At 66.3% G+C, this 328,945-nt stretch carries 317 protein-coding genes, 4 tRNA genes and 3 pseudogenes; 126 read left to right on the plus strand and 198 right to left on the minus strand.

The window, feature by feature from the left end; genetic code table 11:
• Positions 1–1,105, minus strand: a 1,105-nt coding sequence (locus AC3IMC_RS07235) for an acyltransferase family protein (RefSeq protein WP_490918091.1), incomplete at its 3' end; no start/stop codon positions are given.
• A gap of 113 nt (positions 1,106–1,218) precedes the next feature.
• Here AC3IMC_RS07235 and AC3IMC_RS07240 point away from each other — a divergent pair.
• On the plus strand, positions 1,219–2,187 hold the full coding sequence (locus tag AC3IMC_RS07240) for a DUF389 domain-containing protein (RefSeq protein ID WP_490917718.1): 969 nt from the start codon (positions 1,219–1,221) through the stop codon (positions 2,185–2,187).
• Here AC3IMC_RS07240 and AC3IMC_RS07245 read toward each other — a convergent pair.
• From AC3IMC_RS07245 to AC3IMC_RS07260, 4 genes are all read right to left on the minus strand, one after another.
• Positions 2,156–3,283, minus strand: coding sequence for a flavin-containing monooxygenase (locus tag AC3IMC_RS07245; RefSeq protein WP_490917719.1), 1,128 nt, complete (start codon positions 3,281–3,283; stop codon positions 2,156–2,158). The two genes, AC3IMC_RS07240 and AC3IMC_RS07245, sit on opposite strands and share 32 nt — an antisense overlap.
• Positions 3,280–3,624, minus strand: a complete 345-nt coding sequence (locus tag AC3IMC_RS07250; protein WP_490917720.1) for a hypothetical protein — start codon at positions 3,622–3,624, stop codon at positions 3,280–3,282. The genes AC3IMC_RS07245 and AC3IMC_RS07250 overlap by 4 nt, the downstream gene beginning before the upstream one ends.
• Before the next feature lie 91 nt (positions 3,625–3,715).
• On the minus strand, positions 3,716–5,350 hold the full coding sequence (locus AC3IMC_RS07255) for a helix-turn-helix transcriptional regulator (protein WP_490917721.1): 1,635 nt from the start codon (positions 5,348–5,350) through the stop codon (positions 3,716–3,718).
• Between the two features lie 120 nt (positions 5,351–5,470).
• A complete protein-coding gene (locus AC3IMC_RS07260) occupies positions 5,471–6,994 on the minus strand; it encodes an ATP-dependent DNA ligase (RefSeq protein ID WP_490917722.1) in 1,524 nt (507 codons plus the stop codon).
• A 66-nt stretch (positions 6,995–7,060) separates the two neighbouring features.
• On the opposite strand from AC3IMC_RS07260, the gene AC3IMC_RS07265 reads away from it, so the two are divergent.
• Positions 7,061–7,663, plus strand: coding sequence for a dihydrofolate reductase family protein (locus AC3IMC_RS07265; protein WP_490917723.1), 603 nt, complete (start codon positions 7,061–7,063; stop codon positions 7,661–7,663).
• Between the two features lie 115 nt (positions 7,664–7,778).
• Here AC3IMC_RS07265 and groL read toward each other — a convergent pair whose 3' ends face one another.
• The 3 genes from groL to AC3IMC_RS07280 all read right to left on the minus strand — a co-directional run bounded on the left by groL (position 7,779) and on the right by AC3IMC_RS07280 (position 10,394).
• Entirely contained in the window at positions 7,779–9,389 is a 1,611-nt protein-coding gene (groL, locus tag AC3IMC_RS07270) for a chaperonin GroEL (RefSeq protein ID WP_490917724.1), read from the minus strand.
• Between the two features lie 79 nt (positions 9,390–9,468).
• The gene (groES, locus tag AC3IMC_RS07275) at positions 9,469–9,762 is read right to left on the minus strand and encodes a co-chaperone GroES (RefSeq protein ID WP_003805290.1); all 294 of its coding nucleotides are present in this window, start codon (positions 9,760–9,762) and stop codon (positions 9,469–9,471) included.
• A 251-nt stretch (positions 9,763–10,013) separates the two neighbouring features.
• A complete protein-coding gene (locus AC3IMC_RS07280; RefSeq protein WP_490917725.1) occupies positions 10,014–10,394 on the minus strand; it encodes a hypothetical protein in 381 nt (126 codons plus the stop codon).
• Between the two features lie 53 nt (positions 10,395–10,447).
• Between AC3IMC_RS07280 and AC3IMC_RS07285 the strand changes: the two genes are divergently transcribed.
• Positions 10,448–11,713 carry a THUMP-like domain-containing protein gene (locus AC3IMC_RS07285; protein ID WP_490917726.1) on the plus strand — a complete coding sequence of 422 codons (1,266 nt, stop codon included), beginning with the start codon at positions 10,448–10,450 and terminating at the stop codon, positions 11,711–11,713.
• A 3-nt stretch (positions 11,714–11,716) separates the two neighbouring features.
• On the opposite strand, the gene AC3IMC_RS07290 is transcribed toward AC3IMC_RS07285, so the two are convergent.
• Entirely contained in the window at positions 11,717–12,535 is an 819-nt protein-coding gene (locus AC3IMC_RS07290; RefSeq protein ID WP_490917727.1) for a shikimate 5-dehydrogenase, read from the minus strand.
• Positions 12,536–12,579: 44 nt separating this feature from the next.
• Entirely contained in the window at positions 12,580–14,028 is a 1,449-nt protein-coding gene (locus AC3IMC_RS07295; protein WP_490918092.1) for a glycoside hydrolase family 3 N-terminal domain-containing protein, read from the minus strand.
• Positions 14,029–14,401: 373 nt separating this feature from the next.
• On the opposite strand from AC3IMC_RS07295, the gene AC3IMC_RS07300 reads away from it, so the two are divergent.
• The gene (locus tag AC3IMC_RS07300; protein WP_490917728.1) at positions 14,402–15,553 is read left to right on the plus strand and encodes a glutamate--cysteine ligase; all 1,152 of its coding nucleotides are present in this window, start codon (positions 14,402–14,404) and stop codon (positions 15,551–15,553) included.
• Between the two features lie 22 nt (positions 15,554–15,575).
• Here the strand turns inward: AC3IMC_RS07300 and tsaD are convergent, their stop codons facing one another.
• Genes tsaD through AC3IMC_RS07330 form a run of 6 tightly spaced genes read right to left on the minus strand, consistent with a single transcriptional unit; the run spans position 15,576 to position 20,841 of the window.
• The gene (gene tsaD, locus AC3IMC_RS07305) at positions 15,576–16,667 is read right to left on the minus strand and encodes a tRNA (adenosine(37)-N6)-threonylcarbamoyltransferase complex transferase subunit TsaD (protein ID WP_490917729.1); all 1,092 of its coding nucleotides are present in this window, start codon (positions 16,665–16,667) and stop codon (positions 15,576–15,578) included.
• The gene (rimI, locus tag AC3IMC_RS07310) at positions 16,664–17,146 is read right to left on the minus strand and encodes a ribosomal protein S18-alanine N-acetyltransferase (RefSeq protein WP_490918093.1); all 483 of its coding nucleotides are present in this window, start codon (positions 17,144–17,146) and stop codon (positions 16,664–16,666) included. The genes tsaD and rimI overlap by 4 nt, the downstream gene beginning before the upstream one ends.
• A 44-nt stretch (positions 17,147–17,190) precedes the next feature.
• On the minus strand, positions 17,191–17,862 hold the full coding sequence (tsaB, locus tag AC3IMC_RS07315; RefSeq protein WP_490917730.1) for a tRNA (adenosine(37)-N6)-threonylcarbamoyltransferase complex dimerization subunit type 1 TsaB: 672 nt from the start codon (positions 17,860–17,862) through the stop codon (positions 17,191–17,193).
• Positions 17,856–18,458 carry a tRNA (adenosine(37)-N6)-threonylcarbamoyltransferase complex ATPase subunit type 1 TsaE gene (gene tsaE, locus AC3IMC_RS07320; protein ID WP_490917731.1) on the minus strand — a complete coding sequence of 201 codons (603 nt, stop codon included), beginning with the start codon at positions 18,456–18,458 and terminating at the stop codon, positions 17,856–17,858. Before tsaE ends, tsaB begins: the two co-directional genes overlap by 7 nt.
• A complete protein-coding gene (alr, locus tag AC3IMC_RS07325) occupies positions 18,455–19,693 on the minus strand; it encodes an alanine racemase (protein ID WP_490917732.1) in 1,239 nt (412 codons plus the stop codon). The genes tsaE and alr overlap by 4 nt, the downstream gene beginning before the upstream one ends.
• Before the next feature lie 56 nt (positions 19,694–19,749).
• Complete coding sequence (locus AC3IMC_RS07330; RefSeq protein WP_490917733.1) at positions 19,750–20,841, minus strand: carbohydrate kinase family protein; 1,092 nt, start codon at positions 20,839–20,841, stop codon at positions 19,750–19,752.
• Positions 20,842–20,932: 91 nt separating this feature from the next.
• Between AC3IMC_RS07330 and AC3IMC_RS07335 the strand changes: the two genes are divergently transcribed.
• From AC3IMC_RS07335 to AC3IMC_RS07350, 4 genes are all read left to right on the plus strand, one after another.
• Positions 20,933–22,369, plus strand: a complete 1,437-nt coding sequence (locus AC3IMC_RS07335; RefSeq protein ID WP_490917734.1) for a family 4 glycosyl hydrolase — start codon at positions 20,933–20,935, stop codon at positions 22,367–22,369.
• Positions 22,370–22,445: 76 nt separating this feature from the next.
• Positions 22,446–23,711, plus strand: coding sequence for a D-inositol-3-phosphate glycosyltransferase (gene mshA / locus AC3IMC_RS07340; protein ID WP_490917735.1), 1,266 nt, complete (start codon positions 22,446–22,448; stop codon positions 23,709–23,711).
• Between the two features lie 107 nt (positions 23,712–23,818).
• On the plus strand, positions 23,819–25,495 hold the full coding sequence (locus AC3IMC_RS07345) for a formate--tetrahydrofolate ligase (protein WP_490917736.1): 1,677 nt from the start codon (positions 23,819–23,821) through the stop codon (positions 25,493–25,495).
• Positions 25,496–26,070: 575 nt separating this feature from the next.
• Positions 26,071–26,691, plus strand: coding sequence for an endonuclease domain-containing protein (locus AC3IMC_RS07350; protein ID WP_490917737.1), 621 nt, complete (start codon positions 26,071–26,073; stop codon positions 26,689–26,691).
• Positions 26,692–26,889: 198 nt separating this feature from the next.
• On the opposite strand, the gene AC3IMC_RS07355 is transcribed toward AC3IMC_RS07350, so the two are convergent.
• From AC3IMC_RS07355 to glmS, 8 genes are all read right to left on the minus strand, one after another.
• Positions 26,890–27,975, minus strand: coding sequence for an inositol-3-phosphate synthase (locus AC3IMC_RS07355; protein ID WP_490917738.1), 1,086 nt, complete (start codon positions 27,973–27,975; stop codon positions 26,890–26,892).
• 190 nt (positions 27,976–28,165) lie between these two features.
• Positions 28,166–29,206: an L-glyceraldehyde 3-phosphate reductase gene (mgrA, locus tag AC3IMC_RS07360; RefSeq protein ID WP_490917739.1), complete on the minus strand. Its 1,041-nt coding sequence runs from the start codon at positions 29,204–29,206 to the stop codon at positions 28,166–28,168.
• 103 nt (positions 29,207–29,309) lie between these two features.
• The gene (treZ, locus tag AC3IMC_RS07365; protein WP_490917740.1) at positions 29,310–31,076 is read right to left on the minus strand and encodes a malto-oligosyltrehalose trehalohydrolase; all 1,767 of its coding nucleotides are present in this window, start codon (positions 31,074–31,076) and stop codon (positions 29,310–29,312) included.
• On the minus strand, positions 31,073–33,400 hold the full coding sequence (gene treY, locus AC3IMC_RS07370) for a malto-oligosyltrehalose synthase (RefSeq protein ID WP_490917741.1): 2,328 nt from the start codon (positions 33,398–33,400) through the stop codon (positions 31,073–31,075). The genes treZ and treY overlap by 4 nt, the downstream gene beginning before the upstream one ends.
• Complete coding sequence (glgX, locus tag AC3IMC_RS07375) at positions 33,397–35,670, minus strand: glycogen debranching protein GlgX (protein WP_490917742.1); 2,274 nt, start codon at positions 35,668–35,670, stop codon at positions 33,397–33,399. The genes treY and glgX overlap by 4 nt, the downstream gene beginning before the upstream one ends.
• A 68-nt stretch (positions 35,671–35,738) precedes the next feature.
• On the minus strand, positions 35,739–37,322 hold the full coding sequence (locus AC3IMC_RS07380) for an NAD(P)H-hydrate dehydratase (protein WP_490917743.1): 1,584 nt from the start codon (positions 37,320–37,322) through the stop codon (positions 35,739–35,741).
• A gap of 28 nt (positions 37,323–37,350) precedes the next feature.
• Positions 37,351–37,698: a holo-ACP synthase gene (locus AC3IMC_RS07385; protein ID WP_018760400.1), complete on the minus strand. Its 348-nt coding sequence runs from the start codon at positions 37,696–37,698 to the stop codon at positions 37,351–37,353.
• A 138-nt stretch (positions 37,699–37,836) separates the two neighbouring features.
• Positions 37,837–39,729, minus strand: coding sequence for a glutamine--fructose-6-phosphate transaminase (isomerizing) (gene glmS / locus AC3IMC_RS07390; protein WP_490917744.1), 1,893 nt, complete (start codon positions 39,727–39,729; stop codon positions 37,837–37,839).
• Between the two features lie 128 nt (positions 39,730–39,857).
• Here glmS and coaA point away from each other — a divergent pair, with 128 nt between their 5' ends.
• Genes coaA through mscL form a run of 3 tightly spaced genes read left to right on the plus strand, consistent with a single transcriptional unit; the run spans position 39,858 to position 42,147 of the window.
• Positions 39,858–40,853 (plus strand): type I pantothenate kinase, encoded by a 996-nt coding sequence (gene coaA, locus AC3IMC_RS07395; protein WP_454482728.1) that lies wholly within the window; start codon positions 39,858–39,860, stop codon positions 40,851–40,853.
• 5 nt (positions 40,854–40,858) lie between these two features.
• Positions 40,859–41,719, plus strand: a complete 861-nt coding sequence (locus AC3IMC_RS07400; RefSeq protein ID WP_490917745.1) for a M15 family metallopeptidase — start codon at positions 40,859–40,861, stop codon at positions 41,717–41,719.
• 23 nt (positions 41,720–41,742) lie between these two features.
• A complete protein-coding gene (gene mscL / locus AC3IMC_RS07405; RefSeq protein ID WP_490917746.1) occupies positions 41,743–42,147 on the plus strand; it encodes a large conductance mechanosensitive channel protein MscL in 405 nt (134 codons plus the stop codon).
• 71 nt (positions 42,148–42,218) lie between these two features.
• On the opposite strand, the gene glmM is transcribed toward mscL, so the two are convergent.
• On the minus strand, positions 42,219–43,580 hold the full coding sequence (glmM, locus tag AC3IMC_RS07410; protein WP_490917747.1) for a phosphoglucosamine mutase: 1,362 nt from the start codon (positions 43,578–43,580) through the stop codon (positions 42,219–42,221).
• A gap of 135 nt (positions 43,581–43,715) precedes the next feature.
• A complete protein-coding gene (locus tag AC3IMC_RS07415; RefSeq protein ID WP_490917748.1) occupies positions 43,716–44,873 on the minus strand; it encodes an acyltransferase family protein in 1,158 nt (385 codons plus the stop codon).
• Positions 44,874–45,167: 294 nt separating this feature from the next.
• On the opposite strand from AC3IMC_RS07415, the gene AC3IMC_RS07420 reads away from it, so the two are divergent.
• Genes AC3IMC_RS07420 through AC3IMC_RS07430 form a run of 3 tightly spaced genes read left to right on the plus strand, consistent with a single transcriptional unit; the run spans position 45,168 to position 50,165 of the window.
• The gene (locus tag AC3IMC_RS07420) at positions 45,168–46,406 is read left to right on the plus strand and encodes a bifunctional glycosyltransferase family 2/GtrA family protein (RefSeq protein ID WP_490917749.1); all 1,239 of its coding nucleotides are present in this window, start codon (positions 45,168–45,170) and stop codon (positions 46,404–46,406) included.
• Positions 46,403–48,292 (plus strand): ArnT family glycosyltransferase, encoded by a 1,890-nt coding sequence (locus tag AC3IMC_RS07425; RefSeq protein ID WP_490917750.1) that lies wholly within the window; start codon positions 46,403–46,405, stop codon positions 48,290–48,292. Before AC3IMC_RS07420 ends, AC3IMC_RS07425 begins: the two co-directional genes overlap by 4 nt.
• On the plus strand, positions 48,258–50,165 hold the full coding sequence (locus AC3IMC_RS07430) for a glycosyltransferase family 39 protein (protein WP_490917751.1): 1,908 nt from the start codon (positions 48,258–48,260) through the stop codon (positions 50,163–50,165). Before AC3IMC_RS07425 ends, AC3IMC_RS07430 begins: the two co-directional genes overlap by 35 nt.
• A 54-nt stretch (positions 50,166–50,219) precedes the next feature.
• Here AC3IMC_RS07430 and rpsI read toward each other — a convergent pair whose 3' ends face one another.
• Positions 50,220–50,726: a 30S ribosomal protein S9 gene (gene rpsI, locus AC3IMC_RS07435; protein ID WP_141942595.1), complete on the minus strand. Its 507-nt coding sequence runs from the start codon at positions 50,724–50,726 to the stop codon at positions 50,220–50,222.
• Between the two features lie 39 nt (positions 50,727–50,765).
• Positions 50,766–51,209 (minus strand): 50S ribosomal protein L13, encoded by a 444-nt coding sequence (gene rplM / locus AC3IMC_RS07440; RefSeq protein WP_009358699.1) that lies wholly within the window; start codon positions 51,207–51,209, stop codon positions 50,766–50,768.
• Between the two features lie 340 nt (positions 51,210–51,549).
• Between rplM and AC3IMC_RS07445 the strand changes: the two genes are divergently transcribed.
• From AC3IMC_RS07445 to AC3IMC_RS07540, 20 genes are all read left to right on the plus strand, one after another.
• The gene (locus tag AC3IMC_RS07445) at positions 51,550–52,170 is read left to right on the plus strand and encodes a prepilin peptidase (protein ID WP_490917752.1); all 621 of its coding nucleotides are present in this window, start codon (positions 51,550–51,552) and stop codon (positions 52,168–52,170) included.
• A 277-nt stretch (positions 52,171–52,447) separates the two neighbouring features.
• Positions 52,448–52,648: a Flp family type IVb pilin gene (locus tag AC3IMC_RS07450; protein ID WP_490917753.1), complete on the plus strand. Its 201-nt coding sequence runs from the start codon at positions 52,448–52,450 to the stop codon at positions 52,646–52,648.
• Positions 52,649–52,678: 30 nt separating this feature from the next.
• The gene (locus tag AC3IMC_RS07455; RefSeq protein ID WP_490917754.1) at positions 52,679–52,879 is read left to right on the plus strand and encodes a Flp family type IVb pilin; all 201 of its coding nucleotides are present in this window, start codon (positions 52,679–52,681) and stop codon (positions 52,877–52,879) included.
• A gap of 135 nt (positions 52,880–53,014) precedes the next feature.
• Positions 53,015–53,362, plus strand: coding sequence for a TadE family protein (locus AC3IMC_RS07460; protein WP_490917755.1), 348 nt, complete (start codon positions 53,015–53,017; stop codon positions 53,360–53,362).
• The gene (locus AC3IMC_RS07465; protein ID WP_490917756.1) at positions 53,350–54,351 is read left to right on the plus strand and encodes a pilus assembly protein TadG-related protein; all 1,002 of its coding nucleotides are present in this window, start codon (positions 53,350–53,352) and stop codon (positions 54,349–54,351) included. The genes AC3IMC_RS07460 and AC3IMC_RS07465 overlap by 13 nt, the downstream gene beginning before the upstream one ends.
• 23 nt (positions 54,352–54,374) lie before the next feature.
• Positions 54,375–55,142 (plus strand): Flp pilus assembly protein CpaB, encoded by a 768-nt coding sequence (gene cpaB, locus AC3IMC_RS07470; protein WP_490917757.1) that lies wholly within the window; start codon positions 54,375–54,377, stop codon positions 55,140–55,142.
• Positions 55,139–56,338 carry a CpaE/TadZ family protein gene (locus tag AC3IMC_RS07475; protein WP_490917758.1) on the plus strand — a complete coding sequence of 400 codons (1,200 nt, stop codon included), beginning with the start codon at positions 55,139–55,141 and terminating at the stop codon, positions 56,336–56,338. The genes cpaB (AC3IMC_RS07470) and AC3IMC_RS07475 overlap by 4 nt, the downstream gene beginning before the upstream one ends.
• On the plus strand, positions 56,335–57,798 hold the full coding sequence (locus AC3IMC_RS07480) for a TadA family conjugal transfer-associated ATPase (protein WP_490917760.1): 1,464 nt from the start codon (positions 56,335–56,337) through the stop codon (positions 57,796–57,798). Before AC3IMC_RS07475 ends, AC3IMC_RS07480 begins: the two co-directional genes overlap by 4 nt.
• Positions 57,798–58,751 (plus strand): type II secretion system F family protein, encoded by a 954-nt coding sequence (locus AC3IMC_RS07485; protein WP_490917762.1) that lies wholly within the window; start codon positions 57,798–57,800, stop codon positions 58,749–58,751. The genes AC3IMC_RS07480 and AC3IMC_RS07485 overlap by 1 nt, the downstream gene beginning before the upstream one ends.
• Before the next feature lie 10 nt (positions 58,752–58,761).
• Positions 58,762–59,634, plus strand: coding sequence for a type II secretion system F family protein (locus AC3IMC_RS07490; RefSeq protein ID WP_490917763.1), 873 nt, complete (start codon positions 58,762–58,764; stop codon positions 59,632–59,634).
• An 8-nt stretch (positions 59,635–59,642) separates the two neighbouring features.
• Positions 59,643–59,855: a Flp family type IVb pilin gene (locus AC3IMC_RS07495; RefSeq protein WP_490917764.1), complete on the plus strand. Its 213-nt coding sequence runs from the start codon at positions 59,643–59,645 to the stop codon at positions 59,853–59,855.
• A 273-nt stretch (positions 59,856–60,128) separates the two neighbouring features.
• The gene (locus tag AC3IMC_RS07500) at positions 60,129–60,335 is read left to right on the plus strand and encodes a Flp family type IVb pilin (RefSeq protein WP_490917765.1); all 207 of its coding nucleotides are present in this window, start codon (positions 60,129–60,131) and stop codon (positions 60,333–60,335) included.
• A gap of 88 nt (positions 60,336–60,423) precedes the next feature.
• The gene (locus tag AC3IMC_RS07505) at positions 60,424–60,798 is read left to right on the plus strand and encodes a TadE/TadG family type IV pilus assembly protein (protein ID WP_490917767.1); all 375 of its coding nucleotides are present in this window, start codon (positions 60,424–60,426) and stop codon (positions 60,796–60,798) included.
• Positions 60,786–61,832 (plus strand): pilus assembly protein TadG-related protein, encoded by a 1,047-nt coding sequence (locus tag AC3IMC_RS07510; protein WP_490917768.1) that lies wholly within the window; start codon positions 60,786–60,788, stop codon positions 61,830–61,832. The genes AC3IMC_RS07505 and AC3IMC_RS07510 overlap by 13 nt, the downstream gene beginning before the upstream one ends.
• Positions 61,833–61,861: 29 nt before the next feature.
• The gene (gene cpaB, locus AC3IMC_RS07515; RefSeq protein ID WP_490917770.1) at positions 61,862–62,617 is read left to right on the plus strand and encodes a Flp pilus assembly protein CpaB; all 756 of its coding nucleotides are present in this window, start codon (positions 61,862–61,864) and stop codon (positions 62,615–62,617) included.
• Positions 62,614–63,810: a CpaE/TadZ family protein gene (locus tag AC3IMC_RS07520; RefSeq protein WP_490917771.1), complete on the plus strand. Its 1,197-nt coding sequence runs from the start codon at positions 62,614–62,616 to the stop codon at positions 63,808–63,810. Before cpaB (AC3IMC_RS07515) ends, AC3IMC_RS07520 begins: the two co-directional genes overlap by 4 nt.
• On the plus strand, positions 63,810–65,300 hold the full coding sequence (locus AC3IMC_RS07525; RefSeq protein WP_490917772.1) for a TadA family conjugal transfer-associated ATPase: 1,491 nt from the start codon (positions 63,810–63,812) through the stop codon (positions 65,298–65,300). Before AC3IMC_RS07520 ends, AC3IMC_RS07525 begins: the two co-directional genes overlap by 1 nt.
• A 10-nt stretch (positions 65,301–65,310) precedes the next feature.
• Complete coding sequence (locus AC3IMC_RS07530; protein ID WP_490917773.1) at positions 65,311–66,243, plus strand: type II secretion system F family protein; 933 nt, start codon at positions 65,311–65,313, stop codon at positions 66,241–66,243.
• A 7-nt stretch (positions 66,244–66,250) separates the two neighbouring features.
• Positions 66,251–67,132 (plus strand): type II secretion system F family protein, encoded by an 882-nt coding sequence (locus AC3IMC_RS07535; protein WP_490917775.1) that lies wholly within the window; start codon positions 66,251–66,253, stop codon positions 67,130–67,132.
• A 94-nt stretch (positions 67,133–67,226) separates the two neighbouring features.
• Entirely contained in the window at positions 67,227–67,703 is a 477-nt protein-coding gene (locus tag AC3IMC_RS07540; RefSeq protein ID WP_490917776.1) for an Hpt domain-containing protein, read from the plus strand.
• Here AC3IMC_RS07540 and AC3IMC_RS07545 read toward each other — a convergent pair.
• Entirely contained in the window at positions 67,700–68,482 is a 783-nt protein-coding gene (locus AC3IMC_RS07545) for a response regulator transcription factor (protein ID WP_490917777.1), read from the minus strand. The two genes, AC3IMC_RS07540 and AC3IMC_RS07545, sit on opposite strands and share 4 nt — an antisense overlap.
• Before the next feature lie 251 nt (positions 68,483–68,733).
• On the opposite strand from AC3IMC_RS07545, the gene AC3IMC_RS07550 reads away from it, so the two are divergent.
• Complete coding sequence (locus AC3IMC_RS07550; protein WP_490917778.1) at positions 68,734–70,401, plus strand: ATP-binding protein; 1,668 nt, start codon at positions 68,734–68,736, stop codon at positions 70,399–70,401.
• Here AC3IMC_RS07550 and AC3IMC_RS07555 read toward each other — a convergent pair.
• The 8 genes from AC3IMC_RS07555 to AC3IMC_RS07590 form a co-directional block, all read right to left on the minus strand.
• Positions 70,398–71,291, minus strand: a complete 894-nt coding sequence (locus AC3IMC_RS07555; RefSeq protein ID WP_490917780.1) for a tRNA pseudouridine synthase A — start codon at positions 71,289–71,291, stop codon at positions 70,398–70,400. The genes AC3IMC_RS07550 and AC3IMC_RS07555 overlap by 4 nt on opposite strands.
• A gap of 32 nt (positions 71,292–71,323) precedes the next feature.
• Positions 71,324–71,887 carry a 50S ribosomal protein L17 gene (gene rplQ / locus AC3IMC_RS07560; RefSeq protein ID WP_454482541.1) on the minus strand — a complete coding sequence of 188 codons (564 nt, stop codon included), beginning with the start codon at positions 71,885–71,887 and terminating at the stop codon, positions 71,324–71,326.
• Positions 71,888–71,955: 68 nt separating this feature from the next.
• On the minus strand, positions 71,956–72,966 hold the full coding sequence (locus AC3IMC_RS07565; RefSeq protein WP_009358719.1) for a DNA-directed RNA polymerase subunit alpha: 1,011 nt from the start codon (positions 72,964–72,966) through the stop codon (positions 71,956–71,958).
• Positions 72,967–73,096: 130 nt separating this feature from the next.
• On the minus strand, positions 73,097–73,498 hold the full coding sequence (gene rpsK, locus AC3IMC_RS07570; RefSeq protein ID WP_009358720.1) for a 30S ribosomal protein S11: 402 nt from the start codon (positions 73,496–73,498) through the stop codon (positions 73,097–73,099).
• Positions 73,499–73,555: 57 nt separating this feature from the next.
• A complete protein-coding gene (gene rpsM / locus AC3IMC_RS07575; protein ID WP_003803743.1) occupies positions 73,556–73,930 on the minus strand; it encodes a 30S ribosomal protein S13 in 375 nt (124 codons plus the stop codon).
• A gap of 185 nt (positions 73,931–74,115) precedes the next feature.
• Positions 74,116–74,229, minus strand: a complete 114-nt coding sequence (gene rpmJ / locus AC3IMC_RS07580) for a 50S ribosomal protein L36 (protein ID WP_009358722.1) — start codon at positions 74,227–74,229, stop codon at positions 74,116–74,118.
• 70 nt (positions 74,230–74,299) lie between these two features.
• A complete protein-coding gene (gene infA / locus AC3IMC_RS07585) occupies positions 74,300–74,521 on the minus strand; it encodes a translation initiation factor IF-1 (RefSeq protein WP_009358723.1) in 222 nt (73 codons plus the stop codon).
• Positions 74,522–74,689: 168 nt separating this feature from the next.
• On the minus strand, positions 74,690–75,631 hold the full coding sequence (locus tag AC3IMC_RS07590; protein ID WP_490917783.1) for a P1 family peptidase: 942 nt from the start codon (positions 75,629–75,631) through the stop codon (positions 74,690–74,692).
• 214 nt (positions 75,632–75,845) lie between these two features.
• Here AC3IMC_RS07590 and AC3IMC_RS07595 point away from each other — a divergent pair, with 214 nt between their 5' ends.
• The 3 genes from AC3IMC_RS07595 to AC3IMC_RS07605 are packed head-to-tail and all read left to right on the plus strand — an operon-like array spanning position 75,846 to position 79,129.
• Positions 75,846–76,805 (plus strand): carbohydrate ABC transporter permease, encoded by a 960-nt coding sequence (locus AC3IMC_RS07595; protein ID WP_490917784.1) that lies wholly within the window; start codon positions 75,846–75,848, stop codon positions 76,803–76,805.
• A complete protein-coding gene (locus AC3IMC_RS07600) occupies positions 76,802–77,722 on the plus strand; it encodes a carbohydrate ABC transporter permease (protein ID WP_490917786.1) in 921 nt (306 codons plus the stop codon). Before AC3IMC_RS07595 ends, AC3IMC_RS07600 begins: the two co-directional genes overlap by 4 nt.
• A 57-nt stretch (positions 77,723–77,779) precedes the next feature.
• Positions 77,780–79,129: an ABC transporter substrate-binding protein gene (locus AC3IMC_RS07605; RefSeq protein WP_490917787.1), complete on the plus strand. Its 1,350-nt coding sequence runs from the start codon at positions 77,780–77,782 to the stop codon at positions 79,127–79,129.
• Between the two features lie 88 nt (positions 79,130–79,217).
• Here AC3IMC_RS07605 and map read toward each other — a convergent pair whose 3' ends face one another.
• From map to rpsJ, 23 genes are all read right to left on the minus strand, one after another.
• Complete coding sequence (gene map, locus AC3IMC_RS07610) at positions 79,218–80,045, minus strand: type I methionyl aminopeptidase (RefSeq protein WP_490917788.1); 828 nt, start codon at positions 80,043–80,045, stop codon at positions 79,218–79,220.
• 73 nt (positions 80,046–80,118) lie between these two features.
• The gene (locus AC3IMC_RS07615; protein ID WP_490918095.1) at positions 80,119–80,688 is read right to left on the minus strand and encodes an adenylate kinase; all 570 of its coding nucleotides are present in this window, start codon (positions 80,686–80,688) and stop codon (positions 80,119–80,121) included.
• 5 nt (positions 80,689–80,693) lie between these two features.
• Complete coding sequence (gene secY, locus AC3IMC_RS07620) at positions 80,694–82,004, minus strand: preprotein translocase subunit SecY (RefSeq protein WP_221386472.1); 1,311 nt, start codon at positions 82,002–82,004, stop codon at positions 80,694–80,696.
• 211 nt (positions 82,005–82,215) lie between these two features.
• Positions 82,216–82,701, minus strand: a complete 486-nt coding sequence (rplO, locus tag AC3IMC_RS07625) for a 50S ribosomal protein L15 (RefSeq protein WP_013601817.1) — start codon at positions 82,699–82,701, stop codon at positions 82,216–82,218.
• The gene (gene rpmD / locus AC3IMC_RS07630) at positions 82,702–82,908 is read right to left on the minus strand and encodes a 50S ribosomal protein L30 (protein WP_009358731.1); all 207 of its coding nucleotides are present in this window, start codon (positions 82,906–82,908) and stop codon (positions 82,702–82,704) included. It lies immediately after the preceding gene.
• Between the two features lie 2 nt (positions 82,909–82,910).
• The gene (gene rpsE, locus AC3IMC_RS07635) at positions 82,911–83,627 is read right to left on the minus strand and encodes a 30S ribosomal protein S5 (RefSeq protein ID WP_141942667.1); all 717 of its coding nucleotides are present in this window, start codon (positions 83,625–83,627) and stop codon (positions 82,911–82,913) included.
• Entirely contained in the window at positions 83,624–84,007 is a 384-nt protein-coding gene (rplR, locus tag AC3IMC_RS07640; protein ID WP_461856097.1) for a 50S ribosomal protein L18, read from the minus strand. Before rplR ends, rpsE begins: the two co-directional genes overlap by 4 nt.
• Positions 84,008–84,009: 2 nt before the next feature.
• Positions 84,010–84,546 (minus strand): 50S ribosomal protein L6, encoded by a 537-nt coding sequence (gene rplF / locus AC3IMC_RS07645; protein ID WP_410554812.1) that lies wholly within the window; start codon positions 84,544–84,546, stop codon positions 84,010–84,012.
• Between the two features lie 18 nt (positions 84,547–84,564).
• Positions 84,565–84,963 (minus strand): 30S ribosomal protein S8, encoded by a 399-nt coding sequence (gene rpsH, locus AC3IMC_RS07650; protein WP_018760448.1) that lies wholly within the window; start codon positions 84,961–84,963, stop codon positions 84,565–84,567.
• A gap of 80 nt (positions 84,964–85,043) precedes the next feature.
• Positions 85,044–85,625 carry a 50S ribosomal protein L5 gene (gene rplE, locus AC3IMC_RS07655; protein WP_490917790.1) on the minus strand — a complete coding sequence of 194 codons (582 nt, stop codon included), beginning with the start codon at positions 85,623–85,625 and terminating at the stop codon, positions 85,044–85,046.
• Positions 85,625–85,984, minus strand: coding sequence for a 50S ribosomal protein L24 (gene rplX / locus AC3IMC_RS07660; protein ID WP_454482561.1), 360 nt, complete (start codon positions 85,982–85,984; stop codon positions 85,625–85,627). Before rplX ends, rplE begins: the two co-directional genes overlap by 1 nt.
• A gap of 3 nt (positions 85,985–85,987) precedes the next feature.
• On the minus strand, positions 85,988–86,356 hold the full coding sequence (rplN, locus tag AC3IMC_RS07665) for a 50S ribosomal protein L14 (protein ID WP_003803789.1): 369 nt from the start codon (positions 86,354–86,356) through the stop codon (positions 85,988–85,990).
• Between the two features lie 721 nt (positions 86,357–87,077).
• A complete protein-coding gene (rpsQ, locus tag AC3IMC_RS07670; RefSeq protein WP_221386470.1) occupies positions 87,078–87,383 on the minus strand; it encodes a 30S ribosomal protein S17 in 306 nt (101 codons plus the stop codon).
• Positions 87,380–87,709, minus strand: coding sequence for a 50S ribosomal protein L29 (gene rpmC / locus AC3IMC_RS07675; protein WP_018769136.1), 330 nt, complete (start codon positions 87,707–87,709; stop codon positions 87,380–87,382). Before rpmC ends, rpsQ begins: the two co-directional genes overlap by 4 nt.
• A gap of 2 nt (positions 87,710–87,711) precedes the next feature.
• Positions 87,712–88,128, minus strand: coding sequence for a 50S ribosomal protein L16 (gene rplP / locus AC3IMC_RS07680; RefSeq protein ID WP_043454603.1), 417 nt, complete (start codon positions 88,126–88,128; stop codon positions 87,712–87,714).
• Entirely contained in the window at positions 88,129–88,959 is an 831-nt protein-coding gene (rpsC, locus tag AC3IMC_RS07685; RefSeq protein WP_221386469.1) for a 30S ribosomal protein S3, read from the minus strand. It abuts the gene before it with no gap.
• The gene (rplV, locus tag AC3IMC_RS07690) at positions 88,960–89,325 is read right to left on the minus strand and encodes a 50S ribosomal protein L22 (protein ID WP_009358304.1); all 366 of its coding nucleotides are present in this window, start codon (positions 89,323–89,325) and stop codon (positions 88,960–88,962) included. It abuts the gene before it with no gap.
• A gap of 38 nt (positions 89,326–89,363) precedes the next feature.
• On the minus strand, positions 89,364–89,645 hold the full coding sequence (gene rpsS, locus AC3IMC_RS07695) for a 30S ribosomal protein S19 (protein WP_003803803.1): 282 nt from the start codon (positions 89,643–89,645) through the stop codon (positions 89,364–89,366).
• A gap of 12 nt (positions 89,646–89,657) precedes the next feature.
• Entirely contained in the window at positions 89,658–90,497 is an 840-nt protein-coding gene (gene rplB / locus AC3IMC_RS07700; RefSeq protein WP_461856099.1) for a 50S ribosomal protein L2, read from the minus strand.
• Positions 90,498–90,526: 29 nt separating this feature from the next.
• On the minus strand, positions 90,527–90,832 hold the full coding sequence (rplW, locus tag AC3IMC_RS07705) for a 50S ribosomal protein L23 (RefSeq protein WP_009358306.1): 306 nt from the start codon (positions 90,830–90,832) through the stop codon (positions 90,527–90,529).
• Positions 90,829–91,449, minus strand: a complete 621-nt coding sequence (rplD, locus tag AC3IMC_RS07710) for a 50S ribosomal protein L4 (RefSeq protein ID WP_461856100.1) — start codon at positions 91,447–91,449, stop codon at positions 90,829–90,831. Before rplD ends, rplW begins: the two co-directional genes overlap by 4 nt.
• A gap of 4 nt (positions 91,450–91,453) precedes the next feature.
• Positions 91,454–92,104, minus strand: a complete 651-nt coding sequence (rplC, locus tag AC3IMC_RS07715; RefSeq protein ID WP_377214667.1) for a 50S ribosomal protein L3 — start codon at positions 92,102–92,104, stop codon at positions 91,454–91,456.
• A gap of 17 nt (positions 92,105–92,121) precedes the next feature.
• Complete coding sequence (gene rpsJ / locus AC3IMC_RS07720) at positions 92,122–92,430, minus strand: 30S ribosomal protein S10 (RefSeq protein ID WP_003803825.1); 309 nt, start codon at positions 92,428–92,430, stop codon at positions 92,122–92,124.
• A gap of 395 nt (positions 92,431–92,825) precedes the next feature.
• Here rpsJ and AC3IMC_RS07725 point away from each other — a divergent pair, with 395 nt between their 5' ends.
• Positions 92,826–94,283 (plus strand): GH1 family beta-glucosidase, encoded by a 1,458-nt coding sequence (locus AC3IMC_RS07725; RefSeq protein WP_490917791.1) that lies wholly within the window; start codon positions 92,826–92,828, stop codon positions 94,281–94,283.
• A 70-nt stretch (positions 94,284–94,353) separates the two neighbouring features.
• Here the strand turns inward: AC3IMC_RS07725 and AC3IMC_RS07730 are convergent, their stop codons facing one another.
• The 9 genes from AC3IMC_RS07730 to AC3IMC_RS07770 form a co-directional block, all read right to left on the minus strand.
• Positions 94,354–95,604 (minus strand): Nramp family divalent metal transporter, encoded by a 1,251-nt coding sequence (locus AC3IMC_RS07730; protein ID WP_490917792.1) that lies wholly within the window; start codon positions 95,602–95,604, stop codon positions 94,354–94,356.
• A gap of 109 nt (positions 95,605–95,713) precedes the next feature.
• The gene (locus AC3IMC_RS07735) at positions 95,714–95,839 is read right to left on the minus strand and encodes a hypothetical protein (RefSeq protein ID WP_490917793.1); all 126 of its coding nucleotides are present in this window, start codon (positions 95,837–95,839) and stop codon (positions 95,714–95,716) included.
• Between the two features lie 99 nt (positions 95,840–95,938).
• Positions 95,939–97,129: an elongation factor Tu gene (gene tuf, locus AC3IMC_RS07740; RefSeq protein WP_013601835.1), complete on the minus strand. Its 1,191-nt coding sequence runs from the start codon at positions 97,127–97,129 to the stop codon at positions 95,939–95,941.
• 255 nt (positions 97,130–97,384) lie between these two features.
• Positions 97,385–99,499 (minus strand): elongation factor G, encoded by a 2,115-nt coding sequence (gene fusA, locus AC3IMC_RS07745; protein ID WP_490917795.1) that lies wholly within the window; start codon positions 99,497–99,499, stop codon positions 97,385–97,387.
• A gap of 68 nt (positions 99,500–99,567) precedes the next feature.
• Positions 99,568–100,038 carry a 30S ribosomal protein S7 gene (rpsG, locus tag AC3IMC_RS07750; RefSeq protein WP_003803829.1) on the minus strand — a complete coding sequence of 157 codons (471 nt, stop codon included), beginning with the start codon at positions 100,036–100,038 and terminating at the stop codon, positions 99,568–99,570.
• Position 100,039: 1 nt separating this feature from the next.
• Positions 100,040–100,414 (minus strand): 30S ribosomal protein S12, encoded by a 375-nt coding sequence (gene rpsL, locus AC3IMC_RS07755; protein WP_009358312.1) that lies wholly within the window; start codon positions 100,412–100,414, stop codon positions 100,040–100,042.
• Positions 100,415–100,812: 398 nt separating this feature from the next.
• Complete coding sequence (locus tag AC3IMC_RS07760) at positions 100,813–104,712, minus strand: DNA-directed RNA polymerase subunit beta' (RefSeq protein ID WP_490917797.1); 3,900 nt, start codon at positions 104,710–104,712, stop codon at positions 100,813–100,815.
• 98 nt (positions 104,713–104,810) lie between these two features.
• Positions 104,811–108,320 carry a DNA-directed RNA polymerase subunit beta gene (gene rpoB, locus AC3IMC_RS07765; RefSeq protein WP_141942688.1) on the minus strand — a complete coding sequence of 1,170 codons (3,510 nt, stop codon included), beginning with the start codon at positions 108,318–108,320 and terminating at the stop codon, positions 104,811–104,813.
• A gap of 300 nt (positions 108,321–108,620) precedes the next feature.
• On the minus strand, positions 108,621–109,076 hold the full coding sequence (locus AC3IMC_RS07770; RefSeq protein ID WP_490917798.1) for a hypothetical protein: 456 nt from the start codon (positions 109,074–109,076) through the stop codon (positions 108,621–108,623).
• Between the two features lie 229 nt (positions 109,077–109,305).
• Here AC3IMC_RS07770 and AC3IMC_RS07775 point away from each other — a divergent pair, with 229 nt between their 5' ends.
• Both AC3IMC_RS07775 and AC3IMC_RS07780 read left to right on the plus strand, forming a co-directional pair.
• A complete protein-coding gene (locus tag AC3IMC_RS07775; protein ID WP_490917799.1) occupies positions 109,306–110,505 on the plus strand; it encodes an acetyl-CoA C-acetyltransferase in 1,200 nt (399 codons plus the stop codon).
• Complete coding sequence (locus AC3IMC_RS07780) at positions 110,505–111,002, plus strand: aminoacyl-tRNA deacylase (protein ID WP_490917800.1); 498 nt, start codon at positions 110,505–110,507, stop codon at positions 111,000–111,002. The genes AC3IMC_RS07775 and AC3IMC_RS07780 overlap by 1 nt, the downstream gene beginning before the upstream one ends.
• A 56-nt stretch (positions 111,003–111,058) precedes the next feature.
• Here the strand turns inward: AC3IMC_RS07780 and rplL are convergent, their stop codons facing one another.
• The 9 genes from rplL to AC3IMC_RS07825 form a co-directional block, all read right to left on the minus strand.
• Positions 111,059–111,436: a 50S ribosomal protein L7/L12 gene (rplL, locus tag AC3IMC_RS07785; RefSeq protein ID WP_009358316.1), complete on the minus strand. Its 378-nt coding sequence runs from the start codon at positions 111,434–111,436 to the stop codon at positions 111,059–111,061.
• A gap of 78 nt (positions 111,437–111,514) precedes the next feature.
• A complete protein-coding gene (rplJ, locus tag AC3IMC_RS07790) occupies positions 111,515–112,096 on the minus strand; it encodes a 50S ribosomal protein L10 (RefSeq protein ID WP_255172854.1) in 582 nt (193 codons plus the stop codon).
• 296 nt (positions 112,097–112,392) lie between these two features.
• Positions 112,393–113,511: a GNAT family N-acetyltransferase gene (locus tag AC3IMC_RS07795; protein ID WP_490917801.1), complete on the minus strand. Its 1,119-nt coding sequence runs from the start codon at positions 113,509–113,511 to the stop codon at positions 112,393–112,395.
• Between the two features lie 7 nt (positions 113,512–113,518).
• The gene (locus tag AC3IMC_RS07800; RefSeq protein WP_490917803.1) at positions 113,519–114,616 is read right to left on the minus strand and encodes a GNAT family N-acetyltransferase; all 1,098 of its coding nucleotides are present in this window, start codon (positions 114,614–114,616) and stop codon (positions 113,519–113,521) included.
• A gap of 139 nt (positions 114,617–114,755) precedes the next feature.
• Complete coding sequence (rplA, locus tag AC3IMC_RS07805) at positions 114,756–115,463, minus strand: 50S ribosomal protein L1 (protein WP_461856115.1); 708 nt, start codon at positions 115,461–115,463, stop codon at positions 114,756–114,758.
• 180 nt (positions 115,464–115,643) lie between these two features.
• A complete protein-coding gene (rplK, locus tag AC3IMC_RS07810) occupies positions 115,644–116,075 on the minus strand; it encodes a 50S ribosomal protein L11 (protein ID WP_018760472.1) in 432 nt (143 codons plus the stop codon).
• A 128-nt stretch (positions 116,076–116,203) separates the two neighbouring features.
• Complete coding sequence (nusG, locus tag AC3IMC_RS07815) at positions 116,204–116,998, minus strand: transcription termination/antitermination protein NusG (protein ID WP_490917806.1); 795 nt, start codon at positions 116,996–116,998, stop codon at positions 116,204–116,206.
• Positions 116,999–117,111: 113 nt separating this feature from the next.
• Entirely contained in the window at positions 117,112–117,396 is a 285-nt protein-coding gene (gene secE, locus AC3IMC_RS07820) for a preprotein translocase subunit SecE (RefSeq protein WP_221386453.1), read from the minus strand.
• A gap of 83 nt (positions 117,397–117,479) precedes the next feature.
• Positions 117,480–117,552 (minus strand) — tRNA-Trp (locus tag AC3IMC_RS07825).
• A gap of 274 nt (positions 117,553–117,826) precedes the next feature.
• Between AC3IMC_RS07825 and AC3IMC_RS07830 the strand changes: the two genes are divergently transcribed.
• The gene (locus AC3IMC_RS07830) at positions 117,827–119,044 is read left to right on the plus strand and encodes a pyridoxal phosphate-dependent aminotransferase (RefSeq protein WP_490917808.1); all 1,218 of its coding nucleotides are present in this window, start codon (positions 117,827–117,829) and stop codon (positions 119,042–119,044) included.
• A gap of 195 nt (positions 119,045–119,239) precedes the next feature.
• On the opposite strand, the gene AC3IMC_RS07835 is transcribed toward AC3IMC_RS07830, so the two are convergent.
• Complete coding sequence (locus tag AC3IMC_RS07835; RefSeq protein ID WP_454482599.1) at positions 119,240–119,923, minus strand: LuxR C-terminal-related transcriptional regulator; 684 nt, start codon at positions 119,921–119,923, stop codon at positions 119,240–119,242.
• On the minus strand, positions 119,920–121,260 hold the full coding sequence (locus AC3IMC_RS07840) for an ATP-binding protein (protein WP_490917810.1): 1,341 nt from the start codon (positions 121,258–121,260) through the stop codon (positions 119,920–119,922). Before AC3IMC_RS07840 ends, AC3IMC_RS07835 begins: the two co-directional genes overlap by 4 nt.
• Before the next feature lie 124 nt (positions 121,261–121,384).
• Here AC3IMC_RS07840 and AC3IMC_RS07845 point away from each other — a divergent pair, with 124 nt between their 5' ends.
• From AC3IMC_RS07845 to AC3IMC_RS07865, 5 genes are all read left to right on the plus strand, one after another.
• On the plus strand, positions 121,385–123,058 hold the full coding sequence (locus AC3IMC_RS07845) for a PspC domain-containing protein (RefSeq protein ID WP_490917812.1): 1,674 nt from the start codon (positions 121,385–121,387) through the stop codon (positions 123,056–123,058).
• A gap of 1 nt (position 123,059) precedes the next feature.
• A complete protein-coding gene (locus tag AC3IMC_RS07850; protein WP_490917814.1) occupies positions 123,060–123,317 on the plus strand; it encodes a hypothetical protein in 258 nt (85 codons plus the stop codon).
• A gap of 3 nt (positions 123,318–123,320) precedes the next feature.
• Positions 123,321–123,575, plus strand: a complete 255-nt coding sequence (locus AC3IMC_RS07855) for a PspC domain-containing protein (protein WP_490917816.1) — start codon at positions 123,321–123,323, stop codon at positions 123,573–123,575.
• A gap of 256 nt (positions 123,576–123,831) precedes the next feature.
• Positions 123,832–124,857 carry an ATP-dependent 6-phosphofructokinase gene (locus AC3IMC_RS07860; RefSeq protein WP_490917818.1) on the plus strand — a complete coding sequence of 342 codons (1,026 nt, stop codon included), beginning with the start codon at positions 123,832–123,834 and terminating at the stop codon, positions 124,855–124,857.
• Positions 124,858–124,884: 27 nt separating this feature from the next.
• The gene (locus AC3IMC_RS07865) at positions 124,885–125,601 is read left to right on the plus strand and encodes a GNAT family N-acetyltransferase (RefSeq protein ID WP_490917820.1); all 717 of its coding nucleotides are present in this window, start codon (positions 124,885–124,887) and stop codon (positions 125,599–125,601) included.
• Here AC3IMC_RS07865 and AC3IMC_RS07870 read toward each other — a convergent pair.
• The 6 genes from AC3IMC_RS07870 to AC3IMC_RS07895 form a co-directional block, all read right to left on the minus strand.
• Positions 125,563–127,086 (minus strand): DHA2 family efflux MFS transporter permease subunit, encoded by a 1,524-nt coding sequence (locus tag AC3IMC_RS07870; RefSeq protein ID WP_490917822.1) that lies wholly within the window; start codon positions 127,084–127,086, stop codon positions 125,563–125,565. The genes AC3IMC_RS07865 and AC3IMC_RS07870 overlap by 39 nt on opposite strands.
• A gap of 49 nt (positions 127,087–127,135) precedes the next feature.
• Positions 127,136–127,555: an ankyrin repeat domain-containing protein gene (locus tag AC3IMC_RS07875; RefSeq protein WP_490917824.1), complete on the minus strand. Its 420-nt coding sequence runs from the start codon at positions 127,553–127,555 to the stop codon at positions 127,136–127,138.
• A complete protein-coding gene (ygfZ, locus tag AC3IMC_RS07880; RefSeq protein ID WP_490917826.1) occupies positions 127,555–128,637 on the minus strand; it encodes a CAF17-like 4Fe-4S cluster assembly/insertion protein YgfZ in 1,083 nt (360 codons plus the stop codon). The genes AC3IMC_RS07875 and ygfZ overlap by 1 nt, the downstream gene beginning before the upstream one ends.
• 22 nt (positions 128,638–128,659) lie before the next feature.
• The gene (locus AC3IMC_RS07885; protein ID WP_490917828.1) at positions 128,660–129,382 is read right to left on the minus strand and encodes a flavodoxin family protein; all 723 of its coding nucleotides are present in this window, start codon (positions 129,380–129,382) and stop codon (positions 128,660–128,662) included.
• An 18-nt stretch (positions 129,383–129,400) separates the two neighbouring features.
• Positions 129,401–130,009 (minus strand): nitrobindin family protein, encoded by a 609-nt coding sequence (locus tag AC3IMC_RS07890; protein ID WP_221386440.1) that lies wholly within the window; start codon positions 130,007–130,009, stop codon positions 129,401–129,403.
• Positions 130,010–130,184: 175 nt separating this feature from the next.
• Entirely contained in the window at positions 130,185–130,952 is a 768-nt protein-coding gene (locus AC3IMC_RS07895; protein WP_490917830.1) for a permease, read from the minus strand.
• A 339-nt stretch (positions 130,953–131,291) separates the two neighbouring features.
• On the opposite strand from AC3IMC_RS07895, the gene AC3IMC_RS07900 reads away from it, so the two are divergent.
• The 14 genes from AC3IMC_RS07900 to asd all read left to right on the plus strand — a co-directional run bounded on the left by AC3IMC_RS07900 (position 131,292) and on the right by asd (position 142,928).
• Positions 131,292–131,990 carry a winged helix-turn-helix transcriptional regulator gene (locus tag AC3IMC_RS07900; protein WP_018769102.1) on the plus strand — a complete coding sequence of 233 codons (699 nt, stop codon included), beginning with the start codon at positions 131,292–131,294 and terminating at the stop codon, positions 131,988–131,990.
• 33 nt (positions 131,991–132,023) lie between these two features.
• Positions 132,024–132,995, plus strand: a complete 972-nt coding sequence (gene mshD / locus AC3IMC_RS07905; protein WP_490917832.1) for a mycothiol synthase — start codon at positions 132,024–132,026, stop codon at positions 132,993–132,995.
• Between the two features lie 128 nt (positions 132,996–133,123).
• The gene (locus tag AC3IMC_RS07910; protein WP_490917834.1) at positions 133,124–135,373 is read left to right on the plus strand and encodes an RNA degradosome polyphosphate kinase; all 2,250 of its coding nucleotides are present in this window, start codon (positions 133,124–133,126) and stop codon (positions 135,371–135,373) included.
• Between the two features lie 11 nt (positions 135,374–135,384).
• Complete coding sequence (locus tag AC3IMC_RS07915; protein WP_490917835.1) at positions 135,385–136,353, plus strand: NUDIX hydrolase; 969 nt, start codon at positions 135,385–135,387, stop codon at positions 136,351–136,353.
• Between the two features lie 42 nt (positions 136,354–136,395).
• Positions 136,396–137,199: a thymidylate synthase gene (locus AC3IMC_RS07920; protein ID WP_490917837.1), complete on the plus strand. Its 804-nt coding sequence runs from the start codon at positions 136,396–136,398 to the stop codon at positions 137,197–137,199.
• Complete coding sequence (locus tag AC3IMC_RS07925; protein WP_490917839.1) at positions 137,196–137,780, plus strand: dihydrofolate reductase; 585 nt, start codon at positions 137,196–137,198, stop codon at positions 137,778–137,780. Before AC3IMC_RS07920 ends, AC3IMC_RS07925 begins: the two co-directional genes overlap by 4 nt.
• 4 nt (positions 137,781–137,784) lie before the next feature.
• On the plus strand, positions 137,785–138,003 hold the full coding sequence (locus AC3IMC_RS07930) for an NF038396 family protein (RefSeq protein WP_490917840.1): 219 nt from the start codon (positions 137,785–137,787) through the stop codon (positions 138,001–138,003).
• A gap of 112 nt (positions 138,004–138,115) precedes the next feature.
• Complete coding sequence (locus tag AC3IMC_RS07935) at positions 138,116–139,147, plus strand: hypothetical protein (protein ID WP_490917842.1); 1,032 nt, start codon at positions 138,116–138,118, stop codon at positions 139,145–139,147.
• A gap of 22 nt (positions 139,148–139,169) precedes the next feature.
• Positions 139,170–139,811, plus strand: coding sequence for a hypothetical protein (locus tag AC3IMC_RS07940; protein WP_490917844.1), 642 nt, complete (start codon positions 139,170–139,172; stop codon positions 139,809–139,811).
• Complete coding sequence (locus AC3IMC_RS07945) at positions 139,808–140,218, plus strand: hypothetical protein (protein ID WP_490917845.1); 411 nt, start codon at positions 139,808–139,810, stop codon at positions 140,216–140,218. The genes AC3IMC_RS07940 and AC3IMC_RS07945 overlap by 4 nt, the downstream gene beginning before the upstream one ends.
• Before the next feature lie 280 nt (positions 140,219–140,498).
• The gene (locus AC3IMC_RS07950; protein ID WP_490917847.1) at positions 140,499–140,912 is read left to right on the plus strand and encodes a hypothetical protein; all 414 of its coding nucleotides are present in this window, start codon (positions 140,499–140,501) and stop codon (positions 140,910–140,912) included.
• A complete protein-coding gene (locus tag AC3IMC_RS07955) occupies positions 140,899–141,315 on the plus strand; it encodes a hypothetical protein (RefSeq protein ID WP_490917848.1) in 417 nt (138 codons plus the stop codon). Before AC3IMC_RS07950 ends, AC3IMC_RS07955 begins: the two co-directional genes overlap by 14 nt.
• On the plus strand, positions 141,302–141,703 hold the full coding sequence (locus tag AC3IMC_RS07960; RefSeq protein WP_490917850.1) for a hypothetical protein: 402 nt from the start codon (positions 141,302–141,304) through the stop codon (positions 141,701–141,703). Before AC3IMC_RS07955 ends, AC3IMC_RS07960 begins: the two co-directional genes overlap by 14 nt.
• 94 nt (positions 141,704–141,797) lie before the next feature.
• A complete protein-coding gene (gene asd / locus AC3IMC_RS07965) occupies positions 141,798–142,928 on the plus strand; it encodes an aspartate-semialdehyde dehydrogenase (protein ID WP_490917851.1) in 1,131 nt (376 codons plus the stop codon).
• Positions 142,929–142,987: 59 nt separating this feature from the next.
• On the opposite strand, the gene AC3IMC_RS07970 is transcribed toward asd, so the two are convergent.
• The 12 genes from AC3IMC_RS07970 to AC3IMC_RS08025 all read right to left on the minus strand — a co-directional run bounded on the left by AC3IMC_RS07970 (position 142,988) and on the right by AC3IMC_RS08025 (position 154,336).
• On the minus strand, positions 142,988–143,953 hold the full coding sequence (locus AC3IMC_RS07970) for a hypothetical protein (RefSeq protein ID WP_490917853.1): 966 nt from the start codon (positions 143,951–143,953) through the stop codon (positions 142,988–142,990).
• 149 nt (positions 143,954–144,102) lie between these two features.
• Positions 144,103–145,206, minus strand: coding sequence for a winged helix DNA-binding domain-containing protein (locus tag AC3IMC_RS07975; protein WP_490917854.1), 1,104 nt, complete (start codon positions 145,204–145,206; stop codon positions 144,103–144,105).
• A 35-nt stretch (positions 145,207–145,241) separates the two neighbouring features.
• On the minus strand, positions 145,242–146,309 hold the full coding sequence (locus tag AC3IMC_RS07980) for a UDP-N-acetylmuramate dehydrogenase (RefSeq protein WP_490917855.1): 1,068 nt from the start codon (positions 146,307–146,309) through the stop codon (positions 145,242–145,244).
• Positions 146,310–146,350: 41 nt separating this feature from the next.
• The gene (locus tag AC3IMC_RS07985) at positions 146,351–147,634 is read right to left on the minus strand and encodes an MFS transporter (protein ID WP_490917857.1); all 1,284 of its coding nucleotides are present in this window, start codon (positions 147,632–147,634) and stop codon (positions 146,351–146,353) included.
• 10 nt (positions 147,635–147,644) lie between these two features.
• Complete coding sequence (locus tag AC3IMC_RS07990) at positions 147,645–148,082, minus strand: MaoC family dehydratase (protein WP_490917859.1); 438 nt, start codon at positions 148,080–148,082, stop codon at positions 147,645–147,647.
• A 2-nt stretch (positions 148,083–148,084) separates the two neighbouring features.
• A complete protein-coding gene (locus AC3IMC_RS07995) occupies positions 148,085–148,546 on the minus strand; it encodes an FAS1-like dehydratase domain-containing protein (RefSeq protein WP_454482648.1) in 462 nt (153 codons plus the stop codon).
• Between the two features lie 65 nt (positions 148,547–148,611).
• The gene (locus AC3IMC_RS08000) at positions 148,612–148,836 is read right to left on the minus strand and encodes a DUF3188 domain-containing protein (protein WP_490917860.1); all 225 of its coding nucleotides are present in this window, start codon (positions 148,834–148,836) and stop codon (positions 148,612–148,614) included.
• A 20-nt stretch (positions 148,837–148,856) separates the two neighbouring features.
• A complete protein-coding gene (locus tag AC3IMC_RS08005) occupies positions 148,857–149,798 on the minus strand; it encodes a DUF2797 domain-containing protein (RefSeq protein WP_490917862.1) in 942 nt (313 codons plus the stop codon).
• A 29-nt stretch (positions 149,799–149,827) separates the two neighbouring features.
• Complete coding sequence (locus AC3IMC_RS08010) at positions 149,828–150,691, minus strand: HpcH/HpaI aldolase/citrate lyase family protein (RefSeq protein WP_454482653.1); 864 nt, start codon at positions 150,689–150,691, stop codon at positions 149,828–149,830.
• 167 nt (positions 150,692–150,858) lie between these two features.
• Positions 150,859–151,800 carry an aldo/keto reductase gene (locus AC3IMC_RS08015; RefSeq protein WP_490917864.1) on the minus strand — a complete coding sequence of 314 codons (942 nt, stop codon included), beginning with the start codon at positions 151,798–151,800 and terminating at the stop codon, positions 150,859–150,861.
• Between the two features lie 31 nt (positions 151,801–151,831).
• A complete protein-coding gene (locus AC3IMC_RS08020; RefSeq protein WP_490917866.1) occupies positions 151,832–153,544 on the minus strand; it encodes a glycoside hydrolase family 13 protein in 1,713 nt (570 codons plus the stop codon).
• Between the two features lie 135 nt (positions 153,545–153,679).
• Complete coding sequence (locus tag AC3IMC_RS08025; protein ID WP_490917868.1) at positions 153,680–154,336, minus strand: SDR family oxidoreductase; 657 nt, start codon at positions 154,334–154,336, stop codon at positions 153,680–153,682.
• 104 nt (positions 154,337–154,440) lie between these two features.
• Here AC3IMC_RS08025 and AC3IMC_RS08030 point away from each other — a divergent pair, with 104 nt between their 5' ends.
• Genes AC3IMC_RS08030 through AC3IMC_RS08050 form a run of 5 tightly spaced genes read left to right on the plus strand, consistent with a single transcriptional unit; the run spans position 154,441 to position 162,607 of the window.
• Entirely contained in the window at positions 154,441–158,151 is a 3,711-nt protein-coding gene (locus tag AC3IMC_RS08030) for a nitrate reductase subunit alpha (protein WP_490917870.1), read from the plus strand.
• Positions 158,151–159,845, plus strand: coding sequence for a nitrate reductase subunit beta (gene narH / locus AC3IMC_RS08035; protein WP_490917871.1), 1,695 nt, complete (start codon positions 158,151–158,153; stop codon positions 159,843–159,845). The genes AC3IMC_RS08030 and narH overlap by 1 nt, the downstream gene beginning before the upstream one ends.
• Complete coding sequence (gene narJ, locus AC3IMC_RS08040) at positions 159,842–160,462, plus strand: nitrate reductase molybdenum cofactor assembly chaperone (RefSeq protein ID WP_490917873.1); 621 nt, start codon at positions 159,842–159,844, stop codon at positions 160,460–160,462. Before narH ends, narJ begins: the two co-directional genes overlap by 4 nt.
• A 2-nt stretch (positions 160,463–160,464) precedes the next feature.
• The gene (gene narI / locus AC3IMC_RS08045) at positions 160,465–161,334 is read left to right on the plus strand and encodes a respiratory nitrate reductase subunit gamma (protein WP_490917875.1); all 870 of its coding nucleotides are present in this window, start codon (positions 160,465–160,467) and stop codon (positions 161,332–161,334) included.
• A gap of 52 nt (positions 161,335–161,386) precedes the next feature.
• Positions 161,387–162,607 carry an MFS transporter gene (locus AC3IMC_RS08050; protein ID WP_490917877.1) on the plus strand — a complete coding sequence of 407 codons (1,221 nt, stop codon included), beginning with the start codon at positions 161,387–161,389 and terminating at the stop codon, positions 162,605–162,607.
• Here AC3IMC_RS08050 and AC3IMC_RS08055 read toward each other — a convergent pair.
• From AC3IMC_RS08055 to AC3IMC_RS08080, 6 genes are all read right to left on the minus strand, one after another.
• A complete protein-coding gene (locus AC3IMC_RS08055) occupies positions 162,592–163,149 on the minus strand; it encodes a dihydrofolate reductase family protein (protein ID WP_490917879.1) in 558 nt (185 codons plus the stop codon). The genes AC3IMC_RS08050 and AC3IMC_RS08055 overlap by 16 nt on opposite strands.
• A 23-nt stretch (positions 163,150–163,172) precedes the next feature.
• Entirely contained in the window at positions 163,173–163,970 is a 798-nt protein-coding gene (yidC, locus tag AC3IMC_RS08060; protein ID WP_490917881.1) for a membrane protein insertase YidC, read from the minus strand.
• Positions 163,971–164,063: 93 nt separating this feature from the next.
• A tRNA-Met gene (locus tag AC3IMC_RS08065) sits at positions 164,064–164,137 on the minus strand.
• A gap of 61 nt (positions 164,138–164,198) precedes the next feature.
• Positions 164,199–164,270: transfer RNA gene (locus tag AC3IMC_RS08070), tRNA-Thr, on the minus strand.
• A gap of 300 nt (positions 164,271–164,570) precedes the next feature.
• Entirely contained in the window at positions 164,571–166,574 is a 2,004-nt protein-coding gene (locus AC3IMC_RS08075) for a DEAD/DEAH box helicase (protein ID WP_490917882.1), read from the minus strand.
• Between the two features lie 405 nt (positions 166,575–166,979).
• Complete coding sequence (locus AC3IMC_RS08080) at positions 166,980–167,636, minus strand: MOSC domain-containing protein (protein ID WP_490917884.1); 657 nt, start codon at positions 167,634–167,636, stop codon at positions 166,980–166,982.
• Positions 167,637–167,815: 179 nt separating this feature from the next.
• Between AC3IMC_RS08080 and AC3IMC_RS08085 the strand changes: the two genes are divergently transcribed.
• Genes AC3IMC_RS08085 through AC3IMC_RS08100 form a run of 4 tightly spaced genes read left to right on the plus strand, consistent with a single transcriptional unit; the run spans position 167,816 to position 172,331 of the window.
• Positions 167,816–168,409 (plus strand): Tat pathway signal protein, encoded by a 594-nt coding sequence (locus tag AC3IMC_RS08085; protein WP_490917886.1) that lies wholly within the window; start codon positions 167,816–167,818, stop codon positions 168,407–168,409.
• 3 nt (positions 168,410–168,412) lie between these two features.
• Positions 168,413–169,624 (plus strand): glutathionylspermidine synthase family protein, encoded by a 1,212-nt coding sequence (locus AC3IMC_RS08090; protein WP_490917888.1) that lies wholly within the window; start codon positions 168,413–168,415, stop codon positions 169,622–169,624.
• Positions 169,621–171,114, plus strand: a complete 1,494-nt coding sequence (locus AC3IMC_RS08095) for an APC family permease (RefSeq protein WP_490917889.1) — start codon at positions 169,621–169,623, stop codon at positions 171,112–171,114. The genes AC3IMC_RS08090 and AC3IMC_RS08095 overlap by 4 nt, the downstream gene beginning before the upstream one ends.
• Positions 171,111–172,331, plus strand: a complete 1,221-nt coding sequence (locus AC3IMC_RS08100; protein WP_490917891.1) for an acyl-CoA dehydrogenase family protein — start codon at positions 171,111–171,113, stop codon at positions 172,329–172,331. The genes AC3IMC_RS08095 and AC3IMC_RS08100 overlap by 4 nt, the downstream gene beginning before the upstream one ends.
• A gap of 21 nt (positions 172,332–172,352) precedes the next feature.
• Here the strand turns inward: AC3IMC_RS08100 and AC3IMC_RS08105 are convergent, their stop codons facing one another.
• The 5 genes from AC3IMC_RS08105 to AC3IMC_RS08125 form a co-directional block, all read right to left on the minus strand.
• A complete protein-coding gene (locus AC3IMC_RS08105; protein WP_490917893.1) occupies positions 172,353–173,123 on the minus strand; it encodes an SDR family oxidoreductase in 771 nt (256 codons plus the stop codon).
• A gap of 35 nt (positions 173,124–173,158) precedes the next feature.
• Positions 173,159–174,514, minus strand: coding sequence for an MFS transporter (locus AC3IMC_RS08110; protein ID WP_490917895.1), 1,356 nt, complete (start codon positions 174,512–174,514; stop codon positions 173,159–173,161).
• Positions 174,511–175,017, minus strand: a complete 507-nt coding sequence (locus AC3IMC_RS08115; protein ID WP_490917897.1) for a winged helix-turn-helix transcriptional regulator — start codon at positions 175,015–175,017, stop codon at positions 174,511–174,513. Before AC3IMC_RS08115 ends, AC3IMC_RS08110 begins: the two co-directional genes overlap by 4 nt.
• Positions 175,018–175,081: 64 nt before the next feature.
• Positions 175,082–176,245, minus strand: a complete 1,164-nt coding sequence (locus AC3IMC_RS08120) for a cystathionine gamma-synthase (protein ID WP_490917899.1) — start codon at positions 176,243–176,245, stop codon at positions 175,082–175,084.
• A gap of 25 nt (positions 176,246–176,270) precedes the next feature.
• Positions 176,271–177,656, minus strand: a complete 1,386-nt coding sequence (locus tag AC3IMC_RS08125) for a cystathionine beta-synthase (protein ID WP_490917901.1) — start codon at positions 177,654–177,656, stop codon at positions 176,271–176,273.
• Positions 177,657–177,715: 59 nt separating this feature from the next.
• Between AC3IMC_RS08125 and AC3IMC_RS08130 the strand changes: the two genes are divergently transcribed.
• Positions 177,716–178,903 carry an SLC13 family permease gene (locus tag AC3IMC_RS08130; protein ID WP_490917903.1) on the plus strand — a complete coding sequence of 396 codons (1,188 nt, stop codon included), beginning with the start codon at positions 177,716–177,718 and terminating at the stop codon, positions 178,901–178,903.
• 13 nt (positions 178,904–178,916) lie between these two features.
• Here AC3IMC_RS08130 and AC3IMC_RS08135 read toward each other — a convergent pair whose 3' ends face one another.
• Both AC3IMC_RS08135 and AC3IMC_RS08140 read right to left on the minus strand, forming a co-directional pair.
• Positions 178,917–179,294: a DUF1304 family protein gene (locus AC3IMC_RS08135; protein ID WP_490917904.1), complete on the minus strand. Its 378-nt coding sequence runs from the start codon at positions 179,292–179,294 to the stop codon at positions 178,917–178,919.
• Positions 179,295–179,327: 33 nt separating this feature from the next.
• Positions 179,328–179,723: a VOC family protein gene (locus tag AC3IMC_RS08140; RefSeq protein ID WP_490917906.1), complete on the minus strand. Its 396-nt coding sequence runs from the start codon at positions 179,721–179,723 to the stop codon at positions 179,328–179,330.
• Positions 179,724–179,855: 132 nt separating this feature from the next.
• Here AC3IMC_RS08140 and AC3IMC_RS08145 point away from each other — a divergent pair, with 132 nt between their 5' ends.
• Positions 179,856–180,842, plus strand: a complete 987-nt coding sequence (locus AC3IMC_RS08145; protein WP_490917907.1) for a DNA-3-methyladenine glycosylase family protein — start codon at positions 179,856–179,858, stop codon at positions 180,840–180,842.
• Between the two features lie 9 nt (positions 180,843–180,851).
• Here the strand turns inward: AC3IMC_RS08145 and AC3IMC_RS08150 are convergent, their stop codons facing one another.
• Both AC3IMC_RS08150 and AC3IMC_RS08155 read right to left on the minus strand, forming a co-directional pair.
• Positions 180,852–181,538: a response regulator gene (locus AC3IMC_RS08150; RefSeq protein WP_490917909.1), complete on the minus strand. Its 687-nt coding sequence runs from the start codon at positions 181,536–181,538 to the stop codon at positions 180,852–180,854.
• Positions 181,539–181,554: 16 nt separating this feature from the next.
• Positions 181,555–183,606 carry a histidine kinase gene (locus tag AC3IMC_RS08155; RefSeq protein ID WP_490917911.1) on the minus strand — a complete coding sequence of 684 codons (2,052 nt, stop codon included), beginning with the start codon at positions 183,604–183,606 and terminating at the stop codon, positions 181,555–181,557.
• Between the two features lie 174 nt (positions 183,607–183,780).
• Between AC3IMC_RS08155 and AC3IMC_RS08160 the strand changes: the two genes are divergently transcribed.
• The 3 genes from AC3IMC_RS08160 (at position 183,781) to AC3IMC_RS08170 (ending at position 186,363) form a co-directional block, all read left to right on the plus strand.
• A complete protein-coding gene (locus tag AC3IMC_RS08160; protein ID WP_490917913.1) occupies positions 183,781–184,266 on the plus strand; it encodes a hypothetical protein in 486 nt (161 codons plus the stop codon).
• The gene (locus tag AC3IMC_RS08165; protein WP_490917915.1) at positions 184,250–185,737 is read left to right on the plus strand and encodes a multicopper oxidase family protein; all 1,488 of its coding nucleotides are present in this window, start codon (positions 184,250–184,252) and stop codon (positions 185,735–185,737) included. Before AC3IMC_RS08160 ends, AC3IMC_RS08165 begins: the two co-directional genes overlap by 17 nt.
• Before the next feature lie 119 nt (positions 185,738–185,856).
• On the plus strand, positions 185,857–186,363 hold the full coding sequence (locus tag AC3IMC_RS08170; protein ID WP_490917916.1) for a hypothetical protein: 507 nt from the start codon (positions 185,857–185,859) through the stop codon (positions 186,361–186,363).
• On the opposite strand, the gene AC3IMC_RS08175 is transcribed toward AC3IMC_RS08170, so the two are convergent.
• Positions 186,360–188,036, minus strand: a complete 1,677-nt coding sequence (locus AC3IMC_RS08175) for an AMP-binding protein (protein WP_490917918.1) — start codon at positions 188,034–188,036, stop codon at positions 186,360–186,362. The genes AC3IMC_RS08170 and AC3IMC_RS08175 overlap by 4 nt on opposite strands.
• Positions 188,037–188,139: 103 nt before the next feature.
• Here AC3IMC_RS08175 and AC3IMC_RS08180 point away from each other — a divergent pair, with 103 nt between their 5' ends.
• Positions 188,140–188,418, plus strand: a complete 279-nt coding sequence (locus tag AC3IMC_RS08180) for a putative quinol monooxygenase (RefSeq protein WP_490917920.1) — start codon at positions 188,140–188,142, stop codon at positions 188,416–188,418.
• Between the two features lie 63 nt (positions 188,419–188,481).
• On the opposite strand, the gene AC3IMC_RS08185 is transcribed toward AC3IMC_RS08180, so the two are convergent.
• The gene (locus AC3IMC_RS08185) at positions 188,482–188,919 is read right to left on the minus strand and encodes a thioredoxin family protein (protein ID WP_490917921.1); all 438 of its coding nucleotides are present in this window, start codon (positions 188,917–188,919) and stop codon (positions 188,482–188,484) included.
• An 83-nt stretch (positions 188,920–189,002) separates the two neighbouring features.
• Entirely contained in the window at positions 189,003–189,557 is a 555-nt protein-coding gene (locus AC3IMC_RS08190; protein WP_490917923.1) for an acyl-CoA thioesterase, read from the minus strand.
• A gap of 399 nt (positions 189,558–189,956) precedes the next feature.
• Here AC3IMC_RS08190 and AC3IMC_RS08195 point away from each other — a divergent pair, with 399 nt between their 5' ends.
• The gene (locus tag AC3IMC_RS08195; protein WP_490917925.1) at positions 189,957–190,934 is read left to right on the plus strand and encodes a LysM peptidoglycan-binding domain-containing protein; all 978 of its coding nucleotides are present in this window, start codon (positions 189,957–189,959) and stop codon (positions 190,932–190,934) included.
• Between the two features lie 82 nt (positions 190,935–191,016).
• Here AC3IMC_RS08195 and AC3IMC_RS08200 read toward each other — a convergent pair whose 3' ends face one another.
• From AC3IMC_RS08200 to AC3IMC_RS08210, 3 genes are all read right to left on the minus strand, one after another.
• Positions 191,017–191,442: a CBS domain-containing protein gene (locus tag AC3IMC_RS08200; protein WP_490917927.1), complete on the minus strand. Its 426-nt coding sequence runs from the start codon at positions 191,440–191,442 to the stop codon at positions 191,017–191,019.
• Positions 191,443–191,726: 284 nt separating this feature from the next.
• Positions 191,727–191,808: transfer RNA gene (locus tag AC3IMC_RS08205), tRNA-Tyr, on the minus strand.
• 163 nt (positions 191,809–191,971) lie between these two features.
• Positions 191,972–192,205, minus strand: coding sequence for a hypothetical protein (locus AC3IMC_RS08210; RefSeq protein ID WP_490918097.1), 234 nt, complete (start codon positions 192,203–192,205; stop codon positions 191,972–191,974).
• Between the two features lie 185 nt (positions 192,206–192,390).
• Between AC3IMC_RS08210 and AC3IMC_RS08215 the strand changes: the two genes are divergently transcribed.
• The 4 genes from AC3IMC_RS08215 to efeB all read left to right on the plus strand — a co-directional run bounded on the left by AC3IMC_RS08215 (position 192,391) and on the right by efeB (position 196,550).
• Positions 192,391–192,882, plus strand: a complete 492-nt coding sequence (locus AC3IMC_RS08215) for a YajQ family cyclic di-GMP-binding protein (protein ID WP_138136122.1) — start codon at positions 192,391–192,393, stop codon at positions 192,880–192,882.
• Between the two features lie 213 nt (positions 192,883–193,095).
• On the plus strand, positions 193,096–193,956 hold the full coding sequence (efeU, locus tag AC3IMC_RS08220) for an iron uptake transporter permease EfeU (RefSeq protein WP_490917929.1): 861 nt from the start codon (positions 193,096–193,098) through the stop codon (positions 193,954–193,956).
• 30 nt (positions 193,957–193,986) lie between these two features.
• Positions 193,987–195,183, plus strand: coding sequence for an iron uptake system protein EfeO (gene efeO / locus AC3IMC_RS08225; RefSeq protein ID WP_490917931.1), 1,197 nt, complete (start codon positions 193,987–193,989; stop codon positions 195,181–195,183).
• On the plus strand, positions 195,180–196,550 hold the full coding sequence (gene efeB, locus AC3IMC_RS08230; RefSeq protein WP_490917933.1) for an iron uptake transporter deferrochelatase/peroxidase subunit: 1,371 nt from the start codon (positions 195,180–195,182) through the stop codon (positions 196,548–196,550). The genes efeO and efeB overlap by 4 nt, the downstream gene beginning before the upstream one ends.
• Before the next feature lie 220 nt (positions 196,551–196,770).
• Here the strand turns inward: efeB and htpX are convergent, their stop codons facing one another.
• Both htpX and AC3IMC_RS08240 read right to left on the minus strand, forming a co-directional pair.
• Complete coding sequence (gene htpX, locus AC3IMC_RS08235; protein WP_490917935.1) at positions 196,771–197,640, minus strand: zinc metalloprotease HtpX; 870 nt, start codon at positions 197,638–197,640, stop codon at positions 196,771–196,773.
• 28 nt (positions 197,641–197,668) lie between these two features.
• Complete coding sequence (locus AC3IMC_RS08240; protein WP_490917937.1) at positions 197,669–198,940, minus strand: MFS transporter; 1,272 nt, start codon at positions 198,938–198,940, stop codon at positions 197,669–197,671.
• 80 nt (positions 198,941–199,020) lie between these two features.
• Here AC3IMC_RS08240 and AC3IMC_RS08245 point away from each other — a divergent pair, with 80 nt between their 5' ends.
• The 3 genes from AC3IMC_RS08245 to AC3IMC_RS08255 all read left to right on the plus strand — a co-directional run bounded on the left by AC3IMC_RS08245 (position 199,021) and on the right by AC3IMC_RS08255 (position 201,766).
• Positions 199,021–199,518 carry a Fur family transcriptional regulator gene (locus AC3IMC_RS08245; protein WP_490917939.1) on the plus strand — a complete coding sequence of 166 codons (498 nt, stop codon included), beginning with the start codon at positions 199,021–199,023 and terminating at the stop codon, positions 199,516–199,518.
• Positions 199,515–200,996, plus strand: coding sequence for a catalase (locus AC3IMC_RS08250; RefSeq protein WP_490917941.1), 1,482 nt, complete (start codon positions 199,515–199,517; stop codon positions 200,994–200,996). Before AC3IMC_RS08245 ends, AC3IMC_RS08250 begins: the two co-directional genes overlap by 4 nt.
• 134 nt (positions 200,997–201,130) lie before the next feature.
• A complete protein-coding gene (locus AC3IMC_RS08255) occupies positions 201,131–201,766 on the plus strand; it encodes a DUF2461 domain-containing protein (RefSeq protein ID WP_490917943.1) in 636 nt (211 codons plus the stop codon).
• 28 nt (positions 201,767–201,794) lie between these two features.
• Here AC3IMC_RS08255 and AC3IMC_RS08260 read toward each other — a convergent pair whose 3' ends face one another.
• The 10 genes from AC3IMC_RS08260 to AC3IMC_RS08305 form a co-directional block, all read right to left on the minus strand.
• Positions 201,795–202,400, minus strand: a complete 606-nt coding sequence (locus AC3IMC_RS08260; protein WP_490917945.1) for a TetR/AcrR family transcriptional regulator — start codon at positions 202,398–202,400, stop codon at positions 201,795–201,797.
• Positions 202,401–202,522: 122 nt separating this feature from the next.
• Entirely contained in the window at positions 202,523–204,085 is a 1,563-nt protein-coding gene (locus AC3IMC_RS08265) for an amino acid permease (protein WP_490917947.1), read from the minus strand.
• A gap of 175 nt (positions 204,086–204,260) precedes the next feature.
• Positions 204,261–204,668 carry a DUF779 domain-containing protein gene (locus AC3IMC_RS08270; RefSeq protein WP_490917949.1) on the minus strand — a complete coding sequence of 136 codons (408 nt, stop codon included), beginning with the start codon at positions 204,666–204,668 and terminating at the stop codon, positions 204,261–204,263.
• Positions 204,668–205,690, minus strand: coding sequence for an alcohol dehydrogenase AdhP (adhP, locus tag AC3IMC_RS08275; protein ID WP_490917950.1), 1,023 nt, complete (start codon positions 205,688–205,690; stop codon positions 204,668–204,670). Before adhP ends, AC3IMC_RS08270 begins: the two co-directional genes overlap by 1 nt.
• 45 nt (positions 205,691–205,735) lie before the next feature.
• A complete protein-coding gene (gene exaC, locus AC3IMC_RS08280; RefSeq protein WP_490917952.1) occupies positions 205,736–207,259 on the minus strand; it encodes an acetaldehyde dehydrogenase ExaC in 1,524 nt (507 codons plus the stop codon).
• Between the two features lie 130 nt (positions 207,260–207,389).
• Complete coding sequence (locus AC3IMC_RS08285) at positions 207,390–208,730, minus strand: GAF domain-containing protein (protein ID WP_490917954.1); 1,341 nt, start codon at positions 208,728–208,730, stop codon at positions 207,390–207,392.
• A 132-nt stretch (positions 208,731–208,862) separates the two neighbouring features.
• The gene (locus AC3IMC_RS08290; protein WP_490917956.1) at positions 208,863–210,137 is read right to left on the minus strand and encodes a glycosyltransferase; all 1,275 of its coding nucleotides are present in this window, start codon (positions 210,135–210,137) and stop codon (positions 208,863–208,865) included.
• Complete coding sequence (locus AC3IMC_RS08295) at positions 210,137–210,748, minus strand: TetR/AcrR family transcriptional regulator (RefSeq protein ID WP_490917958.1); 612 nt, start codon at positions 210,746–210,748, stop codon at positions 210,137–210,139. Before AC3IMC_RS08295 ends, AC3IMC_RS08290 begins: the two co-directional genes overlap by 1 nt.
• Before the next feature lie 61 nt (positions 210,749–210,809).
• A complete protein-coding gene (locus tag AC3IMC_RS08300) occupies positions 210,810–212,240 on the minus strand; it encodes an FAD-dependent oxidoreductase (protein ID WP_490917960.1) in 1,431 nt (476 codons plus the stop codon).
• A gap of 89 nt (positions 212,241–212,329) precedes the next feature.
• Positions 212,330–213,325 (minus strand): DNA topoisomerase IB, encoded by a 996-nt coding sequence (locus tag AC3IMC_RS08305; RefSeq protein WP_490917962.1) that lies wholly within the window; start codon positions 213,323–213,325, stop codon positions 212,330–212,332.
• Positions 213,326–213,430: 105 nt separating this feature from the next.
• Between AC3IMC_RS08305 and rarD the strand changes: the two genes are divergently transcribed.
• Positions 213,431–214,450: an EamA family transporter RarD gene (rarD, locus tag AC3IMC_RS08310; protein ID WP_490917964.1), complete on the plus strand. Its 1,020-nt coding sequence runs from the start codon at positions 213,431–213,433 to the stop codon at positions 214,448–214,450.
• Positions 214,451–214,567: 117 nt separating this feature from the next.
• Here rarD and gabT read toward each other — a convergent pair whose 3' ends face one another.
• Together gabT and AC3IMC_RS08320 are read right to left on the minus strand one after the other, a co-directional pair.
• Positions 214,568–215,938 (minus strand): 4-aminobutyrate--2-oxoglutarate transaminase, encoded by a 1,371-nt coding sequence (gene gabT, locus AC3IMC_RS08315; protein WP_490917967.1) that lies wholly within the window; start codon positions 215,936–215,938, stop codon positions 214,568–214,570.
• A gap of 82 nt (positions 215,939–216,020) precedes the next feature.
• Entirely contained in the window at positions 216,021–217,451 is a 1,431-nt protein-coding gene (locus AC3IMC_RS08320) for an aminobutyraldehyde dehydrogenase (RefSeq protein WP_221386366.1), read from the minus strand.
• A gap of 170 nt (positions 217,452–217,621) precedes the next feature.
• On the opposite strand from AC3IMC_RS08320, the gene AC3IMC_RS08325 reads away from it, so the two are divergent.
• Positions 217,622–219,058 carry a PucR family transcriptional regulator gene (locus AC3IMC_RS08325; RefSeq protein ID WP_490917969.1) on the plus strand — a complete coding sequence of 479 codons (1,437 nt, stop codon included), beginning with the start codon at positions 217,622–217,624 and terminating at the stop codon, positions 219,056–219,058.
• A gap of 53 nt (positions 219,059–219,111) precedes the next feature.
• On the opposite strand, the gene AC3IMC_RS08330 is transcribed toward AC3IMC_RS08325, so the two are convergent.
• Complete coding sequence (locus AC3IMC_RS08330; protein WP_490917971.1) at positions 219,112–220,725, minus strand: CYTH and CHAD domain-containing protein; 1,614 nt, start codon at positions 220,723–220,725, stop codon at positions 219,112–219,114.
• A 140-nt stretch (positions 220,726–220,865) separates the two neighbouring features.
• Between AC3IMC_RS08330 and AC3IMC_RS08335 the strand changes: the two genes are divergently transcribed.
• The 3 genes from AC3IMC_RS08335 (at position 220,866) to AC3IMC_RS08345 (ending at position 224,198) form a co-directional block, all read left to right on the plus strand.
• Positions 220,866–222,137, plus strand: coding sequence for an MFS transporter (locus AC3IMC_RS08335; protein WP_490917972.1), 1,272 nt, complete (start codon positions 220,866–220,868; stop codon positions 222,135–222,137).
• Positions 222,138–222,818, plus strand: coding sequence for a FadR/GntR family transcriptional regulator (locus AC3IMC_RS08340; RefSeq protein WP_490917974.1), 681 nt, complete (start codon positions 222,138–222,140; stop codon positions 222,816–222,818).
• Between the two features lie 129 nt (positions 222,819–222,947).
• Positions 222,948–224,198: an AI-2E family transporter gene (locus AC3IMC_RS08345; RefSeq protein ID WP_490917976.1), complete on the plus strand. Its 1,251-nt coding sequence runs from the start codon at positions 222,948–222,950 to the stop codon at positions 224,196–224,198.
• 97 nt (positions 224,199–224,295) lie between these two features.
• Here the strand turns inward: AC3IMC_RS08345 and AC3IMC_RS08350 are convergent, their stop codons facing one another.
• Complete coding sequence (locus AC3IMC_RS08350; RefSeq protein ID WP_490917978.1) at positions 224,296–224,835, minus strand: hypothetical protein; 540 nt, start codon at positions 224,833–224,835, stop codon at positions 224,296–224,298.
• Positions 224,836–224,990: 155 nt separating this feature from the next.
• Here AC3IMC_RS08350 and AC3IMC_RS08355 point away from each other — a divergent pair, with 155 nt between their 5' ends.
• From AC3IMC_RS08355 to AC3IMC_RS08365, 3 genes are read left to right on the plus strand one after another with little or no spacing between them, the layout of a single operon-like run.
• Positions 224,991–225,281 carry a hypothetical protein gene (locus tag AC3IMC_RS08355; protein WP_486415539.1) on the plus strand — a complete coding sequence of 97 codons (291 nt, stop codon included), beginning with the start codon at positions 224,991–224,993 and terminating at the stop codon, positions 225,279–225,281.
• A gap of 3 nt (positions 225,282–225,284) precedes the next feature.
• Positions 225,285–226,115 carry a DUF1206 domain-containing protein gene (locus AC3IMC_RS08360; RefSeq protein WP_490917980.1) on the plus strand — a complete coding sequence of 277 codons (831 nt, stop codon included), beginning with the start codon at positions 225,285–225,287 and terminating at the stop codon, positions 226,113–226,115.
• Between the two features lie 29 nt (positions 226,116–226,144).
• A complete protein-coding gene (locus AC3IMC_RS08365; protein WP_490917982.1) occupies positions 226,145–227,338 on the plus strand; it encodes an SRPBCC family protein in 1,194 nt (397 codons plus the stop codon).
• Between the two features lie 81 nt (positions 227,339–227,419).
• Here AC3IMC_RS08365 and AC3IMC_RS08370 read toward each other — a convergent pair whose 3' ends face one another.
• The 6 genes from AC3IMC_RS08370 to AC3IMC_RS08395 all read right to left on the minus strand — a co-directional run bounded on the left by AC3IMC_RS08370 (position 227,420) and on the right by AC3IMC_RS08395 (position 234,650).
• A complete protein-coding gene (locus AC3IMC_RS08370; protein WP_490917983.1) occupies positions 227,420–228,886 on the minus strand; it encodes an FAD-dependent oxidoreductase in 1,467 nt (488 codons plus the stop codon).
• Between the two features lie 87 nt (positions 228,887–228,973).
• Positions 228,974–230,236 (minus strand): uroporphyrinogen-III C-methyltransferase, encoded by a 1,263-nt coding sequence (gene cobA / locus AC3IMC_RS08375; protein WP_490917985.1) that lies wholly within the window; start codon positions 230,234–230,236, stop codon positions 228,974–228,976.
• A 272-nt stretch (positions 230,237–230,508) separates the two neighbouring features.
• A complete protein-coding gene (locus AC3IMC_RS08380; protein ID WP_490917987.1) occupies positions 230,509–231,480 on the minus strand; it encodes an ABC transporter permease in 972 nt (323 codons plus the stop codon).
• Positions 231,470–232,195, minus strand: a complete 726-nt coding sequence (locus tag AC3IMC_RS08385) for an ABC transporter ATP-binding protein (protein WP_490917989.1) — start codon at positions 232,193–232,195, stop codon at positions 231,470–231,472. The genes AC3IMC_RS08380 and AC3IMC_RS08385 overlap by 11 nt, the downstream gene beginning before the upstream one ends.
• 27 nt (positions 232,196–232,222) lie before the next feature.
• Positions 232,223–233,353, minus strand: a complete 1,131-nt coding sequence (locus AC3IMC_RS08390; RefSeq protein ID WP_490918098.1) for an ABC transporter substrate-binding protein — start codon at positions 233,351–233,353, stop codon at positions 232,223–232,225.
• A 130-nt stretch (positions 233,354–233,483) separates the two neighbouring features.
• Positions 233,484–234,650, minus strand: a complete 1,167-nt coding sequence (locus AC3IMC_RS08395) for an RtcB family protein (protein ID WP_490917990.1) — start codon at positions 234,648–234,650, stop codon at positions 233,484–233,486.
• A gap of 77 nt (positions 234,651–234,727) precedes the next feature.
• Here AC3IMC_RS08395 and AC3IMC_RS08400 point away from each other — a divergent pair, with 77 nt between their 5' ends.
• The gene (locus AC3IMC_RS08400) at positions 234,728–235,162 is read left to right on the plus strand and encodes an SRPBCC family protein (RefSeq protein WP_490917992.1); all 435 of its coding nucleotides are present in this window, start codon (positions 234,728–234,730) and stop codon (positions 235,160–235,162) included.
• 15 nt (positions 235,163–235,177) lie between these two features.
• On the opposite strand, the gene AC3IMC_RS08405 is transcribed toward AC3IMC_RS08400, so the two are convergent.
• The 6 genes from AC3IMC_RS08405 to AC3IMC_RS08430 all read right to left on the minus strand — a co-directional run bounded on the left by AC3IMC_RS08405 (position 235,178) and on the right by AC3IMC_RS08430 (position 241,912).
• Positions 235,178–235,951, minus strand: a complete 774-nt coding sequence (locus AC3IMC_RS08405; protein WP_490917994.1) for a hypothetical protein — start codon at positions 235,949–235,951, stop codon at positions 235,178–235,180.
• A 216-nt stretch (positions 235,952–236,167) separates the two neighbouring features.
• Positions 236,168–237,574 carry a sulfate adenylyltransferase subunit 1 gene (locus tag AC3IMC_RS08410; RefSeq protein WP_490917996.1) on the minus strand — a complete coding sequence of 469 codons (1,407 nt, stop codon included), beginning with the start codon at positions 237,572–237,574 and terminating at the stop codon, positions 236,168–236,170.
• On the minus strand, positions 237,574–238,518 hold the full coding sequence (cysD, locus tag AC3IMC_RS08415; RefSeq protein ID WP_490917997.1) for a sulfate adenylyltransferase subunit CysD: 945 nt from the start codon (positions 238,516–238,518) through the stop codon (positions 237,574–237,576). The genes AC3IMC_RS08410 and cysD overlap by 1 nt, the downstream gene beginning before the upstream one ends.
• Complete coding sequence (locus AC3IMC_RS08420; RefSeq protein ID WP_490917999.1) at positions 238,515–239,243, minus strand: phosphoadenylyl-sulfate reductase; 729 nt, start codon at positions 239,241–239,243, stop codon at positions 238,515–238,517. The genes cysD and AC3IMC_RS08420 overlap by 4 nt, the downstream gene beginning before the upstream one ends.
• Positions 239,243–240,988, minus strand: coding sequence for a nitrite/sulfite reductase (locus AC3IMC_RS08425; RefSeq protein WP_490918001.1), 1,746 nt, complete (start codon positions 240,986–240,988; stop codon positions 239,243–239,245). The genes AC3IMC_RS08420 and AC3IMC_RS08425 overlap by 1 nt, the downstream gene beginning before the upstream one ends.
• A 54-nt stretch (positions 240,989–241,042) precedes the next feature.
• Positions 241,043–241,912 carry a sirohydrochlorin chelatase gene (locus AC3IMC_RS08430; protein WP_490918002.1) on the minus strand — a complete coding sequence of 290 codons (870 nt, stop codon included), beginning with the start codon at positions 241,910–241,912 and terminating at the stop codon, positions 241,043–241,045.
• A 61-nt stretch (positions 241,913–241,973) separates the two neighbouring features.
• Here AC3IMC_RS08430 and AC3IMC_RS08435 point away from each other — a divergent pair, with 61 nt between their 5' ends.
• Together AC3IMC_RS08435 and AC3IMC_RS08440 are read left to right on the plus strand one after the other, a co-directional pair.
• The gene (locus AC3IMC_RS08435; protein WP_490918004.1) at positions 241,974–242,627 is read left to right on the plus strand and encodes a trimeric intracellular cation channel family protein; all 654 of its coding nucleotides are present in this window, start codon (positions 241,974–241,976) and stop codon (positions 242,625–242,627) included.
• A 51-nt stretch (positions 242,628–242,678) separates the two neighbouring features.
• Entirely contained in the window at positions 242,679–243,107 is a 429-nt protein-coding gene (locus AC3IMC_RS08440) for an SMI1/KNR4 family protein (protein WP_221386346.1), read from the plus strand.
• Between the two features lie 124 nt (positions 243,108–243,231).
• Here the strand turns inward: AC3IMC_RS08440 and AC3IMC_RS08445 are convergent, their stop codons facing one another.
• The 5 genes and pseudogenes from AC3IMC_RS08445 to AC3IMC_RS08465 form a co-directional block, all read right to left on the minus strand.
• Complete coding sequence (locus AC3IMC_RS08445; RefSeq protein WP_490918100.1) at positions 243,232–243,759, minus strand: endonuclease domain-containing protein; 528 nt, start codon at positions 243,757–243,759, stop codon at positions 243,232–243,234.
• A 159-nt stretch (positions 243,760–243,918) separates the two neighbouring features.
• A pseudogene (locus AC3IMC_RS08450) lies at positions 243,919–244,053 on the minus strand (type IV toxin-antitoxin system AbiEi family antitoxin domain-containing protein); the annotation flags it as partial.
• Between the two features lie 414 nt (positions 244,054–244,467).
• The gene (locus tag AC3IMC_RS08455; RefSeq protein ID WP_490918006.1) at positions 244,468–245,568 is read right to left on the minus strand and encodes a polyprenyl synthetase family protein; all 1,101 of its coding nucleotides are present in this window, start codon (positions 245,566–245,568) and stop codon (positions 244,468–244,470) included.
• A complete protein-coding gene (locus tag AC3IMC_RS08460; RefSeq protein WP_490918008.1) occupies positions 245,565–246,896 on the minus strand; it encodes a geranylgeranyl reductase family protein in 1,332 nt (443 codons plus the stop codon). Before AC3IMC_RS08460 ends, AC3IMC_RS08455 begins: the two co-directional genes overlap by 4 nt.
• Before the next feature lie 5 nt (positions 246,897–246,901).
• Positions 246,902–247,675, minus strand: a complete 774-nt coding sequence (locus AC3IMC_RS08465) for a demethylmenaquinone methyltransferase (protein WP_490918102.1) — start codon at positions 247,673–247,675, stop codon at positions 246,902–246,904.
• Positions 247,676–247,791: 116 nt separating this feature from the next.
• Between AC3IMC_RS08465 and AC3IMC_RS08470 the strand changes: the two genes are divergently transcribed.
• From AC3IMC_RS08470 to AC3IMC_RS08485, 4 genes are all read left to right on the plus strand, one after another.
• Positions 247,792–249,192: an isochorismate synthase gene (locus AC3IMC_RS08470; protein WP_490918010.1), complete on the plus strand. Its 1,401-nt coding sequence runs from the start codon at positions 247,792–247,794 to the stop codon at positions 249,190–249,192.
• Between the two features lie 240 nt (positions 249,193–249,432).
• Positions 249,433–250,386, plus strand: coding sequence for an ABC transporter substrate-binding protein (locus tag AC3IMC_RS08475; RefSeq protein WP_490918012.1), 954 nt, complete (start codon positions 249,433–249,435; stop codon positions 250,384–250,386).
• 35 nt (positions 250,387–250,421) lie between these two features.
• A complete protein-coding gene (locus AC3IMC_RS08480) occupies positions 250,422–251,381 on the plus strand; it encodes an amino acid ABC transporter permease (protein ID WP_454481724.1) in 960 nt (319 codons plus the stop codon).
• Positions 251,378–252,154: an amino acid ABC transporter ATP-binding protein gene (locus tag AC3IMC_RS08485; RefSeq protein WP_454481726.1), complete on the plus strand. Its 777-nt coding sequence runs from the start codon at positions 251,378–251,380 to the stop codon at positions 252,152–252,154. Before AC3IMC_RS08480 ends, AC3IMC_RS08485 begins: the two co-directional genes overlap by 4 nt.
• Before the next feature lie 60 nt (positions 252,155–252,214).
• Here the strand turns inward: AC3IMC_RS08485 and menD are convergent, their stop codons facing one another.
• From menD to AC3IMC_RS08525, 8 genes are all read right to left on the minus strand, one after another.
• A complete protein-coding gene (menD, locus tag AC3IMC_RS08490) occupies positions 252,215–254,011 on the minus strand; it encodes a 2-succinyl-5-enolpyruvyl-6-hydroxy-3-cyclohexene-1-carboxylic-acid synthase (protein ID WP_490918013.1) in 1,797 nt (598 codons plus the stop codon).
• Positions 254,012–254,120: 109 nt separating this feature from the next.
• On the minus strand, positions 254,121–256,187 hold the full coding sequence (locus tag AC3IMC_RS08495; protein ID WP_490918014.1) for a PhoX family protein: 2,067 nt from the start codon (positions 256,185–256,187) through the stop codon (positions 254,121–254,123).
• Positions 256,188–256,395: 208 nt separating this feature from the next.
• Entirely contained in the window at positions 256,396–257,421 is a 1,026-nt protein-coding gene (locus AC3IMC_RS08500) for an o-succinylbenzoate synthase (protein ID WP_490918016.1), read from the minus strand.
• Positions 257,422–257,469: 48 nt separating this feature from the next.
• The gene (locus tag AC3IMC_RS08505; protein ID WP_490918017.1) at positions 257,470–258,822 is read right to left on the minus strand and encodes an Nramp family divalent metal transporter; all 1,353 of its coding nucleotides are present in this window, start codon (positions 258,820–258,822) and stop codon (positions 257,470–257,472) included.
• Between the two features lie 112 nt (positions 258,823–258,934).
• Positions 258,935–259,951, minus strand: a complete 1,017-nt coding sequence (locus AC3IMC_RS08510) for a magnesium and cobalt transport protein CorA (protein ID WP_490918018.1) — start codon at positions 259,949–259,951, stop codon at positions 258,935–258,937.
• Positions 259,948–260,427, minus strand: coding sequence for a GbsR/MarR family transcriptional regulator (locus AC3IMC_RS08515; RefSeq protein ID WP_490918019.1), 480 nt, complete (start codon positions 260,425–260,427; stop codon positions 259,948–259,950). Before AC3IMC_RS08515 ends, AC3IMC_RS08510 begins: the two co-directional genes overlap by 4 nt.
• Positions 260,424–262,046, minus strand: a complete 1,623-nt coding sequence (locus AC3IMC_RS08520; protein ID WP_490918103.1) for an ABC transporter permease — start codon at positions 262,044–262,046, stop codon at positions 260,424–260,426. Before AC3IMC_RS08520 ends, AC3IMC_RS08515 begins: the two co-directional genes overlap by 4 nt.
• Before the next feature lies 1 nt (position 262,047).
• Positions 262,048–263,076, minus strand: a complete 1,029-nt coding sequence (locus tag AC3IMC_RS08525) for an ABC transporter ATP-binding protein (RefSeq protein WP_490918020.1) — start codon at positions 263,074–263,076, stop codon at positions 262,048–262,050.
• A gap of 53 nt (positions 263,077–263,129) precedes the next feature.
• Between AC3IMC_RS08525 and AC3IMC_RS08530 the strand changes: the two genes are divergently transcribed.
• Positions 263,130–264,305, plus strand: a complete 1,176-nt coding sequence (locus AC3IMC_RS08530) for an MFS transporter (protein WP_490918021.1) — start codon at positions 263,130–263,132, stop codon at positions 264,303–264,305.
• A 58-nt stretch (positions 264,306–264,363) separates the two neighbouring features.
• Positions 264,364–265,266 (plus strand): phosphatase PAP2 family protein, encoded by a 903-nt coding sequence (locus tag AC3IMC_RS08535; protein WP_490918022.1) that lies wholly within the window; start codon positions 264,364–264,366, stop codon positions 265,264–265,266.
• A 304-nt stretch (positions 265,267–265,570) separates the two neighbouring features.
• Here AC3IMC_RS08535 and AC3IMC_RS08540 read toward each other — a convergent pair whose 3' ends face one another.
• The gene (locus AC3IMC_RS08540; protein ID WP_490918023.1) at positions 265,571–265,945 is read right to left on the minus strand and encodes a VOC family protein; all 375 of its coding nucleotides are present in this window, start codon (positions 265,943–265,945) and stop codon (positions 265,571–265,573) included.
• Positions 265,946–266,184: 239 nt separating this feature from the next.
• Between AC3IMC_RS08540 and AC3IMC_RS08545 the strand changes: the two genes are divergently transcribed.
• From AC3IMC_RS08545 to AC3IMC_RS08555, 3 genes are all read left to right on the plus strand, one after another.
• Positions 266,185–266,661, plus strand: a complete 477-nt coding sequence (locus AC3IMC_RS08545; RefSeq protein WP_490918024.1) for a hypothetical protein — start codon at positions 266,185–266,187, stop codon at positions 266,659–266,661.
• A 100-nt stretch (positions 266,662–266,761) separates the two neighbouring features.
• On the plus strand, positions 266,762–268,177 hold the full coding sequence (locus tag AC3IMC_RS08550; RefSeq protein WP_490918025.1) for a hypothetical protein: 1,416 nt from the start codon (positions 266,762–266,764) through the stop codon (positions 268,175–268,177).
• A gap of 92 nt (positions 268,178–268,269) precedes the next feature.
• On the plus strand, positions 268,270–268,623 hold the full coding sequence (locus AC3IMC_RS08555; RefSeq protein WP_490918026.1) for a cupin domain-containing protein: 354 nt from the start codon (positions 268,270–268,272) through the stop codon (positions 268,621–268,623).
• 47 nt (positions 268,624–268,670) lie between these two features.
• On the opposite strand, the gene AC3IMC_RS08560 is transcribed toward AC3IMC_RS08555, so the two are convergent.
• On the minus strand, positions 268,671–269,372 hold the full coding sequence (locus tag AC3IMC_RS08560) for an esterase/lipase family protein (RefSeq protein WP_490918027.1): 702 nt from the start codon (positions 269,370–269,372) through the stop codon (positions 268,671–268,673).
• 59 nt (positions 269,373–269,431) lie between these two features.
• The gene (locus AC3IMC_RS08565) at positions 269,432–270,649 is read right to left on the minus strand and encodes an MFS transporter (protein ID WP_490918028.1); all 1,218 of its coding nucleotides are present in this window, start codon (positions 270,647–270,649) and stop codon (positions 269,432–269,434) included.
• 202 nt (positions 270,650–270,851) lie between these two features.
• On the opposite strand from AC3IMC_RS08565, the gene AC3IMC_RS08570 reads away from it, so the two are divergent.
• Positions 270,852–271,586 (plus strand): GAF and ANTAR domain-containing protein, encoded by a 735-nt coding sequence (locus AC3IMC_RS08570; RefSeq protein WP_490918029.1) that lies wholly within the window; start codon positions 270,852–270,854, stop codon positions 271,584–271,586.
• A 15-nt stretch (positions 271,587–271,601) separates the two neighbouring features.
• Here the strand turns inward: AC3IMC_RS08570 and AC3IMC_RS08575 are convergent, their stop codons facing one another.
• Both AC3IMC_RS08575 and AC3IMC_RS08580 read right to left on the minus strand, forming a co-directional pair.
• Positions 271,602–272,030 carry a hypothetical protein gene (locus tag AC3IMC_RS08575; RefSeq protein WP_490918030.1) on the minus strand — a complete coding sequence of 143 codons (429 nt, stop codon included), beginning with the start codon at positions 272,028–272,030 and terminating at the stop codon, positions 271,602–271,604.
• 313 nt (positions 272,031–272,343) lie between these two features.
• Entirely contained in the window at positions 272,344–272,970 is a 627-nt protein-coding gene (locus tag AC3IMC_RS08580; RefSeq protein WP_490918031.1) for a PAS and ANTAR domain-containing protein, read from the minus strand.
• A gap of 214 nt (positions 272,971–273,184) precedes the next feature.
• Between AC3IMC_RS08580 and AC3IMC_RS08585 the strand changes: the two genes are divergently transcribed.
• Positions 273,185–273,526 carry a hypothetical protein gene (locus tag AC3IMC_RS08585; RefSeq protein ID WP_221386320.1) on the plus strand — a complete coding sequence of 114 codons (342 nt, stop codon included), beginning with the start codon at positions 273,185–273,187 and terminating at the stop codon, positions 273,524–273,526.
• Positions 273,527–273,544: 18 nt separating this feature from the next.
• Here AC3IMC_RS08585 and trxB read toward each other — a convergent pair whose 3' ends face one another.
• Positions 273,545–274,522, minus strand: coding sequence for a thioredoxin-disulfide reductase (gene trxB / locus AC3IMC_RS08590; protein ID WP_490918032.1), 978 nt, complete (start codon positions 274,520–274,522; stop codon positions 273,545–273,547).
• 172 nt (positions 274,523–274,694) lie between these two features.
• On the opposite strand from trxB, the gene AC3IMC_RS08595 reads away from it, so the two are divergent.
• From AC3IMC_RS08595 to AC3IMC_RS08605, 3 genes are all read left to right on the plus strand, one after another.
• Positions 274,695–275,018: a hypothetical protein gene (locus AC3IMC_RS08595; RefSeq protein ID WP_490918033.1), complete on the plus strand. Its 324-nt coding sequence runs from the start codon at positions 274,695–274,697 to the stop codon at positions 275,016–275,018.
• 130 nt (positions 275,019–275,148) lie between these two features.
• Positions 275,149–275,475, plus strand: a complete 327-nt coding sequence (locus tag AC3IMC_RS08600; protein WP_490918034.1) for an ArsR/SmtB family transcription factor — start codon at positions 275,149–275,151, stop codon at positions 275,473–275,475.
• Positions 275,472–276,101 carry a cation efflux transmembrane domain-containing protein gene (locus AC3IMC_RS08605; RefSeq protein ID WP_490918035.1) on the plus strand — a complete coding sequence of 210 codons (630 nt, stop codon included), beginning with the start codon at positions 275,472–275,474 and terminating at the stop codon, positions 276,099–276,101. Before AC3IMC_RS08600 ends, AC3IMC_RS08605 begins: the two co-directional genes overlap by 4 nt.
• 15 nt (positions 276,102–276,116) lie before the next feature.
• Here AC3IMC_RS08605 and aztD read toward each other — a convergent pair whose 3' ends face one another.
• The 4 genes from aztD to aztB form a co-directional block, all read right to left on the minus strand.
• Positions 276,117–277,328 (minus strand): zinc metallochaperone AztD, encoded by a 1,212-nt coding sequence (gene aztD, locus AC3IMC_RS08610; protein WP_490918036.1) that lies wholly within the window; start codon positions 277,326–277,328, stop codon positions 276,117–276,119.
• An 87-nt stretch (positions 277,329–277,415) separates the two neighbouring features.
• Positions 277,416–278,348, minus strand: a complete 933-nt coding sequence (aztC, locus tag AC3IMC_RS08615) for a zinc ABC transporter substrate-binding protein AztC (RefSeq protein ID WP_490918037.1) — start codon at positions 278,346–278,348, stop codon at positions 277,416–277,418.
• A complete protein-coding gene (locus AC3IMC_RS08620) occupies positions 278,345–279,592 on the minus strand; it encodes a hypothetical protein (RefSeq protein ID WP_490918038.1) in 1,248 nt (415 codons plus the stop codon). Before AC3IMC_RS08620 ends, aztC begins: the two co-directional genes overlap by 4 nt.
• Positions 279,573–280,508, minus strand: coding sequence for a zinc ABC transporter permease AztB (aztB, locus tag AC3IMC_RS08625; protein WP_490918039.1), 936 nt, complete (start codon positions 280,506–280,508; stop codon positions 279,573–279,575). The genes AC3IMC_RS08620 and aztB overlap by 20 nt, the downstream gene beginning before the upstream one ends.
• 25 nt (positions 280,509–280,533) lie before the next feature.
• On the opposite strand from aztB, the gene AC3IMC_RS08630 reads away from it, so the two are divergent.
• Together AC3IMC_RS08630 and AC3IMC_RS08635 are read left to right on the plus strand one after the other, a co-directional pair.
• Positions 280,534–281,277, plus strand: coding sequence for an ATP-binding cassette domain-containing protein (locus AC3IMC_RS08630; protein WP_490918040.1), 744 nt, complete (start codon positions 280,534–280,536; stop codon positions 281,275–281,277).
• Positions 281,278–281,437: 160 nt separating this feature from the next.
• Entirely contained in the window at positions 281,438–282,190 is a 753-nt protein-coding gene (locus tag AC3IMC_RS08635; protein ID WP_490918041.1) for a GAF and ANTAR domain-containing protein, read from the plus strand.
• A gap of 482 nt (positions 282,191–282,672) precedes the next feature.
• Here AC3IMC_RS08635 and AC3IMC_RS08640 read toward each other — a convergent pair whose 3' ends face one another.
• A complete protein-coding gene (locus AC3IMC_RS08640; RefSeq protein ID WP_490918042.1) occupies positions 282,673–283,893 on the minus strand; it encodes an MFS transporter in 1,221 nt (406 codons plus the stop codon).
• The gene (gene ftsW, locus AC3IMC_RS08645; RefSeq protein WP_490918043.1) at positions 283,877–285,160 is read right to left on the minus strand and encodes a putative lipid II flippase FtsW; all 1,284 of its coding nucleotides are present in this window, start codon (positions 285,158–285,160) and stop codon (positions 283,877–283,879) included. Before ftsW ends, AC3IMC_RS08640 begins: the two co-directional genes overlap by 17 nt.
• A gap of 202 nt (positions 285,161–285,362) precedes the next feature.
• Between ftsW and AC3IMC_RS08650 the strand changes: the two genes are divergently transcribed.
• A complete protein-coding gene (locus AC3IMC_RS08650) occupies positions 285,363–286,913 on the plus strand; it encodes an LCP family protein (RefSeq protein ID WP_490918044.1) in 1,551 nt (516 codons plus the stop codon).
• A gap of 12 nt (positions 286,914–286,925) precedes the next feature.
• Here AC3IMC_RS08650 and AC3IMC_RS08655 read toward each other — a convergent pair whose 3' ends face one another.
• From AC3IMC_RS08655 to AC3IMC_RS08670, 4 genes are read right to left on the minus strand one after another with little or no spacing between them, the layout of a single operon-like run.
• Positions 286,926–287,108 (minus strand): DUF4177 domain-containing protein, encoded by a 183-nt coding sequence (locus AC3IMC_RS08655; RefSeq protein ID WP_490918045.1) that lies wholly within the window; start codon positions 287,106–287,108, stop codon positions 286,926–286,928.
• Positions 287,109–287,122: 14 nt separating this feature from the next.
• Complete coding sequence (locus tag AC3IMC_RS08660) at positions 287,123–287,698, minus strand: hypothetical protein (RefSeq protein ID WP_490918046.1); 576 nt, start codon at positions 287,696–287,698, stop codon at positions 287,123–287,125.
• On the minus strand, positions 287,695–288,267 hold the full coding sequence (locus AC3IMC_RS08665; RefSeq protein ID WP_490918047.1) for an RNA polymerase sigma factor: 573 nt from the start codon (positions 288,265–288,267) through the stop codon (positions 287,695–287,697). The genes AC3IMC_RS08660 and AC3IMC_RS08665 overlap by 4 nt, the downstream gene beginning before the upstream one ends.
• A gap of 15 nt (positions 288,268–288,282) precedes the next feature.
• Positions 288,283–288,930 carry a hypothetical protein gene (locus AC3IMC_RS08670; RefSeq protein WP_490918048.1) on the minus strand — a complete coding sequence of 216 codons (648 nt, stop codon included), beginning with the start codon at positions 288,928–288,930 and terminating at the stop codon, positions 288,283–288,285.
• Between the two features lie 413 nt (positions 288,931–289,343).
• Here AC3IMC_RS08670 and AC3IMC_RS08675 point away from each other — a divergent pair, with 413 nt between their 5' ends.
• A complete protein-coding gene (locus AC3IMC_RS08675) occupies positions 289,344–289,613 on the plus strand; it encodes a DNA gyrase subunit A (RefSeq protein ID WP_490918049.1) in 270 nt (89 codons plus the stop codon).
• Between the two features lie 196 nt (positions 289,614–289,809).
• Here the strand turns inward: AC3IMC_RS08675 and AC3IMC_RS08680 are convergent.
• The 3 genes and pseudogenes from AC3IMC_RS08680 to AC3IMC_RS08690 all read right to left on the minus strand — a co-directional run bounded on the left by AC3IMC_RS08680 (position 289,810) and on the right by AC3IMC_RS08690 (position 293,976).
• Positions 289,810–291,273: pseudogene (locus AC3IMC_RS08680) on the minus strand (HNH endonuclease signature motif containing protein).
• 112 nt (positions 291,274–291,385) lie between these two features.
• Positions 291,386–292,519, minus strand: a complete 1,134-nt coding sequence (locus AC3IMC_RS08685; protein ID WP_490918050.1) for an acyltransferase family protein — start codon at positions 292,517–292,519, stop codon at positions 291,386–291,388.
• Between the two features lie 431 nt (positions 292,520–292,950).
• Positions 292,951–293,976, minus strand: coding sequence for a DUF6454 family protein (locus AC3IMC_RS08690; protein WP_490918052.1), 1,026 nt, complete (start codon positions 293,974–293,976; stop codon positions 292,951–292,953).
• A gap of 276 nt (positions 293,977–294,252) precedes the next feature.
• Between AC3IMC_RS08690 and AC3IMC_RS08695 the strand changes: the two genes are divergently transcribed.
• Positions 294,253–295,341, plus strand: coding sequence for a glycerophosphodiester phosphodiesterase (locus tag AC3IMC_RS08695; RefSeq protein ID WP_490918053.1), 1,089 nt, complete (start codon positions 294,253–294,255; stop codon positions 295,339–295,341).
• A gap of 61 nt (positions 295,342–295,402) precedes the next feature.
• Here AC3IMC_RS08695 and AC3IMC_RS08700 read toward each other — a convergent pair whose 3' ends face one another.
• Positions 295,403–296,869 (minus strand): FAD-dependent monooxygenase, encoded by a 1,467-nt coding sequence (locus AC3IMC_RS08700; protein ID WP_490918055.1) that lies wholly within the window; start codon positions 296,867–296,869, stop codon positions 295,403–295,405.
• A 311-nt stretch (positions 296,870–297,180) separates the two neighbouring features.
• Here AC3IMC_RS08700 and AC3IMC_RS08705 point away from each other — a divergent pair, with 311 nt between their 5' ends.
• Positions 297,181–297,675, plus strand: a complete 495-nt coding sequence (locus tag AC3IMC_RS08705; protein WP_490918056.1) for a hypothetical protein — start codon at positions 297,181–297,183, stop codon at positions 297,673–297,675.
• A 236-nt stretch (positions 297,676–297,911) separates the two neighbouring features.
• On the opposite strand, the gene AC3IMC_RS08710 is transcribed toward AC3IMC_RS08705, so the two are convergent.
• Complete coding sequence (locus AC3IMC_RS08710) at positions 297,912–298,097, minus strand: hypothetical protein (protein ID WP_490918058.1); 186 nt, start codon at positions 298,095–298,097, stop codon at positions 297,912–297,914.
• Positions 298,098–298,383: 286 nt separating this feature from the next.
• Between AC3IMC_RS08710 and AC3IMC_RS08715 the strand changes: the two genes are divergently transcribed.
• The 3 genes from AC3IMC_RS08715 to AC3IMC_RS08725 are packed head-to-tail and all read left to right on the plus strand — an operon-like array spanning position 298,384 to position 300,210.
• On the plus strand, positions 298,384–299,115 hold the full coding sequence (locus AC3IMC_RS08715) for a GAF domain-containing protein (RefSeq protein WP_490918059.1): 732 nt from the start codon (positions 298,384–298,386) through the stop codon (positions 299,113–299,115).
• A 3-nt stretch (positions 299,116–299,118) separates the two neighbouring features.
• Positions 299,119–299,415 (plus strand): hypothetical protein, encoded by a 297-nt coding sequence (locus tag AC3IMC_RS08720; RefSeq protein WP_490918060.1) that lies wholly within the window; start codon positions 299,119–299,121, stop codon positions 299,413–299,415.
• Between the two features lie 57 nt (positions 299,416–299,472).
• A complete protein-coding gene (locus tag AC3IMC_RS08725) occupies positions 299,473–300,210 on the plus strand; it encodes an ANTAR domain-containing protein (RefSeq protein ID WP_490918062.1) in 738 nt (245 codons plus the stop codon).
• A gap of 273 nt (positions 300,211–300,483) precedes the next feature.
• Here AC3IMC_RS08725 and AC3IMC_RS08730 read toward each other — a convergent pair whose 3' ends face one another.
• Positions 300,484–301,062 (minus strand): metalloregulator ArsR/SmtB family transcription factor, encoded by a 579-nt coding sequence (locus AC3IMC_RS08730; RefSeq protein WP_490918064.1) that lies wholly within the window; start codon positions 301,060–301,062, stop codon positions 300,484–300,486.
• Between the two features lie 586 nt (positions 301,063–301,648).
• On the minus strand, positions 301,649–302,506 hold the full coding sequence (locus tag AC3IMC_RS08735) for an SGNH/GDSL hydrolase family protein (RefSeq protein WP_490918065.1): 858 nt from the start codon (positions 302,504–302,506) through the stop codon (positions 301,649–301,651).
• A gap of 157 nt (positions 302,507–302,663) precedes the next feature.
• Here AC3IMC_RS08735 and AC3IMC_RS08740 point away from each other — a divergent pair, with 157 nt between their 5' ends.
• From AC3IMC_RS08740 to AC3IMC_RS08750, 3 genes are all read left to right on the plus strand, one after another.
• On the plus strand, positions 302,664–303,047 hold the full coding sequence (locus AC3IMC_RS08740) for a hypothetical protein (protein ID WP_490918066.1): 384 nt from the start codon (positions 302,664–302,666) through the stop codon (positions 303,045–303,047).
• Positions 303,040–305,127: a DUF8189 domain-containing protein gene (locus AC3IMC_RS08745; protein WP_490918068.1), complete on the plus strand. Its 2,088-nt coding sequence runs from the start codon at positions 303,040–303,042 to the stop codon at positions 305,125–305,127. Before AC3IMC_RS08740 ends, AC3IMC_RS08745 begins: the two co-directional genes overlap by 8 nt.
• A gap of 129 nt (positions 305,128–305,256) precedes the next feature.
• On the plus strand, positions 305,257–307,146 hold the full coding sequence (locus tag AC3IMC_RS08750; RefSeq protein ID WP_490918069.1) for a DNA/RNA non-specific endonuclease: 1,890 nt from the start codon (positions 305,257–305,259) through the stop codon (positions 307,144–307,146).
• A gap of 4 nt (positions 307,147–307,150) precedes the next feature.
• On the opposite strand, the gene AC3IMC_RS08755 is transcribed toward AC3IMC_RS08750, so the two are convergent.
• From AC3IMC_RS08755 to AC3IMC_RS08780, 6 genes are all read right to left on the minus strand, one after another.
• Positions 307,151–307,381, minus strand: a complete 231-nt coding sequence (locus tag AC3IMC_RS08755) for a hypothetical protein (protein ID WP_490918070.1) — start codon at positions 307,379–307,381, stop codon at positions 307,151–307,153.
• 76 nt (positions 307,382–307,457) lie between these two features.
• Positions 307,458–308,792, minus strand: a complete 1,335-nt coding sequence (locus AC3IMC_RS08760) for a S8 family serine peptidase (protein ID WP_490918071.1) — start codon at positions 308,790–308,792, stop codon at positions 307,458–307,460.
• Positions 308,793–308,835: 43 nt separating this feature from the next.
• Positions 308,836–310,416, minus strand: a complete 1,581-nt coding sequence (locus AC3IMC_RS08765) for an esterase/lipase family protein (RefSeq protein WP_490918072.1) — start codon at positions 310,414–310,416, stop codon at positions 308,836–308,838.
• Positions 310,417–310,472: 56 nt separating this feature from the next.
• Entirely contained in the window at positions 310,473–311,204 is a 732-nt protein-coding gene (locus AC3IMC_RS08770) for an AfsR/SARP family transcriptional regulator (protein ID WP_490918073.1), read from the minus strand.
• Between the two features lie 221 nt (positions 311,205–311,425).
• Positions 311,426–312,094 carry a hypothetical protein gene (locus AC3IMC_RS08775; protein ID WP_490918074.1) on the minus strand — a complete coding sequence of 223 codons (669 nt, stop codon included), beginning with the start codon at positions 312,092–312,094 and terminating at the stop codon, positions 311,426–311,428.
• A gap of 2 nt (positions 312,095–312,096) precedes the next feature.
• Positions 312,097–313,077, minus strand: coding sequence for a hypothetical protein (locus AC3IMC_RS08780; RefSeq protein WP_490918076.1), 981 nt, complete (start codon positions 313,075–313,077; stop codon positions 312,097–312,099).
• Positions 313,078–313,317: 240 nt separating this feature from the next.
• Here AC3IMC_RS08780 and AC3IMC_RS08785 point away from each other — a divergent pair, with 240 nt between their 5' ends.
• Complete coding sequence (locus tag AC3IMC_RS08785; RefSeq protein ID WP_490918077.1) at positions 313,318–313,608, plus strand: hypothetical protein; 291 nt, start codon at positions 313,318–313,320, stop codon at positions 313,606–313,608.
• Here AC3IMC_RS08785 and AC3IMC_RS08790 read toward each other — a convergent pair.
• The 4 genes from AC3IMC_RS08790 to pdhA all read right to left on the minus strand — a co-directional run bounded on the left by AC3IMC_RS08790 (position 313,605) and on the right by pdhA (position 318,965).
• Positions 313,605–314,828, minus strand: coding sequence for an acyltransferase family protein (locus tag AC3IMC_RS08790; protein ID WP_490918078.1), 1,224 nt, complete (start codon positions 314,826–314,828; stop codon positions 313,605–313,607). The two genes, AC3IMC_RS08785 and AC3IMC_RS08790, sit on opposite strands and share 4 nt — an antisense overlap.
• A gap of 239 nt (positions 314,829–315,067) precedes the next feature.
• Positions 315,068–316,612: a dihydrolipoamide acetyltransferase family protein gene (locus AC3IMC_RS08795; protein WP_490918080.1), complete on the minus strand. Its 1,545-nt coding sequence runs from the start codon at positions 316,610–316,612 to the stop codon at positions 315,068–315,070.
• Positions 316,613–316,614: 2 nt separating this feature from the next.
• Positions 316,615–317,742 (minus strand): alpha-ketoacid dehydrogenase subunit beta, encoded by a 1,128-nt coding sequence (locus tag AC3IMC_RS08800; RefSeq protein WP_490918081.1) that lies wholly within the window; start codon positions 317,740–317,742, stop codon positions 316,615–316,617.
• Positions 317,739–318,965 carry a pyruvate dehydrogenase (acetyl-transferring) E1 component subunit alpha gene (gene pdhA, locus AC3IMC_RS08805; protein WP_490918083.1) on the minus strand — a complete coding sequence of 409 codons (1,227 nt, stop codon included), beginning with the start codon at positions 318,963–318,965 and terminating at the stop codon, positions 317,739–317,741. Before pdhA ends, AC3IMC_RS08800 begins: the two co-directional genes overlap by 4 nt.
• A gap of 160 nt (positions 318,966–319,125) precedes the next feature.
• On the opposite strand from pdhA, the gene AC3IMC_RS08810 reads away from it, so the two are divergent.
• Entirely contained in the window at positions 319,126–319,590 is a 465-nt protein-coding gene (locus AC3IMC_RS08810) for an Lrp/AsnC family transcriptional regulator (RefSeq protein ID WP_490918104.1), read from the plus strand.
• Between the two features lie 25 nt (positions 319,591–319,615).
• On the opposite strand, the gene AC3IMC_RS08815 is transcribed toward AC3IMC_RS08810, so the two are convergent.
• The gene (locus tag AC3IMC_RS08815; RefSeq protein WP_490918085.1) at positions 319,616–320,548 is read right to left on the minus strand and encodes a lipid kinase; all 933 of its coding nucleotides are present in this window, start codon (positions 320,546–320,548) and stop codon (positions 319,616–319,618) included.
• A 136-nt stretch (positions 320,549–320,684) separates the two neighbouring features.
• On the opposite strand from AC3IMC_RS08815, the gene AC3IMC_RS08820 reads away from it, so the two are divergent.
• On the plus strand, positions 320,685–321,266 hold the full coding sequence (locus AC3IMC_RS08820) for an NADPH-dependent FMN reductase (protein WP_490918086.1): 582 nt from the start codon (positions 320,685–320,687) through the stop codon (positions 321,264–321,266).
• A gap of 128 nt (positions 321,267–321,394) precedes the next feature.
• Here AC3IMC_RS08820 and AC3IMC_RS08825 read toward each other — a convergent pair whose 3' ends face one another.
• Positions 321,395–322,564 (minus strand): MinD/ParA family ATP-binding protein, encoded by a 1,170-nt coding sequence (locus tag AC3IMC_RS08825; protein ID WP_490918087.1) that lies wholly within the window; start codon positions 322,562–322,564, stop codon positions 321,395–321,397.
• 240 nt (positions 322,565–322,804) lie between these two features.
• Entirely contained in the window at positions 322,805–323,512 is a 708-nt protein-coding gene (locus AC3IMC_RS08830; RefSeq protein ID WP_490918088.1) for a M23 family metallopeptidase, read from the minus strand.
• Between the two features lie 545 nt (positions 323,513–324,057).
• On the opposite strand from AC3IMC_RS08830, the pseudogene AC3IMC_RS08835 reads away from it, so the two are divergent.
• Positions 324,058–324,263 (plus strand): annotated as a pseudogene (locus AC3IMC_RS08835) (transcriptional regulator); the annotation flags it as partial.
• 340 nt (positions 324,264–324,603) lie between these two features.
• Here AC3IMC_RS08835 and AC3IMC_RS08840 read toward each other — a convergent pair.
• Together AC3IMC_RS08840 and AC3IMC_RS08845 are read right to left on the minus strand one after the other, a co-directional pair.
• Entirely contained in the window at positions 324,604–324,930 is a 327-nt protein-coding gene (locus tag AC3IMC_RS08840) for a hypothetical protein (RefSeq protein ID WP_490918089.1), read from the minus strand.
• A gap of 1,647 nt (positions 324,931–326,577) precedes the next feature.
• Entirely contained in the window at positions 326,578–327,405 is an 828-nt protein-coding gene (locus tag AC3IMC_RS08845; protein WP_490918106.1) for an MBL fold metallo-hydrolase, read from the minus strand.
• A 645-nt stretch (positions 327,406–328,050) separates the two neighbouring features.
• On the opposite strand from AC3IMC_RS08845, the gene AC3IMC_RS08850 reads away from it, so the two are divergent.
• A partial coding sequence (locus tag AC3IMC_RS08850) for a YveK family protein (RefSeq protein WP_490918090.1) occupies positions 328,051–328,945 on the plus strand: 895 nt, incomplete at its 3' end.

Raw genomic sequence — 328,945 nt, forward strand, 5'->3', positions numbered from 1 at the left:
GCGGCTTTTCCACAAAGCGGGTGGTGAGGACGGCCAGGACAATCGACGCTGCGACGATGCCGAGGCCCTGGGTGAGGTTCGGCGCCTCGACGCCGGTGGCTGCGAGCGCCAGCACCAGGACGGGCCAGTGCCAGAGGTACAGGGCGTAGGAGTTGTCGCCGAGGGCGACGGCGGGGCGGCTGCTGAGGATCCTGTCCACGCCGAACCGGCTCCCGGTCTGCCCGGCGACAATGATGGCGGCGGCGGCCAGCGTGGGCCACAAGGCAACGTAGCCCGGGAACGAGCGGTCCACCGTCAGGAGCAGCCCACAGGAGACCATGGCGACGAGCCCGGCCCAGCCCAGCACCACCCGCACTCCCTTGCCGGGCTTGAGGTAGGGCAGCGCCAGGGCCAGCAGCGACCCCAGGGCGAACTCCCAAAGCCGCGCCCGGGTGTCGAAGTAGGCATAGGCCTGGTTGGTGGCCGTCTGCTCCACGGAATACGCCAGTGAGGCAACGAACAGTGCGCCGAAGACGAGCGCCAGCAGGCCCCGGTAGGTCACCCCGTTAAGCCGGCGAAACCCGCGCAGAGCCGCCAGTACCCCCGCGGTACCCGCGAAGATCAACGGCCAGAGGATGAAGACCTGCCCCTGGATGGACAGGGACCAGAAGTGCTGCAGCGGGCTCGCCCCGGCGTGGTCCTGCGCGTAGTAGTCAACGGCAGCGTCTGCCAGGAGCCAGTTCTGGCGGTACAGGAGGGACGCCCACGCCTGGTCGAGGACCTCGGGCCAGCGCCCCTGGGGCAGGATCAGCCAGGTGCCGGCCAGGACACCGAGGATGACCACGACGGCGGCGGGCAGCAGGCGCTTGAACAGGTGCAGCCAGTGCGCCAGGAGCCCGAAGGGAGCCCCGGCCTCGGCTTTCCGCACGAAGGACAGTGTGAGCAGGAAGGCCGATACCAGCAGGAAGATGTCGACGCCGCCGGATACCCGGCCCAGCCACACATGGTAGGCAACCACCATCAGCACGGCCAGTGCGCGCAGGCCCTGGACCTCGGGGCGGAACGTGGCCTTCCGTGGGCGGCGGGTAGCGTTGCGGGCCTGGCCGGGTGTCTCCTGGGTTTCCACAATCGACACTTAAACCCCTCAAATCCCCGGCTGGCCAAAGCCTTAAGCCTACGCACCGGCTGCAGCCAAGGCGAATCAAACTATGCTGGGCCCAACCAGCGAAGGGAGCCGGAGTGATTGTCCAGGTGCGCATCTGCGTCCCCGCGGAACTGTCGGAGGTGACGCTGCGGACGTGCCGGGAGCAGGCGGGAACGGCCGAAGTGGCGCTGCTCCGCGGCGGCTCGGTGGTACCGGAGGGCGACCTGATCGAGGTCCACCTCCCCCGGGAGTCAGTGGAGGAGCTGCTCGAGAAACTCGAGGTCCTGAAGGTGCAGGAGGCGGGCTCGATCGTCGTTTCGATGCCCGAACTCGTCCTGTCCCGCCGGGCGGACGATGCGGAGCGGGCCGCCCCGGGCGACGGGGCGGACGCTTTGATCTGGGATGAGGTGTCCCGCCAAACGGGTGAGGACTCGCGGCTGACCTGGTCCTATCTGGCGTTCCTGGTGCTGGCCACGCAACTGGCGGCGATCGGCATCGTGAACGATTCCCCCATCGCGATCGTCGGCGCCATGGCTGTGGGTCCGGAATTCGGTCCGCTGGCTGCCCTCGCCGTGGCGCTCGCCCGCCGGCAATGGGCGCTGGGCCGGCGCGCCGCCCTGGCCCTGGCTGTGGGGTTCCCGGTCGCCATGCTGCTCGCGGCGCTGTCAGCATGGCTCTCGGTTCCCCTCGGGCTCTTTCCCCGCAATACCCTCGACACCGGATCCGCCGTCGAATTCATTTACCATCCCGGGCCGTATTCGCTGATCGTCGCGGTGCTGGCCGGAACCGCCGGAATGCTGTCGGTCATCGGCCGCCGTTCCGCGGCACTCATCGGCGTTTTCATCTCGGTCACCACTGTCCCGGCGGCGGGGTATGTCGCGGTGGCCCTGGTGCTGGGTGAGTTCCAGAAGGCGGCCGGTTCCGCGCTGCAACTGCTGCTGAATTTGGTGGGCATCGTTGCAGCCGCCGTGGCGGTCCTCCTTTTCTATCGGTTGGTCACCCGGCGGCTGCCTGAATCGACGGCCCGGACGCTTAGGCGGCAGCTGCGGCGGACCCGCGGCTGATCCCGCCCTGCGCCGTCTGTCCGGCGTGGGCTATTACCCCTGCGAGGTACCGTGCGTCCCGGCCCACCCCGGGCAGGGTGGCGGACGCCGCCGCGTACAGGAATTCCTGGCCCAGGAAGAACAGCCCGGGCGTATCAAGGGCGACGCCGCGGTGCTGGCGTGGCAGCGCGCCGCCGTCGAGCAGCCCGGGATCGATCCAGCTGAAGTCGTTCCGGAAGCCTGTGCACCAGATGACGTTGGCTGCCTCCAGCCTGGTGCCGTCCGCAAGGATGGGCTGCCCATCCTCCACGCCGGCCATCCGTGGCACGAGACGTACGCCCGCGGCGGCCAGATCCTTGGTCTTGGTCCTGATCAGGGGCGTGGCGTGTGTGGTGAAGGTGGGCGCAACCTTCCGGCCCACGGGGGTCCCGAGGGTGAGCACATGCAAGCCGAGGAAGCGCACCACGGGGAGGGCATAGCGGGCGGCGGCCCGGCCGTGCTTCACCGGAAGTTCACCGGACGGCTTCCCTGCAACCGTCGTGGGGTGCCTCCGGCCCACCTCGAGGGCGATCTCCGCCCCGGAATTTCCAAGCCCCACCACCACCACTGGACCGTCCTGCAGCTGCCCGGGATTCCGGTACTGGCTGGAATGGAGCTGGACCGTTGACGGTGCCAGCTCCGCTGCGAAGCCGGGAACCTTGGGCGCCTGGCTCACCCCGGTGGCCACGACGGCGTTGCGTGCTTCCCAGCGGTGGCCGTTGGCGGCAGCAACATAAAGGCCTCCTTCGCGCCACAGGCGTTCCACCCGCGTGCCATGGATGACGGGCAGGCCGTTCCGTTCGGCGTAGCCCTCAAGGTAGTCCGCCACCTCATCCTTGGTGGGGAAGGACAATGGATCCGCCGGGAACGGTTCGCCCGGCAGGCCGTCGTACTTGGCGGGGGTGAACACCCGCATGGAGTCCCACCGCTGGCGCCATGCGTCGCCGGAGCGCTGGTTGGCGTCGAGGATCAGGAAGTTGCGGTGCTGCTCCTTCAGGTGGTGGCCGAGGGTCAGGCCGGCCTGGCCACCACCAATGATGATCGTGTCCAGCATGCCGGTCACGTCGTTGCTGTTCATGGCTGTGCTCCTGTTGTACTGGTTGGGATGCCTGCTGCTGAACCTTCCCGCTGCCCTGCCCTGGAGTTCCCGGTACCGGCGCCCGTTTCCCTGTAGCGCAGCCACCATGCCAGCATCAGCGCGGAGGCGAGGACGTAGGCGAGGTGGAGGACCCAGATGGGCCCGGCCGGGAGGTTGAAGACGTAGACGCAGTGCACCGCGTTGGCCAGGTTGCTGAGGACCAGGTTCCCCAGGCTGTAGGAAGCGAGGTCCCGTGTGCGTGCTGCTTTCACCAGCATCGGCAGCATCCCCACGGCAAACAGCACCGTGGAGAGGGTGCCCGCAAGGAGGGGAATGTTCATGCTTTGAGGCTATGGGCGCAGCTGCACGGTCCGCGTCGGGCAAACCATGCATTTGCCGGGCGGAGCGAATGGGTAATTTTGCGCAGTCGGTTCAGGGGGCCAGGCCGTGCTCGAAGGCATACCGGGTGGCGGCAGCCCTCGAGGAAAGATCCAGCTTCAGGAAGATGTTGCTGATGTGCCGGGCCACTGTCTTCTCGCTGAGGAACAGCGCGGCAGCGATGGCACGGTTCCCCTGCCCCGAGGCGACGAGCTTCAGCACCTCCGCTTCCCGGGCGGTCAGCCGCCCGGGAGTACCGGCGTCGTCCTTCCGCATCAGCGAGGCCGTCCAGGCGGCGGCGGGCACAGCCCCCAACCCCAGGAATTCAGCATGGGCCGCTTCGAACTCCATTCCGGCCGACGTTTCGTCGCCGAGATCCCGGCAGGCCTGGCCGATCAGCACCCGGCACCGGGCAGCCTCATACGGAACCGCGAGCCCCAGCCACAGCTGCCAGGCCTGCCGAAGCGCTTGCGCGGCACCTCCCGAATCACCCTCTGCCAGCTTCACCGCGCCATCCGCCTGGCTCGCGACGGCCCGCACCATCGGCCTGGGGCAGTCGCGGGCAAAGGCGGCCAACTCTTCTGCGGCCTCCCGGGCCGCCTGGACGTCCGGCACGGCCAGTTCGATGTCCACGAGTGCCGGCAACAGATGCCGGCGGGTGGCAGTGTTCGCCAGACCGGCGGCCCGGCGGATCATGGTTTGGGCCTGCTTCGCGTCCCCGCGGGCAAGTATCAGCAGGGCAAGGCCCGGCTGCGGTTCGTACCCGCTGCCCGCCGCCTGGGTGAAAGAGACCTGTGCCGCGTCCAGATTGCCCGTGAGCCGCTGCACTTCCCCCTGCTGGTAGTAGCCTCCGTACAGCGCCTGCGGATCACCCCTGCCGGAGCGTTCCTGGGCCGTTCCCGCCGCGGCGAGTGCTTCTGCCCAGGCTCCATGCAGCCGGAAGATTTCTGCCCTGTGGGCCTGGCACTGACCGCTGAAGGGAACCATGTCAGGCCTGGCCGAGCACCACCGGTCCAGGGCAGCCGTCCACTCCATGGCCCGTTCCAAGTCAAATGCCACCTGGCAGTTCCCGATCACGGCGCAGTAGGCAATCCCGGACGGCACGGCAGACAATTCCCCCGTAGTGACAGCCACCATCACCTCATCGAACATCCGCAGCCCCTCCTCGGGACGGCCCAGTTCAAGGGTGGCCTGGCCCCTGCCCAGCAGGGCGAGCGCGGACAGATCCCTGTCCTGGAACCGCTGGCCAATTTCTGCGGCCCGGGAAAACAGCATCAGGGCGCCCTCTGGGTCGCCGCCGTAAAGCTTGCCCAGGCACGCCGGGATCAGCAGGAAGCCCTGGACGGCATCCGGCTCGGGAAGTTCATCGGCCAGCCGCTGCCCCCGTGCCAGCCATCCCCCGGCCCGTGCACTTTCGCCGGTGTTCATCAGGTGCAGGGCCATCCAAGCGGCACATCTGGCAGCCCCCACGATGTCGCCTACCACCAGGTACTCCTCGTGGGCCCGGGTGAGCGATTCAATCCCAGTGGCGGCGTTGCCGGTCAGGATCTCCGCCGTGGCCAGGCGCTCGAGGTCAGCGGCCGGAAGCCCGCCCTGCCGGTCGGCATCCCGGAGGCTTTCGAAGGCTTCGGTCCAACGCTGCTCGCGGAACGCCGACCGGCCCTGGTCCAGGCCCGTCTCAGCTGTCACCTGGCCTCCTCTGTGGATACCACCCCCGGCCGGCCCGCCGCCGTCATTGCTTGCGGACTTGCCTAAGCGCCACGCTACGCCCGCGGAACAGCAGTGACAACGCCCTGGCTCGCGGAGGAGCTAGGGGCGCAACAGCGCGCGGAGGGTCTGGATGGTGTCTGCCTCCGCCGCGGGCTTGTCGTCGCGGTAGCGCTTCACCCGCGCGAACCGGAGGGCAATGCCGCCCGGATAGCGCGGAGACTGCTGCACCCCGTCGATTGCCACCTCCACCACCGTGACGGGTTCCACCCAGACGGTCCCCGCCGTCCGCCGCACCTCAAGCTCCTGGAACCTTTCCGTCTGCCAGCGCAGCAGCTCATCAGTGAGGCCCTTGAAGGTCTTGCCCACCATGACGTAGGCGCCGGCCTCGCCGAACTCCCCCTCCGGGTCGAGGGCGCCAAGGTGCAGGTTGGACAACAGCCCGGTGCGCCGGCCGGAGCCCCATTCACAGGCGAGGACCACAAGGTCGTAGGTGAGGACGGGCTTCACCTTGAGCCAGTTGGACCCGCGCCGGCCCGCCGCATACGCCGATCCGATAGCCTTCACCATCACACCCTCGTGCCCGGCCGCGAGCGCATCACGCGACACTTTCTCGGCAACTGCCGCATCAGCGGTGATCTCCCCTGGAATCCGGTGCCCGGGCGCAATGCCTTCGAGCACCCCGATACGGGTGGACAGCGGCTCGTCGAGCAGGTCTCGGCCGTCGATGTGCAGCACGTCGAAGAACCAGGGATGCAGCACCGTGGCGCGCGCCGCGTCCGCCCCGAACCGGGACATGGTCTCCTGGAACGGGCGTGGCCCGCCGTCCTCGTCGAGGGCAAGCGTCTCGCCGTCGAGGATCACGTCGCGCACGGGCAGTCCGCGCACCACCTCCACCACCTCCGGCAACCGGTGGGTCACCTCGGCGAGGTTGCGGGTGTAAATGCTGACATTGTCCCCTGCCCGGTGCACCTGGATGCGTGCGCCGTCGAGCTTGTATTCCACGGAGGCCTCCCCCGTGGCCACGAGGGCTTCCTCCGCGCTGCCGGCAGTCGCGGCAAGCATGGGCTGCACGGGCCGTCCGACCACAAGGCCGACGGCGGCAAGCTCGTCTGCGCTGCCGGTCAGCGCCAGCAGGGCGGTCCCGCCGAGGTCGCCGGAAAGCATGGCGGCGCGGCGAACGGCGTCCACGGGCCGGTCTGCGGCGCGGGCAACGGCATCGGTCAACACCCCCTCCAGGGCGCCGGTCCGCAGTTCACCCAGCAGCACGCCGGCGATGAACGCCTGCTCGCGTGCCGTGGCCGCGGCCATCAATGTACGGAGGATGGCTGCGCGCTCCGCGGCAGATCCGGCACCCGCCGTGGCCAGCAACCGGTCCAGCGCATCATCCAGGTCCCCCACGGTGAGGCTTGGTTCGGCTGCCGGCTCCCCCTTGACCGCTGCAAGGCCCCGCCAGCCCACGCCCACCCGGCCCTGCCGCGGCTTGGCAGTGAGCAGGCCCACCGCCGTCGGGATCTCCGCTGCCTCGAGCCGGCGCAGCAGCCCGGCAAGGGCCTGGACCTTCGCCAGCCGGGAACGGGTCGCGGCGACAGCTTCCGCGGTTTTTACGAGCTCATCGAGCAGCATGCCACCAGTCTGCCACGCCCGCCAGCAGCACTGGACAGGGCCGCGGACCAGTTCCACAATGGGCGGATGGGCATCATCGTGGCCAACCTGTTCATCACCCTCGACGGCGTCTACCAGGCCCCCGGCGGCCGCGAGGAAGACACGGAAGACGGGTTTTCCTTCGGCGGCTGGCAGGCGCCTGTGTCCGACGACGAAGCCGCCGCCTCCATCGGCGCCGAGATCAGCCGGATCGATGCGCTGCTCCTTGGCCGGAAGACCTACGACATCTTTGCCTCCTACTGGCCGCACCAGTCCGGCGAGATCGGCGACGCCCTCAACCGGGTGCCCAAGTTCGTTGTCTCCAGCACCCTGACAGACCCGGACTGGGCCGGCACCACAGTCCTCCCTGACGCCGAGGCAGCGGGCAGGCTACGGGAGCAGTACCAGCAGGTGCACATGTTCGGCAGCGGCGCCCTGATCCGGTCCCTGCTGGCGGCCGATGTGCTGGACCGTCTCCACCTCTGGCTCTACCCGGTGGTCCTCGGCCAGGGCAAGCGCCTCTTCGATGCCGGAACCGTCCCTGCCAGCTTCCGCCTCACCGAGCCCGCGCGCAGCTTCCCCAAGGGATCGGTGTCGCTGGTATACGAGCGTGCCGGAGATGTGCAGACGCAGGAGATGGACGCTACGTAGCGTCCGGAAAACAAAAACCGGCCCAGCGGATGCTGGACCGGTTTTTCGACTGCAGGGCCCACGCCGTCAGGGTTCCCTGACCGAGCGAAGCGAGGTGAGGGAGACGGCGGGGATGTCAGTGGCTGTGGCCTGCGTGCTCGTCCTCATCGGCGGGCTTCTCCACGACCAGGGTCTCGGTGGTGAGAACCAGGGCGGCGATGGAGGCCGCGTTGCGGAGGGCTGCACGGGTGACCTTGACGGGGTCGATGACGCCCGCCGCGATCAGGTCCTCGTACTCGCCGGACTTGGCGTTGAAGCCGTTGTTGGTTTCGAGGTCCGCCACCTTGGAGGTGACCACGTAGCCGTCGAAGCCGGCGTTCTGGGCGATCCAGCGCAGCGGCTGCACGAGGGCGCGGCGGACGATGCCGACGGCAGCCGCGGCGTCACCTTCGAGCGCGTTGACGGCAGCGTCCTCGTCCAGTGCCTTGAGGGCGTGGATGAGGGCGGAACCGCCGCCGGCCACGATGCCTTCTTCGAGGGCAGCGCGGGTGGAGGACACGGCGTCCTCGATGCGGTGCTTCTTTTCCTTCAGCTCAACCTCGGTAGCAGCGCCGACCTTGATGACGCCGATGCCGCCGGCCAGCTTGGCCAGTCGCTCCTGGAGCTTTTCACGGTCCCAGTCGGAGTCGGTGCGGGTCAGCTCGGCGCGCAGCTGGGCAACGCGTGCGGACACGTCCTCGGCCGAACCGGCACCGTCCACGATGGTGGTGTTGTCCTTGGTGACGGTGATGCGGCGGGCGGTACCCAGCACCTCCAGGCCAACGGTGTCCAGGCTCAGGCCCAGTTCGGGGGACACAACCTGCGCACCGGTGAGGGTGGCGATGTCCTGCAGCATGGCCTTGCGGCGGTCGCCGAAGCCGGGGGCCTTGACGGCAACAACGTTGAGGGTGCCGCGGATGCGGTTGACGATCAGCGTGGACAGTGCCTCGCCCTCGACGTCCTCAGCAATGATGAACAGCGGCTTGGAAGCCTGCAGCGCCTTTTCCAGCAGCGGCAGGAATTCCTGGATGGAGGAGATCTTGCCCTGGTTGATCAGAATGAGGGCGTCCTCAAGGACTGCTTCCTGGCGCTCCGCGTCGGTAACGAAGTACGGGGAAAGGTAGCCCTTGTCGAACTGCATGCCCTCGGTGAGGACCAGCTCGGTCTGGGTGGTGGAGGACTCCTCGATGGTGATGACACCATCCTTGCCCACCTTGCCGAAGGCCTCGGCGAGCAGTTCGCCGATTTCGTCGCTCTGGGCGGAGATGGCGGCAACGTTGGCCACCTGGGTGCCCTCGACGGGGCGGGCGTTCTCCAGCAGGCGGGCGGCGACGGCCTCAACCGCAACCTCGATGCCGCGCTTGATCTGGCCGGGGGCAGCGCCGGCTGCCACGTTGCGCAGGCCCTCCTTGACCAGGGCCTGGGCCAGGACCGTGGCGGTGGTGGTGCCGTCACCGGCAACATCGTTGGTCTTGGTGGCTACTTCCTTGGCCAGCTGCGCGCCAAGGTTCTCGTAGGGGTCGTCCAGTTCCACTTCGCGGGCGATCGTGACGCCGTCGTTGGTGATGGTGGGAGCGCCCCACTTCTTGTCCAGGACGACGTTGCGGCCGCGGGGGCCGAGCGTCACCTTGACGGTGTTGGCGAGCTTATCGATGCCGGCCTCGAGGGACCGGCGGGCAGCGTCGTCAAACGCAAGCTGCTTTGCCATGGTTTTGTCCTTTCAAAGACAGAAACCCCGCACCGCCGGCCAGCATAAGCGTGGCCGGCAGCACGGGGATCCGAAAGAGTTACTTGACGACGATCGCCAGGACGTCGCGGGCGGACAGCACGAGGTACTCGGTGCCGCCGGTCTTGACTTCGGTTCCGCCGTACTTGGAGTAGATGACGACGTCGCCGACGGCTACGTCGACCGGAACGCGGTTGCCGTCTTCGAAGCGGCCGGGGCCTACTGCAACAACTTCGCCTTCCTGCGGCTTCTCCTGGGCGGAGTCCGGGATGACCAGGCCGGAAGCCGTGGTCTGCTCGGCTTCGAGCGGGCGGACAACAATACGATCCTCAAGAGGCTTAATAGAGACCGACACTCGGACCTCTCCTTTTCGTCAGCAAATTCGTGGACTGGAAAGCTTTCCGCCGTAGCTGGCAAACCGTCGTCGCGGTGCCGGCAGCAGCCTGGCTGGCAGCTCTTCATGTGTTAGCACCCTCCTAGGGAGAGTGCTAATGAAGACTCTATGTAAGGGTTAGCACTCGGTCAAGGCGAGTGCCAACGTTTCGTCGTGGGCGTACGGGTTCGGGAACGCACGACGACGGGCGGCGGGGCCCGGGACCGGCGCTCCTACCGGCCCAGGTCGTCGAAGCCGACGTCCTCGCCGCCGTCGGCCCCGGCGCCGCCCTGGCTGCGTCCGCGGACGAGCACCCAGCCGGCCGCCGCTGCGGCGAGCACCGCGGTGACGAGGAAGAAGATGCTCCCTGCGCGCGCGCCGTCGTACAGCCCGCGGATGTCCCGGGCTTCCTGCGTGTCATCGGAGATGTTGTTGCCGCCCACCGAATAGACGGTGGCGTTGAAGGTGTCCAGGAGGAGGATAATCACCAGCAGGGCGACGCAGACCACGGCCACCACCGATGCGGCGATCAGCACCGGGCGGGCGTACCTGGCGAACCCCTGGGTCCTGGGCTGCTGTTCGCCGGACGGCCCGGAGGCTGCGCTCTCTTCCATGCTGTCAACCCTATCGGCATCCCGGTGCGTGCTCCTCCACTAGGCTGGAACCCATGGCTCACGCTCCCCATGACCAGGTTGGACAGGACCAGACCGCACAGGACCAGATTGCACCGCTGCTGACCCCCGAAGGGTGGGATTTGCTGGCGTCCCTGGGCCCTTACCGGGACGGGGACTCCTTTGCTCTCAATGCGGCCCTGCGGAAGGCCGGGCATCCGGCCGGGCTGGTGTCGGCGGTCCTGACGCAGTCGCGGCTCCGGACCAAGGCGGAGGCGAAGTTCGGCGAGTTCGCCCGCCAGATGCTCTTCACCCAGGCCGGCCTGGAGCAGGCCACACGGCTGAATGTGGCGGCGCACCATGCCAAGCGGTTCGCCGCCGCGGGGATCAGCCACGTGGCGGACCTGGGCTGCGGCCTCGGCGCCGACTCGCTGGCACTGGCCTCCCTGGACGTGGCCGTCACCGCCGTCGAAATGGATGAAACCACCGCGGCCTGCGCCACGGTGAACCTCATTCCGTTCCCCAACGCCACGGTGGTCCACGCCGACGCCGCGGCGGTGCCGCTGGACGGCATCGACGGCGTCTGGCTGGACCCCGCGCGCCGCGTCACCTCCACCTCCGGCACCAAGCGGATCTGGGACCCCGAGGCTTTCTCCCCGCCGCTGTCCTTCGTAGAGGCGCTGGCTGCGCAGGGCAAGGCCGTGGGCGTCAAGATGGGCCCCGGCATGCCGCACGACTCCGTCCCCCAGGGCTGCGAGGCGCAGTGGGTGTCCGTGGCGGGCGACGTCACCGAGGTGACGCTGTGGTTCAACGCGGTGCGCAGGCCCGGCGTTCGGCGGGCCGCCCTGGTCCTGGGCCCCCAAGGGCCCGCGGAACTCACCAGCGGTGAGGACTTCGGCGCAGGCCCGCAGGCCCCGGTGGGCCCTGTGGAAGGCTACCTGTATGAGCCCGACGGCGCCGTCATCCGGGCCGGCCTGGTGGCCGACGTCGCGCTGGAACTCGGCGGGCACCTGGTGGATGAGCACATCGCCTACATCTGCGCGCCGGAGCTGCGGGACACGCCGTTCGCCAGGGCCTACAAAGTGCTGGACGTCATGCCGTACAACGTCAAGGCGCTCAAAGCCTGGGTCAAGCAGGAGGGCATCACCGTGCTGGACATCAAGAAACGCGGCACGGCGGTGACGCCGGAGGAACTGCGGAAGCAACTGCTGCCCGGCGGAAAGAACGGCGGGAAAAACGCCAAAAAGGGCGGCAAGACGGCCACCCTGGTCCTGACCCGCATCGGCGAGGACCGGGTAGCCGTCGTGGTGGAACCCGTGTAGCCCCTACTGGGCGCGCATGAACTCCTCGGCCGCCCGCACCTGCTCCGGCGTGGGCGTCACCCCCGTGTACAGGACGAACTGCTCCAGCGCCTGGATGGTGGCCACCTCGGCTCCTGTGATGACCGGCTTGCCCGCGGCACGGGCCGCCTTGACCAGCGGCGTCTCGGCGGGCAGCGCCACCACATCGAAGACCACCTTCGCAGCCTCGATCGCTTCGGCCGGAAAAGACAAATTCTCAGCCTCCGCTCCCCCTGCCATACCGACAGGCGTGACGTTGATGATCAAGTCCGCCGTCCCGCCGTCGAGCGCTGGACGCCACGTGAAGCCGTACTGGTCCGCGAGCGCCCGCCCGGTCGCCTCGTTCCGGGCGATGACGGTGACGTCGGCGAAGCCGCTGTCGCGCAGGGCCGCCACCGTCGCCTTGGCCATCCCGCCGGAACCCTGCACCAGCACGGAGTAGTTGGTGGGGACCGCGTTGCTGGCCAGGAGCTGCTCGATAGCCGTGTAGTCGGTGTTGTACGCCTTGAGGTGCCCGTCCGTGTTGACGATGGTGTTCACGGAATCGATGGCCTTGGCGGAAGGATCCATCTCGTCCACCAGGGCGATGACGTCCTCCTTGTACGGCATGGAGATGGCGCAGCCGCGGATGCCCAGGCCCCGCACGCCGGCGATGGCCTGTTCCAGGTTGGTGGGGGCAAACGCCTTGTAGATCCAGTTCAGGCCCAGCTGTTCGTACAGGTGGTTGTGGAACCGGGTCCCGTTGTTGCTGGGACGGGCGGAGAGCGAGATGCAGAGGGTCATGTCTTTATTCAGAATGGGCACCTGACCATTAAAGCGCTCCCGCCGGCACTGGCGGTCCCAAGGGGTCAGGCGCAGCCGGTTCCCGCTGCATAGGGCCCGACGGCGGCGGGCAGCTTCCCGGGCGCGGGCGCCTTTCCTGCCAGCACGGCGGCCAGCGCGTCGAAGGCGGCGTCGCTGCGGCCGTAGAGCGCCAGTTTGACGGGCGCGGTGGAATCCTGCAGCGGCCACGGCGCGTCGAGGGCTACGGCGATGTCCCCGCCCGCAGGTTTCCCGCCATAGCCGATAAGGCTCACCAGCGGGCCGGAACCGACGGTGAGCCCGGCACGGGCGGCGGCGGCCTCGAAGCGTTCCCGGTCCCCCGGTCCCCCGCCGGCCACGCGCACCGAGCCGGGGACCAGCGCCCCCTTGCAGGGACCGGCCAGGACCGTGACGGCCGACGCCGACACCCGGGTGGACAGGGCCGCTCCACTGCCGGCCGGGGCGCCTGCGCCCGGCGTCCCCGCCGCCGGCGTGGTCCGGGCGTGCCAGGTCATCAGCGTCGCCACCCGCCGGGCCGCCTCGTCCAGGCGCGCGGCGGGGAGGCTGCCGGCCGCGAGGGCCTGGAGGATGGCGGCGTGGGCCTGCTCCACATCGGCGGGCATCAACAGCAGGTCGGCGCCGGCGGCAAGGGCCTTCACCGCGGCCGTTCCCGCCGGATACTGCTTGTCCACTGCGCCCATGTTCAGGGCGTCCGTCACCGCCACGCCCTTGAAGCCCAGGCTGCGCAGTGCCGCATAGTTTGGCGCCGAGAGCGACGCCGGCACGCCGGGTTCCAGCGCGGGCACGGCGATGTGCCCGGTCATGGCGATGGGCAGTCCGGCCGCGGCCGCCGCATGGAAGGGTTTCCAGTCCCTTGCCTGGAGCGCGTCGACGCCGGCAGGCTGGACGGGCAGGCTGAGATGGGAATCCGCGGTGACCGAACCGTGCCCGGGAAAATGCTTCACGGTGGGCATCACTCCGGCGGCCAGCATTCCCTGGGAGAACGCCACCCCCTGGCGCGCCGCGGCGGCCGGATCGGCCGACATGGAGCGGGCGCCGATCGTGGGGTCCTGGGGTCCGGCGGTGACATCGGTGTCCGGTGCGAAGTCCAGGTTGAAGCCCAGGGGCACCAGCTCTCCGGCCAGGCCCTTGCCGGCTTCCCGGGTCAGTGCCTCATCGCCGGCCGCCCCGTAGCTCATCGGCGCCGGCCATTCGGTCAGCGGCGCACCGAGCCGCGCCACCATGCCGCCTTCCTGGTCCACGGCGATGATCCCGGGCCAGCGGCGGCCGTCGGCGGCAACTGCCTGGAGCAGCCGCTGGTTCAGGGCAGCCATGGCGGCCATGTCCACTTGCCCCTGCGTGTCGCGGGGCACGTTGTCGCCCATGATGATGGAGCCGGCCAGGTGCAGGCGCCGGATGAGCGCCGCCTGGGCCTCCACCTGGTTTCCCTTGAAGAACGGGAGCAGGACCTGCCCGGCTTTTTCCTCGGGCGTCATGGCTGCCACGGCCGCGGCGGCCGCGTCCTCGTCCCGCTGCTCGGGTCCCCACCCCAGGGGCCGGGAACCGGGATCAGGCGACGGGGAGGCGGAAGGTGGTGCCGGCGTCGTGCTTGCCGAAGGGGTGGGCGACGCGCCGGTGGAGGGCGCGGACGACGGCGGGGCCGCGCTTGGGGAGGCGGTGCAGGAGGCCAGCGCCAGGGCTGAGAGGGCCAGGATAACGGGGAGGGGTGGGGCCGGGCTGTGACGCAGGTACTGGAACGAAGCCATCAATACGATGCTACCCCTGCACTAGACTTGAACCACCCGTTCGCCAGCCGGCGCAGCCTGTGAGCGGCACCAGCCAGCGGCAAACCGGACAGTTAGGAAGCGTGTGAAGATCGACTTCGCGTCATCGAGGCAGTCAACCCTCGGTGTTGAATGGGAGCTCGCGCTGGTGGACGGGAAGACGGGCGAGCTCGCGTCCGTGGCCAACCAGGTGCTCCGCGGCGTCGCCTCCCGCCACCCCGAACTCAACGAAGACGACGAGCATCCGCACATCAAGCAGGAACTGCTGCTGAACACGGTGGAACTGGTCACCGGCATCTGCGAAACCGCGGCGGAGGCCAAGGAGGACCTGAGCCGTTCAGTGGCTGCGGTCCGGGAGATCACGGACCCCATGGGTGTTGAGCTGTTCTGCGCCGGCAGCCACCCGTTCAGCCCGCCCCAGCTGCAGCCGGTGACGGACAAGGAGCGGTACGCCAAGCTCATCGACCGGACCCAGTGGTGGGGCCGGCAGATGGTGATCTACGGCGTGCATGTGCACGTGGGCCTCGACAGCCGGGACAAGGCCCTCCCGGTGCTGGATGGCCTTGTCAACTACTTCCCGCACTTCCAGGCGCTCTCAGCGTCCAGCCCGTTCTGGGGCGGCGAGGACACCGGGTACGCGTCGCAGCGGGCTCTGATGTTCCAGCAGCTGCCCACCGCCGGGCTGCCCTTCCAGTTCAGGTCATGGGAGGAATACGAGTCCTACGTCCAGGACATGTTCACCACCGGCGTGATCGACACCATCTCGGAGATCCGGTGGGACATCCGGCCGGTGCCCGCGCTGGGGACCATCGAGATGCGCATCTGCGACGGCCTGGCCACCCTGGAGGAAGTGGGCGCCATCGCCGCCCTCACCCAGTGCCTGGTGGACGAGTTCTCCACCATCCTGGACAACGGCGGGACCATTCCCACCATGCCGCCCTGGCACGTCCAGGAGAACAAGTGGCGCGCGGCCCGGTACGGCATGGACGCGATCATCATCCTTGACGCGGCGGGCAAGGAGCAGCTGGTCACGGACCACCTGCTGGAGACGCTGAACCGGCTGGAGCCGGTGGCGGCGAAGCTGCGCTGCTCCGACGAGCTTGCGGATGTGGAGAAGATCATCCGACGCGGCGCCGGCTACCAGCGGCAGCGCCGGGTGGCCGCAGAGAACGGCGGGAACCTGCAGGCCGTGGTCCTGGACCTGGTCAAGCAGATGCGCAACGGCCCCACCGCCTGACTTGCTGCGTGTTTCGGGGCGATCAGGCCGGCAGCGACACCGACGTCACGGGCATCGACGAGTCCGGGGCGAAACCGATGCCGCTGGGTTCCACGCCGGCCATCACCAGCTGGGCGCCGAGGGCGGCCACCATGGCTCCGTTGTCCGTGCACAGGTCCAAGGGCGGAACGTGCAGCCGGATTCCGGCGGACGCGCAGCGCTGCCCGGTCAGTTCCCGCAGGCGTGAGTTGGCTGCCACGCCGCCGCCCAGCAGGACATCCTTGATGCCGCGCTCCCGGCAGGCCAGGACGGCCTTGGACGAGATAACGTCCACCACGGCTTCCTGGAACGCTGCGGCGATGTCGGCCACCTGGATCTCCTCCCCACGGGCCTCGAACTGCTCCACGCAGCGTGCCACAGCGGTCTTGAGCCCGCTGAAGGACCAGTCGTAGCGGTGCGGGCCCGGTTCCTCCGCGGTCCCCATGTATTTGGGCTGGGTCAGGCCCCGCGGGAAGCGGATGGCCTTCGGGTTGCCCGTGCGGGCCGTCTTGTCGATGGCGGGGCCGCCCGGATAGCCCAGCCCCAGGATGCGGGCCACCTTGTCGTAGGCCTCGCCCGCGGCGTCGTCGATGGTGGAGCCCAGCAGCACCACGTCGCTGGTGATGCTGTTGATCTGCAGGATCTCCGTGTGTCCGCCGGACACCAGCAGGGCGCCCAGGTTCTCCGGCAGTTCCTGCTTGCGGCCGTCCACGCGGCCGTCCAGGAGTCCGACGCCGACATGGGCCACCAGGTGGTTGATGGCGTAAAGCGGTTTTCCGGTGGCGACCGCCAAGGCCTTCGCGGCGCACACGCCCACCATCAGCGCGCCTGCCAGGCCGGGGCCGGACGTGACGGCGATGGCATCCACGTCCGCCAGTTCCACGCCCGCCTCGGCAAGCGCCTGCTCCAGGGTGGGGACGAACGCGTCAAGGTGCGCCCGGGAGGCGATCTCGGGAATAACCCCGCCGAAACGGACGTGCTCATCCATCGAGGAGGAGACGGTGTTCGTCAGGAGGGTGGTGCCGCGGACGATGCCCACGCCGGTTTCGTCGCAGGACGATTCGATGCCGAGCACCAGCGGCTGCGTGCGGTTCATTGTTTGCCTGCTTCCGTTGTTTCCCCGGTATCAATGGCCCCTGCATTCGGGGCGTCCGCGAGCCGGAGCCGCATGATCAGGGCGTCCACCCCGTCCCGGTAGTAGCGGCGGCGGACATGGATCTGTTCGAACCCGAACCGGACGTACAGCTTCTGCGCCCTGGGGTTGTCGGCGCGGACCTCGAGGAGGACCTCCGATGCCCACCGGCGCCGGGCCTCCCTGATCAGCTCGGTCAGCAGGGTACTGCCGATGCCGCGGCCCTCGTAGTCGGGCACGACGGCGATGGTCTGGACGTCGGCGATGGGCTCGATGCACATCAGCCCGGCGTAGCCCACAATGCCGCCATCGGCTTCGGCCACGAGGTAGCGGCGGGTTTCCGGCTGGGCGAGTTCGTCCAGGAACATCTGCAGCGGCCAGGCGTCGATCGGGAAGAGCCGCCGCTCAAGGGCTTCGACGGCGGGGACATCGTCCACTGTCATATCGCGGACGGTGACTTTTGCGGGGCGGGTTTCGGGTGCCGCGTTCACAGGGCGCGCTTCCGGGGTCCGGGCACCTGGGCGTCGGATTCACGCAGGTACAAGGGTGTGGAATCTAGCAGGGTGCCGCCGGATGCCAGCCGGGCCAGCGCGAACTGGCCAAGGTACAGGGCGTCGGGTTGCTCCTGGGCGAAGTCCGGATCGGCTTTGAGGGCACCGGCGTAGAGGCCTGCACCCGCGCCGAACGCAGGCAATCCCGGCAGGTCCGCGGCGAAGCCCACATGCGGCCCGTCTTCCAGCAGGGGCAGCTGGCCGTCGCTGAGGCTGTAGCGGGCCCAGTAGACCTCTTTGCGCCGGGCATCGGTGACCACGAGGAATTCGGGGACTGCCGAGGTGGATTCGGCTACCTCCAACGCCACCGCGTCCAGGCTCACCAGTCCGTGCAGCGGCTTGCCCCACACGAAGGCCAGGGTGCGCGCCGTGGCAATGCCCGAGCGCAGGCCGGTGAACGGTCCGGGCCCCACCCCCACCACCAGCGCATCGATGTCCTGGCCCGTAACGCCTGCCGCAGCGAGCATTTCGTGGATCCCGGGGGCGAGTACCTCGGCGTGGCTGCGGGTGTCCTCCGTGGAGAAACTGGCCACCACTGCCTCGGGGGCGTCATCGGAGACCAATGCTGCACTGGCCACCGCCGACGTGTCGATGGCGAGAATCAGCATGGAGCGTTCCCTTCGCTGCCGTCGAGGTCCGGGGCGGCCGTCCACCGGGGGCCGTACCCGCGCATCACAATGGTGCGCGGCTCGTCGGTGTCTTCGGCGTCGAAGTCCAGGTTTCCGGGCTGCCCTCCGGTACTCGTGGCGCCCAGGCCGATGGCGCGGAGGAAGTCGATCTCCAGCCTGCTCTCGCTGAGGTGCTCCACGCGGTCGTGGCCCCATTCCACCACCGTCACGGACGAGTCCATGGTGTTTTCGAGGTCGATGTCATCAATTTCTGCCGCCGAGCCCAGCCGGTAGGCATCCACGTGCACCAGGTCCGGGCCGCCGGGGCGCGGACCGTCCGGCAGGTTGGGGTGGATCCGGACCAGGACGAAGGTGGGCGAAATGATGCCGGCGCGGACGCCCAGGCCGTGCCCCAGTCCCTGCGTGAACGTCGTCTTACCCGCGCCGAGCTCGCCCGAGAGCACCAGCAGGTCCCCGGCCCGGAGTACCTCCGCCAGGCGTTCGCCGAACGCCTGTGTCTGGTCCGCCGTCGTCGCCGTCAGCGTCTTTTCCCAGTTGGCTGCAGCAGGCCGGGCGCCTGGTTGCGCTGAGCTCATGCCGCCCCCGCCCCGCCGTGAACCCGGGCAAGGCCGGCGCCCGTGGCGGCGTGATCGTCCTCGTTGATGAAGCGCCGCGGCACCCGGGGACTGATCCGCGTCACGATTTCGTAGTTGATGGTCCCGGCCGCGCGGGCCCAGTCATCGGCAGTGGGCCCGCCGTCGGCACCGTCGCCGAACAGCACCGCCTCGACGCCCAGCAGCCCCTCGCCGGCGTGCTCAGCCCCGAGGTCGATCACCATCTGGTCCATGGCGATCCGCCCCACCACCGGGTACGTCCTTCCCGCCACGCGGACGGGACCACCGGTGGCGACGCGTGGAACACCATCGGCATAACCTACCGGAATCAGGGCGAGCGTACTCGGACCGCTGGTGTGGTACCGCAGGCCGTAGGAGACGCCCTGCCCCTCGGGCACCTCCTTGCACTGCGAGACAAGGGTGCGCAGCGTCATGGCGGGGCGGAGGCCGAGCTCCGCGGACGTCTGCCCCTCGAACGGCGAGAGCCCGTAGATTCCCAGGCCCGCGCGGACGAGGTCGAAGTGCGTGTCCGGCCGGGAGAGCGTGGCCGGGGTGTTGGCAAGGTGGCGCACTTCCGGGTCCACGCCGGCATCTTCGGCGATGGCCACCGCTTCCCGGAAAGCAGCCACCTGCTGGTCCGTCTCGGGCCGCTCGGGTTCGTCCGCGACGGCAAGGTGGGAGAAGATCCCCACCACCCGCAGCAGGCCCTGGTCCTGGTAGTCCACGGCTTCACCCACCAGGCGGTCCCAGTCTTCCGGCGTGCATCCGTTGCGACCCAGCCCCGTGTCCACCTTCAGGTGCACCCGTGCCGGGCGCTCCTGCTCCCGGGCCGCAGCGACGATCCGTTCCAGCTCCCACCCGGAGCATCCGATGTCGACGCCGGCGGCCACGGCGGCGCCGAAGTTGCTGTCCGTGGTGTGCAGCCAGGCGAGCAGCGGTGCGTCGATGCCCGCGGCGCGCAGCGCCAAGGCTTCGGAGATGTGGGCGACCCCCAGCCAGGAGGCGCCCGCCTGGAGCGCTGCGCGCGCCACAGGAACGGCGCCGTGGCCGTAAGCGTCGGCCTTGACGACGGCCATGACTTTCGCGGGAGACGCGGCGGCGGCGAGCCGGCGGACGTTGTGGCGGATGGCGTCCAGGTCAATGACGGCGGACCGTTCGTGGCGGGGGTCCGGCCCTGGGGCAGCGCTGAAATCACCGGTTGTTGCGGGGTAGGTCACCTAACTGATTCTAGTCCGGGCACTTCCGGCCGAATAATCGCCGTGCCAGCCGGCCCTCACGCGTCCGAAAGGTGCGCGATGGTAGCGGCCGCCCGGCGCTGGGCTGCCTGGGGTACATCCTGGAGGATGTCAGCGAGGAACGCGAAGCGCCGCAGCCATTGGCTCATCTGCCGTTCGGGGCGGGCGTTGGCGCGCTTCCACCAGTCGGCGATGTCGCCCCAGCCCGGGGCAGCCAAGGATCCGCCCACCTCCTGCACGGCCAGCGACGCGCACAGGTTGGCGAACCGCAGACGGTTCCCCAACGGCCAGCCCGCCAGGGTCCCCACGATGAAGGCAGCATCGAAGCAGTCGCCCGCACCGGTGGGATCATGTGCCTTGACCGGCAGCGACGGAACCCACTCCTCCTCCCCGGTTTCAGAATCCACAGCCATGGCGCCCTGCGCACCAAGGGTCACCACGGCTACGGGGACCCGGTCCGCCAGGGCGTAGAGGGCGCTCCAGGGGTTGTCCTTGCCGGTCAATGCCATGGCCTCGCGCTGGTTGGGCAGGAAGGCATAGAAATACTGCAGGTTTTCGAGCCGCACCGGGGCCCACTCCCCGCTGGGGTCCCAGCCCACATCGCCGAACAGCTTGACCCCCGCCGCCTGGGCGGACCGGGCCCACGGTTCCACTTCCAGGCCCACCTCGGCGATGCCCGCGAGCGCCCGGGGCGGCTTTCCGATCAGCTCCGAGTTGGTTACGGGGGCGGAGTGGCCATGGGTCACCAGCGAGCGGTCCTGGTCCACGCAGAGCGACACGGTGACCGGGGAGTGCCAGCCCGGGACGCGGCGGGACAGGCTGAGGTCCACATGCTCCTGGCCGGAGAGGATCTTCCAGTTGAAGTCGCCGTAGCCGTCATCCCCGAACGCGGCGGCCAGCCCGGTGCGCAGGCCCAGCCGGGCTGCGGCGATGGCCTGGTTTGCCACCCCGCCCGGGCAGCTGCCCATTCCCTCGCTCCAGATTTCCGTCCCTGGTTCGGGCCCGTGGGGCAAGCCGGTGAAGATGATGTCCTGGAAGACCGTGCCGGCCAGCAGCACATCGAATCCCGGCTCGGCAGGTGACCTGACGGCGGCCAGGGGGTCGAACGGGCGGGCGGGAATCGCGTCCATGTTCGGCACAATACGCCGTGCCGGGAGGCTTCGGTAGGGGCCGGGGGCACGCAGGGGCAGGCCAGCGGCGGGCGGGCCTAGACTGCTGGGTATGCGGCTTCTGATTGCCGGCGGCGGAGGTTTCCGGGTGCCGTTGATATACCGGGCACTGGTGTCCGGCCGCTATGCCGGGCTGGTCACCGAACTCGTATTGCACGACGTCGATGCGGGCCGGCTGGATGCGGTCACCGCGGTGCTGCACAGCATGCCCGGCGGGCAGAACGCGCCCCTGCGCATCCACGCCACCACCGACCTTCGCGAAGCCCTGCCGGGAACAGAAGTGGTGTTCGCCGCCATCCGGCCCGGCGGCACGGCGGGACGCGTCGCTGACGAGAAGGTGGCGCAGCGACTCGGCCTGCTGGGCCAGGAAACCACGGGGGCCGGCGGAATTTCCTACGCCCTGCGGACCGTCCCTCCCATGCTGGACCTGGCCCGGTTGATGCGGGAACTGTGCCCGGACGCGTGGCTGATCAACTTCACCAACCCCGCCGGGATGGTCACCGAAGCGCTGATTCCCCTGCTCGGCCCGCAGGTGATCGGGATCTGCGACTCCGCGGGCGGCCTGGTGCACCGCGCGGCGCAGGCTGCCGGGGTCGCGTTGCCGGAGGGATCGCTCGACGGCGTGGGCTACTACGGCCTGAACCATCTGGGCTGGCTGTACCGGCTGGAGTCCGGGGGCCGGGACGTGCTGCCGGACCTGCTTTCGGACGGCGCCGCCCTGCAGTCCTTCGAGGAAGGCAGGCTGTTCCCGCAGGAGTTCCTGGCAAACCTCGGCCTGCTGCCCAACGAGTACCTCTTCTACTATTACCAGGCCGCGGCCGCCCGCCAGGCGATGGGGGCGATGTCCCGGACCCGCGGCGAGACCATCCACGTCCAGCAGCAGGAGCTGTACCCCCGGCTCGCTGCAGCCGGTACGGACGCGTACCGGCTGTGGGAGGAGGCACGGCGGTCCCGTGAAGAGGGGTACCTGGCCGAGGCGCGTCATGACGGCGAACGGCGGAATGAGGAGGACCTGGCCGGCGGCGGCTATGAGCGGGTTGCGCTGGCGGCCATGCGCGCGCTCTCCGGAAGGGCCGAGGAAAGCCCGGCCGGCGGCACCCAGCTGGTCCTCAACACGCGCAACACCCTGCCGCCCGCCGGTGGAGAGGCAGCCCCGCCGGCCACGACCCGCCCGCCTGCTCCCCAACCGGCCATTCCCGGCCTGCCCGCGGACGCCGTCGTCGAAGTTCCCTGCACGGTCACCCACAATGGCGCCATCCCATTGCCCCAGGACGTGCCGGCCGAACCGCAGCTTGGACTGCTCCGGCGCGTGAAGGAAGTGGAGCGGCTCACCGTCCAGGCCGCGTGCGAGGGCCACCGCGACGCTGCCCTGGCGGCCTTCGCCCGGCATCCCCTGGTGGACTCCGAGGACCTTGCCGCGCAGCTCCTTTCCGGCTACGAGGAGGTGCACCCGGAGCTGGGGAAGATCTGGCAGGGCGGCGGGCGTTAGGGGAAGGAGTAGAGTTTTTTCGAATGTGCACTCGCCCGGTTCCGCTGACGCGCGCCGGTGGCCGGAAGGAGGTCCCGTGGCACTGATCCGCAGGGTCGCTTTGCTCTCCCTCCACACCTCCCCGATGGAGCAGCCGGGCTCCGGTGACGCCGGCGGGATGAACGTCTACATCCGGGAACTCGCCTCGGCACTGGCGGAGGCCGGCGTGGAGGTGGAAATCTTTACGCGCGCCACCTCAGCCAGCCAGCCCGCCGTCGAACACCCCGATCCGGGTGTGTGCGTGCACAACGTCCTGGCCGGGCCGCCGAAGAAGATCCCCAAGGAGGAGCTTCCCGGGCTGCTGCACGCCATGGTGGCGGAAATCGAACAGATCCGGAGCCGCCAGCCGCACGGGCGCTACGACGTGATCCACTCGCACTACTGGGTGTCCGGGATTGCAGGACTGGAGCTGTCCGAACTGTGGGGTGTGCCGCTGGTGCACACGATGCACACCATGGCCAAGGTCAAGAACCTGCTGCTGGAATCCGGCGAACAGCCTGAGCCACGGCGTCGTGAGCTGGGTGAACAGCGCATCGTGGACGGCGCCGCGCGGCTCATCGCCAACACCAGCGCCGAAGCGGCGGAACTGGTATCGCACTACGGCGCCACGTACGACCGCATCGACATCGCGCCGCCCGGCGTGGACCTCGGCACCTTCACCCCGGCGTTCCGGGCCAGGTCCCGCGCGCAGCACGGCATCAGCCCCGACACCTTCCACCTGGTGTTCGCCGGCCGCATCCAGCGGCTGAAAGGGCCACAGGTCCTGGTCAAGGCCGCCGCGCTGCTGCGCAAGCGCCGTCCCGACATCGACCTCCGGGTCACCATCCTGGGATCGCTGAGCGGCAACAAGGAGTTCAACCTTCGGTGCCTGGTCGCCGAGGCAGGAATGGACGACGTCGTCACGCAACTGCCGCCGGTGAAGGCACCTGAGCTGGCGTCCTGGTTCCGCGCGGCCGACGTCGTGGTGATGCCTTCCTTCAGCGAATCCTTCGGCCTGGTGGCGCTTGAGGCCCAGGCCTGCGGCACGCCCGTGGTGGCCACCCGCGTGGGCGGGCTTTCCCGTGCCATCTTCCACGGCCGCACCGGGCTCCTCGTGGACGGCCACCACGCCGCCGACTGGGCCGATGCGCTGGAAGCGCTGTACGACGACCCCGCCACCCGCGAAGACCTGGGGCGGGCCGCCGCCATCCGCGCCCAGAATTCCGGCTGGCAGCGCACAGCGGCCATCACGCTGGAAAGCTACCATGCCGCCGTCGACAACCACGTGGCACCCCGCCTCGCCCGGGCCGTTCCGGCTTCCTGATTTTCTCCGTCCACCGCCTGCCTGCTGTTAGCTTAGGGGCAGGTCTCCGGCGCCGGACTGCGCCGGAAAGGACGGCGCAGGACAGGACTGCGCACGAAAGGACAAGGATGTCTGCTCTTCCCACTGATCTCGAGATCGCCCGGGCCGCCAGGATCCAGCCCATCGCAGAGATCGCGGCCGCCGCGGGGATTAATCCTGACGCGCTGGAACAGTACGGGCGGTACAAGGCCAAGATCGATCCCGGCCGCCTCGCCGCGCCGGCCCCGCACGGCAAGGTGGTGCTGGTCTCGGCCATGTCCCCCACCCCGGCCGGCGAAGGGAAGTCCACCACCACCGTGGGACTGGCCGATTCCCTGGCCCGGGCCGGGCACAAGGTGATGATCGCCCTGCGCGAGCCCTCGCTCGGTCCGGTCCTGGGGATGAAGGGCGGAGCCACCGGCGGGGGTTATTCGCAGGTCCTTCCCATGGATGAGATCAACCTGCACTTCACCGGTGACTTCCATGCCATTACCTCGGCCAACAACGCGCTCATGGCCCTGGTGGACAACCACATCTACCAGGGCAACGCCTTGAACATCGATCCGCGCCGGATGACCTTCAAACGCGTCCTGGACATGAACGACCGGGCGCTGCGGGAGGTGGTGATTGGCCTGGGCGGGCCCACCCAGGGCGTGCCCCGGCAGGACGGGTTCGACATCACAGTGGCGTCCGAGGTCATGGCCGTCTTCTGCCTGGCCACCGACCTGGCGGACCTCCGTGCGCGCCTGGGCCGGATCACGTTCGGCTACACCTACGACCGCGCCCCCGTCACCGTCGCGGATCTTGGGGTGGAGGGGGCTTTGACGCTCCTGCTCAAGGAGGCCATCAAGCCCAACCTGGTGCAGACCATCGCCGGAACTCCCGCGCTGGTGCACGGCGGACCCTTCGCAAACATCGCGCACGGCTGCAACTCGCTGACCGCCACGCAAACGGCCCGGCGGCTGGCGGACATTGTGGTGACCGAAGCCGGTTTCGGGGCCGACCTGGGCGCGGAAAAGTTCATGGACATCAAGGCACGGGTCGGCGGTTTGGCACCCTCGGCGATCGTTGTGGTGGCTACGGTCCGGGCGTTGAAGATGCAGGGCGGGGTGGCCAAGGACCGGCTGGGCCAGCCCGATATGGCCGCGCTTGAGGCCGGCGTGGCCAACCTGCGCCGGCACGTGCGGAACGTGGAAAAGTTCGGGGTTACTCCGGTGGTGGCCATCAACCGTTTCTCCTCGGATACGCCGGAGGAACTCGACTGGCTGCTGGCCTGGTGCGCCGGCGAAGGCGTGCAGGCCGCCGTCGCGGATGTGTGGGGACGCGGCGGCGGGGGTGACGGAGGTAACGAGCTTGCCGCGCTGGTGGCGCAGGCGGTGGAGCGGCCCACCCATTTCCGGCACCTTTACCCGCTGGAGCTGCCCGTGGAAGACAAGATCCGGACCATCGCGCAGGAGATCTACGGTGCCGACGGCGTGGACTTCTCCGTGCCGGCACTGAAGCGGCTGGCCGAGATCGAGCGGAACGGCTGGGGTTCGCTGCCGGTCTGCATGGCCAAAACCCAGTACTCCTTCACCGACGACGCCTCCCGCCTCGGCGCCCCCAAGGGTTTCACCATCCACGTGCGAGACCTGCTGCCCAAGACCGGCGCGGGGTTTATCGTCGCCCTGACGGGTGCGGTGATGACCATGCCTGGCCTCCCCGCCGACCCGGCAGCCCTCCGGATGGACGTGGACGCGGAAGGAAACCCGGTCGGCCTCACCTAACCCCCGCTCACTTTTGACACCTCTTTTCGGAACGCCCGCTCACCTTTGACACCTCTTTTCGGAACCCCCGCTCACCTTTGGCAGGCCTTTTATAAACCCCGGCTCACCTCTGACACCCATTCCCCAAACCCGGCTTCACCTCTGGCCGACGTCAACCGCAGTTCCCGTTCTTGGACAGCAGGGGCTTGTGGATAACTTCACGCGGCTATCGGCTGATTGCATGAGAATGCAGTATGCGACCCCATCCGCCATTGCCCGCGCACTTGGCCAGCAGGCCTTTCACAGTCGAGAGATCCAAGAGCGCTGGCCTGAACCACAACCGCTTGCGGCGCGTTGACGTTGAACACGTCAGTCGGGGACTCTATCGCCCCGCCGCATGGAACTTCCATCTTGAGGACGCCGCCCGCGCATTGTCGGAGGCAACGCCAGGAGCATGGATTTCACATATAACGGCGGCTCGACTCCGCAGTTCGGTCCTGCCCCCTGGGTTATCCGACTCCAACGAACTGCATCTCAGCAAGCCTGCTGCACTTCCAGGAGCACGCAGGAAAGGAATTCATGGTCATCGAGTCATCGTGAAGCCTGGCGAAGTTGAGTTTGTCGAGGGGATTTGGCTCAGCACCCGGGCGCGGACGTGGCTGGACATGGCAAGACAGTTGCCCTTGGGTGACTTGGTGGCGATGGGAGACGAACTGATTCGCCAGCCCCGGCCTGACCTCGAAGAAGGCAGGGAGAGCCCCTACGCAACACGTGAGGAACTTCAGGCGCTCATTGACGGACATCCGAACCTGCAAGGGGTAGTCCGCGCCAGAAACGCACTGGACTTGATGCGCGTAGGATCCGACTCTGCTCCTGAAACGTTCCTTCGACTGGCCATGTTATATGCAGGCTTCCCCGAGCCGGAGTTGCAGCTAAAACTTCGTTCTGAGGACTCCCGATCGCCTTCCTGCGACCTCGGCTTTCGGCTCCGCAGAATTGCCATCCAGTACGACGGCGGGCATCACCTCGGCGAACGGCAGCGAATAAGCGATCGGAGGAGGGACAGGTCCTTTGATGCGGCCGGGTGGACCGTTGTCATCATCGACAAAGCGGATCAGGAGGACGATTTCGCCCCCGCCATCAAGAAGATCAAGCAGGCTTTGAGGAGTTCCGTAGCGGATCCCACCGTCAATTCGGGATTCGCCAACAGGCACTAGATGGAACCGGACAAATCCCACTCCAGTGAGCGCCCGTTCTCCCGAAAGCTGCCAAAAGCGAGCGGGGGTTCGAGGAAAACGCGTAAAAGGCGAGCGCGGGTGAGTTGATGACCTGTCAAAGGTGAGCGGGGGTGTTAAGCGGAGGCGCTCCCCCACCCGGAGGTGAGGGAGCGCTTCCGGTAAGAACTGTGCGGGGGGTTAGCGCTCCAGGTCGCCGCGGATGAAGGCTTCGACCTTTTCGCGGGCGAGGTCGTCGTTGAACTGCTCCGGCGGGGACTTCATGAAGTAGCTGGACGCGGACAGCAGCGGGCCGCCGATGCCGCGGTCCAGCCCGATCTTGGCTGCGCGGATGGCATCAATGATCACGCCGGCGGAGTTCGGCGAGTCCCAGACCTCCAGCTTGTACTCCAGCGAGACGGGGGCGTCACCGAAGTTCCGGCCTTCCAGGCGAACGAAGGCCCACTTGCGGTCATCGAGCCACTGGACGTAGTCGGACGGGCCGATGTGGACATCCTTCGCTGCCAGTTCGGCCTCCACGTTGGAGGTCACGGCCTGGGTCTTGGAGATCTTCTTCGATTCCAGCCGGTCCCGCTCGAGCATGTTCTTGAAGTCCATATTCCCGCCGACGTTCAGCTGGTACGTCCGGTCCAGGGTGACGCCCCGGTCCTCGAACAGCTTCGCCATCACACGGTGCGTGATCGTGGCGCCGATCTGGCTCTTGATGTCATCACCAACGATCGGGACACCGGCGGCCGTGAACTTGTCCGCCCATTCCTTCGTCCCGGCAATGAACACCGGCAGTGCGTTCACAAACGCCACGCCGGCGTCGATGGCGCACTGCGCATAGAACTCGGCCGCTTCCTGGGACCCGACGGGCAGGTAGCAGACCATCACGTCCACCTGGGCATCCTTTAGAGCCTGGACCACATCGACCGGCTCCTCGGTGGACTGCTCGATGGTCTCCAGGTAGTACCGGCCCAATCCGTCCAGGGTGTGGCCGCGCTGGACCGTGACACCGGTCGGCGGGACATCAGCGATCTTGATGGTGTTGTTCTCGCTTGCGCTGATGGCGTGGGCGAGGTCATGGCCAACCTTCTTGCCGTCGACGTCGAACGCGGCAACGAACTCCACGTCACCCACGTGGTACTGGCCGAACTCAACATGCATCAGGCCGGGAATGGTGGCCTTCGGGTCAGCGTCCTTGTAATACTCAACGCCCTGGACCAGCGAGGCAGCGCAGTTACCCACGCCAACGATTGCAACACGAATCGGATGTGAAGACACGGTACTCCTTTGTGACGAACGTCAGCCGGCCGGGTAAGGCTTCGCAGGGAAGTACGACGGCGGCCGGCTGGCACGGCGCCGCGCGGCGCCTTTTCATACTACCCAACCACGGCGGGACCGGGCGCGGTGCGCCCGGTCCCGCCCGTAAGAAAGCGTCCCGCGTCAGAAAGCGTCCGTAACGGAACAGCCGTCAGGCGTTCTGCTTCCAGAGGTTGATATCCGATTCCACGGCGAACTCATCGATGGCGTTGAGCTCCTCGTCCGTGAAGCCGAGGTTGTTGATGGCAGAGAGGCTGTCCTCCAGCTGCCGGACGCTGGAGGCCCCGATCAAGGCGGACGCGACAGGCGAGCCCTTGGGCTGGTCGCGCAGGATCCAGGCGATGGCCATCTGGGCCAGGGACTGCCCGCGGCCTTCGGCGATTTCGCGCAGTCCGCGGACGCGGTCGAGTTTCTCTTCGGTGATGGAATCCTCGGAGAGGAACCGGGCTTTGGCTGCACGGGAGTCGGCGGGAATACCGTTGAGGTAACGGTCGGTGAGCATGCCTTGCGCCAGGGGCGAGAACGCGATGGAACCGGCCCCCACCTGGTCCAGCACCTCGTACAGGTTGGGCGCTCCGTCCTCGGTCCAGCGGTTGAGCATGGAGTAGCTGGGCTGGTGGATCAGCAGCGGGGTTCCGAGCTCCTTGAGGATCCGGGCGGCTTCGAGTGTCTGTTCGGGCGTGTAGGAGGAGATGCCTGCGTACAGTGCCTTGCCGGAGCGGACGGCGTAGTCCAGCGCTCCCATGGTTTCTTCCAGCGGGGTTTCGGGATCAGGCCGGTGGCTGTAGAAGATGTCCACGTAGTCCAGGCCCATCCGCTGCAGCGACTGGTCCAGGCTGGAAATGAGGTACTTGCGTGAGCCCCACTCGCCGTAGGGGCCGGGCCACATGTAGTAGCCGGCCTTGGTGGAGATCACCAGTTCATCGCGGTAGGGCTTGAAGTCCTCCTGGAGGTGGCGGCCGAAGTTGGTTTCGGCGGAGCCATCCGGCGGACCGTAGTTGTTGGCGAGGTCGAAGTGGTTGACGCCCAGGTCGAAGGCGCGGCGCAGGATGGCGCGCTGTTCGTCAAAGCGCTTGTCGTCCCCGAAGTTGTGCCACAGGCCCAGCGAGATGGCCGGGAGTTTCAGTCCGCTGCGGCCGACGCGGCGGTAGGGCATGGATTCGTAGCGGTTCTCCGCTGCTGAATAAGTCATACGTTCCATCCTGCCAGCTGTGACCCGCGCGACAGGTGCCAGCGAAAAAGTTTCGCCGCGGGCAGGATCCGCGGCGAAACTTTCAGCCAGGAAGCGTGGATGGTCAGGACGTGAGGATTGCTGCGCTCCAGGGTGCGAGGGAGAGCGACCCGCCGTCCAGCCCGACGGCCTCGTCCGTTGCCAGCAGGACATCCCCGGCGGCGTCGAGACGGACTTTGGCGTCGGTGAAGTTCACCAGTACCTCGACGGATCCGCGCCGGAACCGCAGCCAGCCGGCATCGTCGTCGTACGACACCTCTGTCCCACCGAACCCGAGCCCGGCCAGCTCCGGGTGCGAGCGGCGAAGCGCGGTGAGCGACCGGTAAAGCTCCAGGAGCCGCGCGTGCTCGCCGCTGCCGGCCTCGGCCCAGTCCAGCTTGGACCGGCGGAACGTTTCCGGGTCCTGGGGATCAGGCACGACGGCGGGATCCCACCCCATGCGTTCGAATTCCTTGATGCGCCCTTCCGCTGTCGCCTTGCCCAGCTCAGGTTCTGGATGGGACGTGAAGAACTGCCACGGCGTGGACGCCCCGTACTCCTCGCCCATGAACAGCATCGGCGTGAACGGTGAGGTCAACGTGAGGACAGCGGCCACGGCCAGCTGCCCATGGGACAGCGACTGCGAGAGCCGGTCCCCCGTGGCCCGGTTGCCGATCTGGTCGTGGTTCTGGTTGCAGACCACCAGCGCCGCCGGGTTCACCAGCGCGGCATTGATGGGCCGGCCGTGGTGCCTGACGCGGAAGCTGGAGTAGCTGCCGTCATGCAGGAACCCGTCCTTCAGCACCTTGGCCAGGACGCCGAGGGATTCGAAATCCGAGTAGTATCCCGTGGTTTCGCCGCTGACGTTGACGTGGACGGCGTGGTGGAAGTCGTCGCTCCATTGCCCGGCAAGGCCGTATCCGTTGACGTCCCTCGGGTAGATGAGCCGCGGGTTGTTCAGGTCGGATTCGGCGATAAGCGTCCTGGGCAGCCCGGTTTCCGCCGAGATCGCATCTCCCAAGGCACCGAGGTCCTCGAGGATGTGCACGGCGCGTTCGTCGCGCAGCGCGTGCACGGCGTCGAGCCGGAGCCCGTCCACGTGGTAGTCCCGCAGCCAGAGCGCAGCGTTGTCCAGGATGTATTCACGCACCACGTCGGAGCCGGGACCGTCGAGGTTGACCGAGTCGCCCCAGGTGTTGGCGTCGCCCTGCTTGAGGTAGGGCCCGAACTTGGGCAGGTAGTTGCCGCTGGGGCCCAGGTGGTTGTAGACCACGTCCTGGATGACGCCCAGTCCTGCCGCGTGCGCGGCATCGACGAAGCGCTGGTAGGCAGCCGGGCCGCCGTAGCCTTCGTGCACGGCGTACCACTGGACACCGTCGTAGCCCCAGTTGTGCGTGCCGTTGAAGCCGTTGACGGGCAGCAGTTCGACGAAGTCGATGCCCAGGTCCGCCAGGTAGCCCAACTTCTCCACGGCCGCGTCGAGGGTTCCTTCGGGGGTGAAGGTGCCCACGTGCAGCTCGTAGATCACCGAACCCTGCAGGTCCTTGCCGCGCCAGCCCGCGTCCTGCCAGGCATAGGTTGCGGGGTCGTAGGTCCGGGAGAGTTCGTGGACCCCGGCAGGAACCCGGCGGGACCGCGGGTCAGGGAGCGGGTGGGTTTCGCCGTCCAGGAGGTAGCCGTAGTCCACCTCGCCTTCTCCCGGCGCGTCCGGCGCGGTCCACCACCCTTCCGAGCCCGGTGCCGCCTCCCTTTGCCGCATCGGGTACTGCCGGCCCCCGGCCAGCAGAATCACGGACTTGGCGTCCGGAGCCCACACGTCGAAACGTTCGGCTCCGGTGTTGACGAGGGTCATGCCTTTTCTCCATCCACGGGTACCAACAGTGCCACGGGGTAGGTTCCCAGGACCTCGGCCACGGAAACAGGGCCTAGCCCATACGAAGCGCCGGTGAGTTCGTCGCGCATGGCAGTGGGAAGTTCGACGGCGGTGTCCCGCCAGCCGCCGCCGGCTTCCAGTCCGGCGGGGAGCCGCGTAGCCAGGGTGACAGCGCCGGGTGACGTGCCCGTGCCGCGGGAGAAGGCCAGCAGGTGGCCGGCGGCCGCCCCGGTGGCCGCCATCGCCGCGTAGCCCTGGAACAGCTCTGGCCGGTCGCGGCGGAGGCGGAGGGCGCGGGAGGTGACCAGGAGCTTGCTGGCCTCTGTGCCCGCGGCGGGCAACGTGCCGGCGTCGAGCTTTGCCAGCTCAGCCTGGCGGGCACCAAAGTCCACAGGCCTGCGGTTGTCCGGGTCCGTGAGCGAGCGTTCCCAGAACTCGCTGCCCTGGTACACGTCCGGCACGCCTGGCATGGTCAGCTGGACCAGCTTGGCGGAGACCGAGTTCGCGGCGGAGAAGGCGTCGATGCGGGCCACGAAGTCCTCCACCACCCTGCCGACCTTGGGGTCGTCGAAGACCGCGTCGACGGCGGCCTTCACCTTGGCTTCGAAGTCCTCGTTGGGGTCGGTCCACTTGGTGGAGTTCCCGGCCTCGCGCGCCGCCTTGGATGCGTACCCCTGCAGCCGTTCCCGGCTTGCGGGCCACGCTCCGACGATCGCTTGCCACAGCAGGTTTTCGTAGGGGCCGTCCGGGATCGACGCCAGCTCGCGCAGTGTCCCAAGCGCGTCCGCCCACTCCTGCGGCAGTTCGGCGATGACCGAGATCCTGGCCCGCGCGTCCTCGCTGCGCTTCGTGTCGTGCGTGGACAACGTGGTCATGGACAGCGGCAGGTCCTGCTGCCGGCGCTGCATCCGCTGGTGGAACTCTTCGGGGGACACCGCGAATTCGGTGGGTTCGGCGCCCACTTCGGTCAGGGTGCCCAGCCGGGTGTAGCGGTAGAACGCGGTGTCCTCCACGCCCTTGGCCATGACCATGCCGGAGGTCTGCTGGAAACGGATGGCGATGGGGTTGGCGGGGTCCAGCAACAGGGGAAGGAGCGTTCCCACGGCAACCTCCAGGTCCGGACGGTGCGCAGCCGCTGATTCGCACGCTTCCTTGAGGATCTCCGCGCCCACGGGCAGGTAGGACCGGTACACCGGGAAAGAGGCGATGATCTCCGCGATCGCGTCTGCCGCCTGGTTGAGTTCGAGCCCGTAGGACTCCGGGACCAGCCGGGCCAGCCGCAGCACTTCTGAGCGCAGGATGCCGTCGGCGATCATGCGCTTGGTGCCGCGGATCATTTCGGCGTAGTCCGCAGGCCCGGACGCCCCCCGCAATGAAGCGTCCAGCGCATCCAATGCCTGCTGGCCCGCGGGATCGATGAAGATCCGGTCGACGTCCGCCAGCGCGTCGTACCCGGTGGTGCCTTCGCAGGCGAACTCCTGCGGCAGGACCTCACCCGGTTCAAGGATCTTTTCCACCAGGATGTAGGCACCCCCGCTGAGGTCCTTGAGCCAGCGGAGGTACCCGGCAGGATCGGCCAGGCCGTCCGGGTGGTCCACCCGGAGCCCGTCCACCAGCCCCTCGGTGAACCAGCGGCCCACCTCGGCATGGGCCTTATCAAAGACCGTCGGTTCCTCCACCCGGATTCCCGCGAGAGTGGTGACGGCGAAAAAGCGCCGGTAGTTCAGCTCGGCGTCGGCACGGCGCCAGTCCATGAGCTGGTAGTGCTGGCGGCTGTGGACGTCCTGCGGGGAATCCCCTTCCGCGTAGGTGCCCTCGGCCAGCGGGAACCGGTGGTCGTAGTACCGGAGCTCGCCGTCCTTGATCTCGAGCTTGTCCAGGTCGGCGTCCGAGCCCAGCATGGGAAGCCGGACCTTGCCGCCGCCCAGGTCCCAGTCGACGTCGAACGCCTCGGCGTAGGGCGAGCCCTGCCCTTCCTTCAGCAGGGACCACCACCAGGGGTTCTGGGCTGGCGTGGCGACGCCCACATGGTTGGGGACGATGTCCACCAGGACGCCCATGCCGTGTTCGCGGGCGGCCTTGGACAGGGCCAGCAGGCCCTCGGGTCCGCCGCGGTCCGGGTCCACGGCCGAGGGGTCGGTCACGTCATAGCCGTGGTCCGAGCCCTTTTCTGCGGTGAGGATGGGCGACAGGTACACCCAGTCCACGCCGAGGTCCTTCAGGTAGGGCACTTTTTCGGCGGCGTCGAACAGGGTGAAACCGCGGCGGATCTGCAGCCGGTAGGTGGAGGCGGGCGTCCTCATGCCTTGGTCGCCTTTGCCTCGCTTGCTTCCGCCGCCTTGGTTGCCCTTGCCTCGCTTGCCTCAGCGGCCTTGGTCTGGGCTTCCACCATCTCCTCCTGGGCTTCCTCCTGCTCCACCATGGAGGCCAGGGATGCGGCCGCGGACACGTCCACCTCGGCTTCAGGGCCGGAGTAGGCACGGAGCACCACCATGGACTTGGCGTCCAGCGTCAGCGTGGCACCGGCCTTCAGCGGTTCGTAGGCGTCGGCCTGGGCTGCGGTATCAATCAGGACCTCCCAGTACTGCGAGTACTCGTCCGAGGGAAGGCAGAAGTCCACCTCGTCGTCGTGCGCGTTGAAGGCCATGATGAAGCTGTCATCGGTGATCCTGCGGCCGCGTGAATCCTGCTCCTGGATGCCGTCGCCGTTGTAGAACACGCCGATGGTCCGGCCGAAACCGCTCCCCCAGTCCTCGGGCAGCATTTCGGTGCCGTCGGTCTTCAGCCACACGATGTCCGGCAGCTTTTCGCCCTGGCCGCGGCGCACCGGCCGCCCGTCGAAGAAGCGGCTGCGGCGGAACGTGGGGTGGTCGTGCCGGAGCTTGCTGACGAAGGCGGTGAATTCGACCAGGGGCTGGTCCATGGCCTCCCAGTGCACCCAGCTCAGCTCGGAATCCTGGCAGTACGTGTTGTTGTTGCCCTGCTGCGTGCGGCCAAGTTCGTCGCCGTGCAGCACCATCGGAACGCCCTGCGACAGCAGCAGTGTGGCAATGAAGTTCCGCTGCTGGCGGGCGCGCAGGGTCAGCACCTTCTCGTCGTCGGTGTCCCCTTCGGCGCCGCAGTTCCAGGAACGGTTGTGGGATTCGCCGTCGTTGTTGCCCTCGCCGTTGGCCTCGTTGTGCTTCTCGTTGTAGGAGACCAGGTCCCGCATGGTGAAGCCGTCGTGGGCGGTGACGAAGTTGATCGAGGCCACGGGGCGGCGCGCGGAGCTTTCGTAGAGGTCGGCGGAGCCGGTCAGGCGGGAGGCGAATTCGCCCAGGGTGGAGGGCTCTCCGCGCCAGAAGTCACGGACGGTGTCGCGGTATTTACCGTTCCACTCCGTCCACTGCGGCGGGAAGTTGCCCACCTGGTAGCCGCCGGGGCCGACGTCCCATGGCTCGGCGATGAGCTTGACCTGGGAGACGACCGGATCCTGCTGGATAAGTTCGAAGAAGGTGGAGAGCTTGTCAACGTCGTAGAACTCGCGGGCCAGGGTGGAGGCGAGGTCGAAGCGGAAACCGTCAACGTGCATCTCCGTCACCCAGTAGCGCAGGGAGTCCATCAGCAGCTGCAGGGAGTGCGGGTGCCGGACGTTGAGCGAGTTGCCCGTGCCGGTGTAGTCCATGTAGTGCTTCAGGTCGTTGTCCACCAGGCGGTAGTAGGCCTGGTTGTCGATGCCCTTGAAGGACAGTGTGGGGCCCAGGTGGTTGCCTTCGGCGGTGTGGTTGTAGACGACGTCGAGGATCACTTCGATGCCGGCGCGGTGCAGGTCGCGGACCATGGCTTTGAACTCCTGGACCTGGTGTCCCACGTCGCCGGTGGAGCTGTAGGTGTTCTGCGGGGCGAAGAAGCCGATGGTGTTGTAGCCCCAGTAGTTGCTCAGCCCCTTCTCCTGGAGGGTGCCGTCGTTGACGAACTGGTGCACCGGCATGAGCTCGATCGCCGTGACGCCGAGTTTCTTCAGGTGCTCGATGACGGCCGGGTGCGCCACGCCGGCGTACGTGCCGCGCTGCTCTTCGGGGATCTCCGGGTGCAGCTCGGTCAGGCCCTTGACGTGGGCCTCATAGATGACGGACTCGTGGTAGGGAATCTTGAGCTGGCGGTCGCCGTCCCACTCGAAGAACGGGTTGATGACCACGCCGTGCATGGTGTGGGGCGCCGAGTCCGCATCGTTGCGGGAGTCGGGGTCGCCGAACTCGTACGAGAAGAGGGCGGGATCCCAGTCGATCTGGCCCTGGATGGCTTTGGCGTAGGGGTCCATCAGCAGCTTGTTCGCGTTGAACCGGCTTCCGTTTGCGGGATCGTAGGGTCCGTGCACGCGGTAGCCGTACTTCTGGCCGGGCTGGATGTGGGGCAGGTAGCAGTGCCAGACGTACCCGTCCACCTCGGTGAGTTCAATCCGGGTCTCGGTCAGGTCGTCGGCCAGGAGGCAGAGTTCAACCCGCTGCGCCTGTTCGCTGAACAGGGCGAAATTGGTGCCGGTGCCGTCAAAGGTAGCTCCCAGCGGGTAGGCAGTTCCAGGCCAGACTTCCATCGTGCTCCTCATTGTTGGTCAGCAGCCGATGGCATCGGAACGCCCCTGCTGCTGGTGCGAACTAATGCCTACCGTAGCGGTTGGCTGTGACTTTTACGTTTCCGGGCTCCAGAGTTACTAAGCATGCTGACCTTACCCCACGTTTCGGGTATAGTTTCGGCGATTCCGCTGGCGGCGATCGGGCCGCCGGCGGCTTTCTCGGACGCCGCCGTTCCGGCACGCCCGTGCAGGGCCGCTCCCAGCGCGGCAAGCGCAGCCCAGCGGTCGTCGTCGTCGATGCCCAAGGCCCGGAAAGGTTCGACGTCGTGCCCCGCCTGGGCGAGCAGCGCACCGATGACGCCTGCCAGCACATCCCCGCTGCCGGCCGTGGCGAGCCAGGGGGTGCCGTCCGCCTGGCTGAAGGTGGTGCCCCAGGGCGCGGCCACGAGCGTGGTGGCGCCCTTGAGCAGGACAGTGGCGCCGGTGCGTTCGGCCGCATGGCGGACAGCGGCGAGCGTGCCTGCTTCCACTGCTTCCCGGTCCTCCCCGTGGCCCAGGCGCTGGAACAGCGAGGCGAGCTCGCCGGCGTGCGGGGTCAGCACCACGTGCGGGGCGAGCATTGCCGGCAGTGCGGGCAGCGCTCCGGCGTCGGCCACAACCGGAAGCTCCGACACGATTGCTTCCCGTGCGCGGGCCAGTTGTTCGTGGTCCCGTGGCCCCATGCCCGAGCCCACCAGCCAGGCCTGCACGCGGTTTTCGGCCACGGTTCCGGTACTGCAGACCACCTCGGGGCAGGCCTGGCGCACCAGGTCCGCCACGGATGGCGGCCCGAGGTACCGGACCATGCCCACTCCTGCGGCCAGCGCGCCCCGGCAGGCAAGGACTGCGGCGCCAGGGTAGTCCTCGGAACCGGCCACCACCCCCAGCACCCCGCGCGAGTACTTATGGGCACGCCGGGCGGGGTGCGGCAGGAGGCCGGCCAGTTCCTCGTCGCCAAGCCGGCGCAGCGACGGCGGGGGCAGCTGCTCCTCGATCCCGATCGGCACCACGAGCACCCGGCCTGCATGGTCTGCCCCGGGGTCGGCCAGGAGGCCGGCCTTGGCGCCCCCGAAGGTGACCGTCAGGTCCGCGGCAAGGACCGGGGCGGCAACCTCGCCGGTATCGGCGTCCACCCCGCTGGGAAGGTCGCACGCCACCACGAGGCCGCGGTTGTTGCCGCCGGTAATGGCGCGGACCAGGTCCGCGGCAATTCCACGGAGCCCGCCCTTCGCTCCGGTGCCAAGGATGGCATCGATGACGACGTCGGCCTGGCCGGCTTCGGCTGCCAGTCCCGGAAGTGCCGCTTCGGTGAGCCGGTGCACCCGGCCGCCGGCTCGCTCAAATGCTGCCAGGCCCTCTGGATGGGCCGAATCCCCGGTGAGGACCGCCGTCGTACGCATTCCACGGGCGGCGAGGAAAGCAGCGGCATAGAGGCCGTCGCCGCCGTTGTTGCCCTTGCCCACCAGCACCACGACGCCGGCACCATTCAGGCGGCCGCCGCGGGCTTTGAGTTCATGGACGACGGCGTTGGCCAGGCCGTGCGCGGCCCGCTGCATGAGGACGTCCCCGAGTCCGGCGGCCAGGAGGGGTCCCTCGGCTGCGCGGACCTGCGTTCCGGTGTAGGCGCTGATCATGGTGTTGGCTCCTGCAGCCCCGGCCGGGTCAGCCCTCGGCCAGGACCGTGGCGGTGGCGATGCCGCCGTCGTGGCTGATGGACAGGTGCCAGCGCTTGACGCCCTTGGCCTCCGCGACCGCAAGCACCGTTCCCTTGACCTGGACGGTGGGGCCGTTCTGGTCCAGGCCGATCCAGCAGTCCTGCCAGTTCATCCCCGCGGGTGCGCCCAGCACCTTGGCCACGGCTTCCTTTGCGGCGAACCGTGCGGCCAGGGACCGGGTATTCAGTTCCCGCTCGGCGGGAACGAACAAACGGTCCCGCAGCCCCGGGGTCCGCTCAAGCTGGCGGCCGAACCGCTCGATGTCTACAACGTCTACGCCAATGCCAACGATCATGCGGCTTATTCTACGGTGGTGCCTCCGGGCGAAAGCCGCCGCGCGCCGGTGGCTGCTGGTGTCCGCCATCAGCGCAAAAGCTGGACTTAAACGCGAAAACCCCGGGCCGTTGGGCCCGGGGTTTGCGTCTTACAGCGATTACTCGACGGTGACGCTCTTGGCGAGGTTGCGCGGCTGGTCCACGTCGTAGCCCTTGGCCGCGGCGAGCTCGGCGGCGAAGATCTGCAGCGGCACGGTGGTCAGCAGCGGCATCAGCAGGGTGGGCGTCTCGGGGACGTAGAAGACCTGCTCGGCGTAGGCCTTGACCGCTTCGTCGCCTTCCTCGGCGATGACCAGGGTCCGGGCGCCGCGGGCGCGGACTTCCTGGATGTTGGAGACCACCTTGGAGTGCAGCGAATCGCGGCCGCGCGGGGACGGGACCACCACGAACACCGGCTGGCCCTCGTCGATCAGGGCGATCGGGCCGTGCTTGAGCTCGCCGGCGGCGAAGCCTTCGGCGTGGATGTACGCGATTTCCTTGAGCTTCAGCGCGCCCTCCAGCGCCACCGGGTAGCCCACGTGCCGGCCGAGGAACAGTACGGACTTCTCGTCTGCCATGCTCCGGGCGAGTTCGCGCAGCGGGCCGGCGTTGTCCAGGATGGTCTGGATCTTCGCCGGGATCTTGTTCAGGTCCGCCAGGACGTCCTTGATCTGCCCGGAGAAGATGTTCCCGCGCAGCTGCGCCAGGTACAGGCCCAGCAGGTACGCGGCGGTGATCTGGGCCAGGAACGCCTTGGTGGAGGCGACGGCGATTTCCGGGCCGGCGTGCGTGTACAGCACGGCGTCGGATTCACGGGGGATGGTGGAGCCGTTGGTGTTGCAGATCGAGATGGTCTTGGCCCCCTGCTCGCGGGCATACCGGACGGCCATCAGGGTGTCCATGGTCTCACCGGACTGGCTGATGGACACCACCAGGGTGTTCTCGTTCAGGATCGGGTCCCGGTAGCGGAACTCGTGTGCCAGCTCCACCTCCGTGGGGATCCGGCACCAGTTCTCGATGGCGTACTTGGCCACCGTGCCGGCGTACGCAGCGGTGCCGCAGGCCAGGACGATGATCTTGTCGACCTTCTTCAGCAGCTCGGGATCGATCCGCAGCTCATCCAGGGTCAGCTTGCCCTTGATGTCCGAGCGGCCCAGCAGGGTCTGCGCCACGGCGTCGGGCTGGTCGTGGATTTCCTTCTCCATGAACGAGGAGAAGCCGCCCTTCTCAGCAGAGGCAGGGTCCCAGTCCACGTGGTATTCCTTGCCGGAGGCCGGGTTGCCGTAGAAATCGGTGATGTCCACCGAATCCGCGGTGATCGTGACGATCTGGTCCTGGCCCAGTTCCACCGCGCGGCGGGTGTAGTCGATGAAGCCGGACACGTCCGAGCCCAGGAAGTTCTCGCCGTCGCCCAGGCCGACCACCAGGGGCGAGTTGCGGCGCGCGGCAACGACGACGTCGGGCTGGTCGGCGTGCACGGCCAGGAGCGTGAAGGCGCCCTCGAGGCGCTGGCAGGCCAGTTCCATGGCGCGGGTCAGGCCGCCGTTGGAGGTGTCGCCGCCGAGCTTGTTCCGGAAGATGTCGCCCAGCAGTGCCGCGGCGACCTCGGTGTCCGTTTCGGAGAGGAAGGTGACGCCCTTTTCCAGCAGCTCAAGCTTGAGCTCGGCGAAGTTCTCGATGATGCCGTTGTGGATCACGGCGAGCTTGCCGCCGTCGGACAGGTGCGGGTGCGCGTTGCGGTCCGTCGGGCCGCCGTGCGTGGCCCAGCGGGTGTGCCCGATCCCGGTGGTGGCTGCCGGCAGCGGCCGGGCTTCCAGCTCGGCCACCAGGTTGGTCAGCTTCCCGGACTTCTTCCGCGATTCGATGGTCCCTTCGGACACCACCGCCACACCGGCGGAATCGTACCCGCGGTACTCCAGGCGGCGCAGCCCCTCAAGGACAACATCCAAAGCACTGTGACCCTTAATTGCACCGTCAGACGAACGGCCTACGTATCCCACGATTCCACACATAGGCACAAGACTATCGGGAGCGTGCCTGTTGCTACTAAACGGGCACGTCAGCGCCGCGCGTGTTCATGGGCCGGGCGCGGCATGTTCGCCACCCGGGCCGCCGCGCTGAACAGGAGCGTCATTTCGTGATGGCGCGGGCGCGGGGCAGAATCTTTAGCGTGACTTCGCAACGCAACGAAGCGAACGGGGAGGGTGCCTCGCCGTTCGTGGAGCTGGACCGGCAAACCTGGTCCCGGCTCGCAGCCCAGATGGAACAGCCCCTTAATGAAGAGGACGTGCTGCGCCTTCGCGGCCTTGGCGACCCCTTGGATATCAACGAGGTCCGGGACGTATACCTGCCGCTGTCCCGGCTGCTGCACCTGTATGTCGAGGCCGCCGGCCAGCTGCATGCGGCCACCACCACGTTCCTGGGCGAGCAGACCCAGCGCACCCCGTTCGTCATCGGCGTTGCCGGCTCCGTTGCGGTGGGCAAGTCCACCATCGCCCGCGTGCTGCGGGAGATGCTGCGCCGCTGGCCCGGCACGCCCAACGTGGAATTGATTACGACCGACGGCTTCCTCTATCCCCTGGCGGAGCTCAAGCGCCGGCAGCTGCTGGACCGGAAAGGTTTCCCCGAGTCCTACGACCGGCGGGCGCTGCTGCGCTTCGTCAGCGAGATCAAGAGCGGCGCGGAGGAGGTCCGGGCGCCCTGGTACTCGCACGTCACGTATGACATTGTCCCCGGCAAGGAAGTGGTGGTCCGCCGCCCGGACGTCCTGATTGTGGAGGGCCTGAACGTGCTGGCGCCGGCCCGGCCCCGGCATGACGGGCGGCAGGGCCTGGCGCTGAGCGACTTCTTCGATTTCTCCATCTACGTGGACGCCAAGACCTCCTATATCGAGGAGTGGTACGTAGACCGGTTCCGGAAGCTGCGGAGCACGGCGTTCGCCCAGCCCGAGTCCTACTTCCACCGCTATGCCACGCTCTCGGATGACGAGGCGGAGAGCACCGCACGGGACATCTGGAAGCGGATCAACGAACCCAACCTGGAGGAGAACGTCCTGCCGACGCGGGGCCGCGCGCAGCTGGTGCTCACCAAGGAGGCGGACCACTCGATCCGCCGCATGCTCCTGCGGAAGGTGTAGCACAGGTGTGCCACGACTGCGGTTCCCCGAACCGCCGCAGCTTCGCCCGCTTCCTCGCAGCCGGCGCCGGGCTGACTGTCCTGTCAGCGTGCACGCCGGAGGCACCCGTGGCGGTGCCGTCGTCGTCCACTGCTCCTTCCCCTGCCACCCCTTCCCCCGCCGCCGGAGCAGCTTCGCCGGGCACGACGCCGGACGCCGCCACCGTGGGCCAGTCACCGGAGGTGCCGTCCCCGGCGGCGTCGCCCTCGGCAGCGTTGGCGCGGCAGTTTTCACTGACCGACCCGGCGAGCCAGTGGGTCATCGTGAACAAGCACCGGCCGTTGGCACCGGCGGACTATGCGCCGGCCGACTTGGTGCGTCCCGCCGTCGCAATCTCCGCTTCGGGCGAGGCGGCGCTGCTGAACACCACGACGGCGGCAGCGGCGGAGGCGATGTTCGCGGCTGCCGCACGGGACGGTGTGGCGATGGTCCTGGCCAGCGGCTACCGCTCGTACGGAACGCAGGTGACCACGTACAACGGGTATGTGGCGGCACGGGGACAGGCCGACGCCGACACGGCCAGCGCGCGGCCGGGGCACTCGGAGCACCAGACGGGGTGGGCGTTCGACATCGGGGACGGGGGCGGCGCGTGCAGCTTCCAGCCGTGCTTCGCGGACCAGCCCGCGGCCGTGTGGGTGAAGGCGAACGCGTACCGGTTCGGGTTCGTGGTGCGGTACCCGTGGATGCTGCACCCCGTCACGGGGTATTACTACGAGCCGTGGCACCTGCGGTACGTGGGCGTGGACGCGGCCACGGACATGGTGAACCGGGGCATCGGCACGCTGGAGGAGTACTTCGGCCTGGAGGCGGCGCCCGCGTACCTGTAATGCCGTGCGCTAGGTTGGTTTCCATGCTTAATGGATTCAAAAACTTCATCATGAAGGGCAACGTCATCGACCTCGCCGTCGCTGTGGTCATGGGTACCGCGTTCGGGGCGGTCGTCACGGCGCTGGTGAACAAGGTGCTGATGCCGTTCGTTGCAGGGTTGGTCGGTTCGCCGAACTTCGACAGCTTCGCCAAGGTGGACCTGAACGGCAACGCCATCGAGTTCGGAGTGCTGCTCACCGCCATCGTGAACTTCCTGCTGATCGCCACCGCCATCTACTTTGTGGTGGTGATGCCGATGAACCTCATGATCGAGCGCCGCAACCGCCGGCTGGGGATCAACAAGGACGTGAAGGAAGTGTCCGCCGAGGACCCGCAGATCGCGCTGCTGACCGAGATCCGGGATGCGCTGAAGAGCCGCACCCCATAGGTTTTTGCACAGAGGTGTGGCCCGCTTCCCCTTGGGGAGGCGGGCCACTTTTGTTGGTCTGGCTTGTGTGCCTAGCTTGAGGCGAGCTCCAGCGCGAGTTCAGTGCGGACCACCTGGGCAAGGTGCTCGGCGATGGACTGGGCGGTCTCTTCGTCCGCGGCTTCCACCATGACGCGGACCACGGGCTCGGTGCCGGAGGGGCGGAGCAGGACGCGGCCCGTCTCCCCGAGGGCCGCTTCGGCTGCGGCGACAGCCTGGGCCAGGACGTCGTTGCTGCCCACCCGGGCGCGGTCCACGCCCTTGACGTTGATGAGGACCTGCGGGAGCTTGGTCATCACGGTGGCCAGTTCCTTGAGCGGCTGTCCGGTGAGGGCCACTTGGGCGGCGAGCTGCAGGCCGGTGAGCACGCCGTCGCCGGTGGTGGCGTAGTCGGAGAAGATCACGTGGCCGGACTGTTCGCCGCCCAGGTTGTAGCCGCCGTCGCGCATTTCCTCGAGGACGTACCGGTCCCCCACCGCCGTTTCGCGGATGCTGATGCCGGCCTGGCGGAGGGCGATCTTGAGGCCGAGGTTGCTCATGACGGTGGCGACCAGGACGTCGTCCCGAAGCTTGCCGGACTTCTGGAGTGCGATGGCGAGGATGGCCATGATCTGGTCGCCGTCCACTTCGTTGCCTTCGTGGTCCACGGCGAGGCAGCGGTCGGCGTCGCCGTCGTGGGCGATGCCCAGGTTGGCCTGGTACTTGACCACGGCTTCCTTGAGGGGGCCCAGGTGGGTGGAGCCGACGCCGTCGTTGATGTTGTGGCCGTCGGGGTCGGCGCCGATGACGACGACGTCCGCGCCGGCGTCCTTGAAGACCTGGGGGGAGCAGCCGCTGGCGGCGCCGTTGGCGCAGTCCAGGACCACCTTGAGGCCTTCGAGGTTGTGCGGGAGCGTGCGCAGGAGGTGCACGATGTAGCGGTCCTCGGCGTCGGAAAAGCGCTGGATACGGCCGACGTCGGCGCCGACGGGGCGGGCGGCCTCCTTGGACATCTGGGCCTCGATGGCGTCTTCCACGTCGTCGGGGAGCTTCTGGCCGCCGCGGGCGAAGAACTTGATGCCGTTGTCCGGTGCCGGGTTGTGGGAGGCGGAGATCATGACGCCGAAATCGGCGTCCAGGTCCGCGACCAGGTAGGCCGCCGCGGGGGTGGGCAGGACGCCGGCGTCGTAGACGTCGATGCCTGAGCTGGAGAGGCCGGCTTCCACAGCGGCGGCGATGAATTCACCGCTGGCGCGCGGGTCGCGGGCCACCACGGCGCGGGGCCGCGAGCCGTTGGAGTTGCGGTCGTGGCCGAGCACGACGGCGGCCGCCTGGGCCAGCTGCATGGCCAGCTCCGCAGTCAGCAGACCGTTCGCAAGCCCCCGGACACCATCAGTTCCAAATAATCTAGACACCGGTCAAGTCTAGAGGATGGGTTCGGGGGCAACGGGAAACCCTCGCCTCCCAGGGCATGCATTGTCGATCGTCAACCTGATCAAGAGGCGCCACCAGTACTATCCCAGGCTTCGGGCGAAGGATCTCCCGGCCGCTTAATTCCTGGATGGCTCCTTGTTTTGGATGCGGCTTTCCCGGCCCTGACTCCAGAGACGTGGACGCCAGCTTGTCTTGTCCACCAGATCACCTACGGTTGACGCCAATCGAAGACTGGGTCGCTCTACCAAGGCGCTGAAAGCCACGGCCAAGGCGAAAGAAAGCGGTACGGCGATGAGCCCGACTACAACGGGCTCATCAGAATGTGTCACAAGGGCGACGGACACAACCACAGGTTCGTGAGTCAAGTAAAGGCTAAAGGACAGTTTGCCCAGCCATTGGAGAGCTGGAGCACTCCCAATCGTACTGGTCCCCTTCGACCCGACGAACATGAACAGAAGAAGTACTCCGCCGACTGCAGACAGTGCATTGGCTGCAGGAATGCCAGGCAGAATCCAGCGCGACAACAAGAAGATGAGTGTGACGGTGAGAAGCCCACACCACGTGCTGGAACGGAACTTTGCCGCCCACGCGCTGAGAACCTCCAGATGCGATGCCATGAGAACGCCAAGTCCAAACATGGGGAGGAATACCAGTACGTCCTGTTCCAGGATGTCTCCTATGCCGATTGTCATGAGAAGGCCCGCCATGCGCAGCAACCAGGTTTGCCTCAATCGACAGGCACCAATGCAAAACATCGGGAGCAACAATGAGAACAGAACTTCCCACCTCAGAGACCAGAGAGGTGAGTTCAAGCTACTTGCGCCGAAAAGCAGAGCTCCATCAATGAAGGCATTTGTGGGTTCTTGATGCTTATTGACCCAAGAACTTAGGCCAGGGTCTGCGATCCTGGGAGCAATCCAGACAGTAATGACAGCGAGACCGAGCGACGCCCACACGGGCGGGAAGATTCGAGCTAATCGCTTGCAGTAATAAGCCGGCCAACTCTGAGGACGGCCTCGCAGCCGTGGCAGCGTGAGGACGAAACCGGACAGGATAAAAAACACAAAGACCGCCTCTTGGCCTGCCCAGAAAAGGTGAAGGGGCGAAAAGACGGTCCACCATGTCCACGGTTCGAATGTGCCGCGTCCGTTGCTGTCCACCGCTTCCGCCAACTCCGGGGAGACCAGGCAACAGTGATGAATCAGGACCACGCATGCGGCGATGCCCCTCAACCCATCGAGGGCTTGGTACCGCGCCACGTCTATCCCTTGCATGTGTCAAAGGTATGTAGCCGGCCCGGTCCTGCGCCTCAGTGGCAACTACCTGATTTCGCCGTTGCACCTCCCACCCGGCCCACAACCTAATCTCTATCCGGGCTTTTCAGGCGGAACGGTGATTGGAGCTCCCTTTTGGAGCAAGAAGGCTCCCAACCGGCTACTTGGTCTTCCATCGCGATTACCTGCCTCAGCGAGAGTGCGGGACTTCCTGGCTACTTGGATCACGGTCCGGGTACCTGTCTTTACCTCAAACCCTCGCCGTGCCTATTTCGCGAACCCTACGATCCATGCATGACACCTAGCTATGGGGGCTTGGCGCTCGAAATTGTGGTACCGGTCTTCAATGAGGAAGCGGTACTCGAAAGCAGCATCACAAGGCTCGCCGAATATCTGACGAATGAAATGACGTCGACGTGGAAAATCACCATCGCCGACAATGCAAGCACCGACCGGACTCCGGTGATTGCCGCCCGCCTCAGCGAGCACATGCCGAACGTGGAGTATCGGCGCCTTGAGATCAAGGGACGGGGCTACGCGCTGAGGGATGCGTGGAGCGCTTCAGACGCAAAAGTCCTCGCCTACCTGGATGTGGATCTGTCTACTGATCTTGCGGCCCTTCCGCCTCTAGTGGCCCCATTGCTGTCCGGGCATTCCGACATCTCGATAGGCACACGTCTAGGCCAGAGTTCGCGGGTCAGCCGGGGCCCCAAACGTGAATTCATTTCGAGGTCCTACAACTTCCTGCTTCAGCGCACGATGCAGGTGCGGTTTTCTGACGCTCAGTGCGGTTTTAAGGCGATACGAGCGGACGTCGCACGTCGGCTACTGCCTCACGTGGAAGACAACGGCTGGTTTTTTGACACTGAATTGCTGATAATCGCGGAGCGCTCGGGTTTACGCATTCATGAGATTCCAGTCGACTGGATAGACGACCCCGACAGTCGCGTCGACATCAAGCAGACCGCTCTTGACGACTTGCGCGGAATGGTGCGAGTGGCCGGAACTTTGATTAAGGGTGGCGTTCCCGTCCAGGCGATCTACGCAGAACTCGGCCGGCGGCCCATCGTCCCTCTGGGTCGTCCCAGTTTCTTCGGTCAGGTGCTCCGATTCGGGCTGGTGGGCGTCGCTTCGACACTGGCTTTCGCACTGCTGTACCTCATCATGCAGGGACCCTTTGGTTCCCAGGAAGCCAACTTTCTTGCACTCCTTCTCACGGCTGTTGTGAATACGGCTGCAAACCGCAGGTTTACATTTGGCATTAGTGGTCCTGACAAGCTATTCACTCAACAGTTCCAAGGATTCCTGGTGTTCCTGGTCGCTTGGAGCATCACATCTTCATCATTGTTGGTGCTGCACTGGGTGCAGCCTGATGCTGCCCCCAAAGTTGAACTCCTAGTTCTGACCGCAGCAAACATTCTTGCGACACTGCTACGATTCGTGCTTCTTCGGCTTTGGGTCTTCCGAGTCCGGCTGACCCCAGACAGGATGACCGGCATCGCCATGGCGCATGCCGGAAGGGCTGGCAAGTGAAACTCGCAGAAGGGCACCACGGCGCACCGGCCCGTAGTGGCGAGACTCCTCCTTACCAGTCTTTGGAGAGATTGGCCCTTGGCGGCCTGATGCTCGCGGCAGGACTCGCCTACGTTTGGGCCGTAGACAGAAATGGCTGGGCCAACGCCTATTATTCCGCCGCAGTCCAAGCAGGGCAGCACAACCTCGAAGCTTTTCTTTTCGCATCAGCCGACTGGGGTAACTTCATCACTGTCGACAAGCCTCCGCTGAGCCTTTGGGTGATGGGAATTTCTGTCCGGTTCTTCGGTCTCAACTCATGGTCGATAATGGTTCCCCAGGCGCTGATGACACTTGCCAGCACCTTGGTGGTGTTTCGGCTTGTGAGGCGCTGTTTTTCCTTTTCCAGCGCCTTGCTGGCAGCGACGGCGTATGCCTTCGCCCCCATCACTGTTCTCATGGCTCGGTACAACAACCCAGACCCACTGATGGTTCTCTTGATGGTCACGGCGCTTTACGCAGGCATTCGCGCGACCGAAACCGGCAAAGTGAAATATCTGCTCCTGGCAACTCTCCTTTTGATCTTGGGTTTCTTGACCAAGCAGCTCCAGGCCTTCCTCGTGCTTCCCGCCATTGCCGCGGCGTATTCGCTCTATGCACCAATGTCCTGGCCCAGGCGTTTGATCACTATGGGCGTTTCAGGCATCGGCCTGGGCCTTGGTTCGCTGGCTTGGCCACTTTTCGTAGATTCGAGACCCCCTTTGAACCGCCCCTACATCGGAGGCTCGACGACAAACAGCATGCTTGAGCTCACCCTGGGCTATAACGGACTTGATCGCGTCATGCAGCATGGTGACGCGCCAACTACCGCTCTGATACCAATCGAGTTCCGAAGCGTGGAATCTGATGCTGGTCTATTCCGCCTATTCAATTCGAACTACGGCCAAGAAGTAGGTTGGCTCCTGCTTCCAGCTTTGCTCTCCTGCCTGGGTGCGTTTGTTCTTCTTGCAAAGGGCATCTATTCAATACGGCAATCAATTCTGGTTTGCGCATCGGGGACATGGACTATTACGACCTATGTGGTCCTCAGCTTCATGGGGAACAATTTTCACTCCTATTACACAGCTTCTCTTGCGCTTCCCATGGCACTCAGCCTCGGCCTGGGTGCCGACCTCATTAGAAGGTCAGCAAAGACAAACGCTGGGCGCATCAGCCTTGCCCTCGCTGTGGTAGCAAGCATGGTGTTTGCGCGTGGGATGTGGCAATTGAGCAGCGCCTACCCGGACTGGCTGGCAACCACCGTTCTACTCCTGGGAGTTTCCGCAGCAGTGGTCATGGCCGTTCCGGCTCCTCGACCGTGGATACCGCGGCTTGCCGGCGCACTTGCCGTCAGTGCCCTCTTAGCAGGGCCCCTCTTCTGCTCGGCGTTAACTCTGCAGTCACCCCAGGAAGGGTCCAATCCCATGTCGGGCGGGCTAACCAACAACCCAAATACGCTGAGCCGGTTTCTTCAAGGGGTCAAACAACGGGACCCCGCGTGGGCAACAGGCATAGCGATCGGTATGAAGCCAACACCCGGAATGGTCGACTTGATTCGGCAGGCACCAGAAAGTTGCACATGGGCTGCTGCCACATATCCCGGTCAAACGGCTGCTCAATTTCAACTCGCCACGGGACGTCCCGTCATGTCGGTCGGCGGATTCGCTGGAGTGGACCCGGCACCGACTCTCGAGCGATTTCAGGCGGCCGTATCAGCGGGCCACGTTTGCTACGTAATCGAACAGCATGAACAACTCAAGGTACCCGGTAACAGCCCCGAACTCATCGCGATACACGATTGGGTCAGCGCAAACTTCAAAGCGGAGCAAATCGATGGCAATAACGTCTATCCCGTCAAAACCGACTGAACCAAGTACAGGAAAAGTAGGTGCGCTTAGCCGTCAACTTTGGAGTAGATACTGGCCCGAATTGGTCCTTGGGGTCGCTTCAGGTTTGGTTTACTTTGGCAATCTCACTATAAATGGCTGGGGAAATCCCTATTATGCTTCTGCGGCGCAAGTAGGTGCTGAGAGCCTCCAAGGCCTGCTTTACGGCTCGGCAGATGCAGGTAATGGACTATCAGTCGACAAGCCGCCAGCACATCTGTGGATCATCGCTTTATCTATCCGAATTTTTGGCCTTAGCTCTTTTGCCGTTCTGGCACCCCAAGCATTAATGGGAGTAGCAACAGTCCTCGTCGTTTACCGAACTTCGCTTCACTGGTCCAGCCGGCGGCAAGCGTTTATCGCCGGATTATTTGTCGTGCTCATTCCCGTAACGTCCATGATTTTTCGCTTCAATAATCCGGATGCTTTGCTTCTCTTCCTTTGGTCCTTGACTGTCTTGTTTGCTGTCAGGGCTCTGGTAAGGCACCAGATGAGGTACATCTACGTCGCCGCATTCATCCTGGGTCTTGCCTTCCTTTGCAAGCAGTTTCAGAGTTGGATCCTGGTGCCCGCTCTGGTGCTTGCAGTCCTGGCCTTCGGGGATGGCCGAATTCGCACAAGGCTCTGTCATCTGGTGATCGCCGCTGTGGTCATGCTCACCCCGCCTTCCTTATGGATAGCACTGATTGAGCTCACCCCACCATCGCAGAGACCCTGGATAGGTGGAACATCCACAAACAGCTTTCTTGACCTCACTTTTGGCTACAACGGCCTTGGCCGGTTGACTGGCAAGACGGACCTCGGCGCCGTTAATCCAAAGGACTTTTCAGGAGTAGTGGGGTATGACGCCAGTCCGGTCCGGCTTTTCACCATCAACTACGCTCCAGAGGTGGCATGGCTGCTACCCATGGCCTTCGTCGGTGCCGCAATATTGGTCATCCGACTCTGGCGTCGCAGGCTGTCCCGCCAAGAGGCTTACGCTGCGTCACTGCTGGTCGTCTGGTTCCTGACCACCTTTGTTGTACTTAGCTTTATGACCGGTGACATCCATCCGTACTACACGTCGATGCTTGCCCTGCCGATGGCCTCGATGGCTGCCGCCGCCTTCGAAACGTTCTGGGTGAACCGCCACAGGAAGCCCTATCTGCGCGGGGCGGCGGTGCTTACTCTCTTCTGCGCAGTCCTAACATCGGGTATCCTCACCTGGTTTCAGGACTGGAACCCTTGCGCAGCTGTGGGAATGAAAGTTGGAGCACTCGCTTCGGCGGCTGCCCTACTACTTCCCCACGCAACCAAACGACCGCGAGCTGTTTCAACGTCGCTCCTGGTCGCAGCGACGGCTCTGCTGATCGTGCCAGCCCTGTTCATCATGGAGTCCATTTCAACTCCCCAACAAGGATCATTTCCGATTTCCGGACCTGTTCCGACCACTGAAAGCTGGCACAAACGCGACGCCCAACAATTACGCCTAGGCGAGAAGGACAAGTACGCACTCTCGCGGGGAGAGCCCGTGGTTGCCGAAATTGCCGCATATATTGAGGGCACACCTTCTAGCACGCGTTGGGCGGCTGCTACTGCGGGAAGCGAGAATGCCGCCCTGTATCAACTCGCCACGAAGCGGCCCGTGATGTCCATTGGTGGCTTCTCAGCATTGGACCCTTACCCGTCATTAGACTCCTTCAAGGACTATGTACGCGCAGGAGCGGTGCACTACTACATTCACCAGCCAGGAATCCTAAGCTGGTCTGCTGGTCCAAACACACTAGCGGTAGTCGCGTGGATCCAAGACCGCTATCCCTACCAGGAATTTTCCGGCGTTCGCGTTTACGATCTAACGCAGCAACTACCGGGCTGAAATGGCAGAAGCCCGCCCCACCAAACGGCGGGACGGGCTTCTGGGCAAGCGGATTTAGCGCTTGGAGTACTGCTGAGCCTTGCGGGCCTTCTTGAGACCGGCCTTCTTACGCTCGATGACACGGGCGTCGCGGGACAGGTAGCCGGCCTTCTTCAGGGTCGGGCGGTTGTTCTCGACGTCGATCTCGTTCAGGGAACGGGCGATGCCGAGGCGCAGGGCGCCGGCCTGGCCGGAGATGCCACCGCCGTGGATGCGGGCGATGACGTCGTAGGCGCCCTCGAGATCGAGGATCTTGAAGGGCTCGTTGACGTCCTGCTGGTGCAGCTTGTTCGGGAAGTAGTTCGCCAGCTCGCGGCCGTTGATGGTCCACTTGCCGGTGCCGGGCACAACGCGGACGCGTGCAACAGCTTCCTTGCGGCGGCCAACAGCTGCGCCGGCAACCGTCAGGGCCGGGCGTTCCTTCTTGGGAGCAGCTTCAGCAGCGGAGCTCTCAGAGGTGTAGCTGGTCAGGTTTTCCTCGGCCTCGGGGGCCTCGGTGGTCAGTTCTTCGTTCTGAGCCACGATTCTCCTTGTATTAAGTAAGTTGTTTGGTGGCCAGGACTACTGGGCGACCTGGGTGATTTCGAAAGTCTTGGGCTGCTGTGCGGCGTGCGGGTGCTCGGCACCGCGGTACACCTTCAGCTTGCCGAGCTGCTGGGCAGCCAGGGAGTTCTTGGGGAGCATGCCCTTGATGGCCTTCTCAACGGCGCGGACCGGGTTGGATTCCAGCAGTTCCGCGTAGTTGACGGAGGTCAGGCCGCCCGGGTAGCCGGAGTGGCGGTATGCGCGCTTCTGCTCCAGCTTGGCGCCGGTCAGGGCTACCTTTTCAGCGTTGATGATGATGACGAAGTCGCCCATGTCCATGTGGGATGCATAGGTGGCCTTGTGCTTGCCGCGCAGCAGGATTGCGGTCTGGCTTGCAAGACGGCCAAGGACAACGTCGGTGGCGTCAATGACGTGCCACTGGCGGTTGATATCGCCGGGCTTCGGGGTGTACGTACGCACGGTGTTTGCCTCGTTCTTGTTCTGGCGTTCTTGTTTAGGTGTCACTAGCTCGTGCACCTACTGTCTGCGCGCTACCGGAACAGAGGTGAGGGCTCCATGTAACCAGTCATCCTGAAGTTCCGAATGTGCACGTTGAGTAGTTATCCTGCAACCGGATTCTCAAGCGGGCACGCACCATCGGAATAGGACACGCACAACGACTACCAAGATTAGCGCGTCCGGGGGTTCAGGGTCAAAATGGGGTAGCCGGACGCCGCCTGAGCGCCTGCCGGCCTGACGGACGCAGGGGGTCTCGGTGTTTTTGGTTGCTAATGACGGCCTGAACGGATGGTTGCTGGTCATGGGTGTCGCCCTTGCGGGTGCCGCACTCTCCCCCGTAGCCGAGGTCCTCATCGCCAAACGGCTCCCGCGGCTCGGTGGGCCGCCCGCCCTCCCCGCAAGGATGACGACGGCGGCACTCACGGGTGTCGCGTGCGGGGCCTTTGCCGTACGGCTCGGTTTTACCTCCAGCCTGCCGGCATTCTTATTCCTTGCCATCCTTGGGGTCCAGCTCGCAAGGGTCGACGTTGCACTGCACTTGTTGCCCAACCCGCTTGTTTTACTGCTCCTCGCTGGCGGCTTATTACTCCTTTCGCTCCCCGCACTCTCCGGTCAGCCCCCTGAGGGTACGCTCCGGGCCCTGCTGGGAGCCGTCATTCTGTTTGCCGGCTACCTCGTTTTGGGGCTGATTTCACCCGGAGGCATCGGGATGGGCGACGTAAAGCTCGCCGCGCCCGTGGGCCTCTACCTCGGGTACCTAGGCTGGGGCCAACTCCTCTACGGCGGCCTCCTCGGTTTCATCTCGAACGGGATACTCACAGTGCTCATCGTCAGCAAGAAGGGCCGAAAAAACGCGACGGAAGTGGCACACGGCCCCTCTATGCTCGGCGCCGTGGCTGCCATCGCACTTTTCACTGCATAGTTGACAAAGCAGGAAAGCCAGTCTCGCGCCAGCTTCTCCGCAACGACCCTCCAAGTAGCCAGCCGGGTACCCGGCCCGCCTTCTGAGTACTACGCCCACTTTTCGAGTACGTACTTTTGCCCATGCCCAAAAAAGTCGAGTACCACTACGCATTGTTGCCATATCCCCCCGAATGACAATCTCTTCTTAGCGAAGTCCAGCCGCTAAAGATTTATGGGGGCAGCTGGAAATTCGTTGAAATTCAATAATCCATTTCACCGAATTAAAGGAAACTAAAATGACTTCTCTCATGGTCTCAATGACTGCTTTCATCGCCGGCATCAAGGAACGCTTCGAATCCGAAAAGGGAGCCACGGCAACCGAATATTCGCTGCTGGTCGGACTCATCGCCCTGGTGATTGTCGCAGGAGTGACGCTGTTTGGCGGAAACCTGAACACCTTCTTCAACGGCCTCGCCGGCAAGGTTGGCGCCTGGTAGAAGCGAAGGTCGAACAGGAAGGATAGGCAGATGCTCGAGTTCAAAGGGACACTTCAGCAGTTGGCAGCAACTGTTCGAGCAATCTTCTCCAATGAAAAGGGTGCCACGGCAACGGAGTATTCGCTCCTGGTAGGACTCATCGCCTTGGTCATTGTCGCCGGCGTGACCCTTTTCGGCACAAACCTGAACACCTTCTTTGACAGCCTCGGCACAACAGTCGGCGGCTGGTAGGTAAACCAGACACCGGTGTGCCGCGCCTTATCAGCGCGGCACACCGCACTTAAAGCCCACGCTGCAACCGCCCAGGGGGACCCGTTGAAACGCAGCCCAAAAAAACGGAAACACGATGAGCGAGGCGCAGTTGCCGTGGAATTCGCACTCGTCGCCCCGATCCTGATCGCCCTGATCATCGCGATCGTCGAGTTCTCCAACGCATACAACATCCAGGTTTCCGTTACCCAGGCTTCCCGGGAGGCCGCACGGACTATGGCCATTACCAAGGACGCCACGAAGGCAACTGCAGCCGGCAAAGCCGGCGCACCTTCAATCAACTCTTCTCTGCTCAACTTCGACTACTCGGCCGCAACCTGCCCCGCGGCGACGCCAACCTCGACCGCTGTCGTGACCGTCACGTACAGCGGCTCGTCGTTGACAGGATTCTTCGGATCCACACTCACAGTTACAGGCAAAGGAGCCATGCAATGTGGCGGCTAAACAAGAAGGCAAAAGTCGCGGATGGTGAACGTGGCGCCGCAGGCGTAACCGTGGCGGTGATGATGCTCGTACTCATCGGGGCTGGCGCCATGGCCGTTGACGTCGGCCAAATCTACGCTGAGCGCTCGCAGCTGCAAAACGGGGCGGACGCCGGGGCCTTGGCCGTGGCCAGGAGTTGCGAACAGGGCTCCTGCGCGCCAGCGTTGGCCAACGGCTTGGCAAATTCGAACTCCAACGACGCAGCCAGCAACGCCACCGTAGATTTGTCCGTCCCAGGTCAGGTGACGGTTACGACCTCAACCAAGAACGGTTCGTCCAGTTTCCTGACCAACCTTTTTGCGAATGCCATAAACGCTGGCCCGGTCACTGTGGGAGCACAGGCAACGGCAGGTCACGGTTTCCCTGGCAGTGGTTCTGGCTTTCCTCTAGCTCTGTCGGACAACTGCTTCAACCTGACGTCAGCAAGCCCCACCGCTGATTTGCAGAAGATCTCGTACAAGCCAGGTGCCACGTGCACGGGCCCCTCCGGAACCGAGATTCCTGGGGGCTGGGGTTGGCTCGATGAATCATCACCGTGTGTGGCGACCACTCAAGTTGGCACTAACGGTATGGCCTCGGATCCAGGCAATAACCCTCCCAATGGGTGTTCGACGATCCTTGCCGGGTGGCAAAACACGATCCTTGGGGGCGGCGAGGTCAAAGCACAATTCCCGGTCTTCGACACCGCCACTGGCACAGGCAACACCGGGAGTTTCAACATCATCGGCTACGGGACTTTCAAGATCTGGGGCTGGAAGTTCGGGAACAACCACGAATACGAGTTTCGCAACACTGCAACTGACCCGGGCATGACAAGTGCTCTCGCCTGCAGTGGAGGGCAGGACCGTTGCATCATCGGCCAGTTTGTTGAATACGTCGCTATCGGGTCCGGAAGCCTGGTCCCCGGCGGTGTGGACCTGGGCACTTCGGAAGTCCGACTTATCAAGTAGTTCCAACAAAGGGGAAGCAGAAAATGAAAGCACGCCTACTGGGAGGCATTGCCGCACTGGTTGTCGCAGTCATAGGCACCGTCCTTCTGTTCAATTACGTTCAGGGCGCAGACCGCCGCGCTCTTGCCAACACGGAAACGCAGGACGTCCTGGTGGTCAAACAGGAGGTACCGGCTGGTACGCCGGCAAGCCAACTGTCGCAGTACGTCACTACAAAGCCTGTGCCGAGAACCGCTGTTGCGGCCGATGGCGTGCAGGACCTCAGCGCCATGGGCTCGATGGTCACATCAGTGGCACTCGTTCCCGGCGAACAACTCCTCAGCAGCCGCCTGGTGGACGCAAATGCTTATCTCGGCCCATCCCGGGTGGCAGTGCCTTCTGGCCTTCAGGAAGTCACAGTCCGGTTGGGAATCGAGCGGGTGGTGGGCGGCAAGATTCAGGCCGGTGACACCGTGGGCATCTTCATCTCGATGGCGGATTCTGCTGGTGGCGGCAATGGGACGCAGATGACGTTCCACAAGGTCCTGGTGACGGCCGTTCAGTTCAGCTCAGGAGCTCCAGCCCAGACTCAGGCTCAAACCACCCAGGCGAGCTCAACGGGTTCTTTGAATGCCGACAAGAGTGCACAGACGTCCAGTGATTCGTACCTAATCACCTTCGCACGCGACGCTGTCGACACCGAGAAACTGGTCTACGCGGCAGAGTTCGGAAAGATCTATCTCTCGAAAGAGCCGGCTGATGCCACTGAGGGCACCAGCGGTGTGGTCAATCAGACAAAGGTATTCAAATGAGTCGCTTCATTTTGATTTCCCCGTCCCTGGACTACGAGCGGAAGGTCCGGGCATCGGTGGCCCCGCTCAGCGGATCACTGCAGTTCTTCCAGGCCGCCTACCTGCCCGAGTCCCCGGATGACATCCTCCGGCAGCAGGCCGGAGAACCGCCCGAGGTACTGATTTTGGGTCCGGGCTTGCCGCAGGAAGAAGCACTCAAGTTCGCGGCCGTCATGGATCTCCAATACCCCGAAATCAGCATCGTGCTGGCGGCCGACGACGACGGCGAACTCGCCTTGAACGCCATGCGATCCGGCATTCGTGATCTCATTCCGCCGTCCGCCGACATGGATCAAGTCCGGGCCTTGGTGGAACGGGCGAGCTTGGCCTCTGCAGGTCGTCGACGCGGGCTGGGTCCCAACACTGCTGAGCGTCCAACTGCGGAAGGTGGACGTGTGGTTGCGGTCATGTCGCCGAAGGGCGGGGTTGGAAAAACAACGATCGCGAGTAACTTGGCCATCGGTTTGGGGCAGATTGCACCGATGAGTGTTGTGGTGGTGGACCTGGATCTCCAGTTTGGGGACATCGCCAGCGGCCTCATGCTCGAGCCCGATTTCACTATTACTGACGCCGTGGTGGGAGCCGCAAGTCAGGATGCCATGGTCCTCAAGACCTACCTGTCTCTCCATCCTGGCAACATTTACGTGCTGTGCGCCCCTCGCAACCCCATCGACATGGACAGGATCACAGGGGAACACGTCAGCCATCTTCTTCGTCAACTCCGGGCTGAATTCCAATATGTAGTCGTGGATACAGCTCCAGGCCTCGGAGAACACGTGTTGGCCACCCTCGAACAGGCCACCGATGCCGTGTGGGTGTGTGGAATGGACATACCAAGCATCCGCGGCCTCAGGACCGGCTTTCAGATCCTGTCGGAACTCGATCTCCTCCCCGATAACAGACACGTTGTCCTCAACATGGCAGACCGCAAGACCGGCCTCACCGTTCAGGACGTGGAAGCCACCATCGGTGCTCCCGTCGACATCGTGCTTTCCCGTTCCCGAACCGTTCCGTTTTCGACAAACAAGGGCGTGCCCCTCCTTCAGGACGGAAGCCGCGATTCCGTTGCCAAGGGCCTTCGGCACTTGGTCGAGCGTTTCAAACCAAATTGGGAAGCTCCCCGCAAGAAGCTCCACCGAAGGGCGGTAGTGCAATGACACTCTCAAACCGATTTGCCAGGCTGCGCTCCGATGGAAGCAGCACTCCCGATGTAAGCGTCGAGGCTCCGCCCGCGCCGCAGGCCCCAGCAGCTACCCTGAGCGCATTACAGCAGGCACAGGCAGCTGAGCAGTCCCAGGCCTCGACGCAAATCCAACTCACCGAGGGGGGCGCGAGTGAAGCACTGGCAGGGCTTAAAGAAAGGGCTAGCCAAGCCTTGTACGAGCGGCTTGGGTCAAGGATTACCGATTCGTCCCTTGACGAGTCCGAGCTTCATCGGTTCGTCAAGGATGAACTGCGCGCCGTCGTCGATGAAGAGCAGGTTCCTCTCTCCCAAGGGGAACGCCAGCGACTAACCCGCGAAATCATAGATGACGTGCTGGGACATGGCCCCATGCAGCGCTACCTCGATGATCCCAGCGTCACAGAAATCATGGTGAACCGAGCGGACCAGATTTACGTGGAGCGCAACGGACAACTGTTTCTCACTGACACCAAATTCACCAGCGAAGATGCCCTGCGGCGAGTGATTGAGCGCATCGTCACCAGGATCGGGCGGCGCATCGACGAATCATCTCCTTTGGTCGATGCCAGGCTTCCCGACGGGTCCCGCGTCAATGCCATCATCCCGCCCTTGGCAGTCAACGGGGCATCGCTGACAATTCGAAAGTTCTCGCGAGAAGCATTGACGGTTGAGAAGCTCATTAGTTTTGGAAGCCTGTCCCCCGAGATGGCGGAGTTGCTGAGGGCATGCGTGTTGGCCCGGATGAACATCATCGTTTCCGGCGGAACGGGCACCGGCAAGACGACGATGCTGAACGTCTTGTCCTCCTTCATCCCAGCCTCCGACCGGATCGTCACTATTGAGGACGCCGTGGAGCTGCAGCTTCAGCAGGACCACGTCGTCAGGTTGGAAAGCCGGCCAGCGAACATTGAAGGAAAAGGCGAGGTCTCAATTCGCGACCTGGTCCGCAACTCTTTGCGTATGAGGCCGGACCGAATTGTTGTAGGCGAAGTCCGTGGCGGCGAGTCTCTGGACATGCTTCAAGCGATGAACACCGGTCATGACGGTTCGATCTCGACTGTCCATGCGAATTCCCCTCGAGACGCTGTCGCGCGTTTGGAAACCCTCGTGCTGATGGCCGGGATGGACCTCCCTCTGCGGGCCATTCGCGAACAGATTGCCTCCGCAGTGAACTTGATCGTACACATCTCCCGGCTTCGGGACGGATCTCGGCGGGTCACGCATGTTACGGAGGTGCAGGGAATGGAAGGGGACATCGTCACGCTTCAGGACGCCTTCGTGTTCGACTATTCTGCCGGCATCGATGCCAATGGGCGCTTCCTGGGGAAGCCAATTCCCACAGGCGTCCGGCCGCGGTTCACCGACAGATTCGAGGAACTCGGGATCAGGATTTCCCCTGCCGTGTTCGGTGCCCATGCAGTCAGGGGCCGGTAATGGAGGTATCTGAGTCCTCAGTCGCACCGCTGGCCCTCGGGGTGCTGCTGATTCTGACAGCGATTACCCTGCTCTTCACAGTGGTTCTCAAGTCCACACACGTGATTCCAGTCGAGAGGCGTCGACCGGACGTCCCATCGGCTGCTTCCAAGCTCACCCTCCTCACCGATTCCGCTGTGGGTGCGATCAACAAGAGACTCAAAGGGAAGAATGACTTTCTCATCAACCGGGAACGGCTCGAGCGTGCCGGGCTGAAGGCGCAGCCAGCAGACTTTCTCCTCATGATGGGAGCAGGTGCTCTGGCAGGCGGAGTTTTGGGGTTTTTGCTGGGCGGCCTTTTCTTCGCAATCCTGGCGATTGTGGCGGTTCCAGCGGGCATGCTGGCCTACCTCACCGTGTTAACTTCAAGGCGCAAAAGCAAGTTCGACGAACAGCTACCGGACACGCTCCAGATGCTGACCGGGAGCATGCGGGCGGGTCACAGCCTTCTCCGTGCCATTGATGCCTCGGCAAAGGAGTCGGAGGCTCCGATGTCCGAAGAGCTGAGCCGCATTGTCAATGAGACCAGGATCGGCCGGGATCTCGGCGAGTCCATGATGGATGTTTCCGCACGCACAGGCAGTGAGGATTTCTCCTGGATCTCACAGGCGATAGAGATCCACCGCGAGGTTGGTGGAGACCTTGCCGAGGTACTGGACCATGTTGGCGAGACCATCCGGGACCGGAACCAGATCCGGCGCCAAGTAAAAGCCTTGAGCGCTGAAGGCAAAATGTCTGCCGCGGTTCTCATGGGCCTTCCCGTAGTCCTCTTCTTCGCATTGATCTTCATCAACCCTCAATACTCGAAGACGTTCACGAGCACAGTGCCCGGTTATCTAATGCTGGGAGTCGCTGCAGTCATGCTCACTGCCGGCGGTGTCTGGCTCAGCCGCCTGATCAAACCCAAGTACTAGGAGCAATGAGATGTCACCAATAGCACTAGGCGCGACACTGGCGATCGTTCTTCCAATTTCTTATTTGGTTTGGTCTGTGTTCGCTACGGACAGGGTAGCCATCCGCAATATCCAGGCCAACCTGGGACAAAGGGCCAGGAACGCCTCCCGGCAAAGCCTCTCTGTGGATGCGGGCGCAATCGCCCGCAAAATCACCCCCGTGGGCTACGTAGCTTGGCTGGACAAGCAGCTTGCTGCTGTGGGGCGGCCGAAGGAGTGGCCTCTGGAACGCCTCTTGGTAGTCAAACCGATGTTGGCTCTCGGAGGTGCGGCCTTTGGTCTGTTCTTCTTCTTCGCTTCCCCGGAGCCGTCCCGTTTTGCCATCTTCATGGCCGCTACGGCGTTTGGCTACTTCGCGCCGGATCTGCTGGTGCGAACCAATGCCGAGAAGCGCAGGGCCAAGATCAGGCAAGAGCTGCCCAACACCCTGGATCAAATGCTGATCTCCGTGCAGGCGGGTTTGGGTTTCGAGGCCGCCATGGCCCGCACGGCCCAGAATGGCAGCGGCCCACTGGCAGAAGAGATGACCCGGACGCTGCAGGACATGCAGGTAGGACGTTCCCGGAAGGAAGCGTACTTGGCGATGTCGGACCGTGTTGATGTCCCGGATTTGCGGTCCTTTATCCGGGCCATCGTCCAGGCAGACGCTTACGGCATTGCCATCGCCAAAGTCCTAAAAGTCCAGGCCCACGAGATGCGGCTCAAGCGTCGCCAGCGGGCAGAGGAGCACGCGATGAAGATTCCCGTGAAGATTCTCTTCCCACTCATCTTCTTCATTTTCCCAACCCTCTTCATCATTCTGCTGGGACCGGCAGTTATGAATATCATCGCTGCGTTCTCCTAGGAGGAGCTATGAGGAACCAAAAACAGGTACTGCCCTTGGTCCGAGATATTGAGCGGCGACTGAGAAGCGAGGAAGGCGGTGCCACCGCCACGGAATACGGAATCACGGTCGGGTTTATAGCAATCGTGATTGTGGCCGGCGTGGGCGTATTCGGTATCGCCCTCAACGGCTTCTTCGACCAACTCACCACCGGCGTCAAAACTGCGCTGGGCATCCCCTAGTACCTTTCGCCACCTCAAAACGCGCCAACAACCAGGCGCCCCATAGACCGGACCCCCTCGGCACCCAGAACCGAGGGGGTCCGTTTGTGTGCCCCGACCCTTGCAAGCCCACCTCTAGCGCAGCACAAACCCAGCAAAAGCGCAGGAAAAGTGCGGGAGTGAAAGCGTTTGCGCAGGATGTCCCAAGATCCGGTTTCTGGGCCAAATTCGGTTGCTAACTTATTTTCAGTGCTGGTGCAGGGCCAGCCAATCCGTCTCGCTCAGGAGTCAAAAATGCTTTCTCTCTACACCAACCTCATGACCCGTCTTCGCTCCGACGAAAAGGGTGCAACCGCGGTTGAATACGGCATCATGGTCGCCCTTATCGCCGTCGTCATCATCGTTGCGGTCAGCACCCTCGGCGGCCAGCTCGGCACGCTCTTCACCGGCGTCACGACCGACATCGCACACCCGACGGCCACCGCGGTTCCTTCCCCGTAGCACCCGTTCGCCCGCCGTTCCGGACCCCATATCGAAACGGCGGCACTTTGCCCAGTGCAAGAAAAGCAACCAAGAGGAGGTGCAGCAGGTGTCACGAGATTCGGAGCGCGGAGCAGCCGCCGTCGAATTCGCGATCCTGCTGCCCCTCCTCTTGATGCTTGTCCTGGGGACCATCGAGTTTGGCCGGGCCTACAATGCACAGATCACCCTGACCAACGCAGCCCGCGACGGCGTCCGAGTCATGGCGATCAATAATGATCCAACCGCCGCCAAGAATGCCGCCAAGAATGCGGCGTCCTCGATCAGCAGCACCATCCCCACCTCGGACATCACGCTGAGCACCACCACGTGCAGCACCGGCAACCAGGTAACCCTCACCATCAAATACACGCTCTCCACCATCACCGGCATTGCCGGCCCGTTCCCCATGACAGGGAAAGGGGTCATGCTGTGCGGCGGCTGAACCCGAGCAAACCGGAGCACGACGGCGAGCGCGGAGCGGTCAGCGTTATTGTCGCCATCCTCCTGGTCACCCTCCTTGGCTTCGTGGCTATCGCCGTCGACGTGGGCAACATCTACTCAGAACGTGCCCAGCTACAGAACGGGGCGGACGCGTCAGCCATTGCCCTTGCACAGAAGTGCGCGAGGAACAGCGCGGACCCGCTGTGTTCCACGTCGTCGACACTCGCCACAAGCCTCGCCAACCAGAACGCGCTGGACGGCATGAGCAACGTCAACAACATCAAGCTCGACCCGAGCGCCCGAACCGTCTCCGTGACCACAACGGCCAAAGAAACCGGCGCCCCGGATAACTCCGTCTCGCTCTTCTTCGCCAGCGCCCTCGGTATTCCGTCAAAAGAAGTCGGGGCCAGGTCGTCCGCGGTTTGGGGCAGCCCCAAGGCAGGGCGCACGGCTTTCCCGCTTGCCTTCTCGGTCTGCCAGGTCAAGGACTACATCGACGGCCCGCTGCAGCTCCTCCAGGACCACGGCAAGAACGCCAACGCCGACTGCAACTACGGTCCGTCCGGAGCCTCAGTAGAGGGCGGGTTCGGCTGGTTGGTCCAGGACGCCGGGAAGTGCGGGGGCACCATCGACCTCGCGGTAAGCGAGGGCGGCAGCGACCCGGGGAACAACGCCCCCGGCAACTGCTCCGACACGCTCACGAAGTGGTCCAACGACATCAGCGCAGGCAAGCACGTCGTCGTGTTGCTGCCCGTCTACAACAAGGTCACTGGAACAGGTTCCGGTGCCGTCTACGGTCTGATCTCATTCGCGGCCTTCGACGTCACCGGCTGGAAGTTCAGCGGTGACAGCGGCCTCCCCTACACCTTCCAGAACCGTGCATCCACCCTCACCGGGGTGACGGCAACTACTGAATGCCGCGGCGAATGCCGCGGGATCATCGGCAAGTTCGTCAAATACGTTTCCCTCGCCGACGGCTACTCCCTTGGCCCCGTAGACGCCTACGGCGCCACCATCGTCCGCCTCGCTTCCTGATCACCCACCACCACACCACGGAGTTCGACGTGAAGTCTCGCATGCTCGCCGGCACGGCCGCACTGGCCCTAGCGCTCGTGGGAGCCCTGCTGATCATCTTCTACGCGCAGGGAGCAGACGCGCGGGCGATGGCGACTACCAGCCCCAAAAAGGTGCTGGTGGTCCAGAAGGCCATCCCCGCCGGAACCCCTGTGAATGATATGGCATCGTCCTTGATCATTGAGGACGTGCCCGCAGCCGGTGTAGCCACAACCGCCCTCACATCCCTTGACAGCAAGGCGGGGACGGTCGCCGCCGTGGACCTCGTCCCCGGCGAGCAGCTCCTGGCCGAGCGGCTCGTCAAGCCTGAAGAGGCCAAGACCAGTGGTTCTGTAAAAATCCCCGCGGGCCTTCAGGAAGTCACCTTCGAGCTCGAACCCAAGAAGGTTGTCGGAGGCCGCCTGGAGGCCGGTGACCACGTCGGCATAGCGCTTAACTTCGCTGCCGGTGCAGACAGGGCCAAAGCTGGTGATCCCACTACACAGCTGACTATCCGCAAAGCCTTGGTTACCGCGGTTCAGCGGGCGCCTCAGCCATCAGCAACCGCCAAGCCAAGCGACGGCACCAACCCGCAGGACACCACCCTCCCCCAAGGCTCGCTCATGGTTACTGTGGCGGTCAACGACGTGGATGCCAGCAAGATCATCTTCACCTCGAACAACGGTGACCTCTGGCTCACCAAGGAACCCCTCGACGCGCAGGACAACGGCGGCTTCATCGCCAGGAAGGACACGGTGTACAAGTGAGCCGCTTCGTCCTCCTCTCCCCCAACGCCGACTTCGACCAAAAGCTGCGCGACGCCGTCACCCACGGCCTGCGCGGCTCCGTGCAGACCATCGCCAGTGACATCCTCCCCGCAGGCCCGGCGGAACTCTTCGCCCTCCTCAACCAGGAACAGCCCGAAGTCCTCATCATCGGTCCCGACGTTCCTTACGAAGAGGCATTGAGGTTCGCCAAGGTCTTCGACGTCCAGCTCCCCGGCCTCAGCCTGGTCCTGGTCAGCGATGTGGAACCGGACTTCCTGCTGCACGCCATGCGCGCCGGCATCCGCGACATCCTCAGCCCGCATGCTGACGCCGCGGAAATCAGGGTGCTGCTCGAACGCGCCTGCCAGTCCTTCGCCACACGCCACCGCACGCCCGAATCAGCCCAGGTTGAGAACGGCGACAAGGGTTTGGTCATCGGCGTCTTCTCCCCCAAGGGCGGCGTGGGCAAGACCACCCTGGCCACCAACATCGCCATCGGCCTGGGCCAGATCGCGCCCATGAGCGTGGTCATCGTTGACCTGGACCTGCAGTTCGGCGACGTCGCCTCCGGACTCTACCTCAACCCGGAACACACCGTCACGGACGCCGTCACGCCCGCCGCAGCCCAGGACTCCCTGGTCCTCAAGGCCTTCCTCACCGTGCACCCCGCCGGCATCTACGCCCTGTGCGCCCCGCCGAACCCGGTGGACGCGGACCACATCACCCCGGACCAGGTCAGCCACCTGATCGAACAGCTGGCGCAGGAATTCCAGTACGTGGTGGTGGACACCGCCCCCGGCATGCCGGAAATCGGGCTTGCCGCCATGGAGCACTGCACCGACGTGGTCTGGGTCAGCGCCATGGACGTTCCCAGCCTGCGCGGTCTCCGCTCCGGCCTGGAAGTCCTGCGCCAGCTCGACATCATGCCCGAATCCCGGCACGTCGTCCTCAACATGGCCGACGCCAGGTCCGGGCTCAACGTCGCGGACGTCGAGTCGACCATCGGCGCGCCCGTGGACGTCAGCGTCCCCCGCTCCCGCGCCGTGGCATTGTCCACCAACCGCGGCGTCCCCGTCCTGCAGGAATCGAAGAAAGACCCCGCCGTCAAAAGCCTCCGCCAGCTGGTGGAGCGCTTCAACCCGGCATGGCGGGCCCAGGCCCAGCGCAAGCTTCACCGAAGGGTGGTTATCTGATGAAACTCTCTGACCGCATCAACGCGGCCCAGTCCCGGAACCAGCCGGCCGGCGCGGGAACGGCGCTGCTGGAACCGCCGCGCCCCGTGCAGCCGCCCGCTCCCTTGCCCAAGGAAACCGCGGGGCGTCACCTTTCGGAACGTCCCGCCGTCGTGCATTCAACGCACGACGACGGCGCGCCGCAGGTGCCCGCCGCACCCAAGGTTGATGTCTTCGCAGCCATGAAGGACAGGGCGGCCACCGCCCTGTTCGAACGGATGGGAACGCGCTTTAACGACGCGGCCGTCACCGAGCAGGAACTGCGCACCACCGCGAAGAAGGAACTCACCCGCATCATCGACGCCGAGCAGGTGCCCCTGACGCCGGAGGAACGCACCCGCCTGGTCCAGGACGTTGCCGACGACGTGCTGGGCTACGGCCCCCTCCAGCGGCTGCTGGACGACCCCGCCGTCACCGAAATCATGGTCAACCGCATGGACCAGATCTATGTGGAACGCAAAGGCAAGCTGACCCTCAGCGACTCCCGCTTCAGCTCCGAGGAGCACCTCCGCAAGGTCATCGAGCGCATTGTGTCCAAGGTGGGCCGCCGCATCGACGAGTCCTCCCCCCTGGTGGATGCCCGGCTTGAGGACGGCTCGCGCGTCAACGCGGTCATCCCCCCGCTGGCCGTCGGCGGCTCCTCGCTGACCATCCGTAAATTCAGCAAGACCCCGTTGACGGTCCGCAACCTCATCGATTTTGGCACCCTGACCCCGGAGATGGCCGAGCTGCTGAACGCCTGCGTCAAGGCGAAGCTGAACATCATCGTCTCCGGGGGTACGGGCACGGGCAAGACCACTCTGCTGAACGTGCTGTCCTCGTTCCTCCCTCACGACGAACGGATCGTTACCATCGAGGACGCGGTGGAACTCCAGATCCAGCAGGAACACGTGGTCCGGCTGGAAAGCCGTCCCCCGAACACCGAAGGCAAGGGCGAGGTGACCATCCGTGAACTCCTCCGGAACTCCCTCCGTATGCGTCCGGACCGGATCGTGGTGGGCGAGGTCCGCGGCGGTGAGTCGCTGGACATGCTGCAGGCCATGAACACCGGCCACGACGGCTCCCTCTCCACGGTGCACTCCAACTCCCCCCGTGACGCCGTGGCCCGCCTCGAGACCCTGGTGCTCATGGCCGGCATGGACCTCCCACTGCGCGCCATCCGGGAGCAGATCGCCTCCGCCGTGAACCTGATCGTCCAGATTTCCCGGCTCCGTGACGGCTCCCGCCGCATCACCCACGTCACCGAGGTCCAAGGCATGGAAGGCGACATCGTCACCCTCCAGGATGCCTTCGTCTTCGACTACTCAGCCGGCGTGGACGCCCAGGGCAGGTTCCTGGGCAGGCCCGTCGCCACCGGCATCCGTCCCCGGTTCATCGACCGGTTTGAGGACCTGGGCATCCACGTCTCCCCCGGCGTCTTTGCCGGACCGCTTTCTGCGGGCGCGAAGTAGGAAGGCTGCCATGATCATCGCCATCGGAAGCGTCGTCCTCCTCGCAGCCATCTGCCTCCTCGGCGTGGCGGTGCTCCTGCCGAGCGCACCCTCCGTGCCATTGGACCGCCGTCGTCCGTTCGAAGCCGAGCCACCCTCCTCCTTGTCCCGGCTGGCACTGTCCGGCGTCAGGTCCTTCGAACGCCTCCTCGCCGGACGCAACGTCAAGCTGTTTACCCGCGCCGAGCTGGAAAACGCCGGCCTGCGCCTCACCCAGGCCGAATTCTTCCTGCTGGTAGGCATCGGGGCAGGCGTTGGCATGCTGGTGGGCGTGGTGACCGTCGGCCCCCTGGTGGGCTTGCTGCTCGCCCTGCTGGCACCCTTCGCAGGCAAAATGGTCCTCGGTTTCCTGGCGGGCAAGCGCCGCACCGCGTTCGACGGGCAGCTGGGCGACACCCTTCAGCTGCTTTCGGGCAGCCTGCGCGCCGGCCACAGCATCCTGCGCGCCATCGACGCCGCGGCAGCTGAATCCCAGAAGCCGACGTCGGAGGAGATGCGGCGGGTGATCACTGAGACCAGCCTGGGCCGTGACCTGCTGTCCGCCCTTAACGACACCGCGGACCGGATGAAGAGCGAGGACTTCATCTGGATCTCGCAGGCCATCCAGATCAACCGCGAGGTGGGCGGCAACCTGGCCGAGGTGCTGGACCAGGTGGGCGAGACCATCCGCGAGCGCGCGGAGATCAAGGGCCATATCAAGGCCCTGGCGGCAGAAGGAAAGTTCTCCGCGTACATCCTGATCGCCATGCCATTTGGCATTGTGGCCATGCTCCTGGCCGTGAGCCCCGCCTACATGAACTCGATGTTCACCCATCCCCTGGGCTGGGTGATGATCGGCGCATCGTTCGTGCTCATGACCATCGGTGCGCTGTGGATGCGCAAGATCATCGACCTGAAGTTCTGAGGACCCCGTGAACCTGATCGTCCTCCTCTCCGTGCTCCTGGTCTGTGTCCCGCTGGCAGCCCTGGCCTGGTCTGTCCTCACCGTGGACAAGCAGGGGCGGCTCGCTGTCAACGAACTGCTCTCGCGCGGTGCCCCTCCCGTGGCCGCCGTGCCCGCATCCAAGCCGGGCTTGCTGGAAGGCATCGGCCGGCGCCTCACTCCCCCGGCCTACGTCGCATTCCTTGACCGGCTGCTGTCCCTTGCCGGCCGGCCGGCCTCCATGCCGCTGGGCAAGGTGCTCGGGTCGAAGCTGGCCCTGGGGCTGGCAGGTGCGGCCGTTGGCCTCTATCTGACCTCCATCGGCAGCTCCCCGATAATGAAACTGGCGGGGCTCTTCGTCCTGGTCCTGGGCTACTTCATCCCCGACCTGCTCCTGTACAGCAAAGGCCAGGAGCGGCAGAAGGCCATGCAGCTGGAACTGGCCAACACGCTGGACCAGATGCTGATCTCCGTGGAAGCAGGCCTGGGCTTCGAAGGGGCCATGGCCCGGGCCGGCGAAAACGGCAAGGGCCCGCTCGCGGAGGAACTGGTCCGCACCTTGCAGGACATGCAGGTGGGCCGCAGCCGCCGCGAGTCCTACATCGCCCTGGCCGAGAGGACCAACATCCCGGAGCTCCGCAGCTTCGTGCAGGCAGTGGTCCAGGCGGATACCTACGGAATCGCGATCAGCAGGGTGCTGCGGGTCCAGGCCAAGGTCATGCGCGTCAAAAGGCGCCAGCGCGCTGAGGAAAAAGCCATGAAGCTGCCCGTCATGATCCTGTTCCCGCTTTTGTTCTTCATCTTCCCGGTCCTCTTTATTGCCATTCTTGGGCCGGCTGTCATCAATGCTGTGGTGACCTTCAGCCACTAAAAGGCCTCCTCAAGGGCGGCAAGGTTGCCTCAAGGTTTACACAGAACATCCAAAATAGGACGCCGAAAGAAATTCCAGGAAGTAGCCTTGAACAATGCACAGTCCCGATCCCGATCCCAGCGGAGTGAGCCCCACGGCGGACTCCCCGCTGCCCGGGATCTTGCCCCCACCCGTTCCGGCCGGCAACGCCGCCCCCTCACTGGAAGCGGCCGCTCTCTTGCCACTGATTGATGCAACCGTACTGGACGAACTCGAGGACGAGCTGGCAGGCTCCGGGCTGGCCCAGCGGTTTGCACGGGACTACGCCGCCATGTGGGACCAGCGCCTCTCCCGGCTGGGAGCCGCAGTCGACAGCCAGGACGAGGACTCCGCCCTGGACGCGGTCATCAGCCTCAAGATCAGCTCAGCCATGGTGGGCGGAGTACGCCTCGCCAGGCTCGCTGAACTCCTCGAAGCGATGATCCGCAAGGGCGACTTCGTCCAGGGGCAGGCGCTGATGGCGGGCGTGGCACTGGACGGTGCCCGAACGGTGTCCGAGCTGCAGTCGACCTACATCCTCGAAAACGGCTAGGCGTCCGGAGGGCGGCGGGGCGCCAGCCGGTACCCCACTCCGCGCACTGTCTGCAGCCAGCGCGGTGAAAGCTGGTCCTCCTTGAGTTTGCGCCGCAAGTTCCCCACGTGGACCTCGACGGCGCGCTCATCCGCCTCGCTGATATAGGTGTCCCGGTCGTAGAACTCGCCCCGCACTGCCCGCACCAGGTCGGCCCTGGTGCACACCGCACCCCCGCCCTTCAGCAGGACATGCAGCAGGTCGAATTCGCTGCGAGTGAGGACCAGCGGCTCGCCCAGGACCTCAACGGTACGCGTCCGGTGGTTCAGGGACAGCCCGTTATGCTGCAGGACTGCCGGATCCGCTTGAGGTGCTGCAGGAGCCGGAGCCTGCCCCCACGTGGAAGACGGCCGTTGCCCGCCGGCTTCATGCCGTGGCCTGCGCATCATCGCGGCAACCCGCGCCCGCAGCTCCCGGGGGCGGAAAGGTTTGGCAATGTAGTCGTCTGCCCCTGCATTGAGGGCTGACAGCAGGTCCGGTTCCTCCGTCCTGCCGGTCAGCATCACCACGTACGCATTACTGAAATTGCGAATCCGCCGCAGAACCTCAAAGCCATCAATGTCCGGAAGACCGATATCCAGCGTCACGACATTCGCCTGCTTGCTGCGGACCACTTCAACCCCGGCCCGCCCATCAACCGCTGTATGCACCTCGAAGCCGGCCTGCGTCAGTACACCCTCAAGGAGGTTCCGCACGTCGGCATCGTCTTCGATGACCACAGCTACACCAAGATCGTCCATTGCTATCCCTGCGCCAGGCGAACATGGCCCCCCATTGGCCCAGCGCCAATGCCATACCCGCTCCAACCATTTATACGCTACTAGTAAGCCCCGCTGATCACATCCAGACCGCCCAATAAATTGAAAAGTCAATTATTATGACAAGATATGTGCATTATGGGCACGGGCGGGTAAGTGCCACAGTAACGGGAGCAATTCGCAGGTATTTGGGGGACGCTGCATTCCATTCACAGGGGGTACACGTCAAAATCATGGCTGAGCCGACGTTCCATCGGGGACCTGGCCGCATTTTCCGCCGGCTGGGACCGCGCGCGCAGGTGGCGCTGTGCCAGCTCCCGCTCACCCTCTTCGTGGCAGTGATCGCGGTGGCCACACCCCTCGCGTGGCCGTCACTGATGCACAGCCCGCTGTACCTCTCCGGCATCATCCTCAGCGGAATCCTGTTCCTGGGTTGCTTCCTGGTCCCCTGGGAACGCCTGCCCCACCGCCCGTACCTGCTGATTCCTGTCCTGGACTTCGTCGCCATCGGGCTGCTGCGCAACGGCGCAGCCCCTCTGCTGCCGGGACTGGCCGTACTGGTGGTCTTCCCGGTGATCTGGCTCTCGGCTTCGGGCATGCTGGCGCGCAGCAGCCTGGTCCTCAGCTTCCTGGGACCGTTCTTCATCATGGTCCCTTCTGCCCTTGACCGCATGCCCTCCGTGGCCGCCTCAGACTTCACCACCGTGGTCCTTTTTCCCCTCATGATGCTCGCCGTGTCTCTGGCCATCCGCTTCGCCAGCGTGAACCTCCGGCTGCAGCAGCGCGAGCTGGCGGAGAAGGACAGGGAACTGCGGGAACTGCTCGCCGCGAGCCGGGAACGCGAAAAGCTGCTGGAAACCGTCCTGGACGCCACCGACGTGGGGATTGCCGCCGTCGACCGCTCCGGGCACTTCCTGGTCTCCAACAGCCGCCAGCGCAACTTCCGCCGCGCCACGGGCGCGGACGACGCCGTACCCGGCCAGGGGCACCAGCTGATCTTCGGCCAGGACCGGCATACCCTGCTTCCCCCGGACCGGCGCCCCATCAGCCGCGCCATGGCCGGCGAATCCTTCGCCGACTATCTCGTCTGGGCCGGCGCCGGCCCTGAACAGCGCGCCCTCTCCACCGCGGCCCGTCCGCTCATGAGCGAGGATGGCCGCCTCACCGGCGCGGTGGTGGTGTACACCGATGTCACCGGGTGGGTGGAGTCGCTGGCCGCGAACCAGGACCTGATCTCCAACGTCTCCCACGAGTTCAAGAGCCCGCTGAATTCGATCATCGGCAATGTGGATCTGGTCCTTGAGGAACCCGAGCCGCTGCCGCCGCAGGTCACACGGCGCCTGCTGGTGGTCCAGCGCAATGCAGAGCGGTTGCTCTCACTGGTCGCCGACCTGGCCGCTTCCGCCTCCACGGCGCTGAACGTCCACCCCAAACGCACAGACCTTGCCAGCCTGGTGGAGACCACCGTGGGTTCGGCCCAGGCCTGGGCCGAACGCTCCCAGGTGGAGATTTGCGCCGACGTTCCCTCGCCCCTGTGGGCCTACGCGGACCCCCTGCGCGTGGGCCAGGTGCTCGACAACCTGGTGTCCAACGCCATCAAGTACTCGCCCGACGGCGGGAAGGTCAGCATCAGCGCGGCAGCGGACAGCCAGTGGGTCCGACTGAGCGTCCAGGACACCGGAATGGGCATGTCCCGGGAGGACAAGGCGCGCGCCTTCAACCGTTTCTTCCGTGCCGACGCGGCGCAGCAGGCAGCCATCCCCGGCGCCGGCCTGGGGCTCTCCATCACCCGGATGATCGTGGAGCGGCACGGCGGCACCATCACCTGTGAAAGCGGCGAGGGCATGGGCAGCACCTTCACGGTCACGCTGCCAGCCGAGGGCCCACCGCCCGCGTTCTAGTACTCCCGTACGGCTCGCGTCTGCTCTGCGCGGGCCAGGAGTTCATGGTCCGACGGGTAGGCCACTTCCTCCAGCACCAAGGGGTGCGGGGCCGCAAGGACGGACTTGGCGTCCCGCGTCTGCGCCAGCAGCCGCTCGTACAGCCACCCGGGCTCCACGGTGCCCTCCCCCACGTACAGTGCGGAGCCGACCAGCGCGCGCACCATGTTGTGGCAGAACGCATCCGCCTGCACGGTGGCCACAATGGCGCCGTCCTCCGCGCGGGCGAACTCGAAGCGCTGCAGGTCCCGGATGGTGGTAGCGCCTTCGCGCGGCTTGCAGAAGGACAGGAAGTTCTGCAGCCCCAGGAGCTTGGCCGCCCCTTCGTTCAGGAGGGAAACGTCCAGCGGGTTCTTGTGCCATAGCGTGAAGTACCGCTCCAGCGGGTCCCACAGCGCGGGGCCGTCGGCGATGCGGTAGCTGTAGCGCCGCCACAGCGCAGAGAAGCGGGCGTCGAAGCCAGCGGGCGCCAGCGAGATCCGGTGCACCTCCACAGCGCCGGTCAGGTCGCCCAGGGAACGGCTGAGGGCGCCGCGGATCCGGCGCATCATCGCGACGGCGGGATCGAGTTCGTGCCCGCGCGGCAGTCCCAGCCATTCGGCTTCGGTGAGGTCCAGGTGGACCACCTGGCCGCGGGCATGGACGCCCGCGTCGGTCCGGCCGGCAACGGTGACACGGACCGGGCGCCGGATCAGCAGTTCCAGGGCTTCCTCGAGCACGCCCTGGACCGTGCGCCGCCCCGGCTGCAGGGCCCACCCACTGAAGGGGCCGCCGTCGTACGACAAATCCATCCGGATACGCAAAAACCCGCCGCCCCCCAATACGGGGGCCGCGGGTTTTTGGTCGTTCATAGACTCAAGTCTATGCGAAGAAAATCAGCGAATTACTTCGCGTCCTTCTCTTCAGCAGGAGCTTCCTCAGCGGCCGGAGCCTCTTCGGTTGCAGCCTCTTCAGCAGCAGGAGCCTCGGTGGTTTCCTCGGCGGCCGGAGCCTCCGTGGTTTCCTCAGCGGCAGGAGCTTCCTCGGCGGCCGGGGCAGCCTTGGCAGCAGCCTGGGTAGCCTCGGCTACGACGGCCTGCTTGGCGGAAACCGGCTCGAGAACCAGTTCGATGACAGCCATGGGAGCGTTGTCGCCCTTGCGGTTGCCGATCTTGGTGATGCGGGTGTAGCCGCCGTCGCGGTTCTCCACTGCCTGCGCGATGTCGGTGAACAGCTCGTGGACGATGCCCTTGTTGCTGATCAGGCCGAGAACGCGGCGGCGGGAAGCGAGGTCACCGCGCTTGGCGAAAGTCACCAGGCGCTCTGCGTACGGCTTCAGGCGCTTGGCCTTGGTGACTGTGGTGGTGATCCGCTTGTGCTCGAACAGGGATGCTGCCAGGTTCGCGAGCATGAGGCGCTCGTGAGCCGGGCCGCCTCCGAGGCGCGGACCCTTAGTGGGGGTAGGCATAATTGTTTCTCCTCATGTGGAAGCCGTGGGCCGCACACCGTGGTGCTGCCCGCCGGCCAAGGTCTGGTTTAGAGTTCGTCGTCGCCGAACGCGGCGTCGTCCTCTTCGATTGCTGCGGCGCGTGCTGCGAGGTCAAAACCGGGAGGCGAGTCCTTGAGGGACAGGCCCAGTTCAACCAGCTTTGCCTTGACCTCGTCAATGGACTTGGCACCGAAGTTGCGGATGTCCATCAGGTCAGCCTCGGAGCGGGCAACGAGTTCACCCACGGTGTGGATGCCCTCACGCTTGAGGCAGTTGTAGGAACGGACGGTGAGGTCCAGATCCTCGATCGGCAGTGCCATGTCGGCTGCCAGAGCAGCGTCGGTGGGCGACGGGCCGATCTCGATACCTTCAGCTGCGGTGTTCAGCTCACGGGCCAGACCGAACAGTTCCACCAGGGTGGTGCCTGCGGAAGCAACGGCATCGCGCGGGGCGATGGCCTGCTTGGTCTCGACGTCGACAATCAGCTTGTCGAAGTCGGTGCGCTGCTCAACACGGGTTGCTTCCACGCGGAAAGTAACCTTCAGCACCGGCGAGTAGATGGAGTCGACCGGGATGCGGCCGATCTCTGCGTCGCCGGACTTGTTCTGAGCTGCCGAAACGTAGCCGCGGCCGCGCTCGATGGTCAGTTCGAGTTCGAACTTGCCCTTCGAGTTCAGCGTGGCGATGTGCAGATCCGGGTTGTGGAATTCGACGCCGGCCGGCGGGGCAATGTCCGCGGCGGTGACGACTCCGGGGCCCTGCTTGCGCAGGTAAGCCACGACAGGCTCGTCGTGCTCGGAGGAAACCGACAGGTTCTTGATGTTCAGGATGATCTCGGTGACATCTTCCTTGACACCCGGAACCGTGGTGAACTCGTGCAGCACACCATCGATCCGGATGCTGGTTACGGCAGCACCGGGGATGGAGGAGAGCAGGGTACGGCGGAGGGAGTTTCCGAGGGTGTAGCCGAAGCCCGGTTCCAGCGGTTCGATGACGAAACGCGAACGGTTTTCGGAGACTACCTCTTCGGAGAGGGTGGGGCGCTGTGCAATGAGCACTTAGGTTTCCTTTCGGCGAGCATCCGCTATATGACGCAACACAGGTGGTGGAAATTCGGTCTGAAGACTTAACGCGCTGGGCTTGCCCGGACCATTGCTGGTCCGGGCAAGCTCCTGCTGCGGAAAAGAATTAGACGCGGCGGCGCTTCGGCGGGCGGCAGCCGTTGTGGGCTGCGGGGGTGACGTCCTGGATGGAGCCAACCTCGAGGCCTGCGGCCTGCAGCGAACGGATCGCGGTTTCGCGTCCGGAGCCCGGTCCCTTGACGAAAACGTCTACCTTGCGCATGCCGTGCTCCTGCGCACGCTTGGCAGCGGCTTCGGCAGCCATCTGGGCAGCGAACGGGGTGGACTTACGCGAGCCCTTGAAGCCAACCTCACCGGAGGAAGCCCAGGAGATAACAGCGCCGGTCGGATCCGTGATGGAAACGATGGTGTTGTTAAAGGTGCTCTTGATGTGCGCCTGGCCAAGCGCGATATTCTTCTTGTCCTTCTTACGCGGCTTGCGAACCGCGCCACGAGTCTTCGGGGGCATTTTTTCTCCTACAGAAAGTTATTGGGGAAAAGTCCGTTAAAATCCCGGGCGGGAATTTTAGCGGGCCTTCTTCTTGCCGGCGACGGTACGCTTCGGGCCCTTGCGGGTACGTGCGTTGGTCTTCGTACGCTGACCGCGTACGGGCAGGCCCTTGCGGTGGCGCAGGCCTTCGTAGCTGCCGATTTCAACCTTGCGGCGGATATCTGCTGCTACTTCGCGGCGAAGGTCACCCTCAACCTTGTAGTTGCCTTCAATGTAGTCACGCAGCTCAACCAGCTGGGCGTCAGTCAGGTCCTTGACGCGAACGTCAGCGCTGATGCCCGTGGCAGCCAGGGTTTCGTGTGCACGGGTCTTGCCCACGCCGTAGATGTAAGTAAGCGCAATTTCCAGCCGCTTTTCGCGGGGAATGTCTACGCCAGCGAGACGAGCCATAGTGGCAGTACTCCTTGATAAACCGGAGGTCGTAGGCAGTACACCCGCACGTTCCGTACGGCCCCAGCCTCCGACCGGGGGTTAGCTGTCCGGACTCTTTGATGCTCAATGTTCCAGATCAGCTTGTGCTGCCTTTATTTACTTGCGTGGGTTAGCAACCCAGGGTTTTCCTTCAGGGAAGGGAATTAGCCCTGGCGCTGCTTGTGGCGCGGGTTCTCGCAGATCACCATGACCCGGCCGTTACGGCGGATCACTTTGCACTTTTCGCAGATCTGCTTGACGCTCGGCTTGACCTTCATGGCATTCCTTTGCGTGTAACAGTTGGTCAGCTGGAGCAGCGGCCAGCTTGCGCTGCAGCCGCCCAGCAATTTACTTGTAGCGGTAGACGATACGACCACGGGTGAGGTCGTACGGGCTCAGCTCCACCACTACGCGGTCCTCGGGGAGGATCCTGATGTAGTGCTGACGCATCTTTCCAGAGATGTGTGCCAGAACGATGTGCTTGTTGGTGAGCTCAACGCGAAACATCGCATTAGGCAGCGCCTCGGTCACAACGCCTTCGATCTCAATGACCCCGTCCTTCTTGGCCATACCCTCCGCTAACTGTTGTTGCCGCAGCCCCGCCGGATTGCACCGGGCATGGCCACGAACGTTTTTGTTGGATCGATTGTCATCTCCAAGCCCAAAGAGGGCGCGGCAGTCCAGACAACCAACAAACAACACTACGCCATTTGGGGACGAAAGTTAAATCCAGCCATGCTAGCGTATCTGCCCGCCGTACGCACCATAGGCACCGGCCGGGGTGGTGACGGCGCCGGCGCTGGCCACGCCGTCAAGGACGGCTAAACGTACGACGTCGGCTGCCGCGCTTTGCAGTGACACCAGGCTGATCTGCCTGGCAACGTCGTCCGAGCGGTCCAGTGCCACGGCCCCGGTTGCAAGGCAAAACACAGTGTCCCCGTCGGCGAGCGTGTGGCTCGGGTTCAGCGCGCGGGCAATCCCCGCATGGGACGCCGAAGCGGTCCGCTTGCACTCAGCCACGTCCAGGACGGCGTTGGTTGCGACAACGACGAGGGTTGTGTTGAATCCCTGCCCGGGCTCAACCACTGACTCCTCGACCACCGAGTGCTCTGTCACCGGAAGCCCCAGCGCGTTCACCACTGCGAGCGCTCCGACAACGGCGCCGTTCCCCAACGTGATCGAAGCCGTACCCACACCGCCTTTGTACGTCCTGCCAATGAGCGCCCCGGTTCCGGCGCCCACGTTGCCGCGTCCGACGTCGTGCCCTTCCTTTTGTGCGGCTGCGGCGGCGGCCGCAGCGTAGCCCATGTCCGGCGTCGGCCGTGCTGAAAAGTCCCCGCCCCGGCCGAGGTCGAAGATCGCGGCGGCCGGGACGATCGGAACCACTCCCCCGGGCACGGCAAAGCCGCGGCCATGCTCCTCGCACCAGCGCTGGGCACCGCCGGCCGATGCAAGCCCGTACGCGCTGCCGCCGGTGAGCACGACGGCGTCCACGGCACTGACCAGGGTCGTGGGATCGAGCGCGTCGGTCTCATGCGTTGCCGGCCCACCGCCCTGGACATCCACCGAGCCCAGCGTGCCCGGCGGCGGGAGGACCACGGTCACACCGGTCAGCCAGCCGTCGTCGTCCTTTTGCACATGGCCCACCCGGATGCCCGGGACATCGGTGATCGCTCCCATTCCCCTATTCTCCCCTTTTGCCGCGCGCCCCTGCCGCCTGCACGAACTTTGTGCAAGACTGCATGCAACACAGCGTTAACGGGCGACGAAGCCTTGGATAACAGTTCCCTGACAAGGGCATATGCGGCTTTCGGCCCACTGACGGTCTGGTTAGTTAGTCCCTAGATCCAATCAGGGCCGCCACGAGCAGGCTCCCAACCCGGGAGAGACACGCATGACCCGTCAACTCGCCCCACACCCCTCCGCGAAGCCCAAGAGGCCGCCGGGGCAGACCGAGAAAATTCCGCACCGCCGGTGGACCGCAAGGAACCGCCGGGACTTCCTTGTTTTCCTGGCCATGGCACTGCCCAACCTGGTGCTGATTGCCGTCTTCACCTACCGGCCCCTCTTCAGCAACATGTACTACTCAACGCTGGACTGGACCCTGGGCTCCCCCACCGCCACAGTGGTGGGCCTGGCCAACTATGTGACCTTCTTCAGCAGCAACGACGCCCCCAAGGTCCTGGGTACCACCGCCGTATTCACCCTGGTGACAGTGGGCGGTTCCATGCTTCTGGGCCTGCTCATCGCGCTGGCACTGAATGCCAAGGTCCGGGGAACCACCTTTGCCCGGTCCGCCGTCTTCGCCCCCTATGTGCTTTCCGGCGTGGGCGTGGGCCTGGTCTGGCTGTTCATCTTCGACCCCGGGTACGGGGTGTTGGCGTGGCTGCTGCGGGGCCTCGGGCAGCAGAGCCCGCAGTGGATCAACGATCCCCAGCTTTCGCTGGTCATGGTGATCATCGTCTACGTCTGGAAGAACCTTGGATACTGCGCCGTGGTCTACCTGGCCGGGCTGCAGTCCCTGCCGCAGGACGTCATGGAAGCGGCGGCCCTGGACGGGGCCAACGGGTTCCGGCGGTTCCTCAGCATCTCGCTGCCGCTGCTGTCCCCCACCACTTTCTTCCTGCTGATCACCACGATGCTCAGCTCACTGCAGGCGTTCGACCTTATCCGCATCATGACCCCGCTGGGCACCGGCACCAGCACGCTGATCTACGAGGCCTACCTCCAGGCGTTCGGCGCCTACAACAGGGCCGGCTACTCTGCCGCCATCTCGGTGGTGCTGTTCGCCATCCTCCTGGTGATCACCGTGCTGCAGCTGCGGTTCGTGGAACGAAAGGTGCACTACTCATGACCTCCCTGTCCCCGGTCAGCCCGGACCCCACCGCGCCCGCAGTCACGGCACCGGAGCCGGCCCTGCACCGCGACCGCCCGTTCTCCCGCCGCAACCTCGTCCAGACCGTCGTGGGCGGTTACGTGCCCCTGGCCATTGCCACCCTCGTGGTGTTCCTGCCCCTGCTGTGGATGGTGCTCAGTTCCTTTAAGCAGGCCGGCGAAATCGTCACCACGGACCTGAAAATCCTGCCGGAGAGCCTCAACCTGGAGAACTACCGGACCGCCATGACAACGGTGCCGTTCGGGCAGTTCTTCCTGAACAGCACCATCGTGACTTTGGTGGGGGCCACCATCAAGGTGCTGCTTGCGATCCTCACCGCCTACGCCCTGGTCTTTGTCCGCTTCCCGTTCCGGAACTTCATCTTCCTGCTGATCCTGGTGGCCCTCATGGTGCCGCCGCAGGTATCGATCCTGCCGAACTTCATCCTGATTGCGGGGATCGGTGGAAAGAACACCCTGTGGGGCATCATCCTCCCCGGCCTCGGCACGGCCTTTGGCACCTTCCTGCTGCGCCAACACTTCCGGACACTGCCCACGTCAATCCTGGAGTCGGCCGAGATGGACGGTGCCGGCCACTGGCGCCGGCTGTGGCAGATCGTGGTCCCCGTCTCGATCCCTTCCATCGCCACCGTGGCCCTGGTGACCATCGTGACCGAATGGAATGACTACATCTGGCCGCTCATCATCACCGACCGGCCCGAGACCATGACCCTGCCCGTCGGCCTGACCCTGCTGCAAAACAACGAAAGCAACGCCGCCGGCTGGGGCGTCCTCATGGCCGGCGCAGTGCTGGTCATCGTCCCGATCCTGATCATTTTCGCCGCCCTGCAGCGCTACATCGTGGCAGGCCTCACCCAAGGGAGCGTGACCGGCTAAGCCGCCGGCCGCCGTAGTACTTCACCATTCCAAGGCAACAACCGAAAGGAAACCCTCATGGCACTTCATCTGGACCGGCGGCACTTCCTGGGCCTCGCGGGGGCCACCGCCTCCGCAGCAGCCCTTGCCGCCTGCGGCGGCCCCTCAACCACCGGAGGCGGCCAATCCACGTCACAGGCGACGGACATCGACTTCAGCGGCGTGAAGCCGGCCGCCAAGATCGATTTCTGGTCCAGCCACCCCGGCCAGTCGCAGGAGGTGGAGAAGAGCCTGATCGAGAAGTTCCAGGCCAAGAACCCGGGGATCACTGTCAACCTGGTCACCGCCGGGGCCAACTACGAGGAGATCGCCCAGAAGTTCCAGACGGCGCAGGCTGCCAAGTCCGGCCTCCCCGGCGTTGTTGTCCTCTCCGACGTGTGGTGGTTCCGCTACTACACCAACGGCAGCATCATTCCAGTTGACGGCCTGACAAAGCAGCTGGGCACGAAGATGGACGACTTCCAGCAATCGCTGGTCAATGACTACAAGTACGACGGCAAGCAGTGGGCGCTGCCCTACGGCCGGTCAACGCCGCTGTTCTATTACAACAAGGACCACTTTGCCGCGGCAGGGCTGCCGGACCGCGCTCCCAAGACCTGGGACGAATTCGCTGAGTGGGCGCCCAAGCTCAAGGCTGCCTCCGGCGCACAGTACGCCTACATCTACCCAGCGCTTGCCGGATACGCGGGCTGGACGCTGCAGAACATGCTGTGGGGGTGGGGCGGCGGCTGGTCCAAGGAATGGGACATCACCTGCGACTCCGCCGAATCCGTCGCGGCACTGCAGTGGGCGCAGGACTCGATCTACAAGGACAAGTGGGCCGGCGTCTCGTCCAAGGAAGCGGCGGACGATTTCTCCGCCGGACTGACCTCAACCACCATCTCGTCCACCGGCTCCCTACTGGGGATCCTGAAGTCCGCAAAGTTCAATGTGGGGGTCGGGTTCCTGCCGGGCGGTCCGAAGGCCGACACCAACGTCTGCCCCACCGGCGGCGCAGGGCTCGGTATTCCCAGCGGCATCACCAAGGAGGAGCAGATGGCCGCCGGGATGTTCCTGGACTTCGTCACGCAGCCCGAGAGCACCGCAGAGTTCTCTGCCGCCACCGGCTACATGCCCACCCGCAAGTCGGCGGACATGACGGCGGTGCTGGCCAAAACGCCGCAGATCAAGACGGCCATGGACCAGCTGGCGGTGACCAAAGTCCAGGACAACGCCCGTGTGTTCCTGCCCGGGGCCGACCAGGAGATGGCGAAGGCTGCCGCGAAGATCCTCACCCAGCAGGGCGACGTGAAGTCGACCATGACGGACCTGAAGAGCACGCTCCAGGGGATCTACGACCGCGACGTGAAGCCCAAGCTGAAGGCGTAGGCCGCTTTCGACGCGCAAAAGCCCTGGCGACCCCTGTATTCAGGAGTCGCCAGGGCTTTTCCGCGTCGCAGGTGAAGGAGCGCGTCGCTTACGGGATCGGCACGGGGGTGACGCCGAGCGGCACCAGCTGCTCCGCACCGCCGTCGGGCGCTGACAGCACCCAGATGCCCTTCTCGTGGACCGCCACGGAGTGCTCCCACTGGCAGGAGCGCTTGCCGTCCGTGGTCACCACGGTCCAGTCGTCCTCGAGGACGGCGGTGTCGATGCCGCCGCGGACCAGCATCGGCTCGATGGCGAGGCAAAGGCCGGGCTTGATCTTGGGTCCGCGGTGGCTGGTGCGGTAGTTGAGCACGTCCGGTGCCATGTGCATCTCGGAGCCGATGCCGTGTCCAACGTAGTCCTCCAGGATGCCCAGCGGCTTGCCCGGAACCGAGGAGACGTAGTCGTCGATGGCCGCACCGATGTCACCGACATGCGTGCCCTTGGCCAGGGCGGCGATGCCCCGCCACATGGCTGCCTGCGTGACGTCCGAGAGCCTCTGGTCCTCGGGGTCCGCAGTACCCACGATCACGGTGCGCGCGGAGTCGGAGTGCCAGCCGTTGACGATTGCGCCGCCGTCGATGGAAATGATGTCGCCGTCCTGCAGCACGCGGCTGCCGGGGATGCCGTGGACCACCTCATCATTGACCGAGGTGCAGATGGTGGCCGGGAAGCCGTGGTAGCCAAGGAAGTTGGACTTGGCCCCCGCCTCGTTCAGAACGGCGGCGAAGACGTCATCCAGGTGCTTGGTTGTGACCCCCGGCACCGCGGCTGCCACGGCCGCGTCCAGCGCGCGGCTGAGGACCAGTCCGGCCTCGTGCATGGTGCGCATCTGGGCATTGTTCTTGTATTCGATCCGGGGCTGGCCGAAGGCCATGGTGTTGTCCTTTCACATGGCTGAGGCTCCTCCCGGGTGCCGGGAGGAGCCTCGCTGGATTGGGGCGCCTGGGTCAGGCTGCCTGTGCCGCCTTGATGGCCTGCATCACGCGGTTGGTCACCTCGTCGATGGGACCGATCCCGTCGACCTGGGTGAGGATGCCGCGCTCGGCGTACTTCGCCACAACGGCTTCAGTCTGCTCGTGGTAGAGGTCCAGGCGGTGGCGGATGACGGCTTCGTTGTCGTCGCTCCGGCCCGTCTCCTTCGCACGGCCCAGGAGCCGGTGCACCAGTTCCTCGTCGTCGGCGGTCAGCTGCAGGACAACGTCGAGCTTCTCGTCGCCGTTGGCGAGGATCTCGTCGAGGTAGTCCACCTGCGCGGTGGTGCGCGGGTAGCCGTCCAGCAGGAAGCCGTTGTCGACGTCGGCCTCGTTCAGGCGGTCACGGACCATCTTGTTGGTCACGCTGTCCGGAACGAAGTCACCGTTGTCCATGTACTTCTTGGCCTCGATGCCGAGCGGGGTTTCGCCCTTCACGTTGGCCCGGAAGATGTCGCCGGTGGAGATGGCCACAACGCCGAGGCGTTCTGAGATCCGCTCCGCCTGCGTTCCTTTTCCGGAACCGGGAGGTCCAATAATCAGCATTCTCGTCATCGCAAAAGCCCTTCGTAGTGACGTTGTTGTAGCTGCGCATCGATTTGTTTGACGGTTTCCAGGCCAACGCCCACCATGATCAGGATCGAGGTGCCACCGAACGGGAAGTTCTGGTTCGCGTTGATCAGCACGAGCGCCACCAGCGGAATCAGCGCCACGAAGCCCAGGTACAGGGCACCGGGAAGAGTGATCCGGGAGAGCACGTACTGCAGGTAGTCCGCGGTCGGCCGGCCGGCGCGGATACCTGGGATGAAGCCGCCATACTTCTTCATGTTGTCTGAGACTTCTTCAGGGTTGAAGGTAATCGCGACGTAGAAGTAGGTGAAAAACACGATCAGGACGAAGTAAACCGCCATGTAGATCGGGTGGTCGCCGCGGGTCAGGTTGTTGTTGATCCATTCAACCCAGGGCTGGAGCTGCTCGCCGTTCTTGGGCTGGTTGAACTGCGCAATCAGCCCGGGAATGTAGAGCATGGAGGAAGCGAAGATCACCGGAATGACGCCGGCCATGTTCACCTTGATGGGAATGTAGGTGCTGGTGCCGCCCACGGTCCGCCGGCCGATCATCCGCTTGGCGTACTGGACGGGGATGCGGCGCTGTGACTGTTCAACGAAGACCACCAGCGCCACGGTCAGCAGGCCCACCACCAGGACGAGGAAGAAGGTGCCCGGACCCTGCGAGGTCCAGATCGCGCCCAGCGAGGTGGGGAACTGCGCCGCAATGGACGTGAAGATGAGCAGCGACATGCCGTTGCCCACGCCCTTCTCGGTGACGAGCTCGCCCATCCACATGATCAGGCCGGTGCCGGCCGTGAGCGTGATGATGATCAGGATGGTGGTGATGACGCTGGAGTCGGGGATCACCGGCAACTGGCAGCCGGGAAGCAGCTGGCCGGAGCGGGCCAGGGACACCAGGGTGGTGGCATTGAGCAGGCCCAGCGCGATGGTGAGGTAGCGCGTGTACTGGGTCAGCTTGGACTGCCCTGACGCGCCCTCCTCGTACAGCTGCTGGAACCGGGGAATGACCACCCGCAGGAGCTGGACGATGATGCTGGCCGTGATGTAGGGCATGATGCCCAAGGCGAAGATGGACACCTGGAGCAAGGCCCCGCCGCTGAACAGGTTGACGAGCTGGTAGAGCCCGCCGGCAGTCTGACCGTTCTGCAAGCATTGCTGGACATTCTGGTAGTCCACACCAGGCGAGGGAATGAAAGCACCCAAGCGGAAAATGGTGATGATTCCCAGCGTGAACAACAACTTGCGTCGCAGATCAGGCGTGCGAAAGGCCCGGCCAAATGCGCTAAGCAAGCGTCCTCCTGTGGTGTCAATAAAGAGTGGGGTGAGGGAATTCGATAGATCCCGACAACCGAGTCTAACGGTTGGATGCGCCATGCGAACAATCCGCAGGCCCGATCGTGCGCCCGGTGGCGGGAAAAATACGCCCGGCGGATGCGAAAAACTCCCGGTATCCGGGGCCGAAGCCCGCGGATACCGGGAGTTTTTACAGCTGGCGCCGTCCTTAGAGGGCGGTGGTGCTTCCGCCTGCTGCAGCAATCTTCTCTGCGGCGCTGGCCGAGAATGCGTGGGCGGTGACGTCAACCTTGACGGTGATGTCGCCGGTGCCCAGCACCTTGACGGGCTGGTTCTTGCGAACGGCACCCTTTTCGACCAGGTTCTCCACGGTGACTGCGCCACCTTCCGGGAACAGCTCGTTGAGCTTGTCCAGGTTTACCACCTGGAACTCAACCCGGAACGGGTTCTTGAAGCCGCGAAGCTTCGGCAGGCGCATGTGCAGCGGCAGCTGGCCGCCGGCAAAGCCAGCCTTCACCTGGTAGCGGGCTGCCGTACCCTTGGTACCGCGGCCGGCGGTCTTACCCTTGGATGCCTCACCACGACCAACACGGGTCTTGGCGGTCTTGGCACCCGGAGCGGGACGCAGGTGGTGAACCTTCAGGGCGTTCTGCTTCTCAGCAGCCTGTGCCTTATCAGCAGTGTTCTCTGCCATTTACTTCGCCTCCTCTACCTTTACCAGGTGCGGAACCGTGTTGAGCATCCCGACGGTCACGGCGTCGGCGGTGCGGACAACGGTGTGTCCGATCCGCTTCAGGCCGAGGGACCGCAGGGTGTCGCGCTGGTTCTGCTTGCCGCCAATGGCGGACTTGATCTGAGTGATCTCCAACTGAGCGTCGGAGGGGACCAGGTTCTTAGCCATGACTAGACACCTGCCTTCGGGGCGAGGAGGGCCTTCACCAGTGCCTGGGGAGCAACCTCGTCCAGCGGCAGGCCGCGGCGTGCTGCCACGGATGCCGGCTCTTCGAGGCGCTTCAGGGCGTCAACAGTCGCGTGAACGATGTTGATGGCGTTGGAGGAACCGAGCGACTTGGAGAGGATGTCGTGGATGCCCACGCACTCCAGTACTGCACGGACCGGGCCACCGGCGATAACACCGGTACCGGCGGAAGCCGGACGCAGCATGACGACGCCTGCGGCGGCTTCACCCTGTACGCGGTGCGGGATGGTGTTGCCAACGCGGGGAACGCGGAAGAAGGACTTCTTGGCCTCTTCAACGCCCTTGGCGATGGCAGCGGGAACTTCCTTGGCCTTGCCGTAGCCGACGCCGACCATGCCGTTACCGTCACCAACGACGACCAGTGCGGTGAAGCTGAAGCGACGACCACCCTTGACGACCTTGGAAACGCGGTTGATGGTGACAACGCGCTCTACGAACTGGTTCTTTTCGGCTTCACGGCCACCGTCGCGGCCGCCACGGCCACCGCGGTCGCCGCGGCCCTGGCCGCGGTCGCCACGCTCGCCGCGCCGGGCGCCACCACGGCGGTCCTCGGCAGCGGGGGCAGTGGTCTCAGCAGCTGCGGCCTCGGGAGCCTTCTGATCTGCAGACACAGTGTCCTTTTCCTTGTTTGCTTCGGTCACAGTGACAGCCCACCTTCACGAGCGCCGTCGGCGACGGCTGCGATGCGGCCGTGGTACTTGTTACCACCACGGTCGAAAACAACAGCTTCGATGCCGGCAGCCTTGGCACGTTCGGCGACGAGCTCGCCAACACGCTTGGCCTTGGCAGTCTTGTCACCATCGAATGCACGAAGGTCAGCTTCCAGAGTGGACGCGCTTGCTACGGTCTGGCCAATGCTGTCGTCGACAACCTGGACAAATACGTGGCGTGCGGAGCGGTTGACCACCAGGCGGGGGCGGGCAGCCGTACCGGCAATGCGCTTGCGGATACGAAGCTGGCGGCGGCTGCGGGCAGCTGCCTTGCTCTTGTTCGTACGCTTCTTGTTAATGGCGATGGCCATGGTTACTTACCAGCCTTTCCGACCTTGCGGCGGATAACCTCGCCGGCGTAACGGATGCCCTTGCCCTTGTACGGGTCAGGCTTCCGCAGCTTGCGAATGTTGGCAGCAACTTCGCCGACCTGCTGCTTGTTGATGCCTGAGACAGAGAGCTTGGTCGGACCCTCTACTGCAAAGGTGATGCCGGCCGGAGCCGAAACGCTGACCGGGTGGCTGTAGCCGAGGGCGAACTCCAGGTCGGAGCCCTTGGCCTGAACGCGGTAACCGGTACCGACGATTTCAAGCTTCTTCTCGTAGCCTGCGGTAACGCCCTGGATCATGTTGGCGATCAGGGTGCGGGTCAGGCCGTGCAGCGAACGGGAGGCGCGCTCGTCGTTCGGGCGGGTTACGGTCAGGGTGTTCTCTTCGAGGGCAACCTCGATCGGGCTGGCCACAGTGTGGCTCAGCTCGCCCTTGGAACCCTTGACGCTGACGACAGAGCCGTCAACCTTGACCTCAACGCCGGCAGGAACGGTGATGGGGAGACGTCCAATACGTGACATTATTCTCTTCCTTTCCCGTTACCAGACGTACGCGAGGACTTCGCCGCCCACGCCCTTCTTGCCGGCCTGCTTGTCAGTCAGGAGGCCGGAAGAGGTGGACAGGATTGCGATACCCAGGCCACCGAGCACGTGCGGCAGGTTGGTGGACTTCGCGTAAACGCGGAGACCCGGCTTGGAGATACGGCGAACACCGGCGATGGACCGCTCACGGTTCGGACCGAACTTCAGCTCGAGGGTCAGCTTCTTGCCGACCTCAGCGTCCTCTTCCTTCCAGCCGGCGATGAAACCTTCGGCCTTGAGGATGTCGGCAACGCGTGCCTTGAGCTTGCTGTAAGGCATAGTCACGGAGTCGTGGTATGCCGAGTTTGCGTTACGCAGGCGCGTAAGCATGTCTGCGACAGGATCTGTCATTGTCATGGTGGGCTCTTGCCCTTCCTCGTAACGGTTTCCGCCGTCCGCCCACGCGGAGCGAAGCGGCCGGACCTTTTACGTAGTAATTAAGCTTCGGTCTTGAACGGGAAACCCAGCGCCTTGAGCAGCGCGCGGCCTTCGTCGTCAGTCTTGGCGGTGGTCACAACCGTGATGTCCATACCGCGGACGCGGTCGATCTTGTCCTGGTCGATTTCGTGGAACATAACCTGCTCGGTCAGACCGAAGGTGTAGTTGCCGTTGCCATCGAACTGCTTGCCGCTCAGGCCGCGGAAGTCGCGGATACGGGGCAGTGCCAGGGTGACCAGGCGGTCGACGAATTCCCACATGCGGTCGCCACGCAGGGTTGCGTGTGCACCGATGGGCATGCCTTCGCGCAGCTTGAACTGTGCGATCGACTTGCGGGCCTTGGTAACCTGCGGCTTCTGGCCGGTGATCTGGGTGAGGTCGCGGACAGCGCCGTCGATCAGCTTGGAGTCCTTGGCGGCATCTCCAACACCCATGTTCACAACAACCTTCACCAGGCGGGGTACCTGGTTCACGTTCTGGTACTTGAACTCATCCTGGAGCTGGCCCTTGATGGTTTCGGCGTACTTGGTCTTCAGACGAGGAACGATCTTCGTTGCCGGAGTCTCGATGGTCTCAGTCATTAGATGTCCTTCCCGGTGCTCTTGGACACGCGGATACGGACGGTCTTCTTGACGCCGTTCTTCTCCACAGTGTCGAGGCGGAAGCCCACGCGGGTCGGCTTCTTGGTCGACGGGTCAACCAGGGCCACGTTGGAAACGTGGATCGGGGCCTCTACGACCTCGATGCCGCCGGTCTTGGTGCCGCGCTGCGACTGTCCAACACGAGTGTGCTTGGTGACGCGGTTGATGCCTTCAACCAGCACGCGGTTGGTGTCGGGGAACACGCGCAGAACCTTGCCCTGCTTGCCGCGGTCGCCGCCGCGCTCAGCCTTGGCGCCAGTGATGACCTGAACCAGGTCACCCTTCTTGATCTTAGCCATGGACTAGAGCACCTCCGGAGCCAGAGAAACGATCTTCATGAACTTCTTGTCACGCAGTTCACGACCAACCGGTCCGAAGATACGGGTACCGCGGGGGTCACCGTCGTTCTTCAGGATCACAGCTGCGTTCTCGTCAAACTTGATGTAGGAACCGTCCGCACGGCGGCGTTCCTTCTTGGTACGGACGATGACAGCCTTGACGACATCGCCCTTCTTTACGTTGCCGCCCGGGATTGCATCCTTGACGGTGGCGACAATGACGTCACCGATGCCTGCGTAGCGACGGCCGGATCCACCGAGAACGCGAATGGTAAGGATTTCCTTAGCACCCGTGTTGTCGGCGACCTTCAGTCGCGACTCCTGCTGAATCACTATTTACTCCTTGCGTCGCGCCGGTTCTCAGGCCGTGATCTTGCTACGGAATGAGCCTTGCGGAACGGTTGATCGGGGTGTCTCTTGACCTGCCTGGATTTTGCCAGACCAGGCCTAAACGCCCGTGCCAGAAGCAGTTGCCTCCATCCGGTCCGGGAAGGATCCCGGGCGCAAGGAAGCACTATGCTGTGGCACGCTTGTTTACGAGGTTGATGACGGCGCGCAAAAGGCGCCATACAAACTCAATATCCTAGCACGTTTCCCGCCGATCCCCATATCACCACTCGTACCCGGGCTGCAAGGCGGACGACGGCGTGACGACGCGGCAGCCTTTCGGCCCACCCATGGTGCCACTCCCCCACAACGCCCCATCACCTCCTGCAGGAAATCTCCCAACGCCCCACCACCTCCTGCAGAAAATCTCCCAACGCCCCATCACCAATCGCGATCCGTCAGCAAGACGTGATGACGTGTTCGCTAAATGACCGCGGGATGTGATGGGGCGTCGCAGGAAAAGCGGCAGACGTGATGGAGCGTTGGGGCGGGCGGACGACGGCGTGACGACGCGGCAGCCTTTCGGCCCACCCATGGTGCCACTCCCCCCGCGAAGCCAGTCCCGCCGTCGAGCGCCCAAACCAAAAGGTGCCAGGGGCGATGCTGGGTTAAACGAGGAAGCCCCCGCTCCCGGAAGGGAGCAGGGGCCTCAGCTAAGCAGCACGTGCTACTTGGCCTTCTCGAGGATTTCCACGAGCCGCCAGTTCTTGGTGGCGGACAGCGGACGGGTCTCGGCGATGACAACGAGGTCGCCGATGCCGGCGGTGTTCTCTTCGTCGTGCGCCTTGACCTTGGAGGTGCGGCGGATGACCTTGCCGTACAGTGCGTGCTTCACGCGGTCTTCAACCTCGACAACGATGGTCTTTTCCATCTTGTCGGAGACCACGTAGCCGCGACGGGTCTTGCGGTAACCGCGCTGCCCAGCCTTGGCTTCGGTAGCAGATTCGGTCACGTTCTGGTCCTTTTCACTCACTTGGCGTCCTCCTCGGTCTCAGCCTTTTCAGCCTTGTCGGCCTTCTTGGTTGAAGCCTTCTTGGACTTCTTCTCTTCCTTGGCTTCCACAACCGGTGCGGCAACCTCGGCACGAATGCCCAGCTCGCGTTCGCGGAGAACGGTGTAGATGCGTGCGATGTCCTTCTTTACCGCGCGCAGGCGACCGTGGTTCTCCAGCTGTCCGGTGGCGGACTGGAAACGCAGGTTGAACAGCTCTTCCTTGGCCTTGCGGAGTTCTTCAACGAGACGCTCGTTGTCGAAACCGTCCAGCTGTGCGGGAGCCAGATCCTTGGATCCTACTGCCATTTCTATTCACCACCCTCGCGACGCACAATGCGTGCCTTCAACGGCAGCTTGTGGATTGCCAGGCGCAGGGCCTCGCGAGCTACCTCTTCATTGACACCGGAGAGTTCGAAGAGAACCCGTCCCGGCTTGACGTTGGCGACCCACCATTCCGGTGAACCCTTACCGGAACCCATGCGGGTTTCGGCCGGCTTCTTGGTCAGGGGACGGTCCGGGTAAATGTTGATCCAGACCTTACCGCCACGCTTGATGTGGCGGGTCATCGCGATACGAGCGGACTCGATCTGACGGTTGGTGACGTATGCCGGGCTCAGGGCCTGGATGCCGTACTCACCGAAGGAGACCTGGGTGCCGCCCGTAGCAGCGCCGGAACGACCCGGGTGGTGCTGCTTACGGTGCTTGACTCGACGTGGGATAAGCATTTAAGCCTGTCCTCCTTCTGCAGCAGCAGGTGCTGCTTCAACTGCCGGTGCTTCGGCAGCAGGAGCTGCTTCAGCGGCCGGGCGGTCGTTGCGACGGCGGCGGTCACCGCGGTCAGCGCCACCCGGGCGGCCCGGACGGTCACCACGGTTACCGCGGGACGGTGCGGAAGCAGCCTGTGCGGCCAGTTCCTTGGCGGTGACGTCACCCTTGTAGATCCAGACCTTCACGCCGATGCGGCCGAAGGTGGTCTTGGCTTCGTAGAAGCCGTAGTCGATGTTCGCGCGGAGGGTGTGCAGGGGCACACGGCCTTCGCGGTAGAACTCCGAGCGGGACATTTCAGCGCCACCCAGGCGGCCCGAGCAGGCGATACGGATGCCCTTGGCACCTGCACGCTGTGCGGACTGCATGGCCTTCTTCATCGCACGGCGGAATGCCACGCGGGAAGTCAGCTGCTCTGCAACGCCCTGGGCCACAAGCTGGGCTTCCATCTCGGGGTTCTTGACCTCGAGGATGTTCAGCTGGACCTGCTTGCCGGTGAGCTTTTCGAGCTCGCCGCGGATGCGGTCTGCTTCTGCTCCACGGCGGCCGATGACGATGCCGGGACGGGCCGTGTGGATGTCCACGCGGACGCGGTCACGGGTGCGCTCGATCTCAACCTTGGCGATACCGGCGCGCTCCATGCCCGTGGACATGAGCTGGCGGATGCGGATGTCTTCGCGAACGAAGTCCTTGTACCGCTGGCCGGCCTTGGTGCTGTCAGCGAACCAGTGCGATACGTGATCGGTGGTGATGCCGAGTCGGAACCCGTGCGGGTTTACTTTCTGTCCCACTTAGCGAGCCTCCTCTTTCTCCGGGGTAGCGACTACCACGGTGATGTGGCTGGTGCGCTTCTTGATCTGAAATGCACGACCCTGGGCGCGCGGCTGGAACCGCTTCATGGTCGGGCCTTCATCAACAAACGCTTCGCTGATGATGAGGTCACCTTCGTCAAACGCCACGCCGTCGCGGTCCGCGAGGACCCGGGCGTTGGAGATTGCCGACTGAACTACCTTGAATACCGGCTCCGAAGCTGCCTGGGGGGCAAACTTCAGAATTGCCAGAGCCTCATTCGCTTGCAAGCCACGAACAAGGTTGACGACGCGCCGGGCCTTCATAGGCGTTACGCGGATGTGGCGCGCAATTGCCTTGGCTTCCATTGCTTTCCTTCTCTCGTCTTTGACGTAAACGCAGGCGCCTAGCGGCGCTTGCCCTTACGGTCGTCCTTGACATGGCCGCGGAATGTCCGCGTGGGAGCGAATTCGCCGAGCTTGTGCCCGACCATCGACTCAGTGACAAACACCGGGATGTGCTTGCGTCCGTCGTGTACGGCGATCGTGTGTCCGAGCATGTCGGGGATGATCATCGAACGGCGGGACCAGGTCTTGATGACGTTCTTGGTGCCCTTTTCGTTTTCCCTGGCTACCTTCACAAAGAGGTGCTGGTCAACGAAAGGACCTTTTTTCAGGCTGCGTGGCATGTGTCCAGGCTCCTATCGCTTGTTCTTGCCAGTACGACGGCGACGCACAATAAGCTTGTCGCTCTCTTTGTTGGGGCGGCGGGTGCGGCCTTCACGCTTACCGTTCGGGTTGACGGGGTTACGACCACCGGAGGTCTTACCCTCACCACCACCGTGCGGGTGGTCAACCGGGTTCATGGCAACACCACGGACGGTCGGGCGAACGCCCTTCCACCGCATACGGCCGGCCTTGCCCCAGTTGATGTTCGACTGCTCGGCGTTGCCGACCTCGCCGACGGTTGCGCGGCAGCGCACGTCAACGTTGCGGATTTCGCCGGAGGGCAGACGCAGCTGGGCGAAGCGGCCTTCCTTGGCAACAAGCTGGATGGATGCGCCGGCGGAGCGGCCCATCTTGGCGCCCCCGCCCGGACGCAGTTCAACTGCGTGGACAACGGTACCCACCGGGATGTTGAGCAGGGGCAGGTTGTTACCGGGCTTGATGTCAGCACCGGCACCTGCCTCCACAACGTCACCCTGGGAGAGCTTGTTGGGGGCGATGATGTAACGCTTGGTGCCATCAACGTAGTGCAGGAGGGCGATGCGGGCGGTACGGTTCGGATCGTACTCGATCTCGGCAACGCGGGCGTTGACGCCGTCCTTGTCGTGGCGACGGAAGTCGATCAGACGGTACTGGCGCTTGTGGCCACCACCCTTGTGACGGGTGGTGATCTTACCGGTGTTGTTACGGCCGCCCTTCTTGGGCAGCGGACGTACCAACGACTTTTCCGGCGTCGACCGCGTGATTTCGATAAAGTCCGCTACGCTCGAGCCACGACGGCCCGGGGTAGTCGGCTTGTATTTACGGATTCCCATAATTTATTTCCTCGTTAAAGTGGTCTCCGCTACGAGAGCGGACCGCCGAAGATGTCGATGGTGCCTTCTTTGAGGGTGACAATCGCACGCTTGGTGTTCTTGCGGGTACCCCATCCGAATTTGGTGCGCTTGCGCTTACCGGCACGGTTGATGGTGTTGATCGATTCGACCTTGACGGAGAAGATCTTCTCCACGGCCAGCTTGATCTCGGTCTTGTTCGAACGGGGGTCCACCAGGAAGGTGTACTTGCCCTCGTCGATCAGGCCGTAGCTCTTTTCCGACACGACGGGTGCAAGCACGACGTCGCGGGGATCCTTGATGGTGGCTGCACTCACTTGGCATCCTCCTCGTTCTTAGCTGCCTTAGCGGCAACGAATGCGTCGTAAGCAGCCTTGGTGAAGACAACGTCATCAGAGACGAGAACGTCGTAGGTGTTCAGCTGGTCTGCGTACAGAACGTGAACGCCGGCGAGGTTGCGCACGGACAGTGCAGCCACGTCGTTGTCGCGCTCGATGACGACCAGCAGGTTCTTGCGCTCGGAAACACCCTTCAGGGTCGCCAGAGCGGTCTTGGCGGACGGCTTCTCGCCGGCCACCAGCTCGGAGACAACGTGGATGCGGCCGTTGCGGGCCCGGTCAGACAGTGCGCCGCGCAGTGCAGCAGCAATCATCTTCTTGGGGGTGCGCTGGCTGTAGTCACGCGGGGTGGGACCGTGGACAATGCCACCGCCGGTCATGTGCGGAGCACGGATGGAACCCTGACGGGCGCGGCCGGTGCCCTTCTGCTTGAACGGCTTGCGTCCTGCACCGGAAACTTCAGCGCGGGTCTTGGTCTTGTGGGTACCCTGGCGAGCAGCAGCGAGCTGGGCAACGACAACCTGGTGCAGCAGCGGCACGTTGGTCTGGACGTCGAAGATCTCTGCAGGCAGGTCAACCTGGACAGTGTTAGCCATTGAACTAGGCTCCCTTCACGGCGGTACGTACGAAGACGACCTGGCCGCGGGCACCGGGAACGGCACCCTTGATCAGGAGCAGCGACTTCTCGACGTCAACCGCGTGAACGGTGAGGTTCAGCGTGGTGTGACGAACGGCGCCCATGCGGCCGGCCATTCTCATGCCCTTGAAGACGCGGCTCGGGGTGGATGCGCCACCGATTGAACCGGGCTTACGGTGGTTCTTGTGGGCACCGTGGGAAGCGCCAACACCGGAGAAGCCGTGACGCTTCATAACACCGGCGAAGCCCTTACCCTTGGTGGTGCCGATGACGTCGATCTTCTGGCCGGCCTCGAAGAGCTCCACGGAGAGCTCCTGGCCCAGCTCGTACTCAGCAGCATCTGCGGTACGGAGTTCGACGACGTGGCGGCGAGGCGTGACGCCTGCCTTTTCAAAGTGACCAGCCAGCGGCTTGGTGACCTTGCGGGGATCGATCTGGCCGTAGCCGATCTGAACGGCGACGTAGCCATCGGTCTCAGCGTTGCGCAGCTGGGTGATGACGTTCGAGTCTGCCTGGACCACAGTGACGGGGATGAGCTTGTTGTTCTCGTCCCAGACCTGGGTCATGCCGAGCTTCGTGCCCAGCAGGCCCTTTACGTTACGGGTTGCGGTCATAGTTTCTCAGCACCTCCCTACAGCTTGATTTCGATGTTCACGTCGGCCGGCAGGTCGAGACGCATGAGCGAGTCAACAGCCTTCGGCGTGGGATCGATGATGTCGATAAGACGCTTGTGCGTGCGCATTTCAAAGTGCTCGCGGCTGTCCTTGTACTTGTGCGGAGAGCGGATGACGCAGTACACGTTCTTCTCCGTGGGCAGCGGCACGGGGCCCACTACCGTTGCGCCTGCGCGCGTGACCGTCTCAACGATCTTCCGTGCTGAAACGTCAATGACCTCGTGGTCGTATGACTTCAGCCGGATGCGGATTTTTTGTCCCGCCATGTCGCCTGACTCTCTTTCAGTCTGTGCTTCCCCTGATTAGGGCTGCCCTGTTCACTTACTCGTTGTATGGCTGCCGAAGCATTTGAGGTCGTAACCACCATCCGCCGCACAAACTGAATCCGGATAAATCCGGGTTCCTCACCTTGCCGGCGCAACCGACCCCCGCGGTCGGGCGTGTCGCGCTCAACACGCATACAAATCCGCAAATCCATTGGGGTGGGTTATGTTTGGTCTTCAACTTGGACCCTGCACCCGGCATTATCCGGATCGGGACGCGAAGAAGCGCTTGAACAACTCATCTAGTATGCCGGAAATCGGCGGCAGATGCGAATCGGCGCTGGCAGGGGGCTTGTGCGGCCATTGCCGTGGCCGCTGCGCCGCTGGATGATAGGGGCATGACCCTGGAAGGCACTGAATCGGTGACGGAACTGGCCGGGCGCGTGCCGCCGTCGTTCACCCTGGGCGTCGCGGCGGCGGCGTTCCAGATAGAAGGAGCAGTCACAGCCGGCGGCCGGGGCCCATCAGGCTGGGATGCCTTTGCCGAGAAACCAGGTGCGATTGTTGGCGGGCACTCCCCCGCCGTCGCCTGCGACCACTATAACCGGCTGCCGGAGGACGTGGCCCTGCTGAAGGAGCTCGGCGTGGACTCCTACCGGTTCTCGTTGTCCTGGCCCCGCATCCAGCCTGACGGCCAAGGAAGCCTCAACAGCGAGGGCCTTGATTTCTACGACCGGCTGATCGACCAGCTCCTCGAGGCCGGCATCTCCCCGATGGCCACCCTTTACCACTGGGACACGCCGCTGCCGCTGGAGCACCGGGGCGGCTGGCTGCACCGGGATACCGCCGAACGGTTCGGTGAGTATGCGCGGGCAGCAGGAGAGCGGTTCGGCGACCGGGTGGCGCAGTGGGTGACCCTGAATGAGCCGGTTTCCGTGACCCTGAACGGCTACGCCCTGGGCGTGCATGCCCCTGGCCGGAAACTGATGTTCGACGCCCTTCCCTCGATCCACCACCAGCTTCTCGCCCACGGACTGGGCGTCCAGGCACTGCGGGCGGCCGGGGTGGCAGGCGGCATCGGCGTGACCAACCTGCACGCCCCCGTCCGGCCGGCCACCCGGAAACCCGGCGACAGGCTGGTGGCACACCTCTACGACCTGCTGATGAACAGGATCTACGCGGACCCCGTCCTGCTGGGGCGTTATCCGTCGCTGCCGCTGTATGCCCGGCCGTGGCTCCGCTCCATGGGCAGGATTTCGGATGCGGACCTGCGCACCATCCACCAGCCGTTGGACTTCTACGGGCTGAACTACTACTTCCCGGTCAAGGTGGCACTGGGCCCGGGCATAACCCCGATTCCGGCAGACACCCACCAGGAACTGGCCCGGCTGCCCTTCCATGAGGTGGGGTACCCGGACCACGGCAGCACGGGGTTCGGCTGGCCGGTGGCGCCAGAGTACCTCGGGACGCTGCTGGCGGAGATGCGCGACCGCTACGGCGACGCCCTTCCGCCGGTGTACATCACCGAAGGCGGGGCCAGCTTCCCGGAGCCTGACCGCGTCTCCGGAACGCTGGAGGACGACGACCGCGTGGGATACCTGGCATCGCACCTTCGTGCCGCACTGGATTCCACCGCACCTGGCGGCTCCGCAGAAGGCGTGGACCTGCGGGGCTACTACGTGTGGACGCTGATGGACAACTTCGAATGGGCCGCCGGCTATTCGCAGCGCTTTGGTTTGGTGCACGTCGACTTCGAGACGCTGGAGCGGACACCGAAGCGGTCCTTCTACTGGTACCAGGCGCTGTCCCGGGCCAGGAACGCCGGGGCCGCCTCTCGGAGCGCTGCAGCCGAATAGCTGCGCGCTTCAGCCGGACAGCCGCTTCAGCCGGACAGCCGCTTCAGCCGGACAGCCCAGGGCCGCCTGGTCAGGAATGCCCGAATACGGTGAGGAAGATCAGGACACAGTTCAGGCCGACGATTAGCGTGGCGCTGGTCCATCCCGCGACGCGCAGGGGCCGGGAGTCCGCATGGATTCCCATGATTTTCCGGTCGCCCGTCAGCCGGATCAGTGGCACCAGCGCGAACGGGATACCGAAGCTGAGGAGTACCTGGCTCAGTACCAGGGCCAGGGTTGGTTCGATGCCCGCTCCCAGCACCAGCAGCGCCGGAATCAGTGTGACGAGCCGGCGGGCGAGCAGCGGAACCCGCAGCTTCAGCAAGCCACCCATGATGGTTGCGCCGGCGTAGCATCCCACGGACGTGGAGGCCAGCCCGGATGCCAGCAGCCCGATGGCAAACACGACGCCGATGACGGGACCAAGTGCCGACGTGACGGCTGCGTGCGCCCCGGCGATGGTGTCGGTTCCTTCGACGCCGCGGAGGCTTGAGGCGGCGAGCAGCAGCATGGCGATGTTGACGACGCCGGCGAGCATGAGGGCGCCCGCGACGTCGAAGCGGGTGGCGCGGATCAGCCGGGTCCTGACTGCCGGGTCCTCCGCGAAACCGTGGCGGTCCCGGGCGAGGGCCGAATGCAGGTAGATGGCGTGCGGCATGACCGTGGCACCGAGCATGCTGGCGGCCAGCAGGACGGTGTCCGTGCCCTCGAACCGGGGCACGAGGCCGGCCAGGGCACTGCTTCCGTCAGGCGGGCTGACGAACAGGCCGCTGACGAAGCCCACGGCGATCACGCCGAGCAGGGTCAGGATGGCCAGTTCGAATGACTTCTGGCTGCGGTGGGACTGCAAAGTAAGCAACAGCATCGATGCGACGCCGATGATGACGCCACCGGTCAGCAAGGGCAGGCCGAACAGCAGATTGAGGGCAACAGCTCCGCCGATGACCTCGGCCATGTCCGTTGCGCCGGCAACGACTTCTGCCTGCACCCAGTAGGCGCGGCGGCCGCGGGTGCCCAGCCGCTTACCCAGGATCTCCGGCAGGCTCATCCCGGTGGCGAGCCCCAGCTTCGCGGACTGGTACTGCACCAGTACGGCCATGGCGTTGGCCGCGACCAGGACCCAGACGAGCAGGTAACCGAAGCTGGCCCCGGCGGTGAGGTTGGCTGCAACGTTGCCCGGATCCACATAGGCGATGGCCGCGACAAAGGCCGGTCCGAGCAGCAGGAGCCGGGACCAGACCCTGGAGGTGGCGGGGCGCGCCTGCATTGTTGAAACAGCCATCAGTGGTCCTCGTCGTTGGGGGGCGGTGATATGACGAGGATACCGTTAATTTAGGTGCACCGAAAAGTTTGTTGCAGGCTTACCGGCAGACGTGTGACCGGCCAGCGGTCTACATGTTTTTGTTGGCCCTGTTGATCCGCTTGGCACGGTCAATCTCGTGGCGGAAATACCTCCTGGTCCAGAACACCCCGGCCACTACGGCCACCGCGATAATCAGGAAAATCAGCCATCCCATGATGAGCTCCTCTCAGTGCTGCAACAGTATCAGGCGTGCTTAATGAAAAAACGGCCCCGCTGCTCAAAGCAGCGGGGCCGTTCTTCAGTTCAGCAAGTACTACTTGATGATCTTGGTAACGCGTCCCGAACCAACGGTGCGGCCGCCTTCGCGGATTGCGAAGCCGAGGCCCTCTTCCATAGCGATGGGCTGGATGAGCGCAACGGTCATCTCAGTGTTGTCGCCAGGCATAACCATTTCCGTGCCCTCGGGCAGGGTGATGACGCCGGTTACGTCCGTGGTACGGAAGTAGAACTGCGGGCGGTAGTTGGAGTAGAACGGGTTGTGACGTCCGCCTTCGTCCTTGGAGAGGATGTAGACGTTAGCCTCGAAGTCGGTGTGCGGGGTGATGGAACCCGGCTTGACGACAACCTGGCCACGCTCGACATCGTCGCGCTTCAGACCACGGAGCAGGAGGCCACAGTTCTCGCCGGCCCATGCTTCGTCGAGCTGCTTGTGGAACATCTCGATACCGGTAACCGTGGTCTTCTGGACCGGACGGATGCCGACGATCTCGACCTCAGAGTTGATGGCGAGGGTTCCACGCTCGGCGCGGCCCGTCACAACGGTGCCGCGGCCGGTGATGGTGAAGACGTCCTCGATCGGCATCAGGAACGGCTTGTCGCGGTCACGTACGGGGTCCGGAACGGACTCGTCGACAGCAGCCATCAGGTCCTCAACGGACTTGACCCACTCGGGGTCGCCTTCCAGGGCCTTCAGGCCGGAAACGCGAACGACCGGAGCGTTGTCGCCATCGAAGCCCTGCGAGCTCAGGAGCTCACGAACTTCCATTTCGACGAGGTCGAGGAGTTCCTCGTCCTCAACCATGTCAGCCTTGTTCAGCGCGACCAGCAGGTAGGGAACACCAACCTGGCGGGCGAGCAGAACGTGCTCGCGGGTCTGAGCCATCGGGCCGTCGGTAGCGGCAACCACGAGGATTGCGCCGTCCATCTGGGCAGCACCGGTGATCATGTTCTTGATGTAGTCAGCGTGGCCGGGGGCGTCAACGTGTGCGTAGTGACGCTTCTCGGTCTGGTACTCCACGTGGGAGATGTTGATGGTAATACCGCGCTGACGCTCTTCGGGTGCAGAGTCGATCGACGCGAAGTCACGCTTCTCGTTGAGATCCGGGTACTTGTCGTACAGCACCTTGGAAATGGCGGCCGTCAGCGTCGTCTTACCGTGGTCAACGTGACCAATGGTGCCGATGTTGACGTGCGGCTTAGTCCGCTCGAACTTTGCCTTTGCCACAGGTTCCTCCTAGAACGTTTTCAAATAACTTGCCCTCCAGCCGCGCTTGTCGCGGTAGAACTCAGGCAAGTCTACTTGGGGGCTTTGGTTTGGTGAAATTGCAGATTCAGGAACTAATACTAATCCCCTGAGCCTGTTCGTGCAGGGGCCGGACCGGCGTTGCCGGATGACTCCGACCGGCCGGCCGCCTGCACCGGGTGCGTTGGCCTGTGGAGGCCGGCACACCCGAGGTGTTCGCTTTGAAAGTCCTAAGGACTACTCGCCGCGGGACTTCTGGATGATCTCGTCGGCAACTGCCTTCGGGACCTCGGCGTAGCTGTTGAAGGTCATGGAGTACACAGCGCGGCCCTGGGTCTTGGAGCGCAGGTCGCCGATGTAGCCGAACATGCCGGACAGCGGCACGTGGGCACGGACAACCTTGACGCCGGCTGCATCTTCCATGGACTGCATCTGGCCACGGCGGGAGTTGAGGTCGCCGATAACGTCACCCATGTATTCCTCAGGGGTACGCACCTCGACATCCATCAGCGGTTCAAGCAGAACAGGGTTCGCCTTGCGCGCGGCTTCCTTGAAAGCCATGCGGCCGGCGATCTTGAACGCCATTTCCGAGGAGTCAACATCGTGGTAGGCGCCGTCAAGCAGCGTCGCCTTGATGCCGACAACAGGGTAGCCAGCCAGGACGCCGTCGTTCAGCGCATCCTGGATACCAGCGTCAACAGACGGGATGTATTCGCGCGGAACGCGGCCACCGGTGACCTTGTTCTCGAACTCGTACAGCTCGCCCTCGGCGGTGTCCAGCGGCTCGATGGCGATCTGGACCTTTGCGAACTGGCCCGAACCACCGGTCTGCTTCTTGTGCGTGTAGTCGTGCTTCTCGACGGCGCGCTTGATGGTTTCGCGGTAAGCAACCTGCGGCTTGCCAACGTTGGCTTCGACCTTGAACTCGCGGCGCATGCGGTCCACCAGGATGTCCAGGTGGAGCTCGCCCATGCCGGCGATGATGGTCTGGCCGGTGTCTTCGTTGAGGGACACCTGGAAGGTGGGGTCCTCAGCGGAGAGCTTCTGGATGGCCGTGGAGAGCTTCTCCTGGTCACCCTTGGTGTTCGGCTCGATGGCCACGGAGATCACGGGCTCGGGGAAGCTCATGGACTCCAGGACGATCTGGTTGTTCGAGTCGCACAGGGTGTCACCGGTGGTGGTGTCCTTCAGGCCGATCGCTGCATAGATGTGGCCAGCGGTGGCTGCCTCAACCGGCATTTCCTTGTTGGCGTGCATCTGGAACAGCTTGCCGATGCGCTCACGCTTGCCCTTGGTGGAGTTGACCACCTGGGCGCCGGACTCGACGTGGCCGGAGTACACGCGGATGAAGGTCAGCTGGCCGAAGAAGGGGTGGGCCGCAATCTTGAATGCCAGGGCCGAGAACGGCTCGTCGGCGGAAGGCTTGCGGGTCAGTTCCTTCTCTTCGTCCTTGGGATCGTGGCCGATCATCGGGGGAACGTCGAGCGGGTTCGGCAGGTAGTCCACCACAGCGTCAAGCATCGGCTGGACACCGCGGTTCTTGAAGGCGGAGCCACAGAACACGGGGTACAGCTCGGAGTTGATGGTCATCTTGCGGATGCCGGCCTTGAGCTCGTCGATGCTGAGCTCTTCGCCTTCGAGGTACTTCTCCATGAGTTCCTCGGAGGACTCGGCAACGGTCTCAACGAGCGCTGCACGGTACTCTTCGGCCTTCGCCTGGAGATCTGCGGGGATCTCCTGGATTTCGTACTTGGCACCCATGGTCACGTCGCCCTTGGCGTCGCCCGGCCAAACCAGGGCACGCATGTAAAGCAGGTCGACGACGCCGATGAAGTCGTTCTCGGCACCGATGGGCAGCTGCATGACCAGCGGCTTGGCACCGAGGCGGCTGATGATGGTGTCTACGGTGAAGTAGAAGTCAGCACCCAGCTTGTCCATCTTGTTGACGAAGCAGATACGCGGAACGTTGTACTTGTCAGCCTGGCGCCACACGGTCTCGGACTGCGGCTCAACGCCTTCCTTGCCATCGAAGACGGCAACTGCACCGTCGAGGACGCGCAGGGAGCGCTCAACCTCAACCGTGAAGTCCACGTGGCCGGGGGTGTCGATGATGTTGATCTGGTTGTTTTCCCAGAAACAGGTCACGGCGGCAGACGTGATGGTGATGCCGCGTTCCTTTTCCTGTTCCATCCAGTCGGTGGTCGAAGCGCCGTCGTGCGTTTCGCCGATCTTGTGGTTCACACCCGTGTAGAACAGGATGCGCTCGGTGGTGGTGGTCTTGCCGGCATCGATGTGGGCCATGATGCCGATGTTGCGGACCTTACTAAGGTCGGTAAGCACGTCCTGTGCCACGGGGTCTCCTTTTGGGATGGACTACACGTTCGCCGCCGGCTCGGTTGAGCCGGCGGCGTCCGGGAGTATTACCAGCGGTAGTGTGCGAAGGCCTTGTTGGACTCGGCCATCTTGTGGGTGTCTTCGCGACGCTTCACAGCGGCACCGAGACCGTTGGACGCATCCAGGATTTCGTTCTGGAGGCGCTCGGTCATCGTCTTTTCGCGGCGGGCCTTGGAGTAGCCAACCAGCCAGCGCAGGGCGAGGGCGGTGGAGCGGCCCGGCTTGACCTCAACCGGAACCTGGTAGGTGGCGCCACCGACGCGGCGGCTGCGGACCTCAAGCGAAGGCTTGACGTTGTCCATGGCCTTCTTCAGGGCTGCAACGGGGTCGCCGCCGGACTTGGCGCGTGCGCCTTCGAGTGCACCATAGACGATGCGCTCGGCCGTGGACTTCTTGCCGTCAACGAGCACCTTGTTGATGAGCTGGGTTACCAGCGGGGAACCGTAAACCGGATCCGAAACGAGCGGCCGCTTGGGGGCCGGACCCTTGCGAGGCATATTACTTCTTCTCCATCTTTGCGCCGTAGCGGCTGCGGGCCTGCTTACGGTTCTTCACACCCTGGGTATCGAGGGCGCCACGGACGATCTTGTAGCGGACACCCGGGAGGTCCTTCACACGACCACCGCGAACGAGCACAATGGAGTGCTCCTGCAGGTTGTGGCCAACACCGGGGATGTAGGCGGTAACTTCCACGCCGCCGTTGAGGCGCACACGTGCCACCTTACGCAGAGCCGAGTTCGGCTTCTTCGGGGTGGTGGTGTAGACGCGGGTGCAGACACCGCGGCGCATGGGGCTGCCCTTAAGCGCGGGAGCCTTGGTCTTTGAGACCTTAGGCGTGCGGCCCTTGCGGACCAGCTGGTTAATCGTAGGCACTCTCGTGTTCTCCGTTTTATCCGGAGTGGCTGTTTCCGGCCACTCTCCTGTTGCGTTGCCCCGCCGCCCGGGCCTTGAAGAAGCTCTCCAGGGCGGCGAAGGCGAAGCCTTAATAGTCGGATCGCATGCCGGGGCGAAACGCACATTCCTGACGTTCCCTAGGCATGCAAAAATGTGGCATACGTTGCACAAGAACCCTGCAAACCGGAAACGTCGCTCTGGTCCAGCCTTTCAGCTGATACCGGCGCACTCATCCACTGCCACAATAACAATTGGTAACCAGTCTAGCATGGACGGGCTCCAGGCCTTAATCGAGGCTTCTCCCCCGATCTTAAACGGGGATGGTCCCCCACCTTGCGGTGCGGGACCATCCCTTGGTCAGGCTCTGGCCGGGTTGGTTACCGGAAGTCGTTGCCCAGGTCGTAGTCATCCAGCGGGATGGCGTGGAACTCGGGAGCTCCGTCACCACCCAGGGTGTCGTACGAGAAGTCACTGAATGCGCTGGGGCCGGTGAACAGGTTGGCCTTTGCTTCCTCAGTGGGCTCCACGGTGACCTCGGTGTAGCGCGGGAGGCCCGTGCCGGCCGGGATCAGCTTACCGATGATGACGTTTTCCTTCAGGCCCAGCAGCGGATCGCTCTTGCCTTCCATGGCCGCCTGCGTCAGGACGCGGGTGGTCTCCTGGAAGGAGGCTGCGGACAGCCAGGACTCGGTGGCCAGCGACGCCTTGGTGATGCCCATGAGCTCAGGACGTCCGGAAGCCGGTGTCTTGCCCTCGGACACAACGCGGCGGTTGGCTTCCTCGAACCGGCTGCGTTCGGCGAGCTCGCCGGGCAGCAGGTCCGATTCGCCGGACTCGATGACCGTGACGCGGCGCAGCATCTGGCGGACGATAACCTCGACGTGCTTGTCGTGGATACCGATGCCCTGGCTGCGGTACACGCCCTGGACCTCGTCCACCAGGAACTTCTGTGCCGCACGCGGACCCATGATGCGCAGGACCTGCTTGGGATCGACCGGGCCGTTGATGAGCTTCTGGCCTACGGTGACGTGGTCGCCGTCTTCGATCAGCAGGCGTGAACGCCGCAGGACCGGGTAGGCGATCTCTTCCGATCCGTCATCCGGGGTGATGACCAGGCGCATCTGGCGCTCGGACTCTTCGATGGTGATGCGGCCGGCTGCTTCAGCAATCGGGGCAACACCCTTCGGAGTACGGGCCTCGAAGAGCTCCTGGATACGGGGCAGACCCTGGGTGATGTCGTCGCCACCGCCGGCGGAGACAGCACCACCGGTGTGGAACGTACGCATGGTCAGCTGGGTACCGGGCTCACCGATGGACTGTGCGGCGATGATACCCACGGCCTCGCCGATGTCCACGGTCTTGCCGGTGGCCAGCGAACGGCCGTAGCACAGGGCGCAGGTGCCGACGCTGGACTCACAGGTGAGTACGGAGCGGACCTTGACCTCGGTGATGCCTGCCTTGAAGAGCTCATCGATGACGACATCGCCGCAGTCGGTGCCGGCGGCCGCGAGGACGTTGCCCTCGGAGTCCACGACGTCGACAGCCAGCGTACGTGCGTAGGCGCTGTTCTCGACGTTCTCGTCCAGGACGAGCTCACCGTTGGAGTCGGCGACGGCGATCGGCGTAACGAGGCCGCGTTCGGTGCCGCAGTCCTCTTCACGGACGATGACGTCCTGCGAGACGTCCACCAGACGACGGGTCAGGTAACCCGAGTTGGCGGTACGCAGAGCGGTGTCGGCCAGACCCTTACGGGCACCGTGCGTGGCGATGAAGTATTCCAGCACCGACAGGCCCTCGCGGTAGGAGGACTTGATGGGGCGCGGGATGATCTCACCCTTCGGGTTGGCCACGAGGCCACGGATACCCGCGATCTGGCGGACCTGCATCCAGTTACCACGTGCACCGGAGGACACCATGCGGTTGATCGTGTTCATCGGGGACAGGCTCTCGCGCATCACTGAGGCGATGTCGTTGGTGGCCTTGTTCCAGATCTCGATCAGTTCCTGGCGGCGCTCGTCGTCGTCGATCAGGCCCTTGTCGTACTGGCCCTGGATCTTGGCGGCGCGCTCTTCGTACCCGGCAAGGATTTCCGGCTTGGCGGCCGGAACCTCGATGTCGGAGATGGCGACCGTGACGCCCGAGCGGGTGGCCCAGTAGAAACCGGCATCCTTCAGGTTGTCCAGCGTGGCAGCGGTGACGACCTTCGGGTAGCGCTCGGCGAGGTCGTTGACGATGCGGGACAGTTCGCCCTTGTCGGCTACGGCCTCAACCCACGGGTAGTCCTCGGGCAGGGTCTCGTTGAAGAGGACCTGGCCCAGGGAGGTCTGGACGAGCGCGGGCTGACCCGGCTCCCAGCCTTCCGGAGCTTCCCAGCCGGCGTACGGAACGAAGCCTTCGAGGCGGATCTTGACCTGCGAGTTCAAGTGCAGCTCGCGGGCATCGAACGCCATGATGGCTTCCGAAACCGAACCGAAGATACGGCCCTCACCAGCTGAACCCTTGCGCTTGGTGGTCAGGTGGTAGAGGCCGATGATCATATCCTGCGACGGCAGGGTGACCGGGCGTCCGTCAGACGGCTTCAGGATGTTGTTCGAGGACAGCATCAGGATGCGGGCCTCAGCCTGGGCCTCGGGGCTCAGCGGCAGGTGGACTGCCATCTGGTCGCCGTCGAAGTCGGCGTTGAAGGCGCCACAAACCAGCGGGTGCAGCTGGATTGCCTTGCCTTCAACAAGCTGCGGCTCGAACGCCTGGATGCCCAGGCGGTGCAGGGTAGGTGCACGGTTGAGCAGCACCGGGTGTTCGGTGATGATCTCTTCGAGCACGTCCCACACCTGAGGGCGGTAACGCTCCACCATCCGCTTGGCCGACTTGATGTTCTGAGCGTGGTTGAGGTCAACCAGGCGCTTCATCACGAACGGCTTGAAGAGCTCCAGGGCCATCTGCTTGGGCAGGCCGCACTGGTGCAGCTTCAGCTGCGGGCCGACGACGATGACCGAACGGCCGGAGTAGTCGACGCGCTTGCCGAGGAGGTTCTGGCGGAAACGGCCCTGCTTGCCCTTGAGCATGTCGCTCAGGGACTTCAGCGGACGGTTGCCCGGACCGGTGACAGGACGGCCGCGGCGGCCGTTGTCGAAGAGGCTGTCAACAGCTTCCTGAAGCATGCGCTTCTCGTTGTTGACGATGATCTCCGGAGCACCCAGGTCAAGCAGGCGCTTGAGGCGGTTGTTGCGGTTGATCACGCGGCGGTACAGGTCGTTGAGGTCGGAGGTCGCGAAGCGGCCACCGTCCAGCTGGACCATGGGGCGCAGTTCCGGCGGGATCACCGGGACGGCGTCGAGGACCATGCCGAGCGGGCTGTTGTTGGTGGTCAGGAATGCGTTGACCACCTTCAGGCGCTTGAGGGCGCGGGTCTTGCGCTGGCCCTTGCCGTTGGCAATGACGTCGCGCAGGGCTTCGGACTCTGCCTGCATGTCGAAGTTCTCAAGGCGCTTCTTGATGGCTTCGGCACCCATGGAGCCTTCGAAGTACATGCCGTAACGGTCACGCAGCTCGCGGTACAGGCCTTCGTCACCTTCGAGGTCGGCGACCTTCAGGTTCTTGAAACGGTCCCAGACCTGCTCGAGGCGCTCGATGTCGGCATCGGCACGCTTGCGCACGTTGGCCATCTGGCGGTCGGCGGAGTCGCGGGCCTTCTTCTTGTCGGCAGCCTTGGCGCCTTCGCCCTCGAGGCGTGCGATTTCGCCTTCGAGGTCGCGGGCGATCGCGGCGATGTCGGCGTCGCGGTTGTCGATCAGCTGCTTCTTCTCGATGTCGTGCTCAACCTGCAGGTTGGGCAGTTCCTCGTGGCGGGCAGCCTCGTCGACGCTGGTGATCATGTAGGCGGCGAAGTAGATGACCTTCTCGAGGTCCTTCGGTGCCAGGTCAAGGAGGTAGCCCAGGCGGGACGGAACACCCTTGAAGTACCAGATGTGCGTGACGGGAGCGGCGAGCTCGATGTGGCCCATGCGCTCACGGCGGACCTTGGCGCGGGTGACCTCGACGCCGCACCGCTCACAGATGATGCCCTTGAAGCGCACGCGCTTGTACTTGCCGCAGTAGCATTCCCAGTCGCGGGACGGGCCGAAGATCTTCTCGCAGAAGAGGCCGTCCTTCTCGGGCTTGAGCGTGCGGTAGTTGATGGTTTCCGGCTTCTTAACCTCGCCGTACGACCAGCCGCGGATGTCTTCCGCGGTGGCGAGGCCGATCTGCATGAGGCCGAAGGAGGATTCGCTGGACATATGGTCCCTGTTCTCTCTTGTTCTCTAAATTCTGAAGTCTTGGGTGCGGGATGAGGAAGGAGGACGACGGCGGGCGCGGCCCGCCGTCGTCGGACTCCTTAGACCTCTTCTACGGAGCTGGGCTCTGCGCGAGACAGATCGATGCCCAGTTCCTCCGCAGCCGTGAAGACTGCGTCATCAGAGTCACGCATTTCAATTGTGGTTCCGTCCGTGGAAAGCACTTCCACGTTCAGGCACAGCGACTGCATTTCCTTGATCAAGACCTTGAAGGATTCGGGAACGCCCGGCTCGGGGATGTTCTCGCCCTTGACGATCGCTTCGTAGACCTTCACGCGGCCGTGGATGTCGTCAGACTTAATCGTGAGAAGTTCCTGGAGCGTGTAGGCGGCGCCGTAAGCTTCGAGCGCCCACACTTCCATTTCACCGAAGCGCTGGCCACCGAACTGCGCCTTACCACCCAGCGGCTGCTGCGTGATCATGGAGTAGGGACCGGTGGAGCGTGCGTGGATCTTGTCGTCCACCAGGTGGTGGAGCTTCAGGATGTACATGTAGCCGACCGAGATCGGATCCGGGAACGGCTCGCCGGAGCGGCCGTCAAACAGGCGGGTCTTGCCGGAGGAGTTGATCAGGCGGTCACCGTCGCGGGTCACGTTGGTGGAGTCCAGCAGGCCCGTGATTTCCTCTTCGCGGGCACCGTCGAACACCGGCGTGGCAACAGTGGTGGGACCACTCTCGCGCGGCAGGTTCGGCAGCTGCTTGACCCACTCGGGCTCGCCTTCGATCTTCCAACCGGTCTTGGCGACCCAGCCGAGGTGCGTTTCGAGCACCTGGCCCACGTTCATACGACCCGGAACACCCAGCGGGTTCAGGACGATGTCAACGGGGGTGCCGTCGGCAAGGAAGGGCATGTCCTCGACGGGGAGGATCTTGGAGATAACACCCTTGTTGCCGTGGCGGCCGGCGAGCTTGTCGCCGTCGGTGATCTTGCGCTTGGCAGCCACGTAGACGCGGACCAGCTGGTTGACGCCCGGGGGCAGCTCGTCGTCGTTGTCGCGGTCGAAGACGCGCACGCCGATGACCGTGCCGGACTCGCCGTGGGGAACCTTCAGGGAGGTGTCACGGACTTCGCGGGACTTCTCGCCGAAGATGGCGCGCAGCAGGCGCTCTTCCGGGGTCAGTTCGGTTTCACCCTTCGGGGTGACCTTTCCGACTAGGATGTCCCCTGCTTCAACCTCGGCACCGATGTGGATGATGCCGCGCTCGTCCAGCCCTGCGAGGACTTCCTCGGACACGTTGGGGATGTCACGGGTGATTTCCTCGGCACCAAGCTTGGTGTCGCGGGCATCGATCTCGTGCTCCTCGATGTGGATGGAGGAAAGGACGTCCTCGGCAACGATGCGCTGCGAGAGGATGATGGCGTCCTCGAAGTTGTGGCCTTCCCATGACATGAATGCCACGAGCAGGTTCTTGCCCAGTGCGAGTTCGCCCTGGTCCGTTGCCGGTCCGTCGGCGATGATGCCGCCAACTTCCAGGCGCTGGCCTTCGTTCACCAGGACGCGGTGGTTGTAGCAGTTGCCCTGGTTGGAGCGGGCGAACTTGTTGATGCGGTAGTTGGTCTCGGTGCCGTCGTCGTTGAGCATGATGACGAGCTCGGCGGAAACCTCGGTGACCACGCCGGCCTTCTTCGCGATGACAACGTCACCGGCGTCGACGGCGGCGGCGCGCTCCATGCCGGTACCCACGAACGGGGCTTCGGAACGGACCAGCGGCACAGCCTGGCGCTGCATGTTGGCACCCATGAGTGCGCGGTTGGCGTCGTCGTGCTCCAGGAACGGGATCAGGGCGGTTGCCACGGACACCATCTGGCGCGGGGAAACGTCCATGAACTCGACGTCCTCGGCCGGAACCAGGACGGGCTCGCCCCCACCACCGCGGGCACGCACCAGGACGGTGTCTTCGGCGAACTTGTTGTTCTCGTCCAGCGGCGCGTTGGCCTGGGCGATCAGCACCTCGGCCTCGTCGTCGGCCGTCAGGTACTGGACGTCGTCGGAAACGACGCCGTCCTTGACCAGGCGGTACGGAGTCTCAATGAAGCCGAACGGGTTGATGCGTCCGTAGGATGCCAGCGAACCGATCAGGCCGATGTTCGGGCCTTCAGGGGTTTCGATGGGGCACATACGTCCGTAGTGGGACGGGTGCACGTCACGGACTTCCATGCCGGCACGGTCACGGGACAGACCACCGGGGCCAAGGGCCGACAGGCGGCGCTTGTGGGTCAGGCCCGAGAGCGGGTTGTTCTGGTCCATGAACTGCGACAGCTGGGAGGTTCCGAAGAACTCCTTGATGGCAGCAACAACCGGGCGGATGTTGATCAGGGTCTGCGGCGTGATGGCCTCGACGTCCTGGGTGGTCATCCGCTCGCGGACAACGCGCTCCATGCGGGACAGGCCGGTGCGGACCTGGTTCTCGATGAGCTCGCCGACGGCGCGGATGCGGCGGTTGCCGAAGTGGTCGATGTCGTCGATCTCGACGCGCAGGTCCACTTCCTGGCCATCGCGGGTGCCCTTGATGGTCTTCTCGCCGGCGTGCAGCGCGACGAGGAACTTGATCATGGCAACGATGTCTTCAACGTGCAGGACAGAGGCTTCCTTATCGCCAAGGGAGCGGTCGATGCCCAGCTTGCGGTTGATCTTGTAGCGGCCAACCTTGGCCAGATCGTAGCGCTTGGAGTTGAAGTACAGGTTGTCCAGCAGGGACTGGGCAGCCTCGACGGTGGGCGGCTCGCCCGGACGCAGCTTGCGGTAGATGTCCAGCAGGGCGTCTTCGCGGGTTTCGGTGGCGTCCTTCTCCAGGGTTGCCCGCATGGAGTCGTACTGGCCGAACTCTTCGAGGATCTGGCCTTCGGTCCAGCCAAGGGCCTTCAGCAGGACGGTGACGGACTGCTTGCGCTTGCGGTCGAGGCGGACGCCAACCTGGTCGCGCTTGTCGATCTCGAGCTCGAACCAGGCACCGCGGGACGGGATGATCTTGGCGGTGAAGATGTCCTTGTCGCTGGTCTTGTCAGCGGCGCGCTCGAAGTAGGCGCCCGGCGAACGGACCAGCTGGGAGACGACGACACGCTCGGTGCCGTTGACGACGAAGGTGCCCTTCTCGGTCATCAGCGGGAAGTCACCCATGAACACGGTCTGCTGCTTGATTTCGCCCGTGTTGTTGTTCATGAACTCGGCCTTGACGTACAGCGGAGCCGAGTACGTTGCGTCCCGGTCCTTGCACTCGGCCATGGTGTACTTGGGGTCGGCGAACTCCGGATCGGAGAAGCTCAGGGACATGGTGCCCTGGAAATCCTCGATTGGGGAGATCTCTTCGAAGATGTCCGACAGGCCGGACGTGGTGGCGACGCTGAGATCGTTTTCTTCGACAGCCTTTGCCACGCGTGCCTGCCAGCGCTCATTGCCGACCAGCCAGTCAAAGCTGTCCGTCTGCAGGGCAAGCAGATTCGGAACGTCAAGAGGTTCGTGAATCTTTGCGAATGAGAGCCGGCGAGTGGCACCATCAGTGCTGTCGGCGGTGTTAGCGGTTTCGTTATTAGAGGTGCTCGAGGCGACCAAGAGGGATCCTTCCACAGACCTTCAGGCGTTTTCAGATCTCCCCCGCTGTGCACCCTGCGAAGTGACTCCGCAGCGCTACCATCCGGTTCCGCTATATGACCCGGGGCCCGAACTGGCTTTGCTGTGACGTTGTCACGGCACGTTGATAGCCAGCTGCCAGGCAAAGCCCACCGCTATATGAAGGCTGAAGGTAAACAGGGAAGACGCAAATATCTACGATACGGCAAAACAACCTACGTGTCTACCCCACATCGGCCCGGATTGCAAGCACTGGTTTTGCGGGCTGCTCCCGGAGGGCCGCTACAGCCGCAGTGTGACACCCTCCGAGGTACACGCTGCGGAGTTCGCGAAGACGGCGTCCCTGACGGCATCACGGGATTCCTGTGCCGGCGTGCCGCCGGACTCGGCGGCCGAGGAGTGGTCGATGGCAAGAAGGCTAAGGGAGGCAAACAGGCCCTGGAGGTCGCCTGCTACGGTGTCCTTGGCATCCTGGGCCTTGAGGTACACGTCCTCGTAGCCTTTGGCATCCGTGGGCGAAACGGCGGCATAGTCCGCTACCAGCCGATTGAACAGCTCGCAGGCTTCCCTGGTTCCGGCTGCCTCTGCACTGGCACGGGACGTGGCTGGGCTGCTGCTTTCGGCAACAGGGGACGGGGCCGCCGGCTGGGAGGATTCCGCCGGGACCGGGGCAGACACGGAACAACCCGTCAGTGCGGCGATGGCGGCAACAGCCGCCGCGGCAATGCTTGTCTTCATCCCTGTGCTCCGTCCGTCAAGGCTGCGGACCTGGCGTCCCCCTGCAAATGCTTCCGCCGTCCACCCTACGCAAGCCGCCGCCGTCGCGCACACCGCCGGCGATGGGGACCTCTCCCCCACCGCGCCGCAGGCCGGAATGCCGCCGGCCGCCCAGGCGTTTGAATAGATGGGTGACCAGGGTCACGATAGCCTTGGTGGCTTACACCGGAACCAAGCGAAAGAGATAACCATGGGCAACTCTCCTGACAGCAGCGACGTTGTCATCCTCGGGGCTGCGCGCACCCCGCAGGGCCGCATCAACGGGCAGCTGGCGAGCCTGACGGCGGTGGACCTCGGGGCCCACGCAATCAAGGCTGCGCTGGCAGCCAGCGGTGTCGACGCCGCCGACGTCGAAACCGTGATCATGGGCCAGGTCCTCCAGGCCGGCGCCGGCCAGAACCCGGCGCGGCAGAGCTCCATCGGGGCCGGCATCGGATGGAACGTGCCAGCGGTGACGGTGAACAAGGTGTGCCTCTCGGGGCTGACCGCCGTGATCGACGCGGCGCGGATGATCCGTGCCGGCGAAATATCGGTGGCGGTCGCGGGCGGCCAGGAATCGATGACCCGCGCTCCACACCTGCTGCCCGGATCCCGGCAGGGCTGGACCTACGGGACCATTCAGGCGCTGGACGCCGCCGCGCACGACGGGCTCACCGACGCCTTCGACGGCGAGTCCATGGGCCTGTCCACCGAAACACGCAACCTCGCGCTGGGCATAGACCGGACTTCGCAGGACAACGTCGCGGCACAGTCGCACCAGCGGGCGGCGCTCGCGGCGAAGAACGGAACCTTCGACGGCGAGATCGCACCGATCAGCGTCAAGCAGCGGAAGGGCGACCCCGTGGTGGTGGACACCGACGAGGGCGTCCGGCCCAACACCTCGGTGGATTCCCTGGCTGGTCTGCGGGCGGCTTTCGTCACCGACGGCACCATCACGGCAGGCAATTCGTCTCCGCTGTCCGATGGCGCCGCCGCCTTGGTCCTCGCTTCCCGTGGATACGCCGAGGAACACGGGCTGGACTACCTCGCAGTGGTCGGCAAGCCCGGCCAGGTGGCGGGCCCGGACAACTCCCTGCATTCCCAGCCTTCCAACGCCATCATGGACGCGCTGGCAAAGGCCGGCTGGGCCACGGGCGACCTCGACTTCATCGAGATCAATGAGGCGTTCGGGTCGGTGGCGGTCCAGTCCCTCAAGGACCTGGACTACCCCCTGGAGAAGTGCAACATCCATGGCGGGGCCATTGCGCTGGGCCACCCTATCGGCGCCTCCGGTGCCCGGCTCGCAGCCCATGCCGCCCATGAACTGAAGCGCCGCGGAACGGGCAAGGCGGCCGTGTCCCTGTGCGGCGGCGGCGGCCAGGGCGAAGCCCTCCTGCTGTACCGCGACTGATGGCGGGCACATCCGCAAATGGGACGGACGGCGTCGGACAGGAACGCTTCCTGGCCGACGCCGCGGCGCGCGGCCTGCGTGTGGATGTGGTGGAACGTCCGCCTGCGAAGAGCCTCGAGGAGGCGGCCGGCATCCTGGGCATCAGCCCCGCGGACATCGTCAAGTCCCTGGTGGTCAAGCACAAGGACGGAACGTTCCTGTTCGCCCTGGTGCCCGGGGACCGGCAGATCTCCTGGCCCAAGCTGCGGGCCCTGCTGGGAGTCAACAAACTGTCCCTGCCGCCGGCCGATGTGGCACTTGAGGCAACCGGTTATGAGCGGGGCACCATTACCCCGCTCGGGAGCACCACCGCGTGGCCGGTTTATGCCGACGCCACCATAGCGGGGCGCCGGGTCTCCATGGGCGCCGGGGCCCACGGCTACAGCGCGTTCGTGGACGCTGATGCCCTGACCAGTGCGCTGGACGCCGTCGTCGCGGATATTTCGGACCCGGCCTGAAACGCAGGAAACCCCGCCCACGAACGTGGACGGGGTTTCCTGCGGAAAAGGCGTTGTTACTTGAGGGTAACGGTGGCGCCTGCAGCCTCGAGCTGCTCCTTGGCCTTCTCGGCAGCTTCCTTGTTGGCGCCTTCGAGGACAGCCTTGGGGGCACCGTCAACCAGGTCCTTGGCTTCCTTGAGGCCGAGGGAGGTGATGGCGCGAACTTCCTTGATGACTGCGATCTTCTTGTCGCCGGCAGCTTCGAGGATGACGTCGAAGTCGGTCTTCTCTTCAGCCTCTTCAGCAGCGCCACCGGCAGCGGGGCCGGCAACAGCTACAGCAGCAGCGGTAACTTCGAAGGTCTCTTCGAAGAGCTTGACGAACTCGGAGAGCTCGATGATGGTCAGTTCCTTGAAAGCTTCAATGAGCTCTTCGTTGCTGAGCTTCGCCATGGTAGGCGTCCTTCCTGTTGTTGGCGTCCGAACGGCGTGAAGCCGAACAGGCACCGGAGTCTGGTGGGGTAAAGAGAATTAGTTCTCTTCGGCAGCGGGAGCTTCGGCGGGTGCTTCAGCTTCAGCGGCAGGAGCTTCTTCAGCGGCGGGCGCTTCGGCAGCTGCCGGTGCACCGTTCTCTTCTTCAAGCTTGAGGCGCAGCGCGTCGATGATGCGTGCAGCTGCGGCGGCGGGTGCCTTGAGGACGCCTGCAACCTTGGCGAGCTGCAGCTCGCGGGACTCGAGGGCAGCCAGTGCGGCAACCTCGCTGGCGTCCAGTGCCTTGCCCTCGAAGTAACCGGTCTTGATGACCAGCTGCTTGTTGGCCTTGGCAAAATCCGTCAGGCTCTTGGCAGCGGCAACTGCGTCACCCTTGATGAATGCGATTGCAGTGGGGCCGGCAAGCTGGCCGTCGAATGCTTCGACGCCGGCTTCCTTGGCTGCAATGGCGGTCAGGGTGTTCTTGACGACCGCGAACTTGGTGTCCTGGCCGAGAGAAACACGCAGCTGCTTGAGCTGTGCAACGGTGAGCCCGCGGTATTCGGTCAGGACAGCGGCGTTCGATTCCTTGAAATCGTTAGTGATCTCAGCTACTGCTGAAACCTTGGTAGGCGTTGCCATAACCCTCCTTCCGGGGATAGTGCCGGTATTCGACGGTCCCCGCTCAAGAGAGCTAAAACTAAAAACGCCCCGCGCAGATGCACGGGGCTTGGCTCAACACGGCTTGACCGTGGAGCTTTGCTTCGTTCACCTGCGCCGGCCGCCCTGCGTTGAGGGTCCTTCGTCCGGAAAACCACTGGAGTCCCCCGCGCACAACTGCAGAGTTGAGCCATGTTCAGGAGAGTGGATTTCCAACAACCGACGGTCTTTGGTACATCCAGCTTACGGGAGGGCGCACCCGTCTACCAAATCGGGGCTCAGCTGGTGCTGGTGTGCAGCTTTGGAAGCTCCTTCTGCCAGATGCCCGTCACCCCGGCCGTCTGGAAACCGAGCTGCTTGTTGACCGTCAGGAGGTACCGGTTTTCGGGCGCGTTCCAGGTGTAGATGATCCGGGCGTCCGGGAACTGCTCGGTGAGCCGCTCCATGTTGGCCACCTTGATCAGCAGGCCCAGCTTGTTGCCGCGGTGTTCCTGCAGGACCAGGGTGTCGTCCTGGAACACCACATCGGTGCGGTGCGCCAGCACGGTGATGGTGGTCAGCCCCACCAGGGACCCGCTGGCGAGGTGCTCGACGGCGGTGACCACCGTCCGCCTCCCCTGCGCAATGGCGACGTCCTCCGCTTCACGCAGGATGCCGCCGTCGAACACCATGTCCTGCTCCACCGGCACATCCAGGGACGGGTTCACGTCCGCACCGGCCTGGTTCTCCAGCGTGGCCACCGCTTCCAGCCAGCGGTCCGGGCAGCGGTCCGTCCAGTGATGCAGGCGGTACCTGCCGTGGTTGGCTTCCTCGGCCTCGGCCTGGAGGTCGGCCACGAGCTTGGTGTCCAGCGGCAGGGCGCAGGCGCTGAACTGCTCGATGTGCTGCAGCGTGTAGCCCATCTTCCGGGCGAACTCGACCTCCCGGCTTTCCAGGGGGACGAATCCCTGCCCCGATCCGGGGACCAGGAGGGCCTGTTCGAATTCGTGCAGTGACGCCCCGGGGTGGTTGGTGTCCACCAGGATCATGGTGCGCCCTTCGCCCCGGGCCAGGTGTTCGGCGGCCTCGAGCAGCCTCCGCCCGACGCCCTGGCGCTGGAACTCCGGCAGGATGTCCAGGGTGAACTCGGCGAGGTCGAGGTGGTCGGTCAGGGGAAGCGCGATGTCTACGGTGCCCACGATGGCGCCGTCGACCTTGGCCACGAGGATGAGCTGGCGCTCATAGGGATCAGCGAACTCAAGGAGCTTCTCGAGGGGGCCGTAGGCGAGGTCGTCGCTCCCCCACGTCTGCATCCGGACCTTGCGGCCCACTTCGACGGCGGCCAGGAAGTCCGCCGCGTCAGGCGAGTCCAGTGAGTCGGGGATCCAAAGCTGCTCGATCTTCACGTCTATTGCCATTCGGGCATCATCCCAGCCGTTTCTGCCACTCACCTTCATAGCCTGCGGGCCTGAATCCAAGGGCGGTATTTATCGCCAGCATATGCTGGTTTTCGTTGGCATTCCATGTCAAAACCGAGCGCGCCACCGGCCATCTTGCCTGCGCCGTTCGGAGGTTCCAGAGCTTGATCAGCAACCCCAGCCGGTGTCCCCGGTGTGCAGCGGTTACCAGGGTGTCCTGCTGCAGCACAGCCCCAGGGACCTCAGGCCGCCAATTCAGGACCGTGTAGGCCACGAGTTCGCCGGTGGGCCGATGCCTGGCGGCCGCCACGAGGGCCTGCACCCCGCTGCGGGCGAGCATTTCTTCGCCCCGGCGGACCCTGTCCGCGTCCCAGGTTTCACCCTCCCAGTCCATGCCCGCTATGGGCACGTCGACGCTCATCCGGGCATTCAACCGGGCATAGTTGTCCACCAGCTCCGGCGGGCAGGCATCAGCCCACCCCAACAGTGCGTAGTCCCGGGCATGGGTGGCCGCCGCACTTGCCAGCTCAGCCAGCCGGTCCGGTGGTACAGGCAGCACCAGGCGGCTGGACGTCTCTACTTGCTCGAGCTGATAGCCGGCGGCAACGGCGAACACGGTGGAAGGTTCATCCGCAGGCAGGCTTCCCGCCCCGGACTTAGCCGGCAGGAGCGCCCGGCCACCGTCCACCGACCCGGCCGGGAGTTCGAAGTAGCCGTCCAGGGACGTGCGGTTGTTGCTTCGTGCCACGGCTTCCGCGTAGTGCAGCAACTCCCGGCCCACGCCCCGCCTTCGGAAGGCCGGAGCCACCAGGACGTTGATCCCCGCGGTGGCCCTGTTCTCCCGCAGCGGCAGCGTCACCGAACACAGACCGGCCGCTTCCGCGCCAATCCGCCCTACGAAGAGGTGCCGCGCCTCATAGTCCGTGCCGCGCCAGTGCTGCACTTCCTCGGCAATGGTGTACCCACGCTCCAGGTTGCCCCACGTATCCAGCTCGTGCGCCTGCCGCATCGCCAGGCAGTCAAGGAAGTCCCGGAACGCTCCGGCTTCAGTCGCGGATGAGGGAACGACGACGGCGGAGATCACCAGGGCGTTCGGCTGCGTCATGACCCCAGCCTAGCCAGCCGGGGCCTGCTGTCGAGGAGAACCGGCAGGAAGATCGCCGGGTTAACGCAGGAAGGGACCGCCGGCAGCAAGCCGGCGGTCCCTTCCCGTGCGCCTCGAAAGGCACGGAATGCTGTGAGGACTACGCCTCGATGAGCACCTTGGTGACGTTGGGGTCGACAGAGATGCCGGGACCGAACGTGGTGGCAACGGTGGCCTTCTGGATGTAGCGGCCCTTGGCGGCGGAGGGCTTCAGGCGAAGAACCTCTTCCAGTGCTGCTGCGTAGTTCTCAGCCAGCTTGACGGCGTCGAAGGACACCTTGCCGATGATGAAGTGCAGGTTGGAGTGCTTGTCGACGCGGAAGTCGATCTTTCCACCCTTGATGTCGTTGACGGCCTTGGTGACATCGGGGGTCACGGTGCCCGTCTTCGGGTTCGGCATCAGGTTACGCGGACCCAGGACCTTACCGAGGCGGCCAACCTTGCCCATGAGGTCAGGGGTGGCAACGGCGGCGTCGAAGTCGGTCCAGCCGGCGGCGATCTTTTCGATCAGGTCGTCGGAACCCACGAAGTCGGCGCCGGCTGCGATTGCGGCCTCAGCCTTGTCACCCGTGGCGAAAACCAGGACGCGGGCGGTCTTACCGGTGCCGTGGGGCAGGTTAACGGTGCCGCGGACCATCTGGTCAGCCTTGCGGGGGTCGACGCCGAGGCGGAAAGCGACCTCAACAGTGGCGTCGAACTTGGACGGGTTGGTGTCCTTGGCCAGCGTCACTGCTTCGAACGGTGCGTAGTGCTTCTCCGCGTCGATCTTGGCGGCTGCTGCCTCATATGCTTTGCTGCGCTTTGCCATGCTGCTTATTTCTCCTTGTGCAGTTGTGGTCTGCGGACCGCGCCGGGCCCTGCCACAGTCGGTGATCCGGTTTCGTTATCCGGCCCGGATGCCCGACATTTCAATTTTGTTGGTGCCGGTGTTTCCGGCGGTGCCACCCGTCGTCGTCAATTGCCCGACGCTGGACAGCGGTAGGGGGTATTAGCCCTCGACGGTGATGCCCATGGAGCGGGCGGTGCCAGCGATGATCTTCGCTGCGCCTTCGAGGCTGGTGGCGTTGAGGTCTTCCATCTTGGTGGAGGCGATCTCGTTGACCTGGGCCTGGGTCAGCTTGGCGACCTTGACGGTGTGCGGGGTGGAAGAACCCTTGGCAACGCCTGCAGCCTTCTTGATGAGTTCTGCAGCCGGCGGGGTCTTGGTGATGAACGTGAAGGAACGGTCCTCGTAGACCGTGATTTCCACGGGGATGACGTTTCCGCGCTGGGCTTCCGTCGCAGCGTTGTACGCCTTGCAGAATTCCATGATGTTGACACCGTGCTGGCCAAGCGCAGGACCGATCGGCGGGGCCGGGTTGGCGGCACCTGCCTGGATCTGCAGCTTGATGAGGCCGGTGACCTTCTTCTTGGGAGCCAATGTAGGGTCCTTCTCTCAATAACGTCCTGGGGCACAGGAGCGTGCCTCAGGTTTTTGGCCGCCATGGCGAGGCGGCCGGCCGTTCCCGTGCCGCTAAGCAGGCGGCGCCGGAACGAATTCTAGGATTCTCAGATCTTGGTGACCTGGTTGAACGCCAGGGTGACGGGCGTTTCGCGCTCGAAGATGGAGACCAGCACCACGAGGGTCTGGGACTCGGGCTTGATCTCGGAGATCGTGGCCGGAAGGGTCTCGAAGGGACCTTCCTTGACGATGACGGACTCGCCGACTTCGAAGTCCACGGCAACGGGAGCCTGGTTCTGCTTGTTGACCGGCTTGCCCTTCTCTGCCTGCTCTTCCTCGAAGACAGGGGCGAGCATGGAGAAGACCTCGTCCAGGCGCAGGGGAACCGGGTTATGGGCGTTGCCCACGAAGCCGGTAACGCCGGGGGTGTGGCGGACGGCGCCCCAGGAGGCGTCGGTCAGGTCCATGCGGACCAGGACGTAGCCGGGGATGCGGACGCGGTTGATCACCTTGCGCTGGGCGTTCTTGATCTCCACGACTTCTTCCATGGGCACCTGGATCTCGAAGATGTAATCTTCCATGTCCAGGGTCTGGATGCGGGTCTCCAGGTTTGCCTTCACGCGGTTTTCGTAACCGGCGTAGGAGTGGATGACGTACCAGTCACCTTCCTGGCGGCGCAGCTTGGCCTTGAATTCCTCGGCCGGATCTGCAGCCGCGGTGGCCGCGGCAGCTGCGAGGGCATCGGCGGGCTCTTCGTCGCCGTCGGCTTCTACGGCGTCGGAGGCGGCGTCGTCGGATTCGGGCGCGGAGGACTCAACCTCGGACTCTTCACCGGCTTCTGCCGTGACGTCCTGGGACTCTTCCAGCCCAGTCTCGGTTACCTCGAGCTCCTGCTCAGACACTTGGTCTCCTGCTTCCTCATTGCCTAACATGCCTATTTAAATGGCTCAATTCCGCACACCGCGTCCCTGTCCGGATTCCCGGGCGGAACACGCGGCCTGCGGACCGTGCAGCCTTAGCTGTCCGTGGAGCCGGTACCGCCGAAGATCCAGCTGACAGCGGTTCCGAAACCTATGTCCAGCAGGCTGACGATGACCATCATGATGGCCACGAACACCAGCACCACGAGCGTGTAATTGACCAGTTCCTTGCGGGTAGGGGCAACGACCTTCTTCAGTTCGCCGATGATCTGGCGGACAAAGAGTGCAATGCGGGCGAAGAAGCTTGCTTTGGCTTCCTTCTTAGCTGGGCGGCCCTTGGAGCTGCTGGCAGCTGTTTCGGTCACCTGATCCTCGCTCATCCTTGCAATGGTGGATTACCCGGCCCTGATCAGAACCATGGTTACTGCGCGTGCCTCCGGGCTTTCGCCCGGGGCACCTTGCGCAGGGCAGACAGGACTCGAACCTGCAACCTGCGGTTTTGGAGACCGCTGCGCTACCAATTGCGCCACTACCCTATGGAGTGAAACCCACTTTGAACGGCCCGCCACCTGCTTGCGCTGGGGCACACGCCATCATCCGTGTTTCAACACCGGTGAACCAGTCTACGCAAGAACTTCGCGTTCGTCGAACCAGCCCGTTTCGGACCTCCTGCGGCGCGGCCTGAGCTGTGCTGCCAGGGCAGTCACAAATCAAAACCGGCACCCCGGAGGGTCCGGTGAACAGCATAGAGTAGAACTCGTCGAATCCCACATTCCAGCCGCCAGGCTGCAAGCGAAGAACGGACCTGCCATGTCTGCCGCCCGCGTTTCCCAGCGCATTTCCGCAATTGCCGAATCCGCAACCCTTGCCGTTGATGCCAAGGCGAAGGCGCTGAAGGCTGCTGGCCGGCCGGTGATTGGATTCGGGGCGGGCGAGCCGGACTTCCCCACCCCGGACTACATTGTCCAGGCGGCCATCGAAGCGGCATCACAGCCCAAGTACCACCGCTACTCCCCTGCCGGCGGCCTGCCGGAACTGAAGAAGGCCATCGCCGAGAAGACGCTCCGGGACTCCGGCTACGCCGTCGACCCTTCCCAGGTGCTGGTGACCAACGGCGGCAAGCAGGCCGTCTACAACACCTTCGCCACCCTGGTGGACCCGGGCGACGAGGTCATCGTCCCCACCCCCTTCTGGACCACCTACCCGGAGGCGATCCGTCTGGCCGGGGGCGTTCCCGTGGAGGTCTTCGCCGGCCCCGAACAGGACTACCTGGTGACCGTTGAGCAGCTGGAGGCTGCCGTCACGGACAAGACCAAGATCCTGCTGTTCGTCTCACCCTCCAACCCCACGGGTGCGGTGTACTCGCCGGAGCAGGTGGCGGAGATCGGCAAGTGGGCCGCCGCCAAGGGCCTGTGGGTTGTCACCGATGAGATCTACGAGCACCTGACGTACGACGGCGTGCCCTTCACCTCCATCGCCACGGCCGCGCCGGAGCTCGGGGACAAGGTGGTCATCCTCAACGGCGTCGCCAAGACCTACGCCATGACCGGCTGGCGCGTGGGCTGGATGATCGGCCCCACCGACGTCATCAAGGCGGCCACCAACCTCCAGTCGCACGCCACCTCCAACGTCTCCAACATCATGCAGGTCGCAGCACTCGCCGCCGTCTCCGGCCCGCTGACCGCGGTCGACGAGATGAAGGTTGCCTTCGACCGCCGCCGCAAGGCCATCGTCGCCGGCCTGAACGCCATTGAAGGCGTGGAATGCCCGACGCCGAAGGGTGCCTTCTACGTGTACGCGGACGTCCGCGGGCTGCTGGGCAAGGAATTCCCGACGGCGACCGGCACCGCGACGCCGCAGACCTCGGCTGAGCTGGCGGCCCTGATCCTGGACGAGGTTGAGGTGGCGGTGGTTCCCGGCGAGGCGTTCGGCCCGTCCGGCTTCGTTCGCCTCTCCTACGCGCTGGGCGACGACGACCTGGCCACCGGCGTGCAGCGCCTGCAGGACTTCCTGGGCAAGGCCCAGTAACGCCCGCTCACCTCTGGCAGCCCAAAACCGAACGCCCGCTCACTTCCTAAGGGAAAGTGAGCGGGCGTTTGGATTTAAGGCGCAAGAGCTGATGGGCCGTTTGGATTTAAGGCCCAAGAGCTGATAGGGCGTCTGGAGAAAAGCTGCCAAAGGTGATGGGGCGTTGGGGAACAGTTGCCGGAAGTGAGCGGGCGTTTAGAGGAGGCGGCGCTCCGCGGCCCATTTGGTGAGTTCGTGCCGGCTGGAGAGCTGGAGCTTGCGCAACACCGCGGACACGTGGGTTTCCACGGTCTTGATGCTGATGAAGAGCTCCTTGGCCACTTCCTTGTAGCTGTAGCCCCGCGCGATCAGCCGCATGACCTCCAGTTCGCGGGCGGAGAGCTTGTCCAGTTCGTCGTCGGCGATGTCCGCCGGGGCGGTGCCGAAGGCGTCCAGGACAAACCCGGCGAGCCGGGGCGAGAATACAGCGTCCCCGCCGGCGACCCGGAAGACGGCATCAGTGATCTCGGCCCCGGAGATCGTCTTGGTGACGTAACCGCGGGCACCCGCACGGATCACGGCCACCACGTCCTCCGCCGCGTCCGAGACGCTCAGCGCCAGGAACCGGGTGGTGGCCAGGAGTGCCGCGGAACCGGCGATGACCTCCCGGCCGCCGCCGCCCAGCCCGCCGGGCAGGTGCACGTCCAGGAGCACGACGTCGGGCCGCTGCTGGGCGATCACAGCGATGGCCTGCTCCACGGTCGCGGCCTCCCCCACCACCTGGATGCCGGCGTCGAGGTCTGCCTTCAGCCCGGACCGGAAGATCGCATGGTCGTCCACGATCACCACCCGCACCGGGTTGGCCGGCCGGCTGGTTCCTGTCCCCTGTGTCATGCTCATGATTTCCCTTCCGCGCCCTGGGCTGCTGCTGCGGGCAGAAGCAGGCGCACCTCCGTGCCGTCGCCCGTGCTGAGGATCTCAGCCGAGCCGCCGTGCCTGTTCATCCTGCCGATAATCGATTCGCGGACGCCAAGCCTGTCCGCCGGGACGTCCGCAAGCTCAAAGCCCGGGCCCCGGTCCTTGATGAAGACCTCGGCCTGCCCGTCTGATGCCTCAAGGTAGACCGAAACGGCTCCGCCGCCGTGCCGGGACGCGTTGAGCATGGCCTCCCGGGAGGCCTGCACGAGGGCCTCGTGGGCCTCCGTCATGGCGGCGTCCCCCACGCTCACCACCTCGACGGCGTTGCCGAGCAGGTCCTCGAGCTCGGCGGCCACCGCCTTGATCCGGTCCGAAAGCTGGCCGCTTTCGCGTCCGTGGTCCTGGAAGAGCCACCCGCGAAGCTCGCGTTCCTGCGCGCGGGCCAGGCGGACGACGTCGTGCTCGTTGCCTGCCCGGCGCTGGATCAAGGCGAGGGTCTGCAGCACGGAATCGTGGAGGTGGGCGGCGATCTCAGCCCGTTCGGTCTCCCGGATCCGGCCGGCACGTTCGGCTTCCAGGTCCCGCCAGAATTTCAGTGCCCAGGGCAGCAGGACCAGGACCACCCCGCCGAGGACGGCCACCGAAGCCAGCAGTGCGAGCCAGGTCTGCTCCCAGGAGCCCGAACCTGACACCATCACCAGGACGCCGGCCACCACCAGCGCCAGGCCTGCCGCCAGGCGTCCCCACCCGCCGGCCTGGTCCGCCTTCGTCTTGTCCACCAGCCCGGCCCGCCGCGTCTCATCCAGCTGCATCCAGGCGATCGACGCCCCGCCCAGGACCGCGGCGGCTGGTATCAGCGTGCCCAGGGACACGTCCACGCCAAGCATTTGGGCAATCATGATGCCGGCGACGAGGAGCAGCCCGCAGCCGAGCAGGATTTCCTTGCCGTACCGCACGCCCCCGGCGCGGAACCACGGGGCGGCGGCCTGCCCCGGCCCCGGCATCGCGGGACCCGTGGCACCCGGATGCATGCCGGCGTCGTGCACTGTCCCGGGTCCGGCCGCCTGGCTTACCGCCGGGGCAATGGGCGACGCCGGGCGGCGGGCGCTGCGCCGCGCGGCCTCATCCGCGGTGGGCACCATGATCCACAGCCAGGCGTAGAACAGCAGGCCTGCGCCACCGGCGAGGGCAGCCAGGACCATGCCCAGGCGGACATTCCTGACCGGCCAGCCCAGGTGCAGCGCCAGGCCGGAGCATACGCCGGCTATGACGCGGTCGCTGCTCCGCGCCAGGGGCGGCCGCACCGGGAGGGTTGTCATGGATCAATCCAAGCACGGATCAGGGTGCCCCGGACCGCAGACGGGCGCCAATCGGGGGCAGCTCAGGGACTGTTCAGGGTTTCCCCCAGTAGAGCGCAGACGAGGGGAAAGGAAGGATCGAAGTATGAACTCGCAGACCCCCTCCCCCAACGACGACGGAACGCCCACCGGGCCCCTGCCCGGCCCGGACAACCAGCAGCCCACGGAGCCGCTGCCGTCTTCTGCTGCATCTTCTTCCGGAAGCCGTCCGGAAGGCCCCGGGTACCCAGGCATCGGGCAGCCGGGCACCGAACAGGCAAGCGCCGGACAGCCAGGCACCGGACAGCCAGGCCAGGACTACCCGTACAGGCCCGTTCCTCCTGCCACAGCCGCCCCGACCGATTTCTACGGCTGGATCCGCGGGCACGGCATCTACCGCGGCAATGACCGGTGGATTGGTGGCGTGTCCAGTGGCATTGCCCACCGTCTGGGCGTGGACCCGATCATCATTCGCGGCGTTTTCGTGGTGCTCACGATCCTTGCCGGCATCGGCGTACTGCTCTATGGCCTGGCATGGGCCTTCCTCCCCGAACCGGACGGCAGGATCCATGTCCAGGAGGCCGGGGCCGGCCGCTGGTCCAGCGGCATGACCGGCTCCCTGATCGCCACAGTCCTGGGGTTCACCGGCCTCGGCGGCGGATTCTGGGGCTGGAACCGGAACGGCTTCGGCGGATTCCTGTGGACCCTCTTCTGGGTGGCCGGCGCCATCTTCCTGGTCTACTACCTCTCGCAGCGCAACAAGGGCCCGGCCCACCCGGCCATGGCCGGCCACAGCACGGCCACGACCCCCGGCGGAACGGTCCCGGCCCGCAGTGCGCGCACCGAACGGCCGGGCACCGAACGCACGGGAGCGGAGCCTACCGCCTTCTTCGCGGGAACCGACTCCAAGCCCGAAGCGGCCTTCCCTGCCGCCCCGTCCTACGGGAGCAGTTATTCGGGAGGCGCGGGCGCGGCACCTGGCGGCAGCGGGTACGGCGCGGGTTCGTCCGCGGTGGGCCCGGATGCCGGAATCCCCGGCGCAGGAGTACCCGGTACAGGAGTGCCGGGCGGAGGCACCCCCGGCGGCCCGGGCGGTGGCGCTCCCTTCGCCAGCAGCCCGGCGCCGTGGGTCCCGCCCCAGCCCCACAGGCCGCGCCCGGCAGGTCCGGGTGCGCCCGCCGTCGCCATCGCTGCCGGTGCTGCGCTGCTGGTGGGCGGCGGACTCAAGGCCTTGGACGCGGCCAACATCATCGACCTCGGTGGGTCCGGCAACGCCATCGTGTGGGCCAGCGCGGCAGCCGTCCTGGGTGTGGGCATTCTGGTCTCCGGCCTGCGCGGCAGGACCTCGGGTGTCCTGAGCCTCTTCGCCGTCATCGCACTGGTCTCCGGCGGTGTGTCCAACGTGGTGGATGACGGCCGGATGCGGTTCACCCAAGTGGACTGGAGCCCCACAAGCGTCGAGGAGGCCCGCAGCGGCATCGACATCACCGCAGGGCGCGGGACTGTCGACCTCACGGGCGTCTCCCCCGGCGCCCCGCTGACCTCCGACGTCGTGGTTCCCTTGGACATCACCGCCAGCAGCGTGACGGTAGTGATCCCGGAGAACGTCCCCGTAGACATCAAGGCGGACATGACCATGGGGAACCTGAATGAAGCAAGCGGCCAGCGCGGCGGCACCACCACCCGCGAAAGCAGCTACAACACCGGCCAGCCAGGCAGCCACCTGGTGGTGCAGATCGACGGAACCTTTAGCAACGTCACCATCCAGGAAGGTAAGTGACATGGACAACAGCAACATTCCGACGACGGCGGGCCAGGACCCGTCAGCACCGGCACCGGCCCGCGTGGGAACCGTCGTGTGGGGACTGATCGTGCTGGCGCTGGCGGCACTGATCATCGTGGCGCAGCTGGGCGTCATTTCGCTCAACGGCACCTACGTGCTGATCGGCCTCATGATCGGCGCCGGCGTAGCGCTGGTGGCCGGCGGACTGCTCTCAGCCCGCAAACGTGACAATGAACCAACTACAGGGAAGTCTTGAACCATGGATAAGTTCTTCAGCATCGTCAGGGGCTTGGGCCTGAAGCGCGGCCCGGAGCGGTGGCTCGGCGGAGTCTGCGGCGGCATCGCCGCGAAACTCAACGTGGACGTCGCGTTTGTCCGTATCGCCTTCCTGCTCTTCGCCCTGCTTCCCGGACCGGCCTTCGTTTTCTACCTCCTGGCCTGGGTGGTCCTTCCGGACCAGCGCAACGAAATCCCGCTGCAGACGTTCCTGGACCGCCGGTCCCTCAACAGCTGAAAAGCCTGCCCCCGGGATCCCAGCCCCGCTCCGTTGACCAGTTCACACGGGCGGGGCCTTTTCCTGTCCCGCGCCTTTTGGTCCAGCGCCTTTTTGTCCAGCGCCTTTTGGTCCCGCCGAACACCTGTCGGGTCGTGATGCGCGGCACCGGGAATGTAACCAGTTTGTGTCGTACCCCACACCCCGCACTACACTTCTAGGTGAGCTCAGCGTGGCGCTCTGCCTGTAAACCTTCTCTCCAGGATTTGAGCAAAACATGAAAATTGGAATCCTCACCAGCGGTGGCGACTGCCCCGGGCTGAACGCTGTCATCCGCGGCGCAGTACTCAAGGGCATTGCCATCCACGGCCACGAATTCGTCGGATTCCTCGACGGCTGGCGCGGCGTGGTGGAGGGCGACATCATCGACATCCCCCGCACCATGGTCCGCGGCATCGCCAAGCAGGGCGGCACCATCCTGGGCACCTCCCGCACCAACCCGTTCGAAAACGGCGGCGGACCCGAGGCCATCAAAGCGCACATGGACCGGCTGGGCATCGATGCCATCATCGCCATCGGCGGTGAGGGAACCCTCGCCGCCGCCAAGCGCCTGACCGACGCCGGGCTGAAGATCGTCGGCGTTCCCAAGACCGTGGACAACGACCTCGACGCCACCGACTACACCTTTGGCTTCGACACCGCCGTGCAGATCGCCACCGAGGCAATCGACCGGCTCCGGACCACCGGCGAGTCGCACCACCGCTGCATGATCGCCGAAGTCATGGGCCGGCACGTGGGGTGGATCGCGCTGCACGCCGGCATGGCCGCCGGCGCGCACGCCATCCTGATCCCCGAGCAGAAGGTCAGCATCGAGCAGATCACCGAATGGGTGAAGGAAGCCCACCACCGCGGCCGTGCGCCCCTGGTGGTCGTCGCCGAAGGCTTCGTCCCCGAACACATGGAAAGCCCGCACTCCGAGCGCGGCCTGGACACCTTCGGCCGCCCGCGTTTGGGCGGCATCGCCGACCAGCTCGCCCCGGAACTGGAGGCCCGCACCGGCATCGAAACCCGGGCCACGATCCTGGGCCACATCCAGCGCGGCGGCGTCCCGTCGGCCTTCGACCGTGTCCTGGCCACCCGCCTGGGCATGGCCGCCATCGATTCCGTGGTGGAAGGCTATTGGGGCACCGTGGTGGCGCTGAAGGGCACGGACATCGAACACGTGGCCTTCCAGGAGGCCCTGGGCCAGCTCAAGACGGTCCCGCAAAAGCGGTATGACGAAGCCGCGGTGCTGTTCGGCTAAGGAGCCTGCCCGCCCTAGGCTGGGACCATGACACTCGATCCCGGTTCCGCTGCCATCATCCAGCTGGCGTGGGCGCGCCGGCTGGGCTTTGACGACGACGTGTTCGCTCCGGCGCTGGCCTCCGGGGAGCGTATTGTCCGCGCGGACGAATCCGTGCGGACTGTCGAGTTCGTCCGGCTCTTCGGAACGTCGGCGCTCGTGGGCCCGCAGGAGGTCATCGACGCTGCGGCGGACATTCCCGACGAACAGATGGCCCAGCATGTGACGCTGCTGACCTTGACCAGGTCCCGCGGCGGCCACGGGCTTGGGGCCGCCGCACTGTTCTTCGCCGACGACCTGCCGCTGCAGCAGCCCTCAGAAGAGCTCACCGTTTCGCACGGCAACCCGGAGGCGATCGAACTGGAGGGGCGCTGCCCGCCCGATGACGTCAACGAAGTGGGCTTGTCCGATCTGGAGAACCGGTACACGATCGTCCATGAGGTGGAAGGCCGGCGGGTGCCCCTGGCCTGCGGGGCGTACGGGGAGTGGGAGGGCCTGCTGGCCAACATGGGCGTCCTGGTGGATCCTGAGTGGCGGCGGCGCGGCCTGGGCTCCCTCGCAGCCTCGATCGCCGCCCACGAAGCCTTGGCGGCGGGGCTCACACTGCAGTGGCGCGCCGATGTCAGCAACACCGGCTGCCTCGCGCTGGCCCGGAAGCTGGGCCTGTCAGCCGGCGGAATCCAGACCAGCGTCCACCTTCGCTGACGACGAGCCCTGACCGGGGGTGGTCCAGCCATGGATGGGCTGCGGTTTGGCGAAGAACAGGGCCACCGCAGCTCCCACCAGGATCACTCCGGCGGGCAGCAGGATGGACTGTCCCATCGCCGTCGAGAACCCGCCCTGCAGGAATTCCGGAAGGGTGCCGCCCATCGCCATCCCCTCGCCCGCAGATCCGCCGTGCCCGCCGCCGGGCAGCTCAGCCGCAAGGCGGGACTGGATCAGCACGGCGATTGCTGCGCTGCCCAGTACGGCGCCGATCTGGCGGGTGGTGTTGTAGACGCCCGAGCCCGCACCCGCCTGGCGTGGCGGCAGGTTCCTGGTGGCCGTGGTGCTCAGCGGGGCCCAAATGCCGGCGTTGGCGAAGCCGAGGACGGCGCTGGGCAGCAGGAACAGCAGGATGGGGGTCTCCGGGTGCATGAGCACCGAGTTCCAGAGCAGGGCCACGGCCATGAGCACCAGTCCGGTGGCGGTGATGTACTTCGGGTTGACCCGGTCCACGAGCTTGCCGACCACCGGTGCCAGTCCGCCGGAGATCAGGGCCATGGGCACCATCATCAGCGCGGACTGGGTGGGGGTGAGGCCGCGGACCAGCTGGTAGTAAAAGATCAGCGGCAGGCTGAAGGCGGTGACCGTGAAACCCACAGTGGTGATGCCGATGTTGGCCAGCGAGAAGTTCCGGTCCCGGAAGAGCCCCAAGGGCAGGAGCGGCTCACCCTTGTTGTAGCGCTGCCACACCACGAAGACCGCCAGGACCGCGATGCCGGCGATGATCAGGCCCCACACCGTGATGGGCCCCGCGATGGTGCCCCAGTTGTACGTCTCGCCCTCCTGGATCCCGAACACGAGCAGGAACAGGCCGGCGGCGCTCAGCAGGACGCCGGGGATGTCGAAGCGGTGCGGGTGGGTGGCCAGGGCCGGCACGTTGCGCAGCGCCAGGATGAAGCCCACGACGCCGATGGGCACGTTGATGAAGAAGATCCACTCCCAGCCCAGGCCGTCTACCAGGACGCCGCCCAGGATGGGCCCGACGAGGGTGGCAATGCCGGCTGTGGCGCCCCAGACCGCCATGGCGGGCCCGCGCCGGTCCGGCGGGAAGATCCGGGTGATCACGGCCATGGTCTGCGGGGTCATGATGGCGGCGCCCAGCCCCTGCAGCACGCGTGCGGCGATCAGGACCGCCACATTGCCGGACAGGCCACACCAGAGGGAGGCCAGTGTGAAGACCACCAGGCCGGCGAGGTACAGGCGTTTCGGCCCGAACCTGTCGCCCAGCCGCCCGGTGATGAGCAGCGGGACGGCATAGGCCAGCAGATACGCGCTGGTTACCCAGATCACGGAGTTGATGTCGGCGTCCAGGCCCTCCATGATGCGGGGGTTTGCCACGGAGACGATGGTGGTGTCGATCAGGATCATGAAGAACCCGATCACCAGGGACCACAGGGCAGGCCAGGGCTTTGCTACGTTTTCCACTTAGTCATCCTTCAGTGGTGTGGGAGGTGCCCGGCTGGGCCAGGGAAGGTTAGCCCAGCAGGTCCAGGATCTCCGTGCGGGCGAACATCTGCGCTGCGGCACGGGCCGAGGGCGCGCCGGCATCAGGATCGGCGCCGGCGTCCAGCAGGACCCGGGCCACGTCTGCGTACCCCTTGAATGCCGCCCCGGCGAGCGGAGTCTGGCCCCGGTCGTTGGCGGTGTTGGCGTCGGCGCCGTGCTGCAGGAGCAGCTGGACCGTGCCGGCCTGGCCGTGGTAGGCGGCGAGCATGAGCAGCGAATCACCCGCGGCATTGGTCAGGGTGGCGGGAGCCCCGGCGTCGAGGTAGGCGCCCAGCAACCCGTCATTGCCTTCGCGGGCCGCCTGGAAAAGCGTGTGCGCCAGGGCGACGGCGTCGTCGTCGTGCTGTCCCGGGACGCCCGTGGCTGCGGTACCGGTGTCTTCTGTCATTAGCGTGGCCCCTTCAGGAATCCGGTCTGGCGCCCCACTACCTGGCCGGCGTCCGGGGCAACGATAAGTTCCTGGGCGGCAGGGTAAGGCTCGTCCCCGTCCAGGACCGTCAGTATTTCATCCGGGGCCACCGAACGCTTTACAACCGCCAATGCCACGGGTCCCATCTCGTAATGCTGGGCCACGGACGTCACCGTCCCCACCTTTCGCTGCCCCACCATCACGGGGCTGCCCGGCTGCGGCAGCGTGTGCTGGGATCCGTCCAGCTGGAGGAAGACGAGGCGACGCGGCGGGTGGCCCAGGTTGTGCACCCGGGCAATGGTTTCCTGGCCCTTGTAGCAGCCCTTGGCCAGGTGCACGGCGGTCCGGAGCAGGTCCAGTTCGTGGGGGATGGTCTTGTCATCGGTTTCGGCCCCGATCCGTGGCCGCCAGGCGGCAATGCGCAGCGCCTCGGCCGCGAGCACCCCAGCCAGCGCGCGTCCGGCGACGGCGTCCTCCAGCTTGTCCGCCGGGATCAGGTATTCGAACCACGGCCGTTCCAGTCCCGGGTGGGACTCCTCGGGGACGGTGGCATAGGAGTATCCGCCGGCTCCCACGTGCGGCCACGGGTCCTGCCAGGCAAGGTAGGCAGACCAGTCAGGAACAGCCCGGGTGCTGCCCACCACGGCCCAGTCCGCGGAGACGTCGGCGATTTCCACCCGCAGCATGAACTTCATCCGGTTCAGGTACTCGGCCAGCGGCGCAGCCTCGGCGGCCTCGACGATCAGCCAGGTGGTCCCGCCGTCGTCAATAACACGGGCGTCAAAATCGATGCGCCCCTGCACGCTCAGCAGCAGCAGTTCACTGGACTCGCCCGGCTTCAGCGCGGCGACCTGCTGCGAAGACAGGGTGTTCAGCCAGCTCAGCCGGTCCGGCCCGGCGACGGTGACCACGCCCCGATGGGAGAGGTCGACGACGGCAGTTCCGGCGGCGAGTGCGCGCTGCTCGCGCAGCGGCTCACCGTAGTGGGCGGCGACGCCGGCGTCCGGGCCTGCGGCCTCGACGGCACCGGGACGCGACAAGAGAGGGCTGGGGGTAGTCATATGAAGTAGAAGTCTACGGGGGTCAGCGGTATTCCGGGTTTTCGAAATCGAAACGGGTGCCGGCCGACCACTCCTGGGGAAGGTTTCCGTAGGCGGGGTAGCCGCCGGCGTCCTTGAGGATCCTGGCCAGGTGCAGCAGGTTCCAGGTCATGAAGGTGGTGTTCCGGTTGGTGAAGTCGCTTTCCGGACCGCCGGACCCTTCGTCCAGGTAACTGGGCCCCGGACCCACGGGCCCGATCCACCCGGCGTCAGCCTGCGGCGGGATGCTGAAGCCGATGTGTTGCAGGCTGTAAAGGATGTTCATGGAGCAGTGCTTGATGCCGTCCTCGTTGCCCGTGATCAGGCAGCCGCCGACCTTCGGGTAGAACGCCCATTGGCCTTTGCCATTCAGTTCGCCGGAGTGGGCGTAGAGGCGTTCGATAAGTTTCTTGGTCTGGGAGGAGTTGTCCCCGAGCCAGATGGGACCTGCCACCACCACGATGTCGGCTTCCTGCACCGCCGGATAAAGCTCCGGCCACTCATCAGTGGCCCAGCCGTACTGCGTCATGTCCGGGTACACCCCGGCGGCAATGTCATGGTCGACAGTGCGGATCACCCGGGTGGCGACGCCCTGTTTTTCCATGATGCGGCGGCTGATCCTGATCAGGCCGTCCGTGTTGGATGTCTGGGGCGACTTCTTCAGGGTGCCGTTGAAGAACACGGCCTTGAGGTCGCTGTAGTTCCTGGGTGTCCCTGCATCTTCCATGGCGCCGCTCCCTTGGGGTCAGGAAACCTTCTTCAGGAAGGCGGAGGCGTGGGCCTCGAGCCCCTTCCCGGTTTCTCCTCCTGTTGCGACGTCCCAGCGCCACAAAAGGTTCCCGTCCACCAGCCCGAAAATCCGGGTGGCGGCGCTGTAGTCCTTGGAATGGCTGCCTCGCATGACCATGTCGGTGGTCAGCTGGATCTGCGGGCCCTTGATCTGGCCGTAGTACAGCTCACTAATCCCGCCCGGGTGCGCGATGGATACGGAGATATCGAACCCGCCATCCTTGTTGCGGAGGGCTTCCACCTCGTCAGCGCTCTTCAATACCGGGACGATGTCTGCGGGCACCAGGCCGGGGCCGCCGTCGGCATCCAGTTGTTTGCGCTCCAAAGCCCAGAAGCCCGTCTCGACGGTGAGCGGCCGCAGGCGGGTGCCTTCGTCGTCCGTCAGCCAGCTCTCGGCGCGGTACTGCAGGTAAGGCAGCCCGTTGTGCGTGAAGGAGACATGCTGTTCGAAGTGCTCTGAGTCCTCGTCGCCGCTGCCAAGCCGGCCGCGGCCCTCCCACTCACCAATGAGCCAGGAAAGGGGCACGAGTTCGGGCGTCAGATCTGTGGGAATCTCAATGGGCATTGGTATTACCTCGAGATACTGCCGGGCGCTCCGGAAGCGGGTTGTCTACTTCTGGCCCTTGAAGAGTCGGTAGACCACGAAACCGGCGAACCAGGCCATGGACAGGCTCGCGATGCCGAGCAGGACAAGGAAGAAGATTTCAAAAGCAAGTACGGACATGATGCCATCCTAACCGTTAGTAGATGAGTAGTTTGTCTATGAAGTAGGCAAGGGACCCCACCGCCGAGACGGGCGCCAGGCCCATGCTCAGCGCGGCAAGGATATTCAAGGGCGCGCCGCGCAGGGTGGCGAGCCTGCGGAAGCTGGCCAGGACCGCGCCGACGACGACGCCGAAGACGGCGGCCGGCAGGACGGCAATGTCCGACAGGACCAGCCCCGCGAGCGGCCCCGCGAGTCCGGCAAGCACAATGCCCAGCGGCGCAACGATGCTGTCCGGCCACCGGATGAGCCCGGTGAGCAGGGCCACTGCCGCGCTGATGGCCGCCACCAGCAGCATCTCGCGGACCCCGTTAAAGCGGGCGCTGGCAATCCAGCCGGCTCCGAGGCAGGACAGCAGCACGCCCACGCAGCATCCGAGCGTGGATTCCAGGCGCTGCGCCTGGCCCGTCCCGCGGATCAGCTGCACCACGAACACGGCCATCATTCCCAAGGCCACGAAAGCCGGGGTCCAATCGAGGTAGCCCGGGGCCGGGGCGGCGGCTGCGGCCACGGCGGCGCCGGCGCCGGGCAGGGCGATGACGGCAGCCAGGGTCTTCTTCGCCGGAATCCTCAGGAAGTGCGGCCAGCCGATGCCCACTGCGGCGGCGATCACGACGCCCACCACGGTGAGGACCTGCGGTGGTGCGTAGACGGCGGCGATGATGGCGATGAGGCCGGCGATCCCGACGATGCCGATCGCCCATGAGCCGAGCGAACGCACCGGAGCCTGCAGATCCGCGCTCATGCGGGGACCGGCCTGTGCTTCGTCTGTGCACTCACTGCGCTGATTTCCCATCCTGGCCTCGGCCCGAAGGGCGGTCGGCCCCCTCACGGCAGGGCTGGTCCGCCCTGGTCCAATCCTGCCTTATATGAACCGCATATGTCGCAAAACGGGCTCCTGCCGGGCGTGGATCTGTGGTCCGGAACGCACTGCCGGTATACTCAAGGTTCAGCTAAGCTCCCTGCTGAGGTGGCTGGCCGGCGGCGTGCTGACGGTCAGGAAACCTCCCGCAGGAAGCCAGTACCGGCCGGTGAGAATCCGGTTCAGTCGCCCAATGATGCGCGGACGGCCCTTGGAGGAACAATGTCGCACATCCTGTTACTGACCAACAGCACCGGTTCTTCGGTAGACATCCTGCCTGCCTTGGAACTGCTGAACCATCGGGTCCATATCCTCCCCGCCGAACCCACCGCCCTCCTGGAAACCGACCCCTGCGACATCGTCCTGCTGGACGCACGCAAGGACCTGGTAGGGGCGCGCTCCCTCACACAGCTCCTGAAGGCCACCGGCCTCAGCGCTCCCCTGGTGCTGATCCTGACCGAAGGCGGCATGGCGGCCGTTTCCTCGGCCTGGGCGGTGGATGACATCGTCCTCGATTCGGCTGGTCCCGCCGAGGTGGAGGCCCGCATCCGGCTCTCGGTCGCCCGGGCAGTGCCTGAACAGGAGGACGCTCCCAGCGAGATCCGCGCCGCCGGCGTAATTATCGACGAGGCAAGCTACACCGCCCGCGTCAACGGGGCACCCCTGAACCTGACCTTCAAGGAGTTTGAACTCCTTAAGTACCTGGCCCAGCACCCGGGCAGGGTGTTCACCCGCCAGCAGCTGCTCACCGAGGTGTGGGGCTACGACTATTACGGCGGCACCCGCACGGTGGACGTCCACGTCCGGCGCCTGCGCGCCAAGCTTGGCGCCGACCACGAAAACCTGATCAGCACCGTCAGGAACGTGGGGTACCGCCTCACCCTGGTCCGGCAGCAGGAAGATGAGCTCACCGAGGCCTGAGCCGGATCCGCCGCCGGCGTATAGCCTTGCCTCATGACTCCAGCGCACCCGCAAAAGTGGCCCGTCCAGGTTGTCCGGGGCGGAGTCGACCCGCAGCTCCTGAAGGACTGCCGCGACCTGCTCGCCGCAGCCGAGGAATCAGACGGCAACCCGTCCATCTCTGAGCAGACGCTTGTGACCATGCGCGCCGGTAACTCCGCCGGGCACACGCTGCTGACCCTGGCCCTGTACGCCCCGGACGAGGACTCGGATCCGGCGACCGGCGAAGACCTGGCCGGGTTCGCCGTCGTGGTGGAAGAGCCGGACGGCAATGGCATCCTGGAGATCGCCGTCCACCCTGCCTACCGCAACCAGGGCGTCGCGGACCGCCTGGTGGGTGCGCTCAAGGAAGTCCGCGGCTTTGACGGACTGAAAGCCTGGTCCCACGGCAACCATGAAGCGGCCGCCGACCTTGCCGCACGGTACGGCTACGCGCCCGTGCGCGAACTGTGGAAGATGCGGATGACCACGGCGGACACGGACCTGCCCGACGCCGGCCTCCCGGACGGGGTCTCCATCCGCACCTTCGTGCCGGGCCGGGACGAAGAGGCCTGGCTGGCAGCCAACAAGGCCGCGTTCGCCCACCACCCGGAGCAGGGCAGCCTGACCCGGGCCGACCTTGAAGCACGGATGGCGGAGGACTGGTTCGACCCCGCCGGCTTCTTCCTGGCCGAGGACCGTGACGGCCGGTTGCTGGGCTACCACTGGACGAAGGTCCACCCCCGGCATGGAGCACACCCGGCGATCGGCGAGGTCTATGTGGTGGGCGTGGCGCCGGAGGCCCAGGGCCTGGGGCTGGGCAGGGCACTGACCATTGCAGGCATCAGGCACCTCCGCGATTCCGGCCTGTCGGCAGTCATGCTCTATGTCGACGCGGACAACGATGCCGCCGTCTCGCTGTACCGCCGGCTTGGTTTCAGCCGCTGGGACATGGACGTCATGTACGGCCCGGTGGCTGCAGGCTGAGGCGCCGGTTGGCAGGAACACATTGCGGGTGAAAGACGGGGCCGGGGGCCTGCGAATGCTTGTAAGGTTGAAAACGAACCGTGCGGGGCGGATGCGCCGGCAGCACACCGGCAGGTAAAGGAGAAGCCATGAACCCGGAACCGTCCGGAACAGCCACGCCACAGGATGTTGCAGTGCCGGTGCGCGCCCGATTCGGTTCCTCCGAGGTACCGGCGTCACGGGCCACCCAGGACCGCATCGACATCCCGGAGTTCGCCCCGAACCTGCAGCCTGAGGGCGACATCCGCCCGGACCGGTTCCTGGACCGGGAACTGAGCTGGTTGGCCTTCAACGCACGGGTGCTGGAACTGGCCGAGGACCCCAACCTGCACCTGCTGGAACGGGTCAACTTCCTGTCGATCTTCGCGTCCAACCTGGACGAGTTCTTCATGGTCCGAGTGGCAGGCCTGAAACGGCGCATCGCCACGGGACTTGCCGTGCCGTCCCCCGCAGGCCTGAGCCCGGTGGAGGTGCTGGAGAGGATCAGCGAGGCTGCGCACCGGCTGCAGGAGCGGCACGCGCAGGTCTATGCGGACCAGATCCGGCCTGCCCTGGCCTACGAGCACATCCACCTGATGCAGTGGGAAGAGCTCGACGACGCCGCGCAGCAGCAGCTCAGCGTGATGTTCGCCGAAAAAGTGTTCCCCATCCTCACCCCGCTGGCCGTCGACCCGGCCCACCCTTTCCCCTACATCTCCGGGTTGTCGCTGAACCTCGCCGTCGTGGTCCGGAACCCGGTCAGCGACAAGGAGCTCTTCGCCCGCGTCAAGGTGCCGGACCAGCTGCCCCGGCTGATTTCCATCGACGGTCCCCGCGCCGGCGCAGTGCCGGGCCGGGTGGCACGGTTCATCTCCCTCGAGGATGTCATCGCCGTCCACCTGGACAAGCTGTTCCCGGGCATGGAGGTGCTGGAGCACCACAGCTTCCGCGTCACCCGCAACGAGGATGTCGAGGTGGAAGAGGACGACGCCGAGAACCTCCTCCAGGCCTTGGAAAAGGAACTCCTGCGCCGCCGCTTCGGGCCTCCGGTCAGGCTTGAGGTCACCACGGACATCAACCCGAACATCCGGTCGCTGCTGATCCGCGAGCTGGGCGTGGAGGAATCCGAGGTGTACTCGGTCCCCGCTCCCCTGGACCTGCGCGGCCTGTCCGTGATCGCCGGGATCGACCGGGCCGACCTGCACTACCCCAAGCACATGCCGCACACCTCGCGGTACCTGAACGAGTCCGAGACCTCCAAGGCAGCGAATGTCTTCGCCGCCATGCGCCGCCGGGACATCCTGCTGCACCACCCGTACGACTCGTTCTCGACCTCGGTCCAGGCTTTCCTGGAGCAGGCCGCGGCGGACCCGAAAGTGCAGGCCATCAAGCAGACCCTGTACCGGACTTCCGGCGACTCCCCCATCGTCGACGCCCTGATTGATGCCGCAGAGGCCGGCAAGCAGGTGTTGGCCCTCGTGGAAATCAAGGCCAGGTTTGACGAGCAGGCCAACATTTCCTGGGCGCGGAAGCTGGAACAGGCCGGGGTGCATGTGGTGTACGGCATTGTCGGCCTGAAGACGCACTGCAAGCTCTCGCTGGTGGTGCGCCAGGAGGTGGACGGGCTGCGCCGGTACTGCCACATCGGCACCGGCAACTACCACCCCCGCACCGCGCGCTACTACGAGGACCTGGGCCTGCTCACCGCCAACGACCAGGTGGGCGAGGACCTGTCCAAGCTGTTCAACCAGCTCTCCGGCTACGCCCCCAAATCCACGTTCAAGCGGCTGCTGGTGGCACCACGGTCCGTGCGGTCCGGGCTGATCGACCGGATCGAAACGGAGATCCGCAACGCCCGTGCCGGCGTGCCCGGACGCGTACAGATCAAGGTGAACTCCATGGTGGACGAAGCCATCATCGACTCCCTGTACCGCGCCTCCCAGGCAGGGGTGAAGGTCGACGTGGTGGTGCGCGGAATCTGCTCGCTGCGCCCCGGCGTTCCGGGCCTCAGCGACAACATCACCGTGCGCTCCATCCTGGGCAGGTTCCTGGAGCACTCCCGCGTGTTCGCCTTCGCCAACGGCGGGGACCCCGTGGTGTATATCGGATCCGCAGACATGATGCACCGCAACCTGGACCGCAGGGTGGAGGCCCTGGTCCAGCTGGCCAGCCCCGACGACATCGCGTACGTCCTTGACCTCATGCAGCGCTACATGGCGCCGGAGACGTCGAGCTGGCACCTGGACAACGAAGGGAACTGGACACGGCACCACCTGTCCGAGGACGGGAAGCCGCTTGAAGACGTCCAGTCCTGGCTCCTGGCCTCCCGGCCGCGCCAGCGCAGCCTGAGCCGGCGATAAAGGACCCGGCGTTGTCGAGCGATGCACTCGTAGCTGACCAGACAGACCATCCCGGGGAACCCATAGCGGTCGTCGCTGCCGGCGCCCTGCCGTGGCGGGTCACCAAGGACCGGCTGGAAGTCCTCCTGATCCACCGGCCCCGGTATGACGACTGGTCCTGGCCGAAGGGGAAAATCGACGACGGCGAGACCGTCCCTGAGTGCGCCGTACGTGAGGTGCGCGAAGAGATAGGCCTCGACGCGCCGCTGGGCATCCCTCTGCCGCCCATCCACTACCACGTGGCGTCGGGCCTGAAGGTGGTGCACTACTGGGCGGTGAAGGCGAATGGTGCCCGCTTGGTTCCCGACGGCAAGGAAGTGGACAGCGTCATGTGGTGCAGCCCCGAAAGGGCCGCTTCGCTGCTGTCCAACCCGTCCGACGTCGTACCCCTTGAATACCTGCGCGAAGCCCACGTCCGCCGCGAGCTGGACACCTGGCCGCTGATCGTCCTCCGGCACGCCAAAGCCAAACCCCGGTCGTCCTGGAGCAAGGCCGAAGGGGAACGTCCGCTCGCCGCCACCGGAACACGGCAGGCGCAGGCGGTGGGCCGGATGCTTCAGGCATGGAAGCCGTCCCGGGTGGTTACCAGCCCCTGGCTGCGGTGCGTGGCGACGGTGGCGCCCTATGCCAAGGCGTCAGGGGCGAAGGTGAAGCTGGTAGAGGCGCTGACCGAACACCGGCACCACCGCAGTCCGAAGAAGACGGCCAACACCGTTAAGGCCCTGTTCGACAAGCAGCGGCCGGTGGTGGTTTGCACCCATCGGCCTGCGCTCCCCACGGTGCTCCGGCAGGTGGCCGAGCACATGCCGGCCCGGCTGGCGAGCCTGCTCCCGTCGAAGGAGCCCTACCTGTCGCCGGGGGAAGCCGTGGTGTGCCACGTGGCCAACGGCGGCAAGAACAAGATCGTGGCCGTGGAGCAGTTCAAGCCGTTTGACGACTAGGAGCTTCGCATTTCGCCGGTGTAGGCCAAGTAGACTTGGGGCGTGAGCATCCCAACGCCCTATGAAGACCTCCTGCGCGATGTCCTGGCCTCCGGCACCCATAAGTCGGACCGCACGGGCACCGGAACCACCAGTGTTTTCGGCCGCCAGATCCGCTTTGACCTTTCCAAGAGCTTTCCGCTGATCACCACCAAGCGGGTCCACTTCAAGTCCGTGGCAGTAGAGCTCCTGTGGTTCCTGCGCGGTGAAACCAACATCAAGTGGATGACGGACCAGGGCGTCACCATCTGGAACGAATGGGCTGACGAGGACGGCGACCTGGGCCCGGTCTACGGCGTGCAGTGGCGCAGCTGGCCCACGCCGGACGGCGGCCACATCGACCAGATCGCGGAGCTGGTGGAGAACCTGAAGTCCAACCCGGACTCGCGCCGGCACATCGTTTCCGCCTGGAATGTCTCCGAGCTCAACGACATGGCGCTGCCGCCGTGCCACGCCTTCTTCCAGTTCTATGTGGCCAACGGCAAGCTCTCCTGCCAGCTCTACCAGCGCTCCGCGGACATGTTCCTGGGTGTGCCTTTCAACATCGCCTCCTACGCTCTGCTCACCTGCATGGTCGCCCAGCAGGTGGGGCTCGAACCAGGCGAATTCGTCTGGACGGGCGGTGACGTGCACATCTACGAAAACCACATGGACCAGGTCCTCAAGCAGCTGGAACGCGAGCCTTACGAATACCCGCAGTTGAAGATCAACCGGAAACCGGAGTCGATCTTCGACTACACGCTGGAGGACTTCGAAGTGGTGGGCTACAAGCACCACCCCACGATCAAGGCTCCGATCGCCGTATGAGCACCGAAAATTCCACGGATCCACAGTCCTTCACGGAGGAGCTGGCCGCTTCGGTGACCGGCGTCGGCCTGGTGTGGGCCCAGACTTCCGACGGCGTCATCGGCAAGGACGGGGACATGCCCTGGCACCTGCCGGAGGACCTGAAGCACTTCACCCGGCTGACCACCGGGCACCCGGTCATCATGGGCCGCAAGACGTGGCTGTCCTTTCCGGACAAGTACCGTCCCCTGCCCGGGCGCACGAACATCGTGATCACCCGGCAGAAGGACTGGGCCAACACGCCCGAGGCGGAGGGCGCCGTCGTGGTTCCCTCCCTGGATGATGCGCTGCTTGAGTCGCAGTTCGTCGACGGCGGCGAGACGGTCTGGATCCTGGGCGGCGGGGACGTCTTCCGCCAGTCAACCGAGCTCGCCAACGTCGCGGTGGTCACCACCATCGACGTGAAGGCCGACGGCGACACGTTCGCCCCGGAGCTTGGCACCAGTTGGGAGGCGTCCGCCTCCGTCCCGCCGGACGGCTGGCTGACCGCCGCCAACGGCACGCGCTACCGATTCACCAAATGGTCACGGACCGAGGGCTAGGAACATGCTGAAGAAACCGGAAACCCTGTTCGTCCTGGGCTACATGCTGCTGCCGCTGCTCGCGCTGCTGTCCGCGATCGTCGGGCTGACCATGATCCTGGGCGGCAACAAGATCGCCGGGGCCATCGTGCTGGTGGTGGTGACGCAGGTCTTCGCGTTCGGTGCTTTCTTCGCCCTGCGTGCTCGCAAGGCAGCGGTGCTGGAGCAGTCGGACCGGAGCTAGCGCTTCCGGCCGCGCATGGGGAGACCGCCCCATCGCGGGCGGCCCGGTCCTGCCCTAGGCTGGGGGCACACAGCACTGTGGGGGCTGTTGGATAAATATTGGGGGAAGCCTGGTGACAGGAAACGTGTGGGGCGCCGACGTGGCGCAGCTGCGGACTCTGGCGCAGCAGTTCAGCAAGACAGCGGACTTGCTGCAGCAGCAGTCGACACAATTGAGCAGCCAGATCAACAACACCCCGGCCTGGAAAGGCGCCGACGCCCAGCGGTTCCGCTCTGACTGGAACGGCAACCACCGGGCCCTTCTTCAGCAAACCGCATCCCGGCTGCAGCAGGAATCGAAGGTTCTGCTCAAGAACGCGGATGAACAGGAACTGGCGAGCACCGACGGCGCGGGCTCGGGCGGCGGTCCGGTTCCTGGGATCCCCGGCTTCGGCGGGCCTGGTTCCGGATCTCTAGTGAATCCATGGGGGCCTGATTGGCTGGCCAAGGGCTCACCGTTCCGGGACGGCTGGGGCTTGCGCGGTCAGATCAAGGCTGGTTTTGACCTGCCCAAGAACGTCTTTGGGCTGGCAGTCCTGGGGAGCCACGGTGCTGAAGCCCTTCGGGATGCCAGGGCATGGAAGATGTTCCCTGCCCGAAGCGTCACTTACAACCTTTTGGAGTCACCTTCCGATCTTCTGGGCGCTAAAAACCTTTTCAAATATTTCCCTTCCCTCAGCAAATTCAGGGGTTTCTTCGAGGAGGCCCCCTTGTTCTTCAAAGGAAAGGGCCCCGTACTGGAGGCGCTGGGCAAGGGCGGCCTGGGCCGGGGGGTGGGGTGGCTAGGTATCGGGTTGAGTGGCCTGGACACCGCGAACTACATCAAGGAAGGCAAAACGGGCGACGCCATTTGGTCCGGAGTGAAAACGGGACTGGGTGTAGCATGCTTCCTTCCGCCTCCAGCCGGGACCGTCTGTCAGGTGGCCAGCGCTGGCATCGCGCTCTACGAGATACCGGCGGTTAAGACGTTCGTCAACGGATCGGCAAAGGATGCCGGCGAAATTGTGGCGAGGAAGGCTGCTGAAAGCGCAGCGTTTGTCGCGGAGACCGGGAAGAACCTGGCCGACTTGGGCAAGAGTGCAGCGAACTTCCTTGGAATCGGTTAGTGCAAATCAAAGGAGCTTGAGGATGACCCGCACGATGCAAGGGGAAACGGCTTCAGATTCAGCCGTTGGTTTCGGCTTCGCCGAGATGGCCTTCATGCTCAAACTATTTGGGACGGCTCCTGCCAAGAAGTCGGCTGAAGTCCTTCGGCTCGAAGTGGAGGTAGGCGCTGAACGCCTCTGCGCTGCCGGCGCTTCCTCCCTGCTCGGGCGAGGCTTCGCCACTGTAGGTGAAGACCTCGAACTCGAAGGACCCGCTGTTGCCGTCGCATACACGCTGGCAAAAGCGCATCGCTGGACGGAAATCAGCCTCATTACCCCCGACGTCACAGACACTGTGGTCCACCTTGAGTCGGACGAGGTCTCCCTGCTGCTCCAGCCGAGAACGCTGGAGACCTGGTTTGTGTTCGCCCAAGACCCCACAGTCCCCGGCGCGGAGGCCGAGTTGTCCATCATCAAAGAACATGTGAGCAACCACCCGGAGGGAACCGCCTTCATCCGCGTGCGCAGGATGGGCGATGATGATCACCTCCTCATCCGGCCTGACGCCGGCGGCTGGGCAGTTGGCAAAGTCCTTGATCCCACCCAGGATGTCGTTGAAACTACGGGCCTCGACAGCGAGGATCTCTTGCGCCGGATCACGACTACCCGCGGTGAAGCGGAATGAGCGAGGGCACCAACCGGCCTCAAATTGGCCGCAAGAAGGGCTACTACGCCCGTCAGGTGGAGGCCGAGGCAGCACGCCAGGGCCTTACCGTTGAGGAATACGGGGTCTACAAAGGAGACGTCGGCAGCGCCGTCAAGCCGATTAACTCTGCTGGCGGCTTACTCTTCCTGAGCATCCTGATCACAGCGATCATGGCCGTGGTAGCGGTGCTTATCGTCAAGTTATTTGTGGACGGTACAGAACAACCGAATTGGGGCCAACTGGTGTTCGCCATTGCCTTCGGGCTTTGGATCGTCCCAACGACATGGATTTACTACTTCAAAGAACGTAAAGCGACGCGCCTCCGGAAGGCAGCGGGAAAAACCCTTGAGCCTCCTACCCGCCGCTCAAGGCAAGCGGACTGGTAGCCAGGTTGGGTGCCACCATGAAAAACGATGATTCAGCGGCGTGGCGCTCGTCGTCTGGTTCCGCAATACAAAAGTTGCTTATCGAGCGCCCATACTTCTATGCAACGGGAATGGAACGCACCGTACATTCCTTCACAAGGGAAGAATGGGCATCGGCGGCTTCCAGCCAATCCTTCAACCATCGCCATGAACCCGCGACAACTTCCCGGACAGCACGCGCCCGTTTCCCGAGGAGGCGTCGCCGATGCCCCCGCCAACGACAAGGATGTAAGCGGCCTTGATGGACAGCTCAGACCAGGAGCGGCACAACGACGCCGTTTACGCCGGGCATAAGGAAGCGCTCGCCGGGGGGGAAAAGCGGGTACTGCGCAGGACCAATACCGGTGAAGTGCACAGTTATCCAGGAAATGAGATCGGCTTTTCCCCGGGCCGAGGACAGGCACAGGTCCGGACATGGTGGGGCATGGGTATCCTCACTGCAGTTTTCGGGTTTTTGGTCATTCTTTCCTTGGGCTTACTGCTGGACCCGTTGGGCCGCGGCCAGCAGCCGTTCTGGGGTGCATTATTCCTGACGGCCATGACCGGCCTGGGAGCCTGGTATACCTTCGGCATGGCGAGGGACGAATATCGGGCCAAGAAGCTGCGCAAAGAACGGAACGCACCGGAACCAGGAGCAGGACATGTCAACCAGTGATTCACCGAACAAGCGCCAAGCGTCCCTTGCAAAGAATGACAAGCGGATCCTCCACGGCACCGTGACGGGCGAACTGCACAGCTATTCAAGGGAAGAACTTGGCATAGTCACAGCGAGCTCGCACGCACAGGTACGGTCGGCGGGCGGATTCCTCGTGATGGCGGTCTTCCTTGCTGCCGTGGCAGTCTTCTCCGTTTTCCTGGTTGCCGGACCGACCGCAAGGGGTGGAGACCCGATGTGGAGCGCATTGTTCTTAACGGCAGCCGGAGTCGGCGGTGCCGTGTACGCCCTTCGCATGGCGAAGGTGGCTTCGAGGGCCAAGCGGCTGCGGGCGGAACGGGGAATCCCGGAACCCAGCGCCCGCCAGCTTGATTGGGGCCAGGACCGGCATGGCCAGGCGTAGCAAGGGCGTGCCGCAGGAACCGGGCTACGTTCCCTACCCGCCGCCTCGACAGCGCGTGCTGCATCGCCTCGCCGAGAATGGGGAGGTGGTTGCCTACAGAGAAGACGAGTACGGGGTCAGGAAGGATGACGGCCTCGGCATCACCAAGCCCGTGAACTCCGCGGGCGGGCTGTTGTTCCTTTCCCTCCTGATGACGGCCTTCTTCGGTCTGATGCTTTACGCCATCGTCCAGATGGCACTGACCGACCAGTGGGAAATCCTGGGCAGAACCTGGTGGATGTACTTGCTGGTCCTCTACCCGCTGTTTGCAGGCTGGTCGGGATACTTCCGGGAACGCAAGGCGGAGAAGCTGCGCAAGGCCAGGGATCTTCCGCGGCCGGTGGAATAACGCCTAAAGCGCGTGCCGCCGTCGCGAATTAATCCCAGCCCGGGCGTGACGTAACCGACTGCGCCCTTCCGGTTGGGCCGTCTAAAATAATCGAATGACTACAGCAGCTACCCCTTCCGTCGGCCTGGTCGGATGGCGCGGCATGGTCGGTTCCGTCCTGATGCAGCGCATGCAGGACGAGGGCGACTTCGCCAACATCAACCCGGTGTTCTTCTCCACCTCCAACGCGGGAGGTGCCGCGCCTTCCTTCGCTGATGGTGCCGGCAAGCTCGAGAACGCGTTCGACCTCGACACCCTGGCGAAGCTGCCGATTATTGTCACTGCCCAGGGCGGCGACTACACCAAGCAGGTCCACGGCGACCTGCGCAGCCGCGGCTGGGACGGCCTCTGGATCGACGCCGCCTCCACCCTGCGCATGAACGACGACTCGATCATCGTGCTGGACCCCATCAACCGCGACGTCATCGACAAGGGCCTGGTCAACGGCACCAAGGACTTCATCGGCGGCAACTGCACCGTCTCGTGCATGCTCATGGGCCTCGGCGGACTGTTCAAGAACGGGCTGGTCGAGTGGGGCACCTCCATGACCTACCAGGCAGCCTCGGGCGGCGGCGCCCGGCACATGCGTGAGCTGCTCAGCCAGTTCGGCACGCTCAACGCTGAGGTCAGCACGGAACTGGACGACCCGGCGTCGGCCATCCTGGACATCGACCGCAAGGTCCTGGCCCACCAGCGCACCGACATCGACGCCACCCAGTTCGGCGTCCCCCTGGCAGGCTCCCTGATCCCCTGGATCGACGCCGACCTGGGCAATGGGCAGTCCAAGGAAGAGTGGAAGGCCGGGGTGGAGACCAACAAGATCCTGGGCACCACTGACGAAAACCGGGTAATCATGGACGGCCTCTGCGTCCGCATCGGCGCCATGCGCTCCCACTCCCAAGCCCTCACCCTCAAACTCCGCGAGGACCTGTCCGTGGCCGAGATCGAGAAGCTGCTGGACGAGGACAACCAGTGGGCCAAGGTGGTTCCGAACACCAAGGAAGCCTCCATGGCCGAGCTGACCCCCGTCGCGGCTTCCGGCACCCTGGACATCCCCGTGGGCCGCATCCGCAAGATGGAGATGGGCCCGCAGTACATCAGCGCCTTCACCGTGGGTGACCAGCTCCTCTGGGGCGCCGCCGAGCCGCTGCGCCGCATGCTCAACATCGCCACCGGCAACCTGTAACGCCTACAGCTGCTTCACGAGCGGCCCTCCCCCGCATAACCGCTGCTGCCCTGCACCGGTTATGCGGGGAAGGGCCGCTTTTGCATGACCAGAAAAGCCAACAACCTGTGCCGCAGCTCTCCCGGCCGCTCGAGTTGCTTCCAATTGATCCGGAAAACCGCCCACCCCAGCTCCTGCAGCGCGTTCTCCCGGCCGCGCTCGGCAAGCAGAACATCTTCGGTGGGAGCGTAGTCGGTGTACTTCGCCCGGCCGTCGAATTCGATGATGACCCGGGCCTCCGGATCCGCGAAGTCCGCCCTGAAGAGACCCTCATGCGTATGGATCTCCACCTGGGGAGCGAAAGCCTGAAGGCCAAACGAATGCAGCAGCAGCCTGGTCCGCGTCTCCCCCGCCGATTCTGACCGGCCATCCAGCACGGCCAGCAGGTTCGCGGCCCTTCGGCTGCCACGCTTAGTCGGGCTCTCATCGAGCAACCGCTGCATGGACTCGAGGCTTGCACCCTTCCGCAGTGCGTGGTCGCCGATCACCGCAGCCTCGTCCAGCGGCAAGATCCGTGCGCAATCCAGGACCGTCCGTTCGAGGCTGGTAGTGAAAATTTCGCGCCCGTCCACGGTCCACAGCGATATGCGCTCTTCATCCGTCAGGGGAAGCTGGTGTGTGCGGACATCCGTCCCGGCACTGGACCCTGAATTCGAGTATCCAGTGGTGACGTGGATCAGCGGTGGTGACCTCCAGACACTGCACCCATGCAGCCTGGCGGCGCTCAGGTGGCTGTAGCGCGACAGCCCACCCGTGGATTCGTAGTGTGCGGTGACCAGCAGACGATCGCGCTCCCACGGTGTGGCGGCCTGCCACTCCCGCTGCCTCACGTAGGCCCCTCTGCGCAATCGGATTAGGATGCCGTTGCGGACCGCGGCGGTGAGCACACGGTCGTCCAGGCTTGCCGCGGCCAGTTGCCGCAACGATGCGACGGGCGCATCCGGCCACTTCGCATCGACCAAGGCCCGCACTTGTCCCGATTCCATGGTTAAAGGGTGGCGTGGCGGGAAGACGCCGGACACGGACGGATCGGCCTATGTGGACAGTGACCGGCCGAGGGCGGCCCTGCCCCGCATAACCGGTGCTGGGCAGCACCGTTCGTGCGGGGCAGGGCCGCTCGTGCGTTCGGCCCGCATCAGGAGGCCAGGAACGTCGTGTACCGCCGGGCGGCCTTGGTGAGGGCTGCCTGCGCTGCGGGGCCCAGCGTCGCGGTCCCGTCAAAGAGTTCAGGTACGACGGCGGCGCCAGTCCCCGAGCCCTGCAGCGCCCAGGTGCCCACCACCTTCCCCGCCGCGACCACCGTCTTCTTGAACACGCCGTTTCCGCCGGGAACGATCAAGTCGGAGTGCTCCGGCGCCAGGACGGCGGACCGGTCTGTATAGCCGAGGACGAACTCATCGAATCCGGGCAGCAGGTGCACGGACCGGGCCCCGGGCACGCCGGCGTCCAGCAAGGCTGCCACGTCGTGCGACATCCAGTAACTGGTGCCCTCAAACTCCAGCTCCACCAAGGCGCCCCGGACGCTTTCAAAAGCAGCCCGCACCTCGGTCAGCGGCAGCTGGGTCCACCAAGCGAAGTCGCGGAGCGTTGCCGGGCCGTGGCTGCGGAAATAGCGGAGCGCGAACTCCGCGATCCCCTCCTCGCGGCCGAGGCTGCGGGACTCTGGGATCCATTGCTCGAAGGCGGCGATCAGCTGCTGGTTTCCCGACAGCGGACCCAGTACCAGCCAACCATGCCGGCACAGCGAGCCGAGCAGATGGATCCCCCTTTGGCCTTGGGTCGGCTGGCCGGCGGCGTCGAAGACCCGGAACAGGTCCGCCCGGCCGACGGGGCCTTCCGCATGGATGTGCTCCAGCGCGATGTCCCGGGCCTTTTCGACATCCGCCCACGTGATCTCCAGCTGCCGGTGACGGCCTGCAATGCTTTTGGTGAGCCGTTCAGCCGTGAGCTCCAGCATCCACCGCAGGTCCTCCGGAGCCACCAGGTGCAGCGTTCCACGCATCGGCCACGACCGGACCACAGTTCCGGCATTGATGGCGTCCCTCACGTCGGCGAGTCCTGCCGCGGGCACCCGGACGCCCACGGCCCAGAGCGCTGCCGGCGGGTCCTGCGCCTGCATCGCGGTCATCCAGCGGACCAGCTCAGGTACGGTCGCCGCGGCCTCGCCCACGAGCCGCTGGGATGCCAGCCGAAGCCGTCCCAGTATCCTGCGGTCGCGCAGGGAAGCGTGCGGAGCCATGGCCCCATCCTAGGCCTGGTTACGGCCGGGAATGCCTACAGTTCGAGGCCAATCAGCAGCGGCTCCGGGTGCAGCGAAATGCCGAAGCAGCGTTCGACGCCGGCACGCACCTCCCGCGCGACGGCCACCATGTCTGCAGCGCTGGCTGAGCCGCGGTTGGTGATGGCGAGCGTGTGCTTGGTGGACAATGAGGCCCGGCCACCCGACACGCCGTCGGGCTCCAGGCCGAAGCCCTTGCCGAATCCTGCCTGGTCAATCAGCCAAGCCGCGGAGAGCTTTACCAGGCCATCAGTTCCGGCCGGGTAGCGGGGTGCCGTTTCCGGCAGCCTGTCCGCCACGTCCGCGGGCACGATGGGGTTGGTGAAGAACGAACCGGTGGAGTACGTGTCCCGGTCCGCAGCGTCCCACACCATGCCCTTGGAAGCACGCAGCCGGAGGACCTCGCGGCGGACGTCGTTGGAGTACGCGCGCTTGCCCGGCTCCACGCCAAGCGATCGGGCGAGCTCGGCGTAGCGGATCGGCGCGCTCATCCGGCCCAGCGGCAGCTGGAACTCCACCGTAAGGACCACGTACCGCGGCGAGCCGTTGACCGTGGTCTGTTTGAGGATGGAGTCGCGGTAGCCGAATTTCAGTTCGGAGTTGGTGAAGGTCTTCACAGCGTTCTGTTCGCGGTCCCAGGTGCGGACGGCTGCGATCGTCTGGGAGACCTCGGCGCCGTAGGCACCAACGTTTTGCACCGGCGTCGCCCCGGTGGAGCCCGGAATGCCGGACAGGGCCTCGATCCCGGACCAGGCGTGGCGGACGGCGTGCTCCACCAACTGGTCCCAGTTGTGGCCGGCCTGCACCACCACGGCGACACCGCCGCAGGAGTCCTCCGCGTTGACCGTGAACCCCTCGGAGGCGATCTTCACGACGGTCCCGGGGAACCCGTCGTCGGACACCAGGAGGTTGGACCCTCCGCTGACGATGAGGACCTGCTCCCCCGCAGCATCCGCGGACCGTACGGCATCGATGATTTCAGCCTCGGTCCGGGCCTCGATGAACTTGCCGGCGGGGCCACCGACGGCGGAGGTGGTCAGGGAGGAAAGCAGCGTGGAAGTCACCGATCCACAGTACTTGAAGATACTTACGTAACGCAGTTCCTTTAGGTACCGGCAGCTTTCCGGGCCACCGGCGACAGGACGAAGCTCACCGCAAGCATCACCATGACGGCAAGCAGCGAATGCAGGATACCCACGTGTTCGGCCAGCAGGCCCAGCAGCGGTGGCCCGCAGAGGAACGCGGCGTAGCCGATGGTGGACACCACTGAGACCCGGGCGGCGGCCATGGCGGGGTCATCGGCCGCGGCGGACATGCCCACCGGGAAGCCGAGGGAGGCGCCCAGCCCCCAGGCGGCAAGTCCCACGTAGGCCAACCAGGGCGCGGTGGCGAAGACGAACACGCCCAGGCCCACGACAGCCAGGGCGGCGCACCATCGCATGACCGGCACGCGGCCAAAGCGGTCCAGCACGACTGTTCCGGCGAAGCGTCCGATGGTCATGAAAGTCACGAACAGTCCGTAGCCGGCGGCGCCGGCAGCATCGGTCTGCCCGTGGCCGTCCGCCAGGGCAAGGGCCACCCAGTCCCCCGCCGCGCCCTCGGCCAGTGCGAGGCCCAGCACCAGGACGCCCAGCAGCAGGGTCCGCCGGTCCCGCCACGCCTGCGCTATCTTGCGTTTGTTGTCCAGCGGTGCGCCACCGGATGCGGTTCCGGCGGCAATGACGGGGATGGGACCGGTGACCGGGTCCTCGAAGTTGTCCGGAACGTAGGCGCGCTCCCCCGCCGCGGGGGTGATGTCGGCACGGAACCGGGCCGCCGCCGTCGCCACCGACACCGCGACCACCGCACCTGCCGCAGCGAGGTGCCAGAACACCGGCAGGGACACTGCCGCGGCACCTGCGCCCAGTCCGGCGCCCGCAACGGTCCCCAGGCTGAACGCCCCGTGCAGCCGCGGCATGATGTGCCGGCCCACGGCCCGTTCCACCGCCGCGCCCTCAACGTTCGACGCCGTGTTCCAGCTGCCGGTACCCAGTCCGATGACTGCGAGCCCCACGGCGGTCGCCACCGGGCTGGATAACACAGTTGTGCCAAAACCGGTGGCCAGCAGGCCGGCGCCCACCATGATGCTTCCGGTCCGGATGGCCCGCTTGGATCCCAGTCGCAGCACCACCAGCCCTGATGCTGAGACGGAGGCGAAGGACCCCAGCGTCATGCAGAGCAGGAGGATCCCGACATTGCCAGGAGTGAGGTCCAGGGCGTCCCGGATGGCCGGAAGCCGGGACACCCAGGAGGCGAAGGCAAGGCCGCTGGCCGCATAGGCCACCACTACCGCGTTGCGCCACTGCCTCACCTGGAGGGAGGTGGCCTCGGTTCCGGCGCCTGCGCTCAAGGGTGGATACTCAAGACAGCTTGACGAGCGCCTGGGCCTTCATCAGGACCTTCTGCCCGGCCGAGACGACGGTGAGGTCGACACGTGCGGTGCCGGCATCGGCGTCGAGCTTGCCGATGGTGCCGCTGACCTCGATGGTGGCGCCGGGCTCCTGCGTGCCCGTGGTGTCGGTGACCAGGACGGGCTTGGTGAAGCGGGTCTGGAAATCGACGACGGCGCCCGGGTCACCCGCCCAGTCACTGACCAGCTGGACAGCGGAGCCCATGGTGAACATGCCGTGGGCGATGACGCCGGGCAGTTCCACGCTCGTGGCGAAGGCCTCGTTCCAGTGGATGGGGTTGAAGTCGCCGGACGCGCCGGCGTACTTGACCAGGTCGGTGCGGGTGACCTCGATGGTGCGGCTGCCGATCTCCTGGCCGGCGCTGAGTTCGTTGAAGCTGGGGCTCATGGTTACTGTCCCTCTCCGCGGACCAGGATGGATGACGTGGTGGTGGTGACGTGTTCACGGGCGTCGCCGTCGCCAAGGGCGAAGATCTCGGAGCGGGTGGTGATCATGGCGCCGCCGCCCATGGCCCGGACGCCGTCGACGTGCAGTTCCGCGACGAGGCGGTCCCCGGCGACGATGGGACGGTGGTGGGTGAAGCGCTGGTCGGCGTGGACCACGCGGGAGAAATCGATGCCGGCTGCCGGATCCTCGATCAGCTGGGCGTCCGCGCGCTGGGCGATGATGATGGCGAACGTGGGCGGGGCCACGAGGTCGCGGTGGCCCAGGGCCTTGGCGGCGTCAAGATCGAAGTGTGCAGGGTGGGTGGCCTTCACGGCGCGGGCGAACTCGCGGATCTTCTCGCGGCCGACGTCGTACACCTCTGCGGCAGGGTAGCTTCGCCCCTGCAGGTCCGGATTGATAGTCATGGCCTCCAGCCTATCGCCCGGTCAGTGGCGGCCGGAAAAGCCCGCCGGTACCGTTCCGGCGGCGGCTAGCGGCGGAGGTTCTTGCGGATTGCCTGGCCGCGGACCACGATGCCGGCCACGTGCAGGACAAGGCCCAGACCGATCAGCGGCAGCGAGGCCATGGCCAGCCCCTGGTTGCCGCTGGTGTTGCCCACCAGGTTGAGGATGATGCCGACGGCGATCAGTCCCATCGCGCTGAAGACCAGGACTTTGTAGCGGGTTGGCGCGGCGGCCCAGAATTCGTTCAGCACCCACCCAGTTTACCGGGCCTTCAGAAGAGGGACTCCTGGATCGCCGGCACCACGGACGCATAGTTCCCCAGGACAATGGTCCGGGCAGCCAGCTGGGACAGGTTGACCACGAACTCAGCATCGGTGCCGTCCAGCCGTGCCAGGGCGTTGGGCCCGCTCAGGGCGGCTATGCCGAAGCCGTGCCGGCCTGCGTCCAGTGGATGCGGGTACGCGTGGCGGAAAGCGTCAGTCCCATAGAGGGCGTCAGCCCGGGCCGGCCGGACCCACCGCTCCTCCACCGTCTCGAAGCCGTCGACGGCGGTGCCGGCCAGCAGTGCGCGGGCCCCTGCGGCGGCGTGGACATTAATGGCGTCCAGGCGCTGGGCGGGAAGGGGCTCCAGCAGGGCGTCCGCCTTGGCTGCGGACCGGATTTGCTGCGTCAGCCCGGCTTCGGACGTCACCAGGTCCTCGAGGATACGCACCACCCGGCCGTCCTTTGCCCGTGCCACGTACCTCGCGGCCGCGGCGCCCTGCTCCGCGAGCCGGTTCCACTTCCGTGGGCCGGATGCCGTCCCCACCTTGGTGGCACCGCCGGCGAAGGTGGCGACATAGAGCCAGTGTTCCTGCATCAGGTAGTCACGCAGCCCCGGAGTGACCCGGCCGCCGCGGTGGAAGTCGTGCATCAGCCGGGATTCGTCCAGCATGAAGCACCGCTCACACTGCTTGCCCTTCGACGCGGGCGTACCGGCCGCACAGAGGATGTGTTCCCGCCGCGATGGGGAATGAACCACCACGTGCCCCAGGCAGGACCTGCCCGGCTGGACCACCTCGAAGCCCAGGCGCGCGCCGGCGTGCAGGCGCAACTGCCGGAAGTCCCCGTCCGGTGACTGGAGGCATAAAACCGGTGCGTCGCCGTCGTCCGCTGCCTTGGGAGCCGGCCCATCCCAAAAGACCCCGTGGACCAGATAGCGGGTATCGGTCAACGGGGCCTCCTGGAAAAAGCTGGGCGCCACTACAGGGCGGGCTGCACCCCGAAGGCTACCGCGAGCTTCATGATCTTCTCGGCGCGGCCCAGGCGGGGCAGGTCGGAGCCGTCGCGGATGACGCGGCCGTTGGCTTCGAAATCAGCCATGAAGTCGGTGGCCCAGGCGACGTCGGACGGCGTGGGGCTGATGACCTCGTTGATCACCGGGGTCTGGTCGATGGCGAGGCACAGCTTGCCGGTCATGCCCATCATCACGGTGATGCCGGTCTGCTCGCGCAGGATGGGGTGGTTGGTGCCCACGGTGGGGCCGTCGATGGGACCCGGCAGGTTGCCCACGCGGCTGGCCACGACGAGCTTGGCCCGCGGGTAAGCCATGGCTTCCGGGGTGGCGGCCATGCCTGTGTCGCGGCGGAAGTCGCCGGAGCCGAAGGCCAGACGGAACGCGCCCTGTGCCTTGGCGATGTTGTTGGCTTCCTCGATGCCGACGGCGGACTCCACCAACGGAATGACGGGGGTCTTGCCGTCCATGCGGTGGTAGCTCTCGGTCACCTGGTCGGCGGATTCGGTCTTGGCGAGCATGACGCCCAGCAGGCCGGGGGTGCCGCGCAGGCCAGCGAGGTCGTCCGCCCAGAACGGGCTGGTGGCGTCGTTGATCCGGACCCAGGCCTTGCCGCCGGCGGTCAGCCAGTCGATCACGTTGTTCCGGGCCTGGTCCTTCTGCGAGGGGTCCACGGCATCTTCAATATCCAGGATGATCGAGTCGGCACGGGACACGGCCGACTGGTCGAAGAGCTCCGGCTTCATGGCATTGACCAGCAGCCAGGAGCGGGCGATCTCTGCGGGGATATTGCGTTCCGGCCTTACGGTTTCGGCGGCGATGGTAGACGTCATGTATCTACCGTATCGGGCCCGCAAGCGGCGCGGCGAAGAAAACGGCCAGCTTGTGAGGATCAATACGAACTAAACGGGTTGTGACCGGCCCGCTGGGGGAAAGCAGGTAGCGCCAGGCGTCGTTTTGGGGTTCACAACGACGCCTGGCGCTACCTGGTGAGGAGGGGTCAGGGGATGTTGCTGCCGCGCGCAGTCACCCAGAGTCTGTACCAGTCGGGCCGCGTCATGGCCTCAGCCACCCTGGCCGCGTCGCGGCAGGCGCGGATACGGTCCGGATTGACCGTCCCGATCACCGGGGCGATGCCTGCCGGGTGCTTCATCAGCCAGCCCAGCAGCACAGCTTCGCCGGTAGCGTCGTATTCCGCTGCCAGCTGCGCCACGAGTTCCGTGGTGGCCGCCTCCGGGGACGCCGGGCTCTCCGGCTCCACGCCGGTGTAGGCCCCGCGGGCCAGTGAGCCGTAGGCCTGCAGCGTGATCTTGTTGCGCGCGCAGAACTCCACGGTGCCGTGCGGGAAGCTGTAGTCCAGGTGGCCGGGATGGTTCACCAGGACCTGGCTTTCCAGCCACGCCCGCTTGAGCAGGCTCATTTCCAGCTGGTTGGCAACCACCGGCGTCTCCAGCCGGTCCTGCAGCGCCTCAATCTGCGGGCCGGACATGTTGGACACACCCAGCTGCCGGACCTTGCCTTCCGCCATCAGCTGCCCGACGGCGGAAGCCACCTCCGCGGGGTCCGCCAGGGGGTCGGGGCGGTGCAGCAGGAGAATGTCGACGTAGTCCGTCCGGAGCCTTTTGAGACTGCCGTTGACCCGCTCAAGGATCGCTTCGCGGCTGAGGTCGTAGTGCGTCTGCAGCCCGCGCTCGTTCAACCTTATGCCGCACTTGGTCTGCAGCCTGACGCGTTCCCGGAGCCCCGGCGTGGCCGCAAGGACCTCGCCAAAGACCGCCTCCGATTTGCCGTTCCGGTAGATGTCCGCGTGGTCGAACAAGGTGATTCCGGCGTCCAGGGCAGCCTGGACGGCAGCCGCGGCCTCGTCCACATGGCTGCTGCCATGCGGCTCGTCGGACCAGCTGCCGCCCAGGCCCATGCACCCGTAGATCAGCTCCTGCATCAGCGGCCTGTGCCTTCGCCGCGGCCGTGCATCAGCGCAGCCACGCGGTGGTGTTCGCGGGCAGCTCGCCGTCCTCGAGCGGCGCGCTGCTGACCAGGACCTTTCCGGCCGGAAGGTCCACAGTGGCGTTCCCGAAGTTGGTCACCGACTGCCAGCCGTTGGGGCGCTTGAAGTGCAGTACGTCAGGATTGGCGTTTTCGACCCACTCGAGGTCCTCATTGGTCTGCAGTTCCCGGCGCAGCTTGAGGGCGGTCCGGTAGAGCTCCAGGGTGGAGCCTTCCGTTCCGTCCTGGGCCTCCACCGCGTACTTGCTGAACCAGTCCGGCTGGGGCAGGTGCGAGCCGCCGTCGCCGAACCCGAAGGAGGTGCCTTCCACCTTCCACGGCAGCGGCACGCGGCAGCCGTCGCGGCCGATTTCCACTCCCTTGTTGCGGAAGAAGGACGGGTCCTGGCGCTCGGAGTCCGGAATTTCGGCCACTTCCTGCAGGCCCAGCTCCTCACCCTGGTAGAGGTAGGCGGAACCCGGGACGGCGAGCATCAGCAACGTGGCAGCGCGGGCACGGCGCTCGCCGAGTTCAACATCCAGCTGGTCCTTCGGGCCGCCGGCGAGCAGCCAGTCCTTGCCGTCCTGGCCCTTGGCGCCCGCCTTTTCCTTGGCCACCTGCGGCAGGCCGTAGCGCGTGGCGTGGCGGACGACGTCGTGGTTGGAGAACACCCAGGTGGAGGAGGCGCCGGTGGCCGCGGCTTCGGCGAGGTTGCGGGTGATGATTTCCCGGTACTCCGCGGCGTCGAAGTCGGCCTGCAGCAGGTCGAAGTTGAACGCCTGGCCAAGGCCCTGGGGGCTCGCGTAGCGGGCGCGGCGGGTAGCGTGCACCCAGGCTTCGGCGACGGCAGTGCGCGGCGGGTTGTACTCGTTGAACACCTCGCGCCACTCGGCATAGATCTCATGCACTTCGTCCCGGTCCCAGAACGGGTGCGTGCCATCGTCGAACCCGTCCACACCGGTGTTCGCTGCGCTCAGTTCCAGCTTGGACAGCAGCGGCTCGGTGAGGTCCTTGGTGAGGGCGTGCGCAACGTCCACGCGGAAGCCGTCAACGCCGCGGTCGGACCAGAAGCGCAGGGTCTTGAGGAAGTCCTCGCGGATCTCCCGGTTGGACCAGTTCAGGTCCGGCTGCTCCTTGGCGAAGATGTGCATGTACCACTGGCCCGGGGTGCCGTCCGGTTCCGTGATGCGCTCCCAGGCGGGGCCGCCAAACACGGAGTCCCAGTCCGACGGCGGGAACTCGCCGTTGGGGCCTTTGCCATCGCGGAAGATGTAGCGGTCGCGGGCAGGTGAGCCCTTCGGCGAGGCCAGGGCTTCCTGGAACCACTTGTGCCGGTTCGAGGAGTGGTTGGGGACGATGTCAGCAATCAGCTTGATGCCGGCTTCGTGCAGGGCCTTGGCCATCTCATCGAAGTCCGCCAGCGTGCCCAGCTTGGGGTCCACGTCGCGGTAGTCGTCAACGTCGTAGCCGCCGTCAGCCAGGGCCGAAGGGTAGAACGGGCTCAGCCAGACGGCGTCGATACCCAGCGTCTTCAGGTACGGGACCTTAGCCGTGATGCCCTTGAGGTCGCCGATGCCGTCGCCGTTGGAGTCGGCGAAGCTGCGCGGGTAGATCTGGTAGACGGACGCCTGGCGCCACCAGTTCGGGTCAGCCAGACGGTCAGAGTCGGACAGGGTTGCCAAGGTGGCAGTGGTGGACAAGGCTTGATCCTTTTCTTCAGCGGCGGAGATATTTATATTGAATCTAAATTTACTTCCGGATCCATTATTCGCGCCTTGCAGGGGAAGGTCAACAGCATGCCCGGACGGGATCCGGACGGACTCTCCCGGGACCGGCTACGGCCGCGGTTCCAAGGCTGCTGCCACGGGCAGCGTGCCGTCCCGGAACTCAATGGTCCGCCCAGCGGTTTGCGGCAGGTCCAGCACTGCCGCCGCCACGATCGCAGTGTTGGCTCGGGAGGTTTCGCGGGAACCCCCGGGGGCCGGGTCGATGTCGATCAGCCCGGTCCCGGGCTTGTCCGTGAGCGCGCCGGGACCGAGGATGGTCCACGCCAGTCTGCTGCCGCGCAAATATTCGTCCGCGGCCGCCTTGGCCTCTGCATAGGCGTAAAAGCTGTTGTCTTCCGGCACGCCGTGGTTCTTGCCCGCGCCCAGGTAGGAGACCATGACGTACCGGTCCACGCCGGCCTGGGCTGCGGCATCCATCGACCGGATGGCGGCGTCCCGGTCCACTGCGTAGGTGCGTCCCGGGTTGCCACCGCCGGCGCCTGCGGACCAGACCACGGCGTCGTGGCCTTCCAGCGCCGCGGCGATGTCCGCCGTCGTCGCGTTCTCCACGTCCAGGACCACCGGCGTGGCACCGGTATCCGCCACGTCCGCGGAATGGTCCGGGTTCCGGATAAACGAGGTGACGCCGTGTCCCTCGTCGGCAAGCATGGCGGACAGGAGGAGGGCCACTTTGCCGTGGCCGCCGATGATGGCGATGCGTGTCATGCACCCATTCTGCCCGCCCAGGGGACAATTCCAAGGGCCAGGCGGCCCTGAACAGGGCCTTTATGCCCTAGCCCGGCTTTCCGGCACCACCCTAGCTTGAAGGAATGGCTGCCGGACCCGCAGCGGGGTTGGACGGACCCGCATCAGAGACAATGTTGAAGCTGGGCCGTTTCTTCACGAAATGGGACCAGACCGGGGACGGCAGGGCGGTGTTCCGGGAAGGCGGCCGCAAGGGCGACATCTTCTACCGGGACCGCTGGAGCCACGACAAAGTGGTCCGGTCCACCCACGGCGTGAACTGCACGGGGTCCTGTTCCTGGAAGGTGTACGTCAAGGACGGCATCATCACCTGGGAATCCCAGCAGACCGACTACCCGTCGGTGGGCCCGGACAGCCCGGAATACGAACCCAGGGGCTGCCCGCGCGGGGCAGCCTTTTCCTGGTACACCTACTCCCCCACCCGGGTTCGCTTTCCGTACGCCCGCGGGGTCCTGGTGGAGATGTACCGGGAAGCCAAGGCCCGGCTCGGTGATCCGGTGCTGGCCTTTGCCGAGATTGCGGCGGACCCGGAAAAGCGGCGCCGTTACCAGCAGGCCCGCGGGAAGGGCGGACTGGTCCGGGTCTCCTGGCAGGAAGCCATCGAGATCGCGGCCGCGGCCCACGTGAACACCATCAAGACCTACGGCCCGGACCGCTGCGCCGGCTTTTCCCCCATCCCGGCCATGTCCATGGTGTCGCACGCGGTGGGAACCCGGTTCATCCAGCTCATCGGCGGCGTGATGACCTCCTTCTACGACTGGTACGCCGACCTTCCCGTCGCCAGCCCGCAGGTGTTCGGGGACCAGACCGACGTCCCGGAATCCGGGGACTGGTGGGACGCGCGGTACCTGATGATGTGGGGTTCCAACGTCCCGGTCACCAGGACGCCGGACGCGCACTGGATGGCGGAGGTCCGATACCGGGGCACCAAGGTGGTGACCGTCAGCCCGGACTACGCGGACAACACCAAGTTCGCCGACGAATGGCTGCCGGCCCAGGCGGGCACGGACGCCGCACTGGCCATGGCCATGGGGCACGTGATGCTCAAGGAATTCTTCGTGGACCGGCAGGTGCCCTTCTTCACCGGCTATGTGAAGCAGTACACGGACCTTCCGTTCCTGGTCCGGTTGGCAAGGAACGACGACGGCGCGCTGACGCCGTCGAAATTCCTCACCGCCCTGGACGTCCCCGGGGAGTCCACGGCGGAGGATGCGGCGTTCCGCACCGTCCTGTTCGACACCAAGGCCGGGCGGCCGGTGGTCCCCAACGGATCCATGGGGTTCCGGTACTCAGGCAGCGGGGAGGGCAAGTGGAACCTCGACCTCGAGGGAATCGAACCCGCCCTGTCCCTGCGGGACGTGTCCGCGGCGAGCGCCAAAATCCTCCTTCCCTGCTTCGAGGACCCCGGCGGTGCCGGCAGCATCCTGCGGCGGGGCGTGCCGGTGATCGAGGTCAACGGCGAGCTGGTGACCACTGTGTTCGACCTGATGCTGGCCCAGTACGGGGTGGGCCGCGAGGGGCTGCCCGGCGACTGGGCCGCAGGATACGAGGACGCCGCCACCCCCTACACGCCCGCCTGGCAGGAGGAAATCACCAGCGTCCCGGCCCAGGCCTGCATCCGGGTGGCCCGCGAATTCGCCCGCAACGCCGAACAGTCCAAGGGCCGGTCCATGATCATCATGGGCGCCGGCATCTGCCAGTGGTTCCACGGCGACACCACCTACCGGGCAGTCCTGGCCCTGGTCATGCTCACGGGCTGCATGGGCCGCAACGGCGGCGGCTGGGCGCATTACGTGGGGCAGGAGAAGACCCGGCCCATCACTGGCTGGGTGTCCCTGGCCAACGCCCTGGACTGGTCCCGGCCGCCGCGCACCATGATCGGCACAGGCTACTGGTACATGCACACGGACCAGTGGCGGCAGGACGGCTACTCCGCGGACGCGCTGAAGTCGCCGCTGTCCACCGGCAACCTGGACGGCATGCACACCGCGGACGCGCTGGCCCAGTCCGCGCGGCTCGGCTGGATGCCCTTCTACCCGCAGTTCGACCGGAACCCGCTGGACGTCGCGGACGAGGCGGAGGCCGCCGTCGCCGCCGGCACCGCTGCCGACGCCCCCGCCTACATCGCCGAAGCATTGAAGAACCGCACCCTCAACCCGGCGATCGAGGACGTGGACGCCCCGGCAAACTGGCCGCGGACCCTGGTGCTGTGGCGCTCCAACCTGTTCGGTTCCTCCGCCAAGGGCAACGAGTACTTCCTCCGCAACCTGCTGGGGACGCACCACAACGTCATGGGCCCGGACAGTGCCGCCGAACTGAAACCCAAGGATGTGGCATGGCACGACCAGGCGCCGGAAGGGAAGCTGGACCTCCTGGTGTCCGCCGACTTCCGCATGACCTCCACCACGCTCCTGTCCGACGTCGTGTTCCCGGCGGCCACCTGGTACGAAAAGAACGACCTCTCCTCCACTGACATGCACCCGTTCGTCCACGCCTTCAGCCCGGCCATCGACCCGCCCTGGGAAACCAAGACGGACTTCGACACTTTCCACCTGCTGGCCCGCGAGTTCTCCCGCCAGGCAAGGACCCACCTCGGCGTGCGGCGAGACCTCGTGAGCGTGCCCCTGCAGCATGACACCCCAGGCCAGCTCGCCCAGCCGGGCGGGGTGGTGCGGGACTGGCGGAATCCGGACATACCGGCCGTGCCCGGGCAGAACATGCCCGTCTTCTCTGTGGTGGAGCGGGACTATACGGCCATCGCGGACAAGCTTGCCGCCGTCGGACCCCTGGCTGACAAACTGGGCTTCACCGTCAAGAACGTCACCTACAAACTGGCCGGACCGCTGGAACGGCTCAGCCGGTCCAACGGCGTGATGCTGGGCGGCGCCGCGGACGGCCGCCCCGCGATGGACACCGACGCGAAGATGGCCGAGGCGATCCTGGCCTTCTCCGGGACCACCAACGGCGCGTTGTCCGTGCAGGGGTTCAAGGACCAAGAGGCGCGCACCGGGAGGAAGCTGGCGGACCTCTCGGAAGGCTCCGAGGAGAAATCCATCACCTTCGCCCAGACCCAGGCCGGCCCGGTGCCGGTGATCACGTCCCCGGAATGGTCCGGTTCGGAGACGGGCGGGCGCCGGTACGCACCATTCACCATCAACATCGAACGGCTCAAGCCCTTCCACACCCTGACCGGGCGGATGCACTTCTTCCTGGACCACGACTGGATGACCGACATCGGCGAGGCCCTGCCCATCTACCGGCCGCCGCTGGACATGCACCGGCTCTTCGGCGAACCGCGCCTGGGCTCCGACGGGTCCATGGAAGTGACGGTCCGGTACCTGACACCGCACTCCAAATGGTCCATCCACTCCGAGTACCAGGACAACCTGCTGATGCTCTCGCTCTCCCGGGGCGGCCCTACCGTCTGGATGAGCCCCGCCGACGCGGACGCGATCAAGGTCCGGGACAACGACTGGGTGGAGTGCGTGAACGTCAACGGTGTCCTGGTGGCACGCGCCATCGTCAGCCACCGGATGCCTGCCGGCGTTGTGTACGTCCACCACGCCCAGGAGCGCACCATCGACGTACCCAAGTCGGAGGCCACCGGCAGGCGCGGTGGCATTCACAACTCCGTCACCAGGCTGCTGGTGAAACCCTCCCACCTGATCGGCGGCTACGCGCAGCAGGCCTACGCCTTCAACTACCTCGGCCCCACCGGAAACCAGCGCGACATGGTGGCCACGGTCCGCCGCCGGTCCCAGGAGGTGCAGTACTGATGCGGGTGATGGCCCAAATGGGCATGGTGATGAACCTGGACAAGTGCATCGGCTGCCACACGTGCTCCGTGACCTGCAAACAGGCCTGGACCAACCGTGCCGGCACCGAATACGTCTGGTTCAATAACGTGGAAACCCGGCCGGGGCAGGGCTACCCGCGCCGCTACGAGGACCAGGACCGCTGGTACGGGGGCTGGTCGCTGAACAAGCGCGGCAGGCTGGTCCTGAAGGCCGGCGGCCGGGTGAAGAAGCTGTTCGGCATCTTCGCCAGCCCGGTCCAGCCCGAGCTCAACGACTACTACGAGCCCTGGACCTACGACTACAAGACCCTGGTGGACGCCCCGCTCGGCGACGACTTCCCGGTGGCCCGGCCCAAATCACTCATCACCGGCGAGGACACCAAAATCACCTGGTCCGCCAACTGGGACGACAACCTGGGCGGCTCCCGGGACAACGGCCACCTGGACCCGCTGGTGGAAAGGGTCCGGCGCGAGTCGGAGGACAAGATCAAGTTCGCCTACGAGCAGACCTTCATGTTCTACCTGCCCCGGATCTGCGAGCACTGCCTGAATCCGTCCTGCATGGCCTCCTGCCCGTCCGGGGCGATCTACAAGCGCGTGGAGGACGGGATCGTGCTGGTGGACCAGGACCGGTGCCGCGGCTGGCGCCAGTGCGTCACCGGCTGCCCGTACAAGAAGATCTACTTCAACCACAAGACCGGCAAGGCCGAGAAGTGCACGTTCTGCTACCCGCGCGTGGAGGTGGGCCTGCCCACGGTGTGTTCCGAGACGTGCGTGGGCCGGCTGCGGTACCTGGGGTTGTTTTTGTACGACGCCGATGCCGTCACCGCGGCTTCATCCGTCACTGACCCGCAGGACCTCTACGACGCCCAGATGGACGTGCTGCTGGATCCCCACGACCCCGCCGTCCAGGCCGAGGCGCGGGCGCAGGGGATCCCCGAGGACTGGATCGACGCCGCCCGCCGCTCCCCCGTCTACGCTCTGGCCAAGGTCTATAAAGTGGCCCTGCCGCTGCATCCGGAATACCGCACCATGCCGATGGTCTGGTACGTGCCGCCGCTGTCCCCCGTAGTGGACCTGCTGCGGGACCAGGGCCACGACGGCGAGGACCACGGCAACCTGTTCGGCGCCATCGACGCGCTGCGGATCCCGGTGGAATACCTCGCCGAACTCTTCACCGCCGGGGATACGTCCCGGGTCACCGCCGTGCTCCGGAAGCTGGCGGCCATGCGTTCCTTCATGCGGGGCATCAGCCTGGGCGAGGACCCGGACGAATCGATCGCCGAAGCGGTGGGCATGGACGGGCAGTCCATGTACGAGATGTACCGGCTGATGGCCATCGCCAAGTACAGCGAGCGCTACGTCATCCCCAAGGCCCATGTGGAGCAGGCCCACAACCTGGAGGAGCTGGGCTGCTCGCTGGATTTCGACGGCGGTCCGGGCATGCAGGATTCCTCGCCGCTTGGCGAGGCGAGCGGCAGGCCCGTCCCGGTGGCCGTGGACACGTTCCACGCGCTGCGCGAGCGGCAGACCACCGACGAGATCGCGTCGGGACCGGGCCTGCGCGGCCGGGTGAACCTGCTGAACTGGGACGGCCGGGGAGCGCCGCCGGGGCTGTTCCCGGACAGTCCCACAGCGCCCGGAGCCGGGTCCGGTCCAGGAGAGCGGCCATGAGCCGCCGTGACCGGGTGGTGTACCTGGCTGCCGCCTGGTGCCTGTCCTACCCCGACGAGGAGCTGGTGGCCCGGGTGCCGCTGATGCGGGCAGCCCTGGCCGAGTTCGACGGCGCCCTGCCGGACTTCGCACCGGTGCTGGACCTGCTGGAACGCACGCCCGCGATGGACCTGCAGGCGCAGTACGTCAGCGAGTTCGACCTGGGCCGGCGCCACGCCCTGCACCTGAGCTATTGGACGGATGGGGACACCCGCCGGCGCGGAGAGGTGCTGGCCGCGTTCAAGGAGGCGTACCGGCGCAGCGACGTCCTGGTGGACCTGGACGGCGAACTGCCGGACTACCTGCCCATGGTGCTCGAATATGCGGCCAGGGTGGACTTCGCCGCCGGCCATGAACTGCTGGCCAGTTACCGCCCCAGCCTGGAGATGCTCCGCCTCGGGCTGCTCAGGGACCGGCTGCCGCACGCCCGGATCCTCGCCGCCGTCTGCGGCACGCTTCCCGGGAAGTCACCCGAGGACGAGCAGGCCGTCATGCGCATGGCCGGACTCGGCCCGCCCACCGAAGCCGTGGGGCTGGACCCCTATGACCCCCGGCTGCTGCCCGTATGGAGGACCTGACCATGCACGCACTCGAAGCGGCGCTGCAGACGGGGCCCGGAGCCGCCGTCGTCATCACCACGTGGGACACCGTGCTGTGGGGCGTCCTGCCGTACGTGATGGTGGTGGTGCTGGTAGGCGGGCTGGTGTGGCGCTACCGGTACGACCAGTTTGGCTGGACCACCAGGTCCTCGCAACTGTACGAATCACGGCTCCTCCGGATCGCCTCGCCCCTGTTCCACTTCGGCCTGCTGGCGGTCATCGCCGGACACTTCTTCGGCCTGGTGATCCCCATGGCATGGACCCAGGCAGTAGGGATGAGCCAGGAGTTCTACCATTTCAACGCGCTGCTGGTGGGCGGCATCGCGGGCGTGGCCACCCTGGGCGGGATCGCCCTGCTGATTTACCGCCGCCGCACCACCGGGCCGGTGTTCATGGCCACCACCAGGAACGACAAGACCATGTACGTGGTGCTGACGGCGGCCATTGTGTTCGGCCTCTGGACCACCCTGGCCAGCGTCTTCGAAGGCGAGCGCGGGCACAACTACCGCGAAACGGTGGCGCCGTGGTTCCGTTCGCTGTTCATCTTCCAGCCGGACGTCGCGGCGATGGCGGCCGCACCGTTCTCGTTCCACCTGCACACGCTGGTGGGGATGGCGCTGTTCGTCATCTGGCCCTTCACCCGGCTGGTGCACGCCTTCACCGCTCCCCTCCACTACCTGTTCCGCCCGTACATCGTCTACCGCTCCCGGGACACCGCCAATGGCCGGCGTATCCAGCGGACCGGGGGCCGCAGCAGGGACCGGACAGCAGCCGGCACGCGGTCGCAGGTTGCGGCCCGGCGCGGCTGGTCGCCGGTGGGAACACCGGACCGGGACACCCACAACCGCTAGCCCGCCCCGCCCCAGCCCCGCGCCTCCACAGGCCGCACAAAAGGAGTCAGCAATGTCCGGAACAACAACCTCCGCGGCCACGGGGCGCGGCCTGAACCTGGCGCTGGCCACCGCCGCGTCCGTCGCGGGTTTCTGGGCGTGGAACTCGGTGGCGACGCTGGGTGCGTTCTATACGCAGAACCTGGAACTGACGCCCGCCACCACCGGGATCCTCGTGGCCATGCCGGTGTTTGTGGGTTCCCTGGGACGGATCGTGGTGGGGACCCTGACCGACAAGTATGGCGGCAGGGTAATGTTCACCTTCGTCCTGCTCGCCGCCATCCTCCCGATCCTCCTGGTGGCCGTGGGAGGCCTGGTCAGCTCCTTCGCGCTGGTGCTCGGCGCCGGGCTGCTGCTGGGCGTGGCCGGGACCGTGTTCGCCGTCGGAATCCCCTTCGTCAGTGCCTGGTACGAACCTGCCCGCAGGGGTTTCGCCACCGGTGTGTTCGGGGCGGGCATGGGAGGGACCGCGCTGGCCGCCTTCCTGAACCCGCGGCTCGTGGCCGGGATCGGCTATTTCCCAACGCACCTGCTGATCGCCGGTGTCCTGGCGGCAATGGCGGCGCTGGTCTGGTTCTTCATGGAGGAGTCCCCCGGCTGGGCGCCCAACCACGCCCCCGTGATGCCAAAGCTCCTGGACGCGGCCAGGACCCCGGTCACGTGGAAGATGTGTTTCCTCTACGCCGTGGTCTTCGGCGGCTTCGTGTCCTTCGCCACGTACCTGCCCACCTACCTGCGGGACGTCTACAGCTTCGATCCTGCGGGCGCCGGAGCCCGCACCGCAGGGTTTGCCCTGGCCGCGGTGCTTGCCCGTCCCGTGGGCGGGGTGCTGGCCGACAAACTGGGCCCCAAGCCCGTGGTGCTCGTCTCGCTGGCCGCCGTCGCCGTGCTGGGCTGGGTGGTGAACCTGCGGCCCGACGGCGAAGTCCCGGCAGGTGCCACGTTCGTCGCCATGGCCGCGGCGCTGGGCCTGGGAACGGGTGGCGTGTTCGCCTGGGTGGGCGTCCTGTCGCCGGCGGGAAAGGTGGGCAGCATCAGCGGCATCGTCAGCGCAGCGGGCGGCCTGGGCGGCTACTTCCCGCCCCTGGTCATGGGCGCTACCTACGACGCCGCGACGCGCAGCTATTCGATCGGGCTGCTCCTGCTGGTGGGCACGGCCCTGGTGGCACTGCTCTTCACCCTCTTCGCGGTGCAGGCCCGGTCAGGCGCGCCCGCGGTTCAGCGGGCACCGTAGCGCAGGTACACCACGCCGCTTGTGGAGAACCGCCGCTCGTCCAGGAGTTCGAACCGGGCGTCGAAGCCGTCCGGAAACAACCGCAGGCCGCCGCCCACCACGGCAGGAGTCACGAAAACCTGGCACTCATCCACCAGCCCCGCCCTGAGGGCATGGGCGGCCAGGGTGGGGCCGCCGATGCTGATGCTTCCCTCCCTGGCGTTCTTCAGGTCCTGCACGGCATCCGGAAGGAACTGCCGTTCCAGGCGGGTCCGGCCCGTGGAGACGCCGCCCAGGGAGCTTGAGTAGACCACCTTGTCCGCGCTGCGCCAGATCCGTGCATAGTCCTGGATCACGGGCGGGTCATCGGGCGTGCCCATGGTCTCCCAGGCCTTCATCACCTCATACATGCGCCGGCCATAGAGGGAGGTGCCCACATCACGCTCCAGGTCGTTGATGAAGGCGTGGACTTCCTCGTCCGGGGCAGCCCAGTCAAAGTTCCCGGCCTTGTCCGCGGTGTAGCCGTCGAGGGAGGCGATTCCGGAGTAGATCAAATGGCCCATGGGGACCATTCTGCCGCCGGAACTCAGTCGCGCCTAGGCTGCCGGGATACCAGGAACTGTTGCCCCAGGGTCCACAGGTTGGAGACCGTCCAGTAGACCAGGACGCCGATCGGGAAGAAGACCCCGCCCGCGGCGAAGACGACCGGCAGGACGTACAGGAGGACCTTCTGCTGGCGCACCAGGGGGCTGTCCGCGTCCTGCCCGTCCAGGGTCCGGGCGGCCACGAGTTTCTGCGTGAGGAACTGGCAGGCAGTCATCACCAGGATCATGGCGACGGCGAGCACGGCGAGGGCTGCAGGGTTGCCGCTGCCGTGAAGCAGCGAAGCGGACAGCGGCACGCCGGCGATGCTCGCCGCGTCGAACTGCGCCACCTGGTCACGGCCCATCGCTCCGATGCCTTCGCCCCGCCCGGCGGCATTCGAAATCCCGGACAGCACCTGGAATAGCCCCAGGAAGAACGGGGCCTGGATCAGCAGGGGCAGGCAGGCCGAGAGCGGGTTGGTGCCGTGCTTCCTGTACAGGGCCATCTGTTCCTGGGCCATGGCCTGCCGGGACAGCTGGTCCGTCTTGCCGCGGTACTTTTCCTGCAGTGCCATCAGGTCAGGCTGGAGGAGCCGCATCCGGCGCTGCGCCCTGACCTGGGCCAGGAATACGGGGATCAGGGCGGCGCGGATCACCAGCACCAGCCCGATGATGGACAGCGTCCACGTGAGGCCGTCCGACGCCGGCATGCCCAGGCCCGCCAGGCCGTCGTGGAAAGCGACCATGATGACCGACACCAGCCACCGGAACGGTTCCATGACCGCTGTGAAGAAGTCCACCGAATCCCCTGTCCGCCAGTTGCTGCCAAGCTACTGCGGATTGGGGAAACAGGAAAGCCCCCGGGATCCGTGCGATCCAAGGGGCTTGTCCTGTAGCGGTGGGGAGGCTCGATCTCCCGACCTCACGATTATGAGTCGTGCGCTCTAACCAACTGAGCTACACCGCCACGAATGAGAAAAACCTGTGTCAAGCCGGTCAAAACCGCCTTGACACAGGCCCTCATTCAGAGCCCCCCACCGGAATCGATCCGGTGACCTCGTTCTTACCAAGAACGCGCTCTACCACTGAGCTAGGGGGGCAACGAGTAAATACTCTACCGGAAGATTTCCGCACCAACAAATCGGCGTCCGGCGCCACTCCCGGACACTGCAACAGTTGCATCCCGGCCGCCCCGAAGCTCCGTTTTCCGCGGAATTCCGGGGCTGTAGAGCTGGCGGGAGGCAGGACGGACGACGGCGACAAGCACTTTCCGGCGCCCTCCGCCTCCATTCCGCGGTCGGAATGTGTCCAGCCCCACATGCGGCTTGGCGTTAAACGCCGATGGGCCGGCTCGAAAGCCGGCCCATCGCCGTCGTCAATCACTCATACCCGCGGAAGGTTTACCACTTGCCCTTGCGGTTGAAGTCGCGGTGTCCGCTGTCGCCGCCGTGGCGGGGCTTGCGGGACCCGTCACCGTGGCCGAAGGAACGCTCGGAACGCTCGCTGTACGAGCGGCCGCCGCGGTCAGCCGAGGACCGCTCGCCGTCGTTCTTCCGGAATTCCTTCTTGAACCCGCCGCTGCCCTTGAAGTTGCCGCCGCGGTTGCCCTGGTAGCTGGGGCGGTCTCCGGAAGGCCTGCGGCCGTTGTCCAGCTCCAGGTGGATCAGTTCGCCGCCAATCCGGGTGCGGGACAGGGCGCGCAGCTGGTCCTGGCTCAGGTCTGCGGGCAACTCCACCAGGGAGTGGTCCGAGCGGATGTCGATGCCGCCGATCTGCGAGGACGAGATGCCGCCCTCGTTGGCGATGGCGCCCACGATCGAGCCGGGCATGACGCGCTGGCGGCGGCCCACAGCGATCCGGTAGGTGGCGTTGCCTTCGGTCAGCTGGCGGCTGGGCCCGCGGGAGCCGAAGCCGTCCTTGGAGCGTTCGCGCTTCTGGAACTCGGGAGCAGCGGGCAGTTCCTTGACCAGCAGCGGCTGCCCGCCCTGCGCCATGACTGCCAGTGCCGCGGCGATTTCTGCTGCCGGCACCTTGTGCTCTTCCTCGTAGGAAGCGATGAGGTCGCGGAACATGGAGACGTCCTCGGAGGCGAGGGTCTCGGTGATCCGGTCGGCGAACTTGCCCAGGCGGAGCGTGTTCACGGTCTCCGCGGTGGGCAGGTGCATCTGCTCCACCGGCTGGCGCGTGGCCTTTTCGATGGCGCGCAGCAGGTACTTCTCCCGCGGCGTCATGAACAGGATCGCGTCACCGTTGCGCCCCGCGCGGCCGGTGCGGCCGATGCGGTGCACGTAGGACTCGGTGTCGTGCGGGATGTCGTAGTTGATGACGTGGCTGATGCGCTCCACGTCCAGGCCGCGGGCTGCGACGTCGGTGGCCACGAGGATGTCGATCCGGCCTTCCTTCAGCGCGTCAACGGTGCGTTCACGCTGCTGCTGCGGGATGTCGCCGTTGATGGCGGCAGCCTGGAAGCCGCGGGACTTCAGCTTGTCAGCCAGGTCCTCGGTGGCCATCTTGGTGCGCACGAAGGCGATCACGCCGTCGAACTCTTCCACCTCGAGGATGCGGGTCATGGCGTCCAGCTTCTGCGGGCCCATGATCTGCAGGTAGCGCTGGCGGATGTTGGTGCCCGTGGACGTCTTGGTCTTGACCGAGATCTCGGCGGGGTCGTTCAGGTACTGCTTGGACATGCGGCGGATCTGGCCCGGCATGGTGGCGGAGAACAGCGCCACCTGGCGGTCCTCGGGGGTCTGCTGGAAGATCTGCTCCACGTCTTCGGCGAAGCCCATGCGCAGCATCTCGTCAGCCTCGTCCAGCACCAGGTACTGGAGTTCGGACAGGTCCAGGGAGCCCTTGGAGATGTGGTCGATCACGCGGCCGGGGGTACCAACAACCACCTGGGCGCCACGGCGCAGGCCGGCAAGCTGGGGACCGTAGGCGGAGCCACCGTAGACGGGCAGCACCGTGAAGTCGTCGATGTGCTTGGCGTAGGAGGTGAACGCCTCGGCCACCTGCAGCGCGAGCTCACGGGTGGGGGCCAGGACCAGGGCCTGGGTCTTGCGGGACGGGCCGTTCAGGTCGTGGAGTTCGGCCAGGCGGGACAGTGCCGGCACTGCGAATGCTGCAGTCTTGCCGGTACCGGTCTGTGCCAGGCCAACAACGTCGCGGCCCTCGAGCAGCAGCGGGATGGTGGCTGCCTGGATGGGGGACGGCTTTTCGTACCCGACGTCCTGCAGGGCGGCCAGGACCCGGCCGTCAATGCCGAGGTCGGCGAACTTCACGGTGTTCTCGTCGTCGTTCTGCGCAGCGTCAGGAGCCTCAGCGGCGGGAGCGGTTACGGGAGCCTCGGCAGCAGCCACGGGGGCGTCCTCGATAACAGCGGCGGATTCATTCTGGTTTTCGGGCATAGGGAGTTATTCCTCATCCATAGGGGGCCAGGCGGCACTACCCGAGGTGAGCGGGGCCGCAGTACACGTGCCGATGGTGCCGGGCAAACGTTGACCGGCCGGTCACAGAAGTCCGGCGCTTTCGCAATCCCGTGGCAGGACTTCGCGCTGCATCTCTTGGCTGCTATCCCAGCAGTCTGTACAGCGTTTTCTTTAGCCGGCTCTCCCTATGAAAATGCCCGCATCGCTTGCGCGGGCCCCAACACTTGCCAGTCCTGCCTCAAAAATTGGGCAGGAATAAGGGATTTCCGGAGTGGGGGATGTATCCAGTGTAGGGCACCGGGCCCCCGGACCGTTAATTGAGCGGACGACGGCGGCAGGTGAGCTTGGGCACACCCTCACCTACCGCCGTCGTACTTCCTTCCGTCAGAGACCCAGCTGCCGTTCCAAGGCCGCGAACTTGTTGCTGAACTCCGGCTGCTGCAGGCGGATCCGGCCCTCGGCATCCGCGTCCTTGAGCGCCTCCATGGACTCGGCGTCAGGCTCGCTGAACCATTGACCCACCGTGATCCCATGCTGCGGAACGTAGGTCCGGTGGATGTGGTCGCCGGCCTGGATGGTGCCGGTCTTCAGGACACGCAGGTAGGCTCCCACCCGGCCTTCCTCGGTGAAGCGCCTGACCCACTGCCGCTCCCCCAGCCGCCGCTGGAAGGTGGCGCACGGGGTCCGGGGCGATGTGACCTCAAGCTCGACGTCCAGCCCGATCCTCCAGCGCTCGCCGATGACGGCCGATGTTGCATCGATGCCGGCTACCCGGAGGTTCTCGCCGAACGCTCCCGGCGGGACGTCCCGCTGCAGCAGGCCGGCCCAATAGTCGGCGTCCGCCTGCGAGTAGGCGTAGATGGCCTGGTCCTGGCCGCCGTGGTGGACCCGGTTGGCCTGGATATCACCCTGCAGTCCCAGCCTGTGCACTTTGACCGGCCCTTCGGCAGGCCGCTTGTCGATGGCAGTGACGCCCACGTTGGAAGCGTCCGGCAGGAGCTGGTGGACGCGGCAGACGGCAAGGACTGAAGCTGTTTCCATGGCATCAGTCTAGGGTTCGGCGGTGCTGCGCCCCCGGCGGCCGGAAGATGGGCAGTTCTCCCCTGCCGCCAAGCGCCGTACTGCTCGCAGGCCGCACCGCCAGGTACTACGCTGAAGCGAGGATTGCATTGGGGGGTGCAGCGCTGTGCCCGATTCACCTGAACGACGAAGGGGACACCGTGGACTCGAACCAAAAAGACCCGGACGGAACGCCGCCGCCCGGCGGATCCGGCGGGGAGGACACGCCCAAGCCTCCTCCCTGGCAGGTCCCCAAACCTGAGCTGCGCCCGGAGCTCCTGAACGAGCCCGTCACGCCGGTTGACCCCTTCGCGAGGGAAAGGGAAAAGCAGCTCAACGAAGCGGCAGCGCGGAAGAAGCGTTCCCAGCGGCGCACCGTGGTGGTGGGGCTGGGTGTCACCGCGCTGCTGGCCGGAACCATCACGGCCGTGGTTGCCAGCAATGAGGATGACCCCGAGTACGCGCAGGTGTGCTTCAACGACGAGACCGGCGAGCGCGTGGCGGACACCAACTGCGACAGCTCCGCCGGCCGCAGCGGCGGCATCTACGCCTGGTACTTCTACTCCCGCGGCGCCAGTGTTCCATCCATCGGCCAGAACCGCTCCACCGCGCCCAACTACACCCGGACCATCCCCAGCGGGGCCAAGGCCTCCACCGGGTACAGCACCAAGGGCGGCACCGTCAGCCGCGGCGGCTTCGGCACCAGCGCCAAGAGCGGCTCCAGCGGCGGCGGCAGCAAGGTCTCGGGTGGCTGAGCGGTGAAAAGACTACTCTCGGAGCCCCGGTCGGGCTGGAAGCAGAAGATCGAAGAGCAGGGCCTGGTTTTCTCCACCACCACCATGGATGACGGGCGGAAAATCGAGTACTGGAACGAGTCCGCCTACTACGAGTTCACCATGGACGAGGTGGAGACCCTGGAGGTGGCCGCCGAGGAGATGCACCGGATGTGCCTGGAGGCGGCCAGGTTCCTGGCCACCGGGGCCATGGGCAGCATCGGCATCGGACCCCAGGCCCTCGAGCTGGCGGCGGAGTCCCTGCAGGCCGGCGATGTGGACGTCTACGGGCGGTTCGACTTCATCTATGACGGGCAGGGCGGCCCGGCCAAGATGCTCGAGTACAACGCCGACACCCCTACCGGGCTGATCGAGGCCGCCGTGGCCCAGTGGTTCTGGCTGCAGGACGTGTTCCCGGAGAAAGACCAGTGGAACGGCATCCACGAGGCGCTGATCCGGCAGTGGAAGAAGTTCCAGTACCGCACCGGCATGAGCACCCTGCACGTGGCGCACTGCGAGGTGGAGGAGTCCGGCGAGGACTGGATGACCGCCGCCTACATGCGCGATGTCGCCGGCCAGGCGGGGTGGACCACCATCGGCATCAACATGTCCGATATCGGCTGGGACCCCAACCTCAACCGTTTCGTGGACCTGGACAACTTTATGATCAGCACAATCTTCAAGCTCTACCCGTGGGAACTGATGATGCGGGAGCCGTTCGGCCCCCGGCTGCTGGAGCGGGCGCACAACCCGCGGTGGGTGGAACCGGCCTGGAAGATGCTGCTCTCCAACAAGGCCCTGCTCGCCGCGCTGTGGCACCTCTACCCCAACCACCCCAACCTGCTCCCCGCCTACCTCACGGATCCGGGGCCGCTGAAGGAATGGGTGGGCAAGCCGCTGCATGGCCGCGAAGGGGACAACATCCGCATCCATGCCGACGGCATCAACCTAAACCAGCCCGGCGGCTATGGCCGGGAGGGCTGGTGCTACCAGCAGTACCACCCCTTGCCGGACTTTGACGGCAACCATCCGGTCCTGGGCCTGTGGGTGGTGGACGGTGAGTCCGTGGGCTGCGGCATCCGGGAATCGGACGGGCCGGTCACTGACTACTTCTGCCGCTTCGTGCCCAACACCATTGACGCGCCGGCGCCGCTCTCGGCCGTGGCCAACACCACCCAGGCAGGTATCGCCCTATGAGTACAGAGATAACGACGGCGGGAGGGCCCGGAGGCGGGCCGCGCACCCCGGTGCCGGCCAAGGGATTGCGCGCCGGCATCCTGGACCTTGGCGACTCCGTGATGCTGGGGCTGGCGTCCACCGCACCGGTGTATTCACTGGCCGCCACCCTGGGCCTCATCGTTGCCGTCAACGGCAACTACACCCCCCTGATCCTCCTGCTGGGCTTCGTCCCGGTCCTGTTCATCGCCTACGCGTTCCGCGAACTCAACAGCGCCATTCCGGACTGTGGCACCACCTTCACCTGGTCCCGCCAGGCCTTCGGCCCCTGGGCGGGCTGGCTGGGCGGCTGGGGAGTGGCGCTCGCCGGGATCGTGGTCCTGGCCAACCTCGCGCAGGTGGCGGGGCAGTACCTGTGGCTGCTGGTGGGCGACGGATCGCTGGCGCAGAACAAGGTGCTGGTCACGGGGACGGGACTGCTGTTCATCGTGCTGATGACGCTGGTGAACTACCGTGGCATCCGGCTGGGCGAGCACGTGCAGCGGGTGCTGACCTATGTGCAGTACATCGCGCTCGGCATCTTCGCGCTGGCCATCGTGGTGCGGATCGTGGGCGGGGCACCAGAGGGGCAGGCATTTGATGTCGAGTGGTTCAACCCCGTTGGCGCCTTCGCTGACCCGGGTGCCGTGGTGCACGGCGCCCTCCTGGCCCTGTTCATCTACTGGGGCTGGGACACCTGCCTGGCGGTGAACGAGGAAACCGAGGACCCATCCACCACCCCGGGCCGCGGCGCCGTGATCTCGGCCTTCGTGCTCGTCGCGATCTATGTTTCCGTGGCCCTGCTGGTGATGATGTACGCAACCGTCGGCTCGGAAGGAATCGGGCTGGGCAACGAAGCCAACCAGGACGACGTCTTCCTCGCCATGAAGGACGTGGTGTTGGGTCCCTGGGGCTGGCTGATCGTCGTCGCGGTTTTGGCCTCCGTCCTGTCCTCAACCCAGACCACCATCCTGCCCACCGCGCGCGGCACCCTCTCCATGGGCGTCCACGGTGCCCTGCCGGCGAAGTTCGGTGAAGTCCATCCGAAGAACCAGACCCCGGGCTTCTCCACCCAGGTGATGGGCGGCGCGGCGGCTGCCTACTACGTGGCCATGAGTTTCCTGAGTGAGAACCTCCTCGCGGATTCCATCAGCGCCATCAGCCTGTTCATCGCGTTCTACTACGCCCTGACCGGGTTCGCCTGCTTCTGGTACTTCCGGGGAACCCTGCGTGAATCCACCCGCAACCTCTGGTTCCGCGGCATCCTGCCCCTGCTGGGTGCGTTGCTGCTGACCGGCGCGTTCTTCGTCTCGGCCGTCCAGATGTGGGACCCGGCGTACGGCGACACGCAAATCTTCGGTGTTGGCGGCGCCTTCGTCAGCGGTGTGCTGCTGCTGGCGCTTGGCGTAGTGCTCGCCGCGGTCTGCCGGTTCCTGCCCGCCACCCGCGGCTACTTCCTGATGACGAAATGACCGGCCAAGAAATGATGGGGGAAGAAATGGCAGGCGAAGCCATGACGGCAGACCCGTCGGACGTCCTGAACCTGGACTCCCTGCTGTCCGTGGAGGAACTGGGCCTCCGCCAGACGGTCCGCGATTTCACCGACCAACGGATCAGGCCGGACATCGCCCGCTGGTACGAGGACGGCGTCTTTCCCGTAGAGCTCGCCCAGGAACTGGGTGAGCTCGGGGTCCTCGGCATGCACCTGGAGGGCTACGGCTGCCCGGGCCGGTCCGCCGTCGAATACGGCCTGGCGGCGATGGAACTGGAGGCCGGGGACTCCGGGATCCGCACCTTCGTCTCGGTGCAGGGCTCCCTGGCCATGACCGCCATCCACACGTGGGGCTCGGAGGAGCAGAAGCAGGAGTGGCTGCCGCGGATGGCCGCCGGCGAGGTGATCGGCTGCTTCGCCCTGACCGAGCCCACCGCAGGATCCGATCCCGCGTCCATGGCCACCTTCGCCCAGCGGGACGGAAGCGGGGACGATGCCGGCTGGGTACTCAACGGTGCCAAGCGGTGGATCGGGCTGGCCTCGGTGGCCGGGGTGATGGTGGTGTGGGCTATGACAGACGACGGCGTGCACGGATTCCTGGTGCCGGCGGGGACCCCCGGAGTGACATCCACGCCGATTGAACAGAAGTTGTCCATGCGCGCCTCCATCCAGTGTGACGTGGTGTTCGACGACGTCCGGCTGGGTCCGGAGGCGCTACTCCCGGCGGCGCGGGGGCTCCGCGGTCCCTTCACCTGCCTCAATGAGGCACGCTACGGCATCGCCTGGGGTGCGATGGGCGCTGCCCGCGACTCGTACGAGGCGGCCCTGGCGTACTCGCTGGAGCGGCTGCAGTTCGGCAAGCCGCTGGCCGGCTACCAGCTCACGCAGGAGAAGCTGGTGAACATGCTGGTGGAGATCCAGAAGGGCACCCTGCTGGCGCTGCAGCTGGGCCGGCTCAAGGATGCCGGCAGGATCCGGCCCGAGCAGATCTCGCTGGCCAAGCTGAACAACGTCCGTGAGGCGATTGCGGTGGCCCGCGAGGCGCGGACCATCCTGGGCGGCAACGGCATCACCACGGACTACTCCCCGCTGCGGCACGCCGCCAACCTGGAGTCGGTGCGGACCTATGAGGGCACCGACGAGGTGCACACCCTGGTCCTCGGCCGGCACATCACCGGCCTGGGCGCCTTCCACTGAGGGCGGGCCGGAGGGCGGCACTTAGGCTGAGAAGCCGCCGTCGGCCTTGATCAGCTGCCCGGACACCCACCGGCCGGCCGGTGAGAGCAGGAAGGCCACCGTACCCGCGACGTCGGCAGGCGTGCCCAGCCGGCCCGTCGGCTGCCGCTCGAGGACCGCGGCACGGACCTCGTCGTCCATCCAGCCCGTGTCAACCGGGCCCGGGTTCAGGACGTTCGCGGAAATGCCCTGCGGCCCCAGCTCCCGTGCGGCGGCGATCACGATCCGGTCCAGGGCCCCCTTCGAGGCGCCGTAGGGAAGGTTGAACGCTGTGTGGTCACTGGTCAGCGCAACGATCGCGCCGCCGTCGTCCGCTGCCTGCCGCGCGAAGGCGGAAATCAGCTGCCAGCTGGCCCGGGTGTTCACCGCGAAGTGGCGCTCAAAGGACTCCACGGTGGTGTCCAGTACCCCCGAATCGACGGATTCGGCGTGGCTGAGCACCAGCGCCTGGAGGGGACCGGCAAGCTGCACGGCTTCGGCGACCAGCCGGTCCGGGACGCCGGGATCCTGCAGGTCGGCCGGGAGGGCATGGACCCTGGCACCGATGGCCTCCAGCTCCGCGGTGAGGCGGACCACGTCCTCGGGCTCGCTCCCCCACGGCATGCGGGCATCGTAATCAGCCCAGTAGGACAGCACGAGGTCCCAGCCGTCGGCCGCCAGCTGGCGGGCAATGCCGGCGCCGATGCCGGCCAGCCGTCCGGCTCCGGTAATCAGGGCAACGGGGCGGACGGGAACAGGTACGACGGATTCCATCGGACCAGCCTAGCGTTGGCCGTTGCTCCCCGGATTCAGGCGGCTGCCGGCTCAGTCTCACCGGCGTTGCTGGGTTCCGGGGCCCGGTGCCGCCGGATGGTGGCGCTGATGACGGCGGCGATGGTGCACATGGCGGCCGCGCCGAACCATGCGTACGTGTAGTGGCCGGTGGCATCGCGGAGGGCGCCGGCGGCAAGCGCGGCACCCGCCGCGCCCAACTGGTGGGCGGCGAAGACCCAGCCGAACACCACGCTGCCGTCCGCACCGAACGTCTCGCGGCAGATGGCTGCCGTGGGCGGCACGGTGGCCACCCAGTCCAGGCCGTAGATCACCACGAAGACGATCATGCTCGGCTGGACCTCGGCGTTCAGCAGCAGCGGGAGCACCAGCAGGCCGATGCCGCGGAACTGGTAGTAGACGGCCAGCAGGACGCGCGGGTTGAAACGGTCGGTGAGCCAGCCGGAGGCGATGGTGCCCACGATGTCGAAGATTCCGACGACGGCGAGCAGGCCGGCCGCGGTGGTTTCGGGCATGCCGTGGTCGTGGGCGGAGGGGATGAAGTGGGTGCCGATCAGGCCGTTCGTTGTGGCCCCGCAGATCGCGAAGCCAGCCACCAGGGCCCAGAACGTCCGGACTTTGCTGGCGCGCCGGAGTACCTGGAGGGCGCGGACTGCGGCGTTGGTGCGTGCCCCGGCCTGGGTTGCAGCCGGCGCGCTTGTTTCGGCTTCGCCGCCGTATGGCAACACTCCGACGTCGGCCGGCGAGTTCTTGAGGAACTTCAGCACCAGCGGGACCACGGCGAGGGCACCGGCCGCGATCAGCAGGGAGGCCTGGCGCCAGCCGGGATCCTGGGCCAGCATGGCGATAAAGGGAAGGAAGACCAACTGGCCGGCCGCGCTGCCGGCCGTGAGGATGCCGATCACCAGCCCCCGGCTCTTCATGAACCAGGTGTTGGCGATGGTTGCCGCGAACACCAGCGCCATGGAGCCTGTCCCCAGCCCGATCAGCAGGCCCCACGTCAGCAGGATCTGCCAGGACTGGTTGACCAGCACCGTCAGTGCGCTGCCCGTCCCGATCAGGACCAGGGCGGTTGCCGTGACCGCCCGGATGCCGAACCGTTCCATCAGGGCGGCGGCGAACGGGGCGGTGAGGCCGAAGAGCACCAGGTTGATGCTGACTGCCGCGGACAGCACGGTGGTGGACCAGCCGAACTCCTGCTGGAGCGGGACCATGAGCACTCCGGGCGCTGCCCGGAATCCGGCGGCGCCGACCAAGGCAAGGAAGGCCACGGCCGCGACGATCCAGGCGGGGTGGAGGCGGCGTGGACCGGGTGAGGGCTGCAGTGCCGCGGCTTCTTCCGGTGCTGTTGCCTTGCCGGGAAGAGTGCTCATGCGGCGGACCCTTTCGGGGATGCGGTGGACAGCGGGACAGGGTGCTCCGTCCTGGCCTGGCTGTGCCAGCTGGTATTGGCGGCGGTGAGCCGTTCCCCGCATTCGGTGCAGGTGTCGGCGGAGGTGGTGCGCTGCCCGCAGCCGGCATGGATGACGTACATGTGTGCCCTGTCCGACGGTGCCGGAAGGTGCTTCTCCGCCCAGATGGTGACCGCGTTCAGGACCGGCAGGGCGTCTTCGCCCATCAGTGTCAGGACATACTCCTGGCGGGTGCGGCCGCCGTCGTCGTACGCCCTTTTGGCCAGCAGCCCGGACTCGACCAGGCCTGCAAGACGCTTGGTCAGCACCGAGTCCGCCACGTCCAGCCGGGTCTTCATGGCGTCGAAGCGGCCGTTGCCGAAGAAGACCTCCCGCAGGACCAGCAGGCTCCAGGGGTCGCCCAGGATGTCCAGGCCGCGGGCCATGCTGCAGGTGCGTTGGGACCAGTCAGATCGAAGGGGCATACGGGAACCCTAGCTGACTTCTCTCAAGAAAGCCAGGGTTCCCTTGGTACTGATTCCCCTGTAACTACGGGATCGAGGTGAAGGCCTGCTCCAGGTCCGCGATCAGGTCCTCCACGTCCTCGATGCCGCAGGACAGGCGAAGCAGGTTCACCGGCACGGCCAACTCGGTGCCCTTGACCGACGCGTGCGTCATCTCCGACGGGTAGTTCATCAGCGATTCGATGCCGCCCAGGGACTCGGCCAGCGTGAACACGGACGTCGATTCGGCCACCTTCCGGGCTGCCGCTTCACCGCCCTTGAACTGCACGGACACCATGCCGCCAAACTTCCGCATCTGCTTTTTGGCCAGCTCGTGGCCGGGGTGGGAGGGCAGCCCCGGGTACAGGACGGCCTCCACTTCGGGACGCTCCAGCAGCCACTCGGCCACGGCCTGGCCGTTCTCGCTGTGCCGGTCCATCCGCACGCCCAGCGTCTTCAGGCCGCGGGTGGTCAGGAATGCGTCCATGGGCCCGGACACGGCACCCACGGCGAACTGGACGAAGCCGATCTTTTCCGCCAGTTCCGCGTCCTTGACCACGACGGCGCCCCCCACCACGTCGGAGTGGCCGCCGATGTACTTGGTGGTGGAGTGGACCACGACGTCGGCACCCAGGGCGAGCGGGTTCTGCAGGTAGGGCGACGCGAAGGTGTTGTCGACCACCAGGAGGGCCCCGGCGTCGTGCGCGATGCCTGCGAGCGCCGCAATATCGGTGATCTTCATGAGGGGGTTGGACGGCGTCTCCACCCAGACGAAGCGGGTTTTGTTGGCGGCGACGGCCTGCCGGACGGTGTCCAGGTTGGCCATGTCCACGGGGGTGTTGCCGATCCCCCAGTCACCGAGGACACGGCTGATCAGCCGGTAGGTCCCGCCGTAGGCGTCGTTGCCGAGCACGATGTGGTCCCCGGGCCGGGTCAGCGCGCGGATGAGGGCGTCCTCCGCCGCAAGCCCCGAACTGAAGCTGTAGGCGTGGGTGCCCAGTTCCAGCGCGGCCAGCTGTTCCTGCAGGGCATCCCGGGTAGGGTTGCCGCCGCGGCCGTACTCGTATCCGCTGCGCAGCCCGCCGATGCCGTCCTGGGCGTAGGTGGAGCTGAAGTGCAGCGGGGGGACCACTGCGCCGGTGCGTGGTTCGAAGGCCTGGCCGGCATGGACGGCGCGGGTGTTGAAGCCTTGGTTCTCAGAGGCGGTCATGGTGCTCCTTTATGGGTAACGCAATTCAGTTGCTGAGGTATGCCAGCAGGTCGTGCCGGGTCAGGATGCCGATGGGGGCGCCCACGAACGTGACCATCACCGTGTCCACGTCCGAGAGCAGTTCCCGGGCGGCCGAGATGCTTTCCAGCGATCCGATCACGGGCAGCTTGGGGCCCATGTGCTCGGAGATCTTGTCCGTGAGCTTTGCCTCGCCGCGGAACAGCTTGGCGGTCAGGGTGCGCTCGTCCACGGCGCCGAGGACCTCGCCCATGACCACCGGCGGTTCCTGTGACAGGACCGGGATATGGCTGACACCGAACTCGTTCATGACGTTGATGACATCGCGGACGGATTCGTTCGGGTGGATGTGCACCAGGTCCGGCAGCTCGCCATTCTTGGACTTGATGACCTCCCCCACGGAGGTTTCCTCGCCGCCGGAAAGGAAGCCGTAGGAGCGCATCCACTGGTCACTGAAGATCTTGGCCAGGTACCCGCGCCCGGAGTCGGGCAGGATGACCACGACGACGGCGCTTTCCGGCAGGTCCTTCGCCGCCTTCAGGGCGGCCACCACCGCCATGCCGGACGATCCGCCCACCAGCAGGCCCTCTTCCCGTGCCAGCCGGCGCGTCATCGCGAAGGAGTCCGCGTCGCTGACGGCGATCACTTCGTCGGGGACGGATTTGTCGTAGTTCGCCGGCCACATGTCCTCGCCGACGCCCTCCACGAAGTAGGGGCGCCCGGTACCGCCTGAGTAGACCGAGCCTTCGGGGTCGGCGCCGATGATCCGGACCACCCCGCCGTCGGACTCCGGCCGGTCAGCCGATACCTCCTTGAGGTACCGGCCCGTGCCGGTGATGGTTCCGCCCGTGCCCGCGCCAATGACACAGTGGGTGACCTTGCCGTCAGTGTCCCGCCAGATTTCCGGCCCGGTGGTCTTGTAGTGGCTGCCGGGCGCTGCAGGGTTGGAGAACTGGTCCGGTTTGAAGGCCCCGGGCGTCTCACGGGTGATCCGGTCCGAGACTCCGTAGTAGCTCTGCGGGCTGTCCGGCGGGACGGCGGTGGGTGTGACCACCACTTCAGCCCCGTAGGCCTGCAGCACGGCCCGCTTGTCCTCGCCCACCTTGTCCGGGACCACGAAGACGCACTTGTAGCCCTTCTGCTGGGCCACCAGGGCCAGGCCCACGCCGGTGTTGCCCGAGGTGGGCTCCACAATGGTGCCGCCGGGCTTGAGCTTGCCGTCGCGTTCGGCGTCCTCGATCATCTGCGCCGCGATGCGGTCCTTGATGGATCCGCCAGGATTCAGGTACTCCAGCTTGACCAAAACGGTGGCCTTGATGCCGTCGGTCACATGGTTGAGCTTGATGAGCGGGGTATTGCCGATGAGGTCCAGGACGGACTTGGCGTACTTCATAGGTACAAAGCTACCGCTTCCTGCAGGCCCAGCCCCGGCGAGGATGCGAGGATAGGCCGGTGAAGCAGTTCGCATGGTCAAAAACGGCCCGGAGCTACCTGCTGCCCGGGGCGGCGCTGGCAGCCGGAGCGGCCACCCTGGCAGCCGGGGCACTCCCCCTTCCCGCCTTTGGTGAGCTGGCGTCCCGGACCATTCCCATCCTGGCCTTTGTGCTGGCGATGTCCCTGGTCACGGAACTGGTGGACGAGGCCGGGCTGTTCCGGGTGGTGACCGACCGGCTGGCTGCCCTGGGCAGGGGACGGGTGTTCCTGCTCTGGCTCCTGGTGGTGGCGGTGGCCACGGTGGCCACGGTGTTCCTGTCCCTGGACACGACGGCAGTGTTGGTGACGCCCGTGGTGGTCCTCCTGGCGGTGCATGCCCGCATTCCGCCGCTGCCGTTCGCGCTGACCAGCATCTGGTTGGCCAATACCGCTTCCCTGCTGCTGCCGGTCTCCAACTTGACCAACCTGCTGGCCCAGGACCGGCTGGGGCTCAGCCCGTGGCGCTTCGCGGGCCTGGTGTGGGCACCCGCCCTGGTGGGCCTGCTTGTCCCCCTTGTCCTGCTGTGGCTGGCATTCCGCCGCGATCTGCACGGGAGGTACGGGCCGCAGCCGGCGCATCCCGTCCGCGACCGGACCCTCCTGAAGGCCGCGGGAGGCACGCTGCTGGTGCTGCTGCCCGCACTCGTGTCCGGGGTGCCTGTCCAGTACCCGGCGCTGGCGGCGGCCGCCGTGCTGCTGGCGGTCTTCCTGCGCCGCCGGCGATCAGCACTGCGCTGGTCCATGGTTCCCTGGCGGCCGCTCATGCTGACCGTGGGCCTTTTCATGATCATGGAGGCACTGCATGCCCAGGGCCTGGCCTCCCTGCTGGCCGCGGTGGCCGGTTCCGGCGAGAGCCTGCCCGCGCTGCTGCAGGTGGCCGCTTTGGGTGCAGGCGCGGCCAACACCGCCAACAACCTGCCCGCCTACCTGGCCCTGGAGCCTGTTGCCGGTTCGCCTGCCCGGCTTGCCGCCCTGCTGATCGGGGTCAACCTCGGCCCGCTGGTGACCCCGTGGGCTTCCCTCGCCACGCTGCTCTGGCACGAGCGGCTCCGCGTCCTGAATGTTCCCATCCGGTGGGGCGGGTTCGCTGTGGCAGGGCTGGTGGCGGCTGCGCTGACCGTGCCGCTTGCCGTCCTGGCCCTTTGGGTGGTCACCGGAACGCACTGAGCACGGACTGCGCTTACCCGGCGAACATCAGCCAGAGGATGACGGCAGGGAGGAAGGCCTGGCCAATGCCGCTGATCCACAGTTTGGGTTCACTGATGATCAGCACCATGCCCAGGATGGCGTGCGCGATGGCCATCATTGCCACGATGGTGCGCCCCACCGTGGCTTCGCCGGTGTTGGCGAGGACCACTCCGGAGATCCCGAACAAACCCCAGACGATGTTGTAGAAGCCCACGTTGACCGTCCATAGCCGTACCGCCGCGGTGTCTTCCGGCTTGATCAGGAAGATCGGGTGGAGGCGCTGGTCCTTGTAGCGGAAGGCTTCAAGGAGGCCGACGGTGATGAGGGCCGCCGCGGTGATGACGGCGAGCACCTGAATTAGCGTACTCATGGCGATGCCCCGGCGCTGCCGCGACGTCCGCTGCTACGCACCGGCGTCCCCGGCTGGGAGGTTCTCCCACAGGCCCATCACGTTGCCTTCGGAATCCTTGAAGTAGGCCGTGTACCCCATGCCTGGGACTTCGTTCTTGGGGATGACCACGGAACCGCCGGATTCCGCCACGCTCTTGAGCGTAGCGTCGATGTCCGGCACATCGACGGTGATGACGGGGCTCGTGATCTGCCCTTCGCGGGCCATCATGCCCCCGTTGATGGCGCCGGGGGTGGTTGACTGGCCAGCGTCATCCATGCCCGTGGTGATGACCATGTTGTAGTCCATTCCCGGCACCGGTTCGATCCGCCAGCCGAGGGCGTCCCGGTAGAATTTCCGGGCCCGTTCCTGGTCGTCCGCGGGGATTTCGAAATGCACTACTCCGGCCATGGCGGTCCTCCTGTTTGTCAGGTTGCGGCGCGGTGGTCCGGCGCCGCACGCGGTGATCCTAGCCGGGGCCTGCACGGCGGAGAAGGGCCGATGGTCCCGTCGTTGTCAGCGGGCCGTGGGACCATGGAAGACATGACCATCGCAGAGGCACCTCCCCGGCTGGCGGCCGCCGCGGACGCGTCGCTGCGGTGGTATCCGGAGGGTCCCTACAGCCTGGTCCGCACCCTTGGACCGCTGCTGCGCGGCAACAGCGATCCATCATTCAGCGTCCAGGGCGATGTCATGTGGAACGCGTTTACGACGCCGGGCGGTCCCGCTACCTTGCGCCTCGCCTCCGCGGGCGGCGGCGGTGCAGGTCCGGCGGTGGTGGACGCCCAGGCCTGGGGGCCCGGTGCCGCGGACGCGATCAGGGCAGTGCCGCGGCTCCTGGGGGGCGACGACGACTGGCGGGGTTTCGATGAACCTGCCTTCCATGCCACGCTGCCGCGCATGGTCCGGGAAGCACGCAGGCGGAGCCTGGCGCTGCGGCTCCCGTCCAGCGGCCGCATGGTGGACCAGTTGGTGCCCATCATCCTGGAGCAGAAGGTCACTGTCATCGAGGCGCGGCGCGCGTACCGGTATCTGGTGCACCGCTATGGAACGCCGGCGCCACCGGCCGGAACTTCCACGCCGCCCGGCCTCTTGGTCGCACCGACGGCCATGCAGTGGCTGCAGGTCCCCAGCTGGGAGTGGCATAAAGCCGGCGTCGGCCCCCAGCGTTCGGCGACCGTCATGCGGGCGCTGCGCTCCGCCGTCGCCCTTGAACGGCTCGCTGCGCTGCCTGCCGCTGAAGCAGCCGAGAAGATGCAGGTCATCCCTGGCATCGGTATCTGGACGGCGGCGGAGGTGGTGCAGCGCACGCACGGCTGCCCAGACTCGATTTCGGTGGGCGACTACCATCTAGCGGCCTATGTGGGCGCCGCTCTGACCGGCCGCAGGACCGACGATGCCGGCATGCTCCGGCTGCTGGAGCCATGGAAGGGACACCGGCAGCGCGTGGTCCGGATGATCCAGAGCACGGGTTTCCGGAAGCCCACGTTCGGCCCCCGGATGACTATCCAGGACCACCGCGGGCACTGACCCGGGCCGCTACTGCCCTGCTGTTGAGGGGTCACCGCCTGCCGGTGTGCTGCTGCTCTGCAGGAACGCCAACACGGCGGCAACGCGGCGGTGCACCCCGGTTGAGGGAAGCCGGAGTTTGCTGAAGATCGAATTCACGTGCTTTTCCACGGTGGACGCAGACAGGAACAGCGACTGTTCGATGCCGGCGTTGGTCTTGCCCTGCGCCATCTCGCGCAGCACGTCCAGCTCCCGGGGCGAGAGTTCGGAGAGCGGACTTGTTGCACCCGCACTTCGGCGGCGTACCAAGGTGTCCACGATCTGGGGGTCGATGACGGAACCACCCGAACGCACCTCGCGAAGGGCATGCACCAGGTCCTCGAGGTCGCCAATGCGGTCTTTCAGCAAATAGCCAAGTCCGGCCGACCCGTCGGCGAAGAGCGCGAGCGCATAGCTTTGGTCGGCATGCTGGGAGAGCACCACCACCCCGGTACCAGGATGCGCGGCACGGATGGTGCGCGCCGCCTCAATCCCTTCCATATGGTGGCCAGGCGGCATCCGGATATCGGTCAGGACTGCGTCCGGCGCGAACCTGCGGACGGCGTCAAACAGCTCAAGGGCATTCCCCACGGAGGCGACGACATCAATTTCACCGGAGTCCTCCAGCAAGCGGCGAAGCCCCTCGCGCACCAGGTAATTGTCCTCTGCGATCACCACGCGAAGGACGCCAGGCTCATCCAACGGATTCCCCCGTACGGTCGACGGGCAGGTCCACCATGACGGTTGTACCCGAAGGATCATGGCCGAGGACGTCCATGCTGCCCCGCAGTGCTGCCACCCGGTCCCGGATGTTCGCAAGACCGCCGCGGGCCGCGGGAACCCGCGCGTGAATTCCGCATCCGTCATCGGTGATCGCGATGTGCAGATGCCCGTTCTTTCGGGCGAGCCCCACAGTAGCGAGGGTCGCGTGCGAGTGTTTGGCGGTGTTCGCCAGGGCCTCCCGCACGACGTAGTACGCAGTCGTCTCCACATCTTCCGGGAACCGTTCGGCACGCACCCTTTCGTCCGCTTCCACGGTCAGCGGGATGGGGAACCGGGCTGCACTTGACTCAATTGCCGCCACCAGGCCGTTGTCGCTGAGCACCGGCGGGTGAATCCCGTGGGCGAGTTCGCGCAGGTCCGTCAGGATTTCCCGGGCCTGGTCCTGCAGGCCCGCCAACTCGTCCACCCTCAGTTCGCCGCGCTGCAACCGGTTGCGGGCCAGGCGGAGCCCGGCAATTTGGGCCACCACGTTCTGTTGGATTCCATCATGCAGGTCCCGCTCCAGCCTCTTCCGCTCGTCATCCTGCGCTGCGACGAGCCGCACGCGCGATGCAGTCAGGTCACTGAGCTGCTCGGCGAGCTGGGCGCTGAGCCGGACGTTGGCGACCGATGCCGCGGCCTGGCCGGCGACAGTTCCAAGCAGGGCACGTTCGGCCTCGCTGTAATCACTTCGGCGTCGCGGGCCCACCTCTATATGTCCAAGGTTTTCGTCGGCACGAGACAGGCCGCATTGGAGCCGGGCCTCGCCCTTGACATCGCCTGCCACGCCGGCGGGCTGCTCCGCGAGCCTGCCCTCAGCTCCCGCCAGGCTGATCCGCACCCAGGATGCGTCAAGCCCATCGCGCACGGCGGCCGCAAGACGGTTGAGCAATTCGGCGGGCTCAACCGCTTGCTCCAGGCGCGACCCGAGCTCGCTGAGGAGTGCCAACTGGCGGTCCCGGTCGCCAAAGACCGCGCGTTGGATCCACGCCTGCAGCCAGCCCCGTACCGGCAGCAGGCAGACAGCCAGCAGCGCGGTCAACAGGACTGCCCCCAGCACGGTGAGCCTGTCGGCCAGCAACACCGCCGGAGTAGCCGCACCGATCCCGTAGAGAACCGTGATCAGCAGGTTGGAGGAGCGGGCCACGTGCCGTCCCCGGTCCACGGCTGCGATGTCGAATGCCCCATACCGGAAGATGCCATGGATGGCGGCGAGCGGAATGGCCAGGAGACTGGCGTAGACGGCGACGGCCACGATGGTGTCCCAAGGGGTCCGGCCGAACGTCCAGAAGATGAAGGCAGCCAGCGATACCGTGACCACCCAAGTCATCAAGCGCATCCGGGCACGGATCTCCGGATCACCGAAGAGTGCACGCGAATACAGGACCGCCAACCCCAGCGCCACACTCGGCCACGGCTGGTAGAGCAGGTAATGCACGGCGGGCGCTGCCCACTCCAGCCAAGGGACGGCAAACGGATTCGGAATGGATTCCCCGCTGACGCCACTATAGGCCTGCGTCACCACGTGGGGGGTTGTCAGCAAGGTCAGGGGTCCCACCAGCAGCGGTGCCCACAGGAACCTCAGGGCGGTCCGCTGCCATCGGCGTTCCGGCGTTCCAGTGGGATAGGTAGCGAACATGATGAGGAAACTGGCTGTCGCCGTCGCGTCGGCGGTCAGGCCAATCGCATTGATGAACGGAAATCCGGGCTCCTGGAGCAGCCCGGCATTCCGCTGGACCAGGGTTTCGAAGGCCGAACCGGCAGCCATCGCCGTAGCCGCCAGGGCGACGAAGACAGCGGATCGGGACAGGGATACGGTCAGCAGCCAGATGCCAAAGACAAACGTGGGGAGCACTCCGAGGAGCGGCCAGGCGAGGGCATGGTCGGCAGGGGAATCCCCGAGTCCGCGGACAATGACGACGTAGGCGAGCGATGCCGCTCCCAGCGGAGCCAGCAGCGCCAATGATCCCCATCTGCGGAGCACAGTCCTATGATCCGCCTTCCCCGCCATTCCCGGGAGGGGGTAGGTGCACCGGACCACCCCTGCGGCTTTCCTCCATGCACCCCGTGGCCTGCCGCGTTCCCGCACCGCCCGGGCGCGCCTACCGTGGGTCGAAAGACGCCGCAGGGCCGGCGCCGGGACCGATGGGAGTGCACTATGCGCAGGATCTATGCAGTTCTCGCTTGGATTGTGGCCGGGGGCGTGGTGGTGCAGGCCGCGTCGATCGCCTTCGCGCTCGGTGGGATTGCACACTTCGTCCAGGAGGGTGGTGTTGTCGATAAGGCGCTCGTGGAGAGCAGGCAGGCGGTGTTCACCGGGGAACTCGGGTTCCCCATCCATGGAATCGTCGGCGGAATGGTCATCCCCGTGGCCGCCCTCCTGCTCTTCATTCTGTCGTTCTTCGTGACCTACCAAGGAGTGCACCTGCGCGGCGCACGCTTGTGGGCCGGCGTCGTTTTTGCCCTTGTCGCCCTGCAGGCCACCCTCGGCTATTCGATCGCGGACATGCCGTACCTGGGCCTGGTCCATGGCGCAAACGCGTTGGCCGTGCTGGTGACCGCCATCCACGCGGCGCTCCGGACCAGGCCGACGGCCACCGCCAAGGTACCGAAGCCAGCTTCCCCCAATGCCGTCACGACCTGACCTGGTGCGCCGGGTCTCCGCCGCCTGCGCGTTGACGGCGGCCGCCGGGCTCGCCGCGGTCGCATGGAGTTCGACACTGCTGGGCGAATACTCGGTCATGACGATGGGGCGGGCCGGAGCCTTGGCCGGGGGGCACGCCAGCCACGACGCAGCGATGGGCACCGGGGCAGCCGCCGGTTCAATCAGCGTCACTGAGCTGGCGGCAGACCCGCTCCGGAAACCCGACGTACGGATCCGGCTTGTTGCAGGTTCGCAGACCATTGAGGTGCCTGGCGGTCACCCGGTCCAGGGGTACACGATTAACGGCACTTCTCCGGGGCCGACCATCCGTGCCCGCCAGGGCGACCTCGTGGAGGCTGTGTTCGTCAACGAATCCGTTAGTGCCGGCGCCACCCTGCACTGGCACGGGATGGACGTGCCAAACGCGGCTGACGGCGTTGCCGGCATCACCCAGGACGCAGTACCCGTAGGCGGACAGCATTCCTATAGGTTCGTTGCCAAAGATCCCGGCACTTATTGGTACCACTCCCACCAACTCTCCCATGAGCAGGTGGAGCGCGGGCTCCTGGGCGCCGTGGTGGTCGAGCCAGCCGTGCCACCAGTCAATGGTGGCACCACAGAGGCCGTGGCATTACTGCACGTTTATGGCGGCCAGCACACCCTGAACGGACGGGTCCTGGACGAACACGTCCCGGCAGAGCCGGGGGCAACCGTGAGGATCCGCGTCATCAACACCGACCAGGGAACCGCATCGGTCTGGTCGGCCGCTCCTTTTCGGGTTGCTGCCATTGACGGACGGGAGGTCAAGGCCCCTGCGGTCATCCAGGACCGCTCAGTGCTGGTTCCTGCGGGCGGCCGGGTGGACATCACGCTGCAGGCACCCGCGCACGGGGCTGCCCGGCTCAACGTCGGAGGAGCCCGCAGTGTCTTCATTGGCTCCGCAGCGGGCGATGAGCCGGGGGCAAGGCAGCCGTCAGAGACGCTCGACTTCCTGGCTTACGGAAGCCCCGCCCCGCTTGGCTTTGAGGCGGCGGCGCCCGACCGCACGTTCGATTACGCCATTGGACGTCGCCTCGGCGTCATCGACGGCCGGCCCGGCAACTTCTGGACCGTGAACGGCCGGCTCTACCCCGACGCACCTATGTTCAGCGTGCGTCAGGGCGATGTGGTCCTGATGCATCTGCGGAACGAATCGGGTGAGGTTCATCCGATGCATCTCCATGGCCACCATGTCCTTGTGCTCTCTCGTGATGGACTTTCCGCGACAGGAAGCCCCTGGTGGGTTGATTCCCTCGACATCCATCCAGGCGAGTCCTACGACGTGGCGTTCGTTGCTGACAATCCCGGAATCTGGACCGACCACTGCCATACGCTCGAGCATGCGGTGGACGGTCTCGTTGCACATGTGATGTACGAAGGGATCACCACGCCGTTCACCATCAACGGGAGGGCGGGCAACCATCCCGAATAACAGAATTCAGGCGCCCCCACGGCCTCCCCGCCCACAACCGCTTGAGCCGCGGGGCAATGGGTACGCCAAGGATGGAAGCCTCCTCCGAGGCGGGCGGCACCATGACCGAAAGGACACCCATGAGCTCCACTGCAGGAAGCGTGACTGACGAGAAGGTCCGGCTCCAGCTGGCCATTTTCGAGGTCACGCGGGTCGCCGACGGCAAAGGGCTGGGCGAAATCCGCGAGATGCTGCTGACCGCTTTTGCCCGGCATGGCGTAGAGCCGCCCCCTGGGACCTGGGTGGAGTCGGTGGCCTCCTCGGCGTTCTATGGCGAACCGTACATCGTGGACCTCCCCGCGGCTGTAGTGGCGGACGAGATCGTGCCCGCCCCGAACGACGAGGTCCGGGCCCGGCTCGCATCCCAGCGGCAGCTCCAGCAGGAGAAGCTGCCAGCCGGGATCTTCCCCGCCCCGGAAGACTGGAACCTTCCGGGCAGGGAGGCCACCCGCGGCAGCACCCGCACCGTCACCCTGGCACGGTGGGAAAGCGGCACCGTCCTGGCGGTGGCAGCGCTGGTGGCGGCCGCAGTCGTGGCCGTTGTTGCGGTGCGGGCCGGATCCGCCCGCCGGACCCGTACTCCCTAAAGCCCCAGCCGGGCCACCGCCTGCTCGCGCATCTCGACTTTCCGGATCTTTCCCGAGACGGTCATCGGGAAGCTCTCACGCACCTCCACGTAGCGGGGAATCTTGTAGTGCGCCAGCTTTCCGCGGCAGAACTCCGCCAGCGCGGCCGCATCCAGCGGTTCGGCTCCCGGTTTGAGAATGATGCAGGCCATCAGTTCCTCGCCGTACTTGCTGTCCGGGACGCCGATCACCTGGACGTCCTGGATGGCGGGATGGGTGTAAAGGAACTCCTCAATCTCGCGCGGGTAGATGTTTTCGCCGCCGCGGATCACCATGTCCTTGATCCGGCCCTCCACCACCACGTACCCGTCGTCGTCCATGCGTGCCAGGTCGCCGGTGTGCATCCACCCCTCGGCGTCGATCGCCTCGGCCGTCTTGTCCGGCTGGTTCCAGTACCCTGCCATGACCGCATAGCCGCGGGTACAAAGCTCGCCGATCTGCCCGCGTTCCAGCTCCTCGCCCGTGGCCGGGTCCACGATCCGGCTTTCCAGCTGCGGCATGGTCCGGCCCACCGTCTCGGTACGCTGCTGGAGCGTGTCACCCTTGCGGGTCATGGTGGACACTGGCGACGTCTCCGTCATGCCGTAGCAAATGGCCACGTCCACCATGTGCATGTCCGAGATCACCCGGCGCATCACCTCGACGGGGCAGAGCGAGCCGGCCATCACCCCCGTGCGCAGCGTGGACAGCTCGTACGACGAAAAGTCGGGCAGGGCCAGCTCCGCGATGAACATGGTGGGCACCCCGTAGAGGGACGTCCCGCCGAAGTCCTGCACCGCCTCCAGCGCCGCCGCCGGCGAGAATCCGCGGCCCGGGATGATGGTGGCGGCGCCATGGCTGAGCGCGTTCAGGTTGCCGATCACCATCCCGAAGCAATGGTAGAACGGCACCGGAATGACCACCCGGTCGTGCTCGGTGTAGCCCAGCAGCTCACCGATCGCGAAGCCGTTGTTGAGGATGTTGTGGTGGGTCAGCGTCGCACCCTTGGGGAACCCCGTGGTGCCGGAGGTGTACTGCAGGTTGATCGGGTCGTGCGGGCTGAGCTCGGCCATGCGGGCCCTGAGGACGGGGTGTCCGACGCCGTCCGCCCGGTTGAGGAGTTCGGCGTACGTGAGTTCCGCGTCCCGTTGGGGCGCGCCAGCTTCCAGCCCGTCCAGGCCATGGTCCGGCAGGAAGACGAGTTCGCGCAGGTCAGGGCATACCGCCAGCGCCCTGCGTGCCATGCCCACGTAGTCGCTGGTGCGGTCCGAGGGGGCCGTGACCAGCATCCGCATGCCGTTCTGCTTGACCACGAATTCAAGTTCGTGGCTGCGGTACGCCGGATTGACGTTGACCAGGATGGCGCCTGCCTTGGCGGTGGCGTACTGCAGGAGCGTCCACTCCGCGCAGTTGGGGCTCCAGATGCCCACCCTCTCGCCCTTGGCCACGCCCAGGGCGAGCAGCGCACGCGCGAGCCGGTCGACGTCGTCGTTCAGCTTGGTGTAGCTCCAGCGGCGGGCGTCAGCGCCCGGCACAGGCGCGGCTTCAATCAGCGCGTCATGCAGGGGGAACTGCGCGGCAACGCGCTCAAAGTTCGCACCAATGGTCTCTTCCAGGAGCGGGACGTCAGTGTCCCCGGCTGTATAAGCACGCATGCTGGCACGCTACCAACAGGATCCCGGCAGGAGAAGGACGACAGGCAGGGAAACGGACGCAACAGAAGCGGAGCGGCCGGCGTCGCCCGGTATTGTGAAATCCATGAGTGCACCGATTGATCTGATAGCAACGTTCATCCCCAACGAGGGCGAGTTTCACCGCGTCAAACTGGCCCTGGAAATTGCCATCGACGAGGTGGTGAAGGAGCCAGGCTGCATCCAGTACGAACTGACCGAAGCCACCGAGGAGAAGCTGGTCCTCACCGAGCAGTGGGCTTCCGAGGAGGACCTGGACAGGCACTCCAAAGGCATCGCGGTGCAGGACCTGAACGAATCGCTGAGCGCCCTGCTGGCCGAACCGGTCAAGGTGGAGCGCGTCTAGCGTGCCTTAAACACAAAATGCGGGACCCCGGTGGGGAGTCCCGCATTTTGTGTTTAAGGAGATTTAGAAGTCGGGGATCTGCGTGCCGTCCTGGGTGCCGCCCTGGGATCCGGCGGGCTTGCTGGCCGCGGCCGCCGCTTCCTCCCGCTGGCGGGCCACATGGGCGTGGACCTCGTCCATGTCCAGTGCCTTGACCGCGTCCACCACCTGCTCAAGCTGCTGGGCATTCAGGGCGCCGGGCTGCGAGAAGACCAGCACCTTTTCGCGGAAAGCCATCAGCGTGGGGATGGAAGTGATGCCAGCCTCCGCCGCGAGCTGCTGCTCGGCCTCGGTGTCCACTTTGGTGAAGACGACGTCAGGGTGCTTCTCGGAGACTGCCGAGTAGGTGGGGCCGAACTGCTTGCAGGGGCCGCACCATTCTGCCCAGAAATCGACCAGGACAATGTCGTTGCCTTCAATGGTGGATGCGAACTGTTCACCTGTGATGTCAAGGGTAGCCATGTGTCAACGGTACGCGTCCCGGTGCCGCCTGTCGCGGCTGTTCGCTCCCCGCGTCATTGGGAACAACGACGGCGGCACCCGGCTCAGGCGCTGGCGTCCCAGAGGTGCGGGGCCGCTGTGCGGCTGCCGGGCAGGGCGCTGGAGGCCCGCCACTCGTGGATCCATTCCGGGAGCTCCAGGTCCGCCGGCGGGGCGCCGAACTCTTCCAGGATGTCCTGCTGGCTGACAGGACGCCCCTTGGTGACCAGCCGGGTGGCGATGTAGGCACGCGCGTAAATCTCGCCGTCGGACACCATGCGCTGTTCGAAGAAAATCGCCTTGGTGTCCAGCCCGATGATGCGGGTTTCGATGGTGTACTCCTGCCACAGCTGCAGCGATTTGCGGAAGGAGATGGTTTCCGCGGACACCACCGGGCTCCAGCCGCGGCGGCGCATCCGCTTCCAGACGCCGCTGCGCACCATCAGGTCGAACCTGCCCAGGTCCATCAGGGACAGGTACATGCCGTTGTTGACGTGCATGGCGATGTCGATGTCCGTCGGCAGGACGCGCAGCGGCAGGGACGAGGGATCCCAGGCTGCCAGGGACGGCCGCCGGGAGGAACGGAACAGCAGAAGCAGGGTTCTCAGGAGCAGGTGCATGACCCAATGCTACCCGCCGGTAACATCTGCGGGCGGAAGCCGCCATGCAGGCGCTTGAAGCAAGTAGTGGGCCCTGCCGGGCTTGAGTAGCCGGGCCGAAGCGGCCGGGTACTGAGAGCAAAAACTCGGGTAATTCCTACTGGTGCCCGGCTTGGTCCCGCCTTTTTAGACTCGGGATTCCTAGGACCAAACACGCACTGGGCAGGTCCCCCGGGTGGCTTCCGGGATTCCTGCCTTCACGCGGAGCTCCGTATTTTCTGGGTATGCGGATGCCTCCATCCCGCGCCGCGCGCGGCCCCCGCAGCTGCAGGGGCCTGCGGCGCCACAACATCTCGATCCGTCCGGCGACCTGGCATGCCCCTGCACTGCCTGGCCGGACCGTCCCCGGATGGGCTACCCATGAACCAGAAAGTCTCCACCTCCCCCGACGGCGTGAGCCGAAGCTTCGCCACCGACGAACCCCGCACCGACCTCAACACCGGACGCCCCGCCATCAGCAACAAGCTTTGGGCGGGCATGGCCACGGCAGCTGTGGTGGCCGCCGTGGGCGTGGGGGCCCTGGCAGCACCGCCAGCCTCGCATACTGGAAGCGCGACGACGGCGGTCCAGGTTGCCGAGGCCGCACTGCCAACGGCACCAAGCACCGCCGCCCCTTCCGCAGACCCGGCCGCTTCCGCGGCGGCTCCTGCTGGCGAAACGGCTCCCGCAGCGCCGGCCGAGCCCGCTCCTGCGGCTCCGCCCGCACCGGAACCGGCACCCGCGCCGGCGCCCGAACCGGCACCTGCCCCGGCGGGCGATCCCAACCTCTATACCGTGGCACCGGGTGACACAGTGGGCGCAATTGCTGCCAGCCATGGCGTGGACATGAATGCCATGCTCGCGGCCAACGGCCTTGGGCCCTACAGCACTATCTACCCCGGCCAGACGCTCCTGCTCATCGGACCCGCCGTCGAGGTGGCCGCACCGGCACCTGCTCCGGCCGCCGCGCCCGCCCCGGCTCCTGCCGCCGCTCCCGCTCCCGCACCCGCACCCGTCGTTGCCGCCCCTGCCGTGCGTACCATTTACGTCGCGGGCTCCGGCGGACAGTCCATGGTGGATGCCTGCATTGGGCCTATCCACTACACACCGAACGACGGCTACTCGCTGTTCATCACCGAACATGATTTCTGCGGTGGCTGGGCGCGTTTCTCCGGAATCGGTGTCGGAGAAACGGTGAGCATTCCGGGCTACGGCACGTTTACCGTGACGGCGCGCGGCCAGGTCCCCAATCCAGGAACCACCAACGACGTCATCGCGGTCTTCGGCGGTTTCCCCCGGGCGATACTGCAGACCTGCATCCCGGGCACCAGCCAGATGCTGCTGATCGCACTGAACTGACCGGCGAAGTTTCCAAAGCTTGTCCGCGGGTCCGAACCTTCCAGGCCGGGACCCGTGGACAAGGCCATGCTGTGCTGGGGCGCTACATCCCGTGGCGCTCTGAAATGTGCTCCACCAGTTCGCCCACGCGCTGCTCTGAGTAGTTGCGCGCAATGTCGCCCTGGCTGATGATGCCCACCAGCTTGTGGTCCGAGATCACGGGCAGCCTGCGGACCTGGTGCTTCTCCATCATGTCGATCGCTGCATCGACGTTGGCGTCGGCATCAATCCAGTGCGGCTTGCCGGAGGCGAGATCGCGGGCCATCATCTGGCTCGGGTCGCGGCCGGCGGCAACGCACTTGATCACGATGTCGCGGTCCGTGATCATGCCTTGGAGTTTGCCATCGTCTCCACAGATCGGCAGCGAGCCGCAGTCCATGTCGCGCATGATCCGGGCCGCTTCCGCGAGGGACTCAGTTTCCCTGATACATCGCGCATCAGTGGTCATGAATTCGCGTACAGCACTCATTGAATCCTCCTTCATCGATAGGAATATCGACGCAGGGCATCGGGGCTCATGCGCCGATGCTGCCAGACTACGCCCGCTCCAACACGGTGTCGACGGGGATTCGGCGCCTTCTTCCGGCTCCTCGAGGACGCGTCAGCACGACCCGCAGATTCCCGACAAAACCTGATGGCGCGTTCGTGGATTCAGGGCACGAGGTGATGGCGCGTTCCGGGACGTGCGCCGGAGGTGGTTTCGGGGCACGAAAAAGCCTCCGGAACCTGGTGGTTCCGGAGGCTTTCCTTGGGTGGCAGATGAGGGATTCGAACCCCCGTAGGCGTTGCCAGCTGATTTACAGTCAGCCCCCTTTGGCCGCTCGGGTAATCTGCCGAACTTCAAAAGAAGTACCCGCTGATGCAGTCTGCGGAGCGTCCGTTTCCGGGCCGTTCCGCTTCAGTAACCGCGGGCAAGACAACTTTACAGAACTTCCGCCGAAGAATCGAATCGGGACCCGCCTGACCCGAAAATCCTTGAAACGGCGGGGAAAAGCAGCTCAGGCCTCGCCCAGGATGCGCCCGGCCAGCTTCGCCTCAAAGCTGAGTGCCTGCTCTGCGGTGATCTGGTTCAGCTGCACTGCCCGCTGAAGGTCAGCCCGCACGCCCTCCAGCCGGGAAGAGGCGTCCGCGACGGGGCTGAAAACGACTGAGGCCGCCACCGCGGCCGCCGCCACCGATGTTGCTGCGGCTGCGGTGGTCCGGGTGACGTAGCGGGCGGCTTTGCGGTGCATGGAGTTCCCTTCGTACTGGTCCAGCTGCTCCAACTTTTCCGTGGCCTCCTTCGTTCCCCCGGTACGTCCGCTGAGAGGGAACTGTGAATACCGCACCCCCACCAGCCGGAGCATCCGTATTAGGCTGGAACGCAGAGATCCATGCCCTGTCCCGCACAGGGCTCCCACCGGCAAAAAGGAGAGTCATGGCAGGCGAGTCAACGTTCGACGTCGTAAGCAAAGTGGACAAGCAGGAAGTGGCCAACGCGCTCAACCAGTCCCAGAAGGAAATTGCCCAGCGCTATGACTTCAAGGGCGTTGGCGCCGAGATCGACTTCAGCGGCGAAAAGATCCTCATGAAGGCCAATTCGGAAGAACGCGTCAAGGCTGTCCTGGACGTCTTCCAGTCCAAGCTGATCAAGCGGGGCATCTCGCTGAAGTCCCTGGACAGCGGCGAGCCCTACGCATCCGGCAAGGAGTATCGCCTGGAAGCCTCCATCAAGGAAGGCATCGCGCAGGACCTGGCCAAGAAGATCAACAAGCTCATCCGCGACGAAGGCCCCAAGTCCGTCAAGTCCCAGATCCAGGGCGACGAACTCCGCGTTTCATCCAAGTCACGCGACGACCTGCAGGCCACGATGGCATTGCTGAAGGACTTCGAGGAAGCGGACCTGCAGTTTGTGAACTTCCGCAGCTAGCTTCCGCCGCTCCGAAAAGGCTGGCGCACCCCGAATAAGGGGGGCGTCAGCCTTTTTGCATACAGGGGATGACCACGCGCACCGGTGGAGCGCCCGCGTCGCCAAAGGTAACCTCCCGGGAATTAACGCACGTTTAGTTTGCGTAATAGCCACCGCCGGGTAACCTCTTCCTTAGGCCTGCCTAAGTAGGGCCGCGTGAGCGAAAGAATATCCATGACAGCCAACTTCCTGATCGGCCTGCGCGAAGGACTCGAAGCTACCCTGGTGGTGGTCCTGCTGATGGCCTACCTGGCCAAGACCGGCCGGCGCCACCTCATTCCCCGCCTGTGGGCAGGCGTGGCCGCGGCAATTGCCGTCTCCATCGGCTTCGGCGCCCTGCTGACCTTCGGACCCCAGGGCCTGACGTTCGAGGCGCAGGAGGCCATCGGCGGCAGCCTGTCCATCGTCGCTGTTGCCCTGGTGACCTGGATGGTCTTCTGGATGGCGCGCACGGCGCGGACCCTGGGCAGCGACCTCAAGTCGCGCGTCGACAGGTCCGCAGGCGGAGCAGGCTGGGGCCTGGCCGTCGTCGCCGCCATCGCCGTTGGCCGCGAAGGACTGGAAACGGCCCTGTTCCTCTGGGCGGCCGCCAAGGCGACTGGCGAGTCCACCCAGCCGCTGATCGGCGCCCTGTTCGGCCTTGCCGCCGCGGCAGGACTCGGCTACCTGCTGCACCGCGGCGTCCTCAAGGTGAACCTCTCCCGGTTCTTTACCTGGACCGGGGCGGCGCTGGTCGTGATCGCGGGCGGAGTCCTGGCCTACGGCATCCACGACCTCCAGGAGGCCCGCTTCCTGCCCGGCCTGCACGTCCTGGCCTTCGACGTCAGCGGCGCCGTCCCGCCGTCGTCCTGGTACGGCACGCTGCTCAAGGGCACCCTGAACTTCTCCCCCGCCACCACCTGGCTTGAGGCCGCCGCCTGGCTCGCCTACGTGCTGCCGGTGCTGTTCCTCTACCTGCGCACCAACCGCAAGTCACCACCCAGTCCAGCCGCTACCGGGAACAACGCTGCCGTCAAGGCCGTAGCGGCCGCCTGACCCCCTCCACCCGCACCTAAGGAAATCCCCATGCCTTGCTTCGCCCTGCCCAAAAACGCCCGCACCACTCCCGGCGCAAAGATCGCTTCGTTGGCAGCCGCCGTCGTGGCCGTCCCCCTCCTCGTCACCGGGTGCACTGACAACACCAAGGCCGCCGACGCCTCCCCGGGTGCCATCCAGGTGGTCAGCTCGGCCACCGAATGCAAGGTGTCCACCGGGAGCGTGCCCAGCGGCAACCTCACCTTCACCGTGAAGAACGAAGGCACGGAGGTGACCGAGTTCTACCTGCTGGCAGCGGACGGACTGCGCATCCTGGGCGAGGTGGAGAACATCGGCCCCGGACTCACCCGCAACCTCGTGGTCACTGCCCCGGCGGGCACCTACACCACCGCCTGCAAGCCGGGCATGGAAGGCGACGGAATCAGGGGCGCGCTGGAGGTGACCCAGTCCGGCAACCAGCCCTCCGCGGACGCGGACTTCCAGCACCTGCTTGACACCGCCACCGGCCAGTACGCGTCCTACGTCAAGGACCAGAGCGAACAGCTGCTCGCCGGCACGCAGCAGTTCGCCGCCGCCTTCGCCGCGGGGGACGCAGAGAAAGCACGGTCCCTTTACGCCGCCACGCGCCAGCACTGGGAGCGGATCGAGCCCGTGGCGGAGTCCTTCGGGGACCTCGATCCGCAGCTCGATGCCCGCGAAGCCGACCTGGAACCCGGCCAGGAGTGGACCGGCTGGCACCGTGCGGAGAAGGACCTCTTCCCGCCCGCGGACTACACCGCCCTGACCCCTGCCGAACGCGCGTCCATCGCCGACCGCCTGGTGGCCGACACCAAGGACCTCGTGGAGCGCACCCGCACCCTCGACTTCACCGCTGACAACCTTGGCAACGGCGCCAAGGAACTCCTCGACGAAGTCGCCACCGGAAAGGTGACCGGCGAGGAGGAGATCTGGTCGCACACGGACCTTTGGGACTTCCAGGCGAACGTCGACGGAGCCCGGATCGCCTTTGAGAACCTCCTCCCGGCGCTCCAGCAGAAGGATCCGGCCCTGGCCACGTCGCTGGACGAGAAGTTCGCGGCCCTGCAGGCCGAGCTTGCCACCCACGCCCAGGGTGACGGCTTCACCTCCTACGACAAACTGGCACCGGAACAGGTCCAGCGGCTCGCCTCCCTCGTGGACGCACTCGGGGAGCCCCTGTCCAAGCTGACGGCAGCGGTGGTCCTGTGACCGGCTGCCCGTTCGGCGGCCCGCCGCCGGCAGGAGCGGCAGCTTCGGAAGCCGGCGGTTCGGCCGGCGCGGCGGCACGCGCGGAACAGCCGACGGCGGGGCCGCGCGTCAGCAGGCGCGGCCTGCTCAGCCTCGCCGGGCTGGGCGGTGCAGCCGCCGGGCTTGCCGCCGGCTTCCTGGGGCACGACGCCGTCGCCGCCACTGCTGCCCCCGCGCCATCCGCCGACAGTCCCGTGGTCCCCTTCCACGGCGACCACCAGGCGGGCATCACCACTGCTGCCCAGGACCGCCTCCATATGGCGGCGTTCGACGTCACCACCACCAAGCGGGAAGAGCTGGTCCAGTTGCTCAAGGACTGGACCGAGGCCGCGGCAGCGCTGACCCAGGGCCGGCCTGCCGGGGCAACGGGTGCTGTGGACGGGCCCTACGGCGCGCCGCCGGAGGACACCGGGGAGGCGCTGGACCTGAACGCCGGAAAGCTGACCCTGACCTTCGGCTTCGGAGCCAGCCTGTTCGAAAAGGACGGTGCGGCCCGTTTCGGCCTGGAAGGGCGGAAGCCCGAGGCGCTGATCGACCTCCCGCATTTCCCCGGCGACGACCTCGACCCTGCCCGCAGCGGCGGTGACCTGGTGGTGCAGGCCTGCGCCGACGATCCCCAGGTGGCTGTCCACGCCATCCGGAACCTGGCCAGGATCGGATTCGGGAAGGTGCGGGTGCGGTGGTCCCAGCTAGGCTTTGGCCGCACGTCCTCCACCTCCCGCGCCCAGCAGACCCCGCGTAACCTGTTCGGCTTCAAGGACGGCACCAACAACCTCAAGGTCGAGGACCAGCAACTGCTGGACCAGCACGTCTGGGCCAAGGCTTCCCGGCCGGAGGACGGGTGGCTGGCCGGCGGCAGCTTCCTGGTGGCCCGCCGCATCCGGATGCACATCGAAATCTGGGACCGGACCTCCCTGGGCGAACAGGAAGGCCTGATCGGCAGGACCAAGGGAACGGGCGCCCCCCTCTCCGGCGGCGAGGAGTTCACCGAGCCCGACTTCGCCCGGCAGGGCAAGGGCGGCAAGCCACTGATTCCGCTCGATTCACATATGCGGATGGCCCACCCCGGCCAGAACAACGGGGTGCGGATGCTCCGACGCGGCTACAACTACACGGACGGTTCCGACGGCGTAGGCCACCTCGACGCCGGGCTGTTCTTCATCGCATTCGTCACCGACCCGCGGACCCACTACGTCCCCATGCAGATGGCCATGGCCAAGGGCGACACGCTGGCCGTGGAGTACCTCAAGCACACCGGATCGGGCCTGTTCGCCGTCCCCGGCGGAGTGAAGCCGGAGGGTTTCATCGGCGAAGGGCTCTTCACCTAGGGGCGCGTGGGGCTGCGGCATGACTGAGCCGGCGCCGCCCCGCCGTCGTTCCCGACGCGCAAAACTGATTCCGACACGCATATTCGCTGGCGCACCCGATATTTGGGGAGCGCCAGTGAACATGCGAGTCGAGGGGGAATTTGCGCGTCGAAGTGAAATGGGCGTGGACGAGTCGGAGGGACACGTCCGACGCCGGGTCCCGGTTACTGGGCTGGTTGGACTACTGCAGCGGCCGGCCCGCCATCCGTTCCAGCCGGGAAATCCGGTCGCGCATCGGCGGGTGGGTGGCGAAGAGCTTGTTGATGGCGCCGCCGCGGAACGGATTGGCGATCATCAGGTGCGAGGCGTTGACCAGCCGCTGGTCCTGCGGCAACGGCGCAAGGCTGACACCGCGCTCAATCTTGGCCAGGGCTGAGGCGAGCGCCAGCGGATCTCCGGTCAGCTGGGAGCCGTCCTCGTCGGCGTCGTACTCCCTGGTGCGTGAGATCGCCATCTGGATCAGCGACGCCGCGAAAGGTGCCAGCAGGGCCATCGCGATCATCGCCAGCGGGTTGGCGTTGCGCCGGTCGCCGCCGCCGAAGAACAGCAGCATCTGGCCCACGGAGGTGATCACGCCGGCGACGGCGGCAGCCACCGAGGAGGTGAGGATGTCGCGGTTGTACACGTGCATGAGTTCGTGGCCCAGGACCCCGCGGAGCTCGCGCGCGTCCAGGAGCTGCAGGATGCCTTCGGTGCAGCAGACGGCAGCGTTTTGCGGGTTGCGGCCGGTGGCGAAGGCGTTGGGGTTCATGGTGGGCGAGACGTAGATGCGGGGCATGGGCTGCTTGGCGCGGGCGGACAGTTCGCAGACGATCTGGTAGAGCTGCGGGGCCTGGGCTTCGGTGACGGGGAAGGCCTGCATGGAGCGGATCGCGATCTTGTCGCTGTTCCAGTAGCCGTAGAACGTGGTGCCGACCCCGATCAGCGCCATGATCCAGATCGGGGTGGAGTTGCGTGTTCCTGCGCCGATGAGCGCGCCCAGTCCGAGCAGCACCGCCCACAGGACGCCGAACAGGGCTGCCGTCTTCAGGCCGTTGTGATGGTTGTGCACGTTTCCTCCTAGCTCAAGGAACGGTCCGCTACGGCACCGGGTTCCGGGCGTCATAGTTGCCGAAGCCCGGCTGCAGTTTCGCCGCCGTCCACGCCCCCGCGATGCACAGCGCCCCGCCGAGCAGCAGGACCCAGCCCTCACTCAAAATCTTAGTCCCGCCGCCGGCCAGCAGGTCGCCGATGCGCGGACCGCCGGCCACCACCACGATGAACACGCCCTGCAGCCTGCCGCGCAGGTGGTCCGGGGCCGCGGCCTGCAGGATCGTGTTGCGGAAGACACTGCTGATCGAGTCTGCGATCCCGGCCAGCGCGCAGCAGATGGCGGCGGGAACCAGCCACGGTGTCACGCCGCCGTCCGGCGCGTGGCCGGCCAGCAGCACCACCAGCCCGAACGCTCCGATGGAGGCGCCCCACCCCATGACGGAGACGACGACGGCGGTCCCCTGGCGGCGCACCATTCCCAGCGGCCCGGAGAAGAGTCCGGCCAGGAAAGCCCCGACGGCGGTGCAGGCCAGCAGGATGCCCACGGTCGCCTCCCCGCCGCCGATGGCCAGGGCGGCGACGGCCGGCAACAGCGCACGCGGCTGGGCCAGGACCATGGCGATGAGGTCGATGATGAAGGTCATCCGCAGGTTGGGGCGGGTGCCCAGGAAGCGGAAGCCCTCGACGACGGACCGCAGCCCGGCCTTGCTGCGGGCCCCTGCCGGGGGCATCACCGGAAGCCGGTAGACCGCCCAGAGCACGAACGCGAAGCTGGCGAAGTCGATGGTGTACGTCCAGGCGAAGCCCAGCCACGCCACCAGGACACCGGCAAGCAGCGGGCCGGCTGTCATGGCAAGGCCCATGGCCAGCATGTTCAGGGCGTTGGCGGCGGGCAGCAGCTCCTTGCGGATGAGCGCCGGAATGATCGCGCTCCTCGCCGGCTGGTTGATGGCCTGCGCCCCGCTCTGCAGGGCCACGAGGAGGTAGAGGACCCAAACGCTGCCCAGCTGCAGCCAGGACTGGAGCGCGATGAGGCCGGTGGTCAGCCACAGCACGGTGGAAGCCAGCAGGGCGATGCGCCTGCGGTCGTGGGCGTCGGCGATGGACCCGCCCATCAGGCCGCCCGCCACCAGGGGAACCAGCGCGAAAACGCCCAGCAGGCCCACGTAGAAGCTGTCGTGCGTCAACCGGTAGACCTCAAGGCTCACAGCCACCAGGGTGAGCTGGCTGCCGACGGCGGACACCGCGGATCCCAGCCAGAGCCGGCGGAACGCCGGGCTTTCCTTGAGCGGCCGGACGTCGGCCAGAATCTTCCCCACCCGGCAACCCTAGCGGCAGCCGCGGACAGGTTAGCCACGCCTTATTGTGACTTACTAATAATAAGTGCTTCAATGGAGCCATGACGGAGCACTTCGACGGCCAGGAAGCATGGGCTGCGGCCCTGCGCGCCCATGGCCGCAGGGTGACCAAGCAGCGGCTTGCCGTACTGGCCGCCGTCGAACGACACCCCCACTCCCCGGCGGAAAGCATCCTGGCCGCGGCCCGGGCGGAACTGCCCGAGCTGACCGCCCAGTCCGTGTACGTCGTCCTCGGCGACCTGACGGACCTGCACATGCTGCGCCGGTTTGAGCCTCCCCACTCCCCCGCCCTGTACGAAACGCGGGTGGGCGACAACCACCACCACGCGATCTGCATCAGCTGCGGCCGGGTGGAGGACGTGGACTGCGCGGTCGGCCATGCCCCCTGCCTCACGCCCCACTGGAACCCGGACGCCAAGCCGATGACCATCCAGATCGCGGATGTCATGTACCAGGGCATCTGCCAGGACTGCCAGAAGGCCCAACAACTTCCTCCCCAGTCGTCCCTTACAAGAAACAAAGAAATAGGAGAACAATGACTGCCGTTTCAACAACCCAGTCAGGTGCGCCGGTTACTTCCGACGCGCACTCGAAGTCAGTTGGTGCCGATGGTGCCATCATCCTGACTGACCACTACCTGGTGGAAAAGCTCGCCCAGTTCAACCGTGAGCGGGTTCCGGAGCGCGTAGTGCACGCCAAGGGCGGCGGTGCATTCGGTACGTTCAAGACCACGGAGGACGTCTCCAAGTACACCAAGGCAGCGTTCCTGCAGCCCGGCGTCGAGACCGAGATGCTGATCCGTTTCTCCTCCGTGGCCGGCGAGAACGGCTCCCCGGACACCTGGCGCGACCCGCGCGGTTTCGCCGTGAAGTTCTACACCAGCGAGGGCAACTACGACCTCGTGGGCAACAACACCCCCGTCTTCTTCATCCGCGACGGCATCAAGTTCCCGGACTTCATCCACTCCCAGAAGCGCCTGCCGGGCACCCACCTGCGCGACGCCGACATGCAGTGGGACTTCTGGACCCTGTCCCCCGAGTCCGCCCACCAGGTCACCTGGCTGATGGGCGACCGCGGCCTCCCCGCCTCCTGGCGTGAAATGCAGGGCTACGGCTCGCACACCTACCAGTGGATCAACGCCGCCGGTGAGCGCTTCTGGGTCAAGTACCACTTCAAGTCCAACCAGGGCGTGAAGAACATGACCTCCGAGCAGGCCGAGGCCCTGGCCGGTTCCGACGCCGACTTCTACATCCGCGACCTGCACGAGAACATCGAAGCCGGCAACCTCCCCTCCTGGGACCTGCACGTCCAGGTCATGCCGTACGAGGACGCCAAGACCTACCGCTTCAACCCGTTCGACCTGACCAAGGTCTGGCCGCACGCGGACTACCCGCTGATCAAGGTCGGCACCATGGAGCTGAACCGGAACCCGGAGAACTACTTCGCCCAGATCGAGCAGGCCACCTTCGCGCCGTCGAACTTCGTGCCCGGCATCGCCGCGTCCCCGGACAAGATGCTGCAGGCCCGCATCTTCTCCTACGCCGACGCACACCGTTACCGGGTGGGCACCAACCACGCCCAGATCCCGGTGAACCAGCCCAAGAACGAGGTCCACAACTACAGCCAGGACGGCCAGGGGCGCTTCCTGTTCAACGCACCTTCCGTTCCGGTGTACGCACCGAACACGTTCGGCGGCCCGGCTGCAGTTGAACCGCAGAACGCTGCCGGCGGCTGGGAAAACGACGGCGAACTGACCCTCGCCGCGCACTCCCTCCACGCCGAGGACGGCGACTTCGTCCAGGCTGGCGCCCTGTACCGCGAGGTTTACGACGAGGCCACCAAGGCCCGCTTCCTCGAGACCATCACCGGCGCCGTGGGCGGCGTGAAGCGTTCCGACATCAAGGAACGCGCCATCCAGTACTGGACCAACGTCGACGCCGACCTCGGCGCCAAGCTGCGCGCAAACCTTGGTGCAGCTCCGCTCTCCGAGGCAGAAGCAGCCAACAAGATCGGCTAGTTACTGCCAGGATCTCTTCAGGACACCCCGCCCCGGGCTTCCGGGACGGGGTGTCCTGCTGTTTAAGCCTGCGGTTTTACACATACGGCACCGGGAGTCTGGCCGGTCACTGCAGGCAGTTCTAGGCTCCCTCCATGAACACATTCGCAGGCATCCCGCCGGAGGCCTTCCGGTTCTACGCGGAGCTGGAAGAGAACAACAACCGTGAATGGTGGCTGGGGCACAAAGACACCTATGACTCCGCCGTCAAAGAACCCCTCATCGAACTCCTCACCTGGCTGGAACCCGAATTCGGGCCGGCCAGGCTGTTCCGGCCCTACCGGGACGTCCGCTTTTCGCAGGACAAGTCACCGTACAAGACCGCGCAGGGCGCCTTCTCCACCCGGCAGGAGGGGGTGGGGTTCTACCTGCAGGTCAGCGCGGACGGGCTGCTGGTCGGCGGCGGTTACCACTCCCACACCCCCGCCCAGCTGGCCAGGTTCCGGGCCGCCGCCGACGCCTCGGCGAGCGGCGCCGCGTTGCAGGAGATCGTCGATGCCGTGGCCGGTGCCGGATTCACCGTCGAGGGCGAGAAGCTCAAGACCGTGCCCCGCGGTTTCGCCAGGGACCACCCGCGCGCCGAGTTGCTCAAGCACAAGTCGTTGTCGGCAGGGGTAAACATGGGCCGGCCCGAGTGGGTCTCCACGCCGGCAGTCCGGGACGAGGTCGCGGCAAGGTGGCGGCAGTTGCGGCCCCTCGTGGAATGGGTGGGGAGGTACGCGGCGCCATGACCGGCGCCCGGGGCACGCCCCGCCTGCGTCAGGCGCCCTGCGCTGCGGCGGCCAGGCGGGTGTCGAGGTTGTTGAAGAAGACTGCCAGCATCAGCTCGAACGCCTTGGTGGCGGCTTCCGGCTCGTTCATCACCACGAAGTCGAACTGCAGCCCGTAGAAGGTGGACGTAAAGAGCCGGGCGTCGGTGTCGGCATACTCCTCGGCGATCCCCTGCACCATCAGCCAGTCCCGGGTCTTGTGGTGCAGCAGGCGGAAGTTCTCCTGCGAACTCCCGCGCGGGTCGCCGGCAACGATGTCCTGTGCGGTCGCCTCGAATTCCAGCCTGGTCAGGTGGCGGTTACGCTGCGCCATGGTCCACTGCCAGGAGTCCAGCAGGAAGGCCCGCCATGCGTCGCGGTCGATGTCGCGGACGTCGGTGCTGCGCATCCAGTCCAGCCGGGATTCGATGGACGCAACGATCTCGTTGATGAGCTGGTCCCGGTTGCCGAAGTGGTACACCAGCACATAGGCACTCGTTCCCAGTCCCTCGGCGAGGCTGCGGAAGGTCAGCTCCGCGAGCGTCTTGTCCATCAGGTAGTCGAGGATGGCGGTGAGCAGTTCGGCCTTGCGTTCGGACCGGGTAGGGCGTGCCATGCTTCCATCCTAGGAGGCGGGCACCCCCGAGCCCGAAAACGCCAGGACCACCAGGAGCCGGAACGCGTCTGCCCGCCCGGGCAAAGTCCGGGCGGGCAGAACGGCAGGTGGGGCGGAGGAGGTCAGGCGCGGCTGAACTCGTCCTCGTCGTCACGGCCTGCAGTGGCAGCGGGCGCTGCCTGCGGTGCGCGGTTGACCGAGGCGCTTGCCTCGGCGAAGCGCTCATTGAGCCGCGAGTGCCGCTGGCCGTAGGCGAAGTAGATCGCCAGGCCGAGGACCAGCCAGAAGGCGAAGAAGATCCAGGTCTCCACGGCAAGGTTGGTCATCAGGTACAGGCACAGCACGGCCGAGACGATCGGCAGCACCTTGCCGAACGGCACACGGAATGCGGGCTTCAGGTCCGGGCGCTTCTTACGGAGCACCAGGATGCCGAGGCTCACTACCACGAACGCTGACAGCGTACCGATGTTGATCATTTCCTCAAGCAGGTCCACGTTGGTCAGTCCTGCCACCAGGGCCACAGCGGCGCCGCAGATGACCTGCAGGCGCACCGGCGTCGAACGCTTCTCGCTGGTCTTCGACAGCGAGCGCGGCAGCAGGCCGTCCCGGCTCATGGCCAGCACCACGCGGGACAGTCCCATGAGGAGCACCATGATCACGGTGGTCAGGCCCACCAGCGAACCGAAGGCGATGACCTTGGCGGCCGACGTGTCACCCACCGCCTCGAAGGCAGTGGTGAGGGTGGGGCTCTTGGCCTCGGCGAGCTGGGTGTAGGACACCATGCCGGTCAGGGCCAGGGAAACGAGGATGTACAGCAGGGTCACCAGGGCCAGGCCGCCGAAGATGCCGCGGGGCAGGGTCTTCTGCGGGTTCTTCACTTCCTCGGCCGAGGTGGCCACCACGTCGAAACCGATGAAAGCGAAGAACACCAGCGCGGCGCCGGCGAAGATGCCCATGGTGCCGTACTGGGCGGGTGCAGCCCCGGTGAGGAACCCGAAGAACGACTGCTTGAGGACGTCCGCGGCGCCGGTGCCGGCGGTGGGTTCGGCAGCGGGAACGAAGGGAGTGTAGTTCTCGAACTTCACGTAGGTGAAGCCCACCACGATCACGAACAGCACCACGCCGATCTTGATCAGGGTGAAGATGTTGCCGACGCGGGCGGAAAGCTTGGTGCCAAGCACCAGCAGCACCGTGAAGATGGCAACGATCAGGAAGGCGCCCCAGTACAGGTCCACGCCGCCCAGGGAGACGGCCGGCGGGACGTCCAGGCCGGTGAGGGCAAACACTTTGCTGAGGTAGATGCCCCAGTACTTGGCGATCACGGCAGCCGCGGTGAACAGCTCAAGGATCAGGTTCCAGCCGATGATCCAGGCGAGGAGCTCGCCCATGGTGGCGTAGGTGAAAACGTAGGCGGAGCCGGCCACGGGGATGGCAGTGGCGAACTCTGCGTAGCACATGATGGCCAGCGCGCAGGTGACGGCGGCCACCGCGAAGGACACGGTCACGGCGGGACCGGCGAAGTTGGCAGCTGCTTTGGCGCCAACGGAGAAGATGCCGGCACCCACTGCCACGGCGACGCCCATAATCATGAGGTCCCAGGTACTGAGGGAACGCTTGAGCTTGCGTCCGGGCTCATCGGCGTCGGCTATGGACTGCTCAATGGATTTGGTCCGGAGAAGATTCATTGGGGAATCACAATCCTGGTTTGTGATGGAAACAGACCTATCAACGATAGTGTCCATCCAGTGGACGGCCCCAATCGTCCCACATCGTGAGACGGTCAATTTTCCGAACTTTGTTCTGGAAACGTGTTCGGGGCCCTCCGAATGGAGAGCCCCGAACGTCTTTCGGCCGAATTGCTTAGCCCGGCCAGTCCATCAGCATGGAGCGGATGAGGAAGCGTTTGCCTTCCGGCGCCTCCACTGAGAACCCGCTTCCCCTGCCCGGGACCACGTCCACCGTGAGGTGTGTGTGGCTCCAGTATTCGAACTGCTCCCGCGACATCCAGAACTCCAAGGGCCGCGGGGCCAGGCCGTCGGACAGGTCGAACAGCCCGAGCAGGACATCGGAGCCGCCGGTGATGAAATCCCCTGCCGGGTAGCACATGGGCGAGGACCCGTCGCAGCAGCCGCCGGACTGGTGGAACATCAGCGGGCCGTGCCGGTCCCACAGCAGCCGCAGCAGCGTCACGGCGTCCGGCGTCAGCGCCACACGGGAGAACTCCTCCCCGGGCAGCGTCGCGGCGGCCTCGATCCCTTGGGCCGGCATCAGAACCTCAGGACCACGCGGCCGTCGATCTTGGCGTGCTTCATTTCGTCGAACACCGCGTTGACCTCGGAAAGCTCCCGCACGGACACCGTGGGGTGGATCTTGCCACGGGCGTAGAAATCCAACGCTTCCGCCAGGTCCTGCCGGGTGCCGACGATTGAGCCGCGGACCGTCAGTCCCTTGAGCACAATCTCGAAGATCGGCGCCGGGAAGTCCCCCGGCGGCAATCCGTTGAACACGATGGTGCCGCCGCGGCGGGCCATCCCGATGGCCTGTCCGAACGCTGACGGGTGCACCGCAGTAACCAGGACTCCATGGCAACCCCCTGTTTCACGCTGGATCACTTCCGCCGGGTCTTCATGCAGGGCGTTGACGGTCAGTTCGGCGCCGTGGGCCTTGGCGAGCGCGAGCTTGTCGTCGGCGATGTCCACGGCGGCAACCCGCAGCCCCATCGCCACCGCATACTGCACGGCGATATGTCCCAGTCCGCCGATCCCGGAGATCGTGACCCACTGGCCCGGCCGGGCCTCGGTCATCTTCAGCCCCTTGTATACGGTGACGCCGGCGCAGAGCACCGGCGCCACCTCGACGGGGTCGGATCCCGCCGGTATCCGCGCCGCAAAGCGCGAGTCCACGAGCATGTACTCCCCGAAGGAGCCGTCCACGCTGTAGCCGCCGTTCTGCTGGGCCTCGCAGAGGGTCTCCCAGCCTGTGCGGCAGTACTGGCAGTCGCCGCACGCGGACCACAGCCAGGCGTTGCCCACCAGGTCACCGATGGCGAGGTCGGTGACGCCCTCACCCAGGGCCACTACTTCACCCACGCCTTCGTGGCCCGGAACGAACGGCGGGGTCGGCTTGACCGGCCAGTCCCCTTCAGCGGCGTGGAGGTCGGTGTGGCAGACACCCGTGGTGAGTACCTTGATCAGTGCCTGCCCGGGCCCCGGCGTGGGGATGGCGATGTCCTGGACGGAGAGCTCGGTGCCGAAGGTGGTTACTACTGCTGCTTGCATTGTCGTCGTCATTGGCGAAATCCTTGCGTCGTTGTAGCGGAGGGAGGGCAGCAGGGCCTAGAAGAAGCCCAGCTTGTTTTCGTTGTAGCTGACCAGCAGGTTCTTGGTCTGCTGGTAGTGGTCCAGCATCATGGCGTGGTTCTCCCGCCCGATGCCCGAGGACTTGTAGCCGCCGAAGGCGGCTCCTGCCGGGTAGGCGTGGTAGTTGTTGACCCAGACGCGGCCGGCCTGGATTTCGCGGCCTGCGCGGTAGGCCACGTTGCCGTTGCGTGACCACACACCGGCGCCGAGGCCGTAGAGGGTGTCGTTGGCGATGCCCATTGCGTCGTTGTAGTCGCTGAATTTAGTCACCGCCACGACAGGTCCGAAGATCTCCTCCTGGAAGATCCGCATCCTGTTGTGGCCTTCGAAGACGGTGGGCTGGACGTAGTAGCCGCCGGCCAGGTCGCCGGGCAGTTCTGCGCGGGCGCCGCCGGTGAGGACCTTGGCGCCTTCCTGCTTTCCGATGTCGATGTAGGAGAGGATTTTCTCCAGCTGGTCGTTGGAGGCCTGGGCCCCCACCTGGGTGTCCGTGTCCAGCGGGTTTCCCTGGATCATCTTCTCCACCCGGGCCACGGCGTCGGCCATGAAGGAGTCGTAGATGTCCTCCTGGACCAGGGCGCGGGACGGGCAGGTGCAGACTTCGCCCTGGTTGAAGGCGAACAGCGCGAAGCCTTCCTGGGCTTTGTCGTAGAACGCGTCGTTGTCCTGGGCCACATCGTTGAAGAAGATGTTGGGGCTCTTGCCGCCCAGTTCCAGGGTGACGGGGATGAGGTTCTGGCTGGCGTACTGGCTGATGAGCCGGCCGGTGGTGGTTTCGCCGGTGAAGGCGATCTTGCGGATCCGGGAGCTGGAGGCCAGCGGCTTGCCGGCTTCCACGCCGAAGCCGTTGACCACGTTGACCACGCCGGCGGGCAGGAGGTCCCCGATCAGCTCCATCAGCACCAGGATGGAGGACGGCGTCTGCTCGGCAGGCTTGAGGACCACGGCGTTGCCGGCGGCGAGCGCGGGGGCCAGCTTCCACACGGCCATCAGGATGGGGAAGTTCCAGGGGATGATCTGGCCCACGACGCCGAGCGGCTCGTGGAAGTGGTAGGCGGTGGTGTCGTCGTCCAGCTGCGAGAGGCTGCCTTCCTGCGCCCGGACCGCGGAGGCGAAGTAGCGGAAGTGGTCGGCCGCCAGCGGCAGGTCTGCGTTGAGGGTTTCGCGGACGGGCTTGCCGTTGTCCCAGGTTTCAGCGACGGCGAGCATTTCCAGGTTTTCGTCGATGCGGTCCGCGATCTTGTTCAGGATGGCGGCGCGTTCAGCAACAGAGGTCTTGCCCCAGGACGGGGCTGCCTTGTGTGCGGCGTCCAGCGCCAGCTCGATGTCCTCCGCGGTGCCACGCGCCACCTCGCAGAACGCCTTCCCGGTGACGGGGGTGATGTTTTCGAAGTACTGGCCCTTCACGGGGGCCACCCATTCGCCGCCGATCCAGTTCTCGTACCGGTCCTTGAAAGAGACCTTCGAACCCTCGGTGCCGGGCTGTGCGTAAACGGTCATTGCTAGCTCCTTTGCTAATCCCAGGCTTTCGCCGTTGGAGCCAGCGTAGGAGCGGGCAGGTTGCAGCAAGGTTGCAACCGGGTGACGCACGTCACTGCAGCGATGGGAGCGCACGACGGCGCCCGCTGCCTCAGGCGCGGAGTTCGGCTTCCAGCCGTTCCAGGTCCGCGACCAGCGCGGCCCGCCGGGGCGAGCGCGGCGGCAGGAGGCGGAGCGCGGCCCGGCGGACGCCGACGTCGTCCCTTGCCTCCGGGAGTTCGGCGTACTTCAGCAGCGACTCGGCGCTGCCGTCCGTGAGGACTGCCTCGCGGAGCAGGGAGGAGACCCGGCTCCGCAGTTCGACGATGCCCGGCGCCTCCGAGCGCGGAAGCACCGCCCCGCGGTAGATTTCCAGGGCGATCCGGTGGGCCCCGCGCTGGAGGCAGCTCAATACCTGGCCGGCGTCCGGCACCACGTCGAGCGGGAGCCGGTAGGGCCGCGAGCCGGGCACGGCGTCCGGGTTGAGCTGCTGGAGGACCTTGCGCAGGCGGACCATTTCGGCCCGGAGCGTGATGGTGGACCCTTCCCCGGGGTACAGCAGGGTGCCCAGTTCCTCGGCCGAGAGCCCGTCCTTGTGGGTGCTGAGCAGTGCCATGATTTCGCTGTGGCGGGCGGACAGCGCAACCGTCTTGCCGGCCAGGCTGAGCAGCGCCTGGTCGCGGCCCAGCAGCTGCAGGCTGTTGCGGTAGAGGCTGCCTTCAGTGGCACCCGCGCCCTGCCTGGCCGCGGCAGCCGGGGACCGCCGTCGTACCGGCTTGCGTGCCAGGTCCGCGGCGAGCTGGAGCCGCTCCACGCGCAGCTGCGCCTGCGCGGCAGCGACGGTGGCCTCCACGAGCGACAGGGTGTGCGGCGCGACGGCGGTGGCCGTGCCGGTGATGTCCACGACGCCGAGCACCGCGCCGGAGTCGGGGTCGTGGAAGGGGACGGCGGTGCAGCTCCAGGGGTGGACCGTGCGCTGGTAGTGCTCGGCACCGGAGATCTGGATGCCGCGCCCCAGGGCGAGGGCGGTTCCGGGGGCGCTGGTGCCCACGCTGGCTTCGGACCAGTCGGCGCCGGGCACGAACATCATGCCCTCGGCCCGGCGCTGCAGCGCGGGGTCCCCGTCCACCCAGAGGAGGCGGCCCACTTCGTCGCCCACGGCCACCAGGAGTCCGCTGTCGTGGCTGGGCTGGACCAGGAGTTTGTTGATGACCGGCATGATCGCGGCCAGGGGGTGCTGCCGGCGGTAGTCCTCCAGCTCGTCCCAGTCGAGCGCCAGCGGCGCGGCGGGGTTGTCCGGGTTGGCCCGGAGGCTGGCGGAGCGCTGCCAGGACTCCCTGATGAGGTTGCGCAGCCCGGGCAGCTCCGGGGTGCCCCCGGAGGCGGCGTCCAGGTGCTCATGCCCGGCCAGCGCAGCGCGCTGGAGCGGTTCAGGCTGGAGCAGGTTCGTCATCGAACTCCCGTTGTGTGCAAGCAGGGGGCGGCCATTCCGGCCGTGCGCATCCGGCCCAGGGCCCGGGACCTGTTGTCCAGCTGCGCAGGGCTGGGGGTGCCCAAGCCAGCATAGCTGGACGAAAACTCCGTGTCATGGGTGTACCCGGACCAGCCCTTCCAGGGCGTCGGCCCCCGCTGCGGCTCCCCCCGCGGCCGTGAAGCCCGCGGCAACGCGGCGGGCCCCTTCCTTTTTCGCCAAGGCCTTCCGGACTGCCGCGCGGAGCGTGCCCGGCGTGAGGTTTTTGCGGCTGAGCCGGACGCCGGCGTCAGCCGCCACCACCCGCGCCGCGACCTCGTGCTGGTCGCGGCCGAAGGGCACCACCACCACCGGCACCCCCTTCGACAGCGCCTTTTGGGTGGCACCCATGCCGCCGTGGGTGACGGCCACGGCGGCATGCTCCAGTACCTGGCCGTGCGGGACGAAGTGTTCCAGCCGGGCATTCGCCGGAACGCTGCCGAAGCCGGCGGTACCGGATGCCCGTGCGGCACCGGCGGAGCCTGTTTCCGCCGCAGGCAGGGTGGCGACGACGGTGAAGGGCTCCGCAGCCAGGCCTTCCAGGGCGGCCCGCACGATGGCTTCGTCCGCCTGGTACTCGGACGACGTGGTCACCAGCACGACGGGCTCCACGGTGTCCCCCAGCCAGGCCGGCGGAGGCGACGGCGGTTCCCATGCCAGCGCCCCGATCATGCGGACGTCATCTCCCCAGTCAGGATGCGGGTACTCGAAGGGCTCCGAGGTGGTGACGAGCAGCAGCGGAGCGGTGCGGAACATCTCATCGGCACCCTTGACCGGGGCAAGACTGCCCCCGGACAGGTCGGCACGCAGCGAGTTGATGCGCGGCAGCATCAGTTTCTCGACGGCGCCCAGCACCAGGCGGCGCGCCAGCGCGTCCCGCGCCCGCCCCAAGGGCCCGGGCATGGGATCAAGCCCGGGACCGAACGGCGGGGTGCCGCGGGACGTCAGCGGAGGCGTGTACGGACTGAACGTGGCCCAGGGAAGGCCCGACGCTTCCGCCACGATGCGGGCACCCCAGGAATTGATGTCCACCACCAGCAGGTCCGGCTTGATGGCATCGATGGCGGCACGGAGATCGGGTGCGTCGAAGCGGGCACGGGCGGTGAAGGTCTCCACGCTGGAGGCCAAGGCAGCCCGCGCATTCCCTGCACGGTAGTCCACGGCTTCCACCGCGAGAAGACTGTCATCGACCGCTTGAGCCTGGAACCCGGCTTCGCGGAGCACCGGGATCTGCTGGCGGAGTGCGCACACGTGGACCTGGTGGCCGCGCCCTTTCAGCTCCAGGAGCAGCGGAACCATCGGAAAAAGGTGGCCGATCGCCGGCGACGTGTAGGCAAGGACGGTGGACATCAGGACCTCCGGGTGAAGGGCTCCAGCATTTCGAGTAGGGAGAGCGCCACCTGGTCCTTGCCCAGTCCCGCATCGAGGCGGAGCAGCTTCCAGGTGTAGACGTCGCACAGCGCGACGAACTGGGCGAGGCGGCGTTTCCGTTCCACCCCTGCCGGCACATAGTCGTCCGCCAGGAACGGCGCGAAGACGCGTTCACACCATTCCCGGTGGAGGCGCCGGCCGCCTGCCGTGATCCCCGCGAGGACCGGAGAATTTCCCTCCTCGGCCAGCAGTTTCAGGGCGAGGGCACCGGTGGTTTCGTAATGCTCCAGGAGGTTGTCGACGGCGGCAGGGACATCCCCCGAGGGGGCGGCGCCGCGTTCGGCGGCGACCGTGGAGGACGCGAACTCAGCGGTGGCATGGATCAGGCCCATCCGGTCGCCGTAGCGGCGGATGACGGTCTGGACAGTGACCCCCGCGCGGCCCGCGACGGCGTTCAGCGTCACGTCGGCGAGCGGCCCCTCCATGAACAGGTCCAGGGTTGCCTGCAGGATGCGGCGCCCCGTCTCGGCGGCGGAAGAAGCCCGCTTGGGCGAACTGTAAGCCCGGGTTTCAGCCGGGGCCGTATTCATGTTAATCAGACTAACCCGAATACGTTTCCGCAGCTAGGGGTTGTGGGGCGGAACCGGGGGGTTAGCCGCGGGAGATGCGGATCATCTCCTCGCGCGGCACCACCTTGATGCGTTCACGTACCACGTGGTCCAGGCCCTCGGGACCGGTCCAGGCCTGCCCGAGCCCGGCCTCGTGGGCGTCGAGCTTGTTCCAGCCCTCCCACGTGGTGTACTCGATGCCGCGTTCCTCAAGCAGGTCGATGATGGCCTGGGGATCGGGGTTTTGTGCCGCCGGGAGGTGCAGCCGGTCCTCGAGCAGGAAGCCAATGGTCTCCAGGGCGTCACCCTTGGTGTGCCCGATCAGCCCCACGGGACCGCGCTTGATCCATCCGGTGGCGTAGACGCCGGGTACGGGCGTGCCGGAGGCGTCCAGGACGCGGCCGCCCTCGTTCGGGATCACGCCGCGCTTGGCGTCGTACTCCAGCTCGTCCAGCGCGGAGCCGTGGTAGCCGATGGCCCGGTAGACGGCCTGGACCGGGTACTCCACGTACTCGCCCGTGCCCTTGGCGTTGCCGGTGCCGTCAAGCTGCATGCGCTCGAACTTGATGCCGCCCACCTTGCCCGTGCCGTCGTCGAGCACCTCGACGGGGCTGTGCAGGAAGTGCAGGTGCAGCCGGCGCGAGGAGGGGTTCTCGGACTCCGCGTGTTCCTCCACCAGCCAGTTCGTGAGGGTGTTCACCATGGTCTTGGTCTGGTTGTTGGTGCGGATGGCTTCATCAGAGGCCTCGTCGAATTCAAAGTCCTCCGGGTACAGCACGATGTCCACGTCGTTCATGTGGCTCAACTCCCGCAGCTCCAGCGGGGTGAACTTGACCTGGGCCGGGCCGCGGCGGCCAAAGACGTGCACGTCGGTCACCGGCGAGGACTTCAGGCCCTGGTAGACGTTGTCCGGAATCTCGGTGCTGAGCAGCTCCTCGGGATGCTTGACGAGCATGCGGGCCACGTCCAGCGCCACGTTGCCGTTGCCGATGACGGCTATCTCCCGGGCATCCAGCGGCCAGTCGCGTGGAACATCGGGGTGTCCGTCGTACCAGGACACGAAGTCCGCCCCGCCGAAGGACCCCTGGAGGTCAATGCCCGGAATCCCCAAGTCCGCGTCCTTGACTGCGCCCGTGGAGAAGATCACGGCATCGTAGAAGGCGCGGAAGTCGTGGAGGGTGAGGTCGCGGCCGTAGGTCACGTTGCCCAGGAAACGGATGTCGCCGCGGTCCAGGACCTTGTGCAGGGCGTTGACGATGCCCTTGATCCGGGGATGGTCGGGGGCAACGCCGTACCGGATGAGGCCATACGGCGCCGGGTAGGCCTCGAAGAGGTCGATGCTGACCTGGAAGTCGCCGTCCTTCACGCCGCTGGACTTGGTGAGGATGTCCGCAGCATAGACTCCTGCCGGTCCGGCGCCGATGATGGCGACGCGGAGGGGACGGTTGGCGGCGGTTTCGCTGAGGTTGGACACCGGGAGCCCTTCTGAACTGGTCCTGCACGAGGTTTCATGCTGCTGCGCAGCATCTGCCGCGCACCGTGCCATTCTAGTTGGCAGCCATGCTAATTCGCGGCGAGGGAGACCACTTTGCCTTCCCGGTAGAGGAGGGCCCGGAGTTCGGCTTCCGCCGAATCAAGCCGTTTCGGGTCGATGGTCTCCCCGGCGTGGTAGTGGTCCAGCACCCTGGGGTCGACGTAGCTTTTGCGGGCGATGGAAGGCGTGTTGCCCAGCGTCTCCGCAGCCTCGTACATGGCACGGCTGATGGCCCGCTTCCGTTTGGCGGCCGTCCGCTGTGCACCGGTCCGCGCCAGGCTGGCCGCCGCTGCAACGGTCCCCCGCAGTGTGCGGAAGTCCTTGGCCGTGAAGTCGGAACCTGTCCGCTCCTTCACGTAGGCATTGATGTCGGCGCTGGTGACCGGGCGCCAGGTCCTGCCGTCCTTGTAGGCCAGCAGCCGGGCGTTGGATCCCCGCCGCTTGAGCAGGCGCAGGAGGGCGGCGAGGTCGGCGTCGCGGATTTCCGATTCCCAGTCCTTGCCGCTCTTGGCGGGAAACCGCAGCATAATCCTGTCCTTGCGCACCTGGACGTGGGCGCACAGCAGGGTGGCCAGGCCACGGCTGCCGTTCTCGTTCGTATACCGCTCCGATCCCACTCGCAGGGATCCGCTGTCCAGCATCCGGAAGGCCGCCGCCAGGACGCGTTCGCGGGTGAAGCCCTCGCTGCGCAGGTCCATGGTGACCCGGCGGCGGGCGGCGGGCAGGGATTCGGCCAGTTGCAGCGACCGGTCGAACTTGACCCGGTCCTTACGTTCACGCCACTCGGGATGGTAAATGTACTGGCGGCGGCCCACCGCGTCGAATCCGGTGGCCTGGATGTGGCCATTCTCGAAGGGGGCAATCCACACGTCGGTCCAGGCCGGTGGAATGCCGATGCTCTCCAGTCGGTCACGGACCGGCCCCGGCGGCAGGGTGGAACCGTCAAGGTCCCGGTAACTGAAGCCCTTGCCGGCGGCCACCCTGCGGTAGCCGCGGCCCGAGGCGTTGCTGCGCCGGAGCCTCATGGGGCATATTCCGGCTGGAGGGCACGTGTCATGAAAGCAAGCCTACTGACTATTTTCCCGAATGCCCGCGTGCCTGCCCGGAATACCTGTCCGCCGGCTGGTGTTATGGGTTCCGTGCCAGCACCCGAAGGAACCCACGCCAGCCCAACAGCCATCTCCACTCGAGCAGTCGCGCCGGCGGGACAGCCGGGCCCACACCAGGTGGGCGGGGACACGACTGCGGGCATGCTGTTCGGCATCGGCGCGTACGTCATGTGGGGGCTGCTGCCGCTGTATTTCTTCATCCTGATGCCGGCGGGCGCGGTCGAGATCGTGGCCAACCGCGTGGTGTGGTCGCTGCTGTTCTGCGCACTCCTGATCACCGTCACCAAGTCCTGGCGTCTGTTTGCGGCCGCGCTCAAGGACCGCCGCGTCTTTGCCTCGCTGGCACTGGCGGCGTTCCTGATCGCCATCAACTGGCTGACCTACACGTACGGCGTCACCACCGGGCAGGCCGTGGAAACCTCGCTGGGCTACTTCATCAACCCGCTCGTCTCGGTGCTGCTGGGGGTGTTCGTGCTGAAGGAGCGGCTGCGCCCGCTGCAGTGGGCCGCCGTCGGCATCGGCTTTTTGGCGGTGGGCGTCCTCACCTATTCCTACGGGCAACTGCCATGGATCGCGCTGACGCTGGCCTTCAGCTTCGGCCTGTACGGCTTCGTGAAGAAGCGGGTGGGGCCGAAAGTGGACGCCGTGACCAGCCTGAGCGTGGAGACCTTGGTGCTGGCACCGCTGGCGGCGGTGGCGATGGTGGTCCTGGGGGCTTCCGGCAACTCCACGCTGACGTCCCAGGGCGCAGGGCATTTCTGGCTGCTGGTGGCGTCCGGCGTCATTACCGCCGTCCCCCTGGTGTTCTTCGGAGCCTCCGCCCGCCGGCTGCCGATGACCACCATCGGCCTGCTGCAGTACTTCGCTCCGGTGCTGCAGTTCCTGGTGGCACTGCTGGTGTTTGGCGAAACCATGACGGTTGAACGCTGGATCGGTTTCGGCGTGGTGTGGCTCGCCCTGGTGATGCTGACCCTGGACATGCTGGGGACGGCGCGCAGGAACTCGCTGGCACGCAAAGCCGCGCTGCACCCGGCCGCCTGACCCACTACTTCGGACGGGCCGCCGTCGTGGCCTAATCCAACTCCCTTAACCCACGAGGGCGGGCACCGCAGCCGCGGTGCCCGCCCTCGTGGCGTTGCCGGAGGGAGTCGTTCCGGTTTAGGCGTGTGCCTTGATGGCGGCGGCCAGGACCTCCAGGCCGTCTGCCAGCAGTTCGTCGGTGATGACCAGCGGGGGCAGGAGGCGGATGACGTTGCCGTAGGTGCCGCAGGTGAGGATGATGACCCCCTCCTTGAGGCAGGCGGCCGCAACAGCCTTGGTCAGTTCCGGGTTCGGTTCCTTGGAACCGGCCTGGACGAGTTCGACGGCGAGCATGGCGCCACGGCCGCGGACGTCGCCAATCACGCCGGTGCCGGCAGCGGCCAGTTCCGACTGCAGCTCGCGCAGGCGGGCCGTGGCGACTGACTCGATGTGACGGGCACGCCCGGCGAGGTCGTACTCCTCCATGGAGCTGATGGAGGCAAGGGCCGCGGCGCAGGCCACCGGGTTGCCGCCGTAGGTGCCGCCCAGGCCGCCCGGGTGGACGGCGTCGAGCAGGTCGGCGCGGCCGGTGATGGCGGACAGCGGCATGCCGCCGGCGATGCCCTTGGCCAGGGTCATGATGTCCGGGACGACGCCTTCGTGGTTGACGGCAAACCATTCGCCGGTGCGGCAGAAGCCGGACTGGACCTCGTCCGCGATGAAGACGATGCCCTTTTCCTTGGCCCAGGCGGCCAGTGCGGGCAGGAAGCCCTCGGCCGGGACGATGAACCCGCCCTCACCCTGGATGGGTTCAATGATGATCGCGGCCACCTGGTCGCCGCCAATCTGCTTCTCGATCGCAAGGATGGCGCGCTTGGCGGCCTCGGCACCGGTGATGTCCGGGTTCTCCTCCCGGTACGGGTAGCTCACGGGCATCCGGTAGACCTCGGGCGCGAACGGGCCGAAGTTGCTCTTGTACGGCATGGCCTTCGCGGTGAGCGCCATGGTCAGGTTGGTGCGTCCGTGGTAGGCGTGGTCGAAGGCGACGACGGCGTCCCGGCCGGTTGCCAGGCGGGCCACCTTGATAGCGTTCTCGACTGCCTCGGCACCGGAGTTGAACAGGACGGTGCGCTTTTCGTGGTCACCGGGGGTGAGGCGGTTCAGCTGCTCGGCGACAGCTACGTAGCCTTCGTAGGGCGTGACCATGAAGCAGGTGTGCGTGAAGTGCTCCACGGCTTCCTTGACGGCACCCACGACGGCGGGGTCGGACGCACCGACGCTGGTCACGGCGATGCCCGAGCCGAGGTCGATGAAGGAGTTTCCGTCGACGTCGTGGATGATTCCGCCGTCGGCGTCGGCAACGTAGACGGGGACGCTGGAGGCGACGCCGGCGGCGACCACGGCCTTGCGGCGTTCGGTCAGCGCTACGGACTTGGGGCCGGGGAAGTCGGCCTGGACGCGGCGCTTCTGCTCCAGGCGGTAGGTGATGTCAGATGCGGTGGTGGTCATTGCGGTTACTTTCTATTACTGGTGGGCCCACGCCGGCCGGGTTCCCTGGCCGAAGCGAAGCGAGGTTAGGGTGCCGGTGGGGTCAGGCGTCGAGGGCGGACATGACGTGCTTGATGCGCGTGTAGTCCTCCACGCCGTACATGGAGAGGTCCTTGCCGTAGCCGGACTGCTTGAAGCCGCCGTGGGGCATTTCGGCGGTGAGGAGGATGTGGGTGTTGATCCAGACGGCGCCGAAGTCCAGGTCGCGGCTCAGGCGCATGGCGGTGCCATGGTCGGTCGTCCATACGCTGGAGGCCAGGGCGTAGTCCACGTCGTTGGCCAAGGCCACGGCTTCTTCCTCGGTGCTGAACTTCTGCACCGTGATGACGGGGCCGAACGTTTCCTTCTGGACGACGTCATCGGTCTGCTTGGCGCCGGTGATGATGGTGGGTTCGAAGAAGTAGCCCTTCTCCCCCGCCCGGTGGCCGCCGGTCTCGATGCGGCAGTTGGCCGGCAGGTTCTCCACGACGGAGGTCACGGCGTTGAAGTGGTTGATGTTGTTCAGCGGGCCGAAGTAGTTGTCTTCGTCGTTCTGCGAGCCGGTGTGCAGGGTCCTGGTGTGCTCCACCATGGCGGCCACGACGTCGTCGTGCACCGACTCCTCCACCAGCACCCGGGTGATGGCAGTGCAGTCCTGGCCAGCGTTGAAGAACGCGAACTCGGCGATGGCGGCGGCGCTCTTCTTGATGTCGGCGTCCTTGAACACGATGGCAGGGGCCTTGCCGCCCAGCTCCAGGTGGGCGCGCTTGAGGCCCTTGGCGGCGCCGGAGGCAACCGCAATGCCGGCGCGGACGGAGCCGGTGATGGACACCAGGCCGGGGACCTTGTGCTCCACCATCATCGCCCCGGTTTCGCCGGTGCCCAGCACCACGTTCAGGACGCCGGCGGGAAGGATCTCCCCGGCGAGGCGGGCCAGCACCAGCGTTGACTCGGGGGTGGTGTCGGAGGGCTTGAGGACCACGGTGTTGCCGGCGGCAAGGGCGGGGCCGATCTTCCAGATGGCCATCAGGAACGGGTAGTTCCACGGGGCCACCTGGGCCACCACGCCGATGGGCTCGCGGCGGACGTAGGAGGTGTGGCCCTCAAAGTACTCGCCGGCGGACTTGCCCTCCAGGATGCGGGCGGCGCCGGCGAAGAAGCGCAGCTGGTCGGCGCCGGCGGCCACTTCCTCGGAGGCAATGAGCGAGCGGACCTGGCCGGTGTTGCGGTGCTGGGCCTCGACGATTTCGTCGCTGTTGGCCTCGATGGCATCGGCGAGCTTGAGCAGCATCAGCTGGCGCTGGCCGGGAGTCACATGCTTCCAGGTCTTGAAGGCGTCCTTCGCCGCGGCCATCGCGGCATCTACATCGGCCTGCACCGAGACGGGAGCCTGCGCCACGACGTCGCCGGTGGCGGGGTTGACCACGTCCAGCAGGGTGGTGCCGGCGGGGGTGACGAACTTCCCGTTGATGAAGTTCTGCAAGGTCTGGACCACGGTGTGCAACCTCTTTTCTAGGAGCCATCGGCACCGGAGCGAATGCACCAGGACGGATGGATGGAACTGCCTCGAGCCTATGCCAGCACCAGGCCCCGGTGAATAGCCACCTGCACACCCTTGTTGGCGGGCTTTAGTGCGCTTGCCCAGCAGCCGTTTATCCTTTCCTTATGGCCATTTCCCTTGCCGCCCTGGTGGGCGTGACCTCGCTGCACCTGTCCAAGGCGGGCATCGCGGAGACCACTTGGCACCAGGACATCAACTGGGTGGCGGTGACGGAACTGGAGGATCCGCAGCGGTTCCTCAACGGCGGCGAACTGGTCCTCACCACCGGCCTGCGGCTCCGTTCGGCCCCTGAGCAGCGGCGTTTTGTCCGCCAGGTGCAGCGCGCCGGCGCAGTGGGCATCGGGTTCGGCGTGGGGCTCTCGCACGAGGCCGTGCCGCCTGCCCTGCTTGCCGAGGCAAACCGCTGGGGCCTGCCGGTGGTGGAAGTGCCCTATGAAACCCCGTTCATCGCCATCACCAAGCTGGTGGCGGACGCCCAGTCGGCGGACCACTACGCCAAGCTGGAACGGCTGATCGCCGGCCACCAGGTCCTGGCCCGGGCCCTGTTGACCGGCGGGGGGCTCGCCGAGCTGCTGAAGAACCTGGGCGGCATGCTGCGCACGGACGTTGCACTCACCCAGTTCACGGCGCAGCTGTACAACAGCAGCAAAGCCAATCCGTCCGCGGACTCCTGGTCCAGCTACCCGATCCCCACGGGCCGGCGCGACGCCTGCACCCTGTGGATCCAGCAGCCCTTCGAGGACACCGGCATCATCGGATACGCCCAGAACCTGATCAGCGTGGAACTGAACAACATGGTCAAGCAGCGCCAGGCACAGCGCGCCCTCTGCGGCCAGGTGCTCGAGGACGTGATCCACGGGGCGCTGGAGACGAGCGAAGCACAGCGCCGCCTGGCAGGCGTGGGCGTGAACAGCACCCGCAAGAACGTGGTCCTGCTGGCGGTGTCGGCGGCGCACGGCAAGGCCCTGGGCAGCACCTCGGTGCCGCAGGAACTCGAGAAGGCTGTGGCCGCCGTCGTGGGCAAGGACCTGGTGCTGGTGGTCAATGACGACGGCGGGGCGGCACCAGCGCTGGCACGGAAGCTGAGCGACCACCTCGCCGAGGCGGGCATCCATGCCACGATCGGCATCGGCGGTGCCTACACCAAACCCAACGGCCTGCGCTGGAGCTACTTCGAGGCCCGCGACGCCGCCAGCCACGGCCTGCCCGTCAATGAGCCGGAGCGGCTGAGCCTGACGTCGCTGCTGCTCGCCAGCGAGGATGTGCCGCTGGCGGACATGGCGCACGAGTCCCTGAATCCGCTGCGTAACTTCGATGCGGCGCACGGCGCCGAGCTGATGACCACCCTGGAGAGCTACCTGAACAACAACGGCTCAGTGGCGGCCGTGGCGGAGGAACTCACGCTGCACCGCAACACCGTGCGGTACCGGCTGGCGCAGATCACCGAACTCACCGGGTACGATCCCTCGGTCACCGCCGACCGGGTGCAGCTCTGGCTGGCGCTGGCGGTGGCCCGGCTGTCGGCGCGGCAGGGCAAGTAGCCGCCGGCGGAAGCACGGGTCAGGCAGACGCACGGGTCAGGCAGACGCGCGGGTCAGAGGACCCCGCTGCGCAGCAGGCCGCGTGCCTTCTTCCGGGCCTTCCGGTACTTGGCCTGCGCCGCCATCATCCGCCCCTCCTGCGTGTCGAGCAGGCCCGCGTAAACGGCGGCGGTGGCCGGTTCCGTATGGTCCGCGGCGATGTCAGCCAGCAGGCTGCGCGCTACCACGGCGTCCTGGAAACCGCCTAGGATCTTCTGCTGCCGCCGAGCCGCCTTGGCCACCTTGCCGGCGCGCTTGCCCCGGACCAGGGCTGCGGCCTCCGCCACGTGGCGCAGGCGCTTGGCGTTTTTGCGGACCTGGTGCAGGGCACGTTCCTGGTCCGCGCCCCGCCGGGCGTCCCGCGCGGCTTTCTGCGAGCGCCGGAGCCGCTTGGCGGACTTGTCCACCGCTTTGGCCGCCGCCCGCTGGCCGGACTTCACAGCATCGGCGCGCACGGGCGGGTTGTCGCGGAAGTCCTCCAGTTTGTCGAGGAGCCGGAAGTAGCGCGCCGACCCCAGTGCGTCCTGCAGGAGGCGGTAGGCGGCATCGAAGTCCTCGCCGGTGCGCCGCTCCACCCGCTCCGCGGCAGCGGCGGCGCCCTCCCCCGAAGGCAGCCCGGCCAGCTGGCCGCGGAGATCCTCGCGCAGGACGTGGGCGTCGCGGGGTTCACCGAGGACCCTGCCCAGCCACTGCAGTTCGTCACGCAGCCGCCGCACCGGGGAGGCGCGGTACAGCTTGGAATACGCCGCCAGGACCGAGCGGATGCGCCGGGCGGCCGAGCGCATGTTGTGGACGGCCTCGGCGTCCTCCAGCCGGGCGCCGGCGTCGTTCGCCAGGATTTCGTCCAGCTGCGCCGCCACAAAAACGGTGACGACGGCGGCGGCCGGGGCGCGCTTTCCGGCAAGGAGCGGGCGGCCGCTTCCGGCACCGGCGTCCGCGGGACTTTCGGCGTCGCGCTTCTTCGACGCTTTGCCGCCGCCAAGGGCGCGGGCCAGCTTGGAGGCGTGGCCGGCAGGGCGCGCCCCGGCGGCCAGGAGCAGTTCCTCCACGGGGGCGAAGAGGCCGGGCTCCCCGTGCACCAGCTCCAGTTCCCATTCGCGCCATTGCTGCCGGCGGTCCTCGCCGGGCCCTGCGTTGCCTTGCCCGCCCGGGCGGTGTCCGCCCTCGAGGCGCTCGGCGGTGACCTGGTCGTCGGCAAGGTCGGCGAGGTGCACGCCGTCGTCGCCGTAGAGCGGATGGGTGGTGCGTCGGGTCTCCAGCCGGACCACCGGAGCGGGGACCGCGCCGCGCAGGTACGCCTGCAGGTGGGTGAGCAGGCTGTCCGGCACGACGTCGGGCCGGCCCAGGGGTGCGTGCAGTTCCCTTCGCCGGGGTACTTCGTCGGCGGCCGCAGCCTGCGGCGGCAGCTTCAGGTGCCAGCCGGCATCCTTGCCGCCGGTCCTCCGCCGCAGGGTAATGCGCCGGCCGGCCAAAGCGTGCCGTTCGGTGTCAAAGTACACCGCTTCCAGGACGTCGGTGTGGGGTTTGCCCACCCGGGCGACGCCGGGCGCGTTCTCCAGCGCCGGCACCGTGGCGCCTGCATCGACGTCGTACTTCTTTTCGATCTCCAGTCCCTCGGAAGCCTCCACAGCCACCCTTCCACACGTCGGCATGGTCCGGACCACGCCATCCGCCGGCCCTTTGGCAGTCTATTCCCAGGACCCGACGGCCGGGAGAGCTTGGCCACAAAACCTGAAACATCAAACGTCTAACCTTTAGGCTGGAGACTATGCCCGCCACTCCACCCTCCCCCGCTTCCACCGCAAGCAGCCCTGCAGCGGCACCAGCGGTCACCGCCGTGCCCCCTGCACCGGCAACACCGCGCGCCAAGCCGCGTTCCGCCGTCGTCTTCGGCGTCATCGCCCTGGTGCTGATCGGGCTGAACCTGCGCGCGGGCATCACGGGCGCCTCAGCATTGCTGCACGACCTCCAGGCCGTGCTCGGCTACGGTGCGCTGGTGGCGGCCATCATCCCGTCCATCCCCACCCTGTGCTTCGCCATGGCAGGAGCCACCACGTCCTGGCTGACCGGCAGGCTCGGCGTCGAAAAGGCCATCCTGCTGGCCCTGGCCATGCTGGCCGGCGGGCTCCTGCTGCGGGCCATCCCGTCCACCGGCATGCTGGTCGCGGGCAGCGTGGTGGGCATGTCCGGGCTGGCGGTCTGCAATGTGGCCATGCCGTCCTTCATCCGGGAACACTTCGCCGCCCGCACCTCCCTCATGACCGCCGTCTACACGGTGACCATGACCACCGGCGGCACGCTCACGTCCGTGGCCGTGGTGCCCCTGGCCCAGGCGCTCGGCTCCCCATCCGCGGCTGTCGGCGCCCTGGGCATCGCCGCCGTGGCCGCCTTCCTCGGGTTCGTTCCGGTCGCGCTGCACGCCCACCGCAGCACCGTCCGGGCCAGCGCCGGCCACGTCTCCCCCTGGCCGCTGCTGCGTACCCGCAAAGGCCTGCTGTTGACCGCCATCTTCACCCTGCAGGCACTGCTCGCCTACGCGCTGTTGAGCTGGTTCCCGTACATGCTGACCACCATGGGCCTGAGCGCCTCGGAGAGCGGGCTGATGTTTGGCGTGATGCAGCTGGTGTCCGTGCCGGCCGGGATGGTGCTGATTGCCATCGGCTCCCGGCCACGGATGCTGCGCCCGGCGTTCTACCTGGTCAGCATCACCATGCTGGTGGGCATTGCGGCCATGCTCCTTATGCCCACGGGCCTGGCTGTGGTCCCGGCCATCCTGATGGGGTTCGGCCTGGGCATCTTCCCGCTGGTCATGGTGATGATCAGCCGCAGCGGAACCAGCACCGCCGAAACCACCGCCCTCTCCACACTGGCCCAGTCCTCCGGCTACCTGCTGGCGACCGCGGGCCCCTTCGGAATGGGCCTGCTGCACAGCGCCACCGGCGGCTGGACCCTGCCGCTGGTCCTGCTGCTGGGCCTGGCCGTTGTCCAGATTCTGGTGGCGCACCTGCTTACCGGCCGGGCCTTTACAGGAGGCAAGTAGATGTCTTTGAGTCCTTCGGTGCGCCCGCCGCTTGCCGACGAAGTCACCGCCAAGTTGCGGGCGATGGTCCATTCGGGTGAGTGGGCACTGAACCAGCGCATCCCGGCCGAGCCCGAGCTCATGGCCCGGCTGGGAGTGTCCCGCGGCACCCTGCGTGAAGCGGTCAAGGCCCTGGCCCACGGCGGCATGCTGGAGGTCCGCCGCGGCGACGGGACGTACGTGCGCGCCACCAGCGAGATGTCCGGGGCCGCCCGCAGGATGTACCAGGACCACACTGAGCAGCACATCCTCGAGGTCCGGCTGGGGCTGGACACCCAGGCGGCCAGGCTGGCCGCCAGGCACGCAACGGACGACGACGTCACAGCCATGCGGGCGCTCCTCGCCACCCGGGACCAGGCTTGGAAGAACGGGGACTTCGAAGCCTGGGCGGAGGCCGACTGGGGTTTCCATGTGCGCGTGGCCCAGGCGTCCGCCAATCCACTGCTGCATGAGCTGTACGCCAGCTTCGGCGCCGTGTTCCACCAGGACCTCCTGGCACAGCAGCGCCGGCCCGGTTTCAACGGACTCCCCCGGGAAGGGCATGAAGCGCTGCTCGAGGCCATCGGGCAGCGGGACGAGGATGCGGCGGTTGCCACCGTGAACCGGAACCTGAACTCCTGCGCGGAGTGGCTCGCCGAATAGCCCCCGCGCGTACGGCGGGGCGCCCGGCGGTGACATCCCACGAAACCAGTCAGTAGGCTTACTATCTGACAGAGGTATCCGTGGCCGCCCACAGCCCGGGCAGGCACCGCCGACGATTGAGGAGTTTCCATGTCGAGACCAGCACGCACCTCCCAACCAGAGCGGGCCGGCTGGCCCGAACCCGCGGCGCAACCCTCCGGTGGGCAGACCGTAAGCCCCGCCGGTGCAGAGCCGGCGGCAAGCCCTCCAGCCGGGGAGGCCGCCAAGCCCGGCGCGAAGGCGGGCAGGCCACCCGCGGCACTCTGGTCTGACGGCCTGGGCAGGGTGGGCACCCGGGCAGCCCAGGTGCTGCTGATCCTGACGGTCGTCGCAGTATCCATCTTCGCCCTGATGCAGATCAAGCTCCTGGTCATCCCGCTCCTGATCGCCCTGATCCTGGCAGCGGCCATCGGTCCGTTCGTGAACTTGCTGCGCCGCCGCGGCATCCCCGGCGGCTTGGCCACCGGGATCTCCTTCATAGCCTTGCTGGCGATCCTCGCAGGCGTCTCCACCGTGATTTACTTCTCGGTGCGGAACCAGTGGGGCGAGCTGGCGGCACAGGCATCGTCCGGCCTCGACGAGCTGGAGAAGTTTCTGCTGACGGGACCCATCCCCATTGAGCAGGGCCAGCTCGACCAGGCACGCGAAGCCGTAGTGCAGTTTGCTACCAGCAGCCAGGTCCGCTCTGGCGCCGTGACCGGATTGTCCGTGGTGACCGAGTTCATTGCCGGGGCGAGCCTCATGGTGGTGATCCTGTTCTTCTTCCTCAAGGATGGCGCCAAGATCTGGAACTTCTTCCTCCGCCCCTTCTCCGGCCAGCGCGAGGCAAAGCTGCGCCGGGCAGGCCGCCGCACCCTTGAGGTCCTGGGCGGCTACGTGCGCGGCACCGCGATCGTGGCATTGGTGGATACGGTGGCCATCGGCGCCGCACTGCTGATCATGCAGGTCCCGCTGGCCATTCCACTCGCCATCGTTGTTTTCATTACCGCGTTCATTCCGCTCGTGGGTGCGACCATCGCCGGGATCCTCGCAGCCCTGGTGGCGCTGGTGGCCAACGGGCCGGTGGTGGCGCTGATCGTGGTGGCCGTCGTCGTGGCCGTCAACCAGCTGGAGGGCGACCTGCTGCAGCCGATCGTCATGGGCAAATCGCTGCAGCTCCACGCCCTGGTGATCCTGATGGCACTGACCGCCGGCACGATCCTTGCGGGGATCGTCGGGGCAGTACTGTCAGTGCCGCTGGCAGCCGTGGCGTGGGCCATCATTCAGGTGTGGACGGCAGAAGATCCGAACCTGAAGGACATGAACCCGCACCTGCCTCCGGCCAACAGCCAGCCCGTCTAGTTCCCACTTTATGGGCAGAACGCACGACGACGGTCCGGCACCAGGGTGCCGGACCGTCGTCGTACGCCTTACGTTGCCGTTCTACGGCCCCTGGCTGCTAGTCGCCGCGCAGGCCGGCGAACACGTTCTTCGGGCGCTGCATCTCCCCGTGCTTGGCTCCCAGGATGATCACCAATGCGGCGAAACCGGGGATGGCCCACTGCAGCATCTTGAGCTGCTGCTGCGCGGCCTTCAGTTCGTCCGAGGCTGCTGCATGCGGCTCGGTGGCCCCTTCCGCCCCCTCGCCCGCAAGCTTCTCCACCTTCTTGCCCAGGATGCCGGAGTAGAGGGTCACCGCGGCGCCCACCACCGTCACCGCCGTCTTGATGACGGTATCCCGTGCCACGCCTTCCTGCTTGGCGATGCGGCCCTTGTTCTCCCACGCGATGGCGAGGTCTGCCACCAGGTGGGAGGCGAACGCCGCCGTCTGGAACGGAGCCCACTTCATCCAGCCGGCGCTGGAAAGCCGCGTGCGCTCGGCGGGGTCCTTGGCCTGGGCCGCTGCCCCGTTCAAGCCGATGGCGCCCATCAGGGATCCGCCGAACCATGCCGCTGCCGTCAGGTCGTGAACCGAACGGGCAATGAGATTTCCTGCCATGATGTGCATTCCTAACGTTGTGAACTGCTTGGGTTGCCGCAGGTGCGGGCTTCACTTGCCGTGTCCCATCAAGGTATGGTGCGCCCATGGTAAGCACACTTACTAATGTTAAGAAAGCCCGTCTTGAACGGGACCGACCGCGTAATATCGTCGCCATGGGAAACACAGGGACATTGTTCGGCTGGGCCTTCGGGGACCCAGCCCGTGAAGACGACGGAAACTACGTGGAAGGCCTGCAGCGCGAGGCGTTCGGGAACGCCAGCGAAACAGCGAAGGCGAAGGGTGTGGGCGTGGTGGCGGGCTCCGAAGTGTTCACTGTCCTCAGCGGGGACGACTCCCTGGTGGAACTGGACAACGCACCGGGCCGGCTGGTGGTCCGCTGCACCGTGCATGTCGAGGGACCCGGCGCCGAGAAGCTGCGGGCCGAAGGGCCCATGAACGGCTGAACCGTGTCCGACGGCGAATCCAGGCTCAGCCAGGCGGCGGACGCCGTCGAGGAGGCGTCCAACCACAAGGTCCTGGACGTCCTGGCCCGGGCTGGATTCGCCGTCATGGCACTGCTGCACATCATCGTGGGCGCCATCGCGATCGCCATCGCCTTCGGCCAGCCCGGCGACGCCGAGCCCACGGGTGCCATCGCCCAACTGGCGGACAACCCGTGGGGCCCCGCTGTCATGTGGGCCTGCGTAGCGGCCTGCTTCGGGCTGGCACTGTGGCAGGCCAGCGAGGCCACGCTCCGCATGCGCGGCGAACCGCGCAAGGAACGCGTGGCCAAATTGATCTCCTCCGGGTTCCTGGCCATCGCCTATGGCAGCGTGGGGCTCAGCTTTGCCGGGTTCGCCGTCGGGTTGCGCGGGGACTCCGGGGACAGCACGCGCGACTTCAGCGCCGCGCTGATGGGCCACCCGCTGGGGCCGTGGGTGCTCGTGGCGGTGGGGCTCACCATCATCGGGATCGGCGCCTACTTCGTGGTCAAGGGAGTCACCCGCGGCTTCAAGAAGGAGGAGCTTTTCCACTTCAACGGGACGAGGCGCGGCAGAATCATCGACAGCCTGGGCGCGGCAGGGCACGTCGCCAAAGGCATCGCGCTGGGCCTCACCGGACTGCTGTTCATCATCGCCGCCGCGAAGCACAGCCCTGAGGAATCCACCGGCCTGGACGGCAGCCTCAAGGCCCTCCGCGACCACCCCTTGGGTCCGTACCTGCTGGTGGCCATCGGCGCCGGCTTCATCGCGTACGGGATCTTCGCCCTCATCCGGGCCCGGTTCGGACGCATGTAGCCGTGGCGATTATGGGTAGGGAGAAAAGTATGACCCAGCACCTGAGCGACGCCCCCGCCGCCACCGGCGCCGCCGGCCAGGCCTTCGCCTCCCTGTTCCGGCTCCTGAAGCTTGCCCGGCCGGACCGGCCCATCCATCCCCACGGGCTCGGACTCACCGGCGAACTCACCCGGACCGGCAGCCCGGCCGCATCCAGCGGGATCGAGTGGCTGGACTCCGCGGGCACAGACCAAGTGCAGGCACGGTACTCCCGGTCACTGGGGCTGCCGGAGGCGCTGCCCGACATCCTGGGGCTGGCCCTCCGGGTTTCGCCGCCAGGGGCTTCGGCGGCGGACGTCCTCTTTGCATCCACCGGCTGGCATGTGCCGGGGCGGTTCCTGCTGCAGCCGAGGCTCGACGTTGCCGGTGCCTCCATGACCACCCTCATGCCGTACCGTGGCCGGAAAGGCCCCGTGCTGCTGGGCCTGCGCACGCGGAGCCTTCCACCGGGGTCGCTGACGTCCGCGGACTGGGTGCTGGGACTCTACTGGGCCACGCCGGCCGGACCTTGGCAGGAGTGCGGCGAGCTGCGGCTGCGTGCTGGCGCGGATGCCTCGGACACAGCCCTGCGTTTCGATCCGCTCGGGAACCAGCCGCCAGGGGCGCAGGCCTACGGGTGGACCCGGCGCCTGCGGAAGCCGTCATACCGCGCGGCCCAGCGGCCCGCACCTCCCGCCGTCGTACGCCCGGGTGTGTATGCGCACCTTGGCCAGGAAAGCACCACCGCAACCGGAAGGAACACCATGTCCACCGTTTCGCAGCACTTCAACTCCCCGCCGGCCGACGTCTGGCGCGTCATCGCCGACGGCTGGCTGTACTCCGGCTGGGTGGTGGGCGCGTCCCGGATCCGCGATGTGGACGCTGAATGGCCGCAGGTGGGAGCCCGGCTGCACCACTCCGTGGGGGCCTGGCCGCTGGTCATCGACGACAGCACGAAGGTGACCGCCGTCCAGCCCGGCCGCTCGCTGGAACTTGTGGCCCGGGGCTGGCCGATGGGTGAGGCCAAGGTGGAGATCACCCTTGAGGAACTCGGCGATGGCTGCAAGGTGACCATCGCCGAGGACGCCATCCGCGGGCCGGGCAAGCTGGTGCCCAAGTTCCTCCGCGACCCCCTGATCTCGGCCCGCAACCGGGAAACCCTCCGCAGGCTGGAACTGATGGCGGTCGGCGGCGCCGGTAAATGAGCACCGGAACATAGCCCGGCAGGGTTAAAAGCAGGAGCCGCGGAACCTAAGGCTCCACGGCTCCTGCTGGTGGTCGGGCTGCTAGACCTGCGCGGCTACTCCGTCGCGGGAGATGTCAACCATGTCCTCGCGCGGCACCACCTTGATGCGCTCACGCTTGACCTCAACGCCGTGCGAGCCGCCGGCCTCGGTGGCCGCCGCACCGAGGGCGAGCTCGTGCGCGTCCAGGGCCAGCCAGCCTTCCCAGCTGGTGAACTTCACGCCGCGGGAATCGAGGAGCTCGACGACGGCGTCCTCCGCGGGCGCCTCGGCGACGGGCAGGTTTTCGCGGTCCTCCAGCAGGTAGGTCACGGTCTCGAGGGCGTCGCCCTTGGTGTGGCCGATGAGGCCGATCGGTCCGCGCTTGATCCAGCCGGTGGCGTAGACGCCGGGCACGTGGGTGCCTGCGGCGTCCAGGACGCGGCCGCCGTCGTTCGGGATGACACCCTTCTTGTGGTCGAACTCCACGTCCGGCAGGGCGGAACCGAAGTAGCCGATGGCGCGGTACACGGCCTGGACCGGGTAGTCCACGAACTCGCCGGTGCCGCGGGCGTTGCCGGTACCGTCCAGCTCGGTGCGCTCGAACTTGATGCCCGCCACCTTGCCGGGGGTCTCGGCGTCATCGTAGATCTCCACCGGGCTGTGCAGGAAGTGCAGGTGCAGGCGGCGGGAGGCCTTCAGCTCGGAGACGTCCTCGGGCTGCTCGGCGATCCAGTTGGTGAGCGTGCCCACCATGGTCTTGGTCTGGTTGTTGGTCTGGATCTGGCGGTCGGATTCCTCGTCGAACTCGAAGTCCTCCGGGTACAGGACGATGTCCACGTCGTGGGAGTGGGACAGCTCGCGCAGCTCCAGCGGGGTGAACTTGACCTGGGCGGGGCCGCGGCGGCCGAAGACGTGAACGTCGGTGACCGGCGATGCCTTCAGGCCGGCGTAGACGTTCTCCGGGATTTCGGTGGTGAGCAGGTCGTCGGCGTGCTTGGACAGGACACGGGCCACGTCCAGGGCCACGTTGCCGTTGCCGATGACGGCGATTTCCTTGGCCTCGAGCGGCCATTCGCGCGGCACATCCGGGTGGCCGTCGTACCAGGAGACGAAGTCGGCGCCGCCGAAGGAGCCTTCCAGTTCGATGCCGGGGATGTTCAGGTCCGCGTCCTTGATGGCGCCGGTGGCGAAGATGACGGCATCGTAGTGCTTGCGCAGGTCCTCGATGGTGAGGTCCGTGCCGTAGTCCACATTGCCGAAGAAGCGGATGTCCCCGCGGTCCAGGACCTTGTGCAGGGCGTTGACGATGCCCTTGATGCGGGGGTGGTCCGGGGCCACGCCATAGCGGATCAGGCCGTAGGGTGCCGGGTAGCGGTCAAAGAGGTCGATGCTGACGGTCAGCTCGCCGCTCTTGACGGCTTCGCTCTTGGTGAGGATGTCCGCGGCGTAGACGCCGGCCGGGCCGGAGCCCACGACGGCGACGCGCAGCGGACGTTCGGCAGAACCTACGGTGGTGCTTGGTGACACGGCTGTGTTCCTTTTCTTCTGCATCGATTGCTGAGTAACTGCCGTTTTCAACGCTCATAACGGCAGTTACGGAGCAATCGATGGGTTTCAGGTGGTGACGACGGTCTTGCGGGGGCTGTTCGGGGTGGTGGTGCTGTAGTCAGCGGTTTTGAAGTGCGACGGCGCGAACGGGCTGACGCGCACCACGTCACCGATGACGATCACTGCCGGGTTGGCCACACCGGCGGCTTCCGCCTGATCCGCAATGGATCCCAGGGTGCCGATCGTGACGCGCTGGTTCGGCAGGTAGCCGTTCTCCACGATACCAACCGGAGTGCCGGCAGGCAGGCCGGCTTTGCCCAGGGCGGACGCCGATTCGCGCAGCTGGCCGACACCCATGAGCAGGACGATGGTGTGGTCCGGGCGGGCCGGAACTTCGGACAGTTCCTCGTGGCCGGTGACCACGCTGAAGCCCTTGGCCAGGCCACGATGGGTAACGGGGATGCCGGCGGCCGCTGGGACGGAAATGGCGGAGGTGACGCCGGAGACCACTTCAACCTCTACGCCGTGCTGGCGGCAGTATTCGGCTTCCTCCCCGCCGCGGCCAAGAACGTACGGGTCGCCGCCCTTGAGCCGGACCACGCGGTGGCCCTTGAGTGCTTCCTCGACGAGGATGCGGTTGATCTCTGCCTGCGGCACCGGGTGGTGGCCGGGGGTTTTGCCCACTTCGATGACGCGGACGTCGGGGGCGAGTTCGTTCAGGAGTTCGCGGGGACCGAGGCGGTCGGCAACGACGACGTCGGCCTGGCCCAGGAGCCGGCGGCCGCGGACGGTGATGAGGCCGGTGTCGCCGGGTCCGCCGCCGACCAGGGCAATGGAACCGCGGTGTGCGCGGCGGCGGCGCAGGGGCAGGTCGCCGGTTTCCAGGGCGGTGGCGACGGCGTCGCGGACGGCCATGGCGCGGCGCGGGTCTCCCCCGGCGTTCACGGCAATCTTGACGTCGTCCACCTCGGCGACGGCGGGAGTCCAGGCTGCGGAGGCTTCATGGTCGGAGGCGTTGACGCACCAGACGCGCTGCGCCTCGGCGTCGGCCGATACCTTGGCGTCTACCTCCGGGTCTCCGGTGGCGGTCTGGACGAACCAGACGCCGTCGACATCTTTGGTGTCATAGGGCCGCGCAGCCCAGGTGAGCAGGCCGGCGTCGGCCATCTCCTGCAGCGCGGGCGAGGCAACCGGGGCCACGACGGTGACCACTGCACCGGCGTCGAGCAGGCCCTTGGCACGGCGGGCAGCAACAGGGCCGCCGCCCACCACCAGCACGGGGCGGCCGAGCAGCCGCAGCGCCGTGGGGTAAATATCCTGAATTGCCATGAATCAACGGTAGGGCCGTGTCACAATCGCCCACAAAGGCCGAGCAACACCAGTTCACGCAAGGTAACGCTGCGTCACAAAGGGTTCGCTGTAGCCAGCGGGGTAACCGAAATGCGTCACTTTTAGGCCCACGCGCCGGCCTGCTCAGCGCAATTCAGGGAAACCGGCACAAGCAGGTCACCAAAAGTTACGCAAACGCGGCTCGCTTAAACAGAAAGCCCGACGGCGGGAGGTCGCCGTCGGGCTCTGCTGTCAGTGTGGAGCGGGCTGGGTCAGCGGGTGCTGCCGGCGAGGAGTCCCCGGCGGCGCAGGAGCCGCTTTTCGATGGGGCCGAAGACCAGGAGCTCGATGAGGATGCCGACGGCGAGGATCAGCAGGATCGCCGCCATCACCACCGCCATGTCCGAGAGCTGGCGGCCCTGGTCCAGCAGGGAGCCCAGGCCGAAGCCGATGGTGCCGCCCACGGCGATGATTTCCGCGGCCATCAGGGAGCGCCAGGAGAACGCCCAGCCCTGCTTGAGGCCGCCCAGGTAGCCGGGCAGCGCGGCGGGAAGGATGACCTGCAGCGCCATCTGGAGCCTGGAGGCACCCAGGACGGTGCCAACGCGGCGGTACTGCGGCGGGATCTGGTCCACGCCGGAGATCAGGCCGTTGATGATGGAGGGAATGGCGCCCATGAACACCACGAAGTAGACGGTGGCGTCGGTGAGGCCGAACCAGATGATGGCAGCGGGGACCCACGCCACGGACGGCAGCACCTGCAGGCCGGAGATCAGCGGCCCGAAAGCGCGGCGCAGCGGAGCAACCTGGGCCAGGAGCAGGCCCACGGGGGTGGCGATGGCAACGCTGATCACGAACCCGACGATGCCGCGCTGCAGCGACGTCCACACAGATTCCTGCACCTTGCCCTCTCCCCAGAGAACCCCCATCTGGTTCAGCACATCCAGGGGTCCCGGAACCTGGTCGCGGCGCTTGAGGCCCAGGGAGACGTAGAACTGCCAGACCAGCACCAGGACCACCAGGGCCGCGATGGGCAGCAGGATGCGGGTCCAGTCAATGCGGTGCTTGCGGACAGTGTCGGACTGCAGCGAGTCCAGCCCGGATTCGAGCTGCCGCAGGTCCTCGGTTCCCGTGGACGTGCGGGTCAAAGCGGCGTGGACGTGCTCGCGGGGTTCGGCGGACCCGGTTTCGACAGACTCGGCCACCGGCTTCTCCTCGACGACGGGGGTGGGGTTACTTGGCATGGCGGCGAATCTCCTCCCGCAGCCGGGCAGTGATGACCCCGGTCAGCTGGCCGGCGAGCCCGGCGTCGGTTCGGTGTTCCTCGGTGACGGCCCATTCCTGGACCACGCGTCCGGGGCGGGAGGACAGCAGCAGCACGCGCTGGCCCAGCCGGACGGCTTCGCGGACGTTGTGGGTGACGAAGACGATGGTGCGTCCGGTTTCCTTCCAGATGCGCTCCAGCTCGTCATGCAGCAGGTCGCGGGTGATGGCGTCCAGGGCGGCGAACGGCTCGTCCATGAGCAGCAGCTGCCGGTCCTGTGCCAGGGAACGGGCCAGGGACACGCGCTGGCGCATGCCGCCGGAAAGCTCGTGCGGGCGCTTGTCCCCCGCCGCGCCCAGGTGCACCAGTTCCAGGAGCTCCTGGGCCTTAGTGCGGCGTTCGGCCTTGCCCACGCCGCGCAGCTTCAGGGCAAGTTCGATGTTCTCGCGGGCCGTGAGCCAGGGGAAGAGGGCGGCGTCCTGGAACATGAAGGCGGCACCGTCGCTGGGCACCTCCAGGGCGCCCGACGTCGGCGCCTCCAGTCCCGCGATGATGTTCAGGAGGGTGGACTTGCCGCAGCCGGAGGCACCGAGGAGGGCGACGAATTCGCCCCGTCCGATGTTGGCGTTGACGTCGTCCAGTACCGGGGCGCCGTCGCCGAAGCGCTTGCCCAGGTGTTCCAGTACGACTGGCATGGTGCCGTCCTTAGGTAGAGGGTGGGGTCAGTCCTGGCCGAGGCCGGCTGCGGAAATCTTGTCCTGGGAGCCGCTGACCTGGTTGAGCGCGCGGAGGTCGAAGAGGCCGTTGATGTCGGCCTTCCTGGTGGTGCCGGCGTCCACGCCGTCCTGCAGCAGCTTGGGGTAGCTGCCCGCCAGGGGGTCCAGGGTGAAGGTGATGTTGGCCAGCGCCCGGTTCAGGACATCGGCGGGCAGTGCTGCGCCAGCGGACTCCTGCAGTGCGGCGTTGATGACGGCGGCCTTCTCGTCGGCGGGTGCCGAGTTGAGCCAGGCCACGGATTCCGCGTTGCCCTTCAGCAGGGCCTTGACGGTCTCCGGGTGGTCCGCGGCGAACTTCTGGTTCACGATCAGGATGGTGGTGGGGAACTCGCCGGGCTTGCCGGTTCCGGCACCGTTCCACAGGTCCTTCTCATCCACCAGCACCTTGGCACCGGCCTGGAGCACCAACCGGGACGCCCACGGCTCGGGCAGCCACGCGCCGTCGAGCTTTCCGTCCTGGAACAGCTTCAGGGTCTGGGCGTTCTCGGTGGGGTTGATGGCCACATCGCCGCTGCCGTCGACGCTGGTCTTGTAGCCCTGGGAAGCCAGCCAGGCGCGGAGGGCGACGTCCTGCGTGCCGCCAAGCTGCGGGGAGGCGAGGGTCTTGCCCTTGAGGGCTGAGGCCGAGGTGATGCCGGGCTTGACCACCAGTTGCGCACCGCCGGCAGCCGCTCCCGCGATGACCCGGACGGACTGTCCCTGGCTCTTGGCATAGGAGTTGATGGCCGGATTGGGGCCGATGTAGGCGGCGTCGATGGCGCCCGCATTGAGCGCTTCGATGGCAGCCGGGCCGGCGTTGAACGTTTCGGTGCTGAGCCTGGTGCTGCCCAGGGCTTCAGCGAGGAACCCCTTCTTCACCCCCACCAGTGCGGCGGCGTGTGTGACGTTGCCGAAATAGCCCAGCTTCAGTTCCGCTGCGGGGGTGGGCTCGGCGGCCTGGGCCTCGGTGTTGCGCGAGATATTCGAAGCAACAATCGCGCCGACGGCGATCAGCAGGACGAGCCCGATGGCCAGGGCGGCTTCGATGGCACGCTTGCGCTTGGGAACCGCGCTTTCGCCTGCCACGATGCGGGTCATCCCGGGCTTGGAACTAGTCATTGTTTCACCATAGGGAGTGGCCCAAACCCGTTCAACGAAGCGGAAACGGGGGGTCACGCACGTTCATCTGGCGTCACATTCGGCCGTATGCCTGGTGGGATATGACGGCTCAGTCGCCTTTCACGTTGACCAGCTGCCGCAGCTTGTGCCGCACCGCCACGAGGTCCGCCGCGTCCTGCATGACCTGGTCGATCGGCTTGTACGCTGCCGGAATTTCGTCAATGAAAGCCTCCGACGCCCGGAACTCGATGCCCCGCATGGCCCGCTTGAGTTCCTCCAGCGTGAACGTTTTGCGCGCGGCGTTCCGGGAGTATTCGCGCCCCGCGCCATGCGGGGAAGAGTGCAGCGAAGCCTCGTTGCCGAGCCCAACAACAACATACGACGCCGTCCCCATGGACCCAGGGATCAGTCCGGGATCGCCGTGGCCGGCTTTGATGGCCCCCTTGCGGGACACCCAGACTTTCTTGCCGTAGTGCGTCTCCTGCTCCGTGAAGTTGTGGTGGCAGTTGATCCGTTCCAGTTCCCGGACGGCACCGCCCACCCACTTCGCGAACGATGTGCTGACCCGGTCCATCATCTCCTCGCGGTTCAGCAGCGCGAAGTGCTGGGCCCACCGCAGCTCCGCGATGTAGCGCTCGAACTGCGGGGTGCCCTCGTCCAGGTACGCCAGGTCCGGATCCGGGAGATAGACCTGGTTCTTGCGGGACACGTGCCGGGCTACCCCGATGTGGTGCTGGGCTATCTTGTTGCCCACACCCCGCGAGCCCGAATGCAGGAAGAGCCACACGCCGTCGTGCTCATCTGCGGAGACCTCGATGAAGTGGTTTCCCGACCCCAGGGACCCCAGCTGCAGCTCCCATTTGGCGACGTACTGGAAAGGATCGAAGCCGGCCTTGGCGGCGAGCCGTTTCAGCTCGGCAACCCGCGGCTCCGCCGTAGGAAGCACCGTCTTGTTGTTGTGCCCTGCGGACAGCGGGATGACCCGCTCGATATCCTCGCGGAGGCGTTTGCGGTCCTTCGGCAGGTCCTTCACCGAATACTGGGTCCGCACCGCGATCATGCCGCAGCCGATGTCCACGCCGACGGCCGCCGGGATGATGGCCCGGAGCGTGGGGATCACCGACCCCACGGTGGCACCCTTACCCAGGTGAGCATCAGGCATCAGGGCCAAATGCGGGTAGATGAACGGCAGGCCCGCCGTCATCACCGCCTGGTCGCGGGTCTTGCCGTCAAGGATGGATGCCCAGTTGAGGAGCTTCGGGCTGATGGTTTCCATGGCTTCGCCTCCCGCAGTGCCGACCAGGACTAACGTGATGTCCAGGCTAGTCCCGCACTCTACAGAGGAGATGCCAGATGGTGAATGTACAGACCGAAGTTGTCATCAACTGCCCGCGTGCCCAGGTGGCGGAGTTTGCGGCCAACCCGGACAACGCTCCGCGCTGGTACGCGAACATCCATAGGTCGCAGCGGCTGACCGGCGGGCCCATCGGCATCGGCTCGAAGGTGGACTTCACGGCCAAATTCCTGGGGCGGGAGCTGAACTACACCTACGAATTCGTCGAATATGTGCCCGGCGAGAAACTGGTGATGCGGACCGCGCAGGGCCCCTTCCCGATGGAGACCACCTACACGTGGGCGGACGACGGCGGCGGGACCCGCATGGCGCTCCGCAACACAGGGAGCCCCTCGGGTTTCTCCAAGCTGGCGGGGCTGGTCATGGAACCGATGATCCGCCGCGAGACCCGTAAGGACCTGCGGCGGCTCAAGGTGGTACTCGAAAGCCGGTAGCGATCCGGCGGGACCCTACGGCGTGCGGGGCACGCGGTGGCGCACTGCCCGCACGGTGGGCTGTGCCTCCAGCAGGCGGCGCACGTTGAACCAGCTGAACATCGCGAGCCCAAAGTAGAGGGTCAGCTCCAGCACTTCCCCATACTCGGAAATCACGAACGTAGGCTCCGGCCAGATCAGCAGGCGGAAAAGCCGGTACGCTGCGGCCAGCAGGAATGCCGGCACAAGGCAAAGAGGCGGGACGAGCAGGCGCTTGGACGCAACACTCTTCCACCGGTCCCCCAGCCACGCCGATACCAGCGGGGCACAGGCGCCGTACAGGCTTGCCACGAGCATGGCCGCGGGGACGAACTCCTGCACGCCCCGGATGTTGTGCAGGTTGGTCTCGTCCTGGCGGTTGATGGCTTCCATGGATGCGGGGGTCTGCCAGCCGAAGATGCGCTGGCCCCACGAGATTTCCTCGCCCGCCAGGAACACGACGCCGATGGTGACCACCACGTACAGTGCCGCCATCCCCTTCTGTCCCCGCCGGTACAGCCGGAAGGAGAGGAAGGCCAGGAAGACGGCGGCGGCCACAAGGCAGGCAAACTGGAGCCATTCGATCGGGTGGTCCTCGTCGACAAGCCAGAGATAGAACTCACGGAACGGGACAGTTGCCGCGACAGCAACGGCGAGGACAATCGGGAGCAGCGCCAGGAGCTTCGCCTGGCCCTGGGGAATTCCCCATGCCTGCGAATCACGCCTGAAGACTTCAGCCGCTCGCGTGGACCACCGCTGGACCGTTTCCATCCTGCCTCCTGAGAAACCTGCCAGGGCGTGCAGGCCCCTGGCATCGACAAAGCAATGCCTGAGCTTCCCACGCGCCAACCAGCCGCGGAACCTCCGGGGCGAACCTTTGTGGTTAACGTGCGGGATGCCGCAGGAACGCGGAATCGCCGGAACACTGCCGGGGACGCCGTAACGATACGGCGTCCCCGGCAGGGTTCCGGCGATCCGGAGGGGAAACTAGATGCTGTAGCGCTCGTCCTCGTGGTCGCCCGGGTGGTCCTTGACCAGTCCGGCGGCCAGCGTGTTGCCGTCCAGCGGGTCGATGACCAGGAACGCGCCGGTGCGGCGGTGGTGCAGGTAGTTCTCCAGGGGCAGCGGGGCCGCGAGGCGGAGCTGCGCGTGGCCGATGTCGTTCAGCTCCAGGTTGGACGCGCCCTCCAGTTTGAAGGTGGACAGGTCCAGCTTGCCGGACACGCTGCGGACCATCGCCTGGACCGTGCGGGTGCCGTGCTTGACCAGGACCTTCTGGCCTTCGCGCAGAGGCTTCGGGGACAGCCAGCACAGGGCCGCGTAGAGGTCGGCCGAGGCTTCGCGGACGGTGCCGGCGGCGGCGATGGTGTCACCACGGGCGACGTCGAATTCGTCAGCCAGGCGGATGGCCACCGACTGCGGCGCGGCGGCTTCCTCCAGCGAGGCACCGGCAAAGTCGATGCCCACCACGGTGGTGGTCCGCGGGTCCTGGCCCGGCGTCAGCACGGAGACCTGGTCCCCCACCTTGACGGAGCCTTCGGTGATCTGGCCGGCGTACGCACGGTAGTCGCGGTAAGCCTCCACATCCAGGCCGGCTGCGACGGCGTCCGGGGCCAGCGCACCCTGCGGCCGGATGACCAGCTGCACCGGGAAGCGGAAGCTCTCCAGGTGGCTTTCCAGTTCGTCGGCGGCAGGCAGGGTTTCGAGGACCTCGAGCAGCGCGGGGCCGGTGTACCAGGGGGTCCGCTCGGAGCGCTCCACCACGTTGTCGCCGTCCAGCGCGGACACCGGGACCACCAGCAGGTCGGAGATGCCGTCCGAGCCCAGGCCCAGTTCGCGGCCCACCCGCTGCACGTCGGCTTCGATCTCGCGGAACACGGACTCGCTGAAGTCCACCAGGTCGATTTTGTTCACGGCCACGATCACGTGCGCCACGCGCAGCAGCTGCAGCACGGACAGGTGGCGGCGGGTCTGCTCCAGCACACCCTTGCGGGCGTCAATGAGGACAACGACGGCATCCGCAGTGGACGCGCCGGTCACCGTGTTCTTGGTGTACTGCACGTGCCCGGGGCAGTCGGCCAGGATGAAGCTGCGGCGGTCGGTGGCGAAGTAGCGGTAGGCGACGTCGATGGTGATGCCCTGTTCACGCTCGGCGCGCAGGCCGTCGGTCAGCAGGGCCAGGTCGATGCCGCCCTTGTGGCCGCCGAAGCCGCGGTCCGCGGAAGTGCGGGCAACGGCGTCGAGCTGGTCGGCCAGGATCGCCTTGGAATCGTGAAGGAGGCGGCCCACCAGGGTGGACTTGCCGTCGTCGACCGATCCTGCGGTGGCGAACCGGAACAAAGTGGTGGGCAGGGCTGTTTCCAGGTCCGCCGGGAGAACTGCTTCGGTGGTCATTAGAAGTACCCGTCCTTCTTGCGGTCTTCCATGGCGGCCTCGGAGATGCGGTCATCTGCGCGGGTGGCGCCACGTTCGGTCAGAGTGGAGGCGGCGACTTCAACCACCACGTCGGACACCGTGAAGGCGTTCGACTCGACGGCGCCGGTGCAGGACATGTCCCCCACGGTGCGGTAGCGGACTGTCTTGGTGATGACTTCCTCATCGGGGCGCGGCTGGGAGACCTCGCCGACCGCCCGCCACATGCCGTCGCGGGCGAAGACCTCGCGCTCGTGGGCGTAGTACAGGCCGGGCAGTTCGATGTTCTCGCGCTCGATGTAGCGCCAGATGTCCAGCTCGGTCCAGTTGCTGATGGGGAACGCGCGGACGTGCTGGCCCACGGTGTGGCGGCCGTTGTAGAGGTTCCACAGTTCGGGGCGCTGGTTGCGGGGATCCCACTGGCCGAACTCGTCGCGAAGGCTCAGGATGCGCTCCTTGGCGCGGGCCTTGTCCTCGTCGCGGCGGCCGCCGCCGAAGACGGCGTCGAACTTGTTCTGCTGGATGGCGTCCAGCAGCGGGACGGTCTGCAGCGGGTTCCGGGTGCCGTCGGCACGCTCGGCGAGCTCGCCGCGGTCGATGAACTCCTGCACGGAGCCCACCACGAGTTTCAGGCCCAGCCGCTCCACGGTCCGGTCGCGGAAGTCGATGACCTCGGGGAAGTTATGGCCGGTGTCCACGTGCAGCACGGGGAACGGCACCTTGCCCGGCCAGAACGCCTTGGTGGCCAGGTGCAGCATCACCACGGAGTCCTTGCCGCCGGAGAACAGCAGCGCGGGCTTCTCGAACTCGGCGACAACCTCGCGGATGATATGGATCGCTTCGGATTCGAGGGTGTCCAGGCTGGACAGGCGCGTGGATACGGCGGCGTCGGTCACCTGGGTCTCCTCGGATAGGTAAGTGCTCATACGTGTAGTCCGCATTCTGTCTTGTCGGAACCTGCCCAGCGGCCGGCGCGGGGATCCTCGCCGGGCGCCACCTTGCGGGTGCAGGGCTGGCAGCCAATGGAGGGGTAGCCCTGGGCAAGGAGCGGGTTGACGGGCAGGAGGTTGTCGTCGGAGTACTGGACCAGCTGGTCGAACGTCCAGGCGGCCATCGGGTTGACCTTGACCAGGCCGTTCTTCTCGTCCCAGGTGACCAGCGGGGTGTTGGTGCGGGTAGGGGCTTCGTCGCGGCGGACACCGGTGAACCAGAGTTCGTAGCCGGCGAGGGTACGCTGCAGCGGGGCCACCTTGCGGAGGGCGCAGCACTGGGCGGCGTCGCGGGCAAAGAGGTCCTTGCCGAGCAGGCGGTCCTGCTGCTCCACGGTGGTTTCGGGGAGCACGTCCACCACGTTGACGCGGAGGTTCGCGGCCACCTCGTCACGCGTGGCGTAGGTTTCCGGGAAGTGGTAGCCGGTCTCCAGGAACAGGACGTCGACGCCGGGCATCTGGTCCGCGACCAGGGCCGGCAGGACGGCGTCGGCCATGGAGCAGGCGACGGCGACGGCGGGCAGGTCGAAGTTGCGCTCCACCCAAGCGATCACGTCGCGGGCGGGGGCCTCCCAGCCGAGCTCGGCGGCGCCGGCTTCGGCCAGGGCCTTCAGCTCTTCCTTGGGGCGCTTGGCGGGTGCGGGTGCGAGATGCTTTGCCATTACTGCAGTGCCTCCTCATCTGCTGCATGGGCCCACTCGGCGAAGGTCTGGCCTTCGGCGCGGTCGGCGACGAACCGGCGGACCACGCGCTCCACATAGTCGGGCAGGTCGTCGACGTACACCTTCAGGCCGCGCACGGTGCGGCCCAGGCCGGCTTCCTCGCGCTCGTTGTTGGCCAGCCCGCCGCCCAGGTGGACCTGGAAACCCGGGGAGGGGTCGCCGTCGGGCGTTGGCAGCATCATGCCCTTCAGGCCGATGTCCGCCGTCTGGATGCGGGCGCAGGAGTTGGGGCAGCCGTTGATGTGCAGCGACAGGGCCTGCGGCAGCTGGCCGGATTCCGAGAGGTCGGCCAGGCGGCGTTCCAGCTCGGCCACGGCGGTGGCGGCGGTGTACTTGGTCTCCACGATCGCCAGCTTGCAGTACTCGATGCCGGTGCACGCGATGGTTCCGCGGCGGAACACGGACGGGCGGGCGGACAGGCCCAGGGTGTCCAGTTCGGTGATGAGCGGCTCCACCTGGTCCTTTTGGACATCCAGCACCACAATCTTCTGGTGCGGGGTGGTGCGCAGCCGGTAGGAGCCGCGGGACTCGAGGGTGTCAGCGAGCTTGACCAGGGATGAACCGGACAGGCGGCCCGCGATCGGGGTGGCACCGATGAAGAACTTGCCGTCCTTCTGTTCGTGCACGCCCACGTGGTCACCCGGGGCGGCCGGTTTCGGCGCGGCAGGACCGTCGGCCAGCTTGTAGCCCAGGTACTCGTCCTCGAGGATCTGGCGGAACTTCTCCGGGCCCCAGTCGGCCAGCAGGAACTTCAGGCGGGCCTTGGTGCGCATGCGCCGGTAGCCGTAGTCGCGGAAGATGCTGGTGACGCCGAGCCACACGTCGGCGGCTTCTTCGGGCTTGACGAAGGCGCCCAGGCGCTTGCCCAGCATCGGGTTGGTGGACAGTGCGCCGCCCACCCAGAGGTCGTAGCCCGCGCCCAGTTCCGGGTGGCGGACACCCACCAGCGCGCAGTCGTTGATCTCGTGGACCACGTCCTGGCTGGGGTGGCCGGTGATGGCGGTCTTGTACTTGCGCGGCAGGTTGGACAGGAGCGGGTTGCCGATGAACCGCTCCCCCAGCTCGGCAATCAGCGGGGTGGGGTCGATGATCTCGTCCTTGGCGATGCCGGCCACAGGTGAGCCCAGGATGACGCGGGGAACGTCGCCGCAGGCTTCGGTGGTGGACAGGCCAACGCCTTCCAGCCGGCGCCAGATCTCGGGGATGTCCTCCACCTGGATCCAGTGCAGCTGGATGTTCTGCCGGTCGGTGAGGTCGGCCGAGTCGCGGGCAAAGTCGACCGAGATCTGGCCGATGACGCGCAGCTGCTCGGTGGTGAGGGCGCCGCCGTCGATCCGGACGCGCAGCATGAAGTACTTGTCCTCGAGCTCGTGCGGCTCAAGCGTTGCGGTCTTGCCGCCGTCGATCCCCTGCTTGCGCTGGGTGTACAAGCCCCACCAGCGGAAACGGCCGTGCAGGTCCTGGCCGGGGATGGCGTCGAAGCCCTCCTTGGCGTAGATCGTCTCGATACGCTCACGCACGTTGAGGCCGTCGTCTTCCTGTTTCCAGGTTTCGTTGGCGTTCAGCGGCGTTTTGCCGTCAACCTTCCACTGCCCGTGCGGCTTTGCGGCAGGGCGGGACGGGCGGGCGGGGCGCTTGGGGGCAGCGGAGTCCGCGGACGCTCCGGCTAGAGCTGTATCAGTCATGCATCGACTGTAGGGCGCCCCCGAATTACGTCACAAAGGTCCGGAAACGCTAAGTCACCTAGGGAAATATTTCGTCACGAAACGCCGGAGGGCCTTGAAGAAGCCACCCTGCTGTGCATCCGGGGCCTGCTTCCCGGACGGCTCCGGACCGGCCCCGGCGCGGACCGCCGGTTCGGGCGCGGAGGGCGTTTCGTTCATCCTCGCGACGGCGGCGTCGTACCTGTCCAGGGCGATTTCGGCGAGCACCGGGGACGGCAGCAGGGGTTCGGTGACAAGGTCGGCTCCGGCCTTGGCCAGCTGGTCGTGGAAGTAGCCCGGCGCCAGGAGGTATGAGGCAACCACAACGCGCCCGCCGACGTCGACCGCTCCCGCGGACTCCCCCGCGCCGGCACCCCCGGCAAGCTCCTCCCGAAGCATCGCGACGGCGTCGGGCACGGAAGGCTGGGCGGAGGCACCGTAGGCCGCCACGATCCGGTTGGACCGCAGTTGCTGGAGCTGGCCCAGCAGCTCCTCGACGCTGACGGCGGCGTTGGGGTTGGACGAGCCCGCGGCCGCGAGCACGATCACGTCATTGTCGGTGGTCCCTGCCTCGCGCAGGCGCTGGTCCAGCAGTTTCGCCAGGCGCGGGTCCGGGCCCAGCGGTGCGGCCGCGGCGCTGCCGGGACGGCTCTTCACGGCCCGGGCAATGTCCACTTTCACGTGGTACCCCACGCTCAGCAGCAGCGGCACCACGACGGCGGCCGCCCCCTCTGGCAGGCCCGCCACCACGTCCACCAGGTCGGGCTGCTGGACGTCCACGTAGGCTTCCCGGACGTCGAGGCCGGGGCGCAGTGCCGCGATGGCGGCGCGGAGGGCGTTGACCTCCGCGGCCCCCTGTGCGTTGGACGTCCCATGGGCGCAGGCGATCATGATGGGGCTGTTCATAGGGGCTAGCGTAACGTTGGAGCCGCCCTGTCCGCCCTCTTTGAAAATGCCGGGACGCTCCATGACATTCGCCTTTGACAACTCCCCGGTGTGGCTGGACCTGCTGGGTGTGTTCTTCTTTGCGGTCTCGGGCTCGCTGCTGGCGGCGCGGAAGCAGATCGACATTGTCGGCTCCCTGCTGCTGGCTTCCCTGGTGGGGCTCGGCGGCGGCGTAATCCGCGACATCATCCTCGCGGTGGTCCCGGCGGCGTTCACCAATCCGGCCTACCTTGCGCCGCCGGTGCTGGCCACGGTGCTGGTGTATTTCCTGTTCTCCAGCGTCCAGCGCTACACCTCCCTGCTGACCCTGTTCGACGCCGCCGGCCTGGCTTTGTTCTGCATGACCGGCACACTCAAGGCGCTGGCCACGGGCCTGAATCCGGTGGCGTCGGTGCTTTTGGGCGTGACGACGGCGGTGGGCGGCGGCCTGCTGCGTGACATCACCGCCAACGAGGTTCCCGAGCTGTTCAACCCGAAGGACATTTACGCGCTGCCGGCTTTTGTGGGCGCCTCGCTCACCGCCTTGCTATGGGTGCCGGGGGTCTTCAACGTCCTGACGGCCGCTCTTATCGCGGCGCTGGTTTTCACGTTCCGCGTCCTGGCGTGGCGGCGTTCCTGGCAGGCTCCGCTGGCCGTCCGCGGATGGCACCGGCGGCCCAGCGACCCAGGGAAGTGAGTGCCTCCCGGGTGTCATTTTGGGTGGGTCCGGATTAGCTAGGATATGAGCATGACTGACATGTTCCTCGAGAAGTTCAAAGCGCTTGTTCCGAAGTATCTCGAGGATGAATGGCAGGAAGAGGATGGGCTGACGCCGGAGGAACTCGACTCCGCGCTTGCCGAGCACCAGTTCCAGATTCCTCTGGTCCTCCGGGAGTTCTACCTCGCCCTGGGCGGCTGCGAGGACCTGATGGAGGCCTACCACTACTTCTGGGACCCCGAGGAACTCGAAGTCGATGACGAGGGCTTCCTTATGTTCCTCGAGGACGAAGAGGAAGCGTTCACCTGGGGCTTCCGCGTGGGCGACCTCAGCGTCCCGGACCCCATCGTGTACCGCCGCAACAATGCCCGCGGCCAGTGGAAGTCCGAGGAAGGCACCTTCTCCGAGTTCGTCTTCGACATGTTCGAGTGGGCCTTCGAGGAAGAAGCCGAGGAGTAGGGCCTGCTGGCTTCTGAGCTGCACTCGCTGGGCGGCTGAATTTCCCCACCTTTGGGGGCTTCCGACGGCGTGTCCCCCGGTTTTGCGGTGCGTCGCTGACTTCTGAGGTCAAACCTGGGGAAATTCAGCGGATGACCCTGCCCCGGAGCACCTGCCAGACCTCGCCGATGACCTTTTCCGGGTGATGAACCACGTCTGCGTAGCCGTACCTCAACACCGCGTAGCCCGTGAGGGTGCTGGCGTTGTTCCTTGCACGGTCCTTCTTGACCTGGCGGGGCTCCAGGTGGCTGCTGCCGTCTATCTCGACGATCAGGAATCCTTCCAGCAGGAAGTCAACGAAGCCAATTCCGGGCAACTCCACCTGGGTTTGCGTGAAGATGCCCTCGGCACGGAACAATAGGCGCGCGACCACTTCAATGGGTGAGTCGGCTGTCCCATCCACCAGGTTCAGCACTTGCCTGGCGGCTCCGTTCCGGTTCCCCGGCAGCCGCTGGTGCAGGTAGGGCAATGTGGTTACGCCCTGCCGGACAGCACTCTCCACCATCACGGCAGCCTCAACCTCCGGCAGGCAGCGCAGGCCGTGAATGAGAATATCGGTAACGCTTGCAACGGGTTCCGCGGTTCCATGCGGCACCAGGGTCTCGCGATGCACTACCGCGTCCGGAGGTCCGGCATGCCGGCAGAGCAGGTGGACCTTATCCGGCTGGTGCAGCAGCCACAACCCCCGGTGGGTAGCCCCGGAGGCGCACGTTAGCAGCCCGTTAGCGAGGACCGCGGCAACTAGATCCCGGGGTGCTTGCGGCAGCGCGAGAACCCCGTGCCTGAGACGGCGGACATGGCCGGATGCCACCGCATTGCGGATGTCCCGGTCCGAAAATCCCGCTCTCAGAATGGTGGCAGTGCGGGCAACAGAGCCGGCGTTGTCGAGGAATCGGCAAAGATCCATAGAGCCAGCACAGCGGGTGGACTCTCCGGCCAGAAGGCATGAAGCCGGCTATGTGCGTAACCTGGCTGGCTGGGATTCCCCAAGTTTGAGGAGCCCTTGCGGCCTGTCGCCGTGCCGCGCCGGGAGCTGGCGGCCTCCTGCTCTGAAACATGGGGAAACCCAGCAGGAAAACCTCATGACAGTTCCCGTAAATCAGGGCTTGCATATTGTGACAAAGCTGTCATAAGCTATTCACGGATCCGCTAAACGCCTCCGGCGGGTCTGATGCGAACGGAGAGATAGCCCCGATTCACAGCAACTTCGGTTGATGCGGACCGGGGCTATCCCGTTAAGCGGGAAGGCCGGCTTAAGCGAAGAAGCCCGGCACCGCCTGGACAAATCCAGTGGCACCGGGCTCCAACCCGGAAGAAAACGTCAGCTGGCGCGGTCCACCACGGCCAGCGCGAAGTTGGACAGCGACTCCTTGACCACGCCCTCGGGCAGCGGGGCCAGTGCGGCGATGGCCTCGTTGGCCCACTGGCGGGCAACCACCCAGGACTCGGCAGTGACACGGTGCTCGCGCAGCCCGGCCACGGCTGCGGCCAGCGCCTCGTCGGAGGACAGGTCACCATCAATCAGCGTCAAAAGGTCGACGGCGGACTGGTCGCCGTCAGCGGCAGCGCGCCGCAGCAGCAGGACCGGCAGGGTGGGCACGCCTTCGCGCAGGTCGGTTCCGGGCGACTTGCCGGACTTCACCTTCACGCCGGTGACATCGATGACGTCGTCGGCGAGCTGGAAGGCCACGCCCACCTTCTCGCCGTACTCCACCAGTACCTGTTCGTAGGCATCGTCGGCGCCGGAGAAGATTGCGCCCAGCTGACCCGATGCCGCCACCAGGGAGCCGGTCTTGTCCGCGATCACGGACAGGTAGTGCTCCACCGGGTCCTCGTCCGGGCGGGGCCCCACGGTTTCGTGAAGCTGGCCAAGGCACAGCCGTTCGAAGGTGCGGGCCTGGATGCCCAGCGCCCGGCCGCCGAGTTCGGACACCAGGATGGAGGCGCGGGCGAAGATCAGGTCGCCGGTGAGGACCGCCACGGAGTTTCCCCAGACCTCGTGGGCCGTGGGGGCGCCGCGGCGGAACGGCGCGGAGTCCATGACGTCGTCGTGGTACAGGGTGGCCAGGTGGGTCAGTTCAACCACGACGGCGGCCTGCACCACAGCGGGCAGGGATGCGTCTCCGAGGTGGGCACAGAGCAGGGTCAGCAGCGGCCGGATGCGCTTGCCGCCGGCTTCCACCAGGTGCCGCGACGTCGCGTCAGCCAGGGGATCCGAGTTGGCGATGGCTTCGCGGAGCTTCTTCTCCACCTTCGCCAGGTTGGTGGTGATGGCCGGGCCCAGTTCGGCGTCCCCCGCAATGGCAGCAAAGCCGGCCGGGAGCTGCAGGCCGGTGGCGATGGCGGTGGTGTTGAGGCTGGGTTCGGAGTCCGGCAGGCCGTGCCCGGCGTGCGTCCAGCTGTGGTCTGCGGAGTTGGTCACGGGTTAACCCTAACTTTTTGTTGCGGATACCGCTGATTCGTAGCTGGCGATGTATTGGCTGTGGCCGGAACCAGCGACTCCAGGACACGGATCACCCTGTCCTCGAAGCCCTTCGCGGAGGGGTCCGTGAGGTTCGCCAGGAGCCGGACCACGAACCGCATCAGCAGGGGGATCGGCATGCCGGTCCGCAGGGCCAGCTTCATGACGGAGGGCTTTCCGATCAGCGCGGCGAACGCCCGGCCCAGGGTGAAGTGCGATCCCCACTGGTCCCGCACGTAGTCCGCGTACCGCGAAAGGTGCGCGTCGGCGTCGTACGTTCCTCCTGCAGCATATGTGCGCGAGGAGGCGTCGATGATGAACTCAGCGGCGAAGCGTGCCGATTCCATGGCGTAGGAGATGCCCTCGCCGTTGAACGGTGAGACCATGCCGCCGGCGTCGCCCAGGAGGAGCAGGCCGGGCGAGTAGTGCGGGGTGCGGTTGAAGCCCATCGGCAGCGCCGCGCCGCGGATCTCCCCCACCTGGTTCTCCGGCGTGAAGCCCCACTCGGCTGGCATGCCTGCCGTCCACTCGCGCAGGACCTGCTTGTAGTCGAGCTTGCCGAATTCCTTGGAGGAGTTCAGGATGCCCAGGCCCACGTTGGAGGTGCCGTCGCCCACGCCGAACACCCAGCCGTAGCCGGGAAGCAGCTTGCCGTCCCGGCCGGGAAGCTCCAGCCAGCCCTCCATCCAGTCGTCGTCGGTCCGGGGCGAGGTGAAGTACGTTCGGACGGCGACGCCGAGCGGACGGTCGTCGCGCTTCTGGATGCCGAGTGACACGGCCGTGCGGGTGGAGTTCCCGTCGGCGGCGAGCACGACGTCGGCATGAAAGTCGCGCGTTTCCCCCGTCTTGCGTCCGGACTCGTCCAGGAGCGCTGCGCGGACTCCCGTGACGCGGCCGGCGTCGTTCCGCAGGGCGTCGGTAACGCTGTGCCGTTCCAGGATCGTTGCACCGGCAGCCTCGGCGTGGCGGGCAAGTTCCTCGTCGAAGCCCAGGCGGGTGCGGATCAGGCCGTACTGCGGGAAGTCGGAGACCTCGGGCCAGGGCAGCTCAATGGTGCGGCCGCCGGCGATCAGGCGCAGGCCCTTGTTGCGGCGCCAGCCGTCGTTTTCCGGATGCGGCAGGCCGAGCTTCTGGATCTCGCGGACGGCGCGGGGGGTCAGTCCGTCGCCGCAGACCTTCTCGCGCGGAAACGCCGTCTTTTCCAGGACCGTGACCTCAAGGCCCGCCTTGGCGAGGTAGTACGCGGCTGTGGACCCGGCCGGGCCCGCGCCGACAATCAGTACCTTCACGCCGGTCAGCGGACGATGTTGCGGCGCAGCTTGGCCACCGGGCCCTTGTGCGCGGCGATGGCGGCGGCGGCGCTGTCCGCGGCATCGGCCGGCTTGAAGGCGCGGTGGACTGCCACGATGCCGCCGGTGAGGTTGCGGTAGGTGACCTTTTCCCAGCCGCTTTCCTGCAGCCACGCGGCCAGGTGGTCCTGGTCCGGCCAGGCGCGGATGGATTCGGCGAGATAGACGTAGGCGTCCGGGTTGGAGGCGACCTTGACGGCGATCGCGGGCAGGGCGCGCATCAGGTATTCGGTGTACATGGTGCGCCAGAGCGGGACCACGGGCTGGGAGAACTCGGCGATGACCAGCCGGCCGCCGGGCTTGGTGACGCGCAGCATCTCCTGCAGGGCCTTCTTGGGCTCGTTCACGTTGCGCAGGCCGAAGGAGATGGTGGTGGCGTCGAAGGTGTTGTCCGCGAACGGGAGGTTGGTGGCGTCACCGGCGACGAAGTTGATGTCCGGGCGGCGGCGCTTGCCGACCTTGAGCATTCCCAGGGAGAAGTCGCAGGCAACGACGTCTATGCCGGCGTCGGCATATGGCTCGCTGGAAGTCCCCGTTCCGGCCGCCAGGTCCAGGACCCGCTGGCCCTTGGAGACTTCCATCGCATCCACCACGATCTTCCGCCAGCGGCGGGTCTGCCCCATGGAGAGGACATCGTTGACGACGTCGTATTTCGGTGCGACGTCGTCAAACATCGTGGCTACTTCGTCCGGACGCTTATCCAAGGATGCTCGGTTCACCATGACATTGTCTCAAATGTTCCGAAGGGTCCTTACCAGCCCGAATCCACCCCGGACGTGGCCACTCTTGGGCCCTAGGAAGCCCGCAGGGTGCTCGGGAGTAGTGTTGTCTCATCATGACGAGCACGTTCCGCACCTTGACAGTCCCCCTGGATGGCAAAGCGTTCCCCGGGGGGCTGCCTTCGTTTCTGGTCCGGGACGATGTCCTGTGCTGGTCCCGCCGCGAAGCCGGACTGGCTGGCTTCGGCGAAATTGCGCGCTTCAGCGCCACCGGACCCGACCGGTTCCTCGAGGCCGATATTTGGTGGCGGCACCTGGTCCTGGAAGCCGAGGCCACGGACTCCGTGGAGCTCCCCGGCACCGGCCCCGTAGCTTTCGGTTCGTTCGCTTTCTCCAAAACCTCCTCCTATGAGTCCAGGCTGATCGTGCCCGAGATCGTGGTGGGCGTGCGGGACAACCAGGCGTGGCTCACGCAATTGACGTTCGACGACGGCCCGCTCACCGAAGAGACGGCCCTCGCCGCCCTTGGCCGCTGGCTGGGCAGCAGGCCGGCCGGCACCCTTGGCGCAGAAAGCACGACGGCGGCAGCGGACTCCGCCGGGGACGGACCCTGGGGCGGCGGGGCTGCCAAGGCGGGCGGCGCCGTCGTACGCCCCCTCCCCCTGGCCGCCGGGGCAACGCTTCACACCGGGTCCCTCAGCGAGGAGGCCTGGAAGGATGCCGTGGCGGCAGGCGTTGCTGAAATCCGGACCGGGGCGCTGGAAAAGCTGGTGCTGGCACGGGACGTGGTGGCAACCATTCCCTCGGGCGTACATGCCGCGGACGTGCTGCGTGAACTGGCCGCCAGATACCGGGAATGCTGGACCTACGGCGTGGACGGGCTGGTGGGCGCCACCCCTGAGATGCTGATCCAGGTGGAAGGCCGCACCGCCCAGGCCCGGGTGCTGGCCGGCACGCTGGACCGCCGCGACGCCCACGGCGACGATGGCCCGCCGATGGAATACGCCACGCGGGTGCTGGCCGGGTCCGAAAAACAGCGGCATGAGCACGAGATCGCCATCCACTCCCTCACGTCCCAGCTGGCACCGTTCTCGGAGGCGATGAACGCCCACGACGAACCATTCATCCTGGAACTGCCCAACGTGTGGCACCTGGCATCGGACGTCAAGGCGGAGCTTGCGGAAGTGGAAGGCCACGTACCCACGTGCCTGGCACTGATCAATGCCTTGCACCCCACGGCGGCCGTCTGCGGCACGCCCACGCTGGTGGCCGGGGAGCTGATCCGCAAACTGGAGCACCTGGACCGCGGGCCCTACGCCGGTCCGGTGGGCTGGCTGGATGCCGCCGGCAACGGCGAGTGGGGCATCGCGCTGCGCGGTGCCGTTATCGAATCCCCTGAGACCGTGCGGCTGTATGCCGGATGCGGCATCGTGGACGGATCGCAGCCGGAGGCCGAACTGGCGGAGACGTGGGCCAAGTTCCGCCCCATGCTGGAATCCTTGGGAATCAACAGCTAGGGGCGCGGCCCGACCAGGCAGCAGTTAGTGGCGTTTTGGGCCCCCAGAACGCCATCAACTGCGACCTTGTTGGGTACTAAGTCTGGGATAACAGACGAATCCCGCTCCGGAAGGCTTGATTTTGCCCCCGCTACAGTTATCCAATAGTGAAACTTAGTTGCGTGTGACGTACCTCTCTTGTTGAGCGTTACACTATAAGCCGCGTTAGTACCTCATAGCCCCTGCAACAAAAGGTAAGAAATGCAGACTCCCCGTACCCTCCTGGGCACTTCCAAGCTGACCGCCGCCACTATGATCGCCATCAGCGCCCTGGCCCTCTCAGCATGCACCAACGCCTCGGAAACGGGTCCCTCCGGCGCGGCCTCCCCTTCGGGCAGCGCCAGCGCCAGCTTTGATCCCAGCACGGTCAAGAAGGACGACGCCCTGGCCGCCATGGTCCCGGACGCCATCAAGTCCAAGGGCACCATCACTGTCGGCTCGGACACGAGCTACGCTCCGGCCGAATTCCTTGGTCCGGACGGCCAGACTCCTGTTGGCTACGACGTGGACATCGCCAAGGCCATCGGCGCCACCCTGGGCCTCAAGGTCCAGGTCCAGACGGCGGAATTCACCGGCATCCTCCCCGCCCTCGGCCCGAAGTACGACCTGGGCATTTCCTCGTTCACCATCAACCCTGAGCGCCTTGGCGCAGTGAACATGGTCAGCTACTTCAACGCAGGCACCGCGTGGGCCGTGAAGAAGGGCAACCCCAACAAGTTCTCCCTCGACGACGTCTGCGGCAAGTCCATTGGCGTCCAGACCGGCACCGTCCAGGAGGACCCGGACCTGGCCGACCGCAACAAGAAGTGCGTTGCCGACGGCAAGAAGCCCATCGACATCGTCACCCTGAAGAACCAGACGGACGTCACTACCCGCCTTGTCAACGGCAGCATCGACGCCATGGCCGCCGACTCCCCCATCATCGGCTACGCCCTGACCCAGACCAACGGCCAGCTCGAGAAGCTGGGCGACGTCTACGACTCCGCTCCGCAGGGCATCGCCGTGGCCAAGGCCGACACCGCCTGGGCAGACGTCATCCAGAAGACGGTCACCAAGCTGATGGAAGACGGCTCCTACAAGAAGATCCTGGACGGCTGGGGCAACTCCGAGGGCGCCATCACCAAGTCCGAAGTCAACCCGGCGGTTAAGTCTTGAGTTTTCGCGTTACCGACGAAAAGTCTGGTGTGCACATGGAACACCCTCACCGCGGGGACGCACCGGTACTGAACAAGTCAGTACCGGTGCGCCACCCGGGCCGCTGGATCAGCGCCGTCATCATCCTCGCTCTGGTGGCAGTGTTCCTGCAGAGCCTGTTCACCAACCCCAACTTCCGTTGGGACATCGTGGGGACTTACATCCTGGACGTAAAAGTCGTCCAGGGCGTGGGCTGGACCCTCCTGCTGACCGTCACGTCGATGGCACTCGCCATCGTGCTGGCCATCCTCCTGGCGTTCATGCGCCAGTCCGACAACCCGGTATTCCGCTGGTCCAGCTGGGTCTGGGTCTGGTTTTTCCGCGGTACGCCCGTATATACCCAGCTGGTGTTCTGGGGCCTGATCGCGGTCCTGTACCCCAAGATCAGCGCAGGTGTGCCGTTCGGACCGGAGCTCTTTAGCCTGGACACCGCGTCCATCGTCAACGCGACGGTGGCCGCGATCCTCGGACTTGGACTTAATGAGTCCGCGTACCTGGCGGAGATCTTCCGCGCAGGCCTGAAGTCCGTGGACAAGGGCCAGATGGAAGCCGCCGAGGCCTTGGGCATGGCAAAGGGCAAGATCATGTGGCGCATCATCCTGCCGCAGGCCATGCGCGTGATCGTGCCGCCTACCGGCAACGAAACCATCGGCATGCTGAAGACCACCTCGCTGGTCCTCGCGGTCCCGTTCACCCTGGACCTCACGTTTGCCACCAATGCACTGGCCAACCGGACATATCTTCCGGTTCCCCTGCTGATTGTGGCTGCGATCTGGTACCTGGTGATCACCAGCATCCTGATGGTGGGCCAGCACTTCATCGAGGCCTACTACGGCAAGGGTGTGGACAACCTGGCCCCGGCAGCGGTCAATCCGGCCGCCGCCAAGGCCGCTGGCGCCGGCGCTGACGCGCACCGGTCCATGAAGACGGACTTCCCCGAGGAGAGTGCACGATGACGATCACAGCAGAAAAGCCGCTGGTCAAGATCGAGGGCCTGCACAAGTACTACGGGCACCACCATGTGCTCCGGGGCATCGACATGACCGTCAAGCAGGGCGAGGTGTCGGTGGTGATCGGACCTTCGGGTTCGGGCAAGTCCACCATGCTGCGCTGCGTGAACCTCCTGGAGAGCATCAGCGCCGGCCGGATCTCGGTGGGTGGCCAGCTGATCGGCTACCGCGAGGTCAACGGCAGGCTCCATGACCTGAAGACCAAGGAGATCGCCGCGCAGCGCCGCGAGATCGGCATGGTGTTCCAGCGCTTCAACCTGTTCCCGCACAAGACCGCGCTCCAGAACGTCATGGAAGCACCGGTGCACGTGAAGGGCCAGTCGAAGGCTGAAGCCCAGAAACGGGCGCTTGAGCTGCTGGACCGGGTGGGCCTTGGCGACCGAGCCGGGCACTACCCGTCCCAGCTCTCGGGCGGCCAGCAGCAGCGGGTCGCCATCGCCCGGGCTCTGGCCATGGAGCCGGAGCTCATGCTCTTCGACGAGCCCACGTCGGCACTGGACCCCGAGCTGGTGGGGGACGTCCTGAATGTGATGAAGGACCTGGCCAAATCGGGCATGACCATGATCGTGGTGACCCACGAGATCGGCTTCGCCCGCGAGGTGGGCGACACCCTGACCTTCATGGACGGGGGCGTGGTGGTGGAATCGGGCGATCCCCGCGAAATCATTGCCAACCCCCAGCATGCGCGCACCAAGGAGTTCTTGGGCCGCGTACTCTGAGAAGCTCTAACGAAAACGACGGCCGTCGCGTGGATTCACGCGGCGGCCGTCGTATTTTCGTTACTGTCCCGAGAGCACCCCGTCGACGGCGGCAGCCACGGCTTCCTTGATGCTGGCGTGGAGCTTCCGCAGCGACCGGCGGTCGGTGCGGACCTCCACGATGCTGCGCCCCTGCACAGGACGGTCGAGCGCTTCGGCGAGTCCCGCCGTCGTGCTCACCAGCGAATGTCCGACGCCGTACGCCTTGGCAAGTGCCGCGATGTCCACGGAGTGCGGGGTGCCGAAGAGGCGCTCGACGGCGTCTCCGTAGCGGCCGGATTCCTCGACGCCGCCGTGTTCGAGCAGCCCGAAGATGGCGCCGCCGGAATCGTTCAGGACCACGATCCGCAGGTCCGGCTGCTCCTCCCCCGTGCCCAGGAGGAGGCCGCCGGCGTCGTGCAGGAAAGTGACGTCGCCCAGCAGCACTGTGGTTTCCTGGCCGCCGCCCAGGGCGATTCCGGTGGCGGTGGAGATGGTGCCGTCGATCCCGGCCAGTCCGCGGTTGGCGTACACGGTCGCGGCTGGTTCCGGCGCCGGCAGCCCGGCCAGGTCCACATCGCGGATGCCGTTGGAGGATCCCAGAAGCAGCTGGCCGCGGGCGGACTTCCACACCAGCGAGGCCACGGATGGGCCGGTAGCGGCAGCTGTCGCGGAGAGCACCCGGTCCAGTGCGTGCTGGGCCGCGGAGCTTGCCAGGAGCCAGGTGTCCAGCCAGGTGGAGCTGCCGCGGCCGGCGAAATCGGCGAGATCTGCCAGGTTTTCCAGCGGCAGTTCGGTGCGCCGCCCGGGCTCGTACCAGGCCACGGGCACGGGTTGGTACAGGGCTGATTCAACATCGGCGCGGGCCAGGAGCGCTGCCACCGGACGGGACAGCGTGGGCCGGCCGAACAGCACCACGCGCTCGATCGGCTGTACAGAACCGGCCCCGAAATGCTCCAGGAGCAGCCGGTACGGGCCCACGGCGTTCGGTCCAAACCGCGAGTTGGAGGACGGCTCGGCGAGCAGCGGCAGGTTGTGGGCGCGGGCGAACGCCTCGGCGACCGGGCCGGCGTCGTGCCCTGCCAGTACCACCGTGCGCCGCTCCGGCAGGGTGTCCGGTGCCGGCGGGAGGTTCATGACCAGCGGTTCGGTGCCCACCCGGTACCGCTGCCGCTCCACCGCCTCGGGCAGGCCTTCCTCCGGCGACGGCACCAGCGGGTCCCGGAACGCCAGGTTCAGCTGCACCGGTCCCGGCGGCAGCTCCGGAAAGGCGCCGGTGGCGGCGGACAACCCGGTTTGGATTGCGCGCTCCGGGTTGCTTCCGGCCGGGACGTCGGCTGCGAACCGGACCTGCTCGCCGAACAGGTCAGGCTGCACGGTGGTCTGGTTGGCCCCTGTCCCCCGCAGTTCGTCAGGCCGGTCGGCGGAGAGCACGATCAGCGGGACGGCGGCATGGTTGGCCTCCATCACGGCCGGCATCAGGTTTCCGACGGCGGTCCCGGACGTGGTGAGGACGGCCGCGGGCGAACCGGTGGCCAGGGCCAGGCCGAGGGCCGTGAACCCGGCGGAGCGTTCGTCGATCCGGACCAGCAGATCCACCCGGCCGGCTGCCGACGCCTCGGCCAGCGCGTACGCCATGGGGGCCGACCGCGAACCCGGCGACACCACCACGTGCCGCACGCCGCCGTCGAGCAGGACGTCGACGGCGATCCGCGCCGCGGCGAGCGAGCTCACCTCGGGGGTATCGTCGGCGGGTGCTGCCTCATCAGCCGGCGCGGCATCGGAAGAGGCGGCATCGGAAGGGGCGGCGTCGTGGGATGGTTCATTCAACGAAGTCACCAAACCAGTCTGCCACCCTCCAACGCCCGGCGTAGTTCCTGGATGCTCTATCACTTTTGGTCCCTAAACCGGGGTTTTGGGGACCAAAAGTGATAGAGCAACGGGGGGATTAGCCGCGGAACACCTGGACCACTGAGGGACGGGGCGCGCGCACCTGGCCGGGGGCCGGCGTCGTACCTGCCGCTACGTAATCCGGGAAGAAGGAGTTGGGCGCCTCGAACGTGCCGTCCTCACCCGGGTGCTGCACGGAGACGAACACGGTGCGCTCGTCGTCGTGGATGACCGGGCCGCAGGTCTCGGCGTCGCGCGGAACGGAGAGGAACTGCTCCACCTTGCCGCGCTCGGCACCGTCCAGGGTGACCTTGAAGAGGCCGTCGTTGTAGCCGATCCCGGAAGGGGCACCGTCGGTGGAGATCCAGAGGTTGCCCACGGAGTCGAAGGCCACGTTGTCCGGGCAGGAGATGGGCGAGACCTTGTCCACCGGGTAGCCGGAGAAGTAAGTGACGTCTCCCTGTGCCGGATCGCCGCAGACCATCAAGAGGGTCCAGTTGAACTTCGTGGAGGTCTGGTCGCCGGTTTCGGTGATCTCCACGATGTGGCCGTCGCGGTTCTGGGTGCGCGGGTTGACCTCGGTGGCGCCTTCCTTGCCAACCTTGCCGCGGTCCGAGTTGTTGGTGCAGACCACGTAGACCTTGCCCGTGTGCAGGCTGGGCTGGACGTCCTCGCAGCGGTCCATCTTGGTGGGGCCCACCTTGTCAGCGGCCAGGCGGGTGTACACCAGGACCTCCTCGACGGACATGCCCGGGACAGCCGACTTTCCGCCCACCACCAGGGGTAGCCATTCACCCGTGCCGTCGAACGCGCCGTCGGAGGGAAGGGCCCCCGTGCCGGTGATCTCTGCGGCGGGCGAGTTGCCGGTGAACTTGGCAACGTACAGGTCGCCCTCGGACAGCAGGTTCATGTTGTGCCTGCGGTCGCCCTCACGGTACTTCTCCGCCGAGACGAACTTGTAGAGGTAGTCGAACTTCTCGTCGTCGCCCATGTACGCCACCACGTGCCCGGACTCGGCCACGATCACGTTGGCGCCCTCGTGCTTGAACCGGCCCATTGCGGAGCGCTTCTTGGGGGTGGAGGTGGGGTCGAAGGGGTCCACTTCCACGATCCAGCCGAAGCGGTTGGCCTCATTCTCGTAGCCGGGGTTGCGGGTGTCGAAGCGGGGGTCGTCCAGTTCCCACTGGCGCGCAGTGGGCTTGGCGGTGAGGCCGTAGCGCTTGTCACCGGCGGAGGTGCCGCCGGCAACGAAGTAGCCGTTGAAGTTTTCCTCACCGGAGAGGATGGTTCCCCAGGGGGTGGTGCCGCCGGAGCAGTTGCCGAACGTGCCCTTGATGGCGCGGCCGGAGGGGTCGGCTACCGTCTTGACCAGGGCCGAGCCGGCCACCGGGCCGGTCAGTTCGTAGGTGGTATCGGAAAGGTAGCGGCGGTTCAGCGGCGCGCCCTTCACGTAGCTCCACGGCTTGGTAGTGTTCTTGCGCTCCAGCTCCACCACTGCCAGCCCATGGGCGGCGCGGCCGATGGCACGGGTCTCCGCGGCGTCATACCCGGCAGGGACCATGATGCTTTCGTTGGTGTACTCGTGGTTGGTGAACAGGACGGCACGGCGGCCCTTGCTGCCCGGGATCTCCAGGATGTCCGTGTAGTCGTTGTTGTAGCCGAACTGCCGGGCCTGGGCGGCCGCGGTCTGGTTGGCCAGGTCGAAGTCGGGCGAGTCAGCGAACAGCGGGTCACCCCAGCGGATGATGGGCTGCCAGGTGAATCCCTCGGGCACCGTGAAGGCGTCGACGGCCTTGTCCACCGGCTTGATGGCGGTGAACTCCAGCTTGGACTTTCCGAAGCCCTCCGTGGCGGCCTTGGACAGCCCGGCGGCGGAGGCGGGTTCGTTGGAGGTCACGGCGGAACCGAGGACGACGGCGAGCGCACCGGCGGCGCCCAGGCCCAGTGCGGCGCGGCGGGACATGGCGGCGGAGGCGATGTCGCGGAAGTAGCCGTTGGAGCTGGTGTTGCAGACCTCCCCGGCGCAGGCGTTGTCGCACTTGAGCGCGCACGTGACGGGGCTGCGCTTGCCCTTGGTGTGGCCGAGCATGGGCAGCAGGGTGAACTTGCGGGCTGTTTCAGACATGGGAACCTTCCAAGGATTCTCTCGGGGATGCCCGCCCACCCTTCCAGTCGCTTCCTACGCAAACGCATCGAATGGATGAACTCAGGGTGAACCGCCTGTGACCTGCAGGAACGTTGCGAAAATGCCGCGAGGTGATAGGGCGTCCCCGCAAAAAGGGCAGGAAGTGATAGGGCGTCGCCGGGAAACGGGCCAAAAGTGAGCGGGCGTATCAGCTGAGGAGGGTGTGGACCCGGCGGAGCCGGTCCAGCCACCAGTCCCGGCGTTGCGCGGGAGCCGCGAACCGCTCCAGCAGCCCGGCGTCGGGGACGGCGTCGCGCAGGCGGATGGCGCCGTCGTCGGCCACCAGGGGGTCCAAGGTGACGTCCGATTCAAACAGCGACACCGTGCCCAGCCCGCACGCATAGGGCAGGTCCGGCAGGGCAGCCGCGAGCGCCAGTCCGGCACGGATGCCTATGGAGGTGTCCAGGGCGGAACTGACGACGGCGGGAAGTCCGGCCTGTGCCACGATATCCAGGGCACGCCGCACTCCCCCGAGCGGCGCCACCTTGACCACCAGCAGGTCAGCGGCGCCGGCACGGGCCACGCGGAGGGGGTCGGTTTCCTTGCGCACGCTCTCGTCGGCGGCGATCAGCACCGGCGTTCCGGCATCGCGCAGCCGGGCCCGGACCTCGGCCAGGCCTTCGATGGAGGGCACGGGCTGCTCGGCGTACTCCAACCCGTAGGGCGCCAGCCGGGTCAGTGCGTCCACGGCTCCCGTCACGTTCCAGCCCCCGTTGGCGTCCACCCGGATGGCGGCCTCCGGCAAAGCGGCGCGCACGGCACGGAGCCGGGCAACGTCGTCGTCCACTGACTGGCCCCGCTCCGCCACCTTCACCTTCACCGCGTCCACCCGCCCGAACCGGGACAGCACGTCCGGCACCCGGTCCGCGGACACCGCCGGCACGGTGGCGTTAACGGGCACGGACCAACGGACGGGAGCCGGGAACCCGTGCCAGCCCGCCTCGATGGCCGCGGCCAGCCAGGGGGAAGCCTCGGCGTCGCCATACTCGGGGAAGGGGCAGAACTCCCCCCAGCCCGCCGGGCCGCGCAGCAGCAGGGTTTCGCGCTCCATGATGCCGCGGAACTTCACCCGCATGGGAAGGCTGACCACGCGCGCGCCTTCAAGGAGCTCGTCCACGGACGGTATGCCGGCCAGGATGGCAGGCTCGGGAGAGGAAGGCGGGAGGTGCGGCATGCCGTTTACTGTACGCCGCGGACCATGCATGGCCCCGGTTCACGCCGGTCAGTTTCCACTGAGGGTGGTCCAGACCCCGATGCTGCCGGCCACCACCATGACGGCGGCCGTGGTCCAGCCAAGGGTGGCGGCGAGCCTGCCGTTGCGGTACTCCCCCATGATGGCTTTGTCGCGGGAGATCAGCATGGTGACGATCAGGAACGGTGCAGCAGCGATGCCGTTGATGGTGGCGCTGAGAATCAGGAGCCCGATGGGGTCGCTGGAGAAGAAGCTGATGATGACCCCGCCCACGGTTCCGGCGCCCAGCAGGATGTAGAACAAGGGGGCCCGCCGCGGACTGAGGTCAAGGCCCCAGTCCTTGCCCAGCAGGCCGGCCAGGCCCGCCGCTCCTGAGGCGGCGAGGACGGGGACGCCCAGGATGCCGGAACCGATGAACCCGGCGGCGAAGAGGAATTTGGCGGCTGGCCCCACCACCGGTTCCAGGGCTTTGGCGACGTCGGCGGCGGTGTTCACGTCCGTGCCGTCCCGCCCCAGGGTGGCAGCGGTGGCGGCCATGATCGCAAACATCACCAGGACCGAGAAGGCCATGCCGATGAACACGTCCGCGCGGGCCTTCTTAAGGGTGTGGGCGGCCGCTGCGGCGTCCGGGCGGTGCTTCAGCCCGACTGCTTCGTCACCCCCGTGGTCCTCGGCCCGGAGCTCCTGGACCCGGTGGGCGCTCTGCCAGAAGAACAGGTAGGGGGAGATGGTGGTGCCCAGCACGGCCACCACCAGGCCAAGGTACTCCGGGGCGAAGCTGAACTGCAGACCCAGGACGCCCGCCAGGACGTCCGGCCAGTCGACGTTCGCCACGAACAGGACCGCGACATACGCCAGCAAGGACACGCACAGCCACTTGAAGACCTTGGCGATCGCGGCGAAGGATCCGCTGATGAGGGCCACCGCAATGCCGATCCCGGCAATGGCGCTCCACAGGTGGTCGGGGCCGGCTCCCAGCAACTGCATGCCCTGCCCGATGGCCATCAGGTCCGCGGCCGCGTTGAGGATGTTGCCCACCAGCAGGGCAACGATCAGGACCGCGATCACCACCCGCGGCTTGCGGGAAAACTTCCGGCGGGCCAGCGCGCCCAGGCTTTCACCCGTGGCCAGCGCGGTACGGTCGCAGATTTCCTGGACGGCCATCATCATGGGCAGCGTTACCGGCGCCGTCCACAGCATGCCGTTCGAAAAGGTGGCGCCGGCTTTTGCGTAGGTGGCAATGCCGGAGGGGTCGTCGTCCGCGGCGCCGGTGACCATGCCCGGACCGAGGAGCGCGCCGAGCCTGCGCAATCGTGACTTCTTCGCGGCCCCGTCAGCATCACTGCCAATCCGGGGCCGTCCGGTAGTTTCGGCTTTGCTCATGCAAATGTTCTCCGCTCAGCTTCGGCTTCCAAGCCGCCAACTGCTAAGCAGGCTTAGTATCTGCAGCCCATCCTAGGCCACGAAACCCGGGGCGGTCCAAACCGAAGGCGGGTCAGATCCACTTGTTGTGCTTGAACGCGAAGTACAGGGCCAGGCCCATGGCCAGCATCAGGCCCAGGGCGAAGGGGTAGCCCTCGGCCCAGCCCAGCTCGGGCATATTGGCGAAATTCATGCCGTAAATGGAGGCCACGAGGGTGGGTGCGAACAGGATGGCGGCCCAGGAGGAGATGCGCTTGACCTGCTCGTTCTGTTCAAAGCTGGACTGGGTCATCCGCTGCATCTCTTCGTTCTGCCGCTGCGCCACCAGGGCGGCGTTCACGGCGAGCGCGTTCTGGAGCAGGGCGCGGAACGATGCCACGCGCTCGTTGAGCCGGATCACGTGGTCCAGGACGTCACGGTAATGGTCACGAAGCTCCGTGGCCTGCTCACGGTCGGGGGTTCCGGACATCAGCGCCTGCAGGATCCCCACCAGCGGGCTGGTGGCGCGCTGGAACGTGATGACCTGGCGGGAGAGCTCGTAGATCCTGCGGGAGACGTCCGGGTCGGCACCGAAGAGGTCGTCCTCGATCTCGTCGATGTCGTTCTCCAGGCCGGCGGCCACGGGCTCGTATTCGTCCACCACCTGGTCCAGGATGCCGTACAGCACGGCGTCGGGGCCCAGGGCCAGGAACTCCGGCATGGATTCCATCCGGCGGCGGACCTTGGCCAGGTCCGGGGATTCGGCGTGCCGGACGGTGACCACGTACTCCTCACCCACGAAGACATGGATCTCGCCGAAATCCACCTTTTCCACGTCATCGAGGTACCGGGCCGGGCGGAGCACCAGGAACAGGCACTCCCCGTAATGCTCCAGCTTTGCCCGCTGGTGCCCGGCGAGCGCGTCCTCGACGGCCAGCGCATTGAGGTCGAACTCCTCCGCCACCGATTGGAGCTCCTCCGGGTCCGGGCGGTAGAGCCCGATCCATGCCATCCCCTCGCGCTGCCGCAGCAGGAAGTAGGTCTCGTCAAGGTCTTCCGGATCCTCGGTGCGCAGGCCGTTCACGTACACGGCGTTGTCAATGATCGTCACAGCTCCGCCTCCCGCTCATTTTCCCAGTCGTCCAGCAGGGCAGGCATGCGGGAGTTGAGGAAACGGTAGAACCGGGCCATTTCCGCCACCCTGGCCCGTGCGGCGGACCCCTCAGGCAGGGTTTCCGCGGTGGCGTCGGTCAACTCGGCCAGTTTTTCGTAGACGGGGCTGTTGCGCATCGACACCACGTACCACTCGTCGTCGTGCAGGGCGTAGAGGTCGCGGCGGTTGCCGGGACGGGCAACGCGGTGGACGAACCCCACCGTCTGCAGATACCGCACGGCTCCGGAGACCGCCGCGGCGCTGGCGCCCAGCCGCTCCCCCAGTTCGGCGGCCGTCAGGCTGCCGTCCTCGGAGGCCACGAGGGCCAGCAGCGCGCGGGCCGGCATCTTCGGGAACCCGGCCGCCGCGAACCCCGCGGCGGTCCTTTCGGCGGCAGCCGTCACGGCGTCGGCCGACACGACAGCGTCGCTCATGCAGTCCCCACCTCCCGCCGCCGCATGGCCGCAACGGACAATGCAGCCGTAAGGACGGCGATGGCCAGCATCCACCAGGCGCCGCTCCAGTCCGTGGCATCCCCGTGCGGGACTGGCGTGTGGGTGAACGGGGACAGGTCGCGCAGACCCTGGTCAATCCCCAGCATGCCGCCGAAGATGCCCAGGAAGATGCCCAGCCCCAGCAGCACCCAACCGGCGGCGATGGTCGCCGCGGGCCAGAGGACGAACACCAGCGCGGGCACGGCGAGGTAGAGCAGCGCCGCCGGCAACTGCGCCAGGACGGTCTGCCAGAGTGCGTCGGCCGGCATGTACTCATCACCGGATCCGGTGAGGGTGGCCCAGGCGCCCACCCCCGCCAGGCCAAGCACCAGGACCACCGCCATGGCACCGAGGGCCAGGTAGCCGGCCAGCCACCGCACCCGGCCCACCGGGGCGGCCAGCAGGAGTTCGGCGGTGCCGGCGGCTTCCTCCTGCCGCAGCCGGATGACGGCCTGGAGTGCGCAGGCCGCGGCCAGGACGCCGGCGATCGAGAAGAGCACCGAGACCATGAGCTGGGTCAGGGAGATCCCCTGCGACCGGAGCATGGCCCGCAGCGCCGCGGTGATGCCGCTGCCGGGAGTGTCGACGGCGGCGATCGCCTTTCCCAGCGACCCCGCCAGCAGGCCCAGGGCCAGCCCGCTCAGCCCCCAGCCGATGATCGAGCCGGACTGCAGGCGCAACGCCAGGGCGATGGGGCTGTTCAGTCCCGCCCGCGCGGTGCTCCGTGCCGGCCGGTCGCCCCAGACGCTGTCACCGATGTCCCGGACGCGCAGGATGAGCCATGCGGCGGTAAGGCAGGCAGCGCCAAGTCCGAGCGGCAGCAGCAGCGGCCAGGCGCGGTTGCCGGAGAAGGCGAACGTCTGCTGTCCCCAGCCGATCGGGGAGAACCAACTGGCCGCGCCTTCGGTCATGGTGGTGCCGTCGGAGTGCGGCGTCCCCGTGGCATCCCCGATTCCGCGCAGCACGTAGGCAAGGACCACCAGGGCCGCGGAGACACCGTTGGAGCCGCGGGAAGTGGCCATGAACTGGGCCACCAGCAGCCCGGCGCCCAGGAAGCAGAGGCCGACGGCGCCCGTGGCGGCTCCGGCAAGAAGGGAACCTTGCTGGTCCAGGCCTTGGATGGCGAGGCCGCCGAAGACGGCCAGTCCTGCCAGGATGTTGGCGGCGGTGCCGTGCAGGACGGTGGCGGTGTTGGGCAGCAGGCGCCCGGCAGGTGTTGCCGCCACCAGTTCTGCGCCGCCGGTTTCCTCGTCGGCCCGTGAATGGCGCACCGCAAGGAAAGTGCTCATCAGGCCGGCCAGCAGGGCAAGGAAGGCATAGACCAGGAAGAACGTAAAGGCGCCCTGGTCCGCGCCGCGGGGAAGGCCGCGCAGCATCAGGATGGCGGGCGTGGCGATGGCTACCTGCAGGATTTCCGCCCGGCTTGCGGCAGTTCCGTAGGTGGAGCTCACAGCCGAGGCGGCGAACAGGGCGAACGCCCCCATGCCCAGGATCCAGCAAGGCAGCTGCCAGCGGTCCCGCCGGAGGCGCTGCCGCCACAGGATCAGCAGGACGCCCATGTCAGGCACGTCCCCTCGCGCCGAGCAGGTGCCGCCGCCCGCCGTGCCTGTTGTCACCGCGCCCGTGTTCGCCGCGCCGGCCGTCCCCGTTGCCGTTGGTGTCTTCAGCCGGGGACCCTGCATCCACGGAAGTATCGCCGTAATGCCGCAGGAACAGTTCCTCAAGTGACGGCGGATTGATGGTCAATCCCTGTACGGCCAGGGCGCCCAGGGCGGGAAGCACCTCCGCCACCCGGTCCGAGTCCGCGCTGAACCTGACCCGGCCGCCGTCGAACGCCAGGTCATGGACGGCGCCCAGCCCGGCCAGGGCCTGCGGGTCCAGCCCGTCCGCGGCGAAGGAAATCTCGGTGCGGGTGAGGTGGCGCAGGGAATCAAGCGTGCCGCCGTCCACGATCCTGCCGGCGCGGATGATGCTCACGCGGTGGCAGAGCACCTCCACCTCGGACAGGATGTGGCTGGAGAGGAGCACGGTGGCGCCGCGTTCGACGGCGGCAAGCAGTTCCCGCCGGAAGACCGCCTCCATGAGCGGGTCAAGGCCGCTGGTGGGCTCGTCCAGCAGGTAGAGCTCGGCGTCGGTGGCCAGGGCGGCGATCAGGGCCACCTTCTGCCGGTTGCCCTTCGAGTAGGCGCGTCCTTTCTTGCCCGGGTCGAAGTCGAAGGCCTCGCACAGCCGTGCCTTGCGCTGGCGGTAGGCGTTTCCGTCGGCGGTGCCGCCGCGCAGCCGGGAGAGCAGGTCGATGGTTTCGCCGCCGGACAGGTTGGGCCAAAGCCGCACGTCGCCGGGGACATAGGCGAGCCGGCGATGCAGGTCAACGGCCTGGGTCCAGGGTTCCAGGCCCAGGACGGTGGCGGAGCCGGAGGTTGCCTTCGCCAGGCCCAGCAGGATGCGCAGGGTGGTGGATTTCCCGGCACCGTTGGGGCCAAGGAAGCCATGGATCTCGCCGCCCTGGATTTCCAGGTCCAACCCGTCCAGGGCATGGACGCGGCCGAAATGCTTGTGCAGGTTCACGGTCTGGACAACAGTGCTCATACGGCAAGTCTTTGAATTTTTCACAACTTTGTGAAGGCACTAAAGTCCCCACTATGGCCACCAATGCCCAAGCCACCCGCCCGTCGACGGCGCCACTGTACGCAGCAGGCTTCGTCACCGCCTTCGGCGCCCACAGCATCGCGGCGGGACTGGGGTCGCAGAGCGGCAACATCGGCCTTACCCTGCTGAACCTCGGCATCCTGCTGGCGCTCTACGACGTCGCCGAGGTGTTCCTGAAGCCAGTCTTCGGGGCCTTGAGCGACCGCATCGGCGCCAAGCCCGTCGTCGTCGGCGGGCTCCTGGCCTTCGCGGCCCTGTCGCTGATCGGCCTCGGCGCCGCCGACCCGCTGGTGCTTGCCCTGGCCCGCCTGGGACAGGGCGCTGCCGCATCGGCGTTCTCCCCGGCGTCGTCCGCCATGGTGGCAAGGATGGCCCGCGGTGGGAAGGCGGGCACCTACTTCGGCCGGTACGGGTCCTGGAAGAGCCTTGGCTACATCATCGGTCCGCCGCTGGGCGCCGGACTGATCCTGGCGGGCGGCTTCCCCCTGTTGTTCGGCACGCTGTCAGGCCTTGCCGCGGTGACGGCGGTCTGGGTGCTGGTGTCCGTGCCGCACCTGGAGCCGCTGCCGCGGAAGCGCTACACGGTGATGGACCTGGCCAGGCAGCTGGGTGAACGGCGTTTCCTGGTGCCCACGCTGGTGCTGGCCGCCTCGACGGGCGCGCTGGGCGCCGCCGTCGGATTCCTCCCGGCACTGGCCGCCCGCCACGGCCTGGACGCCCTCGCCGGCACGGCCGCGGTGAGCGTGGTGGCGCTGGGCTCCGTGCTGACCCAGCCGTGGATCGGCAGGCTCCGGGACAGGGGCGAAATCAGTGACAACAAGGGCACGACGACGGGCCTGCTGCTGGTTGCCGCAGGCGTGGGTATCGTGGCGGCAGCCCCCGGCGTGGTCACCATTTTCGTTGCGGCGGCCCTGATCGGGACGGGCATTGGCGTGGCGACGCCGCTGGGCTTCGCCCACCTGGCCGACACCACGCCGCCGGAACGGATGGGCCGGACCATGGGCTCGGCCGAGCTGGGCCGGGAACTGGGCGACGCCGGCGGCCCCCTCCTGGTGGGCGCCATCGCCACGGCCACGGCGCTGCCGTTCGGGCTGGGCGCGCTGGCGGTGCTGGTGGCCGCGGCGAGCATCCCCAGGCTGCCTCGGGCCGAGGCCGCCCCGGCCGGCTGACCTGCCGTTCCAGCCTTTGCTGGAGCGGCCTTCCAGCTTTTTGTGCCAACCTTAAACAATGGCTTCCACCTCCCGTGCACAGATCCGGACACCAGCCCGCCCCGCCCCGGGCTCCGGCTTCCTGTTCGTGCTGTCCACGCTGGCGTGCATCGCCGGGCTGGTGGCCACCTACTACTTCTTCGTGCAGACCACCACGGGACAGTTCATCGACGAGTCCGCGCTGGCCGAGGCCGTGGAGATCCACGGACCAGCCGGCAAGGCCGCAACCCAGTTCCTGGACCTGCTGCCCACCATCTCACTGGTGATGGCCGCCGTCGTGGTCCTGTTTGTCACGGTGATCCGGCGGCACTGGGCGGAGGCGGGAATCGCCGTGGCCGCCTCCGTCAGCGCGAACGTGGCCACCCAGGTGCTGAAGGACGTGCTGCCGGCCAGGCCGGACAAGGGCGTGCTGACCCTGGAGCTGAATTCGCTGCCGTCCGGGCACACCACGCTGGCCGCGTCCGCGGCGGCAGCGGTGTTCCTCATGGCGTCCCCGCGCTGGCGGCCGATGGCAGGGTTTATTGGCGGGACGTTCGCGATCGCATCGGGCGTGTCCACGCTGATCAACCAGTGGCACCGGCCGGCCGATGTGGTGGCCGCGTTCCTGCTGGTGGGCGCGTTCATGATTCCCGCAGGCTGGCTGATCCTGCGCCGCGGCTCCTGGAACGCCTGGGAAGGGTTCGGCCGGCACATCGGCTCGGCGAAAATCTGGCTGACGCTGCCCGTGGTGATCGGGCTGGCGTCAGCTGCCGTGGCCGCCTATTCGCTGATCGTGATCGCGCCCAGCCCGTGGCAGGAGGGCAGCACCACCAACTATTTCTGGGCCGGCATCTCCCTGATCGTCATCGCCGGGTACCTGGCCACGGTGGCTACTACGTCACTCTTCGCGTTCGCCGCGCGCCGCTGGGACCCGCCGCATTAACGGTGCCGGCTCTCAGTTTTGATCGATTCTTGAGCAAATTGCCGCCCCTGGCTTGAGGTGGCCCGTGGATAGTGGCAGGTGCCCGGCCGGAAGGCCTGGCGAGGTTGGCCCGCTGAGATCCGAGGCCAACAAGCTCCTGGCGGCGTCTTGAAGCAGGCGCCGCCAGGTACAACCCCAAACGCCCCATCACCTTTCACCGCCAACGCCCCATCACCTTTCACCGCCAAACCGCCAACGCCCCATCACCTTTGGTGACAGGGCGTTCTTTCGTGTGGTCGACGCGTCCGGACGGGCCGGCGTCAGTTCAGCGGCCCAGCCGTTTGCGCAGCAGGCAGAATTCGTTGCCCTCAGGATCCTCCAGGACGTGCCATGGCTCCTCGCCGGTCTGCCCGACGTCGGCCGGCCGGGCGCCGAGGGCAAGCAGCCGCTCCAGCTCGGCGTCCTGGTCGCGGTCGGTGGGGTTGACGTCGATGTGCAGCGGGAGCCGTCCCGTCCGCGGGTTGCTGCTGGGGCTGAAGATGATCGTCGGCTGCGGGCCGCCGAAGCCGGCCTCGGGACCGATCTCGATGGCCCCCTCCTCCCTGTCCAGCTCGACGTAACCGAGGACGTCGCACCAGAACCGCGCGAGCGTTTCGGGGTCGGAGCAATTGAGGACCAGTTCGCTGATTCGGCATGCCATGTGCCCCAGTGTACGGCGCATCGCAGGAGCGGCCCCTCCCGCCGATAAAAAGTCGCTGACAGACGTCTGACCTGCGGTTTCTTCGCAGAAGGGGCTCACGACAGGCAGATCTAACCTTGACTGAACCTTGAGTAATTACGGCAGTGTATTTTGAGCCGGCCCGGAAAGAGTGTTCGCAACAGAGCCGCCAGGGCTCACAAGGTCTCCGCGGATTACCGCAAAACTTCAAGGGGTATGACATGGGCAAGATGGCAGGACGCAGGAAGCGTATTATCGGCACCACAGCAGCCCTGGTGGCCATCGGTGGCGGTGCGGCTTTCGCCTACTGGACGGCGGCCGGCAACGGCAGCGCCAACGGCAACGCTGGGACCTCCAAGAGCTTCACCATCTCAAGTACGGTGGCAGGTGATCCCTTGTCCCCGAATGGTCCCATCCAGACCTTCAGTTTCACGGTCACCAATCCTGCCGACGCCGGCGTCCAGAAGGTCACGTCTGTAGCCGCCAGGGTCGCCACCTCCACCGGCGGCGACTGGACCGCCGTTTCCGGCTGCTCGGCAGCTGACTTCACCGTCGGCACCCCTGTCTTCAACGCCACCCAGCTTGCTGCCGGCGCTACTGCCACCGGCACCGTGACGCTGCAGATGATCGACAGGCCCGGCGTCAACCAGGACGGCTGCAAAGGCGCCACCGTCCCGCTCTACTTCACGGCCAACTGAAGAGGGCAGGGACTGACGTTCCTGACCCAGAGCGTCAGCTTCCTGGCGCGATGGTAAAGAAGTCCGCCTCCACCCCCAAGGCCGACAGACGGAAGGTCCCATGCCCGCCACCAGCTCCCCCGACGCCCAGCAGGGCGATCGGCGGGAGCTGGTGGTCCTTAAGGGGACCGTGCGCTCCGGCGTCGCCGCCGTCGTCGTCCTTTGCCTGGCTGTCGTCTTCGGCGCGGCACCTGCGGCAGCGTATTGGGCGGCTTGGGGCAAGGGAAGCGCGACGGCGGCAGTCGCCACCCTGCTTCCGCCCACCAACGTGACGGTGCCGGCGAACAGCGGCTCAACGGTGGCGGTGAGCTGGACGGGATCGGCCGGTACGCTGCCTCCCGCCGGCTACTACGTCACCCGAACCAGCGGCAGCACAACGGCCGCTGCCTGCGGCTCCGGCCCGTCGTCGCTGATCACGGGAACGTCCTGCCAGGACGCTTCCGTCCCGGAAGCCACTTTCCAGTACCGGGTCACGGCAGTGTACCGCTCATGGACGGCAGCCAGTTCATCCAGCGGATCAGTCACAGTATCCAGCCTGGCCAAACTCGCCTTCACCTCACAGCCGGCCACCAGCGTTACTGCAGGATCCGCAATCAGCACGCTGACGGTGCAGCTGCAAACCATGGCCGGTGATCCCTTGCTGACCGGCGGCGTGCCGGTGACCATCAGCATCGGCACCAACCCCGGCGGCGGAACCCTGAGCGGTACGGTCACGGCCACCACGAACCCCAGCGGGGTGGCCACCCTCAGCGGACTGTCCATCGACAAGGCGGGAGCCGGCTACACCCTCGCCGCCTCCAGTGCCGCGTACGCCGGAGCAACCAGCACGGGTTTTTCGGTCACCGCCGCGGCGGCAAGCAAGCTCGTCGTCACCGCCGGCTCGCCCCTTGCCGGGACCGCTTCCTCGGCCGCCCTCCTCGGCCCGGTGACCCTGCAGCGCCAGGACACCTACGGCAACCCGGCCACCGCTGGCACCACCACCATCACCCTGTCCTCCTCGAGCGCAACCGGATTCTTCTCCGCCGCCGCCAACGGCGCGAAAGCCACCAGCGTGGTCATCGCAGCGGGTGCGGCCTCCGCATCATTCTTCTATGGCGACACCAAGGCCGGAACCGCCACCATCACGGCCACAGCACCAGGCCTGGCATCCCCGGCGGGCATTCCCGTATCCATCACCGCCGCAGCACCCGGCAGGCTCAAGTTCGATCCCATCGCCGCGTCGGTCCTGAAGAACGTGGCGATTTCCCCGGCCGTGACGGTAAGGATCCTGGACGCCTTCGGCAACCCAACAACGGCTACCGACCAGGTCACCGTCACCTCAGTGTGCACCCTCAAGGGCACCCTCACCGTCGCCGCCTCCTCCGGCGTTGCCACCTTCCCAGACCTGCAAATCGCCGGAAAAGCAACGGGGTGCACGCTCACCGCCACGAGCGGAACGCTGGCTTCGGATACCAGCAATTCGTTCAATTCAGACTAGGCCTGCTTACCCGTTGCAGCACGCGGGCACTCGACCTATGATCCCTACGTACCATCGTGGGACGCAGCTCCCATCAGTCAAAGGGGTATCCGGTGGCCGATCCCATTGCAGTGAATCCGCAGCACTACCGGCTTGTCTTTGAAAACGACCGGGTCCGCGTCCTCGAATATAGCGATGGACCCGGCGACAGCACCGGCACCCACTCCCACCCGGACAGCGTGATGGTCACGCTCAGCTCCTTCACCCGCCGCCTCCGGTCCGGCGACAAGGAAGTCGATGTGGAGTTGCAGGCAGCGCAGGCCCGCTGGCTGGACGCGCAGGAACATTCCGGAACCAATACCGGCGAAACACCAACGCACTGTATCTTCGTCGAGCTGAAGGAGCCGCGGCCGGAAGCGCCGGCCGCCGACCAGCACGGCAGCAGGTTGGGCCCGTCCGCGTCCTGACCCGTGTTCCGGCCCGTCGGGGGCCGGAACCGAAAGGACACCAAGAGTCAGGCGGGCAGGCTCAGCTGCTCCACAATGATCCGGGCCGTTTCGGAGTCGCCCAGGATCCGGAAGTGCCCCGCCACCGGCAGCTCGATGTTAGTGGCGCCGGGCAGGACGCTGCCCTCCGGGATGTGCGGATCGAACGGCCCGTAAATCGACGTGATGCGGCTGTTGATGGCAAGTTCGCGGGACATCTGGAGCGTCAGCGGGTTGCGGGGCGAGAAGATCCGCAGGCTGGGCAGCAGCATGTACCGGGCGTAGCGCGAGCCGGAAAACGGCGCGCACACGGCGATCATCCGGTCGATCCGGCGCTCCGGATCCAGGGACAGCATGGCGTATTTGCCGATCAGCCCGCCCTTGCTGTGCGCCACCAGGATGGCGTTGCGCAGGCCCGCTTCCTCCAGGTGCTGCGCCACCAGCTTGGCGGCCTCGGGCACTCTCAGCTTGTTGCGCTGCAGCACGGTGACCACGTGCACGGGATGGCCGGCGTCGTGGATGGCCTGGATCAGCGGCATCATGAACTGCCAGTTTTCGTACACGCCGGGGATAATCAGCACGGGAGCGCGGCCGCCCTCGCGGAAGGACCCCGGCTGCACGCGTGACAGGAACCCGCGGACCTGCCAGATCCCGGCGTACACATAGTCCTGCGCCCACCACACGGCCTTCTGCAGTGGACTGATGCGAGCGGTTGTGCCCGTTTCACTCATGTGTCGAGGATAACCTCGCACCGCGGCCTACCCACCAACCCGCGCGGCAAACACGGCGGTCAGTAGTTCCGGCGGTGCTTCAGGCGGGGAATCACGACGGCGAACACGGCCGCCGCCGCGAACCCCAGGACGCCGGTGGCCGAGATCCCCGCGCCCAGCGAGGCGAGCGCCGTGACCCCGGAGAGCAGCACGGGGCCGCCGGTGGACCCGGCGTCGGCCATGAACCGCCAGAGGCCCAGGAACTGGCCGCGGCCGCGGTCGGGCGAGAAGTCGGCGCCGAGCGTCATGACCAGCCCGGAACTGATCCCGTTGCCGAACCCGATCAGCAAGGCCGCGAGCAGCAGCCCCGTGAAAGAGCCGGTCATCGGGATCAGCAGCAGCGCGGTCCCCATCAGCAGCGTGGACGGGACCGCCACCCATTGCCGGCCTTTGCGGTCCATCAGCTTGCCGGCGGGGTAGAACACCAGCATGTCGATCGCCCCGGACAGCCCGTAGATCAGCGCCGCGGAGGTGGCGTCCATGCCCAGGTGGTCCGCCCAGAGCGGGATCACCACTTGCCGGGAGGACCGCAGCGCGCTGAGCAGCAGGATGCCAATGCCCAGCGAAAGGAACACGCCCGCGTGCGAGGCCGCGACGCTGCGGAGTGTGGGCTGGGGGCCGGCGTGCCCGCCCGGGGCGGGGTCCGGCGTCGTGAGGTCCGGGATGGTGAGCGACAGCAGCGCGGCAGCCGCCATGGCCGCCACCCCTACCCAGTAGGCGCCGGCGAGGCCGGCGAACTGCATCACGGCTGCGCCCGCGAACGGGCCGAGGAACACGCCAATGCGGTTGACGCCGCCCAGGGTGGACAGCGCGCGGGCGCGGAACTCCACCGGCACCGCCTCCGTCAGGTACTTCTGCCGCGCCAGGCCAAACACAGCCCCGGACATTCCGACGACGGCCATCGCCGCGGCGAGCAGCCACAGTCCGTGCGGGGCGCCGGAGGACAGGGCGGCCGCCGCCAGGGCCAGGCCGGCGGCGACGGCGGCACCCACGATGGACCACCGCTCACCGAAGCGCAGGGTCACCAGGGACGCGGGCAGGTTGAAGAACCAGGATCCCAGTCCGATGAGGGTGACGATGAGTGCCGCGACTGCCACGGAGGCGCCCAGTTCGCGGGCGGACAAGGCGACCACCGGGAGGATCGCGCCCTGGCCGATGCCGAAAAGCAGGGTGGGCCCAAACGCGGCGACGGCGATTTTGCGCAGGCTGAAGGGCTGGGGATCATCCGGGGAAGTCATCAGATTTATCCTATGGCCGCGCCCTGACAGGCCAGCGGCATGACCCTGCCACGATGGGGACAAGAAAAGGTAGGCCCGGAGGGTCCCCCGGCGGCAGCCAGCCCTAGACTGGAAGTGTCATCGCAAACGGGCTGTTCCGCACTGAGCACATCCACGCGTTCCGGTCAGCAAAGGTGCCATGGCCATGTGGGAAAGATGCCTTATGGTCGAAGACCGCACACCGCGGCAAGGGACCGCGGAACACCTCCAGGATCTGGTCCTGGAAAGTTCCGACGTAGCGGAGCTGCTGCAGGAGCTTGTCACGTACTCCGCCGAAACCCTTTCAGTGCACAACAGGCTGCTCTGCGGCGTGACCCTGCTGCGGCACCGCAGGCCTGCCACGGTGGCAACCAGCGACCCCCAGGTCCATGCAATGGACGAGTTGCAGTACGCGTTCGGTGAGGGGCCCTGCCTGACGGCGCTTCGGGATGTGGTGACCATCCATGTGCCCAACCTCGAGGATGAAACCCGGTGGGCGCACTATTGTTCCACCGCCTGGGCAGAGGGGATCGGCTCCGTCCTCTCCGTTCCGCTGCCGCTCGAGAATGAAGCCGGCGCAGCACTTAACCTCTACGCGGCAAATACCCACGCGTTCAGCGCGGAGGACATTGAGAACGCGGAGGCCCACGCCGCGCAGGCGTCAAAGTCGCTGCGCATGGCGGTCCGGGTGGCCCAGCTGAAGGAGGACCGGGAGAACCTGACGGCGGCCATGCAGTCCCGCACCACCATCAACCTCGCCGCCGGCATCATCATGGCCCAAAACCGGTGCGACCAGGAGACCGCCATGCGGATCCTGCGCAGCGCTTCCAACACCCGCAACCTCAAGCTCCGCGATGTGGCGTCAAGGGTTGTGGCCTCCGTGGCCCATGACCCCACCGTCGTCACGCATTTCGAATGACGGTCCTGCAGATCCCTAGCGGGTTCGCGCCCTGGAACCTGCCAGGCCGCGGAACAGGTTCACCACCTCCACCACGGCGCCGATGATCGAGCCGACGATGCCGAGTACCAGGAACACCCGCACCAGCACAGGCCAGCCGGACCAGCTGTTCCCGAAATCGAAGGGGAAGACTTCCCACATCCGGATCACAGCCGCCAGCCCTATGCCGAGGACCACCAGGTTCCCGAGCGCCATGATGGCGCTGTTGCGCACCAGCACGAACACCAGGTTCACGATGATGCCCGCGATCAGGGACGCATTGATGAGGTCCAGGACACGGGTCATGCCGGAAGTCAGGAATGGCACCACCTGCCAGCCCGGCCAGATATTGATGCCCCACAGCAGCAGGGCGTTGACAATGACTGAGCCAACGCTGCCGCTCCTGGTGGAAGTCCGGTCCGCCATGCCAACAGCCTGCCCCGGCTCCACAGGCCACCAAAAGTGCCGAAGGTCCCTCCGGCCGCCCTCTTCAAGCGGTGCGCAACCCTCGAATTAGGGGCCTGGCGGGCCGTTCGGCACTGTTTCGCTTCCGGCCACACCAAGGAAGCTGGCTGCAGGAGGTGGTGGGAAATGTTCACCCTGCGTACCCTGGGCGGAATCGCCCTCCTGATGGCTGGAAGCAGCTGGCTGTGGCTCACGCCTACCTTCGCTACCCGCGGGGTCAACACCTCGGGGGCCTGTTGGAACATCACCCCGCCAGCAGGTCATGGGCTGACAGTCAGCGGGAGAGCCGGAACCCGGCCAGCGCTTCCCGGGCGTTCCCGTCCGCCGCCGACTTGACCAGCTCCTCTGCCACAACGTGGAGCTTGGCGTTAATATGCTGGCTTTGATCGGCCAGGGCATTGAAGGCTGCTTCGGCGTCCACTCCGAACAGGGCCATGACAATGCCCTTGGCCTGCTCGATGACGGCCTTGTGCGCGTACACGCCTTCGATGGCTTCGCTGGCCGCGTTTTGCGACTCGATGCGCAGGCTCTGGGTGATGTCCACCATGAATCCGTGCGCACGGGGCACCCGTCCGGCAGCATCAGCCTCGGCCTGGATAGCCGAGAAGACGCGCCGTTCCCTGCCTTTGACGTCGATGACGCGGTGCAGGAGCGCACCCTGGCCCCCGCCGGCCAGGAGGTCCATCCACAGCGCCCTCACCCGGTCCCTGTCCAGGGGGTGCTTGTGGGCCATCAGCAGCTCGAAGGTGGGCACAACCTCACCCTTGCCCAGCCCATGGATGCCGAACAACCCCTCGGACCACTGCATGTTTCCCGAAGCCACGTCCAGTTCAAAGGTCCCTGCAGGACACTGGGTGGAAGGCCGGAGAGGGTAAAGGTAGGTGTCCAGCTTCGACCACATGTCAACCTCCAACAATTCTTGAAACATCCTCCTCAGGCTGCCGCCATTCACCATAGCCGAACGCCGCCGCGGGCTTGTGTCACAGTACTGGGCCGGCCCCGCGGATTTCGGCCACTGTCCGCATAAATTCGGGGGTCACAAAAGGCCCGCGGAGGAGTAGCGTTCGCCTTATGGGGCGCTGAATCGCGCCTCCAGCCAAAGGGGAGGTCATTTCATGGGTGAAGTGTGGATCCGCACGCTGGGCAACGGGCTGGTCCGGGCAGATCGAGTCACAGAAATTTCATCCACCCGGGGGTCCCTGTACGAGGACCGCGGGTATTCATTGAAAGTCATCGTGGACGGCAAGGGCCACGTGCTGATTGACGACGGCGGCGTGCAGGGAAGCCTGCCCGAGCGGCTGGAATACGCCAGGCACATGGAGGACGCCCTGCTGCTCGCCATCGACGAGGCGCGCGAGAACGACGCCTCCATGGTCATTTCGTATGAGCCGGAGCGTGAGCGCTGGTCCGCGGCGCCCGTTTCGGTGTTAACGGGGAGGCTTCCCGAGGTCGTCTGACCCAGGGAGGCCCCGCCCTTAGCTGTGCGTGGGTTCCTCCACCAGCGCCGTCGCAATGCTGGCGGCGTCCTCCAGGGCTGCCAGGAAACGCTCGGCATCCAGGGCAGCGGCGCAGCCGGTTCCGGCTGCCGTGATGGCCTGCCGGTAGCGGTGGTCCACCGCGTCGCCGCACGCGAAGACCCCGGAGAGGTTGGTGCAGGTGGTGGGCGAGTCCACCTTGATGTAGCCCTCCCCGTCCAGGTCCACCTGACCGGCCACGAGCTCGGTGCGCGGCAGGTGTCCGATGGCCACGAAGATGCCCGTGGCGTCCTGGTGCCGGGTGTCACCCGTGCGGGTGTCCGTGAGGGTGACTCCGGTGACCTTTCCGTCGCCGTGGATGGCGGTGACGGCAGAGTTCCAGGCGAAGCGGATCTTGGGGTTGTCCTTGGCCCGCTGCGCCATGATGCGGGAGGCGCGGAGTTCGCCCTTGCGGACGACGACGGTCACGGACTTTCCGAAGCGGGTCAGGAAGGTTGCCTCCTCCATGGCGGAGTCGCCGCCGCCCACCACGATGATGTCCTGCTCCCGGAAGAAGAACCCGTCGCACGTGGCACACCAGGACACCCCGTGGCCGCTGAACTTCTTTTCCTCGGGCAGGCCAAGTTCCTTGTAGGCCGAGCCGGTGGCCAGGATCACTGCCTTGGACTCGTACGTCTCCCCGCCGCCGGTGACCACGCGCTTGACGGGACCCTTGAGGTCGACGGAGGTGACGTCGTCGAACTCTATCCGTGCGCCGAACCTTTCCGCCTGCTGCTGCAGGCCGTCCATAAGTTCCGGGCCCTGGATGCCTTCGGGGAAGCCGGGAAAGTTTTCCACCTCGGTGGTGTTCATCAGCGCACCGCCTGCCGTCACGGCACCGGCCAGGACCAGCGGGGTGAGCCCGGCGCGGGCGGCGTAGATGGCGGCGGTGTAGCCGGCAGGGCCTGAGCCGATGATGATCAGCTGATGGTTGCTCATGTTTGTCCTTCGGTGGCAGGGCTGCGTGGTCGGGAGGGAAAGAACATTCGGCGTAATAAATAGGCTGGTGTTGCGTGCATCACATTCGTTCCCTAATCTAATGGAGGCTCAAGCAAACGGGCCAAGCAAGAAGCTGCAGCGTCGCAGCCAATGCAGGGGAAGGCTTTACACCTTGAATTCGAAGCTGAACATCGCGGTCCGGGTGGACCTGGACCACGCCAAAGCTCAGGTGATTGCAAAGGGGCACATCACCATCCACAGCATCAACGCCATCTACGTCGTGGCAAAGCGGGCCAACTCCCTCAAGGGCGGCCTGGACCTGGAACTCGATATCTCGCACGCGCTGGTGGATGACGAGGCGCTGGAGATGCTCCGCGCCGCCTCCGAGACCAGGCACCTGCCGGCAAAGATCGATCCGGAGCAGGCACCGTGCACCATCAGCGTGCTGGCTGAACGCCGACATCGGCCGGCACCGGCAGCCCGCCTGGCCGCATAACGCACCCGGCAGCTCGCAGCGCCCAGACTCCGGGCCAGAGTGAGCCGGATACCCTCTCTTCTTCCATGACTTCCGCCGGGCCTTGAATACAGCTGGATCTGAATACACGGATGGCTGTATTCTCGGTTCGATGGAAACCCTCACCCATGCGCCGGTCCTCGCGCGCTTTGGCTATGCAGTGTCCGACCCCACCCGGGCCCGGATCATGCTGGCCCTCGCTGATGGCGGCGCCTACCCCTCGGACCTTGCCGATTCGATCGGCGTCTCACGCCAAAGCATGTCCAACCACCTGACGTGCCTGCGTGGCTGCGGTTTGGTGGTGGCCGTTCCGGACGGCAGGCGGACCCGGTATGAACTGGCCGATGCCAAGCTGGGCCACGCCGTCCGGGACCTCCTGGGCGTGGTCCTGGCAGTGGACCCGGCCTGCTGCGCACCGGACGGAACGTGCACGGCATGACCAGCCTGCAGCTGGGCCCTGCCCGTGCCCGCCGCGCCGTACTCACCCGCCGCATCCGGTTGCTCGCCGCGGCCACCATCACCTACAACATCATCGAGGCAGTGGTGGCACTGTGGGCCGGCGGAGTGGCTGATTCCGCCGCGTTGCTGGGCTTCGGCCTGGACTCGGTGATCGAGGTTGCCTCCGCCGTGGCCCTGTCCTGGCAGTTCGCCGCGAAGGACCCGGAGCGGCGCGAGCACCTGACGCTGCGGATCATCGCCCTCTCGTTCTTTGCCCTCGCGGTTTTCGTCTCGGTGGACGCGGTCCGGTCCCTTGCCGGCGGCGGCGAGGCGCGGCATTCGGTGCCGGGAATCGTGATCGCCGCCCTGAGCCTGGGCATCATGCCCGTCCTGTCCTGGCTGCAGCGGCGTGCCGGCCGTGAGCTGTGTTCCGCGACCGCCGTCGCAGATTCCAAGCAGACGCTGCTCTGCACGTACCTCTCGGCTGTGCTGCTGGTTGGCCTGGTGCTCAACGGCGCCCTGGGCTGGTGGTGGGCGGATGCCGTCGCGGCCCTGGCGATCGCCGGTATTGCCGTCCGCGAGGGCGTCAACGCCTGGCGCGGCGAGGTCTGCTGCGAGCACTGCTGACCCCGCCGCGGCCAGTCAGCCGGTGACGCCGGCCAGCTCGTTCGGGGTGTGCTCCAGCGTGCCCGTGCCGGTGACTTTTCCGCTCTCGACGTCCACGGCGTGGATCGTGTTGGTGCCGGGGTCGGTGATGTAGGCGGTGTGGCCGTTAACGTAGACGGTGGGCCGGGGTTCCTGCCAGTCGAGCGGTTCTTCCCAGGCAGGGATGACCGGGAAGCTGTTGGTTACGGCAGCGGTGTCCGGGTCGATGACGTGCAGCGCGCCGTCGGTACCGAGTACCAGCGCCTCACCGTGCGGTCCGCGGGCCAGCGACCGGAAGCTGTAGCTGGTTCCCAGGTCCACGAACGCCAGCGACTTCGTTTCGGTGTTGATGAGCGAGATCTGCTGTGGCCGTTCAAGTTCCGCGTCCTTGTCCTGCTTGTAGTCGCCCAGGGTCACCACGGATTCCTCCGAGCCCGCCTGGTTTCCGATCCGCCCGTACGCGGTGGGGCTGTCCAGTTTGGTGATGGCGCCGCCGGCGTAGACCAGGACCCCGGTCTGGCAGCCGATCACCACGGCCTCGCCCGCAGCAGTGGCTTCCCCGTGCACGCCCGGGCAGTCCTCGTTCCGGGCGATCTCCTTACCGTCCTTGTCCAGCACCACGATGCCGGGGCGTTCCTCCTCGTTCCCCAGCGTGAGGACCAGCTCGCCGTTGGAGAGTTCGACGGCGACACCGTGGTGGGCCTCTTCCGCACGGCGGGTTTCCACTTGGGGTTGTCCGGACGCCAGGTCAGCGGAGGTGAAGACCGTTACCTCGCCGGTCCCGTCACTGAAGAGGATGGTCTTGCCCTCATGCCGCACCACGTGGCCGGGTTTGGTGGTGGGGAAGACGATGTCCGTCATGGCGGGTGCCTGTGCATGGTGCGTGCCGCCGTCGGTCCACGCTCCGGTGTCCAGGACCTCGAAACCCTTCGCTGTGGAGATGATGACGTGCCAGCCGTCGCCTGCGGGACTGATCCGGTTGAACCCGGCCATCGGGAAGTCGCCCAGCACCTCGAAGGTGGCGGGGTCCAGGACCTGGATGCCGCCGTCGTACGTGGTGACCAGGCGTGGCTGCGCAGCGTCCACGGCAGGAGCGGAGGCAGCCTGCTGGTTCCCCGCGGGCGTGCCGTTGACCCCGCAGCCGGTGAGCAGCAGGCCCGTGAGGGTGAGCGCCGCGAGCGGGCGGACGGGGGTGGTGCGGTGAAGCATGGTGTTCCTTTTCTTCTCGGGATTGTGGATTCGGGGGTGCCAGGGCAGCTCCCCTTCAGGGCAGCTCCTCTTCAGGACAGCTCTTCTTCAGGACAGGGCGCTGGCGATGCGTTCGGTGTTGGTGCGCATCATGTCCAGGTAGGTGGCGGCGCCGGAGCCGTCGGCGCCCAGGGATTCGGTGAAGAGCGGGACCACGGCGATGTCCTGCCCGGCCTCGGCGGCGAGGACGCGGGCCAGCCGCTCGGGCTGGGAGGAGTCGGCGAAGATGGCCGCCACCCCTGCGGCGCGGATTTTGGTGGTGAGGTCGCTGAGGTCAGCCGAACTGGGCGAAGCGAGCGTGGTCCCGCTGGGAACCACGGCGCCGATCACCTCGAAGCCGAACCGCTGTGCCAGGTAGCCGAACACGTGGTGGCTGGTGATGAGCTTGCGGTGGCCGGCGTCGAGGGAGCTGAACCGGGCATTCATCCAGGACTCCAGCTCCCCCAGCTGCTGCACGTAGGCTGCCTCCTGCGAGCGCAGGGCGCCGGTGTCCACCCCGTCCACGTGCTCGGCCACGCTGCGGACGATCGCCGCCGCAGCCTTCGCCGCCCGGGAAGGATCGGTCCAGAAGTGCGGGTCCTGCGTCCCGCCGCCCGGCCCGCCGGCACCGAATACCAGGGGTTCGACGGCGTCCAGCACCGTGAGCGTGGGCACGCCTTCCGCTGCGGCAGCTTCGACGTGGTTGAGGACGTTCTCCTCCAGTCCCCCGCCGTTGTGGATCACCAGGTCCGCGCTCCCGATGATTGCCGCCTGCTTGGCGGAGATCCCGAAGGAATGGGGGTCGGCGTTGGCACCCATCAGCACCACCACCTCCGCCTGCTCCCCCACCACGTTGCGGGTGATGTCGCCGAGGATGTTGGTGGTGACCACCACGGTGGGCCGCCCCGCGGCCGCGGCTGAGCAGCCGGCCAGCGCCCATCCCAGCCCGAGGCAGAGCACCAGCCACAGCGCGGCTCGGCCCACCACCGCCCCCGGCCTCACAGCCCGGTCTCCAGCAGGAGGTCCGCGGCCGGAACGTCGAACGTCCGGGCGACGCGGAGCCCGTCCGCGTAGTCGACCTCGTGGACCACGGATCTGACGGGGTCGCTGACATAGGCGCGCGAGGTGTCGATGCGCAGCTGTGCCCGGTCCGCCGAACCCGGCGACAGCAGGGCCACCCGGGCCGTGACCTCGCCCGTGCCGGGGTTGATGGTGAGCAGGGAACCGTCGACGCCGGCAGCCAGCACCCGCTTCCCGTCACCCACCGCCGCGGCGGCCACGGCGGGGACCGGCGTGGGCAGGTACGTCCAGGTGCGCTTGGCGACGTCCAGGTGCCAAATGCCGGAACCGCCGGCCGGCCCGGCGAGCTCATTCGAGCCGGGACGGTGCCCGAGGCTGGTGGCCGGCGGGAGGCCCGCACCGCCGTCGGGATACGGAACCTTCTCTGCAGCGAAGGCACGGTCATCCCCGGTGACCAGCAGCGCCCCGTCCGCGCAGGCGAACACCACGCCGGCCCGGACGTAGGCATGCCCGGCCAGGCCGGCGCAGTCCTGCCGGCCCAGCACCACCGCGTCCGAGGCGTCGCGGACCTCCACCCCGCCGGCCGCGGCCGGGTCTCCAGCAAGGGAGGCCCCAGCAGGATCTCCGCTGGAGGACCCGGCGACCGACACGATGAAGTGGCCCGCATACGGGACCACCATCCCCGAATGCGGAGACGTGGTGATCCGGAATGCCTCGGCCATTGAACCGGCGTCGAGGTCCTTGTGCCGGTAGACCGAGGCGTAGCCGCCGGACGGGGAGAACACGGCGATGGACTTGCCGTCCCCGGCCACCGCGCCCGGGTCCGGCACTGCCAGGGCCCCCACCGGCCCCGGCGGGGCGCTGTAGTAGTGCTTGTGTTCGCCGTGGTCCACGGTCCACGCGCCGGTATCGAACACCCGCACGCCCGCCGCCGTGGTGAGCAGGGCATAGCGTCCGTCCACCTGGGCGGCGCTGACGGGCCCGTAAGTGCCGGCGTCGGACGTTTCTTCGGTGAGGAGGGACAGCAGCTGCCCCTCCCCCGTGCCGGCGTTGATGGTGAGCAGGCCGGCCTGCGGCTCGGGATTCTCCTGCGCCCCGGCGACATAGCCATGCGGGGTGGGCTCGGACGGGGCCGCGTGGGGCGCGGCGTCCGGCGCAGCGCAGGCGGAGAGCAGCAGCGGGAGGCTGAGCAGGAGGAGTACGGGCTTAGGCGTGGTGCGGGGCACGGGGCAGGGGTTCCATTTCCAGCGGTTCGGACAGACTGACTTCGGACAGGCGGGACTCGGACGGGAGGGGTTCGACGGCGGGTGTGCCGGGCGGCCGGATCAAGCGGTGGACCATGGCCCGGGCCAGGGCGGAGGCGAAGTAGGACAGGGCCGCCACGAGGGCGATCGTTGCACCGGCTGCGGTGGAGGCGTGCCAGGACATCAAGAGGCCAAACACCACACTGGCGGCGCCGATAAGGGAGCCGAGCATCATGGCTCCCTGGACGGACCGGGCCCACACCAGCGCGGCAGCCGGCGGGGCGACGAGGAGCCCGAAGACCAGGAGTGTCCCCACCACCTGGAAGGACGCCGCCACCGCCAGGGTCACCAGGGCCAGCAGCACCATGTGGGCCAGCCGTGGGCGCAGCCCCAGGCTGGCCGCCTTCTGCGGGTTGAAGGCTGCGGCAAGGAAGGCGCGGTGGCACAGCGCAGCGGCCGCCAGGACAACGGCGCACACGGTGGCGAGCAGTACGACGTCGGCCGCGCTGACCGCGAGCACGTCGCCAAAGAGCGTTCCGGTGAGGTCCACGGCGAAGGAGCCGGACGCGGACACGATGATCACCCCGAGCGAGAGCATCACCACGAACAGCAGCCCGATGGCCGTGTCCTGCGAGACGCGGCGGTTGCGTGTGATGGCCGAGACGCCGGCCGCCGTCGCCGCCGCGCTGACGGCCGCCCCCAGGAGCAGGTTGCCGCCCAGCAGTGAGGCCACCGCGATGCCGGGCAGTAGGCCGTGGGACATTGCGTCGCCCAGGAAGGCCATGCCGCGCACCACCACCCACGTACCGACGACGGCGCAGAACACCGCAACCAGGCAGCCGCCCAGCAATGCGCGCTGGACGAAGGACACGCTCAGGGGATCAAGTAACCATTCCATCGCGGCCCAGCGTATCTTAATAAGAATGATTCTCAACAATGATGCAGAAGTAGTGTTCAGCGGAGCGGGCTATGCCTATCCGGACCGGCAGGCGCTGCAGGGTGTTTCGCTGGCTTTCACCAAGGGCACGCACACGGTGCTGGCCGGGAAGAACGGCTCGGGAAAATCCACGCTGCTGGCGCTGGCCGCGGGAGTCCTGCGGCCAGCACTTGGATCGGTGGTCACGGCTTCGCGCCCGGCGTTCGTCATCCAACTGCCCCGCACTCCGCAGAACATGCCGTGCACCGTCCGGCAGGCGGTGGAGATGGGACGCTGGCCGCACCGCCGGGGCCTGCTCCCGCTGCTGGCCGGCGACCGGCGCGCAGTCACCGCCGCCATGGAACGGATGGGCATCGCGGACTTGGCGGGCAGGCAACTCCTGGAACTGTCCGGTGGGCAGCGGCAGCGGGCCCTGATCGCGCAGGGGCTGGCGCAGGAGGCGGACATCCTGGTCCTGGACGAACCCGCGGCAGGCCTGGACAGCGCCGCGCACCTGCTGGTCCGGGCCGCCGTCGAGCAGGAACTGCGGCGCGGGGTGACTGTACTGGAGTCCTCCCACGATCCCCAGGACATCGGCAAAGCGGACCGGGCGGTGGTGCTGGACGGCGGCCGGGTGGTCTCCGACAGCTCGGCCGCGTTCGCTCCAGCCCGGTTACCTGCCCCGCCCCGGGCGCCAGACCCTGTCTTTCCGGGGAAGTCCGCGGGCCAGGATCCCGGCGGGAGGGAGTAACCGGGCTGGAAGGTACGTGCCCGTGCGGCGAAGGCAGGTACCCCTCCCCCGGGCCGCGGAAAAGTAGAGTACCCGCTACTCGTGCCGCAGCCGCGGCCGGCCCATAGATTCAGGGAAACCCGCGGCACCGGCGTCGCGGAGCAGCAGACGGGGGTGGACGGTGGCAGGTGATCCAGCGGGCGACGGGCAGGACCGGCAGGGGTTCCTTCTGGATCTGGTGACGGACACCGGGGACGACGTGCAGTCCCTGCTCAAGCTTGCCCGTGCTGCGGCGAAGGCGCTCAGCGGGCGAACGGAAGGTGCCGCCGATTGCGCCGTGACGCTCCATCGAAAGGGCTCTGCTCCTGCCAGCGCCGGAAGCAGCCCGGCCGCCGCCGCCCTGGCCGAAGCTGAGGAGGTACAGGTGAACGGCCCGATGGCCCAGGGCACGCTGTCCCGGATTGCTGTCATCGGCGCCACCGCTTCCTCGCCCCGGTGGCAGGGGTACCGGCGCCGGCTCCAGGAGCATGGATACGGCCTGGCGCTTGCGGTCCCGCTCCGGCTGGAGCCCGAAGCAACAGGCGTGCTGGTCCTGCTGGTCCCGGCCGGCGCCGTGTTCGACAGCCACCTGGTGCAGGAGGCGCAATCATTCGCCGAGGTAGCGTCAAAGAGCCTGAAACTGGCGTTGGACGTGCACGCCGTGAACCGGGCCGGCGACAACCTGAAGGAGGTCCTGGAGGGCCGGACCTCCATCGATGTGGCCTGCGGGGTGATCATGGCGCAGAACCGCTGCTCCTACACGGAGGCGTTCAGCAAGCTCGCCAGCGCCTCACGCCAGCGGAGCGTGAAAGTGCGCAGCGTGGCCGAGGGCATCCTCAAGGCAGTGCCCACGGCCGCGCTGGCAGCCCAGCTGGAACCACGAACCTTTGCCTGAGAGCGGCAAAGAATCAGTGCCGCGCCCGTGCCCGGATGAGGCCGGCGGCCACGAATCCCGCCGCCCCCAGCGTTGCCAGCATGCCGCCCAGGGCCACAAAGTAATCGGTGATGGTCATTGTCCTGCGCTCCTTCGTACTGCGTTGTACTAAGTGATGGGGCCAAACTACGCCCGCACCCTGCGCGATTTCTGAAGGATCGCCAAGGGTTTCGGTCAAGATCAGGTAAAGGTATGGCTGCGGAGTTCCACATGCTTGGCCCCTCACCCTTCTGTTTGCGGGCCGAGTCCGTATTATTCAGGGATGTGGACAAAACAAAGCCAAAGCTTCTGCCCCTCGTGCGGCAGGACTACTAACCACGTCACGCACTTCCAGAAGGACGACGCCGGCGCTTTGGTTGCGAGCGTCCGCTGCACCGAGTGCCCCGAGCCTTCCGGGGCGGCTGCCTGAGCTTCGAGGGGCAGCCAGACGGGTTGATGAAGGTTCAGCGAGTACCGGGCTGCACGGCGAGGAAGATCGCCAGGGCCGCTGCCTGGACGACGGTAAGGGTGACTGCCAGCGCGAGGACTGACTGCTCGTACAGCAGGCCGATCAGGAAACTTCCGGCCAGCCAGGCAAGGCCGTAGCAGGCGGTGAACATGCCGTAGGCGCTGCCGCGGCGCCCTGCCGGGGCGAGGCCGGCGACAGCTGCTCGCATGGTGCTTTCCTGCACGCCCATCGCCGCTCCCCACACCAGTACACCCACCACCGCGGGCGCCGTGCTGCTGCTGAAACCCAGCCACGGGACCGCCGCGGCCAGGACGGGAAGCACCAGGAGGACCTTCAACCCGATGCGGTCGAAGAGCCAGCCGGACACAAGCGCCGCCACGGCATCCACCCCCATGGCCACGGCATAGAGGACCGGGACCCAAGCGGCCGGGAGAAGCCCGGTGGACACCAGGTGGAACGAGAGCAGTCCGAACGTGGCGTAGCCGAACATGGTCAGGCTGCTGAAGGCGGCGTAGACCCAGTACTGCCGCGGCATCGGGACCGGCGTACTGTCGGCGGCTGGCAGCTCGGCGGCCGGCACCGCAGCCTCGTACACCGCCGGATCGGGAACCCGCCGCTTGAGCCGGAACAGGATCAGCATGGCCGCGAGCCCGGGAACCGCCAGCAGCAGGAATCCCGGACCGTACGTTCCGCTCAGCGCCAGCGCCGCACCCACCAGCAGCGGACCCAGAAGCGCGCCCACCTGGTCCAGCGCCTCATGCAGGGCAAACGCTTTGCCCTGCCCCAGGCCGGCACCGGCCTCGGCGAGCATCGTGTCCTTCGCCGGGCTCCGCACAGCCTTGCCCAGACGCTCAAGCAGCACCAGCAGGCAGGCAACCCACAGGGCGTCGGTGATCCCCAGCAGCGGGACGGACAACGCGGTGAGGCCGTATCCGCTGAGGGCCAGCGTCCACCGCAGCCCGGGCCGGTCCGCCAGCCGCCCGAACACCAGCCGCAGCACCAGCGCCACCGCCTCTCCCGCACCGGTGACCACGCTGACCAGCAGTGCGGATGCGCCCAGCGCGCCCAGGAAGGGGCCGGTGACGCTGCGGGCGCCCTCGTACACCATGTCCATCAGCGCACTGACGATCCCGAAAACCAGGATGAAGCGGATGGCAGTCATGGGCACTGCCGGAGCACTGCCGGCGTCGCCCCGGAAGTTACCGCTGGTACTCATGACGGCGCCCGTTTTCCCGGCGGGCTGTCGATCCAGCCAGGGCTCTGGAGGCACCAGCCCCGGCACGGCGCGCTTCCGGACCCCCACCACCCGGGGCGTCCGGCCGCGTCACTGCCAGGACAATTCCGATTCCTGCCAGCGAGGACACCATGGCCGAGCCGCCGTAGGAGATGAACGGAAGCGGGACGCCGATCACCGGCAGCAGGCCGCTGACCATGGCGATGTTGATCACTGCCTGCCCCAGGATCCAGGTGATCACGCTGCAGGCCACGATCCGGGAGAAGGTGTCCTGGGCGCGGACGATCGTCTTGAACACCGCGATGGCCAGGATCGCGAAGAGGCACAGCACCATCAGCGTGCCGGCCAGGCCCAGTTCCTCGCCGAGGATCGTGAAGATGAAGTCGTTGTGTGCTTCCGGGATCCAGTTCCACTTCTGCCGGCTCTGCCCCAGGCCCAGCCCGAACCAGCCGCCGGAGGCCAGCGCGTAGGTGCCGTTGGTGGCCTGGTAGCCCACGCCCTGCGCGTCCTCGGCGGACCCCATGCCCAGCCAGGAGGAGATGCGGCCCATGCGGTTGCCGCTGGTGGCTGCGAGGATCAGTGCTGCAATGGCGCAGAAGAGTCCCGCCACTGAGAACACCTTCATCCGCACCCCGCCGTAGAACATGGTGGCGGCGAGGATCATCATGATGATCATGGTGGTGCCGAGGTCGTGCCCCAGCGCCACGATGCCCATGATGAGTCCGCCGGCGGGCAGCACCGGGACCACCGCATGCTTCCATTGCCCCAGCAGCGCCTGTTTCCGGTCCAGGATGGCGGCGCCCCAGACAATAAGCGAGAGCTTGGCGAACTCCGAGGGCTGCGCGGTAAAGCCGCCCACGCTCAGCCAGTTCCGGTTGCCGTTCACGGACATGCCCAGCGGCGTGAACACCAGCACCAGGGCAACCAGAGACCCGATCAGCAGCGGCCAGCCGAGCTTGCGGATCCGCTGCACGGGCAGCCGCGCCAGCACCAGCATGATCACCACGCCGGCCACGGTCCACATGGCCTGCTTGAGGGGGAGATCGTACGGATTGTTTCCTGCCGCCACGGATTCCACGGACGACGCCGATGCCACCTCCACGAGGCCGATCGCCGACAGTGACAGGACGGCTGCCAGGATGACCGGCCGCAGGCGGCCTGGGGAGTCGTCGGCGAGCAGGAAGGCAAGGGTGCGTTTCCTCTGCCGGGGTGTGCGGACATGCGCCGTCTGTTGTTGTCCTGTATTCATCTGTCCGTTTCCTCACCTGCGGCCGCAGGCATCCCCCATCGCCGCTCCACAACCGGAGCGGGCACCACCGAGAACATAGAGTACGCCTCCAACGGCCGGGACGCGTGGCGGCAGGGCCGCTCCCACTCCCATTCAAAGGGAATTGCCAGCTTCGGCCTGTAGGCTTTTGCGACACCTGCCCCCTTCCAAAGGTTATTTTGCTGTGCTCGGTTCCAAGAATTCCCCCGGCCCGGAGCAGGACGGCACGGAGAATCCCCACTCCGGCCCCGTGTCCTATCCCGGCCAAGGCGAGCTGTACGCCGCCAGTACCTCCCGCCGTCGTGCTTCCCGCCGGAAGCCGCGCTGGGTCAAAGTCCTCACCGCCGCCGTGGCCGTGATGCTGCTTGGCGTGCTGGCGTTTGGCGGGTACTGGGTGTGGCGCCTGCAGTCCAACCTCAGTACGTCGGAGCTGACGGCCGGCGGCCAGCGGACCGAGGGGACCGCAAATGACAGCACGGACCGGCTGCAGATCCTGGTGCTCGGCTCGGATACCCGGAGCGGCAACAACAGCAAGTACGGCACGGCGGAGGACTCGTCCGGGTACGGGCAATCGGACGTGATGATGCTGCTGGACATCTCGGCGGACAACAAGCACGTCAACGTGGTGAGTTTCCCCCGTGACCTGCTGGTGGACGTCCCGGCGTGCACCGACTCGAAAACGGGCGAGAAGTACCCGGCGCGGCAGGATGCCATGATCAACAGCGCCATGGCCCAGGCCGGGATCGGCTGCGCGGTGGATACCGTCAACAAGCTCACCGGCCTGGAGGTGGACTACTTCATGATGGCCGACTTCAACGCCGTGAAGGAGCTGTCCAACGCCGTGGGCGGCGTGGAGGTGTGCGTGAGCGACGCCGTCAACGATCCCGATTCCGGGCTGAAGCTGCCCGCCGGTACCTCCCAGGTAAAGGGCGAGCAGGCGCTGGCGTTCCTGCGCACCCGGCACGCCTTCGCCAACGGCGGGGACCTGGGCCGGATCAAGGCGCAGCAGGGCTTCCTGGCCTCGCTCACCCGCAAGCTCAAGTCCGAGGGCACGCTGGCCAACCCGGAGAAGACGCTGACCATCGCCGATACGGTCACCAAGAACCTGACGGTTGATTCCGGGCTGTCCTCGGTCCCGTCGCTGCTGACCATCGCCAACAGGCTGAAGAACATCGACCCCGCCAGCGTCAACTTCATCACCGCGCCCACCGTCCCCGCCACGGAGGACCCCAACCGGCTCGCGCTCGATGAACCGGCAGCGTCCAACTTCTTCACCGCGCTGCGGAACAACCCGGACCTGAGCCAGCCCGCCGCCACCCCGTCGCCGGCGCCCACCACGCCTGCGCCGCCCGCCTACGACAAGTCGCTGCAGCCTGTCTCCATCGCCAACGGAACCGGCGTGGCCGGGCGCACCACGGCCATCGCGGGCATCCTTGCCGAGGCCGGTTTCACCAACGTGACCAAGCTGCAGGGCCAGGTGCAGCAGCAGACCATGGTCTACTACGGCGCCGGGTTCGAGGACGTTGCCGCTGACGTGGCTGCACTGTTCGGGCTGCCGGCCAGCAGCATCATGCAGGTTGCGAATGTCCAGGGCGTGCAACTGTACGCCGGCACCGACTTTGCCACCGGCACCAAACCCGCCGCCCCGCCGTCGTCCGCCGACTCCGGTGGAAGCGTGGTGGCGCAGACCGGCAGCGACCAGACCTGCGAGTCCACCAACCCCGGGGGTTACTGAGGGCCCTGCCGGTCAGCTGACGACCCGCCGGCAGAGGGCCTGCGGGGCTGCGCTGAGGTTCGCGAACATGGTTCCGGGGCGGATGGCCACCACCTCCCAGCCCGCCTTGGCGAGTTTCTTCAGCTCCTTGGCCTGCTGACGGGGCCGGCTGTCCACGGGGATGGTGACGTACTCGTAGTCAGGGGTGTTGTCCATGGCAAAACCTTCTTTCAGTGCCCCCGTTGTGCCGGGGATGGTTTCGTGGGGTGGGCCGGCGGCGTTGCCGCCGGTTTCCCCGGGGAGGTTCCGGTCCTGCCCGGTGCGTCCTGCGCGGGCGCCGGAAGGTCCGGAACGCGGGATGGTGCCTCGGCGGAGCCGGGATTGTGGGCGGGAGCCGGTGCCGGCCGGCCGGAATGGGCGTGGGTGACGGCTTCGACGACGGTGGTGATGGTCTGCTGCGCTGTCTCGCGGAATCCCGGGTCGGTTGCGGCGACGGCGGCCGTGCCGGCTCCCATGGACGCAGCCACCGCCAGCACCGTGAGCGTGGCGCGGCGGTGCTTGCGCCGCCGGACGGCGTCCAGGCTGACGGGCGCCAGGCCGGCGGGTTCCGGGCTGGCGAATTCCGGGCTGGCGGGAGCCACCACCATCAGTGCAGCCAGTTCCCAGGAAGGGACCACCGGTGGCCCGTTCGCGAAGCAGCGGAGGTCCAGCAGGGCTGCCTTCAGTTCGGGTGCGTCGCCGCAGCCGGTTTCGAGGAGCAGTTGATCGACCACCTGCTCGTCGTGAAGTGTGTGCCCGGTGGTCATCCCGGCACCCCGCTCTCCACGGTGAGCTGTTTCCGGAGGCTGGCCAGCGCACGGTGCTGGAGCTGCATGATGGCCGCCGGCGATTTCTGCATGATGGCTGCCACCTCGTTGACCGGGAGTTCGGCGATGATGCGCAGCCGCAGGACCTCGCGGTGGTCCGCGCTGAGGCCGGCGAGCATCGCCAGGGCGTCCGCTTCGGCGTCGCCGGCCACCACTTGGTCTTCGGCCGACGCGCTCAGGCGCGTGTCCCTGCATGGGTCATATTCCACGGGCGCAGCTGCCCTTCCCCGGCGCCGGTGGTGGTCCACCAGGCGTGCGTGGGCGATGGAAAAGACCAGCACCCGGATGCCCTCCGCTCCCCCGCGGACCGCACCGAGCTTCGGATAGAGGGCCAGGAACACGTCGTGCGTCACGGCTTCGGGGTCATCCACTCCCCCGGCGCGCAGATAGCCCGCAACTGCCGGGGACAGGGAACGGTAGAAGGCGGTGAACGTCGACGCGCGGTCGCCATCGCCCGACGCCGCCGATACGTCGTCGGGGTTCAGCCGCGCTACCCGCCCCCAGGACATCCCGCGCGCCCTGGCTCAGGGTTTCCCTGCGGTGGCAGGCTTGTGCGAGGCTCCCTTGTTGGCCTGGGCCGAACTGGGCTGCCCGCTGTTGGCCTGGCCCGGTGTGCCGTGGTGGGATGACCGGTCAGCGTCGGGCTTGTCCTGGTCGTCCTGGTCGTCCTGCCAGTCCTGCTTGTGCGGCTTGTCCTGATTTCCTGGCTTGTCCGGACGGTGCCCCGCGGAGTTGCCCGGAGCCGGAACCGACTTGCAGTACTCGGCGATTCCGCCCTTGCCGTCCGCCGCCGCTGCCAGGGACTTGTAGGCGGTGGAGGCCGGATCAAGGCCCCCGTGAGTAAACGCGGTGCACAGTCCGAAGGCTGCCGGTCCGGCGGCATCCGGGCCCACGCCGTCGTCGGAGTCGGTTCCCGCTGCGTCGGCAGCTTTCTCCCGACCCTGCCCCTGTCCCTGCCCGGCAGCGTCCGGCCTTTGATTCGGAACAGTCGGGAAAGCCGTGGGCACGTCCGCGGGCGCCGGGGCGCCGATCAGCTCATGGCTGCCCTGCTGCAGCGGCGCCGGGAGCGTACCGGTGTAGGCCGCGGTGGCCGCGCCTCCGACGGCCATGGTTCCCCCGGCCAGCAGCCCGGCCGCGACCTTGCTGGTCACCAATGCGGTAAAGAACGACATACAGTCCCTCCCCTGTGAAAAGCCCTGACAACGCTTGCGGACATCGGTCCATGCTCAGGTAATCGCCGGAGGGACAGGAACCTGACGGAGAATCCCGAAAGATTCGATCAATTCCGTACACCTCTTGCCCCTTTCTGACGGCCGGGCGGGTGCAGAACATCCGCCCTGTGGCCGAAGTCTACGAATCATGCAGAACCCGGAAACGAGTAGCCGGTACCTGAATTGCCCTTGGGATATTCGCCGGATCGCTGGGGGTCTACTGTCTCCGTTCTCGCGTCAGTGGGGCTAGCAGATGGCCCTGGCCACAGGACGGAAACGAGGTCGCAAAGTACGGACGTCCCTTATGTACGCGGGCGAGGTCCCGGAACTGAACGGGAATGCTTCGAAGCTTCTGGTCGTGCGAGAATCGCGGCATGGGCGAGGACGAGCGGCATATGACGGACGAATTGGCAATAGTTGAGGCTCTCGTGCAGGCGATCGATCGGCGCGATGAAGTCTTCCAGTTGGTTGACGATTCAGAAAACGTGGATGAAGCAATCCGTCGTGTGGGTCAACTGTTGGGCGTCGGAGCAGTGAGCAGCCGGGCAGTCCTTGATTTACAGGTGCGAAGATTCACCCGAGACCAGCGTCGGGCCATGGCTTCCCGTGCACGAGAGCTGAGGTCGATGTTGCCTGACGCCTGAGAGAAGCCGCCGATGCGGGACTGCGTGCGCCCCCAAGCCTGCTTTGAACTGGAGAACAGACAGAACCGGGGTACTGGACAGCGGCCAGGCCAAGGTATCTGTCGGGCAGCAGCCAGGACCCCGGACCGGAGGCGGACGGAACCCCGGACAGGGCGCCGACGAATGCCTCGCCCCCGTCGACGCGCACAGGAAGCATCTACCCATGCAGGAATCGCTCCAGGGCCCCCTCTCCTAGGGACTGCCCGGTGAAGACAAAGTCCGGCGGGTGTCCCGCCTGCGGCTGGACGCCGGCTGGCAGTCCCTCGGGCCACCAGGGTGGTTCCCAGTCCTGGTGCTCACTGGCGTAGTGCCGGCCGGTGGGTGAACGCCAGCCGGGTGGCTCGTTCTTGGTAGCCGGAGTGGGTGTCCAGCCCGTGGTGTGTCGGAGCCGGTGGTGTTTGCGGCAGGGCTGTCCCAGGTTGCTGATCCCGGTGGTGCCGCCGTTGGCCCAGGCGAGGAGATGGTCGGCGTCGTTGTCCATGGAGTTGTTGCTGCACCCGGGGAACGGACATTTTCCGTCCCGCAGCCGCAGCCAGGCCCGCATCGCTTTGGTGACCCGGTAGCTGGTCCGGCCGATCTCCAGCGGCGCCCCGTCCCGGGGGTCAACGAGCACCCGGTAGAACGAGTCGGCGCCGTTGGCGACCAGTTGCCGGGCCATGGACGCCGGGATCGGCCCGTAGCCGTCCAGCACGGCCGGTTCGTCCGTCTGGCCCGTCAGCGAGCACACCGGGACGGTGACCAGGACCTGGGCCCGGATCCGCGGCGACGGTACATGTCCTGCTTCACCGTCTTCAGCATCCCCGGCTGCCGTACCGCTGCCCAGGATCGCGTCGGCGAAGTCGTCAGCGCGGAGCTAGGGCATGCTGCGATGTTCGTCCGGGCCCTGCATGCTCCGGGCGGTGGCGGTGAGCCGGTTCCACCCCGCCAGCGCCTGGTCGGCACGCAGGTAGGCCGACAGCCAGGCCATGCCGTTATCGTCCGGCCGGACTTCCACCCGCCGGTCCGCTACCCCCTTGGCATGGCGGATTTCGATGCTCTCGGCATGATGACGTTCCCGCCAGGTGCGGGCCTTGGTCCTGAACCGGTGCGCCGGCATCTGCCCCACCGGGCATCCCCTGGCAGGGTCCGGCGCGTCCGGGTCGAGAAAATGGGCCTCAAGCGCGGAGGCTCCGGCGGCATCAAGACTGGCCGTTTCGTCGACCATGGCCAGGGCGTGCTGCCAGGACAGGTCCCCGGCCTCCAGGGCCGCAAGGGTTCTGGGCAGCGTGGTGGCAAGGGCGTGGGAGGCGGCCAGGAACGATCCCGCAGCCCGCGGCCCCAGGGCCAGCACGCACCCGATCTCGGCCGCGACCGCCGTCTCCTGCGCCTGCACTGGCTCATCCGGCCCGGCAACCGCATGGGCGCTTTCCGCGTACTTCACAGCGGCCTTCGACTTCAACCCTGCGAACCCGGCCTCCACCTCACGGGCCCCCGCAAGAACGTCCAGGCAACCATTCACCAAACCAGCCAACGGATCAGCCACCGAAAACGCCTCGGGACCGCACCCCTCGACCTCGGCATGAAGCACAGCAAGGGCAGCACGGATGTCCTCGTACGCCTTATTCACCGCCGCTTTCCCCATGAACTAATCATCAGGGGAGGGTCTGACATTGCGGGCGGCCTTCGCGGTCCATAAGCCGGAAGGCTCTCAGATGCCGGAAGGCCCTTATCAAGCAGGCAGTGTTCCGGCTCGCTTACCCGGAAACTGCCGCCGGCGCCTTTGCACGCTCGGTGGCGTGAGGTACGACCGGGGAGTCCAGCTTCTTGTTCGCCCAGCGGCGGAGCGGCAGCTCCACCAGGCGGAAGGAAGCGTACGCCACCAGCACGGTCAGGGCGGCGGAGAGTGCGATGCGCAGGGGCAGGTCCGGGACGAGGCGCATCAGCAGGAGGTACACCGGAATGTGCCAGAGGTACATGCCGTAGGAGAGGTCGCGGCCGGGGCGGGCGAGCCACGGATGGCTGAGGATACGTGCCATGAAGCCTGCCGGCTGCAGGACCAGCGAACCGATCAACAGCGCCGCCAGCAGGGCCAGGACGGTGGGCCCGAAGGTCCAGAAGGTGTTGAACCAGCTATTCGAGGCCTCCGGTTCCTTGAACAGGAACACCGCGGCCACCAGGGTAACGGCCGCGAGCGGTGCACCCCAGGCGGCGATCCACTGCAGGGTGCGGTGCAGGCGCGAGCCTTCGCGGAGGGCAGTAAACAGGAGCGCGAGGGCGCAGCCGATCAGGAGCTCGTCCGCACGGGTGTCCGGCCCGTTGTACAGGCGGTTCAGCGGCGCGCCGGACATGACCAGCAGGAACCGTTCCAGCAGGAAGGCCGCGGCCAACGCCAACGTGGCGGACGCGACGGTGCGGATCTTCCAGAACCGGAGCATGGCCAGCAGGAGCAGGGGCCAGACCAGGTAGAACTGCTCTTCGACGGCGAGGGTCCAGGTGGGGCCGAGGGTTTCCCCCTGGATGGACTGTCCGAATGCGCCAAAGTGCGCCAGGTTCATGACGTAGGCGGCCGCGGGCAGGATGAAGCCCGCCTGTCCGCCCCAGCCGGAGGCCGGGAAAACGAGGCCGACGGCGAGGATCACCGCGCAGAGGAACAGCAGGGCGGGCCAGAGCCGGGCCAGGCGCTTGGCGTAGAAGATGCGCAGGTTCAGCCGGCCTGTGGCGAGCCGCTCCTTCATGATCAGCAGGGTGATGACGAAGCCGCTGAGGGTGAAAAACACGTCCACGCCGATCGACCCGCCGGGCACCAGATCGGTGGCCGTATGGAAGAGGAAGACGCCGGCGACTGCGACGGTGCGAAGCCCGTCCAGGGCGTGCTTCCGCCCGGACATGAGCGAATTTTGGGGTACTGCCGGGCGTTCCGAAACTGACAAATTTCCACTGCTTGACCTAAGAACCACTCAACCAGCATATATAACGTTTCCATAACTGCGCTGGGCGGAGCCCGGGACGACCCTGACAGCGAGCGCCACATTGGGTCCGGGGGCCAGCCACGCTGCTGGCCCCCGGAGTGGAAGACGGGATGCGGCCCACCCCCGAAAAAGGCAAGTCCCTTGGGCCGCATCCGCGTCGGCTTGGAAGGCGGATGCGCGCCGGGTAAGGGTTGCTTGCTGCGGCAGTGGCGGCGGGAAGAGGCTCCGACGACGGCATCCAGAGGCCGTCTGCCTGACCCGGGCCAGTTTAACAGGAACACTTCCGGGACCGACAGCCCCAAAGGCCCTATCTTCTCTTGCCACAATCTGCTATTGGTGCCAGTTGGGTGCTACCGCCGCGGAGCCACGTCGGCTTCGTACGTGAGGATTTCGGTGCCGTTGCCTTCCTCGCCGTTGTCGGGGGCCACCGTCATGGTGAGATGCCCGCCGTCGGCCGTCATTTTGAACGGGTTGCGCGTGGCCACATGCCCGGCAGCGGACCACTGCTGGAACGGGACCTCGCGGGCCACTTCGTGGGACTTCAGGTCGATCAGCGCCATCCCGCCCAGTTCATAGGTGGCCGCCGTGCCGCCGGCTGCCGGGGTCTGCGGAAGGTTGGTCACGCCGGCGCAGAGCATTTTGGCGTTGGGGACGTACTGGCAGTCCTGGTAGTCGATGAAGTAGTTCGGGTTCTCCCAGGTGGCCAGCTCCTTGCCCTGGAGGTCCCATTCGGCGAACCGCCGTGAGCCCCAGGTGTTGCCCACCAGGTGGCCGGTCTGCTTGTCCAGGACGATGCCGCCGAAGTGGTCCTTGACCTCGAACTGCTTGTGGACGTCCAGGGTGGCCGCATCGACCTTGTAGATGATGGCGCTGCTGTTCGGCCGGTACTGTGCGACAGGGACCCAGACGTTGGTGCCGTCGAAGTCGATGCCGCCCGGGTGGTACATGTCGCCTTCGCCCAGGATGATGTCCTTCTGCAGGTTACCGGCCTTGTCCATGACGAACAGGTGCCCGACGCCCTTGCCGGCCGTGCGGTCGTACCCGTCCTGCGGGGCGGGATACTTCACGGTGGGTTCGGTGATCTGGACTGCCGAGAGGAAGATGTGGTCCTGGCTGTAGGCGATTCCCTCGGTGTGGTACGTGGGGAAGTTGAGTTTCAGCTTGGAGGTCTGCTGCCAGGCAGTGTTGCGGTCGACGGCGTTGAACGCGTCGGCGAGCGCGGTATCCGTTTCGTGGTGGACGCGTGGGTCCTGGCTGGCGACGGGGCGGCTGTTGCCACCTGCTGCCTGGGCGGCGGCGGTGCCGCCGACTGCTGACGCAGCCAGGATGACGGCGGCGGCGGCCGTGAGGATGTGGCGGGTGGTGGACGAGCCCATGGGGAGCCTCTCAGGTTGGGGTCTGCACAAGACGGCGCCAAGTTACTTGTTGGTAATTAACCGCTTCCGGCACTGAGGTGAACGCCAGGTGGCGGTACCGCACACCCGCCGTAACCCCGGTCCCTAAATTGGAAACCGCCCCTCGAAAGACCGCATCCGCCGTTCACTTCCCGGCCATGAAGAGTCTGCCGGGCCTTCGCCGGGCCGTTTCCGCAGGTGGGAACAGTGGCGAGGGCCCAACCGGGCCCCCTCCCTCCCCAACCTGGAGACAATCTGATGAAGTATGCAAAGCTGCTGACCGCAGCCGCCGTGTGCGCCGGCATGGCCTTGGGAACATCCCTCCCGGCACATGCCGCCGACACCAACCCCAACGGCACCCAGAACCACTTTGACCTGCAGGCGCACCGCGGCGGCCTGGGCCTGACCGTGGAGTCCACCCTGGCTTCCTTCGCGAAGGGAATCGAGACGGGGGTCTCCACCCTCGAGCTGGACCTGCAGATCACCAAGGACGGCCGGGAAGTCATCACCCACGACCGCAAGATCAGCGACAAGAAGTGCAAGGACACCGCCCCCGTCACGCCCGGTGACCCCTCATTCCCCTACGTCGGCAAGTACATCAAGGACCTTACGTTCGAGCAGGTCCGCAGCCTGGACTGCGGTTCCCTGACGCTGCCGCAGTTCCCCGGCCAGAAGGCGTCCCCGGGCGCCAAGATGCCCACCCTTGCCGAGGTGTTCGACCTGGCCAAGCAGTACCGGGCCAGCCAGGTGAAGTTCAACATCGAGACCAAGGTCGAGGCAGGGGCCCCGGAGCAGACCGCTCCGAGGGAACAGTTCGTTGACGTTGCGCTGCGCGAGATCAACGCAGCGAACATGGCCGAGCGGGTCTCCATCCAGAGCTTTGACTGGGGTGCCCTGCGCCTGGTGAAGGAACGCCAGCCGGGCATGCGCACCGTGGCACTGACCAACAAGGACTTCCTGCAGGCTGGACAGCCCGGCAAGTCGCCTTGGCTGGGCGGCATCGACTCCGACGACTTCGGTGGGGACCTGGTGGACGCCGCGGCGTCCCTGGGCTTCGACGCCATCTCCCCGGTCCACGGAACCCCGCAGAACGGCAAGGTCACCGACCCCGGGTACGTCCCCTACGTGACGGCCGACATGGTGACGCGCGCCCACGCTAAGGGCATGCAGGTCATCCCCTGGACCGTGGATGACAAGCCCACCATGGGCGCCTTGATGGACGCGGGCGTTGACGGCCTCATCACCGACTACCCCAACCGGCTGCGCGAGGTCATGGCTGAGCGGTCGCTGAAGCTGCCCAAGCAGTACACGCTGGAGCCCGGCGCTTCGGCATCGGCAGCGAAGTAGGGAACGCCGTCGGGGCCGCGCCCGTGAACCCGGAACCATCGGCGTCCCTGGCCGCCCCGGTTTAGCCCGGCGGTGGGTTCACGGCGCCGGCCCCAAACCAAGTGGCGAGGGCTTCGCTGAGACCCCCGGCGGAGCCCTCGCCCACCCATGCCACGTAGCCGTCGGGCCGGACCACGACGGCGGTGGGCGCCGCCACGGCGCCCAGCACCGGAAGCTGCCACCCGCCGTCGTACGTGGCTTCAAGGTGCCCGACCCTGCCGGCCCAGGGACCCAGGTCCAGTGCCGGGCCGCCGAACTCGATCAGGACGGGCCGGGCGTGGTGCAGCAGTTCGAAGACGCGTGCGGGACCGGCGGCGGTGGTGAGGTCCAGGTCCGGCATGCGGCGGCCGAGGAGCGGGTGGCCTCCGTCCGGCCCGTACGCCACGTCCAGCCCGGTGACCAGCGCCGCGATGGGCGTGCCGGCGCCGTCGACGCCGAGCACCTCGTCCAGCAGGTCGCGCAGTGCTTCCTGCCGGGGGTCGGCCTTCTGGAAGAGAGACTGCGCCATGGTGTACTTGAGCGCCCGGGCCCCGGCGGGGTGGCGCTCGGCATGGTAGGTGTCCAGCAGCTCCTGCCCTGCGGTGCCGCGGACCACCTGCGCAAGCTTCCAGCCGAGGTTGACGGCGTCCTGCAGCCCCAGGCCGATGCCCAGCCCGCCCGTGGGCGAGTGGACGTGCGCCGCGTCTCCGGCCAGCAGGATGCGGCCTTTCCGATAGGCCTCGGCCTGGCGGGTGGCGTCGGTGAACCGCGAGAGCCAGGTGGGGCTGTGCACGCCGAAGTCCGTGCCGAACACTTCCACCAGCTCCCGGCGCAGGTCCTCGAGCGTGGGTTCGGTGGCGGGACCCAGCACGGCCTCGGTCACCACGACCCGGACCGTGCCGTCCCCCATCGGATAGAGTCCGTGGACACCGCGGGCGTCCACTTTTCCCTGCTGCGCGGGCTCCCCTGCCGCCTTGGCCTCGGCAATGAGGCTGCTGCGGGTCGCGTCCGGGCCCGTGAAGGCGATGCCGGCGGAACGCCGGACTAGACTGCGGCCGCCGTCGGCGCCTACAACGTAGCGGCCGCGCACGGGGCCGCCGGATGCACGCTGCACGTCCACGCCGTCGTCGTCCGCTGCAACCCCGGTGACCTCCGCGCCGCGGCTGATGTGCACGCCCAGTTCCTCTACCCATTCCAGGAGCAGCCGCTCGATGTGGTTCTGGAACAGCGCCAGCGTGTACGGGTGGCGCGTGGGCAGGCCGGACAGGTCAAGCTGCGTGCTGCCGAACGTTGCGGTCTGCACGGTCTTGCCCGCGGCGAGGAACCGGTCGGCGATGCCGCGCTGGTCCAGCAGTTCGATGCTGCGGGAGTGGATTCCGCCGCCGCGCGAGCCCGCCAGCTCCTGGGTGTCCCGCCGTTCGAGCACCGCGGCGTCCACCCCCGCCAGCTTCAGCTCACCGGCGAGCATCAGGCCGGTGGGCCCGCTCCCCACGATCACCACGTCGTGCATATATGCCCCCGCTTCGTTCCGCTTTCCGCCTGCAAGTATGCGGGGGCCAGGGGGCCTTGCGGCAAGGCCCCCGCGGGGAGGTACCTTGGAAATAGAGGGGGCTTATCCGGGACTTTAGGCCCTCCTCCTGCCGCCATTACTGCATAGGCTGATGCGTGGCCCCGTCATCCCGGCCATGAACGTCACTCAGCGCCCACCGCGGTGCTGAACACAGGGCACATCCCGGACTCAGCACGGCGAATGGTCTCCTCCCCCACATCTGGTGGTGCGCCGGCCCAACACGCACTTCTTGAGGCAAATGGAGAACCAAAATGAAGAAAGCTTTGTCGCGCCTGCTGCTGACGGCACTGCTGGCAGCAGTTGCGCTGATTGCCCCACAATCAGTTCAGGCGGCCCCGCCGCCACCTTCATACCCTGCTTGTGACGGCTTCGACGTCACTATCAGTTCGACTGGCGGCACCCAGGACGTCCGCATGACGCGGATCAAGGACGGCATCATCTACACGATTGTGGCTGGCAAGGGGACCACCATCACGGTAACGAATGCCGATACCGGAGAATCTGTGACATTCGGCACGAAGGGCTCGGTCACGAGGACTGCCACGAACATTGAAACCGGCGAGATTCAGTGGTCGCTTTCGGGTGCAAACCTGGTCCTGTTGTTCGACAAGGTTGATGTCGGCGGTCCGTCCACCATCCTTTACACCGGGCTCGTCACCTTCGTCACGGACAGCAACTACACCTTGTACGAGGGCATCGACCAGCAGTCGGGTACCCAACGGGACATCTGCGCAGAGCTCAGCTAACTGCGGAATTACGTAACCCGGACATGGGGAAAGCCCCTCCTAGGAGGGGCTTTCAACGTAGTGGTCATTTGTCTTCTGGCAATGGTCAGTGGTGATGCACTCCCCCTTCCCGGACGCCCCCGGCGCCCATCCGGACTATGACGCACACCACTTTAATAGCCCGGGCCGCCCCGGTGAAGAGGGTTGGGCAAAAAACTTGCCACGACGACGGCGGCACACGGCCCCCGGCGGCGGCCTTACTGGATGAGGTAGTGGCGTTCCTCGGCTGGCGCAGGCTTGAAGGCCTTGGGGAAGACGGCCTTCGACAGGGCCTTGAGGCCGATCGCCGGAAGCAGCACGGCCGCGATGCCGATGGACAGGCTGGTCCAGCCGATGTTTTCGAGCGTGCCGAGCGTGGGTTCCTGCGAAGCAGTGTTTGCCAAGGTTCTGACCTTTTTGTGAGACCGGTAATCGCTACAAGGCTACGGCACATGAGGTGGGCTGCGGTAACTGAGACGGCGGGCATGCGCCAGTTGAACGCGACCCAAAAGGGGTACGTGACAAGCGACGGTGCGGGATTTCCTTCGACTGCCTCTGGCCTTGAATCGACGCAGCGTGCCTACCGTGGAGGCCATCCCCGGAGGATGGAATGTGTAGGGTATGTCTGCTGGGATAATGGAAAGAAACAGTTGGGCTACCACAGGCGGGAACGCCCGGAATGGAGCGGTGATGGATACTGAATTGCCGCTGGCCAATGAGCTGGCCGCAGTGTTTGCGCGGCTTTCCAACGTGCTCCTGACCGAGGAGACGGTGGACCACGCCCTGAAACTCATTACTGACGCCGCCGTTTTGGCCGTGGATAACGCGGCGGGCGCCGGCGTGTCCCTGATCGACACGAACGGTCACAGAAGCAGCACCGCATCCACCGGCAGGATTGTGGAACAGGCGGACGCAATTCAATACGAGCTCGGGGAGGGCCCGTGCCTTAGCGCGTGGGCCACGGGAAACCCGGTGAACATTGCGGATGTCCGGACAGACCTTCGGTGGCCGGAATGGGGCCTTGCGGCGGACCGGCTGGGCTTGCGCTCGTGCGTCAGTGTTCCCCTGCTGTCCGGTGACCTTGCTTTTGGCGCGATCAAGATTTACTGGGCAAAGCCCAACGCGGCAACGCACCGGCTGGTCCGGCTGCTGGAACTGTTCGCGGCCCAGGCCTCGATCTTCCTGGCTAACGTGCAGGCCCGCGAACGGGGGCGGATGCTGAGCGAGCAGCTCAAAACAACGCTGGCCCAGCGCGACGCCATCAGCACCGCAAAAGGCATCGTGATGGCCGAGCAGCGGATGGGACACCACAACGCGATGCTTCACCTGATGACCAGGGCACTGAACGAGAACCGGACGCTGCAGGAAGTGGCGGAAGAAATCATCGAGTCTGCGGGCGGCCTCGATGATGACCGGGGGTGAACCATGGCTGTCCCAGGGGACGAGGACGAGCAGCGCCTAGGTTTCCGGCTGGCGTTTGAGGCAGCGCCGCTGAACCTCGAACAGATTTGGATCAAGTATTTCGGTATCGGGGGAAAAGCGGGCCTCACCGAGGTCCAGGCCTATGTCCATGGCGCGCTGAGCTTTCCCGTCCTTGAACGTGACCTGCTGGCGCATGCCCTGAACGAATCCCTGAACGCCCTTGGCGTGGACGGACGCCGCGCCAGCTACAGCCAGGACATCTACCCAAGGGCAGACGACGAGGGCCTGGGCGCAAACTGACCGCTCCGCCCGCTGCACCCACTGTTATTCATTGAAGCGTGCTCCTAGCATGAGTGTGTGGACAGAGGCGCGCAGAACAGGGACTTCCGGCTACTCCACCAGTTCATTCTTGACAGTGCGGAGATCAAGGCCCTTCTGGATGGAATTACGGGTCATGCTGCCGCCTTTTTGAGCCTTGCAGCTGACGTGCCGGTTGCCTGCGCCGTCACATTGAAGCAGCGTGAGCGCGCGTTCACCATCGCGGGCAGCAGCCGCCAGGCAGTCTTGCTGGATCGCATCGAGCAGGACCTGGACCAGGGTCCCAGCCAGGAAGCCCTCCGCAGCCAGAGCGTGGTTCTGCTGGCGGATACCGCCAGTGACAGGCGCTGGCCCCAGTACTCCGCCCGCCTGGCCGCTGCCGGCAACCACAGCGCCTTGGCTGCCCCCATCAACCTCGGTAGTGCCGCATCAGCCTCCTTGAATTTCTTCGCCCCAGCCACGGGGGTATTCACAAAGGCGACAGCCGTCCAGGCGGTGGCTTTCACGCGGATCGCGGGACTGGCCCTGGGCCTTACCCAGCGGGTCGCCGCCGCTGAACGGCTCGCGGAGGAACTGCGCTCGGCGTTGGACAGCCGCACAGAAATTGACCTCGCGTGCGGAATGATCATGGCCCAGAACCATTGCTCGCAGGAGCAGGCCTATCAATTCCTCATCCGGGCGTCCAACAACCAAAACATGAAACTCCACACAGTCGCGCAAAAGATTATCGAGCGGTTGTCCGGAGACAAGAAGACGGCCACCCACTTCGAGGCCTAACAGCGGCTGCGCCCGGGGCAATGGAAAGCTCGGGCAATGGAAAGCTCAGGCAATGGAAAAGGGGGCAGGAACGCCTTTGTTCCTGCCCCCTTTTCGCCCTGTTTCACAACCCCTGAGTGTGGACTGCGACATTCTCCGCCTTCCACAACGTTCGCTCTCTGGGACTTGCGCACCAGAGGCCCCCCAAAGCCGAAGGAAACACGAAACGATTAATTGATCAATTCATCAATTTCCAGTCTTGCCTCCGTCTGGGCAGGGTGTCAAGGGTAAGCGTCAGTCAGGCGCGCCCAGAGAGTCGCGGGCCACTTGGGTAAGAGTTTCATCCCTCCTGCGGGCCTCGGCCAGCAGCGCAGCGTGGACGGCATCCGGGCTGCTCCCTGTACGGAGGCTCAGGGATTCCACCGCTTTGTCCACCAGCGCCCGGGCCTGCACGGACTGCTCCAGGGTCGGAAGGAGGTCCGCCGGAAACGTGCCCGTGACTTCCTCCGCCGCGTGGGGCACTGCCGTCGCGCCCGTCCCGGCGAGGCCGCCGGCCGCTGCCCCCGCCCGGACAGCCAGGACCGAATCGGCCGCGGACAGGATCCGCGCTACCTCGGGAAAGGACAACCCGTAAAACAGCCGCCCTCCCGAGCGGGTTCCCGTGACCAGATGCTGGGCACGCAGTTGGGTGAGGTGGCCTGCCAAATGGGACGGCTTCAACCCCGTGGCATCGCACAACTCGGGCACTGTGGCCGGGCCGGCGACAAGCACGCCCAGCACCCGGGCGCGGGCAGGATGGGCCAGCGCCTTGAACAATTCCGCCTCTGCTGCGGCCAGCACGCCCGCGCCCGCAGCCTGCACCTTTTCGGTCACCCGCGCTCCTCAACAGGGCATTCCCTATACCCGATAACCCTGATTATCCCCCTCTCCCGCCGACCGGGCAGGTCAGCGATTGGTGGGATGCAAAATGTGGCGCGGGCAAGGCCGCGGGAAAGGACAGCGGCCCCGTGTGATGAATTTGGCGAGTCTTGATGAATTCTTGACCGTAACTGGCGCTGTTGTTGAGCGAGGACCTCCACAGTGATGCATGAAGGCACGGAGCGCACGAGATGCACCTGGGAATCTGGGTCCCAGTCACCCGGGCCTACGTCGGATAAAACCGATGGTCTCAACCGCTTGGCGGCGTCACGCAACGGCGCCGCCAAGCGCTTCCACATTCCATACAGACCAGGGGCCGATGGCGGAGGCCAAGCGGGTCAGCGTCGATCCACAACAAGCCATCGGCCCCCATGTACAGCCCACGACGCCGGCACCCGGCTTCGGCAATAAAGACCGGTTTAGGGACAGCAGGGCCACCCCGCGTTTTCGACACGCAAAGGGGCTGTCGCGGCCCATATATCGGTAGCGCGTACCTATTTGGGAGTCGGGAATTACTTTGCGCGTCGAAAACGACCGCCACCTACCGGGTCAGGGCGGCCCAGGATTCCAGAAACTTGCCGGCGATGTACGCATGGCCGGCGCTGTTGGGATGGGCGCCGTCGAAGTCGAAGCCCGGGCTGTTGGCCGTGGTGAACCAGCCGGCGTCGATCGGATCGATAAACGGAGCATTGGCTGCCGCGGCACCGGCCCGGACGGCCGTGTTCACGGCCCGCAGTTCCTCGGCGAGGGGCTGGGGCGCCGACGGCCCCATCACCACCACCTGCACCCCCGGCCAGAACCGGCGGGCCGCCTCAATGGTCTGCGTGGTGGCAACCCGGACCTCATCCGGGTTACCAAGCTGGGCATCGTTCTGTCCGCCCTGAAGGACCAGGACGTTGGGCACGAACGCCGGGTTCGCTGAGATCTTCCGCAACCGGGTCTCGTACTCGCCGCCCAGCTCGTCACGGGCCCCGCCACCCCAGGCGAACCCGGTACCGCCCACTCCGTCGATGGTGGCGGGATAACCGAGCTCCCCCGCAACGAGGTACGCCCATCCCTGGTCCGGCCGGGCTGCACCGTCCCCGAATGTGTACGAATCTCCCAGGATCAGAAGCACGGGCTGCGCCGGCAATTCGATCCGCACCGGCGGGGCCGAAGCCGTGGCAGTGGCGGTAGTAGTAGCGGCAGCAGTAGTGGTGGCCGTAGCACTGGGAGTGGCCGTGGGCGGCAGCGACGCAGTAGCCGTGGCCGGTATAGGGCGCACCGGCGCAGCTTCATCTGCTGCGGGCGGGCCCATCAAGGCGAGCGCTGCCACCCCGAACGCCGCGACTGCCAAAACAAAGAGGGCAGCGTACTTGATCCACCCCCGCGCCATGGGGCGCCCGCCGTTCCTCGTCACCCGGCACATCCTACCGGCCGCACACTGCCTGCCAGGGGCGGCAGAAACGGCGCGGGCAGTAACAGCGCGGGCAGTAACGGCCCAGTAACGCGGGTCTGATCGACTCTACCTGTGGTTCCCCCGTGTGTGAGGCCGGTGTGATCGTGAGGCCCGTGAGATGAGTCAGCCCTGGAGTTCGGTCCGGGTGGCGGGCCTGGCCCTGGACGTCCCGGCCCAGCTTCTTCCCTCGGGCGAGGCCGCCATCGAGGGCAGCGGGGCCCTCCTCGAAGGTGCCGGCATGCGGCTGACCGTTGATGCCAGCCCCTTCGCCGACCCCCTCACACGCTATGGAACCAAGCCCGGCTTCGAACACTGGCAGGAAGCGGTCGGCAGCTCCACCGCAGACTTCGTCCTGTTCGAAGAGGAGGGCACCCGCACCGTTGCCGTCACCATCCCGGGGCGGGCCACCGCCGTCGTCCATCAACCAGCTGGCGCCCCACGGGACGTCGCCCTGCGGATCCTGCGAAGCATCCGGACAGATCAAGGAGAATCCAATGACTGAAGAACTGTACTCCGCGGCGCCGTTCCTCGCCGCCGTCCAGAACACCGGCCCGGGCGAGAGCAACCCGGGCTTCAGCAAGGTGCAAAACTACCTCGAGCGCTTCGGCTACCTGGGGCCGTCCGCCGCCAGGGACGTCGGCGTCCTGGACGATCCCACCGCCGGGGCCCTGAGAAGCTTCCAGGAGTTCTTCAACCTCCCGGTCACCGGCGTGTTCGACGACGCCACCCGGGAAGCGATGATGCGGCCCCGCTGCGGGCTCCCGGACAAGCGCGGCGGCGACCTCGACTTCGCCACCGCGTGCGCGTGGGTGGACCGGACCCTGACGTTCGCCTTCGACACCGGCACCGACGACGTCGCCGGGACCGCCGAATTCGACGCCGTCCGGCGGGCCGTCCAGACCTGGCAGACAGTGGGCGGACTGACCTTCACCGAAGTCGCCGTCGGCTCCAGCCCGGACGTCCGCATCGGCTGGCGCCCCGCGGCAGACCCGGACCATTCGATGGTGGGCGGCGTCCTGGCCCACGCCGATTTCCCGCCCGGCTGCAGCGTCATCACCAACACCCTCCCCAAGCCGGTCCACTTCGACGACAGCGAACACGTCTGGAGCGTCGGCGCCGTGGCCAACGCCTTCGACATCGAAACCGTGGCGCTGCACGAATTCGGCCACATTGTGGGGCTGGCGCACTCCAGCGTTGCCGGCTCGGTGATGGCACCCACCGTGTCCTCCAACTTCACCAAACGCGCACTCACCCAGGACGACCTCGACGGGTTCCGGGCCCTGTACCCGGCCGCGCCCCAGCCATGGTCCGGGTGGAACTCCTTGGGCGGCGTCATCACCTCGGACATCGCCGTGGGCAACAACAAGGACGGGCGGCTGGAAGCTTTTGCCCGGGGCACCGATGGCGCTGTCTGGCACCGGTGGCAGACGGCCCCCAACGGCAACTGGGCCGGCTGGGCCTCCCTGGGCGGCGTCATCACCACCGAGATTGCGGTGGCCAACAACCAGGACGGCCGGCTGGAGATCTTCGCCCGCGGCACTGACAACGCCCTGTGGCACCGGTGGCAAAGCACGCCCAACGGAAACTGGGCCGGCTGGGCCTACCTGGGCGGCAGCATCACCGGCCCCGCCGCCACCGGGCGCAACGCCGACGGCCGGCTCGAAGTCTTCGCCAGGGGCACGGACGGCGCGGTATGGCACAAATGGCAGACGGCGCCGAACGGCAACTGGTCCGGCTGGGCGTCCCTGGGCGGGGTGATCACGTCCGAGATTGCCGTGGGCAGGAACAAGGACGGCCGCCTCGAAATCTTCGCCCGCGGCACCGACAACGCCCTCTGGCACAAATGGCAGACAGCCCCCAACAGCGGCTGGTCCGCCTGGGCCTCCCTGGGCGGCATCCTCACCTCCAACATCACCACCGGCACCAACGCGGACGGACGCCTCGAGGTCTTCGTCCGCGGCACCGACAACGCCCTCTGGCACAAATGGCAGACAGCCCCGAACAGCGGCTGGACCGGCTGGGCCTCCCTGGGCGGCATCCTCACCTCCGATATCGCCGTGGGCCGGAACGCGAGCGGCCGGCTGGAGGCCTTCGTCAGGGGCACCGACAACGCGCTGTGGCACATCTGGCAGACAGCCCCGAACAGCGGCTGGACCGGCTGGGCCTCCCTGGGCGGCATCCTCACCTCCAACATCACGGTGGGGAGCAACGCCGACGGCCGCCTGGAGGCCTTCGTCCGCGGCACGGACAACGCCCTCTGGCACAGGTGGCAGAACAGTCCCTTCCTGACCGGAGAATCCACCGAGGCTGCCGCCGCCGAAGAGGCAGCCGAAGAGGCAGCCGAAGAGACGGGCGCGGAGGAAGCGGCCGCAGCCGTGGTCCCGCAGACGGTGGAGATGCCCGCCGGGACCATGGCCGAGAGCCTGACAACCAACGGCCACCAGCAGCCGGCAGCAGCGGAGATGCCTGCCGGGTCAATGGAGGAACCTCCGGCCGGGGAACCGGCGGGAGATTCCGGCGGCCCGGGCAAGGAACGCGCATCGGACGCGATGCCGGACCGGGGCATGGCTGCCAGCGCCTGAGGCGCGTGGCAGGGAACTGCAGCGTACGACGGCGGGGCTGGGCCGCCGTCGTACGTCACCCCGGAAATACCCAAGGCCGCCCGCAGCGGCCAGGCAGTAAGAGCACCACACCCAGGAAATGGACAAGGCATGGACACCACCGACCGCCCTCTCCCCGGAGCAAGCAGCCCCGAAGCAAGCAGTGCCGAAGCAGCCAGCGACAACGACCAGATGCTGGCCTCGCTGCGGCAGTTCATCAGGACCAAGGGCGCCGCCTACCTCGAAGACCCCAACATCACCTCGATCGGGGTGGGCCACAAGGTGGTGGACGGGAAGCCGACCGGCGAGATCTCGCTCCAGTTCACCGTAGGCGAGAAAGTGGCCCCGGAGGCCCTGGAGTCCCTCAACACCAAGCCCATACCGGACACCATCATGGTGAACGGGATCCCGGTACAAACCGATGTGATCGAGCGGGACTACCGTCCCTCGTTCCGGGCAGTGGCAGAGGTTGAGCCCCCGCCCACCAAAGTCCGGCTGGACCCCATCCGGCCGGGAGTCAGCGTGGGCAACATCCACTCCAGCGCCGGCACCATCGCCTGCATCGTGTACGACCGGCACGACGGAACGCCGCTGGTCCTCAGCAACTGGCACGTCCTGCACGGCGATACCGGTGCCCTTGGCGACGTGGTGGTCCAGCCGGGCCCGCACGACGACAACCGGGTCAACGCCAACGGGCTGGGCCGGCTGGTGCGCTCCCACCTGGGCGTCGCGGGTGACTGTGCGGTGGCAACCATCACGGACCGCGGTTTCACCACGGCCATCCAGTCGCTGGACGTGACGCCGGACCAGCTCGGGGAACCGGAGATCGGCGACAAGGTGGTCAAGAGCGGCCGCACCACGGGCGTGACCCACGGGGTGGTGCGGCGGGTGGACGTGATCGCCAAGCTCTTTTACGGCGCTGCGGGGATGCACACCATCGGCGGCTTCGAAATCGGCCCGGACCCGGCCAACCCCTCCGTGGACGGGGAAATCAGCCGCGGCGGGGACTCGGGGTCGGCCTGGATTTTCAAGACCCCCTCCGGCGAGCTCACCACCGTCCTGGCGGGGCTGCACTTCGGCGGGGAATCAGGGGACAGCCCGGACGAGCACGCCCTGGCCTGCCTGCCGCAATCCGTGTTCGAGAAGCTGGAAATCACCCTGCGCCCGCCGGCGGCTCCCGAGGCCGAAGAGGTTGTTCCCGAGGGGTTCCTGAGCGACTTCCTCGGCCAGCCCGTTGCCCTGCCCACGCTCGGTGCCGCCGTGAACACCGACGGGGTCCGCTTCGGCGGCTCGGACATCATCCCGTACACCCACTTCTCGCTCTGCCTCAGCACGTCACGGCGGTTTGCCCGCTGGGTGGCGTGGAATATCGACGGCGGCAGCCTGCAGAAACTCAGCCGGTCCGGAATCAGCTTCATCAAGGACCCGCGTCTCCCTGTCGGCGTCCAGGTCGGCGACGAGCTTTACCGCGGCAACCGGGTGGACCGCGGCCATTTGGCACGGCGGGCCGACCTGGTGTGGGGAGCGGCGGACGAGGCCGGCCGGGCGAACAAGGACTCGTTCTACTTCACCAACATCACCCCGCAGTTGGAGGACTTCAACCAGAGCAGCAAGAACGGGGTCTGGGGGCGGCTCGAGGACGCGGTGTTCGAGGACGTGGACGTTGACAACCTGAAAGTCAGCGTGTTCGGCGGACCGGTGCTGCAGGACGGTGACCACGTCTACCGGGGAATTCCCCTGCCGCGCGAGTACTGGAAAATCATCGCGTTCGTGGAGCACGGGCAGCTCAAGGCCAGGGGCTTCCTGCTGACCCAGAACCTCGACCAGCTCGAAGCGCTTGAGCTCGACGAGTTCCGCGTGTTCCAGGTTGCCGTGAGCGAAATCGAGGCGCGGACCGTCCTGCAGTTCGCCGATGCGCTGCGGCAGGCGGACACCTTCGCCGTCCCCGAGGCGGTCGGCGACAGGCGGCCGCTGGAGGATACCTCGGACATCCAGTGGTGAATGCTTACTGGATGTCTTCGTCCGGGGGCGGGAGCTGGTAGCCCAGCTCCTCATCCACGGACTCCACTCCGCTCACGGACTTCAGGGCCTCCAGGCTGTCATCGGGGGCGGAGCCGGAAATGAACCCCATCTCCAGGACCTGTTCCACCTGCATGCCGCGGGCGCGCAGCGCGTCCGCGACATCGGCGATGGCGGACAGGTATTCCTGGTGCACCGTTACATTGATGTTGACCATTCCTCAGGTTATCCCTCATCGCGTAGCAGGCGGTTTCTGTGTTGGGCAGGCGGTTCCCTACACCGGGGCGGCCGTCCTACACCGGGGCGATGACCAGGCCGGAGCCAACGTCCAGCGACGGCGCAATGAGCCGGTCGCATTCCTGGACCAGCGAGGACCAGAGTTCGCGTCCGCGGAAGCCGGTGGCCTGCGCCCAGAGGGCGGCAACGCCGGCGGCGTGCGGGGTGGCCATGCTGGTGCCGCTGATGCTCCGGTACCGGGTGGGCATGGGCCAGGACGAGTAGACCTGCCAGCCGGGGCCGGCAACGTCCACCTGCCCGCCGCGGATTGGCAGGCTGCGCGCGGAGAAGAAGGCGACGTCCAGCTGGTGGTCCAAAGCGCCCACCGCCATGATGAACGGGCTGTTGGCCGGGGTGCCGACGAAGCCGAAGTTGCCTTGGAGGCGGCGGGCGTTGTTTCCGGCGGCGGCGATGATCAGCGTGCCGGCGTCCAGTGCCCGCTTGCCTGCCGCCACGTACGGCGGGTGGACCTGCGGGACGTCGGCCCCGAGGGACATGGAGATGATGTGGCAGCCGCTGGTCAGCGCCCAGTCAATCCCGGCCAGGATGCCGGCGTCGCTGCCGGAACCGGAGTTGCCCAGCACCTTGCCGGCGAAGATGTCAGCCTCGTAGGCCACGCCGTACCGTGGCCCGGTGGAGGGGGACTTGGAGCCGCAGGAGGTGCCGATGCAGTGCGTGCCGTGCCCGTGTCCGTCCTCGGGGCCCTCCCCTTGGACGAAGGAGCGGGTGGTGATGTTGCGTCCGGCGAAGTCAGGGTGGGTTGCATCGAAACCGGTGTCCAGGACCGCCACCTTGATCCCGCGCCCCGAGTACTGGGACGAGGTGGCCTGGACCGCCTGCAGACCCCACGTGAACTGGGCGGTGTCCTGGAAGATCGGCACCGTTGGCGCCGCCGCCCCGGTGCCCTGGCCGTTGCCGTTCAGGCGGGTATCCAGGTCCAGGACTGCATCGCGGTAGCCCCTGACGTACTCAGTGGGGGCCGCTGTGGGACCCGCCGGGAGGACGTGGTGGATCAGTTCCGGCGAGACGGACAGTACTGCGTTCTCCACCGCCTCGGTGGTCTGCAGCGCGCCGATCTGCTCCGGGGCTGCCGACACCACGGCGATGCCCAGGGAGCTGAAGTACGTGGCGTCCGCACCGCTGGTTTCCGAAACATCCACTTCGCGGTCCTGGAAGTCCCGCGAGTCCGCCACGTTGGCCAGGCCTGCCGATTCCAGCATGGAGGACGGGCTGGCGGCGTCCCTGGCAAAGACCACGATGAACCGGCCGGTGGTCTCGGCCCCCGAATAGTCCGCCGCCGGGACGGGCCCGGACGAACTCTCGGACGTGGGGAAGGAATTCGGGTCGATCATTTCAGGTCTCCTTTGCTGCGGGTTGAAGGATGGTGCGTGGGTTTCAGAGGGCCAGCGGCCTGGGCGTGACCGTGAGGCGCAGGCCTGCGTTGGTGCCGAGAAGGTGCCTGGACACCTCGGGAACGGGAATGAATCCCTGCCAGCGGTTCGGCGTAGGGTCGGAGTCCTTCAGCAGGTCCTCATCGCCGGCAGACCAGTCGCGCAGGGCACTGGGGATGGTGCTGTTCCACGCGGCCCAGGCCTTGGGCAGGGGCCGGTCCGCTGAAGGCGGCTCGATTTCCACCAGCAGGGTGTCCTGCCAGTCCTCCGTCTGTTCCAGGTGGTCGGCGAAGAAGAAGTGTCCGTCCTTTTCCGTGATGGACATCAGCCTGAGCTTAAGGGCCTGGCGGAGGCGGGGCACCACCTTCCCGTTCAGGAGCGGCCGCGGTGCCGTGGAGGAAAGGAACGTGGTCAACAGCGGGACCGGCGAGTCGATGGGGTCCCCGTCCTTCCAGTGCTCGATCTGCACCGGGCAGTAGTGGGCGGCAGTCTGTTCGTGGACCAGGACCGGCAGCCCCCGGATGGCCAGGCCCACGTCCAGCTGGAACTCCACCTCCGGCGGAAAGGACTTGCCCACGGTGAAGCCCACCAGTTCCACCTCGACTTTGAGGTCGGCGAACAGGAACCGCTGGAGGTTCTGGTAGCCCTCCTCGGAGTTGACGATGCCGTAGCGTCCGCTGTGGCTGCGGTGCACCACTGCCACCACCGCGCCCTTGACGGCCGCGTTGTCGATCTGGACCAGCCCGTCGCTGCGGGCACCCACCGCTTTGGAGGACAGGCCCAGGGCCACGTCGTAGTCCTCGGGGTTGGAACCCACCAGGCAGAACAGGTTCTCCAGGGGGAAGCCGTCCTCAGGCATCTCGGTGGCCCGGAAATTTTCACGCGTCAGGGTGCCCCGGAGCGCCGGCGGCGTGAGGTAGTCGTACATCCGGTCGGGTCCGAAGATATCGGCCCCCTGGAGCCGGGTGGCATCCCGCAGCCTCTCGAGCAGGCCGAACCCGACGGCGAATTTGATGCCGCCGTGGGGGGTGGCATACGTGAAGACCCGGGCAACGTATTTGGCCCCCGCGGCGGGGTCGATCCCGCCGTCGCCGGCCAGGCTTTCCGGGATCACCCGCTGCAGCAGGGAGCGGCAGATGAGCCCGCCCATGGAGTGCGCCACCAGGAAGACCTTCGGCGCTCCGGTCTTTTCCAGCACGAGTTTGATCATGCTGAACAGGTCCCGTGCCGCTTCCTCGAACGAGAAGTTTTCGGGGTCCGCGTCGAAGGTGTCCGCCGCGTCGTCGTAGAAGCGGTGGATCCAGATCGATGCCGGATTCACCGAGCCGGCGTCCACACTGTTGAGGAACGCCAGCTGGTCCCCGTGGACCGGCACCTCGTACTGGTGGTCCGCCACCAGGCGCAGCATCGGGGACTCGAACTGGTGGAATCTTGCCCGTCCGCTGCCGTCGGCGCGGACATGGACGGACCCCTGGCTGAAGCCGTAGAAGGGATCGTCAACAGCGCTGTTGACGGCGGAGCCGGTGCCGGCGAACCCCCGGACGTAGATCACCGGCAGGCGGCCGTCGTGAAAGGCATTTCCCATGCGGAGAGTGCACCACGGGTGCCGTTACGGCGGCGTTACTGCCCAGAGCGTACGGCTTAGAGGGGGCGGAACGCCGGCCGAACGCCCAGCAGGGAACCGGCGGCGGTGACGATGCGGTCTGCCACGGGATGTTCTGCCGCCGTCTGCCGGTCCAGCAGGTCGGCCACAAGGCCGGTGAGGGAGGCGGACGGCTGCAGGCCCATGTCCGTCTCCAGCTGCTCCCGGTACCGCTCGTAGGCGCGAATCGCTGCCCCCGGATTTCCACGCTGGAGCTCGCCTTCGATGAGGAAGGACACAGCGCCCTCGTACAGCGGCTCGATTTCCAGGGTGGCGCGTGCAGCCTCCGTCGCTGTTTCGGGGTCGCCGGCGGCAAGGGACTTCCGTGCCACGAGGGCCAGGGCCTGGAGGCGGTCCTCCGTGAGGCGGTTCTGGGCGAAAACCACCCAGTCCTCGTACCAGCCAGGAAGGAGCTCAGCGTCGCGCAGCTCACGCAGCAGGGAGGCGGGGCTTCCGCTGTACCGGTCGTCCTGCAGTGCCTGGATCTGGGAGCGGATCCGCTGCACGTCCACCTCAACCCGCTCGTCAAGCGACAGCGTTGCCCCGCCGTTGACGATCAGCCCCGGCACCTCGCGGGAAATCAGGTGCACACTGACCCGCAGGCTTTCCAGGGCCCTGGCGTCAGGGAACTCCGGCCACAACAGGCCGCTGAGATGGGCCCGCAGGCTCGGTCCCCGGATGGCCAGGGATGCAATGAGCCGCTGCTGGCGCGTGGCAACGTGAAGGGTCACATCGTCCCGGCGGAGCCGCCAGGACCGAAGTAAGTCCAGTTTTAGTTCCCCATTATCGACCGTGCCCATCGAAACCTGATTTCCGATTTGTCAAAAACATGGAGGAGGTATGAATGAGGATCCACAGTACGAACGGCGCTGTCAATAAGCTCTCTCCCCTTTTCCATAGGAGATAGCACGCTCTCCTATAGCGGTAAAAGAGTGTCATAGGGGCCCGGGGTTTACTTCAGGGTTGGGACCAGGGGCTTGAGGGGTGGGCCAACAGCAGGTCCGGCAGGGGGTTTGAGGGGTGGCGGCGTCGAAGGTGGCGGTGTTGCCGTCCCGGAACTTCCCGACGGCGTGGGCGCGGGTGGCGACGTCGAGACCGACGGCGAGGGCTCCGCCGTCGAACTTGTGGTAGGTGGCAGGGTGGCCTCGGGGGCGATCCCTGCAGCCATCCCCAGCGGAACTGAAATGCCCTTTGTGGGCCGTGCCTTCGCAGCGTCCGGCGCGGCGACGGATACTTCCAGGTTTGCCTCCCGCACCTTGGTGGCGGTCCATTCCCCGCGGACAATGCAGGTTTCGCCGGGTTTCAGGATGCCGGTACAGCCGTTGAAGATTACCCGGAAAGCGGTGTTGTTGATGCCGGCGTCGGGCACGGTCACGTCGGAACCGGTGCCGTTGGTGACTTCTATCGACTCCACCGTGCCGGCTTCGGCGAGGGGGCCCGCCTGTCCGGCCTGGACAATCCAGTTCTCCTCACCGATCCGCACCCGGTTCTCAACGACTGGGATGTCTTCGGTCCGGGCGCTCCCCGTGCCTCCCGCACCGCCTGGAGTGCCCGTGCAGGACGACAGGACGCCCAGGCCAAGAAGGCAGGCAATGCATTTTCCTATTGCTGGATATCGCATTTTCAGCCTCCCGGAAGAAATTCCACCCGGTATTCCGGATTGTCGTCCAGAATGATCGCCACCCCGGTATCGCGCCGCCAGCCTTCGGGAAGGAGGAAGAACTTGTCCGCGCTCCTGGTGACGAATTTCAGTCCCGTGTATTTGAAGTGGAATTTAGCGTCCGGATCGGAAATCCTGTCCTCGCGGACCGGGCTGGCGAGAGCCAGCGACTGGACGCTGTAAACCACCACGGAGGGGCGTTTCGCCAGCTCGCGGGCATATTCCCGGGACCTGCCGGTCCCCAGTGCCCCCGCATACAGGGCGCAGGCCCAGAACAGTGCCAGGACCACCAGCAGCACAGCGCACACGTAGCCGAGCTTTTCCCACGTCGGGGGGCGCCTGAGCGTTCCGGCGTCGGACGTGGCCAGCCTGCGGAGCACCCAGAAGGCGTAGGCGCTCACCGCGACGCCGCTGCCCAGGGCCGCGGGTTCGAAGAGGAACGGGGTGGCGAACGGCGGTTCCTCGAACATCACCCACACGCCGAGCCCGGTGATCAGGACGCCGGCGCAGAGGATGGTCCACGCCGCGACGAGAAGGTACCGGTAAAGGCCGGGCCTGCCGATGATGCTGGCCGTCAAGGCGTGAATGCCGATGCATGCAAGGGTGATGAGCAGGGTGGAGATGGCGGGGACAATGATCGCGTCGGCGCTGCGCAGAAGATAGTCGACCGTGGAGTACTCGAGGATGCTTTGGTCTATCCCGAAATAGGCGGTGCGGGTGGCCGTCATGGTCCAGCTGAACCAGAGTGCCAGCGCCGTGGCCACCGTGCTGAGGGGCGCGATAATCGCAAACCACTGAACTATTGTGTGGCTGAGGTCCGCCCCCGTGGTGGCTGCCGCAGGCCCCTTCCCACCGGCGGCACCGGAGCGGGCCGCCCGCCGCGCTGTCCACGCGCGGCTGGGCTGCGTGTCCGGCCACCGTGCCGGAGGCCTGCCCGGGTTCACTGCTGCTCCTGGTGCCTGGTGGGCATTTTCGCATTTGCGCACATCGGCCGTTACTGCGGCGTTACTGCCGGTGCCCCCCTCCGGAAGGAGGCGTACGACGGCGGCGCGCGCCCGCCGTCGTACGTTCCACTTTGGGAGGTGAGGGAACGGTTGCAGAACCGTAACCCGGGGGTCGTTCCTTCCCCGCACATCACCCGCTACTGTCAGGTGCACCATCCGGGGCACAACGGAAGAGGCACGATGAGCATCGACGTCGAAATTGGCAGCGGCCTCAGCGACGGGGACGCGGCGCATTTTGCGGCCAAGACGGAAGTAATCACCACAGCGATGCAACGAGTACAGGAAAGCCACCCCGCCTACAGCTGGGTGTGGACGGACGAGATCCGCTGCCGCGGCTGCAATGCCAGCCTGGACATACCCCGCATCGCCAGCACGAAGGCCAACGCGGACAGGGCCTTCGAGGCGCATCAGTCAGCGCAGCTGGACTACCTGCTGGGAGTGGATGGGTTGCTGGGCGGGGGCCTGCCCTAAGCGGGGTGCGCCGCGGACGTACCGCCGGCGGCCGGCGGCCGGTCCTTCCGGGTACCCAGCACCAGGCCAAGCCCGGGCACGGTGCGTGAAAAGTGGCCGATCCCGAACGACAGGGCCACGCCCGCCACCGCCACCGCGAGGAACTTCACTCCTGCGGGCCATGGGCACTGGAGAATGGCCACCTGCAATCCCACCACGATGTAGACGTGGAGGATGTAGGCCGCGTAACTGGCCGTCGCCATCGCTGCCAGCAGCCGCCAGCTCCGGTGGAACACCTCGCGGAACAGCACCATCAGTCCCACGGACAGGCCGATGCACACCAGCGTTTCCAGCGAGACGCGTACCAGCGAAGGCCAGCCGAACCCGCCGGTTGCGGTCAGGGTGAACCACAGGTTGAACGCCTGGAGCGAGAAAATGGCTACGGTGGCAAGGAAACCCACCGCCAGCCAGAGCAGGCCAACGGCTTTGGGGATGCGCGTGAACCAGTGGTTCCGGTAGGCCACGATGCCCAGCGCGAACAGGCTCACGTACTGCGCAAAATTCGCCGGCTCTGCGGGCACCACAAAGAAGAGCGGCAGCCAGGAGTCAACGGGAAACCACCACCTGATGATCCAGGTGGCCAGGATCAGGACCACCGCGAAACCCAGGAGCGCAGCATTGCCCGGTGGCGGCAACAGACCACTTTCTCTGCCGGCTGTGCGTCCCGCCACGGCGCGTGATCGCCGGCGCCCGGCCCACAGCGCATAAACGGCCGTGTAGATGAGGAGGTGTCCCAGGAACCACAGGTGGAAGTAGGCGCCCTGCCATGCAGTCCCATAAAGCCCTTTGAAGAATGCCCAGGGCTCGGGACGCCCGGAGGCCAGGTAGGCGAGCGGGATGTTCACCAACACCACAAAGACCACCAGCGGGATGCCGATCCTGGTCCACCGCTCCCGCAGGAACCGGCGCGGACCCTTCCGCTCGTAGGAGGCCGGCGTGAAGTAACCGGCGATCAGGAACAGCATCCCCAGGCCGACGGCGGCGTTCACCGTATAGAACGGACGGAACCAGTCGCTCGTGGCGGCATCCTCCACCGGCCAGAAGCCGCCGGTGGGCCCGTAGGCCTGCGCGGCGTGGTGGATGATCACCATGGAGATGATCAGGACCCTCAGGACGTCCAGGAAAACCAGGCGCCCCTCACCGGCCGCGGCCGGCAGTCCCGACCTTGCTGCATGGGGCATCTCAGGGCCTCCTTGCCTGCTGGTGGCCACCCCTCTGTTTGATCGTCTTGTTTGATCGTCGTCCGGACCCGGCCCGCCCTCCAGAGCCGAAAGACCCGCCTGAAACGGGTCAGGCGACCGCCGTTCTGGATTTTCGACCCACAAAGTGGATGACGCTACCGATATATGGGTGGCGCCATCCACTATGCGCGTCGGGAATGGATTTGCGCGTCGAAACGACGGCAGCCCGACGGCCCAGGCTAGATGTCCGCCAGGAGGCTCGTCGGGTTTTCGATGGCGTCCGCCACGAAGCGGAGGAAGCCGCCGGCCGTGCCGCCGTCGCAGACGCGGTGGTCGAAGGTCAGGGTGAGCTCGGTGACCTTGCGGACCGCCAGCTCGCCGTTCACCACCCACGGCTTGTCGATGATCCGGCCCACGCCGAGGATCCCCACCTCGGGGTGGTTGATGATCGCCGCGGAGCCGTCGACGCCGAACACGCCGTAGTTGTTCAGCGTGAACGTTCCGCTGCCCAGCTCAGCCGGGGTCGCCTTGCCGTCCCGGGCCACATTGGTGAGCCGGCGGATCTCTCTGTCGAGTTCACGGGCGCTGAGCTTCTCGGCACCGCGCACGGAAGGAACCACCAGGCCGCGGTCGGTCTGGGCGGCGAAGCCGAGGTTGATGCCGTCGAAAGCGACGATCTCCTGCGACCCGTCCTCCGCCGTCTCGATCCGCGTGTTCAGTTCCGGGTACTTCTTCAGCCCCGCCGTGACGAACCGGGCAATGAACGCGAGCAGGCCGGGAACCTCCGCGCCGTTGGCCTTCAGCCCCTGTCGCAGCTCCACCAGCGCCGTGGCGTCGACGTCCACCCAGACCGTTGCTTCCGGGATCTCGGAGCGGCTGCGGGCCATGTTCGCGGCCACCGCCTTGCGGACGCCGCGGACGGGCGTGCGTGCGGCGATGTCGAGTCCGGTGCGGGCGTCACGGCCCTGGGCTTCGGCGGGCGCGGTTGCGGCGGGTTCTTCCACCGGGGCGGGCTTGGCCTGGACGGGCGTGGCCTCGACGGGCTCGGCCGCCGGCGCTGCTGTCCGCAGTGCGGCTTCCACGTCGCGGCGCATGATCAGGCCGCTGTCGCCGGAGCCGGAGATGTCGCCGAGGTCGACGCCGTGCTCGCGTGCCATGCGCCGGACCAGCGGGGAGATCACGGCGCCCAGCTTGCCGGGAACGCGGGTGCGCAGGAGCGCAAGCTCGTCCTCCTTGGACTCACCAGGCTTGGTTTCCTGCGGCTCCAGCACCGACACCGAAGCTTTGGGAGCACGGGTACGGCGGGCAACGCCGTGACCGCCTGGAGTTCCATACCCAATCAGAACATTTCCAGATCCGGCCCGTTCCTCCTCACGGTACGTTTCCGCCTCAGCCGCCGCGGATGATGCCGCCCCGGGAGTGGCATCGGGCCTTCCTGAGCCGGCAGCATCGTCCGCAGGACGAATGCTGTCCGGCGAAGGGGCGGGGGCGGCATAATCCGCGGCCCCACCCGCGTCGGAAACCGCGGCGACGCCAGTAGAGAGCGGCGTCACCGAGATCAGCGGCTTCCCCACGTCAAGGGTCTCCCCCGGTTTCCCGTGCAGCTCGGCCACAATCCCGGCATAGGGAGAGGGTACTTCGACGGCGGACTTGGCGGTCTCCACCTCGGCGATGGGCTGGTCAACAGCAATTTCGTCGCCAACGGAGACATGCCAGGCCACCAGTTCGGCTTCGGTGAGGCCTTCGCCCAGGTCGGGCAGCAAAAACACGCGCGGTTCGCTCATGGTCAGTTCTCCCACTGAAGGTCGTCAACGGCGTCGAGGATGCGGTCCACGCCGGGCAGGTAGTACTTCTCGAGTTTGGGCGCCGGGTACGGGACGTCGAAGCCGGTGACGCGGCGGATGGGGGCGGCCAGGTAGTGGAAGCAGCGTTCCTGCACCCGGGCCACGATCTCGGAGGACACGGACGCAAACCCGTGCGCCTCGGCGATCACCACGGCCCGGCCGGTCTTGCGGACGGACGCGGACACAGTGTCGTCGTCGAACGGCACGATGGTCCGCACGTCGATCACTTCCAGCGAGCGCCCCTCCAGCGCAGCAGCTTCGGCGGCAGCCAAAGCGGTGGGCACGGACGGGCCGTAGGCAATCAGCGTGGCGTCGGTGCCGGGACGCGCGACGGCGGCCCGCCCCTCGGAGCCACGTCCCGCCGTCGTGCCTTCCGCACGAAGCCCTTCCTCATGCTGGCGCCGCAGCTCGGCCAGGTCCACGGAGTCCTTGGTCCAGTACATCTTCTTGGGCTCCATGAAGATGATGGGGTCGTCCGAGTCGATGGCTTCGCGGAGCATGCGGTAGCCGTCCGCCACGGTGGCCGGGGTGTAGACCTTGAGGCCGGCGGTGTGGGCGTAGTAGGACTCGGAGGAGTCGCAGTGGTGCTCCACTCCCCCGATGCCGCCGCCGTACGGGATGCGGATCACCAGGGGCAGCTTCACGGCGCCGCGGGTGCGGTTGTGCATCTTGGCCACGTGGCTGACGATCTGTTCAAACGCCGGGTAGGCGAACGCGTCGAACTGCATCTCGATGACGGGGCGCATGCCGTTGATGGCCATGCCCACGGCCATGCCGACGATGCCGGATTCGGCCAGCGGGGTGTCGAAGCAGCGCTGCTCGCCGAAGGTGGCGGTGAGGCCGTCGGTGATGCGGAAGACGCCGCCCAGGGTGCCCACGTCCTCGCCGAAGACCAGGACGGAGGAGTCCGCGGACATGGCGTCAGCGAGGGCGGTGTTGAGGGCCTTGGCCATGGTGACCGGCTGCGGGCCGGCGGCTTCGGCGGACGCTGCCGCGGAGGCGGCGGCCCGGGCGGTGGCGGCGGAAACGTTGCCGTTGGCCTCGGACGAGGTGGTGATGGTGGGGCTCACTTGCCGGCCTCCTTCGAATCAGTAGACGAGGCGTCGCGGGCGATCTCGTCGGCGAGCATGGCGGACTGTTCCTTCAGCTGCGGCGTCTGCCGGGCGAAGACGTGGCGGAAGAGGTCCTGCGGATCCACCGGGACGTCCTCACTGAGGCCTTCGCGGAGCTGCGCGGCAACCGCTTCAGCGTGGGCAGTGATCCTGGCCTCGCCGTCGTCGTCCAGCAAACCGCGGTCGGTGAGGTAGGTGCGCATCCGGGTCAGCGGGTCTTTGGCCCGCCACTCGGCCACCTCCGCGCTTTCCCGGTAGCGGGTGTCGTCGTCGGCATTGGTGTGGGCCTGCATGCGGTAAGTGTTGGCCTCCACCAGCAGCGGGCCGGAGCCCTCGCGGGCGAGTTTCACGGCGCGGTCCAGGACGGCGAGGAGGGCCACGACGTCGTTGCCGTCCACGCGTTCGCCGGCCATGCCGTAGCCCACGGCCTTGTGGGCGAGCGACGGCGCCACGGACTGGTGTGCCAGCGGCACCGAGATGGCGTACTTGTTGTTCTGGACGAAGAAGATGACGGGCAGGTGGAAGACGGCGGCGAAGTTGAGGGCCTCGTGGAAGTCGCCTTCGCTGGTGGCGCCGTCGCCGCACATGGCCAGCACCACGGTGTCCTCGCCGCGGAGCTTGGCGGCATGCGCGACTCCGACGGCGTGCAGCAGCTGGGTGGTCAGTGGGGTGCACTGGATGCCCACCTTGTACTGGAGGGGGTCGTAGCCGCCGTGCCAGTCGCCGCGGAAGATGGTCATGACCTGCACGGGGTCCACGCCGCGGGTCATGACGGCGACGGCGTCGCGGTAGGTGGGGAACATCCAGTCGCCCTGGGACAGGCAGAGGGCGGCGGCCACCTGGCAGGCTTCCTGGCCGTGGCTGGAGGGGTAGACGGCCATGCGGCCCTGCCGGACCAGGGCGGAGTTCTGGTCGTTGACGCGGCGGCCGACGACGAGCTGTTCGTACGCTGCCAGCAGTTCAGCATCGCCGGGCACGGGGTATTCGTGGCCGGGCTGGGTGCCCTGCTCACCTTCGGGCTTGAGCCGGCCGTCCGGGTCCACCATCTGGATCTGGTGCCGGGCGGGGAGCATGTAGTCCTCCACCGTGATGCCGAACTTCTTCACGGCCTCGGTGAGCGCATCCTCTGCGGGCGCGGCCGGGCTGGTGTGCGGCGCGGTGTGGTCTGCGGAGATCGTCATTGGTCCGTCCTTCGGTAGCCACTATTCCCTCCCAGTATTGTCCCGGAGCAGGTTTCGTATCCAGCTCCTGCGCAAATCGTGGAGAAGCTGCTCCGATCTGCCTAGGATGGGAGACGAATTGTCACTGTGATGTGGATTACCGACGGGAGCCGTGGACGAAATGGCGGGCAAGGAAACTGCGGCCGCAGAGGTGCCGTTGGACGAGATCGACCGCGCCATCATCGCCGAGCTCACCCGGGACGGCCGGATGTCCGTGACGCAAGTGGCGGAGAACGTCCACATCTCCCGGGCGCACGCCTACACCCGGATTGCGCGGCTGACCGGCGAGGGCGTGCTGACCCGGTTCACGGCGCTGGTGGACCCGATCAAAGCGGGGCTGAAATCCTCGGCCTACGTGACGCTGAAGCTGAAGCAGGATTCCTGGCGGGAACTGCGGGACCAGCTGGGTGCCATCCCGGAAGTGCACCACATCGCCTTGGTGGGCGGGGACTTCGACGTGATCCTGCTGGTCCGGGCGGTGGACAACATCGACCTGCGCCGGGTCATCTTCGACCAGCTGCAGACCATGCCGGGGGTGCTGGACACGCAGACGTTCCTGGTGTTTGAGGATGTGGATACGCGGTAGGAGGCTCCCCGGTAAGGGGAACGCTCTAGCCGTCGAGCGACGCCGCGGTGCTGTGCCGCGGCACCACGACGTGCACGGCGTTGCGGTCGATGGTGAAGTCCGCGGGCGTGACCGTGGCGATCTCGCCGTCGAGGTTCACCGGCATCGGCGGCTCGGTCACCAGCCGGACACGTTGGGTGGTCAGGTGGTACACGCCGTCGCGCTCAACGAAGCTGCCGTCCTTGAGAAGCCGGGCGATCCTCACATGCTCCCGCAGCGGCGCCCCGGGGATGGCGTAGATATCGAGGGTGTGGTCATCGATCCCTGCGGTGGGCGAGACCGCGTTGCCGCCCCCGTAGTGCCGGCCGTTGCCCACTGCGACCTGCAGCATGTCCTCCAGCTCCAGGGTTTGATGGTCCCCCTCCGGGAACTCAAGCCGGGCACGGAAGGGCTTGTGTTTGGCATAGGCGCGGACAGCGGCAACGCCGTAGGCCAGCGGCCCCAGCCTCCGCTTCAGCCGCGGGCTCAGACCTTCGGTGACACCGACGGACAGGCCAACGGATGCAACGTTGAGGAAGGGCTGGCCATTGGCCCGTCCAAGATCGATGTCCACCACCTTCCCGTCGGCGAGCGCAGCACAGGCCGCGTCCAGGTTGCTGGGGATGTCCAGCGTGCGGGCAAGGTCGTTGGCGGTCCCCAGCGGAAGGACCCCCAGCACGATCCGGGTTCCGGCGAGCCTGCCGGCGGCGAAGGACACAGTGCCGTCGCCGCCGCCGACAACCACCAGGTCATGGCCGTCGGCGGCCACCCTGTCGAGGGTTCCGGCCAATTCCGCGCCCGATCTGATGCGATGCACGGCAGAGATGGCGAGGCCGGCCCTGTGTAGCTTGTCCAGCACGAGGTCCGGCGCTGCCGCTGCCCGGCGCGCGCCCGCATTGATCACCAGGGCAGCGGAGTCCGCATCTCGGGCAGCTTTCATGGGGACCATCCTAGGTGGATGAACCTGGGAGATTCCCGGGGGCGACGGCGGCAGGTCGCCGGAGCAGGTGAAATAACGGCGGCCGTGGGCGCGTTTTTCCATCAAGGGTTTCGCGGTTCACCTGCAGGAGGATTCCATGACCAGGATCAAGGTCATCATGGGAACAACCAGGACCGGACGCTTCAATGAACGGGTGGTCCCCTGGGTGCTCAGGCGGCTGCAGGACTACGGGTTCGAGGTTGAGCTGGTGGACCTGCGAGACTACCCGTTGCCCTTCTTCGACCAGAAGCCGCCGTCCGTGACGAAACGCAACTACCCCAATGAGGACGTGGCACGGCTGGGCCGGAAACTCGATGAAGCCGACGGGTTCGTCATCCTGACCGGCGAGTACAACCACGGCTACCCGGCTGTACTGAAGAACGCCATCGACCACACCTTCGTGGAATGGCAGCGCAAACCCGTGGCATTCATCGGCTGGGGCGGCGTGGGCGGGGCCCGCGTCATAGAGCAGCTGCGGATGGTGGCTGTGGAACTCGAGATGGCTCCCGTGCGCCATGCCGTGCATATTCTTCCGGAGATCATCCGCCCTGCCATGCAGTCGAAGGATCCCTCCGACTTCAGCGTGTTCGAGCCGATTGAGCCGAAACTCCAGGCCCTGGCGGAAGCACTTGCCTGGTGGGCGGAAACCCTTGCCAAGGGGCGGGCGGCGTCCGGTTAGGCAGGGTGTTCCGGCGCGGACGGGAAAGCCTGACCGGCCCGTTCAATCTGGGCAGGTTGTTGGCGGCTTTGCAGAGGCGCAACGCGTGCGCGGTGCCGGATGCAGTACCCGCCGCAAGCGGCCGGGAATTACCGGTACCCGTCCACGATAGCGGCGGCGATCTCTTTGTAGGCCCGCCGCGTCTCCGGCTTCAGCACATCCAGGGTCACCAAATCCCCGTCGGCAACACCCCGGTCGTGCGGCACGGCGATGAGTTCGCGGCAGATCCCCGCCAGATGCTCCTGGATCGCGTCCTTGTCCACCCGGGAGGACACCTCGTCCTTGTCCGTGATCACCACAATGGCGTTCCGGGCTAGGTCCTCGTAACCGTGGCTGGCCAGCCAGTGCAGGGTGCTGCGGGCACGCTTGGCGCCGGACACCGCATAGCCGGCAGCGATCACCAGATTGTCGGCCGACTGCAGGATCCCGCTCATCGCGTTGTGCGTCACGCCGGTGCCGCAGTCGGTCAGTGCCACCGAGTAGTAGCTGGAGATGAGCTTGCGGATCCGCAAATACTCTTCCGCCGTCAAAGAGTCCGAGACCTCCGGGTCCTGCTCCCCCGCGATCAGGTGCAGCCGGCCCGCGTGGTGCATGTACCGCGCCAAAGCCGTCAGCGAATCGATGGATTCGATGTTCCTGAGCAGGTCCGTGATGGTCCGCGGACTGGACTGCTGGTAGATCCCCTCGCCGAGCGCACGCTCCACCAGGTCTCCCGAGTCAGGGTTGGCGTCGATGGCGCAGGGCGCATCGCCACGGTATTCGGCCAGGGTCAGGCCGACACCCACCGTGGTGGAGGTCTTGCCGATGCCGCCCTTGAGGCTCAGGATGGCGGTGTTGTAGCTGCCTTGGAGTTGCCGCGAAATCCTGCGCGCCAGCTCGTCCTCCTGGCGCTGCTTGGGACCGGGCCCCAGGTTCCACGCGCCGCCGGTCAGGTTGTACAGCGCGCCGCGGAAGCCGCCCACCGGACGGGGCTTCTGCTCCTTGACGAACAGTCCGGGTGAGCTGATGAAGTCCGGCATGGGGCTTTCGGAGATCGCCTCGGCCACCCTAGGGCGGCTGCGGCGGAAGGACGGTGCTTCCTCGGGGGCTTCCGACGGCGGCACAGCAGCTTCGGGGGCCGCTTCCGCGGGTGCGGAGGACGGCGCCCTGGTCGGCTTGGTCGCGTCGGCTGCGGCGGCTGCTTCCGCCCAGGACGTCCGGCGCGTAACCGGCCCTTCGGCATCGTTCTGGCTGGGCATTTTGGGGCTTATGGTTGGCATGGTTCCTGTCCAGGCATCCTTCACTGAGCCGTCGGCACGACGAAGGTCGCGGCGTCGGCGCAGCTGCGGCTGCCCTGCATCCTGTGCTTGGGCGCCTGCATTCTGATCCGCCGGATCTGGCATGTCTGTCCCCCCGGACGCTCGGCAAACGGTTGTGCGGCACTGGTTCAATCAGTAAGTCTAGGCTGGTCAGCGCAGGAGTACCTGCCCGCCGGCCACGGATGTCGGCCGAGGCCGGGGCTACTTATTGTCCGCGCCCGGTTCCTGCGCCTTATCTTTTGAGGGATTCTGGGCGTGCTCCGTGGCTGCATTGCTGTTCAGCTGGGACGCGCTCGGGACGGTCCAGGGGACCGAATTCGCTGCCGTGTGTGCCTTTTGGTAGTCCGTCATCGTTGTGTTGGCCGAGGCGGCGGCGGGGTGGAGGGGCTGCAGCGGCCATTTGGCCGGGTCGGTGTATGTGCCGTTCAGGATGGTTTCGAAGTGGAGGTGGCAGCCTGTCGACGCCCCCGTGGTCCCCACCTGGGCGAGAAGTTCGCCGGCCTGCACGTGCTGTCCGGTATGGACGGCGATTCCCTCGAGGTGGTTGTAGGTGGTGATCAGTCCATTGCCGTGGTCGATTTCCACCCTGTTGCCGCCGCCCCAGGGGTGCCAGCCCACCACCCGCACCAGGCCAGTGTCCGCGGCATAAACGCCCGTCCCGCAGGCTGCGGAGAAATCAAGTCCCCAGTGGAACTCCCCCGCCGACCCGGTAATGGGGCTGGTCCGGAGACCGAAGGGCGAGCTCGGCGCAAGCGATGGCAGCGGCGCCTCCAGAGTCCCGGCAGCCGGGCGCACCGGGGCGGAGGACACACTGACTTTTGCGGTCTCTTTCCTGGCTTCGGTACGCACCGTCGAGCGGGTGTAGGCGAGCCGGGCGTCCGCTGAAGCGGACAGGGCCGCCGAGCTCAAGTCGGGATTCTGTGCAATCGCCGGGGCGGCGGCTGGTGGGGTCCCCGCGCCGCCGGGCGTTTGGCCGGAGGCGGAAAACGAGCCGTCTGCCTGAAGCCCGACGGCAAGGACGGCGAGAACAGCGCTGCCTGTGCCGACAGCCAGACGTGCGGCACGGCGCCGGCGCTGCCCGTTACGGCGGACAGCAGCCCGCGCCAGATGTTTAGCCAATATGAATCCCCCAATAGTGGCCGCCCAGGAGCCAGGAAATGGGCGGCGTTTCATCCATGGGACCATGGCCTGCAGGCCCGGAATCCGGAAAATGCTGGGTTTGTGAATAACCTATGCAAACCCTCGCGCTGGTCTTGCCGAATTGTGCGAGACCTTGCAGAAAGCTGGGGTCAGTTGAGGGAGACCGGTGGGCGGCGGCAGGGCGGGCGCCGCGGACGGCACGCCGCCGCAGGTCATGACGGCTTCCTAACCGTGACGGGGGTAGACGGCCATGCGCCCCTGCCGGACCAGGGCGGAGTTCTGGTCGTTGACGCGGCGGCCGACGCCATCATCGGCGAGCCACCCGGAGCCACTTGGGCGCCAGCCCTCACGTGCACCCCATCCCCCTGGCAGGCGTCGACTTCGATGTGATCCCGCTGGCCCGCGTCGTGGACAACATCGGCCTGCGCCGGGACGTCTTCGACCAGCTGCAGTCCAGGCCGGGGTACTGGACACGCAGACGTTTCTGGTGCTCAGGGATGTGGATGCGCGGCAGGGCTAAGTGCCACTTCGAACACTTTTAGCCGCTTGCTTATAAAGCTCCCTAAAGCTGGGGACCTTGAGCCCTTGGGGGAAGTGCTCTTGCCTATACTGCCAACTTTCCAAGCACGCTCGCGAGCAAAACACCGGCGGTGGTGTGCGCCGGAGGGAGATCCCGCAGAACCTGCATTTGGGCCCAATCCTGAGAACTCGAGTTATTGTTCGCAGCATGCAGGAAGGCTATTCCCGCCGCCCGTTCCGTTCATCAGTAATGACTACTTGCCTTTTACTCACCTACTACTTGTCGCCGCCTTCCGATACTCATTCAGAGTCCGCGGCGTCCAACGTTGATCAGTACCCCTCTACAATGGCCCCAGCAATCTCCTTATAGGCGCGGCGCGTCTCCGGTTTGAGCACATCGAGGGTAACCAGGTCACCGTCTGCGACGCCGAGATCGTGAGGACCGCGATCAGTTCACGGCAAATTCCTGCCAGATGCTCCTCGATGGCGACCTTATCCACACGGGATAACACCTCGGCTTGGTCCGTAATCATCACGATCGCGTTGTGTGCCAAGTCCTCTAGCCGTGGCTGGCAAGCAAGTGCAACGTGCTGCGCGCGCTTTCCGCCACTCCCGGCGTACCCGGCGGCAATCACCAGTTTGTCGGCAGACTGCAGGATCCCGCTCATGGCGTTGTGGGTGACCCCCATGCGGCAGTCTGTCAGCGCCACCGAGTGGTAGCTGGAGATAAGCTTCCAGATCCGTACGTACTCCTCTGCCCAGCGAGCCGGAGACCTCTAGGTCCTGCTCCCCCGGGATCAGGTGGGGCCTCCGGGCATGATGCATATACTGGGCAAGTGCAGTCAGCGAGTCGACGGACTCAATGTTTTCCAGCAAACCAGTAATGGTGCGGGGCCTGGACTGCTGGTAAATGCCTTCGCCCAAGGCGCGTTCCACTAACTCACCGAGTCAGGGTTAGCGTCAATGTCACAAGGCGCGTCGCCGCTGTATTCAGCTAGGGTCAGACCCATCCCCACGCTGGTTGATGTCTTGCCGGTACCGCCCTTGAGGCTGAGTATTGCCGGGTTGTAGCTGCCCTGAAGCTGACGCGAGATCCGGCGAGCCAGCTCGTCCTCCTGCCGCTGCTTGGGCCCCGGGCCAAGATTCCACGCGCCCTTGGTAGTGGAGTAGACAGTTCCACGCAGTCGGCCCCTAGGGCGGGGTTTCTGTTCCTTAACGAATAAACCTGGCGAGCTGATGAAGTCCTGCAGAGGGGTGTCCGCAACAGCGTCCGCAACGATGGGCTTGCTTCGACGAAAAGAGGAAGCTTCGGCAGGAAGGTCCGACGACGGCGGCACAGTGGTTCGTGTGCTTTCGTCAGCATCAGTAGCGCGGGAGAAGCCGCCAGTAGAGGCCTCCTCCCCGGGGCGGGGAGGAGGCCGGCGCATGGGAAGGCTTGACGGCATCGGCCGCGGCAGTCTCCTCCGCTCAGGAGGAGACGCCGCGTCACCGGGGCCCGATGTCGTTCTGGCTCGAAGGGTTGGAATTTACAGCTGACGTGGTTACTTCCAGGCATCCCGCGGTGAGCGATCGGACGACGAAGGTTGCGGCGTCCGCGCAGCTGCGGCTGCCCTGCGTCCTCTGCTTGGGCGCCTGCATTCTGATCCGCCGGATCTCGCATCTCCGTCCCCCCGGACGTTCGGCCAACTGTTCTGCAGCACCAGTTCAAAGAGTAAGTCTAGGGGCTGGAACAGAAGCGCCTGATCAATGGTGGATGAGGGCAGCGGAAACCACGCCTGCCGTAAGGATCAGCAAGAGGGTCAAGATGGCGTAACCCTCCCACTTGGGGCGGTTTTTGTGCGGGTTGATGTCCACGTAGGGCACGATTATCGCTGCTTTCCCTGGGATGCAGAGCGAACGGAAAACCAGCGTGTGCGTCGCTTGATTCTCAGCAGCTGGTACAGCACAACGATGGGAACCAACAGGGTACCTAGTAACGCAGAAAGCGCCAGTGCGTAATCGGATATAGCCAACATCATCTCCATGGGTCATAAGCATCCTTATTGCTCTGACCTAAGCACGTGACTCGTGCATTGACAAGTCACGTCACGCGATACCCCTTGAGCGGCTGTTGGTTATCGCCCGAGGGCCAACAACACAACCGCGGCTGACGCCATTCCCAGAGCGGCAAGCGCGAAGTAAGAAAGATGCTGCACTCTCCGTCGGCCTAGGTCACGCCGCACGTAGCGCGAACCGCTGACTCCCACTCCCCCATGTCGACCCATGGGCACATGCTAGGAATGGCACCTCAAGATTTCCTCAAGACAAACAAATTGTTACGAGGCTTCGTGCGCCGGTCTGCCTGTATCCTGCAGGCGCTTGATAAACCAGCGGGACTGTTCGGGACCGTAGGGCAGCACCGGAATGGCCTTGGTAGCGTCGTCAGGGGTATCCCGAATGGACTGGCGCGCCTGGCGTACTGCCGTAGTCATGGTGTTAGCCATGGTCTTCACAAACTGGTCGTTGCATGGCGCCCCGTGTCCAGGAATGAGGAATTCGTAGCGGTGCCGCAGCGCTGAGATGTGCCGTAGCACGTCCGCCCACTCCTCCGGGTAGGAGTCTTCAAAGGAAGGGTATCCACCTTGTTCCACGAGGTCGCCCACGTACAGCGTGGTTGGCGTACCCACGAGAAGGTCCCCATTGGTGTGTCCACGGCCTAGGTAGAACAGGGTTGCAGTGAGGCCGCCAAGGTCCACCAGCACCGGCTGGTCTTTGACGATCGCGTTGGGGACCACCAGTTCCACGTTCTTGCCCTCACCTATGAACATCTCAGGCTCGACGGATCGAACGCATCGGCGCTGCTGGTCGCCACGTTGGTCGATCTCCCTGGCACAGTTTTCATGGGCCCAGAATTCGGTGACACCGGCTTCAGCGAACACTGCGTTGCCGAAGAAGTGGTCGTAGTGGGCGTGGGTATTGGTAACCACTAAGGGAAGGTCCGTCTTTCGTCGCACCGAGTTCAAAATTTCCGACGCTTGTCTCGCGCCGCAGCCGGTGTCGATCACCATGGCACGCTCGGAGCCCACAATGAGACCGGTGTTCAGCAGACATCCTTCAGTGACAAGCAAATAGTTGTCCGCTCCCACTTCGAGCCATTCCGACATCATTACTCCGTCCCTCACGCATGCAACCCCTGGCAATCCTGAACGTTGATTCTATGCGCCGCGGCGAAGATCTACCCATGCACGACGCCTCGGGAGATGTGATGAGGCGCGTCCGACAGGGACCCGCCCCCCAGGCGCCCAGTGGATGAAAAAGTATCTTTTCCTGTAATTGACGGCGCAGGCTTAATGCTTCCGGCCCAGTCCACTACGAACCCAAGTACTCCCATCGACCTTGCTCCTGCAACGTTCCTTCCTCAGAACACCTTCCCGCCTCGATGTAAGGCTACGCAGCAAGACGAAGAGCCTGGGGAAACGATTTTGGTATATCGAGACACGTCGAAACGTGGAGCGAACGGCGCGGTGACGCTGGTCAGTCAACTATTGGTCGTACCGGAGCCCAGGGCCTAGGCGTACCACCAAGGGGCTTCTATGAAGGCCTGATGCGGGACAACTGAGGCGAAAAACACTTTGGTTCAAGGTGGCAATCGTCTTATCAACTCTCGTCATCCCGATGACAATTCAAGTAGGGCGCGAGGGTCAGCGGTACGGGCGCCATCCTTATCGCCGGTACAATTGGCCAGACTGGACACTTACTGGCGCTCGAGCGGCGAGCGTAGCCACGGCTCTGGACTCAGGGGGATCACGTTGAATCTTAGCGACTATCTGCGCATTTTGCGGCGCAATTGGCTACTAATTGTCGCACTAACGTTGGCAGGCTTGCTGGTTGGAGGCCTTGTTTCCATCCTGACCAAACCTACCTATACAGCAGAAACACAACTGTTTGTTGCCATTCAAAGCTCTGGTTCTGTCCAGGAACTGCAGCAGGGAAACACCTTCAGCCAGGCTCGAGTTGAGTCCTATGTTCAGACCGTAACTTCACCGGCCGTGCTACAGCCTGCGATCGACGCATTGGGGTTACCCCTGACGGCGCGGGAGCTAGCCGGTTCTGTGAAAGCAAGCACCGAGCCTAATACAGTACTCATAAATGTGGCGGTTTCTGATCATTCGCCGGTCCAGGCGTCAGCAGTTGCTCAGGCAGTAGCAGACAGCCTGATCAAAACCGTAGACACTCTCGAGAAGCCCAAAACGGGCGGCGCGTCTCCAGTAAGTCTTTCGGTAATCAAGCCGGCGCTGGCACCTCCAGTCCCGTCGTCGCCAAACACCCGCCTGAACATCTTGCTCGGTCTGCTAGTAGGGCTCGCCTTCGGGGTGGCGGCTGCTCTTTTTAGGTCAACTTTGGACAGCGCGATTCGCGGTGATGCAGATGTACGTAAAGTCACGGATGCCCCTATCATTGGTGCGATCTCATTTGCTCAAGGCGCAACCAAGAAGCCGCTACTGACTCAGACCCGCCCCCAGAGCCCAAGAGCCGAATCCTTCAGGCAACTGCGAACCAATTTACAATTTGCGAATGTCTCGGGCCAAGCTAAAACAATCCTGTTGACCTCCTCGCTTCCAGGCGAAGGGAAAAGTACGACTGCCGCTAACTTGGCAATAGCATTGGCACAATCAGGACAGGTCGTTTGTCTTATAGACGCAG

The organism is Arthrobacter sp. E70 (assembly GCF_058266945.1).

Bases quoted from the DNA above. Each gene is read 5' to 3' on its own strand.
- AC3IMC_RS07245 (WP_490917719.1), bottom strand. From the start codon at position 3,283: ATGAACAGCAACGACGTGACCGGCATGCTGGACACGATCATCATTGGT.
- AC3IMC_RS07250 (WP_490917720.1), bottom strand. From the start codon at position 3,624: ATGAACATTCCCCTCCTTGCGGGCACCCTCTCCACGGTGCTGTTTGCC.
- AC3IMC_RS07260 (WP_490917722.1), bottom strand. From the start codon at position 6,994: ATGCTGCTCGATGAGCTCGTAAAAACCGCGGAAGCTGTCGCCGCGACC.
- AC3IMC_RS07265 (WP_490917723.1), top strand. From the start codon at position 7,061: ATGGGCATCATCGTGGCCAACCTGTTCATCACCCTCGACGGCGTCTAC.
- groL (WP_490917724.1), bottom strand. From the start codon at position 9,389: ATGGCAAAGCAGCTTGCGTTTGACGACGCTGCCCGCCGGTCCCTCGAG.
- AC3IMC_RS07280 (WP_490917725.1), bottom strand. From the start codon at position 10,394: ATGGAAGAGAGCGCAGCCTCCGGGCCGTCCGGCGAACAGCAGCCCAGG.
- AC3IMC_RS07285 (WP_490917726.1), top strand. From the start codon at position 10,448: ATGGCTCACGCTCCCCATGACCAGGTTGGACAGGACCAGACCGCACAG.
- AC3IMC_RS07295 (WP_490918092.1), bottom strand. From the start codon at position 14,028: ATGACGCCCGAGGAAAAAGCCGGGCAGGTCCTGCTCCCGTTCTTCAAG.
- tsaD (WP_490917729.1), bottom strand. From the start codon at position 16,667: ATGAACCGCACGCAGCCGCTGGTGCTCGGCATCGAATCGTCCTGCGAC.
- rimI (WP_490918093.1), bottom strand. From the start codon at position 17,146: ATGACAGTGGACGATGTCCCCGCCGTCGAAGCCCTTGAGCGGCGGCTC.
- tsaB (WP_490917730.1), bottom strand. From the start codon at position 17,862: ATGCTGATTCTCGCCATCGACACGTCGGCGGTGGCCAGTGCAGCATTG.
- tsaE (WP_490917731.1), bottom strand. From the start codon at position 18,458: ATGAGCTCAGCGCAACCAGGCGCCCGGCCTGCTGCAGCCAACTGGGAA.
- AC3IMC_RS07330 (WP_490917733.1), bottom strand. From the start codon at position 20,841: ATGGACGCGATTCCCGCCCGCCCGTTCGACCCCCTGGCCGCCGTCAGG.
- AC3IMC_RS07335 (WP_490917734.1), top strand. From the start codon at position 20,933: ATGCGGCTTCTGATTGCCGGCGGCGGAGGTTTCCGGGTGCCGTTGATA.
- AC3IMC_RS07345 (WP_490917736.1), top strand. From the start codon at position 23,819: ATGTCTGCTCTTCCCACTGATCTCGAGATCGCCCGGGCCGCCAGGATC.
- mgrA (WP_490917739.1), bottom strand. From the start codon at position 29,206: ATGACTTATTCAGCAGCGGAGAACCGCTACGAATCCATGCCCTACCGC.
- treZ (WP_490917740.1), bottom strand. From the start codon at position 31,076: ATGACCCTCGTCAACACCGGAGCCGAACGTTTCGACGTGTGGGCTCCG.
- treY (WP_490917741.1), bottom strand. From the start codon at position 33,400: ATGAGGACGCCCGCCTCCACCTACCGGCTGCAGATCCGCCGCGGTTTC.
- glgX (WP_490917742.1), bottom strand. From the start codon at position 35,670: ATGGAAGTCTGGCCTGGAACTGCCTACCCGCTGGGAGCTACCTTTGAC.
- AC3IMC_RS07380 (WP_490917743.1), bottom strand. From the start codon at position 37,322: ATGATCAGCGCCTACACCGGAACGCAGGTCCGCGCAGCCGAGGGACCC.
- AC3IMC_RS07385 (WP_018760400.1), bottom strand. From the start codon at position 37,698: ATGATCGTTGGCATTGGCGTAGACGTTGTAGACATCGAGCGGTTCGGC.
- glmS (WP_490917744.1), bottom strand. From the start codon at position 39,729: ATGTGTGGAATCGTGGGATACGTAGGCCGTTCGTCTGACGGTGCAATT.
- coaA (WP_454482728.1), top strand. From the start codon at position 39,858: ATGGCGCGGGCGCGGGGCAGAATCTTTAGCGTGACTTCGCAACGCAAC.
- mscL (WP_490917746.1), top strand. From the start codon at position 41,743: ATGCTTAATGGATTCAAAAACTTCATCATGAAGGGCAACGTCATCGAC.
- AC3IMC_RS07415 (WP_490917748.1), bottom strand. From the start codon at position 44,873: ATGCAAGGGATAGACGTGGCGCGGTACCAAGCCCTCGATGGGTTGAGG.
- AC3IMC_RS07420 (WP_490917749.1), top strand. From the start codon at position 45,168: ATGACACCTAGCTATGGGGGCTTGGCGCTCGAAATTGTGGTACCGGTC.
- AC3IMC_RS07430 (WP_490917751.1), top strand. From the start codon at position 48,258: ATGGCAATAACGTCTATCCCGTCAAAACCGACTGAACCAAGTACAGGA.
- AC3IMC_RS07445 (WP_490917752.1), top strand. From the start codon at position 51,550: ATGGGTGTCGCCCTTGCGGGTGCCGCACTCTCCCCCGTAGCCGAGGTC.
- AC3IMC_RS07450 (WP_490917753.1), top strand. From the start codon at position 52,448: ATGACTTCTCTCATGGTCTCAATGACTGCTTTCATCGCCGGCATCAAG.
- AC3IMC_RS07455 (WP_490917754.1), top strand. From the start codon at position 52,679: ATGCTCGAGTTCAAAGGGACACTTCAGCAGTTGGCAGCAACTGTTCGA.
- AC3IMC_RS07465 (WP_490917756.1), top strand. From the start codon at position 53,350: ATGTGGCGGCTAAACAAGAAGGCAAAAGTCGCGGATGGTGAACGTGGC.
- cpaB (WP_490917757.1), top strand. From the start codon at position 54,375: ATGAAAGCACGCCTACTGGGAGGCATTGCCGCACTGGTTGTCGCAGTC.
- AC3IMC_RS07475 (WP_490917758.1), top strand. From the start codon at position 55,139: ATGAGTCGCTTCATTTTGATTTCCCCGTCCCTGGACTACGAGCGGAAG.
- AC3IMC_RS07480 (WP_490917760.1), top strand. From the start codon at position 56,335: ATGACACTCTCAAACCGATTTGCCAGGCTGCGCTCCGATGGAAGCAGC.
- AC3IMC_RS07485 (WP_490917762.1), top strand. From the start codon at position 57,798: ATGGAGGTATCTGAGTCCTCAGTCGCACCGCTGGCCCTCGGGGTGCTG.
- AC3IMC_RS07490 (WP_490917763.1), top strand. From the start codon at position 58,762: ATGTCACCAATAGCACTAGGCGCGACACTGGCGATCGTTCTTCCAATT.
- AC3IMC_RS07495 (WP_490917764.1), top strand. From the start codon at position 59,643: ATGAGGAACCAAAAACAGGTACTGCCCTTGGTCCGAGATATTGAGCGG.
- AC3IMC_RS07500 (WP_490917765.1), top strand. From the start codon at position 60,129: ATGCTTTCTCTCTACACCAACCTCATGACCCGTCTTCGCTCCGACGAA.
- AC3IMC_RS07525 (WP_490917772.1), top strand. From the start codon at position 63,810: ATGAAACTCTCTGACCGCATCAACGCGGCCCAGTCCCGGAACCAGCCG.
- AC3IMC_RS07530 (WP_490917773.1), top strand. From the start codon at position 65,311: ATGATCATCGCCATCGGAAGCGTCGTCCTCCTCGCAGCCATCTGCCTC.
- AC3IMC_RS07540 (WP_490917776.1), top strand. From the start codon at position 67,227: ATGCACAGTCCCGATCCCGATCCCAGCGGAGTGAGCCCCACGGCGGAC.
- AC3IMC_RS07545 (WP_490917777.1), bottom strand. From the start codon at position 68,482: ATGGACGATCTTGGTGTAGCTGTGGTCATCGAAGACGATGCCGACGTG.
- AC3IMC_RS07550 (WP_490917778.1), top strand. From the start codon at position 68,734: ATGGCTGAGCCGACGTTCCATCGGGGACCTGGCCGCATTTTCCGCCGG.
- AC3IMC_RS07555 (WP_490917780.1), bottom strand. From the start codon at position 71,291: ATGAACGACCAAAAACCCGCGGCCCCCGTATTGGGGGGCGGCGGGTTT.
- rplQ (WP_454482541.1), bottom strand. From the start codon at position 71,887: ATGCCTACCCCCACTAAGGGTCCGCGCCTCGGAGGCGGCCCGGCTCAC.
- rpsK (WP_009358720.1), bottom strand. From the start codon at position 73,498: ATGCCCCCGAAGACTCGTGGCGCGGTTCGCAAGCCGCGTAAGAAGGAC.
- rpsM (WP_003803743.1), bottom strand. From the start codon at position 73,930: ATGGCTCGTCTCGCTGGCGTAGACATTCCCCGCGAAAAGCGGCTGGAA.
- rpmJ (WP_009358722.1), bottom strand. From the start codon at position 74,229: ATGAAGGTCAAGCCGAGCGTCAAGCAGATCTGCGAAAAGTGCAAAGTG.
- infA (WP_009358723.1), bottom strand. From the start codon at position 74,521: ATGGCCAAGAAGGACGGGGTCATTGAGATCGAAGGCGTTGTGACCGAG.
- AC3IMC_RS07590 (WP_490917783.1), bottom strand. From the start codon at position 75,631: ATGGGAGCGATCACCGATGTCCCGGGCATCCGGGTGGGCCATGTGCAA.
- AC3IMC_RS07595 (WP_490917784.1), top strand. From the start codon at position 75,846: ATGACCCGTCAACTCGCCCCACACCCCTCCGCGAAGCCCAAGAGGCCG.
- AC3IMC_RS07600 (WP_490917786.1), top strand. From the start codon at position 76,802: ATGACCTCCCTGTCCCCGGTCAGCCCGGACCCCACCGCGCCCGCAGTC.
- AC3IMC_RS07605 (WP_490917787.1), top strand. From the start codon at position 77,780: ATGGCACTTCATCTGGACCGGCGGCACTTCCTGGGCCTCGCGGGGGCC.
- map (WP_490917788.1), bottom strand. From the start codon at position 80,045: ATGGCCTTCGGCCAGCCCCGGATCGAATACAAGAACAATGCCCAGATG.
- AC3IMC_RS07615 (WP_490918095.1), bottom strand. From the start codon at position 80,688: ATGCTGATTATTGGACCTCCCGGTTCCGGAAAAGGAACGCAGGCGGAG.
- rplO (WP_013601817.1), bottom strand. From the start codon at position 82,701: ATGGCAGAGAACACTGCTGATAAGGCACAGGCTGCTGAGAAGCAGAAC.
- rpmD (WP_009358731.1), bottom strand. From the start codon at position 82,908: ATGGCTAAGAACCTGGTCCCCTCCGACGCTCAGTTGGAGATCACTCAG.
- rplR (WP_461856097.1), bottom strand. From the start codon at position 84,007: ATGGCCATCGCCATTAACAAGAAGCGTACGAACAAGAGCAAGGCAGCT.
- rplF (WP_410554812.1), bottom strand. From the start codon at position 84,546: ATGTCACGTATTGGACGTCTCCCCATCACCGTTCCTGCCGGCGTTGAG.
- rpsH (WP_018760448.1), bottom strand. From the start codon at position 84,963: ATGACAATGACAGATCCTGTCGCAGACATGCTTACGCGCCTGCGTAAC.
- rplE (WP_490917790.1), bottom strand. From the start codon at position 85,625: ATGACTGAGACCATCGAGACTCCGGCAACGAAGATCGTTCCTCGTCTG.
- rplX (WP_454482561.1), bottom strand. From the start codon at position 85,984: ATGGCTAAGATCAAGAAGGGTGACCTGGTTCAGGTCATCACTGGCGCC.
- rpmC (WP_018769136.1), bottom strand. From the start codon at position 87,709: ATGGCAGTAGGATCCAAGGATCTGGCTCCCGCACAGCTGGACGGTTTC.
- rplP (WP_043454603.1), bottom strand. From the start codon at position 88,128: ATGCTTATCCCACGTCGAGTCAAGCACCGTAAGCAGCACCACCCGGGT.
- rplV (WP_009358304.1), bottom strand. From the start codon at position 89,325: ATGGAAGCCAAGGCAATTGCGCGCCACATCCGCGTAACGCCTATGAAG.
- rpsS (WP_003803803.1), bottom strand. From the start codon at position 89,645: ATGCCACGCAGCCTGAAAAAAGGTCCTTTCGTTGACCAGCACCTCTTT.
- rplB (WP_461856099.1), bottom strand. From the start codon at position 90,497: ATGGGAATCCGTAAATACAAGCCGACTACCCCGGGCCGTCGTGGCTCG.
- rplD (WP_461856100.1), bottom strand. From the start codon at position 91,449: ATGGCTAACACTGTCCAGGTTGACCTGCCTGCAGAGATCTTCGACGTC.
- rplC (WP_377214667.1), bottom strand. From the start codon at position 92,104: ATGACCGCAACCCGTAACGTAAAGGGCCTGCTGGGCACGAAGCTCGGC.
- rpsJ (WP_003803825.1), bottom strand. From the start codon at position 92,430: ATGGCGGGACAAAAAATCCGCATCCGGCTGAAGTCATACGACCACGAG.
- AC3IMC_RS07725 (WP_490917791.1), top strand. From the start codon at position 92,826: ATGACCCTGGAAGGCACTGAATCGGTGACGGAACTGGCCGGGCGCGTG.
- AC3IMC_RS07730 (WP_490917792.1), bottom strand. From the start codon at position 95,604: ATGGCTGTTTCAACAATGCAGGCGCGCCCCGCCACCTCCAGGGTCTGG.
- AC3IMC_RS07735 (WP_490917793.1), bottom strand. From the start codon at position 95,839: ATGGGATGGCTGATTTTCCTGATTATCGCGGTGGCCGTAGTGGCCGGG.
- rpsG (WP_003803829.1), bottom strand. From the start codon at position 100,038: ATGCCTCGCAAGGGTCCGGCCCCCAAGCGGCCGCTCGTTTCGGATCCG.
- AC3IMC_RS07760 (WP_490917797.1), bottom strand. From the start codon at position 104,712: ATGTCCAGCGAATCCTCCTTCGGCCTCATGCAGATCGGCCTCGCCACC.
- AC3IMC_RS07770 (WP_490917798.1), bottom strand. From the start codon at position 109,076: ATGAAGACAAGCATTGCCGCGGCGGCTGTTGCCGCCATCGCCGCACTG.
- AC3IMC_RS07775 (WP_490917799.1), top strand. From the start codon at position 109,306: ATGGGCAACTCTCCTGACAGCAGCGACGTTGTCATCCTCGGGGCTGCG.
- AC3IMC_RS07780 (WP_490917800.1), top strand. From the start codon at position 110,505: ATGGCGGGCACATCCGCAAATGGGACGGACGGCGTCGGACAGGAACGC.
- rplL (WP_009358316.1), bottom strand. From the start codon at position 111,436: ATGGCGAAGCTCAGCAACGAAGAGCTCATTGAAGCTTTCAAGGAACTG.
- rplJ (WP_255172854.1), bottom strand. From the start codon at position 112,096: ATGGCAACGCCTACCAAGGTTTCAGCAGTAGCTGAGATCACTAACGAT.
- AC3IMC_RS07795 (WP_490917801.1), bottom strand. From the start codon at position 113,511: ATGGCAATAGACGTGAAGATCGAGCAGCTTTGGATCCCCGACTCACTG.
- AC3IMC_RS07800 (WP_490917803.1), bottom strand. From the start codon at position 114,616: ATGACGCAGCCGAACGCCCTGGTGATCTCCGCCGTCGTCGTTCCCTCA.
- rplA (WP_461856115.1), bottom strand. From the start codon at position 115,463: ATGGCAAAGCGCAGCAAAGCATATGAGGCAGCAGCCGCCAAGATCGAC.
- secE (WP_221386453.1), bottom strand. From the start codon at position 117,396: ATGAGCGAGGATCAGGTGACCGAAACAGCTGCCAGCAGCTCCAAGGGC.
- AC3IMC_RS07830 (WP_490917808.1), top strand. From the start codon at position 117,827: ATGTCTGCCGCCCGCGTTTCCCAGCGCATTTCCGCAATTGCCGAATCC.
- AC3IMC_RS07835 (WP_454482599.1), bottom strand. From the start codon at position 119,923: ATGAGCATGACACAGGGGACAGGAACCAGCCGGCCGGCCAACCCGGTG.
- AC3IMC_RS07840 (WP_490917810.1), bottom strand. From the start codon at position 121,260: ATGACAACCCTCCCGGTGCGGCCGCCCCTGGCGCGGAGCAGCGACCGC.
- AC3IMC_RS07845 (WP_490917812.1), top strand. From the start codon at position 121,385: ATGAACTCGCAGACCCCCTCCCCCAACGACGACGGAACGCCCACCGGG.
- AC3IMC_RS07850 (WP_490917814.1), top strand. From the start codon at position 123,060: ATGGACAACAGCAACATTCCGACGACGGCGGGCCAGGACCCGTCAGCA.
- AC3IMC_RS07855 (WP_490917816.1), top strand. From the start codon at position 123,321: ATGGATAAGTTCTTCAGCATCGTCAGGGGCTTGGGCCTGAAGCGCGGC.
- AC3IMC_RS07860 (WP_490917818.1), top strand. From the start codon at position 123,832: ATGAAAATTGGAATCCTCACCAGCGGTGGCGACTGCCCCGGGCTGAAC.
- AC3IMC_RS07865 (WP_490917820.1), top strand. From the start codon at position 124,885: ATGACACTCGATCCCGGTTCCGCTGCCATCATCCAGCTGGCGTGGGCG.
- AC3IMC_RS07875 (WP_490917824.1), bottom strand. From the start codon at position 127,555: ATGACAGAAGACACCGGTACCGCAGCCACGGGCGTCCCGGGACAGCAC.
- ygfZ (WP_490917826.1), bottom strand. From the start codon at position 128,637: ATGACTACCCCCAGCCCTCTCTTGTCGCGTCCCGGTGCCGTCGAGGCC.
- AC3IMC_RS07885 (WP_490917828.1), bottom strand. From the start codon at position 129,382: ATGGAAGATGCAGGGACACCCAGGAACTACAGCGACCTCAAGGCCGTG.
- AC3IMC_RS07890 (WP_221386440.1), bottom strand. From the start codon at position 130,009: ATGCCCATTGAGATTCCCACAGATCTGACGCCCGAACTCGTGCCCCTT.
- AC3IMC_RS07895 (WP_490917830.1), bottom strand. From the start codon at position 130,952: ATGAGCGCGGATCTGCAGGCTCCGGTGCGTTCGCTCGGCTCATGGGCG.
- AC3IMC_RS07900 (WP_018769102.1), top strand. From the start codon at position 131,292: ATGTCGCACATCCTGTTACTGACCAACAGCACCGGTTCTTCGGTAGAC.
- mshD (WP_490917832.1), top strand. From the start codon at position 132,024: ATGACTCCAGCGCACCCGCAAAAGTGGCCCGTCCAGGTTGTCCGGGGC.
- AC3IMC_RS07910 (WP_490917834.1), top strand. From the start codon at position 133,124: ATGAACCCGGAACCGTCCGGAACAGCCACGCCACAGGATGTTGCAGTG.
- AC3IMC_RS07925 (WP_490917839.1), top strand. From the start codon at position 137,196: ATGAGCACCGAAAATTCCACGGATCCACAGTCCTTCACGGAGGAGCTG.
- AC3IMC_RS07930 (WP_490917840.1), top strand. From the start codon at position 137,785: ATGCTGAAGAAACCGGAAACCCTGTTCGTCCTGGGCTACATGCTGCTG.
- AC3IMC_RS07940 (WP_490917844.1), top strand. From the start codon at position 139,170: ATGACCCGCACGATGCAAGGGGAAACGGCTTCAGATTCAGCCGTTGGT.
- AC3IMC_RS07945 (WP_490917845.1), top strand. From the start codon at position 139,808: ATGAGCGAGGGCACCAACCGGCCTCAAATTGGCCGCAAGAAGGGCTAC.
- AC3IMC_RS07950 (WP_490917847.1), top strand. From the start codon at position 140,499: ATGGACAGCTCAGACCAGGAGCGGCACAACGACGCCGTTTACGCCGGG.
- AC3IMC_RS07955 (WP_490917848.1), top strand. From the start codon at position 140,899: ATGTCAACCAGTGATTCACCGAACAAGCGCCAAGCGTCCCTTGCAAAG.
- AC3IMC_RS07960 (WP_490917850.1), top strand. From the start codon at position 141,302: ATGGCCAGGCGTAGCAAGGGCGTGCCGCAGGAACCGGGCTACGTTCCC.
- asd (WP_490917851.1), top strand. From the start codon at position 141,798: ATGACTACAGCAGCTACCCCTTCCGTCGGCCTGGTCGGATGGCGCGGC.
- AC3IMC_RS07970 (WP_490917853.1), bottom strand. From the start codon at position 143,953: ATGGAATCGGGACAAGTGCGGGCCTTGGTCGATGCGAAGTGGCCGGAT.
- AC3IMC_RS07975 (WP_490917854.1), bottom strand. From the start codon at position 145,206: ATGGCTCCGCACGCTTCCCTGCGCGACCGCAGGATACTGGGACGGCTT.
- AC3IMC_RS07990 (WP_490917859.1), bottom strand. From the start codon at position 148,082: ATGAGCCCCAGCTTCAACGAACTCAGCGCCGGCCAGGAGATCGGCAGC.
- AC3IMC_RS07995 (WP_454482648.1), bottom strand. From the start codon at position 148,546: ATGACTATCAATCCGGACCTGCAGGGGCGAAGCTACCCTGCCGCAGAG.
- AC3IMC_RS08010 (WP_454482653.1), bottom strand. From the start codon at position 150,691: ATGACGTCTACCATCGCCGCCGAAACCGTAAGGCCGGAACGCAATATC.
- AC3IMC_RS08015 (WP_490917864.1), bottom strand. From the start codon at position 151,800: ATGCAGGAGCTGATCTACGGGTGCATGGGCCTGGGCGGCAGCTGGTCC.
- AC3IMC_RS08025 (WP_490917868.1), bottom strand. From the start codon at position 154,336: ATGACACGCATCGCCATCATCGGCGGCCACGGCAAAGTGGCCCTCCTC.
- AC3IMC_RS08030 (WP_490917870.1), top strand. From the start codon at position 154,441: ATGGCTGCCGGACCCGCAGCGGGGTTGGACGGACCCGCATCAGAGACA.
- narH (WP_490917871.1), top strand. From the start codon at position 158,151: ATGCGGGTGATGGCCCAAATGGGCATGGTGATGAACCTGGACAAGTGC.
- narJ (WP_490917873.1), top strand. From the start codon at position 159,842: ATGAGCCGCCGTGACCGGGTGGTGTACCTGGCTGCCGCCTGGTGCCTG.
- narI (WP_490917875.1), top strand. From the start codon at position 160,465: ATGCACGCACTCGAAGCGGCGCTGCAGACGGGGCCCGGAGCCGCCGTC.
- AC3IMC_RS08050 (WP_490917877.1), top strand. From the start codon at position 161,387: ATGTCCGGAACAACAACCTCCGCGGCCACGGGGCGCGGCCTGAACCTG.
- AC3IMC_RS08055 (WP_490917879.1), bottom strand. From the start codon at position 163,149: ATGGGCCATTTGATCTACTCCGGAATCGCCTCCCTCGACGGCTACACC.
- AC3IMC_RS08075 (WP_490917882.1), bottom strand. From the start codon at position 166,574: ATGCCCGAAAACCAGAATGAATCCGCCGCTGTTATCGAGGACGCCCCC.
- AC3IMC_RS08080 (WP_490917884.1), bottom strand. From the start codon at position 167,636: ATGGAAACAGCTTCAGTCCTTGCCGTCTGCCGCGTCCACCAGCTCCTG.
- AC3IMC_RS08095 (WP_490917889.1), top strand. From the start codon at position 169,621: ATGAGTACAGAGATAACGACGGCGGGAGGGCCCGGAGGCGGGCCGCGC.
- AC3IMC_RS08100 (WP_490917891.1), top strand. From the start codon at position 171,111: ATGACCGGCCAAGAAATGATGGGGGAAGAAATGGCAGGCGAAGCCATG.
- AC3IMC_RS08105 (WP_490917893.1), bottom strand. From the start codon at position 173,123: ATGGAATCCGTCGTACCTGTTCCCGTCCGCCCCGTTGCCCTGATTACC.
- AC3IMC_RS08110 (WP_490917895.1), bottom strand. From the start codon at position 174,514: ATGAGCACTCTTCCCGGCAAGGCAACAGCACCGGAAGAAGCCGCGGCA.
- AC3IMC_RS08115 (WP_490917897.1), bottom strand. From the start codon at position 175,017: ATGCCCCTTCGATCTGACTGGTCCCAACGCACCTGCAGCATGGCCCGC.
- AC3IMC_RS08120 (WP_490917899.1), bottom strand. From the start codon at position 176,245: ATGACCGCCTCTGAGAACCAAGGCTTCAACACCCGCGCCGTCCATGCC.
- AC3IMC_RS08125 (WP_490917901.1), bottom strand. From the start codon at position 177,656: ATGAAGTACGCCAAGTCCGTCCTGGACCTCATCGGCAATACCCCGCTC.
- AC3IMC_RS08135 (WP_490917904.1), bottom strand. From the start codon at position 179,294: ATGAGTACGCTAATTCAGGTGCTCGCCGTCATCACCGCGGCGGCCCTC.
- AC3IMC_RS08140 (WP_490917906.1), bottom strand. From the start codon at position 179,723: ATGGCCGGAGTAGTGCATTTCGAAATCCCCGCGGACGACCAGGAACGG.
- AC3IMC_RS08145 (WP_490917907.1), top strand. From the start codon at position 179,856: ATGACCATCGCAGAGGCACCTCCCCGGCTGGCGGCCGCCGCGGACGCG.
- AC3IMC_RS08160 (WP_490917913.1), top strand. From the start codon at position 183,781: ATGCGCAGGATCTATGCAGTTCTCGCTTGGATTGTGGCCGGGGGCGTG.
- AC3IMC_RS08165 (WP_490917915.1), top strand. From the start codon at position 184,250: ATGCCGTCACGACCTGACCTGGTGCGCCGGGTCTCCGCCGCCTGCGCG.
- AC3IMC_RS08170 (WP_490917916.1), top strand. From the start codon at position 185,857: ATGAGCTCCACTGCAGGAAGCGTGACTGACGAGAAGGTCCGGCTCCAG.
- AC3IMC_RS08175 (WP_490917918.1), bottom strand. From the start codon at position 188,036: ATGCGTGCTTATACAGCCGGGGACACTGACGTCCCGCTCCTGGAAGAG.
- AC3IMC_RS08180 (WP_490917920.1), top strand. From the start codon at position 188,140: ATGAGTGCACCGATTGATCTGATAGCAACGTTCATCCCCAACGAGGGC.
- AC3IMC_RS08185 (WP_490917921.1), bottom strand. From the start codon at position 188,919: ATGGCTACCCTTGACATCACAGGTGAACAGTTCGCATCCACCATTGAA.
- AC3IMC_RS08190 (WP_490917923.1), bottom strand. From the start codon at position 189,557: ATGCACCTGCTCCTGAGAACCCTGCTTCTGCTGTTCCGTTCCTCCCGG.
- AC3IMC_RS08195 (WP_490917925.1), top strand. From the start codon at position 189,957: ATGAACCAGAAAGTCTCCACCTCCCCCGACGGCGTGAGCCGAAGCTTC.
- AC3IMC_RS08200 (WP_490917927.1), bottom strand. From the start codon at position 191,442: ATGAGTGCTGTACGCGAATTCATGACCACTGATGCGCGATGTATCAGG.
- AC3IMC_RS08210 (WP_490918097.1), bottom strand. From the start codon at position 192,205: ATGCACCGCAAAGCCGCCCGCTACGTCACCCGGACCACCGCAGCCGCA.
- AC3IMC_RS08215 (WP_138136122.1), top strand. From the start codon at position 192,391: ATGGCAGGCGAGTCAACGTTCGACGTCGTAAGCAAAGTGGACAAGCAG.
- efeU (WP_490917929.1), top strand. From the start codon at position 193,096: ATGACAGCCAACTTCCTGATCGGCCTGCGCGAAGGACTCGAAGCTACC.
- efeO (WP_490917931.1), top strand. From the start codon at position 193,987: ATGCCTTGCTTCGCCCTGCCCAAAAACGCCCGCACCACTCCCGGCGCA.
- AC3IMC_RS08245 (WP_490917939.1), top strand. From the start codon at position 199,021: ATGACGGAGCACTTCGACGGCCAGGAAGCATGGGCTGCGGCCCTGCGC.
- AC3IMC_RS08250 (WP_490917941.1), top strand. From the start codon at position 199,515: ATGACTGCCGTTTCAACAACCCAGTCAGGTGCGCCGGTTACTTCCGAC.
- AC3IMC_RS08255 (WP_490917943.1), top strand. From the start codon at position 201,131: ATGAACACATTCGCAGGCATCCCGCCGGAGGCCTTCCGGTTCTACGCG.
- AC3IMC_RS08260 (WP_490917945.1), bottom strand. From the start codon at position 202,400: ATGGCACGCCCTACCCGGTCCGAACGCAAGGCCGAACTGCTCACCGCC.
- AC3IMC_RS08265 (WP_490917947.1), bottom strand. From the start codon at position 204,085: ATGAATCTTCTCCGGACCAAATCCATTGAGCAGTCCATAGCCGACGCC.
- AC3IMC_RS08270 (WP_490917949.1), bottom strand. From the start codon at position 204,668: ATGCCGGCCCAAGGGATCGAGGCCGCCGCGACGCTGCCCGGGGAGGAG.
- adhP (WP_490917950.1), bottom strand. From the start codon at position 205,690: ATGACGACGACAATGCAAGCAGCAGTAGTAACCACCTTCGGCACCGAG.
- exaC (WP_490917952.1), bottom strand. From the start codon at position 207,259: ATGACCGTTTACGCACAGCCCGGCACCGAGGGTTCGAAGGTCTCTTTC.
- AC3IMC_RS08285 (WP_490917954.1), bottom strand. From the start codon at position 208,730: ATGACGAACCTGCTCCAGCCTGAACCGCTCCAGCGCGCTGCGCTGGCC.
- AC3IMC_RS08290 (WP_490917956.1), bottom strand. From the start codon at position 210,137: ATGTCCACCGTCCTTGCCTACACGTCGCCGGCGATCGGCCACCTTTTT.
- AC3IMC_RS08295 (WP_490917958.1), bottom strand. From the start codon at position 210,748: ATGAATACGGCCCCGGCTGAAACCCGGGCTTACAGTTCGCCCAAGCGG.
- AC3IMC_RS08305 (WP_490917962.1), bottom strand. From the start codon at position 213,325: ATGAGGCTCCGGCGCAGCAACGCCTCGGGCCGCGGCTACCGCAGGGTG.
- rarD (WP_490917964.1), top strand. From the start codon at position 213,431: ATGGGTTCCGTGCCAGCACCCGAAGGAACCCACGCCAGCCCAACAGCC.
- gabT (WP_490917967.1), bottom strand. From the start codon at position 215,938: ATGACCACCACCGCATCTGACATCACCTACCGCCTGGAGCAGAAGCGC.
- AC3IMC_RS08325 (WP_490917969.1), top strand. From the start codon at position 217,622: ATGGCCATTTCCCTTGCCGCCCTGGTGGGCGTGACCTCGCTGCACCTG.
- AC3IMC_RS08335 (WP_490917972.1), top strand. From the start codon at position 220,866: ATGCCCGCCACTCCACCCTCCCCCGCTTCCACCGCAAGCAGCCCTGCA.
- AC3IMC_RS08340 (WP_490917974.1), top strand. From the start codon at position 222,138: ATGTCTTTGAGTCCTTCGGTGCGCCCGCCGCTTGCCGACGAAGTCACC.
- AC3IMC_RS08345 (WP_490917976.1), top strand. From the start codon at position 222,948: ATGTCGAGACCAGCACGCACCTCCCAACCAGAGCGGGCCGGCTGGCCC.
- AC3IMC_RS08350 (WP_490917978.1), bottom strand. From the start codon at position 224,835: ATGGCAGGAAATCTCATTGCCCGTTCGGTTCACGACCTGACGGCAGCG.
- AC3IMC_RS08355 (WP_486415539.1), top strand. From the start codon at position 224,991: ATGGGAAACACAGGGACATTGTTCGGCTGGGCCTTCGGGGACCCAGCC.
- AC3IMC_RS08365 (WP_490917982.1), top strand. From the start codon at position 226,145: ATGACCCAGCACCTGAGCGACGCCCCCGCCGCCACCGGCGCCGCCGGC.
- cobA (WP_490917985.1), bottom strand. From the start codon at position 230,236: ATGGCAATTCAGGATATTTACCCCACGGCGCTGCGGCTGCTCGGCCGC.
- AC3IMC_RS08380 (WP_490917987.1), bottom strand. From the start codon at position 231,480: ATGCCAAGTAACCCCACCCCCGTCGTCGAGGAGAAGCCGGTGGCCGAG.
- AC3IMC_RS08385 (WP_490917989.1), bottom strand. From the start codon at position 232,195: ATGCCAGTCGTACTGGAACACCTGGGCAAGCGCTTCGGCGACGGCGCC.
- AC3IMC_RS08390 (WP_490918098.1), bottom strand. From the start codon at position 233,353: ATGACCCGCATCGTGGCAGGCGAAAGCGCGGTTCCCAAGCGCAAGCGT.
- AC3IMC_RS08395 (WP_490917990.1), bottom strand. From the start codon at position 234,650: ATGGAAACCATCAGCCCGAAGCTCCTCAACTGGGCATCCATCCTTGAC.
- AC3IMC_RS08400 (WP_490917992.1), top strand. From the start codon at position 234,728: ATGGTGAATGTACAGACCGAAGTTGTCATCAACTGCCCGCGTGCCCAG.
- AC3IMC_RS08405 (WP_490917994.1), bottom strand. From the start codon at position 235,951: ATGGAAACGGTCCAGCGGTGGTCCACGCGAGCGGCTGAAGTCTTCAGG.
- AC3IMC_RS08410 (WP_490917996.1), bottom strand. From the start codon at position 237,574: ATGACCACCGAAGCAGTTCTCCCGGCGGACCTGGAAACAGCCCTGCCC.
- cysD (WP_490917997.1), bottom strand. From the start codon at position 238,518: ATGAGCACTTACCTATCCGAGGAGACCCAGGTGACCGACGCCGCCGTA.
- AC3IMC_RS08420 (WP_490917999.1), bottom strand. From the start codon at position 239,243: ATGGCAAAGCATCTCGCACCCGCACCCGCCAAGCGCCCCAAGGAAGAG.
- AC3IMC_RS08425 (WP_490918001.1), bottom strand. From the start codon at position 240,988: ATGACTGATACAGCTCTAGCCGGAGCGTCCGCGGACTCCGCTGCCCCC.
- AC3IMC_RS08430 (WP_490918002.1), bottom strand. From the start codon at position 241,912: ATGAACAGCCCCATCATGATCGCCTGCGCCCATGGGACGTCCAACGCA.
- AC3IMC_RS08435 (WP_490918004.1), top strand. From the start codon at position 241,974: ATGACATTCGCCTTTGACAACTCCCCGGTGTGGCTGGACCTGCTGGGT.
- AC3IMC_RS08440 (WP_221386346.1), top strand. From the start codon at position 242,679: ATGACTGACATGTTCCTCGAGAAGTTCAAAGCGCTTGTTCCGAAGTAT.
- AC3IMC_RS08470 (WP_490918010.1), top strand. From the start codon at position 247,792: ATGACGAGCACGTTCCGCACCTTGACAGTCCCCCTGGATGGCAAAGCG.
- AC3IMC_RS08475 (WP_490918012.1), top strand. From the start codon at position 249,433: ATGCAGACTCCCCGTACCCTCCTGGGCACTTCCAAGCTGACCGCCGCC.
- AC3IMC_RS08480 (WP_454481724.1), top strand. From the start codon at position 250,422: ATGGAACACCCTCACCGCGGGGACGCACCGGTACTGAACAAGTCAGTA.
- AC3IMC_RS08485 (WP_454481726.1), top strand. From the start codon at position 251,378: ATGACGATCACAGCAGAAAAGCCGCTGGTCAAGATCGAGGGCCTGCAC.
- AC3IMC_RS08495 (WP_490918014.1), bottom strand. From the start codon at position 256,187: ATGTCTGAAACAGCCCGCAAGTTCACCCTGCTGCCCATGCTCGGCCAC.
- AC3IMC_RS08500 (WP_490918016.1), bottom strand. From the start codon at position 257,421: ATGCCGCACCTCCCGCCTTCCTCTCCCGAGCCTGCCATCCTGGCCGGC.
- AC3IMC_RS08505 (WP_490918017.1), bottom strand. From the start codon at position 258,822: ATGAGCAAAGCCGAAACTACCGGACGGCCCCGGATTGGCAGTGATGCT.
- AC3IMC_RS08515 (WP_490918019.1), bottom strand. From the start codon at position 260,427: ATGAGCGACGCTGTCGTGTCGGCCGACGCCGTGACGGCTGCCGCCGAA.
- AC3IMC_RS08520 (WP_490918103.1), bottom strand. From the start codon at position 262,046: ATGGGCGTCCTGCTGATCCTGTGGCGGCAGCGCCTCCGGCGGGACCGC.
- AC3IMC_RS08525 (WP_490918020.1), bottom strand. From the start codon at position 263,076: ATGAGCACTGTTGTCCAGACCGTGAACCTGCACAAGCATTTCGGCCGC.
- AC3IMC_RS08530 (WP_490918021.1), top strand. From the start codon at position 263,130: ATGGCCACCAATGCCCAAGCCACCCGCCCGTCGACGGCGCCACTGTAC.
- AC3IMC_RS08535 (WP_490918022.1), top strand. From the start codon at position 264,364: ATGGCTTCCACCTCCCGTGCACAGATCCGGACACCAGCCCGCCCCGCC.
- AC3IMC_RS08540 (WP_490918023.1), bottom strand. From the start codon at position 265,945: ATGGCATGCCGAATCAGCGAACTGGTCCTCAATTGCTCCGACCCCGAA.
- AC3IMC_RS08545 (WP_490918024.1), top strand. From the start codon at position 266,185: ATGGGCAAGATGGCAGGACGCAGGAAGCGTATTATCGGCACCACAGCA.
- AC3IMC_RS08550 (WP_490918025.1), top strand. From the start codon at position 266,762: ATGCCCGCCACCAGCTCCCCCGACGCCCAGCAGGGCGATCGGCGGGAG.
- AC3IMC_RS08560 (WP_490918027.1), bottom strand. From the start codon at position 269,372: ATGAGTGAAACGGGCACAACCGCTCGCATCAGTCCACTGCAGAAGGCC.
- AC3IMC_RS08565 (WP_490918028.1), bottom strand. From the start codon at position 270,649: ATGACTTCCCCGGATGATCCCCAGCCCTTCAGCCTGCGCAAAATCGCC.
- AC3IMC_RS08570 (WP_490918029.1), top strand. From the start codon at position 270,852: ATGGTCGAAGACCGCACACCGCGGCAAGGGACCGCGGAACACCTCCAG.
- AC3IMC_RS08575 (WP_490918030.1), bottom strand. From the start codon at position 272,030: ATGGCGGACCGGACTTCCACCAGGAGCGGCAGCGTTGGCTCAGTCATT.
- AC3IMC_RS08580 (WP_490918031.1), bottom strand. From the start codon at position 272,970: ATGTGGTCGAAGCTGGACACCTACCTTTACCCTCTCCGGCCTTCCACC.
- AC3IMC_RS08585 (WP_221386320.1), top strand. From the start codon at position 273,185: ATGGGTGAAGTGTGGATCCGCACGCTGGGCAACGGGCTGGTCCGGGCA.
- trxB (WP_490918032.1), bottom strand. From the start codon at position 274,522: ATGAGCAACCATCAGCTGATCATCATCGGCTCAGGCCCTGCCGGCTAC.
- AC3IMC_RS08600 (WP_490918034.1), top strand. From the start codon at position 275,149: ATGGAAACCCTCACCCATGCGCCGGTCCTCGCGCGCTTTGGCTATGCA.
- AC3IMC_RS08605 (WP_490918035.1), top strand. From the start codon at position 275,472: ATGACCAGCCTGCAGCTGGGCCCTGCCCGTGCCCGCCGCGCCGTACTC.
- aztD (WP_490918036.1), bottom strand. From the start codon at position 277,328: ATGCTTCACCGCACCACCCCCGTCCGCCCGCTCGCGGCGCTCACCCTC.
- aztB (WP_490918039.1), bottom strand. From the start codon at position 280,508: ATGGAATGGTTACTTGATCCCCTGAGCGTGTCCTTCGTCCAGCGCGCA.
- AC3IMC_RS08630 (WP_490918040.1), top strand. From the start codon at position 280,534: ATGATTCTCAACAATGATGCAGAAGTAGTGTTCAGCGGAGCGGGCTAT.
- AC3IMC_RS08640 (WP_490918042.1), bottom strand. From the start codon at position 283,893: ATGAGTACCAGCGGTAACTTCCGGGGCGACGCCGGCAGTGCTCCGGCA.
- ftsW (WP_490918043.1), bottom strand. From the start codon at position 285,160: ATGAATACAGGACAACAACAGACGGCGCATGTCCGCACACCCCGGCAG.
- AC3IMC_RS08655 (WP_490918045.1), bottom strand. From the start codon at position 287,108: ATGGACAACACCCCTGACTACGAGTACGTCACCATCCCCGTGGACAGC.
- AC3IMC_RS08660 (WP_490918046.1), bottom strand. From the start codon at position 287,698: ATGACCACCGGGCACACACTTCACGACGAGCAGGTGGTCGATCAACTG.
- AC3IMC_RS08665 (WP_490918047.1), bottom strand. From the start codon at position 288,267: ATGTCCTGGGGGCGGGTAGCGCGGCTGAACCCCGACGACGTATCGGCG.
- AC3IMC_RS08670 (WP_490918048.1), bottom strand. From the start codon at position 288,930: ATGTCGTTCTTTACCGCATTGGTGACCAGCAAGGTCGCGGCCGGGCTG.
- AC3IMC_RS08675 (WP_490918049.1), top strand. From the start codon at position 289,344: ATGGGCGAGGACGAGCGGCATATGACGGACGAATTGGCAATAGTTGAG.
- AC3IMC_RS08685 (WP_490918050.1), bottom strand. From the start codon at position 292,519: ATGTCCGGGCGGAAGCACGCCCTGGACGGGCTTCGCACCGTCGCAGTC.
- AC3IMC_RS08690 (WP_490918052.1), bottom strand. From the start codon at position 293,976: ATGGGCTCGTCCACCACCCGCCACATCCTCACGGCCGCCGCCGCCGTC.
- AC3IMC_RS08695 (WP_490918053.1), top strand. From the start codon at position 294,253: ATGAAGTATGCAAAGCTGCTGACCGCAGCCGCCGTGTGCGCCGGCATG.
- AC3IMC_RS08700 (WP_490918055.1), bottom strand. From the start codon at position 296,869: ATGCACGACGTGGTGATCGTGGGGAGCGGGCCCACCGGCCTGATGCTC.
- AC3IMC_RS08705 (WP_490918056.1), top strand. From the start codon at position 297,181: ATGAAGAAAGCTTTGTCGCGCCTGCTGCTGACGGCACTGCTGGCAGCA.
- AC3IMC_RS08715 (WP_490918059.1), top strand. From the start codon at position 298,384: ATGGATACTGAATTGCCGCTGGCCAATGAGCTGGCCGCAGTGTTTGCG.
- AC3IMC_RS08720 (WP_490918060.1), top strand. From the start codon at position 299,119: ATGGCTGTCCCAGGGGACGAGGACGAGCAGCGCCTAGGTTTCCGGCTG.
- AC3IMC_RS08740 (WP_490918066.1), top strand. From the start codon at position 302,664: ATGAGTCAGCCCTGGAGTTCGGTCCGGGTGGCGGGCCTGGCCCTGGAC.
- AC3IMC_RS08745 (WP_490918068.1), top strand. From the start codon at position 303,040: ATGACTGAAGAACTGTACTCCGCGGCGCCGTTCCTCGCCGCCGTCCAG.
- AC3IMC_RS08750 (WP_490918069.1), top strand. From the start codon at position 305,257: ATGGACACCACCGACCGCCCTCTCCCCGGAGCAAGCAGCCCCGAAGCA.
- AC3IMC_RS08755 (WP_490918070.1), bottom strand. From the start codon at position 307,381: ATGGTCAACATCAATGTAACGGTGCACCAGGAATACCTGTCCGCCATC.
- AC3IMC_RS08760 (WP_490918071.1), bottom strand. From the start codon at position 308,792: ATGATCGACCCGAATTCCTTCCCCACGTCCGAGAGTTCGTCCGGGCCC.
- AC3IMC_RS08765 (WP_490918072.1), bottom strand. From the start codon at position 310,416: ATGGGAAATGCCTTTCACGACGGCCGCCTGCCGGTGATCTACGTCCGG.
- AC3IMC_RS08775 (WP_490918074.1), bottom strand. From the start codon at position 312,094: ATGCGATATCCAGCAATAGGAAAATGCATTGCCTGCCTTCTTGGCCTG.
- AC3IMC_RS08785 (WP_490918077.1), top strand. From the start codon at position 313,318: ATGAGCATCGACGTCGAAATTGGCAGCGGCCTCAGCGACGGGGACGCG.
- AC3IMC_RS08790 (WP_490918078.1), bottom strand. From the start codon at position 314,828: ATGCCCCATGCAGCAAGGTCGGGACTGCCGGCCGCGGCCGGTGAGGGG.
- AC3IMC_RS08795 (WP_490918080.1), bottom strand. From the start codon at position 316,612: ATGAGCGAACCGCGCGTGTTTTTGCTGCCCGACCTGGGCGAAGGCCTC.
- pdhA (WP_490918083.1), bottom strand. From the start codon at position 318,965: ATGACGATCTCCGCAGACCACACCGCGCCGCACACCAGCCCGGCCGCG.
- AC3IMC_RS08810 (WP_490918104.1), top strand. From the start codon at position 319,126: ATGGCGGGCAAGGAAACTGCGGCCGCAGAGGTGCCGTTGGACGAGATC.
- AC3IMC_RS08815 (WP_490918085.1), bottom strand. From the start codon at position 320,548: ATGAAAGCTGCCCGAGATGCGGACTCCGCTGCCCTGGTGATCAATGCG.
- AC3IMC_RS08820 (WP_490918086.1), top strand. From the start codon at position 320,685: ATGACCAGGATCAAGGTCATCATGGGAACAACCAGGACCGGACGCTTC.
- AC3IMC_RS08825 (WP_490918087.1), bottom strand. From the start codon at position 322,564: ATGCCAACCATAAGCCCCAAAATGCCCAGCCAGAACGATGCCGAAGGG.
- AC3IMC_RS08840 (WP_490918089.1), bottom strand. From the start codon at position 324,930: ATGAGCGGGATCCTGCAGTCTGCCGACAAACTGGTGATTGCCGCCGGG.
- AC3IMC_RS08845 (WP_490918106.1), bottom strand. From the start codon at position 327,405: ATGTCGGAATGGCTCGAAGTGGGAGCGGACAACTATTTGCTTGTCACT.